This is a genomic window from Aeromonas sp. TS_SC_11 (assembly GCF_057318915.1).
The window spans coordinates 2,653,152-3,110,216 of record NZ_CM170470.1; the positions used below are offsets into that span (position 1 = coordinate 2,653,152).

At 58.9% G+C, this 457,065-nt stretch carries 409 protein-coding genes, 5 tRNA genes, 2 other RNA genes, 2 pseudogenes and 2 riboswitches (2 of these 420 running past the window's edge); of the genes and pseudogenes, 239 read left to right on the forward strand and 179 right to left on the reverse strand.

What is annotated here, in order from left to right:
• The 11 genes in view from cpaB to AC1P02_RS12490 are tightly spaced (at most 19 nt apart) and all read left to right on the forward strand, a layout consistent with a single transcriptional unit that may run on beyond the window.
• Positions 1-869, forward strand: the 3' portion of a protein-coding gene (cpaB, locus tag AC1P02_RS12440) for a Flp pilus assembly protein CpaB (RefSeq protein WP_219615376.1). The gene continues 22 nt to the left of window position 1, outside the view; only the last 869 of its 891 coding nucleotides appear in the window; its start codon lies off the left edge, out of view; its stop codon occupies positions 867-869.
• Between the two features lie 19 nt (positions 870-888).
• Positions 889-2,286, forward strand: coding sequence for a type 4 pilus assembly secretin FlpC (flpC, locus tag AC1P02_RS12445; RefSeq protein ID WP_485182348.1), 1,398 nt, complete (start codon positions 889-891; stop codon positions 2,284-2,286).
• Positions 2,287-2,297: 11 nt separating this feature from the next.
• The gene (locus tag AC1P02_RS12450; RefSeq protein WP_058395074.1) at positions 2,298-2,846 is read left to right on the forward strand and encodes a hypothetical protein; all 549 of its coding nucleotides are present in this window, start codon (positions 2,298-2,300) and stop codon (positions 2,844-2,846) included.
• Positions 2,847-2,849: 3 nt separating this feature from the next.
• On the forward strand, positions 2,850-3,974 hold the full coding sequence (locus AC1P02_RS12455; RefSeq protein ID WP_485182349.1) for a CpaE/TadZ family protein: 1,125 nt from the start codon (positions 2,850-2,852) through the stop codon (positions 3,972-3,974).
• Positions 3,974-5,287 (forward strand): TadA family conjugal transfer-associated ATPase, encoded by a 1,314-nt coding sequence (locus AC1P02_RS12460; RefSeq protein WP_485182350.1) that lies wholly within the window; start codon positions 3,974-3,976, stop codon positions 5,285-5,287. Before AC1P02_RS12455 ends, AC1P02_RS12460 begins: the two co-directional genes overlap by 1 nt.
• Positions 5,284-6,165 (forward strand): type II secretion system F family protein, encoded by an 882-nt coding sequence (locus tag AC1P02_RS12465; protein ID WP_413161937.1) that lies wholly within the window; start codon positions 5,284-5,286, stop codon positions 6,163-6,165. Before AC1P02_RS12460 ends, AC1P02_RS12465 begins: the two co-directional genes overlap by 4 nt.
• Positions 6,166-6,168: 3 nt before the next feature.
• Positions 6,169-7,053, forward strand: coding sequence for a Flp fimbrial biogenesis protein FlpH (flpH, locus tag AC1P02_RS12470; RefSeq protein ID WP_485182351.1), 885 nt, complete (start codon positions 6,169-6,171; stop codon positions 7,051-7,053).
• 19 nt (positions 7,054-7,072) lie between these two features.
• Positions 7,073-7,837 carry a tetratricopeptide repeat protein gene (locus tag AC1P02_RS12475; RefSeq protein WP_485182352.1) on the forward strand — a complete coding sequence of 255 codons (765 nt, stop codon included), beginning with the start codon at positions 7,073-7,075 and terminating at the stop codon, positions 7,835-7,837.
• Positions 7,834-8,307, forward strand: coding sequence for a TadE/TadG family type IV pilus assembly protein (locus AC1P02_RS12480; RefSeq protein ID WP_485182353.1), 474 nt, complete (start codon positions 7,834-7,836; stop codon positions 8,305-8,307). Before AC1P02_RS12475 ends, AC1P02_RS12480 begins: the two co-directional genes overlap by 4 nt.
• Positions 8,304-8,816, forward strand: a complete 513-nt coding sequence (locus AC1P02_RS12485; protein ID WP_485182354.1) for a pilus assembly protein FlpK — start codon at positions 8,304-8,306, stop codon at positions 8,814-8,816. The genes AC1P02_RS12480 and AC1P02_RS12485 overlap by 4 nt, the downstream gene beginning before the upstream one ends.
• A complete protein-coding gene (locus AC1P02_RS12490) occupies positions 8,817-10,199 on the forward strand; it encodes a TadE/TadG family type IV pilus assembly protein (RefSeq protein ID WP_485182355.1) in 1,383 nt (460 codons plus the stop codon). It begins immediately after the preceding gene.
• Between the two features lie 53 nt (positions 10,200-10,252).
• Here AC1P02_RS12490 and yiaY read toward each other — a convergent pair whose 3' ends face one another.
• Both yiaY and AC1P02_RS12500 read right to left on the reverse strand, forming a co-directional pair.
• On the reverse strand, positions 10,253-11,344 hold the full coding sequence (yiaY, locus tag AC1P02_RS12495; protein ID WP_485182356.1) for an L-threonine dehydrogenase: 1,092 nt from the start codon (positions 11,342-11,344) through the stop codon (positions 10,253-10,255).
• Between the two features lie 200 nt (positions 11,345-11,544).
• A complete protein-coding gene (locus tag AC1P02_RS12500; protein ID WP_234593528.1) occupies positions 11,545-12,228 on the reverse strand; it encodes a S24 family peptidase in 684 nt (227 codons plus the stop codon).
• A gap of 444 nt (positions 12,229-12,672) precedes the next feature.
• Here AC1P02_RS12500 and AC1P02_RS12505 point away from each other — a divergent pair, with 444 nt between their 5' ends.
• The 13 genes from AC1P02_RS12505 (at position 12,673) to AC1P02_RS12565 (ending at position 19,732) form a co-directional block, all read left to right on the forward strand.
• Positions 12,673-14,886 carry a DNA-binding protein gene (locus AC1P02_RS12505; RefSeq protein ID WP_485182357.1) on the forward strand — a complete coding sequence of 738 codons (2,214 nt, stop codon included), beginning with the start codon at positions 12,673-12,675 and terminating at the stop codon, positions 14,884-14,886.
• Between the two features lie 41 nt (positions 14,887-14,927).
• Positions 14,928-15,650: an AAA family ATPase gene (locus AC1P02_RS12510; protein ID WP_125598302.1), complete on the forward strand. Its 723-nt coding sequence runs from the start codon at positions 14,928-14,930 to the stop codon at positions 15,648-15,650.
• Between the two features lie 44 nt (positions 15,651-15,694).
• Positions 15,695-16,300: a hypothetical protein gene (locus AC1P02_RS12515; RefSeq protein ID WP_265461181.1), complete on the forward strand. Its 606-nt coding sequence runs from the start codon at positions 15,695-15,697 to the stop codon at positions 16,298-16,300.
• Positions 16,284-16,844: a transcriptional regulator gene (locus AC1P02_RS12520; RefSeq protein WP_485182358.1), complete on the forward strand. Its 561-nt coding sequence runs from the start codon at positions 16,284-16,286 to the stop codon at positions 16,842-16,844. Before AC1P02_RS12515 ends, AC1P02_RS12520 begins: the two co-directional genes overlap by 17 nt.
• A 57-nt stretch (positions 16,845-16,901) precedes the next feature.
• Entirely contained in the window at positions 16,902-17,144 is a 243-nt protein-coding gene (locus AC1P02_RS12525) for a hypothetical protein (protein ID WP_485182359.1), read from the forward strand.
• Positions 17,145-17,154: 10 nt separating this feature from the next.
• Positions 17,155-17,334 carry a hypothetical protein gene (locus tag AC1P02_RS12530; RefSeq protein ID WP_485182361.1) on the forward strand — a complete coding sequence of 60 codons (180 nt, stop codon included), beginning with the start codon at positions 17,155-17,157 and terminating at the stop codon, positions 17,332-17,334.
• 10 nt (positions 17,335-17,344) lie between these two features.
• Positions 17,345-17,965 (forward strand): DUF3164 family protein, encoded by a 621-nt coding sequence (locus tag AC1P02_RS12535; RefSeq protein WP_005906328.1) that lies wholly within the window; start codon positions 17,345-17,347, stop codon positions 17,963-17,965.
• A 12-nt stretch (positions 17,966-17,977) separates the two neighbouring features.
• Entirely contained in the window at positions 17,978-18,193 is a 216-nt protein-coding gene (locus AC1P02_RS12540) for a hypothetical protein (RefSeq protein ID WP_346209397.1), read from the forward strand.
• An RNA gene (locus tag AC1P02_RS12545) (hammerhead ribozyme type II) lies at positions 18,192-18,257 on the forward strand. Before AC1P02_RS12540 ends, AC1P02_RS12545 begins: the two co-directional genes overlap by 2 nt.
• A 44-nt stretch (positions 18,258-18,301) precedes the next feature.
• Positions 18,302-18,538 carry a hypothetical protein gene (locus AC1P02_RS12550; RefSeq protein ID WP_485182362.1) on the forward strand — a complete coding sequence of 79 codons (237 nt, stop codon included), beginning with the start codon at positions 18,302-18,304 and terminating at the stop codon, positions 18,536-18,538.
• Positions 18,525-18,713 (forward strand): hypothetical protein, encoded by a 189-nt coding sequence (locus AC1P02_RS12555; RefSeq protein ID WP_005906323.1) that lies wholly within the window; start codon positions 18,525-18,527, stop codon positions 18,711-18,713. Before AC1P02_RS12550 ends, AC1P02_RS12555 begins: the two co-directional genes overlap by 14 nt.
• Complete coding sequence (locus AC1P02_RS12560; protein ID WP_485182363.1) at positions 18,691-19,305, forward strand: gp16 family protein; 615 nt, start codon at positions 18,691-18,693, stop codon at positions 19,303-19,305. Before AC1P02_RS12555 ends, AC1P02_RS12560 begins: the two co-directional genes overlap by 23 nt.
• The gene (locus AC1P02_RS12565) at positions 19,295-19,732 is read left to right on the forward strand and encodes a Mor transcription activator family protein (protein ID WP_485182364.1); all 438 of its coding nucleotides are present in this window, start codon (positions 19,295-19,297) and stop codon (positions 19,730-19,732) included. The genes AC1P02_RS12560 and AC1P02_RS12565 overlap by 11 nt, the downstream gene beginning before the upstream one ends.
• 61 nt (positions 19,733-19,793) lie before the next feature.
• Here the strand turns inward: AC1P02_RS12565 and AC1P02_RS12570 are convergent, their stop codons facing one another.
• Complete coding sequence (locus tag AC1P02_RS12570; RefSeq protein ID WP_485182365.1) at positions 19,794-20,639, reverse strand: HNH endonuclease; 846 nt, start codon at positions 20,637-20,639, stop codon at positions 19,794-19,796.
• Positions 20,639-22,183, reverse strand: coding sequence for an ATP-binding protein (locus AC1P02_RS12575; RefSeq protein ID WP_485182366.1), 1,545 nt, complete (start codon positions 22,181-22,183; stop codon positions 20,639-20,641). The genes AC1P02_RS12570 and AC1P02_RS12575 overlap by 1 nt, the downstream gene beginning before the upstream one ends.
• 175 nt (positions 22,184-22,358) lie before the next feature.
• On the opposite strand from AC1P02_RS12575, the gene AC1P02_RS12580 reads away from it, so the two are divergent.
• Genes AC1P02_RS12580 through AC1P02_RS12635 form a run of 12 tightly spaced genes read left to right on the forward strand, consistent with a single transcriptional unit; the run spans position 22,359 to position 30,215 of the window.
• On the forward strand, positions 22,359-22,943 hold the full coding sequence (locus AC1P02_RS12580) for a glycoside hydrolase family 108 protein (protein ID WP_485182367.1): 585 nt from the start codon (positions 22,359-22,361) through the stop codon (positions 22,941-22,943).
• Entirely contained in the window at positions 22,940-23,284 is a 345-nt protein-coding gene (locus tag AC1P02_RS12585) for a hypothetical protein (protein WP_485182368.1), read from the forward strand. Before AC1P02_RS12580 ends, AC1P02_RS12585 begins: the two co-directional genes overlap by 4 nt.
• Entirely contained in the window at positions 23,277-23,498 is a 222-nt protein-coding gene (locus tag AC1P02_RS12590) for a hypothetical protein (RefSeq protein WP_065402776.1), read from the forward strand. Before AC1P02_RS12585 ends, AC1P02_RS12590 begins: the two co-directional genes overlap by 8 nt.
• Positions 23,499-23,519: 21 nt before the next feature.
• Positions 23,520-23,747: a TraR/DksA C4-type zinc finger protein gene (locus tag AC1P02_RS12595; protein ID WP_485182369.1), complete on the forward strand. Its 228-nt coding sequence runs from the start codon at positions 23,520-23,522 to the stop codon at positions 23,745-23,747.
• On the forward strand, positions 23,728-24,042 hold the full coding sequence (locus AC1P02_RS12600) for a DUF2730 family protein (RefSeq protein ID WP_282790099.1): 315 nt from the start codon (positions 23,728-23,730) through the stop codon (positions 24,040-24,042). Before AC1P02_RS12595 ends, AC1P02_RS12600 begins: the two co-directional genes overlap by 20 nt.
• A complete protein-coding gene (locus AC1P02_RS12605) occupies positions 24,039-24,335 on the forward strand; it encodes a VpaChn25_0724 family phage protein (RefSeq protein WP_098983780.1) in 297 nt (98 codons plus the stop codon). The genes AC1P02_RS12600 and AC1P02_RS12605 overlap by 4 nt, the downstream gene beginning before the upstream one ends.
• A 2-nt stretch (positions 24,336-24,337) precedes the next feature.
• Positions 24,338-24,913: a DUF3486 family protein gene (locus AC1P02_RS12610; RefSeq protein WP_065402779.1), complete on the forward strand. Its 576-nt coding sequence runs from the start codon at positions 24,338-24,340 to the stop codon at positions 24,911-24,913.
• Positions 24,913-26,484: a hypothetical protein gene (locus AC1P02_RS12615; protein ID WP_485182370.1), complete on the forward strand. Its 1,572-nt coding sequence runs from the start codon at positions 24,913-24,915 to the stop codon at positions 26,482-26,484. Before AC1P02_RS12610 ends, AC1P02_RS12615 begins: the two co-directional genes overlap by 1 nt.
• The gene (locus AC1P02_RS12620) at positions 26,484-28,082 is read left to right on the forward strand and encodes a DUF935 domain-containing protein (RefSeq protein ID WP_485182371.1); all 1,599 of its coding nucleotides are present in this window, start codon (positions 26,484-26,486) and stop codon (positions 28,080-28,082) included. The genes AC1P02_RS12615 and AC1P02_RS12620 overlap by 1 nt, the downstream gene beginning before the upstream one ends.
• On the forward strand, positions 28,082-29,572 hold the full coding sequence (locus AC1P02_RS12625) for a phage head morphogenesis protein (RefSeq protein ID WP_485182372.1): 1,491 nt from the start codon (positions 28,082-28,084) through the stop codon (positions 29,570-29,572). The genes AC1P02_RS12620 and AC1P02_RS12625 overlap by 1 nt, the downstream gene beginning before the upstream one ends.
• Positions 29,569-29,769, forward strand: a complete 201-nt coding sequence (locus AC1P02_RS12630) for a hypothetical protein (RefSeq protein WP_485182373.1) — start codon at positions 29,569-29,571, stop codon at positions 29,767-29,769. The genes AC1P02_RS12625 and AC1P02_RS12630 overlap by 4 nt, the downstream gene beginning before the upstream one ends.
• Positions 29,769-30,215, forward strand: coding sequence for a phage virion morphogenesis protein (locus AC1P02_RS12635; RefSeq protein WP_485182374.1), 447 nt, complete (start codon positions 29,769-29,771; stop codon positions 30,213-30,215). Before AC1P02_RS12630 ends, AC1P02_RS12635 begins: the two co-directional genes overlap by 1 nt.
• 85 nt (positions 30,216-30,300) lie before the next feature.
• Here the strand turns inward: AC1P02_RS12635 and AC1P02_RS12640 are convergent, their stop codons facing one another.
• Complete coding sequence (locus tag AC1P02_RS12640; RefSeq protein ID WP_408139354.1) at positions 30,301-30,669, reverse strand: HNH endonuclease; 369 nt, start codon at positions 30,667-30,669, stop codon at positions 30,301-30,303.
• Positions 30,670-31,032: 363 nt separating this feature from the next.
• Between AC1P02_RS12640 and AC1P02_RS12645 the strand changes: the two genes are divergently transcribed.
• The 6 genes from AC1P02_RS12645 to AC1P02_RS12670 all read left to right on the forward strand — a co-directional run bounded on the left by AC1P02_RS12645 (position 31,033) and on the right by AC1P02_RS12670 (position 35,174).
• Complete coding sequence (locus tag AC1P02_RS12645; RefSeq protein WP_485182375.1) at positions 31,033-32,199, forward strand: phage protease; 1,167 nt, start codon at positions 31,033-31,035, stop codon at positions 32,197-32,199.
• A 44-nt stretch (positions 32,200-32,243) separates the two neighbouring features.
• A complete protein-coding gene (locus AC1P02_RS12650; protein WP_429173843.1) occupies positions 32,244-33,152 on the forward strand; it encodes a Mu-like prophage major head subunit gpT family protein in 909 nt (302 codons plus the stop codon).
• A gap of 108 nt (positions 33,153-33,260) precedes the next feature.
• Positions 33,261-33,569, forward strand: a complete 309-nt coding sequence (locus AC1P02_RS12655; RefSeq protein WP_430644046.1) for a hypothetical protein — start codon at positions 33,261-33,263, stop codon at positions 33,567-33,569.
• A complete protein-coding gene (locus AC1P02_RS12660) occupies positions 33,566-33,982 on the forward strand; it encodes a gp436 family protein (protein WP_485182376.1) in 417 nt (138 codons plus the stop codon). The genes AC1P02_RS12655 and AC1P02_RS12660 overlap by 4 nt, the downstream gene beginning before the upstream one ends.
• On the forward strand, positions 33,979-34,425 hold the full coding sequence (locus AC1P02_RS12665) for a phage tail terminator protein (protein ID WP_408861519.1): 447 nt from the start codon (positions 33,979-33,981) through the stop codon (positions 34,423-34,425). Before AC1P02_RS12660 ends, AC1P02_RS12665 begins: the two co-directional genes overlap by 4 nt.
• Positions 34,425-35,174: a phage tail tube protein gene (locus tag AC1P02_RS12670; RefSeq protein WP_485182377.1), complete on the forward strand. Its 750-nt coding sequence runs from the start codon at positions 34,425-34,427 to the stop codon at positions 35,172-35,174. Before AC1P02_RS12665 ends, AC1P02_RS12670 begins: the two co-directional genes overlap by 1 nt.
• Before the next feature lie 92 nt (positions 35,175-35,266).
• Here AC1P02_RS12670 and AC1P02_RS12675 read toward each other — a convergent pair whose 3' ends face one another.
• On the reverse strand, positions 35,267-35,794 hold the full coding sequence (locus tag AC1P02_RS12675; RefSeq protein WP_485182378.1) for a hypothetical protein: 528 nt from the start codon (positions 35,792-35,794) through the stop codon (positions 35,267-35,269).
• Between the two features lie 206 nt (positions 35,795-36,000).
• On the opposite strand from AC1P02_RS12675, the gene AC1P02_RS12680 reads away from it, so the two are divergent.
• Entirely contained in the window at positions 36,001-36,177 is a 177-nt protein-coding gene (locus AC1P02_RS12680; RefSeq protein ID WP_485182379.1) for a hypothetical protein, read from the forward strand.
• Between the two features lie 8 nt (positions 36,178-36,185).
• Here the strand turns inward: AC1P02_RS12680 and AC1P02_RS12685 are convergent, their stop codons facing one another.
• From AC1P02_RS12685 to AC1P02_RS12700, 4 genes are all read right to left on the reverse strand, one after another.
• Positions 36,186-36,470 carry a hypothetical protein gene (locus AC1P02_RS12685; protein ID WP_485182380.1) on the reverse strand — a complete coding sequence of 95 codons (285 nt, stop codon included), beginning with the start codon at positions 36,468-36,470 and terminating at the stop codon, positions 36,186-36,188.
• A 359-nt stretch (positions 36,471-36,829) separates the two neighbouring features.
• Positions 36,830-37,438, reverse strand: a complete 609-nt coding sequence (locus tag AC1P02_RS12690; RefSeq protein ID WP_485182381.1) for a hypothetical protein — start codon at positions 37,436-37,438, stop codon at positions 36,830-36,832.
• A gap of 196 nt (positions 37,439-37,634) precedes the next feature.
• Positions 37,635-38,387: a reverse transcriptase domain-containing protein gene (locus tag AC1P02_RS12695; RefSeq protein WP_485182382.1), complete on the reverse strand. Its 753-nt coding sequence runs from the start codon at positions 38,385-38,387 to the stop codon at positions 37,635-37,637.
• Entirely contained in the window at positions 38,371-38,583 is a 213-nt protein-coding gene (locus tag AC1P02_RS12700; protein ID WP_234593699.1) for a hypothetical protein, read from the reverse strand. Before AC1P02_RS12700 ends, AC1P02_RS12695 begins: the two co-directional genes overlap by 17 nt.
• A gap of 306 nt (positions 38,584-38,889) precedes the next feature.
• On the opposite strand from AC1P02_RS12700, the gene AC1P02_RS12705 reads away from it, so the two are divergent.
• The 10 genes from AC1P02_RS12705 to udp all read left to right on the forward strand — a co-directional run bounded on the left by AC1P02_RS12705 (position 38,890) and on the right by udp (position 52,102).
• Complete coding sequence (locus AC1P02_RS12705) at positions 38,890-41,727, forward strand: tape measure protein (RefSeq protein ID WP_485182383.1); 2,838 nt, start codon at positions 38,890-38,892, stop codon at positions 41,725-41,727.
• Positions 41,724-42,092: a hypothetical protein gene (locus AC1P02_RS12710; protein WP_096119298.1), complete on the forward strand. Its 369-nt coding sequence runs from the start codon at positions 41,724-41,726 to the stop codon at positions 42,090-42,092. Before AC1P02_RS12705 ends, AC1P02_RS12710 begins: the two co-directional genes overlap by 4 nt.
• Positions 42,089-45,703 (forward strand): curculin (mannose-binding) lectin protein, encoded by a 3,615-nt coding sequence (locus AC1P02_RS12715; RefSeq protein ID WP_485182384.1) that lies wholly within the window; start codon positions 42,089-42,091, stop codon positions 45,701-45,703. Before AC1P02_RS12710 ends, AC1P02_RS12715 begins: the two co-directional genes overlap by 4 nt.
• A gap of 109 nt (positions 45,704-45,812) precedes the next feature.
• Positions 45,813-47,009, forward strand: a complete 1,197-nt coding sequence (locus tag AC1P02_RS12720; RefSeq protein ID WP_485182385.1) for a hypothetical protein — start codon at positions 45,813-45,815, stop codon at positions 47,007-47,009.
• Positions 47,010-47,011: 2 nt separating this feature from the next.
• Positions 47,012-48,142: a LamG-like jellyroll fold domain-containing protein gene (locus AC1P02_RS12725; protein WP_485182386.1), complete on the forward strand. Its 1,131-nt coding sequence runs from the start codon at positions 47,012-47,014 to the stop codon at positions 48,140-48,142.
• Between the two features lie 10 nt (positions 48,143-48,152).
• A complete protein-coding gene (locus AC1P02_RS12730; protein WP_125729433.1) occupies positions 48,153-48,557 on the forward strand; it encodes a hypothetical protein in 405 nt (134 codons plus the stop codon).
• A gap of 27 nt (positions 48,558-48,584) precedes the next feature.
• Positions 48,585-49,088, forward strand: coding sequence for a hypothetical protein (locus tag AC1P02_RS12735; protein WP_485182387.1), 504 nt, complete (start codon positions 48,585-48,587; stop codon positions 49,086-49,088).
• Positions 49,088-50,524 carry a hypothetical protein gene (locus tag AC1P02_RS12740; RefSeq protein ID WP_485182388.1) on the forward strand — a complete coding sequence of 479 codons (1,437 nt, stop codon included), beginning with the start codon at positions 49,088-49,090 and terminating at the stop codon, positions 50,522-50,524. The genes AC1P02_RS12735 and AC1P02_RS12740 overlap by 1 nt, the downstream gene beginning before the upstream one ends.
• The gene (locus tag AC1P02_RS12745) at positions 50,521-50,745 is read left to right on the forward strand and encodes a hypothetical protein (RefSeq protein WP_290020259.1); all 225 of its coding nucleotides are present in this window, start codon (positions 50,521-50,523) and stop codon (positions 50,743-50,745) included. The genes AC1P02_RS12740 and AC1P02_RS12745 overlap by 4 nt, the downstream gene beginning before the upstream one ends.
• Positions 50,746-51,346: 601 nt before the next feature.
• A complete protein-coding gene (gene udp, locus AC1P02_RS12750) occupies positions 51,347-52,102 on the forward strand; it encodes a uridine phosphorylase (RefSeq protein WP_005312923.1) in 756 nt (251 codons plus the stop codon).
• 141 nt (positions 52,103-52,243) lie between these two features.
• Here the strand turns inward: udp and AC1P02_RS12755 are convergent, their stop codons facing one another.
• The gene (locus AC1P02_RS12755) at positions 52,244-52,972 is read right to left on the reverse strand and encodes an RluA family pseudouridine synthase (protein WP_170946581.1); all 729 of its coding nucleotides are present in this window, start codon (positions 52,970-52,972) and stop codon (positions 52,244-52,246) included.
• A 175-nt stretch (positions 52,973-53,147) separates the two neighbouring features.
• Here AC1P02_RS12755 and rihA point away from each other — a divergent pair, with 175 nt between their 5' ends.
• Positions 53,148-54,083 carry a pyrimidine-specific ribonucleoside hydrolase RihA gene (gene rihA / locus AC1P02_RS12760; RefSeq protein ID WP_096119215.1) on the forward strand — a complete coding sequence of 312 codons (936 nt, stop codon included), beginning with the start codon at positions 53,148-53,150 and terminating at the stop codon, positions 54,081-54,083.
• Between the two features lie 33 nt (positions 54,084-54,116).
• The gene (locus AC1P02_RS12765) at positions 54,117-54,587 is read left to right on the forward strand and encodes a hypothetical protein (protein WP_021137959.1); all 471 of its coding nucleotides are present in this window, start codon (positions 54,117-54,119) and stop codon (positions 54,585-54,587) included.
• 109 nt (positions 54,588-54,696) lie between these two features.
• Here AC1P02_RS12765 and AC1P02_RS12770 read toward each other — a convergent pair whose 3' ends face one another.
• The 3 genes from AC1P02_RS12770 to AC1P02_RS12780 all read right to left on the reverse strand — a co-directional run bounded on the left by AC1P02_RS12770 (position 54,697) and on the right by AC1P02_RS12780 (position 57,320).
• Positions 54,697-54,993: a winged helix-turn-helix domain-containing protein gene (locus tag AC1P02_RS12770; RefSeq protein ID WP_059167637.1), complete on the reverse strand. Its 297-nt coding sequence runs from the start codon at positions 54,991-54,993 to the stop codon at positions 54,697-54,699.
• Positions 54,990-55,520: a DUF1523 family protein gene (locus AC1P02_RS12775; RefSeq protein WP_005312938.1), complete on the reverse strand. Its 531-nt coding sequence runs from the start codon at positions 55,518-55,520 to the stop codon at positions 54,990-54,992. The genes AC1P02_RS12770 and AC1P02_RS12775 overlap by 4 nt, the downstream gene beginning before the upstream one ends.
• 177 nt (positions 55,521-55,697) lie before the next feature.
• Positions 55,698-57,320, reverse strand: coding sequence for a methyl-accepting chemotaxis protein (locus AC1P02_RS12780; RefSeq protein ID WP_485182389.1), 1,623 nt, complete (start codon positions 57,318-57,320; stop codon positions 55,698-55,700).
• A 165-nt stretch (positions 57,321-57,485) separates the two neighbouring features.
• On the opposite strand from AC1P02_RS12780, the gene AC1P02_RS12785 reads away from it, so the two are divergent.
• Both AC1P02_RS12785 and AC1P02_RS12790 read left to right on the forward strand, forming a co-directional pair.
• A complete protein-coding gene (locus tag AC1P02_RS12785) occupies positions 57,486-58,118 on the forward strand; it encodes a LysE family translocator (protein WP_021137956.1) in 633 nt (210 codons plus the stop codon).
• A 363-nt stretch (positions 58,119-58,481) separates the two neighbouring features.
• Positions 58,482-59,273, forward strand: coding sequence for a DUF1460 domain-containing protein (locus AC1P02_RS12790; protein ID WP_427239521.1), 792 nt, complete (start codon positions 58,482-58,484; stop codon positions 59,271-59,273).
• Positions 59,274-59,454: 181 nt separating this feature from the next.
• On the opposite strand, the gene AC1P02_RS12795 is transcribed toward AC1P02_RS12790, so the two are convergent.
• The 12 genes from AC1P02_RS12795 to asnS all read right to left on the reverse strand — a co-directional run bounded on the left by AC1P02_RS12795 (position 59,455) and on the right by asnS (position 72,219).
• The gene (locus AC1P02_RS12795; protein WP_485182390.1) at positions 59,455-60,663 is read right to left on the reverse strand and encodes a cation:proton antiporter; all 1,209 of its coding nucleotides are present in this window, start codon (positions 60,661-60,663) and stop codon (positions 59,455-59,457) included.
• A gap of 32 nt (positions 60,664-60,695) precedes the next feature.
• Complete coding sequence (locus AC1P02_RS12800; protein ID WP_485182391.1) at positions 60,696-61,799, reverse strand: beta-N-acetylglucosaminidase domain-containing protein; 1,104 nt, start codon at positions 61,797-61,799, stop codon at positions 60,696-60,698.
• Between the two features lie 41 nt (positions 61,800-61,840).
• The gene (locus AC1P02_RS12805) at positions 61,841-63,568 is read right to left on the reverse strand and encodes a potassium/proton antiporter (protein WP_058395058.1); all 1,728 of its coding nucleotides are present in this window, start codon (positions 63,566-63,568) and stop codon (positions 61,841-61,843) included.
• A gap of 279 nt (positions 63,569-63,847) precedes the next feature.
• Positions 63,848-63,994: a hypothetical protein gene (locus tag AC1P02_RS12810; protein ID WP_017411705.1), complete on the reverse strand. Its 147-nt coding sequence runs from the start codon at positions 63,992-63,994 to the stop codon at positions 63,848-63,850.
• On the reverse strand, positions 63,991-64,680 hold the full coding sequence (locus AC1P02_RS12815; protein WP_485182392.1) for a M15 family metallopeptidase: 690 nt from the start codon (positions 64,678-64,680) through the stop codon (positions 63,991-63,993). Before AC1P02_RS12815 ends, AC1P02_RS12810 begins: the two co-directional genes overlap by 4 nt.
• Entirely contained in the window at positions 64,677-65,804 is a 1,128-nt protein-coding gene (dapE, locus tag AC1P02_RS12820) for a succinyl-diaminopimelate desuccinylase (RefSeq protein WP_485182393.1), read from the reverse strand. The genes AC1P02_RS12815 and dapE overlap by 4 nt, the downstream gene beginning before the upstream one ends.
• Before the next feature lie 18 nt (positions 65,805-65,822).
• A complete protein-coding gene (locus AC1P02_RS12825; protein WP_485182394.1) occupies positions 65,823-66,173 on the reverse strand; it encodes an ArsC family reductase in 351 nt (116 codons plus the stop codon).
• A gap of 216 nt (positions 66,174-66,389) precedes the next feature.
• On the reverse strand, positions 66,390-67,301 hold the full coding sequence (locus AC1P02_RS12830) for a LysR family transcriptional regulator (RefSeq protein ID WP_011898932.1): 912 nt from the start codon (positions 67,299-67,301) through the stop codon (positions 66,390-66,392).
• A 315-nt stretch (positions 67,302-67,616) separates the two neighbouring features.
• On the reverse strand, positions 67,617-67,931 hold the full coding sequence (locus AC1P02_RS12835) for a hypothetical protein (protein WP_005312982.1): 315 nt from the start codon (positions 67,929-67,931) through the stop codon (positions 67,617-67,619).
• A 359-nt stretch (positions 67,932-68,290) separates the two neighbouring features.
• Entirely contained in the window at positions 68,291-68,947 is a 657-nt protein-coding gene (locus AC1P02_RS12840) for a Dph6-related ATP pyrophosphatase (protein WP_485182395.1), read from the reverse strand.
• 161 nt (positions 68,948-69,108) lie between these two features.
• A complete protein-coding gene (locus tag AC1P02_RS12845) occupies positions 69,109-70,452 on the reverse strand; it encodes an anaerobic C4-dicarboxylate transporter (RefSeq protein WP_021137946.1) in 1,344 nt (447 codons plus the stop codon).
• 366 nt (positions 70,453-70,818) lie between these two features.
• Entirely contained in the window at positions 70,819-72,219 is a 1,401-nt protein-coding gene (asnS, locus tag AC1P02_RS12850) for an asparagine--tRNA ligase (RefSeq protein WP_290020250.1), read from the reverse strand.
• Between the two features lie 194 nt (positions 72,220-72,413).
• On the opposite strand from asnS, the gene AC1P02_RS12855 reads away from it, so the two are divergent.
• Positions 72,414-72,764, forward strand: coding sequence for a hypothetical protein (locus tag AC1P02_RS12855; RefSeq protein WP_011898929.1), 351 nt, complete (start codon positions 72,414-72,416; stop codon positions 72,762-72,764).
• Here the strand turns inward: AC1P02_RS12855 and AC1P02_RS12860 are convergent.
• On the reverse strand, positions 72,761-73,573 hold the full coding sequence (locus AC1P02_RS12860) for a HAMP domain-containing protein (RefSeq protein WP_005312995.1): 813 nt from the start codon (positions 73,571-73,573) through the stop codon (positions 72,761-72,763). The genes AC1P02_RS12855 and AC1P02_RS12860 overlap by 4 nt on opposite strands.
• Positions 73,574-73,708: 135 nt before the next feature.
• Positions 73,709-74,983, reverse strand: coding sequence for an adenosylmethionine--8-amino-7-oxononanoate transaminase (gene bioA / locus AC1P02_RS12865; protein WP_485182396.1), 1,275 nt, complete (start codon positions 74,981-74,983; stop codon positions 73,709-73,711).
• Positions 74,984-75,175: 192 nt separating this feature from the next.
• Here bioA and bioB point away from each other — a divergent pair, with 192 nt between their 5' ends.
• From bioB to htpX, 5 genes are all read left to right on the forward strand, one after another.
• Complete coding sequence (gene bioB, locus AC1P02_RS12870) at positions 75,176-76,276, forward strand: biotin synthase BioB (RefSeq protein ID WP_485182397.1); 1,101 nt, start codon at positions 75,176-75,178, stop codon at positions 76,274-76,276.
• Positions 76,273-77,490 carry an 8-amino-7-oxononanoate synthase gene (gene bioF / locus AC1P02_RS12875; protein ID WP_485182398.1) on the forward strand — a complete coding sequence of 406 codons (1,218 nt, stop codon included), beginning with the start codon at positions 76,273-76,275 and terminating at the stop codon, positions 77,488-77,490. The genes bioB and bioF overlap by 4 nt, the downstream gene beginning before the upstream one ends.
• A complete protein-coding gene (gene bioC / locus AC1P02_RS12880) occupies positions 77,483-78,295 on the forward strand; it encodes a malonyl-ACP O-methyltransferase BioC (RefSeq protein WP_485182399.1) in 813 nt (270 codons plus the stop codon). Before bioF ends, bioC begins: the two co-directional genes overlap by 8 nt.
• A 153-nt stretch (positions 78,296-78,448) precedes the next feature.
• On the forward strand, positions 78,449-79,129 hold the full coding sequence (gene bioD, locus AC1P02_RS12885) for a dethiobiotin synthase (RefSeq protein WP_096119200.1): 681 nt from the start codon (positions 78,449-78,451) through the stop codon (positions 79,127-79,129).
• Between the two features lie 114 nt (positions 79,130-79,243).
• On the forward strand, positions 79,244-80,116 hold the full coding sequence (gene htpX, locus AC1P02_RS12890; RefSeq protein WP_485182400.1) for a protease HtpX: 873 nt from the start codon (positions 79,244-79,246) through the stop codon (positions 80,114-80,116).
• 75 nt (positions 80,117-80,191) lie between these two features.
• On the opposite strand, the gene AC1P02_RS12895 is transcribed toward htpX, so the two are convergent.
• Together AC1P02_RS12895 and AC1P02_RS12900 are read right to left on the reverse strand one after the other, a co-directional pair.
• A complete protein-coding gene (locus AC1P02_RS12895; RefSeq protein ID WP_096119199.1) occupies positions 80,192-81,904 on the reverse strand; it encodes a methyl-accepting chemotaxis protein in 1,713 nt (570 codons plus the stop codon).
• Between the two features lie 210 nt (positions 81,905-82,114).
• Positions 82,115-83,923 (reverse strand): MOSC N-terminal beta barrel domain-containing protein, encoded by a 1,809-nt coding sequence (locus AC1P02_RS12900; RefSeq protein WP_485182401.1) that lies wholly within the window; start codon positions 83,921-83,923, stop codon positions 82,115-82,117.
• A gap of 352 nt (positions 83,924-84,275) precedes the next feature.
• Here AC1P02_RS12900 and AC1P02_RS12905 point away from each other — a divergent pair, with 352 nt between their 5' ends.
• From AC1P02_RS12905 to AC1P02_RS12920, 4 genes and pseudogenes are all read left to right on the forward strand, one after another.
• Positions 84,276-85,922 carry an NAD(P)-binding protein gene (locus AC1P02_RS12905; protein ID WP_485182402.1) on the forward strand — a complete coding sequence of 549 codons (1,647 nt, stop codon included), beginning with the start codon at positions 84,276-84,278 and terminating at the stop codon, positions 85,920-85,922.
• On the forward strand, positions 85,919-89,494 hold the full coding sequence (nifJ, locus tag AC1P02_RS12910; protein ID WP_485182403.1) for a pyruvate:ferredoxin (flavodoxin) oxidoreductase: 3,576 nt from the start codon (positions 85,919-85,921) through the stop codon (positions 89,492-89,494). Before AC1P02_RS12905 ends, nifJ begins: the two co-directional genes overlap by 4 nt.
• A gap of 251 nt (positions 89,495-89,745) precedes the next feature.
• Complete coding sequence (locus AC1P02_RS12915) at positions 89,746-90,672, forward strand: TIR domain-containing protein (RefSeq protein ID WP_485182404.1); 927 nt, start codon at positions 89,746-89,748, stop codon at positions 90,670-90,672.
• Positions 90,673-90,869: 197 nt separating this feature from the next.
• Positions 90,870-91,087 (forward strand): annotated as a pseudogene (locus AC1P02_RS12920) (SDR family NAD(P)-dependent oxidoreductase); the annotation flags it as partial.
• Positions 91,088-91,190: 103 nt separating this feature from the next.
• On the opposite strand, the gene AC1P02_RS12925 reads toward AC1P02_RS12920, so the two are convergent.
• The 6 genes from AC1P02_RS12925 to AC1P02_RS12950 all read right to left on the reverse strand — a co-directional run bounded on the left by AC1P02_RS12925 (position 91,191) and on the right by AC1P02_RS12950 (position 96,515).
• Positions 91,191-91,406, reverse strand: coding sequence for an HP1242/YdcH family protein (locus AC1P02_RS12925; RefSeq protein WP_005313020.1), 216 nt, complete (start codon positions 91,404-91,406; stop codon positions 91,191-91,193).
• Between the two features lie 285 nt (positions 91,407-91,691).
• Positions 91,692-92,282 (reverse strand): hypothetical protein, encoded by a 591-nt coding sequence (locus tag AC1P02_RS12930; protein WP_485182405.1) that lies wholly within the window; start codon positions 92,280-92,282, stop codon positions 91,692-91,694.
• An 11-nt stretch (positions 92,283-92,293) separates the two neighbouring features.
• The gene (locus AC1P02_RS12935) at positions 92,294-93,640 is read right to left on the reverse strand and encodes an MATE family efflux transporter (RefSeq protein WP_485182406.1); all 1,347 of its coding nucleotides are present in this window, start codon (positions 93,638-93,640) and stop codon (positions 92,294-92,296) included.
• Between the two features lie 140 nt (positions 93,641-93,780).
• Positions 93,781-95,604 (reverse strand): SulP family inorganic anion transporter, encoded by a 1,824-nt coding sequence (locus tag AC1P02_RS12940; protein WP_125596473.1) that lies wholly within the window; start codon positions 95,602-95,604, stop codon positions 93,781-93,783.
• A gap of 70 nt (positions 95,605-95,674) precedes the next feature.
• On the reverse strand, positions 95,675-96,268 hold the full coding sequence (locus AC1P02_RS12945) for a nucleotidyltransferase family protein (protein WP_485182407.1): 594 nt from the start codon (positions 96,266-96,268) through the stop codon (positions 95,675-95,677).
• Positions 96,258-96,515, reverse strand: a complete 258-nt coding sequence (locus AC1P02_RS12950) for a GNAT family N-acetyltransferase (RefSeq protein ID WP_005313036.1) — start codon at positions 96,513-96,515, stop codon at positions 96,258-96,260. The genes AC1P02_RS12945 and AC1P02_RS12950 overlap by 11 nt, the downstream gene beginning before the upstream one ends.
• A 134-nt stretch (positions 96,516-96,649) precedes the next feature.
• Between AC1P02_RS12950 and cysM the strand changes: the two genes are divergently transcribed.
• On the forward strand, positions 96,650-97,564 hold the full coding sequence (cysM, locus tag AC1P02_RS12955) for a cysteine synthase CysM (RefSeq protein ID WP_017411716.1): 915 nt from the start codon (positions 96,650-96,652) through the stop codon (positions 97,562-97,564).
• 168 nt (positions 97,565-97,732) lie between these two features.
• Positions 97,733-98,014, forward strand: a complete 282-nt coding sequence (locus AC1P02_RS12960) for a hypothetical protein (RefSeq protein WP_059112574.1) — start codon at positions 97,733-97,735, stop codon at positions 98,012-98,014.
• A gap of 34 nt (positions 98,015-98,048) precedes the next feature.
• On the opposite strand, the gene AC1P02_RS12965 is transcribed toward AC1P02_RS12960, so the two are convergent.
• Genes AC1P02_RS12965 through AC1P02_RS12980 form a run of 4 tightly spaced genes read right to left on the reverse strand, consistent with a single transcriptional unit; the run spans position 98,049 to position 101,806 of the window.
• Positions 98,049-99,233, reverse strand: coding sequence for an iron-containing alcohol dehydrogenase (locus tag AC1P02_RS12965; RefSeq protein ID WP_447834819.1), 1,185 nt, complete (start codon positions 99,231-99,233; stop codon positions 98,049-98,051).
• A 17-nt stretch (positions 99,234-99,250) separates the two neighbouring features.
• A complete protein-coding gene (locus AC1P02_RS12970) occupies positions 99,251-99,769 on the reverse strand; it encodes a hypothetical protein (RefSeq protein ID WP_485182409.1) in 519 nt (172 codons plus the stop codon).
• A complete protein-coding gene (locus AC1P02_RS12975) occupies positions 99,750-100,352 on the reverse strand; it encodes a TetR/AcrR family transcriptional regulator (protein ID WP_485182410.1) in 603 nt (200 codons plus the stop codon). Before AC1P02_RS12975 ends, AC1P02_RS12970 begins: the two co-directional genes overlap by 20 nt.
• A gap of 20 nt (positions 100,353-100,372) precedes the next feature.
• Entirely contained in the window at positions 100,373-101,806 is a 1,434-nt protein-coding gene (locus AC1P02_RS12980; protein WP_485182411.1) for a coniferyl aldehyde dehydrogenase, read from the reverse strand.
• A 213-nt stretch (positions 101,807-102,019) separates the two neighbouring features.
• Here AC1P02_RS12980 and AC1P02_RS12985 point away from each other — a divergent pair, with 213 nt between their 5' ends.
• Positions 102,020-102,313 (forward strand): hypothetical protein, encoded by a 294-nt coding sequence (locus tag AC1P02_RS12985; protein WP_005313055.1) that lies wholly within the window; start codon positions 102,020-102,022, stop codon positions 102,311-102,313.
• A 65-nt stretch (positions 102,314-102,378) separates the two neighbouring features.
• Here the strand turns inward: AC1P02_RS12985 and AC1P02_RS12990 are convergent, their stop codons facing one another.
• Positions 102,379-102,825, reverse strand: coding sequence for a C40 family peptidase (locus AC1P02_RS12990; RefSeq protein ID WP_021137925.1), 447 nt, complete (start codon positions 102,823-102,825; stop codon positions 102,379-102,381).
• An 883-nt stretch (positions 102,826-103,708) separates the two neighbouring features.
• On the opposite strand from AC1P02_RS12990, the gene ahh1 reads away from it, so the two are divergent.
• A complete protein-coding gene (gene ahh1, locus AC1P02_RS12995; RefSeq protein WP_485182412.1) occupies positions 103,709-105,574 on the forward strand; it encodes a hemolysin Ahh1 in 1,866 nt (621 codons plus the stop codon).
• 70 nt (positions 105,575-105,644) lie between these two features.
• On the opposite strand, the gene AC1P02_RS13000 is transcribed toward ahh1, so the two are convergent.
• Complete coding sequence (locus AC1P02_RS13000; RefSeq protein WP_005313062.1) at positions 105,645-106,553, reverse strand: hydrogen peroxide-inducible genes activator; 909 nt, start codon at positions 106,551-106,553, stop codon at positions 105,645-105,647.
• Between the two features lie 146 nt (positions 106,554-106,699).
• Between AC1P02_RS13000 and AC1P02_RS13005 the strand changes: the two genes are divergently transcribed.
• A complete protein-coding gene (locus AC1P02_RS13005) occupies positions 106,700-107,302 on the forward strand; it encodes a peroxiredoxin C (protein WP_005313082.1) in 603 nt (200 codons plus the stop codon).
• A 146-nt stretch (positions 107,303-107,448) separates the two neighbouring features.
• Here the strand turns inward: AC1P02_RS13005 and AC1P02_RS13010 are convergent, their stop codons facing one another.
• The 6 genes from AC1P02_RS13010 to AC1P02_RS13035 form a co-directional block, all read right to left on the reverse strand.
• Positions 107,449-108,414 carry an alpha-L-glutamate ligase-like protein gene (locus AC1P02_RS13010; protein ID WP_005313085.1) on the reverse strand — a complete coding sequence of 322 codons (966 nt, stop codon included), beginning with the start codon at positions 108,412-108,414 and terminating at the stop codon, positions 107,449-107,451.
• A 3-nt stretch (positions 108,415-108,417) separates the two neighbouring features.
• Positions 108,418-109,956, reverse strand: a complete 1,539-nt coding sequence (locus AC1P02_RS13015) for an inactive transglutaminase family protein (RefSeq protein WP_005313088.1) — start codon at positions 109,954-109,956, stop codon at positions 108,418-108,420.
• A gap of 3 nt (positions 109,957-109,959) precedes the next feature.
• Positions 109,960-110,748: an ATP-dependent zinc protease family protein gene (locus tag AC1P02_RS13020; RefSeq protein ID WP_034283210.1), complete on the reverse strand. Its 789-nt coding sequence runs from the start codon at positions 110,746-110,748 to the stop codon at positions 109,960-109,962.
• A gap of 52 nt (positions 110,749-110,800) precedes the next feature.
• Positions 110,801-111,778 carry a tRNA 5-methoxyuridine(34)/uridine 5-oxyacetic acid(34) synthase CmoB gene (cmoB, locus tag AC1P02_RS13025; protein ID WP_005313094.1) on the reverse strand — a complete coding sequence of 326 codons (978 nt, stop codon included), beginning with the start codon at positions 111,776-111,778 and terminating at the stop codon, positions 110,801-110,803.
• 3 nt (positions 111,779-111,781) lie between these two features.
• Entirely contained in the window at positions 111,782-112,525 is a 744-nt protein-coding gene (cmoA, locus tag AC1P02_RS13030; protein ID WP_059112564.1) for a carboxy-S-adenosyl-L-methionine synthase CmoA, read from the reverse strand.
• Between the two features lie 276 nt (positions 112,526-112,801).
• Positions 112,802-113,650, reverse strand: coding sequence for a DUF72 domain-containing protein (locus AC1P02_RS13035; protein WP_087756040.1), 849 nt, complete (start codon positions 113,648-113,650; stop codon positions 112,802-112,804).
• A 431-nt stretch (positions 113,651-114,081) separates the two neighbouring features.
• On the opposite strand from AC1P02_RS13035, the gene aspS reads away from it, so the two are divergent.
• From aspS to AC1P02_RS13050, 3 genes are all read left to right on the forward strand, one after another.
• Entirely contained in the window at positions 114,082-115,848 is a 1,767-nt protein-coding gene (gene aspS / locus AC1P02_RS13040) for an aspartate--tRNA ligase (protein ID WP_346205631.1), read from the forward strand.
• Positions 115,849-115,940: 92 nt separating this feature from the next.
• Positions 115,941-116,681, forward strand: a complete 741-nt coding sequence (locus AC1P02_RS13045) for a YebC/PmpR family DNA-binding transcriptional regulator (protein WP_005313105.1) — start codon at positions 115,941-115,943, stop codon at positions 116,679-116,681.
• 325 nt (positions 116,682-117,006) lie between these two features.
• Positions 117,007-118,632, forward strand: a complete 1,626-nt coding sequence (locus tag AC1P02_RS13050) for a phosphoethanolamine transferase (protein WP_087756038.1) — start codon at positions 117,007-117,009, stop codon at positions 118,630-118,632.
• 187 nt (positions 118,633-118,819) lie between these two features.
• Here the strand turns inward: AC1P02_RS13050 and nagC are convergent, their stop codons facing one another.
• Genes nagC through nagB form a run of 3 tightly spaced genes read right to left on the reverse strand, consistent with a single transcriptional unit; the run spans position 118,820 to position 121,994 of the window.
• Complete coding sequence (gene nagC, locus AC1P02_RS13055; RefSeq protein ID WP_005309674.1) at positions 118,820-120,034, reverse strand: DNA-binding transcriptional regulator NagC; 1,215 nt, start codon at positions 120,032-120,034, stop codon at positions 118,820-118,822.
• 4 nt (positions 120,035-120,038) lie between these two features.
• On the reverse strand, positions 120,039-121,184 hold the full coding sequence (gene nagA / locus AC1P02_RS13060) for an N-acetylglucosamine-6-phosphate deacetylase (RefSeq protein ID WP_485182413.1): 1,146 nt from the start codon (positions 121,182-121,184) through the stop codon (positions 120,039-120,041).
• A gap of 9 nt (positions 121,185-121,193) precedes the next feature.
• On the reverse strand, positions 121,194-121,994 hold the full coding sequence (gene nagB, locus AC1P02_RS13065; RefSeq protein ID WP_021137914.1) for a glucosamine-6-phosphate deaminase: 801 nt from the start codon (positions 121,992-121,994) through the stop codon (positions 121,194-121,196).
• A gap of 273 nt (positions 121,995-122,267) precedes the next feature.
• Here nagB and nagE point away from each other — a divergent pair, with 273 nt between their 5' ends.
• The 3 genes from nagE (at position 122,268) to glnS (ending at position 128,516) form a co-directional block, all read left to right on the forward strand.
• Positions 122,268-123,722, forward strand: coding sequence for an N-acetylglucosamine-specific PTS transporter subunit IIBC (gene nagE / locus AC1P02_RS13070; protein WP_087756036.1), 1,455 nt, complete (start codon positions 122,268-122,270; stop codon positions 123,720-123,722).
• Positions 123,723-123,843: 121 nt separating this feature from the next.
• Complete coding sequence (locus AC1P02_RS13075; RefSeq protein ID WP_485182414.1) at positions 123,844-126,507, forward strand: beta-N-acetylhexosaminidase; 2,664 nt, start codon at positions 123,844-123,846, stop codon at positions 126,505-126,507.
• 347 nt (positions 126,508-126,854) lie between these two features.
• Entirely contained in the window at positions 126,855-128,516 is a 1,662-nt protein-coding gene (gene glnS / locus AC1P02_RS13080; protein ID WP_021137911.1) for a glutamine--tRNA ligase, read from the forward strand.
• A 111-nt stretch (positions 128,517-128,627) separates the two neighbouring features.
• Here glnS and fur read toward each other — a convergent pair whose 3' ends face one another.
• On the reverse strand, positions 128,628-129,059 hold the full coding sequence (gene fur, locus AC1P02_RS13085; protein WP_021137910.1) for a ferric iron uptake transcriptional regulator: 432 nt from the start codon (positions 129,057-129,059) through the stop codon (positions 128,628-128,630).
• A 244-nt stretch (positions 129,060-129,303) separates the two neighbouring features.
• Between fur and AC1P02_RS13090 the strand changes: the two genes are divergently transcribed.
• Positions 129,304-129,777, forward strand: a complete 474-nt coding sequence (locus AC1P02_RS13090) for a DUF4442 domain-containing protein (protein ID WP_005309695.1) — start codon at positions 129,304-129,306, stop codon at positions 129,775-129,777.
• Positions 129,778-129,848: 71 nt separating this feature from the next.
• On the opposite strand, the gene fldA is transcribed toward AC1P02_RS13090, so the two are convergent.
• From fldA to AC1P02_RS13110, 4 genes are read right to left on the reverse strand one after another with little or no spacing between them, the layout of a single operon-like run.
• A complete protein-coding gene (gene fldA, locus AC1P02_RS13095; RefSeq protein WP_017412672.1) occupies positions 129,849-130,373 on the reverse strand; it encodes a flavodoxin FldA in 525 nt (174 codons plus the stop codon).
• A gap of 39 nt (positions 130,374-130,412) precedes the next feature.
• Positions 130,413-130,709 (reverse strand): LexA regulated protein, encoded by a 297-nt coding sequence (gene ybfE, locus AC1P02_RS13100; RefSeq protein ID WP_005309699.1) that lies wholly within the window; start codon positions 130,707-130,709, stop codon positions 130,413-130,415.
• A gap of 20 nt (positions 130,710-130,729) precedes the next feature.
• Entirely contained in the window at positions 130,730-130,951 is a 222-nt protein-coding gene (locus AC1P02_RS13105; protein WP_005309702.1) for a DUF2788 domain-containing protein, read from the reverse strand.
• Positions 130,952-131,006: 55 nt separating this feature from the next.
• Positions 131,007-131,771 carry an alpha/beta fold hydrolase gene (locus AC1P02_RS13110; protein ID WP_485185453.1) on the reverse strand — a complete coding sequence of 255 codons (765 nt, stop codon included), beginning with the start codon at positions 131,769-131,771 and terminating at the stop codon, positions 131,007-131,009.
• A gap of 288 nt (positions 131,772-132,059) precedes the next feature.
• On the opposite strand from AC1P02_RS13110, the gene seqA reads away from it, so the two are divergent.
• Both seqA and pgm read left to right on the forward strand, forming a co-directional pair.
• Positions 132,060-132,569, forward strand: coding sequence for a replication initiation negative regulator SeqA (gene seqA, locus AC1P02_RS13115; protein ID WP_042872477.1), 510 nt, complete (start codon positions 132,060-132,062; stop codon positions 132,567-132,569).
• Positions 132,570-132,626: 57 nt separating this feature from the next.
• The gene (gene pgm / locus AC1P02_RS13120) at positions 132,627-134,276 is read left to right on the forward strand and encodes a phosphoglucomutase (alpha-D-glucose-1,6-bisphosphate-dependent) (RefSeq protein WP_485182415.1); all 1,650 of its coding nucleotides are present in this window, start codon (positions 132,627-132,629) and stop codon (positions 134,274-134,276) included.
• Positions 134,277-134,386: 110 nt separating this feature from the next.
• Here the strand turns inward: pgm and AC1P02_RS13125 are convergent, their stop codons facing one another.
• Positions 134,387-135,265, reverse strand: coding sequence for a DMT family transporter (locus AC1P02_RS13125; protein ID WP_485182416.1), 879 nt, complete (start codon positions 135,263-135,265; stop codon positions 134,387-134,389).
• 94 nt (positions 135,266-135,359) lie between these two features.
• Between AC1P02_RS13125 and AC1P02_RS13130 the strand changes: the two genes are divergently transcribed.
• The gene (locus tag AC1P02_RS13130; protein ID WP_265455004.1) at positions 135,360-135,845 is read left to right on the forward strand and encodes a MarR family winged helix-turn-helix transcriptional regulator; all 486 of its coding nucleotides are present in this window, start codon (positions 135,360-135,362) and stop codon (positions 135,843-135,845) included.
• A 43-nt stretch (positions 135,846-135,888) separates the two neighbouring features.
• On the opposite strand, the gene mltB is transcribed toward AC1P02_RS13130, so the two are convergent.
• The 8 genes from mltB to AC1P02_RS13170 all read right to left on the reverse strand — a co-directional run bounded on the left by mltB (position 135,889) and on the right by AC1P02_RS13170 (position 144,775).
• Positions 135,889-136,977, reverse strand: a complete 1,089-nt coding sequence (gene mltB / locus AC1P02_RS13135; RefSeq protein ID WP_096119179.1) for a lytic murein transglycosylase B — start codon at positions 136,975-136,977, stop codon at positions 135,889-135,891.
• Between the two features lie 149 nt (positions 136,978-137,126).
• Positions 137,127-137,732: a CDP-alcohol phosphatidyltransferase family protein gene (locus AC1P02_RS13140; RefSeq protein ID WP_155603001.1), complete on the reverse strand. Its 606-nt coding sequence runs from the start codon at positions 137,730-137,732 to the stop codon at positions 137,127-137,129.
• Between the two features lie 46 nt (positions 137,733-137,778).
• On the reverse strand, positions 137,779-138,423 hold the full coding sequence (locus tag AC1P02_RS13145) for an ATP-binding cassette domain-containing protein (RefSeq protein ID WP_485182417.1): 645 nt from the start codon (positions 138,421-138,423) through the stop codon (positions 137,779-137,781).
• Between the two features lie 16 nt (positions 138,424-138,439).
• The gene (locus AC1P02_RS13150) at positions 138,440-140,122 is read right to left on the reverse strand and encodes an ABC transporter permease family protein (protein ID WP_485182418.1); all 1,683 of its coding nucleotides are present in this window, start codon (positions 140,120-140,122) and stop codon (positions 138,440-138,442) included.
• Positions 140,122-141,306, reverse strand: a complete 1,185-nt coding sequence (locus AC1P02_RS13155; RefSeq protein ID WP_485182419.1) for an ABC transporter substrate-binding protein — start codon at positions 141,304-141,306, stop codon at positions 140,122-140,124. Before AC1P02_RS13155 ends, AC1P02_RS13150 begins: the two co-directional genes overlap by 1 nt.
• 22 nt (positions 141,307-141,328) lie before the next feature.
• A complete protein-coding gene (locus tag AC1P02_RS13160) occupies positions 141,329-143,494 on the reverse strand; it encodes an FAD-dependent oxidoreductase (RefSeq protein WP_485182420.1) in 2,166 nt (721 codons plus the stop codon).
• A complete protein-coding gene (locus AC1P02_RS13165) occupies positions 143,494-144,087 on the reverse strand; it encodes a carboxymuconolactone decarboxylase family protein (RefSeq protein WP_125596405.1) in 594 nt (197 codons plus the stop codon). Before AC1P02_RS13165 ends, AC1P02_RS13160 begins: the two co-directional genes overlap by 1 nt.
• Positions 144,077-144,775, reverse strand: coding sequence for a DUF1499 domain-containing protein (locus AC1P02_RS13170; RefSeq protein WP_058395016.1), 699 nt, complete (start codon positions 144,773-144,775; stop codon positions 144,077-144,079). The genes AC1P02_RS13165 and AC1P02_RS13170 overlap by 11 nt, the downstream gene beginning before the upstream one ends.
• A gap of 51 nt (positions 144,776-144,826) precedes the next feature.
• On the opposite strand from AC1P02_RS13170, the gene AC1P02_RS13175 reads away from it, so the two are divergent.
• Complete coding sequence (locus AC1P02_RS13175) at positions 144,827-145,387, forward strand: peptide-methionine (S)-S-oxide reductase (RefSeq protein WP_485182421.1); 561 nt, start codon at positions 144,827-144,829, stop codon at positions 145,385-145,387.
• Between the two features lie 19 nt (positions 145,388-145,406).
• On the opposite strand, the gene AC1P02_RS13180 is transcribed toward AC1P02_RS13175, so the two are convergent.
• The gene (locus AC1P02_RS13180; RefSeq protein ID WP_043138524.1) at positions 145,407-145,685 is read right to left on the reverse strand and encodes a peptidylprolyl isomerase; all 279 of its coding nucleotides are present in this window, start codon (positions 145,683-145,685) and stop codon (positions 145,407-145,409) included.
• Between the two features lie 78 nt (positions 145,686-145,763).
• Positions 145,764-146,138 (reverse strand): hypothetical protein, encoded by a 375-nt coding sequence (locus AC1P02_RS13185; RefSeq protein WP_005309754.1) that lies wholly within the window; start codon positions 146,136-146,138, stop codon positions 145,764-145,766.
• A 577-nt stretch (positions 146,139-146,715) separates the two neighbouring features.
• On the opposite strand from AC1P02_RS13185, the gene tamA reads away from it, so the two are divergent.
• A complete protein-coding gene (tamA, locus tag AC1P02_RS13190; RefSeq protein WP_011898917.1) occupies positions 146,716-148,491 on the forward strand; it encodes an autotransporter assembly complex protein TamA in 1,776 nt (591 codons plus the stop codon).
• Between the two features lie 61 nt (positions 148,492-148,552).
• Positions 148,553-152,365, forward strand: a complete 3,813-nt coding sequence (gene tamB / locus AC1P02_RS13195; protein WP_485182422.1) for an autotransporter assembly complex protein TamB — start codon at positions 148,553-148,555, stop codon at positions 152,363-152,365.
• Positions 152,366-152,492: 127 nt separating this feature from the next.
• On the opposite strand, the gene AC1P02_RS13200 is transcribed toward tamB, so the two are convergent.
• Positions 152,493-152,577, reverse strand: a tRNA-Tyr gene (locus AC1P02_RS13200).
• A gap of 54 nt (positions 152,578-152,631) precedes the next feature.
• Positions 152,632-152,716: transfer RNA gene (locus tag AC1P02_RS13205), tRNA-Tyr, on the reverse strand.
• A 125-nt stretch (positions 152,717-152,841) separates the two neighbouring features.
• On the opposite strand from AC1P02_RS13205, the gene AC1P02_RS13210 reads away from it, so the two are divergent.
• Positions 152,842-153,351: a VC2046/SO_2500 family protein gene (locus tag AC1P02_RS13210; protein ID WP_485182423.1), complete on the forward strand. Its 510-nt coding sequence runs from the start codon at positions 152,842-152,844 to the stop codon at positions 153,349-153,351.
• 102 nt (positions 153,352-153,453) lie between these two features.
• On the opposite strand, the gene hpf is transcribed toward AC1P02_RS13210, so the two are convergent.
• The gene (hpf, locus tag AC1P02_RS13215) at positions 153,454-153,792 is read right to left on the reverse strand and encodes a ribosome hibernation-promoting factor, HPF/YfiA family (protein ID WP_005309768.1); all 339 of its coding nucleotides are present in this window, start codon (positions 153,790-153,792) and stop codon (positions 153,454-153,456) included.
• 371 nt (positions 153,793-154,163) lie between these two features.
• Here hpf and AC1P02_RS13220 point away from each other — a divergent pair, with 371 nt between their 5' ends.
• From AC1P02_RS13220 to yciA, 5 genes are all read left to right on the forward strand, one after another.
• Positions 154,164-156,662: a putative bifunctional diguanylate cyclase/phosphodiesterase gene (locus AC1P02_RS13220; protein ID WP_219592087.1), complete on the forward strand. Its 2,499-nt coding sequence runs from the start codon at positions 154,164-154,166 to the stop codon at positions 156,660-156,662.
• A 103-nt stretch (positions 156,663-156,765) separates the two neighbouring features.
• Positions 156,766-158,682: a transglycosylase SLT domain-containing protein gene (locus AC1P02_RS13225; protein WP_485185454.1), complete on the forward strand. Its 1,917-nt coding sequence runs from the start codon at positions 156,766-156,768 to the stop codon at positions 158,680-158,682.
• A 179-nt stretch (positions 158,683-158,861) separates the two neighbouring features.
• A complete protein-coding gene (locus tag AC1P02_RS13230) occupies positions 158,862-159,863 on the forward strand; it encodes a LacI family DNA-binding transcriptional regulator (protein WP_131731731.1) in 1,002 nt (333 codons plus the stop codon).
• Positions 159,864-160,121: 258 nt separating this feature from the next.
• A complete protein-coding gene (locus AC1P02_RS13235) occupies positions 160,122-160,934 on the forward strand; it encodes an NAD-dependent epimerase/dehydratase family protein (RefSeq protein ID WP_485182424.1) in 813 nt (270 codons plus the stop codon).
• Positions 160,935-161,083: 149 nt separating this feature from the next.
• The gene (gene yciA, locus AC1P02_RS13240; RefSeq protein ID WP_005309782.1) at positions 161,084-161,482 is read left to right on the forward strand and encodes an acyl-CoA thioester hydrolase YciA; all 399 of its coding nucleotides are present in this window, start codon (positions 161,084-161,086) and stop codon (positions 161,480-161,482) included.
• Between the two features lie 6 nt (positions 161,483-161,488).
• Here yciA and AC1P02_RS13245 read toward each other — a convergent pair whose 3' ends face one another.
• Positions 161,489-161,713, reverse strand: coding sequence for a hypothetical protein (locus AC1P02_RS13245; protein ID WP_034523267.1), 225 nt, complete (start codon positions 161,711-161,713; stop codon positions 161,489-161,491).
• Between the two features lie 111 nt (positions 161,714-161,824).
• Here AC1P02_RS13245 and AC1P02_RS13250 point away from each other — a divergent pair, with 111 nt between their 5' ends.
• On the forward strand, positions 161,825-162,670 hold the full coding sequence (locus tag AC1P02_RS13250; protein WP_309265352.1) for an endonuclease/exonuclease/phosphatase family protein: 846 nt from the start codon (positions 161,825-161,827) through the stop codon (positions 162,668-162,670).
• Between the two features lie 81 nt (positions 162,671-162,751).
• Here AC1P02_RS13250 and AC1P02_RS13255 read toward each other — a convergent pair whose 3' ends face one another.
• Positions 162,752-164,299 (reverse strand): LysM peptidoglycan-binding domain-containing protein, encoded by a 1,548-nt coding sequence (locus AC1P02_RS13255; RefSeq protein ID WP_113720710.1) that lies wholly within the window; start codon positions 164,297-164,299, stop codon positions 162,752-162,754.
• A 69-nt stretch (positions 164,300-164,368) separates the two neighbouring features.
• Positions 164,369-165,133: a hydroxyacylglutathione hydrolase gene (gloB, locus tag AC1P02_RS13260; protein WP_485182425.1), complete on the reverse strand. Its 765-nt coding sequence runs from the start codon at positions 165,131-165,133 to the stop codon at positions 164,369-164,371.
• Positions 165,134-165,204: 71 nt separating this feature from the next.
• Between gloB and AC1P02_RS13265 the strand changes: the two genes are divergently transcribed.
• Positions 165,205-165,927, forward strand: a complete 723-nt coding sequence (locus AC1P02_RS13265) for a class I SAM-dependent methyltransferase (protein WP_404294529.1) — start codon at positions 165,205-165,207, stop codon at positions 165,925-165,927.
• On the opposite strand, the gene rnhA is transcribed toward AC1P02_RS13265, so the two are convergent.
• The gene (gene rnhA / locus AC1P02_RS13270) at positions 165,915-166,379 is read right to left on the reverse strand and encodes a ribonuclease HI (RefSeq protein ID WP_058395005.1); all 465 of its coding nucleotides are present in this window, start codon (positions 166,377-166,379) and stop codon (positions 165,915-165,917) included. The genes AC1P02_RS13265 and rnhA overlap by 13 nt on opposite strands.
• Before the next feature lie 75 nt (positions 166,380-166,454).
• Between rnhA and dnaQ the strand changes: the two genes are divergently transcribed.
• A complete protein-coding gene (gene dnaQ, locus AC1P02_RS13275) occupies positions 166,455-167,189 on the forward strand; it encodes a DNA polymerase III subunit epsilon (RefSeq protein ID WP_485182426.1) in 735 nt (244 codons plus the stop codon).
• Positions 167,186-168,442, forward strand: a complete 1,257-nt coding sequence (locus tag AC1P02_RS13280; protein ID WP_485182427.1) for a TIGR03503 family protein — start codon at positions 167,186-167,188, stop codon at positions 168,440-168,442. The genes dnaQ and AC1P02_RS13280 overlap by 4 nt, the downstream gene beginning before the upstream one ends.
• Before the next feature lie 79 nt (positions 168,443-168,521).
• On the opposite strand, the gene AC1P02_RS13285 is transcribed toward AC1P02_RS13280, so the two are convergent.
• Complete coding sequence (locus AC1P02_RS13285; RefSeq protein WP_290044591.1) at positions 168,522-170,039, reverse strand: HD domain-containing phosphohydrolase; 1,518 nt, start codon at positions 170,037-170,039, stop codon at positions 168,522-168,524.
• Between the two features lie 165 nt (positions 170,040-170,204).
• Positions 170,205-172,661 carry an acyl-CoA dehydrogenase FadE gene (gene fadE / locus AC1P02_RS13290; RefSeq protein WP_234577654.1) on the reverse strand — a complete coding sequence of 819 codons (2,457 nt, stop codon included), beginning with the start codon at positions 172,659-172,661 and terminating at the stop codon, positions 170,205-170,207.
• A gap of 246 nt (positions 172,662-172,907) precedes the next feature.
• On the opposite strand from fadE, the gene lpcA reads away from it, so the two are divergent.
• The 3 genes from lpcA to AC1P02_RS13305 all read left to right on the forward strand — a co-directional run bounded on the left by lpcA (position 172,908) and on the right by AC1P02_RS13305 (position 174,942).
• Positions 172,908-173,486, forward strand: a complete 579-nt coding sequence (gene lpcA / locus AC1P02_RS13295) for a D-sedoheptulose 7-phosphate isomerase (RefSeq protein WP_485182428.1) — start codon at positions 172,908-172,910, stop codon at positions 173,484-173,486.
• Positions 173,487-173,503: 17 nt separating this feature from the next.
• On the forward strand, positions 173,504-174,277 hold the full coding sequence (locus AC1P02_RS13300) for a class II glutamine amidotransferase (RefSeq protein ID WP_485182429.1): 774 nt from the start codon (positions 173,504-173,506) through the stop codon (positions 174,275-174,277).
• A gap of 329 nt (positions 174,278-174,606) precedes the next feature.
• Entirely contained in the window at positions 174,607-174,942 is a 336-nt protein-coding gene (locus AC1P02_RS13305; protein ID WP_005309846.1) for an Hpt domain-containing protein, read from the forward strand.
• Between the two features lie 51 nt (positions 174,943-174,993).
• Here AC1P02_RS13305 and AC1P02_RS13310 read toward each other — a convergent pair whose 3' ends face one another.
• Entirely contained in the window at positions 174,994-175,905 is a 912-nt protein-coding gene (locus AC1P02_RS13310) for a gluconeogenesis factor YvcK family protein (RefSeq protein WP_059168588.1), read from the reverse strand.
• 115 nt (positions 175,906-176,020) lie between these two features.
• Here AC1P02_RS13310 and AC1P02_RS13315 point away from each other — a divergent pair, with 115 nt between their 5' ends.
• Entirely contained in the window at positions 176,021-177,205 is a 1,185-nt protein-coding gene (locus AC1P02_RS13315) for an FIST signal transduction protein (RefSeq protein ID WP_485182430.1), read from the forward strand.
• A 20-nt stretch (positions 177,206-177,225) separates the two neighbouring features.
• Positions 177,226-179,322, forward strand: coding sequence for a hybrid sensor histidine kinase/response regulator (locus tag AC1P02_RS13320; RefSeq protein ID WP_265456655.1), 2,097 nt, complete (start codon positions 177,226-177,228; stop codon positions 179,320-179,322).
• A gap of 229 nt (positions 179,323-179,551) precedes the next feature.
• Here the strand turns inward: AC1P02_RS13320 and AC1P02_RS13325 are convergent, their stop codons facing one another.
• The 3 genes from AC1P02_RS13325 to narQ form a co-directional block, all read right to left on the reverse strand.
• Complete coding sequence (locus tag AC1P02_RS13325) at positions 179,552-180,127, reverse strand: LON peptidase substrate-binding domain-containing protein (protein WP_005309859.1); 576 nt, start codon at positions 180,125-180,127, stop codon at positions 179,552-179,554.
• Positions 180,128-180,752: 625 nt separating this feature from the next.
• On the reverse strand, positions 180,753-181,391 hold the full coding sequence (narL, locus tag AC1P02_RS13330) for a two-component system response regulator NarL (protein ID WP_017411638.1): 639 nt from the start codon (positions 181,389-181,391) through the stop codon (positions 180,753-180,755).
• Complete coding sequence (gene narQ, locus AC1P02_RS13335; RefSeq protein ID WP_485182431.1) at positions 181,391-183,103, reverse strand: nitrate/nitrite two-component system sensor histidine kinase NarQ; 1,713 nt, start codon at positions 183,101-183,103, stop codon at positions 181,391-181,393. Before narQ ends, narL begins: the two co-directional genes overlap by 1 nt.
• Before the next feature lie 79 nt (positions 183,104-183,182).
• Positions 183,183-183,322: riboswitch (molybdenum cofactor riboswitch) on the forward strand.
• Between narQ and moaA the strand changes: the two genes are divergently transcribed.
• From moaA to AC1P02_RS13420, 17 genes and pseudogenes are all read left to right on the forward strand, one after another.
• On the forward strand, positions 183,310-184,290 hold the full coding sequence (gene moaA, locus AC1P02_RS13340) for a GTP 3',8-cyclase MoaA (protein WP_346205612.1): 981 nt from the start codon (positions 183,310-183,312) through the stop codon (positions 184,288-184,290). It overlaps the preceding riboswitch by 13 nt.
• A 265-nt stretch (positions 184,291-184,555) precedes the next feature.
• Positions 184,556-185,065, forward strand: coding sequence for a ferredoxin-type protein NapF (napF, locus tag AC1P02_RS13345; protein ID WP_058394998.1), 510 nt, complete (start codon positions 184,556-184,558; stop codon positions 185,063-185,065).
• Between the two features lie 28 nt (positions 185,066-185,093).
• Entirely contained in the window at positions 185,094-185,357 is a 264-nt protein-coding gene (locus AC1P02_RS13350) for a chaperone NapD (RefSeq protein ID WP_021137872.1), read from the forward strand.
• Positions 185,358-185,392: 35 nt separating this feature from the next.
• Positions 185,393-185,491 (forward strand): annotated as a pseudogene (locus AC1P02_RS13355) (chaperone NapD); the annotation flags it as partial.
• A gap of 129 nt (positions 185,492-185,620) precedes the next feature.
• Positions 185,621-188,110 (forward strand): nitrate reductase catalytic subunit NapA, encoded by a 2,490-nt coding sequence (gene napA / locus AC1P02_RS13360; RefSeq protein WP_485182432.1) that lies wholly within the window; start codon positions 185,621-185,623, stop codon positions 188,108-188,110.
• A gap of 15 nt (positions 188,111-188,125) precedes the next feature.
• Entirely contained in the window at positions 188,126-188,860 is a 735-nt protein-coding gene (napG, locus tag AC1P02_RS13365) for a ferredoxin-type protein NapG (RefSeq protein ID WP_485182433.1), read from the forward strand.
• Positions 188,857-189,732 (forward strand): quinol dehydrogenase ferredoxin subunit NapH, encoded by an 876-nt coding sequence (napH, locus tag AC1P02_RS13370; protein WP_408135581.1) that lies wholly within the window; start codon positions 188,857-188,859, stop codon positions 189,730-189,732. Before napG ends, napH begins: the two co-directional genes overlap by 4 nt.
• Positions 189,732-190,187, forward strand: a complete 456-nt coding sequence (locus AC1P02_RS13375; protein ID WP_005309884.1) for a nitrate reductase cytochrome c-type subunit — start codon at positions 189,732-189,734, stop codon at positions 190,185-190,187. The genes napH and AC1P02_RS13375 overlap by 1 nt, the downstream gene beginning before the upstream one ends.
• A 94-nt stretch (positions 190,188-190,281) precedes the next feature.
• The gene (locus AC1P02_RS13380) at positions 190,282-190,872 is read left to right on the forward strand and encodes a cytochrome c3 family protein (protein WP_005309887.1); all 591 of its coding nucleotides are present in this window, start codon (positions 190,282-190,284) and stop codon (positions 190,870-190,872) included.
• A gap of 261 nt (positions 190,873-191,133) precedes the next feature.
• A complete protein-coding gene (moaB, locus tag AC1P02_RS13385; RefSeq protein WP_005309891.1) occupies positions 191,134-191,640 on the forward strand; it encodes a molybdenum cofactor biosynthesis protein B in 507 nt (168 codons plus the stop codon).
• Positions 191,641-191,689: 49 nt separating this feature from the next.
• Positions 191,690-192,184 (forward strand): cyclic pyranopterin monophosphate synthase MoaC, encoded by a 495-nt coding sequence (moaC, locus tag AC1P02_RS13390; protein ID WP_059113847.1) that lies wholly within the window; start codon positions 191,690-191,692, stop codon positions 192,182-192,184.
• Entirely contained in the window at positions 192,181-192,426 is a 246-nt protein-coding gene (gene moaD, locus AC1P02_RS13395) for a molybdopterin synthase sulfur carrier subunit (protein ID WP_042058064.1), read from the forward strand. Before moaC ends, moaD begins: the two co-directional genes overlap by 4 nt.
• A gap of 199 nt (positions 192,427-192,625) precedes the next feature.
• On the forward strand, positions 192,626-193,105 hold the full coding sequence (moaE, locus tag AC1P02_RS13400) for a molybdopterin synthase catalytic subunit MoaE (protein WP_485182434.1): 480 nt from the start codon (positions 192,626-192,628) through the stop codon (positions 193,103-193,105).
• An 87-nt stretch (positions 193,106-193,192) separates the two neighbouring features.
• Positions 193,193-193,918, forward strand: coding sequence for a molybdate ABC transporter substrate-binding protein (gene modA / locus AC1P02_RS13405; RefSeq protein ID WP_113720697.1), 726 nt, complete (start codon positions 193,193-193,195; stop codon positions 193,916-193,918).
• 134 nt (positions 193,919-194,052) lie between these two features.
• Positions 194,053-194,733 (forward strand): molybdate ABC transporter permease subunit, encoded by a 681-nt coding sequence (gene modB / locus AC1P02_RS13410; RefSeq protein WP_096118583.1) that lies wholly within the window; start codon positions 194,053-194,055, stop codon positions 194,731-194,733.
• Positions 194,730-195,830, forward strand: coding sequence for a molybdenum ABC transporter ATP-binding protein (gene modC, locus AC1P02_RS13415; protein ID WP_485182435.1), 1,101 nt, complete (start codon positions 194,730-194,732; stop codon positions 195,828-195,830). Before modB ends, modC begins: the two co-directional genes overlap by 4 nt.
• Before the next feature lie 131 nt (positions 195,831-195,961).
• On the forward strand, positions 195,962-196,741 hold the full coding sequence (locus tag AC1P02_RS13420) for an alpha/beta fold hydrolase (RefSeq protein WP_485182436.1): 780 nt from the start codon (positions 195,962-195,964) through the stop codon (positions 196,739-196,741).
• A gap of 67 nt (positions 196,742-196,808) precedes the next feature.
• Here AC1P02_RS13420 and moeB read toward each other — a convergent pair whose 3' ends face one another.
• Both moeB and moeA read right to left on the reverse strand, forming a co-directional pair.
• The gene (gene moeB, locus AC1P02_RS13425) at positions 196,809-197,564 is read right to left on the reverse strand and encodes a molybdopterin-synthase adenylyltransferase MoeB (RefSeq protein WP_485182437.1); all 756 of its coding nucleotides are present in this window, start codon (positions 197,562-197,564) and stop codon (positions 196,809-196,811) included.
• Positions 197,561-198,787 (reverse strand): molybdopterin molybdotransferase MoeA, encoded by a 1,227-nt coding sequence (gene moeA, locus AC1P02_RS13430; RefSeq protein WP_485182438.1) that lies wholly within the window; start codon positions 198,785-198,787, stop codon positions 197,561-197,563. Before moeA ends, moeB begins: the two co-directional genes overlap by 4 nt.
• 320 nt (positions 198,788-199,107) lie before the next feature.
• Between moeA and folE the strand changes: the two genes are divergently transcribed.
• Together folE and AC1P02_RS13440 are read left to right on the forward strand one after the other, a co-directional pair.
• Positions 199,108-199,764, forward strand: coding sequence for a GTP cyclohydrolase I FolE (gene folE, locus AC1P02_RS13435; RefSeq protein WP_059113584.1), 657 nt, complete (start codon positions 199,108-199,110; stop codon positions 199,762-199,764).
• A gap of 402 nt (positions 199,765-200,166) precedes the next feature.
• The gene (locus AC1P02_RS13440; protein WP_282684383.1) at positions 200,167-201,822 is read left to right on the forward strand and encodes a methyl-accepting chemotaxis protein; all 1,656 of its coding nucleotides are present in this window, start codon (positions 200,167-200,169) and stop codon (positions 201,820-201,822) included.
• A gap of 99 nt (positions 201,823-201,921) precedes the next feature.
• On the opposite strand, the gene AC1P02_RS13445 is transcribed toward AC1P02_RS13440, so the two are convergent.
• Complete coding sequence (locus tag AC1P02_RS13445; protein ID WP_485182439.1) at positions 201,922-203,664, reverse strand: formate--tetrahydrofolate ligase; 1,743 nt, start codon at positions 203,662-203,664, stop codon at positions 201,922-201,924.
• Between the two features lie 66 nt (positions 203,665-203,730).
• On the opposite strand from AC1P02_RS13445, the gene AC1P02_RS13450 reads away from it, so the two are divergent.
• Positions 203,731-204,168: a hypothetical protein gene (locus AC1P02_RS13450; RefSeq protein WP_485182440.1), complete on the forward strand. Its 438-nt coding sequence runs from the start codon at positions 203,731-203,733 to the stop codon at positions 204,166-204,168.
• Between the two features lie 14 nt (positions 204,169-204,182).
• Here the strand turns inward: AC1P02_RS13450 and AC1P02_RS13455 are convergent, their stop codons facing one another.
• Positions 204,183-205,085, reverse strand: coding sequence for a LysR family transcriptional regulator (locus tag AC1P02_RS13455; RefSeq protein ID WP_005309942.1), 903 nt, complete (start codon positions 205,083-205,085; stop codon positions 204,183-204,185).
• Between the two features lie 110 nt (positions 205,086-205,195).
• On the opposite strand from AC1P02_RS13455, the gene AC1P02_RS13460 reads away from it, so the two are divergent.
• From AC1P02_RS13460 to AC1P02_RS13475, 4 genes are all read left to right on the forward strand, one after another.
• Positions 205,196-205,756 (forward strand): YceI family protein, encoded by a 561-nt coding sequence (locus AC1P02_RS13460; protein ID WP_058395707.1) that lies wholly within the window; start codon positions 205,196-205,198, stop codon positions 205,754-205,756.
• On the forward strand, positions 205,756-206,493 hold the full coding sequence (locus AC1P02_RS13465) for a hypothetical protein (protein ID WP_306639161.1): 738 nt from the start codon (positions 205,756-205,758) through the stop codon (positions 206,491-206,493). The genes AC1P02_RS13460 and AC1P02_RS13465 overlap by 1 nt, the downstream gene beginning before the upstream one ends.
• 186 nt (positions 206,494-206,679) lie before the next feature.
• Complete coding sequence (locus tag AC1P02_RS13470) at positions 206,680-207,801, forward strand: adenosylhomocysteinase (RefSeq protein WP_485182441.1); 1,122 nt, start codon at positions 206,680-206,682, stop codon at positions 207,799-207,801.
• A gap of 91 nt (positions 207,802-207,892) precedes the next feature.
• The gene (locus tag AC1P02_RS13475; RefSeq protein ID WP_275919255.1) at positions 207,893-208,204 is read left to right on the forward strand and encodes an Rdx family protein; all 312 of its coding nucleotides are present in this window, start codon (positions 207,893-207,895) and stop codon (positions 208,202-208,204) included.
• Between the two features lie 107 nt (positions 208,205-208,311).
• Here AC1P02_RS13475 and olsF read toward each other — a convergent pair whose 3' ends face one another.
• Both olsF and pepT read right to left on the reverse strand, forming a co-directional pair.
• Positions 208,312-210,078: a bifunctional ornithine lipid synthase OlsF gene (gene olsF, locus AC1P02_RS13480; protein ID WP_485182442.1), complete on the reverse strand. Its 1,767-nt coding sequence runs from the start codon at positions 210,076-210,078 to the stop codon at positions 208,312-208,314.
• A 181-nt stretch (positions 210,079-210,259) separates the two neighbouring features.
• A complete protein-coding gene (gene pepT, locus AC1P02_RS13485; protein WP_059113591.1) occupies positions 210,260-211,483 on the reverse strand; it encodes a peptidase T in 1,224 nt (407 codons plus the stop codon).
• A 1,079-nt stretch (positions 211,484-212,562) separates the two neighbouring features.
• Between pepT and speA the strand changes: the two genes are divergently transcribed.
• A complete protein-coding gene (gene speA / locus AC1P02_RS13490) occupies positions 212,563-214,464 on the forward strand; it encodes a biosynthetic arginine decarboxylase (protein WP_017411628.1) in 1,902 nt (633 codons plus the stop codon).
• A 286-nt stretch (positions 214,465-214,750) separates the two neighbouring features.
• Complete coding sequence (locus tag AC1P02_RS13495; protein WP_005309974.1) at positions 214,751-214,939, forward strand: hypothetical protein; 189 nt, start codon at positions 214,751-214,753, stop codon at positions 214,937-214,939.
• A gap of 119 nt (positions 214,940-215,058) precedes the next feature.
• Here the strand turns inward: AC1P02_RS13495 and AC1P02_RS13500 are convergent, their stop codons facing one another.
• Positions 215,059-215,346 (reverse strand): hypothetical protein, encoded by a 288-nt coding sequence (locus tag AC1P02_RS13500; protein WP_059168565.1) that lies wholly within the window; start codon positions 215,344-215,346, stop codon positions 215,059-215,061.
• 399 nt (positions 215,347-215,745) lie between these two features.
• Between AC1P02_RS13500 and AC1P02_RS13505 the strand changes: the two genes are divergently transcribed.
• The 5 genes from AC1P02_RS13505 to AC1P02_RS13525 all read left to right on the forward strand — a co-directional run bounded on the left by AC1P02_RS13505 (position 215,746) and on the right by AC1P02_RS13525 (position 223,001).
• The gene (locus tag AC1P02_RS13505) at positions 215,746-216,333 is read left to right on the forward strand and encodes a histidine phosphatase family protein (RefSeq protein ID WP_485182443.1); all 588 of its coding nucleotides are present in this window, start codon (positions 215,746-215,748) and stop codon (positions 216,331-216,333) included.
• Between the two features lie 435 nt (positions 216,334-216,768).
• Entirely contained in the window at positions 216,769-217,806 is a 1,038-nt protein-coding gene (locus tag AC1P02_RS13510) for a DNA cytosine methyltransferase (protein ID WP_485182444.1), read from the forward strand.
• 48 nt (positions 217,807-217,854) lie between these two features.
• Positions 217,855-220,830 carry an ATP-binding protein gene (locus AC1P02_RS13515; RefSeq protein WP_485182445.1) on the forward strand — a complete coding sequence of 992 codons (2,976 nt, stop codon included), beginning with the start codon at positions 217,855-217,857 and terminating at the stop codon, positions 220,828-220,830.
• 1 nt (position 220,831) lies between these two features.
• Positions 220,832-222,481 (forward strand): response regulator receiver domain, encoded by a 1,650-nt coding sequence (locus AC1P02_RS13520; protein ID WP_485182446.1) that lies wholly within the window; start codon positions 220,832-220,834, stop codon positions 222,479-222,481.
• 151 nt (positions 222,482-222,632) lie between these two features.
• The gene (locus AC1P02_RS13525; protein ID WP_485182447.1) at positions 222,633-223,001 is read left to right on the forward strand and encodes a VOC family protein; all 369 of its coding nucleotides are present in this window, start codon (positions 222,633-222,635) and stop codon (positions 222,999-223,001) included.
• Positions 223,002-223,046: 45 nt separating this feature from the next.
• On the opposite strand, the gene AC1P02_RS13530 is transcribed toward AC1P02_RS13525, so the two are convergent.
• Positions 223,047-224,639: an alpha/beta hydrolase gene (locus AC1P02_RS13530; protein WP_485182448.1), complete on the reverse strand. Its 1,593-nt coding sequence runs from the start codon at positions 224,637-224,639 to the stop codon at positions 223,047-223,049.
• A gap of 229 nt (positions 224,640-224,868) precedes the next feature.
• Complete coding sequence (gene gdhA, locus AC1P02_RS13535; RefSeq protein ID WP_017411947.1) at positions 224,869-226,215, reverse strand: NADP-specific glutamate dehydrogenase; 1,347 nt, start codon at positions 226,213-226,215, stop codon at positions 224,869-224,871.
• Positions 226,216-226,772: 557 nt separating this feature from the next.
• Here gdhA and AC1P02_RS13540 point away from each other — a divergent pair.
• Both AC1P02_RS13540 and rluF read left to right on the forward strand, forming a co-directional pair.
• Complete coding sequence (locus tag AC1P02_RS13540; protein ID WP_485182449.1) at positions 226,773-226,895, forward strand: hypothetical protein; 123 nt, start codon at positions 226,773-226,775, stop codon at positions 226,893-226,895.
• Positions 226,885-227,919: a 23S rRNA pseudouridine(2604) synthase RluF gene (gene rluF, locus AC1P02_RS13545; RefSeq protein WP_485182450.1), complete on the forward strand. Its 1,035-nt coding sequence runs from the start codon at positions 226,885-226,887 to the stop codon at positions 227,917-227,919. Before AC1P02_RS13540 ends, rluF begins: the two co-directional genes overlap by 11 nt.
• Before the next feature lie 89 nt (positions 227,920-228,008).
• On the opposite strand, the gene AC1P02_RS13550 is transcribed toward rluF, so the two are convergent.
• From AC1P02_RS13550 to AC1P02_RS13560, 3 genes are all read right to left on the reverse strand, one after another.
• A complete protein-coding gene (locus AC1P02_RS13550) occupies positions 228,009-229,889 on the reverse strand; it encodes an exotoxin A binding domain-containing protein (protein WP_485185455.1) in 1,881 nt (626 codons plus the stop codon).
• A 357-nt stretch (positions 229,890-230,246) separates the two neighbouring features.
• Positions 230,247-231,482, reverse strand: coding sequence for a cyanate transporter (locus tag AC1P02_RS13555; RefSeq protein ID WP_485182451.1), 1,236 nt, complete (start codon positions 231,480-231,482; stop codon positions 230,247-230,249).
• Positions 231,475-231,999, reverse strand: a complete 525-nt coding sequence (locus tag AC1P02_RS13560; protein WP_275919263.1) for a nucleoside deaminase — start codon at positions 231,997-231,999, stop codon at positions 231,475-231,477. Before AC1P02_RS13560 ends, AC1P02_RS13555 begins: the two co-directional genes overlap by 8 nt.
• Positions 232,000-232,108: 109 nt before the next feature.
• Here AC1P02_RS13560 and AC1P02_RS13565 point away from each other — a divergent pair, with 109 nt between their 5' ends.
• Entirely contained in the window at positions 232,109-232,951 is an 843-nt protein-coding gene (locus AC1P02_RS13565; RefSeq protein ID WP_111588626.1) for a LysR family transcriptional regulator, read from the forward strand.
• A gap of 31 nt (positions 232,952-232,982) precedes the next feature.
• On the opposite strand, the gene AC1P02_RS13570 is transcribed toward AC1P02_RS13565, so the two are convergent.
• From AC1P02_RS13570 to AC1P02_RS13580, 3 genes are all read right to left on the reverse strand, one after another.
• Positions 232,983-233,450 carry a GyrI-like domain-containing protein gene (locus AC1P02_RS13570; protein WP_454468988.1) on the reverse strand — a complete coding sequence of 156 codons (468 nt, stop codon included), beginning with the start codon at positions 233,448-233,450 and terminating at the stop codon, positions 232,983-232,985.
• A 40-nt stretch (positions 233,451-233,490) separates the two neighbouring features.
• Entirely contained in the window at positions 233,491-233,646 is a 156-nt protein-coding gene (gene rsmS / locus AC1P02_RS13575; RefSeq protein ID WP_021141145.1) for a pleiotropic regulatory protein RsmS, read from the reverse strand.
• Positions 233,647-233,730: 84 nt separating this feature from the next.
• Positions 233,731-234,201 carry an acyl-CoA thioesterase gene (locus AC1P02_RS13580; RefSeq protein WP_021141144.1) on the reverse strand — a complete coding sequence of 157 codons (471 nt, stop codon included), beginning with the start codon at positions 234,199-234,201 and terminating at the stop codon, positions 233,731-233,733.
• 202 nt (positions 234,202-234,403) lie between these two features.
• Between AC1P02_RS13580 and AC1P02_RS13585 the strand changes: the two genes are divergently transcribed.
• From AC1P02_RS13585 to AC1P02_RS13595, 3 genes are all read left to right on the forward strand, one after another.
• Entirely contained in the window at positions 234,404-235,054 is a 651-nt protein-coding gene (locus AC1P02_RS13585; RefSeq protein WP_058395720.1) for a tellurite resistance TerB family protein, read from the forward strand.
• A 183-nt stretch (positions 235,055-235,237) separates the two neighbouring features.
• Positions 235,238-235,696 (forward strand): GNAT family N-acetyltransferase, encoded by a 459-nt coding sequence (locus AC1P02_RS13590; protein ID WP_021141142.1) that lies wholly within the window; start codon positions 235,238-235,240, stop codon positions 235,694-235,696.
• A 391-nt stretch (positions 235,697-236,087) separates the two neighbouring features.
• Positions 236,088-236,468, forward strand: coding sequence for a DUF4354 family protein (locus tag AC1P02_RS13595; RefSeq protein ID WP_098985179.1), 381 nt, complete (start codon positions 236,088-236,090; stop codon positions 236,466-236,468).
• Positions 236,469-236,615: 147 nt separating this feature from the next.
• On the opposite strand, the gene AC1P02_RS13600 is transcribed toward AC1P02_RS13595, so the two are convergent.
• A complete protein-coding gene (locus AC1P02_RS13600) occupies positions 236,616-238,043 on the reverse strand; it encodes an aminotransferase-like domain-containing protein (protein ID WP_447834878.1) in 1,428 nt (475 codons plus the stop codon).
• A gap of 120 nt (positions 238,044-238,163) precedes the next feature.
• Here AC1P02_RS13600 and AC1P02_RS13605 point away from each other — a divergent pair, with 120 nt between their 5' ends.
• From AC1P02_RS13605 to cydX, 3 genes are read left to right on the forward strand one after another with little or no spacing between them, the layout of a single operon-like run.
• The gene (locus AC1P02_RS13605; RefSeq protein ID WP_021138513.1) at positions 238,164-239,735 is read left to right on the forward strand and encodes a cytochrome ubiquinol oxidase subunit I; all 1,572 of its coding nucleotides are present in this window, start codon (positions 238,164-238,166) and stop codon (positions 239,733-239,735) included.
• Positions 239,735-240,862, forward strand: coding sequence for a cytochrome d ubiquinol oxidase subunit II (cydB, locus tag AC1P02_RS13610; RefSeq protein WP_485182452.1), 1,128 nt, complete (start codon positions 239,735-239,737; stop codon positions 240,860-240,862). The genes AC1P02_RS13605 and cydB overlap by 1 nt, the downstream gene beginning before the upstream one ends.
• Before the next feature lie 24 nt (positions 240,863-240,886).
• Positions 240,887-241,000, forward strand: a complete 114-nt coding sequence (cydX, locus tag AC1P02_RS13615; protein ID WP_005310033.1) for a cytochrome bd-I oxidase subunit CydX — start codon at positions 240,887-240,889, stop codon at positions 240,998-241,000.
• A 68-nt stretch (positions 241,001-241,068) separates the two neighbouring features.
• Here cydX and AC1P02_RS13620 read toward each other — a convergent pair whose 3' ends face one another.
• The 5 genes from AC1P02_RS13620 to AC1P02_RS13640 form a co-directional block, all read right to left on the reverse strand.
• Positions 241,069-242,241 carry an MFS transporter gene (locus AC1P02_RS13620; RefSeq protein WP_485182453.1) on the reverse strand — a complete coding sequence of 391 codons (1,173 nt, stop codon included), beginning with the start codon at positions 242,239-242,241 and terminating at the stop codon, positions 241,069-241,071.
• 425 nt (positions 242,242-242,666) lie between these two features.
• Complete coding sequence (gene dkgB / locus AC1P02_RS13625) at positions 242,667-243,470, reverse strand: 2,5-didehydrogluconate reductase DkgB (protein WP_485182454.1); 804 nt, start codon at positions 243,468-243,470, stop codon at positions 242,667-242,669.
• Between the two features lie 105 nt (positions 243,471-243,575).
• Positions 243,576-243,872: a putative quinol monooxygenase gene (locus tag AC1P02_RS13630; RefSeq protein WP_485182455.1), complete on the reverse strand. Its 297-nt coding sequence runs from the start codon at positions 243,870-243,872 to the stop codon at positions 243,576-243,578.
• Between the two features lie 188 nt (positions 243,873-244,060).
• Positions 244,061-244,426, reverse strand: a complete 366-nt coding sequence (locus AC1P02_RS13635; protein WP_485182456.1) for a VOC family protein — start codon at positions 244,424-244,426, stop codon at positions 244,061-244,063.
• Positions 244,427-244,451: 25 nt separating this feature from the next.
• A complete protein-coding gene (locus tag AC1P02_RS13640; protein ID WP_485182457.1) occupies positions 244,452-244,838 on the reverse strand; it encodes a DUF6404 family protein in 387 nt (128 codons plus the stop codon).
• A gap of 193 nt (positions 244,839-245,031) precedes the next feature.
• Between AC1P02_RS13640 and AC1P02_RS13645 the strand changes: the two genes are divergently transcribed.
• Complete coding sequence (locus tag AC1P02_RS13645; RefSeq protein ID WP_005310056.1) at positions 245,032-245,934, forward strand: LysR substrate-binding domain-containing protein; 903 nt, start codon at positions 245,032-245,034, stop codon at positions 245,932-245,934.
• A gap of 206 nt (positions 245,935-246,140) precedes the next feature.
• Here AC1P02_RS13645 and glpK read toward each other — a convergent pair whose 3' ends face one another.
• A complete protein-coding gene (glpK, locus tag AC1P02_RS13650) occupies positions 246,141-247,643 on the reverse strand; it encodes a glycerol kinase GlpK (protein ID WP_058395735.1) in 1,503 nt (500 codons plus the stop codon).
• Between the two features lie 54 nt (positions 247,644-247,697).
• A complete protein-coding gene (locus tag AC1P02_RS13655) occupies positions 247,698-248,546 on the reverse strand; it encodes an MIP/aquaporin family protein (protein ID WP_005310061.1) in 849 nt (282 codons plus the stop codon).
• A 488-nt stretch (positions 248,547-249,034) separates the two neighbouring features.
• Between AC1P02_RS13655 and glpT the strand changes: the two genes are divergently transcribed.
• The 6 genes from glpT (at position 249,035) to tyrA (ending at position 256,907) form a co-directional block, all read left to right on the forward strand.
• Entirely contained in the window at positions 249,035-250,393 is a 1,359-nt protein-coding gene (gene glpT, locus AC1P02_RS13660; protein WP_282790559.1) for a glycerol-3-phosphate transporter, read from the forward strand.
• Between the two features lie 101 nt (positions 250,394-250,494).
• Positions 250,495-251,253, forward strand: a complete 759-nt coding sequence (locus tag AC1P02_RS13665) for a DeoR/GlpR family transcriptional regulator (RefSeq protein ID WP_005310067.1) — start codon at positions 250,495-250,497, stop codon at positions 251,251-251,253.
• A gap of 311 nt (positions 251,254-251,564) precedes the next feature.
• Positions 251,565-253,052 carry a glycerol-3-phosphate dehydrogenase gene (glpD, locus tag AC1P02_RS13670; RefSeq protein WP_096118454.1) on the forward strand — a complete coding sequence of 496 codons (1,488 nt, stop codon included), beginning with the start codon at positions 251,565-251,567 and terminating at the stop codon, positions 253,050-253,052.
• Positions 253,053-253,154: 102 nt separating this feature from the next.
• Complete coding sequence (glpQ, locus tag AC1P02_RS13675) at positions 253,155-254,237, forward strand: glycerophosphodiester phosphodiesterase (RefSeq protein ID WP_485182458.1); 1,083 nt, start codon at positions 253,155-253,157, stop codon at positions 254,235-254,237.
• 350 nt (positions 254,238-254,587) lie between these two features.
• Complete coding sequence (locus AC1P02_RS13680; protein ID WP_021138526.1) at positions 254,588-255,661, forward strand: 3-deoxy-7-phosphoheptulonate synthase; 1,074 nt, start codon at positions 254,588-254,590, stop codon at positions 255,659-255,661.
• 118 nt (positions 255,662-255,779) lie between these two features.
• Positions 255,780-256,907: a bifunctional chorismate mutase/prephenate dehydrogenase gene (gene tyrA / locus AC1P02_RS13685; protein WP_485182459.1), complete on the forward strand. Its 1,128-nt coding sequence runs from the start codon at positions 255,780-255,782 to the stop codon at positions 256,905-256,907.
• 71 nt (positions 256,908-256,978) lie between these two features.
• Here the strand turns inward: tyrA and hdfR are convergent, their stop codons facing one another.
• The 10 genes from hdfR to AC1P02_RS13735 all read right to left on the reverse strand — a co-directional run bounded on the left by hdfR (position 256,979) and on the right by AC1P02_RS13735 (position 270,327).
• On the reverse strand, positions 256,979-257,854 hold the full coding sequence (gene hdfR / locus AC1P02_RS13690) for an HTH-type transcriptional regulator HdfR (RefSeq protein ID WP_017412115.1): 876 nt from the start codon (positions 257,852-257,854) through the stop codon (positions 256,979-256,981).
• Positions 257,854-258,216, reverse strand: coding sequence for a MaoP family protein (locus AC1P02_RS13695; RefSeq protein ID WP_005310084.1), 363 nt, complete (start codon positions 258,214-258,216; stop codon positions 257,854-257,856). Before AC1P02_RS13695 ends, hdfR begins: the two co-directional genes overlap by 1 nt.
• Before the next feature lie 302 nt (positions 258,217-258,518).
• Positions 258,519-259,001 carry a serine protease inhibitor ecotin gene (eco, locus tag AC1P02_RS13700; protein WP_005310087.1) on the reverse strand — a complete coding sequence of 161 codons (483 nt, stop codon included), beginning with the start codon at positions 258,999-259,001 and terminating at the stop codon, positions 258,519-258,521.
• Positions 259,002-259,222: 221 nt separating this feature from the next.
• On the reverse strand, positions 259,223-259,780 hold the full coding sequence (locus AC1P02_RS13705; protein WP_125596235.1) for an Lcl C-terminal domain-containing protein: 558 nt from the start codon (positions 259,778-259,780) through the stop codon (positions 259,223-259,225).
• Positions 259,777-261,147, reverse strand: coding sequence for an Lcl domain-containing protein (locus tag AC1P02_RS13710; RefSeq protein ID WP_485182460.1), 1,371 nt, complete (start codon positions 261,145-261,147; stop codon positions 259,777-259,779). Before AC1P02_RS13710 ends, AC1P02_RS13705 begins: the two co-directional genes overlap by 4 nt.
• A 54-nt stretch (positions 261,148-261,201) precedes the next feature.
• The gene (locus AC1P02_RS13715; RefSeq protein WP_485182461.1) at positions 261,202-263,616 is read right to left on the reverse strand and encodes a proprotein convertase P-domain-containing protein; all 2,415 of its coding nucleotides are present in this window, start codon (positions 263,614-263,616) and stop codon (positions 261,202-261,204) included.
• 38 nt (positions 263,617-263,654) lie between these two features.
• Entirely contained in the window at positions 263,655-265,712 is a 2,058-nt protein-coding gene (locus AC1P02_RS13720) for a prolyl oligopeptidase family serine peptidase (RefSeq protein WP_485182462.1), read from the reverse strand.
• Complete coding sequence (locus AC1P02_RS13725; RefSeq protein ID WP_485182463.1) at positions 265,712-267,877, reverse strand: TonB-dependent hemoglobin/transferrin/lactoferrin family receptor; 2,166 nt, start codon at positions 267,875-267,877, stop codon at positions 265,712-265,714. The genes AC1P02_RS13720 and AC1P02_RS13725 overlap by 1 nt, the downstream gene beginning before the upstream one ends.
• Positions 267,878-268,205: 328 nt before the next feature.
• On the reverse strand, positions 268,206-270,056 hold the full coding sequence (locus tag AC1P02_RS13730) for a DUF3413 domain-containing protein (RefSeq protein WP_005310100.1): 1,851 nt from the start codon (positions 270,054-270,056) through the stop codon (positions 268,206-268,208).
• A 43-nt stretch (positions 270,057-270,099) separates the two neighbouring features.
• Entirely contained in the window at positions 270,100-270,327 is a 228-nt protein-coding gene (locus AC1P02_RS13735) for a YejL family protein (RefSeq protein WP_005310102.1), read from the reverse strand.
• Positions 270,328-270,400: 73 nt separating this feature from the next.
• Here AC1P02_RS13735 and yejK point away from each other — a divergent pair, with 73 nt between their 5' ends.
• The 5 genes from yejK to AC1P02_RS13760 all read left to right on the forward strand — a co-directional run bounded on the left by yejK (position 270,401) and on the right by AC1P02_RS13760 (position 276,997).
• Entirely contained in the window at positions 270,401-271,462 is a 1,062-nt protein-coding gene (gene yejK, locus AC1P02_RS13740) for a nucleoid-associated protein YejK (RefSeq protein WP_170946521.1), read from the forward strand.
• A gap of 395 nt (positions 271,463-271,857) precedes the next feature.
• Positions 271,858-273,039 carry a maltose/maltodextrin ABC transporter substrate-binding protein MalE gene (gene malE, locus AC1P02_RS13745; protein ID WP_005310106.1) on the forward strand — a complete coding sequence of 394 codons (1,182 nt, stop codon included), beginning with the start codon at positions 271,858-271,860 and terminating at the stop codon, positions 273,037-273,039.
• A gap of 75 nt (positions 273,040-273,114) precedes the next feature.
• Positions 273,115-274,767 (forward strand): maltose ABC transporter permease MalF, encoded by a 1,653-nt coding sequence (gene malF, locus AC1P02_RS13750; protein ID WP_059113440.1) that lies wholly within the window; start codon positions 273,115-273,117, stop codon positions 274,765-274,767.
• Positions 274,768-274,779: 12 nt separating this feature from the next.
• On the forward strand, positions 274,780-275,670 hold the full coding sequence (gene malG, locus AC1P02_RS13755; RefSeq protein WP_017412117.1) for a maltose ABC transporter permease MalG: 891 nt from the start codon (positions 274,780-274,782) through the stop codon (positions 275,668-275,670).
• A 190-nt stretch (positions 275,671-275,860) separates the two neighbouring features.
• A complete protein-coding gene (locus AC1P02_RS13760) occupies positions 275,861-276,997 on the forward strand; it encodes an ABC transporter ATP-binding protein (protein WP_005310112.1) in 1,137 nt (378 codons plus the stop codon).
• A gap of 105 nt (positions 276,998-277,102) precedes the next feature.
• Here the strand turns inward: AC1P02_RS13760 and ppk2 are convergent, their stop codons facing one another.
• The gene (gene ppk2, locus AC1P02_RS13765; protein ID WP_058395747.1) at positions 277,103-277,918 is read right to left on the reverse strand and encodes a polyphosphate kinase 2; all 816 of its coding nucleotides are present in this window, start codon (positions 277,916-277,918) and stop codon (positions 277,103-277,105) included.
• A gap of 225 nt (positions 277,919-278,143) precedes the next feature.
• Between ppk2 and AC1P02_RS13770 the strand changes: the two genes are divergently transcribed.
• Positions 278,144-278,944, forward strand: a complete 801-nt coding sequence (locus AC1P02_RS13770; protein WP_096118466.1) for an alpha/beta fold hydrolase — start codon at positions 278,144-278,146, stop codon at positions 278,942-278,944.
• Positions 278,945-279,049: 105 nt separating this feature from the next.
• Here AC1P02_RS13770 and AC1P02_RS13775 read toward each other — a convergent pair whose 3' ends face one another.
• Both AC1P02_RS13775 and AC1P02_RS13780 read right to left on the reverse strand, forming a co-directional pair.
• A complete protein-coding gene (locus tag AC1P02_RS13775) occupies positions 279,050-280,120 on the reverse strand; it encodes an AI-2E family transporter (RefSeq protein WP_059168531.1) in 1,071 nt (356 codons plus the stop codon).
• Between the two features lie 25 nt (positions 280,121-280,145).
• Entirely contained in the window at positions 280,146-280,379 is a 234-nt protein-coding gene (locus tag AC1P02_RS13780; RefSeq protein WP_096118467.1) for a sulfurtransferase TusA family protein, read from the reverse strand.
• A 128-nt stretch (positions 280,380-280,507) separates the two neighbouring features.
• On the opposite strand from AC1P02_RS13780, the gene bepA reads away from it, so the two are divergent.
• Positions 280,508-281,962: a beta-barrel assembly-enhancing protease gene (gene bepA, locus AC1P02_RS13785; RefSeq protein WP_353851550.1), complete on the forward strand. Its 1,455-nt coding sequence runs from the start codon at positions 280,508-280,510 to the stop codon at positions 281,960-281,962.
• 195 nt (positions 281,963-282,157) lie between these two features.
• Here the strand turns inward: bepA and AC1P02_RS13790 are convergent, their stop codons facing one another.
• The gene (locus AC1P02_RS13790; protein WP_096118468.1) at positions 282,158-282,637 is read right to left on the reverse strand and encodes a TlpA family protein disulfide reductase; all 480 of its coding nucleotides are present in this window, start codon (positions 282,635-282,637) and stop codon (positions 282,158-282,160) included.
• Positions 282,638-282,695: 58 nt separating this feature from the next.
• On the opposite strand from AC1P02_RS13790, the gene arsC reads away from it, so the two are divergent.
• Together arsC and AC1P02_RS13800 are read left to right on the forward strand one after the other, a co-directional pair.
• Entirely contained in the window at positions 282,696-283,046 is a 351-nt protein-coding gene (gene arsC, locus AC1P02_RS13795) for an arsenate reductase (glutaredoxin) (protein WP_096118469.1), read from the forward strand.
• The gene (locus tag AC1P02_RS13800; protein WP_005310127.1) at positions 283,043-283,438 is read left to right on the forward strand and encodes a DUF2069 domain-containing protein; all 396 of its coding nucleotides are present in this window, start codon (positions 283,043-283,045) and stop codon (positions 283,436-283,438) included. Before arsC ends, AC1P02_RS13800 begins: the two co-directional genes overlap by 4 nt.
• Positions 283,439-283,490: 52 nt before the next feature.
• On the opposite strand, the gene AC1P02_RS13805 is transcribed toward AC1P02_RS13800, so the two are convergent.
• Positions 283,491-284,111: an acyl carrier protein phosphodiesterase gene (locus AC1P02_RS13805; protein ID WP_485182464.1), complete on the reverse strand. Its 621-nt coding sequence runs from the start codon at positions 284,109-284,111 to the stop codon at positions 283,491-283,493.
• A gap of 142 nt (positions 284,112-284,253) precedes the next feature.
• The gene (locus tag AC1P02_RS13810; RefSeq protein WP_034523538.1) at positions 284,254-285,156 is read right to left on the reverse strand and encodes a LysO family transporter; all 903 of its coding nucleotides are present in this window, start codon (positions 285,154-285,156) and stop codon (positions 284,254-284,256) included.
• A 531-nt stretch (positions 285,157-285,687) separates the two neighbouring features.
• Between AC1P02_RS13810 and AC1P02_RS13815 the strand changes: the two genes are divergently transcribed.
• The 4 genes from AC1P02_RS13815 to AC1P02_RS13830 all read left to right on the forward strand — a co-directional run bounded on the left by AC1P02_RS13815 (position 285,688) and on the right by AC1P02_RS13830 (position 289,072).
• Positions 285,688-286,458, forward strand: a complete 771-nt coding sequence (locus tag AC1P02_RS13815) for an ABC transporter ATP-binding protein (RefSeq protein WP_005310133.1) — start codon at positions 285,688-285,690, stop codon at positions 286,456-286,458.
• A gap of 49 nt (positions 286,459-286,507) precedes the next feature.
• Entirely contained in the window at positions 286,508-287,281 is a 774-nt protein-coding gene (locus tag AC1P02_RS13820) for an ABC transporter substrate-binding protein (RefSeq protein ID WP_005310135.1), read from the forward strand.
• 354 nt (positions 287,282-287,635) lie between these two features.
• The gene (locus AC1P02_RS13825) at positions 287,636-288,376 is read left to right on the forward strand and encodes an ABC transporter permease (protein ID WP_058395756.1); all 741 of its coding nucleotides are present in this window, start codon (positions 287,636-287,638) and stop codon (positions 288,374-288,376) included.
• A gap of 3 nt (positions 288,377-288,379) precedes the next feature.
• Positions 288,380-289,072, forward strand: coding sequence for an ABC transporter permease (locus AC1P02_RS13830; protein WP_485182465.1), 693 nt, complete (start codon positions 288,380-288,382; stop codon positions 289,070-289,072).
• Positions 289,073-289,124: 52 nt separating this feature from the next.
• On the opposite strand, the gene AC1P02_RS13835 is transcribed toward AC1P02_RS13830, so the two are convergent.
• The 12 genes from AC1P02_RS13835 to AC1P02_RS13890 all read right to left on the reverse strand — a co-directional run bounded on the left by AC1P02_RS13835 (position 289,125) and on the right by AC1P02_RS13890 (position 307,911).
• Positions 289,125-290,438: a capsule biosynthesis protein gene (locus AC1P02_RS13835; RefSeq protein WP_485182466.1), complete on the reverse strand. Its 1,314-nt coding sequence runs from the start codon at positions 290,436-290,438 to the stop codon at positions 289,125-289,127.
• A gap of 7 nt (positions 290,439-290,445) precedes the next feature.
• Positions 290,446-292,533 carry a capsular polysaccharide biosynthesis protein gene (locus AC1P02_RS13840; RefSeq protein ID WP_485182467.1) on the reverse strand — a complete coding sequence of 696 codons (2,088 nt, stop codon included), beginning with the start codon at positions 292,531-292,533 and terminating at the stop codon, positions 290,446-290,448.
• Between the two features lie 27 nt (positions 292,534-292,560).
• On the reverse strand, positions 292,561-293,703 hold the full coding sequence (locus tag AC1P02_RS13845) for a galactosyltransferase-related protein (protein ID WP_485182468.1): 1,143 nt from the start codon (positions 293,701-293,703) through the stop codon (positions 292,561-292,563).
• Between the two features lie 158 nt (positions 293,704-293,861).
• Positions 293,862-294,953 (reverse strand): hypothetical protein, encoded by a 1,092-nt coding sequence (locus AC1P02_RS13850; RefSeq protein WP_485182469.1) that lies wholly within the window; start codon positions 294,951-294,953, stop codon positions 293,862-293,864.
• Between the two features lie 172 nt (positions 294,954-295,125).
• Positions 295,126-299,907 carry a glycosyltransferase gene (locus AC1P02_RS13855; protein WP_485182470.1) on the reverse strand — a complete coding sequence of 1,594 codons (4,782 nt, stop codon included), beginning with the start codon at positions 299,905-299,907 and terminating at the stop codon, positions 295,126-295,128.
• A 59-nt stretch (positions 299,908-299,966) separates the two neighbouring features.
• On the reverse strand, positions 299,967-301,217 hold the full coding sequence (gene wecC, locus AC1P02_RS13860) for a UDP-N-acetyl-D-mannosamine dehydrogenase (RefSeq protein ID WP_485182471.1): 1,251 nt from the start codon (positions 301,215-301,217) through the stop codon (positions 299,967-299,969).
• Positions 301,218-301,288: 71 nt separating this feature from the next.
• Entirely contained in the window at positions 301,289-302,464 is a 1,176-nt protein-coding gene (gene wecB, locus AC1P02_RS13865; RefSeq protein WP_408113889.1) for a non-hydrolyzing UDP-N-acetylglucosamine 2-epimerase, read from the reverse strand.
• A 51-nt stretch (positions 302,465-302,515) separates the two neighbouring features.
• Positions 302,516-303,448 carry a CgeB family protein gene (locus AC1P02_RS13870; protein ID WP_485182472.1) on the reverse strand — a complete coding sequence of 311 codons (933 nt, stop codon included), beginning with the start codon at positions 303,446-303,448 and terminating at the stop codon, positions 302,516-302,518.
• A 116-nt stretch (positions 303,449-303,564) separates the two neighbouring features.
• Positions 303,565-305,217, reverse strand: coding sequence for a polysaccharide biosynthesis/export family protein (locus tag AC1P02_RS13875; RefSeq protein WP_485182473.1), 1,653 nt, complete (start codon positions 305,215-305,217; stop codon positions 303,565-303,567).
• Positions 305,218-305,230: 13 nt separating this feature from the next.
• On the reverse strand, positions 305,231-306,424 hold the full coding sequence (locus AC1P02_RS13880; protein WP_485182474.1) for a KpsE/RkpR family capsule polysaccharide export protein: 1,194 nt from the start codon (positions 306,422-306,424) through the stop codon (positions 305,231-305,233).
• A gap of 31 nt (positions 306,425-306,455) precedes the next feature.
• Positions 306,456-307,106 (reverse strand): ABC transporter ATP-binding protein, encoded by a 651-nt coding sequence (locus tag AC1P02_RS13885; RefSeq protein WP_485182475.1) that lies wholly within the window; start codon positions 307,104-307,106, stop codon positions 306,456-306,458.
• 4 nt (positions 307,107-307,110) lie between these two features.
• A complete protein-coding gene (locus tag AC1P02_RS13890) occupies positions 307,111-307,911 on the reverse strand; it encodes an ABC transporter permease (protein WP_485182476.1) in 801 nt (266 codons plus the stop codon).
• Positions 307,912-308,753: 842 nt separating this feature from the next.
• Here AC1P02_RS13890 and AC1P02_RS13895 point away from each other — a divergent pair.
• Complete coding sequence (locus AC1P02_RS13895) at positions 308,754-309,278, forward strand: acyloxyacyl hydrolase (RefSeq protein WP_212540394.1); 525 nt, start codon at positions 308,754-308,756, stop codon at positions 309,276-309,278.
• A 104-nt stretch (positions 309,279-309,382) separates the two neighbouring features.
• On the opposite strand, the gene AC1P02_RS13900 is transcribed toward AC1P02_RS13895, so the two are convergent.
• The 3 genes from AC1P02_RS13900 to AC1P02_RS13910 all read right to left on the reverse strand — a co-directional run bounded on the left by AC1P02_RS13900 (position 309,383) and on the right by AC1P02_RS13910 (position 313,902).
• The gene (locus tag AC1P02_RS13900) at positions 309,383-310,024 is read right to left on the reverse strand and encodes an energy-coupling factor ABC transporter permease (RefSeq protein WP_309265294.1); all 642 of its coding nucleotides are present in this window, start codon (positions 310,022-310,024) and stop codon (positions 309,383-309,385) included.
• A gap of 87 nt (positions 310,025-310,111) precedes the next feature.
• Positions 310,112-310,897, reverse strand: a complete 786-nt coding sequence (gene pflA, locus AC1P02_RS13905) for a pyruvate formate lyase 1-activating protein (protein ID WP_059168524.1) — start codon at positions 310,895-310,897, stop codon at positions 310,112-310,114.
• A gap of 65 nt (positions 310,898-310,962) precedes the next feature.
• Positions 310,963-313,902, reverse strand: a complete 2,940-nt coding sequence (locus AC1P02_RS13910) for a sensor domain-containing phosphodiesterase (protein ID WP_485182477.1) — start codon at positions 313,900-313,902, stop codon at positions 310,963-310,965.
• A gap of 134 nt (positions 313,903-314,036) precedes the next feature.
• Between AC1P02_RS13910 and AC1P02_RS13915 the strand changes: the two genes are divergently transcribed.
• The 3 genes from AC1P02_RS13915 (at position 314,037) to pbpC (ending at position 323,144) form a co-directional block, all read left to right on the forward strand.
• The gene (locus AC1P02_RS13915) at positions 314,037-315,725 is read left to right on the forward strand and encodes an FAD-dependent oxidoreductase (protein ID WP_485182478.1); all 1,689 of its coding nucleotides are present in this window, start codon (positions 314,037-314,039) and stop codon (positions 315,723-315,725) included.
• Positions 315,726-315,895: 170 nt separating this feature from the next.
• Complete coding sequence (locus tag AC1P02_RS13920; RefSeq protein WP_485182479.1) at positions 315,896-320,782, forward strand: alpha-2-macroglobulin family protein; 4,887 nt, start codon at positions 315,896-315,898, stop codon at positions 320,780-320,782.
• A gap of 7 nt (positions 320,783-320,789) precedes the next feature.
• Positions 320,790-323,144, forward strand: a complete 2,355-nt coding sequence (gene pbpC, locus AC1P02_RS13925) for a penicillin-binding protein 1C (protein ID WP_485182480.1) — start codon at positions 320,790-320,792, stop codon at positions 323,142-323,144.
• Positions 323,145-323,217: 73 nt separating this feature from the next.
• On the opposite strand, the gene AC1P02_RS13930 is transcribed toward pbpC, so the two are convergent.
• Positions 323,218-324,177 (reverse strand): hypothetical protein, encoded by a 960-nt coding sequence (locus tag AC1P02_RS13930; protein ID WP_485182481.1) that lies wholly within the window; start codon positions 324,175-324,177, stop codon positions 323,218-323,220.
• Positions 324,178-324,354: 177 nt separating this feature from the next.
• Between AC1P02_RS13930 and thiI the strand changes: the two genes are divergently transcribed.
• On the forward strand, positions 324,355-325,803 hold the full coding sequence (gene thiI, locus AC1P02_RS13935; protein WP_005310296.1) for a tRNA uracil 4-sulfurtransferase ThiI: 1,449 nt from the start codon (positions 324,355-324,357) through the stop codon (positions 325,801-325,803).
• 99 nt (positions 325,804-325,902) lie between these two features.
• Here thiI and AC1P02_RS13940 read toward each other — a convergent pair whose 3' ends face one another.
• Complete coding sequence (locus AC1P02_RS13940; protein ID WP_005310298.1) at positions 325,903-326,295, reverse strand: hypothetical protein; 393 nt, start codon at positions 326,293-326,295, stop codon at positions 325,903-325,905.
• Positions 326,296-326,397: 102 nt separating this feature from the next.
• On the reverse strand, positions 326,398-327,030 hold the full coding sequence (locus AC1P02_RS13945) for a trimeric intracellular cation channel family protein (protein WP_005310300.1): 633 nt from the start codon (positions 327,028-327,030) through the stop codon (positions 326,398-326,400).
• Positions 327,031-327,431: 401 nt separating this feature from the next.
• Here AC1P02_RS13945 and flaA point away from each other — a divergent pair, with 401 nt between their 5' ends.
• The 7 genes from flaA to AC1P02_RS13980 all read left to right on the forward strand — a co-directional run bounded on the left by flaA (position 327,432) and on the right by AC1P02_RS13980 (position 334,567).
• Positions 327,432-328,343 carry a flagellin A gene (gene flaA, locus AC1P02_RS13950; protein ID WP_096118487.1) on the forward strand — a complete coding sequence of 304 codons (912 nt, stop codon included), beginning with the start codon at positions 327,432-327,434 and terminating at the stop codon, positions 328,341-328,343.
• A gap of 582 nt (positions 328,344-328,925) precedes the next feature.
• Positions 328,926-329,831 (forward strand): flagellin B, encoded by a 906-nt coding sequence (gene flaB / locus AC1P02_RS13955; RefSeq protein WP_087755942.1) that lies wholly within the window; start codon positions 328,926-328,928, stop codon positions 329,829-329,831.
• Between the two features lie 34 nt (positions 329,832-329,865).
• A complete protein-coding gene (locus AC1P02_RS13960; protein WP_011898878.1) occupies positions 329,866-330,306 on the forward strand; it encodes a flagellar protein FlaG in 441 nt (146 codons plus the stop codon).
• A gap of 27 nt (positions 330,307-330,333) precedes the next feature.
• A complete protein-coding gene (gene fliD / locus AC1P02_RS13965; protein WP_017413037.1) occupies positions 330,334-331,728 on the forward strand; it encodes a flagellar filament capping protein FliD in 1,395 nt (464 codons plus the stop codon).
• 25 nt (positions 331,729-331,753) lie between these two features.
• Complete coding sequence (fliS, locus tag AC1P02_RS13970) at positions 331,754-332,176, forward strand: flagellar export chaperone FliS (protein WP_005310311.1); 423 nt, start codon at positions 331,754-331,756, stop codon at positions 332,174-332,176.
• Positions 332,173-332,472, forward strand: coding sequence for a hypothetical protein (locus AC1P02_RS13975; protein WP_485182482.1), 300 nt, complete (start codon positions 332,173-332,175; stop codon positions 332,470-332,472). Before fliS ends, AC1P02_RS13975 begins: the two co-directional genes overlap by 4 nt.
• A gap of 7 nt (positions 332,473-332,479) precedes the next feature.
• The gene (locus AC1P02_RS13980) at positions 332,480-334,567 is read left to right on the forward strand and encodes a motility associated factor glycosyltransferase family protein (protein ID WP_271786479.1); all 2,088 of its coding nucleotides are present in this window, start codon (positions 332,480-332,482) and stop codon (positions 334,565-334,567) included.
• Between the two features lie 104 nt (positions 334,568-334,671).
• On the opposite strand, the gene AC1P02_RS13985 is transcribed toward AC1P02_RS13980, so the two are convergent.
• From AC1P02_RS13985 to AC1P02_RS14005, 5 genes are all read right to left on the reverse strand, one after another.
• On the reverse strand, positions 334,672-335,487 hold the full coding sequence (locus AC1P02_RS13985; protein ID WP_271786478.1) for a cobalamin-binding protein: 816 nt from the start codon (positions 335,485-335,487) through the stop codon (positions 334,672-334,674).
• Entirely contained in the window at positions 335,480-336,430 is a 951-nt protein-coding gene (locus tag AC1P02_RS13990) for a cobalamin biosynthesis protein CobD/CbiB (protein ID WP_485182483.1), read from the reverse strand. Before AC1P02_RS13990 ends, AC1P02_RS13985 begins: the two co-directional genes overlap by 8 nt.
• Positions 336,427-337,119: a 5'-methylthioadenosine/S-adenosylhomocysteine nucleosidase gene (gene mtnN / locus AC1P02_RS13995; RefSeq protein WP_058394726.1), complete on the reverse strand. Its 693-nt coding sequence runs from the start codon at positions 337,117-337,119 to the stop codon at positions 336,427-336,429. Before mtnN ends, AC1P02_RS13990 begins: the two co-directional genes overlap by 4 nt.
• A 103-nt stretch (positions 337,120-337,222) precedes the next feature.
• Positions 337,223-337,981, reverse strand: coding sequence for a substrate-binding periplasmic protein (locus tag AC1P02_RS14000; protein WP_169046350.1), 759 nt, complete (start codon positions 337,979-337,981; stop codon positions 337,223-337,225).
• 97 nt (positions 337,982-338,078) lie between these two features.
• Positions 338,079-339,011 (reverse strand): ZIP family metal transporter, encoded by a 933-nt coding sequence (locus AC1P02_RS14005; RefSeq protein WP_485182484.1) that lies wholly within the window; start codon positions 339,009-339,011, stop codon positions 338,079-338,081.
• 367 nt (positions 339,012-339,378) lie between these two features.
• Here AC1P02_RS14005 and AC1P02_RS14010 point away from each other — a divergent pair, with 367 nt between their 5' ends.
• Positions 339,379-341,010 carry a methyl-accepting chemotaxis protein gene (locus tag AC1P02_RS14010; RefSeq protein WP_485182485.1) on the forward strand — a complete coding sequence of 544 codons (1,632 nt, stop codon included), beginning with the start codon at positions 339,379-339,381 and terminating at the stop codon, positions 341,008-341,010.
• A 366-nt stretch (positions 341,011-341,376) separates the two neighbouring features.
• On the opposite strand, the gene suhB is transcribed toward AC1P02_RS14010, so the two are convergent.
• The gene (suhB, locus tag AC1P02_RS14015; protein WP_005310327.1) at positions 341,377-342,180 is read right to left on the reverse strand and encodes an inositol-1-monophosphatase; all 804 of its coding nucleotides are present in this window, start codon (positions 342,178-342,180) and stop codon (positions 341,377-341,379) included.
• A gap of 199 nt (positions 342,181-342,379) precedes the next feature.
• Here suhB and AC1P02_RS14020 point away from each other — a divergent pair, with 199 nt between their 5' ends.
• The 7 genes from AC1P02_RS14020 to emrD all read left to right on the forward strand — a co-directional run bounded on the left by AC1P02_RS14020 (position 342,380) and on the right by emrD (position 350,151).
• Positions 342,380-342,835, forward strand: a complete 456-nt coding sequence (locus AC1P02_RS14020) for a hypothetical protein (protein WP_011898874.1) — start codon at positions 342,380-342,382, stop codon at positions 342,833-342,835.
• A 196-nt stretch (positions 342,836-343,031) separates the two neighbouring features.
• Positions 343,032-343,694 (forward strand): glutathione S-transferase family protein, encoded by a 663-nt coding sequence (locus tag AC1P02_RS14025; RefSeq protein WP_485185456.1) that lies wholly within the window; start codon positions 343,032-343,034, stop codon positions 343,692-343,694.
• Between the two features lie 238 nt (positions 343,695-343,932).
• Positions 343,933-345,462 carry an ABC transporter substrate-binding protein gene (locus AC1P02_RS14030; RefSeq protein ID WP_485182486.1) on the forward strand — a complete coding sequence of 510 codons (1,530 nt, stop codon included), beginning with the start codon at positions 343,933-343,935 and terminating at the stop codon, positions 345,460-345,462.
• Positions 345,459-346,421: an ABC transporter permease gene (locus AC1P02_RS14035; protein WP_485182487.1), complete on the forward strand. Its 963-nt coding sequence runs from the start codon at positions 345,459-345,461 to the stop codon at positions 346,419-346,421. The genes AC1P02_RS14030 and AC1P02_RS14035 overlap by 4 nt, the downstream gene beginning before the upstream one ends.
• 2 nt (positions 346,422-346,423) lie before the next feature.
• On the forward strand, positions 346,424-347,230 hold the full coding sequence (locus AC1P02_RS14040; RefSeq protein ID WP_485182488.1) for an ABC transporter permease: 807 nt from the start codon (positions 346,424-346,426) through the stop codon (positions 347,228-347,230).
• The gene (locus AC1P02_RS14045; RefSeq protein WP_485182489.1) at positions 347,227-348,660 is read left to right on the forward strand and encodes an ABC transporter ATP-binding protein; all 1,434 of its coding nucleotides are present in this window, start codon (positions 347,227-347,229) and stop codon (positions 348,658-348,660) included. Before AC1P02_RS14040 ends, AC1P02_RS14045 begins: the two co-directional genes overlap by 4 nt.
• A gap of 291 nt (positions 348,661-348,951) precedes the next feature.
• Positions 348,952-350,151 carry a multidrug efflux MFS transporter EmrD gene (gene emrD, locus AC1P02_RS14050; RefSeq protein ID WP_058394721.1) on the forward strand — a complete coding sequence of 400 codons (1,200 nt, stop codon included), beginning with the start codon at positions 348,952-348,954 and terminating at the stop codon, positions 350,149-350,151.
• A gap of 54 nt (positions 350,152-350,205) precedes the next feature.
• On the opposite strand, the gene AC1P02_RS14055 is transcribed toward emrD, so the two are convergent.
• Complete coding sequence (locus AC1P02_RS14055) at positions 350,206-351,114, reverse strand: LysR family transcriptional regulator (RefSeq protein WP_485182490.1); 909 nt, start codon at positions 351,112-351,114, stop codon at positions 350,206-350,208.
• A gap of 162 nt (positions 351,115-351,276) precedes the next feature.
• Here AC1P02_RS14055 and AC1P02_RS14060 point away from each other — a divergent pair, with 162 nt between their 5' ends.
• Both AC1P02_RS14060 and AC1P02_RS14065 read left to right on the forward strand, forming a co-directional pair.
• Entirely contained in the window at positions 351,277-352,083 is an 807-nt protein-coding gene (locus AC1P02_RS14060; RefSeq protein WP_236091728.1) for a formate dehydrogenase accessory sulfurtransferase FdhD, read from the forward strand.
• Positions 352,070-354,361, forward strand: a complete 2,292-nt coding sequence (locus AC1P02_RS14065; protein WP_485182491.1) for an FdhF/YdeP family oxidoreductase — start codon at positions 352,070-352,072, stop codon at positions 354,359-354,361. Before AC1P02_RS14060 ends, AC1P02_RS14065 begins: the two co-directional genes overlap by 14 nt.
• Positions 354,362-354,441: 80 nt before the next feature.
• On the opposite strand, the gene ssrS is transcribed toward AC1P02_RS14065, so the two are convergent.
• Positions 354,442-354,624: non-coding RNA, 6S RNA (gene ssrS / locus AC1P02_RS14070), on the reverse strand.
• A 16-nt stretch (positions 354,625-354,640) separates the two neighbouring features.
• Positions 354,641-354,973: a cell division protein ZapA gene (gene zapA / locus AC1P02_RS14075; protein ID WP_485182492.1), complete on the reverse strand. Its 333-nt coding sequence runs from the start codon at positions 354,971-354,973 to the stop codon at positions 354,641-354,643.
• Between the two features lie 173 nt (positions 354,974-355,146).
• On the opposite strand from zapA, the gene AC1P02_RS14080 reads away from it, so the two are divergent.
• From AC1P02_RS14080 to gcvP, 6 genes are all read left to right on the forward strand, one after another.
• Positions 355,147-355,716 (forward strand): UPF0149 family protein, encoded by a 570-nt coding sequence (locus tag AC1P02_RS14080; protein ID WP_017411397.1) that lies wholly within the window; start codon positions 355,147-355,149, stop codon positions 355,714-355,716.
• Between the two features lie 229 nt (positions 355,717-355,945).
• Positions 355,946-357,169, forward strand: a complete 1,224-nt coding sequence (ubiH, locus tag AC1P02_RS14085; RefSeq protein ID WP_485182493.1) for a 2-octaprenyl-6-methoxyphenyl hydroxylase — start codon at positions 355,946-355,948, stop codon at positions 357,167-357,169.
• Between the two features lie 102 nt (positions 357,170-357,271).
• On the forward strand, positions 357,272-358,507 hold the full coding sequence (locus tag AC1P02_RS14090) for an FAD-dependent 2-octaprenylphenol hydroxylase (protein ID WP_485185457.1): 1,236 nt from the start codon (positions 357,272-357,274) through the stop codon (positions 358,505-358,507).
• Between the two features lie 415 nt (positions 358,508-358,922).
• Positions 358,923-360,020 carry a glycine cleavage system aminomethyltransferase GcvT gene (gene gcvT / locus AC1P02_RS14095; RefSeq protein WP_485182494.1) on the forward strand — a complete coding sequence of 366 codons (1,098 nt, stop codon included), beginning with the start codon at positions 358,923-358,925 and terminating at the stop codon, positions 360,018-360,020.
• A 90-nt stretch (positions 360,021-360,110) separates the two neighbouring features.
• A complete protein-coding gene (gcvH, locus tag AC1P02_RS14100; RefSeq protein ID WP_005310365.1) occupies positions 360,111-360,500 on the forward strand; it encodes a glycine cleavage system protein GcvH in 390 nt (129 codons plus the stop codon).
• Positions 360,501-360,803: 303 nt separating this feature from the next.
• Entirely contained in the window at positions 360,804-363,680 is a 2,877-nt protein-coding gene (gene gcvP / locus AC1P02_RS14105) for an aminomethyl-transferring glycine dehydrogenase (RefSeq protein ID WP_485182495.1), read from the forward strand.
• A 127-nt stretch (positions 363,681-363,807) separates the two neighbouring features.
• Here the strand turns inward: gcvP and AC1P02_RS14110 are convergent, their stop codons facing one another.
• Positions 363,808-364,053 carry a hypothetical protein gene (locus AC1P02_RS14110; RefSeq protein ID WP_485182496.1) on the reverse strand — a complete coding sequence of 82 codons (246 nt, stop codon included), beginning with the start codon at positions 364,051-364,053 and terminating at the stop codon, positions 363,808-363,810.
• Positions 364,054-364,183: 130 nt separating this feature from the next.
• Between AC1P02_RS14110 and AC1P02_RS14115 the strand changes: the two genes are divergently transcribed.
• Positions 364,184-365,467, forward strand: coding sequence for an MFS transporter (locus AC1P02_RS14115; RefSeq protein WP_485182497.1), 1,284 nt, complete (start codon positions 364,184-364,186; stop codon positions 365,465-365,467).
• A 71-nt stretch (positions 365,468-365,538) separates the two neighbouring features.
• Here AC1P02_RS14115 and ahpF read toward each other — a convergent pair whose 3' ends face one another.
• The 3 genes from ahpF to AC1P02_RS14130 form a co-directional block, all read right to left on the reverse strand.
• On the reverse strand, positions 365,539-367,131 hold the full coding sequence (ahpF, locus tag AC1P02_RS14120; RefSeq protein ID WP_113720347.1) for an alkyl hydroperoxide reductase subunit F: 1,593 nt from the start codon (positions 367,129-367,131) through the stop codon (positions 365,539-365,541).
• A 111-nt stretch (positions 367,132-367,242) separates the two neighbouring features.
• The gene (gene ahpC, locus AC1P02_RS14125; RefSeq protein ID WP_005900002.1) at positions 367,243-367,809 is read right to left on the reverse strand and encodes an alkyl hydroperoxide reductase subunit C; all 567 of its coding nucleotides are present in this window, start codon (positions 367,807-367,809) and stop codon (positions 367,243-367,245) included.
• A 655-nt stretch (positions 367,810-368,464) separates the two neighbouring features.
• The gene (locus AC1P02_RS14130) at positions 368,465-368,911 is read right to left on the reverse strand and encodes a CBS domain-containing protein (protein ID WP_309265255.1); all 447 of its coding nucleotides are present in this window, start codon (positions 368,909-368,911) and stop codon (positions 368,465-368,467) included.
• Positions 368,912-369,122: 211 nt separating this feature from the next.
• Between AC1P02_RS14130 and queA the strand changes: the two genes are divergently transcribed.
• The 7 genes from queA to nlpI all read left to right on the forward strand — a co-directional run bounded on the left by queA (position 369,123) and on the right by nlpI (position 376,104).
• Positions 369,123-370,175: a tRNA preQ1(34) S-adenosylmethionine ribosyltransferase-isomerase QueA gene (gene queA / locus AC1P02_RS14135; protein ID WP_485182498.1), complete on the forward strand. Its 1,053-nt coding sequence runs from the start codon at positions 369,123-369,125 to the stop codon at positions 370,173-370,175.
• Positions 370,176-370,245: 70 nt separating this feature from the next.
• Positions 370,246-371,382, forward strand: a complete 1,137-nt coding sequence (tgt, locus tag AC1P02_RS14140) for a tRNA guanosine(34) transglycosylase Tgt (protein ID WP_005310380.1) — start codon at positions 370,246-370,248, stop codon at positions 371,380-371,382.
• A 51-nt stretch (positions 371,383-371,433) separates the two neighbouring features.
• A complete protein-coding gene (gene yajC, locus AC1P02_RS14145; RefSeq protein WP_021139832.1) occupies positions 371,434-371,769 on the forward strand; it encodes a preprotein translocase subunit YajC in 336 nt (111 codons plus the stop codon).
• Between the two features lie 18 nt (positions 371,770-371,787).
• The gene (secD, locus tag AC1P02_RS14150; protein WP_011898866.1) at positions 371,788-373,641 is read left to right on the forward strand and encodes a protein translocase subunit SecD; all 1,854 of its coding nucleotides are present in this window, start codon (positions 371,788-371,790) and stop codon (positions 373,639-373,641) included.
• Between the two features lie 9 nt (positions 373,642-373,650).
• Complete coding sequence (secF, locus tag AC1P02_RS14155) at positions 373,651-374,598, forward strand: protein translocase subunit SecF (RefSeq protein WP_005310386.1); 948 nt, start codon at positions 373,651-373,653, stop codon at positions 374,596-374,598.
• 99 nt (positions 374,599-374,697) lie between these two features.
• On the forward strand, positions 374,698-375,066 hold the full coding sequence (locus AC1P02_RS14160; RefSeq protein ID WP_005310388.1) for a rhodanese-like domain-containing protein: 369 nt from the start codon (positions 374,698-374,700) through the stop codon (positions 375,064-375,066).
• 90 nt (positions 375,067-375,156) lie between these two features.
• Positions 375,157-376,104 carry a lipoprotein NlpI gene (nlpI, locus tag AC1P02_RS14165; RefSeq protein ID WP_282790523.1) on the forward strand — a complete coding sequence of 316 codons (948 nt, stop codon included), beginning with the start codon at positions 375,157-375,159 and terminating at the stop codon, positions 376,102-376,104.
• Between the two features lie 238 nt (positions 376,105-376,342).
• On the opposite strand, the gene AC1P02_RS14170 is transcribed toward nlpI, so the two are convergent.
• Both AC1P02_RS14170 and ubiU read right to left on the reverse strand, forming a co-directional pair.
• Positions 376,343-377,215, reverse strand: coding sequence for a U32 family peptidase (locus AC1P02_RS14170; protein ID WP_485182499.1), 873 nt, complete (start codon positions 377,213-377,215; stop codon positions 376,343-376,345).
• A gap of 14 nt (positions 377,216-377,229) precedes the next feature.
• Positions 377,230-378,225 (reverse strand): ubiquinone anaerobic biosynthesis protein UbiU, encoded by a 996-nt coding sequence (ubiU, locus tag AC1P02_RS14175; RefSeq protein WP_485182500.1) that lies wholly within the window; start codon positions 378,223-378,225, stop codon positions 377,230-377,232.
• Positions 378,226-378,414: 189 nt separating this feature from the next.
• Here ubiU and ubiT point away from each other — a divergent pair, with 189 nt between their 5' ends.
• Entirely contained in the window at positions 378,415-378,954 is a 540-nt protein-coding gene (ubiT, locus tag AC1P02_RS14180) for a ubiquinone anaerobic biosynthesis accessory factor UbiT (RefSeq protein ID WP_404296006.1), read from the forward strand.
• Here ubiT and AC1P02_RS14185 read toward each other — a convergent pair.
• A complete protein-coding gene (locus AC1P02_RS14185) occupies positions 378,901-379,317 on the reverse strand; it encodes a hypothetical protein (protein ID WP_485182501.1) in 417 nt (138 codons plus the stop codon). The genes ubiT and AC1P02_RS14185 overlap by 54 nt on opposite strands.
• A gap of 180 nt (positions 379,318-379,497) precedes the next feature.
• Between AC1P02_RS14185 and trmJ the strand changes: the two genes are divergently transcribed.
• The 21 genes from trmJ to AC1P02_RS14290 all read left to right on the forward strand — a co-directional run bounded on the left by trmJ (position 379,498) and on the right by AC1P02_RS14290 (position 398,512).
• A complete protein-coding gene (gene trmJ / locus AC1P02_RS14190; RefSeq protein WP_485182502.1) occupies positions 379,498-380,220 on the forward strand; it encodes a tRNA (cytosine(32)/uridine(32)-2'-O)-methyltransferase TrmJ in 723 nt (240 codons plus the stop codon).
• 93 nt (positions 380,221-380,313) lie between these two features.
• Positions 380,314-380,817 carry a Fe-S cluster assembly transcriptional regulator IscR gene (gene iscR / locus AC1P02_RS14195; protein ID WP_017411386.1) on the forward strand — a complete coding sequence of 168 codons (504 nt, stop codon included), beginning with the start codon at positions 380,314-380,316 and terminating at the stop codon, positions 380,815-380,817.
• Positions 380,818-380,874: 57 nt separating this feature from the next.
• Positions 380,875-382,089 (forward strand): IscS subfamily cysteine desulfurase, encoded by a 1,215-nt coding sequence (locus tag AC1P02_RS14200; RefSeq protein WP_059112288.1) that lies wholly within the window; start codon positions 380,875-380,877, stop codon positions 382,087-382,089.
• Positions 382,090-382,130: 41 nt separating this feature from the next.
• Positions 382,131-382,514 carry a Fe-S cluster assembly scaffold IscU gene (gene iscU / locus AC1P02_RS14205; RefSeq protein ID WP_005310405.1) on the forward strand — a complete coding sequence of 128 codons (384 nt, stop codon included), beginning with the start codon at positions 382,131-382,133 and terminating at the stop codon, positions 382,512-382,514.
• A gap of 15 nt (positions 382,515-382,529) precedes the next feature.
• Positions 382,530-382,853 carry an iron-sulfur cluster assembly protein IscA gene (iscA, locus tag AC1P02_RS14210; RefSeq protein ID WP_005310407.1) on the forward strand — a complete coding sequence of 108 codons (324 nt, stop codon included), beginning with the start codon at positions 382,530-382,532 and terminating at the stop codon, positions 382,851-382,853.
• Positions 382,846-382,968: a hypothetical protein gene (locus AC1P02_RS14215; protein WP_274519255.1), complete on the forward strand. Its 123-nt coding sequence runs from the start codon at positions 382,846-382,848 to the stop codon at positions 382,966-382,968. Before iscA ends, AC1P02_RS14215 begins: the two co-directional genes overlap by 8 nt.
• A gap of 9 nt (positions 382,969-382,977) precedes the next feature.
• Positions 382,978-383,496 carry a co-chaperone HscB gene (hscB, locus tag AC1P02_RS14220; protein WP_058394705.1) on the forward strand — a complete coding sequence of 173 codons (519 nt, stop codon included), beginning with the start codon at positions 382,978-382,980 and terminating at the stop codon, positions 383,494-383,496.
• Positions 383,497-383,524: 28 nt separating this feature from the next.
• The gene (gene hscA / locus AC1P02_RS14225) at positions 383,525-385,372 is read left to right on the forward strand and encodes a Fe-S protein assembly chaperone HscA (protein WP_256688147.1); all 1,848 of its coding nucleotides are present in this window, start codon (positions 383,525-383,527) and stop codon (positions 385,370-385,372) included.
• A 1-nt stretch (position 385,373) separates the two neighbouring features.
• Positions 385,374-385,712: an ISC system 2Fe-2S type ferredoxin gene (gene fdx, locus AC1P02_RS14230; protein WP_005310414.1), complete on the forward strand. Its 339-nt coding sequence runs from the start codon at positions 385,374-385,376 to the stop codon at positions 385,710-385,712.
• 159 nt (positions 385,713-385,871) lie between these two features.
• Positions 385,872-387,176 (forward strand): aminopeptidase PepB, encoded by a 1,305-nt coding sequence (pepB, locus tag AC1P02_RS14235; RefSeq protein ID WP_485182503.1) that lies wholly within the window; start codon positions 385,872-385,874, stop codon positions 387,174-387,176.
• A 37-nt stretch (positions 387,177-387,213) separates the two neighbouring features.
• Positions 387,214-388,497 carry an aminopeptidase PepB gene (pepB, locus tag AC1P02_RS14240; RefSeq protein ID WP_096118516.1) on the forward strand — a complete coding sequence of 428 codons (1,284 nt, stop codon included), beginning with the start codon at positions 387,214-387,216 and terminating at the stop codon, positions 388,495-388,497.
• Between the two features lie 283 nt (positions 388,498-388,780).
• A complete protein-coding gene (gene ndk / locus AC1P02_RS14245; RefSeq protein WP_005310418.1) occupies positions 388,781-389,209 on the forward strand; it encodes a nucleoside-diphosphate kinase in 429 nt (142 codons plus the stop codon).
• A gap of 169 nt (positions 389,210-389,378) precedes the next feature.
• Positions 389,379-390,482 carry a dual-specificity RNA methyltransferase RlmN gene (rlmN, locus tag AC1P02_RS14250; protein ID WP_005310420.1) on the forward strand — a complete coding sequence of 368 codons (1,104 nt, stop codon included), beginning with the start codon at positions 389,379-389,381 and terminating at the stop codon, positions 390,480-390,482.
• A gap of 12 nt (positions 390,483-390,494) precedes the next feature.
• Positions 390,495-391,286, forward strand: a complete 792-nt coding sequence (tapF, locus tag AC1P02_RS14255) for a PilW family type IVa pilus biogenesis/stability lipoprotein TapF (RefSeq protein WP_087755913.1) — start codon at positions 390,495-390,497, stop codon at positions 391,284-391,286.
• On the forward strand, positions 391,276-392,226 hold the full coding sequence (gene rodZ / locus AC1P02_RS14260; RefSeq protein WP_219590167.1) for a cytoskeleton protein RodZ: 951 nt from the start codon (positions 391,276-391,278) through the stop codon (positions 392,224-392,226). The genes tapF and rodZ overlap by 11 nt, the downstream gene beginning before the upstream one ends.
• Before the next feature lie 10 nt (positions 392,227-392,236).
• On the forward strand, positions 392,237-393,352 hold the full coding sequence (ispG, locus tag AC1P02_RS14265; protein WP_059112283.1) for a flavodoxin-dependent (E)-4-hydroxy-3-methylbut-2-enyl-diphosphate synthase: 1,116 nt from the start codon (positions 392,237-392,239) through the stop codon (positions 393,350-393,352).
• 139 nt (positions 393,353-393,491) lie between these two features.
• Positions 393,492-394,769, forward strand: a complete 1,278-nt coding sequence (gene hisS / locus AC1P02_RS14270) for a histidine--tRNA ligase (protein WP_087755911.1) — start codon at positions 393,492-393,494, stop codon at positions 394,767-394,769.
• A gap of 3 nt (positions 394,770-394,772) precedes the next feature.
• Positions 394,773-395,423, forward strand: coding sequence for a YfgM family protein (locus AC1P02_RS14275; protein WP_005310432.1), 651 nt, complete (start codon positions 394,773-394,775; stop codon positions 395,421-395,423).
• Positions 395,416-396,600, forward strand: a complete 1,185-nt coding sequence (gene bamB / locus AC1P02_RS14280; protein ID WP_058394697.1) for an outer membrane protein assembly factor BamB — start codon at positions 395,416-395,418, stop codon at positions 396,598-396,600. Before AC1P02_RS14275 ends, bamB begins: the two co-directional genes overlap by 8 nt.
• A 74-nt stretch (positions 396,601-396,674) precedes the next feature.
• Entirely contained in the window at positions 396,675-398,174 is a 1,500-nt protein-coding gene (der, locus tag AC1P02_RS14285) for a ribosome biogenesis GTPase Der (protein WP_017411381.1), read from the forward strand.
• 104 nt (positions 398,175-398,278) lie between these two features.
• Positions 398,279-398,512 carry a zinc ribbon domain-containing protein gene (locus tag AC1P02_RS14290; protein WP_485182504.1) on the forward strand — a complete coding sequence of 78 codons (234 nt, stop codon included), beginning with the start codon at positions 398,279-398,281 and terminating at the stop codon, positions 398,510-398,512.
• Positions 398,513-398,542: 30 nt separating this feature from the next.
• On the opposite strand, the gene AC1P02_RS14295 is transcribed toward AC1P02_RS14290, so the two are convergent.
• Together AC1P02_RS14295 and mltF are read right to left on the reverse strand one after the other, a co-directional pair.
• Positions 398,543-398,689: a hypothetical protein gene (locus AC1P02_RS14295; protein ID WP_011898860.1), complete on the reverse strand. Its 147-nt coding sequence runs from the start codon at positions 398,687-398,689 to the stop codon at positions 398,543-398,545.
• A gap of 176 nt (positions 398,690-398,865) precedes the next feature.
• Positions 398,866-400,356, reverse strand: coding sequence for a membrane-bound lytic murein transglycosylase MltF (gene mltF / locus AC1P02_RS14300; RefSeq protein ID WP_234593903.1), 1,491 nt, complete (start codon positions 400,354-400,356; stop codon positions 398,866-398,868).
• Positions 400,357-400,506: 150 nt separating this feature from the next.
• Between mltF and purL the strand changes: the two genes are divergently transcribed.
• The gene (gene purL, locus AC1P02_RS14305; protein ID WP_485182505.1) at positions 400,507-404,424 is read left to right on the forward strand and encodes a phosphoribosylformylglycinamidine synthase; all 3,918 of its coding nucleotides are present in this window, start codon (positions 400,507-400,509) and stop codon (positions 404,422-404,424) included.
• 260 nt (positions 404,425-404,684) lie between these two features.
• On the opposite strand, the gene AC1P02_RS14310 is transcribed toward purL, so the two are convergent.
• Positions 404,685-405,287, reverse strand: a complete 603-nt coding sequence (locus tag AC1P02_RS14310) for a DUF924 family protein (RefSeq protein ID WP_485182506.1) — start codon at positions 405,285-405,287, stop codon at positions 404,685-404,687.
• Between the two features lie 211 nt (positions 405,288-405,498).
• Between AC1P02_RS14310 and AC1P02_RS14315 the strand changes: the two genes are divergently transcribed.
• The 8 genes from AC1P02_RS14315 (at position 405,499) to AC1P02_RS14350 (ending at position 415,297) form a co-directional block, all read left to right on the forward strand.
• Positions 405,499-406,416 (forward strand): DUF808 domain-containing protein, encoded by a 918-nt coding sequence (locus AC1P02_RS14315; RefSeq protein ID WP_485182507.1) that lies wholly within the window; start codon positions 405,499-405,501, stop codon positions 406,414-406,416.
• 180 nt (positions 406,417-406,596) lie between these two features.
• Positions 406,597-408,375: a M3 family oligoendopeptidase gene (locus AC1P02_RS14320; protein WP_485182508.1), complete on the forward strand. Its 1,779-nt coding sequence runs from the start codon at positions 406,597-406,599 to the stop codon at positions 408,373-408,375.
• Positions 408,376-408,529: 154 nt separating this feature from the next.
• A complete protein-coding gene (locus tag AC1P02_RS14325) occupies positions 408,530-410,338 on the forward strand; it encodes a M3 family oligoendopeptidase (RefSeq protein WP_485182509.1) in 1,809 nt (602 codons plus the stop codon).
• Between the two features lie 384 nt (positions 410,339-410,722).
• Complete coding sequence (gene ycfP / locus AC1P02_RS14330; RefSeq protein ID WP_005310449.1) at positions 410,723-411,262, forward strand: alpha/beta hydrolase YcfP; 540 nt, start codon at positions 410,723-410,725, stop codon at positions 411,260-411,262.
• A 78-nt stretch (positions 411,263-411,340) separates the two neighbouring features.
• Positions 411,341-412,633, forward strand: a complete 1,293-nt coding sequence (locus AC1P02_RS14335; protein ID WP_005310451.1) for an NAD(P)/FAD-dependent oxidoreductase — start codon at positions 411,341-411,343, stop codon at positions 412,631-412,633.
• Positions 412,634-412,841: 208 nt separating this feature from the next.
• Positions 412,842-413,159, forward strand: coding sequence for a heavy metal-binding domain-containing protein (locus AC1P02_RS14340; protein WP_005310453.1), 318 nt, complete (start codon positions 412,842-412,844; stop codon positions 413,157-413,159).
• A 168-nt stretch (positions 413,160-413,327) separates the two neighbouring features.
• Positions 413,328-414,086, forward strand: a complete 759-nt coding sequence (locus AC1P02_RS14345) for a substrate-binding periplasmic protein (protein ID WP_059112274.1) — start codon at positions 413,328-413,330, stop codon at positions 414,084-414,086.
• Between the two features lie 194 nt (positions 414,087-414,280).
• Positions 414,281-415,297, forward strand: a complete 1,017-nt coding sequence (locus tag AC1P02_RS14350; protein ID WP_485182511.1) for a S66 family peptidase — start codon at positions 414,281-414,283, stop codon at positions 415,295-415,297.
• Positions 415,298-415,366: 69 nt separating this feature from the next.
• Here the strand turns inward: AC1P02_RS14350 and AC1P02_RS14355 are convergent, their stop codons facing one another.
• A complete protein-coding gene (locus tag AC1P02_RS14355; protein ID WP_408862122.1) occupies positions 415,367-417,640 on the reverse strand; it encodes an LTA synthase family protein in 2,274 nt (757 codons plus the stop codon).
• A gap of 252 nt (positions 417,641-417,892) precedes the next feature.
• Here AC1P02_RS14355 and AC1P02_RS14360 point away from each other — a divergent pair, with 252 nt between their 5' ends.
• A complete protein-coding gene (locus tag AC1P02_RS14360; RefSeq protein ID WP_485182512.1) occupies positions 417,893-418,981 on the forward strand; it encodes a protein kinase family protein in 1,089 nt (362 codons plus the stop codon).
• 91 nt (positions 418,982-419,072) lie between these two features.
• Here AC1P02_RS14360 and lysC read toward each other — a convergent pair whose 3' ends face one another.
• Positions 419,073-420,425, reverse strand: a complete 1,353-nt coding sequence (gene lysC / locus AC1P02_RS14365) for a lysine-sensitive aspartokinase 3 (protein WP_429176827.1) — start codon at positions 420,423-420,425, stop codon at positions 419,073-419,075.
• An 89-nt stretch (positions 420,426-420,514) separates the two neighbouring features.
• Positions 420,515-420,739: riboswitch (Lysine riboswitch) on the reverse strand.
• Between the two features lie 108 nt (positions 420,740-420,847).
• Positions 420,848-422,176 carry an amino-acid N-acetyltransferase gene (gene argA / locus AC1P02_RS14370; protein WP_485182513.1) on the reverse strand — a complete coding sequence of 443 codons (1,329 nt, stop codon included), beginning with the start codon at positions 422,174-422,176 and terminating at the stop codon, positions 420,848-420,850.
• Between the two features lie 270 nt (positions 422,177-422,446).
• On the opposite strand from argA, the gene msrA reads away from it, so the two are divergent.
• The gene (msrA, locus tag AC1P02_RS14375) at positions 422,447-423,079 is read left to right on the forward strand and encodes a peptide-methionine (S)-S-oxide reductase MsrA (RefSeq protein WP_485182514.1); all 633 of its coding nucleotides are present in this window, start codon (positions 422,447-422,449) and stop codon (positions 423,077-423,079) included.
• Between the two features lie 355 nt (positions 423,080-423,434).
• On the opposite strand, the gene AC1P02_RS14380 is transcribed toward msrA, so the two are convergent.
• The 3 genes from AC1P02_RS14380 to AC1P02_RS14390 are packed head-to-tail and all read right to left on the reverse strand — an operon-like array spanning position 423,435 to position 424,667.
• Positions 423,435-423,770 carry a DUF3802 family protein gene (locus AC1P02_RS14380; RefSeq protein WP_005310468.1) on the reverse strand — a complete coding sequence of 112 codons (336 nt, stop codon included), beginning with the start codon at positions 423,768-423,770 and terminating at the stop codon, positions 423,435-423,437.
• Positions 423,771-423,825: 55 nt separating this feature from the next.
• Entirely contained in the window at positions 423,826-424,302 is a 477-nt protein-coding gene (locus tag AC1P02_RS14385) for a GNAT family N-acetyltransferase (protein WP_429235206.1), read from the reverse strand.
• Positions 424,303-424,310: 8 nt separating this feature from the next.
• Positions 424,311-424,667 carry an MmcQ/YjbR family DNA-binding protein gene (locus tag AC1P02_RS14390; protein ID WP_256688165.1) on the reverse strand — a complete coding sequence of 119 codons (357 nt, stop codon included), beginning with the start codon at positions 424,665-424,667 and terminating at the stop codon, positions 424,311-424,313.
• A 106-nt stretch (positions 424,668-424,773) separates the two neighbouring features.
• Here AC1P02_RS14390 and AC1P02_RS14395 point away from each other — a divergent pair, with 106 nt between their 5' ends.
• Positions 424,774-425,565, forward strand: coding sequence for an alpha/beta fold hydrolase (locus AC1P02_RS14395; RefSeq protein ID WP_021140618.1), 792 nt, complete (start codon positions 424,774-424,776; stop codon positions 425,563-425,565).
• 282 nt (positions 425,566-425,847) lie between these two features.
• On the opposite strand, the gene kwaB is transcribed toward AC1P02_RS14395, so the two are convergent.
• Together kwaB and kwaA are read right to left on the reverse strand one after the other, a co-directional pair.
• Positions 425,848-426,807, reverse strand: coding sequence for an anti-phage protein KwaB (gene kwaB / locus AC1P02_RS14400; protein ID WP_485182515.1), 960 nt, complete (start codon positions 426,805-426,807; stop codon positions 425,848-425,850).
• The gene (gene kwaA / locus AC1P02_RS14405) at positions 426,800-427,387 is read right to left on the reverse strand and encodes an anti-phage protein KwaA (RefSeq protein WP_429235202.1); all 588 of its coding nucleotides are present in this window, start codon (positions 427,385-427,387) and stop codon (positions 426,800-426,802) included. Before kwaA ends, kwaB begins: the two co-directional genes overlap by 8 nt.
• 488 nt (positions 427,388-427,875) lie before the next feature.
• Here kwaA and AC1P02_RS14410 point away from each other — a divergent pair, with 488 nt between their 5' ends.
• Positions 427,876-428,823, forward strand: a complete 948-nt coding sequence (locus tag AC1P02_RS14410) for a hypothetical protein (protein ID WP_485185458.1) — start codon at positions 427,876-427,878, stop codon at positions 428,821-428,823.
• A 200-nt stretch (positions 428,824-429,023) separates the two neighbouring features.
• On the opposite strand, the gene AC1P02_RS14415 is transcribed toward AC1P02_RS14410, so the two are convergent.
• From AC1P02_RS14415 to AC1P02_RS14425, 3 genes are read right to left on the reverse strand one after another with little or no spacing between them, the layout of a single operon-like run.
• Entirely contained in the window at positions 429,024-430,103 is a 1,080-nt protein-coding gene (locus AC1P02_RS14415) for a lipocalin-like domain-containing protein (protein WP_485182516.1), read from the reverse strand.
• Entirely contained in the window at positions 430,100-432,544 is a 2,445-nt protein-coding gene (locus AC1P02_RS14420; RefSeq protein WP_485182517.1) for an ABC transporter permease, read from the reverse strand. The genes AC1P02_RS14415 and AC1P02_RS14420 overlap by 4 nt, the downstream gene beginning before the upstream one ends.
• A 27-nt stretch (positions 432,545-432,571) precedes the next feature.
• Positions 432,572-433,252 carry an ABC transporter ATP-binding protein gene (locus AC1P02_RS14425; RefSeq protein ID WP_485182518.1) on the reverse strand — a complete coding sequence of 227 codons (681 nt, stop codon included), beginning with the start codon at positions 433,250-433,252 and terminating at the stop codon, positions 432,572-432,574.
• Between the two features lie 197 nt (positions 433,253-433,449).
• Between AC1P02_RS14425 and AC1P02_RS14430 the strand changes: the two genes are divergently transcribed.
• Together AC1P02_RS14430 and nhaD are read left to right on the forward strand one after the other, a co-directional pair.
• Positions 433,450-433,917 (forward strand): DUF4357 domain-containing protein, encoded by a 468-nt coding sequence (locus tag AC1P02_RS14430; protein WP_265431855.1) that lies wholly within the window; start codon positions 433,450-433,452, stop codon positions 433,915-433,917.
• Between the two features lie 109 nt (positions 433,918-434,026).
• Positions 434,027-435,451 carry a sodium:proton antiporter NhaD gene (gene nhaD, locus AC1P02_RS14435; RefSeq protein ID WP_005310493.1) on the forward strand — a complete coding sequence of 475 codons (1,425 nt, stop codon included), beginning with the start codon at positions 434,027-434,029 and terminating at the stop codon, positions 435,449-435,451.
• A 121-nt stretch (positions 435,452-435,572) separates the two neighbouring features.
• Here the strand turns inward: nhaD and AC1P02_RS14440 are convergent, their stop codons facing one another.
• From AC1P02_RS14440 to AC1P02_RS14495, 12 genes are all read right to left on the reverse strand, one after another.
• Positions 435,573-436,775, reverse strand: coding sequence for a Bcr/CflA family multidrug efflux MFS transporter (locus AC1P02_RS14440; RefSeq protein WP_017412350.1), 1,203 nt, complete (start codon positions 436,773-436,775; stop codon positions 435,573-435,575).
• A gap of 124 nt (positions 436,776-436,899) precedes the next feature.
• On the reverse strand, positions 436,900-438,546 hold the full coding sequence (locus AC1P02_RS14445; protein WP_485182519.1) for a 6-pyruvoyl-tetrahydropterin synthase-related protein: 1,647 nt from the start codon (positions 438,544-438,546) through the stop codon (positions 436,900-436,902).
• 96 nt (positions 438,547-438,642) lie between these two features.
• Positions 438,643-439,917, reverse strand: coding sequence for a hypothetical protein (locus AC1P02_RS14450; RefSeq protein WP_485185459.1), 1,275 nt, complete (start codon positions 439,915-439,917; stop codon positions 438,643-438,645).
• Positions 439,918-440,023: 106 nt separating this feature from the next.
• On the reverse strand, positions 440,024-440,599 hold the full coding sequence (locus AC1P02_RS14455; protein WP_485182520.1) for a hypothetical protein: 576 nt from the start codon (positions 440,597-440,599) through the stop codon (positions 440,024-440,026).
• A 236-nt stretch (positions 440,600-440,835) separates the two neighbouring features.
• Positions 440,836-442,260, reverse strand: a complete 1,425-nt coding sequence (locus tag AC1P02_RS14460; protein ID WP_485182521.1) for an NAD(P)/FAD-dependent oxidoreductase — start codon at positions 442,258-442,260, stop codon at positions 440,836-440,838.
• Positions 442,261-442,346: 86 nt separating this feature from the next.
• Entirely contained in the window at positions 442,347-443,186 is an 840-nt protein-coding gene (locus tag AC1P02_RS14465; RefSeq protein ID WP_485182522.1) for an FTR1 family iron permease, read from the reverse strand.
• Positions 443,186-446,191, reverse strand: coding sequence for a YncE family protein (locus tag AC1P02_RS14470; protein WP_485182523.1), 3,006 nt, complete (start codon positions 446,189-446,191; stop codon positions 443,186-443,188). The genes AC1P02_RS14465 and AC1P02_RS14470 overlap by 1 nt, the downstream gene beginning before the upstream one ends.
• Positions 446,192-446,195: 4 nt before the next feature.
• A complete protein-coding gene (locus AC1P02_RS14475) occupies positions 446,196-446,645 on the reverse strand; it encodes a hypothetical protein (protein WP_429235195.1) in 450 nt (149 codons plus the stop codon).
• A gap of 121 nt (positions 446,646-446,766) precedes the next feature.
• Positions 446,767-447,252 carry a YqhA family protein gene (locus AC1P02_RS14480; RefSeq protein ID WP_005310510.1) on the reverse strand — a complete coding sequence of 162 codons (486 nt, stop codon included), beginning with the start codon at positions 447,250-447,252 and terminating at the stop codon, positions 446,767-446,769.
• A gap of 231 nt (positions 447,253-447,483) precedes the next feature.
• Positions 447,484-447,948, reverse strand: coding sequence for a hypothetical protein (locus AC1P02_RS14485; RefSeq protein WP_485185460.1), 465 nt, complete (start codon positions 447,946-447,948; stop codon positions 447,484-447,486).
• 213 nt (positions 447,949-448,161) lie between these two features.
• Positions 448,162-448,237, reverse strand: a tRNA-Asn gene (locus AC1P02_RS14490).
• Positions 448,238-448,239: 2 nt separating this feature from the next.
• Positions 448,240-448,315 (reverse strand) — tRNA-Asn (locus tag AC1P02_RS14495).
• Positions 448,316-448,883: 568 nt separating this feature from the next.
• Between AC1P02_RS14495 and dauA the strand changes: the two genes are divergently transcribed.
• The 6 genes from dauA to AC1P02_RS14525 all read left to right on the forward strand — a co-directional run.
• Positions 448,884-450,620 carry a C4-dicarboxylic acid transporter DauA gene (gene dauA, locus AC1P02_RS14500; protein WP_058394667.1) on the forward strand — a complete coding sequence of 579 codons (1,737 nt, stop codon included), beginning with the start codon at positions 448,884-448,886 and terminating at the stop codon, positions 450,618-450,620.
• A gap of 274 nt (positions 450,621-450,894) precedes the next feature.
• Positions 450,895-450,982: transfer RNA gene (locus AC1P02_RS14505), tRNA-Ser, on the forward strand.
• A gap of 588 nt (positions 450,983-451,570) precedes the next feature.
• Positions 451,571-452,089 carry a type VI secretion system effector Hcp1 gene (gene hcp1 / locus AC1P02_RS14510; protein WP_021140316.1) on the forward strand — a complete coding sequence of 173 codons (519 nt, stop codon included), beginning with the start codon at positions 451,571-451,573 and terminating at the stop codon, positions 452,087-452,089.
• 305 nt (positions 452,090-452,394) lie between these two features.
• The gene (locus AC1P02_RS14515) at positions 452,395-454,440 is read left to right on the forward strand and encodes a type VI secretion system Vgr family protein (RefSeq protein WP_485182524.1); all 2,046 of its coding nucleotides are present in this window, start codon (positions 452,395-452,397) and stop codon (positions 454,438-454,440) included.
• Positions 454,430-455,161 (forward strand): DUF4123 domain-containing protein, encoded by a 732-nt coding sequence (locus AC1P02_RS14520; RefSeq protein WP_485182525.1) that lies wholly within the window; start codon positions 454,430-454,432, stop codon positions 455,159-455,161. Before AC1P02_RS14515 ends, AC1P02_RS14520 begins: the two co-directional genes overlap by 11 nt.
• A protein-coding gene (locus tag AC1P02_RS14525; protein WP_485182526.1) for an RHS repeat-associated core domain-containing protein crosses the window boundary here: on the forward strand, positions 455,158-457,065 show its 5' end (the start). 2,925 nt of this gene lie beyond the right edge of the window; the window shows 1,908 of its 4,833 coding nt (coding positions 1-1,908); the start codon lies at positions 455,158-455,160; its stop codon lies beyond the right edge, outside the window. Before AC1P02_RS14520 ends, AC1P02_RS14525 begins: the two co-directional genes overlap by 4 nt.

Sequence of the window (457,065 nt, forward strand, 5' to 3'; positions counted from 1 at the left end):
TCGCTGCACTGCTGGTGCTGGCGGCGACGCTGGCTGCCTTCTGGCCGGTTGAACCTGCGCCGCAGAAGACAGTTCCACCGCGAGACCTGACATCGGAATCGACAGCTTCCGACAGGGTCGCCCAGGTGCTGGTGGCCGCCCACAGGGTACAGGCCGGCTCCTTTATCCATCCCGAGGATCTGGTCTGGCAAACTCTGCCCGCCGCCGAGGAGATGAATCTGCCGGGGCTCTTCCTGTTCGGTTTTACCGATACCAAGGCACTCAAGGGAAGTCTGGTCACTCGTACCCTGGAGTCTGGGCAGATTGTCTCGTCTGATGATCTGGTGCGCCCGGAGCAGAGCCACTATCTCTCCGCCATGATGGCGCCGGGGATGCGGGCTGTGACCCTGGCGCTGGGGCGGGAGGCGGCCAGCCATGGCCTGATCCGGCCCGGCAACCGGGTGGATGTGATCCTCACCAGCAAGCATGCCCGTCAGCACAATGCGCAAGGGGCCGAGGTGACCAGCAACCAGTCGGCGGAGATCATTCTGACCGACATCAAGTTGCTGGCCATCGATGCCCAGGTGACCGATATCGCCGCGCTCAACGGCACTGCGGCGGCGCAGGACAACTTCGATCAAGTGGCCGTGACCTTCGAGCTGGCCCCTCGGGCGGCAGCCCGTCTGTTGCTGGCCCATCGATTGGGAGAGCTGGCACTGGTGCTGCGCTCGGTCCAGGGTGCCCCTGCGGGCAGCAAGGTTGTTGCCCTGCCGGAAGGGAGCCTGATATGGGCCGAGCAGGTGGCCAGTGGCCAGAACCCGAGGGCCATTCCGGGTCACGGAGTCCGGATCAGTTATGGCGACGGCAACGACCGTAACCGCCAACCTTAATCAACCCAGAAAGGACACGATGTTGCGAACACTCGCCATGGTGCTCGCCCTGCTGCCGTTATGGGCAGTGGCGGCAGAGAGCCTGACTCTCACCCCCGAGCAGTCCACCCTGCTCAATTTCGATGAACCCGTGCTGGATGCCTTCGTCGCCAACTCGGAGTTGGTGCGGGTACACAGCCCCTCCGATCAGCAATTGCTGATCTATGGTCGCAAGGTTGGCCGCACCGATCTGGTGGTCACCGCGCAGGATGGCCGCACCCTGGGTCACTACCGGGTGCAGGTGGTGGCGGATCTTGCCCCCCTCAAGCAGCTGGCCAGGCAGCACTTTCCCCAGAGCCGACTCACCTTCAGCGAGTCTGGCGGCGCCATAGTGGTGGCGGGGGAGGTAACCAGTCCACTGCAAGCCCACGAGATCCTGGCCATGGTGGAGGCGTTCGCCAAAGGCATTCAGCCTCAGGGCGTCCCCTCTGGCCCAGTCGCCCCCGCTCAGCCTCAGAGTGGCAATCAGGATGAGGGGGCGGCGGTCGCCGGTGGTGGCAGCGGGCAATATGCGAACGTCATCAACCAGTTGCGTCTGGCGGGCTCGGATCAGATCAACATATCGGTGCGCATCGTCGAGATGCAGCGCACCACCAGTGAACAGCTGGGATTGCGCTGGAGCGCCATGGGGGAGTACTTGCAGCTGGGTGTCTCGCCTGGCAACCGTTTTCCCAAACCCGCTGAGCGGGGCAGTTGGGGCGGCAAGAAGGATGTGGTCTACATCAACGCCATCATAGATGCACTGGTGGAGAACAGCCTGGTCAATGTGCTGGCCGAGCCTAACCTGACGGCCAAATCCGGTGAGGCCGCCACCTTCATGTCCGGTGGCGAGTTCCCCTTCCCGGTGGGCAATGGGGATAACGGGCCCGAGATCGAATTCAAGAAGTTCGGCATCTCGCTGGAGCTGACTCCCACCTTGCTCGACAACAGCCGCATCAGCCTGACGGTTTCACCCGAAGTGTCGACCCTGAGCCGCGAGAACAGCGTCTCCATTGCCGGGGTCGTGGTACCGGGCATAGAAACCCGTCGCACCACCACCACCATAGAGCTGGCGGATGGCCAGAGCTTCGCCCTGGCGGGCCTGGTGCGTACCCATCGCAACCAGAGCAGCGAGGCCTTGCCCTTCCTCGGCGAGATCCCCGGGCTGGCCCCCTTCTTTGGCAGCAACAGCTTCAAGAACCAGGAGAGCGAGCTGGTGATCATCGCCACCGCCCGTCTGGTGCATCCCACCAGCGATCCCCTCTCCCTGTCGACGCCGCTGGATCACTATCGGGCGCCGAGCCGGTTCGAGCGGCTGTTCTTCACCGATATGGGGTCAACCGAGCGACCTGGCGCGCAAGCGACTCGCCTGTTTGGCAACTACGGCTACAGCTATTGAGGGAAGTGACCATGTTAAGAGAGACACTGTTGCTGGCCCTGGCGTTACCGCTGATGGCCTGCACCACCCAACCCCCTGCCGCCTCCCTCAAGGATCAGCTGCAGTTCCGGGTTGCCCCATCGCAACTGCAACAACAGCTGCAATGGCAACTGGCCCCGCTGGCCAACCGGCTGGAGGCCGGATCCCTGCACCTGACGATCACGGGCCCGCAACCCGGGAGCCGGGAGCCAGCTCCGGAAGCACTGCGCCAGCAGTTGGCCCAGTGGCTGGCGCTGGAGACCCGCCTCACCTTCATCCCGGCGACCCGGCAAGCGTATGAGGTCGAGCTTGACGCCACCTTGCAATCCGACACCTGCCGCTATGCCAGAGGCGTATCTTTGGCATCTCCCGGCGCTTGTCTGGTACTGCGCAACCAGTATCGCGCCCAGAGTCATGGGGAGCACTGGGCCCGCGGCGCCCGCTATGACGGCAGTGGCAGCGCCCTCGATGCCGGTGCCGTGCAGCGCCTCTATCAGGGCAAGGCCAAGTCGGCCAAGAAACAGCAGACGACAGGGGAGTAGTGCATGAGTGAACAAGCCAAACAACTGGTGGCTGTCACCCGCCAGCCTGCCCTGCATGCCGGGGTCGGCCTGGTGCTGGCCCAGCTGGCCGAGGTCGACGCCCGACAGATCCCGGGCTCCCTGGCCGAGGCCAGGGCCTACTGCCTGGCGCAAGGGGCCCCCGATATCCTGCTGGTGGAGGTGGAAACCCCGCAGACGCTGGCGGCCGATCTGGCCGCCCTTGCCGAGTGCTGCCCGCCCCAGATGCGGCTGGTCCTGCTGGGGGAGAGGGGGGATGTGACCCTGTTCCGCTGGCTTATTTCGGTGGGGGTGGATGATTACTATCCGGCGCAGCTGGATCCCGATGCCCTGCGTACCGGCCTGCTACGTCTGCTGGGGGTGCCGCTGGTGACCTCACTGCGCAAGGGGCGGGTGATCTGCGTGGTCGGCGCCGCCGGTGGCGTGGGCACCAGCACAGTGGCTGCCAATCTGGCCATGGCGCTGGCCGACCAGCATCACCGTCAGGTTGCGTTGCTGGATCTCAACCTTCATCACAGCCGTCACCCTATTTTGCTGGGCAGCGACTATGCCCCCCCCGGTGAACAGTGGTGGCAGGCTACCGATCGGCTCGATGGCACCCTGCTGGCCCACACCTCCCATCAGCTTGGGCCAAGGCTCTTCCTCTTCTATGACGAGGGGCAGGAGCTGGTGCTCGGTGCCGAGCAACTGGTGGCGGCTGTCAACGTGATGGCGGAGCACTACAGCACCCTCATTATCGATGTGCCGGATCTGCGCACCCATGGGCTGCGTGCCTTGCTGCAAGAGGCGGACGTAGTGCTCTGGCTGCACGATTTCAGTCTGGGGGCTCTGCGGCTGCTGGGGCAATGCCCGCAAGGCGGGCAGGCCCAACGCCGCCTGCTGGTGGGCAACCACTGCCGTGGCAAGGAGGGGCGGGTGCCGGCGCAGGAGCTGGAGCGCGTCTGTGGTCAGCCCCACGCCGCCGTGCTGCCCTATGATCACGGTGCCTTTGTGCGCGCCGAGCGTGCCGGGCAGCCACTCATCCAGCAAAAGAGCAAACTGGCTCGCGCCCTGACCTTGCTGGCGGGTGAGCTGGTGGGGGCTCAGGTCACAGGGCGAGGGCGGCGCTGATGTTCGGACAAGCCAACAGCCGACTGCCGTCGGTGCCAGGGGCACTGCTCACCCTGTCTGATGCCGCGCGGGAGGCGTTCTACGAGCTGGTGGAGCCCTCTGTGGCCGCCACCTTGCCGCGTGATGCGCTGCTGGAGCGGGTCACCCGTGCCCTGGCGCAGCTCTCGACCCGCCGCATGCTGCCCTATAACCGTCAGGAGCTGACCCTGCTTGCCCGTCAGCTGGTGGACGAGATGGTGGGCGTGGGGCCGCTGCAACCACTGCTCGATGACCCCGAAGTCTCGGACATTCTGGTCAATGGCCCGGACAAGGTCTATGTGGAGCGACACGGCAAGTTGACCCTCTCCAGGGTGCGCTTTCGCGACCGCCAGCATGTGTTCAACGTGGCGCAGCGGATCGTCAATGCGGTGGGGCGGCGGGTGGATGAATCCACCCCCATGGTGGATGCCCGACTGGCCGATGGCAGCCGGGTCAACGTCATTGCGCCGCCCATCGCCCTGTGTGGTACCACCATCTCCATCCGCAAATTCCCAAGCAGCCGCCTGACCCTGGCCCATCTGGTGGAGAAGGGTGCCCTATCCGATGCCATGGCCCGCTTTTTGGGGCTGGCGGCGCGCAGCCGCTTCAACGTGCTCATCTCGGGGGGAACGGGGTCGGGCAAGACCACCTTGCTCAACGCCCTGAGCAAGCACATCAACGACGACGAGCGGATCATCACCATAGAGGATGCCGCCGAGCTTTCCCTCGAACAGCCCCATTGGGTGCCGCTGGAGACCCGCAACGAAAGTGCCGAGGGCAAGGGAGAGGTGAGCGTACGCGCCCTGGTACGCAACGCCCTGCGGATGCGGCCGGATCGCATCATTCTGGGGGAGGTGCGCGGCGCCGAGGCGTTCGACATGTTGCAGGCGATGAACACCGGCCATGACGGCTCCCTCTGCACCCTGCACGCCAACACCCCGGAAGATGCCCTGTTGCGGCTGACCAACATGTTGCAAATGGGGGCTGAGCGGCTCTCCGAGCAGATCATCCAGGCCCAGATCGCCAGCGCCGTGGATCTGGTGGTGCAACTGGAGCGGATGCGTGACGGTCAGCGCCGCATTACCGCCATCAGTGAAATTACCTCGCTGGAAGGGAGCCAGATCAGGATGCAGCCGCTGTTTCGCTTCGTGTTGGAATCCGAGCTGCACGGCAAGCTGCAGGGGCGTTTTATCGCCCATCCCCTCTCGGCCGGAGTCGAGGAGAAAGCCCGTCAGGCGGGTTTGCTGACCGAACTCCATGACTGCATGGCGGGTGCCGGGGAGCCGGTGTCATGAGCACGCTCATTCTGGTGTGTCTGGGCTGGGGACTGGCCTGCCTGCTGCTCTGGCAATGGCAGAGCCGACGCGAAGCCTGGCAGCAGCAGTGCCAACGCTATGGCCAGCCCGCGCAACACAAGGGGGCACGGCCTCTGCCCTACTGGTATCAGCAGATGGTGACCATGGTGGGCCAGGATCAGCTGACCCGCTGGACCTGGCAGGGCCCGGCGGGGGCGGCCCTTGCCTGCGTCTTGCTGGTGGTCAATGGCATGCCGTTCTGGCTGGCACTGCTGCTGGCGGTGGGCGGGGCGCTTTCCCTCGGGCTGGTGGTCTATCAGCAGCTGCAACAGCGGGCGCTGGAGCGGTTTCGTACCCAGTTGCCCGAGGTGATAGACGGCATGATACGGGCGCTGCGGGTCGGGGCGCCATTGGCGGATATCTTCAAGCTGGTGGCCTGTCAGCAGCGCGGCCTGATGGCCCGGTTGTTTGGTCAGATGCACGACGAGTTGCAGGTAGGTCAGCCGGTGGCGCAGGTGATGCAACAGGCGGCGAGCCGGGTCGCGGTGGCCGAGTTTCAGTTTTTGACCATAGTGCTCAGCCTGCAACAGGAAACGGGCGGCCGCCTCTCGGAGGTGCTGGCGCAACTGGTGGAGACACTGCGTGCCCGCCAGACCCTGGCGGCCAGCATCCAGACCATCACGGCCGAGAGTCGCAATGCCGCCAAGGTGCTGGCAGCGCTCCCCGTCATCATCTTGCTGGTGCTGTTCACGACCGGGCGGGAGCACTTCACCTACCTGATGACCACGGCCAGCGGCCAGTGGGTATTGGGATATGTCTCCATCAGCGTGGCGGTCGGGCTCTGGCTTATCCGCCGCCTCACGCGTCTGCAGGGGTAGCCCATGACTGTCATGCAACTTTTCGGATTGGCGCTGGCCTGTCTCGCGTCGGCTGCGGTCGTTGGCTGGCACGGTTACCGGCAACAACAGCAGTGGCAGGCCCAGAGCCACCGCTATGGCCCTGTCCGTCAACGCAGGGATGCGGCGCGGGACTGGCTGGCCTGGTGCGGTCGCGGTTACCCGGTCGGCGCCCGGGAGCAGGCCCGCTTGCAGCAGCTGCTGGCACAGGCGGGGATCTTCTCCCGCCATGGCTTTGACCGGCTCAGGGCGGCCAAGTTATTGGGTGGGCTGGGAGGGGCCCTGGCGGCCTTGCTGTGGCGTCTGTTGGCGGCACCCGCCGACGGTTTCACCCTGATGTGGGTGCTGGTGGCCTATGTGGTGGGGGCCGGTGTGCCCGAGCGCTGGCTGCAGTGGCGTGCCCGCAAGGTGAAGAGTGCACAGCAGAAGGTGGTGCCCGATGCCATCGACCTGCTGGTGATCAGCGTCGAGGCAGGGCTGGCGCTGGATCGGGCGCTGCTGCGGGTGGGCCACTATCTGGGAGCGCTGGAGCCGGGCCTGGCCCGCCAGTTCCTGCGCACCCATGCGGAGATCCAGATGCGCGGCGATCAGGCAAGTTGTCTGGCGCGGCTTGCCTGGCGCACCGGTTTGCCCGAGCTGGACAGGCTCGCCAACACCTTGCAGATGGCCCAGCAGTACGGCTCGCCGCTGGCCGAGACAATGCGCACCATCAGTCAGGAGGCCCGCCAGATGCGGCGGCTGGCGCTGGAGGAGCAGGCTGGCGCCTTGCCGGGCAAGATCACCCTCATCCAGATGGCGCTCATCATGCTGCCCATGCTGGTGCTGATCATTGCTCCCACCCTCAATTTGTTGATCAACAGCCTGCGCTGAGCGGGCCACAGGATTTGAAATGCGATCACGACTTAATTGCTTGTTGTTGCTGGCCCTGCTCGGGCTGGCAGCGTGCAGCAACCACGGCAATACCCGCCAGCAAAGCCAGAGCAATGGCATGGCGGTGGCCAAGGCGGCGTTCGATTCTGCCCAGTATGACAAGGCAGAGCGGCTCTATCAGGCCTTGCTGGCTGACGATGCCACCCTGGAGGAGGCGCAGCTGATGCTGGCCCGTACCCGTTATCAGCAAGACAAGAAGCAGGCGGCGCGTGATGGCTTGCAGCAGTTGCTGGACAAGGGGGGCAAGCAGGGGGCTCAGGCCGCTCACTATCTTGGCAAGTTTCTGCTGGATGATGGTCTGAGCGCCGAGGCTGCACTGGCCTATCAGCAGGGACTGGCACTGGCCGGACTGAACCGGGACGAGCGCGCGCGACTCAGCAATGGCCTGGGGGTGGCCAGCTTGCAGCAGGGGGCCTTTGGCAAGGGGCGCCAGCAGTTTGAAGTGGCGGTGACGGCGGCCCCCGACGAACCGGATTATCGCGCCAACCTGGCCCTGGGCTGGCTGATGGAAGGCAACAAGGTGGCTGCCCGTCAGGCATTCGAGCCGCTGCTGCACTACCAGAACCTGCCACCCAGGGTGGAGATGAATTATGTCCTGCTGCTGCTGGCGGAGGGCAATGAACCCCAGGCTCGCCTCATACTGTCGCGTTTTCTTAGCGCCAGCCAGTTGGAGCACGACATCAGGCTGCTCAAGGCGCAACTGGGGCGGGGGACGGGGGCGTGAGACGCGAGCTCGGTGTGGCCAGCATAGAGCTGGTGATCATATTGCCGCTGCTGCTGGCACTGCTGTTGCTGGTGGTGGATGTGCTGCGGGTGCATCTGCAATACAGCACTCTGGAGCATGGCTTGCGATCCGTGCTCCGTGAGCTGCAGGCCGAATCAGCGGCAGGGCGGATCCCGTCGGCTGACGGGATCCTCCTTCGCTTGCAACAACGGGGGCGAGGGGAGCTGGATGGCGTGACAGTGAGCGTCACCCCCCATGTGTCGCTGGAGGCCATGCTGGGCCAGGAGGCGGGGAGCCCGGATCCTGCCAGCGAGATCCGCCTGCCTGCGGATCCCGTGCTGGAGGTAACGGCCAGGGTCCGTCCCCGTCTACAGCTCACCCCGAGCTGGCTGATTGACGCTCGCGAGCTCAGCTATCAGAGCACCCTCTTGCTGCTCACAGACCGGCTACCGGCCGGAGGGGCAGGATGAGCCGCTGCTCCTGTCGCCACCGGCTCCTGGGGTCGGGCCCTGGCGCCATGGGGGGCAGCATAAGCATAGAGGCAATGATGTTCATTCCCGTCTTGCTGGCCCTGCTCAGTTTTGGCAGCGAGGCACTGCAACTGCTGCGTCTCGAGCAGCGCCTGCACAATGTGGCCTACAACGTGACCCAGATAGTGACCCAGCAGGGGACGGGGCAAAACGCCGCCGCCGTGTCGCAGCTGGCCTTCTATCAGCGCTTTGTGCAGGGCCAGTTGTCCGCTCTGCAAGAGGGGCAGGCCGCCCTGACCATAGAGCAGTACAACAGCGCCAATGGCGAACTGGTTCTCCTGCTGCAGGGCACTGGCTGCGCCGGCCAGGGCAACTGGCCGCAATTGCGGGTGGGCACCTTGATGCGGGTGACCCTCTGCTATCGCCTCGGGCAGGGGGAGGGCGGCATGTTCAGCCGGTTCTGGGCGGGCCGCACCCTGGTCACCCACTTTATTCAGGAGATCCATTGAATGGGACTGCCCTTGCGCCAGGGGGGCGGGCTCTCTCCCGCCTTTGCCCTTATGTTGACAGGCGTGCTGGCGCTGACCGGCGTTGTCATCGAACTGGTCCGTGGCTACAGCGGCCAGAGCCTGCTCAGCGCCGCCGCCGATGCGGTGCTTTACTCTGCCGCCGACAGTGATACTGCCGCTGAGGATGCCGTCGCTCTGGTGCAGGCCAATCTGGCGGGCCGCCCCTTGCAGGTGGCCCCCCCCAGCTTGAGCCAGAGCGAACAGGGAGCCCGGGTTATTCTGCAGGGGCATGTGCCCGCACTGATGGATCTCTCGGCCATTGGCGAAGGGGGCGACATGCCGCTGGCGGCAGCGGCCCGTGCCAGCAGTGCCCGTACCCGTATTGAAATTGCCCTGGTGCTGGATGTGTCCAACTCCATGTCCGGGGCGCCGATGAAAGCGATCAAGCAGGGGCTGACAGAGTTTGGCGAGGTGCTGTTTGGCCGCGAGCGGCGCAATCAGGACAGGGTCGTCAGCATCATCCCCGCCACCGGACTGGTCAATATCGGGGATCATCCGGAACTGTTTCATCCAGAGAGCCTGGCATTTCCCTTCGGGTTGCAGACGCTGGCCCATGAGCGAGGCTGGAGCAATTTGCTGACCCGTGACGTACCGGGGCGCCAGCGCCAGGCCTTCTGTGCCCGCTTGCCTGAGCATGTGGACGGCATAGACCGGCTGGCGGAACTCACCCCGGGCTGGATCCGCAAGCTGGAGCAGGCTCCCGTTGGCGAGACGCAACCCAGGTTGTACTACAGCACCAAGCCGCCAGCCATCAAGCAGTATGAAGATGGCACTCCCCTGCGGGCATTCGCCCCGAGGGAGAACCCCCTGGAGCGTTACCTGGAGAACCGGCGTGACAAGCTCGGCATCTTCGATGATGCCGACTGTGGGGTGAGCCCCATTCAGGCACATCTGTCGACCCGGGCCGAGTATCGCCAGGCGCTCGATACTCTCTACGCCGCCTTCAACACCAATACGGCTGAGGGCGTGATGTGGGGCTGGCGCCTGCTGTCACCCCTGTGGCAGGGGCGCTGGGGCCGGGGGGCAGCCGAACTGCCGCGCCCTTACGGTCAAGCGGACAACCGCAAGATCATGGTGCTGTTCTCGGACGGCGAACACATGGGGCCCGAGGCGGCGCTGCGGGATCGCAAGCAACTGCTGCTGTGCCGGGAGATGAAACGCAAGGGGATCCAGGTCTATACGGTGGCATTCGAGGGGGATGCCCGCTTCGTGGCGCAGTGTGCCAGCGACCGTTCGCAGGCCTACAAGGCGACCAGCGGCAACATTCGCACCGTGCTGACCCGATTGGCCAGCGCCATCAACGATGTGGTGCTGACGAAATAGTGTGAAAAGAGGGGCCAGATCAGGCCCCTTTTCCTATCCGTTGGCAATGCGGTTTACATGGCGGCGCGGAAGATGGCGACTATCTCTTCGTGGCTCGCCTGTTTCGGGTTGGTGAAGCCACAGGCATCTTTCAGGGCGTTGCTGGCCAGCACGTCGAAATCATCGGCCTTGACGCCGAGCTGCTCCAGCGCCAGCTGCTTGATGGCGGCAATCGCCGCAGCTGCGCCCTGTTCATCGTTCATGGTGCTCACATCCACCCCCATATGGCGCGCCACATCCTTCAGGCGGGCGGCACTCACCAGGGCGTTGTAGGCCTGAACGTGGGGCAGCAGCACGGCGTTGCAGACACCGTGGGGCAGGTCATAAAAGCCCCCCAGCTGGTGGGCCATGGCGTGCACATAACCCAGGCTTGCGTTGTTGAACGCCATGCCGGCCAGGAACTGGGCATAGGCCATCTGCTCGCGGGCGTGCAGGTCATCACCCTGATTGACCGCGGTGCGCAGGTGTTTGGCGATGAGCTGGATCGCCATGATGGCGCTGGCATCGGTCACAGGGGTGGCGATGGTGGAGACATAGGCCTCGATGGCGTGGGTCAGCGCATCCATGCCGGTGGCGGCGGTGAGGCCGGCCGGTTTGGCCAGCATCAGCTCGGGATCGTTGACCGACATCAGCGGGGTGACGTGCTTGTCGATGATGGCCATTTTCACCTGGCGTGCCTCGTCGGTGATGATGCAAAAACGGGTCATCTCGGAGGCAGTGCCGGCTGTGGTGTTGATGGCGATGAGCGGCAGTTGCGGTTTGGCGGAGCGATCCACCCCTTCGTAGTCCTGGATGCTGCCACCGTTGGCGGCCACCAGGGCGATGCCCTTGGCGCAGTCATGGGGCGAGCCGCCCCCCAGCGAGATGACGCAGTCGCAGCCGTTGGCCTTGATCATCCTTAGACCCGATTCGACGTTGGTCATGGTGGGGTTAGGCTTGGTTTCATCGAAAACCACGCTTTCAATACCATGTTCTGCCAAGAGGGTGGTGAGCTTGGCGACCACGCCTATCTGGTTGAGGATCTTGTCGGTGACGATGAGCGCCTTGCGATAGCCATAATGTAACCGACCACTGAGAATGAAAAAGCCGGGAGCAACCGAAAGCAAGTGGGAGATCGCGGGACAAAATCAAGGCTGACAGGGCTTAGAGGGGGATCAGGAGGTACCAGGCGCGGGCGGCGCCAAAATGAAAGATCACAGATGATCTTCGGGGGCAGTGCGCCAAAAATGAAAACCCAAGGCGGGTGGTCGGCAATGCAGTTTGGGGTTTAACTTGGCGTTTAAACCCCATTTTGAAGCGGCTCAGGTTAAAAAAAATCGTGGCCCAGCCAAACGACCTTGCCAATAATACTCAGCGAGTCAAGCTCGTCAGGCAGAACGGCAAGCGTCTCATACCCCGTCTTGTTATCACTGATGATGTTTACACCGCCATCAACTCGTTTCTGCAGCCGTTTCGCATAGAGTTCATCCCCTAAACGCAGCACGAACAGGCCACCATCCTGGATCTGGTTTCGGCTTACATCTACCAAAATTGAGTCACCGGAGTGAATGGTTGGCTCCATGCTGTCGCCTTTGGCAAAGACCACCACCAGGTTATCCGGGTTTAGCTTGCGAAACGTGAGCCACTTGCGGCGAAAGGCCAACTTGCGTTTAACCTCATGGTCGTCATTAAACGCGCCATGTCCTGCGCTGACCGCAATGTGGTAACCATCTATAAGCGCGTATTCCTCTTCAAACTGAGCCTTGTCCAATCCATCAGGATTAATGCTCTCATCTTGCACATCATCTTTCGGGCCACGCCCTGTCGCTAACCAATCAATTCTGACACCAGCAGTAGCTGCGATTTTGATGAGCTGGCTCATGTTCGGCTCAGAACGACCGTTCAGATACTGGCGAAGAGTTGTATCTGCCATTCCTGCTCTCATCGCAAATGAGCGCGCGCTTTCCGTTCCAAGAATGGATTCAAGTCTGTTCTTAAATTCACTTTCCATAAAAACCCTCAGGAAGGAAAGCGTGCTTTCTTCTTGAATTAGCACTTTCCATTGTCTAACTCACTGAAAAATATGGATGTATCCATAAAAATCTCAAATGAGTGAATTCGTGAAAAGAAAAGAGTGCATCTTTCCATTGCAAGAGTTTTTGAGTTGATCAATACTCTCAATTGTTCGCGCAATGCGCGAAAAATTTCTCAAATTGTATCACGGTGATCCCATGAGCATAAGTACAGCCAACCACATCTACGGGGAGCTCAAGAAGCGCGGTTACTCCGTCAGAAACTGGGCAATTGAACGTGGTTTCAGCCCTCGCACCGTGCAGGAGTGTATTCACACTTACGCCCCTTGCAAACATAAGCGGCCACTAGAGGGCAATGTCTCATCGAAAGTCATGGGGGCATTGAGTGAAACCCTTGGTGTTGCTCTGTGTGGAGACAGCAAATGAAAGAGTGGTTCACATCAATGGAGCTGGTCAGCCTGCCTGGGATGCCAACCACAGTGCAGGGCGTGAGATACCGAGCGAAATCTGAACAATTCAATGCGCGTAAATGTTCGGATGGCAAAGGTAGCGAATACCACATCGGCTCGCTGCCGATAGAAACCCGCCGCTATCTGGCAGAGAGAGCCGTGGCCGAACAAGGTCAAGCCGTGACCGATCATGCTGCTGGCGGCAAGGCCATGGCCAAGTTGCTGGCGCGTGAGGTGCCGGTCAAACCGGATGCGGGCCGCAAGTTGCTGACGCTGGGGGAGGGGGCTCGCAAGAAGGTCGATGCCAGGCTGCTGATCCTGCAGGCCGCCGATATCTTTCTGGCGCCATATCAGGCCTGTCAGCAAGGGGAGGTGGGGCGCCGGGCGTTTATCGAGGCTTACCGTGCCCGCAGCCTGTCACTCCCTGCGAGCGTCTATGACCGGCAAAAACCGTTCAGCCTGATCACCTTGCGCCGTTGGCAGGGGGCGTTGGCTGATGAAGGCCCCGCAGCCTTGGCCGGCAACTACCAGCGGGAGCGGCCATCGACCGTAGAGCAGAGCCCGGATCTGGCCCAGTTCCTGACGGCCCTGGTCACAGCCAAACCCCATCTGGCCAACAAGTGGGGCGCATTGCACGAGCTTGCCAACCAATACAGCGAGATGAACCAGTTGGGATGGCACATCCCCAGCCAATCCTCCTTGCGCCGCTGGATGGTCAAATGGCTGAGTGACAACAAGGTGGCCTTTACCTATGCCACCAACCCCGATGCCTACAACAACAAATACCGCAGCGCGATCGAGGAGATGTATCCCTGGATGGCTCAGCCCAACGACGTGTGGGAGTTCGACAGCACGCCGGTCGATGCCATGTTGGTGGATGGTCGTCACAGCATTATCGCGGTGATCGACGTGTTTACCCGCCGGGTGCGCCTGCTGGTGGCCAAGACCTCATCGAGCGAGGGGATCTGCCTGCTGCTACGAAAGACCCTGCTGGCCTGGGGCACCCTCAATGATAACGGTGTGATGCGCACCGATAACGGCTCTGACTACGTGAGCCAGCGGGTCATGTCCATCTGCACTCTGCTCGGTATGAATGTCAGCCGCTCCAACGCCTATTCAGGGTGGGAGAAACCGCACATAGAGCGCTTCTTTCGCACCATGAGCCACGGCCTTATCGAGTTGCTGCCTTCCTATATCGGGCACTGCGTGGCCGACCGGCAGGTGATCGAGGCACGCAAGAGCTTTGCCCTGCGTCTGGAAGAGAAACGCAAACCGGATGCTGAAAAAGAGATCTTCGAGCTGGCCATGACGGCCTCCGAGCTGCAGAGCTTGCTCGATAACTGGCTAGACGCCCGCTACCACAACCGCAAACACGGCTCCCTGGGAATGACCCCCAACGAGAAATATGGTCATGCCCGCTATCAGCGGCGGGCCATCAGCGACGAGTCGGCGCTGGATCTGCTGCTCAACCATGTCGGTGAGGCCACTGTCTCCAAGGGCTTCATCAAAGCGGGCGGGCTCAAATACACGGCCCCTGAGCTGCTGGAGCACAACTGGAAGAGCCAGCGGGTCAGCGTGTTCCTCGACCCCAGCGATGTGGGCCGCGCCATCTTGTATCGCACAGGGGATTGGAACGAGCGGATCGAGGCCGTGAACATCGAACTGCTGGGCAATGGTGTCAGCCCGGATGCCTTTCGTGCCGCCAAGCGTGCCGATGCCAAGGCGCTGGCCGGCTTTCGCCGCGAGATGCGCAATGTGGCCAAGACCTTTGGTATCGATCAGCTCCATCAGGATGTGGTGCGCCACTTCGTCTCCCAGGCGCGGGATATCGCCCAGTTCCAACGCAGCGATCTCACCCTCGATAACCCGGCCCTGGCTGCGCTCTCGGGCATTGCCGCTCCCGGTGAACCGGCTCAGTTCAGTGCTGCAGAACTTGCCGCCATTGAGGCCAGGCGAGAAGAGAAAGCCGCCCGCCAGCAAGCAACGGCAGGGCAAGAGTCCAGAGCACTCAAGACCGAGTACGAACAGGCCATCTACTTGGCAGAGAAGGAGTTGGATGCCCCGCTGACGGAGCGGGAGAAGGAGTGGCTGACCCGATACCTCTACAGCCACAAGCTGATGGCGAAACGGATTCACCGCCATCTCGATGAAGTCAGGGCCACACGCAGCGCCCAGGCAAAAGGTTAGCGTGCGGCCCCGTTAAACCAGAAACAAAGGACAAAACCACTATGAAACACAAGATTGTTGAAGTCAAAAACATGATCAAGACCGAGCAGCTGCTCGATAACTTGCTCAACCGCTCCAGCATAGTGCCGGGGATTGGTCTGATCCACGGCCCCTCCGGGTTTGGCAAGACCACCGCCGTCGAATGGTTGTTCAACCAGGACGAAGTGAACGGCATCTATGTGCGCTGCTACAAGGCCGACACAGTGACCAGTTTGCTGGAGCAGATCGCCAAAGAGATAGGCATTCCCCAGCGCCATAACTTGCGGGCACAGGTCGATAGCATCGTCGAATCTGTGCGGGCCGAAGAGCTGGCCATCTTCGTTGATGAGGCGGATTACGTGGTCGGCAATGCCCGCATCATGGAGACCCTGCGCGATATCTACGATGCCACCGAGCAGCCGCTGATCCTGGTGGGCATGGAAGAGATTGCCCGCCGCATCAGCCAGCGTAAGCAGCTGTTTAACCGCATCTCCCAGTGGATCGAATTCAAACCCGCCGATCTGGAGGACGTGTCCCTGATAGCCAGCGAAATGCTGGAGGTAGACGTGGAGATCGACGATGCCCTGCTGGATCTCATCCGCAAGCGCTCCAACGGTGTGGTGCGCACCATCGTCTCGGCGCTGGACAAGATCGAGAAGATGGCCATGGCCTCTGATGCCCGGATTATCCGGTTGGAGGATGTGGACGCCAGCGAACTGCTGCATGACGTGCGCCGCAACCGGTAGCCGCGAGGACCAGCAAATAACAACAAAGCACGGGAGGGATACCAGTGGTTGATATCAGCGATAAGTCCAAGACGGAAGAGGCTTGGTTGTGGATGTGTAAACAGGACTCGTTCGACATGATTGAGTTACTCGCAGCGACAGGCGTTAAGCAAGCAAATTTATATGCGCTGATGCGTCGTTGGCTGGCGAGCGGACATCTCCATTGCGTAGTGGAAGGGACCTTACGTCAGAGAGAGGTATTTGGCTGCAATCGATATCAAGTTTCGGATGTGAATGAACCACCAAAATTTGGCACCAACCAAGGACCTTATGCCCCTCGGAAGAAGAGGAAAAGCCGGCGCAAAACCAGCCAGCAGAAGATGTGGAACACCATGAAAATTAGTCGTGTGTTTACGCTGGCTGAGTTAGCGATGACCTCGGATTCAACCAGTAACCATGCAGGGATATATGCCAAGGCACTGACTAAAGCCGGCTACGTAAAAGTACAAGCCAGAGCCATGCCTCATTGTGGAGAGGTCGCCAAGTACCAGTTGCTGAAAGATACCGGTCGTTTTGCCCCAATTGTCCGCAAAAACGGTTGTTGGGATCAGAACCAGCAGCGGCTCTATCCGTTCCTGGTTGAGGAGGAAAAACATGGACACGTGGCTTGAGGTGTTACAGGCCGAAGTCGCAGCCAGTTCGCTGGCCGTGGTGGCCGACAAGCTTGGTTTATCCAGAACCACTATCAGCCAGGTCTGTAACCAGAAATATCCCGGCGATATGGCAAGGGTGCAAACCCTGGTGGAAGGGGCCCTGATGGGCAGCAAGGTGATGTGCCCCATTCTGGGCGAAATACCGGTGCATCAATGTCTTGCCCATCAGCGCCGTGGTCCCCGTGATGTGGGCAGCAGCCCGATGGACATCAAGCTCTGGAAGGCGTGCCGCAGCGGCTGCCCCCATAGCCAACTGGGTGAGGAACAGCAACTGCGACGGCCAATGCGCATCTCGGTTGGGCCAAACAACAAAGGCATGGACAAGAGCGCCCGCTATGACGCCGAGGCCACCCTCTCTAGGTTGCGCCGCCAAGCGAAAAGCGATGGCGAGAATGCCAGTTCGTCCCTGCGCATTCTGACCGAGCTGCTGGCAGAGGAGCTCAAGATCATGGGCATCAAGTACAACCGGCTGCTCGATCGGGCCGAGAAGAATAACCAGTAAAACAGCGGGCTCGGGTTGTGCGGTGGGCCCAGTGATTGAGATCACAAGGAGAACGGGATGAAGAAGCATCTGCACAACAATCTGAACAAGACGGCTGAGCAGCTAAGCCATTGGCTGACCGCGAAAGGCTGTGAAGTGCGCACCAGACAGATCTGTCATACCCCGCTGCTGGCGGTGACGGGGCCACTGCCCAACGAGATGAAAGCGCGTGCTGTGTTGAGCCGCGAGTGTCTGGCGGGCGTGGTGCGAGAGGTTGCCTTGGTGCGCTTTGGTGGCTGCGTGCTGCATTGGCGCCAGTAAGGAGACGGAAATGGTCAAGATCCAGATCGACATAGAGGACGAAGACCTGGCCAAGGTGGTGCTGCGCCAGTTACCCAAGTTCCTCGACGTTTGCGGCGCGACTCACCAGGAAGAACAGGCGAGCGCATCAGCCCCGGATCAGGCGGCCTATGTGGGCCATCAGATGCCTGGCAGTAACAAGATCCACTAAGGAGAAGCCCATGCAAGAAGCACAGACCGCCAGCACAACCCCGATGCGTCAGAACGCCCAGGGGCACTGGGTACCGGAAAACCTGATCGCTCCGGCAGACAAGCTGCGCGATGAAGTGGTGATGGCTATCATCGCGGCAGCCCGTGAAGAGCGCTCCCGTCTGGCGGCGTTCAAGATAAACGCCATGCAGCAGATTGCCGATTTTGTAGACCTCTCCGCCGAGCAGTACGGGGTGGCCTGGGGCGGCACCAAGGGCAATGTCACCCTGCTCAGTTTTGATGGTCGTTACAAGCTCATTCGGGCCGTGGGGGAGCACCGCAAATTTGATGAACGGATCCAGGCGGCCAAGACACTGATCGACCAGTGCATCGCGCGCTGGAGCGATGGCGCCGACGCCAAGCTGCGGGCGCTGGTTGACCATGCCTTTCGGGTCTCCAAGGCGGGCCATATCGACGTCAATCAGGTGCTCTCCCTGCGTCAGCTCAATATCGAAGACGCCGACTGGGAGCAGGCCATGCAGGCGATCGCCGACGCCATTCAGGTGACCGGTACCAGCCAATATCTGCGGCTCTACGAGCGAGACGGTCAGGGCCGTTACATCCAGATGAGCCTGGATCTGGCCAAGTTGTAGGGAGGGAATGCGATGGAAAACGTAAAAGCTCTGTTGAACACCAGTGTGGCCGATGCCAAGAGCTCTCTGGAATGTCAGCTACGCAGCAATCCGCATCTTGCCCTGAGCGATGCGCAGCTCGCTTTGGACTTCATGGATTCGCAAGATGCCACCGGAGCGGCGCACAAGTCCCGCCGAGCCATGTTGCTCACTATTGTCAACAAGGCGAGAAAACAACTATCCCACTAAGCGAAACGGGGGCTTGCCCCCCGTCTATCCAGCGTGGTCGCTGGGTACTGATGAGCAACCGAACGATCTGGGCCCAGGTCTTCACCGCCTCGATAAAGGAGCACGGCGATGACCAAAACAGAAATGGATATTCGGCTTACCAAGATTTTCAGTGCGGCAGCCATTGCACAGGCGGCCCCTGATAAACGAGCTGTGTGCAAACAGCTCAAGCAGTTTGATAAAGAGGCCCGTGCACAAGGGTTCTGTGCCCTGGCAGGGGAAGCCTGCCAGATGCGCTGGCAACTGGTGGCAGAGCTGCAGCGGGATAGGGCTGTCGCGGGGGAGGTCAGTCATGGCCATGTCTAACTGGCCGCAACTGCTGGCCTATGTGATGAAGTTTGGCCCCCTGAGTCAACAGCAGGCAGAGCAGTGGCTCGATAGCCGTTGCCCTCAGTGGCGCAGCGGGCCGGACGTGATGGCGGCAGGACAAATCTGGACGGCAAAGGCAGGAGGGAAAGGTGAGCGCAATCAAGAGCAATAAGCCAAGCAGTGACCGCACCCGACTGATCCGGCTGGTCCAGGTAGGCAGACGAGCCCTGGGGCTCGATGAAGAGACCTATCGTGAGCTGCTGGAGCAGCAGAGCGGCAAGCGTTCGGCAGCCGAGCTGACCCTGCAGGAGCTGGACAAGGTGCTGGTGGCCATGAAGGCGGCAGGCTTTAAACCGACCGTTAAACGCCCTGTTAAAGGGGCTGCCAGCCAGCGTTTAAGTCCCGTCAGCGGTGCCCTGGTCAGGACGGGCGAGATAGGCGTTATCCGGGCAGTCTGGATCACCATGCACCGCCATGGCCTGCTGCGCGATGGCAGCGAGACAGCGCTCAATCATTACGTCGAGCGCCAGACTGTGCGGATAAACAAGGGGATCGGGGTGGCTGAGGTGGCCTGGCTCAGTGATGCACTGGCGTACAGGGTGCTGGAATCCCTCAAGAACTGGCACAAGCGGGAGATGGTCAAGGCGCTGCACAGAGCCAAGCGCACCGTCCCGATTAATGAGAAGACCAGACGAGTGGCCGGTTATCAGACTGTGCTGGTGGCCTTCGAGCAGATGAAAGCGGAGACGCAAGATGGACGCTAACACGAAAAATCTGGATCTGTTCGCCGATGACCATGAATCTCTGGGGCAGTTGGTGGACCGGCTCGACCAGATCCCTGTCGCTGAGCTGACGGCCAAATGGCCCAAGGCACTGGCCGAACTGGTGGATGTGCTGGCCAGCGAACTGGGTCGAGGTGGTATGGCACCTGATCTTGCCCGTGCTCAGGCCCGCAAACTGGCACTGGTGCAGGCCCATTACATGGGCGGCCGCGCCTACTACATCCCAACCGGAGAGCATCTCAAGGCAGCCCTGCGTGACCGGGCCATCTGGGATGAGTTCAATGGCCGCAATATAGACCAGTTGGCCCGCAAGCACGGGCTCTCTGTGCCGCAGACCTATGCCGTTGTGGCAGAACAGCGGCGGTTAAGTCGTTGCTCTTATCAAAAAGATCTATTTGCTAATAGCTGAGGATGGAAATTGAATTTAGTTTTTTAGTGGCCCTGAAGGGCCACTTTTAATGAATAAGTTTTCAGAACTCATTGAAGCCTTTGTCGCAAAACCAATCACTCTCTATGAAAGCTTCATATGTAGCCGTTCTCCAGCTATTTAATTTCGCAATACGGCAACTTTCAGCACGAGATTTTAACTCAACCTTTACCAGATTTTTTCCTCCAGCTATATGCATGTTATTTAATTGATGGCGGATGTTAATTATCTCATCAGCACTCTCTGATGAATAAAGAGTGTTCAAATTTAAACTGTCAAAGTGGGACTCAACTCTAGAAAACAATACATCACCCCAGGCATCAGGCTGCTTTACATAAAATAAAACTGCAGCTGGGGAACCAGGGATTACTTTTGCGAACAACCAACGCTCATCTTCTATATTATCAAAGTAAGGGTGTATTGATTCTTCGCTAGAATTTAGTGGTAATTTTGCAAGCTTTGCTTTATTACAATCACCACAAGCAGGCACTAAATTGAGTGGTGCTACAGAAAGTATTGGATACTGAGACTTTGGTAGGTGATGGTCAAGGGTCGAAACTGTTCTCTGGCCACACAATGCACATTTTCCATTGGGGGCAGAAGTAAATAGCTTGTCGTATACATCACGGCCCGGAGCTTTTTTCTTGGCCATTCTTTGTGTGTAAATAGACTCCATTTCGGCAGTGCTAACAATTCCTTCGATAACCCCTTCCCGTACAAACTGATGTAGGAGTGTTTGTGATGCGAGAGCATCAAATAGTTCCGAAGCTTCAGCAACATTTTCCGCTATACTTGATAACCGTCTTTTTAAATCAGGGTCGCGAATTCTACTAATGCAGGTAATATATACGGCTTTAGCATCAAAAGGTGGAGGGTCGAGCTTAATCATTATTCGATCTCTCTATTAATCAATAATGCCCTAACTAATGCGCGAGCCTCGCCGCCAAGTTTTTTATTGAATTTATCAACAACATCCTCGAAATCATCATATTCCTCAATAGATTCTCTTAACAATTGGTGGTAGCCTGAATGAGTTACTTCCAATCCAAAAATCTCTCTGGTTAAAACTCCAACATTCTCCCCAAAAGTCTCGATGTTAGGGCGTTCAACGGTGACGGTTCTACCACTGCGCTGGATTTTCCAAACACAACTTTGTGGTACTTCTTGTAAAATAACGGGCGAATGTGTTGCAATAATTGCTACGCCATTACGGTTAACTAATAAGTCGGAAAGAGCTCGAATAAATGCAGATAACAGTGGGGGGTGAAGATGTGCTTCGGGTTCATCAAGTAAAACAAGGGTTCGTTCTTCTACAGTTTCGACCAATCGTGTGATTGTTAATAGAACTATTTTATGCCCAGAACTTAAACTATTGAATAGTTCTCGTGCTGATGCAGTAGTCAAAGCCTCATCATCACTCTCATCTGCAAGCGAAGCTACTTCGGCCGCTTTGAAGATTGGGTCTGTCTCCAACATTTGTAGTGCTCTACGCCAACGAACGAGACGAGCTCCTTGACAACAAGATATTGCGCTAGCTCCAAACTCAGTAGATAAACGTTCCGGTGATTTAGGAGCGAGTGGTTTACCTTCTCTACTTTTTCCTGGGCGTTTTAAACCCACATATGCACATGGTAAGCCCTCAGACTTATCACGTCGATTGGGCAAAGCATCAAATGGATCAAACGCACTAAAGGTTACCGAGACTAAGTTGGCGAAAAGATCAATACTATCTTGAATACCATCTCCCTCAAATGTTCCAAATGAATTGTTACCAGACTTGATATCTATGAGAGTTCTAGACATGTTATTTAATAGATGGGTTTTACCTACACCATTACGACCTATTAGTACATGAATGTTTGTTGGCGGCATGGATAATGGCTTGACTTTGAACGATAGTGTAGTGGTTGATTGAGATTTGCGGCGAGGAACAGGTGTGGTATATGAAAAATTGAATTTAGATAGCCTTACCCCCCCTCTTGCTAATCGGGCAAACTGCCCTAGGACTGTTGCTCTATTAACGGATCTAAGCAAGGATACGCCAGTTACCTTTTCTTTCAGTGCTCGCTGGAATAGCTCTGAGTCGAGGGCTACATCACAAAGGCAACGTAAGATCTTGTCACGCAATTCTGGGCCTAATTTGTTTAGGCCTTCGTAGTAACTATCATCTTGCCCTAATGAAAAAAACGCCTCATTAAGACTCTCAAATGTCTCAGGGAGCTCAGGCCTTTTTTGCCCCTCTTTCATCGAAAATTGAGCGATCTTAACCTCACCAATACGGTGTTTTTCACCGTTTTCATCAAAAACGAATAGTATGTAGAGCGTGTTGAATTTGAACCAGTCATCCCAGCCATCAGTCAGTAGAAAAGCTTGTGATTTTGCGACTGTGGGGGAGCGCTGCCCGTTAGGTAGTAACGTAAAATATTGGGACATAGAAGGTAAACTCGCGAGATTTTAAACATTCTTAGGTAAGTTTTTTAAAATCATACGCATATCTTAAAAAAAGGATGGGATCTAGTTGGCAAAAAACACTTCTAACCCACCATAAACCCCCGCCCATAAGGCCCCTCAGTACGCTGCGGATAACGCAGTTAATCGAGGGGCCTTTATGTTGCCTGATACCTTTTCTTCCGCACTTGCTTGGTTGCTTCGTCCCGATGTGGAAGGGGGCGAGGTCAATCACCCGGCCGACCGGGGTGGCCATACCAAATACGGTATCGCCGATGCCGCCGATGGCAAGAAAGACGGCATGGCCGACCTCGATCGAGACGGCCAACCGGATATCGCCATTCGCGATCTGACTCCTGCTCACACCGAATTGTTTTACCGAGCCAACTACTGGTTACCCGCCCGCTGTGATCGGGTCGATAGTGTCTGCCCGCTGATTGCCATTGTACTGTTCGATGGTGCAGTCCACCACGGCCCTGGCCGTTCGGTGCGCCAGCTGCAGCAGGCACTGGGCATCCTGGCCGATGGGGTGCTGGGCCCGCAAAGCTTGCGGGTACTGGCCGCCAAGACGGGTCGGGATGGTGGCCGCGCCCTGTTGCTTGGCTTACTGGAGATCCGCGCCAGCTACATGCTGGGCATAGTGCGCAAAGACCCGAGTCAATGGGCCAACGCCTGGGGCTGGGTCAACCGTCTGCTGCGCTTGCAAAGCTATCTGCTCTCGACCCGGTTCGGGGAGGGGGCATGAGCAAACCCAGCTTGGTTAGCACCAACCTCATCAAGAAGCGCCGCCAGGCGTTGCAAGGGATCCAGGCCGCTGGCTGCTTTGGCATTCCTGAACTCAAGAACCCCCGTTATCTCGCCTGCTTCAAGGATGGGCGCCGCGCCCACCTCAAGGCGTACCTGGCCAACCCGAACTCCACCAGTGCAGACCTGAAGACGATCCCGCTTTACAGCCACCACGCCACCCGCCAATCCCTGTTTGCTCAGGGCTGGCGTTCGGTCACCGAGCTGGATCGCCTGCGGGCCCGTGCCCGTCTTTCCCCCTGTCAGTTCCAACCCCCACATAAGGAGCCTCAACATGGCTGATTCTCTGTTACCCCAAGCAAAGTCGGCGTTCAAGAGCCGCACCGTGATCGGTGGCCTGATTGCAGTCGGTGCCGGTATTGCCGGCCTGTTCGGTGTGCCGGTCGATGTCGGCACCCAAGCCAGTCTGGCCACCACCATAGTGGATCTGGCCAGTGCAGTCGGTGGTCTGGTTGCTATCTGGGGCCGCCTCAAAGCGACCCATGTGGTCAAGTAACCGGCCCGCAAGGAGACGACCTTGAGCGACCCCATAGACCGCGCCCAGCAGCTCGATGCCGAGCGAACCGGGCGCCTTATTCAATCCCATCAAGCAAGGTCAAGGCCCCAGGGGGATGGCATCTGCTGCGATTGCGATGACGCCATCCCGCCCTCGCGCCTTGCTGCAGCACCGGGTGCCGAGCGCTGCATCGAGTGCCAGACCCTGTATGAGCGCAAGGAGGCAGTCCGTGTGGGAATTCATCGTTAAGAACTGGGGGCCCTTGTATGCCCTGGCCAGTTTGGTGGGGCTGGTGGTCATCATCCTGCTCTCCAAAACCTACGCCAAACGGGAAGATCTCACCGCCCTGGTGGCGCGGGTGCAACGGGTGGAGCAGGCGCTGATCGATCTGCCGAGCGAGCGGGAGCTGCACAAGCTGCAGCTGGAGATAAGTGAGCTGCGTGGTGAGCTGCGAGAGGTCAAGCCGGAGCTGCGCCAAGCCCGCCGCCTCGCCGACATGCTGCTGGAGAATGAACTCGCAGCGGCACAGAAGGAGAAAACATGAGCATTCAAGCGATATTGGATTCCCAGCAGCGCCTGGTGATCTTGCGCTCCCTGCTGGATATCGGTGGCGCGGCCAACGAGTCGATCCTCAATGACTGCCTCGATCAGCTGGGTACCGGCCGGGTGACCCGGGATCGAGTGAAGACCCTGCTGGCTTGGCTGGAAGAGCAGGGGCTGGTGCGCATCGAACGCCTCGCCCAGGTGCAAGTGGCCCACCTCACCGGCCGTGGCCAAGACGTGGCAGAGGGGCGGGCAACCGTGCCGGGCATCAAGAAGCCCAGGGCGGAGGATTAGCCATGGCCGAGAAACCGACCCGGGGTCGCGCCAGCAAGGTGTGGCTGCTGCCCGAGCCTATCCGCGATGCCCTCAACGCCATGCTGCGGGACAAGGGCAACAGCCAGGCCGCTATTCTGGATGAGATCAACGGTCTCATCGAAGAGGCCGGGTTGCCTGACGATCTCAAGCTCTCCCGTTCGGGGCTCAGTCGCCACGCCAGCCAGGTGGAGCAGGTGGGCCAGCACCTGCGCGACTTGCGAGAGACCACGGCGGCACTGACCTCCCAGCTCGGTGACAAGCCGATGGGGGAGACCACCAAGCTCATTCTGGAGCTCGGCCGCTCCCAGCTGTTCAAGGCGATGCTGGCCCAGGTGCAGAATCCGGAAGAGGCGGTGGATATCGACATGCTGAAAAACGCCATGCTGGCGGCCCAGCGGCTCGAATCCACCGCCATGCAGAGTCACAAGCGGGAGAAAGAGATCCGCCAGGCCTTCGCCGAAGAGGTGGCCGCCAAGACAGAGGCCATCGTCACCCAGGCGGGGTTGAGCGGTGAGGCTGCCGCTGCCATTCGCCGTGAAATTCTGGGGATTGCCTGATGAGCGAGAGCCCTATGGCGCAGACCGCCGTTGCCCGTTCCCAGCAGTTTGCCATGGAGCTCGGCACCGAGTACAGCCCCGACGAGGTGCTGCTGCCTTATCAGAAGATTTGGATCGCCGACGAGAGCCCGCTCAAGATTGCCGAGAAGAGTCGCCGTACTGGTATCACCTGGGCGGAGGCCGCCGATGCCACGCTCACGGCCTCCAAGGCAAAAGCTGCTGGCGGTGGTCATCACTTCTACGTGGGCAGCAACAAGGAGATGGCCCGCGAGTTTATCGACGCCGTGGCCATGTGGGCCAAGGCGTTCAACAAGGCTGCCGGTGAGATCCAGGAGGAGGTATTCACCGACGATGAGGATAAAGCCATCCTCACCTTCGTGGTCTATTTCGCCTCCGGCTTCAAGGTGCAGGCGCTTTCCAGTAATCCCAGTAACCTGCGGGGGATGCAGGGCAATGTGACCATTGACGAGGCAGCCTTCCATGACCGGCTGGCCGAGGTGCTGAAAGCCGCGCTGGCGCTGACTATGTGGGGGGCCAAGGTACGTCTCATCAGCACCCACAACGGGGTGGATAACCTGTTCAACCAGCTCATCAACGACAGCCGCGCCGGCAAGAAGCGCTACTCCATCCACACCATCACCCTGGACGACGCCTGCCGGCAGGGTCTTTATCGCCGCATCTGCCAGGTCAAGGGAACGCCCTGGACGCCGGAGGCAGAGGAAGCCTGGAAGGCGGGCCTGCTCAAGGACACCGCCACCGAAGAAGACGCCCTGGAGGAGTATTTCTGTGTGCCCAAGCAGAGCAGCGGCGCCTATATCAAGCGTGTGCTGATTGAGCGGGCCATGCAGCCGGATATTCCCATCCTGCGCTTTACCGCGACCAAGGATTTCGAGCTGCAAAGCGAGGAAACCCGCAAGGCAGTGGCGGATCTCTGGTGCGAGGAACACCTTAAGCCCTGCCTGGAGGCGCTTGATCGCAGTTGCCGTCATGTGCTGGGCGAAGACTTCGCCCGCAAGGGGGATCTCTCAGTGTTTGTGCCGCTCTCCATCGCGACCAACCTGCGCAAAGGGGTGCCCTTTGTGGTGGAGCTGGTCAATGCCCCCTATGAGACCCAACGTCAGATCCTGTTTTACCTGTTGCAGGGGTTGTACCGCTTCACGGCGGCGGCCTTCGATGCCACCGGCAACGGCGGCTATCTGGCGGAGGCCGCCCGGCTGCGCTGGGGAGCCGGGATGATCGAATGCGTGATGCTCAATGACCCCTGGTATCGGGAGTGGATGCCCAAGCTCAAGGCCGAGTTTGAGGATGGCAACCTGACCATCCCGCGCCATGCGGACGTGCAGGACGATCTGGGCAAGATCCAGGTCATCAACGGCATCCCCAAGATAGACAAGGGCAAAAACACCGGCCAGGGCGGCCAGCAGCGTCACGGTGACTTTGCGGTAGCTCTGGCCATGGCGGTACGGGCCAGCTGGATGGAAGGGGGCGCCATCGAGTTCACCCCTTTGCCTGGCAAGCGTGACGCAGAGCGCAATGACGACTATCACCGATATGAACGAGGTGCCTGGTAATGAGCGGGATCATAGACATTCACGGTAATCCGTTGCGCCTGCAGAAAGAGCCGCAGAGCGAGAACGATGCCAAGCTGGCTCAGCTGCGCCGCCACTACAGTGAGCACCCGACCGTGGGGCTGACGCCGGGCAAGGCTGCTGCGGCGCTCAAAGAGGCGGAGGAGGGGAGCCTTATCGCTCAGTGCGAATTGGCCGAAGACATGGAGGAGAAAGACGCCCATCTGCAGAGCGAGCTTGGCAAGCGCCGTCGCTCCCTGCTGGGGGTGAGCTGGACCATAGAGCCACCTCGCAACGCCACGCCAGCCGAGAAGCGCGACAGCGAGATGATCCGCGAGCTGATTGAAGACTTCACCTGGTTCGACGATGCCATCTTTGATGCCACCGACGCTGTGCTCAAGGGGGTCAGTGCCCAGGAGTTCAGCGGCTGGGAGATGGTAGAGGGGCTGCAACTCCCCAAGGGCATCGTCTGGCGTGATCCCGCCTGGTTCCAGACCCACCCGGACGACTGGAATCAGCTGCGGCTGCGCGATGGCAGCAAGGAGGGGGCGGGTCTTAATCCGTTCGGCTGGCTGGTTCACAAGGCCAAATCCAAATCGGGCTATCTGGCCCGCACCGGCCTTATCCGCACCCTAGTCTGGCCCTTCCTGTTCAAGAACTACAGCGTGCGCGACTTGGCCGAGTTTCTGGAGATCTATGGTTTGCCGGTGCGTCTGGGCAAATACCCGGAAGGGGCCACCGAGAAAGAGAAAACAACCCTGTTGCAGGCGGTGCTCTCCATCGGTCATAACGCCGGTGGCATTATCCCGAGGGGGATGGAGATCGAGTTTCAGAACGCCGCCAGCGGTCAGGCCGATCCCTTCGTGGTGATGATGGAGTGGTGCGAGCGTTCTATCAGCAAGGCCGTGCTGGGTGGCACCCTGACTTCCCAGGCTGATGGCAAGAGCTCGACCAATGCGCTCGGCAACGTCCATAACGAGGTGCGGCAAGAGGTGCGAGATGCCGACTTGCGCCAGTTGGCTGCGAGCCTGACCCGGGATCTGGTCTATCCGCTGTTTGCCCTGAACTGCAAGAGCTATCAGGGGCCCCGCCGCTGCCCACGGCTGGAGTTCGACGTGACCGAGCCGGAGGATATGCGCGATCTGGCCTATCCGCTGCGCGCCCTGGTGGGGATGGGGATGCAGATCCCGGCGCAGTGGGTGCGCGACAAGCTGCAGATCCCAGCCCCCAAGGAGGGGGAAGAGGTGCTGGTTATCATCGATAAGCAAGCCGCGCCGGGGGAAGCCGCTCTCAAGGCGCAGCTCGCCTCTCAGGCTGTCACCTCAGGGCTGGCTGCGCTTGTGGCCAGCAAGTCTCAGCCGCGAGGGGATAACAACGACGCCCAACTGGCCCGTCTGCAGGCCGAGGTGGCGCCCGTGCTGGCGGGCATGACAGATGCCGTCCAGGCCTTGGTGATGCAGGCCACCACCCTGGAGGAGATCCGGGATGGCCTGTTAGAGCTGGAGCCGGCACTCAGCCATGACGAACTGGGCGCCCTGCTGGCCCAGGCCATCGCCGCCAGTGAACTGCTCGGCATGTTGGAAGTGGAGGAGGGCCGCTGATGCCGGTTCGCTCTTCACCAGTCAGATATGGCTCGCTTCCCTTTACCGAGGCGATCGCCTTCTTTCGCCAGAAGCTCGACATGCCGAGCGAGCGCTGGGCTGATGTGTGGCGCGATGCCCATAACCGCGCCTTTATGGTGGCGGGAGCGACCAAGACAGATTTGCTGGCTGATCTGCGTGGGGCGGTGGACAAGGCGATCAGTGAGGGCCAATCCATCGGCGCGTTTCAGAAGGCATTCAAGGAGATAGTGGCCCGTCACGGCTGGGATCATATCGGCCCCGCCTCCTGGCGTTCCCGCATTATCTTCGAGACCAACCTGCGGCAGAGTTATAACGCTGGGCGCGAAGATCAGATAGCGCGCATCAAACACCAGCGCCCCTATGCCCTTTATCGCCATGGGGACTCCGAGCACCCGAGGGAGTTGCACCTCAAGTGGAATAACCTGGTGCTGCCGGTGGATCACCCCTGGTGGAATACCCATTCCCCGAGCAACGGTTATGGCTGCAAGTGCAAGAAATTCCTGCTCTCGGCAGCCGACCTCAAGAGGCGCGGCCTTGAAGTCGGCAAAGCGCCGGATGACGGCGATTATGAATGGGTGGATAAGGCGACCGGGGAGCTACACAAGATCCCCAAAGGCATAGACCCCGGTTTTGATTATCGCCCCCAGACCCCGGCAGCCCTGACCAAGGCCGTGGCCAAGCGGGAGGCGGCCAAGCCAGCGCTGGCCGATCGGCTGCCAGAACGGCTGGTGGAGAGTGCCTATTCCAGCGTCAAGGAGGTGAATGCGCAGGGCTTGAGTGACCTGCTGGCCCAGTTGCCAGCCCCTCAGCACGAACCCTTGGCAGCCTTCCTCAAGGCGCACCCGATCAAGACCCTGTTTATCAAGCAGACCGAGATGGGCAAGGGGGCCGCCGGGCTCAAGGTTGCACCGGCCATCGCCGAGTATCTGGGCAAGGATGCTTACCAGGTTCGCGCCTTCTACCATTCTCGCCGCGCCAGCATGACCAATGGCTTTACCGCCAAGAGCTGGGATCATCTGGTTATCAAGGTAAAGGGGGGCGATACTTTAAAGACGGTCGATATCAAGGCGGTGCAAGTGGCGGCCACCGAGGTGGTGACGGATGCCAAGGGCAATAGCGGTCCCCGGCAATGGCAGCCAAGAGGGACCAGCGGTGAGACCCTGCGCCTCCATTGGAGCGTCTCGGCCAACGTGGGGGCCAGGCAAGATGAGTCGGCACAACGGATATCGACCTGGCTGCACGAACTGGGGCATCAGGTCCACTTTTGGGCCGGTGAACCGGATTTGACTGGGGTTGGCTTGCTGACCGAGTATGCCGGCAAGACCAGGATGGAAGCCGCTGCCGAGGCGTTTGCCGCCTGGGTATTGGCCAGGGACGCCATGGTGGCGCATTTCCCTGAGCTGGCCAAACGGGTGGAGACCATGTTGGCCGAGGCCACGTCTGCCAGTGGCAAAGGAGAGAGAGGATGACCTTGTTGGAACAAGCCAGTGCCCTGCTGGCAAAGGATGGCCCCTTTACCTTGGCACAAGCCAAGGCGCTGGATGCGCTATGCGAGCAAGCCCGTGATGCGGAAGCCGACCTGATGGGGGATCTCTGGGAGGCCGCCATGGTGCATGCGGATGAGGAAGCGCTGTACTATATGACCACCTTCGAGGATGAGATCTGATGGCCGGCAGCTTTATCGCCATCAGCCACCATGGGGTGGCCGATGCTCACGAGCTGTTGGCCCGCCTCTACCTGCGCACCGGTGATCTCAGCGAACCCCTGGCCGATATCGGGGAAGGGTTGCAGCTGTCGCACCGAGACCGCTGGGATGCGCAAGAGAGCCCGGAAGGGGAGCCCTGGGCCCCGCTCTCGGAGAAGTATCGCGCCCGTAAGCCGCGCCATGCCGATGAAGTGCTGCGCCTCAACGATGACCTGCGCGATACCCTCAACTATCAGGCCGAACCCCAGACCCTCTATTTCGGCACCCCTCTGGAATACGGTGCCGCTCACCAGTTTGGCCGTCCCGAGGTCAACCTGCCCGAGCGCCCCTATTTGGGGCTGTCGGAAGCCGATCAGCAAAGTGTGCTGGAGACGCTGGAGGGCTATCTGAGGACGGACGCGCCCTAAGCCTCTGGGGGCGTTTGAGGGGACAGGGCCGGTGCAACGCATGGCCTGTCCGATCTTCGCACGGCAAATGGGTGTTTAAACACGATTAAACAGCCGTCGTTCGTTTGCCTTTGGCCTTGCGGATCACGCTCTCTGGAAACCATGCACCTTTGTGGAGTCGTTTCTGAACCTTCTTCTTATAATCGGTCGAGGTCAGTATCTTGGCGCTCTTGTGGCGTGTCTGGTTGCAATGTTTACAAGCGGCGACAATGTTGTGACTCTTGTCAGAACCGCCTTCTCCTTTGGGGTGCAGGTGTTCACCAGTGCACTGCAGCAGGCTAGCCTCAGCCTTTGTCAGCCCATGTCGGTTGATAAAGGTTGTTGAGGATGATTCCCACATAGGAAGTCCGCAATAGAAGCAGCGAAAGGATTGGTGGATGGCGGCTTGGTGGCGTTGTTTTGCTATGGAGCGCATATACGGAACCTCAATAAGTTTGGTATTGAAGTCCGTGCGAGTGGCTAGATATTGTCGGACGGACTTCAGCTAGTGTTGAAGCCCCGTCTCACACATATCTGCAAAGGCGGGCACTGACCAGATGTATCTGGGCAGCCTTACACCGCTCCCTTGAAGGTACAGCGGCACTCAAGTTGTAACCGTAATTGGGTTGTATGTAAAGTAGCTTTCACCATGCTCTATGGGCCCTAATATATCCTCCAGAATGCACGTGTTTTAGCGTTCTACCTGGATCTGCACTAACCCACCATAAACCCCACCCCTTGCTCTACTCCCTGACACTGGTGCCAGTGATTTTAGCTGTGACCAGCCGGAGTGAGAGTTATGCCCCCATCTGAGATTGCCGTGGCCATCTTGAATGCCAGACCCACCACCCTGGGGTTGGCTGTGCTCGATGCGGCGCTTGGCCCGAGCGATGATGGTTGGCACCAGTTGCTGCCGGTTGGCCCGTTCAAGGCCCGCGATGGCCGCCCCTTTGATGTACCTGGTGGCCACTGGCAGCTCGACAAGTCCATTGCCACCACTCTCATCAATCGTGTCAGAGAGATGGGGCAAGACATCCTCATTGACTACGACCACCAGACCCTCAAGACCGACCAGAACGGCCAGCCAGCGCCTGCGGCCGGCTGGTACAACGCCGACGAAATTGAGTGGCGTGAAGGGGCGGGCCTCTTTATCAAGCCGCGCTGGACCGATCGCGCCGCCGCCCTGGTGGCTGCCAAAGAGTATCGCTTCCTGTCTGCCGTGTTCCCCTATGACGCCCTGGGCCGTCCGCTGGAACTGCGTATGACCGCCATCACCAACGACCCAGGTGTGGTGGGGATGCAGGCACTGGCGGCCCTGAGTGCGCTGCCTGCTTCAAGCCTTATGTCTACCCAACCCGGCCAGCTGGCCACCCCAATCAAGGAGATATCCATGAACGAGCACTTGATCGCGCTGCTCGGCAAACTCGGCATCCAGCCGGGGGCCGATGGTCAGCTGACCGCTGAGCAGGGCACAGCCGCGCTGGCGGCCCTCGATACCCTGCAGGCCAGTGCCAAAAAGACACCGGAGCTGGAAGCGGCCCTCTCAGCAGAAAAGGCATCGCTGGCTGCCCTCAAGGCCCAGCCGGTGCAACAGAGCGGCCAAATTGACCTGGCCCAATACGTGCCGGTGGCGACTTATAACGCCCTGGTTACCCAGGTGGCAGCCCTGACTGCCCAGGTGGATACCACTGATGCCGCGACCCTGATCAAGGAGGCCCGCACCCAGGGCAAGGTGGTGGCCGCCGAAGAGGAGTACCTGACCGCCTACGCCGCCCAGAAAGGGGTCGCCGCCCTCAAGGCGCTGCTGGATCCGCGCCCGGCCATTGCGGCGTTGGCCGCCAGCCAGACCACCGCCGTCACCCTGCCCGAAAAGAAGGGTGATGCTGTGCTCTCGGCCGAGGACAAGTACGCCGCCGATCAGCTCGGTATCACCCATGAGGCGTTCGCCAAGGCCAAGCAGGCTTAAGCGCACGACTCGCCACCCCGTTTATCCAGAGAAGGAACACCGCTATGGCCATCATTACACCCGCGCTGCTGCAGGCCCTGTTCACCGGCTTCAAGAAGAACTTTGAAGACGCCAAGGGGGAGGCACCGACCCAGTACACCGAGATCGCGACTGTGATCAAATCGACCACCAAATCCAACACCTATGGCTGGCTTGGCAAGTTTCCCAGCCTGCGCAAATGGGTCGGGGATCGGGTGATCGAGTCGATGAAGGCGCACGGTTACCAGATCGTCAACGAAGACTTCGAGGCCACAGTGGGGGTCGATCGCAACGATATCGAGGATGACGAACTGGGCATCTATGCCCCCTTGTTCCAGGAGATGGGTCTGGCGGCAGGGGTACATCCCGACGAGCTCTGCTTCGGCCTGCTCGGGGCTGGCTTCACCACGCCCTGCTATGACTCCCAGTATTTCTTCGACACCGATCACCCCGTCTATCCCAAGGCCGATGGCACAGGGACTCCGGTACTGGCCGCCAACCTGGTGGTGGATGGCGCCTATGTCGGCGAGCCCTGGTTCCTGCTCGATACCAGCCGCGCCCTCAAACCCATCATCTTCCAGGAACGCAAGGCGCCGCAGCTGATCGCCATGACCAAGATCGACGATGAGGCGGTGTTTACCCGCAAGGAATTCCGCTATGGGGTGGACTGCCGCGATGCCGCCGGCTTTGGTTTCTGGCAGCTGGCGTTCGCCAACAAACGGGCACTCACCCCAGACAACTTGTGGGATGCCTTCTCCAGGATGCGGGAATTCCAGGCGGATGGCGGCCGCAAGCTCGGTGTGAAGCCGACCCTGCTGGTGGTACCGCCGTCGCTGGAGAAGCTGGCGACCAAGATGCTGGAGCGGGAGCTGTCCGATAGCAGCAGCAACGAGCTCAAGGGCAAGTTGAAGTTGGTAGTGGCGGATTATTTGTAACCCAGGGCTGTCACCCCCTGCTTGAACGGGGGTTAAACGGTCACAGGATTGGCGTTTAACCCCCCGTTTAAACAGGCCTCGACCAGATATGAAAGAGGGAAACATGAGATGGAACACGAGATGGAACAGGCTATTCGAGTTGGCATCACATCAACGCTTCGTCAGGTCTATTTCCGAGCGGGCCTGCCGATTGATCCAGGCAAGTCTGAGATGGCTGTGTCGCCTCTGCAGTGCGAGACCCTGGAGGCCGATCCGCGTCTGGTGGTCGTGCGGCTGGCTGAGGACGCCGAGCTCTCGCCAGCTGACTCACCGCAGACGGGCGGGGTGCTGGACGCAGCAGTGGGTGGCCTGAGCACAGAGCCCCAAAGCCAGGCGCCTGCCGCCAAGCCCGCCAGTAGCAAGGGCAAGGCCAAATGAGCTACGCCAGCGTCAATGACATGGTGATCCGCTTTGGTGAGGCGGAGCTGCTGCGCCTCGCCATGACACCGGCCGGCGAGCTGGATAGTGCAGCCATCACCATCGCCCTGCAGGATGCCGGAGCCTTGATCGATGGCTACCTGGCGGGGCGCTACCCCTTGCCGCTGGCCCATATTCCGAGTGCCCTGGTCCCCATCTGCGCCGATATCGCCCGTCACCGCCTCTATGGCGAGCAGGCGCCGGAGCAGATCGCCAAGCGCAATGAGGCCGCCCTGGCCTTCCTCAAGTTGGTGGGCAAGGGGGAACTGGCGTTGGGGTTAGCGGTTGATGGGGAGCAGGTGGAGAGCCAGAACCTGGCCCAGTTGCAGTCTGATGGCCGGATCTTTGGCCGAAGCAGCGGGGGCTTTCTATGAGCACTCAAGCCAGCACTCCATCCCCCGAGCTCGACTACCTGGCGGCTGGTGAGCGGCTGCGCGAACTGCTGCTGCCATTGAAGGCGAAAGGGCTCAAGGAGGTGTTTGTGGCCACCGATCTGGATGCGGTGGCCAACCTGGGTCAGCACACCCCGGCCATTCATGTGATTTACCAGGGCGAGCGGGAGAACGACACCACCCAATCCGGGCGGCAAAGCGCGTTCGATCAGGTCTGGTTGTTGGTGCTGGTGCATCGCGCCAGCCCGAAGGAAGCCGGCGCTGGTGTGTGGATGGGGCGGATGCTGCAGGCCGTTGCCGGGCGGGCCTGCGGTGACAGTACCTTTCGGCGTGAAACCGCACCGGTTCGGCCGAGCTACAAGGGCGGGGTGGCGTATCTGCCCCTTGCCTTCAAGACGACAGTGAAGTTCAAGGGAGAACGCTGATGAGCGAAACATTGCACCTGGAAGGGGATCTCTATATCGAGACCTTCACCAACAACGTGTCGAACGGGGTGATAGGCCCGGTGGACGTCAACAGCCTGGAGGTCAAACCGGACAGCGAGAAGATCAGCATTCCGAGCAAGCGCAAGGGCAAGCTGGGGCAGGCGCGGGAGACCTACTTCGTACCCAAGCCCGCCACTGTCACCATCAAGACCAGCGAGATCCCGCCGGTCCTGCTGGCTGCCGCCTTTATGGGGCTGGAGAGCCCCATCAACCAGGGGGCGGGAGCGCTGACCGAGGTCCCGCTGACCCTGCCCGCCCATCCGAAATGGTTGTCGCTTGGCAAGACCAACCTCTCGGCCACCGGCCTGGTGGTGAAGGAGGGGGCCACATCTCTTGTGCTCGGCACTGATTTCGAGATCAACTATGCCCTGGGGCTGCTGCGTGCCACCAAGGCGGGGGCCGTGGCAGACGGCGGCCCGGTGACGGTGAGCGCCAGCTATAACGCCGTCACAGGTTCACGTATCGCCGGCAACGTGCAGCCCGAGGTGAAGGCCAAGCTGACTCTGGATGGGCGCAGCGTGATCGGCGGGGAGTCCATTATCCTGACGGTGCCCCGCGCCTCGCTTGCCCCCAAGAAGGCGGTGGATTTCCTGAGCGACAAGCCCATCGAGATCGAGCTGGAGGGAGAGTTGCTGGCCCTGGATGGCGAGGCAGCCCCCTTCTATGTGGATCGGCCGGAGACGGTGTGACGATAGGGGAGTAGGGGAATGAAAAACGGCGGGGAGACCCACCGTTTTTATTCTGCTGCGAAATTTCTACTACGCCAACTGGCGAATTTAACCTATAGCTCTGACGTTGCTGTTCGTGTGTAGTCAATTTTTAGCAAAGGTTCTAACTTTTCTTTTGCTTCAATAAATGCACGAACAATATGGCGATTCATGTAAATACCGTGAGACCCAAAGAAGAAGCAAATATCATCTTCATATTTTGAAGATTGCTCAAAATCACCAATTTTCATCAAGTTCACTCGGCCAAAAGCAACATTAAATGTGGATTTAATATTTCCTACTTCAATGTAATGGTTGTCAGAGTCAGGATGACATAAGGCATCTCGCACATATTTAATTAAATCAGATACATCTTTTATCTTGTCAGTTTTACTAACGTCATCTTCAAACGAAATTCGTGAAGAATGCTTTTCGGCTTTGAACATCAAGTCACGCAATGCGATTAGTAATTCAATAAATGCAGCGCGAAAAAGAACGTGCTCGGAGTTTTGGGGGTGAAAAATACCGCAGCTGAATAGCTCATCAACTCGTTTTATCGAGCTCTCAATGTCACTTTTGGTAAAGAAGTCTAGGCTCGCCATGTTTCCTCCTGAAGGTATTCGATATAATAAATCACAAAAACTATGTTCTTGGTATATCTGTTGACCCAAAATGCATGGGTTCAATTGGATGGTCGTAATAGAACGTTAACGGCCTTTCTATGAAACCCCTCAGTAATTCACCATAAATCCCCGCTTTCTGCCACTCCTTTAGTATGGGTCATATCTGAATCTCTCAGGAATGCCCCATGTCTACCTCTTCCACCCTCAAACTCGCTCTGGAGCTGGCGGCCAAGGTCACCGGCCGGGAAGAGCTTGCCGCATTGGCGAGTGAGGTTTCGCGAATGTCCGATTACGCCTACCGACGGATAGAACCTACCAGCTGGCATGGTGCTTCGGGAGAGGGGGGGACCTGTTGGGATTAGGCTTGGTTCTAGCGCAACTCAAGTCGCTTCATCATAGCCAGTGGCTGAGATGAGGCAGAAAGGGGCAGGATGGCATTTGCTAGCCAATGCCAATCCAGTGGCGGATTACCCTCCTTGAACTTCTGGTATGGCACGCCATCCCTGATGGTCAGAAACAGGGTGCACGACGTATCGGCACGACAGATGTAGCGCACCATCACCTCTCCCTTAAGGGATTGCAGCAGATGTTTCAAAATCGGCAGTCCATGGACCGTTTGATGCCCACCCTCATGCCAGACGCCAAATTGGTGCATGCTATTTATTCCATCGCTCAGCAGAAATTTAGTATTCACCTTCGAGGCTAACTTGCAACTGTCAGAAGTGACAGGTGGCTCCTTATTGGTCGTTGGTGGCCTAATCAACATTGGCAACGAGCCGGTCACATGCCAAGAAAGCGTTGGATTTCCTGAGCGACAAACCCATCGATACCGAGCTGGAGGGTGGCTGCTGGCCGTGGATGGCGAAACCGCCCCCTCTACATGGATCGGCCGGTGACTGATGTGAGAGCGGCGGGGAGCCCACCGCTGTGAGCGTTTGATTATACGCTCTAATTAACACTGTGATTTAGATGCTTCTATGTGTAAGGTTAGAGTCGATGGGGAAAATGGATTTCTCATATATATTTTGATGCAGATTTACAGGCAGTGCAGAAGATAGAAATATTGATTTCTGAAATAGAATCAGGCTGTCCCATTCCTGCCTTTGTGTATATATAAATGAAATGCCCCCCATCGGGGGGGAGAGAAAACTTTAGTACAGTCGTATCTCTGTGCTTGAGCTTATTCAGTGCTTTTTCGAGAGTGAGTGGAGTAGAAATGCTTCCTATAGGCATTGCCCCTTTATCTTGAGGTAAAGCTAAAAACCATGAATAGTTAGTTGATGTTGTATTATTTATTATTTTTCCGACTGGAACAGAGAGCGCTGAACAAAAAGGAGATATTGGCCAAGTATCAGCATTTTTATTAAGTGCATCGCGTTGTCTAAGTAACTCATTCTGAATGTAATCTAAGTGTTCAAATGCTTCCTGACTCGTCTCATAAGCATCAGGCTTTTCCTGTTCTAACCAACTTTGTCTAAAGCCAGCAGATGCGTTCTGTACAAGTCTAATCGAGTTTTGGAGATTACGAGGAGCTTTGCCATCAGGTGCGATGAGAAAATTTATGTAGTGTTTAGTCATAATTTTAAAAAATAAAAATTGTTTGAAGAAGGATTGATACGGCATAGTTGAATACTAGCCATCAACCAGTGATGTATACGCATCATAACTCCCCCCATCTTGCTTTTTTTCACCATGGGGTATATCTGAATCTGATCCTAATGCTCCTATGTCTATCTCTTCTACCCTTAAATTTGGCCAGAAGCTGGTGAAGTGAGGGATGGTGAAGTATTAATCGGCGGGAGGTCTACTATTATCATGTTCATATAAGCTGTGAAAAAACGGCTAATTGAGCTGGGTTCACCGATTTGATGTAGCCAATGATGCCATCGTGCACAAAATCATTGTCAGATGCTCTGTACTGTTCTGCTAACGAGATGAGCCGGTTATGTGTAATTTCTAAACTTCTATGAGAAAGATGAATGTTGAAGCTCTCAATAAGTGGTTGCTGTTTTGCTTCCTTCGTTTGATTTAATTCAAAATGAGACTTCGATGCGGCTTTTTTGATCAATTCAAAGGCCGTCTTTGTTATGGATTCATTCATCCCCGATACTATCAAATCATCCATATACAAGCTAATACGCACATAACCAGTTTGATGTAATCTCCCGATCACTCTTCCTAAATGGCTACGATGTAAACAAATGGATGCCAAGAGAGGAGACTGAACAAATCCATAGGGTAGACAATGGCTATAGCTTTGCCCATTAGATACAGGGACTGTTGATTTTTTTGCTATATCTCGCGCAAGTGGATAACTGAGAATATCCTTTAAACTTCGAGTGATTCGGGTACGGCTGATGCTACCAAAGAAGTTTCTGATATCAAGGTGGGCGAAAAAATGGTCATCAACATGATGCTGTAAAGCAGCTAAATGACCACCTGATTGAAGGTGAAAGTAATAGCGAGGACAACGATAACGCGTTAGTAATTCATCGTGAACCCGTCGACCATACTCAGCAACCTGCTTTGTGGGTACATAGACCCAGGAGCCAGGCTTAACTTCGAACTTCACAGTCCATCTTGGTCCATTCACGGTGGCTGAGAATTCCTATAGGGTAGTTAAAAGCCATGTTAACGAGAGTGATGAGAGCTACACCAAAACCAACAATTGCAGTCAGAAGGAGGTAAACCTCTTTCAACAGAACAACAATGCTAGTGGTAAGCTCGATACGCTCCTTAACTAGGCCGTAGTCAGAAGATTTTTTCATAACTACGTCCCTCCACACACGCACTCGACGGGTCCTAGCGCAAGGCGCATGGCTTAAACTAACCGGCAACTCGTGGAACACGTGTAACCCAGTGGGAACAGTGAGACCAGTAGCGAGTCGCAAGGCATCACAACGTGACTAGTGGAACGCTAAGCGACTCCAAAAACTCAAGCGCCTAACGTCGAGTGACCGCCAAATCATACGAGTGTACCGTTTGGGACGCAATACTCTTTAATCCACCATAAACCCTTAAACCTACTTATAAATTTCAAAATGGGAGCTATCGCACTTTAACGAGATAGCTCCATGTCCACCTCTACCACCCTCAAACTTGCGCTAGAGCTGGCGGCCAAAGTCACCGGCCGCGAGGATCTGGCCGCGCTGGCGGGTGAGGTGCGGGAACTGGGCCCCGTTTCCGATGAGACCGCCGCCGAGACCGAGCGGCTGGCGCAAACGCTGGAGGGATTAAGCCAGCAGCAGGCGCTGATCCAGCAGTTCAATGATGCCAAAGCCGCTCTGACCCAGCTCGAACTGGCGACTGTGTTGAGCCGTGACAAGCTGGCGCAGTTGCGTGCCGAGCAACAGGCGGGTACGGGGGACGCCAAGGCGCTGGCTGACCAGGAACGGCTGCTGGCCTCCGAGGTCAAGCAGCTGGAGCGCCAGCTGGTCGCTCAGGCCGCCAGCCATACCCGCTTGCATGCAGGCCTCACCCAATCCGGTCTCGATACCAGGAACCTTAGCCAGGAGCAGCAGCGCCTGCAGCGTGAACTGGCCCAGACGGTCGCCCAGACCGAACGGCTGGGGCGCGAACTTAGCCAGGGCAGCCAGCGGGCTGGAGGCTTTCAGGGGGCCATCGGCAGCCTGACTGGCCGCCTGGTGGCCATGGCCGGTACCTGGTTCGGGTTGCAGACCTTGACTGCCCAGCTTGTGGCCATGTTCAAGGCCGGTGACCAGGCCGAGCGGCTCGATGTGCAGCTCAAGGCGGTGATGGGAACCATTGCCGGTGGGGCCGAGGCCAGCGCCTGGATCCAGGATTTTGCCAAGAATACCCCGCTGCAGCTCGATGAAGTGACCCAGGTGTTTGTCCGCCTGAAAGCCTTTGGCATCGACCCCATGGCGGGCGCCATGCAGGGCATCGTCGATCAAGCCTACAAGCTGGGCGGTGGCTTTGAAGAGGTGCAAGGCATCTCCCTGGCACTTGGCCAGGCCTGGGCCAAGCAGAAGCTGCAGGGCGAAGAGATCCTGCAACTCATTGAGCGCGGGGTGCCGGTCTGGCAACTGCTGGAGCAGGTGACCGGCAAGAACACCGCCGAGCTGCAGAAGCTCTCCGAGGCTGGCAAGCTCGGCCGTGACACCATTGCCGCCCTGATGAACGAGATCGCGGCCCAATCCTCCGGGGCCGCCCGTGACAACATGAGCCTGCTCTCCGGGCTGATTTCCAACGCCCAGGACAACCTGGCCAAGTTCTACCGTTTGGTGAGCGAGTCCGGTGCGCTGGATTGGCTCAAGGGCCAGCTGGCCAACCTCAATGCCGAGTTTGAGGCGATGGCCAGGGATGGCCGCCTGCAAGCCTGGGCGCAGCGTCTTTCTGATGGCTTCATCTCGCTCGGGGAAACCCTCAAGTCCCTGATCCAGACCCTCTCCGAGTGGCGCACTGCGCTGACCGTGCTGGCCCAGGCTTGGATAGGGTTCAAGATTGTCGGCTGGATCGGGGATCTGCGCAGCCTCTACGCCCAGTTCATCGCCCTGCCCACTGCGACGGCCACGGCGGCCGGCGGCATGACCACGGCCGGTACTGTGGCGGCAGGTGCCGCCATCGGGGTTAGAGCCTTGGGCGCAGCGGTCAAGGGGTTGCTGGCTGCCGTGACGGTGGAGGCCATCATCCAGATCACCCAGTTCGCCGCTGCCCTGCGCCAACTGGTGCAGGCCGAGCTGGCCCTCAGAGAGGCGCAGACCCTGCGCTCGGAAACCCAGGCCCGCCTCAGCGGCCAATTTGCGGCACTGTCGGCCGAGCTGGGGGTGGCTATCACCAGCATGGCGGATCTCGATCGCGCTGTGCGTGATGGCAAGGTGCATTACGACGAGGCCACCGGTAGCTGGCGACAAGGTGCAGCCGCCGTCAAAACCCTGGGGGATGAGGCCAAGGTTACTCGCGACTACCTAGGCGAAATTAATGCCGTCGCCAAGCAGACGGCGGCAGATGGCCCGGCCAAGCTGGCCAAGGCCTTCGAGACGTTGGGGCTGGACTTCGAGCGGGCCAATGGCCGCATCGGCGCGGGCTTTCAGAAGACCCTGGGCGCGCTGGATGTGCTGGTACAGCATACCGGCACCAGCGCGGCCGCCATCGAGGAGGCGCTGGCCAGTGCCTACAACAGCGCCAAGACCAAGGCCGAGCTCGATGCGGTGATTGAGCGCCAGCAGCAGCTGGCCGCCCAGGGCAAGATCACCGGCGATGCGCTGGCCCGTTCCATGGCCATCGCAAGCGACGCCATGAGCAAGGTGAAAGGGGGCAGCGGTGAGGCCAAAAAGGCAGTGGCGGCCATTGGCGATGGTTTTGATGAGGCTGCCGCGCGGGCCAAGGGGGCGACCGATGCCATGCGGGCCGGGCTCAAGGGTGTGCAGGACGAGGCTGAACAGACCAACACCAGCCTCTCCAGTGGCGGAGGGGGCGGCAATGGCAACACTCGGACCGTCAATGCAGGATCTTTCTACTACAAGAGCGTGGATATCAACAGCCTGCGCGGCAATGCCGATGGCCTGGCCAACACGCTTGCAGGCGTGGAAGAGGAGCTGGCCCGCTACAGCCAGAAGGTCAAAGACATTCCGGCCTATAGCGAGTGGAGCAAGTATTACGGCGAGAAGTTCCAAAAGGAGATGGAGGCCATGCGGGCCCAGCTCAAGGCCGAGCTCAGCAAGGCCCAGGCCAAGGAGTCAGAGCAGGCTCAAATCGCCAGTACATCGGCAGCAGGCCAGTCAGACCCTGGCTCACAACCGCCCTCCCAAGCCCCGTTCAATCAGGGCCAACCCCAGCGGCACATCATCGAACTGCGTGGGCCAAGCGGCGCCAGAGCCGAGGTGCAGGCCGACGAGGCCAATGCCAACGCCTTTATCAGTCTCCTTAAACAGCAGGGATTGCGCTCATGAACGTGACCTTAAACAGCGAGCTGCTGCCCGATGATCTGATCTGGCGTGACGAGTTTGACTGGTCGCCCGTCGAACAGGTGGTGACGCCGACCCTATCCGGGGCGCTGCTGGTGGAGGAGACCCCCAGGCCAGAGGGACGCCCCATTACCCTGGTCGGTCATTGCGCCCGCGCCACAGTGCTGCGCCTCAAGGCGCTGGAGGCGGTGCCGGGTCAGTTGCTGACCCTGACCCTGCTGGACGGAGTGGCCCGCACCGTCATCTGGCGCCGCCCCGGCGTGGTGGTAACGGCCCTGATCGAGATGGCTGACCCCGAGGCGGGCGAGCCCTATGCCCTGACCCTGAATTTCACCGAGGTAAGCCCATGACCATTCTTTCCGGCGATATCAAGCTGATGGCCAGCCAGCGCATGACGGATACCGCCGATGGCGGTGGCCGCCTCACCGGCAGGGAAATCGTCAGCGGCGAGCACAATAGCATATTCCCCGACATCAGCGATCTGGACCGCGCCTATGGCGTGGTCAACCTGCGCAAGGTGTTCCTGGCCGTACAGACCGACGACACCGACACCTATTTCGGCGCCAATGCCACCGTGCTGCTGCCGCCGACCGACCCCAATGTGGGGCTGGCGCTGATGACCACCAAAGACCATCACGACACCCGCGACAAAGCCCGTGACGTGGTGGAGCGCTATCTGGCCCGAGGGCCCAAGTGGCGGGGGTTTCTCTACGACACCCAGCTGGAAGGGCAGCGGGCGATCCGCTTCTTCCAGCGGGTCGAGGTGCGCCTGCCAGAGATTGGCGAGACTCTGGTGCTGGTCGGCAACGAGGGCAAGGCCGGCGAGTTCGAGCAGTATGTGCGCGTCCTTGAAGTGAATCAGCAGCTGGCCAAGTTCCAGGTGCAGGGGGCGCCAGAGTTCACCCGCAACGTCATCACCTGCACCCTGGCCGATCCCTTGCGCTACACCTTCGAGGGAGAACAGCCGACCCCCTATGACGTGGTGACCAACGTCAAGACCAGCCTGCGCGAAACCGTGGTGGCCGATGCGGCCAACTACTATGCCAGTACCAAGATGGCGGAAGATGCGGCGTTCGGCGCCCTGCAGGTGAAGACCAAGACCATTTTCACCCAGCTGGTGCCGGCGGCCCGCAGCGAAACCCCGGCCGTGGATCTCACCGCCGCCGGTGAGCTGGCCAGTCTGGTGGATTCTGGCCAGGGGCTGGTGAGCTTCAACACGGCCGCCAATATCGCCCCGAGCCGGGGCTTGTTCCTTGGCAGCGGCGCCAAGCCCGGCACAGTGACCATCACTATCGGCGCGGCGGTGATCACCGACCGGGGCGGCGAACTGGTGGTGGCCGGCACGATAATCGGTGCCATCGACTATGGCCGTGGTCAATGTGAGTTCAATGCCCAGTGCCCGAACTACGGCGCGGCCAGCAAAACGGTGAGCTTCTGGCCAGCCGCCCGTCCATCACGGATTGCCGACACGGCGCGGATCGAGGTCAAGGCCAACAACCGGGGTTATGCCTACACCATCACCCTGATGCCGACCCCGGCACCTGGCACCACCACTGTGTCATTCATGGCGCAGGGGAAATGGTACGACTTGAAGGACAACGGGCGAGGGGAACTGCGCGGGGCGGATCTCTCCTATGGCTCTGGCACCATCAATCTGGCCACCGGCTCGGTCATGCTGACCCTGGGGGCGCTGCCGGATGTGGACACCTCCATCATGTTCAGCTGGGCCACCCCGGTGAACTACACCAACCGCAGCGGCCAGGCGATCAGCATCAGCAAGAGCGCATGGCAACTGCCCCACACCGGGATCACCCCCAAGAGTCTGATCCTGACCTGGGGCGCGGGCCTGACCGCCAACGATTCGGTGGGGGATGGCAAGATCCGGGGCGACATCACCGGCACCATCAACTATGCCGAGGGCATCATCGATCTGGAGCACATCACCCTGCCAGCGCTTGGTCAGGAGTATGCGGCCCAATATCAGTACGGTGAGCCGGTGACCGAGCGCCATATCGAACCTGGGCGGCTGAGCACACCGGGGCAGGTGGGGCACCTCTCCATCACCCTGGACGGGTCGGGCGGTGGGGCGACCAACCTCACCCCGGGCTCGGTGTTCGTCAAGTTCAATGCCCTGTACCACAAGTTTGACGTGGACGATCAGGAGCTGGTGATTGAGACCCGCGACCCCATCATCACCTTGCGCGATGACGGTCAGGGCAAGCTGCGCGATGCCAGCGGGGTGGAGCTGGGGGCCATCGACTACACGGCCGGCACCCTGCATTTCATGCCGGACGGCAGTGCCCCCTTGCCCAAGCCGACCTATGCCTGGGTGACGGTGGGCACCCGCTGGGATGGCAACAACCTGATCGCGGTGCAGCGCTGGACCATGACCGGGATCCAGTACCACACCACGGCGTACACCTTTCCTGATGGTGAGCAGGGCTGGGTGGATGTGACCTACCGCAACAACAACAGTGCGCAGGCCCAGAATGCCACCCTGACCGCGCAGGCGCTGCGTATCGACGTGACCCCCGGCTTTGCCGAGGCGATCCTGGAGGGCTCGATGCGCTTCACCTTAGGGGGAAGCACCTACGTTGACCGGCAGGGGCTGCTCTATCGCAACCCTGACCCTGAAACCGGCTCTGGCATTCAGGCAGGCACCATCGACTACTCCAACGGGTTGGCGGTGCTGGCTGACTGGGCAGCGGGGCAGGCTGCCCAGCCTGCGCTGCTGTCGCTGGCTACCTCGTTCAGTGCCCAGTCGGTGGATGCGGTGACCTTCCGCACCCCTGGCGCCCCATTGGCCCCGGGTAGCCTCTACATCGCCGCCAACACCGCGAGCGGGCGCCGTATCGAGGCCACGGCAGACGGGGACGGCTATTTCACCACCACCGACATGGACGGCCGGGTGAGCTACCAGACCGGCATCGTGCAGGTGCGCTTTGGCCGCAAGGTCACGGCCGCCGGCTTTGAGGCCCAGCCCTGGTATGACGCCGAGGCCGTGGGGGAAGATGGCAAGATCTGGAAGCCCATCAGCGTGGTGGCTGACACCATCCGGTTCAACTGCGTGGTGTTCAGCTATCTGCCGCTCGATGCCGACATCATAGGGCTGGATCCGGTGCGGCTGCCGTCTGACGGCCGGGTGCCGTTTATCCGCAAGGGTAATATCGCCGTGGTGCATTCCACCCGCCGCAGTGCCTTCCCGATGGGGGTCACTGCGGGTCAGCAGCTCAATACCAACCGTGAGCGGCTGGCTTATGCCCATGTGGAGGACAAGGACGGCAAGCAACTGGCGCCGGCGCTCTACAGCGTCAACCTGGACAGCGGGATCGTCACCTTGGCCAGCCCGCTGGACCTGACCGGTTATCTGGAGCCGCTGGCGGTGGTGCATCGCATCGAGGACATGAGCCTGGTCACCGATGTGGAGATCTCCGGCCGCCTACGCCTGGCGCGGCCCTTGTCCCATGCCTATGACGCCACCGACACCCATGTGTCGAGCGCGCTCATCATGGGGGATCTGTGGTCCCGTTACACCAGCCTGTTCGACCAGAAGGTATGGACGAACAAATGGCAGGACTACGTGGACGGCGACCAGTCAACGGCCCAGTACAACGACACCGACTTTCCTCTGGTGGTGACCAACCGGGCCACCATAGAGGAGCGCTGGGCGATCATCTTCCAGTCCAGCACCTCCTTTGTGCTGGTCGGGGAGAATGTGGGCCAGATAGCGCTGGGTGACGTGAACACCGACTTTGCCCCGGTCAACCCCAACAATGGCCAGCCCTATTTTCGGCTGGACAAGCGGGGATGGGGCACAGGTTGGGCCACCGGCAACGTGCTGCGGTTCAACACCAAATCGGCCAACTTCCCGATTTGGGTTATCCGCACAATTTTGCAGTCGGTGGCGGCCAGTGAAAGCGACAAGTTCGAGCTGCAACTGCGCGGCAACGTTAACCGCTGATGTGGCAGTGAACACGGTGGGGCATTTTTTTGTAGAGAGCGCCCCACCCCTTTATTTTGCCGTGGGGCAGGACCTGACAGCCAGGGCCTCACTGATGGAGACTGACGCAATGGCTTATCCCGTGAAATGGTACGCGAGTGAAATGCAGGGCGCCCCGAGCCTGGGGGATACCGCCGATGGGGCGCTGGCTGCGCTGCTCAAGGCGGTCATGGTGACCGGCTTTGGCACCCTTACCATCAACGCACTGGCCTGGGATGCAGCCAAGGGCTGGGCGGTGGCTACCTTCTCCGGTGGTCATGCCTACCTGCAAGACTCTGTGGTTGAGGTTGGCGGGGTGAGCCCTGCGGCCTACAACGGTGAGCATCGAGTGATGCAGGTCAGCAGCACCCAGGTGTGGTTCGAGCTGGATGCCGGGGAGCCGGGGGCGTCGGGGTCTGGCGCGGCCATGACCATGAAGGTGGCGCCGCTCGGTTGGACCATCACCCACGAGAGCGGTGACGGCAAGGTGTTCATCATCAAGCCGACCAACGTCAGCGAGTCGGGCAATGTGAGCCTTCGTATCGACAACACCGCTTTCAGCGGCTGGACCGGCACCAGTAACGCCTATCTGGCCAAGGTGTTCATGGTCGAGGATGTGGTGGACATCAACACCTATACCACTATCTATGAGGCCCGCTGGCCGGCGACCAAGCGCTATTCCAATGGTCGTTGGGATCTCATCGGTGACAGCCAGCTGTTCTATTTCTTGCCAGCCTATGCCTTGGCCAACTACCAGTTCATCTATAGCTTTGGCTACCTCAAGTCGGTGCGGCCGGGGGATCGCTATCATGCGGTGTTGAACTGGTATCCAACCACATCAGCCAGCGATACAAGCAGAATGTGGTCGAATGGTGCAGGCAACAACAGCAGTAGCTATGGCAATCCCTATCCGGTGTTCGATAACACCTCACACAAAACGATTGCTCGTCCTTACCATCAGCTGTTTGGCTCCACGCCCTGGTGGCAGAAAGGCTTGTTTGGTGTGTTTGGCTCTGGCCTGCCCATTCCCAACGGCCCTGACAACGGTTTTTATCTCTCCACCGACCCCATCATGGTGCTGGAGTCGGGCAACCATCTCCGGGGTTATCAGCCTGGCTTGATCGTGCCATATGGTTCACCGGCGGCATGGGATAGAAAGAACTTCCGGGACTTGCCAGCGATACCCGACAAGGTGACCCGCTTTATTCTGGTGGGGTATGTGGAGTCGCAGCAAACAGCAGGCCAGCGCGGTCTGATGGGGTTTGATTTGACCGGCCCCTGGAGGTAGTCATGACAACGCTCTATGACACCATCAAAGCGGCCAATCCCATCGCATTCTGGCCGCTGGCCGACAATCAGGACCATAGCGGTAACGGCCGCCATTTGGCGGCCCATGGTACGCCATCATTTGGCCAGGGTCCGATGAACAGCGATCTGCGGCCTTCAATGCTGACCGGTAATGTCAATGCGGTGCTACGGATAGCGCAAGCCACTTTGCCAAAAATAGTGGCCATTGAGGGGTGGTTCAGGCTGGCGGGGGCAAAAGACGGGGGCGCTTACAGCACGGTGTTTGGCGTCAATCAGCCGCTTACTGGGTTCGATAATCGCTACATGATTATTTACCAGGACACCTTGCAGTTTTGTTCGTACCAAAATATCAACCCACCCCTCACAACGACTATTTATCCGTCAGCGTTAACTTGGGAAACCCTGTCATTCGGTGCCCATCATGTAGTGATGCAGTATGAAGCCGCTACCGCCAGCACCCGGATTTATATCGATGGGGTGCTGGATGCCGGCATGACGGTGCCGTTTGATATGTTCTTGCAGTTGGCCAACACCTATCTGGTGCTGGGTGGCTATTACTTCAATGGCACAACCAATGGTAATTGTCAGCTGTCCCATGTGGCCATCTATGACCGCATCCTGACGGCCGGTGAGATCGCCGAGCGCCAGACCTACTCTCGGGGTGAGCCGGTCATCAAGTCGGTCAGCCTCACCGCTACCCCCGCCAACCAAGAGCCCCGCAGCCAGTTCCAGCCGCAGGATGTGGCCTGGAGTGGCACCCCGCAGCTCTATCCAGGGCCGGTCAACGTGCAACAGATGAGCCAGTCCATTGTCTGCAAGGGACATGACTATTTCTGGGTCCGTGATGGGTTACAGAACGTGGCTCAGGGTTACATCAGCAACCGGGTGACCATCAACGGGGAGGGGGTCAGGCGCCGGGTACTCTGCTTTAGCCAGGATGGGTATCTGGTGGCGGAAACCTACAGCAGTGCGGCCGATGGGGTCTACCGGTTCGATCACCTCTGGTTGAACCGGCGTTACATGCTGGTCGCCCAGGACGATCCCGCCTTTGGCCCGGCCGATTACAACGCCGTGGCGGCTGACTACCAAGCCCCGACTCCTTACATCGTCTAGCGAGGTTTCCATGCTCAAGTTCCACGACTCGGTGCGCACCGCCCGCGCCCAGATACTGGCCGACGCCATCGACCAGGGCAGTGCCGCCCCGGCCACCTTCAAGATCTACGGTGGCAGCCGCCCCGCAGTGGGTGCTGCCATCACCGACCAGCCGTTGCTGGTCACGCTGCAGTTCCAGCTGCCATGTGCCCAGTCGGTGACCGGTGGGGTGCTGACCCTCAAGCCGCTGGCCGAGCAGATGGCCACCGGATCCGGTGCTCCCACCTGGGGGCGCTTTGCCAATCGGGATGGTGACTTTGTGGCGGATCTCGACGTGGGGCCACCCGGTAGTGGCGCCGATCTGGAGATCCCCACCAACGAGCTGTTTACCGGGGCCCTGGTGCGCATCAACACCGCCACCCTCACCGAACCGTAAGCCAAGACCTAACCACCGGAGCCACCTATGGCCAGAAAGGATGCGGCGCTTGAACTGCGCAAGGCGCGCCAGAACAACGGCAATCTGGAGCTGAACCAGGCCGAGGTGGTGCGCTATGAGGCGGTGCTGCAGGGCACCTCCTTGCCGCCTGTGCTGGCCTGTTCGTCCGGGCTGGTGTTGCCCGCTGTGCTGGCGGGCCAGATAGCCGCGCCCGCACTGGCTGTCGATGTGGGGCTCATCTTCCAGGGCTCGCTGGCCAGCACCCTCCCGGCTGCCGTGGCCGAGTTCCGGGGCACCATCGTCATCGAGTGCGCCATGGCCGTGACCACCGAGCCGGTGATCCACGACTTTGATGCCGGTTATGACGTGAACGTGTTCCGGGGGCCGAGCCATGCCAGCGCCAGTGATTGGGGGCGGGCGGATCTGGTGAGCGGTGGGGTGGCCAGTGATTGGCAACGTCCCGCCATTGAGCGCGCCACTTGCGCCACTGACTGGCAGGAAGCCGCGCCGTTGTCGAGCACGGGGATCTGATGCCACCCCGCTATGAGCTGAACCGAGGGGTGTTTGAGGAAGGGGCACCGCTGGGTCATGCCCATGGCCAACAGGTTGACAACCTGCCCCCTGGCCATGCTGCTATCCGTTCGCTGTGGGTGGAGGGGGAACATGTCGGCCGCTGGCAGTTAAGCGGCTATCGCAACCCGCCGCGCTTTGATCAGGTGTGGCAGGCCGACCAGTGGCAGGAAGGGGCCAAGCTGGGCAAGGTCATCGGTGGCCAGCGCTGGCAGTTGGGGGCCTCGCTGCACCTGCACTGGCTGGATGGTTGGGACGAGGCCATGCTGCCCCCGTGGGGCACAAGCCCGCCACCCAAGCCGCCGATCACCCCTGAGCGCCCGGACAAGCGCACCAAGACACTGGCGTTCGGCCGCCAGCGTGGCGATGCCGGACTGGAGTTTGTCTGGCACGGGCAAGACGCCCGCATCGTTATCCCGACCCGGAGGATTTATCTGGTGAGTAACACAGCAAGCATTGTGCGCGTGCGCGATGGCCTCGACATCCCGGCCACCGCACTGAATATCGAGCTCGACACCGACTCCTGGGCCTGGCAGTTCAGTGCCCAGATCCCGCGCATTGCGGCGGCGGCTCTGACCGATGAGGAAGAGGTGAGCATCCACATCAACGGCCAGCAGTGGGAGTGCGTGTGCGATGGCTGGCAGTCAAGCCAAAGCTTTGCCCGCGAGTCGGCCACCCTGACCGGCCGCTCTCGCACTGCCTACCTGTCGCCGACCCATGTATTGGCGCAAGCGGTGAGCGAGAGTGCGGCGGCCACCATGGCCCAGTTGGCGGCGGCCGTGCTGCCGTTTGGCTGGACACTGGAGTGGCAGGCGGCGGATTGGCTGGTACCGGCTGGGTTCTTCAGCCTGGACAACCAGACGCCGATCGAGGTGATCAAGTACCTGGCCGAGGCGGCCGGTGGCTTTGTGCTGCCACACCAACGCAACCGGCACCTGGTCATCAAGCCGCGTTATTCCACTGTGCCCTGGCAGCTTGAGACGGCGCTGGCTGATGTGGCTATCCCCCGCGCCATCATCACCACTCTGGGCAGTGACTTCCAGCCAGGGCAGGCGGCAAACGGTATCTGGGTCAGCGGTGGTCATCAGGGGATCAGTGCGCGGGTGGTGCGGCAAGGCTCTGCGGGCGAGCAACTGGCCCAGAGCATTACCCATCCGCTGGTGTGCGATGTGGTGGCGGCCCGCGCCCAGGGCGTGGTGGGGCTGGCCAGGACCATGCCCAAGCGCACCCAGACCATTGAGTTGCCGTTGTCTGCAGATACGGGTCTCATCCTGCCGGGGGCCTTGCTCGCGGTGGATGGCTGGAAGGGATACAACCGGGGTGTCAGGGTCTCTGCTGCGTTGCAGAACATGGCCATGACGGTGCGCCAGCAATTGAGCGTGGAGCGATTTGTATGAACCTGTTCAAACGATTCCTGGAGCTAGTACCCGGTGCCGACCCGCTGCTGGTCGGTACCGTTACAGCCATGACCAGTACCACGACCACCCTGGATACGCTGGCGGGGGGCTCCGTCACAGTGCGCGGTGTCGGGGTAGCCATCGGCAAGAAGGCATTTTACAGGGGAGGGGAGCTTGCAGGAGAGGCGCCGGACTTACCGACCTATGAAATAGAGGTTTAAAGCCGGTTTAACGGGCTTATCAAACTAGGCGACTCCTGTGCCATCAAGTTTGATAAAAGTACCAAGGGTGAGGTTTTTCGTTTTAGGCAGACAGATTTTTCATTTTTCGCGGCGGGCTACACATAACCCTTGATATCGGCCGCTGCCTCTTGCAGACAGCCCGCTCCCATCAGGTTGATTGCGGGAATATAGAACTTGAATGTCGCCATGATGGACTCCGTATGATTAGCCATTAAGTGGTATGCGGACGTCAAAATAGCATCGTCAGTGGGGATGAAAAGGGGTCAATGGTATCCTGTTTGCAACTTTATGGACTCGATCACGTACCGATAAACCGGGGCGAGACAGGGATTGACAAGGCCGATTGCCCCTTTCTTGGCAGAAAAACGTTTTTCAAGAAATTCATCAAGTTAGCAAACGTTTTGCTCTGGATTTGTCACTTTCAATGCGTGGAAGTGTGAGGTGCTTCAAGGAATTGGAAAGCGCTTTCGACCATAGTTGGCGCCTCCCCAGAGAGGGGAGTGAAGGTTTGAAAGTACCATCAAGAATCATCTTAACTTGCGCCCTGACCATGTCGGCCGGGAGCAACCAGGAGTCCACTATGTCTGATGTTTTTCACTTGGGTTTGAAGAAAGCTGATCTGCAAGGCGCCACCCTGGCGATCGTCCCCGGTGACCCCGAGCGCGTCAAGCGCATCGCAGAGCTGTTGGATAACCCGGTGCACCTGGCCAGCCATCGTGAGTTCACTACCTGGCGCGGCGAGATGGACGGCAAGGCCGTGATCATCTGCTCTACCGGTATCGGTGGCCCGTCCACCTCCATCGCGGTAGAAGAGCTGGCCCAGCTGGGTATCAATACTTTCCTGCGTATCGGCACCACAGGCGCCATCCAGCCGCACCTGAACGTGGGCGATGTGATCGTGACTACCGGTTCCGTGCGCCTTGACGGTGCCAGCTTGCACTTTGCACCCATGGAGTTCCCGGCTGTTGCCGACTTCGACTGCACCACGGCACTGGTCAACACTGCCAAAGAGATGGGCTCCAAGCTGCACATCGGTGTGACTGCTTCTTCTGATACCTTCTACCCGGGTCAGGAGCGTTACGACACCGTATCCGGCCGCGTAGTGAGCCGTTTCCAGGGTTCCATGAAAGAGTGGCAAGCCATGGGCGTGCTGAACTATGAGATGGAATCTGCCACCCTGCTGACCATGTGCACCAGCCAGGGCCTGCGTGCCGGTATGGTAGCCGGTGTTATCGTCAACCGTACCCAGCAGGAAATCCCGAACGCCGAAACCATGGCGAGAACCGAATCTGATGCCATCAAGATCGTGCTGGGCGCCGCCCGCAAGCTGATCTGATAGCCACACCGAGTGGGGGGTGGGGGCCGTTGCGAAAGCACGGCCCCTATCTTTTATCTGCCGTTTTTCCCCTGTTGGTCCTCTGTTTCCTCTCTTGTTGCCTTCGCCTGTTCTCACACCCCGTCTTGATGCCGCGTCTCGCTAGAAGGGGCTGGCACATCTGACCGCCATCAGCTCGCCACTCACCGGATGCACCAAATCCAGCTCGCTGGCATGCAGCATCAGCCGTGGCGTCAGCTCAGTACCTGGCAGTACAAGACCGCCGTAGAGATCGCAGCCGAGGATGGGGTGACCCAGCAGCTGGCAGTGGATGCGCAGTTGATGGGTGCGCCCCGTCTCCGGCACCAGCCGCACGCGTGTCAATGGCACGGTCTGACTTTGCATCTGTGGTTCCAGCCGCTTAATGATCTCATAGCGGGAGCGAGCAGGTTTGCCGCTGGCGGCGCAGATCTTCATCAGCGGGAAGAGAGCGGGATCCTTGGCGATAGGGGCATCGATCACCCCCTCATCGTCAGCCAGATGGCCGCACAGCAGGGCGCTGTAGGCCTTGCTCACTACCCGCTGGCTGAACTGCTGGCAGAGCAGGGCATTGATGGCCTTGTTTTTGGCCACCACCATGAGACCTGAGGTACCAAAATCGAGGCGATGCACCAGGGTGCAGCCGGGATAATCTTGCACCAGCCGGTAGTGGACCGAGTCAAGGTTCTGCGGGTTCTTGCCCGACAGACTGAGCAGGCCGCTCGGCTTGTTGATCAGCAGCAGGTGCTCATCTTCAAACAGGATTTCGATGGCAGCCTCGCAGGGCGGGGCGATGAAGGTATCGACGATGACGGACATAGGGCACACGGGCTGGAAACGGGGGGCGATCATACTCGAACCGGCTGCGCGGGGCGAATCGAGGGTGAGCCGCCGACGGCCATTACGGCGAGTTTGACAGCAACTGCTTGATAAGATGGGCTGAGTCCGTTTTGTGACTCCCTCCCGAGTTAATCTCGTCACGGGTTGTTAAGGTATGGTTCCCCGTCATGTTGCAAGGAGTCTGTCCATGGCATTGCCCGTTATTCTCGATTGTGATCCCGGCCACGATGATGCCATCGCCCTCATACTGGCGCTGGCGAGTCCCGAACTCAAGGTGCTGGCGGTCACCACCAGTGCTGGCAATCAGACACAGGAGAAGACCCTCAACAATGCCCTGCGCATTCTCACTCTGCTCGGCCGTGACGACATCCCGGTGGCGGCGGGGGCGCCCAAACCGCTGATGCGCGAGCTCATCATAGCCGACAACGTCCACGGCGAGTCAGGCCTCGATGGCCCCACATTGCCGGATCCCGCCTTTGCGCCCCAGGCCATGACGGGCCTCGAATTGATGGCCAAATGCCTGCGCGAGAGTCCGGAGCCCGTGACCCTGGTGCCGACCGGCCCGCTCACCAATATCGCCTTGCTGCTGGCGGCGCATCCCGAGCTCAAACCCAAGATTGCCCGCATCGTATTGATGGGGGGCGCAGCAGGGGCGGGCAACTGGACCCCGGCGGCGGAATTCAATATTTATGTGGACCCGGAAGCGGCCGATATGGTGTTCAAGTCAGGCATCCCCATCACAATGTGCGGGCTGGATGTGACCCACGAGGCGCAGGTGATGGACGAGGACATAGCGCGGGTACGCACCATCACCAATCCGGTGGCCCAGTGCGTGGCCGGGCTGCTCGACTTCTTCATGATCTACCACCGGGATCCCAAGTGGGGATTTGCTGGCGCGCCGCTGCACGACCCCTGTACCATTGCCTGGTTGCTGGCCCCCGAGCTGTTCCACGGGGTCGAGTGCCGGGTTGATATCGAAACCAGAGGTGAGCATACCGTGGGGATGACGGTGGTGGATCGCTATGGCCTGACCGGCAAACCGGCCAATGCGCTGGTGCTGCTGGGACTGGATCGCCCGGGTTTTATCGACTTGCTGGTCGAGCGACTGCGGTTTTTTGGCTGACGGCCATTGCACTATTGAGAGAAGGGACGGGAAATGTACAAAGCGTCGCTGGCACTGCTGGCCGGGTTGCAATTGACGGCCTGCTCCACGCCGTTCGAATCCATGTGGCAGGGGTTGGCGACCTGCGATCTCGACCATCTCTACCTCGACAGCGAGACCGGCGAGCCGGCCCACCCTCAGCTCAAGCACTTCACCCCCTACAAGGTGACGGACGGGTTTGCCTGGTACAAGACCCATGAAGAGTTGCATGGTCTGCCCATCAGTGGCTTTCTCATCCCCTCGTCCACTTTCGAAGTGCACGCCCTGTTTGTGGACACCCCCATCGCCAATGCACGCAGGCTGACCCACAATGCCTATGGCAGCGAGTTTGCCGACGAGCAGAAGCACAATGAGGGATTGGCCCCCTTGTTGCTGCGCGACCCCAACAACCCCAAGCGCTCCATCATCGACTGCACCCAGGCTGAGACCCAGGAACCGCTGCCGGAAGAGCCCTTCCCGGAGTAAGTCGTTTCCGCGTGCCGAGACCTGTGTCTGCCCGGGCAATATAAAAAGAGGCCAGCCTTGCGGCTGGCCTCTGTTGATCGTCACAGGTGCGATAGTGTTCTGTCAGTCGTTATGGATAACCCAGCGTTTGCTTGATTACGGGCAACTGTGCCTTGATCCAGGCCGGATTGATGGGACCCCAGTCGCTGATGCGATAGTGCCCCTGCAGGTGGCGCGCCCCTTCCGTCTGCTCGAAGCCGCAGCTGATATCGAGATCAGCCAGTGCCGCCAGCGTGTCCTGGGCGGTACGCCGTGGCATGCCGGTGGCCGCCATGATGGCCGGGATTGTGTCCGTGCCGCTGCTTATCAGCCAGGCAACGTAAAGCCGTCGGTAGAAACTGGTGCGAGTCTTGCTCGGCTCTGTCATATCTCGTCCTCGAGCCGGTCGAAGTAGCGCCAGGTCGCGATGGCGGCTTTACCCATCACCAGTGCCCAGATACCGAACCAGAACCAGCGGAAGAAACTCCAGGTGGAGGCCTCAGGACCCGTACTCTCTATCTTGGTGACGTTGGGGAACATGGTGAACATGTTCACGCGCCAGCCGTAGGAGGTAATGATGGCCAGACGCTTCTCGAACTCCATGGACTTGGCTTTTGCCTGCACATCGGCCGCGTTGAACTTGAAGTAGAAAGGCCAGCCCCAGCCGGTATCTTCATTGCGAAATACCCGGATCTGTTCGCCCGGGCGTTCGGTATAGATGTAGTAGACATCCGTGGTGGGACCGTCAGCCGGGTTTTTCTGGCTGATGGGGCCATCCTTGTCGGTGCGCTTCACTTCCACCCCTGTGATGGTGGCTATGGTGTGCTCCGGCAGGTAGTAGTCGAGCCAGATGGCGGAGACGAGGGCGATGAGGCCCAGGCCGATGAAGGCCGGTTTCTTGAAATGCAGCTTCATGGTGATCTCATGTGAGGGGAAGTGACGTGCCTCTACCATACTCACATTTGGGGCGACAGCCCAGCCCCCAATGAAGCCACATTATAAAAAAGCCGTTTAAAACAATAACAAATGTGTCCATTCATTAACACAAAGGCCCCGCTTGCGGGGCCTTTGTGTCGATCGCGCAAGCGGACGTCACAACTGGAACTGGGCCAGCTGTTTGCGCTGCTGCTCGGCGAGCTGTGACAGTTCGTGACTGGCGGCGGCACTCTGGCTGATGCCGGCCACACTCTGGTTCACTATTTCGTAAATATTGGTGATGTTGCGGTTGATGTCGGCGGTGACGCACGACTGCTCTTCGGCGGCGGTGGCCACCTGGGCATTGGCCCCATTGATCTGGTTGACCGCCTCCGTGATGCCACCGAGCAGCGCCTGCACCTCGCCGGAGAGCTGCTGGTTGTGCTCAAGGATGGTGAGGGTCTCCTGCATGCCGTTGTTGGCGGATTGGGACTGGCTCTGCAACTGCTCAATGATGGTCTGGATCTCTTTTGTGGAGTCCTGCGTGCGGGCCGCCAGCAGGCGTACCTCGTCGGCCACGACCGCGAAGCCGCGACCGGTTTCGCCGGCGCGAGCAGCCTCGATGGCGGCATTCAGGGCCAGCAGGTTGGTCTGCTCCGAGATGCTCTGGATCACTTCGATCACCTTGCCGATCTGCTCGGACTGGGACTTGAGGCGCGCCACTACGGCGGCGGCGCTCTCCAGGCTGCCCGCCATGCGGCTGTTGGCAGCGATACTCTCCGCAAACAGAGCCAGCCCTTGTTCGACCCGGCTATTGGCATCCCGCGCCAGCCCATCTGCCAGGGCGGCGTTGTGGTTGACGTTGTCGGCCGTGCTGGCCAGCTCGGTCACGGCGGAGGCTACCTGTTCTGTCTCGCTGCGCTGCTGCTGGGCATTGGACTCGGACTGGGTCATGACGGCGGCGAGCTCGGTGGCGGCAGAGGCCACGTTGCCGCTGATACCGGTCAGGGTATGGATTGTGCTGCCAAGCTGGGTCAGTGTCTGGTTGATGTCTTTGGCCAGCTGGCTCAGTTCATTGCTGCCATCGGCGTTGGCCCGCACGTTGAAGCGCCCCTGGGCGACGGCGCGCATCACCTCCTGCAACTGGCCTATGGGGCGGACTATCTGGCCGGACAACCACCAGCCACCGAGCAGTGCCGCTATCAGGGTGGCACTCATCATCAGCAGGGTTCGCAACAGGGTGGCGTTGTAGTGCGCCTCTTCCTCGGCAATTTCGGTCTGGATCAGCTGGTTGATGCGCGCTGACATGGTGTCGATCTGCTTGATCAACTGCTCCCCCAGCTCACGAAAACGCAGCCGTGACTGCTCGTAGGCGGCGGCATCGCCACCTCCTTGATGTTTCTGGGCCAGCAGCGGCAGCATGTTGTTGCGGGTGTGGCCGAGATAAGTCTGCAGGGCTGCGGCCACCTGGCTGTTGTCCTGCTCGGCACCTGTGATCACCAGTCGGGACAAGATGGTCCCTATTTCCTGTTCCGCCGCATTGAGATCGTTTGGCAACTGGGCGAAGCGCGCCGGATCGTACAGGCCATAGATGGCGTTGGTGCGCATCCGGTAGGTGGCGTGGATCAGGGCTGCGATGTCGTCCTTGTGGCGCGTCACGCTGGTGGTGGTCTGGTTCATGTCCGCAATGGCGCTGTCTATCTCCTGCTTGCTGATCCCGGCCATCAGGACCATCAAGAGGCTGGCGAGCAGGAGTGGAACAAGCACTTGAAGACGGATGGACAGGTTACTCAACGACATGGCAGGTCCTAACCCAAAAGAGGAGTGAGGCGGCATATTACACAGGCGCGACAACTATTGTCACAGGGTTTTTATTGCTGAAATCATGCTGAACGAAAAGGTTTTTTCTTGTGTTAAAAGAGTGTGATAGGCAAGATCTCAAGCTTGTTACCATGGAGGTGTAGTGTGTCCGACTGGATTGATCCCGCGATTCTGGCGCTGTTTGTGCCTACGTTCTTTTTTGTCTCTGTTACCCCCGGCATGTGCATGACGCTGGCGATGACCCTCGGCATGAGTCTGGGGGTGCGCCGTACCCTCCACATGATGTGGGGTGAACTGGTTGGGGTCGCGCTGGTCTCTGTGCTGTCGGTGATCGGGGTGGCGGCCGTCATGCTCAACTATCCAGCGCTCTTCTCTGCCTTCAAATACGTGGGTGGCGCCTATCTCATCTGGCTCGGCATCCAGATGTGGCAGGCCAAAGGCAAGATGGCCATACCGGCGGATCTGTCGGCCGGACAGGAGACACGCCCCCTTGGTCTGGCCATGCAGGGTTTTGTCACTGCCATCGCCAATCCCAAGGGGTGGGCCTTTATGGTCTCCCTGCTGCCTCCTTTCATCAATGCAGCCAAGCCGATGACGCCCCAGATCAGTGCCCTGGTGGCCCTGATCCTGGTGATCGAGTTCTCCTGTCTGCTGCTCTACGCGGGCGGTGGCCGTACCCTGCGCCACTTCCTCGCCAAGAGCGGCAATGTGACCCTGATGAACCGGATCGCCGGTTCCCTGATGTTCGGTGTCGGTGTCTGGCTGGCGCTCGGCTGAGTGCCTGTCGGCCAGTGAACGCAGTCCTGTGATGGGGCGGGTAACGAGTCTCGTCAGGCAGTGACAGCAAGGCCATGACGAGCAACGAAAACCAAGAACGAACGCCAACAGAGAAGCCTCGGCCGCGTCGGGGCTTCTCTGTTTGGTCGCCATCGAGGTTATTTTCCACCAGCGAGTATTCATACCAGAGTGAGCCTGTATCAGGCCAATATCTGGCGAGTCGGGTACATTTACTTACATTTTTTTTGTTTTCAATCGTCCCTTAATTCATCAGTCTCGAATGGCATTAGATGCATATTGTCGACTCTGTTCGCGACAGGGGTACCCCCTGCAGCTCGTTTTTATGGTCAAGGATGGTACTCAATGGTGAAGGTTATAGGCGCCGCTTTGCTCGCTTTTTCTGGCGGGGTTGCGGCCGGCAACGGGAAAAACCTGGATTTTTACAATATAAAGGAGCAGCAACTCACCAGGATGTTTGCTCAACATCAGAATGTGGCACCGGGTCAGTCAATAAAGGATTTCTCGCAACTGTTTCTCGAGAATCCTTATGTTGCCAATCGGCTGGTGGGATCGAGCGACCAGCAGGAAAAACTGGTGGTGGATTTTGGTGAGCTGGATTGCTTCACCTATCTGGATTACGTTGAGTCACTGCGACACTCAACGAGTGTGCATAATTTCATCGAGAATGTCATGTACACTCGTTATGTAAATGGTGAAGTCAACTACCTGACTAGAAAGCATTTTTTCTCTGATTGGGTCCATGGTGGCAATCAGGTGAAGGATGTGACCCATCTGGTCGGCAACTATGTGGTGACCGCCGCCAAAGTATTGAATCAAAAAGAAGATGGCAGTCACTATATTCCGGGGCTGGCGGTGAAGAACCGCGACATCACTTATATTCCAGGTGATCGCGTGGACGAAGACATGCTGAGCTTGCTGGAAGATGGCGATTATATCGGTATCTATACCAATATTGCCGGTCTGGATGTGACCCATACCGGTATTTTCATTCGGGGGGAAAATGGCCCCGTACTTCGCAATGCCTCTTCTGTTTCGACGAATATGAAGGTAGTGGATTCGCCTTTTATTGACTATGTGAAAAACAAGCCGGGCATTCTGGTTTACCGCGCAACAGAGGGCAATATCCGGTCATGATGGGGGCGGCCACAAGGGGACCAAATCAGCCTCGATTGCCATGGCACCTTGAAATACGCCGCTCATACATGTCTTGATCTATCCACAATACCCCCAGTCCTGACTGGGGGTATTGTTTTATACCGCAATGGCGATGAGGTTGTTTATCCCCTCTGCCATACCTTTGGCCACTGTCGGGTATTTACGCCGTCTTGAAGCGCCTGACCCAGGGGTTGGCACTGATACCGTGCAAGATGACGCTCAGTATGATGGTGCAAAGCACAGTGGCTATGATGGGTTCTTGTCCCAGCAGCGCGGGCTCGTGTTGCAACACCATGACGGCAAAGACAATGCTGGCGAGCCCCCTTGGTCCGAACCATCCGATGAAGAGTATCAACTCGGGTTTTAGTCCTGTCCCCAGCAGGCTCAGCCAGACCGGCAACATGCGCAGCAGGGTCAGGCTGGCGACGGCATAGAGCCAGTATTGCCAGTGCAGCAGATCCGGCAGCATGGGCATCAGGGTGGCGCCGAACACCATCCAGATCACCACGGAGAGCAGGTCCCCATACCCTTCGCAGCTATCCATGTAAGCGTGTTTGTGCTCCCCCAGTCTGCGGCCCATCAAGAGACCCCCGACGAAGGCGGCGATAAAACCGCTGCCCCCCAGGGTCTGGGCAAGCGCAAAGCAGAGCAGAGCCAGCCCCGGCATGGTGAGCTGGCGCCAGAGCGGCAGTTGCCAGCCGTTGAGGTAGGAGGTTTTCAGCAGCCGTATGGTGAGGCTGGTGAGCACCAGGGCCACCAGCAGGCCTATGCCTATCTCTTCCAGCAGCAAGGTCATGGCCAGCATGCCCGTGCCGGCGTGTTGTTCGGTGGGGGCGATGAGGGCGAGCAGCAGCAAGAGCACTGGCACGCAGATACCGTCGTTGAGACCGCTCTCCTGATTGAGCCCCTCCCTGATGGGCGCGGGCACGGCCGGATTGCTGACCACGGCCTTGCCGAGCGCCGCATCTGTGGGGGCGAGAATGGTGGAGAGGATGGCCAGCTCCAGCAGCGGCAGATCCGGGTAGAGCCAGAGGCCGAACAGGGTGCCCCCCAGCAGGGTGAGTGGCAGGCCGATGAGCAGCAATCGTATGGGGAGGGCGCGGTTGGCTGCCAATACTTGCCAGTTGGTGTTGGCGGCGTCATTGAACAGCACTATGACCAGGGTGAGCTCTGCCAGCAGCTTTATGCCCTCGCTGTCGACCGAGAGTGACATCAGACCGAGCCCGCCTGGCCCCAGCAGCCAGCCCATCAGCAGGAACAGCAAGGGGCCATTGATCAATCTGGATTCGAAGCGACCTGCGATCAGGCTGTAGATCAGCAAGAAGGCGGCAAGCACCGCCAGGTTCTGGTAGATCAGGGATGCGTCCATGTAGCCTCCTGTGGCATCTGGCGTGGCTTGTCTCAGTCGGTCAGGCAGTCAGGATCAAACACATATTCACCGGCCAGCCAGCGCAAGATTTCGTTTACACACATCTGATCCTGAAACGGCAGGTAACGGCTCTTGAGATGGGCGATCTGCTCCTGGGTGAGCAGGGCCAGCCCCATGTCCTGAAACAGCGGCAGATCTGCCTCTATCATCGCCGAAATCTGCGGCCCGCAGGTGGCATTGAGGGAGGCGTGCAGCGCCTTGTCAGCATCATACTGCTTGCCGAGCCGGTAGCTCATGGGCAGGGTGGCGAGCGGCAGCACAGAGAGCGCCGCCTGCTTCATGGGGTTGACTGCGTGGCCCGCGACCAGATCCACAAGTTCTGCCGGACGATTCTCGAAGGCGCGCAGGTGCAGGAAGCTGCTGGCCTTGCTGCCATCGTTGACCGGATAGTTGTCCCACAAAAAGGGTTTGCGCCCGAGCTGCTCGGTCACCTGCTTGAGGTGGGGGGCCGGGTATTCGCTGGAGCAGACCCTGGGGCCTGTCCAGAAGATCTCGAAACGGCGGTCGAGTTGCTGGCCTATATCCTCCAGATAGCGGGGGGGCATGGCGCCGAACACCTTTTCCAGCACGGGATCCGTGGAGTAGTAGCTGGGGCAGAAGATGAGACGGCCGGCCTTGCTGTGGGCCGCAATGTCGTGGGCTATGGTGAGCTGGTGGTGGGCCAGATCCGGGGTATCCCCCTTCATGTCGTCGAACAGCACAGCCAGTATGTCAGGCTGCAGCGCTTCGTCGATAAGGCGCACCTTCTCCAACAGGGCCGGGCGCTTGCGATCATAGTCGTGGTGGGCACCCATGGGGCTCAAGCCCACCCCGAAGGCGAGGCCGTTGTCGCGGCACTGGCGGGCCAGCTGGCGCAGTGCCTCGAGCTCGGCTTCAGGCCAGGGCAGGGCCCAGTGCTTGCGCAGATAGCCATCTTCTTTCGGGGCATAGATGTAGAAGCCGTAGCCGTGGCGTGGCAGCCATTGAGCGTAGCGGGCGCGGGCTTCCCAGCTCCAGCCCTTGCCAAAGAATCCCTCTATCAATCCCAGGTTGGGAAAAGGGGGTTGCAGGCCAGACAACTCGGTTTGGTAAGGCATAATGAACTCCCTGCTCGCAAAGGCGGGTCAGACGATGTGCGTCAGACCGGGTCTTCTTCCTGAAAGCGCACCCCTATCTTGCGGGGCGTGCCTTCTTCCATTTCGGCCACTGTCCAGATCAGGCCCTGCCATTCGACCTGATCGCCGACTACCAGATTATCGCCCAACTGGTCGGCAAGAAAATCGCCAAGTGTCTGATCCGCCACCTCGCTCACATCCAGCCCGTAGAGCGGAGCCAGGTCCACCATATTGGCGGCCGCCTCCAGCAGGAAGTCACCGAAGAAGCGCGGACCCAGATCCTGCTCAGGAGCCTGACTGAACAGCTGGCCGAGAGCTGGCAAATCTCGCTCGTGTCCTATGACGCAGAGGATGTCATTGGATTGCAGGCAGGTACTGCCCGAGGGGTGCAGCAGTTCCTGATCCCGGAACAGGGCGCAGATGCGGGTACCCTTGGGCATGCGCAGATCCCGCAGGGGCGAGCCGATGCACCACTTCTCGGCGCTGAGGCGGTAGACGAAGGTCTCCCACTGGCTGTCCAGATCTATCTCAAGCCCGGATCGGTTGATGGGTGACGGCGGTGCCGGTACCTCAACCCTGGCCAGCTTTGATGCCAGCGGCAGCGAGCTGCCTTGCAGTATGAGGGAGACCAGCACCACGAAGAAGGCGACATTGAAGTAGAGCTGGGCGTTGGGCAGCCCGGCCATCATGGGGAAGACCGCCAGTATGATGGGCACGGCGCCGCGCAGCCCCACCCAGGAGATGAACCAGCGCTCGCGGGGGGCGAAGTTCTTGAACGGCAAGAGGCCAATCCAGACAGAGACGGGACGGGCGAACAGTATCATCCAGGCGGCGAGTGCCAGCGCCGGCAGGGCGATGGGCAGCAGCTTGTGGGGGGAGGCCAGCAGCCCCAGCACCAGGAACATGCCGATCTGGCTGAGCCAGGTCAGGCCATCGAGTACCGACAGCGTGGTACTGCGACTGCGCAGGGAGAGGTTGCCGAGCAGCAGGCCGGTGAGATAGATGGCGAGGATGCCGCTGCCTCCGATGGCCGTGGTGAGGGCGAAGATGAGCAGGCCACCACTGACGGTCAGCAGGGGATAGAGGCCCGGAGCCAGCCTGGCGCTGTTGATGAGTTTCCACAATAGCCAGCCGCCGCCCAGACCTATGCCGGCACCGAGGCCAAACTGCTTGCCCAGTTGCAGCAGCAGGAAGAACCAGTCCAGCCCCTGTTGGTTGGTGGCAAGAATTTCGATCAGGGTGACGGTGAGAAACACCGCCATGGGGTCGTTGCTGCCGGACTCTATCTCCAGGGTGGCACTGACCCGCTCGTTGAGGCTGCGCCCGCCGAGCAGGGAGAAGACAGCCGCCGCATCGGTGGAGCCGACGATAGCGCCGATCAGCATGCCCTGCATCAGGTTGAGGTCGAACAACCAGGCGGCGGCCAGACCGGTCAGCCCTGTGGTGATGGCCACGCCGACGGTTGCCAGCGAGAGCGCTGGCCAGAGTGCGACCCGAAAAGAAGAAACCCGGGTACGCATGCCGCCGTCGAGCAATATGATGGCGAGCGCCAGGTTGCCCACCAGATAGGCGACCGAGTAGTCAGCGAAGTGAATGCCCCCCGGCCCATCTTCCCCGGCCAGCATGCCGACCGCGAGAAATATCACCAAAATGGGGATACCAAGGCGAGAGGAGAGCGCGCTCAACAGGACACTGGCTCCCACCAACAAGGCCGCGACTAAAAAGAAACTGTTGATGGTGACGGCATCCAATGGCGAACTCCTTCTGTCAAAATGCAAAACAGGCACATTATATGCAGTTTGTTGGGCGCAGTGTGGCTTAATTGTGCATTTATTTGCAGTTTTTTACATTTTCAGTGCTGCCAGGAACTGGGTTTTTACCTTGAAGATGGCGGGAAGTAAGGGAGAAATAAGTCCTGTTCTATGTGAACGGGATCACTGAGCCATCATCAGGATGGGGAGGGAGAATTCCGCCCTCGTGAAAAGCAGCAGGGGCGCCATAGTGGCGCCCCTGGCGGGCTGAGAGGACGATCAGTCGTCCTCGTCATCCTTGACTTCCCGTATCTTGTCCTTGTATTTGGGCAGCTGTTTCTCCAGCCGCTTCATGTCCTTGATGGCATTGAGAAACATGCCAAGCAGGAAGAGCAGTGGCAAACCAATCCACAGCCAGAGATTCATGGGGTTTTCCTTTCGTCAGGACAGGTGGTGACATAACGGGCCAAAATCTCGTCAAGATGGGCCAATATGGTTGACTTGCCTTCAATATCCGCCTGTTGCAGGCAAAGCGCCAGCGCATCCGGATCCAGCCGCTGCTCCCGGGATTCCAGCGCGAAGCTGATATGCCAGGGTTCGTAGGCGACACCGCTGCCGCTACCCACAGGTCTGGCATAAGGCAGGAAGAAGCCGAAGTCATTCATGTGGTCGGTCAGCCAGTCGCCGAGGTCGCTAAACCAGCCCCCGGCTTCATACTCCCAGGGCTCCAGCGCCAGCTTGGTACCGGCAGGCAGGCAGTCGGGATCATAGATGTCCAGATCCGTGCCCCAGTGATGGCGACTGGTACCGGGCAGGGCGCTCCAGTGCAGTATGGCGTGCAGCCGTTCGCACTCGCTCAGTTGCAGTGTGTCCATAGGCTGGTTGTCGGCATCCAGCAGGGGGCGCTCACCGCGCCACTTGCCATTCCAGATGGCGAGCTGACGCTCGAAGCTGCGCCAGCTGGAGGCCGCCTGCAGGTTGTGCCCTTCATGGGCAGCGGCCACCTGCATGTCGTTGAAGGCCGCTGCAGTGGCAGCGGTCAGGCGATGGGGCCCGCGTCCCACCAGAACAAGGTGACTCTCGTCGAGTCCCAGCAGTTGTTCCTGGGTCATGCCAGCAATCTCTCGAGTACCCCTTGGTACATCTCTGCCAGCAGATCCAGATCCTCGGCCTTCACGCACTCGTTCACCTTGTGGATAGTGGCATTGACGGGCCCGAGTTCGATCACTTCGGCCCCTGTGGGGGCAATAAAGCGCCCATCCGAGGTGCCGCCCGTGGTGAGCAGTGCCGGTTGCTGGCCATTGACCGCCGCTACCGCCGCCACTGTGGCCTCCAGCAGGGCACCGGTATCGGTCAGGAAGGGCTGGCCGGAGAGGGTCCATGTCAGCTCGTAGTCCAGACCGTGCTTGTCGAGCAGGGCCTGGACGCGTTCACGAATATCCATGTCGGTCAGTTGTGTGCTGAAGCGGAAGTTGAACTGAACCTGCAATTCCCCCGGAATGACGTTGGAGGCGCCGGTGCCGGCCTGGATATTGGCAATCTGGAAGCTGGTGGGGGGGAAGTAGGCGTTGCCTTCATCCCATACAGTCTCGGCGAGCTCAGTCAATGCCGGCGCCGCCTTGTGGATGGGGTTGTCCGCCAGATGGGGATAGGCCACATGCCCCTGTACTCCACGCACCAGCAGATCCCCTGTGATGGAGCCACGTCGACCGTTCTTTACCACGTCTCCCACCACATGGGTGGAGGAGGGCTCGCCGACGATGCACCAGCGGATCTTCTCGTTGCGCGCTTCAAGGGTGTCGATGACACGCACTGTGCCATTGATGAAGGGGCCCTCTTCATCCGAGGTGATGAGAAAGGCGATGGACCCCTGATGATCCGGATGCTCGGCCACGAAGCGTTCGACGGCCACCACCATGGCGGCGAGGGATCCCTTCATGTCGGCGGCGCCGCGACCGTAGAGCACGCCATCCTGGATGGTCGGTTCGAACGGCGGTGTGTGCCACTTCTCCAGCGGCCCGGCCGGTACCACGTCGGTGTGGCCGGCAAAGCAGAACAGGGGGCCTTCGCTGCCACGGCGCGCCCAGAGGTTGGTGGTGTCTTCAAACACCATGGGTTCGATGACGAAGCCAAGACGCGCCAGGCGTTCGCTCATCAGGGCCTGACACCCTACATCCTGCGGGGTAACGGAGGGGCGGCGGATCAGATCCTTGGCCAGTGCGATGACGTCCGACATCAGCGTTCCTTAAAAAGTTTAACGAGAGAAGAGGGATTGATAGTGATCAGCCTTGAAACCCAGGGTCAGCTCGCCGTTCCGATCCAGCAGCGGGCGCTTGATCATGGCGGGATGTGCCAGCAGCAGTGCGCGTGCTTTTGCGGTATCCAGCCCCTGTTTTGCTTCATCCGGCAGGGCGCGGAAGGTGGTGCCACGGCTGTTGAGCAGGGCTTCCCAGCCAAGTTTTGCCAGCCAGCTATCCAGCGCGGCGGGATCCAGGCCATCGGCCCTGTGGTCGTGAAAGCGGTAGTCGATGCCAGCCTCGTCCAGCCACTTGCGGGCTTTCTTGATGGTGTCGCAGTTTTTGATGCCATAGAGGGTGGTGGCCATGGGGAGTCCTTGTCTGCGGGCGTGGGCCCTGAAAGCTGAAACTTGAGATCTGAACATGAAATCAAGGAAAGGCCCGATTCTGGCATTGTGGCGATCTCAAGGCAACGCTGGCACTGCGACTCGGGGGATTTTACCAGGGGAGTCGCCAGCCAAAGGGCCAGAGTCAAATGCTGTGATGATGGGAAAAGAGCCCGGCGCACGGGGCGCCGGAGGGGATCATAGCTCGCAGAGGGATTGGCACCAGAGATGCAATTCTGACTCGAACCAGTTGAGCATGGCGTGGTTGTCGTCGCGGCGATGGCGGATGAGGCTGACCTCGAAGGTCGGCAGGGTAAAGCGGGTCTCGTACTCCACCAGATCCAGCAGCGGCATCAGCGGACGCAGTACCCTGGCTGGCGAGGTCAGCAGCAGGGGGGCATAGGGCAGGATGAAGGGTGCTGCCAGAAAACTCTGCACTATCAAGGGGGTATGGCGGGTCATGCCGTGCGCTGCGAGCAGGTCATCGACTATGCCCCCTTCGCTGCCACGGGGGGCGACCAGCAGATGCTGGGCCTTGGCGAAAGACTCTATGCAGAGCACCTGACCCTGAAAGGGATGGCTGCTGTGGGCGGCGCAGATCAGCTTGTCTTCAAACAGCGGGATGCGGCGAAAGCGACCGGGTACCTCGTCCTGCTTGCTGATCACCATGCTGACAACCCCTTCGTCGAGCTGGTCCTCGTAATCTGCATTGAGGGGCACCATGTGGATGCGCAGGTTGGGCGCTTGCTGCTGCAGGCGCCCCAGCAGGCTTGGCATCATCACATATTCCACATAGGTGTGGGCACCGATGCGCAGTACTCCCTCGAACTGGCTCGGGTCGTGCTGTTCGGGCTGGCTGAAGGTCTGCTCTATGTCGTGCAGTATTTCCCGCAGTGGCAGCAAGAGTGCCTGTGCCCTTGCGGTAGGTTCCATTCCCAGGGGGGTGCGGATCAGCAGGGGATCGTCATAGAGCAGCCGCAGGCGGGCCAGAGCCCGACTGACGGCAGGCTGGCTCATGGCGAGTCGCTCGGCGGCCTTGGTGGTGTTGCGTTCCTCCAGCAGGGCCTTGAGCACCACCAGCAGGTTGAGGTCGACGCCTCGTAAATTCATTCTGTGCATAATGGAATACTAATAAATCATTTCCTTAAGCAGGGCCTTCACTTTAGTCTCACTCCCCGTCGATGGTCAGCATGAAGCTTGGATAAATCAGCGATTTATACAAACCCATGTTGTCCTGTTACCTCTTTCGCGTGGTGCCGGGGGTGGCAAGATTCGACAGCCTGAACTCTTTACTCTGGTCATCCAGAGCGTTGCTTGCTTAGTACCCGCCTTTGAGGCGGGTTTTTTTTGCCTGCGGTTCAGGAAAGCGGGCCCGAAGAAGTACAAAACGCGCCAGCGGGCGCGTTATGGTGATGAATGTCTGGATCAGGGGGCAACAGGCCATTGGTAGTCAAACACCCTGGCACGCTCCCAAGGAGCGTCCGGCAGGCCGGAGGAGAGGCCGGTGTATTTGCCCACATCGTCCACCACTATGGTGGAGAGGATCGGCAACTGGTGTTCGGTGCAGTACATGCGGATGCGTTGCAGCAGGGTGCGCAGCTCATCCTGGCTATTCTCCAGCCCGGCCTGCCTGGCCAGTTTGGAGTAACGAATGGTAGTGCGTTCCTTTGCTGACTCGACGAGGATGTCCCATAGCTTGTAGTCGCAGGTTGTGGTGCCTGCAGTGGCTTGGTTTGTCATAACTCTCTCCGGCGCGAAATGGTCGCTGTATGTCGATGGGCATCTTGGCCAGTTCACTGGCCCCTGACGTTGATCCAGAGCAAAAAAGCCTGAGGTTCCTCGCCAGAATGCTTGGCAAAGGGATTCTAAAGCTTTGCTATTAGTTTAAATTTCCATTTTTTATTGTTTTTTTGGAGTTTTGTTCTGGCGAAGTGAGGCTCCGTCATGGTTGGCGACCAGGAGCAAGGGAAAACGGTGCCGTCTATGTCTGTATCCTCCTGTTGCTGGCTCATATGGCCCTTTACCAAACCGCGACCGGATCAACGATTGAACCCGCTTGTTTGCCGCCAGAAGAAGCTCCTGCCTTCACCGCCGCCCGGCTATTCCTCCTTTTCTGTCAGGTAGGCCAGGTGTGCCTGCGCTGCCAGATGCCAGCCATCAAGCCCAAGAGGGGCGGCAAAGCCCGGGCCGTCGGTCACCATGGTGTGGTATTCCCCTTGTTCCCCACACAGATCGAACCCCTGCCGGTCTGCCAGCGCTTTCAATTCAGTGATGGCGGATGCGTCCAGCACACGACCGACCCAGTCGGGTGCCAGCGTGCGGGTATCGACGCAGGAGAGGTGGGCGACGATGCCGCGCCCAAGCATGTCGCTCAGCAGTGCTTCGCGAGATTGCTGCCAGAGCGGTGTGTGTACCTCAAGCCCCAGCGGGCGGCAGCGTTCGCGGATCCAGTTGCTGGCGCCCCCCACGCTGTCGATATCGCCGGTGACCACCCCATCGAGTTTCCACTCCTGCTGCAAGCTGGTCAGTGCCCTTTCGTAGCTCTGATCGAATGGCGCTTCTATGGTAACCAGCTGGTGGGGCAGGCCCAGCGCCTCGGCCTGACGGCGTACCAGTGGCAGGGGATGAGCGAGAAAACGGGGGGATGGCGGGGCAAAGGTGACCAGTGCCACCACCTGATGCCCCTGCTCACGGGCATGACAGAGGGCCTGCATGGCATCTTTGCCGCCGCTCCAGAGCAGGATGACGCGAGACATGGAGTCGATTCCGATGGTGAAAGAGGGAGCATGCTACCCAGTGGCGGGGTCGCAGGTAAAGCCGTGGCGTGAAATCGTAACGGGAATAGGCAGGGGGAGAAAAGAGCAGGCCCCCGAAGTTGGGGGCCTGTGTGGCAATGGTGCGATAAACACCGCTGCGATTAGAGCAGAATGGTGGTCAGCACGTAACCCAGGGCGCAGGAGCTGCTCACCCCGATCAGCCCCGGAATGATGAAGCTGTGGTTGATGATGAACTTGCCGATGCGGGTGGTGCCGGAACGGTCGAAACCGATACAGGCCAGATCGCTCGGGTAGGTCGGCAGCACGAAGTAACCGTAGCTGGCCGGCAGGAAGGCGATCAGCAGCTTGGGCTCCACCCCCAGCGCCAGACCCATGGGGGCGATGGCGGTCAGGGCGGCAGCCTGGCTGTTGACCAGCTTGGAGATGAGGAACAGCACCAGGGCGTAGGTCCAGGGCTGGGCCTGTACCACGTGGGACAGGGTTTCTTTGAGCAGCGGCATGTGGGCCTGGAAGAAGGTTTCGCTCATCCATGCAACCCCGAACACGGAGAAGATGGCGACCATGCCGGCCTTGAAGACAGCCCCGTTGGCGATCTCACCCGGTTTGACCTTGCAGCGCATCAGAATGATGGCACCGGCGATCAGCATCATCATCTGGATCACCAGGTTCATGGAGAGAGGGCCTGTCTTGTCCTTGATGGTGAAGACGGGGCGCAGCCCTTCGTTGGCGCCAAGCAATACTACGGCAGCGATGGCGGCGAAGAAGATCCAGGTAGACCAGTAGGCCTCTTTCGGGAACTTGGTGTTGAGCAGGGTTTCACCGCCGCCATAGATGAAGGCGTGCTGCTCCGGATCCTTGATCCTGGCCTGAAACTCTTCATCCTTGTCCAGATCCTTGCCGCGACGCAGGCTCCACAGGGCCGCCATCATCACGCCGGTCAACGAGGAGGGGATGGCAATCATCAGGATATCCAGCAGGCCGTAAGCCTCACCGATACCGTGTCCGGCTGCCAGTATGGAGACCATGGAGACCACGGCGACCGAGACTGGCGAGGCACAAATCGCCATCTGGGAGGCGACGGAGGCGACCGCCATCGGCCGTTCCGGGCGGATGTTCTTTTGCAGCGCTATGTCGGAGATGATGGGGAACATGGTGTAAACCACGTGGCCGGTACCGCACAGGAAGGTGAGGGTCCAGGTGGTGAGCGGGGCCAGTATGGTGATGTATTGCGGGTGACGGCGCAGCAGACGCTCGGCCACCTGCATCATCAGGTTGAGGCCGCCGGCGGTCTGCAGGGTGGCGGCGCAGCCGATCACCGCGAGTATGGTCAGCATGACTTGCACTGGCGGTTCGCCCGGTGCCAGGCCGAACACGAAGGTCAGCAGGAACAGACCTATGCCACTGATGAGACCCAGTCCCATGCCCCCAAATCGGGTACCCAGCAACAAGCAGCCGAGTACCACCATAAATTCCATCAAGATCATTCCATTACCTCGCGTGATTTAATCCATATCTGTGCTGTGTTGAGCTCATGGACCGGGATTGTCTGTTTTTATTTAGCCCTAAAGGGTTAGTGGGTATTGTGCCCTTCTCAAAGGGGCAAAAAATTGAGGTACTTCAATAACTCATCGCTTTTTGATTTAACTGCATAAAAACCACGTATTAACATGATTGTTATTTGAAGGGGGCTGGTTGGTATCATACGGGGCTGGCATCTTGAGGTGCACTGCAACAAGGCTGCAGCCAGAAGGGGAAGTGTGATTAATTGTGGTGGCTGCGAGGGGCGAATGCCGTGGGGCGGGCAACAAAAAGCCGACCCTGAGGTCGGCTTTGTCGGCAAAGGGCCGTTATCAGAATTCGGCGGTACGGGGTGTACGGGGGAAGGGGATAACGTCACGGACGTTGCCCATACCGGTCACGTAGACCACCAGACGCTCGAAACCGAGGCCGAAACCGGCGTGCGGGACTGTGCCGAAGCGGCGCAGATCGCGATACCACCAGTAATCTTCCTTGTTCAGACCCATTTCGGCCATGCGCTGATCGAGTACCTCGAGGCGCTCTTCACGCTGGGCACCGCCGATGATCTCGCCGATCCCGGGGGCCAGTACGTCCATGGCGGCAACAGTCTTGCCGTCATCGTTGAGACGCATGTAGAAGGCTTTGATGTCTTTCGGGTAGTTCTTCACAACTACAGGAGACTTGAAGTGCTCCTCGGCCAGATAGCGCTCGTGCTCGGAGGAGAGATCGATGCCCCAGGAGACAGGGAACTCGAACTTCTTGCCGCAGTTTTTCAGCACTTCGATGGCATCTGTGTAGTCGATCTGGGCAAAGTCGGAGGAGACGAAGCGTTCCAAACGATCGATGGCATCCTTGTCGACGTGCTGGGCAAAGAACTCCAGATCGTCGCGGCGCTCGGCCAGTACGGCGTTGAAGACGTACTTGAGCATGGCTTCGGCCAGGGCGGCGTTATCGTCCAGGTTGGCGAAGGCAATTTCCGGCTCAACCATCCAGAACTCGGCCAAATGGCGGCTGGTGTTGGAATTCTCGGCGCGGAAGGTGGGCCCGAAGGTGTAGACCTTGGAGAGGGCACAGGCGTAGGTTTCGACGTTGAGCTGACCGGAAACGGTCAGGAAGGTCTCCTTGCCGAAGAAGTCCTTGTCGTAATCGACCTTGCCAGCGTCGGTGCGCGGCAGGTTTTCCAGATCCAGGGTGGAGACGCGGAACATCTCGCCGGCACCTTCGGTGTCAGAGGCGGTGATGAGCGGAGCCGCAATCCACAGATAACCCTCTTCATGGAAGAAGCGGTGGATGGCCTGGGCCAGGCAGTTGCGCACCCGGGTCACGGCGCCGACTATGTTGGTGCGCGGACGCAGGTGGGCCTGCTCACGCAGGTACTCTATGCTGTGGCGCTTGGCGGCCATGGGGTAGGTGTCCGGATCTTCGACCCAGCCTACGACCTTGACGTCGGTGGCTTGCAGTTCGAAAGCCTGACCGCTGCCCTGGGAGGCGGCAACCACACCGGTCACTTCCACGGAGCAAGCTGTGGTCAGACGCAGCACTTCATTCTCATAATTGGCCAGGGTATTGGGGACAACTGCCTGTACCGGATGGAAACAGGAGCCGTCGGATACGGCCAAAAATGAGATCCCCGCCTTGGAATCACGGCGAGTCCGGATCCACCCTTTTACTGTCTGGGTGGTGCCAACCGCATATTTACCGGTCAGCACATCTACTACGGATGCGTGCGTCATCGAAATATTGTCTCCAGCTTGTTCTTGCAGCGCTATTTGAAACACTAGGGGTCTGGCCCGGGCATTCACTGGCCCATCATGGCAGACTAAGCCGACAATCTTACCCGCGCGGGTTTGATAAACAAGCAAAAATGTCGGACTCTGGAGGGGATTTATGCCCGGATCACCTCATGGCCGGGCCAGTGGGGCAGGGGATGGACGTGAAAGAGCGGCGACAGGGACCGGACTGGTTGACCAGAGGGCTGCAGGGCTTGGTGATCCTCTGCTGGGCGGGCTTTATCGTGCTGCTCTCCCTCTATCACTATGCGCGCCCGGAAGTGGCGTACGGTTTTCTGGTCTACGGGGGGATAGCAGTTCGTGATTATTGGGATCCCGTACTGACTCCCTGGCTGGTTTATTGGCTCTGGGGTTGTTGCCTGTTGACCCTGGCGGTGTTTTTGCTGGAGCGTAAACGCAGCCGACGACGGGAGGACTCACTGCACGTCAATCTGACCATACTGCTGCTGATCTTCATCGCCAGTTTGCTGTTCTACTATGCGGGCTAATCCTGCTTTTTGTCCGGCTTCGCCTGCGCGGCAGGGCGCTTGCCGAGCTGACGTTCCACGCTGTCGAGCATCTGGTTGTAAGCCAGTGCCACCCGGCCAATCTCGTCCCCTTCATCCCCTTCCAATCGGTGACCGAAGTCATGCAGGTCGGTGGCCTCTTCCATGGAACGGGTCAGCTGGTTGAGGGGGCGAACTATCCAGGTGCGAATGACCCAGAGGGTCAACAGCAGCCCCAGCCCGAAGATACCGGTGAGAATAAGCGCCGACGTGAGAATGTTCTGCTCGACCCGGGTAAAGAGGGTGTCGAGGGAGTAGTCAAAGCGCACGGCCCCCAGCACAGTGTTCTCCGGTACCAGATGGCAACTGGTGCAGTCTGTGCCGCGAAAATCTTTCTTGGCCAACAGGGGTCGGGTTACCACCAGCTTGCTGTGCATGCCGTCGTGCACCACCTCCAGGCTGCCCTTGCCCGCCAGCGCCAGTCGATCGTACTCATCCTTGCCCTGCTCTGTCTCGCGGCCCGGCCCGTATTGCTTGCTGATTGCATCACCGCGGACGATGCGGGCATCTTCCACGTGGGCGTGATCGAGAAACTTGTTTCGCAGTGTGTCGCGAGCGTCCATCTTGCCGGTCAGCATCAGCATGTTGAGGCCGTCGAAATAGGCTTCGGTCTGCTCGCGGCTCTGCTCCTTGATGAGCGTCAGGATGAGGTCGCGCTCGCGCACCGCCTGATAGGCCGCGGAGAAGACCAGCACCATGGAAAAGATGAACAGCAGGAAGAAGTTGATTTTGGCAGCAATGGAGAGGCGCATGGGAGCAGTACATCTGTTGGGTAAAACCCGCGCAGTCTACTCGTCATGGTCGCCCGGGTCTGGTGTCTTGCTCACATTCTGATAAAAAAGAGTCAAAGGGCCCTGCATTCTCATGCAGGGCCTTTTCATGCCGGCTTAAAACTCGCCGCTGGCAATGGCTTCATGGATGGCCTGGGTCAGCACACTCAATTGTGCCGGTGTAATGACGAAGGGGGGCATCAGGTAGATGAGTTTGCCAAATGGCCGGATCCAGGCACCCAACTCCACAAACTTGCGCTGGATACGGGCCACATCTACCCGCTCCTTCATCTCCACCACGCCGATGGCGCCAAGCACTCTCACATCGGCAACCAAAGGGTTCAGGGTCAGCCGCACCAGCTCGGTTTTGAGCTGATGCTCGATGGCCTGCACCCGTTCCTGCCACGGTGAGGTCAGCAGCAGATCGATGGAGGCACAGGCCACGGCGCAGGCCAGCGGATTGCCCATAAAGGTGGGCCCGTGCATAAAGACCCCCGCTTTCCCGTCGCAAATCGTGCGGGCGACATGTTCTGTGGTGAGGGTGGCAGAGAGGGTCATGTAACCGCCGGTGAGCGCCTTGCCAAGGCACATGATGTCGGGGCTGATGCCAGCCCAGTCACAGGCAAACAGCTGGCCGGTGCGACCAAACCCGGTGGCAATCTCGTCGGCAATCAGCAGCAGGCCGAACTCGTCGCACAAAGCGCGTACCCATTGCAGATAGCGGGGGTGGTAGAAGCGCATACCGCCCGCTCCCTGCACTATGGGTTCGAGGATGATGGCTGCGATCTCTTCATGATGGTCAGCGACGAGCGTGGCGAGATCCACCACACACTCTTCGTCCCATTGGGCGTGGAAACGGCAGCTGGGGGCCGGGGCGAAGTAGTGCTCGGGCAGGAAGCCCTGGTAGAGCTCGTGCATGCCGCCATCCGGGTCACAAACGCTCATGGCACCGAAGGTGTCGCCATGATAGCCGCCGCGCAGTGTGACGAACTTGGCTCTGGGGGTGCCTTTGGCGTGCCAGTACTGCTGGGCCATCTTGAGCGCCACTTCCACTGCCACCGATCCCGAGTCGGCCAGAAACACCCGGTCCAGACCGGCCGGTGTGATCTCCACCAGCTTGCGGCACAGCTCGACCGCCGGGGCATGGGTCAGGCCGCCAAACATGACATGGGACATCTTGCCGAGCTGGGCGGTGGCGGCCGCGTCGAGTTCCGGCACCTGATAGCCGTGGATACAGGCCCACCAGGAGCTCATGCCATCCACCAGTTCGCGACCATCGGCGAGAGTGATGGTGACTCCTTTGGCGCTGTCCACTTCATAGCAGGGCAGGGGATGGGTGAGAGAGGTATAGGGGTGCCAGATGTGATTCAGGTCGAATTCTTGGTTGGTCATTTTATGTTCTATTGTCAATGGATTTGATCTGGTCGGTGTTGACAGTCTACGCGCGCTCTCTACACTAGCCAACAATTTCAGCCACTTGGCTCCTCACTCGCTGGATGGCGCGGGGGCAAAGTGGCGGGTCCGGGGCTCGGCCATCCAGGATGGCGGGCGCAGGATCCCACTTATAACAACCGGAAGCCATGTATGAATGCTTACACAGCGGGCGGCCACGCCCTTCGTCACGACTGGACCCTCGCCGAGGTTCAGGCCCTGTTTGCCCTGCCATTCAATGATCTGCTGTTCCAGGCCCAGACGATACACCGCGCCCATTTCGATCCCAACGAGGTGCAAGTGAGCACCTTGCTCTCCATCAAGACGGGTGCCTGCCCGGAGGATTGCAAATATTGTCCCCAGAGTGCCCGCTATCACACAGGGCTCGAGACCGAGCGGCTGATGGAGGTGGAGAAGGTGTTGGAGCGGGCCCGTGAGGCCAGGGCCAACGGTTCGTCGCGCTTTTGCATGGGGGCCGCCTGGCGCAACCCCAAAGAGAGGGACATGCCCTACATACTGCGGATGATCGAAGAGGTGCGAGGACTGGGCATGGAGACCTGCATGACGCTAGGGATGCTCACCGCGGATCAGGCCGCCCGCCTCGGGGCCGCAGGTCTTGACTACTACAACCACAACCTCGACACCTCGCCGGAGTTCTATGGCGAGATCATTTCTACCCGTACCTATCAGGACAGGCTCGATACCCTGGAGCATGTGCGCGGCGCCGGCATGAAGGTCTGCTCCGGCGGCATAGTCGGCATGGGTGAGCAGGCAAAAGATCGGGCGGGTCTCTTGATGGCGCTCGCCAACCTGCCGCGCCACCCGGAGAGCGTGCCCATCAACATGCTGGTGAAGGTGAAGGGGACGCCGCTTGAAAACGAAGAGAATCTCGATTCGTTCGAATTCATCCGCACCATCGCCGTGGCACGGATCATGATGCCTGCCTCCCATGTGCGCCTCTCCGCGGGGCGGGAGAAGATGAACGAACAGATGCAGGCGATGTGCTTTATGGCGGGGGCCAACTCCATCTTCTACGGCTGCAAATTGCTGACCACGCCAAACCCGGATGAGAACAGCGACATGCAGCTGTTCAAGCGACTCGGCATTCGCCCTGCCCAGCGAGCCCAGAAGCCGGATCAGGTTCAGACATTGGAACTGGAAGCCGAGCTGCTGGCCGAGGTGAGCCGCCAGAACGCGCCGGATGAGATGTTTTACGATGCTACCCGTCCCCGTGCAGGCGTCGTGCGTCCATGAAGAGTCCTGTGGTAACGGGCCCTTTTGGTCTGGGTAAGGCTCTGGCCGGGCGCGAGCAGGCCGCCTTGCTTCGCCGCCGCACTGCCACCGATGGCAGCGTGGGGGGGAGGCTGCAGGTAGCGGGCCGCGACTACCTCAACTTCTGTGCTAACGACTATCTGGGACTGGCCGATCATCCTGCCATCAAGGCCGCTTTCAAGGAGGGGATTGATTGCTATGGCACGGGCTCCGGCGCCTCGCCGCTGGTCACCGGCTACAGCCGCGCCCATCAGCAGCTGGAAGAGACGCTTGCTGACTGGTTGGGGGTGGAGGCGGTGCTGCTGTTCAACTGCGGTTTTTCTGCCAATCAGGCGGTGCTGAAAGCCTTGCTCGGCAAGGAGCATCTGCTGTGGCAGGACAGGCTCAACCACGCCTCCCTGCAGGAGATGGGCAACCAGCTCCCCTGCAAGATGAAGCGCTTCGGTCACAACGATATGACTGCTCTCGCGCGCCAACTCGAACCAAACCGGGGCTTGATCGTCTCGGAGGGGGTGTTCAGCATGGATGGGGATCAGGGCCCCTGGCCTGAGCTTGCCCGTCTGGCCGCCCAGAGCGGCAACTGGCTGATGATCGACGATGCCCACGGCCTCGGCGTGCTGGGGCCGGAGGGGCGCGGCACTCTGGTGGCGCAAGGGGTGGCTCCGGCATCTGTACACATCCAGATGGGCACTTTCGGCAAGGCGCTCGGGGTAGCCGGCGCCTTTGTCGGCGGTAGCCGCGAGCTGGTGGATTATCTGGTCAACTTCGCCCGCCACTATGTCTACAGCACCCATATGCCGGCCGCTCAGGCGTGCGCGGTCAGCAAGAGTATCGAACTGGTGCGGGTCGCCGACGATGCCCGCGCTCATCTTGGCCAGCTGATCGCCCGTTTCCGGCAAGGGGCACAGGCGCAGGGCTGGCAACTCGGTGCGAGCAACACCCCCATACAGCCGCTGCTGGTGGGGGAGAGCAGTGCGGCCCTGCAACTGGCCGAGCGGCTGCGGGATCGCGGCGTCTGGGTGAGCGCCATCCGCCCGCCCACTGTGCCGGTCGGTACGGCGCGGCTGCGTATCACGTTAAGCGCGGCTCACAGCGAGCAGGATGTGGATCGCCTGCTCGAGGCCCTCGGCCCTTGCACCCTGACGGCCAGCAGGCGCGAATCTGCCGCAGAGCCGAGAGGTGTTCGCCATGGATGAGCGCTTTCAGCAGGTTGACAAGGCGCAGCTCGCCCGCCGTTTCGGGGCGGCGGCCCGCCACTACGATGCCCATGCCCGTTTTCAGCAGGAAGTCGGTCTGGCGCTATTGGATCGCATGCCCGGGGAGCCGGTGACTCCCGCTTCCTTGTCGACCTCTCCCATATCCGGGCTGGATCTGGGTTGTGGTACCGGATTTTTCCTGCCCCACCTCGCCAGTCGTTGCCACCAGTTGCATGGGCTGGATCTTGCCCCCGGCATGTTGCAGCAGGCGGCTCTGCGTGGCAGCGGTGCGCAACTTGTGTGCGGCGATGCCGAGCGTCTGCCGTTTGCCGACGAGAGTCTGGACTGGGTCTTCTCCAGCCTCGCCCTGCAGTGGTGTGAACGACCGGCGCAGGCGTTTGCCGAACTCCACCGGGTACTCAAACCCGGTGGACAACTGCTGTTCTCGACCCTGCTTGTCGATTCGCTCTGGCAGTTGCGTGAGGCCTGGCGCACGGTTGACGACCATCCCCATGTCAATCGCTTCCTCAGCCTGCCACAATTGCAAGATGCCGTTGCCGCAGGTGGCTTCACAGCACCTTGCCTTGAGAGTCTGGCCTGGGCGCTCTCCTATCACGAGTTGAGCGGTCTGCTGCGCGACCTCAAGGGCATAGGAGCCAGCCAGCTCAACGATGCGCGTCAGTCGGGTCTGAGCAGTCGGCTGCGTTTGCAGCGCCTGACGGAGGCTTATGAAGCCTACCGTCAGCCGGATGGCCTGCTGGCCGCCAGCTATCAGGTGTGCTTGGGGCGCCTGATCCGCCGATAAGCTGGGCTGAGTCGCCCCTTGCCGGGTCTGTCCGGGGGATGCGATGTGCGAACAAGTCGGGCTGAACTCATCTTCTGTCCCGGATACTTGATATGCAGGTGATCTGCCCCTATAAACGGCGGGCTGTCGCCTGATTTGTGTTGAGGAGTCATCATGGTTAAATCCTTCTTTATCACTGGCACAGATACCGATGTGGGCAAGACGCTGGTCGCCCGCACCCTGTTGCTGGAGTTTGTCGCCCATGGCATTCAGTGCGCCGGTTACAAGCCGATCTCCGCTGGCTGCGCTCGGACCCCGGATGGGTTGCGCAACCTGGATGCCGTCTTGCTGCAAGAGGCGGCCAACCTGTCGCTGCCTTACGATATGGTCAATCCGTATGCCTTTGAACCGCCCATTGCGCCCCATATCGCCGCCAGCGAGGCCCGTGATGCCATTACCCTGAAGGGACTGTCTGACGGTCTGCGCCAGATAGAGCAGGCGGGGGCCGAGCTTGTCGTGGTAGAGGGGGCGGGCGGCTGGTTTCTGCCGCTGGATCGCAAGCATCTGCTGTCGGATTGGGTCAAGCAGGAGAACATGCCGGTGATCATGGTGGTGGGGGCCAAGCTGGGTTGTCTCAACCATGCGCTGCTCACCTTTGCCGCCATTCGAAACGACAATCTGCCGGTAGCAGGCTGGGTCATGAATCGGCTGTACGGATCCATGAGTCACTACCAGGAAAACCTGGACACCTTGAGGGGCTTGCTCCCCGCGCCGTTTTTGGGTGAAATACCCTTTGTAAACAATCCACTTGAGGCTGATTTGCGCGGGCGTCTCGATATATCCCCTCTGCTCTGAACCCGACATTCAGCGAACATTCATCGAATCTATCTATTATGCGGAACAGGTGTGATACCGACCGGCTGTGAACCGGAACGGGATGCACCTATCCATATCTCACAAGGAGTCTATATGAAGCGAATTATGCTATTCCTGGTGACCAACCTGGCCGTCATGCTGGTGCTGGGGGTGGTACTCAATATCCTGTTCTCGGTTCTGGGGATCAACAAGTCCAGCATTTCCGGTCTGTTGATGTTCTGTGCCGTGTTCGGTTTTGGGGGTTCCTTTATCTCCTTGCTGATGTCCAAGTGGATGGCCAAGCGCAGCTATGGCGTCCAGGTCATCGAGCAACCCCGTAACGAGACAGAGCACTGGCTGGTCAGTACAGTTGCCCGTCAGGCCCGTGAAGCGGGTATCAAGATGCCGGAAGTGGGGATCTACGACTCACCGGAGATGAATGCTTTTGCGACCGGTGCCCGTCGTGACGACTCCCTCGTCGCTGTTTCGTCCGGCCTGCTCTACAGCATGAGCCGCGACGAGGCGGAAGCCGTGCTGGCTCACGAAGTGAGCCATGTGGCCAACGGTGACATGGTGACTCTGACCCTGATCCAGGGGGTGGTAAACACCTTCGTGATGTTCTTCGCCCGTATCGTGGCCGGTGTCATCAGCAACTTCTTCAGCTCCAACAACGACGAAGAGAGCAGCAGCTCCGGTGGTTTTGCCTACATGATCACCGTGTTCGTGCTGGAGATTGCATTCGGTGTGCTGGCCTCCATGATCGTCATGTGGTTCAGCCGTCAGCGTGAGTTCCGCGCCGACGCAGGTGCCGCCAAGCTGGCGGGTCGTGACAAGATGATTGCTGCGCTGCAGCGCCTCTCTCGCGGTGCCGAGCCACAGATGGAAGGCTCCATGATGGCGTTTGGCATCAACGGCAAGCGCTCCATGAGCGAGCTGTTCATGAGCCACCCGCCCATCGAACAGCGCATCGCCGCCCTGCGTGGTTGATGCCATCCGGTCTTGAAAAAAGCCTTGCCAAACAAACGGCTGCCCTTGGGCAGCCGTTTTGCTTTTCAGCGTTCTTTAAAGCTTGAAGCGACCCATCTCCTGGCGCAGCAGCCGTGACAGCTGCTTGAGCTTGGCGGCCTCCTGCGATACGTGACGGGCCGCATCCCCCGACTGCTCGGAGAGGGAGGTGATGTGGCCGACGGTGGAAACCACCTCGTTGGCGGCGGTGGATTGCTCGCGCAGTGTGTGGCTTATCTCCCCCATCAATCCGGTCAGGTTGGCTGCATGACTCTTGATGCTGGTGATGGCCTCGCCGGTCTGGTTGGCCAGACTCACGCCGCGAGAGACGTTGTTGACCGTGTTCTCCATGCTGCGGATGGAGGCATCCGCCCCGCTCTGGATCTTGCTGATCATGCCGGTGATCTGCTGGGTCGAGGCCGCCGAGCGGCTGGCGAGATTACGCACTTCGTCTGCCACCACCGCAAAGCCCCGCCCCTGTTCTCCCGCCCGCGCTGCCTCTATGGCGGCGTTGAGGGCCAGCAGGTTGGTCTGATCGGCGATGCCGCGGATCACCTCTATGATGTCCGAAATCTGCTGGGTGTGGCTGTTGAGCTCGGAGAGGCTGCTTGCCGCATCCCCTACAGTGCTGGAGATGTTTTCTATGCTGTCCAGGGTCTGCTTGATGACGCCGGAACCCTCTTCCAGGGTGTTGGCCGACACCTTGCTCAATTCGTCGGCATGGGTTGCGTTGTCGGAGAGGTGGCTGATGCTCACTACCAGCTCCTCGATGGCGGCCGCCATTGTCTGGGTACTGGTCTGCTGGGAGGTAGCAAACTGGGCTGTCTGCTCCGCTATCTGGGCTATGCTGTCGGCCGATCCTGACAGTTCCTCGCTGGAGTGGGAGACCTGGGCGATGATCCCCTTGAGGGTTGACTGCATGGTGGCCAGCAGGCCGATCAGGCTCTCTTGTGCGCCAACGGGTACATGGATCTGACGGGAGAAATCCCCTTGCGCCAGACTGTTGAGATCGCTTCTGAGCTGGCTGACCGAGGTGCCGGTCAAGTCGAGCAGGGCACGATAGGTGCGCCACAGGAAGAACATCAATACCAGGCCCAGGGCGATAAACAGATAGCGCAACATGGCAGACTGGCTGGTGGCATCGTCCACTGCCTGCTGGGTGCGGGTCTCCATCATGACGTAGAAGTCATCGATGGGGGCCATGATGCGCCCCTTGTTCTGGTGATAGGCCTTGTCATGCATCATGGCGATGGCTTTTTGCTGGTTGGCCGCGAGATCCCCCTCCTGCTGTTGTACCAGCTTGAAGGCGGCGACTTCGGTACTGACCAGGGCATCCGAGTTGTTCTTGGCCTCGTTGAGCTTGGCTAGCTCACCGTCGGTAAAGCCGGCATCCTTCATCAGATCGATGAGGCCACGACGCAGCGAGGTGTCGGGTCTGGGGTTTTGACCACTGGCCGCCACGAAATCCCAATAGATGCGGTTGTAGCCTTCCGGTCTGTTCTGTTCGCCGTTGCGTATGGCCAGGATCCGCATGTACTGCTGTTCATAGGCGGGATCCTTGGTGATCACATAGGTGCGACCGAGCCGGGTCAGATCGTCGGAGGATTGCCTTAGCTCATCGGCCAGCAGATAGGATTGGTAGCGTTGTTGATAACTCTGCTCGAGTTTTGTCCCTGACCAGGTGTAGGCAAAAAATACCAGCGATAGCAGGATCAGGGTGACAACGGAGAGCAAGAGATTGAGTTGAAAGGCAGGTCTGTTCTGTTCCATGGTTTGAGCGTCCTTATTCTCACCAGAATAACCCCCTTTGTCACACGGCGAAGGCCGGTACTTCTGAGGGTTTTTATTGTTCTGCAGTGAGTATAGGGGGCCGGAGGAGCAGCATGGCTCGGGTATGCCGAGAAAAGGGAAGGGGGTAAAAACAGCGGGGAAAATAAGGGCCGAGGGGCGCTTAACCCATGATGCTCCCGGCCCGCACTATTATCGCGGCCCGATCACCAGATCGGTCAAGGGCACGGCGCAGCAGGTGAGGATCTTGCCTTCGGCCCGCTCGGCTGCCGTGATGGCCGGGGCATCCGGGTGATCCACTTTCCCCGAGACGAGGGTCTGCTTGCAACTGCCGCAGATGCCGGCGCGGCAGCTCCAGGGCAGCTCCACTCCCTGCTTGTGGGCCTGATCCAGTATGGTGCCCTGATTGTTGCCGGTAAAGGTCTCTTCACCGATACGCAGCTGCACCGCCTGATGAGGGCGAGCCACCGAAAGAATGGCGCCGCCAAAGCTCTCCTGCTTGATGCGGTCCGCAGCCACGCCGAGTGCGCACAATCTGGCGGCCGCATCGGCCATAAACCCGTGAGGACCGCAGATAAATACCTCGCGCCCGGTCAACCCCTTGACCTGGGCCAGATGATCATCGCACAGCCGCCCTTTGAGCCCCTGCCAGTGAGCATCCGGCTGGCTCAGGATCAGGGTCAGTTGCATGCCTGCCCGGCTCAGGGCGTGCAGCTCGGCGGCGGCCGGTATATCTGCTTCGCTGCGGCACAAATGCATGAAGTGCACGTCGCCGAGTTCGTGTCTGAGATGCAGGGTGCGGGCTATCGACAGCATGGGGGTGACGCCTGAGCCGGCCGAAAGCAGCAGCAGGCTGCGCTCGGTGCCGAGGTGAAACTCGCCCGCCGGTGCGGCCGCCAGCAGGGTATCCCCCACCCGCAGCTGGTGGTGCAGCCAGGGGGAGATGCGCCCTTCACCCAGGCGCTTGACGCTGATGCTGTAGCGCTCCGGCAGATCTGGGCTTGAGCTCAGGGTATAGCGCCGTTGCAGCCGCTCGCCCTTGATATCCAGACTGATGGGCAGGTGCTGGCCCGGCAGGTAGTCGGGCAGCGGCTCGCCGTCGGCGGCTTCGAACCAGAAGGTTTCCAGATCCCGCGCCAGCGGCTCGCGGGCGACGCAGACCAGCTCCCGCTTCTTCGGCGCCGCATTGGGGTAGACGGGGGGACGGGCGGTTTCCAGCACCTCTATCTCGCTGCCCGCCTCAATCCAGCCCTCGTTCAGTGCCACCAGATTCTGGCCGAAATAGACCTCGCCATCTTGGCCGCGACGATAGCGGGTGAGGGTGGCCAGCGGCTCTTTCAGGGCATTGAAGCGATCCGTGCCCGCCTCCACCGTGGTCATGATGCAGCGGCTGCAGGGCTTGGCCACACTGAACTCCACCTCGCCGATGCGGATGCGGACCCAGCTGTCCTCCTCGAACGGCCGGGTTCCGGTTGCCACCAGGTTGGTACGGAACTGGCTCATCTGGTGCAGGGCATCGGAGCGCAGGTTGAGGTCATCGAGCGAGCTCTGGCTGATCAGCAGCAGGGGATAACCGTCGGCGAAGCTGACCCGGGTGCCGGTTTTTTCCCGGAAACGATCCGATTGCTCGCCGAGCCAGAGCAAGGCGACCGGCTCACCCGTGACCTTGCTCAGCCAGAGATCGGCGCTGATATCGGTATGCAGGGCGGTGAAGCTGTCGCGCCAGACGCCGGTAGTCCGAGGTGTGCGGGAAAAATCCTGTTCTCGCAGCGTGAGCGGTTCAAATCCCGGATAGCGCAACTGCAAGCCGCCCTCTATGGGGGTCGCCACTACTTGCTGTAACTGGGGATGGGTACGGGCTGTGATAAAGGTGCCGTCCGGTTTGACCACCATATAGCGGCGATCTCCCTGCAATCCCTCTTCGGTCACCCGAGCGCGAGTCAGTGGCATGCCTGCCGTTGATTTGATGGGGTAGAGATGAATGCTGTCGAGTGTTGGCATGTCCTGATCCTGTGAAGTGTCCTGTGTCAACAAGGGGAAGAGCGCTGTGACTGTCGTGGCAGCCATCCCTGCAGTGTGCTGCGCCGGTTGTCGAAGGTGCGACATGGTCAACCCAATCACATCTTCAATCGGGCAAGATGTTACAGGGGTCACGTTCTGTTCTCCATACCCCATAAAGTGCAACATTATTTGATCCTGATCCGTCAATCAGTACAAAAATCAGTCCACTATCGAACCAGCTTCCAGTTTCTAACGCTTTCGCTTCTTCCCTCTCCGGCCACCGCCCGCTTCGGCTAAACGGTATCAAGTGCCATCGGATGGGGCCTGTCACACAAAAAGAAGAAAGCAATGTATGAGCAAACAACTGGATATGACCCCACAGCCGGATCTCTCCCAGAAAACGGGAACAGGCCCGGTCCGTACCCGGCTGCCCGTCTGGCGGCCGGCCCTGCCACCTTGTAACCACGCCTGCCCGGCTGGCGAGAACATCCAGGCCTGGCTCTCCCTCGCCGAAGCGGGCCGCTTTGAAGCAGCCTGGCAGCAACTTATCGAAGAAAATCCCCTGCCTGCCGTCCATGGCCGGGTCTGCTATCACCCCTGCGAGAGCGCCTGTAACCGCGCCCAGGTGGATGATGCCGTCTCCATTCACGCCATCGAGCGTTTCCTCGGCGACGAGGCGCTGGCCAAAGGCTGGCAGCCTGCGCCACCTGCGCCCGCCAGTGGCAAGAAGGTGCTGGTGATCGGCGCCGGTCCCTCCGGTCTCTCCTGCGCCTGGCACCTCAACCGGCTTGGCCATCAGGTGGAGATCCGCGAAGCGGGGCCACTGGCTGGCGGCATGCTGCGCTTTGGCATTCCCGCCTACCGGCTGCCTCGCGATGTGCTGGACAGAGAGGTGGCCCGCATTCTTGCTGCCGGAGTGACGCTGACTCTCAACCACAAGGTGGAAGACGTGCTCAAGGCGCGTGACGAGGGGGGTTTTGACGCCGTCTTTATGGCCATCGGCGCCCATCTGGCCAAGCGGGTCGATATTCCGGCCCGGGAAGCGGGCAAGATCCTCGATGCGGTGAGTTTCCTTGAGCAGGCCAGTCTGGCCGAGGAGCAGGGACTGCCACCCCCCAAACTGGGACGGCGGGTGGCGATCTACGGCGGCGGCAATACCGCCATGGACGCCGCTCGCACCGCACGCCGCCTCGGTGTTGAAGAGGCGATGATCATCTACCGCCGCGACCGGGATCATATGCCGGCTCACGCTTTCGAAGCCCTTGAGGCCGAGGAGGAGGGGATCAAGATCAACTGGCTGCGCAGCATCCGCCAGCTCGACAACATCCATATCGAAGTGGAGGTGATGGCGCTGGATGAGCAGGGCAAGCCTGTGCCCACCGGCCAGTTTGAAACCCTGGAGGCGGACTCCCTTATTCTGGCGCTCGGGCAGGAGGTTGATTTGAGCGTGCTGGAGAGCATCCCCGGCGTGCGGATCAACAAGGAGGGAGTGGTGCAGGTGGCGGACAACCTGATGACAGATGTGCCGGGTCTGTTTGCTGGCGGCGACATGGTGCCCTCCGAGCGCACCGTCACCATAGCGACCGGCCACGGCAAGAAGGCGGCACGCCATATGGATGTCTGGCTGCGCGGTCGCCACTACCACAAACCGCTCTCCTACCCGCTGGTGGGGCCGGAGCAGCTGCAACTCTGGTTCCAGACCCACGCGCCCGCCAGCAGTCAGCCGGTCAAACCGGCGTGGGCGCGGGACGACTTTGGCGAGATCATCGGCGGGCTGGATGAGGTGGCCGCCCGTTACGAGGCGGCGCGCTGCTACTCCTGCGGCAACTGCTTCGAGTGCGACGGCTGCTACGGCAGCTGCCCCGAGCAGGCCATCGAGAAGCTGGGGCCGGGCAAGGGCTATCAAGTGGATGCGACGCGCTGCACCGGCTGCGGTGCCTGTCACGACCAGTGCCCTTGTCACGCCATCCTGCTGCGCCAACCGGAGGAGTCCCAATGAAACATGAACTGATCATGGTCGATGGCAACGAAGCCGCGGCCCGGGTGGCGTACCAGCTGAGCGAAGTGTGCGCCATCTATCCCATCACCCCCTCCTCGACCATGGCCGAGCTGGCTGACGCCTGGGCGGACGAGGGGCAGACCAACCTCTGGGGCAACATCCCCACAGTAGTGGAGATGCAGAGTGAAGGGGGAGCGGCCGGGACTGTGCACGGTGCCCTGCAGGCGGGGGCGCTCGCCACCACCTTCACCGCCAGTCAGGGACTGATGCTGATGCTGCCCAACATGTACAAGATCGCCGGGGAGTTGACCGCGGCTGTGTTCCATGTGGCGGCCCGATCGCTCGCGGCGCAGGGGCTCTCCATCTTCGGCGATCATCAGGACGTGATGGCGGCGCGCAGCACCGGCTTTGCCATGCTGGCCTCCTGTTCGGTGCAGGAGGCGCAGGATCTGGCCTTGGTTGCCCACAGCGTCACCCTGCAGTGCCGGGTGCCCTTTATCCATTTCTTCGACGGTTTTCGCACCTCCCACGAGGTGAACAAGATCACGGCCCTGCATAGGGACGAGCTCCGGGCGCTTATCGACAACGACTGGGTGCGGGCCCACCGTGCCCGGGCGCTCAACCCGGATCATCCGGTGATGCGCGGCACGGCCCAGAACCCGGATACCTATTTCCAGTCCCGCGAGAGCGTCAACCCCTTCTACGAGGCAGTGCCGGCCCGGGTGCAGCAGTGCATGGACAAGCTGGGATCTCTCACCGGCCGCCACTACCGGTTGGTGGAGTATCACGGCGCAACCGATGCCACCGATGTCATCGTGCTGATGGGATCGGGGGCGGCCACCGCCCGCACCACGGTCGACTGGCTCAACCGGCAGGATCGCAAGACAGGGGTGCTGGTGGTGCGCCTCTATCGTCCCTTCCCGGTGCAGGCGCTGCTCGATGCGCTGCCGCAGAGTGTGCGCAGGCTGGCGGTACTGGATCGCACCAAGGAGCCGGGGGCGGGCGGCGAGCCGCTGCTGCTGGACGTGCAGAGCGCGCTGATCGACGGCTTGCAGCGCGGCCTTGTCAAACGGCTGCCCTGGCTCAGTGGCGGCCGCTATGGCCTCTCCTCCAAGGAGTTCACCCCCGCCATGTGCGCCGCCGTGTTCGAGGAGCTAGCCTCCGATGCACCGCGCCCGCGCTTTACCGTGGGGATAGTGGATGACGTGTCGGGCCTCAGTCTGGCCTGGCACCCCATCGGCGATCTGGAGCCTCCTAGCCGGGTTCGGGCGCTCTTCTTCGGCCTTGGCGCCGACGGCACGGTTGGCGCCAACAAGAACAGCATCAAGATCATCGGCGAGCTGGATGGCTTCCACGCCCAGGGCTACTTCGTCTACGACTCCAAGAAGTCGGGCTCGCGCACCGTCTCCCACCTGCGTTTTGGCCCCGAGCCCATAGACGCCCCCTGGCTTATCGAGCAGGCGAGCTTTATCGGCTGTCACCAGTGGAGCTTCACCGAATCGGTGGACTTGCTGGAGCACGCCGCCCAAGGGGCGACCCTGCTGCTCAATGCCCCCTATGAAGCAGACAAGGTGTGGGGCCAGCTGCCCGAGCGGCTGCGGGCCCGCATCCGCACCCTCAATATCCAGCTCTACTGCATCGATGGCGATCGGGTGGCCGAGCAAAACGGCATGGGCAATCGCATCAACACCATCATGCAGACCTGCTTCTTCGCGCTGGCCGGGGTGTTGCCACGGGACGAGGCCATTGCGCTGATCAAGGAGAGCATCGAGAAGAGTTATGCCCGCAAGGGGCCCGAGGTGGTGGCGCGCAACTTCGCGGCGGTGGACGATACCCTGGCTCACTTAAGCAAGGTGGCGATCCCGGCCGGTGATGAGCAGATCAGCGACTATCCGCTGCCACTGGCACCGGGCGGCAGCGACTTTGTCCAGCGGGTCACTGGCGAGATGCTGGCGGGGCGCGGCGATCTCATCCCCGTCTCCATGCTGCCGGTGGATGGCACTTATCCCACAGCTACCAGCCGCTTCGAGAAGCGGGATATCGCCCGCGAGATCCCTGTCTGGCAATCCGATATCTGCATCCAGTGCGGCAACTGTGTCTTCGTCTGTCCCCACGCGGCGCTGCGGGCCAAGTTCTACCATCAGGACTGGCTGGCGACTGCCCCCGAGGCAGCCCAGTCGGTGCCCGTCACCGCCAAAGGCTTCCCCGACAGCCGCTACACCTTGCAGCTCTATCCGGAGGATTGCACCGGCTGCGGCCAGTGTGTGCAGGCCTGTCCGGTACGGGTCGGGGCAGATGAGTCGCACGAAGGCGAGCGAGCCATCGCCATGCTGGACAAGGCGCCACACCTCGCCGGTCAGAAACAGGCGCTGCGCTGGTTCGAGAGCCTGCCCTGGCCTGCCCGCGAGCGGGTGGACTTCTCCACCGTGCGCGGTGCCCAGTTCCTGGAACCCCTGTTCGAGTTCTCCGGCGCTTGCGCCGGTTGTGGCGAGACCCCGTATCTCAAGCTGCTGACCCAGTTGTTTGGCGATCGCATGCTGGTGGCCAACGCCACCGGTTGCTCCTCCATCTATGGCGGCAACCTGCCGACCACTCCCTGGGCCAAGAACGCGGAAGGGAAGGGGCCAGCCTGGTCCAACTCCCTGTTCGAGGACAACGCCGAGTTCGGCTTTGGCTTTCGTCTCACGGCTGACCAGCATCATGGTCAGGCGGTGGCAGCCCTCAAGGCGATGAAGGGGGAGCTGGGAGAAGCGCTGGTCGAGTCGCTTATCTGCGCCCCGCAGCGGCTGGAGTCGGAGATCCGCGCCCAGCGGGGCAGGGTGGCGCAAGTGCGTGAACGACTGGAGGAGGTGAAATCCGGCAAGGCTCGCGAGCTGCTGTCCCTCATCGATCAGCTGGTGCGTCGCTCGGTCTGGATCGTTGGCGGCGACGGCTGGGCCTATGACATCGGCTCGGCGGGGCTCGATCATGTGCTCGCCTCCGGGCGCGATGTGAACGTGCTGGTGATGGATACCGAGGTCTACTCCAACACCGGCGGCCAGATGTCGAAATCGACGCCGCTCGGTGCCGTCGCCAAGTTCGCGGCGGGGGGCAAGACGCTGGCCAAGAAGGATGTAGCGCTGCAGGCTATCTCCTACGGCAACGTCTATGTTGCTCGTATCGCCTTTGGCGCCAACCCGCAGCAGACGCTGCAAGCGCTGCGCGAGGCCGAGGCCTACCATGGCCCGTCCTTGATCATCGCCTACAGCCACTGCATCGCCCACGGCATCGATATGGAGCTGGGGCTGACCCAGCAGAAACGGGCGGTGGACTCGGGTCACTGGCCGCTGCTGCGCTACAACCCTGTATTGCGCAGTGCGGGGCAGAACCCCTTCAGCCTCGACAGCCTGCGCCCCTCCATTCCGCTCGCCGAGTACAGGGCAGAGGAGAACCGCTACCAGGTGCTGGCCCAGAGCCACCCCGAGGAAGCCGAACGGCTGATGCAGGTGGCGCAACAGGTTGCCTGGCAGAAGTGGGCCACCTACGAGGAGATGGCCACCCGCGAGGCCAGCCATTTCCATCCGCCGGTGTGAGTGTGGGGTGAAATCGATATAACCAAGCGGGCCACTGGCCCGCTTATTGGTATTTTTAATGCGTGTTATATCTGTTATCGCTATCTGACAGTTTGGTCACTTTTAGTTGTTAAATATCAAAGATGATGTGTTGATATGTTAGGTAAGGCTGGGCAGGATGTACGGGGCTGAATCCACCACCGCAGCATGTTGTTTTATAAAAATTCATTTCGTAATGCATAGTTATTTATATAGGGGAGAGTAATATAATCATGAATGGTTTAGAGAAAATTGAGCTTATTGATGCGATTGCTGTTGAATTACAATCTAGAATGACGTTTTCAGATATTGATGTTTATTTTTCTGGACATAAAGTTCCAATAGAGGCTAGTTACCCAACTAACAGTAAGCGCTCATATTCAAAAGATATGCTTTCAAAGGTTAGTGATGAAGTTCTTTTTAAAATTGCAGAGGAACTCTCACTTGAAATACCGATGATGAATGCTATGTCTACAAAAGAAGTAACTTTTTGGAAGGCCGGGCATTTTAAATTGTTCATTAGTCATTTAGCTTCATTCAAAGTGCAAACATCTCATTTACAATCGGCTTTAAGGAAATATGCAATTTCTAGTTTTGTTGCACATGAAGACATTGAGCCAACGAAACAGTGGCAAGAGGAAATTGAAGCTGCCCTCCATACTATGGATGCCTTAGTGGCAATTCTAATGCCTGGTTTTCAAGAAAGTCGTTGGTGTGATCAAGAAGTTGGCTTCGCCGTTGGTCGTGATGTTCTTGTGATACCTTTACGCAAAGGATTAGATCCGTATGGTTTTATTGGTAAGTACCAAGGCATTCAAGCTCAAAATAAAACTATTGGTGATGTGGCGGAAGCAATATTTCAAACCTTGATCAAATCGCCAAAAACGAAGAATAAAATTCTAATGGCAATGTCAGGAGCAGTGTCTAACGCCAGCTCACCTGAAGAAGCTCTTGATAAAGTTGCCATCCTTAAATCGTTGGATAATATATCAGTAGATTTACTTGATAGCTTAAAAAAACAGGTGTCTGATAATTCTTTGTTGATGGAATCGCAAGGGTTTATTAATTCATTTAATGCTTTACTTTCTAAATTCGGTATCCAAAAATTAAATCACTCTAAGCAAGAACCAGAAATGGAGTGGGAGGATATTCCGTTCTAGTAAATACCTGAACAAGTATCAAAAAGGGATTTATATATCGTGGCATGTTGATCACGTATTGAGTTCTGTAGGCCAAAGCTTTTTTTCTCTCCAAGGCAGGTAAGCTGCGGGGCACACGGCGTCAAGCAGGAGAAGGGATGATGACAGAACAATATGCAGCCGGGACGATCGGTATTTAGGGGGCGGGCGGTCTCGGGCTGCCGCTGGCGCGGGCTCTGCTGGCGGCAGGCAAGCAGGTAGCGGTGACGGTCAGCAGCGCCGAGAAGGCGGCCCGTTTGCAGGGGGAGGGGATCAACGCCTATCCGCTGACGATTTCTGCCGAGATGCCCGTCGCTGATAAGGAAGAGCAGTGGCCGAGAGTCTGGTGATCTGCGTGCCGCCCAGCAAGACTGACGATGACCCGCAGGCGGTGGCGGCCTGATATGGCCTGCGCCGCGCCGTTGTGAGCGGGTGATAAAAAGCCCGGCTTGAGCCGGGCTGGAGGGATAAGTTGCTTATCCGGGTATTCGTCGAGGCGTCTAATGTGGATGTTGTTTGAGGATGTCGTATATCTCCTCTTTCAGTTTGAGTTTCTGTTTTTTCAGATCCTTCACCTCGGAGCTGTAGTCGCTGGCATGATGCTTTTCCAACTTTCTAATCTCCGCATCCAGGTCGTTGTGCAAGTCAAACTTCTTCTGGAAATGGACATCACTGCTCTTCAGTTTCGAGATGAGATCTCTGTACTCTGGGAACATGTAATGAAGCCTCCTTGGTTTCGTTTGATTGTGCCTTCAAAACAAAAGTACCCCTTCCCCCCAGAGATAAATGTGATCCCGATCGAATTCGGGACCAATGATTTGCTGCATGGGGAAGATGATTTTTAACTCATTGAATCACAAGCTGATAAGTCATTTGTAAGTAAGGTTTTGAGCTTCAAACTGGAATCTCGATCACAGTTGTGACGGTTTGATGACGGCGGCGGGCTGGCAAGGGGGTAGCAAAAAGGGGCGCAAGGCCCCTTTTCGTAACGGGTATGGCGTTTACTCTTTTTTCTTTTTCTTCTCGGGCAGCGGCTTGCCATCGCGGGCGATGACCTTGCCCACTTCGAAGCCTATCTGCGCTGCCAGCTCTTCCAGATCCGGCGCCTTGGCTTCGTTGCCGATGGCGTACTGGTAGTTGGCTATGGTGATCTTCTCGGCCACCGGGGTGCCCGGCACTATGGGCTCACGCCAGCCCTGGCCGACATGGGCAACTAGCGTGCCGCTCATGATGAGCTCGCCGACGATTTCCTGGGTGGGGATGCCCTTGCCGTAGGTGAGACCCTGCGGGTGCTTCTTGCCGACCAGCGGCTCCGTGCTGGCAGGCATCAACTTGGTGCGGACCAGCCACTTGGGATCCTTGGTTTTGCCGAGCGCTTTGCCGGTCTGGTATTCATTGATTTTGATGGTCTTGATCATCTGGGCCATAAAATCTTTGGTCAATGCTTTCTGGGCTTCGCTCGTCTCGTCGATGGCGATGGGCGCCACATACCAGATTTTGGAGGCCTGCGCCTTGGGGGCGGCGGGCGCGGTTTGCGCCATGGCCAGCGGGCTGAGCAGGATGGCAGCCAACAAGAGTCCGATTTTCTTCATTGTGATTCCGCTTATGTTTCAACAAGAATTTTGTTTTGCCAGCGACGACTGCGCCAGCGCCAGAACATGGCCAGACCGCGCACCCACTCATCGCAGGCGAGCGCCAACCAGATGCCGACCAGTCCATAACCCTGCATGATACCAAGGAAATAGGCGAGCGGAACGGCAATCCCCCACATGGAGACGAGCGCCATGTAGAGCGGGAAACGGGCATCCCCGGTGGCACGCAGGGCGTTGATCACCACCAGATTGAAGGTGCGGCCGGGTTCGAGAATGAGGCTGATGAGAAACAGCTGTGCCACCTGGGTGATGATGTCCGGATCGTCGGTGAACAGGCTGATGATGGCGCGGCCGTTCAGGGCGGCGGCGATGGCGATCAGCGTAGTGACGATGAGGCCTAACTTGAGGCTCTTCATCAGCTGGTTATAGGCCTGCTCGAAGCGGCGCGCCCCCGCCAGATGGCCGATGATGATCTCGTTGCCAAGGCCTATGGAGAGGCCGAACAGCAGAATGAACAGGCAGATCTGGAAGAAGTAGGACTGGGTCGCCAGCGCCTTGTCACCGAGCAGGCCGACGAAGGCGGTGACCACCATGAACTGCAGCATCCAGGAGAGGTTCTCCCCCGCCGCCGGCAGGCCTATGTGCAGCACCTTGTCCAGCATGACCTTGCTGGGACGGACAATCTCGGGTAGACGCAAGCGGATGCCTGTCTTGTGCGTCACCAGCCATACCAGCAGCACTACGCCAACGATGCGACCCGCCACAGTGCTGATGGCAACCCCGGCTACCCCAAGTTGGGGCAGGCCGAACCAGCCGTAGAGCAGCAGCAGGTTGCCGACGAAGGTGATGAGGTTGACGGTCAGGGTCACGTACATGGCCTGACGGGTATGACCGTGGGCGCGCAGGGTGGCGGCCAGACAGAGGGCTGCCGCCTCCGGCAGCAGGCACAGGCCGATGATCTGCAAATAAAGGGTGGCATCGCCCATCAGGTGGGCGGGCAGGTTCATCAGGGAGAGCATGGTGCCGGCGCCGGCGAGCACGCCGACCGCGGCCACCAGCCCCACCAGCAGGTTGAAGCCGATGGCAGTGTGGATGACGATGCGGGCTTTTTCCCGATCGCCAGCCCCCAGATACTGGGTGATCACCACGCTGGTGCCTATGCTGACGAAGCTGAACAAGGTGATGGCCAGATCAAACACCTGGTTGCCGACCGCCAGTGCGGCGACGCCCTGATAGGAGACGTGGCCCACCATGAAGGTGTTGAGGGCCCCGGTCAGAAAGTGCAGGGCGAGATCAATAAACAGCGGCCAGGTCAGGGAGAAAAGTGTGCCCGGGCCCGCGTGGGGTTGAGTTTGCATGGGATGTCCAAATACTGGGGATGGCCCTCGTCAGCGCCATCTGGACGGGCATTTAACACCAAGAGCCTGCGGGGTGCAATCTTGCCTTGGGAGGAGAGTGTGCCAGACCAGACCAGCCCTGGGCATGGTCTGGCAACCGATCAGGCCGGGGTGGCGCCCGCCTCCTGCTCGGAGGGCAGGGTGAGCCGCGCCGAGTCCGGCAGGGCATCATCCTGGGGCCAGTGGGAGAGGATGGCGTCCGTGGTGCTCTCCACCACGGCGTCATCCTTGAACACAGGCTCGCGGTAGCAGCGGGTCATGCGCAGCGCCTGATACATGTCGGGGCAGAGGATGACACCCTCGTCGCCCACCCGGATCCCCGCCTGCTTGAGCCACTGGCTCATCTGGCCGTGGCGACCCGCCATCACCATGTGAATGCCGCGCCGTTTCAGATCCCTGTGCAGCTCCCCCACCATGCTCATCACGCTGATGTCCTGATGGGTGAAACAGGCCACCGCATCCACCACCAGGCATTTGGGATTGTGGGGATCCTGCACCAGCAGCGCCAATACCCGCCGTTTGAAGTAGGGGGCGTTGAAGTAGGTGAGCGGCGAGTTGAAGCGATAGACCAGAATGCCTGGAATGGCCTTGGCCTGTTCGTTGTCCCCCAGGGTGCGCACTACCCCCTCGTCATCCATGCCGAGCAGTTGATCGGTGGGGCGCATCACGTTGCGCAGGAACTGGAACAGACCCAGCAAGACGGCGAGGGTGATCCCAGGGATCACCCCCATGGCCAGCACGCTGATGAAGGTGATGAGCGCGAGCCAGAAGGCGGATCTGTCGGAGTGGCGCAGGGCCCAGAGGCTGCGAAAGTCGGTGAGCGACAGCGCCGCCATCACCAGCACAACGCCGAGGGCGGCCGTGGGTATGTATTGCAGCGGCGCCGTCAGGTAGAAGGTGATGATGGCGATCACGGCGGCGGCTATGATGGAGACCAGCTGGCTCTTGCCGCCGTTGGCGTCGTTGACCGCGGTGCGAGAATCGGCGCCGCTGATGGCAAAGCCCTGGGAGGCGGCGGCCGCCAGATTGGCCATGCCAAGGGCCCGAAACTCCTTGTCCGCATCTATTTCGTAGCCGTTTTTGGCGGCGAAGCTGCGGGCGGTGAGCATCATGGAGACGAAGCTCACCATGGCGAGGTTCAAGGCGGGCAGCACCAGTTCGCGCATCAGGCCGGGAGGAAACTGGGGGAGCTGAAACGCGGGCAGGCCCGAGCCCACCAGACCGAGGGTGGCGATTTCGTGATCCCCAAGGCTGAAACCCCATACCAGCGCCCCCGTCACCACCATGGCCACCATGGAGGAGGGCCAGGCAGGCTTGTAACGTTTGGCCAGCAGCAGGGTGAGCAAGGCGGTCAGGCTCATGGCCAGGGTCGGCAGATGGGTTTGAGTGATGTAGTAGGCCCCGCTGGCGATCCGCTCTATGAGGTAACGCTCATCGAAGGTAAATCCGAAGATCTTGGAGAGCTGCCCCACCATGATGGTGATGGCTACCCCGTTGAGCAGCCCCATCAGTATGGGGCGGGAGAGAAAGTCCGCCAGCACCCCCAGCTTGAAGCGGCTGGCGATGAGGCACCAGAAGCCCGTCATGGCGGTCATGGTCATCACCAGTTGCCAGTGGCGGGTAGCATCACCGGCGGCGAGCGGGGTCACCACCGCGGCGATGACGGCGCAGGTAGCGGCATCCGGGCCGACGATGAGCTGGCGGGAGGTGCCAAACAGGGCATAGACCAGCATGGGCAGTATGCAGGAGTAGAGGCCAACCAGGGGCCCCACGCCGGCGAGCTCGGCATAGGCGATGGCCACGGGCAGCGCCACGGCCGCCACCGACAGTCCAGCGCGCACATCCGGCATCAGCCAGGCCCGCTGGTATTGCAGCAGGGCGGCGAGGCCCGGTAGCCAGCGTTCGAGAGAGAAGAAGTCGCGCATTATTTAACCCATTGAGTTACAAACAGCTTTTCCCTAGTGTGCCCAAGGTTGCCGAAACATTGCAATGCGGTTATGGCCAGTTCACTACAAGGTCAGGCCAGATGCTCAGCCAACGTTTTTCCTGGATGCGCTGCACAAACACCTGGCTCTCCTGACGACAGCGCGGATTGGCACTCACCTGCAGGGACCAGTTGTGGGCAAAACCGTAGGGGGCCAGCCACTCGAACTCCTCGTCCGGCAGCAGCCTGACCCCGATGCAGGTAGGTACCTCCACCCAGTGGCTGAGGGCTTCCAGACTGCTGGCAAAGGGGGAAACCCGCTGGCGCTGGTGCATGCGGGCCTGATTGCGCACTTCCCAGCGCTGTCCGGGCAGGCGGGCCGTCAGCCACTGCTCATGTTCAGACTCTGCCAACCCTTGCGGGTCAAGGGGGTCTAGGTAGATGAGATCGATATCGTTGAGCGGGGTAGGTACAGCTTTGCCGTGCAGGTGATCCCAGACGAGGTTGCGGATAAAACCGGCCCCCAGCGCCCAGTCGGGCAGGGCCAGCTCGGCGGCGGCCTGCAAACAGGCCATCCGCTGGCGATCGACCCGCAGCAGGCGTTCTGTCTGCGCTCTCAAGTCAGCGTCGTCTTGTGCCAACGGGGCCAGCGCCTCAACCTGCATTGCGGCGCAGCCAGACGTCTATGTAGCTGCAGCTGGGCACTATGGTGAGCCCCTCGGCCTGGGTCCAGTCGTAGAAGGTGCGCGCCAGCTGATCGGCTATGCCCTGTATCCTGAGCTCTGGCGGGACGAAGGTGCTGTAGGCATCTATGGTCTTGGCATCGAGCCGGCGGTAACGCAGCCTGGACTCCTTGCCATCCACCACACAGATGAATTGTTGCTGGTTGGCCTGATGAATGATCTCGCTCATGCTTGCTCCTCGATACGGGGGATGGGGCTATCTGACCATGTTGGCAACCCTTTGCCAACTGTGCGGGCTCGCTTACACTGCGAACCCCATCGGGTGCATACCCGCTAGCCAAGGTATAGAACAGTTAACAGAGGATGGATCCCATTATGGCCTTCGCCACGCTGGAAGATCTGATTGGCAATACCCCCTTGCTGGCCCTGCGCCGCATCAATCCCTGGCCCGACGTCACCCTGCTGGTGAAGCTGGAGGGCAACAACCCGGCCGGTTCGGTTAAGGACAGGCCGGCGCTGAACCTCATCAGGGCGGCGGAAGCGAGTGGCAAGTTGCGCGCGGGAGCCAGGCTGATTGAGGCCACCTCCGGCAACACAGGCATCGCCCTTGCCATGGTGGCGGCGGCGCGAGGTTACCGGATGCGGCTCATCATGCCGCGTACCATGAGCCAGGAGCGGCGAGATGCCATGCAGGCCTATGGCGCCGAGCTGGTGCTGGTGGAGAACGGCATGGAAGAGGCGCGGGATCTGGCGCTGGCCATGGAGGCCCGCGGCGAGGGGCTGGTGCTCGATCAGTTCAACAACCCGGCCAACCCGGATGCCCACTACCAGTCGACCGGCCCCGAAATTTGGCGCCAGAGCGAGGGGGCGGTCACTCACTTCGTCTCCGCCATGGGCACCACTGGCACCATAATGGGGGTCTCCCGTTATCTGAAGGAGCAGAACCCGGCGGTGCAGGTGATAGGCCTGCAACCGGCAGAGGGGAGCCAGATCCCGGGCATTCGCCGTTGGCCTGCAGCCTATCTGCCCGCCATCTTCGAGCCACAACGAGTCGATCGGGTGCTGGATGTGACGCAAGAGGAGGCGCTGGTCATGATGCGCCGACTGGCGCGGGAGGAGGGGATCTGCTGCGGAGTCAGCTCAGGTGGTGCCGTGGCCGGTGCCCTGCGGGTGGCGGCAGAGATCAAGCAGGGGGTGGTGGTGGCCATCATCTGTGATCGGGGGGATCGCTACCTCTCCACCGGGGTCTTCACGCCGCCAGAGCAGGTGGCCACCTAGCGTGGCGCTCGGTACTGCCTGACACCAAGATGTTATTAATCAGTACCTTGCTGATAATTTTCTTCATGTACAACTTGTAACAATCCATCCTGTTCGCAAGGTTGAATCCCTCTCTCTCCTGTTTGACACTCGGCGCCCTCTCGTCACCGATGCAAACAGGAGCGTCACATGATCTTGCCTTCCTCTCTGAGCATTTCCCTTATTGGTTTGAGCCTGGCCCTGACAGGCTGCGCCGTCGAACCCTACGCCTACCAGTGCGGCGAAAAGCACTGCTCCGTCATCGATCACAAGGGGGAGAAACATGAGCGGCCGCAGGATGAGATGAAACCCGTCTGGGAGCGCAACCAGGAGCGGGAAGAGGCCATCCGCCGCAACAAGGAGTCCATCTGGCGCGAAAAAACGCCTGAAGAGAGCGGCAACTACGGCGCCGGTGCCACCATCCGCTGGTAACTGAGGGCCCCGCGATGCGGGGCCTCCAGCCAGATTACTCCCACGCCCGTTCCAGCAGGTCGAGCAGTTGAGCCCGGTCGGCATCCTTGCGGTTATAGAGCAGGGCGCCGTCATTGATGGCGAGATCCCGGATCTCGGGCAGCAACCCCTTGTCGGTGACGCCTGCCTCACGCAAGGTGCGCGGCAGCTTCACCGCCTGCCACAGGCTATCGCGCAGGGCGCACAGCGCCTGGATGGCCGCCTGGGCTCGCTCTGTGGCTTGGGTTGCCGCAAAACGCTCGGCACCGACCAGGGGCAGCAGCAGGCGGGCCAGCTCAGGGTCTATGCCCGGGCGGTTGTAGTCGAGCACGGTCGGCAGGAAGAGGTTCATGCACAAACCATGGGGCAGGTGACAGCGGGCCCCCAGGCTGTGGCCGAGGGCATGCACCAACCCCACCATGGAGTTGGAAAAGGCCATCCCCGCCAGGGTGGATCCTTCCGCCAGTTGCAGCCGCAGCTGCTTGTCTTGCGGGCTTTGCAGCACCTTGGGCAAGGCGTTGGCGATTTTCTCTATCGCCATCAGGGCCAGGGCGTCGCTGACCGGATTCTTGGCATTGCCGATGAAGGCCTCGATGGCGTGGGTCATGGCATCCATGGCGGTGGCGGCCGTGATGTTGAGGGGCAAGCCCTGGGTGAGGCGCGGATCCAGCACCGCCAGCTGGGGCAGCAGGAAGGGGGAGGTGAAGGGCACCTTGCGCCCGCTCGCCTCATCCTTGATCACCGCCACCAGCGTCACCTCGGATCCCGTGCCCGCAGTGGTGGGCACCACCGCCAGTGGCTGCAGGGGCCGGGTCAGACAGCCTGCGCCGGCGTAATCCAGCAGCCGATCCCCGCCCATGGAGGCGAGGATGTTGACCGCCTTGGCGGTGTCGATGACGGAGCCGCCGCCCAGCGCCACCAGGCTGTCGCATTCGAGCTCCCGATAGCGGGCCGCGATCCGCTCCACCACGGCGGTGGAGGAGTCGGCCGGGATCTCGTCCCAGATGTCGGCGACCGGCAGCTCCCCCTCGGCCAGCACATTGGCCAGCAGGGTGGCGAGCCCTGTGCCGCTGACCCCCTTGTCGGTGAGCAGCAGCGGACGGCGTGCCCCCAGACCCGCCAATTCGCCAGCCAGCTGTTCCAGCGCCTGCTCGCCCGCCATCAGTTTGACCGGACAGAAGAAATCGTAATAGCGACTCATGTTGTTCATCCTTTTATTCAGCCGGTCAGCAGACCCAGGTAGATGTGGCAGGCACGCGTCAGCTTGTTGCGCGGGCTCGGATAGTGGCGCAGCAGCGGCCGCGCTATGAAGGTGGGCAGGATCAGGGCCTGCAATTGCTCCAGTGCCCGCACCAGGTGCATGGCGACGGTGAGATCCCCTTCCACCAGCAGGCGGTTTTCACTGAACGCCTGATTGACACCGAGCCGAAAGCTGAGGGCGCGAAAGGCGATACCCGGATGTTTGAAGCGCACCCGCAGCGGGTGCAGATCGCTGCTGGCATGTGCCGGTACGCCGCACTGCCAGCGACCAGCTGCTTTATGGATGATCAGCGCCTGGGTGAGGCCTGCAACCTCCAGCCGTATGGTGAGGCCGTCGGGCAGGGGGGCGAGTTCACGCCGCACCGCCTCATCGACCCGGGCGGAGCGGCACAGGGTACGCCCTATGACCCAGAGCAGGGTGGCGATCCAGAGACGGCGGCCAAGGGCCGCCAGGGATTCAAGCGTCCGGTTTTGCATGAGGATTCACTCCCGAGATGGCAGACCAGAAGAGGGCGAAGGCACTGGCTTGCCAGTGGGCGTCCTGCCCCAGTTCAGGTTGATCGACAAACAGGGAGGCGCACGCCAGAAACTGGCTCTGGCATACCTCCAGCATCAGGGCCGGCGGGGCTTGCATCAGCACCCCGCTGGCCTGGCCCTGGGTCAGCAGTTGCGGCAGAAAACGCAAGGTCTCGCTCAGGATCTGGCTGCGCAGGGAGCGCGCCAGCAGGGGAGAGTGGAAGAAGCCCAGCACGAACTTGAGCTCGTTGGGATGGGCCTGCATCCACTGCATGGCTTGCTGCCAGTAATGACAGGCCTGCTCGCACAGGGGCAGGGCGGCGTCCGCCTCCGTGATGGCGGCGCCGAGGCGCAGTTTGATGTCCTGATAGAGGCACTGGATCAGCACTTCCTTGCTGGGAAAGTGGTGAAACAGGGTGCCATTAGCCACCCCTGCTGCCTTGGCGATGCGGGCGGTGGCGGCGCCTTGCAGTCCATCCTCTGCGCACAGAGCAAGGGCGGCATCCAGGATCTGGCGGCGTTTGTCGGTCATGGGTTTGTTCATGCAGGCCTCGTCACGGGCGGTTAGCGTAAAAACAGCGCCATCATCAGCCGCTGGTGCCAGCGCCGATAAGGGGGATGAACCAGGGAGCCGGTACTGAATTTGCCACGGCTGAGCACGGTTTTGGCCTTGGAGAAGGTGAGAAAGCCTTCATGGCCGTGGTAGTGGCCCATGCCGGAGGCACCTATGCCGCCAAAAGGCACATCATCGGCCGCCACCTGGAACAGACTCTCGTTGATGGCCATGCCGCCGGAGTGGGTCTCCCGGGTCACTCTGGCTTGCAGGGCAGAATCCAGGCTCATCAAATAGAAGGCGAGGGGACGAGGGCGGGCACCTATGTAGGCGAGCGCCTCGTCGATGCTGTCGTAGGGCACCAGCGGCAGCAGGGGGCCGAAGATCTCCTGTTGCATCACCTGACAGTGGTTGGGTACCTCGGTCAGGAGGTGAGGCACCAGCCGGTGGGCTATGTCGTCCCGGGCCGGGCTGCCGCAAGGGTGCACCTGGGCACCCGCCTGTTCGGCCTCGGCCAGCCAGCTGGTGATCCGTTCATATTGGCGCACATTGATGATGGAGCCGTAATCCGGGCTGGCCAGTCCCTTGGGATAAATGCGGGCAAAGTGGTTGCGATAAGCCTCGATGAAGGCCTGCTCCTGGCCCCGTGGCAGCAACACATAGTCGGGGGCCACGCAGATCTGGCCGGCATTGAGGCTCTTGCCGAAGATCATCCGCTCCACCGCGAGTGCGATGGGCATGTCGGGGGCGATGAGGCAGGGACTCTTGCCGCCAAGCTCCAGGGTGAGCGGGGTGAGCTGGGGGGCGGCCGCGGCCATCACCAGCTTGCCCACCGCGGTCGAGCCGGTAAACAGCAGGTGATCGAAGGGGAGGGCGCTGAACGCGGCGGCCACTTGCGCATCCCCCTCGACGACCGTCACCTCCTCTTCGTCGAACACGCCGTCCAGCAGCTCGCGCAGTACGGCATTGGTGTGAGGAGTGAATTCGGAGAGCTTGAGCATGGCCCGGTTGCCGGCGGCGATGGCGCTGATGAGAGGTCCCAGGCTCAGCATCACGGGGAAGTTCCAAGGCACTATGATGCCGACTACGCCAAGGGGCTGGTAGAACACCTCGACTCTGGCCGGTGCCAGCAGCAGACCGGTATGGCGGCGATGAGGGCGCATCCAGCGTTTGATCCGCTTCTGGGTGTAGTTGATCTGCATGACACAGGGCAGGATATCGGCGATCAGGCTGTCGTAGTCGCTGCGCTGGCCATAATCCCGGGCCAGGGCGTCGCACAGTTGCTGCTTGTGGTCGAGCAGGGCGCGCTTGAGCTGATTCAGATATGCTCTACGTTCACTCAGGCCAGGCATGGGATTGGCCTGACAGGCTTGTCTGAGCCTGACCAGCTTGTTTGGTAGCGACAACTTGTCTGTGGTGCTCTCTTGCAACTGAACCAGGTCCATGGCCTACCCCGCTTGTTAATTGACCGACTGATTGGTCGGTCTAAATCTAGCGGCTTGTTAACCGGCTGTAAAGTTATCTCATCTGGCTTGGTACAGGGTCGCGGATGACTCACCTGTTAACTGTGCGACCCACCACACTTTCAGGGTTTGAGGGTTGGTGGTTTATCCAATAAGGGGTAGTTTTTGGTTATCAACCTACAAGGAGTGAGCGATATGACCAGGGAACTGAACAGCTTGTTGGCCCGGCTTGATGATGTGGTCGAGCGGATGCCGGATTGCTTCAATACCTATGAGTTTGCCCAGAAGCTGGCACTGCAACATCAGCGCGAGTTCTTTGCCGCGGGCCACTCCCTGGCCGAGCAGGAGGGGCGCCTGTTGCGGGTGCTGCACCAGAAGATTGCCGAGGCGCTGGCCAGCAGCGATGTGGTGATCGAGGGGGCACTCTTGCCATGCGTGACCCCCTGGGGTGAGAAAGCCACCTCGCCGCGCTGGCATCGCAAGCACTGAGTCGGCTAATAGACAATGAGAAAGGCCCGTGACGGGCCTTTCTCATTTCTCATGGCGAGCGGGGCTCACTGCGTCAGGCGGCGAGCCTGCCAGTAGCGACTGTTCCAGTAGACATTGTCGAGGCGCGAGCGGATAACGCCCTTGCTGGTGGAGGCGTGGATAAACTCACCGGCACCGGTATAGACACCGACATGGTATTGCTGCCAGCCGGTCTTGAAGAAGACCAGATCCCCGTGTTGCAGCCGGTAGCGATCGACTGGCGTGCCGAGACTGGCCTGGGATTCTGTGGTTCTGGGCAGGTTGAAGCCCAGTACCTGGCTGTAGGCAAGCTGGGTGAAGGCGGAGCAGTCGAGGCCCGCCCGGCTGGATCCGCCCATGCGATAGGGCACACCACGCCACTGCTGATAAAAGCTGTCGAAGGCACTGCTTTGACGAGGTGGCGGCGGTTCGGGCGTGCTGGAACAGGCGGCCAGCAACAGGGCCAGCAGGGGCAGCAGTAACTTGCAATCCATAGGGGCTCCCTCGATGCGACAACCTGCTCATCATAAACGGGGTTTGGGGCTCGAACATAGCCTTGGCCGTGATAAAACCCATTTTAACAAGGCATGTCGAGTATAAAGGGGGTCGTATGGATTTCATTTATACCATCAAGTACCACTAATTGAATAATATAATCCGGCTTACTTGAATGAGCATTTCAATATTAACGCGTTTATTCTAATCCGATTTAAATAAGTTTATTATTATCCTTGTTGACGTCACTGCGTGATCTGTGTCACGTTCTGATTTTAGGTTAATTCGTTATGATGCTCCTGCGTAATATATATAGTCATGTTAATTACCTGAGTGAAGAAATGACAGTATCAAGCTGGATATATAGGGAATTATTTTGTAACAGGCTGTAAATGATATTAACCCCTGGCTGGCATTGATTAATTATGGCGCCAGAGGAATAATTCCACCAGCAAAGAGGAGGGCAGGATCATGATCGCAAGCCCATAGCAGTCAGTGTTTCCTCGCACTCTGTCGCCGTGCAATCCGGGTTACAGGCAAGGCAGACACGATAGACATATGAGTCAGGCCAGTATGTCATATCCTTGATAGCGAGATTCATGACAGATGTCACCCGCATCATAAATGGGGCGTGCACCAGAGCGCGACAACCGTGTAATAGCATCGGCGAACGCCGAGTCGTCCACCCTGGACTGCATTGCGGTCCTTGCTCTGCCATATGAAGTATCACCCATCAATCCGTTGTTAATTCACAGCGAGAAAAATGGAAGATACAGCTTGGCTGGCAAAGAGAATAACGCCTCCATATAACCATTGATAACAGGGTTATGCTATTTCACTGCATGGGGAAATAGTCTGGCGGGATTCGATCAGGAGATAACAATGAAAAACAATAAACCACGCAAATTAGTCACTCATATTCCTGCCCTCAGTCTGCTCGCGCTGGCCTTGCTGGCTGGCAGCGTTCATGCCGAAGACATAGGTGAACGCACCGATCAGGGCACCGCCATGCTGGCCAGCCTGCAATCGGAGCAGGGACTGGTCTACCTCAACGCCAGCAGCTGGCTGGATGAACAACAGGCCGCCAAGGCGTTGACCCGTGACCAGTTGCGCGAGCGTGTGCTGGGGCAGGGGGAGCGTATCTTCATCGATTTCAGCGGCATCACTGACAAGGTCGAGCGGCAACAGGCCAGAAAAGCCATGGAGCAGCTGGCAGGCATCTCGTTTGATGCCGACTGGGTGCTGGTCTCCGTCTACAAGGGGGAGCTGCTGTTTACCCCGCTGGGGGGCGCTGATGATCCTGCCTTCTATCAGGTGATGGAGCGAATCGACACCCTGGCAGGGCAGGGCAAACGCCACAAACGCTCCCTGACGCAAACCGCCACGGCGGAAGCGGGCCTGCCTCACGTGGCTTTTTATCTCAACGTCAATCGCAAGATCAGCGATGGCGAGTGTACCTTCCCGCGCTCACGCACCTGGGATCGGGGGGATCGCCTCTTTTGTGACTCGCCAAACATCGCGCTGGTCTATCGGGTGAATCTGGAGCGCTCCCTGCAATTCGGCAACACGGGGTCAGCTACGCCGGATGCCAAGATAGTGCGGATCTCGCTGGATGACGAGTCGGCAGGTGCCGGTATTCAGCTCAATGAGGACCTCACCTGGAGCGAGAACATCGCAGATTATCTGCTGCTCGATGGCTGGGCGCGGGACTATGCCACCGATGCCATTGCCCAGGATTATCGCTTCACCATCGACGCTTCCAACACCAAGGCGGCCGTGCTCAAGAGTCTGCCGACCAACCTCAACAGCAAGTATGAGCATCGCGAGATCTCGGGTTTCGAGGTGGGGGTGACCGGCGGGGTTGAAGTGAACAAGGATGGGCCCAAGGCCAAGCTGGAGGCGTCAGCCAAGTTCAGCCAGCAGCGTCAGCTTGCCTACAACACTCAGGATTATCGGGTCGAACGCTCGGCGCCGAGTGCCCAGAAGGTGAGTTTCAGCTGGGTGCGGGATCAATACGCGACGGCGGAGTCACTGCTCTCCTCCAAGACCGCCACCGTCTGGGGCATGGGGTACGATGTGGATCACAATCGCATCCAGCCGCTGAGTTACAAGGGCTTCGTGCCGAATCTGGATGTCATCTACAAGGCGGCGCCCGACGAGACGGGCAGTACCGAGTTCAAGATCGACTCTTCGGTCAACATCCGCCCCATCTACACCGGTATCTACAAGCACTATTACGTGGTGGGAGGGCATGTCTCCTTCCAGGGTTTCGAGGATGTCGACAAGCGCAGACGGGTGACCGCCTCAACCAGCTTCAAGGTGGATTGGAACCATCCGGTATTTACCGGCGGACGCCCGGTCAATCTGCAGCTGGGAGGCTTTGACAACCGCTGCCTGAGCGTCGGCGCCGAGCATGGCCTGAGCGCCGTGACCTGTGACGAGACTTCGGCTGCCCAGTCCTTTATCTATGACCAGTACGGCCGTTATGTCAGTGCGCTGGATACCCGTCGCTGCCTTGATGGCAACAACCTCGGCCAGTTGCAGAGCTGCAGTCTGAGTCTGGGCCAGCGCTGGGAGTGGAAGGCGGACAGCGATGCGCTGAGCAACCTGAGTGCTCATCAGCTGCTCGGCCACAACAAGCAGACCGGTGAGCTGGCGCTCTATGACGAGAACGGCAATCCGGCGGATGTGAGCGTACGGACCCTGACCTCCTATACCCGCATCTTCGGGCCACCGGCCGGCAACTGATCTGCCGATGTGTCTGAACCAATGAAAACGCCGGCAAGCTGCCGGCGTTTTCATTGGTTCAGAATGTGACTCAGGTCTTGGGCTCTATGAGCGGAGTGAGCAGCTCGGCCAGCTTGTAGAAGGTCTGTACCCGGGTGGTGCTGGGGCGCCACACCAGGCCTATCTCGCGATACGGCTTTTCACCCGGCAGGGGAATAGCCACCAGGTCGGTGTTGTCGAGAATGCCGGAATCTATTGCCATCTGGGGCAGGAAGGTGGTGCCAAGCCCGGCACCGACCATCTGTACCAGGGTGTGCAGGCTGGTGGCGGCAAAGGGGTTTATCTTGCTCTTGTCTCGCAGCCGACAGGCGCTGACCGCATGTTCGGTGAGGCAGTGCTCCCGTTCCAGCAGGAAGATGCTCTGGTTGGGCAGCTCCTTGTAGTCGAACGGCGTATGCAGACCGGCCGCCATGCTGGCGGGCATCACCATGTGGAAGGGATCCTGGCCAACCATCTTGCAGTGGAAGCCGCCGATCTCCACCGGCAACGCCAGGATCAGCAAATCGAGCTGACCCTGTTCCAGTTGCTTGAGCAGGTTGGTGGTGGTGTCTTCACGCAGCAACAATTCCAGTTCAGGATAAGCCTTGCCGCACTCTTGCAGCAGCTTGCTGAGCAGGAAGGGGGCTATGGTGGGGATGCAGCCGAGCCGGACTGTGCCGTGCATGACGCCGCCCTGATGTTGCCCCAGTTCCATCAGGTCTCGCGCATCCGAGAGCAAATTGCGAGCTCGCTCGACGATTTCCATGCCGACCGGGGTCATAATGAAGCTCTTGTGGTCCCGCTCCACCAGTTGCAGGTTCATCATGTCTTCCAGCGTCTGGATCCCGGTACTCAGGGTGGACTGGCTGACATGACAGGCCTTGGCGGCGCGATTGAAGTTCTTGTGCTCGTCGAGAGCGACCAGATATTGCAGCTGTTTCAGGCTGGGCCAACGTTGCATAGGAAAACCCGATGAATGCTATCTATTTAATTTGATTTAACTAATCTACCACTGGGTATAGGGTTTGTCGCTTGAATTAGACGGACTTGGCTCTAGGTAGCCCAATCCTGACAGGATTGTTCACTTCACATAATGAGGAATTGAATATGGTATTGGTAGGCCGTCCCGCACCTGATTTCACCGCTGCTGCCGTTCTGGGCAATGGCCAGATTGTTGACTCCTTCAACCTGGCGTCCCACATCAAAGGCAAAGCAGCCGTCCTGTTCTTCTATCCCCTCGATTTCACCTTCGTCTGCCCGTCCGAGCTGATTGCCTTCGATCACCGCTATGAAGAGTTCCAGAAGCGCGGTGTGGAAGTGATCGGTGTTTCCATCGATTCCCAGTTCTCCCACAACGCCTGGCGTAACACCAAGGTGGAAGATGGCGGTATCGGTCAGGTGAAATACCCGCTGATCGCCGACGTGAAGCACGAAATCTGCAAAGCCTATGACGTTGAGCACCCGGAAGCCGGTGTTGCCTTCCGTGGCTCCTTCCTGATCGACAGCCACGGCATGGTGCGTCATCAGGTGGTCAACGATCTGCCCCTTGGCCGCAACATCGACGAGATGCTGCGCATGGTCGATGCCCTGCAATTCCACGAAGAGCATGGCGAAGTGTGCCCGGCCCAGTGGGAGAAGGGTAAAAAAGGCATGACCGCTTCTGCTGATGGCGTTGCCAAGTACCTGTCCGAGAACGCTGCCTCCCTGTAATCGGGTCTGCGTACCGGATACCGAAAAACCGATGCCAAGGCATCGGTTTTTTTCTGTCTGGCGCCTGCCAAATCATGTAAAAGGCCAAATGCCAGCCATAAAAAAGCGCGCCTCGGGACGCGCTTTTGCTATCCGGGTGGTAGGGGCTACTCGTCAAAGATACCGAAGTGATCCTTGGCGAAGCTGACCCGCTGCTCCACGTTCATCTTGACCTGACCCAGCTTCTCGATGGTCTTGAGATTGGGCACCAGGCCGCGACCGTTGGCGATCTGGATGGCAAGGCCGGGACGGGCGTTGAGCTCCAGCAGCATGGGGCCGCGGAACTTGTCCAGCACCATGTCGGTACCTATGTAACCCAGACCCGACATCTCGTAGCAGGAGGCTGCCAGCGTCAGCAAGGTATCCCAGTGAGGCACCTTGAGATCGTACAGATCGAGGCCGGTATCCGGGTGGTAGCGCAGCGGATTGCCAAACTGTACCGCCCGCAGCGCACGGCCGGTGCGCAGGCACAGGCCCACACCCACGGCGCCCTGGTGCAGGTTTGCCTTGCCGTCGGAGGCGGCGGTGGAGAGACGCATCATGGCCATCACAGGGAAGCCCTTGAAGATGATCACCCGTGCATCGGGCACCCCTTCGAACGAGTAACCGTCGAACACATCATCAAAGTTGATGAGGCCTTCTACCAGTGCCACGTCAGGCTTGCCGCCGAGGGAATAGAGCCCCGCCAGAATGTTGGAGACATGGCGCTCCAGATCCTGACCGGTAGACGCGCTGCCATTCGGTTTGAAGAAGAGACCATCTTCCTGACGGAGGATCACCAGGATCCCCTTGCCGCCGGAGCCACGGGCCGGTTTGATACAAAAGCCCGGCCAATCTTTTACCAGTTCGGTAATGCGGCCAACGTCATGCTGCTCGCGGATGGTGCCGATAAGCTCGGGCACTGTCACACCTGCATCCAGCGCGATACGCTTGGTCTGCAGCTTGTCATCCACCAGCGGGTAGAGGCGACGCGGGTTGTAGCGGCTGATGTAGGAGTGGTTGCGCTTGTTCATGCCGAGGATGCCTGCCTGAGACAGGCTCCACGGGCTGGTGTATTTTTCCCAGAACCACATCTGTTACTTGTCCTTACCCGGGGTGGCGCCAGACTTGATCTCGTTCACCAGCGGCTTGAAACGCTTGAGCTCGCTCAGCTTGTAGCCGGTGTAGTTACCCAGCAGCAGCACGGTCGCCATCAGCACCAGCTGCAGGCCGAGGAAGTTGAAGGTCAGATGACGGATCAGCTCGTTATCCATGGCGAGGTAGGCGATGACAGCTACCAGCAGGGAACCACCGCCCTGACGCACCACTTCTTTCGGCCCCTCTTCTTCCCACAGAATGGACATCCGCTCTATGGTCCAGGAGAGGATGATCATCGGGAAGAAGGTGATCTTCATGCCGTCGGTCAGTCCCAGCTTGAAAGCGAAGGCGGAGAAGATACCGATCATCGAGATCACCATTATGATGATCGCCGATATTCGGGCCACCAGCAGCAGGTTGAGCCGCGACAGATAAGAGCGGATGACCAGACCCGTGCCGACGATCAGCAGGAAGCCGACCAGGCCGGTAACCAGCGAGGTCTGGATGAAGGCGACCGCGATCAACACAGGCATGAAGGTGCCCGAGGTCTTGATACCGACGATAACCCGCAGGAACACCACCATCAGCACGCCGATGGGGATCAGCAGCAAGCCTTTGAACAGCGCCTGCTCTTCCAGCGGCAGACTGTGGATGGAGAAGTTCTGCATCTCGGACTTTTCGAACTTCTGCGCCAGCGCCACGTTGACCGGTTGTTCCTGCTCGATCATCGAGAAGGTTACCCGGGAGTTGTGGCCGCCGGTGACATCCAGCAGGGCGCCCGAGTTGTATTCCCACAGCAGCAGATTGGCAGGGCGACCCTGCTCACCGGTTTGCGGGTTGAACAGCTTGTAGTCGGTCGGGCTGTTGAATACCTGCAGGTAATCCACCAGCTCCTGGCGACGACGGCCGTCTTCCAGACTCAGTGCATGGACCACGCGCGCCGGGACGTCAGCGTTGCTCAGCAGCTCTGCAATCAGGCTGGCCCGGCTCTTGTGAGATTTCAGCAGCTCGGCGTTCTGCTCCTGCTTCTCTATTTCCTTGATGATCTCGCGGGTCAGGGTGTAACCGTCGGCGGAGCGCTCCTGGGCCCGTTCGGAGATCTGCTTCATGGCGGTGGCGTAAGGCTCGCTCTCGATCTGCTTCTCGATGACGGGAGGCTTTGCCAGGGCAGCCGGTTTGGCATGCTCGTCAGCCATCATGTCGACGCGGTAGTAGAGCTCCTGGCGGCCGGAGGCGGAACGGATCGACCACTCGGCGCGGGCATCCCCGTCCTTCTCGACAAATGACAGGCCGTAGCCCGGGCTCGCGGCGTTCTCGTTCATCAGGGTGAAACCGGGCTGGGTGCCCGGAATGGCCAGGGAGGCGATCACCGGCTCACCGGTGGCTTCAAATTCGAGCTTGGCCTCGATGGACCAGATCTGGCGTTTTTCACCTGGCGTCAGCGGTACATCCAACGCTATGTGGTGATAAAACGTCATCCCCAGGCCGACAATGAACAGCAGGGCGACCAGCAAATAGAACGGCTTACGGGAAACCATGGATTATTTCACATCCTTGAGCTTGGGTTTTGGTTGGATATATTCGCGGGCCACATCAACCACGGCGATGTCTTTCAAAAATTCGCGACCCAGCAACACGGGGAAGGTCATGTCGCTGCGATCTTTCAGGGTAAATTCGGCCTTCTCGGTCATGTCGCCGATCCGCACCGCCAGACGTACCACGGGACGACGGTCGAGATCGTCGGCAGACGCCTGACGTACCCGCACGTGGCGTACCAGCGGCGCTTCGATCTGGATCTTGTCGTCCATCTCCTGGTGGCTCAGGAAGAAGCGCACCCAGTTTTTGCCATTGCGCTCGAAGATGGTGATGTCCTGGGCGCTGATGGAGGAGGTGGTGGCACCGGTATCGACCCGCGCCTGGAAGGCGTCATTGGCGGCGTCAACCCAGATCCACTCGGCTTCACCCACCAGCAGTTTGCCGTCGACGGTATGGCCCTGGCTTGGTGCCTGGCACTTCTCGGTCGGGATCGCCATGGGTTTGGGCGGCTCGGGTGGCAAGGCTTCGAGCTTGCTATCGACTTTTTTCACAGACTCTTTCATGTTGTTGACATCAGTGTTGAGCTGAACCAGCAGATGCTGTTGCTGCACATACTGCTTCTGTTGCTGTTCCATGGATGTTTGCAGGCGTTGCTCGCTCAGATTGATCTCGGTGCGAAGCTCGGCCAGCGTCAAGGTTGGTACCGGGGGCGCTTTATCCACACTGACACACCCGCCGAGACTGAGCAGGGAGAGCAGGGTCATTCCTTTTAATTTGCTTTTCATGTCATTCATTTAACTGTGCTTCCTGGAATTGGGTCAGTGTAACTTCCGCTGGCGCCATCGGCTAGTCTTTGGCCTTTCTGGCAATCAGTACGGCACGTTTCGGTGCCGGGTGTCCTTCTACCGTGAGCGCGGGATCCGCAGGATCCAGATAATCGCTCAGGGATTCATTAATCATCCAGTCGGTACGACGCTGTTCGTCGGTGCTGGTCATATTCTCGTCTACGATCCGCACATCGGTAAATCCGCAGCGCTCCACCCAGAGTTTGAGGGCTGCGCTTGAGGGGATGAACCAGACGTTGCGCATCTTGCCGTAACGGTCGGTGGGCACCAGCACCTCATTGACGCCGCCGTCGACAACCAGGGTCTCCAGCACCAGCTCGCCATCGTCTTTCAGCTGGTTACGCAACTGTTCTATGTGCTCTATGGGGGACTTGCGGTGATAGAGCACCCCCATGGAGAAGACGGTGTCAAAGGCGCGCAGGTCAGGCAGCTCCTGAATGCCCAGCGGCAACAGGTGAGCGCGCTGATCGCCGCCGGTGAAGTGACGAATGGCCTCGAACTGGCACAAGAACAGCGGGCTCGGGTCTATGCCGACGGCCAGTTTGGCTCCTTCGCCGACCATACGCCAGAGGTGATAGCCGCTGCCGCAGCCCACATCCAGCACATAGCGGCCAGCCAGCGGGCTGATGTGGGGCAATACACGATCCCACTTCCAGTCGGAGCGCCACTCGGTATCGATGTGGATGCCGTGGACCGTGAAGGGCCCCTTGCGCCAGGGCATGAATTGGCGCAGCAGACTCTCGACTTTTTTGCGCTCCCCTTCACTCAAGCTCTGGCTATTGCCTATCTCGACGCCCCGTTGCAGCTCGATATGGCCGGGCGCTGTGGTGGGCAGCTTGTTGAGGGCGCGATTCCAGCGCGGCAGGTCCCCATGCAGGTTGTCGTGCTGCCAGGCATGCAGCTGAGCGGGCAGGGTATGCAACCAGTGGCTCAGCCGGTTCTTGGCGATCAGTTGATAAAAATTGGCAAAGTCGATCATGGCTTAGTTGGCGTCGCTGGATTTGATGGCAATCATGGAACCGAAGTTGAAGCACTGGAACCAGAGATCCTGATGAACGAAGCCGGCGCTTTGCAGGCGTGATCTGTGGGTCTCCAGGCTGTCGGTACGCATCACGTTCTCGAGGGCGTTGCGCTTCTGGCTGATCTCCAGCTCGCTGTAGCCATTGGCGCGTTTGAAGTCCAGGTGCAGCTCGATGAGCAGATCGTTGACCGGTTCATCCTCGAAGCGGAACTTCTCGCTCAGGATCAGGATGCCGCCCGGACGCAGACCATCAAAGATGCGCTGGATAAGGGCCATCCGCTTTTCGGGGTCCACGAACTGCAGGGTGAAGTTGAGCACCACCACAGAGGCGTTTTCGATCGCTATGTCGCAGATGTCCGCCTCGACCAGCTCCACCGGCACCTCGGATTTGAAACCCGAAAGGTGGGCACGGGCGCGCTCTATCATGGGGTGAGAGAGATCCACTGCCGTGATGTGGCAACCCGGTTGAGTCAGGTGGCGACGCATGGCCTGGGTGGCGGCGCCGAGGGAGCAGCCAAGGTCGTACAGACGGCTCTGTGGCTGGGCATAACGGGCAGCCATCATGCCGATGGCGGAGATGATGTTGCTGTAGCCCGGTACAGACCGCTGGATCATGTCGGGGAAGACGTCGACGACCTGTTCGTCAAAGCAAAAGTCCCCCAATCGGGCGATAGGGGCAGCAAAAATTTGGTCTTTGGTATGCATGCTTGCGCAACCTGACAACCGGGGTGTAATCCGGCTGTATTGTTCAATTGAGTCGTTGGGTGATACCCATCAGAGTAGATATATCACCTGTTTACGAACGGGGTGACTGGCCTTGAGTTCCTTCGGGCCGTCCCAGTTCGTATGGGCCATGTTCCGGACCCTTGCTTGGGGCGCTAGTGTAGAGGATTGATGGGCATTTGTCTTGACGCCGAGCCCTGTCCAGCCACAAAAAAGTGGCTTTTTTTGCGCCTGATGAATGGCTGGTGCAGTGGCTGGTTAAAAGCGCAGCACGCCCTGGCGCGCGCGATCGTTTTCCCCCGGCCAGGGGGCCATCTCCTGTCCTAACAGGTGTGTTATCTGACGGGCCAGTTCGGGTGACTGGGCATTGTCGGCGGTATGTATAAAGAGGTAGAGATCCTTTCCCTCCGCCAGCCACTGACGCCAGTGGGGCAACCAGCTTGGCAGGAAGGGGTGATTGGCGGCCGGTTCCGGCAGACCGATGAGCCGCACCACGGGGGCGCTGGCGGTAGCCAGCAGGTGCACCGGCAGTCTGGGCTTCTTGCCCTGTGCATCTATCATGGCCGCCGTGGTAGCTGGCACAGAAAACAGTGGCCGGCTGTCGAGCATGATGCGGTTGATGCCTTTTTCCATCAGCATGCGGTTGAGGCTGCGCTCTGCTTCCCCTTTGGCGAAGAAATCGGGATGACGTACCTCGAGGGCATAGCGAAACTGTGTCGGCAGCCGGTTAAAGAATTCAGCGAGGCGGGGAAGGCCGCTCGGGCCGAAGCGCGCGGGCAGTTGCAGCTTGAGCAGTCCCAGCTTGTCGTGCAGCGGGCTGAGCAGGCGAATGAACTCGGTCACCTGCTTGTCTACGCTCACCAGATCGCTCTGGTGACTGATTTCTTTCGGAAACTTGAAGCTGAAACGAAAGTGGGCAGGCACCGCATCGGCCCAGCGCTGCACTGTGTCAGGGGTGGGCGAGGCGTAAAAGGTGGTGTTGCCTTCCACTGTGTTGAACACCCGGGCGTAGTGGGCGAGATGTTCGGCGGGTTTGGCGCCCACACCCAATAATTGACCGGGCCAGGCCGGGTGCGACCATTGTGGCAGGCCCAAAAAGAGGCTCATGGCGGATCCTGTCTGCGGGTTTATCTCGGTTTATGCCCATTTTTTGCCTTGAGACGCAAAAAACAGGGCAAAGGAGGCTGCTGGCCATTTTACCCAAATGGGGGTTTTCCTCTATAATGCCAGCCCTTTTGTTTGCCAATTTGTTGTGACTCGCCCCGCTGTGCGCATATTGTGGCGACGGTAGCGGCCATGAATTGGCCAAACAACGATGCTTTCCGATGCCCTCTGACCGACTGCCCGGCCGCTTGCCAGCCGCCTCTGGTCGAGCCGATATCGGTGGCAGGTGTCCGATCCAGGGGGTCGGACGGTACGAGACAGATTTCAAACCGGGCAAGAACAAGACTCTGGCCAGCTGTGAGACGGACTGTGCTGCCAGTCGTGCCCGGCGGCTCAGGTTAACCGTCTCTCTACAATTTCGAAGGAAGAAGTCCATGCGCTCTATCTATTGCGGACAGGTCAATGAGGCCCATGCCGGGCAGACCATTACATTGTGCGGTTGGGTCCATCGTCGTCGCGACCTCGGCGGTCTGATCTTTATCGACATGCGTGACCGGGAAGGGATCGTGCAGGTGTTCTTCGATCCGGACAAGCCGGACGCCTTCGCCCTGGCCTCTGAACTGCGCGGCGAGTTCTGCATTCAGGTTTCAGGTGTGGTACGTACCCGTCCTGACTCCCAGCGCAACAGCGACATGGCCACAGGTGCCATCGAAGTGTTCGCCCATGAGCTCACCATCATCAACCGCGCCGAGCCGTTGCCGCTGGACTTCAATCAGGTCAACAGTGAAGAGCAGCGCCTCAAGTTCCGTTATCTGGATCTGCGTCGCCCCGAGATGGCCAAGTACCTGAAGACCCGTGCCAAGGCCAGTGCCTTCGTACGTCGCTTCATGGACGAGCACGGCTTCCTCGACATCGAAACCCCCATGCTGACCAAGGCCACCCCGGAAGGTGCCCGTGACTATCTGGTGCCGAGCCGGGTGCACAAGGGCAAGTTCTACGCCCTGCCGCAGTCCCCGCAGCTGTTCAAGCAGTTGCTGATGATGTCCGGCTTCGATCGCTACTACCAGATCGTCAAGTGCTTCCGTGACGAAGACCTGCGTGCCGACCGCCAGCCGGAATTCACCCAGATCGACGTGGAGACCTCCTTCATGACCGCGCCGCAAGTGCGCGAGCTGATGGAAGAGATGATCCGCAACCTGTGGCAACACGTGCTGGCCGTGGATCTGGGCGACTTCCCTGTTATGACCTTTGACGAGGCCATGCGCCGCTTCGGCTCCGACAAGCCGGACCTGCGTCTGCCGATGGAGCTGGTCGATGTGGCAGATCTGCTGACCGCCGTCGAGTTCGCCGTGTTCGCCGGCCCCGCCAACGACCCGAAAGGCCGTGTGGCAGCCCTGAAAGTGCCGGGCGGCGCCGAGCTGTCCCGCAAGCAGATCGACGAGTACACCAAGTTCGTCGGCATCTACGGTGCCAAGGGCCTGGCCTGGATGAAGGTCAACGAAGCCGCCAACGGCCTCGAAGGGGTTCAGTCTCCGGTTGCCAAGTTCCTCTCCGATGAAATAGTGCGCGAGATCCTGGCCCGTACCGGCGCAGCCGACGGCGACATCATCTTCTTCGGCGCCGACAGCAAGAAAGTGGTGGCCGATGCCATCGGTGCCCTGCGTCTGAAAGTGGGCCGCGATCTGGGTCTGATGGAAAACAGCTGGAAGCCGCTGTGGGTCATCGACTTCCCCATGTTCGAGGAAGACAGCGAAGGCGGCCTGGCGGCCATGCACCACCCCTTCACCGCCCCGAGCAACCTGGGCCCGAGCGAGCTGAAAGCCAACCCGCTCAGCGCCTATGCCAACGCCTACGACATGGTCATCAACGGCTACGAAGTGGGTGGCGGTTCTGTGCGTATCCACAACAGCGAGATGCAGGCCACCGTATTCGACATCCTCGGCATCACCCCGGCCGAGCAACGCCTCAAGTTCGGCTTCCTGCTGGATGCGCTGAAGTACGGTACCCCGCCGCACGCCGGTCTGGCCTTCGGCCTGGATCGTCTGAGCATGCTGCTGACCGGCACCGACAACATCCGGGATGTGATTGCCTTCCCGAAAACCACGGCGGCCGCCTGTCTGATGACAGACGCCCCCAGCTTTGCCAACCAGGCGCAGATGAGCGAACTGGCGATTGCGACGACCGTCAAGGGTGATGAATAAGCCGGCATCCGGCACAGTCCCGGCCGCGCCCAGCGCGGCCTACCCGGTCACTTTGTGTTATTGAAATCTAAAAAATATAACGGAGAGTCTCTATGGCAGGTCACAGTAAATGGGCCAACATCAAACACCGCAAGGCAGCTCAGGATGCCAAGCGCGGCAAGATCTTCACCAAGCTGATCCGTGAAATCACTACCTCGGCTCGTATCGGCGATCCGGATCCTGCCAACAACCCGCGCCTGCGTGCGGCGGTGACGGCAGCCCTGACCAGCAACATGACCCGCGAAACCATCAACCGCGCCATCGCGCGTGGGGCCGGTGGTGGCGACGGCGAGCAGCTCGAGACCATCGTCTACGAAGGTTACGGCCCGGCCGGTTCTGCCGTCATGGTGGAGTGCCTGACCGACAACCGCAACCGTACCGTTGCCGAAGTACGTCATGCCTTCAGCAAGAGCGGCGGCAACCTGGGGACCGATGGCTCGGTCGCCTACCTGTTCAGCAAGAAAGGGCTGCTGACCTTCGTCGGTGTCGACGAAGATGCCCTGATGGATGCGGCCCTGGAAGCGGGTGCCGATGACGTTGTGACCGAGGAGGATGGCTCCATCGAGGTGTACACCACCCCGAACGACTTCGGTACCGTGCTGGATGCGCTGGAAGCCGCTGGCTTCAAGGCCCAGAACGCCGAAGTGACCATGATCCCTTCCACCGAAGCCGAGCTGGATGCGGAAACCGCCCCCAAGCTGATGCGTCTCATCGACATGCTGGAAGATCTGGACGACGTGCAGGAGGTGTACCACAACGGCTCCATCTCTGACGAAGTCGCCGCGACCCTCTGATCGTCAGGGTGCACACGCGAGGAGGTGGCATAACAACGGTGCCATCTTCCTCCGACGAAGTGGCTGCGACTTTCTGATCGTACGCTGAGCACATATTAAAAACGGCAGCCTTCAGACTGCCGTTTTTGTCTCTTGTTCTCTTCCCGCCAAGGGACTCGCTCCCCTTAAGTCTCCCTTAAGTTTGGCTTTTTAAGCTGCCTGCAGTATCCGGGCCCCTGCCCATTATCGCTATCGCCTTCAAACAGCGTCGCGCGGTAAGCGAGATGCCAACAACGGGAGTGCCCATGCGGGCCCCCAGTCCTGCCTGATTTGTCGGAGTATCGTTATGCGCATCACCCTGGGCGTGATGAAGGTGAATCTGTTGCTGGTGCTGCTGTTTGCACTGGTGTTCAACTGGCCCATCTTCCTGCACTTTTACACCATCCTCACTCAGCTGGATCACGTCAAGGCGGGCTTTGTCCTCTCTATACCCCTGGTATTGCTGGCTGCACTCAATGCGGTGTTTCTGCCCTTTACCTTCCGCTATCTGCTCAAGCCCTTCTTCGTGCTGCTGATCCTGCTGGGCTCTGTGGTCAGCTACGCCATGCTCAAGTATGGCGTCATCTTCGACAGGGACATGGTACAGAACATGGTTGCGACCAATACGGGGGAGGTGAGCGCCTACCTCAATGGTTCGGTCGCGCTCTGGTTTCTGCTGACCGGTGTGCTGCCGGCGCTGGCCTTGTTGTGGGTGAAGATTGAATATCCCAGCCCCTGGTATAGAGGCCTTGGCCTGCGACTTGGCTCCATCGCCCTGTCACTGCTGTTTCTGGTGGGGGTGGCTGCGCTCTATTATCAGGATTACGCCTCGGTCGGGCGCAACAACAAGTCTCTTGGCAAGGAGATAGTGCCAGCCAACTATGTACACGGCTTCTATCGCTATGCCAGAGATATACTGTTTGCCACCCCCATTCCTTATCAGCCGCTGGGGACGGACGCCAGGGTGGTGGGGCAGGGGAACAAGCCGACCCTGATGTTCCTGGTGGTGGGGGAGACGGCGCGTAGCCAGAATTACTCCCTCAACGGCTATCGCAAGCAGACCAACAGCTTCACCGAGCAGGAAGCGGGAGTCATCTCCTTCAAGGATGTGCGCTCCTGCGGTACGGCCACGGCTGTCTCCGTGCCCTGCATGTTCTCCAATCTCACCCGGCGCGGGTATGACGATACCCTGGCCCAGTCCCGGGACGGCATGCTGGATGTGCTGCAACACGCAGGTGTCTCTGTGCTCTGGAAGGAGAACGATGGCGGCTGCAAGGGGGTGTGCAAGAATGTGCCCACCATAGATATCGAGGCCAAGGCCTTCCCGCAGTATTGCCAGCAGGGTTCATGCTACGACGAGGTGATGCTGGAAGGGCTGGATCGACAGATTGCCGACATGAAGGGCAAGCAGGGCAACAAGCTGGTGGCTTTTCATCTGATGGGCAGCCATGGTCCGACCTACTATCGCCGTTATCCTGCGTCCGAGCGTTTCTTCGTGCCGGACTGCCCGCGTAGTGACATCGAGAATTGCAGCAACGAAGAGCTGGTCAATACCTATGACAACACCATTCGCTATACCGACAAGGTGGTGGCGCAACTGATAGAGAAGCTCAAGTCACTGCAAACGGATTACAACGTGGGGTTGGTCTATCTCTCCGACCATGGCGAATCCCTCGGTGCCATGGGGCTCTATCTGCACGGCACTCCCTACCAGTTTGCGCCGGATGATCAGACCCGGGTGCCGCTGCTGACCTGGTTTTCTCCGCAGTTGCAGGCGGATCGCCAGCTGAACATGGGGTGTCTGCAACAGGAGGCGAGCAGCAAGCGCTTCTCCCATGACAACCTGTTCCACTCCATGCTGGGGATCATGGATGTGCAGACCAGCGTCTACGACGGTGCCTTGGACTTGTTCAAGCCCTGCAGGGCGGGGTGAGCCAGACTAAGCGAGCGCGACAACTTGTTGCCCTGCACCATGCTGGGGATCATGGACATGCAGACCAGCGTCTATGACGGTGCGTTGGACTTGTTCAAGCCCTGCCGGGCGGGATAAACCGGCGAAAAGCGCACAATAAAAAACGGCAGCCAGTGGCTGCCGTTTTTTGTCTCGCAAGGCCAGCGCCTTACTTCTGCTCCATGATGATCTGCAACAGATCACCCTCCAGCAGGGCCCGTTTCACCAGGGCGAAGCCGCCTATGGTGGGCTGGTTCTGGAAGCGGGCCTTCACGATGGGCAGGCCACGGTGGAAGCTCGGCAGTGACTGGTGTTCGACACAGCGGCGAATGGCCGGGAAGAGGATCTCTTCGGCGGCGGTAATTTCACCTGCGATCAGCACCTTCTGCGGGTTGAACAGGTTGACCGTGATGGCCACCGCCCGTCCCAGGTGCTCACCCACGTTCTCGATCACGCTGCGTGCCAGCTCATCCCCGGCCATGGCCGCCTTGCACACCTCCTGTATGGTGATGTGCTTCTCCTGCAGCGAGCTCAGGTGACCGCGACTGATCAGCTCTTTTACCTTGTCGACAATGGCCTCGTTGGAGGCGATGGTCTCCAGGCAGCCAAAGTTGCCGCAGTGGCAGCGCTTGCCGAGCGGTTCGACCTGGATGTGGCCGATCTCGCCGACGTTGCGGTTCTGACCGAGGAACACCTTGCCCTTGGTGATGATGCCGGAGCCGGCACCCTGGTGCACGCTCACCAGAATGGAGTCCATGCAGTCGCGGGACTCGCCGAAGAAGTGTTCGGCCAGTGCCAGCGAGCGGGTGTCGTTGCCCACGTAGCAGGGGAGGTTGAAGTGGTTTTCCAGCAGCTTGGCCAGGGCCAGATTGCGGATCTGGTACTTGGGGGTATAGATGACCATACCCGATTCCGGATTGACCAGACCCGGCATGGTCAGCGCTATGCTGATCAGGTTGCGGTTGCGCTCCTGCTGGGAGTCCATGAAGGCACCAATTTCCCGCAGCAGCATGTCGACCACGGGCTGTTGATCGATCTCGGTCACCTGGGTGACATGCTGATCGAGCTCCTTGCCATCGAGATCGTACAGGCTCAGCTGCAGATAGCCGCGGCCGAGCTTGGCGGACACAAACTGAAAGCGATGCTTGATGGTGGTCAGGGAGATGGCGCGCCGCCCGCCGGTAGAGGCTTGCGGTGAGGTCTCCTTGATCAGGCCATGCTCGATCAGTTGCCGGGTTATTTTGGTCACGCTGGCCGGGGCCAGCTGACTCAACTCGGCAATTTTGACCCGCGAGATGGGGCCTTGCAGGTCGATGAGCCGATATACGGCTGCACTGTTGACCTGCTTGATAAGATCTACGTTTGCTATTTGTCCGCCAGTCATAGTGTCACTGTGTTGTGTAGTGTCCGTTAACCACGGTCCCGCAGACCGTGAAGGTCTGATCAAAGACAGTCAGGTTGGCTATTTTTCCGACCTGGATACTACCGAGACGTGAGTCCCATCCAATGGCGCGAGCGGGATAAAGAGTGGCCATTCTCAGTGCTTCATCGAGCGGTAATCCGACCTGTTTGACCAGATTCTCCACCCCCTCAATCATGGTGAGGGCAGAGCCGCCGAGTGTACCATTCTCGTCGACGCACTGACCATCGCGGAAATAGACGGTTGCGCCACAAAAATCAAACTTCTCAAAGCCTTCCGGCGCGCCGGCAGGGGCGGTCGCGTCGGTGACCAGCACCAGCCGCTCCCCCAGCATCTTGTGGGCCAGGCGCACGTTGGCCCAGTGCACATGGTGTCCATCGACGATGACGCCGGCATAGACATCCTGGCGATCATAGATGGCACCCACCACACCCGGCTCGCGGCCGTTCACGGTCGGGGTCATGGCGTTGTAGAGGTGGGTGGCAAAACGGATGCCGTCATCAAAGCCGGCCATGGCCTGATCGTAGTTGGCGGCGGTATGGCCGGCGGAGACCAGTATGCCTGCCTCCACCAGCTGACGGATGTGCTCGGGCTTGTTGCGCTCCGGTGCCAGGGTGATCTTGGCGATGGCATCGCTGTTGGCGCAGAAGAAGTCGATCATCTCGTCGGCGGGCTGACGGATCTGGGCGGCCGGGTGTATGCCTTTGCGCTTGAGGTTGGTGTAGGGGCCTTCCAGATGCACGCCCAGCACTTCATTCGGGTGCGCGGCCATGTAGTCGCGGGTCACGGCGACGGCCCGCTTCATGTCCGCATCCGGGCTGGTGATCAGGGTCGGCAGGAAGCTGGTGGTACCGGATTTGAGGTTGGCGGCCTGCATGATCGCCAGTGTCTCTGTGGAGATGTCGGTGTTGAACATGACGCCGCCACAGCCGTTGAGCTGCACGTCGATAAAGCCGGCGCTCAGGTTGGCGCCATGCAGATCATGTCGCTCTATGCCGACAGGCAGCTCGGCCTGACGCTGGATGGCGACAATCTTGTCGCCCTCGATCACGACCCCGTAACCGGTCAGCACACAGCTGCCGGTGTAGAGGGTGCAATTGGTCAATGCGTACATGGTGGCTCCTTACAGACGGCCGATGTTGGCGGCTTCGAGCTGCTGGAAGTAACGCACCGTCTTGACCTTGAGCTCCATGGTGGAGGGCTCGTCGCACACCATCATTCCCTTCGGATGCAGTTGCAGGGTGGAGATGGTCCACATGTGGTTGACGCTGCCTTCCACTGCTGCTTGCAGGGCCTGGGCCTTGCCGTGGCCAGTGACCAGGATCATGATCTCTTCGGCGTCCATCAGGGTGCCGACACCCACGGTCAGCGCCAGCTTGGGCACCTGCTCCATGTCACCGCCGAAGAAGCGGGAGTTGGCGATACGGGTGTCCTCGGTCAGGGTCTTGACCCGGGTGCGGGAGGAGAGGGAGGAGGCCGGTTCGTTGAAGGCGATGTGACCGTCATTGCCGACCCCGCCCATGAAGAGGTTGATCTTGCCATAGGACTTGATCTTGTCCTCATAGCGCTTGCATTCGGCCACCAGATCCTCGGCGTTGCCGTTGAGGATGTTGATGTTCTCCGGACGGATGTCGATGTGACAGAAGAAGTTGTTGTGCATGAAGCTGTGGTAGCTCTCGGGGTGATCTTCCGGCAGGCCGACATATTCGTCCATGTTGAAGGTGACCACGTGCTCGAAACTTACTTCACCGGCTTTATGCAGCTCGATCAGGCGCTTGTAGGTGTTGAGCGGGGTGCCGCCGGTGGGCAGGCCCAGTACGAAGGGGCGATCGGCCGTGGGTTTGAACCCATTGATACGGTCAACGATGTAACGGGCAGACCACAGACCCACTTGGCTGGCAGATTTCAACGGGATCAGGCGCATTGTAGATACCTCTGTACGGGTTGCTGCCGGGGTGTCGGCGGCAAATAGGCTAAGACGGATTCAAGTTGTTTTATAGCGTAAATAAAGATTGCGAACTAAGCCACATGTATCCGCTACCTTTATCTCGTTTGGGTGATAATGATCACGATTACAGGTTTATTAATTTGCGCAGCGAAATAAAAGCCCTAGACTGCCAATCAAGCCTTGATGGCTTATGCGTCAAACGTGATAAGCACTTAATTTCTAGAAAAACATTAACTAAGGAGAGGAACCGTGAACATTCTCGGTTATTTGCAAAAGATCGGCCGTGCCCTGATGGTGCCGGTAGCGGTATTGCCTGCCGCCGCGATCCTGATGGGGGTTGGCTACTGGATTGACCCTAACGGTTGGGGTGGTGACAGCGCGCTGGCTGCTTTCCTGATCAAGGCCGGTGCCGCCATCATCGACAAGATGGCCATCCTGTTTGCTGTCGGTGTTGCCTACGGCATGTCCAAGGACAAAGACGGCTCTGCCGCACTGGCAGGTCTGGTCGGCTACCTGGTCGTGACCACACTGCTGAGCCCGGGTGCCGTGTCGCAAATCCAGCAGATCCCGCTGGATCAAGTGCCTGCCGCGTTTGGCAAGATTGAGAACCAGTTTATCGGTATCTTGACCGGTGTGATTGCCGCCGAGCTCTATAACCGCTTCAGCAGTGTTGAACTGCACAAGGCGCTGGCTTTCTTCTCCGGCCGTCGTCTGGTGCCGATCGTGACCTCAGTGGTGATGATCGTCGTTGCCTTCATCCTGATGGCCGTTTGGCCTGTCATTTACGGTGGTCTGGTGAGCTTTGGTGAATCCATTGTCAACCTGGGCTCTACCGGTGCCGGTATCTACGCCTTCTTCAACCGCCTGCTGATCCCCGTGGGTCTGCACCATGCTCTGAACTCAGTGTTCTGGTTTGACGTGGCTGGTATCAACGACATCCCGAACTTCCTGGGTGGCCAATCTTCCATCGACGCGGGCAAAGCTGTCGTGGGTGTCACTGGTATGTACCAGGCTGGCTTCTTCCCCATCATGATGTTCGGTCTGCCGGGCGCTGCCTTGGCCATCTATCACTCCGCCAAGAAAGAGAACAAGGACAAGGTTGCATCCATCATGATCGCCGCCGCCTTCGCCGCTTTCTTCACCGGTGTGACCGAGCCGCTCGAATTCTCCTTCATGTTCGTGGCACCGGTACTCTATGTCATCCACGCCCTGCTGACCGGTATCTCTGTGTTTATCGCCGCCAGCATGCAGTGGATCGCCGGTTTCGGCTTCAGTGCCGGTCTGGTGGATATGGTGCTCTCCAGCCGCAACCCGCTGGCGACCCAGTGGTACATGCTGCTGGCACAGGGTCTGGTGTTCTTCGGCCTCTACTACGTGATATTCCGTGCCGTCATCGTCAAGTTCAACCTGAAAACTCCGGGTCGTGAAGATGATGAAGCCGTACCGGCACAGGCTCAGACCACTGACCGCACCGAACTGGCTCGCCAGTATCTGGAAGTGCTGGGTGGCCAAGACAACCTGGTCACCATCGATGCCTGCATCACCCGTCTGCGTCTGACCCTGAAAGACCGCAGCATAGTGGATGAGCGCAAGCTCAAAGCCCTGGGCGCGGCCGGTGTGGTCAAGCTCGGTGAACAGAACCTGCAGGTGATTCTGGGCCCCTTGGCCGAGATCATTGCCGGTGAGATGAAGGCCCTGCGTTAATCGGGCGCCAAGCTCGCCTCAAGTCTAAGTCCATTGTTGACATAACTAGGGCCCCGCCACGGGGCCCAATATAAAAAACGCCAAGAAAATCCAACCTTTACTTCAAATGAGAGCAGCAGTTATGAACTTGAAACATTCTCTGTTAGCCATTGCCATGTCTACTATTTTTGTCAGCCAGGTACAGGCAGCCGATGCCGCCAAGCAAGCCGTGGTCGACTCCCTCGCCAGCAACCTGGTGGTCAAGTACGAAGTCGTCACCAACGACGGTGCCGGTGCCGGCCTCGATTGCCAGGCGCTGGGTTCCGAGTGGGCGAGCTGTGGCGTTGCCAAGCTGCACCTGACCAATACCGGTGCTGACGTGACCTCCAAGGATTGGGGTATTTATGTCTCCTCCATCCGTCGTATCCAGCGCGTCGACAACGACCAGTTCACCATCACCCATCTGACCGGCGACCTCTATCGTTTGACGCCAACCGAGCAGTTTAAGGGCTTTGCCAAGGATGCCACGGTCGAAGTGCCGCTGGTGGTGGAATATTGGGTATTGTTCGAATCTGACATCATGCCTAGCTGGTATGTGGCTGCCGACGGCGCCGAGCCCAAGGTGATTGCCAGCATGAGCAACATCGACGACGCCAGCACCTACGAGAAGCCGATGCCGGCCGATGGCTGGAAGCGTACCAAGGATGACAACAACATCCTGATGAACAGCGAGACCCGTTTCGATGCCAACCTGACCAGCAGCCTGCTGCCGGCCAGCAAGATTGATGATCAGATCCTGCCGACCCCGCTCAAGCAAGTGATCAAATCGGGTCCGCAAGTGGACTTCTCCACCATCAAGCTCAACGCGCTGGACTTGCCAAGCGATAGCGCCGAAGCCCTGAAGGCTCAACTGACCAAGCTGGGTGTTACCCTCTCCGACACCGGCTATCCAGTGACCGTCAAGCTCGGCAGCAAGCTCAAGCAGGCCGAAGGTTATGACATGACCATAGGCAAGCAGGGCACAGTGATCCAGGGTCACGACATCGAGGGTGCCTTCTGGGGCGCACAATCCCTGCTCTCCCTGCTGGGTGTGAACGACAAGCTGGTGAGCCAGATGAGCGTCGAGGATGCGCCGCGTTTTGAATACCGCGGCATGCAGACCGACGTGGCCCGTCACTTCCGTAGCCTCGAAACCATGAAGAAGCTGGTTGACCAGATGTCAGCCATGAAGCTCAACAAGTTGCACCTGGGGCTGACCAACGATGAAGGCTGGCGTCTGGAGATCCCGGGTCTGCCGGAGCTGACGGATGTAGGCAGCCAGCGTTGCCACGATCTGTCTGAAACCAAGTGCCTGATGCCGCAACTGGGTTCCGGCCCGACCAGCGACAACCAGGGCTCCGGTTTCTACAGCAAGTCCGACTACATCGATTTGGTGCGTTATGCCAAGGCCCGTGGTGTCACCGTCATCCCCGAGATCAACATGCCGGCGCACGCCCGTGCTGCCGTGGTCTCCATGGAAGCGCGTTACCAGCGTCTGATGAGCGAGGGCAAAGAGGCCGAAGCCAACCAGTTCCGTCTGACTGACCCGGCGGATACCTCCAACGTCACCTCGGTGCAGTTCTACGACAAGATGTCCTTCATCAACCCTTGCCAGCCGGGTGCTGCCACCTTCGTGAGCAAGGTGATGGATGAAGTGGCCCAGATGCACCAGGCCGCCGGTCAGCCGTTGACCGCCTGGCATTACGGTGGTGACGAGGCGAAGAACATCATGCAGGGCGGTGGCTATCAGGATCCGGCCGTTACCCAGAAAGCCGATCTGGTCGCCTGGAAGGGCAACGTCGATTCCAGCAAGCAGGACAAGCCGTTCGGCAAGTCTCCGGTCTGCCAGAAGATGATCGATGATGGCAAGATCAAGGACGTGGCCGAGCTGCCGGTTTACTTCGCCAAGGAAGTGAGCGAGCTGGCGAAAGACCGTGGCTTTTCCACCCTGCAGGCATGGGAAGATGGCCTGAAATACGCGAGCAGCGCCAAGGATTTCGCCACCGACAAGACAGTGGTCAACTTCTGGGAAACCCTCTACTGGGGTGGCTTCAACGAAGCGATGAAGTGGGCGCACAAGGGTTATGACGTTGTGCTCTCCAACCCGGATTACCTCTACTTCGACTTCCCGAATGAGGTGCACCCGGCCGAGCGTGGCTACTACTGGGCAACCCGTTTCAATGACACCCGCAAGGTGTTCGCCTTTGCCCCGGAAAACCTGCCGCAGAACGCCGAGACCTCGGTTGACCGCGACGGCAACGCCTTCGTGGCCAAGGGTGACCAGGATCCGGTCAAGTTCCGCGGTATCTCCGGTCAACAGTGGAGTGAAACCGTGCGGACCGATGCCCAGTACGAGTACATGGTCTACCCGCGTATCTTCTCCGTGGCCGAGCGTGCCTGGCACAAAGGTGGCTTCGAGCTGAACTATGTGAAGGGCCGCGAGTTCTCCGGTGAGACCAAGCATGTCAACAAGGCCACCCTCAACAAAGAGTGGAACCAGTTCGCCAACCTGCTGGGTCAGCGCGTGCTGCCGAAGCTGGATCAGGCCGGTGTTGAATACCGCCTCTCAGTACCGGGCGCCAAGGTCGTCAATGGCAAACTGGAAGCGAACGTGGATCTGCCGGGCTTGCCCATCCAGTACAGCCTGGACGGCAGCACCTGGACTGCCTACGACGCCGCGGCCAAGCCGAGCGTGACCGGCAAGGTCTACCTGCGTACCACCAGTTTCGATGGCCAGCGCACCAGTCGCGTCACCGAGCTGAACTGATAGCAGCCAACCGCTAACACCAGGCGGGTCGCAAGACCCGCCTTTCCCAAGGCCGACACTGCATCGGGTTTGGGAAAGGTTGACTGTGCGTGTGAGCCTTTGTTGTGTGTGTGTATTGTCTGTTTTTGTTTTTCATCACCTTGAACCCCGCCCAGTGCGGGGTCTTTTTTATCCGCGAGCAGATTATGGCGGCTGGCTCACTTCGTTTTGGCGTGCCAAGGGGCCGGATTGGCCAAATTCAGGTTGAGGCAAGGCGCGTAATGAGGGATCATAGCCGGCTTGATGGCGGGGGGATGAGGGTGCCAGCCGGCACAACTTCCGCCAGTGACGCATTTTTGAGGTGAGCCATGAGTCAGGCGAACAGCCCAACTAACTTTATTCGTCAGATCATTGATGAAGATCTGGCCAGCGGTAAGCACAACCACGTGCATACCCGTTTTCCGCCCGAGCCGAACGGTTATCTCCATATCGGCCACGCCAAGTCAATCTGTCTGAACTTCGGCATCGCCCGTGACTATCAGGGTCAGTGCAACCTGCGTTTCGATGACACCAATCCGGTGAAAGAAGACATCGAATACGTGGAGTCCATCAAGCAGGACGTGCAGTGGCTCGGCTTCCAGTGGAGCGGCGAGATCTGCTACTCCTCCGACTATTTCGACAAGCTGCACGGCTACGCCATCGAGCTTATCGAAAAAGGTCTGGCCTATGTGGACGAGCTTTCTGCGGAGCAGATGCGCGAGTACCGCGGTACCCTGACCGAGGCCGGCAAGAACAGCCCGTTCCGCGATCGTCCAGTGGCCGAGAACCTGGCGCTGTTTGCCAAGATGAAGAACGGCGAGTTTGCCGAAGGCACCGCTTGCCTGCGTGCCAAGATCGACATGGCGTCCCCCTTCATGGTGATGCGCGATCCGGTTATCTATCGCATCAAGTTTGCCCACCATCACCAGACAGGTGACAAGTGGTGCATCTATCCGATGTATGACTTCACCCACTGCATCTCGGACGCGCTGGAAGGGATCACCCACTCCATCTGTACCTTGGAGTTCCAGGACAACCGTCGTCTGTATGACTGGGTGCTGGACAACATCACCATCGACTGCCATCCGCGTCAGTACGAGTTCTCTCGTCTGAACCTCGAATACACCGTCATGTCCAAGCGCAAGCTGAACCTGCTGGTGACCGAGAAGCACGTGGATGGCTGGGACGATCCGCGCATGCTGACCGTTTCCGGTCTGCGTCGTCGTGGCTACACCTCTGCCTCCATCCGCGAGTTCTGCAAACGCATCGGCGTGACCAAGCAGGACAACATAGTCGAGATGAGCATGCTGGAAGCCTGCATCCGTGACGATCTCAACGAGAATGCACCGCGCGCCATGGCCGTGCTGCATCCGGTGAAGGTGGTCATCGAGAACCTGGCGGCCGACGAGGTGTTGACCGCACCGGCGCACCCGAACAACGCCGAGATGGGTACCCGTGAACTGAACTTTACCCGCGAGATCTTCATCGACGAAGCGGACTTCAAAGAAGAAGCGAACAAGCAGTTCAAGCGACTGGTGCTGGGCAAGGAAGTACGCCTGCGCAACGCCTATGTGATCAAGGCCGAACGGGTCGAGAAGGATGCGGATGGCAAGGTGACTTGCATCTACTGCTCCTACGATCCCGAGACCCTGGGCAAGGATCCGGCGGATGGTCGCAAGGTGAAGGGGGTGATCCACTGGGTCAGCGCCACTCACTCCCTGCCGGCCGAGATCCGTCTCTACGATCGTCTGTTCAAGATGCCGAACCCGGGTGCCGAGGATGACTTCGAAGGGGCACTCAATCCGGATTCGCTGGTGATCATCGAGGGTGCCCGCGTCGAGGCTTCCCTCAAGGACGCCAAGCCGGAGTTTGCTTACCAGTTCGAGCGCGAAGGCTACTTCTGCGCCGACAACAAGCTCTCCAGCGCCGAGCACCTGGTGTTCAACCGCACCGTGGCCCTGCGGGACGTCTGGGGCAAGGCCGAGGCCTGATGGCCAAAGTCTGACAAGCAGAGGGCAGGGGAGACCCTGCCGCTCTTGTCCAGATTACGGATGCAAAAAAGCCAGCGTTATGCTGGCTTTTTTATTGACCGGTGCAAGCGTCTATGAATCTTCGTGCTTGCAGTCGCCATTGGCGCAGTGGCCGTACAGATAGAGGCTGTGATTGGTCAGGCGAATGTTGTGATGCTTGGCTATATCGCGCTGGCGCTGCTCGATCACCTCATCGGAAAACTCGATCACCTTGCCACAATCGAGGCAGACCAGGTGGTCGTGGTGTTCCTGGGTGGCCAGCTCGAATACCGACTTGCCACCTTCGAAGTGGTGACGGGTAACAATACCGGCATCATCAAACTGGTTGAGAACGCGATATACGGTAGCGAGACCAATCTCTTCACCCTGGTCGATCAGTCGTTTGTACAGATCTTCCGCACTGGTGTGCTGGCAATCCGGCTGTTGCAGGATTTCCAGAATTTTGACACGGGGCAAGGTGATCTTGAGCCCGGCCTTTTTTAACGCTTGGTTGTTGTCTGCCATATTCTACTTATTCGCATTCTCGAAGGTGTGGTTATTCTGATTGACTGCCGCTGGAATGGCAACCACGAACTCGCTTGGCCTGTCATTATAGGTCGTAGCCAACCTAAAAATAAACCCAGTAATTCAAGGGCTTTAGCGCAAAGTCCGCCATCTGGCCGAATTGATCAAATCCTGTCGCCGGCTTGCTCAGCGGACGAATGTTGATAAGATGTAACCTTCTTCATTATCTGGTCGGATGAGATCCATGGATTGGCTTTTTGACAACGCGGCCTGGGTGCGGCGCGCCCTCAACGCCTGGCCTCCCTTCTGGGGCGCCGGCATCAAGATAGAAACCCTGAGTGATGACTTCCGTTTTTGCCGGGTGACGTTGAAGTCACGCTGGTGGAACAAGAATGCCAACCGGACCCAGTTTGGCGGCAGCATGTTTGCGATGACGGATCCCATCTATCCGTTGATGCTGATGGGGTACTTCAAGAACCGCTATTACGTCTGGGACAAGGCGGGCAGCATCAACTACATCAAGCCGGGCAAAGGCAAACTGGTGGCCGAGTTCAACCTGACCGACGGCAAGCTGGCGTCCATAGTGGCGGCGACCGAGGGGGGCAACAAGCACTTCCCCGAGTTCGAGGTCACGGTGCAGGACAAGAGTGGCGAGCTGGTGGCCCAGGTCAAACGCACCCTCTATGTGCGTGCCAAACCCGAGCACAGAGGTGGCTGAAAAGATCGGATCGCAAAAACAACAAGGGCCCCGTCGGGGCCCTTGTTGTCAGAGGTAGCTGGCTTGCCGGATCACTCCAGCTCGGCCAGGCACATCTCTTCATGCAGCTGCTTGCACCAGCCCTTGACGCGCTCGGCGGTCAGTTCCGGCTGGCGATCTTCGTCGATACCCAGACCCACGAAGTGCTTGTCATCCACCACAGCCTTGGAGGCTTCAAACTCGTAACCGGCGGTTGGCCAGTTGCCGATGATGATGGCGCCTTTGGCTTCGACGATGTCACGCAGTGTGCCCATGGCGTCGAGGAAGTACTCGGCATAGTCTTCCTGATCGCCGCATCCGAAGATGGCAACCAGCTTGTTGGTGAAGTCGATCTCTTCCAGCTCGGGGAAGAAGTCATCCCAATCGGCTTGGGCTTCGCCGTAATACCAAGTCGGGATACCGAACATCAGCAGATCGAAGCTGTCGATGTCGGCCTTGCTGCTCTTGGCAATGTCACGGACTTCAATCAGTTGTTTGCCCAGTTCTTTCTGGATCATCTTGGCGACAGCTTCGGTATTACCGGTATCGCTGCCGAAAAACAGACCTACACTAGCCATAGTGTTTAGTTACCCGTATCTGGTGTTAATGCTTAACGGTCAGATTGCGATGCCTGCTGCGAAAGCAGACTCAATCTGTTGCTTCAGGATAGATTGGATCAGCTCGGCTCGGCTGACGTTCTGTTGTAACGCAAGTTGGTTCAGGCGCTCCAGCAACTCGGCCTCCACCTTTAACTCGACCCGTTTCAGGCCGTTCTCGCGATCGCGCTTAAGCTGGTTGCGCTTGTTGATCTTGAGTTGGGTCTCACGGGGGAGTGGATTGGTCTTTGGCCTGCCGGGGCGCTTCTCATTTGCGAACAGATCCAGTGTTGTTCGATCAGTTTGCTGTTTGGCCATACATCACAGATGAAAATAAGTTAGCCGATCCCTGAGCCTTCCCAGCCCAATTCGATCAGCCCCTTGGCGACAAAACCCGCGCAACCCAGACAGAGTACCAACCAGACGATGACTCGACCAAAACGGGGCACATTGCCGCGTTTGAGTACGTCGTGAATGGCCAGGCCAATCAATATGAAAATGGCCAGCAAGAATAACTTCAGGCCCAGACTCTCAATCAGATCGATATGTTCACTTAGCATGGATTGCGCACACTCCTTATGACGGGCGCACTATATCACAAAGGATTTGAAACTGTTAACCGCCTGTCGACAGGAAATCCACAACCAATTTGTTGAACAAAACCGGCTTTTCGGCGTGCAGCCAGTGGCCTGTTCCGGCGATGATGCGCGCCTTTGCCGCCGGGAATTGTGCCATCACAGTGTCGGTATATTGGGGCTGCATATAGTCCGAATCGCCGCCCTTGATAAAGAGTGTCGGTCCTTCGAATCGACGCTGGTTGTCGGGCCAGCCCATGATGTTGGCGTAATTGTGCTCAAGGGCCGGTACGTTGAAACGCCAGCCCCAACCGGACTCTCCCTTGGCGAAGGATTTGAGCAGGAACTGGCGTACGCCGGCGATCTCGATGTGCTCGGCCAGAATGGCCTCTGCCTCGCTGCGGCTCTGCACCGGCGGGTTCAGGGTGGCGTTGAGTCCGGCGAACACATTCTGATGGCGGGAGTGGGGATAGGCGACAGGGGCTATGTCGGCCACCACCAGCCGTGCGATCCTGGCGGGAGCCTGCTTGGCCAGTTGCATGGCGACCTTGCCGCCCATGGAGTGACCGACCAGAGATACCTGATCCAGTGCCAGGGCATCGAGCAGGGCGAGTACGTCGGCAGCCTGCTGGGGGTAGCTCATCTCGTCGCTGTGGAACGAGGCGCCGTGGTTGCGCAGATCCACGCTGATGACGCGATAGTGTTCGCTCAGGGCGCGTGCCAGCAGCCCCAGGTTGTCCAGGCTGCCGAACAGGCCGTGGATCAGCACAACGGCCGGGCCCTGGCCCTGTTCCTTGAAGTTCAATAATGGGTTTTGTTGCAAAATGACACCTTGTCGGTCGTGGGCTTTTTTGCCTGATTTTTAACACACTGAAAGAAAAGGATTTCATTCCTTGAGGGTCATTTTTTTGTGGTTTTTTTTCAAAAAAATGACGCCGGATGCGCTATCAGTGCGGAGGATCACACACTTGGCCCCGTATTATGCCGTATTCTAGATGAGATTCATGCACATCTGCCAGCCCTTGGCTTGGGCTGCCGGGTTTGCCTATGTATAATCGCCGCATCCGAATTTCGACGAGTCCAGCGCATCCCTATGAAAACCATCGAGCTTGATGACGATCTCTACTTCTATATCGCCAGCCAGACCCGGCACATTGGTGAGAGTGCCTCCGATATCCTGCGCCGTCTGCTGGAACAGCCCACGCACATAACAGTGCAGGTTGCCGAGCCTGTGGACCTCCCCCAGCCGAGCGTCGCCACCGATGCCATGGGGCTGCAGGCCCTGCTCGACTCTGGCGAGCTGCAAAAAGAAGAGAAGTCCATCAACCGCTTCATGCAGGTGCTCAGTACCCTCTATCGGGATAATCCGGTCGGGTTTACCCAGGCCACCGAAATCAAGGGGCGCAAGCGCGTCTATTTCTCGCGGGATCCCGAGGCACTGCGTGCCAGCGGCAGCACCACCAAGCCCAAGCCGGTGCCGGATACCCCGTTCTGGGTGATCAGCAATACCAATACCAGTCGCAAGCAGAACATGGTGGCCCAGATGATGGCCAGTATGGGCTACGACGAGGCGCTGATCGCCCAGGTAAGCAGCGCGATTTAACGGTTCATCAAGTTCAGGCCTTGCCCGGCAAGGCCGCCATCAAGCAAGGATAACGCCATGGCTCAGCATTCCCACGCCGGTCAGCCGGCTCGTTTAAGTGACCTGACCAACATTCCCCGTCTGGTCAGTGCCTACTACCTCAACAAGCCTGACATGAGCCGCCCCGAGCAGCGGGTGGCCTTCGGCACCTCCGGTCACCGTGGCAGCGCGCTGCACAATGCCTTTACCGAGTCTCACATTCTGGCGGTAACCCAGGCGCTGGTGGAGTATCGCCAGCAGGCCGGTATCACGGGCCCGCTGTTTGTCGGCATGGATACCCATGCCCTGTCTGAATCTGCTTTTGCCAGTGCGGTGGAAGTGCTTGCGGCCAACGGTGTCGAGACCCGCATCCAGGCTGGTATGGGCTTCACGCCGACGCCGGTCATCTCTCACGCCATCCTGCGCCACAACGCTTGTAAACCCGCTGCGCGCGCTGACGGTGTGGTGATCACCCCGTCCCACAATCCGCCGGAAGATGGCGGCTTCAAGTACAACCCGCCCCACGGTGGCCCCGCCGAAGGTGAGATCACCAAGTGGGTGGAAGACAGGGCCAACGCCATTCTGGAAGCCGGTCTGGCCGGCGTGAAACGCATGCCATTCGCCGATGCCCTCAAGAGCCCCTTCGTGGTTGAGCACGACTATGTCACCCCCTATGTGGACGACCTGAAAAACGTGCTGGATCTGGATGCCATCAAGAAAGCGGGCATCAAGATAGGTGTGGATCCGCTGGGCGGCTCCGGCGTCGCCTACTGGGACGTCATCGCCAAGACCTATGGTTTGAACATCGAGGTGGTCAACTATCGTGTCGACCCAACCTTCTCCTTCATGACCCTGGATAAAGACGGCAAGATCCGGATGGACTGCTCCAGCCCGTTTGCCATGGCGGGCCTGATTGCCCTCAAAGACAAGTTCGACATCGCCCTTGGCAACGACCCTGACTACGACCGTCACGGCATCGTCACCAAGGCGGGTCTGATGAACCCGAACCACTATCTGGCGGTGGCGATCCAGTATTTGTTTACCCATCGCACCGGCTGGCCCAAAGCGGCTGCCGTCGGCAAGACGCTGGTCTCCTCTTCGATGATCGACCGGGTTGCCGGCGAGATTGGCCGTACCCTGAAAGAGGTGCCGGTCGGCTTCAAGTGGTTCGTGGATGGCCTCTACAGCGGCGAGTTTGGTTTTGGTGGTGAGGAGAGCGCAGGCGCCTCCTTCCTGCGTAAAGACGGCACCGTCTGGACCACCGACAAGGATGGCTTCATTCTGGCGCTGCTGGCGGCCGAAATTCTGGCGGTCACCGGCAAGGATCCCCAGGTACATTACGATGCACTGGAAGCCAAATTCGGCCGCTCCAGCTACCGCCGTATCGACGCCCCCGCCAACAGCGCGCAAAAAGCCGTGCTCTCCAAGCTGGATCCGGCACTGGTCGAAGCCTCTACCCTGGCCGGTGAGCCCATCATTGCCAAGCTGACCCGCGCGCCGGGCAACGATGCCGCCATCGGTGGCCTCAAGGTGGTGACCGAGAACGGCTGGTTCGCGGCGCGTCCCTCCGGTACCGAGTCCATCTACAAGATCTACATGGAGAGCTTCAAGGGTGAGGCACATCTGGATCTGATCCAGCAAGAAGCCCAGCAGATTGTCTCTGCTGCGCTGGCCAAGGCAGGCGTCTGACCCATGCCGTTGGCGGGCTGAATTGAACATCGGATAGATAGCAAGAGGAGCCACAGCGGCTCCTCTTTTTTATGGTTCTTTTTCTCGGTTCAGGGTTTCCCTGCCCGGCCTCAGGTCTTGTCATCGGTGATCGCCGCCCTGCGGGCTTGCCAGCGCTTGAAGAAGGAGCGCGCCGGCAGCTTCATCAGAAACAGGGAGAGCAGGATCACCCCTATGCCGAGCCACTGCCGGCCATCCAGGGTTTCACCGACCATCAGCACACCCAGGGAGACCGCCACCATGGGGTTGGTGAGAGCCAGCATGCCCATTACCTCGGGGCCATGACGCTTGAGCCCCCACAGCCAGGCCCAGTAGGCCAGCGCAGTGTTGAGCAAAATGAGCCAGACAAGCCCGGGTGCTGCAGCTGATTGGGGCAGTGGCATGGGGCCGGCCAGCCACCAGGCGAGCGGGATCAGCATCAGGCCACCGAGCAGCAGTTGCCAGGCGGTGAGGGCCAGCAGATCGCTCACCGGCCAGCGCTGCATCCAGCGGCTGGATTGGCCGATCAGCAGGGTTGCCAGCAGGGCACATGTCACGCCTATGGGATCCAGATTGGCGGAGGGATTGAGCAGCAGCAAGACACCGGCGAGCCCCATCAGCCCCAGCAGCAGCCACTTCAGGGTTGGCCGCGTGCCATCCTGCAACCAGGCCAGCAGCATGAGTACCAGCGGCAGTGTGGCCCCGAGCGTGCCTGCCACTGCCCCTGGTAGCCGGAAGGCGGCCACAAACAGCAGGGCAAAGAAGGCGGCTATGTTGCAAAACGCCAGCAGGAACTGCTTGCCCCAGGGCAGGGGCGGTAGACGCGGATGCAGCAACAGCAGGAGCAGCCCGGCCGGCAGCGCCCGCCACACGGCCACCCAGTAGGGGGAGTAGTCAGTCAGGTAGAGGCTGACGACGGCATAGGTACTGCCCCATAGCAGGGGGGCCAGCAAGGCAATCAGCAGTGGCATGGCTTATCTCTTCATGAAGTATCTTTTTGTGAAGATAACTTAGTCTCAAATTGGTTTACTATCAAGTATCTCGATAAAAAGATAAGTGACCAAGATGGACAGTGATCATGTAGATATGCTGCTGGCCCAGTGGGCCCGGCAAAGACCGGATCTCGACTGCTCTCCCATGGGGGTGTTGGGTCGGGTGGCGCGCATGGCGGCGATCGCCGGCCGTGAGGTGAGCGAAGAGCTCAAGACGTGCGGCCTGCTGGGCAGCGACTTCGATATTCTGGCGACCCTGCGCCGGGCCGGTGAACCGCTGACGCCGACCGCGCTCTATCAGGCTGCCATGTTGAGCTCCGGGGCCATGACGGCACGGCTCGACAAGCTGGCAGAGCGTGGCCTGATCGAGCGACAGGCGGCGCCGAGCGACAGGCGCAGCCTGCTGGTCTGCCTGACTGCGTCTGGGCGCGAACTGGTCGATCGGGCCGTCGAGCGGCATGTGGCGAACGAGCGGCGTTTGCTGGCGCCACTGACCGAGGCTGAACAGGCTCAGTTGGCTGCCCTGCTCAAACGCTGGTTGCTGGAAAACGAGCAATAAAAACGGGCCCGCTGGGCCCGTTTTTATTGGCAAGCAGCCTGACTCAGTAACCGCCTCTGGCAGCCTTGACCGCCAGCCCCAGCTGCCACACCGCCATGGCGTAGTGGGTGCTGTGGTTGTAGCGGGTAATGGTGTAGAAGTTCGGCAGGCCGTACCAGTATTGATAGCCGGTGCCGACATCCAGGCGCAGCAGGCTTGCTTCGCTGTGGTTGCCAAGGTTGCTGGTGGGATTCAGACCGGCGCGGTGCAAGGTGGTGATCGGGTACCGGGTCTGGAATCCATGCTCATAGCCGGGCAGCTGGCCCTGACCACGCACCGCTACCGGTTGACCCTGCTCCCAGCCATGCGCCTTGAAGTAGTTGGCCACGCTGCCGATGGCATCCACCGGATCCCACAAGTTGGTGTGGCCATTGCCGTCAAAGTCCACTGCGTAGCGCTGGAAGCTCGATGGCATGAACTGGCCATACCCCATGGCGCCGGCGTAGGAGCCCTTGGGTTCGGTGGGGTCCATCCCCTCATCCCGGGTCATCACCAGGAAGGCCTCCAGTTCGCCGGTAAAGAATTCGGCGCGCCGCGGATAGTCGAAGGCCAGGGTCGCCAGCGCATCCAGAATGCGGGTCTTGCCCATTACCCGACCCCAGCGGGTCTCCACGCCTATGATGCCGACGATGATTTCGGGCGGCACCCCATATTCCTGTTCGGCACGGTTGAGCTCGCTCTCGTACTCACGCCAGAAGTTGACGCCATTTTGCACGTTGTCCGGCGTGATGAACTTGGCGCGGTAGCGATTCCAGGCGCCGGTCGGTCCGATTGGCTTGGCGGTGGTGGGGGCCTGGGCATCCATCAGCCGTATTATCCAGTCATAGCGATCCGCCTGTGCCAGCAGTCGATGCAGCTCGACGCTGTCAAAACCGTGCTTCTCGACCATGCGTTGGACGAAGCTGTCCACGTTGTTGCGATTGGCGAAGTCTCCCTTGCTAACCCCTTGGCTGTAAGCAGGTTTTATCTGTGGCGTCTGATTGATGAAGGCACTTTTGAACGGCTTGGCCACGGGTTTTGGGGCAGGCGTGCTGCTGCAACCGTAGAGCAGGGGAAACAGGGAAAGAGTGAGCACGGAGACAAGGCGACGCATAAGGTTCTCATGAGCCTGAAAAAGAGTGTCGACATGGTAAAACATTGTCATCCATGCGCAAGTGCTCAGTGCATGGATGACGGCTCAAACTCGTGGCCCGCCGATGGGTTGGTGCGCTCCGCGCCCCTATGCCCTAAGCCCGAATAACGTTACTCGCCAAGGGTATGGTAACCGCTCCAGAGCCGGGTCAGGGTGGTGACAAGACAGAGCAGGGCAAAGCCGTAAGCCAGGGTGGCAAACCCGGCTGGCCAGAGGCACATCAGCACGAACAGGGCTATGGTCTCGCTCCCCTCCGTCAGGCCCCCGAGATAATAGAGGGACTTGTGGTGATAGACGGGATTTTCAATGCCCCGCTTGCCAGCCATGATGGCAAAGGCCAGAAAGCTCGACCCTGTGCCCATGAAGGCGAACAGCAGGGTGGCGGCGGGCAGGGCGTTGGCGGGGCTACTCAAGGCAAAGCCCAGCACAACGGCGGCGTAGAAGATGAAATCGAGGGTGATGTCCAGAAAGCCGCCGCAATCCGTGATCTTCGTCTCTCGCGCCACTGCGCCATCGAGCCCGTCCAGCAGCCGGTTGAACAAGATGACGAGCAGCGCCCAGGAATAGAGCTCCAGGGCCAGCAGTGGCAGTGCCAGCATGCCGATGGCAAAGCCGGTCAGGCTTATCTGGTTGGCGCTGATCCCGGCCCGGCACAGGGGCTTGGCCAGCCGGGTGAGGGGACTGCGAATAAGGGGAATAAGGTGGCGATCAAACAAGATGAGTCTCCTTCGCGATCAATCAGCCGCGATCAATCAGCCGCGATCAATCAGCATAGTGGGGTGAGGTGGGGTGAAGGATAGCGCCGGGGGCATCTTCCTCGTCATGGGTCACCAGAATGGCAGGGATGCCCAAGGCTGTGAGTCGCTCGAACACCAGAGTTCTGAAGGCGGCGCGCAGCGGTTTGTCGAGGCGGGAGAAGGGCTCGTCCAGCAACAGGGCCCTGGGCTCTGCCAGCAAAGCCCGCAGCAGACTGACCCGCGCCCTCTGGCCGCCGGAGAGTGCTCCAGGCAGCTTGTCGGCCTGATCGACCAGCGCTACTTCTGCCAGCGTGTCCAGCGCCTTTGCCCGTCTGGCCGTCGCGCCCTTGAGGGTGGCAGGCATGCCGAACATCAGGTTTTCAGCCACCGTCAGATGGGCAAACAGCAGGTCATCCTGAAACAGCATGCCGATACACCGGGTCTGGGGAGGCAGTGAGGTGAGCAGCCGTTCACCCAGCCATATATCCCCTTCCAGCCTGATCGGCCCCCTGGGTGGCAAGACGCCCGCCAGCGCCGCCAACAGTGAGCTCTTGCCACAACCACTGGGGCCCATCAGGGTCAGCACCTCACCGGGGGCAATCTGTAGCGCAGGCAGCGACAGCAGCAGGTTCTCATCGAGGTAGAGATGAAGTGGGGTTGTGCTTAACATCGGCAGCTTCTCGTGTTCATCGGGCGTCCTTGAGCGCAGGGTTGAGCCGGGCTGGCAGCCAGAGTGCCAGCAGATAGATGACAAGGGGCAGCAGCAGTTGCAGCAGGCCGTAGAGGCCAGCCAGCCGGCGGTTGAGGCCGCTGCCGATGGCCACCGCCTCAGTGGTGATGGTGACCACTCTGCCTGCGCCAAACAGCAGGGTCGGCAGGTATTGGGCCAGACTCACCGCTGCCCCCACCGCAAAGGCAAAGAGCAGTGGACGTGCCAACAGGGGCCCTTTCACCTGCCACCAGACGTGCCAGGGGCGGGCCCCCAGGGTGAGCGCGGCCTGAGTGATGCGCGGGTCGAACTGGCGATAGGGCCCCTGCAGGCAGAGATAGACATAGGGGAAGACAAACAGCAGCTGGCTCCAGAGCACCCAGTCCCACCCAATCCCGCCCCCCAGCCAGTCAAACCCCAGCCGGATGCCAAACAGCAGGCTGGCCTGGGGCAGCAGCAGTGGCAAACAGATGAGCCAGAGGGGCCAGGGCCGACGGCCTTGCTGAGCCTCCAGACTCAATACAGCCATCAGCAGCGCCAGCAGCCCGCTCGCCAGTGCCAGCAGGGTACTCGTCACAAGCAGGGGCATCAGGTCCGGCAGGAGTACATGCCAATGGTGGCTGCTCCACTGACCAGGCAGCAGGTCGGGGAAGGACCAGCGCCGGGTCAGCGACCAGATCACCAAGGCTGCCAGCACTGCCAGATTGATGGCCATCAGGGTAAAGGTTGTGATGCAGGTCAATCTGGCTGTCAGCGGATTTTGCTCGGCGCGCCGGCCATCGAGCCAGGCGTGCTTGCCGACAGTCGTGTGGCCCCACTCCAGCAGCCGCAAACCGGCGAGCAGCAGCAGGTTGATGGCGAGCAGCAAGAGGGCGCCGCTGGCGGTGGCGCCGCGCCAGCCAAGGTCTGGATCCTGATACCAGAGCCAGAGCCGCACGGCCAGCGGGGCAGGGGCATCTGGCCCCAGCAGCAGTGCGAGATCCACCACGGCCACCCCATACGCGGCCACCGCATAGAGGGGCAGGCGCAGGGCGGGCCAGAGCGCAGGCAACAACAGGCGCCACCAGATCTGCGGGGCACTGAAACCCATGCTGGCACCAAGCCACTGCTGGCGGGCCAGCTTGGCGGGTTCTTGTGCTGCCAGTGCCATCAGCAGCAGGAAAGGGGTCTCTTTGAGGATTAGCGCCAGGATCAGGCCAAGCCCGACAGGGTCTTTGATGGTCTGCCAGTCCGGGGGCAGCTCAAAACCGGTCAAGGAGGGAGAGACGAGCCGCAACAACCAGCCGGAGGGGGCGAGCAGGAAGGCAAAACCTATGGCAAAGGCGACATGGGGCAGCGCCAGCAGGGGGGAGAGCAGACGGCGCAGCAGCCGAAAGCTGCGGCTCTCTTCCCCGTTCTTGACGCCGTGCGCCAGCAGCAGGGCGGTCAACAGCAGGCTGCCCAGGGTGGAGGCAGCCGCAATCCAGAAGCTCAAGGCTGCCGAGTGCCAGAGCCCGGGCTGGGCCAGCAGGCGCTGAACATGCGGGCTGAGTGTCCCCTGTGTCACCAGCAGCCATAGCCCTCCCAGCAGGGGGGCGGCCAGCAGGAGGGCGCAGAGGAGGGTAAACATGGGGCGCCAGCCGAGGGTGCGGCGAATGGCGTTGCCGAGTCCTGCCGTCATCAGTGACCGTAACGCTCGGCCCAGGCCGCTTCGAGTTTGGTCTGCCAGCTGGGATGGGGTTCAGCCACCGCCTTGAAGCGCAGGGCTGGTACCTGTTTGGTGGTCGCTGGCAAGGCGTCGCTGCGCAGCACGCTGGGATCGCCCCAAAAGGCGGGCTCGGCCTTGCGGGCCTGGGCTGCCGGGCTCAGCAGAAAGTTGGCTACCACCTTGGCGCCCGCGTGGGCGTTGGCGTTGAAGGGGATGGCGAGAAAATGGCTGTTGGTGAGCGCCCCTTTCTCCATGGCCACGGCCACCACACTGGGGGGCAGGGCGCCGTTTTGCACCGCACTCTGCGCTTCTTGCGGGTTGAAGCTGATGGCCATGGCCAGCTCACCGTCATCCAGCAACTGGCGGGTCTCGGCGCCGCCGGTGGGGAACAGCTTGCCCTTGCGCCAGAGTGCGGGGTGAAATGCGTCGAGCCAGACCCAGAGCGGCGCTGTGAGTCTGGCAAAATCGGCATCGGTTGCCTCCCGATAGAGGGGGGCAGGATCCGGGGTCAGCTCCAGCAATATCTGTTTGAGAAAGCTGGAACCATGAAACTGGGGCGGCTTGGGATAGCTGAAACGACCGGGATGGGCCTTGACCCAGGCGAGCAGGGCTTCTGCGGAGCGGGGGGGATTGCTCACCTCGCCCCCATTCACCATCAGGTTGAGCTGGCCTATGCCCCAGGGCGCCTCCAGTCCCTCTACCGGTACCGTGAAGTCCTCACTCACCGGCAGGCTCTTGTCCACCAGGGCCAGGTTGGGCAGCTCATGGCTGAAGGGGGCACCCAACAGCCCCTGCTCCTTGAGCGCCTTGAAATTCTCGCCGTTGACCCAGAGCAGATCGATGGGGCCGCCCGTGTTTTTGCCGGCCTGTTTGTTGGCCAGCAGCTGGCTGACGCTCTGGGCTATGTCATCCACCTTCACCTGCACCAGCTTGACCTGATACTGGCGCTCAAGCTCCTGCCCCGCCCACACCAGATAGGTGTTGATCTCCGGGCTGCCGCCCCAGGCGTTGAAGTAGACGGTCTGGCCCCTCGCTTGATCAAGGGTCTGCTGCCAACGGGATCCCTCGTCGGCAGTGTCATCGGCAAAGAGTGTGCCGCTTGCCAGCAGGGGCAGGGCGCACAACAGGGATTTGAGCAAAGGCAGGGTCTTGAACATGGGCGTTACCTTGGGCAAAGGGTCAGGCGCCGCGGCGCCAGTGGTGATAACGGGCCAGCAGGGCCAGCACCCGAGTGGGCTGATGGGCCCGTTTCCATTCACCGGCCACGTACTTGTTCCCCTCCATCAGGGTGGGATAAGCGTGGATGGTGGCGAGTATCTTGCCAAGCCCCAGCTGGTGGCGCATGGCGAGCACGAATTCGGCGAGCCGCTCACCGGCGTGAGTGCCCACTATGGTGGCACCGAGTATCTTGTCTTTGCCGGGCACCGTCAGCACCTCGATAAAGCCATGGCGCTCCCCATCGGCAATGGCGCGATCCAGCTCCCCTAGCGCGAAGCGGGTCACCTCGAAGGGGATTCCTTGAGCCATGGCCTCCTTGCGGTTGAGACCCACCCTGGCAATTTCCGGGCTGGTGTAGGTCGCCGCGGGGATCACCCTGTAATCCGCCTTGAAGCGCTTGAACTGGCCGAACAGGGCATTGACGGCGGCATACCAGGCCTGATGGGCGGCAAAATGAGTGAACTGGTAGGGGCCTGCCACATCGCCCACCGCCAGTATGCTTGGGTAGTTGGTGGCGAGAAAACCATCGACAGCAATGGTGCCGCGAGGCGCCAGCTCGACCCCCAGCGTTTCGAGGCCGAAGCCGCTGACATTTGCAACCCGTCCCAGTGCCAGCAGCAGTTGATCCCCTTCAACCATCAGGCGTTGATCGCCCCGACACAGGTGGAGCCGGATGGGGAGGTGTTCCCCTTGCTCACTCCCTTCTTGCGGCACATAGTCGACCCGCTCGGCACGCCAGCCGGTGAGCAGGGTGACGCCGTCCGCCACCATCTGGTGTTGCAGGGCATCGGCTACGTCGCGCTCTTCACGAGGCAGCAGCTGATCGGCCAGCTCCACTTGGGTGACTGGTATGCCAAGCAGGGCAAAACTCTGGGCAAGCTCGCAGCCAATGGGGCCGCCGCCCAGCACCAGCAGGCGGCGGGGCGGGGTGCGCAGCTGCCAGAGGGTATCCGAGGTGAGATAAGGCACCTGATCCAGTCCCGGCAGGCTGGGCACCAGGGGCCTGGCCCCGGTGGCGAGCACGATATGGCGGCTGGTTAGGCGTCGGCCATTCACCTCCACCTCCCAGGGGGAGACCAGTTTTGCTTCGCCCTCGATGCACTCCACACCCAGGTTCTGATAGCGCGCCACCGAGTCGTGGGGTTCGACCTCCTTGATCACCTGTGCCACCCGCTCCATCACGGCGGCAAAATCGGCGCGGGTTTGACTCGGGCTAAAACCCAGTTCCCCGGCCCTGCGCTGCTCCGCGGCAAAGCGGCTACTTCGGATCAGCGCCTTGGAGGGAACGCAGCCGGTATTGAGGCAGTCCCCGCCCATCCTGTGCTTCTCGACAAGCGCCACCTTGGCCTTCACCGCCGCGGCAATGTAGCTGGTCACCAGACCACCGGCGCCGGCACCTATCACCAGCAGGTTGTAGTCATAGCGGCTTGGTTTTTGGTAGGGGGCATGGAGGCGACGCAGGGCCAGCCATGTCATCGCCCTCTTCATCAGAAAGGGCATCAGTCCCAGCAGGGTCAGCGCCACCATCAGGCCGGGGGAGAGAATATTGCCCGTGTTGGTGAGGGTTGCCAGCTCGCTTCCCGCCAGCACATAGACGAAGGTGCCGGGCAGCATGCCAAGCTGGCTCACCCAGTAGTAGGTACTGACTCTGATGGGGGTGAGCCCCATCAACAGATTGACCAGAAAGAAGGGAAAGAGCGGGATGAGGCGCAGGCTCAGCAGGTAGGCGGCGCCGTCTTTTGCCATGCCGGCCTGAAACGTGGCCAGCTTGTCGCCAAAGTGCCTGAGTACCCAGTCGCGCAGCAGGAAGCGGGCGCTGAGAAAAGCCAGTGTGGCTCCGAGCGTACTGGCAAAGGAGACCAGCAGCAGCCCCCAGCCAATGCCGAATACAGCGCTGCCCCCCAGGGTGAGCAGGCTGGCGCCGGGCAGTGAGAGGGCGGTACTGATCACATAGAGAGCCACAAACAGCAGGCAGGCGGCGACAAAATGGGTGTCGACCAGCTGTGCCAGTGCATCCTGGTGGGCCTGCAACTGGGACAGGCTCAGGTAGCGGCCGAGATCGAGGGCGAAAAAGGCGCCAATCAGGCACCCCATCACCAGCAGGAGCAGCAGGCGGGCGCGTTTCATCAGGCGTCCTTGCCGGGCTGCTGTTCTGGGGCTGCCACGGGGCGCTCAGGTTGCACCGGCAACTGGCAGAAACCCTGGGGGGCAATATCGAGGGCCGCATTGAACTTGGCCGACATGTTCTGGAAGGCGACAAGACCGGTCAGCTCCACCATGGCATCGTCATCGAACCAGGGCTTGAGGCGAGCCGCCTGCTCATCGCTCACCCCATCCAGTCCTGTCATGGCTTCGGTGTAGTCGAGCACCGCCTTTTCCCGTTCATCGAACAGGGGGCTGGTGCGCCAGTGGGCCAGCGCCTCCACCTTGTCGCTGGAGCCCGCTCGCTTGATGAGGGTCATGGCGTTGATGTCGACACAGAAACGACACCAGTTGAGCTGGGAGACCCTGACCGTCACCAGGGAGCGCAGCACGGGATCGATGGGAGAGCGCTTGCGATTGATGACGCCATACAGGGTCGCCACGGCGGCAAACAGCCGTGGTGAGCGGCCCCAGCATTTGCCCGGGATCAGCACCTGACCGTAGTTGCGTTTTTGCAACCAGAAAAAGGGGCGGATAAACCAGGCATATTCCCGATCCGGTTTGACCTCAACGCGCATACTGATCCTCTTCAATTTTCTTCATCTTGGGTTTATAGGCGCCGCCTAACCGTTCGTTGAGCAGATCCAGAAATGCATGGATCCGTGCCCGATTCGCCCCCAGATCACTGCGCCCCTGACGGGAGGCAGAGCGCATGTCGACTCGGGTCTCCTTGGGGCCCGCAAAGACCCTCAAGGCCACATCATCCTGAAAGCCGAACCAGCGAGAGGTGACGATGGCATCAATGCCGGTTGGGCTCGGTCGTTGCTGCCAGCCGAGCTCTTCCATCAGCTCGCTCGCTTCCGTGATCACCTCGACCGGGGAGGCTCTGGTATAGAGAGGACCGGGATTTTTCTCAAATACTTGCAAGGGGGCCGGATTTATCGGCAGATCCTGCGGGCTTCTCAGTTCGGCAGCCCAGGCAAGGGCGGGGGGATGATAGGGATCCGTGCTGACATCGTTGGTCAGCGGCATGCGCAGTGCTTGCACCACAAACAGCAGGGGCAGCAACAGGGGAACTATGCCCCACAGGCTTGGCACCTTGTGCCGGCTCCAGGGCAGGCGCAGCAAGAGACCAAGGGCGATCAGGGCGCTGACGAGACAGAGGGCGAAGCCTGCCCACCAGGGCCAGAGATGCATGCGACTGCCGAGGGCGCCAGCGAGGGGCAGCATCCAGGCCAGCAGCGGCCACCACAAATAACTGGGCATAACGGGGATCCACTGGTTATGATGGACATGTGCCCAGAAGGATAAACTTAATTGACTGATAACGTTAGTAAATTTATCTCAATCCTGCTGCTTTTCCAAAGCACTCCGCTCTGGGCGGACACGGCTGTCATGGCGGCGGGGGACATGTGGCGCGCCGAGATCATTTATGAAGCCGTGCCCGGCGTGACCCGGGTCGAGCCCGGTTATGTCACACCCGAGCCGAAAGGAAACCCGGACGCTGAAAAGAGGGCGATGCGGCGTCAGGCGGTACGCATCGAATACGATCCGGCTTTGGTGGGATATGGGGATCTGCTCAATATTTTCTGGCAACTGGTGGATGGCAATGATGGGGGCGGACAATATTGCAACCGTGGTCAGGCATTCGCCCCGGCGCTGTTGCCAAGGGATGATTTTCAATGGCGTCTGGCTGACATCAGCCTGACCCGCTGGCAGGCCCTGCATGGTCGGGCTAGCCGGGTATCGCTCTGGCCGGACAGCCGGTTCACGCCGGCATCCGAGATGGATAACTGGGCACAACGCCATCCCTGGCGCTTTGGCTTCTATGCCCGCCGGTGCGGCGGTTGGCCCCTGGTGTTGTCACCAGAGCTCTGAGCCATCCGTTTATGAGCAATCAGTTGCGGTATAGCACCTTGATGAGGTGAAAGCCGAACTTGGTGCGTATCGGGCCGAGCACTGTCAGCAGTTCGCCCTTGAACACGGCATCGTCAAACGGCTTGACCATGTCACCCTTCGAAAACTCCCCCAGATCCCCCGAGCGCTTGGATGAGGCGCAGGTGGAGAAGCGCTTGGCCATCTGGCCAAAGTCGGCTCCCTTGGCAAGTTTCTCCTTGATCTCCAGACACTGCTTCTCGGTCTTGACCAGGATGTGCTGGGCACAGGCTTTCTTCATTCGGGTGCTCCTCGGCGGATTGCAAATCGGGGCGCAAGATTACCCCAATTCATCGCACACGTCAGCCGGACTCTGGCATTAGCCACGCAGGTGAGCCGTCAGATGCGCCCTTGGGCGTGATTGCCACAGTATCTCCAGGCCCAGCAGGGCATGCAGGCTCCAGATGGCCAGGGGGTTGAGCCAGTTGCCACCCAGTTGCAGGGTGGCCAGCGCACTGCCCGCCAGCAGCAGGGTGACACCCGGCAGGCGCCAGTGTGCCGGCAGCGGTGCCAGCATGGCTAGCCCCAGCAAAATGGCGAGCCCGAACGGCAGATTGAGCGCGGTAAAGGCCAGCGCCTGCTGGCCGTTCATGCCCGTCAGCAAGGCCAGCATGGCGCTGCAACAGGCGAGAAAAGTGATGAACTCGAGACGATCGGCAATATAGTCAGCCATCTGTTCGCTACGTGCATGCATGATGTGTCCCCTCAATGAATAACGCCAAGGCTGGCGAAGATGATGTGCGTCCCTTTGTTGATAGACCCAGTGTGGTGGAGGGAGAGGCAAGGTGGCAGCGGGATAAATCGATTGAGGTGAACGAGGCTTTGATTATTGTTACTCAACCAATTGATTTATATCGTCTAAATAGACATGCCTTCAAGGGAGGGGGACGCCAGGGCCAGTGTTTGGGGGCAGGCCATGAGGGCGGTGATGTCATTTTGACCGTTTGCCGACAATGGATGTCGCATCATCCGGGGCGCCTGGAGAGTGGGTCCTTGACGTGAGTCGCCGCCGTTGAGGCGGTACTTCATGGCCTGACGGGCGAGGAATTCCCCTTTTTACCCGCAATGGCGCAGGTCAGCGTGGCCGGCGCGGGGGTAAAGGGGGTCACCCGGTCGGCAAAGGCTTCAATAATATGGTGAATTTCAATGCCACCCCGCTCTGATGTTGGGCTGGGGATATGCTAGGATGAGGCGCGCTTGCCATCGAGTGAGCCTCATTATCGTTCTGAATACTGCATTATTTTAATCATGTTCTTCGGGGAAATTGACGTTTGACAGGATGCAATCCGCCCCTGCCAGCAGGGATCTCACCGCCCGGACGGGCGTTCCGTCGCGGGCTTCGTGCACTTGGCCTGAGCCTCTGTCTGCTGCTGGTTGTCACGCCCGCCATGGCGGCCAAGCTCACCTATCAGATCAAGGGTCTGAGAGGGGATAACAAGAGCAACGTTGAAGCCTACCTCAATGCCCTGCCTGTCTATCAGGAACGCCAGTTCCGCCCCGCGCGCGCCAAGATCACCGAGAGCGTGCAAAAAGCCTTGCAGGTCTATGGCTACTATCAGCCCAAAATCACCCTGAGTCGCGACAAGCAGGCTCCCTCCAAGGTGGTGATAGAGGTGGATCCGGGCAAGCCTGTCATCATCTCTCGCCTCGATATTTTGCTGGAAGGGGACGCGGGCAGCGACGAGGTTTACAGCGAGCTGCTGGACAAGCTGCCCTTGAAAGAGGGCGATGCCCTCAACCACGGCAAGTACGAATCCATCAAGGCGGATCTGGGCAACCTGGGGCTGGCCCGGGGTTATTTCGATGCCAAGATCAGCAAGAGCCAGGTCAAGGTGTTCCCGGATCAGGGCACGGCCGAAATCTTCATCCTGTTCCGCTCCGGCCCCCGCTATCACTTTGGCGAGATCCACTACGACGCCACACCGGAGGCGCTGCGCCTCATTCGACCGCTCATCAACATCAAGCGTGGCGACCCTTATCTGGCGATCCGGATGGCCGAGATGTCGCAGGATGTCTCCTCCACCAAGCTGTTCAAGCAGGTGGATATCAAGCCCATGATCAGTCAGGCCGAGGGCAACCGTGTACCTGTGCAGGTCACCTTGTCCAACCGGGTTGACCACGAGATAGAGACGGGTGTCGGCTTTGCCACCGACGTGGGCCCGCGCATGAGTGCCACCTGGGAGAAGCCCTGGGTCAACCGCTATGGTCACCGCCTCAACGCGACCGCCAATGTCTCCGCCCCTCAGGCCGATCTCAGCTTCGATTACCAGATCCCGGTGGGCAACCCGCTGCGGGATTACTACTCCCTGCAAACCGGCTATCGCTATACCAACAACAATGACACCCGCTCCGATCTCGCCACCTTCAGCGTCCACCGCTGGACGCGGCGTCCGGAGACATGGGACCGCGACGTCTTCATCCGGCTTGAAAACGAAAGCTATGTGCAGGGCAAGGATGAAGGGAACAGCTTGCTGCTGATCCCCGGCGTCTCCTGGTCGCGGCTGCGGGTGCGCGGTGGTCTGGTACCGGACTGGGGTGATCGCCAGCAACTGACCCTGGAGTTTTCCGACCCTTACTGGGGATCGGATATCAGTTTCATGCGGGTGTGGGGCCGCAGCAAGTGGCTGCGCACTCTGGGGGATGATCACCGCTTCCTGCTGCGGGCCGAGCAGGGCGCCATCATAGGGGACAGCTTCTCGCTGGTACCCCCCTCCTTGCGCTTCTTTACCGGGGGCGATCAGACGGTACGTGGCTACGGCTATGAGACCATCTCGCCGCGAGACAGTGATGGCAAGTTGCTGGGGGGACGCTACGTGAGCGCCGCCAGTGCTGAATACAACTACCGGTTCAGCGACAAGTGGCTCGGTGCCCTGTTCGTGGATGGCGGCACGGCAACCGAGGATTACAGCGAAGCCTGGAAGATAGGGACAGGTGTCGGTGTGCGCTGGGTGACCCCCATAGGTCAGGTCAGGCTCGATCTGGCGGTGGGCATTTCCGAGGAAGACAAGCCGCTGAGGCTGCATTTCGCGCTGGGGCCTGAATTATGATTTCGTTTGAACGCACGTTTCTTTGGCCGCTGCGGCTGCATGTTTCGCGGGGGTCTGCACTGTGATCTGGGTAAAACGCATTTTTCTCTGGCTGATGGGGCTGGTCTTCTTGCTGCTCATCGGCGTCAGCCTGCTGGGGTTCACCCACCAGGGCAACAAGTGGCTGTGGTTGCAGGCCAGGGCTGCGCTGCCTTCTCTCAAGGGGGAGCTGGTGGCTGGCCAACTGGGTTACGGCTGGACCCTGGAAGGGGTCGGCTGGCAGGATGAACTGGTGGATGTCACTGTGGATCGGGCCGTGCTCGACTGGGATCTGGGCAAGCTGCTGCAGGGCAAGCTCTGGATAAAATCCCTGTCGGTTACCCATCCCGTGGTGAAGGTTGCCGAGTCTGAACCGACACCGGAAACGCCATCGGAGCCTTTTGTCTGGCGGCCCTTGCCGCTGAAAATCCAGATCGACAGCCTCAAGGTGGCAGATCTGGATCTGGCGGTACCCGGGGTCGCGGTAACCCTCACGTCGCTGGATATCGGTGCCTCCCTCAATCGCAAGGGGCTCATAGTGCGTGGGCCCGTGCTCGATGGTCTGAGCGTGATCCTGGCCGAGACACCGCCTGCCAATGCAGCCAAGCCAGCTGCCGACAAGGCTGCCAGGGAGAAAGCGACCAAAGACAAGGCGACTGCAGACAAGGCTGCCACCCAACCCATGCTGAGCGCCAAGGCGCAGCAGGCGGGCAAGGGCAAGGCAGAGCAGACAGCACCCATAACCTTGCCTGCCATTCACTTGCCATTCCCGATCCAGCTGGAAGGTTTGCATGCCACCAAGCTGCACTACCAGCAAGGGGAGCTGATCGAAGGGCTCGATTTTCTGCGGTTGTCGGCCACGGCAAAAGAGGAGCGCATCGAGGTGCGTGAGCTCTCCCTGCGCCATGCCATGGCGGATCTGGCGCTCAAGGGCCATGTCCGGCTGACCGAGGATTATCCGCTGGCGTTGACCCTGGATGCCAAAGCCCGCAAGGGGTTGCTGGATGGGGAACTGAAAGGGGAGCAGGCGACCCTGACCCTGGGTGGCTCAGTGGGCAAGCTGGCGCTGGCACTGCAAGCCAAGGGGCCTGTGGCCGCCAACCTCAAAGGGTCATTGTCTCCCCTCAACCCTGACTTGCCGTTTGACCTGGCGCTGGAGTGGAAGCGCCTCGGCTGGCCCCTCACCGTCACCAAACAAGCAGCCAAGGACGAGCCCGGCTATCAGTTGGACAAGGGCAGCCTGACCGCCAAGGGCAAGCTCTCTGCCTACCAATTTGCCTTGAATACCGCCGGCAAGGGCACGGATGTGCCCCCCTTCAAGCTGGCGCTGACGGGCAAGGGGGATCTGGAGCAACTCAACCAGATAAACCTGCTGCTCAACGCCCTGAAGGGGGAGCTCAAGCTCGATGGCAAGCTGGCCTGGAACAAGGGGGTTCGCTGGCAGGGCACCACCGAATTCAAGGAGATCAATCCCGCCGAACTGGTGCCTGAACTCAAGGGCAAGCTGGCGGGCAAGATAGTCAGCCGTTTCGAACTGAGCGAGGCGGGTCACTGGCAGTTGCAACTGCCCGAGCTGAAAGTCGAGGGCAAGCTTAATCAGTATCCGCTCGCCATCCAGGGCGAGATCAGCGGCAACGACAAGATGGAGTGGCAGATCCCGGCTCTGGCGCTGCAAAGCGGCCCCAACCGGTTGCAGGCCAAGGGCAGCCTCAGCCAGCAGGCGTGGCGACTGGATGCGGATCTCGATGCACCCAATCTGACGGGGCTCTATCCTGGCCTGAAAGGGGACATAAAGGGACAGGTGCGTCTGACCGGTAATCAGAAAGCGCCGCGGGTCACCACTGAACTGGTCTCCAGCCGTCTCTATTATGCGGGCACGGATCTGAAAGGGATCGCCATCAAGGGCAATGCCCTGGTCGGTGACAAGCCGGCCGGTGAACTGGCGCTGACGGTGGCGAGTCTGGCGCAGGGAAAAACCACCCTCAGTCAGCTGGCCCTGACGCTCAGTGGCGACCTCAACCAACATGTGCTGAGTCTGACCATGAAGGGCGATCCGGTTGCGGCCAACCTCAACCTGAGCGGCGGGCTGCGCGGAGATCGCTGGCGTGGTGCCTTGTCGGAGCTCAAGCTGAAGACGCCGTTGCGGCGCTGGGAGCTGACCGCCCCCTGGGCCCTTGATCTCGATCTGCCACGCCAGCGGCTGACCATGGGGGATCTCTGCCTGACCTCCCAGGGGGCCAGCCTCTGCGTCAAGGGGAGCCAGGTCTCGGCCCAGCAAGGAAGCCTGGAGTTTGCCCTAAGCGAGTTTGATCTCAAGCGCCTGCGTCCCTGGCTGCCGGAAAACTTCCGCTGGCAGGCGGTGCTCTCAGCCGATGGTCGCGCCAGCTGGCGTGGCAATCAGCCGACACTGCATGCCAATGTGCGCACCACACCGGGCACCTTCGTGGCTGATGGGCTCAAGACCGATTATCAGCGCCTCGAACTGGGGGTGGACTTTGAACGCCAGCAGGCGGCGATCCGGCTCGACTTCGTCTCCAAACAGATAGGTCATATCGATACCGATCTGCTGATCAAGGATCCGGCCGGTCGTGGCACTCTGTCAGGCCAGCTCAAGTTTGATGACCTCAAGCTGACGACGTTTGCACCCCTCATTCCCGAGGTGCGCTCCCTGCAGGGGGTCATCTCGGCCGATGCCCGCTTCGATGGCACACTGGCGTCCCCTCTGCTGTTCGGTCAGCTTAACCTGCTCGATGGAGAGGTGCAGACCCACTCCGACATGGTGACCCTCTCCAAGCTGGTGACCCACCTCAAGATAGAAGGCAACCGGGCCGAGCTCGACGGTACCATGCTGGTGGGCAAGGGCCCGCTGGCGCTGGGTGGCTGGCTGAGCTGGGCCAGCATGCCGGTGACGGGCAGTCTCACCATTCAGGGCAAGGAACTGGAAGCCCAGTATCCGGGCATGGGACGGGTGCGGCTCTCCCCCGACATCGCCATCTCGCTGGGAGAGGAGACCCGGGTCAGTGGTCAGGTCGATATTCCCTGGGCGCGGATCCTGGTCAAGAGCCTGCCGGAGAGTGCTGTCTCTGTCTCCGACGATGTGACAGTGATCTATGACGACCTGCCGCCTGTGCCCAAGGCGGCGCCGCTGCCGATGGCAATCAAGCTGGCCGTTCGGCTCGGGGACGACGTTCGGCTGGAGGCCATGGGGCTAAAAACCCGGGTGGGCGGTGGCATCAATATCAGCCAGGAGCCTTCCCGGCCACTGGCGGGCAACGGTCAACTGGTGCTCAACGATGGCCGGTTCAAGGCCTATGGTCAGAACCTCATCATCAAGGATGGCCGCATCCTCTTCTCTGGCCCGCTCGATCGACCTTTCCTCAACATAGAGGCCTATCGGGATCCGGATACCATAGAGGACAAGGTGACGGTCGGGGTGCGGGTGACCGGGCCGGCGAGCAAGCCCAAGATCACCGTCTATTCCGAGCCGCAGATGGCACAATCCGAACAGCTCTCCTATCTGCTGCGCGGCAAGGGCTTGCAGACCAGTGGTGAAGATGGTGGTTTCAACGGCCTGCTGGTGGCCGGTGCCGTCAGCCAGGCCAATGGCGTGGTCTCCAGCCTGGGGGAATCCCTCGGCATGAGCGATGTGGCGCTCGATACCGCCGGCAGTGGCAACAACACTCAGGTGACCCTGTCGGCCTACCTGTTGCCCGGTTTGCAGTTCCAGTACGGGGTCGGTGTGTTCAGCCCCATCGCCGAGTTCAAGCTGCGTTACGAGCTGATGCCCAGACTCTATCTGCAGGCCATGAGCGGCGTCGCCCAGGCGGTGGACATCTTCTACCGCTTCACTCTGTAGGGCAGGGGGATGCAAAAACGGGAGGCCTTGGCCTCCCGTTTTCATGGGGCAGTGTGAGGGTGGGTCACACGACATCCTGATGGCCAGAAATGCGAAAACCCGGCGCCAGGCCGGGTTTTCTGAAGAGTGGTGGAGGGAGAAGGATTCGAACCTTCGAAGGCAGAGCCGTCAGATTTACAGTCTGATCCCTTTGGCCGCTCGGGAACCCCTCCACGGGGTATTGCATACGTTTATTGGCCTGACTTGCGTACTGGCTGCACTTGAAATGGTGGAGGGAGAAGGATTCGAACCTTCGAAGGCAGAGCCGTCAGATTTACAGTCTGATCCCTTTGGCCGCTCGGGAACCCCTCCACAAGTGCGAGGCGCATACTAACAGATCTTCTGTCGTTGTGAACCCCTTGGCGGGATTTTTCCTGCTCAAAGGATCCGATTTGCGGCCGATAAGCAATGAAACCACTATTTCCAAGAGTTATCTCATGTTACCCAGCGCGATTCGTGATCAGCTGTTGGTTGACGAGGCCCAGCTGGGGCAGCGTCTCAACCGTGATCTCCAGCATGGAGACAGGGCCGACTTTCGTCTGCACCTGGCCCTGCTGACCGATGCTGTGGAAGAGCAGCCCTGGTTCGATCCGGTGCGGGTTTCCAAGCCAGATACCCGGGGCTGGCGCAGCCATTTTGAACTACCGGCCGTGACCCCCTTGCAGGGAGGCGAGGATGATGGGGGATCTGCACACCTCAATGAGCGGTTGCAGCAGGGGGGATCCATGGTGGATGTGAGGCTTTGGCTGGCGCTGCAATCACCGCCTTTGCTCGGCCCGCAAGCTGCGCTGGATCCTGCCGTCTATGACAACCTCTCGCCCCTAGGTCGCGAGCGCTGGCAGCACAAGCTGGCGGATCAACCAAGGCGTGACGACCCCTTGCTCATGTTGCCAGTCCTCAATGCACTGCAAGAAGGGGTGGGTACGCGGTTGCACTGGTTAAGTTGAGGACAGCGGCACAAGCATGAAGGGGATCGTACAAAAGTCAGCATGCAATAAAGGCGGGAAGATCCCGCCTTTGAATTCAAATTGGTGTGATGTGATTGCGGATTATGCGTCGGCTTCGTCCGGCTGGGGAATTTCCTTGGCACTGGCCGCCGCACGACGGGCAATGGGTTTTTCGATGTGACGGGTGAGCTGACGCTCCAGCTTTTGCCCCAGTTCAGTGATGGCGGCGTAAAGATCCTCGTGTTCTGCCTGGGCAAACAGTTTGCCGTTGGGGATGCCAGCAGTGGCTTCAATGATGAACATCAGACGCTCTTTGGAGACAATCACATGAGGTGTGATGAGAGGCACCTGAAGACGTTCGAGCTTTTCAAAGCGGGATTCAATGCGCTCGCGGATAGCCGGGGTAATGTCGATGATTTTGCTGGTAATTTCGATTTTCATATTGGCCCCCTTCGGGTCGTCTTGCTTGTGTCTTCACCTTCAGATTACTCATGGGGGAATAATGAAATGTGATCTGGGTCACGAAATGAGCCCTTTACTATCACGGGACATATAAATTGTGATCTTTTCCCGTTCTGCACCAAAAAGCGCTTGAGCTCCATGAAACAGGCAGGCAGTATGGGAAAACTTGGATCGTTTCTGTCCCTTCTTGGCAGCGCCGCATGTCGACCTCATGTCCGGTTTCCACCGCTTAGTCTCGCATCTTTCGCACTTCCCGCCGCACCTCGTCATGCCGTAGTGCGACCTGTGAATGTGGGCGCTATCAAGTTATTCGGGCATTGAACGTGGTTGTTGTGGTGTTGGAGTAGTACATGAAACAGCAAGCCACTCAAATGATGTGGTTTTATGATCGACAACAGGAGCAGTGGAGCCTGTCCGATCATGCCTCTTACCAGCTTTGGCAAGGGGAGGGCGCACACCCCTGGGCCGGTCAGCTGGCTGCAGATGATGAACCCGGATTCTCCGATTTTCTCTCCAGACTCTATCACTCGCACCAACCGGCCCAGTTTATCGGCCATTTGAACGATGAAGAGGGGAGCGTGCGCCACGTGCTCTGGAGCGGTCAGTACATCCCCGCCCAGCAGGTTTGCTGTGGCTGGCTTGCGCCGCTCGATACCACCCGCAGCACCCCCTTGCCTGCCGAGTTATCCCAGCAGCTTCCTCTGTTGCAAGACCCCTTGCTGGCCCAGCTGGCCCAGGCGCTTTCCGCCAGAACCGGGCTCGATTTCTTCGATACCCTGGTCAATCAGCTTGCTCATATTCTGGTTGCGGATGCGGTCTGGCTGGCAGAGCGCACCGGCAGCGATCGCCTCAAGGTGCTGGCCTGTCACGGCATCGACCTCAAGGAGTACGAGCTCGCTGGCATGCCCTGTCATCAGGTTTATCGGCGCGGTGAAGCCTGTGTTGTCACCCTTGAGGCCCATTGTCAGCTCAACCCCCAGCTAAAGGCGGGGCAGCGTTATTACGCCCAGCCGCTGTTTGACCGAAATGGCCAGATCCTGGGTCATCTGGCCCTGCTTTTCTCCGGCGAGATTGAGATCCCCAATCTGGGATCAGTGTTGACCATCTTCTCCGTGCGTATGGTGGCCGAGCTGGAGCGACTGCAGAGCGACGCCCAGTTGCGGCTCTCTGCGGTGGCGTTTGAAACTCATGAAGGCATTATCATCACGGATCCTGATTTCAAGATCCTGCGGGTCAACCATGCCTTCAGCCAGATCACCGGTTTTGACAGCCAGCGGGTGATAGGTCTGCATCTGGGCAATGAGCTTTGGTCAGGGCTTGATGGCCTTGGCTACGAGCTCAATACCCTCAACCGCTGGCAGGGGGAGACTCAGCGCCTGCACCTCGATGGTCACACCTATCCCCAGTGGGAAATCGTCACGCCAGTGCAGGATGACAAAGGCGTTATCAGCCATTTTGTCATCTGCTTCGAAGACATCTCTGAGCGCAAAGCGGCTGAGCGCCGCATTCAGGATCTTGCCTATTACGATGAGCTGACCGGCCTGCCCAATCGCCGTCAGTTGCACGAAACCCTGGCTCAGGCATTCAGCGAAGCGAGCCGTGACAACCTGATCGGGGCCCTGCTGTTCATCGATCTGGATCACTTCAAGACCATCAACGACTCCCTCGGTCACGCTACCGGTGACTGGTTGCTCAAGGAGGTATCCAGCCGCCTCAAGCGATTGGTGCGTCAGGGGGACTGTCTGGCCAGACTCGGCGGTGACGAGTTCGTACTGCTGCTGCCCTCCCTCTCTGCCAGCCCGCCTCAGGCGGAGATGCAGGCCGACCTCATCGCCGAGCGGCTCATCAGCGAGATTGCTGCGCCTTACAACCATGGTGTGCAGGTGCTGCACATAGGTGCCAGCGTCGGTATTACCCTTTTTCCTGGGCGTGAGCAGGGGGTGGATGACTTGCTCAAGCAGGCTGATACCGCCATGTATCAGGCCAAGTCGGCGGGCCGCAAGACCCGGCGCTTCTTCGATGCCTCCATGCAGCAACAGGCGGATCGTCGCTTGCTCATTCATAACGAATTGCGCAATGCCTTGAGCCAGCAGGAGCTGACGCTCTATTACCAGCCCCAGCACATGGTGGAAGGAGGCGACATCATAGGCGTTGAGGCGCTGATCCGCTGGCAACCGCCGGGGAGGGCACTGGTCTCACCCGCCGAGTTCATTCCCATCGCCGAGGAGACGGATCTCATCGTCGACATCGGCAACTGGGTGCTGCACGAGGCGTGCGCCCAGTATGTGCTGTGGGAGGAAAACGGCATCCATATACCCCAGCTGTCGGTCAATGTGAGTGCCAAGCAGTTCCATGCCACCGATTTTGTCGAATGCATTCACGACGTACTGGCGGCTACCGGCATGGACCCCGCCTGCCTGAATCTAGAGATCACGGAGTCGGTGGTGCTGGGGCATGCGGAAGACACCATCAGCAAGATGAGCGAGCTCAAGGCCATTGGCATCAGCTTCGCCATCGATGACTTCGGTGCCGGCTACTCCTCCCTGAGTTACCTCAAGCGTCTGCCGGCCGATGAGCTCAAGATCGACCGCTCCTTCATTCAGGACATTCCCAAGGATGGCGACAACATGGCCATCGTCGAGGCTGTCATCGCCATGGCGCGTCACATGGGTTTCAACGTGACGGCAGAGGGGGTGGAGTCCCGCCAGCAGCTGGAGTTCCTGCAAGCTCAGGGCTGCCATTTCTATCAGGGTTACCTCGCCTCCAAGCCGCTGCCTGTGCCCTATCTGGAGCGCTATGTCCGGCGTCTGACCCACAATGACAATACCTGTGTGGTGGCAGAAAAATAGTATGGTGGGCGAGCTGTAGCCCTTGATGTTAACGGGTAGAATGAGTGGATATGACACCACCGCCAGCGGGCGGTGGCATTGCTGCTCAATGGAGACGTCTTTGGTGAAAGCCGTGCAGGGAATCATATTATCGGCGCTGTTCGTGCCAGGACTTCTGATGCCAGTCGCGGCACAGACAATGGATCAGTCCCTCTATCGTCAGGCCTATGACGCGGTACGTGCCAACGATCAGGCTCGTTTCCAGCAAATTCGTGCCCGTTTGACCCATTATCCGCTGTTGCCCTATCTGGATTACTACCAGTTGGCCTTTCGGCCCGGGGCGGCAGACTATGACAAAGTAACCCGTTTCATTCGCGAACACGGCGATACGCCGCAATCCAATCGCCTGGAGCGCAGCTACCTGACCCATCTGGCCCAGAGCCAGCAGTGGTCCCAGTTTCTGCGCTTCTACCCGGCCAAGCCGAGTTCCACCGATCTGCTCTGCATGCACTATCAGGCCCGCTACTACACGGGACAGCAGACCCAGGCCTTGCAGGAGGCTGGCAAGCTCTGGTTGAGCGGCCAATCCCGTCCCGATGCCTGTGCCCCTTTGTTCCAGCTCTGGCAGCAGGCCGGATTGCGCACTCAGGAGAAGGTCTGGACCCGCATGACCTTGGCGTTTGAAGCGGAAAACCCCAACCTGATCCGCCATCTGGGCGCCCAACTTGGCAGCGGTATGCAGCCTTATGCAGACCAGATGATCGCCTTGTTCGAGCAGCCTGCAAGGGCGATGAATCCGGCTTACTTTTCCACGGCAGCGCCCTCCCGGCGACTGCTGTCACTGGGACTGGCCCGTTATGCCAATCAGCAGCCCGAATCCGTGTTGCGCCAGCTTGCGCAAGCTCGCTCCCGCTTTGGTTTGAAGCCTGCCGAGGTGGCTCCGGTGGAGCGGGCTGTGGCCCGTCGCCTGCTGCTGGATCGATCCATCGCCCAGCGCAGTTGGGTGGATGCCACTGTCGTGCGGCTCGATGACCCGGATCTGCTGGAGCTCAGAGCCCGCCTTGCCATCTGGGAACAGGACTGGCGCGGCCTCTCCGGTTGGGTCAAGCGCATGCCGATGGCCTTGCAGAAAGAGGACCGCTGGCGTTACTGGCTGGCCCGCTCGCTGGAAGTGCAGGGGCAGAAGAAACCGGCGCGGGATCTCTATCTGGAAACGGCCAACTTGCGCGGCTTCTATGGCTTCATGGCGGCTCAGCGTACCGGCGTGCCTTATCGCATCAAGAACCAGAGCGCCGGTACCAAGGTGCCTGACTGGCGTACCGCAACTCACCGCTGGCCCTTCCTGCTGCGGGTGCGTGAGCTGCTGGATATGAACGAAATCACGGCGGCGCGCGCTGAGTGGGTCCACAACATGGATCGCAACCCGGTTGCCCAGCGCATCGAGTTCGGTCATATAGCGCTTAATCAGGGCTGGCATGAGCTGGCTATTCTAGCCAGCATCCGCGCCGAAGCCTGGGATGCGATCGAGTTGCGTTTTCCCAAACCCTACAAGCAGACCTTTAGCCAGATGGCGCGGGAGCGCTCGGTCGATATGAGCCTGCTTTATGCGGTGTCGCGCCAGGAGAGCGCCCTCTACCCGCGGGCAGAATCGCCGGTGGGTGCGCGCGGCCTGATGCAGTTGATGCCGGGTACCGCCAAGGAGACAGCCAGCAAGCTGGGGGTGCCTTATCGCAATCCCGAGCAGTTGTTCGAGCCTACCCTCAATGTCAGGTTGGGGAGTGCCTACCTCAAGCGCTTGCTGGATGTGTATGACGGCAACCGTATTCTGGCGACGGCGGCTTACAACGCCGGGCCGGGGCGGGTGAAACGCTGGCGGGAGCAGAGCCGCAATCGGCCAATGGATGTCTGGGTCGAGAGCATCCCCTACAAGGAGACGCGCAACTATGTGCAGAATGTGCTGTCGTTCGATCTCATCTACCAGCACAAGCTGCAACAGCCGTTGCGCTTCATGTCCGAACGCGAGCTGAGTCACGCTTATTGAGACGGCAGCCGCCTTGGCGGCTGCCCAATTCCCTTTCCTTCCCCAAAATGGTTATTATCCCACAAGGTTTTGTTACAAAAGGAAACCTGTCAGGTGATCGGGCGCCACGTCTTGGTCTGACAGGTTCGATATAATCGCCCGATCAACACAGACAGGCTTCCCCAACAAAGGAATTGATAGTGGCAACGATTAAAGACGTTTCTCGGTTGGCCAATGTGTCCATTTCAACTGTGTCGCGGGTGATCAACAACACGGCACAAGTGGCACCAGAAAAGCGTGTGGCCGTATTGGCGGCCATGAAGGAACTGAATTTTCGTCCCAACAGTTTTGCCCAGGCGCTGGTCAGCAAGCGATCCAACTGCATCGGCGTACTGGTAGGGGACCTGTGTGGTGGCCCCTTTTTCGCCCAGATGATGCGCGGCATCGAGACCATGGTCGACAAGGCGGACAAATTCACCATCGTCATGTCCGGCAACCATGATGCGGCACGTGAGCGTCATGCCATTCAGGCGCTGCTGCAGCGCCAGTGCGATGCCTTGATTTTGCACAGCAAGGCACTGCCGGACGAGGAGCTGAGCGAACTGGTGGCAGGCAATACCCCCATTGTCTTCATCAACCGACAGGTACCGGGTGCAGAGGATCGCTGTGTCTGGCTGGATAACCAGGCCGGTATTACCACAGCGTGTCAGCATCTGCTGGATGCCGGGCATAGCAAGATTGCCTTCGTGACCTCGGATGACGAAGAGTTTGTGGATGGCTTGCAGCGGATGGCGGGTTACCGCTACGCCCTGCAACGGGCGGGTATTGAGCTGGATCCTGCGCTGATTGGCCGTGCCTTCGCCGATGAAAACGGCGGTTATGTGGCCATGGGCGAGCTGCTGGAGCGGGGTGTAGAGTTCACTGCCGTGCTCGGTTTCAACGACGCCATGGTGGCGGGAGCCATCTCCTGCCTGCTGGAGCGTGGCTACAAGATCCCGCAGCAGATCTCTGTGGTGGGTTTTGATGACATCCCTTATGCCCGTTACATCTACCCCAAGCTCACGACAGTGCGCTATCCCATCGAGGAGATGGGCGGCCGCGCGGCCGAGCTGGCCTTGCGTCTGCTGGATCACAAGCCGGTTGACGGGCTGACGCTCAAGTTTGAAGCAGAACTGGTCAGTCGCGAATCTGTCGCCCGATGAGATGAAATTGGCCCTGAATGGGCCAATTTTTTGCTGACTCCGCATTAAAAATTGAAACCGTTTTCAGAAATCCTTTTCAACTGTGATCCGCTTCAAAGCTTTTTGGCCAGCCTGCCACTAGCATAGGCCCCACGAATTAGGAGCCTGCGCTCCCGATTTTCCCGCTGTGGGAGGTAACTGGTCAATCCAGCTATTTCCTTCGTTACTTTCGACGGTCATCATGGATGGCCGTTTTTTTTTTGCCAGGATTTTTTGCCAATGACAACAGAATGCAGGAACCAGACGGGAATAGTGGGGGCCGGTTGGCTGGGGTTGCCGCTGGCGTGGGCGTTGCAGGAGCAAGGCAAGGCCGTGGTAGTGACGGTCAGCTCGGTCGAGAAGGCCGAGCGCTTGACCGCCGAAGGCGTGAAGGCCTGGCCGCTGCAATTGTCGGCCCGGTTGGATGCTTTGCCGCTGGTCTGCCGCGAGCTGGTGATCTGCGTGCCACCGAGCAAGACGGAGGATTACCCTGCGGTCATCGCCCGGTTATGCCAGCTGGCAAAAACTGCCGGTGTGCAGAGAGTGCTGTTCGTCAGCGCCACTTCGGTATGGGCGCCAGGGCAGGGGGAAGGGGAGCAGCCCAGACCCGGTCACGCCAGAGGGGAGCGAATGCTCGCAGCCGAGCAGGCTGTGTTGACCGCCGGTTTTGAGTGCGCCATGGTGCTGCGCCCCGCCGGTCTTTACGGCCCGGATCGCCATCCCGGTCGTTTTCTGGCGGGCAAGACTCTCGATGGCGGAGCCCAAGCGGTAAACCTGGTGCATCTGGATGATGTGGTGGCGGCCTGTCAGCTGATGCTGGCGCACCCAGAGAACGGGGATGCCTATAACCTGAGCGCTCCCGTGCATCCGCGCCGCGAGCAGTTCTATCCATTTGCGGCTCGCCTGCTCGGTTTACCGGCACCCAGCTTCATCGAACCTGCCGGGACCTTTGCCCCCATCGAGGGCCAGCTTATCTGCCAGCGTCTCGGTTTTAGCTACCGCTGGCCCGATCCGGCCCACTGGTTTGCCGAGCAGGCCGCACTGGGTCACTGAGGCTGCCTCGCCTTCGTTCAATTGTGTTTCCCTGCCGGGTAACATGCGGCTCCAAAGGCCTATTTTGGCTGAGAACGCAGGGCAATTGAGGTTTGCCAAGGCGTGGCTCGCCCCCTATCATGCCGCCATTCATGATAGAGAGAGCGGTAATGATGGTAGATACAAAACGTCACCCTGACGGGGAACTGTTGCTGAGAACTCTGGCGATGCCAGCCGATACCAACCCCAATGGCGATATCTTCGGGGGCTGGATCATGTCCCAGATGGATATAGGTGGGGGCATCATGGCCAAGGAGCTGGCAAAAGGACGTATTTGTACCGTTTCCGTCGAAGGCATGACCTTTCACAGCCCGGTCAAGGTCGGTGATGTGGTGTGCTGCTACGGGCGTTGCCTGAAGATTGGCCGCAGCTCCATGCGTCTGAAGCTGGAGGTCTGGGTCAAGCCGGTGCTGCGTGCCAACGAGGCTCAACGTTACTGCGTGACCGAGGGGATTTTCACCTATGTTGCCATCGACGAGCAGGGTAAATCCCGTCCGGTACCCGTCTGATCCGGCTCAGACAAGTCGGGCGTTGATGATGGATATTTCCTGCTCAAAGCCGGTTTTTTGCCGTATCATGCGTTCCAGCATCTCTTCCGAGCCGACACACTGCTCGGTGTCGAACAGGCAGAGATCGCACTGGGGATCCCGTCTGATCTGATAGACGGTGGAAAGCTCCACTTGATGACAATTTCCTTGTTGATCATAAAATGTCACGCGGTACTGGTGCTGTCTCGCCATAGTTGAATTCCTTCTGGATGAGCCTGGCCGGACACGAGCTATGAGCCTAGTCGGCAGCGGTGACGTTTGTGATGGTCATGACACAATGCAGAGGCAGGTGGTTGTTAGCCAATGAAAAATAGTTATCGCATTCTGGGTACGTCGCTGTTGACGTTGGGGTTGGTTGGCTGTTTCGAGGTACCGGATCAGGATCATATGATCACGGCGCAGGGCATCATTCCCGGCGTCGACTGCCAGAAGCCGCCACTGGTGGCGCTGGCCTCCACCGCCTTGCCCCGCGAGTTTGGCATCACAGTCTGGAACCTCTACAAGGGTCAGCGTAAAAACTGGCGCGAGGGGCTGGACGAGTATGCCAAATCCCAGGATCTGGTGTTGTTGCAGGAGTCGGCGACCCGTCCGGACATGCTGGACTGGCTCAAGGCCGGTGAGTTTCAGTGGCAACAGTTGCAAGCCTTTACTCAGGGCGGCGTTTCATTTGGCGTCATGACGGTCGCCAAAACGCCACAGGCCTTCGTCTGCGGCGTTCGTTCCCCCGAGCCTCTGCTACGCATTCCAAAATCTGGTCTGGTCAGCCTGTACCCCTTGCAGGGCGATCCTGACGGTGTGCTGGTGGTAAATCTGCATGCGGTCAACTTCGAACTGGGCATGGCCACCTTCCGCGAACAGCTCAATGACCTGACGGCTCTCATTCGCCGTCATCAGGGGCCCGTCATTCTGGCCGGGGATTTCAACACCTGGAGCGACAAACGGGAATTCTGGTTGAACAAGCTGGTGGGGGAGCTGGGGTTGCAGGAAGCCATTCCTGTGCCGGATCTGCGCCGTACCGCATTTGGCCGTCCGTTGGATCACCTCTATTACCGCAATCTGGATCTGGTAGAAGTGAGCAGCCCGGCCACCGATGCCTCGGATCACAATCCCATCATGGCGCGCTTTTCGGCCCAGGCCATCACCCCCTGATGTTCCCGGATAGGAGCAGCCAGACCCGATAAAAAAACACCCCGCACTTGGCGGGGTGTTTTCGTATGGAGTGGTGAACAATCAGCTGCTGTTTTTCACGAACAGGGTCAGTTCCTGACCCGGCTTGAGGTTGTCACTCTTGCCGAGCTGATTCCAGCGCATCACATCCATTACGGCGACCTGAAAACGGGCGGCAATGGCGGAGAGAGAGTCACCACGGCGTACCTGATAGACCATGGACTTGTTGCTGCTCTTGCCCTGCTTGGGCCAGATCACCAGCTTCATGCCGGGTTTCAGGGACGATTTGGCATTGAGACCGTTCCACTTTGCCAGCTCGTCATGATTGACCCCGTGAGCCTGGCTGATGCTCCAGAGGCTGTCACCGGAACGCACCTTGTACTGGAGCTTGCCACCGCTGCGCTTGGCGACTTGCTGCGGCTTGCTCTGAACGGCCGAACTGACACCAGATTTGCTGCTGCCGGTCGGGATCATCAGGGTCTGGCCACGGCGCAGATTGTTGCCACGCAGGTTGTTGGCCAACTTGAGCTGTTGCACACTCACCCCGTTGTTCTGGGCGATGCGGGAGAGTGTATCGCCACTGGTGACCTGATAGGAGCGGGTGCGTATACGCTCGCTCTGTGGCAGATCGGCCAGCGCTAGCTCCAGGGTATCGGCATATTCGACCGGTACCAGCAACCGATAGGGGCCCTGGGGAGACGTTGACCAGCGGCTCAGGGCCGGGTTGACCTCTTTCAGCTGAGCCGGACGCAAGCCCGCCAGCTGAGCGGCCACGTTCAAGTCGATCTGGCCTCCGGTATTGACCACCCGCAGCTGCGGTTTGTTGGCCAGTACCGGCAGGGTGACATTGTAGTTGTCCGCATTGCGGATCATGTCAGCCATCGCCAGGATCTTGGGGACATACATCCGGGTTTCGCGGGGCAGATCGAGAGACCAGTAATCGGTGGGACGACCGGCCTTCTGGTTGCGCACAATGGCGTTGCGCACGCGCCCTTCGCCGGCATTGTAGGCAGCCAGGGTTTGCAGCCAGTCGCCATCAAAGAAGCGGTTCAGGTACTCCAGATAATCCAGCGCGGCATTGGTGGAGGCCAATACATCGCGTCGGCCGTCATACCAGCTGTCCTGGCGCAGACCGAAGTTCTTGCCGGTCGCAGGCACGAATTGCCACAGGCCGACCGCATTGCTGCGGGAGCGGGCGTGGGGATCGAACATGCTCTCGATCATGGGAATGGTAATAAGCTCCATTGGCAGCTCACGCCGTTCGATTTCCTCTACCATCAGATACAGGTAGGGCTCAGCCCGGCTGGCAATGGTCGCCAGATGCTTATCGTTGCGCAGTAACCAATCACGCTGTTGGCTGACACGGGCATTGTCCTGTGGTTCAAACTGCATATCATCGCTGATACGCACCCACAGGTTATCCGTGTCATCCAGTGCATCGATCTGTTCGTCACCGAACAGGAAGCGCGTCGAATGTTTTTTATACGCTTTTTTGTTGACTTGGGGGGACTTGATCGGCTCGATTGCCGTTAGCGCCCGGTCATCCTGATGGCTCAGGTTTTGGCAGCCGCTGAGAAACAGCGCCGCCAATAAGGCCGTTCGTACCTTCATCTCGCTCAGGTCATCTCTTGAAAAACAGCTGGCATCATAAGGGGCAATGGCCCCCTGATCAAGGTTCGTTCAAAAAACGTCCTTCCAGCTGCGCAGGACGGCGAAGGTATCCTCTGGATTTTCCAAGCATTTTAAGGCGTGTTTTTCAGCAGAAAATTTCACGGAATCCTGCTCGCAACGCAGAAAAACGTTGAAATCGCGCTCATCGCCCAAGCGAGAAGGGAGACTCGGCAGGCCCTGCTGGCGCAGTTTGCTGATCATGCCGATCCGATGCTGGATCGCCTTGTTGTCGGGCTCGACTGCGTAGGCGAAGCGCAGGTTGGAGAGAGTGTATTCGTGGGCACAATAGATGAGGGTGTCGTCGGGCAGAGCCGCGAGCCGCTTCAGCGAGTCATGCATCTGGGCCGGGGTGCCTTCGAACAGGCGACCGCAACCGCCGGAGAAGAGCGTATCACCGCAAAACAGCATGCCATGGCCGTGGTAGGCAATATGGCCATGGGTATGACCGGGCACATGAATGACATCCAGGCTCAAACCATGCCAGTTGATCTGATCCCCGTCATCAAGCCACTGGCCATGGTGATCGGGCATGGGGTCATGTTTGGGGCCATACAATCTGGCATGAGGGAAATGTTTGAGCAGGGCGGTGACGCCGCCCACATGATCCTGGTGGTGGTGAGTCAGCAAGATGGCATCGAGCTGCAAGTCCAGTGCAGCCAGCCGATCCAGCACGGGGGCCGCATCGCCCGGGTCGACCACCAAGCAGTGATTTTCGTGTCTGATCAACCAGATGTAATTGTCGGTAAAGGCTGGAACTGTGATAACGGTATACATGAGTTAGCTTCTCTTTAGGGAGGGTATCTTATATAACTGGATGGCGTTCGCACCCCAAGTTGAGCCCTATTATGCAGTTGGCACGTACCGAACAACAAATCGAGGTCCCGACCAGCTGGTCGGCGTTACCCATGGGGGACTGGGTGGCTGCCGAGATCCAGGAGCGACTCGATAGCTGGTGCCCACATCTGTTTGGTTATCATCTGCTTAAAGTGGGCGCCCTGAGCGCCGAGCTCTCTTGTGGTTGTTCTTCCATTCGTCACCAGATAGGGGTGGCGACCAGTGGCCGCTTGCTGGATATCAAGGGCGATCCGCTGGCCTTGCCGGTACGCACCGGCAGTGTGGATGCCTGTCTGCTTGCCCATTGCCTCGACTTCTCGCCCGATCCACATCAGGTACTGCGTGAAGCAGAGCGGGTGCTGACCGACGATGGCTGGCTCATCATCAGTGGCTATAACCCGCTCAGTCTGGTCGGTATTGGTCATTGTCTGCCTTTCCTGCGCCAACGTCTGCCCTGGTCGGCACGAATGTTCACCCCGGCACGGGTCACCGACTGGTTGCAACTGCTCGGTTGTGAGGTGATGTTTGACGAACGCTTCGGCTATTCGTTCATGGGCAAACAGAGCCGGATCGGCTGGTGGCGGGAGAGTGTGGGGCGGGATTACTGCAGACCGTTTGCATCCGTCTATGTAATAGCGGCACGCAAACGGCGGTTTCCGCTCATCCCGGTGCGTCGTCGCTGGCGTTTGCCTGAGTCGATAGCGGCACCGGGCATGGCACGTCAGGGCTGGTAGCCGATGTCTTCGGCGAGTTCCTTGCCGCTGGCGGCATCGCGCGCCAGTTCATCGCAGCGTTCGTTCTCGGGGTGACCCGAGTGCCCCTTGACCCAGAGCCACTCGATCTGATGGCGGGCCACTTCGGCATCCAGCTCTTTCCAAAGATCGACGTTCTTGACCGGCTGACGATTTGAGGTCATCCACCCCTTCTTCTTCCAGCCGATGATCCACTGGGTGATCCCCTGGCGCACATACTGGCTGTCGGTGGTGAGCCGTACCTGGCAGGCGGCATTGAGGGTACGCAGCCCCATGATGGCGGCCATCAGCTCCATCCGGTTATTGGTGGTCAACCGAAAACCGCCGGAAATCTCCTTGCGGTGATCGCCATAGACCAGGACGGCGCCATAGCCACCCGGGCCGGGATTACCGAGGCAGGAACCATCCGTGTATAAATCAATGTGTTTTAACATGAGCAATCGATCTTTTTTAGCGTGAGTCTTGGGGTAAACTAGCGGGTAAGGCCGAAGTTTGACATAGATTGGATCATGAACACACCCCAACTGAATCGCCAGATCATTCTGGATACTGAAACCACAGGTATGAACACAGCCGGTGGCCCCATCTATCTGGGACACCGCATCATAGAAATTGGCTGTGTGGAGGTGATCAACCGCAAGCTGACCGGTAATCACTACCACGTCTATATCAAGCCGGATCGGCTGGTGGATCCCGAGGCCATCCAGGTGCATGGCATCACGGATGCCTTCCTGGCGGACAAGCCCTCGTTCAGCCAGATCGCCAACGATTTCATCGAGTTCATTCGTGGTGCCGAGCTTATCGCCCACAACGCCCCCTTTGACGTGAGCTTCATGGACTATGAGTTCGGCAAGCTCGGACTCAACTTCAAAACCAGGGATATCTGCAGCATCACGGATACCCTGGCGATGGCGCGGGATCTTTTCCCGGGCAAACGCAACAACCTGGATGTGCTGTGCGATCGCTACGGCATAGACAACTCTCACCGCACTCTGCACGGCGCCTTGCTCGATGCGGAGATCCTGGCCGACGTTTACCTGCTGATGACGGGTGGCCAGACCAAGCTGAACCTGGCCACCGAAAGCAGTGAGAGCGAGCGCAATCAGGACACCAGCATTCGTCGACTGGAGAGCAATCGCCCGCCGCTCAAGATAGTGCGCGCCGGCGCCGATATCGAAGCGGTGCACGAGGCCAGGTTAGATCTGGTCCAGAAGAAGGGAGGTGCCTGCCTGTGGCGGCAATGAGCAAGCTATGGAGTGGCCTGCTGCTGTTGACCTCATTGACGGTCACGGCCAACGAGGTGTTTGCCCCCTCTGACATTCCCCTGCTCGATAATCGCTTTCGCATCGATTATGGCGTGAAGGAGATTACCTTCATCGTGACGCGCAAGCCGGGCACCTCCTCCGTGATACTGGTGCGTCCCGATGGCAGCAAGCTCTATGTCGGCAAGGTCACACCACCCGAGGTGGGCTGGCTGGCGCTCAAGGATCATGATCTCATCACCATTCGTGATCCCATGCCGGGTCCTTGGCAGGCCATCGGCGAGGTAGACCCTGACAATCGGGTGCGGATCCTGTCGAACATCAAGCTTGAAACCGAGCTGTTGCCGACCCAGCTCTATCAAGGGGAGGTGATCAAACTCAAATCCTGGCTGTTGATTGACGATGCGCCGCCCAAAGACGGGTATTACCTCACGGATCTCGGCATGACGGTGAAGTTGCAGCGTTTCAACGATGATACCCAGCAGGGTGAGCCCATTCTGGATGAAGTGCTTGGCCACTACCTTGATGATGGCAAGGGGCTCGACGAGGTGCCGGGAGATGGCGTCATGACCGCCGAGGCTCTGCTCGATGTTCCAGCCGGCAAGTATCGGGCTTTGTACAGCACCGGCAATCAGGTCTTCTCCCGGGCCAGGTCTCAGGATGTCCTTGTCTATCCGCTCCCCGTCAACTTCACCTTGACGCCCCCGTCACAAGAGGTTGGTGCCCGGCTCTCTTTTTTGATCGACGGCGATGAGCTGGATCCCGCCTCCGTGGTCGTCAAAGGCAAGGCGATGAACACGACCAATGAGAGTCTGCCTTTCAGTGCTGTGGCAACCGGGTTCAAAGTCGAAGTGGATCTGTCGGCGCTCAAGGCGGTTGGTCAGTATGAGGTGAGTGCGACTCTGTTTGGGACAACCCGGTTGGGCCGCGAGATCCAGGTCATACTGCCGGTCAAATCGTTCAATATTTTCCCCGTGCAGGCGGCCCCCCCTCCGGTTACACCTGTGGCATCGGTTGCGGTACCGACCCAGGTCAAATTTGAGGAGAAAGAGAGCAGCGGCTGGTTGATATGGTTGCTAGGCGGGGCTGGGATACTGGTTGTCCTGCTCGGCGGGGTGGGATTCATCTTGCTGCAAAAGCGCCGTGCGATGAAGAAAGCGATGGCCGCGCACAAGGCCGAAAGCGAAGGGGCCAAACCCGAGGCCAAGCTGGACCTGAACCTGCCCGAACAGTAACGAGCAGGCCTTCACTAAAAAGCCGCCTGTTGAGGCGGCTTTTTTATATGCGGCAGTTGGTGCACGGGTGTGAAAGGGGTCAATGATCCCCGACGTAGATATCCTTGTGCTGATCGCGGATCTCGAGGAACTTGTCCAGATTGGCCAGCATCAGCTCCACCAGTTGGGGATCGAAGTGCTGTCCCTTCTCTTCTTCTATCAGCGCCAGTACCTTGTCCAGCGGCCACGCCTTCTTGTAGCAGCGATCCGACCCGAGAGCATCAAACACATCGGCCAGCGCCACGACTCGTCCCTCCAACGGAATATCGTCTCCCTTGAGACCGCGGGGATAACCGCTGCCATTCCACTTTTCGTGGTGGTTACCGGCTATGGTGGCGCCTATCTGGAACAGGGCCAGGTCGCTGCCGGAGAGCATGTCCTGCCCCAGTTGGGCATGGGTTTTCATGATCTCCCACTCTTCCGGGGTCAGTTTGCCTGGCTTGTGCAAGATGGCATCCGGGACCCCGACCTTGCCGATATCGTGCAGGGGAGAGGCGCGCTTGATGAGCTCGCTCTGCTCCTCGCTCATGCCGAGCAGCTGGCAGAGCAGCTCAGTGTAGAGGGCGACCCGTTTGACGTGCAGGCCGGACTCCTTGGAGCGGGTTTCCACCAGCTCGCCGATGCGATAGATGATCTCGCGCTGGTTATCTGCAATCACCTCGTTGAGCCGGATGTTCTCCAGCGCCACTATGATGTTTTCGGTAAACAGGCTCAGCAACCCCATGTCCATCTGGCTGAGCTGACGGGTGGTTTCGATGTGAAACAACAGGTGATGGCGGGGGTTCTGACAGTAGAGCACCATCTGGTTGCCATCATAGACGTTGGCGCGATTGGTCATGGCCTGACGCAAAATAGCAGGAGCATCGATAAGTCGCACGGACGGATGGCCAGGCAGCAGAGGCTCCAGGATCTGATCCCTCACCTCATAGGCAAGCTGCTTCACGTCATAGATCTGGGACTCTTCCAGATTGAGCAGAGCGCTGAGCTGTTCCTGCGCGCCCTCGACAAACTGGCGTAGCGCCCGTTTTTCGAAGATCCCCTTGGAAGCCTCAATGACCTTTTCCAGCCCTTGGCGATTGCTCTCCAGGGTGCGGATGTCTCGGTACGAACGCAGGCTGGCCCGCAGCAGGGTGCGCAGCTTCTGGGAGGTGAGCTCTGTCTTGTCCTTGTAATCGTTGATGTCGTAGTTGGTGACCACATCATCTTCCGGCGCTTGCCCCGGTTGCCCGGTTCGCAGCACGATGCGCACCATCTTGTTTTGCAGATCTTCGCGCACGAATTTGACCACATCGAGACCGGCGTGATCGACTTCCATGACCACGTCTAGCAGCAACAAGGCTACGTCCGGGGTCTTGGCGAGCAACTCCTTGGCCTTGGCAGCTGAATAAGCATGCAAAAATTCAATGGGTTTGTTATCGAATTCAAACTTGCTCAGGGTGATCTTGGTGATGCGATGCACTTCGGGCTCATCATCCACAATCATCACCTTCCATCCAGCTTGCTGCTGTTCCTGAAGGGGCAGATCGTCATCGTCAATAATCAGGATTTGGTCATCCATCATGCAATCCTGTTTGGGATCCTGTGCTTACATTAACTGCTTCACTAAGGATAGGAAACTTATTGAGAAATAAAATTTGATCTGTGAAATCTCTTTGTTGTCATCGTGATCCAGGTCCATAAAAAACGCCTCCACATGGGAGGCGTCAGGTTCGTTTTCTGCGTATCAGGCTGCTCTGTGATAGGCCGATGGTTCGAACAGGGTCTTGTTGGCAACCAGGTCGATGGGATCAAAATCATCGACGTTGATGGTTCGCAGGCGGCTCTCTTCGGCGCGACGCAGCAAGTCGGCCTCATTCTGGTTGAGCACACCGAGCGCCAGACCCGCATCCGCCACTTTGTCCAGTTGCATAAACAGACGCTTGATACCGTCAGCTTTGCATACTTTGTCAAACAGCGGTTCGGCTGCCAGCACGTCATCCAGCGCCTGTTCCAGCAAGCCGAAGGGGTTGCCCTCTTCGCGGGTCAGGTATTGACCCTGTGCCAGTCGGCTGCGAGTTTCGCTCGGCGTTTGCAGCAGGCGGGCCACTTGCTGGTCCAGCTTGTCGCTCGGGCGCTTCATGTCACGACCCAGCGGCAGCACTATGACGCGCAGCGCAAGGCCAATCCAGCGGTTCGGGAAGTTGCGCAACAGCTCGTCGATCGCCTCTTGCGCCTTGAACATCGCATCTTGCAGTGCCCAGTGCAGCAGTGGCAGATCCGCCTGCTGACGACCCTCATCCTGATAGCGCTTGAGGGCACTTGAGGCGAGGTAGAGCTGACTCAACACGTCGCCCAGGCGAGCGGAGACACGCTCCTTGCGCTTGAGCTCGCCGCCCAGGGTGCCCATGGCCATGTCTGACAGGAAGGCCAGGTTGGCCGAGAGGCGGGAGAGCTGCTGGTAATAGCCCTTGGTCTGATCCTTGTAAGGGGCTGCGGCGAAGCGAGCACCGGTCAAGCCCAGCCAGAAACTGCGCACCAGGTTGCTGATGGCAAAACCGACGTGGCTGAACATGGCCTTGTCGAAATCCTTCAGCGCTTGCTCCTTGTCCGGATGGCTGGCTGCCAGCATCTCCGGCAGGACATAGGGGTGGCAGCGGATGGCGCCCTGACCGTAGATGATCATGCTGCGGGTCAGGATGTTGGCCCCTTCTACTGTCACTGCGATCGGGGCACCCTGATAGCCACGGGCCAGATAGTTGTTCGGGCCCATGCAGATGGCCTTGCCGCCGTGGATGTCCATGGCATCTATGATGCACTTCTGGGCACGGTCGGTGAGGTGGTATTTGACGATGGCGGAGATGACCGAGGGTTTTTCCCCCAGATCGATACCGGTCACTGTCAGGTTGGCGGCAGCGCCCATTATGTAGGCGTTGCCACCGAGACGGGCCAGCGGCTCTTCAATGCCTTCCATCTTGCCGATGGGCAGCTTGAACTGGCGGCGGATGCGGCTGTAGGCGCCGGTCGCCAGGGCCAGCATCTTGACGCCGCCCGTGCTGTTGGAGGGCAACGTGATACCGCGGCCAACCGAGAGGCATTCGACCAGCATGCGCCAGCCCTGACCGGCCATGGCCGGGCCACCTATGATGAAGTCGAGCGGTACAAACACATTGTCGCCACGGGTCGGACCATTCTGGAACGGCACATTGAGCGGGAAGTGACGACGGCCTATCTCGACCCCTTTGATGTGGGTCGGGATCAGGGCACAGGTGATGCCCAGCTCCTCTTCGTCACCCAGCAGGTGATCAGGGTCGCGCAGCTTGAAGGCCAGACCCAGCACGGTAGCAATAGGGGCGAGCGTGATGTAGCGCTTGTTCCAGGTCAGGCGCATGCCAAGCACCTCTTCCCCTTCCCATTCACCCTTGCAGATAATGCCGAAGTCGGGAATGGAGCCGGCGTCGGAACCCGCTTCCGGGCTGGTCAGGGCGAAGCAGGGGATCTCTTTGCCTACCGCCAGGCGGGGCAGGTAGTGGTCTTTTTGCTCATCGGTGCCGTAATGTTGCAGCAGTTCACCCGGGCCGAGGGAGTTGGGGACGCCTACTGTGGAGGCCAGCACGGCGCTGGCGCCACACAGTTTTTGCAGCACACAGGACTGGGCATAGGCGGAGAATTCCAGACCACCGTATTTCTTCTTGATGATCATGGCGAAGAACTTGTTGTCCTTCAGGTATTGCCACACCTCGGGGGAGAGATCGGCCCGCTCGTGAGTCACTTCCCAGTCGTTGACCATGCGGCAGACGTTTTCAACCGGGCCATCCATGAAGGCTTGCTCTTCGGTTGATAGAACGCTGACCGGGATGGCGTGCAGCTTCTTCCAGTTCGGGTTGCCGGCGAACAGGTCCGCTTCCCACCAGGTGGTCCCGGCTTCGATGGCTTCCTTCTCGGTGCGGGACATCTCCGGCATGATCGACTTGTAGATCTTGAACAGCGGCTTGGTCAGCTGATTGCGGCGAAAATCCACCAGGTTGAGGGGGATGGCAATCACGGCGAACAGTGCCCACACCAGCAGGGGGACATGGCCATAGAGGGTGCCAGCGACCAAGGCGGCGGCCGTGGCAAGCGTGGATGTGAACAGAGACGCCCGGCGATAAGCCATGGCGCCGATCACCAGGATCACCCCGAGCAGAGTGAGGGTCGTCGTCATTTTTCGCTCCTTGCATGAGTTGCCGAAGTTGGCTAAGCAGTAGATTAACTGATCCAGAGGTCTGACCTGTTGGATATGGCCCCTGTTGTAATTCATACGCACAAACTTATCAAGCTGTTTACAAGCTCGTTACCTTCACGCTGTGAGCGGCATAACGTCCTGCAGGCGGCATCTTGGCTGGCTGGGGGGCGACGATTGGATTGGCTTGTGCGACAATGACGCCGCCCACATTTTGGAAGAGACATCATGTACCAAGAACTGATCCGCAATGAATTGACCGAAGCTGCTGGCGTGCTCCAGGCGTTCCTGGCAGATGAGCAGAATCTGAAGAACATAGAGGCAGCCGCCAAACTGCTGGCAGACTCCTTTAAACAGGAAGGCAAGGTGCTCTCCTGTGGCAATGGTGGTTCCCACTGCGATGCCATGCATTTTGCCGAGGAGCTGACGGGCCGTTATCGCGAGAACCGTCCAGGCTATGCCGGTATTGCCATTTCCGATCCCAGCCACCTCTCCTGCGTCTCCAACGACTTTGGCTACGACTATGTGTTCTCCCGTTATGTGGAAGCGGTCGGCCGTCGTGGTGACGTCTTGCTCGGCATTTCCACCAGTGGCAATTCGGGCAACATCCTCAAGGCCATTGAAGCCGCCCATGCCAAGGGCATGAAGGTGATAGCGCTGACCGGCAAGGATGGTGGCAAGATGGCGGGTATGGCCGATGTCGAGATCCGGGTGCCGCACTTTGGTTATGCCGACCGCATTCAGGAAGTGCACATCAAGGTGATTCATATCCTGATCCAGTTGGTCGAAAAAGAGATGGCCAAGTAATAAGGAGTCCGCTGGTTATGTGCGAACTGCTCGGCATGAGTGCCAATGTGCCGACCGATATCTGCTTCAGCTTTACCGGTCTGATGCTGCGCGGCGGCAAGACGGGGCCACACAAGGATGGCTGGGGGATCACCTTCTATGAGGGGAGGGGGTTTCGCACCTTCAAGGATCCCGAGCCCAGTGCCCAGTCGCCGATAGCCAAGCTGGTACAGGCGTTGCCCATCAAGAGTCGCGCCGTGGTCAGCCATATCCGGCAGGCGAACCGCGGCTGCGTGTCGCTGGAAAACACCCATCCGTTCACCCGTGAACTGTGGGGCCGCTACTGGACCTTTGCCCATAATGGCCAGCTGACCGGCTACAAGCGACTTGCAACCGGGCGGCACCGTCCGGTGGGAGACACCGACAGCGAACATGCTTTTTGCTGGTTGCTCAACCGACTGGAGCTGAAATATCCCAAGCGCCCCGCCAATTTCCCCGCCATGTTTCGCTATCTGGCGACCCTGTGCGATGAATTGCGCGGACTCGGGGTATTCAACATGCTGCTGTCGGATGGGGAGTTCGTGATGACCTATTGCAGCAACAACCTGCACTGGCTCACCCGGCGTGCTCCGTTTGGCGAGGCCCGGCTGCTGGATGAAGATGTGGCCATCGATTTTCAGAGCGAGACAACCCCGGATGACGTGGTCACCCTGGTGGCGACCCGCCCGCTCACTGGCAATGAAAATTGGGTCAAAATGGCGCCCGGCGAGTTCAGCCTGTTTCGCCTTGGTGAGCGAGTATGCGGCAGTTAGATTCGGTAATCGTCTGATTTAAATGTAAAAAAATACCAGGGTAGAATCCTACCCTGGTTCTTCGCAGCAGCCATACAGGCAAAAAGGGATGAGAGAAGTGTTGCTGAGCTGCATCATTCTCACGGCCTTCATTGTTATTTAAATGTTAATTTATTGGCAATATTTATATTTCAATAACGCCTGCCTCTCACCGAATTAATAGAGCTCGATCACACTTTCCTTCTCTCCACCGTTTACCGGTCAGCAAGTGAATATGGGTGAGGGATGACGCTGTCACGCCGGGCATCTATAGTATGGTCTGTTTGAATACCACCAGAGAGGGCTGAGGGATGGAATGGTTGGATCAGAAGGTGCTGCGACAGCTGGCGGAAGATATAGGTCAGGAGATGATGCCGGTGGTGATCTCGGTGTTCATCGAGGAGGTGGGTGAGCAGCTCACCCAGCTTAGGCCTCTCTATGAACGGCGGGACTGGCCCGCGCTGGCCCGGCTTGCCCACAGCATGAAATCGTCCTGCGGCAGCTATGGTGCCCAGCTCAGCTATCAGCAGGTGGTGGCACTGGAGCTGGCCTGCAAGCACGAAGATGCCGACGAGGTTGCCCGCTTGCTGACCCAGCTGGAGCAATCCCTGCCTCAGGTCCTCTCCCACCTTGCCAACTATCACTGAGCTTGTTGCGCAGTGACCCCCGTGTTCATCGCTGCGCGTCTTTGCTAGTTACTAGCGTTGATTGATCAGTTGCTGGATAACCCTATCCAGCGCCAATTTTAGTTTCAGCCGATCGTGGCGATGGGGGAGGTCAGCCTCACCCAGTTCGGCCTGGATCAGCTGGCTGGCCAGCTCGACAGGATATTCCCCTGCTGGCGCCAGAATGGCATCGACACGGCCTGCACCGACCCGTGATTCCAGCCAGCGCCATTGATTGAGCAGACTCAACTGGCTGGCAGGGCCATTTTCGGCCACCAGATTGCAGATGAACACCAGCATGGCATCGCTCTCGTTGATGGCTTGTGCCACTTCGGCCAGCAGCAGGGGCGGCATGATGGAGGTGAGGAAGCTGCCGGGTCCGAGGATGATCATGTCGGCCTGAGCCAGGGCTTGCACCGCCTCGCGGGTCGCCGGCACTTCCGGGCTCAGGCTCAGGGAGAGGGGAGGCGTATCGAGTTGATCGATGGAGACCTCTCCCAGGATCTGGTTGCCACAGACGGTGTGGGCACACAGATCGGTGGGAAATTCTGACATGGGTAACAATTGTGACTCTATTTTCAGCATGTCACTGATGAGCTTGATAGCATCAAGAGGGCGTACGCAGAGGTTATCGAGCGCCAGCAGCATCAGATTGCCGAGGTTGTGGCCGGCCAGCTCGCCGCGGCCGGCGAAGCGGTATTCGAACAGCAGGCTGCCAATACTGGGGTCGGTGACCAGTTGATTGAGGCAGTTGCGCAGATCTCCCCAGGCGATGCACTCCTGGCTCTTGCGCAGCCGTCCTGTGGATCCGCCGTCGTCCGTGGTGGCGACGATACCGGTCAGGCGCTGGCCGAGAAACGAGAGTGAGGAGAGCACACGGCCCATGCCGTGGCCACCACCGATGGCGACGACCCGGTCAAAGTCATTGATATTTTTCTGCCACATGCAGCTGTCCTGTGGTTGGGCTCAATCGAGGGCCATTCTAGCCGACGAAACGGGATAATTGTTTGATTAAGGTATGATTTTTGCTTACCTCCAGCACATCATGAACAACTAGGAGATGGTGTTGAACTTTCTGACGGCTCACTCTCTTGAAGAGACCTCCCTGCTGGCTGCGCGGCAGGTCAGTGAGCGGCTGCTCGCTCAAGCACCCCATTCCCCTTCGCTGTTATTGGTCTATTTTACCCAAGCCCACGATGCCGAGGAACTGCGTCGCCACCTCAAACAGCAGTTTCCAACCACTCGACTGATAGGTTGCAGCTCCTGCGGCGGTGTCATGACCCAGACAGGGCACCATGCTCGTCAGGGGTTCGGGCTGGCGGTGGCGGCTCTCTATGATGACAAGGGCGCCTACGGGGTGGCAGGGCAGACGGGGGATGACGTGGATGTACGCCAGTTGCTGCGCAGTGCCATCGCCGATGGCGGGCGTCCAGGTGAATTGCCCCAGCTCATCTTGTTGCACGCCAGCCCGGGTCAGGAGGAGGCGATGCTTGCCAACATCGAAGCCGAGCTGGGCACGACCGTCCCTGTCGTGGGGGGCTCGGCGGCGGACAACAGCGTCGGCGGTGACTGGCAGCTGTGCTGGGATGAGGGCAGTGCCCGCGAGGGCGTCGCGCTGGCCGTGCTCTATCCTGAGTGCCAGCTGGCGTTCCAGTTCCACTCCAGCTATATCCCTACCGAGCATCGTGGCACCATTACCGCCCTGGCAGGACGGGAGATCCTCACCATTGATCATGCGCCTGCCGCCGAGGTCTATGCCCGCTGGATTGGACGAACCACGCCCTGGCCTGTGGGGCCCATACTGCGGGAGACAACGCTCTCGCCGCTGGCTCGTCAGGTGGGCACTCTGGACGATATGCCCTACTACAAGCTCTCCCACCCGGAGGCGGTGACAGAAGGGGGCGGTTTGCGCCTCTTTACCGATACCCAGATCGGGGAGAAATTGCTGCTGATGTACAGCAGCCAGGAGGGGCTGTTGCAGCGGAGTCTGAACGCGACCCGCATCGAACCAGAATACGGCATGACCACAGAGATGCGGCCGTTCGGGGCCCTAGTGATTTTTTGTGCTGGTTGTCGCTTGGCTCTTGGTGATAGCTTATGCCAATTCGTCGACCAATTTCACACACGGTTGGGGGATATCCCCTTCATTACCCCGTTTACCTTCGGTGAGCAGGGGCGTTTACCCCACGGTGAGCTGGCACACGGCAACCTGATGGTATCGAGCGTGATCTTCCTCGACAGCTGATATATGGCGCTGGAAACAAGATGATAGGTAATACCGAACTGGAAGCCCTCGGGGACAAGCTGCAGACCACGCTGGTGGAGCTGGTGCGTTGTCGGGAACGCGAGGCCAAATATCGCCAGGAGTCGCAGACCCTGCTGTGTGGCGTGGCTACGCTGGCCGATGCCCAGACCCTGGAGCAGGTGCTGGACAGCCTGATCCAGGTGCTCAAGCCCTTTATCGGTTTCGAACATGCAGACGTGGTGGCTTGGGAGGGGGATGTCGGCGTCACTCACCTCAGTACCCAGGATGGCGAAGTGGGTCGGGACTGGCAGCTGACACCCCTCTTCTCCCGCGCCATCGAGGGGGAAACACTGGTCATCTATGATCCGACCCAATTGCCTGAGCTGGCGCCGCTGGCCCACGTATCCGGCTGGGCCAGCGTCATGATGACGGGGCTGCGCGCCCCCGGTTTCTCCGGTGTTCTCATCTGCCGTCACGCCGTCATGGGTACCTTCGATCTCAAGAGCAAGGCCGCGATGCAGCGCTGCCGCCCGCTCATCTCCCAGGCCTTGGTCAACATCGCCTATCGTGCCCGGTTGCAAGAACAGGTTGAACTCAAGACCCTGGCGTTGCAGACCAGCGAACAGCGTTTTCGCAGCTTTGCTGGCATGGCCTCCGACTGGTTCTGGGAGACGGACACAGAGCACAGGCTCAGCTATGTGTCGGCGCCCGGCTATCACGGGGACGTGCTGGTGCATCAGCCCGGCCAGAGCCTCTACGATTACGCCTATGACAGACGGGATCCCGAATGGGGCAAGTACCGTCGTCTCATCGCGCTGCATCTGCCGGTGCGGGCGGTACGGGCCCAGGTCAGCTTGGTCAAGGGCCCTTGCTGGATGGAGATCAACGCCGAGCCCTGCTTCGATGCCGCCGGTGTATTCATCGGCTATCGGGGGACTGCGCGGGATGTGGGCAACCAGATCCGCCGCGAGCAGGAATTGGCACGGGCGCGAGATGAGGCCGAGGCAGCCAACCGCGCCAAGTCGCAGTTCCTGGCCATGATGACCCACGAAATTCGTTCCCCCATGAATGCGGTGCTGGGCATGCTGGACCTGTTGCAGCACGCCCAGCTTGAACCCCAGCAGCAGACCCTGCTGGGACATGCCACCCACTCGGCACGCCTGCTGCAAACCATCATCGACGATGTGCTCGACTTCTCGAAAATCGAATCCCATACCCTGGAATTTCATTGCGAGACCCTGCACCCGACCCAGCTGTGCCAATCCCTGATCGAGCCGCTGCAAGCGCGTGCCAGTAGCAAGGGGATTATCCTGCGCTGGCTGGTGGATGAGGCGGTGCCTCCCCAGTTGCAGGGGGATCCGGTTCGCCTGTCACAGGTCATTAGCAACCTGCTCGGCAATGCGGTGAAGTTCACCAGTCAGGGCAGCGTATCCTTGCAACTGGGTTGGCGCCATGAGCGGCTGCGAGTCTCGGTCACCGACACCGGCATCGGTATCTCGGCCGAAGATCAGGCGCTCCTGTTCGAGCCTTTCTCTCAGGTCGACAGCTCGGCGACCCGCCGTTTCTCCGGCACCGGCCTGGGGCTGGCCATCAGCAAACGGCTGGTGGAGCTGATGGGTGGCGAGATCCGATTGCAGAGTGCCCCTGGTCAGGGCAGCTGCTTCTGGTTCGATCTGCCCGGCATGGCGCTGCCATGCGAGTGCAGCAGCCGGCCCGAGCCGGATCAACTGCCCATTCAGGATCTGGATGTGCTGGTGGTGGAAGACAGCCCGGTCAACCAGCTGGTGGTCTCGCTCATGCTGCAAAAACTGGTGACCCGGGTACGGCTGGCGGCCAATGGTCTGGAGGCGCTGGCCCAGGTGGCGGAGCAAAAGCCGGATCTCATCCTGATGGATATGCGGATGCCGCAGATGGATGGATTGGAGGCGACTCGCCGCCTGCGGGAGCTGGGCTGCAAGATGCCCATCGTCGCCTTGACTGCCAATGCCATGGCCGAAGACAGGGCTCGTTGTCTGGCTCAGGGAATGGATGACTTTCTGGCCAAACCCATCAGCCTGATGCGGCTGAGAGAGTGCCTGCAACGCTATTTTCATCCCGAACTGCCGGATCGCAGATAAAAAAAATGGTCAACCTGGGTGGTTGACCAATTCTTCAGCAAATACTGAAGAGAGCACGGGATAAATCGGGTTGTACTGTTCTATATGAAAAAGTCGTGCCAACTTTTTCAGAACCTGTTTATGCGGCTTGCAGCGGTATTGTCTGTTTTTATTGCTATCCGCTGTTTGCAAAATGCGAAATTGTTATTTTCATTGTGGGAATATTCGCATTTTGCAAAGACTCTTTGACTCACTGTGCGATCAGTCGGCGCAAGAATTGACGAGCCGCTTCGCTATTTTGTTTGGCAATCAACATCTGTTTTTCATAGATCGGCATGGGCAGGATCTCGAGCCAGCGTTGGCAGAGCCAGGCCGCATCGTCAAACTGCTTGTCCGGATAGAGCTCATCGAGCTCGGGATACTGCTCGAACACTTCCCGCAGCCGGGTGACCAGCGGCTTGTCACTGAAGTCTGAATGGGCGCTTGGCCAGTTCGGCAGGGCTTCGACCCTGGCACGGCGCAATCCCATCTCGTCCGTTTCCATCTCATGAATGCAGAAGCGTTCCATGCCGAGCACAGTGACGCCGAGCAGACCATCATTCAGGGTATAAAAATCGGTCACCTTGACCCGGGTACCGACCGGCAGGATCCGCCCGGATTTACCCGTGGTGGTCGCCTCTTCCATCACTATGCCGAACCCCTGGTCATTGATGAATGACTCTTTGAGCATCTGCAGGTGGCGCGGTTCAAACAAACGCAGCGGAAGCTTGCCACCAGGCAGTATGTGGGAAGGCAAGGGGAACAATGCCAAAGGTTGAAGTTTCATGTTCCGTCCTCCATTGAGTAGTTGCTGAATAGGACAATGCAGCGACTGTGCCAGAGGATGATAAAAGCCCCAGAATGGGGGCGTCAGTATCCGGCTTTAGGGTTAAATTTATTAATAATCAGTGGTTTATGTTTTTATATTTTCTGCTGACGTGACCCCGTAGTCAGCTGAATACGGCCGGTTCCTGGTTACTCGGTCCCCACTCTCTTCGCGTCCTGAATTGAAGCGCATCGCATCTTGCAAAGAGCCAAGTGCAAAATGCGCATGGCCGTTGCGGCGGCTTGTGAGCCGCGCCGCTGGCCTGAGTGCAAGGTGCGAGCAGGCAGGGGAGCCCTGTTCGGGCACGAGAAGATAGAAGTGTGTCGCAGTGACGGATGTGGTGAATCGGCGGGTGACTCCCGCTTCCACACAAGCGGGATTATGTGGTCGTCCATCTTGCTTCTTGCAGAGGCAAAGGGTGGCAGGCCCGGTTTCGGGCGGATTTAGCGCAGATGGCAGATTCGGGCAAATTTAGCGCAGATAAGGAAAGCCCCGACGATGCGGGGCTTTGGTTTTTTCTCAGTCTTGTCAAGGCATGAATATAGAGCGCAACAAGGCGCTCGGTTGCATGCTCTGCCCGCGCGCGTTAGTTGCGCTGCTCCAGGTACATGACAGCCGCTTCCACGCGACTTTGCGCCTCAAGTTTCTTCAGCAGGCTCTTGACGTGAACCTTGACCGTGCCTTCGGAGATATGAAGCACGGAAGCGACCTGTTTGTTGGAGAGGCCCTTTGCAATTTCGCGCAGGATTTGCATTTCGCGACGCGTTAAGCTTTCCAGCTTCTGTTGCAGGTGGTCCAGCTCGTAGATGTTCTCGAGGTAGGGACGCAGCGGCTCGCTCAGGATCTGTTTGCCGGTCATCACGTCTGCCAGCTGGGCCAGCAACATCTCTGGCTCGGTATCTTTCAGCAGGTAGCCATCGGCGCCGGCCTTGAGCAGGGCGACTACGTCCTGGCGAGCGTCGGAGACGGTCAGGATCACCACGCGGGAGGTGACTTCCTCGGTGCGCAGCGCCTTTAGGGTATCCAGACCGGAGAGCCCCTTCATGTTGAGATCGAGCAGGATCAGATCCGGTTCGGACTCTTTGGCCATGGCGACGGCATCAGTGCCGTTGGATGCCTCGCCAATCACCTCTATGTTCTCTTCCAGGGCCAGCAGTTGCACAATCCCTTTACGCATGAGGGGATGGTCATCCACGACCAGAACACTATATTTCATCTCGTCCATCAGGCATCTCTTGTTAGGCTGGTGGGAAAGGTCAGATGTACGCAGGTGCCTCTGGGCGGCTGTTCGCTGATGGTCAGCAGACCATGCAGCTTGCTGGCACGCTCATTCATGATGCTGAGGCCATAGTGGTTGACCGCCGAGCTTGCGATCCCTATTCCAACACCGTCATCTGAAATCTGAACCTGAATGTTACCATCGGCGAGGGTCTCACAGCTAACATCAATCACTTGCGCGCTGGCATGTTTGATGGCATTGAGCACTGCCTCACGGATCAGCTGCAGAATATGAATGTGCTGACCCGCTTCAAGATCCGTATCAGCAAGACCGTAATGGAGCCTGAACTCGGCCTGAGTCTGAGGCTTGAGCTGCTCCAGCATTACCTTGATGGCTTCCCCCAGATTGGCATCGCCGATGCTGAGGCGGAAAGTGCCCAGCAGCTCGCGCAGCTGGGTGTAGGCGCTGCTGAGTCCCTCGTCGATCTGCTGCATCGCCGCTTCTGCCTTGGCGGTATCGCCCTTGGCAAAAGAGCGTTTGAGCAGAGTGGACTGGATCTTGAGGTAAGAGAGCGCCTGGGCCAGCGAGTCGTGCAGCTCGCGGGCGATGACGGCTCTCTCTTCCATCAGCAACAGCCGTTGATGTTGCAGCAGGGTCTGATCCTTGTGCAGCACCTGGGCCAGCAGCATGGAGAAGTTTTTCATCAGCCGCTCGTCGATGGGGTGAGTGCTTATCATGTCGAGCCGGCCGTACTCCTGCTCATCCATCTGCAGATGAAAGCTCACCACTGAGTCGAGATCGCCTGGCCAGCCCTTGCGGCCTGTGATGTAGTCCGGCATGGCGTTGTGTTCAAAGCGGGTCAGCCGGATATGGTCTATGTGCTGATGGGCCGCGGCCCGCTCCAGCAGTTTGAGCAGAGTGCGCCGACTCAGCGGCGCCGCATGCAGCTTCTGGGCGGTGGAATAGAGAAAGGAGAGGGTGTCGTTGGCCTGTTGCAGCTTGGCCGTTTTCTCTTCTACCTTGCTCTCCAGCTCCCGATAGAGCTTGCCGAGCTCATCTGCCATGGTGACGAAGGCAGCCGACAATTCTCCCAGTTCATTCTCGCAATGGGGAGGCAGGGTGAGATCGAACTCCTGGCGCTGGATCTGGCGGGCGCAATAGACCAGCTGGTTGAGCGGTGCCACCACCTGCTGACGGGTGAAGCGTACGGTAAACCAGGCGATGGTGATGATGGAGAGCAGGCCCAGCCCCTCCGCCAATGCCAGCATGCGCACCTTGAACTCCACGTGGTACTGCATCTGATTGACGAAATCATCGATGGCCGCGACAAACTGTTCCGCATTGTCGGTGTAGCGTTTGGGGGTGGCGTTCTCGATGTGCTCGCGCATCATCTGCCATTGCAGCAATACCTCGCCATAGGTTCGGCGCAGGGAGGCTGGAGTAATCCAACGCTGTGTCTCTTGCAGCTCGCGTGCATGCAGGGTCTGTTCGAACTGATCGAGCCGCCCCAGCACTGGCTGGCCCTGCTCTATTTCATAGGCCATGCGATAGGCCTGCATCCGCAGCGAACCCGACAGGTTGATCGCCTTGGCATCGGGCACCGAGTAGAACAGGGTCACCATGGCCACGACGGCGATCAGGCTCGCCATGAACAGAATAAGCACCATGGAACGCCCGATGGCGCTGCTGACCGAATGTACTTTGAACCATTTTCCCATGCTGGCTGGCGTCCTCGACCTCTGGCAATAACCCCATAAAGTTGCGTGGGAGTGTACTCCAACTTGTGCTAGCATCGAAAAACTAGATGAACTCCGAGCTGTTTTGCCTAAGTCCTTGGGATAGGGGAAAGCCGCCGTCAGCCGATGTTCGAGCTGTAAGGGTCAGGAAAGAAATGCCCTGGCCTCCCGTATTTGGAAAGGTGTTTATGTTCCCACTGCAAGATGGTTTTTCCCGTCGTTTCTACTATTTGCGCCTGTCGGTTACCGACGTGTGCAATTTTCGTTGTACCTACTGTTTGCCCGACGGTTATCGTCCCGAGGGTAGAAAGTCGTTCCTGTCTCTCGATGAGATCCGCCGTATTGTCTCCGGCTTTGCCGCCATGGGCACCCGCAAGGTGCGTCTGACCGGGGGAGAGCCGTCACTGCGCCGTGATTTCACCGCCATCATAGAGACAGTGGCCAATACCCCGGGTATCGAAAAGGTAGCCATGACCACCAATGGCTATCGCTTGAAAGAGCGGGCCAGGGAGTGGTTCGATGCGGGCCTCACCGCCCTCAATGTCAGCGTCGACAGCCTGGATCCCCGCCAGTTTCACCAGATAACCGGTGAGAACAAGCTGGCGGAGGTGATGGATGGCATTGAGGCGGCGCTGGCCGCCGGCTTCAAATCGGTGAAGATCAATGCGGTGCTGCTCAAGGGGCTCAATGACCATCAGCTGGATGCGTTTCTGGCCTGGATCAGGCACAAGCCCATCGAGTTGCGTTTCATCGAATTGATGCAGACCGGCGAGATGGACACCCTGTTTCGTGACCACCACGCCAGCGGCGAGCTCATCAAGCAGCGGCTGCTGGATGGCGGCTGGGTACAGCAGTTGCGCGGTACTGATGACGGTCCGGCGCAGGTATTCATGCATCCGGCGTCGTTGGGGGGCGTGGGGCTCATCATGCCCTACAGCAAGGATTTCTGCGCCGGCTGCAACCGGTTGAGGGTCTCCTCGGTGGGCAAGCTGCACCTGTGTCTGTTCGGTGATAACGGGGTGGAACTGCGTGACTTGCTGTCAACCGACAGCCAGCAGGATGCGTTGCAACAGCGCATTCGTCAGGCCCTCATCGGTAAGGCGGCCACTCACAGGTTGCATGAGGGGAATGCCGGTATGACCCCTCATCTGGCTTCCATCGGCGGTTAAGCCGCCAACCCCTCCGCAAAAATAGCCATCGATTAATAAGCAATCCTCAAATGGGGGTATTTTGACCTGCCCCCATTCTTTGTTCCTGCGCCAAGGGTTTGATCCAGCGCAATAATCCCCCCTGTTTATCTCCCTGGTGGTATATCCCTGAACTTGTCAGGGCCGCAATATACACCCACTCTTATAATAGGTATTGAAAATGCCTGTCATGAGACTCGCTTGTGCGCTATATGGCACCAGACGTTACCACCAGGAAGGAGTCGATATGCCGGATAGGGTCAACCTGTCACGTCGTGGTTTGTTTCGGGGACGCCTGACATCGAGCGAGCCTCAGGTGCAGTTGCCCTGGTCCGTCGCCTGGCCCGATTTTGTGGCCGACTGCACCCGTTGTGGTGACTGTCTGACGGCCTGTCCGGAGCAGATCCTCATCAAGGGTGACGGTGGTTTCCCTGCGGTGGACTTCCTGCGCGGTGAGTGCACCTTCTGCGGTGACTGCGTCACAGCCTGCAAGGCGCCGGTATTTCGTTCCGTGACGGAGGCGCCCTGGCAATACATAGCCCATATTGAAGCCAACTGTCTGGCCAGTGCGCAGGTCTTTTGCCAGCGCTGCCAGGACAGCTGCGAAACCCGTGCGATCCGCTTTTCTCCCATGCTGGGCCGCGTGCCGACTCCCAGCATAGATACCGCCTCGTGTACCGGTTGTGGCGCCTGCGTGATGGATTGCCCGGTGGGCAGCATCCGGGTGGGTGCGCCCAGATCCGAGGCTCCAACATGAATCATGTATGTGTGAAGCAGGAGCCACAATGAACCAAGAGTTCCATGTATCGAGCCTGGTGGTGCTGACCCAACCTCCCTTTCGTCACCAGCTCGCGCAGCAGATTGCGACCCTTGAAGGGGCCGAGGTCCACGCTGTCAGCGACGAGGGCAAGCTGGTGGTGACGCTGGAAGGTCCCAGCCAGCGCCCCATCATGTCAGCCATTGATGCGATACAGGCAATGCCGGGCGTACTGTCCGCCGCCTTGATTTATCACCAGTTCGATGATTTCGATGTCGAATGCAAAGAATAAAGCGCCATGAAGCTGAGCCAGCGGGACTCCGTATGATGTCAGCCATTGATGCGATACAGGCAATGCCGGGAGTGTTGTCCGCCGCCTTGATTTACCACCAGTTCGATGATCTCGATGTCGAATGCAAGGAATAGAAACGCCGTGAGGCCGGAGCCGCGAGGTTCACGATGCCCGATAAAAGCAATAAAGCGCCATGAAGCTGAGCCAGCGCGGCTCGTCACAATGGCTGTCATTGATGTGATTACGCAATGCGAGGAGATGTCATGAAGCTGAGTCGACGCGACTTTATGAAGGCCAACGCGGTGGCAGCTGCCGCAGCCGTGGCCGGTGTCAGTGCCCCCACCCTGGCGGCGAACCTGATCACCAGTACCGACAAGACCGCCATCAAGTGGGATAAAGCCCCTTGCCGCTTCTGCGGTACCGGCTGTTCCGTGCTGGTGGGTTCCCAGGATGGACGTGTCGTGGCGACCCAGGGTGACCCGGATGCGCCGGTCAACCGTGGCCTCAACTGTATCAAGGGCTACTTTCTCTCCAAAATCATGTATGGCGAGGATCGTCTGACCCAGCCCATGCTGCGCATGACCAATGGCAAGTTCGACAAGAATGGTGACTTTGCCCCCGTCAGCTGGGATCAGGCATTCGACATCATGGCCGAGAAGTTCAAGGCGACCCTGAAAGAGAAGGGCCCCACCGCCGTCGGCATGTTCGGCTCCGGTCAGTGGACTGTGTGGGAAGGCTACGCCGCCGCCAAGTTGATGAAGGCGGGTTTTCGTACCAACAACCTGGATCCCAACGCTCGTCACTGCATGGCATCCGCCGTGGTTGGCTTCATGCGTACCTTCGGCATGGATGAGCCCATGGGTTGCTATGACGACATCGAGCAAGCTGATGCCTTCGTGTTGTGGGGATCCAACATGGCCGAGATGCACCCCATTCTCTGGTCACGGATGTCCGATCGTCGCCTCTCCAACCCGGATGTGCAGGTGCATGTGCTCTCTACCTTCGAGCACCGCAGCTTCGAACTGGCAGACAACGGCATGGTGTTCACGCCCCAGACCGATCTGGCGATCCTCAACTACGTCGCCAACTACATCATCCAGAACGACAAAGTGAACTGGGAGTTCGTCAACAAGCACACCCAGTTCCGCAAGGGCACCAACGACATTGGCTATGGCCTGCGTCCGACGCACCCGACCGAAGCCAGGGCCAAAAATCCCGGCAATGGCGACTCCACGCCGATGAGTTTCGATGACTTCGCCAAGTTCGTGGCGGACTACGACCTGGAGTCTGTCTCCAAGCTCAGTGGCGTGTCGAAAGAGAAGCTGGAAAAACTGGCTCAGCTCTATGCCGACCCGAGCAAGAAGGTGGTCTCCTACTGGACCATGGGCTTCAACCAGCACACCCGTGGGGTCTGGGCCAACAACCTCTGCTACAACATCCACCTGCTGACCGGCAAGATCTCCACTCCGGGCAGTGGTCCCTTCTCCCTGACCGGCCAGCCCTCTGCCTGCGGTACCGCGCGGGAAGTCGGCACCTTTGCCCACCGCCTGCCCGCCGACATGGTCGTGACTGATCCCAAGCACCGCGCCATCGCCGAGAAGATCTGGAAACTGCCGGAAGGCACTATCCCTGAGCAGGTGGGGTATCACGCCGTGCTGCAAAACCGCATGCTCAAAGATGGCAAGCTCAACGCCTACTGGGTGATGTGCAACAACAACATGCAGGCCGGCCCCAACATGAACGAAGAAGCGCTGCCCGGTTATCGCAACCCGGCCAACTTCATCGTGGTGTCCGACCCTTACCCGACCGTCACGGCGCAAGCGGCTGATCTTATTCTGCCCACCGCCATGTGGGTGGAGAAAGAGGGTGCCTACGGCAATGCCGAGCGTCGCACCCAGTTCTGGCACCAGCAGGTCAAGCCGCCGGAAGGGGCCAAGTCCGATCTGTGGCAGCTGATGGAATTCGCCAAGCGCTTCAAGGTCGAGGAAGTATGGCCGGCGGAGCTTATCGCCAAACAACCTGAACTCAAGGGCAAGACACTGTTCGATGTGCTCTACGCCAACGGCCAGGTCGATCAGTTCCCCAAAGAGCAGAGCAAGGGCGAGTTCAATGACGAGTCCGAGTCCTTCGGTTTTTACGTCCAGAAGGGGCTGTTCGAGGAGTACGCCACTTTCGGCCGTGGCCATGGTCACGATCTGGCGCCGTTCGATCAGTACCATGAGGCGCGCGGTCTGCGCTGGCCGGTAGTGGATGGCAAGGAGACGCTGTGGCGCTATCGCGAAGGGTTCGACCCTTACGTGAAGGCGGGCGAGGGGGTGCGTTTCTACGGCAAGCCCGATGGCCGCGCCGTTATATTCGCACTGCCTTACGAGCCGGCCGCCGAGGCGCCGGACAAAGAGTACGACATGTGGCTCTCCACCGGTCGTGTGCTGGAGCACTGGCACACAGGCACCATGACCCGTCGGGTGCCCGAGCTCTATCGCGCCTTCCCGGATGCGGTGCTCTTCATGCACCCGGAAGATGCCAAGGCCCGTGGCGTACGCCGTGGCGAAGAGGTAATCGTCTCCTCTCGCCGTGGCGAGGTGAAGACACGGGTCGAGACCCGTGGTCGCAACCGTCCGCCCAAAGGCCTGGTGTTCATGCCCTTCTTTGACGCAAGCCAGCTGGTCAACAAGTTGACCCTGGATGCGACGGATCCGCTCTCCAAAGAGACGGATTACAAGAAGTGCGCCGTCAAGGTCGTCAAGGCGTAAGGCGGGGAGCGCGAGATGAGTCGTAGTCGCCGCCAGTTTCTGGCCGACATGGCCAAGGGAGCCTGCGGTGTGGGCCTGCTTGGTGTCGGTCTGGGCGGAATGGCGCGTCAGCAGGCAGCGGCGGTGCCCGCCCAGGCACTGCGTCCGCCGGCAGCCCTCGACGAGGCCGAGTTCCTCAGTGCCTGTGTGCGCTGCGGGCTCTGCGTCGACGCCTGTCCCTACGATACCCTCAAGCTTGCCCGGCTGTTTGAACCTGTCACCACGGGCACCCCTTATTTCCAGGCGCGCGCCATGCCATGCGAGATGTGTGACGACATCCCCTGCGTGGTGGCCTGCCCAAGCGGCGCCCTGGATCAGGGGATGACCGACATCGATCAGGCACGAATGGGGGTGGCTGTGCTCATCGATCATGAGACTTGCCTCAACTATCTGGGTCTGCGCTGCGATGTTTGCTACCGGGTCTGTCCCTTGATTGACAAGGCCATCTCGCTCGAACTGGTGCGCAACCCGCGCACCGGCAAACACGCCATGTTTTTGCCGACAGTGCACAGCGACATCTGCACCGGTTGTGGCAAGTGCGAGCATGCCTGCGTGCTGGAGGAGTCCGCCATCAAGGTGGTGCCGCGCCAGCTCGCCAAAGGGGAGCTTGGCCATCACTACCGGCTCGGCTGGGAAGAGAAGCGCAAAGCGGGCAAGTCACTCATCGGTGAGCGGCTCACACTGCCGACCCGTAAACCGGAGGGGTTATGAGTCGTTATCCGGGAGCAGAGGCCAGGGTGCGACTGGGCTGGTGGCGCGCCCACCGTTTCCTGCTGCTGCGTCGTCTGACCCAGTTCAGCGTGCTGGGGTTGTTTCTGCTGGGGCCGCTGGCGGGTGTCTGGATACTCAAGGGCAATCTCTCCAGCTCGTTGTTGCTGGAAACGGTGCCGCTGAGCGATCCCTTGACCCTGCTGCAGTCGGTGGCGGCGGGTCATTGGCCCATCACCACCCTCTGGATCGGGGCTGTCATTGTGCTCTTGGGGTATTGGCTGGTCGGGGGGCGGGTGTTCTGCTCCTGGGTCTGTCCGGTCAACCTCGTCACGGATGCCGCTGCCTGGGCCAGGGCCAGACTTGGCCTCAAGGGTAATGGCCAGTTCAGTCGCAATACGCGCTACTGGTTGCTGGCCATGGTGCTGGTGGCCCCGGCCATTGCGGGCGTGCTGGTGTGGGAGCTGGTCAATCCGGTGTCCTTGGCCATGCGCGGTCTGCTGTTTGGGATGGGGGCTGGCTGGGCACTGTTGGCGATGATCTTTCTGTTCGACTTGTTCGTGGTGGAGCGGGGCTGGTGTGGTCATCTCTGTCCTGTGGGGGCCTTCTACGCCCTGATCAACCGGGTCGGGTTTATCAAAATTTCTGCCAAGGGACGCGAGCGGTGCAGCAACTGCATGGATTGTTATGCGGTCTGCCCGGAGCGCCCCATTCTGCGCGGCCCCGTTCACGGTGCCAAGCGTGGTCACGGACCCCTGATTGCGGCTCAAGAGTGTACCAACTGCGGCCGTTGCATTGATGTCTGCGCGGAGCAAGTTTTTGAAATCACTGTAGGTTTTGCCGTCAAGGCAGAGAAAATGTCGGAGAACACATAATGAAAAAGCTGATTGGAGCAATGCTGGCCTGCCTGATGGCGGGTTCCTTGATGGCCGCCATCCCCGAGATCACCAATAGCACAGGGGGGATCAAATCCGAGCGGGGGAGCACGGATCTCACCACGGAGGCTGAAGCCGCCCCTTTGAAGAACTTTCGCAAGGACGGGGATCTCTACGATCGCCAGTACATGCATCAGCCGCCGCTGATCCCCCACGATGTTCGCAACTATGAAGTGGACACCAAGGTCAACAAGTGTCTGGCCTGTCACAGCTTCAAGAATGCCAGCAAGATGAAGGCCCCCAAGATCAGTCCCACTCACTTTGAGACCCGTGACGGCATGACCCTGGGTGAAGTGTCGCCGCGTCGCTACTTCTGCCTGCAGTGCCACGTACCGCAAGCGGATGCCAAGCCGCTGGTGGAAAATACCTTTAAACCGGTTGAAGCACTGAACTGAGGAGTTCGCAGATGACATTATTCGGCGTTGTTCAGCGAGTCTGGAACACCTTTAACACTCCAGTGAACGAAGCACTGAACTGAGGAACCCATAGATGAAATTACCCGGCTTTATCCAGCGTCTGTGGACTACGTTCAAGTCACCGTCAAAGGCAGCACTCTGGGTGCTGCTGCTGATGGGCTTTTTCGGTGGCGTCATCTTCTGGGGCGGCTTCAACACCGCCATGGAAGCTTCCAATACCGAGAAGTTCTGTGTCGGTTGCCACGAGATGAAAGACAACGTGTTCGTGGAGTACCGCGACACCATTCACTATGCCAACCGTTCCGGTGTGCGTGCCAGTTGCCCGGATTGCCACGTGCCTCACGAGTGGACCTACAAGATCATTCGCAAGGTACAGGCCTCGAAAGAGCTGTGGGGCATGTTGACTGGCAAGGTGGATACCCGCGAGAAGTTCGAGTCGCATCGGCGCGAAATGGCCGAGCGGGAGTGGCAACGTATGAAGGATACGGACTCGAGGGAGTGCCGCAATTGCCATAACTTCGAGTACATGGACTTCTCTTTGCAAGGCAAGCGGGGTGCCCAGATGCATTCTACCAGTCTGGCCAGTGGCGAGAACACCTGCATCGACTGTCACAAGGGCATAGCTCACCAATTGCCTGACATGACGGGGGTAAAGGGCTTTTAAGCCATCTTGAACAGACCGGGGTTGGCCGGTCTGTTCATATTCCCGCCAGCCAGCTTGAAACGGTATTTGTGCCTCCTTTAAATCCCCCCTCTTGCGCGAGTTTTGGTAGAATCGGGCCGCCGTGAGTCGCAGGGAGTGAGCGGGTGGTCAAGGTTGTGCCCGAGCAGGCACTGGCCATCCCGAGAGCAGGTACCGCAAGCCGGGATCCTGACCACTCTCTTCTTCTCTTTTCTCACGGTCTTTTGCTATCAGGAGCTGCCCATGGGACAGAAAAACAGCGCATTCATTCCTCTCAAGATCGCCGTGTTGACGGTCTCCGACAGTCGTACCATTGCCAATGACAGTTCGGGCGATTACCTGGTGTCGGCCGTGACAGAGGCAGGTCACCAGCTGGCCGATCGTGCCCTGCTCGCCGACAACCTTTATCAGGTTCGTTCCCGGGTCAGTCAGTGGATTGCCGATGAAACCATACAGGTAGTGCTGATCAATGGCGGCACGGGTTTTACTGATCAGAACTGGGTGCCGGAGGCGGTCGGCGTACTGTTCGATCGCACCGTCAAGGGCTTTGGCGAGTTGTTCCGCCAGCTCTCGTTTGCCGAAATCGAAGGGTCGGCCATGCAGAGCCGTGCCCTGGCCGGGCTCGCCAACCGTACTCTGGTCTGCTGCCTGCCCGGTTCTCCCGGTGCTTGCCAGCTCGGCTGGGAGCAGCTTATCCGGGATCAGCTCGATGCCCGTACCCAGCCCTGCAACTTCGTGGCCCATCTCTGAGTCGCGAGTCATTGATCCCAACACTATGTCAGCCTTAAAGGGGAGCGTGATGAACCTGACCCATCTCAACCAAAGCGGCGAAGCCCACATGGTGGACGTGACCGACAAGCAGGTCACCGAACGTGAGGCCCGCGCCGAGGCCTTCGTCGCCATGGCATCTGACACCCTGGCCCTGATCCTGAGCGGTCAGCACCACAAGGGTGACGTGTTCGCTACCGCCCGCATCGCCGGCATCATGGCGGCCAAGAAGACCTCGGATCTTATCCCGCTCTGCCATCCGCTGGCATTGACCAGGGTCGAGGTGGAGATAGTGCCGTTACCTGAGCAAAACAGGGTTCATATCCGCACCCTCTGCAAACTCTCCGGCAAGACAGGGGTGGAGATGGAGGCACTGACGGCCGCATCGGTTGCGGCGCTGACCATCTATGACATGTGCAAGGCGGTGCAAAAGGACATGGTGATCGAACAGGTTCGACTGGTGGAGAAAAAGGGCGGCAAGTCCGGCCACTTTCAGTTGGGATCGAATGCAGGAGATAACGCATGATCAAGGTACTGTTTTTTGCGCAAGTAAGAGAGCTGGTGGCCTGTGATGAGCTGAGCCTGCCCTGTGACTACGCCACCGCTGAAGCGCTGCGCAGCGGCTTAAGCGAGCGCGGCGACAAGTGGGCACTGGCGCTGGAGGCTGGCAAATTGCTGGTCGCGGTCAACCAGACCCTGGTGCCCCTCGATACCCCCATCAATGATGGCGATGAAGTGGCCTTCTTCCCCCCCGTGACCGGAGGTTAAGGATGCGCGAGATAATGACCGTGGATCGCACTACTGAGCTGTGCGGTGGCGACGAAGTGGCCTTCTTCCCTCTCCCACCAGTAACGACCGGAGGTTAAGGATGCGCGAGATAATGACCGTGGATCGCACCACTGAGCTGTGCGGTGGTGACGAAGTGGCTTTCTTCCCTCTCCTTCCAGTAACGACCGGAGGCTGAGCCATGTCTCAAGCAACCACGACACCCATAGATCGCATTCTGGTGCAGCGAGAGGACTTCTCGCTGGCCGACGAGTATGCCTGTCTCGCCACCCGCGCCGACAGTGGCGCCATCGTCACCTTCGTTGGCAAGGTGCGCGACTTCAATCATGGGGAGGAGGTGAAGGGGCTGGCCCTCGAGCACTACCCAGGCATGACAGAGAAGGCGTTGGCCGATATCGTACAAGAGGCCCGCGAGCGCTGGCCGTTGCAGGAGTGCACCCTGATCCACCGCATCGGCGAGTTGTGGCTTGGCGATCAGATAGTGCTGGTGGCTGTGAGCAGCGCCCACCGTGACGCCGCCTTTGATGCCTGTCACTTCATCATGGATTTCTTGAAAACCCGGGCGCCGTTCTGGAAAAAAGAGCTGACCGCCGAGGGTGTGCAACGCTGGGTCGAGGCCAAGGATAGCGACAACGCCGCCGCTGCCCGCTGGCAAGCCTGACCTGTTCATCACGAGGGGCGCAGGTTCAACGGGAACCACGGCCTCGCTTAGGGGCACGGATGTTCGGGCCTCATCAGGAGAAAGGGAATGAAACCGCTGTTATCTGTTGTCATCGCAGGGGTCTGCGCCGCCACCTTGCATACCGGTGCCGTGCAGGCCGATGAAGTGAAGGTGGCCGTGGCTGCCAACTTCAAGGGCACCATCGAACGTATCGGCAAGGCGTTCACTGCCAAGACCGGCCATACCCTGGCCATCTCGTCTGCCGCCACCGGAGTGCTCTACACCCAGATCAGTCACGGCGCGCCGTTCGATCTCTTCCTCTCCGCCGATGTGGCGACTCCCGAGAAGCTGGAAAAAGAGGGCAAGGGGAGCGATCGCTTCACCTACGCCATCGGTCAGCTGGGGCTGTGGAAGAAAGGGGGCCCGGCTCCTGACGAGGCGACCCTGCGCAGCTGGAAAGGCAACCTTGCCATCGCCAATGCCCGCACCGCACCCTATGGTGCCGCCGCCATGGCGACCCTCACCCATCTCAAGATCGATCCCAAGCAGTACCGGCTGCTGACCGGTGCCAACATCGGCCAGACCTGGCAATTTGTCGATACCGGCAATGCCGAGCTGGGCTTCGTCGCCTGGGCCAATCTGGTGGAAGCGGGCAAGACCGGCGAAGCCTGGGCGGTGCCAGCGAGCTTCTATCCCGCCATCGAGCAGCAGGGGCTGGTATTGAAGAAAGGGGCCGCGGTGGAGGCGCTGGTCGCCTGGCTCAAGGGGCCGGGTCAGGTGCAGATCAAGGCCGCGGGCTATGCCCTGCCTTGATGGTTGCGTCGAGCACTGCCCATGAGTGACGCTACCGGCTGTCATTGTCGTGACTCCGGGTCAGGGGTGTGTTCGTCTAGGGGTCTGCGCATTGGCGGATGTTGGTACGGGATCCTGCTTTGGGAGCATTCATCATGAGTGAAGGGGATCTGCTGGCGATCTGGCTCACCCTCAAGCTGGCCGCCTGTACCACTGGCATTTTATTGCTGCTGTCGCCGCCGCTGGCCTGGTGGTTGTCCCGCAGCCAGCACAGATTGCGGCCGCTGGTGGAGGCCTTGGTGGCCTTGCCGCTGGTGCTGCCCCCCACTGTACTGGGTTTTTATCTGCTGCTTGCTTTTTCCCCCGAATATGGCTTCGGTGCCTGGTGGCGCGACACCTTCGGCGCTCCGCTTGCCTTCAGTTTTCTCGGCCTGCTGTTTGCCTCCATCCTCTATTCGCTGCCGTTCGTAGTGCAGCCGCTCACCTCCGCCTTCGTCAACATGGGCAACAAGGAGCTGGAAGCCGCCGCCACTCTGGGGCTGGGGCCGGTTGAGCGCTTCTTCCACATCATTTTGCCGATGACTCTGCCCAGCTTCGTGATGGCGGCGGCCCTCGGCTTTGCTCACACCCTGGGGGAGTTTGGCGTGGTGCTGATGATTGGCGGCAATATCCCCGGCGAGACCCAGGTGCTTTCGATTGCCCTGTTTGATCATGTGGAGGCGATGGATTACCGACACGCCCACTATCTGGCGGGCGGCCTGATGGGCTTCTCGCTGGTAATGCTGGTGCTGGTCTATGGCGTATTGCAGCGCCGGCAGCGGAGATTGTTCGGATGAGCCAGCCAGCCAATATGTCGCAGGGCAACGCCCTGCACCGACATCCCTTGCAACTTGATGCCCGGCGCGAGTTCGGTCCCTTTACCCTCGATTGCACACTGACCCTGGAACTGGGGGGGATTCTCGGCCTGTTCGGCCCCTCCGGCTGCGGCAAGAGCACACTGCTGCGCATCATGGCCGGACTCGATCGCCAAAGCGGGGATCGCTTGTGGTGGGGCGATCGGGAGTGCGCTGAACTGCTGCCCGAAGCACGCCGTATCGGGCTGGTGTTTCAGGATTCGCGCCTCTTCCCCCATCTGACGGTGCTCGGCAATTTGCAACTGGCTGCCCGCAAGGGGCGAGGACGTTGGCAGCCCGAGGCGCTGGCGGCGCGGCTCGGCTTTGCCGATCTGCTGGCGCAGCCTGCCCATGGTCTCTCCGGCGGCCAGCGTCAGCGGGTGGCGCTGGGGCGGGCGCTGCTGGCCGAGCCCGATCTGCTGCTGCTCGATGAGCCCTTCTCGGCGCTGGACAGCCGCAGCCGCATCCATCAGGCCCACGTGCTCAAGGGGTTGCAGCGCGAAAGCGGCATCCCCATGATCTTCGTCAGCCACGCCATGGAGGAGGTGAGTCTGCTCTGCGATCAGCTGGTGCTGCTGGAAGGTGGCAGGGTGGAAGCGCAAGGCAGGCCGAGCGAGATCTTCGCTCGTACCGATCTCTCGCTCGCCAGTCGCGACGATGCCGGTGTGATGCTGGATGCCACCCTGGCCCACTACGATGACGACGAGCAGATGGCGACCCTGCAGCTCGGCGAGCAGACATTGCGGGTCACCATGAACCGGATGCCGGACGAGAGTGGCCCCTTGCAGATCAAGGTGGTGGGGCGGGATGTGGTGATCGCCACGGCGCCTATCGAGCACTCCAGTCTCTCCAACTGTCTCACCACCCGTCTGCTGGCGGTGCGCGAGGTGCGCCCCGGCCAGACCCTGTTGCAGTTGGCGCTGGGTGAGCAGATACTGCTGGCCCGGATCACCAGTCGCTCCGCCACTCGGCTGGCGCTGGCGCCGGAGCAGCAGATATACGCCTATATCAAGGCGGTCAGTCTGGTCAGTGAAGGTTGAATGGGTGGTGATCTGATACATTGTGGTGCGGCATACCTCGGCTAGCGCAGAGGGTATGCCCGCAAGCTGACTGGTGACTATCGGGATAAACAAGGCATGGTTCAGGCAATGAGTCGAGAGGCGATGAACTGATGCGTCGCAATCAGGTAATGAAATCCAACGGTCTTGCCCTGCGCAGTGCGGGGGAGGGCCCCTTGCTGTTGCTGTTGCACGGGCTTGGCTCTTCCAGCCTCGACTGGCAGGCGCAGATAGAGCGTTTTTCCGAACACTACCGGGTGGTGGCGCTGGACTTGCGCGGCCACGGCCAGAGCATGCAGGAGGGACCGTTCGACGTGGGGACTCTGGCGGCCGACGTGGTGAACTGGCTCGATGAACAGCCTGAGCCAGCCTGGGTGGTGGGATTGTCGCTGGGGGCCATGGTGGCGCTGGAGCTGGCCTTGCAACTGCCGCACAAGGTGCGCGGTCTGGTGCTGGTCAACGGCTTTAGCGAGTTTTTGCTGGAGACCCCCAAAGAGCAGGAGCGTTACGCCCAGCGCCTCAAGTGGCTGCGCTGGTTTGGCATGCGCCCCCTCGCCTGGTGGCTGGGGCGCGAGCTCTTCCCTGGGCCCGATCTCGCCCAGGTGCGCCACACTTTTCGGCTGCGCTTCGTGCGCAGCAACAAAAAGAAGACCTATCGGGCGCTGCTCGATGCGCTGCCCGGCTGGTCGGTACGCGCACGGCTTGGCAGCATCTGGCAGCCGGTGGCCATCATCTCCACCAGTCACGACTACCTGCCGCTTGCCAAACGGGTGGAGCAGTTCGCCGCCCTGCCCAACGCCAGCATTCATACCCCCAAAGGCCACCATGCCTGGCCGGCAGAAGATCCCTCAGGGTTCAATCACCTGCTTCAGCGGATCCTCTCGACCCATTGAACAGATCCTGCCAGACAGCAAAAAGCCGAACCAGCAGGTTCGGCTTTTTTGTGGGTATCAACCGGGTTCAAGGGTGAGAGCAGACCGGGCAGTCGGGGCGTTTTGGCAGCTTCATCTCGCGGAAGGTGCCAGTGAGGCCGTCGATCATCAGGAGGCGGCCGCTGTAACTGCGGCCCATCCCCGCCAGCAGCTTGATGGCCTCCAGCGCTTGCAGGCTGCCGACCAGTCCGACCACGGGGGCGAGCACCCCCGCCTCGACGCAGGTCAGCGCTTGCTCGCCAAACAGGGCGCTAAGGCAGGCGTAACAGGGTTCACTCTCCTGCCAGGTAAAGCTGCACAACTGCCCTTCGAGCCGGATGGCGGCACCACTGACCAGCGGTACCCCGTGTTTGCGCGCGTATTGGTTGAGCAGATTGCGGATGGCCAGGTTGTCGGTGCAATCCAATACCAGCTGGTGCCGGGGCAACAGGGCATCGAGCAGTGCTTCGTCGGCAACCGCGGCGTGAGTCTCCACTTTGAGCCAGGGAGTGAGGGCGCGCAGCGCCTCTGCCGCTGACGCCACCTTGAGCTGGCCAATGCGCGCATCCGTGTGCAGTACTTGGCGTTGCAGGTTGGAGAGTTCCACCTTGTCAAAATCCACCAGGGTGAGCTGGCCGACCCCGGCCACCGCCAGATACTGGCTGGCGGCGCAGCCCAAGCCCCCTGCGCCAATGATCAGCACGCTGGCCTGTTTGAGCGCCTCCTGCCCCTCGAAGTCGAAGGATTTGAGCACTATCTGGCGGTTGTAGCGCAAGAGTTCTGCGTCAGAGAGAATGTCGTTCACAACAGCAAGCTCCCGAACGGCTCGACAGTGACGGTTTCCCCTGCCGCCACCTTGCCCCGCTCACGCTCCAGCACTATGTAGCAGTTGGCCTGCGACAGTGAGCTGAACACGGCGGAATCCTGGGAGCCTGTGCTGCGCACTTCGAGGCCGTCTGGCCCCTGGCTCAGGATGCCGCGCTGAAAATCGAGCCGCCCCGAGGCTTTTTTGAGGGGCTCGGCAACGACAGCCAGCAGTTGCAGCGGACGCTCGAATTGCTGGCCGGCCAGCTTGGCCAAAGCCGGTTGCACCAGCTGATCGAAGGTAACCATGGCAGAGACAGGATTGCCCGGCAGGCCAAAGAACCAGGCGCGGGGCAGGCGGCCGAAGGCGAATGGTTTGCCCGGCTTGATGGCCAGTTTCCAGAAGCCGATCTCGCCGAGCTCCTCAAGCAGCTGCTTGGTGAAGTCTGCTTCACCGACCGACACGCCACCCGTGGTGATGAGGGCATCGGCCTCGCTGTCGGCCCGCAGGAAGGCGGCGCGAAGGGCAGCAGGGTCGTCCGGTATGATGCCAAGGTCGAGGCACTCACAGCCAAGGCGCGCCAGCATGGCCTTGACCCCGTAGCGGTTGGAGTCATAGATGTCGCCGTGGGCGAGCGGGGTACCGACCGGCTTGAGCTCGTCCCCCGTGCTGAAGATGGCGACTTTTAGTGGGCGGCGCACCGGCACGGTGGCGATGCCCAAGGAGGCCAGCAGTGGCAGCTCTCGCGGGGTGAGGCGGCAACCCGCACTCAGTACGCTGGCCCCCTCGAGAATGTCTTCCCCGCGGCGGCGGATATTCTGGCCCAGGGTGGGCGGCACCAGAAAGGTGATCTGGTTGCCGTCGGCCTGCGTTTCTTCCTGCATCACCACAGCGTCTGTGCCCACAGGTATCGGAGCACCGGTCATGATCCGCACGCAGTGACCGGCGGGCCACTCCCCCTGATAGGGCTGACCGGCAAACGCCTTGCCTGCCATGGTGAGGGGATCGCCGGCAGCCAGATCCGCCAGCCGCACTGCGTAACCGTCCATGGCCGCGTTGTCGAAGGGAGGTACTGACAGAGGGGAGGCGATATCGCCAGCGATCACGCGGCCAAGGGCGTGGGGCAGGGGCACTTGCTCTGTGTCGCAGCAGCAGGCGAGTTGGTCCAGCATCCCTTGCAGGGCATCGCTCAGGGGGAGTAGTCCGCTGGTATCAAATCCCATCGTCATTACCTCTTTGGTGTGGTTGAGGGCAGATTATCCCAAAAATCAGTGTGGATGGGCAGGCTTATCAAGGGCTGGCACCAGGTTGTCTGGCACAGGGTGGTGGTGGAATGGCGGCGGAATAGAGGTCGTTTGTCGCAATCCTCCCCGTATGGGGTGGGTCATCAAGGGGTAAAACCCGACGGATTGGCATAAAGTCAGGAGACGGACTTGAGTTAGCTTGAATTATGGCAATAATCGCCGTTTACTATTGCGCCACAACAAAGTGCCGCCACAGACAAGGTGGCCATTACAGTCCCTGAGCGTGGGAGAGGAACAAGATGACGAGCTTAAGCCAGGAAGCCCTGTTGGTCAGGGCAGCCCTCGAGGCCGAGGGCCTCGAGACACCTCTGGTGGCCAATGCGTTGAATGGTCAGCAGAAGAAGGAGAAGATCGAAGGCCACATGCGCGCCATCATGGAGACGCTGGGGCTGGATCTGACCGATGACAGTCTGGCGGAGACGCCGCATCGCATCGCCAAGATGTACGTGAACGAGATCTTCTCAGGCCTCGATTACACCACCTTCCCCAAGGTGACTGTGATCGAGAACAAGATGAAGGTGGACGAGATGATCATGGTGCGGGATATCAGCCTCACCAGCACCTGCGAACACCACTTCGTCACTATCGACGGGCTGGCCCATGTGGCCTATATCCCCCGTGGCAAGGTGATCGGGCTGTCGAAGATCAACCGCATAGTGCAGTTCTTCGCCCGCCGTCCCCAGGTGCAGGAGCGTCTCACTCAGCAGATCCTGCTGGCGTTGCAAACCCTGCTTGGCACCAAGGATGTGGCCATCAGCATCAAGGCGACCCACTTCTGCGTGAAGGCTCGGGGCGTGATGGATTCCACCTCCTACACCACCACCACCTCCCTCGGTGGTGTGTTCAAGACCCAACCCGATACCCGCGCCGAGTTTCTGGGCGGTTTGAAGGGCTGATCTGTCAGGAGGCATGGCGCCATGGTGGCATGCCTCCTTTCTCCCTCTTCAGCTCATGGGGCCCGTCGGCCATCTCTCCTGTTTCATCCACAAATTTCCTTAAGGGATTGACCGGTGCGGTCGATATACCTCGGTATGGTTCACTTTGGCTCTCTTTTGGGCCCATGCTGAGCCACAAGGGACGGGCATCCGTGGTTATGTTGGCCGCCGTCATGCCTCCCAGCGGGCCTGAACGGGCTTGTCAGGCAGGCGCCCCGCACCCTTGAAAGGTTCTCGCCTCGTTCATGTAAGGATACATATTCATCAGGGCTGGATGAGCCGCCATGGATGGCAGTCACAGATCCGTGCCGACAGGCGCGGATCAAACGGGCGCTATCTGTTCACTCATATCCAGGACATGCCATGAATACCAGTACCATGACCATAGGCAAGAAGCTTACCGCCGGCTTTGCCGTGCTCGGCCTGATGGTGGCCTTTATCGGCGGCTTCTCGCTGCTCGAGTTCAGCAACATGAACCGGGCCGCCATCGGTTTCACCGACAGCATTTTGCCCGCCGTCAACCGCACCAGTGCCATCGGCGAGAGCATCAGCGAGCTGCGCCGCTATGAGCTGGGATTCTTCCTGGTGGCTTCGGATCCGCAGAAAAAAGCGGAGTATCGCAGCGAAACCAGCCGCAGGTTTGAACAGGTCGCCCAGCAACTGGTCGAGCATGACGCCACCATCTGGGCGGAAGATGTGGAAGAGCGCCGCACCTTCGATACCGTCAAGGCTGACTGGGCCCGCTACGCGGCGCTGCACCAGCGGGTGAAGCAGTTGCAGGATAGCGATCAGCTGGCGGCTGCCCAGCAGGTCTTCATGAGCGAGGGGATCCCGCTCTACCTCAACCTGACCAAGTCGGTCAGTGACCTCATTCGCATCAACCATGGCTATGCCAAGGCGTCGCGCAAGGTGGTGGTGGCCGCTTATGACTCCGCCAAGTTGAGCGTCACAGTGTCGCTGCTGGTCGGTCTGGTGCTGGTGGTCGGCCTCTCGGTGGTGCTGACCCGTCAGATCCGGGACCCCCTCATCATGCTGGCCCGTCAGGCTCAGCGCATTGCCAACGGCGATCTGGGCAAGGGAGAGTTGCAGGAGTGGATCCAGGACAACCGCTTCAACCGCGACGAGCTGGGTCAACTGGGCTCGGCCCTCAACCGGATGCAAAACGCGCTGGCCAATCTGGTGAGCGAAATCGCCGGCTCCGTGAGCCAGCTCAGCAGTGCTGTGGAAGAGGTGAGTGCCATCTCCGAGCAGTCTGCTACCGGCATGGCCCGCCAGCAGAGCGAGGTTTCCCAGGTGGCCACCGCCATGAACGAGATGCAGTCCACCGTCAATGAAGTGGCCCGCAATACCACGGATGCCATGAGTGCGGCCAAGGATGCTTCCCATACCTCGGCCCAGGGCAACCAGGTGGTGCGCAGCGCCATCAGCAGCATCGAAGATGTGTCGGTCAAGATTGAACAGGCGGGCGCAGTGGTGCAGCAGCTGGAGACCGACAGCGCCAACATCAGCATGGTGTTGGATGTGATCCGCGACATCGCCGGTCAGACCAACCTGCTGGCGCTCAACGCCGCCATCGAGGCCGCCCGTGCCGGTGAGCAGGGACGCGGTTTTGCGGTGGTGGCGGACGAAGTACGCTCCCTGGCGCAGCGTACCCAGGACTCCACTGCCGAGATCAGCAAGATGATAGAGCTGCTGCAGAGCCGCGCCGCCGAGGCGGGCAGCGCCATGCAGCTGAGCCGTCAGCAGATGCAGGCGAGCGTCGGGTTGGCGCGGGATGCCGGCAGCAGCATAGATACCATCAATGGGGCCGTCACCCAGATCACCGACATGAACACCCTGATCGCTACCGCCACCGAGGAGCAGAATGCGGTGACCGAGGAGCTCAACCGCAGCATAGTCAACATCCACAATGCCGCCGACGAGAACGCCCAGGGGGCGCAGCAGACTGCCCAGGCCTGCGTCGAACTGAGCAAGCTGGCCACCTCGCTGCATCATATGACCCAGCGCTTCACCCTCTAGGGGCAAACCCGTCACTTAACGGGTGGCCGCTGTTATAAAACAAGGCCCAGCCAATTGGCGGGGCCTTGTTGTTTCTGGCGATCTTGAGCAGGGAGAACGTCAGCTCAGCCCGACTATCTCGCCGTCTTCGTCGATGTCGATATGGCGATAGGCCGGCAGACTGCCGAGTCCCGGCATTGTCATGATTGGGCCTGCCAGCGCATAGACGAAACCGGCACCGGCGCACAGCTTCACCTCGTCGATGGGCACCTCGAAATCGGTCGGCACTCCCTTTTTGGCGGGATCGTGACTGATGGAGAGCGGCGTCTTGGCCACGCAGATGGGCAGGTGATCCCAGCCTGCAGCCGAGAGCGCTGCCAGCTGTCGGTGCGCCTTGTCAGAGAGGATGACACCACGGCCGCCATAGCCGCACTCCACCAGGGTGGCGAGCTTGGCACACAAGCTCATCTCATCGGGATAGAGCAGCTGGATCTGGCTTGGCATCTCGCAGGCGGCGATCACGGCCCTGGCCAGCTCGCTGGCGCCCGCACCGCCCTCTACAAAGGCGGTCGAGATGGCGGCACCACAGGCACCGGCTTGGCGCGCCTCGCGCATCAGCAGATCCAGCTCGGCCTGGCTGTCGGTAGGAAAGCGGTTGACTGCTACCACAACGGGCAGTCCATAACGGCGGGCGTTGTGGATGTGCCAGGCAAGGTTGGCACACCCCTTCTCAAGGGTGGGCAAGTCTTCCCCCAACAGGCTCGCAGGCAGCGGTTGACCGGGGCGGATGTCGAGCAGGCCGCTGTTGGCCTTGAGGCCGCGCACCGTTGCCACCAGTACCACGCAGGCCGGCGTGATGCCGGACTGGCGGCTCTTGATGTTGAAGAACTTCTCCAGCCCCATGTCGGAGCCAAAGCCCGCCTCTGTCACTACATAGTCGGTCAGTTGCAGCGCCATGCGGTCGGCAATCACAGAAGAGTTGCCGTGGGCTATGTTGGCAAAGGGGCCGGCGTGCACCAGCACAGGGGTCTGCTCCGTGGTCTGCATCAGGGTCGGTTGCAGGGCGTCTTTGAGCAGCACAGTCATGGCGCCGGCGACTTCCAGCTGCTCGGCCGTGATGGGGTTGCCCTGGCTATCGAGGGCCAGCTGGATGCGGCCGATGCGCTCGCGCAAGTCTTTCAGATCGCTTGCCAGCGCCAGAATGGCCATCAGCTCGGAAGCCGCCGTGATGACGAAGCGATCCGTGCGCTCCACCCCATCGGCCGGGCCGCCCTGGCCTATGGTGAGGTGGCGCAGGGCGCGGTCATTCATGTCGAGGGTACGCGGCCAGAGGATGTTGGCGGGATCGATATCGAGCCGTGCCAGCCCGGTCCTGGTGGTGAACTCGGTGCCGAGTTTGGTCTCATGGAACAGGCGGGCATCCAGTGCGGCGGCAGCCAGGTTGTGGGCGGCGGTGAGGGCGTGGAAATCACCGGTCAGGTGCAGGTTCATCTCCTCCATCGGCACCACCTGGGCATGGCCGCCACCGGCGGCGCCCCCCTTGACCCCGAATACGGGACCTAGGCTCGGCTGGCGTATGGTGGCGATGCTGGGCTGGCCAATATGGTTGAGCCCCATGGAGAGACCCAGGGTGGTGACCGTCTTGCCCTCGCCAAGGGGCGTCGGCGTGATGGCGCTCACCAGCACCAGCTTGCCCGCTTTTTTGCCGGACTTGCTGGCGGCTTGCTTGAGCAGTTCGAGACTGAGCTTGCCCTTGTAGTGGCCGTGAGGGCTGAGCAGATGGGCCGGGATGCCCAGGCGCGAAGCCAGGGCCTGGATGGAGAGACGGGGGGACTGGCGGGAGATCTCGATATCGCTTAGCATCAGCACCTCGTTGGCATGTCAGGTCAAATATGCGGCGCAGTCTAGTGGAATCAACAAGGTTATCCAATGAGTAATAACATTTTGTCCGGCAGTCGTGAGCTGCATCTAACACCCATACTGCTGGATCTCAATGCGCTCTACCATCCGCCCAAGCGGCCGCTGACTGCCCTTGGCGTGATCAGCGCCTTCATGCCGCTGTTTGGCTATGGCTGGCAGGCGATGACCCAGGATCCAGAGACCCACTTTCGCCATGAAATTGGCAAGCGCATCAACAAGCACAAGGCGGATGAGGCCAACCTCGTGCTCATGCTCCAATTGGCGGCCATGCTTGACTGTTATTGCCTGCATATCACGCTGCCCTATGCCCTTGGCGAGGAGCAGCTCGCCACCTTGCAGCGCCGCCTGCCGCGCTGGCAAATAACGCAGACCGATCAACTGCTGGTGGCCGAGCTGTCGTTGCCCGCCGCACCAGCATCCCCACAGTCCGACTCCTCTGCATCATAAATCCCGGCACTGGCTCACGCTTTGCGATCCCAGTAGTGAGGCGCCAGGTAGCGCTCCTGCACGAACTCGATAAAGCAGCGCACCTTGCCGGAGACGAATCGGCGATGAGGGTAGAGGGCATAGAGACCCACCTGCCCCTTCTCCCACTCCGGCAGCAAGGGGACCAGCTCCCCCGAACGCAGCGCATCCCCGACGATAAAGGTGGGCTGCAAGATAATGCCCTGATGATCGCAGGCGGCCCGGGTCAGGGCCACGCCATTGTTGGCCCGAAGCGGCCCCTGCGGGCGCACGCTCAGCTGTTCTCCTCCCTGTTTGAAGACCCAGTCCGGCTGGGTGAGGGTATAGATGAGGCAGTCGTGCTGCTTGAGGTCCTCGGGGCTGTTCGGGGTGCCCCTGCGGGCCAGATAGGTGGGGCTGGCACACACCTCCAGCTTCATCATGGCCAGCGGCTTGGCGACCAGAGAGGAGTCCGGCAGGTTGCCGATGCGCAGCGCCAGATCGAACCCCTCTTCCACCAGGGCCACCCGCCGGTCGCTGTACTCTATTTCCAGTTTCAGATCCGGGAAGCGCTCACGAAACAGTGGCAGGGCGGGGGAGAGATGCAGGTAGCCAAAGTCCATCGGCACGGACAGCTTGAGGGTGCCCTGGGGCTGCTGGTTGTTGCGGGTGAGCTGGCTGTGGGTCTCTTCCAGCTCTGCCAGCAGAGCCTGGGAGCGCTGGTAGTAGAACTGTCCCGCCTCAGTGGGGTTGACCTGACGGGTGGTGCGCGACAGCAAGCGGGTGGAGAGGGACTCCTCCAGTTGCTGCATCAGCTTGGAGGTCATGGCGACCGAGATGCCGAGCTGGTTGGCGGCCTTGGTAAAACTCTGACATTCCACCACCTTGATGAAGGTGCGCATGGCGGCTATCTGGTCCATCTTTCACTCTCAGTTGATAATTATTTTAATAAATCGCTGATTATCTATTCCGATATGGAGGTTAGCATCTTGGTTGTTGTTGTGAACCCCCAATATGAAGGAACGAACGGATGAAAATGACTCAGGCCCTGCTGGCCTCCTGCCTGTTTATGGCGGCTCCCCTGATGGCGGCCGATTACGACGTCGATGCGGCTCACACCACAGTCCAGTTCAAGGTGGGGCACCTCGGCTTCTCCGAGCTGGTAGGCCGTTTCAACACCTTCAGCGGCACCTTCAGCATGGACGATGCCAACCCGGCAGCGGCCAAGGCGAGCTTCGAGATCGATGCCGCCAGCGTGGACTCCAACCATGAAGCCCGCGACAAACACCTGCGCAGCCCCGATTTTCTGGACGTGAAGCAGTACCCCAAGATGACCTTCGTCAGCACAGCGTATGAAGGGACCAAGGAGAAGGGCGTATTGAAAGGCACCCTGACCCTGCACGGCGTTGCCAAGGAAGTGGCGTTTGACCTGGTCAAGATTGGTGAAGGCAAGGATCCCTGGGGCGGCTATCGCAGCGGCTTCAACGCCTCTACCACCATCAAGCGCAGCGACTTTGGCGTGAACTACATGTTGCCGGGTATCCCGGACGAGATGAGCATCAATCTGTTCGTCGAAGGTGTGCGCAAGTAATGGGCGCAGCACTCTTGCTACAAACCCTGGCGGCCCCTTTGGGGGCCGCTTTGTTGTCATGGCGCTGGCCACGACTCGGGTATCTGTGGGGCGCCCTGGCGCTCTGGCTGGTGGGCTGCCTGCTGGGTGGCGTCTATGGCGTGCCGGTCAAGGCGTGGCAGTGGCTGCCACTGGCCTTGCTGGTGCCTGCGATTGCTGCGCAACTGGCAGACAAGCGGGCCGCGCTGTTGCTGTTCGCGGGGCTCGGTGCCCTGGTGTGGTGGCAGGGGCTCGCCTCTGTGCTGACCAGTGAACCGCGGATCTGGCTGGCGCTGCTGCCTGCCATCGTCTGGGTTGGCTGGACTGATCTGCGTGGTGACAGCCGGGAAGGGCTGGGTTTTGCCCTTGGCTTTATCTGGTTGGCGCTGGTGATCGGTATCGATGGCAGCCTGCTGATTGCCCAGCTGGCCGGGGCGATCGCTGCCTTTGCCGGTTTCCGTGCCCTGCTCGGTGTCTTTGCGGGCGTGACCGCCACCCCTGCGGCCCTGGCCCTGGCGCTCGCCTTTATGCAGATGCTTGCCTGGCAGTATGTGGAAGTACCGCTCACTGTCTTGCTGCCGGTCTGGCTGCTGCCCCTGCTGGAGTGGGCCCTGCGCAACAAACCTTGGCTACAGCGCTGGCTGGTGCTGATCCTGCTGGCGGGTGCGGGCACGGGGTTGAGTCTGTGGAAGGTGTGGCCCGAGGCCTCTCTCTACTGATTTTTAGCATAAAAAACAGGCTATTAACGCTAAAGTTGCCGACCTCGTCATAGTCTGTACAGATAAAGATTGAGCCACTTGGTGGTTTCAGATAAAAAGGATTTTCAATTATCTGGACACACACAGAACCCGGTCATGCCGGGTTTTGTTTGCCTGCATGTTTGCGGCGCGCTAAGGAGGCCACAGTTGCGCAGTCAAGGATCTGAGCATCTGTTTTTTCGCCATTTCACCGAGCAGGGACGTCTCGACGGTCTCTGCATCCTGCTGGTTACCCATCTGCTTCCCGATCGCCCCCAGTTTATCCAGGCCCTCGCGCAAATCGGGCGGATCGGCGCCATCTTGCCCAAACCCAAGTCAGTACACGGACCGACCCTGACCTGGGCCCAGCAGCACTATCCCGTGCTGCCACTGAACCGGCAGTGGACCAATGCGCCGCAGGGGGTGATCGATCATATAGCCCCCTTGGTCGCCCCCCACGAGCGGCTCATCATACTGGATATAGGTGGCTACTTTGCCAAGACCCAGGCGACCCTGAGCGAGTATTTAGGTCCCCGTTTTCTCGGTGTGGTGGAGATGACCGAAAATGGTCATCAGCGCTACGAGCAGGAGGTGCTGGCCACCCCTGTCATTTCGGTGGCGCGCAGCCCCCTCAAGCAGGCCGAGGATATCCAGATTGGCCTGAGCGTTGTCTATTCCGCCGAGTCTCTGGTCCGTACCCTCAACCGTACCTTCAACGTCTGCCAGGCCGCCCTGTTTGGCTATGGCAAGGTGGGGCGCAGCATTGCCCGCGAGCTCAGGTGCCGCAATTTGCACCTGGAGCTGGTGGAGACAGATGTGCTGCGCCAGGTGGAGGCGCTCTCCCACGGCTTCAAGCTGGTGGGAAAAGAAGAGGCCCTCAGCCGGGCCGAGCTGGTGATCTGCTCCACCGGCAACGGCTCGCTGGACCTGGCCGATTTGCAGCGATTGCGCCCCGGCACCATGCTGGCGTCGGTCACCTCGGCGGATGACGAGTTTGCATTTTGTCTCTCCCAGTTGCCCTGGCCAAGCCAGGAGGTGTGCCCCCATGTGCTGGCGCTGACGCGCCCGGATGGCAGTCAGATTTTTTTGCTCAATCGGGGGGAGGCGGTCAACTTCGTCCACGGCGCCGTCATCGGCGAATATGTCTATCTGGTGCTGGCGGAGATCATCGAAGGGGTGCGCCAACTGGCGCAGCAATCCATGGCCCCCGGCCTGTTCGATCTGCCGCAATCGACCATGCGCACCATAGCCCGCCACTGGTTGGCCGATTTTCACGGGGTCAGCCAATAAGCGAGGCAGGTCGCGCATCTGCTTTTTGAGCAAGGCATGGCGGGCTGTTATTGGTTTATCATCCGCTGGCCGATTTTTATGGAGTGATTCAATGACCGACGTACAGAGCCCCATCAGCAAGCCCCGTATCGAAATTCGTTACTGCACCCTCTGTCGCTGGATGCTGCGCGCTGCCTGGCTGGCCCAGGAGCTGCTATCCACATTTGACAGCGATCTTGGCGAGGTGGCGCTGGTGCCTGCCAGCAAGGGGGAATTTCGCATTCTGGTGAATGGCGTGCTGGTGTGGGACAGGGTGGCCGACGAGGGGTTTCCCGAGGCGAAAGAGATCAAGCAGCGGGTGCGCGACATTATCGCCCCACAGCGGGATCTGGGTCACTCGGATCGCCAACCCGCCGGTGAGTGATGGCGAAGGGTCGAATATTACAATGTGGATATGAGCGATTCGGATACAAACAGGGAGGCGGCGGCCTCCCTGTTTGCTGTCTGCCCGTCACTGTCTGTGGCGTATGCTCAGGCGCGTGCCGCTGTGGCAGCGGGTGTCCTGCCTTGTTCATCCAGATGGGGGCCGTCGGGCTGGTCGCCAATCTGCTGGCTGCCGATATAGCGGGCCCGCTTGTGGGGTTTGATGCGACTCACGTCCACCCACACCAGGCCATCGATGCAGTGGTTGAAATCGGGGTCGATGCCAAAGTCCATAAACTGCACACCCCCCGGTTCGCACAGCTCGGAATACTGCTTGTAGAGGGTGGGGATGGCGCAACCCAGGTTGTCGAGCCGGGCCTTGAGCGTCTTGAGATCCGTCCCGTAATCCTGCCCCTCAAATAGCGGCAGCGTCTCGGGATAGGGGCGACGGGAGGGCGCCAGCGCCAGCTCGGGGGCAAAGTGCTGGCGATAAAAGCTCACCAGCAGATCCTTGGCCGCTGGCGGCAGGCTGCCGGAGAGTGAGACGGGTCCGAACAGGTAGCGGTAGTGGGGATAGCGGGCCAGGTAGGCGCCGATGCCGAACCAGAGGTAATCCAACCCCCGTTTGCCCCAGTAGGCAGGCTGAATAAAGCTGCGGCCCAGCTCTATGGCCAGCTCAAGTCTTGGCAGCAGCCTGGCTTCAAAGCCGAACAGGGTGTGGCTGTAGAGGCCATCCAGCCCCTTGCTCGCCATCAGCTCGGCCACGGGGGCGAAGCGATAGGCGCCTATGATCTCGAGCCTGGCCGGATCCCACAGGATCAGGTGGTGGTAGTCATCGTCGAAGCCATCGAGATCCCGCCGTTTGCCCGAGCCTTCCCCCACGGCGCGAAAGGCGATCTCCCGCAGACGGCCGAGCTCGCGCAGTATCACCGAATGGCTCAGTTCATGGCGTCGGTAGAGGTAGATCCCCTGACCATCGGGGGTGTGGCCGAGAGCTTCACACGCCTCTATGGCCTGCTTGAGCTGACGGCGCTCCTCCGGCTGGGCAATGGGGGCCTCGGTCGCCAGCTTGCCCTTCTTTCCTCTCCCGATACGATAGAGGTGACTGCGCACCAGTTGCGCCGCCGTCTTGGCGGGCAGGTCGCGAAAGCTGTCGACGGGAATACGCGCCCCTATGGTGACGGGGATGCGCCCCCCTTGCTGGCGAAACAGTTGCTTGACCAGCAAGAGCCCCGCCCAGGCGTTGTTGAGCCAGGCGCCGAAATAAAATCCCAGGCCATTGCGCCCGCCGACGTGAATGGGCACCAGCGGGGTGCGGGTGCGTTGGGCCAGCTTGATAAAGCCCCCTTGCCAGGGGCCATCCTTCACCCCCTTGATGCCGAGTCGCGACACTTCGCCGGCGGGGAAGATCACCAGGGCCCCCTCGCTGGCCAGATGCTCGCCCATGGCCAGAATGGCGCGCCTGTCCGTCTTGCCATGCATGTTGTCGACCGGCAGCAACAGCGGGCGCAGCGCCGTGAGTTGTGCCAGCAGCTGGTTGGCGACTATCTTCACATCCGGCCGGATGCGGCCGAGCAGGCGCAGCAGTGCCAGTCCGTCCAGCGACCCTATGGGATGGTTGGCCACTATGATGACCCGGCCGCTGCTGGGTATGTGCTCCAGCTCCGCCTCGCTTACCTTGTAGTCAAAGTCGATCTGTTGCAGCGCCTGCTCGACAAAGTCGAGGCCGCGCAGATGGGGGTAGCTGCTGGCAAAGTGCTGGAAGGCCTTCTCGTGCAGCAACCAGCGCAGGCCCTGGCCAAGCAGGGGGCGCAGCACTGGGTTGTTCGAGAGATGGGGGAGGTGCTGTCGTAGCAGGGTATCGACGCTGAACATGGGGCTGGGCTCCGGTGATCCTTTGCCCCAGCATGTGCCGCCTCTGTTCCCGCTGTGTGTCGGCGGTATGACAAATTTGTGGCAGGGCTGCTTGTTACCCTCGTTCCCTTTCTGTTGCTGACCGTGAAATGACCGTGTGATGGCGGGGCGAGCCCATTGTCTCGCCCCGCACGAACCCGGGTTATCCTCGCCATGCGGAGGTCAGCCGTACCAGCGCCACCAGGGTGGCGACCGCTTTTTCCATGGATTGCAGCGGGATGAACTCGTGCTTGCCGTGGAAGTTGTGGCCACCGGTGAAAAGGTTGGGGCAGGGCAGCCCCATAAAGGAGAGGCGGGCCCCATCCGTGCCGCCACGGATGGGTTTGATCTTGGGCACCACGTCGGCCGCCAGCATGGCAGCCCTGGCCAGCTCGACTATGTGCATGTGCGGCTCTATCTGGCTGCGCATGTTGCGATAGCTGTCGGTCAGGGTGAGCTCGATGCGGGCCTTGGGGGCATCCAGCTGCAGGGAGGCGACCCGCTCCTTGAGCTGGGCCTTGCGGGCGGCGAAGGCGTCATCATCAAAGTCGCGGATGATGTAGTGCAGTGTGCTCTCCTCCACAGTGCCGCTCATCTGGGCCAGGTGGAAGAAGCCCTCGTAACCGTCAGTACACTCCGGAGTCTGCTCGGGGGGCATGGCGGCATGAAAGCGGGCGGCCAGGGTCTGGCTGTTGATCATGCTGCCCTTGGCGGTGCCGGGGTGCACATTGTTGCCCGTGATGCGTACAGTGGCGCTGGCGGCGTTGAAGTTCTCGTATTCGAGCTCCCCCAGCTCGCCACCATCGACGGTATAAGCCCATTTGGCCGGGAATCTGTCCAGGGGGAAGAGATCGGCGCCACGGCCTATCTCTTCATCCGGGGTGAGACCGACCCAGAGATCGCCGCGGGGGATGTCGGGGTGGGCCAGCAGATAGTCGATGGCGGTCAGGATCTCGGCGATCCCGGCCTTGTCATCGGCCCCCAGCAGGGTAGAACCGTCGGTGGTGATGAGATCCTGCCCCAGGTAGTTTTTCAGGCAGCGGTATTGGCGAATGGCCAGCACCTCATCCCCCTTGCCAAGGCAAATATCGCCTCCCTGATAGCTTTCGATGATCTGGGGCACCACCTGCTCTGCGGCGTAATCGGCTGTGTCCATGTGGGCGATGAGGCCGATGGCAGGGGCATCAGGCTGGTTGCCCGGCAGGCAGGCTGTCAGGTAGCCGTGCTCATCCAGGGTGACCCGGGTCAGCCCCATCTGCTCCATTTCATCTCGCAGGGCCCGGGCAAAAATCAGCTGCCCCTCGCTGCTGGGACAGGCGGGATTGGTCGCATCGGAGCGGGTATGAAAAGTCACGTAACGCAGAAAACGCTCAAGCAGGGTATCCATTGGCAAGCCTCACACTTCAAACCGGTAATGAAGGGCCATTTTGGCCAATCAGGTTGCCTGTCTTATTGCGTCAGCGCAGGTTTTCCCCATTTTCTGACGCAGCGGCCAGGGAGGGATTGAGTCGGAGGGGGCAGTTTGTTGCCATTTTTCATGCATAAAAATAGCGTTTTTATTGATACGCAATCATCGCCATAACGACAGGAAATCCCCTGAACTGCCCCCTGACAAGGCATGCAGCCTGCCATGCCCCGAGAGCAAGCTTTTCATGGGGAACAACTGCAGGGGAATATTCTGCGCCATCCCAGAGCCAGCCTGCCTGGCAGCAAGATTTGCTCACCTTATTAAAAGCAGTTTTTGAACACTATTTTTTATTGTCACCGCTGGCGGTAAGTGTGTACACTCCGCGCCGATCCAAGGGTAACTCTGAAGCAGGCAGACGCCACCAGAAACCTGAAAGATCATACGCCTATAGGGCGAGGCACGCAGAAACGACAGACACTGCTGGGGTATGGTTTCTTTAATACCGGTTAGGCTCCGGTATCAGGGAGAACAACGGACACTCATTAACCATCTGACCGAGTGAGCCAGCGGCTCATCATCTTCCCTTGTCATGGGCGGTCACTGGTGTTGGGTAGGCTGTGGTTGTTGTCGTCTATCAACACGCTTGCGTGCTGACGCCTTCGCTTCTCTTCCTTGAAACCTCCCTTGTCGTTGTGATGGTGCCGAATGATGAACTGACGGCGTGGCTGATGCTGTCTGTCATCAAAGTACCGCGGCGCCCCGTTAAGGTGGCTCCGCATACCGTTGAGCTTGATGTAAAGCCACCAGCCCCACATCAAGACTCGTTACTTCCCAAGATCCACCAGGCAGCCTTTGGCTTGCCGCGATGTGCAATAGCTGGATGTGATGGAAGGTAACAAGTGGTGAAACGAAGGCGGTCATCCGTCGCACTTTCATGACTCGTTGCTGTTCAGATCCCACCAGGCAGCCTTGGCTTGCCGCAACTTGCAATCGATGGTCTGGATGTGATTGAGGGTAACGAAGGCGGCCACTGGTCGCTCATTTGCGAGGCATAGCCCATGACTAACTGGTCCAGCAAGGACTCCTTGAAGGTCTACAACGTTCCCTACTGGGGTGCGGGTTTTTTCAACATCAATGACGCCGGTCATGTGACCGTCGCTCCCGACAAATCGCGCCCTGATGCACACATTGTCATCTCTGATGCCATCGAACAGTTGCGCCAGTCCGGTTTGACCACTCCCGTGTTGCTGCGTTTCCCCGACATCCTCAAGAGTCGGGTCGATGCACTGTTCAACGCTTTTGGTCAGGCCATCGAGAAGTCAGGCTATGAAGGGGATTACCTCTGTGTTTACCCGATCAAGGTAAACCAGCAGAGTCGAGTCATCGAGACCATCAGCCAGTCTTACAGCGACAAGCCACGGCTTGGCCTGGAAGCGGGTTCCAAACCGGAGCTGCTGGCCGTGCTCTCCCATCACCATGAGCAAGGCTCGGTGATCGTCTGCAACGGTTACAAAGACCGCGAATATATCCGCCACGCCCTGCTCGGCAACCTGATGGGCCACAAGGTCTACATAGTGGTGGAAAAACCCTCCGAACTGGAAATGGTGCTGGACGAGTCAGCTCGCCTCAACATCAAGCCCAATATCGGGGTGCGTGCCAAGCTCGCGTCCACCGGCTCCGGCATGTGGGAATCGAGCGGCGGCTCCATGTCCAAGTTTGGTCTCTCCGCCTCCCAGATCCTGGCGCTGGTCGAGCGTCTGCGCAGCCTGGACAAGCTGGATTGCCTGCAACTGCTGCACTTCCATCTGGGCTCCCAGATCGCCAATATCCGTGACATTCAGGGCGGTATCCGCGAGTGCGGTCGCTTCTATTCCGAGTTGCGTCGTCTGGGTGTACCCATCGACGTGGTCGACGTCGGCGGTGGCCTGGGTGTGGACTATGAGGGCACTCGCTCCCAGAGCCACTGCTCCGCCAACTACAGCCTGTCCGAGTACGCCAACAACGTGGTGTGGGGCATCGGCGATGTGTGCCGCGAGTTTGACTTGCCGCACCCGACCATCATCAGCGAGTCCGGCCGTGCCCTGACCGCTCACCACGCCGTGCTGGTCACCAATCTGATTGGTGCCGAAGGGGTGGAGATGAGTGACATCAGCGCGCCGGATGAGGATGCGCCGACCCTCTTGCAGAACATGTGGCAAGGGTGGCTGGACCTGCGCGGTGAAGATCCCTCTTTGCTGGAGATCTTCCACGACTCAGTGGCAGATCTGGGCGATGTAAACACCCAGTACACCATGGGCTTGCTCAATCTGGAGCAGCGCGCCTGGGCCGAGATGCTGCACCAGAACACCTGTCTGGCACTGAAAGAGATGCTCAACCCGGTCAACCGCAACCATCGCGCCCTGGCCGACGAGCTCTCCGAGAAACTGGCCGACAAGTGCTTTGCCAACTTCTCCCTGTTCCAGTCCCTGCCGGATGCCTGGGGTATCGGTCAGGTGTTCCCCGTGATGCCGCTGACCGGGCTCGATCGTCCGCTCAGTCGTCGTGGCATCCTGATGGATATCACCTGTGACTCAGATGGTCAGGTTGAACACTACGTCGACGGTCTGGGGGTAGAGAGCACGCTGCCGATGCCGCAGTATGAAGAGAACGAAGTGTGCTACGTCGGTTTCTTCCTGGTCGGTGCCTATCAGGAGATCCTGGGGGATCTGCACAACCTGTTCGGTGACACCCACTGCGCGGAAGTGTGTCTCGATGAAGAGGGCAAGATGGACATTCGCAATGTGGTGCGCGGCGATACCGTCGACCAGCTGTTGCGTTACGTCAACATCGACCCCTCCGTCATTCGCGAGAACTACCAGCGTATCGTCTCCCACCCGGCGCTGGATGACGCGACCCGCAAAGCCCTGCTCGACGAGCTGGAGCTGGGTCTGCAAGGCTACGCCTATCTGGAAGACGAATAAGCCTCTGGCTTGTTCGCCCCGTCGGTGGAAACAAAAAGACGGGAATGAAAAAACGGCGCCTTCGGGCGCCGTTTTTGTTGATGGCATCTCATCCCCTTCACAAGAGCAGGGAGGCGGACAGCCATCTTCATGAGTGGTGGATGGCGGCAGTGCGCGGCTCAGGGCCCGGATCCGGCAGATATCCGCCTCAGCCAGCCTCTTCCCTTGATCTGCATCAAATCTGTCGCGGGCGGGTTATTTTACGGTCAGGAGTGATGTGGGTGGTATGTAACAAAAGGATGTGACTATGGAACTGGAAAGGGACCCGAGATGCTATACCGACCTCTGTATCGACGGTAAGTGGTATCACTATGACCACTGCAGCACACATGTCTACATGCTGATGGGGGGCGCGGCCCCGAGTCTGGAGCTGACCCATGAGCCCCGCAGTGAAGAGGAGCTGATCGAGATGCTCCAGCAACTGGCCCGCTTCTGACGCAGGTTGTCTGCTGCTCGTCACATGGCCATCGGACACCTTGCCGCGATGGCCACTTATCGTCTCTTGTTGGTTTTCTGCTAACGATGCCTGCTGGCGACTTCTGTCAACGAGTCTTGTCAGCGCGTTTTGCCGCCCAACAACCCCTTGCCGACTTCCATCAGGGCGATCGCCGCGGCGTAGCCACTGTCTGACTTGCCCATCTCGTCCGCCACGTAGAGGAAGTTGGATTTGTATTTCTCGACGGCCTCACTGCGACTCGCGGCATCGATAAAGTCTTCCTGCACCTCGAATCCCTGCGCCAGCAGCGCCTCTTTCTCGGTCAGAAAGGTGGGGGAGGCCATGTCGATAAATGTGTACTGCTGCCGGTTGGATGCCGGAATGGAGAAAAACTGGTATCTAGCCATGTGCGATTCCTCGCCTGAACGGGTGATAAATGATGTGACCTTCTTCTCGTCGAACTGTCCCCTTGGGCGCCATGATAAACGGCCATAAAAAGTAACGTTCGAGTCTTATTTTTGCTCGAGATTACCCTGACCCAAAGCGTGGCACAATGAAAATATGCGACTTTTTTCGCCAAGAAAAAAATAAAGTGATCTCATCCTTCTGACAGTGAAAATCGGGCCCACTCTGGTCAGGTTTTCATGGCCGCCCTGTTTCAGCGCGCATAGCTTGGGGGATTGCCCCGGCCGATTGAAGCCTGGGTCCTGCTCGTCTTGTCCCGTTTGTATCTGTGTCCGTACGGCACATCTGTTATCATCATGGCCTTTCATGCCACTTATCTAATTGAACTTGCTGGAGAAACCATGTCTCGAACCCTCTATCTGCTTCGTCACGGCCAGACCCGCTATAACGCCGAGCAGCGGCTGCAGGGGCGCTGCAACTCCGAACTGACCGCCAAGGGCGAAGCCCAGGCCCTCGCCATGGGGGCTCGTCTGCGCGATGTGCTGGACGAACCTGCACGCTGGACTCTCTACGCCAGCCCCCTTGGCCGAGCTCGGCAGACGGCGCTGTTGGTGTGCCAGCAGCTGGGGCTAGATAGTGAGCGCATCGTCTGGGATGAGCGACTGGTGGAGTTGAACATGGGGGAGTGGGAGGGCTGCCGGGTATCGGAGCTGGTGGCAGCTCACCCCAAGCTTGATATCAGCCAGCCGGACTGGTATCTGCAGGCGCCCGGTGGTGAAGATTTTCAATGTATTCAGCGCCGGGCCCAACAGTGGCTGCAGGATGATCGCATTGCCGAGCGTGCCATCGTGGTTTCCCACGGTTTGTTTGGCGCCATGCTGCGCGGTGCCTATGCCGACATCGACTACACCACCACCTGGTCACAAGACCTGCCGCAGGATGCTTTCTTCAAGCTAAATGACGGCCAAATCGAGCGGATTGAGTGCTAACCCCGACGAAAACGGCTCGCCACTGGCGAGAGGATGTTGATAGCAAGGAGTAATATCTGGGCTGAAAAAGTGGTGTAGCTATGTTTATCGAACATGAACTGTGTATCTGTGCGGGATGTAACGACCAATTTATTGATCTCTGGCTGGTTTTTACCGATACCCTGTTTGGTTTGCACTGTCTATTTGGTTAATATGTTTCACTTGGCTACCCACTATCGAGGTCATTGCCTCTATCAAGTGGTACAGCAATCTAGCAGAGGCGTGATTTTCAGGTAAAAAGCAGCAGGCTAAGAGCTGAGACTTAGGGGCGGTAGCGTACTCGTTGGAAGCTCTTTCTTGCTAAGCCAATGGGTAGATAATCAATGATTCCCACAGACCATAGCATTCAGTAAGATGAGGAAATTTTCTTGAGTTTTTTGAATAAATTTCATCCAAATGGCAATTAAAAATCGAAAACCAACGGCTATTGATTTGTTCTGTGGGTCGGGAGCTGTAACGTTGGGCTTGAAACAAGCCGGGTTTCAGGTCGTCGGCGCAGTCGATCTGGCGCCGAAAGCTTGTTTAACGTACAAAGCAAATCACCCCGAAGTAAGACTGATTGAAGAAGATATTATTAATTTAGATCCAAGCTGTTTTGATTATGTAGTAAAAGACAGGCTTGATTTATTGGTTGTTTGCGCTCCCTGTCAGCCATTCAGTAGTCAAAATAGGAAGAGATCTAATGAAGATCCACGTCGTGACTTAGTCTCTGAATCATTAAAATTTATAGATAGATTTGAACCTGAGATCGTATTTCTTGAAAATGTCCCAGGTCTTGCGGCAACTAGTATTTTTTCATCCTATACACAGGCGCTTCAATCGCGTGGATATCATGTTTCGGTTCCGATGAAGCTAGATGCATCACAGCTTGGAGTAGCACAACGTCGATATAGAATGGTATTGCTAGCCTCTAAGAGAATCAATGTTTCGGTTTTGAGTGTATTTCCTGAGCAACCTAAAAAAACAGTGCGTGACCTGATCTCTGACTTACCCGTACCACCTATAGGTAAAACATCGTCACTAACCGATGTCCTCCATTTTTCAAGAAAACATACAGAGTTAAATTTACGTCGACTTTCACATATTCCTAAGAATGGTGGAAGTAGATATTCATTGCCGATCGAACTTCAGTTAAAGTGCCATCAGAATAAAAAAGTGGGTTCCTTTTCTGACGTTTATGGACGGATGAAGTGGGATGATGTTGCTCCGACACTTACTACAGGTTGTACAGATATAACACGTGGTCGCTTTGCTCACCCAGAACAAAACAGAGGGATGACCTTGCGAGAGGCTGCTAGACTTCAATCATTTCCAGATTCTTATATTTTTATAGGAAATGCAGGGCAAATTGCTACGCAAATTGGTAATGCTGTACCACCAGAAATGATGAAAACAATAGCAAAAAAACTTATTACTGAATTAAAAAATCTCTAAAGTAATGTCGATTTATTTAATGAATTAAATTGTCAAAAGGGGTCTCGCGTGGCAAAGTTTAAAACAAGAGCCAGAACTTTGGACTTATTAGGTCGCCAACAAATAGCTGGTGTTCCGACAGCTATCAATGAGTTGTTAAAAAATGCTCATGATGCTTATGCCGATAATGTTGATATTGATTACTTTCGTCATGATAGTATTTTTGTCATCAGAGATGATGGTGTTGGCATGTCTAAATCTGATTTTGAAGATAGGTGGCTGACACTTGGTACTGAATCAAAAGTTCAAAATGGAAAAACATCACTACCTCCTATAGATAAGACAAAAAAATATAGAAACCAAATGGGTGAAAAAGGGATTGGTCGTCTCGCAATAGCATCTATTGGTAAGCAGGTTTTGATTATAACGAAGATAAAGGGAAGCTCTGAACTAACAGTGGCTTTTATTAACTGGCAAATATTTGAACTGCCAAGTTTAAATCTTGATGATATAGTTATTCCTGTCAGGTCTTTTACAGATATACCTGATGCAACCCAACTTGATTCCATGAAAGAGGAGTTGTTGAGTTCACTTGATAAATTATTTCATAATGATTTGATAAGCAAAGAAAAACACTTTGAAATAAAGGAGTCAATATCGCTATTCAATATTTCCCCAAGTTTGTTATGTAGCAAATTGATTCGTTTTAATCCATTCAATAATGAGCATGCTAGTGGGACGTTATTTATCATATCCCCTGTTGATGAGATATTAAACTCTGACATTGATGGTGAAGATAATAGTAAAGAAGCTACGAAAATAGAGAAAATGTTAATGGGGTTTCATAATACTATGACTACATCCCATCCTATGCCATTGCTAGATATTGTTTTTAGAGATTATCGTAGTAACAGTGATGTTTATATTGACTTGATTGATAAGGAACATTTTTTTACAAGCCAGGATTTTGAACAGGCTGATCATCATTTTCATGGCTATTTCGATGAGTATGGTCAGTTTAAAGGTAATATCAGAATATATCGTGAAAAGAATTTTGAGCATATCGTTAACTGGTCTGGAAATAATTTCAATCCAACAGGGTGTGGGCCTTTTGAATTAAACATAGCCTACATTCAGGGTGAGAAAAAACACACTATTATGGCTAGTGAAGACTATGCAAGAGTCACATCTAAGGCTGATAAATTTGGTGGTCTTTATATATACAAAGATAACATAAGGATATTGCCTTATGGTGATTCTGATTATGATTATCTAGATATAGAGAAAAGACGTTCCAAGCATGCCGGTTCAGCTTTTTTTTCCCATCGTAGAATGTTTGGTGTTATAAGTCTTTCTCATGAAAATAATGCCAAATTGAAGGAGAAAGCTGGACGTGAAGGGTTTATAGAGGATAGAGCATATAAACATTTGAGGGATATTCTCAAAAATTTCTTCATACAATTATCTGCCGATTTTTTTAGAGAGAACTCTAACTCAGGCCCGAAAGCAGAAGTATGGGCGGCGAAAAGAAATGAGTTGGTTTCATCGTATCAAGCAATAGAAAAAAGAGAAAAGCAAGCTAAGGTAAAAAAATTAAAATTCGAAAATGCACTTAATAATTTCTTTGAAAATTATCGCGATGGAGCGATTGAACAGGAAGTTAACGGGATTTTATTGAATGGAAAGCAGGAGTTTAACAATGTTTTTTATATCAAAGATGCTGATGTAGCTAGTCAGAAAATCATAGATATAGAGGCTAAAGTTAGAGGTGAGTTGAATACATACCTACGCTCTATTCAGGTACCTGCTCCTCGAGGTTTTCTCTTAAGAGGGGAGGTAAAAGAGGATTACAATACCTATCTGAATAAAATAGGTGAATTGGAAGTTAAGTACTTTCAGGCTGCATTAGATTGTCTCGATAAGTTAGTAGATAAAGCTATTGATGATTATAAAATAAAAATTAGTAAGCGGAAACGGCTAGAACAAGCAGTTGATTTTATTTCAATAGAAGCAAAAAAAATAAATAATGAAAAAAAGAAAGCAACACAGCAAGTTGTGTTGGAAATAAATAAAAGAGTCAAAGATTTAACATCAGATCTAATGATTGATCTTGATAACCAAATTCGTACGGTTAAAGATAAGTTTAAGCATATTTCAATTGAAAGTGAGTCAGACATTAACCTCGTTGAAAAAAGGAATGAATTAGCAGCAGAGATTACTGCTGTAAGTGATCGAAATACAAGTGTGTTAGATGTGGTAATTCGGCAGCTTGAGGGAATCTATTGGGAAAAAGATGCTGACAATAACTATATTACCAGCGAGCAAATATCTGATGCGCTTGGGGAAGAGGTTGAGGCTCTTAGAGAAAAAATCCATGCTGATGTTGAGCTTAGCCAACTAGGCTTAGCTGTAAGTATTATTCATCATGAATTTAATGGCACTGTACGTTCTATACGTACTAGTCTTCAAGATTTAAAGGCATGGTCTGATGTTAATGAGAGTCTTGAGGGAGTATATAAAAATATAAAAATTAATTTTGAACACTTAGATGGATATCTAAATTTATTTACGCCATTGAATCGAAGGCTTCAAAGAAAAAAAGAAGATATTAAGCTGTTGGAAATAAAGACGTTTCTAATAGATTTGTTTAAGAACAGAATGGATAGGCATAATATTTCTTTTAAACATACAAAAGGCTATGCAAAAGGAAAGTTGTATGGATTCCGCTCATCCTTTTATCCTGTTTTTGTAAATGTAATTGACAATGCCATTTACTGGCTTAATGAGAGCAATGTCGATGATAAGACAATAAGATTACACTCAGATGAAACTGGAGCGGTTTATATTTCAAATAATGGTCGTGGAATTGATATGCGTGATAAAGAAAGGATTTTCAGCCTAGGTTTTTCAAGAAAGGAAAGTGGTCGTGGAATGGGATTGCACATCAGTAATGAGGTTCTGGAAACAATAGGATATCAATTAACCTTAGATGAGCCACGGGATGGTTCAACGGTTTCATTTAAAATTTCTATGGTAGAGGAATAACATGCAAGCCTTTACTGAATTATCACAGGAAGTTACAGATAAATTCATTCAAAATATAATTTTTATAGATGACAAAGCATACAATCATGGTGGCGTAAGAGATCAACATGAATTTGATGCACAAGAAGTAACTAAAATATTTTCCAAAAAAGGGAAGATATGTGCCGTCTATAAACCTGAAGCAGTTAGTGACTTAGATTACTTAACTCCGATAGCCAAAAAGTCAGATGTTACAATCTTGGATTGGCAGATTGTGTTAGAAGAGGAGGAATTAGAAGGTGAAGTAGATGGAGATGATGAAGCTGATGCTGATGTAGATGATGTTAGAGGTATTTATACGAAGAGAATTATCACATCTCTACTATCTGATACAGACACAGAAAACTGTATTAAACTTATTTTAGTTTATACTGGCGAACTTGACTTGCAAGAGATTGCATCATCAATTGAAATATCCTTACGTGATGGTGATATTCAAGGTTTTCATATCCATGAGAATGATCCCTGTTCTGTGATTTCAAGTAACTGTAAAATTATGGTTATATCTAAATCAAATGGTGGAACAGACAGGGCGCATTTACCTATGCTCGCTAATAAGAGGAAGAGATATGATGAGCTTCCAGATTTTATTTCAGAGCAATTTAGTGAGATGACTAATGGACTACTTTCAATTTTTGCTATGGAATCACTTTCTGAAATAAGAAAAAACTTCCATCATATATTAACATTGTTCTCTAAAAATCTTGATGCAGCTTACTTGGCACATCAAACATTGCTCCCTAATACTTCTGATGCTAATGAACTATTGGTTCAATTATTGAGCGATACTTTTTCATCAATTATCAAATATAAAAATTTGAATCATTTTTTGGATGAGGAGGTGGTGAGATTATGGTTAGACCATAATATTGAGGCTGGTGAACGTCCATTTTATACCAAAGATGGTGCCGTTGATGAGCATCAAAATGCTCGATACTTACGCAATACAGATACATTACTTGAATTATTAAAATCCAACCCTGACGTAAAAGAAAAATTTTTAAGTTCACTGCCGGGGATAAATGGTCAGAAAATACCTAAATCTAAAATAGAGCTCCTAATGAAAAAATATGCAGCGACATTATTTTCTGAGCTTGATGTGGCTGAAGCTGTAAATAAAGATTTTGCAAAACTATGTTATCATCGGAGTGCTATCTTCTCTCCAGAACACCTACCCTACTTGTCTTTAGGTACTGTAGTGAAAAGTACCCTTAATGAGGGCTGTTATTATATATGCATACAGCAACGATGTGACTCAGTTCGTATTGAAGATGCTGAGGCACGCCGTTTTTTATTTATATCTTTAGATGTGGTTAATAATGATTGTGGTTTTAATTGTCTAACGCCAGATGGAACAAAACTTAAGATTAACAAGTCGACATATTCATTAAGGACTATCAAATTTAATGGAACTAATGGTGTTGCTCTTGCCAGAAGAGATGGCGATATAAAATATTTTGAGCCAACTTATTACTCAGATGCATCACCAGAGAAATTTGAATTCATTGTTGAGCTTAAAGAGCTTTATGCACAACAAATTGTAGAGTCATATAGCTCGAGCCTTTCTCGAGTGGGACTTGATGAACCAGAATGGGTTCGACGTTTAAATTAAACATTTATATATTTTGCTTGATACCACAATCATATGCATATTCTCAGAATATTATAGGGCACCACCATTGGTGCCCTTGTTATATATTGGACATGGATCTATTGCGATATCACGACCGACAGCGTTACCGACATCACCACCAGGAGGAACCATGATCAGCCATATCGACCATCTGGTATTGACGGTAAGTGATATTGAACGGGCCGTGGCGTTTTACAGCTCTGTGCTCAAGATGGAGGCCATCACCTTTGGTGCAGGGCGCCGGGCGCTGCGTTTTGGCAACCAGAAGATCAATCTGCAATTGCCGGGGCAAGAGCCACGCAACCGGGCTCAGGTGGGGGCGGGGGATCTTTGCCTCATCACCCGCTGGCCGCTGGAACAGGTCATCACCCAGCTTCACTGTCACGGTGTCGAGATAGTGGAAGGGCCCGTCACCAAAAGCGGCGCCTGCGGGCCCATCGAGTCACTCTATTGCCTTGACCCGGATCAGAATCTTGTCGAGATCAGCCGCTACCCTTGAGCCCGACTGCCAGCTGATTGCCAACTCCTGCTTCTTGTCGCTTGTCTAAAAGGGTAAATCTGGCGTGTCTGTTTCCTGTAAAAACGTCTCTATCTCTGCCTCATAGGCGGCATCCGTGTGGTTGTCGCTGGCCGGTTTCGCCTGGGGTGATGCGAGTGGCGATGGGGGCTGAAGGGGTGCCGCCAGTGTCTCCATGACCCTCTCTTGCAGATAGGGATAGAAGGGGTTGGAGGAGGTGCGGGTGAGGGCGCCTGGATTGACGATCAACATGCCGCGCTCCCCGCGCAGGGCCAGCCCGCCTAGGTTGATACCGTACTGGTTCATCTGCTCCGGGCGCGGCGCCATGCCGTAGAGGGGATCGTCCATGGGGAAGGGCAACGCCACGTGGGAGAGGGAGTAGATCTCCTTGGGGTAGTCGATGCCAAGGGGGCGAACTTGCTCGAGCGTGCTGCCTGCGACCATCGTTTTTGCCTGGGTCTGGGGGCGGGACGCCGCCTCGTTGCCTACCACCGTCAGCGCATAGGGCTGGGGCTGGCTCGGCAGCAGGTGGCTAAGGGCCAGCTCGGAGGCACTGTTGAGCAAGGGGCCGAAAACAGAGCCGCGATTTATGTCGAACAGCACCAGCTCGCTGCCGTTGTTTGGCAGGAAGTGGTAGAGATCGGCGATGATGGAGCGGGTGCTGACCGTGTAGTCCATCACCGACTGGAAGGTGAGTGCCGGCGGGAAGGCCGCCAGTTCACCGCTGGTCGCCAGTTGGCGCACCTGCTGCTGAATGGCGTGGGTCAGCCGGTAGGATTGACGTGCCCCATTGACCGGGAAGGAGTTGTATTTGAACGGGTTGAATTCGGGCATGATGCCGAGCCAGGCCGCGTTGGCAAAGGCGGGCAGCAGGGCGGGCACCGCCTTCAATCCGGCGAAACGGGCAAAGCGGGTCACCCCTATCATGGGGGAGATGAGCACCAGCCGATCCGGCCTTGCCAATGTCCCCGTTTTGTCTTCCAGCGCATCCAGCGCGTATTTCACCGCCAGCGCGCCGCCGTTGGAAAAACCCACCAGATGCAGTGGCAGCGGGCCCGGGGCTTGTGCTCTGGCCTCGCGCACCGCCAGTCGCGTAGCCGCCAGCCAGGTCTCCCACTCCATATTGACCAGCCCGGCGGGCACGGTGCCGTGACCGGGTATGCGCAAACCAAGGGCGATAAAGCCCCGCTCGCGATAGCGCTGGGCCAGGTGGCGCAGGCTGTAAGGAGAATCGGTCAGGCCATGCAGGAACACGGCTACTCCCTTCACCTCGCCCTCGGGGCGCAGCAGGTAGGAGCGATTCCAGTCGTCTTGAAAGCGGGCAGGGTTGATGGGCGAGCCCTGATAGTAGCGATTGCCCGCCAGCTGTTGCTCCGGCGGCGTCTTGGCGACCACCTCCTGTTCCACCAGATCGAACAACTGTTGCTCGCGGGCCTGATAGGCTGGCCAGTCGCTGCTATCCAGTTCGTCGGCGCTGAGCTCGGGGGGAATAAAGGTATGCCACAGCTGCAGCGGCGCCGCCTGCCAGGCGAAGTAGGCGATCACCCCCCAAGCGACCAGCAGCGTAAGCAAGAGGGTCAGAAGAGAACGGCGAAGGAGGCGACGGGTACGAGCCAGCATGGTGTGATCCCTGGGCGATGGCGGTCGGGGCGAACAGCAGTCAAGCTGGCTCGCCGTGTCTGTCTGAACACTTCAAACCTTGAAGCAAGGCTTAAAGCCTAATGTAAACAAGGTGATAAGTACAGGTGGCGGGCGCTCGTCAAGACCATGAAAAGACGGCAGCCCATGGGCTGCCGTCTGGTGTTGCACGTCGTGCTCAATACTTGCTGATGGCACATCCTTGCCGGGACTAGCAGACTCCCTGCGCCAGCATGGCATCGGCCACCTTGACGAAACCGGCTATATTCGCGCCGCTCTCATAGTTCACGTGGCCCTGCTCCTCTTCACCGTAACGCACACAGGTGGCGTGAATGCTGGTCATGATCCCCTTGAGGCGGGCATCCACCTCCTCCCGTGTCCAGGAGAGGCGCTGGGCATTCTGGCTCATCTCAAGCCCGGAGGTGGCGACGCCCCCTGCATTGGCCGCCTTGCCCGGGGCAAACAGCACCTTGGCCTCATGAAAGACCTTGATGGCGGCGGCGCAGCTCGGCATGTTGGCGCCCTCGGCCACCAGCTGTACGCCGTTGGCCACCAGTTGTCTGGCGTCCTCTTCCCCCAATTCATTCTGGGTGGCGCAGGGCAGCGCTATCTGGGTTGGCAGGTGCCAGGGTGTGCGGCCACTGAAATACTCCAGCCCCTGATCATGGGCATAATCGGCGATACGCTGGCGCTGCTCGTTCTTGAGTTCCATCAATCTGGCGAGCTTGTCGGGGGTGAAACCGTCAGGATCATGGACTGTGCCACCCGAGTCGGAGGCGGTGATCACCTTGGCACCCAGCGCCATCGCCTTCTCGATGGCATATTGCGCCACGTTGCCGGAGCCCGACACAGAGACAGTCATGCCCGCCAGCGACTGGTCACGGTTGGCCAGCATGGCCTCGACAAAATAGAGCAGGCCGTAGCCGGTGGCCTCGGGGCGAATGAGGCTGCCCCCAAACGAGAGCCCCTTGCCGGTGAAGATACATTCGGCGCTGTTGGTGAGCTTTTTCATCATGCCTGCCATGTAGCTCACCTCGCGCCCGCCTACCCCGATATCGCCGGCAGGCACATCGGTATTGGCCCCCAGATGACGGTAGAGCTCCAGCATCAGCGCCTGACAGAAGCGCATCACTTCCCCCTCGCTCTTGCCCTTGGGGTCAAAATCGCTGCCGCCCTTGCCGCCACCCATGGGGAGGGTAGTGAGGGCGTTCTTGAAGGTCTGCTCGAAGGCGAGGAACTTGAGCACAGAGAGATCCACAGAGGGATGAAAACGCATGCCCCCCTTGAAGGGGCCGATAGCCGAGCTGTGCTGGATGCGATAGCCGCGATTGACTTGCACCTTACCCTTGTCATCGACCCAGCTTATCCGAAACTGGATCAGCCGCTCCGGCTCCACCAGCCGCTCCAGCAGGCCCTGTTGCAGGTAGCGGGGGTGACGTTCCACGTAAGGCCAGATGGAGGCGATCACCTCGCTCACTGCCTGAATAAATTCCGGTTGATGGGGATTGCGGCTGGCCACCTGGGCTAGAAAATCCGCCTGAGATAGGGAATGACTCATCTGTAACTCCTGTAGTGAATGATGAAAATGGCCTCTTGCCAGAGAAAAGTGCATGCCGTGCATCCAAATTTATGATTTGTGTTGGGGATGAATGCGGACAAAAATTCTATCTTGTACCGAGTTTGCCAACGATTGTTGGATTAGCCGCCGAAAACGACAGAATGCCGACAGGACCATGGCAAGATAATTCGCGCAGATTCGAATCTTTTTATGCGTTTTTATTTAATAAATAGCAAGGTGCTTCTTTATCGGATGTGGCGTGATGGCAAACTGGCTGCATATTGTGTGAATGTTACATGCCCGCGCCGAGCGCCGTTTTTCTGTCCGGCCTGCGACCGTATTTTGTGTTTTTTTCTCAGCCCTCTGGATCCTGACCCCGTCGTCCGGTCCGCGTTATCAGGAAATAGGCTTGCGGTATGAGGTGATGAGAGTGGGATCCAGGCATACAGGACCGGAGTAGGTGACAAGTATCCGGCGTGCTGGACGGGGCAATATGCTACTGTATCGGCGTTTTTTGATGGTTAAGCTGGCCTTGGCCTTTTTGAAGATGGAATGGTATGCAGAACTTTGACGTAGTGAACCGGCTGATGCAGCAAACAGCCTCCCTGGGGATGCCGGCATCGGCAACCGTGCAACAGGATGGGGCTATCAGCCTGTGGCAGGTGACCCATGCTGGCTAATGAATCCATGCGCCTGAACAAGTACATCAGCGAGAGCGGCATCTGCTCGCGCCGCGAGGCCGACCGCTTTATCGAGCAGGGCCAGGTCTTTATCAACGGCAAGCGGGCCGGGATCGGCGATCAGGTGTTTGCCGGGGATCTGGTCAAGGTCAATGGTCAGGTGATCGAGGCGCGGGAAGCCGACAGTCTGGTCTTCATCGTGCTCAACAAGCCGGTGGGCATAGTTTCCACCACGGAAGCGGGCGAGAAGGACAACATAGTCGACTTCGTCAACCACAGTACCCGTGTCTTCCCCATAGGGCGGCTCGACAAGGACTCCCAGGGGCTCATCTTCCTGACCAACCACGGGGATCTGGTCAACAAGATACTGAGGGCGGGCAACGATCACGAGAAAGAGTACCTGGTGACCGTCGACAAGCCGGTGACCGATGACTTTATCAAAGGGATGGGGGCCGGTGTGCCTATCCTCGGCGCCGTCACCAAGAAGTGCAAGGTGAAGAAAGAGGCGCCCTTCGTGTTTCGCATCACCCTGGTGCAGGGGCTGAATCGCCAGATCCGCCGTATGTGCGAGCACTTCGGTTTTGAAGTGACCAAGCTGGAACGCATTCGCATCATGAACGTCAGCCTCAAGGGGTTGCCGGTGGGCGAGTGGCGCGATCTGACCGACGACGAGCTGATCGAGCTGTTCAAGCTGATTGAGGACTCCTCCTCCGAAGTGAAACCGGCCAAAGGCGACAAGCCCAAAGTGGCCAAAGCCGCTGTTGCTCAAACCGGCAAAGCGGCGCAAGGCAAAAAGCCGCGCCCGGATGATGACCACGAGATTGGCGGCCGCCCCAATGTGCCGGGCCCGGAAGCTTTCGAGAAGAAGATCCCCGTGGGCAAGGGGGCTGTTGGCAAAGGCGGCACCGGTAAAGCCGCCGCGAGCAAAGGCAGTGCAGGTAAAGGGGCGCCCAACAAGGGCAGCAAACCGGCCGCAGCCAAACCGCGTGCCGGCCAGTCCGGCCGCCAGAAGAAGGGGCGCTGAGGCGTAACCCTGAGCTGCGTCAGCCTCCCCATTTGTTATCCCCAAAAACACCGGCCTCAGGCCGGTGTTTTTGTATCTGCATACAGGGATTACAGCTCGTCGCGGGGTGTGGTGACGTAGTCAGGTAGTGTGCTGATAGCGCGCTCTTCCTGTGACACAGTGGCAGGATCAAGGTTTCCACCCACGTTGCGCGGATCCGTCGGTATGGTGGAGGGGATCACCACCGCCTGCTCCGCCAGGCGCCATCCCAATATGGTTTCGAGGCGTCCACCTTCTTCTTCCGGCCCTGTGATGGCGTCCAGTTGCAGCGGCAAGGGGTGCCCAATCAGGCGACTGACCTCATCAACGGCATCAGGGGACGCCAGTGTCAACGAAGTGGCATAGAGACGGGGCAGGGCGGTACGGGGAACATAGACCCGTAACAGGACGCCATTGCGGATCCGTCCCCGCTCATCTGCGTCCTGATCCTGGGCGTAGCCATAAGCGAGGGCAGGATCTCCTGCGACATAGAAGCCTTGCCAGGGGGCTATCGAGGATTGATCGCGCTCGTGAACACCTTCAAACACTATGCTGTGGGCCGCTTCGATAAAAGTGCCGTGGTAGCCGACAAAGGCATAACCACTGTCAATCAACTGTTGATGGGCCTGGCTCAGACGGGCCATCGACCAATTCTGGGTGCCAGCCGTTGTAAAACGGACGCTCTCCCCCTCACCCAGGAAGCTGGCACCATTCGGATAATCTCGCTCTTGCAGGGCATTGGCACTGTCGGCCGGGGCAAGACAATTGAGGTCTGCAGCCGGACAGCTGAGATTGACCACATCGGCGCTGGCTGCTTGCGCCGGTGTATTGTCTGCACTCTGTCGGGTAAAGGCGTCACTCTGGGCGGCGGCCATGGTCAGGGCCAGTCGCGCCTGGGCCGGGTTTTCCCGAATGGCTTGTGCCAGCTGCCCTCGGGGGGTTGAACCATCCTCGGGAGTGGTGTGGCTCAGTGTCTGGGCAATCACGGAATCAAGCTGGGACCATGGCAAGCGTGTCAGGATATAAAGGGTGATCAGATTGTGGACCGGGTAGCCGCATTGGCTCAGTTCTTCCCAGCCTCTGGGTTGACGACTGCGCGCCAACGCTTCGAGCGGAATGGCACACACCTGATGGGTGGTCAGGGCTGCCAGGCTGTCGGCCTTGGCAAAATGAAGGCGATGGCTGATGGCGGTAGGGACAATATGGGTGTCGTGAGAAGCAGGAGCCCCAGCCAGTATCCGATAAACCTTGCCTTCCCAGGTATCGCCCAGATTACAGCTGCGCTGAGATAGATAGTTGTAAACCGCATCCAGCGGGTCCAACAGGCAAAGCACCTTGCCGGTATGCCACTCGCTCCAGCGCTTTTGGCGACTGTGATGGGTCGGCGCGGCCACGAAGCCGACTCCCGCAGCGCTGAGGGTGAGCGTGCGGTTGACCTCGTTGTTTTCAACATGTCTGACATAGAGTGTCGCGTTTTTTGCCATGTTGCGCAGCAGAGCGTCACTGACTTCGATGCTGTAAATGGGGGAGATATGGCTGATGTCGGAGCCTGCATCCAGTTCATGGAAGAAGACCTTGATGCTGGCGGGCGCTTCATCCCCGACGGGCACCAGCCAGTGCAGGGACCAACTGCCCTTCCCCTGTCTGTGGTAGCTGTAACTGCGAGGCTCCTTGCCTGCGGTGGCGCTGGTTAGCGTGATGCTCGAACCATCGCTGCGCAGGGTCAGGGCATTGTCGATGGCGAGTTTGAGGCTGTTGCTTCCTTCACCCAGCACCATGGAGTAGTGCAATACGCCTTGTTCTGCTTGTTCATCAAGCAAAGTGGAGAGATCGAGTTGGCTGGATCTGACACCTTGGCCAAGGTCCAGGTTGCAGCGGGTTGCGCACTCCTGCCACAGATTGAATGACTCTTCAGCCATGGCCGGTGAGATGACACCGCCTAACATGGCCAAGCCACTGAGTAGAGAAGCCCATTTTGCATTTTTCCGCATGTCTTTACCTTCTGGTGATATCAGGGCCACTGGTGTGTGGCGTTGTCTTCCTTGGTGAATACGACATCATCCCTGCCAGACGAAATGAGAATTATGCTCGTCTGAGCTCCTCACCATAACGGCCCGTAATGCTGGGGCAACCCTCCATATGGGGTCGGTTAATATGTTTAAAATCAATGTGATATGAAATCATCTGTTGATGATTTACACAGCTGGCAGTGGTGAAGGGCATGATGGCAACCGCTTTGCCAGCGAGGAAGCGGGCAGGCAGGAGACATCCTCACCCGGTCGGGGTGAGGATGTGCTGACGCAGAAGGGTCAATTGACGGCGACGGGGTTGGGTGCCGGCTTGGCCAGCCCCATTACGCTGGGGTAGTGGCGGGGATCCAGGCGCAGCACCAGCAGGCTCATCAGCGCCAATCCCCCCAGTTGCCACTGCCAGGCGGCCGCGAAGTCGCCACTCAGATGATGGAGGCGGGCGGCAACCCAGGGGCCGGTTGCCGCCAGCATAAAGCCGAATCCCTGCATCAGGGCGCTGAGGGTGCCGGCGCGGCGCGGGTCGGGCAGGTGATCCAGCGCTATCACCATGATGAGGGAGAAGCTGCCACCAAGCCCGGCGCCACACAGCATGCACCAGAGGATGGGGGCGGCTTGTGGCGCGAGCCAGAGGCCGCCAAATCCTGCTACCTGCATGAGGATGGCAAGGCCCATCCAGGGGCGCCGGTCTGTGCTGCGTGCCGCCAGCAGGGGCAGGCCGAGACCGCTGGCTGTCTGGGCCAGCGCCAGCCAGGCCACCAGCTCGCCCCCTTGCTGGGCGCTCCACCCTTGCGCCATATAGGCGGGCGCAAGCCAGGCGACCACGATGCCGTAGCCGCTGTTGATGATGCCAAAGCAGCCTATCAGCAACCAGCTGCGGGGCAGGGTGATCAGCCGTTGCTCACCGTGGGGAATAGCCACCACGGCGGCGTTTGGCTGGCGGACTTTCCACCCTAGCCAGACCATGGCCAACAGCACCGGCAGACTCCACAGGGCAAGCGCCCGCGACCAGTCGAGGCTTGCCGCCAGTTGCGGGGTGAGGCTGGCTCCCAGCGCTCCGCCCCCCATCATGCAGGCTGAGAAGATCCCCATCACCAGTGGCACCTTGTGGGCGAAGCTCTGCTTGATAAGGCCGGGCAGCACCCCTTGCACCAGCGCCGAGCCGAGGCCACAAAGCGCCGCGCTGGCGATCAGCAGGGCGCCGCTCTGTGCATCAAAGCGCATGGCGTTTCCCATCCCCAGCAGCAAGAGAGCCGCCCCCAGCAGTTGGCTTGGGCCCGTGAGGCGGCGCAGGCCAGGGGTGATCAGCACGCCGACGCCGATAAGCCAGAGGGGCAGCAGGGTGAGCCAGGCCAGGGTATCCATGCCGAGGCCAAGGCGGTTGTCTATCGCTTGGGCCAGCGGCCCTATGGCGGTGAGAAAGGGACGCAGATTGAGGCCAATCAGGATCACCAGCACCAGCAGGGCCAGATCCTGCTTGCTGTGGTGCAGGGTGCTGGCGGGCAGGTCCTTACTCATGGGCTGGTTCCGCCTCTGAGTTGTCTCCATAGAGCGCGGCGGCGCCGAGGGAGACTGGCAGTTTGATGAGGGGCAGAGGTGGCGGGCTGAGGGGCAGTCGCAGCTTGTCATAGCTCGATGTGCTGTCAAAGCCGAAGGGGGCTGCATCATGGTTATCAAAGGCGTAATAGACGGCGCGGATGCCGTTCATCACCAGCGCACTCAGGCACATGGGGCAGGGGTGGCCGCTGGCATAGACGATGGCGCCCGCCAGCGGCCCGGATTGGCTGGCCTGGCGCAGGGCTTCCAGCTCTGCATGGCGGGTGGGGTCACCCTCCAGATGCATGGCATTGACGGCGCTTGCCACCAGTCGGTCATTTTGCACCAGCAGGGCTGCGAAGGGGCGACCTCCTCGCTGCCGATTCTGCAGGGCCAGTTGCAGCGCCTGCTCCAGCCACTCTGGATGGGAAGGGGCCGTGAGGGCGGTCAGCGACGAGACAAGGTAGGAGCCGGAGGGCTCGGCAGGAGAGTGGGGCATGAGAGAAACCTTGAACCTATGGGGGAGCAGACCAGCCTAGTGGTGCCATCAATCATTTGGAAATTAAATGATAGAATGACATCCAGTAATTTTGTAAATGGAGAATGCCATGCTGGATCCCCTGTTGCTGCGCAGTTTCGTTGCCATCATAGACACCGGCAGCTTCACCCGCGCCGGTGAGCGGGTGCACCTGACCCAGTCCACCATCAGCCAGCAGATACGGCGCCTCGAGCAGCAGCTCGGCTGCCCGCTGCTGGACAGAAGTGGCCGTCAGGTGGTGACCACGGCGGAAGGTGAAAAGCTGTTGGGGCTGGCCCGCCGCATTCTGGCGCTGCTGGCAGAAGCCGAGGCACAGGTGACAGAAGCGAGCCTGCAATTGAGCCTGGGGGTGCCGGAGGATTTCGCCGCCGGCGCCATTGCCCCCGTGCTGGCCGCATTTGCCCGCCAATATCCACAGGTGCGGCTGGAGGTACAAAGTGGCCTCAGCCACGGGATTTGGCAGCGCTTCGAGGCCGGTGAGCTGGATCTGGCGCTGGTCAAACAGGGGCGGGGGCGAGGAGCACCAATCGCCAGCTGGCGTGAACCTCTGGCCTGGGTCGACAGCCGTGACTGGCCTGCCTGTGATCGCGATCCCCTGCCGCTGGTGGTGTTCCCAAGTGAAGGGCTCTATCGACGCCAGATCACGGATGCGCTCGATGGGCAGGGGCGGCGCTGGCGCATCGCCTATGTCAGTGCCAGCCTCGCCAGCTTGCAGGGTGCGGTGAGCGCCGGGATCGGGGTCAGTCTGTTGCCAACACGCCTGCTGCAACCGGATCAGGTGGCCCTTTCGCACTGGCCCAGGATCAATCCGGTCGAGTTGGCCCTGCATCTGGGGGCGGATCGGGGCGAACCCCTGGCCCGCCTCAGCGAGGCCCTGATCGCCCTGTGTGACCAGGTGATGGGGCCTGCCTGAATGGGTCAGGCGCGCTGTTGAGGGGCCCGCCTCAGGCCATGGCCTGGCGCGGCACAACGGCGAGCCAGAGTTCCACTTCGCCGCTGCCGGTGTGGGGGTCATATTCGGCGCCATAGCGCTCGAAGTCGGGTTGGTGGGCAGACTGGTAACCCGATTGCGCCAGCCAGTCCAGTGCCTGCTGCCAGGTGTGTGGCATGGTCGATACATGACCCTGATGCAAAAATACGGCATAGGTCTGGGGCTGGATGCGCATCCGCCCCAGCGTCTTGGGCAGTACCTCCAGCGCGGCGACTTCCACCGCACACATATATTCGCATTGCGTGGCAGTTACGCCGCAAATGACGCCATAGGCATGCTCCCCCAGCTGGCCCGGCAGCGGACCCAGGGCGCTGAAATCGCGCCACTGACCGCCGAAGTCGGCGTGCGCGAATGCATGATGGCGACGCAGGCCGCCAAACAGCATGGGGCGGCCACTTTCGAAACGGATGGGATCTGTCATGGCACCTCCTGTGCGGGGTGAGGCGGCAGCGCTGCCGCCCTCAGTGATCCTTGCCTTCCTTGAGCTTGCGTTGATAGTCCTCGGACACGATGGCCAGCGCCGCCAGCGCCAGCGTGGGATCGATCCGGTTGGTTTCCAGCAGCTCGATGAGATCCACCGCCAGCTTGACCTCGGGCGGGGCATTTTCCAATGACATGACAGACTCCGTAATGGGAAAAGCGCCATTATACAGAGCCGCACCCGGATAGGGACCGGCCCTGTATCACGGGCGATGAAGGGCTCAGAGGTGCTGACGCATCTCCTTGTCTATCTCCTCGCGCAGGGCCATCAGTTTTTTGGCGTATTGCTGCAAGCTCAGATCGGCGGCCGAGACAGGTTGCCACTGGGGCACCCTGGTCGGCGTGCCCGTCTCGTCCATGGCAACGAAGATGATGATGCAGTGGGTAGTCTTGTGGCGCTGCCGGTCCGCTGGATGGCGACTGTAGACATCCACCGCCAGGTGCATGCTGGTGGTGCCTGTGTGGATCACCTGGGCGTGTACTTCCACCAGCTGGCCTATCTGGATGGGCCGCAGGAAGCGGATCCCCCCCACGTAGACGGTGACCGCATAGCCGCTGCACCAGCCGGCGGCGCAGGCGTAACCGGCCTGATCGATCCACTTCATCACCATGCCGCCGTGCACCTTGCCGCCGAAGTTCACGTCGGCGGGTTCGGCCAGAAACTGCAGGGTCAGCTCGCGGGGTGGGGTCATGCTCTCTCCTTGTCTTGACATAGTCGCGGTGCCGGTTGGTTCATTGGCGCCATGGCTGGCCTGAGAAGCTTGCCAGCATTTATGTCAGGTATACCGCGAATGGCGACAAGATGCACAGCGCCCGGCGTGATATTGGGCGCGTATTCACTCTTGGTTCATAAACTCGGCGCAAGCATGGGGGGGTCAATTGCGAGGAGTCATGATGAAACAAATGCTGGATCAGTTGTTGGGCGCTGGCAAAGGTTGGCTCAACGAAGGCGGCGACAGCCGCAAGGCGCAGATGAAGGGTGTGGCGCAGGGCGGCCTGGCTGCCGGTGCCATGGCCTTGCTGCTCGGCAACAAGAAGATCCGCAAATATGGCGGCAAGGTGGCGGCGGTGGGCGGTGCAGCGGCCCTCGGCGGGCTGGCCTACAAGCTTTATCAGGATTGGCAGGCTCAGCAGTCGAGCCCGGCGCAACCGACCCAGCCCCTCGATACCCTGCAGGGCAATGCGCTGGATGCCCGTGCAGCCTTGCTGGTCCGCGCCATGGTGGCGGCCGCCCGGGCCGACGGTCATATCGACAGTGCCGAGCGCGAGAAGATCCAGCAGTACCTGACCGAGCAGGGTCAAAGTGATACGGCGCGCTGGATTGACACCGAGCTTGCCCGCCCCCTTGACCCCCATGCCCTGGCGCGTGAGGTGACCGACATGGAGCTGGCCACCGAGGTGTACCTTGCTTCCCTGCTCGCCATCGAGACGGATCACTTTATGGAGCGCGGTTATCTCGACGAGTTGGCCCGTGCGCTCAAGCTCGATGACAACCTCAAGAGCAGCATAGAGCGGCAGGTAGCCCAGCTGGCGCAGCCGGCCTGATCCCCGTCACGTACAAGGATTGTCGACAAGGCCCCGTGACGGGGCCTTGTCGTGTCTGGCCACCGGCCGAATGCCGATCGCGCCACTTCTTATCGGAGTGGGCAGCCACTATGATGGATCTTCGACCAAAAGGGAGCAGATGAGACCGTCTCATCGTCAGGGCACAGAGGCAAGGAGCATCCATTGGAAATACGCAAGGCACAGGAGCCGGACATCGACGCCATCCTCGAGCTGAACCGGCAGATAGGAGAGATCCACTATGAGCACTATCCCGAGGTGTTCTGCCCGCCTTCGCCAGAGGAGCGGGCATTCTTGCTCACTGCCATCGCCGCCGAAGGGCGACTGTTTTGCGTTGCCGAGCTGGATGGCGCTGTGGTGGGTTTTCTGACCGCGCGCATCGACATCAACGAGAGCATCCCGTTTCTCAGCAAGCAACCCATCTGCCGCATCGGCTCAGTGGTGGTCGATGAGGGGCACCGCTCGCAAGGTATCGGCAGGGCGCTGATTGCTCACTGCGACCACTGGGCCAGGGCTCACGGTGCCCACCAGATCCGGCTGGAGGTGATGGCCTTCAACGAGCACGCCAAGGCGCTTTATGAAACATTAGGGTTCAAGGTGCAGTCACAGATCATGGCCAGATAAGTCGCGTTATCTCCCACACAAAGGCCCGTTACGGGCCTATGTTGTTTGCTTTTTCTGGTGAGTCATTTTCTGCCGGGCTCTGGTTATACGTTGCCGATATTGAGTGGCAGAATAATATATAGCTGTGCTGGTTTTAATGAACAAATGAAATTGTAATGCAGGGTTGGAACATTTCGTAACAATTTATGTAGTTGTAAAGGAATGTAATTCGACTCTTTACTTGTGGCAGGTGTGATCATGCGTTTAAAATGCACTGCGCATATCGTAGGCGCTGCTAACTAAAATCAACTACTGTGCAAGATAATATTGGCTAGTTACCTTTATGCTTTTCTTGTCAGAAACCGGATTGGTTTTACTTCTGTATTGTTTGTTCTTTTATTGGGAGATTGAGATGAAGATTTCTATTATCGCGACAGCATTGGTACTGGCTGGTTCAGGTTTCGCTGCAAACGCCTCAACGGTTGGGGACATCGCCGTATATGCAACAGAAAAATCGCAAGGCTCAATGTCGATAGGAACCAAAGATGCTTACACAAAAACCTTTGAAATTGCTTTGGCAAAGCTATCTGGCAATGACATCGACTTATCAAAAACTTGCTTGAAAGCATACGCCAAGAATAATCAGGAGTTCAAGTTAGACACCGTTGATGAAGCCCTGGTTTCAGGTGTTCTGAAAAAGGGTGATATGGTAAAAGGGATTGCAGTATTTGCTGATAATAATGATGCTGTCCTTAACGCTGCACTGGTAAAAATATCTGATAACTGTCATTAAACTTCACCCTCAACTTATGATGTTGGAATGCCAGTCGCATACGCGACTGGTTGGGAAAATTAAGTCGTGATTAAGGTTTATGCCATTTTTTATACGCATACGTTAAGCGCATTTTCCAAACATTTCATGTGCCACGGAAAGTGACGCTTATTCATACGAAGAGCTTTGCTTAAGTGTGGCGTCGATAAGCCCGGCCAGTTTGATCAGGGCGCTCTCCAACTGCTCACTCCAGGGATGGGAGCTGTTGAGGCGCAGGCAGTGGTTGTACTGCCCCTGACTGGAGAAGAGCGCACCGGGCGCCAGCGAGAAGCCGCAGGTGAGCGCTCGGGCATGCAGTGCCCGGCTGTCGAGACGGGGGTCAAACTCCAGCCAGAGGAAGTAGCCGCCATCGGGGGCGCTGATGCGCACTTCATCCGGAAAGAGGCGCAGCAGGGCGGCCCGCATCTGTTGCTGGCGCTGCGCCAGGGTGTGGCGCAGACGGCGAAAATGGGCATCTACCCCGCCCTGGCGCAACATCTCGGCAAGTGCCAGCTGGCTTGGCACATTGGTCGACAGGGTCGACATCAGTTGCAGCCGCTGAATGCGCTCGGCATGGGGCCCTGCCACCACCCAGCCGACCCGAAAGCCAGGGGCCAGGCATTTGGAAAACGAGCTGCACAGCAGGCTGTCGCCCCGCACATCCCAGCATTTGAGCGGCTTGGGCCGTTCACGGCCAAAGTAGAGATCGGCGTAGACGTCGTCCTCCACCAGTGGCACCTCATGCTGGCTCAGCAACTGCATCAGCGCCTGCTTGTGGCCGTCTGGCATTGTGTGGCCCAAGGGGTGCTGCACATTGCCCATCAGCCAGCACGCCTTGATGGGGCGCTGGGCCAGCGCCTCGGCCAGCAGGGCGAGATCTATGCCCACCCCCGGGATCACCGGGATCTCCACCGCATTGAGTTTCAGCCTCTCTATGGCCTGCAGGGCGCCATAGAAAGTGGGGGATTCCACCACCACCCAGTCCCCCGGCTCTGTCAGTACCTGCAAGCTCAAGGAGAGTGCCTCCATGGCCCCGGTTGTGATGATGATCTCCTGCGGGCTCACCGCTAGGCCATCACTGGCGTAGCGCTGGGCGATGGCGCGGCGCAGCGCCTCGTTGCCGGGAGGCAAATCAGCTACCGTGCTGAAGGGATCGAGTTTGCGCATGCAGCTCGCCAGTGCGCGCCCGAGCTGGGGATGGGGGAACAGGGTCGGGTCGGCCACCGACATGCCAAGGGGTACCAGTTCTCGCGACTTGCTCGCCTGCAGCACCTCGAACACCAGATCGTTGATGTCCACCGAGCCTGTGTAGTGCGCTTGCTGCTGTGCGCTGGCTCGCAGCGGGGAGGGGGCGGCCTTGACGTAGTAGCCGGACTGGGGCCGCGCCAGTATGAGACCGCGGCTTTCCAGCAGCTGATAGGCCTGCAGCACCGTCATGGGGCTCAGATGGTGGATCTTGCAGCTCTGGCGGATGGAGGGAATGCGCTCCCCCGCTTGCCAGACGCCGCTCGCTATCTGTTGTTGCAACTGATCTGCCAGCTGGCCGTAGAGGGACATGGGGCACTCAAACTGTTATAGGTGTAATTCACTATAACTGCATCTGTTATAGGTGTCATGACCCATGGTGTACTTAACGGACGAGAACCTGTCTGTTAAATGCAACATAGAGAGTCATGCATGATAAGCCTGGATGATGTGGTCAGCCTGTCCCGAATACAGTTCGGTGCGACGGCGATGTTCCATTTTCTGTTTGTGCCCCTCACCCTGGGGCTGTCCTGGATCCTGGTGATCGCCGAGTCGGCCTACGTGATGACCGGCAAGGTGATCTACAAGGACATTACCCGCTTCTGGGGCAAGCTGTTTGGTATCAACTTCGTGATGGGAGTGACCACGGGGATCACCCTGGAGTTCCAGTTCGGCACCAACTGGGCTTACTACTCCCAGTATGTGGGGGACATCTTCGGTACCCCGCTGGCGGTGGAGGGGCTGATGGCCTTCTTCCTGGAATCCACTTTGGTCGGCCTCTTCTTTTTCGGCTGGGACAAGCTCTCCCGCGGTCAACACCTGCTGGTGACCATGCTGGTGGCGCTCGGCTCCAATCTCTCCGCGCTCTGGATCCTCATTGCCAACGGCTGGATGCAGAACCCGGTTGGCGCCGAGTTCAACCCCGTCACAATGCGCATGGAGCTGGTGGATATCGCCGCCGTGCTGTTCAACCCTGTGGCTCAGGTCAAGTTCGTGCATACGGTGGCGGCGGGTTATGTGGCGGCGTCCCTGTTTGTGATGGGGATCAGCAGCTGGTATCTGTTGCGCCGGATGGAAGTACGCTTCGCCCTGCGATCCTTCGCCATCGCTTCGGGCTTTGGTCTGGCCGCCATCCTCTCGGTCATCATACTGGGTGACGAGTCGGGCTATACCTCGGGGGAGGCGCAGAAGGTCAAGCTCGCCGCCATCGAGGCGGAGTGGGAGACAGAGCCAGCCCCGGCCGCCTTCACCCTGTTCGGCTGGCCCGATCAGGATGCCGAGACCACCCATGCCGCCGTCAAAATCCCCTACCTGATGGGCATCATAGCCACCCGTTCCCTCGATGAGGTGGTGACCGGCATCAAGGATCTTAAAGTGCAGCACGAGGCGCGGATCCGCAGCGGCATGCTGGCTCATGATGCGCTGGAAGCGCTGAGGGCAGATGGCAGCAACACAGCCGCGCAGGCCACCTTCGATCGTCACCGTCATGATCTCGGTTACGGCCTGCTGCTCACCCCCTATGCCAGGGAGATCGGCAAAGCAGATGAAGGGGCCATTGCCAGGGCCGTGGCGGACTCAATCCCGCAAGTGGCGCCACTGTTCTGGAGCTTCAGGCTGATGGTGGGGATTGGCATAGTGCTGCTGGTGCTGTTTGCCGCCTCTTTCCTGCAACTGTGTCGTGGCAGACTGGTGCAGTCGCCGCGCCTGCTCAAAGTACTGTTCTGGAGCATACCCCTGCCCTGGATTGCCATAGAGGCGGGCTGGTTCGTGGCCGAGTTCGGCCGCCAGCCCTGGACCATCAGCGACGTGCTGCCGGTGTCTGCCTCCGTCTCCTTGCTGCAACCGGGCCAGCTCTGGTTCAGTCTCATCGCCATTTGTCTCATCTACACCAGCCTGCTGGTGGTAGAGCTGTTCTTGTTGCGTCATGTGATCCGCAAAGGGCCTGCCAGCCTGCAGACGGGTCGTTATCAAGGTGAAGTGTTGCAAAACGGGAGTCCTGCCTGATGGATTACGAAACCCTGAAATTGGTCTGGTGGGGGCTGGTGCTCTTCATGCTCATCGGCTTCGTGGTGATGGATGGCTTCGACCTGGGGGTTGGCCTGCTGTTGCCCCTGGTCGGCAAAACAGACGATGAGCGGCGGGTGCTGCTCAACAGTGTGGGGCCCGTGTGGGAGGGCAACCAGGTGTGGCTCATCGCCGGGGCTGGCGCCCTGTTCGCCGCCTGGCCGCTGGTCTATGCCGCCGCCTTCTCGGCGCTCTACGTGCCCTTCATGTTCCTGCTGTTTGGGCTTTTTCTGCGCCCGGTCGGCTTTGACTATCGCAGCAAGCTGGCCTCACCCCGCTGGCGACGCTGGTGGGACAGAGCCCTGGTGACGGGGGCCCTGCTGCCGACCCTGGTGTTTGGTGCGACGCTCGGTTTTCTGCTGCAAGGCTTGCCGTTTCGCTTCGACGCTGCCCTGCGCATCCACTACGGTGCCTTTGAGTTTCACTGGCCCTTGCTGTTGACCTGCATGAGCACGGCACTGGCCCTGCTGATGCTGCACGGTGCCAGCTTCTTGCAGTGCAAGACGCAAGGGGTTATCGCCGAGCGCTGCGCCCGTCAGAGCCTCTGGCTCGGCCCCCTTGCCAGTGGCCTGTTTGCTCTCGGCGGCGTCTGGCTCAGCCAGATGGCGGGTTACCAGATCAATGAGATAGGTGATCTCAATGGTGCCCTCACGCCGCTGATGAAGCAGGTGGGGCTGGCGCCGGCGGGTTGGTTCACCAACTTCCTGTCGTACTCCTGGCTCTGGAGTGTGCCGGTCCTCGGCCTCTTGCTGCCCATGGTGAGCACGCTGGCAAGCAGTTTTGGCCGGGCGCGGCTGGCCATCCTTGCCAGCGGCGGTGCCTGCGCCACCATGATGCTGACCATCGCCATCGCCTTGTTCCCCTTCGTACTGCCCTCGTCGCTGGATCCGTCGAGCAGTCTGACCCTGTGGGATGGCACCTCCAGCGAGCACACCCTTTTCATCATGCTGGGGATAGTCGCCGTGCTGATGCCCATCAATATCGGCTACACCCTCTGGGTCTACCGGGTGGTGCGGGGTAAGGTGAGCACCCAGCAGGTGCGCCAGCACGGCCATAGCCTCTACTAACTCAACTAAAGGGACATCTCGACTATGTGGTATTTCACCTGGATATTGGGGCTGGGGTTTGCCCTGCTGTGCGGCTTGGTCAACCTGCTCTGGCTGGAGGCCCGCTGGGCCGCTGACGAGGATCTCAAGGAGTCTTGAGTTCGCTATCGCTGTTTTGGATATGGAAAAGGCCGACACCCAGTGTCGGCCTTTTGTCTGCACAAGGGTTAGAGTGCCAGCGCCAGTCTGGCTTCGCGGCGCTCGCTGACATGGGTCAGCCCATAGGCCAGCAGCACGATAAGGGCGCCAATCCAGGGTGTGTGCATCAGGCCCAGGTGTTCCACAACTAAGCCACCCACCACGGATCCCAGTGCTATGCCGACGTTGAAGGCGGCGATGTTGAGGCCGGAGGCGACATCCACCGCATTGGGGGTATGGCACTCGGCCTGTTGCACCACCAGCACCTGCAGACCTGGCACGTTGCCAAAGGCAAATGCGCCCCACACCAGCACGGTCAGCACCGCCAGCACAGGGTGTGGCGCAGTGAAGGTGAGAGTGAGCAACACCAGCGCCAGACCGCCAAACAGCAGTTTCAGGGCGGGCAGGGGGCCCAGTCGGTCTGCCAGCTTGCCACCCCAGATATTGCCAAAGGCCACAGAGACACCGTACACCAGCAGGATCAGGCTCACGGCACCGGCACCAAAGCCGCTCACCTGCTGCAAGATGGGGGCGAGGAAAGTAAAGGCGGTGAAGGCGCCGCCGTAACCCAGGGCTGTCTTGGCATACACCAGCAGCAGCGGTTTCTTGGTCAGTACGGCGAGCTGTTCGCGGATGGTCGAGGCCGCCCCCTTGGGCAGGTTACTCGGGATCAGCAGCAGGCTGCCCACCATGGCGATGACCCCGAGCAGGCTCACCACCAGAAAAGTTTCACGCCAGCCAAACACCTGACCAATCCAGGTGCCGAGTGGCACACCAGTCACCAGCGCCACTGTCAGGCCGCTGAACATGATGGCGATGGCGCTCGCCGCCTTCTCTTTGGCCACCAGGCCGGTGGCTATGGTGCTGCCCACCGAGAAGAAGACCCCGTGGGCCAGACCGGTCAGCACCCGAGCGACGATCAGGCTCTCATAGCCAGGGGCCTGCCAGGCCAGCAGGTTGCCGGCGGTAAAGAGCGCCATCAAGCCCACCAGCAGCCACTTGCGCGGCAACTTGCCGGTGAGCGCCGTCAGCAGCGGCGCGCCTATGGCCACCCCCATTGCATAGAGGCTGACCAGCAGGCCCGCCGAGGGGAGCGAGACATTGAGTTGTTCTGCAATGGTGGGAATAAGCCCCACGATCACGAATTCGGTGGTGCCGATCGCAAAGGCACTTAAGGTAAGGGCAAATAACGCCAGTGGCATACAAACTCCTTTGATATGGGCTCCCTATGGGAGAAGGGGGCCAGTATGCGGTAGCAATTTGTTGGCAAAAATGACGGCAACATCAAATTACTTTTGCCAAATCAGCATCAATAAGCGGCTCTGCTGTGCCCCGTTCGACCAGGGATGACGGCAGGCTGGGAGCGCGAAGGCGAGATAAAGAGGGTTTGAGAAAAGAAGTCTTGAGAAAAGAGGGGAAAGGCGGAGAGGAAAGCTGGGGGGGGGGGCATGGCTGGCGGCTAGCCGGGGTCAGGATTGGAAGAGGGGTAACAAAAAACGGGAGGCATTGTGCCTCCCGTTTTGGTGCTCTTCTGGCGCTGTCGTCATGGGGGAGTCCCTATGACCCTCGCGCCTTCCAAGGGGGTATTTACTCTCCCTTGAGCAGGGAAAGATCGTGAGGGCCGAGTTTAGTCCCAGGCCGGTGCAAAGTCCGGGTCGGCGCAGCGTTCACCTCGCTCCAGGGTGGCGATCTGGGCCATCTCTTCACTGCTCAGGGAAACCTCGAGGGCGGCCAGATTGGCGGCTTGATGCTCCCGCTTGGTGGAGCTCGGGATCACCGTCATGCCCTGGGCCAGCAGCCAGGCCAACGACACCTGGGCTGCTGACACCTTGTGGTACTTGCCTATCTCCATCAAGAGCGGCTCACTCAGCACCTTGCCGTAAGCCAGCGGCATATAGGCAGTGATGGCGATGCCCTGCGCCTGGCAGAATTCCACCACCTTGCGGTTTTGCAGCAAGGGGTGGATCTCTACCTGCTGGTGGGCGATGGCGCCGGGACCCAGAATGTCGATGGCTTCTTTAAGCTGGGTAACCGTGAAGTTGGAGACCCCAATTTCCCGGGTCAAGCCCAGGGATTTGGCTTCGGCCAGTTGCTCCAGATAGACCGCCATCGGCACCTCGTCGTTGGGGGAGGGCCAATGGATCAGCGCCAGATCCAGATAGTCGGTGCGCAGTTTCTCAAGGCTGGTTTTCAGGCTAGGGATCAGCTTGCCTTCGGCAAACTCGCTGGTCCACACCTTGGTGGTGAGGTAGATATCCGAGCGGGGCACCGAGGTCGTCGCCAGCACCTCGCCTACTTCGCTTTCGTTGTTGTAAATCTGGGCAGTATCGATATGGCGATAACCGAGCGCCAGACCGGTATTCAGGGTTGCAAGCAGTGGCTCACCTTTCAGGCGAAAGGTGCCCAGACCCATGGCAGGCATTTTCATCATCAATTTCCTCAAATGGGGTGTTTGGCCCTTGCCCAGAGCAAAGGCGTTGGCTTGGTGCAAAGGCCGTGGCGGCGGTGCAAGTTGGCAGCGCCATCGTCGGGATACTCAGGCCGGCAGTCGGCGGTAATTGCGAATATTGCTGCTGGCAAACCAGGGCTCGGCCGTGGCGATAAAGTCGAGGAAGTGAGCTTGCTGCTGGTGGCCCTTGAGCGCGGCTTCGCTCTCCCACTCTTCGTGCAGCATCCAGCTATGGGGATTGTCCCTATCCTGATGCAGCTGGTAGCGCTGGCAGCCCGCCTCTTGCAGGGTGGCCGCCATCAGCGGCTCAAGGGCGGCCCGGAACTGGGCGGAAAATTCGGGTTTGGCTTCAAGTTGGGCAATCACAATCACGGGTGATGACATCGGAACCTCCTTGCTAAAACGAAGGTCAGTATGCCTGCCGCAGGGGGAGGGAAATAGGGCAACAGTCGCAAAACACTATTGAGGAAAGAGCAGCAATGAAAGAGCAGACGCTGCGCCAGAGGCCAATATGGGTGAAGGGTTAATAAGGGGGAAATAGAGAAGGGGACGGCTGGCGCACCCCCTTGCCATCAGGCATTGGCTGGCTCGGACCAGACCGCAAATTCATTGCCGCTGGGTTCGACAAAGTGAAAACGGCGGCCACCGGGGAAATCAAACAGCGGGCGGTTGATTGTGCCGCCATGCTGGCTCACCTTGGCCTGGGTTGCCTCTATATCGGTGCTGTAGAACACCAGCAGGGCCCCCCCCTGAGCCGTGTGGCTGCACAGATCCGCTTTATAGAAACCACCATCCAGCCCCTCATCGGCAAAGGCGCAGTAGTCGGGACCGTAATCGACAAACTGCCAGCCAAATACGGCTTGAAAGAAGGCTTTGGTGGCCGCGAGATCACTGGCCGCAAACTCCACATAGTTCAGTTTTTCATGGGTTTTGGTCATGAGGGGTCCTTGTTGATGGTGGTGGTTATTTCGGTTGCCAGCGTTGCTGGGTGCGGCGCGTGGACTGCGGCAAGGCATCCCAGGGGGTCAGCTTGAGCTGCTTGCGGCGCACCAGGAAGAAGATCGCCATCAGCAGACCGACCCCTATGCCGAACAGCAGGCTTTGGCGCAGGGCGAATACCGGGGTCACCTCATCTTGCCAGCCGAAGCACCACATCAACAACCCCCAGATAGCACCTATGGGTAGCCCCAGAGCAAGGACGTTGACCAGAAAGTATTCATAGTGGGGAGGCCTGATGGTAAGCCCTGCCTTGCGTAGCAGCCAGATGATCGGCGGATTGTAGTTGAGCATCTGCACGCCCTTGTCGGCCAGCTCCCTATGGGCGGCGGCCAGCCTGTTTTCGAATGTCATTAGGTCGTCCTTGTCATGATTGGCGCCATACGATGCCGTTTTGGCAGCATTGTACCGGCAAAGGGAGAGTCTGGTTTGAGCTGAGCATCACGTTATTTATCTGTGGAAATAAAGAATTTGGGATCATGACGACCTTGCCAACCCTGAGCGATTACACCTATAAAGGCCCAATACTCTTGCCAGGATAACAGCAATGAAGACCCATTCTGATGAACTGACCCTGTTTGTGGCCGTGGTGGAGGCGGGCAGTTTTCGCCAGGCGGCGGAGAACCTCGGCATGGACAACTCTGTGGTGAGCCGCGGCATCAAGCGCCTCGAGGAGAAGCTCGCCACCCTGCTGCTCAATCGCACCACCCGTCGGGTCAGTTTGACGGAGGAGGGGAGCTGGTTCTATCAGCGGGCGGTAAATATCCTGACCGAGATGAGCGAGGCGGAGGGGCATCTGTTGATGCGCAAGGAGCAGCCGGAGGGAATATTGCGGGTCGATGCGGCCACCCCCTTTATCCTGCATCGACTGGTACCAATCATAGGCGAGTTTCGCCGCCGCTATCCCGCCATCGAGCTGCAACTGCACAGCTCGGAAGGTTTCATCAATCTGATGGAGCGGCGGGTGGACATGGCCATTCGTATCGGCGAGCTGACGGATTCTTCCCTGCGCGCCTTGCCGCTGGGGCGTTCGCGGCTGCGACTGCTGGCATCCCCTGCGTATTTGAACGAACGCGGCACACCGCGCCAACCGGCGGATCTGCTGGCGGGCCACGAACTGCTGGGCTTTTTGCATCCCGATCACCTCAACCACTGGCCGCTGCTCAGTGCCGAGCAGGGGGATCGCTTCGCCATTACCCCGACTCTGCGGGCCAGCAGCGGCGAGACCCTGCGTCAGCTGGCGCTGGCGGGGCAGGGGATCGTCTGTCTGTCGGACTTCATGACAGGGCCGGATCGCGCAAGCGGCGCCCTGGTGGAGGTGCTGGCTCGCAGCAACAGCGGTGCCTCGCGTCCCGTCAATGCGGTCTTCTACTCCGATGCCCAGCGGGATATCCGGTTGCGGGTCTGGCTCGACTTTATCAAGGAGCAGATCGGCAGCCATACCCTGTGAGGGGGGAGTGGGAAGGGCCGACCCTCCCGGCTTCCCCTTTGCAGGGGGAAGACGTCGCTGGCACCCAGCCGTGACAAGGGAAGGGATTTGACTGGCCGGCAGATATACGTTGCCAATGGCCGGAGTGGATAAAGAGCTCAAAGAAGAGGCCGACATCGCTGTCGGCCTCTTTGTATTTTCATCTCGGAAAGATGTCGCTTGCCCGATTAATCCTCTTCAGCCCAGCGGCGTGAGCGTTCAACCGCTTTCTGCCAGCCGTGATAGAGCTTGTTGCGCTCTTCGTGGCTCATCTGCGGGATGAATTCACGATCCACGCTGAACTTGTCTTCCAGCTCGTCAGAGCTCTTCCAGAAGCCAACGGCCAGACCGGCCAGGAAGGCGGCGCCCATGGCGGTGGTCTCGATGCGGGTCGGACGCACCACAGGGGTGTGCATCATGTCGGACTGGAACTGCATCAGGAAGTCGTTGGCAACCGCGCCGCCGTCTACCTTGAGGGCGGCCAGCTTGATGCCGGAATCCTGCTGCATGGCATCCAGCACATCACGGCTCTGGTAGGCGATGGATTCCAGTGCGGCACGGATGATGTGGTTGCGGTTGGCGCCACGGGTCAGGCCGACCATGGTGCCGCGAGCATACGGATCCCAGTAGGGTGCGCCCAGGCCGACGAAGGCCGGCACCAGATAGACGCCATTGGTGTCACCCACCTTGGAGGCGAAGTAGTCGGTATCGCGGGCATCGTGGATGAGTTTCAGCTCGTCACGCAGCCACTGCACGGTGGCGCCGCCCATAAAGACAGCCCCTTCCAGCGCGTAGTTCACTTCCCCTTTCGGGCCGATGGCGACGGTAGTCAGCAGGCCGTTGTTGGAACGAACCGGCTCTGTGCCAGTGTTCATCAACAAGAAGCAGCCGGTACCGTAGGTGTTCTTGGCCATCCCTTTTTCGAAGCAGAGCTGACCGAACAGGGCAGACTGCTGGTCACCGGCAATGCCGGCGATGGGAATGCGGGAGCCGCCGCCACGGGTGGTGTAGCCATACACTTCGGAAGAGGGCTTGACCTCTGGCAGCATGGACAAGGGAATGCCCAGCTCGTCCAGCATCTTCTCGTCCCACTTCAGGTCGCGGATGTTGTAGAGCATGGTGCGGGAGGCGTTGGTCGGGTCAGTGACATGCACTTCGCCATTGGTCATCTTCCATACCAGCCAAGTGTCTATGGTGCCGAACAGCAGCTCGCCGTTCATCGCCTTCTCGCGGGCCCCTTCGACGTTGTCGAGGATCCACTTCACCTTGGTGCCGGAGAAGTAGGCGTCCAGCACCAGGCCGGTGTTCTCGCGAACATACTCTTCCAGGCCACGGGCCTTGAGCTCTTCGCAGATGGCCGCGGTGCGGCGGCACTGCCAGACAATGGCGTTGTAGATGGGTTTGCCGGTGGCCTTTTCCCATACCACTGTGGTTTCACGCTGGTTGGTGATGCCGATGGCGGCAATCTCTTCGCTGCGCAGGCCAGTCTTGGCCAGTACTTCGGTGAAGACGGAGGACTGGGTCGCCCAGATCTCCATGGGGTCGTGCTCTACCCAGCCCGCTTTCGGGTAGTGCTGGGTGAATTCGCGCTGGGAGGTGCCGACGATATTGGCATCTTGGTCAAACACGATGGCGCGGGAGGAGGTAGTACCCTGGTCCAGAGCGACGACATATTTTTTTTCAGCAGACATGATGTTCTCCACGTTTTTATTTTCCACGTTTTTACACGTTGGGGAGGGCCGCTCTTATGCGGCGGCCTCTTCTTTGGCGGTTTGGGCAGCTTGCTCGGTGGCGGCAACACGGTTGCCAGGCACACAGGGAGCCAACACTTTCACATACAGGGCGGTACCAAGCTGGGCACCGACGATGGGGCCAAGGATGGGCACCCAGAAGTAGGGGTTGTCACGACCACCTGTCATGGCCACGTCACCCCAGCCTGCCAGGAAGGCAAACAGTTTGGGGCCGAAATCACGGGCAGGGTTCATGGCAAAGCCGGTTAACGGGCCGAGGGAGGCACCGATCACGGCGATCAGGATACCGATCAGCAGGGCGGCGGCGAAACCTTTGGGGGCGCCGTTGTTGTTGTCACCCAGTGCCATGATGCCCAGCATCAGGACGGCGGTGATCACCAGCTCGACCGCGAAGGCTTGCATGTTGGAGAGCAGGGCGTTCGGGTAGGTAGAGAAGATGCCGGCGGAGCCGAGGCTCTCGACGCTGCCGCGTACCACGTTGTGGGTCACTTCCCACTGGGTGAACAGGCCGCCGTAGAGGAAGTAGACAAGGGCGGCGAAGCAGAAGGCGCCTGCAACCTGGGCGATGATGTAGGGCACCACTTTACGCTTGTCGAACCCGCAGAAGGTCATCAGCGCCAGGGTCACGGCCGGGTTCAGGTGGGCACCTGAAATACCGCCGGTCACATAGATGGCGATGGCGACACCCAGACCCCAGGTAATGGAGATTTCCCATTGTCCGAAGTTGGCACCGGCCAGCACCAGGGCGGCCACACAACCGACGCCGAAAAATATCAGCAGGCCGGTTCCGATAAACTCGGCGATGCACTCGCCAAGCAGGGTATTGGGTCTTTGTATGCTCATACTTTTATTCCTTATATCCACCCAGAGTAGGTTTGATGTTCCGTTTTGTTGTTTTTTCAGTCCCATTACTGCATCCGAAAACGTTTTTTCTTGTTTTTTGAGCTGACGCAAACGTTATGCTCGTTTGCGCTCGTTCTCGGACGAGAGAGAAAATAAACCTAAATCGAACATTCACCACTCCCTCCCCGCAGGAAGTGTGGACAAGATCCCACTCATTGCTAAGAAAATGTGACGGAAAGCAAGTTGCAACAGGGGTAATACCACTTAGTGGGTATCTGCAAGCCTTGCTATACAAGGGATTGCGGCTGATGAGTGACTACTCACTTGGCACTTTCTTTTGTAATAAAACTGCAATATTTGAGCCTCCATCACAGATTAAATGTTCACATGTGAGCACAATAGGCTCGCTTTCGAATCAGGACTCCTCTGGTTGGTCAGCATGGACAGGGCACCCTCAACCGCCCACAACAACAATAAGGAAGCAGAACATGCTTAGTCTCTTCAGGCCTGCACCACACATAGACAGGCTCCCGGCCGACAAGGTCGATCCCTTCTACAAGCGCATGCGTTGGCAGGTGTTTTTCGGGATCTTCTTCGGTTATGCCGGTTACTACCTGGTACGGAAAAACTTCAGTCTGGCGATGCCTTACCTGATCGAACAGGGATTCTCCCGCGGTGATCTGGGCCTGGCCCTGTCCGGGGTTTCCATTGCTTATGGTCTGTCCAAATTCCTGATGGGGAACGTGTCTGACCGATCCAACGCCCGCTACTTCCTCTCTGCCGGTCTGCTGTTGTCGGCCGGTATCATGTTCATGATGGGGACTGTGCACTGGGCTACTTCCAGCATCGCCATCATGTTCGTGCTCTTGTTCCTGAACGGTTGGGTACAAGGCATGGGCTGGCCTCCCTGCGGTCGCACCATGGTGCACTGGTGGTCACAGAAAGAGCGTGGCGAAGTGGTCGCGGTCTGGAACGTGGCGCACAACGTCGGCGGCGGCATGATAGGTCCGCTGTTCATCCTGGGGATGGGCTGGTTCAATGACTGGCGCAGTGCTTTCTATGTGCCGGCTGCTGCTGCTGCCGCCATTGCGGTGATCGCCTTCTTCGTGATGCGTGATACCCCGCAATCCGTTGGTCTGCCGCCCATCGAGGAGTACAAGGACGACTATCCGAAGGACTATGACGCCAGCCACGAGAAGGAATTTTCCGCCAAGGAGATCTTCGTCAAGTACGTGCTGCACAACAAGCTGCTGTGGTACATCGCCATTGCCAACGCCTTCGTTTACCTCATTCGTTACGGTGTGCTGGACTGGGCTCCGACCTACCTGAAAGAGGCCAAGGATTTTACTGTCGACAACTCTTCCTGGGCCTATTTCCTGTACGAGTGGGCCGGTATTCCGGGCACCCTGCTGTGCGGCTGGATCTCTGACAAGATGTTCCAGGGCCGCCGCGCCCCGGCCGGCATCCTCTTCATGGTACTGGTGACAGTGGCTGTGCTGGTCTACTGGCTCAACCCGGCGGGCAACCCCACCGTCGACATGCTGGCTCTGGTCGCCATCGGCTTCCTGATCTATGGCCCTGTCATGCTGATCGGTCTGTATGCACTGGAGCTGGCACCCAAGAAGGCAGCCGGTACCGCGGCAGGCTTCACCGGGCTGTTCGGTTATCTGGGTGGTGCCGTGGCGGCCAACGCCATGCTGGGCTATACCGTTGACCACTTCGGCTGGGATGGCGGTTTCATGGTGCTGACCGCGTCTTGCATAATCTCCATCATACTGCTGGCCATGACCCTCAAGCATGAGAACATCGCCGTCGCTGCCAAGAAGGCGGCTGCCGATAAGGCATAAAACGTGATCCTGCCCTTATCGATCCGAAAAGGGATCAGGTAAACTGCCAAAGGCCCCGCATCTGCCGGGGCCTTTTTTCGTCTCATCATCGGAGTTCAAGCGTGAAGCAAACCCAACGACATCTGGAGATACTGGACGTCCTGACGCGGCAGGGCTTTGTCTCGACGGAGGATCTGGTGACCCACTTTGACGTCAGTCCCCAGACCATTCGCCGTGATCTGAACGATCTCGCCGAACAGAACAAGATCCGGCGCCATCATGGCGGTGCCTCCCTGCATTCGAGTACCGTCAATACCGCCTACAGTGCCCGCAAAGTGATGCAGCTCAAGGAGAAAGAGCGCATCGCCCGCGAAGTGGCGGCCAACATTCCCGACGGCTCATCGCTCTTTATCGACATTGGCACCACCACGGAGGCCATCGCCCGCGCCCTGCTCGATCACCGCGAGCTTCGGGTGGTCACCAACAACCTCAACGTCGCCAGCATTCTCACCGCCAAGGATGACTTCACCGTCATCATCGCCGGTGGCGAGATCCGCAACCGGGATGGCGGCATAGTGGGGGAGGCGACCCGCGATTTCATCGGTCAGTTCCGCATGGATTACGGTGTCATCGGTATCTCGGGCATCGACAATGACGGCTCTCTGCTCGATTTCGACTACCACGAGGTGAAGATTGCCCAGGCCATCATAGCCCACTCCCGCCAGGTGTTTCTGGCCGCCGACCACACCAAGTTCGGCCGCAATGCCATGGTCAATCTGGGCAATCTCAACCAGATCCACGCCCTGTTCACCGATCAGGAGCCACCGGAAAAGCTGATGCGGCTCATGTCCCAGCACCAGATCGAATGCCATATCTGCTGAGTCACCGTTAACCCCTATCTGGCACCAGGCCGCCATGACGGCGGCCGCTTTTCCCCCTGCTTTCCCCTTCCTCCTGCTGTTTTCCTGCTCACCACTACTCTGGGTATGAGCGCGATCTCGCGCACGCTTTTTTGCCAGCCAGCCCCTTGCTGACGTCCTGATCACCGACTGGCAGCATTTTTAGCATTGCCAAAACAATCGCGATCACATTTTCTCCATAAAATGTTCGTTTATCATTTTTTCATGCTCTAATATGAGCGAAATCAAACATTGCTGTCATGGCAACACAAAATAAGAAAGAGTAGGTGAACATGAGCGAACATTATGATCTGGTCGTCGTTGGCGGCGGCATCAATGGGGTGGGCATTGCGGCTGATGCAGCGGGTCGGGGTCTGAAGGTTGCCTTGTTCGAGGCACAGGATCTCGCCTCTGCCACCTCCTCCAACTCCAGCAAGCTGATCCACGGCGGCTTGCGTTACCTCGAACATTACGAATTCCGGCTGGTGAAAGAGGCCTTGGCTGAGCGGGAAGTGCTGCTTGGCATGGCGCCGCATATCGCCCGCCCCATGCGTTTTCGTCTGCCGCACCGCCCGCACCTGCGTCCGGCCTGGATGATACGCGCCGGTCTCTTCCTGTATGACAATCTGGCCAAGCGCGACAAGCTCAAGGGCAGTTGCGGCGTGCGCTTCCTGCCCCAGGACGGCTTGACCGCGGGTATCAATAAAGGCTTCGAGTACTCGGATGCCTGGGTCGATGACGCCCGCCTGGTGGTACTCAACGCCATGATGGCTCGCGATAAAGGGGCCGAGGTGCAGACCCGCACCCGCTGCATCAAGGCGGTGCGCGGCTCCAAGCACTGGACATTGACTCTGGAGCGGGAAGGGGGCGAGCAGTTCACCGTCACCTGCCGTGGTCTGGTCAATGCGGCCGGTCCCTGGGTCAAGACCTTCTATGATGAGAGCCTGCACGAGAAATCCCCGCGCGGTATTCGCCTCATCAAGGGCAGCCACATCATAGTGCCGCGTATCCATGAGCGCGAAGAGGCCTATATCCTGCAAAACGAAGACAACCGCATCGTCTTTGTCATCCCTTATCAGCAGGATTACTCCCTCATCGGCACCACGGACGTGGAGCACAAGGGCAGCCCGCGCGAGGCGAAGATCAGCGACGCCGAAATCAACTACCTGTGCAAGGTGGTCAACGCTCACTTTACCCGCCAGATAGCGCCCAAAGATGTCATCTGGACCTATGCCGGCGTGCGACCGCTCTGCGATGACGAGTCCGATTCCCCCCAGGCCGTGACCCGTGACTATACCCTCGAGCTCTCCGGTGAATCCGACGGTGCGCCACTCTTGTCCGTGTTTGGCGGCAAGCTCACCACCTATCGCAAACTGGCCCAGGCCGCCTGCAACAAGCTCAAGCCCTGGTTCAGCCAGATGGGTGAGGACTGGACCGCCACCAGCCGTCTGCCCGGTGGCGAATTTGATTGCTCCACCACCGAGTTGGCACGCGCCTATATGCTCGAATTCGACTGGCTGGATGAGCGCAACGCCCGTCGCATCGCCGAGGCCTATGGCAGTCACGCCCGCCTCTGGTTGCACGAGGAGCGCGGCCAGCACTTTGGCGCCGGTCTGTACGAATCGGAAGTGCGTTATCTGATGAGCCGCGAGTGGGCCCATTCGATGGAAGACATACTGTGGCGCCGCAGCAAGCTGGGGCTGCGCCTGTCTCAGCCTGAGCAGCAGCAACTGCACGCTTGGCTGGAACAACATCAGCACGCCTTGCCCAAGGCAAGCTGATGAAGAAGCGGGCGGCCCCTTGGCCGCCCGTCGTCAAAATGAAATAAACCTCTGCTATAACAAACACCTACACCAAATAAACAATAACAAAGAGCACCTCGCATGAAAAAAATCTCTCTCTCCCTGATAGCCATTGGCCTGGGGGCCGCCCTTGCATTGCCCGCTCTTGCTGCCGACGAAGGCAAGATAGTGATCGCCCACCGTGGCGCCTCCGGCTATCTGCCCGAGCACACCCTGGAATCCAAGGCGCTGGCCTATGGCATGGGGGCCGATTATCTGGAGCAGGATCTGGTGATGACCAAGGATGACCAGCTGGTGGTGATGCACGATCACTTCCTCGATGGCATCACGGACGTGGCGACGCGCTTCCCCGGTCGGGCCCGCCCCGATGGCCGTTATTATGTGGTGGACTTCACCCTGGACGAGGTGCGCTCCCTGAGCATGACGGAGCCGTTCCAGCTGGTGGATGGCAAGCAGGTACCTGTCTATCCGGCGCGCTTCCCGCTGTGGAAGTCCAGCTTCAAGATCCACACCTTCCAGGAAGAGATAGAGATGATCCAGGGGCTCAACAAGAGCACCGGCAAGAACATCGGCATCTACCCGGAGATCAAGGCCCCCTGGCTGTTTCGCCACGAAGGCAAGGACATCTCCAAGGCCGTCTTGAACGTGCTCAAGGAGTACGGTTACACAGGGAAGGATGACAAGGTCTATCTGCAGTGCTTCGATGCCAACGAGCTCAAACGCATCAACAGCGAGCTGATGCCCGCCTTAGGGATGGATTTGAAACTGGTGCAGCTGATGGCCGAGACCGACTGGAACGAGACCATGGTCTATGACGCCAAGGGCAAGGCAACTCCTTACAGTTATGACTGGATGTTCAAGCCGGGCGCCATGAAGACCATCGCCGGCTACGCGGAAGGCATAGGTCCCTGGAAGCCGATGATAGTCACGGAGCCGGGCACCCCGGGCAAACCTGTGTTTACCGGCATGGTGAAAGAGGCCCACGCCGCTGGCCTTAAAGTACACCCTTATACCTTCCGTCAGGATGAGGGGCAGATCCCGGCCTACGCCAAGGATTTCAGCGATCTGCTCAACATCTTCCTCTATCAGGCGGATGTGGACGGGGTGTTCAGCGATTTCCCGGACAAGGCGGTCGACGCCATCAAGGCACACGGTAAATCATAAAAGAAGAGCAAGACGGGAACGCAAGCGGGGCCAGGTGCCCCGCTTTTTTTATAAAATGGAGGCAAGGGCAGGGATGGGATAGTGGTCGAGCAGCGCTGATGATAGCATTGGGGTGTAATTATATGTTTACGATTTTATCGGGTCAGGGGCTTTTTACCCGCTACTTTCTGGTTGTTTAGGTCGCCTAACTGGTCGTTTATCCACCTATCAGACAGTTAATCCGCTAGTTTCACTTGATTGTTTGTTTTTCCTTGGTAAGGTGAGGGCGGTTGCGTAACAAAGCACTGACTTGTGTAAATAAATCAATACGGTCGTGCAATTGGCTTAAATACTGTAGAGAGAATGAGAAAATGCAAAGAGACCCCCTGAACAACATCCATATCCAATCCGAACAAGTGATGATCACGCCTGCCCAGCTCAAGGAGAAGCTACCCATCTCCGATCAGGCGCTGGCTTTCGTGCAAGGGGCCCGCACTACCATAGCCGACATCATCCACCGTCGTGATCACCGCCTGCTGGTGATCTGTGGACCCTGTTCCATCCACGACATGGACGCCGCCAAAGAGTACGCAACCAGACTCAAAGCGCTGCATGATGCCTATCAGGATTCTCTCTACATTGTCATGCGGGTCTACTTTGAAAAGCCGCGCACCACGGTCGGCTGGAAGGGCTTTATCAACGACCCGAACTTGGATGGCACCTTCGATGTGGAGCTGGGGCTGCACCGCGCCCGCGAGTTGCTCTGCTGGCTGGCGGAGCTGGAATTGCCGCTGGCGACCGAGGCGCTCGACCCCATCAGCCCGCAATACCTGGCCGAGCTCTTCTCCTGGTCGGCCATCGGCGCCCGTACTACAGAATCCCAGACCCACAGGGAGATGGCGTCCGGCCTCTCCATGCCGGTCGGCTTCAAGAATGGCACAGACGGTAACCTGGGTACCGCCATCAATGCGCTGCAGGCGGCCTCCAGCCCCCATGCCTTCATGGGGATCAACCAGCAGGGCCAAGTTGCCTTGCTGCAGACCCAGGGCAACCCGGATGGCCACGTCATCCTGCGCGGCGGCAAACACCCGAACTACGATTCGGTCAATGTGTCGCTGGCGGAAGAGGCGCTGGAGAAGGCGGGCCTGCTGCCCGGTCTGGTGGTGGATTGCAGTCACGGCAACTCCAGCAAGGATCACCGTTTGCAGCCCAAGGTGGCCGACAACGTCATCCACCAGATCCAGGAGGGCAACCGCTCCATCATAGGGGTGATGCTCGAATCCAACCTGTTCGAGGGCAACCAGTCCAGCGAGCAGCCCAAAGAGCAGATGCGTTACGGCGTCTCCATCACCGATGCCTGCATCGACTGGGATAGCACAGCCGCTCTGCTGGAGCGATGCCATCGCGAGCTGGCGGCGCCGCTCAAGGGCAGAACTGCACGGTAAGCCGTGGTATCTTGTCGTAACTGATTGAACCATAGAGGTATCACTGCCCACGCAGTGATACCTTGTTGCCTCTTGAATCACAGGGCGCCGCCGCCAGCGGCGCCAGCAGGGACTGGATATGGCTGAAGAGTTGAATGCCCTCAGGGACAAGATTGATGCGGTGGACAGACAGCTGATCGATCTGCTGGCCGCACGACTGGCTCTGGTGGGGGAAGTGGGTGAGGTGAAGAGCCGCCACGGCCTGCCCATCTATGCACCGGACAGGGAGGCGAGCATGCTGGCCCGCCGTCGCACCGAGGCCGAACTGTTGGGGGTGCCGGGCGATCTCATCGAGGATGTGCTGCGCCGTGTCATGCGTGAATCTTATGCCAGCGAAAAAGACACCGGCTTCAAGTGCATGAAGCCGGATCTTGGCAAAGTGGTCATCATAGGCGGACAGGGTCAACTTGGCCGCTTGTTCGGCCACATGTTCAGCCTCTCCGGCTACCGGGTTGCGCCCCTCGAACAAGCAGACTGGCCAAGGGCTGACGAGATCCTGGCCGACGCGGGTCTGGTCATGGTGGCCGTGCCCATCGACATCACCTGTCAGATCATCGACCGCCTCGGCAACTTGCCCGCCGATTGTCTGCTGGTGGATGTCACCAGCGTCAAGAGCGAGCCGCTTGCCCATATGTTGGCGGTGCACAAAGGTCCTGTTCTGGGGCTGCATCCCATGTTCGGACCGGATGTGGCGAGCCTCGCCAAGCAGGTGATCGTCTGCTGTCAGGGCCGTGATGCGGCCGCCAGTCAGTGGTTGCTGGATCAGATGACCATCTGGGGCGCGCGCTTGCAGCAAGTTGAGGCCAAAGCCCACGACGAGGCCATGACCCTCATTCAGGCGCTGCGCCACTTCGCCACTTTTGCCTATGGCTGGCACCTCTCCCGGGAGCAGGCCAACATCGACCGCCTGCTTAACTTAAGCTCCCCCATCTACCGGTTGGAGCTGGCCATGGTGGGACGGTTGTTTGCCCAGGATCCTGAGCTCTATGCCGACATCATATTGTCGTCACCGCAGAATCTGGCGATGATCCGCCGCTACTACCAGAACTTCGGCGAGGTGTTGGGGCTGCTGGAGCAGGGGGATAGAGCCGGCTTTATCGATGCCTTCTCGCAGGTATCCGGCTTCTTTGGCGAGCATGCCGACGAGTTTCTGCGCGAGAGCCGCATGTTGCTGGCCCAGGCAAACGATCGCCGCCAGCACGGCTGATGCGATTGCACGCAAGCACCATAAAAAAGGGGCCTTTTCGGCCCCTTTTCTGTCTGTGCTATCGCCCGAAGTTATTCAGGCTGCGGCAGGCGCAGATCGGCGCCATCCCAGCCAAGGGGCAGGGTCAGCAGCCGATCGATCAGCTCCCGACGATCGGATTTCTCCAGATAGGCGAGGTAGAGCGGGCGGCTCAATGGCTGGCCTCCCTCCACCAGATGCAGCTGCCCCTTTTCCAGGAAGGGACTCACCATGCGCCGCGGCAGATAGGCGGCCCCCCCATTGGCCAGCACGAACTGCAGCGCCATGTTGGCGGAGCTCGAGTGCAGCACGGGTGTCTTTTGCAGGCTCTGCAAGCGGCTGGGTTGTGGCTCCAGGCTGGTGCCCCAGTCGAGGTGAATGTGGGGCATTTGCATCAGGCTGTCGGCGTTGGCTGTGCTATCCCGGCTCACCAGTTCAAACACCAGTTCGCCGATGGGATGCAGGGCAATCTCGTCGATCTTGGTTGGCTCGGAGAGCAGGGCCAAGTCGAGGGAGCGCTCCAGCAGCTGGCGGCACAGGTGCTCGCGGGATGCGGTTTCGAGCCGCACGGCGAGGCCGGGAGCCAGCGCATAGACATGGTTGAGCCAGTCGTTGAAATCAAGCTCCCAGAACACGGCGGGCGCGCCTATGGCGAGCTGCTGGCTGAAACCGGGGGAGAGTGCCACGTCCTGCTTGGCCCGACCCAGGGTATGCAAGATGGCGTCTGCGTAGGGCAGCAGACGCTCACCGGACGCGGTCAGGCGGATGTTGTTGCGATGACGGGCAAACAGACTGACCCCGAGTTGCTGCTCGAGCTGGCGGATCCGAAAGCTCACCGCCGACTGGGTCAGGTAGAGATTCTCAGCAGCCCGGCCAAAGTGCCGGGTCTTGCTGACCTCGATAAAGGTCCGAAGCAGTTCGGTATCCATTAATCGATGGACTCGTCGCTACCGCCGCCGTTGCCGCCGTCAAAACCACCGCCGCCGGTTTCCTCGTTGGCGCCGCCTGCGACTGTGCACAGACGATGCACGCGCTTGGGACCTATCACCTTCAGATACTTGAACCACACCTTGGCGTGGGGATTGCTGCCGGCAGCGCCGGATTTGACCTGTTCGATAAAGGCGCTTTCTACGTCATCGCGCGGCGCCAGGTTGCCCTGATAGAGCGCCAGCATGGCGGTGCCGTATTTTTCCAGACTGTCCGCTTCGGCAACAGTGAATTCACCACTGCGACGCAGGCCACGGGGAAAATGTTTGAAGTCGTTGAAACGCTTGTCGGATTCGAAGCTCATAGTGCTCTTTTTCTGGTTAGTTTGACCTTTGCGGGCAAGTATCATCAGGCCGTCGCAGAGTGCAAAATCAATTTTTTCACTATATGGATAAATAATTTTCATTGAAAGTGATTTAGCCATGATCCAGTGGATATTCGGGGAGGGCAGGAGCAAAAAAGCGAGAAAAAAAGCGGAGTTATGTCAGGTTATGTCAAGGTTCGGCCGTCTGGGGCGACGAAATTTGGTTAAAAATAAAGCGCCATTTGGCGCTCTATTTTGTGTCGTTCATGAACCAAAGCGGGAGGTTTGGTCTCGATGGAGACTTACTCTATCATGGCTGGCTGAGCCAGGTTGTCCGCACGCCACAGACGGTAGCGCACTTCATACTCCTGCGGGACGTAAAGCACGAACGGCAGCTTGGAGTTGTAGTTCACGAAGAAGCCCTGACCGTAGATCTGGACGAAGGTCTCTTTCTTCTGGACATCCGGGCAGGCCATCAGGGTGCTGATGGGGTCGGATACCTTGCCGAGCATCAGGTAGTTGTAGCCCCAGCCCTTGACGCTGTGCTGCTCAAGGTTGCCGGCGAAACGCGGCACATTGCAGTCGACCATCATTTTCTTGCCGACCTGCAGCTCGACCATCATGTCGGCTTCGTTCTCGACTTCCGGCAGGCGGATCACGACACGTTCCTGGTTTACTTCGGCGGCCGGAAACATGCTGATATCAAATTTTTTCGGTTCGGCGGCGAAGGCATGGCCGCCCAGCAACAAGGCGCCCAGCAGGCTAAAACGCAATACGGTTTTCATCTGTACCTCATGGGGATTGGTTCAACGTCGCTAGACTAACCGCTCTGCCCGTTTCATGCCAGCGATCCGGGGTGCAAATCCTGCCAGATCCGGCACAGGATGACGTCTTCTGGCTATTTTCTGACAAGGCGCACATTCGGTGTACAGTGCTTTTGCACAGCTCGGAGGTGGCCGGACAAGGATCCGCTTTTCAGCGGGATCCTGTGGCCACCCCCGTGCAATCAACGCACCAGGAGCAGCTGTTTGGCCCAGGCGCCGGGCGCCCGCATGCCGACGGCGCCGCTGGTGATATCCAGATAGGCGACGCTCTTGCTGGCCGGTACCGGGGTGGAGGACCAGAGGTAGACGTAACCGTCGTTCACCTCTTTTCCTTCACCGGCCATGGCGCGGGGGAAGATGGTTTCGTTGAGCGCAGGCTTGTAGCAGGCGGACTCCAGCACGCTGGTCAGCTCCTTGATGGTGGGCAGGCGCCAATCCCGGTAGCCGCCAAAGCCGTACAGGGCATGGCTCGGTTCGGTTCGGATCCGCTCTGCCGTCAGCAGGGCCTGCTGCCAGTAAAGCCGGGTTGGCTCGCCGCTGCAGCTCTGGTTGCGCCAAGTCTGGCCAAGCTGGCAGCGCATCCAGGTCAGGCCCGTGCTTCTGTCCGTGACTGTGCCGTTGCCGCGATCGATGAAGCGGGCGGTGGGGCTGGTTCTGGGCATGGTGTCGTCGCAGATGGCGGTGGCCAGGGCGAGAGGGCTGCCGAGGGTCAGCAGCAGGGTCAGCATCAAGCGGTTCATCGGGTTACCTCCGCCACCAGTCGCAGTTGCAGACCGTTGGCATCATTGCTGTTTTGAACTGTGGTGGCGTAGTCGGTGCCGGCGTCATCGCCGAGGAAGATATGGGCGATGGCGCTCAGGGGGGCGCTCTCCAGCCGACGGGATGGGGTCAGGGTCTGGCTCCAGTAGTAGCCGCTGAAATCCTTGGTGGTGGTGCCGACATCGGGGAAGTAGCGCACATCCATGGTGACCAGCTGGCCATACTGGCGGGCGAGCGAGCCGTAGTGTTGCAGGCTCATCAGCTCGCGCGAGTGGGGCATGCGCCAGCTGGTGATGCCGCACAGCTGCTGGGTGTTGAGCCACTGGCGATATTGCTCTGTAGTGCAGATGGCCTCGCCTTGCGGGCAGGCGTAGTCAAGCTCCTGCTGGGTGGGGTGATAGTCGCCAAGCTCCCAGGCGAAGGTGCGGTGCAGATCGCGGGGGCTGGCAGGATCATCGAGCTTCTTCTCCCAGACGAGGCGGGTAGTGAGATCCTCCACACATTCCCACTGGGGGGCGTCATCCGGCAGGGGCTTGCCCTTGCCATCCAGCTTGCGATAGCGCAGGGGGGCCTTGTTCAGGCTGGCTTCCTGGCCCGGGTGGTCGGCGGGCTCTTCGGTGAGCAGGTAGTCGACACCATCCGTGTAGGTAGTGACGCCGCTGCCGGTGACCAGGGGATGGGAGTATTGCTGTTGCAGCAGGCGGGTGACGCTCTCTTGCAGGCTGGTCAGCTCGCCGTGCTGGGCAAAGTGGCTGGCCAGCTCGGGCAGCAGGCTGCCGAGGGCCGGCCACACCACGGCTTGCAGGAGGACGGGCGAAAGGTCCGATATCTCCGGCTCTGCATCGATCACCGCCAGCAGCAGTTGCCCCAGCGCCAGGTTGAAGTCGGCCAGTTGCGACAGGGCGGCCAGCCCTTGACCTGGTTGCAGCGGCGCCAGCGCGGCCAACATCTCGTCGAGTGCCTGTTTGGGCGGATGTCCCTCGGCGATGCTGCTTTGCAGCAGGGTGCTGAGCAGGCTGGGGGTCAGGGTCTGGCCATCCAGTCGGGCGGCCGGGTGCAGCAGCGCCGGCGCTGCCGGGTTGGTTGGCAGGAACAGCAGCGGACTGGTCAGCAGGGCGGGGGAGGTGCCGCTCAGCTGACGGGCACCGGCTACGCCGCTGACGCTGGGCTCCCCCTCGTCACAGCGGGTGTTCTGGTTGAGATTGACGCACAGGGTGCCACTCTCGGGCAGACTGACGTTCAGGGTATAGGCAGGTGCCGCCAGCGGCGCCTCATCCGAGCCACCGCCACCGCAGGCGGTGAGCAGGGGGGCCAGCAGGCAGGCCAGGCGGGAATAGGTTGGATTCATCTCTTGTCCTTGGGAAGGGGCCAGGGCCCCTTCTTCTTATATATGGGTGGTTACTCAGCCGCGCTGGCGAAGGCGGCGCCAGATCGCCAGCGGCAGCAGCCAGAGCAGGTTGGCCGCACCGCCGCCACTGCTGTCGTCCACCTGGAAGTGGATGATGCCGTCATCCGGCGGGGCTATGGGTTCACCACACTGGGCGCCGGTGCGCTGGCTGATGCTCCAGCCATTGATACGGCCCTGATGCCCGGGTTTGCTGTCCACCACTTCCAGCGTCCATCTGCCGGCCAGCGGCTCTCCCAGCAAGGGGGTGAAGGGTTGCAGGGGCAGCAGCTCGGTAGGGAAGACACCTTTCAGCCGTGGCAGTGGGCTGTAGCCCTTGTCCCAGATCTGGAGGCGGGTGCCGGAGGGGGAGTTGAGCCAGATCTCCAGCTCATCCAGGGCGTCGTGTTGCAGATCCAGGGTCAGTTGCAACTGCTCGCTCACTTTGGCGTTGGTCTTCTCCAGCAGCAGGCTGGCTTGGCTCAAGCCGCGTACTTCCTCGCTCTGGGCATCGCTGAGGAGCAGCGGCTGGCCAGTGGCGCGGCTGATGATGGGCGTGCCTATGGGCAGGCTCAGTGGCTGCTGCCACTGGCGCTCGGTCGGACTGGTCCCAGTCATGACGAGGCTTACCGGCAGGCTCACCTCATCGCCGCAGGCCAGCGGGCTCTGGGCCAGCAGTCGCAGCGTGGTGGTGGTGCTGGCTCCCGCCGCCAGTGTGGTGGCTTGCAATTGGTAGGGATCGGCCTGCAGCCCGGCGGGCAGGGCCAGGGTCAGCGCATTGAGGGTCACTGGCGCCGAGCCCTGATTGGTGAGTGTCACCTGTACGGATTGACGCTGTCCCAGCTCGATGGCGCTGCCCTCGGCCAGCGCGATATTGACCGGCGCCAGCAAGAGGCCGTGTTGACGGAAGGCTTGCTCCAGATGGCTGGCGTAGTGACGGGCCGGGTAGAGCCGCGCCGCCGTGTCCACTGTGATGCGGGCCAGCTGTGGCATGCGAATGGCCGGGCCCAGCCCGAAATGGGATTCGATGATGACGCGGTCAAACTCGTCCCGGGCCCCTTCGCCATGCTCGGTCACCGAGGCCAGCAGGGCCTGGAACAGCGGTGTGCCCCACAACTGATCGCCGTTGCTGCCGTTGATGGTGCGGTGGGCCGGGTAGCTGTAGTCCGGGTGGTAGCGGGCCCGCAGATCATCCAGCTGGCGCGGGGTACGATCGGTGAAGCGTGCATCCCAGTTGAACACCATGGCCGGTTCGAATTGGCGACCCGCTTCGCTGCGCTGGCGGTGGCTGGCGGCCAGGTAGTCGCTGAAGCCCTCGCCGATGGCGCCCCAGTCTGCCTCCTCCCCGAGATCCGGCACTATGTGGTGCTGCACCGCATGGCCGAACTCGTGCCAGATCACCATGGGATCCTCGGCATCGGGCACGCCGCTGCGGCCCAGCTCCAGCCTGCGCTCGAACGGATCATAGAGGGAGTTGTCCTGATAGCCGGCCTCTGTGTCTATGTCGAGGGCCCCGGGGATGAGCCCGGTAAAGCCCAGCTTCTTGATGTGGCGCTGGGCCAAGTCAAGGTGGTAATAGGCGTTGATGTCGGCAAAGCCACGATCGTCCCGGGTCAACCGGAATGCCTGCGGGTCATCACTGCTGAAAGGCGCGGTATCGGGCTCCATGGCATCCACCACCCGGGCGTGAGGGCCGCTCAGCAGATAGCGTCCCCCTTGCAGTGTGACCGGCAGGGGAACTCTGTCCTGATAGGCGGCGTCCGCCAGTACCAGTTCGTCGTGCCAGACCAGGCTGGCGTCTTGCAGCTGGGTGCGGGGATCCGGGTCGAATACTCGTGCTTCCACTTGGGTGTCGCCGGCGTCGGCTGTGCGGCTGGCCTGGGTGCTGGCCGCATCCATCCAGCGGCCCAGCTCCCGGCTGCCGTCGCAACTGGCGAACAGTTGTACATAGGTAGCTTTGGCGTTGCCTGCCTGGTGTTCGCGCACCCTCTGACGCAGGGCGGGCACCAGAGTATCGCCGTCGCGCCAGTACCAGGCCTCGACCGCTCCCTGCGGGTCGATCTCGCTATCCGTATCGCGTAGCTGACTGAGCAGGGGATCCAGATTGCCGCCCACATCGCAGCCGGGCTCACTGCTCTGCAGAGGACGGCTGTTGTGATAGAGGCGCCAGGGCTTGCCGGTCTTATCGACACTGACGGCAGCTTGTATGGTGGCCACCGGCAGGCCGTTGACCAGTTGGCGGAAGCTGTAGTGATGGCCGAGCAGGCTGGCCCTGTCGTAGTCGGGGGCGAGCGTGACGCTGAGGCGCTGTTCGAGCCACTGCTGCGGCGTGGTGGTAATGGGTTTTTCATCGACGAACTGCAACTCGGCCGCCAGCAGAGGCTGTGAGAGCATGGTTGCCGCCAGCCAGAGGGCCAGGGAAGAGGGTTTCATGGTTTACTCCAACACAAAAATGAGAAAAGGATGCGCCATCAGCGGGTAACGCCAGCCAGGGTGAGCAGGAAGGCATATTCTCGCGCTGCCTGCTGGTGGGCCTTGCCGGTACTGGCCTGGTGGCCGCTGTCGAGAGCCGTGCTCAGCAGATAGGGGCCCTTGCCCGTGCTGTGCTCCCGCAGCCGGGCGACCCATTTAAGCGGCTCCCAGTAGGGCACCTGGCTGTCGTGCAGCCCGGCCGTCACGTAAACCGGGGGATAGGGCTGCCGTTGCAGGTTGTCATAGGGGCTCAGGCGACGCATGGCAGCATAGTCGGCGGGAATGGCCGGATTGCCCCACTCGGCGTACTCCTGGCGGGTGAGCGGCAGTTCGGGATCGCTCATGGTGCCGAGCAGATCGACAAAGGGCACCTGCAACACGGCGCCGGCAAAGCGGGTTGGCGCCTGATTGAGCGCCGCCGCCACCAGCAGACCGCCGGCACTGCCGCCCATGGCGAACAGCCGGGCGGGATCGATGGCCGGATCCCGGGCCAACGCCTCGGCCACGGTCAGGAAGTCGTCCACGCTGTGCTGTTTTTGCCGGCCGCGCCCCGCCAGATACCAGCCGTCTCCCAGCATGCCGCCGCCGCGCACGTGAGCGATGGCGTAGACAAAACCGCGATCCAGCAAACTCAGCACCTGAGGCTGGTAGTAAGGGCGCATGGGGGTGCCATAGGCGCCGTAGCCGTAGAGCAGCAGCGCCTTGGGCTTGGTGATGTCGGTGCGCCACACCAGAGAGACGGGCACCTTGACCCCATCCTTGCCCAGCACCCAGCGTCGCTCGCTTCGGTAGGGGGAGGGAGCCTGCGCCTGGGCGCCAGCTTGCCACTGACCGCTGGCCAGATTGAGCCAGCGCTGGTGCGGCGGCTCGGCCATCCCTTGCCGGCGGATCAGGATCTGCTGGCTGGCCGGGTCATGAGCGCCCTGGATCCAGGCCGTGCCAGCTCCCTCGGTGAGATGCACGCGCTGGCTGAGCTGGCCGCTTGAATCCAGCACATCGAGCCAGTCGTCCCCTGCCTTGCGGTATTGCAGGACCGTATGGTCGGCAAACAGGCGCCACTTCTCCAGGCTCCTGTCCTCGCCGGACCAGAGGGGTTGCCAGTGCCCCTCGGCCACCTGTGCCAGACTGGTCACTTGATAAAGGCCGAGGGCACCATCTTTGTTGCTCTTGATGAGCACTCGCTCCCCCTGGGTATCCAGGTAGTACTCGACACCGGCCTGACGGGCTTTGAGCAGAGAGGGGGTTCCCTTGTCCAGCAGGTACTGCTCCGAGCTGTCGTGGTTGTTGCTCTGCAGCAGCAGGTGGCGTTTGTCCGTGGTGCCATAGAGGCTGAGCAGCCAGGCGGGATCGGCCTCCTGGTGTATTAGCCGCTCCTTGCCATCCTGCCAGGCCCACAGCTGCCATGGGCGCAGGGTGCGGCGCTCGTTGGCAAGGGTGTAGAGGGTCTTGCCGTCCAGGCTCCAGAGCAGATCGGCGGCCCTGTGCGCCAGAGTGGTCAGGGTCTTGCCGCTATCCAGATCCAGCAGGGTGATGCGGTAGTCCAGATCGCCACGCAGATCTTCGGCCAGGGCCAGCCAGCGTCCGTTCGGGTGCAGTGCCCAGCCGGCGAGCTCGTAATAGCCGCTCGCCGGTTGACGCGGCGCCAGTCGCTGACGGGGCTGCACCTTGTCATCAGCCCGTTGCCACAGGCTGCCGTCGGCCTCCATCCGCCACTGGCTGCCCGCTTCAGTGTGCCACTCGGCGGGCATGGGCTCGCCGCGCTGCTGTGTCTGCCACTCGGCTTGCAGCGCCTGCTCCAGCGGCCGCTGGCTGGCGAGCTGCTGCTCGGTCCAGCGGTTCTGCTCGGCCAGCATGGCCAGCAGGGCGGGATCCTGGCGGCTGTCGTCACGCCAGCCGCCATAGGGATCCCACCGCGCTACCTTGCCCTTCATCAACAGGGGACGCTTGGCAATGGCTGGCGCGCTCTGTGGCGCAGTGGTGGTTGCCGTCATTGCGGCCTCGGTGGGTGAGGCCACCGGATTGGCCAGCAGAGCCGTCATTATCAATAGCGCGTGCATCAGATCCCCACGAAGGTGTAGCGCAGGCTGGCGCTCAGGTAGCGGCCCGTCTGGGTGTAGAGTCCCGCATCGCTGCCCGCTTCCTGCCCGGCTACATCCTGATAGCGGGTGTAACGGGTATCGAGCAGGTTATCTAGCTTGAGGTTGGCCTTGAGGGCGTCTGTGATCTGCCAGTCGGCGGTCAGGGCGAAGCTGAGCCAGCCCGCACTCTTCATGCACTCGCTCTGCTGCTGGGTCAGGCTGTTGCCGCAAGTGGGCACCCGGCTCATGGCGGCGGCATAGTCGGCTTGCAGCCCCAGGCTCCAGTCGTTGGCCTGATAGCTGAGGCGGGTATTGCCCTCCAGCGGGGTCAGGTTGCGCGGTGACTCGCCCTGGCTGTCCTTGCCATCCACCCAGCCGAACTTGGTGGCCAGTTCCCACTGCTGGGTCAGCCAGTAGCTGGCGGCGATCTCGGCGCCCCAGGTCTCGGACTTGGCCACGTTGCGGTATTGGCGCAGCATGACGCCGTCGCTCAGACGGAAGCCCACCTGGCGCCAGTCGACGAAGTTGTAGTAGCGGTTGTAGAAGAGGGCCGGCTTGATGCTCCACTCATCCCCTTCACCGCTCACACCCCACTCGAAGCTGTGGCTGGTCTCCTCCTTGAGGTCCGGGTTGGCGATGATCTCGAACGGCGGCAGGGCAAAGTAGTGGGGAATATTGCCGTACACCTTGTCGTAGGAGGGGGCACTAAAACCGTTGGCATAGCTGAGCCAGCTGCGCCACTGATCGTTGAAGCGGTAGCTGGTGGCCAGACTGGGGGATAGGTGCCAGCTGTGGTTGCTGGCACCCTTGCCATCTTGCGGGCTCAGCCACTGGTGATCCATGCGCAGTGTGGGGGTGAATTGCCACTGGCCAAGGCTCGCCACATCCCCCAGCCAGATGCCGGCGCGGTCCGTGCGGGCGCTGCTGAAGGGGGCGGATTGGCCGGGCTGGGGAATGCCCGCCTCCAAGGTCAGCTTGTCGACCGGCCGCTCGTGGCTTGCGCGCTCCAGTTCGACGCCATAGCTCAGCTTGTGTTCGATGGCGCCGGTCGTCAGATCGCGGCGAATGTCCAGCTCGCCGCCGAGCAGATCCTCGGTGAAGGTGGCCAGCTCCCGTTCGCTGCGATAGCGGGGATAGCCGCTCAGCAGGTCATTTTGCAGCAGGCTGCGTTTGTTGGCGCTGTTCTTGGCGTGATTGCCGTGCAGGCTCAAGGTGAACTTATCCGCCAGCAGATGGTCGAGACTACGCGCCTCCCAGCTCAGCTTGGCGCCCTGGGAGCGCTGGGTACTGTCCTCGCGATACTGGCGGACCTGCCATTTGCCATCGGGCTGGGGCACTTCGCGCGGCCCCTGATCCCGCTTGGCGTTGTCCTCGAAGTAGTCGAGTTCGAGGCGCAGCAGGTGGTGCTCGTTCAGGGTGAAGCGAGAGCTGGTGGAGGCACTCAGGCCATCCAGATCCGCCGGGATGCGGCTCTCGTCATAGTTGGCTGTCTCGTGCCCCTGCCAGCCGGAGAGGCGCAGCAGGTGTTCTGTATCAGCCCAGCGGGCGGCACCGGTGGCGCTCAACTTCTGCTTGTTGCTGCTGCCATCATGCAGGACTTTGCTGCTGAGGTAGGCATCTTGCCCCTGCAGATAATCCTCCGGCTGCTTGGTGGAGATGACGATGGTGCCGCCGATGGCGTCTGATCCGTGCAGGGCGGAGCCTGCCCCCTTGGCCACCTCAATCTGCTTGACGTCATCCAGGTCGAAGCTGAAACGGCCCACCTTGTCGTTGAGATCGTCGGCACCGAAGCCGTCGCTGACCCTGACCCCGTCCTTGATGATCAGCACCCGGTTGCCGCCAATGCCGCGGATGCTGATGTTTTGCGGACGCCCTGCCGAGCCGGTCACAGAAACGCCGGGTTCGTTCTTGAACACGTCGGTGAGTTCGGTGGCGACCTGGCGATCCAGATCCTCTTCGGTGATGACTGTGATGGTGCCCGAGATATCGGACAGCTTCTGTTCGACCCGCTGGCCCTTGACCACTATGGTCTCGCGCGCCTTGAGGTGAGCAGGGGTGCCAGTCCCATCGAGTTGGGTCTGATCGCTGGCGGCCAGCGCTGTGCCGGACAGCAGCATGGGCCAGTAGTGCAGCAGTATTTTCATTTTGAGAATGATTGTTATTTGAGCCTGAAGGGCGCGGATTATTGCAGAGTGGTCCATCCAGATCAACGATTGATAATCATTATCATTTTGTTTTTATGATCTTGATCAGATTGATGTTTTTGATGGAAGAGTCAGTAGTGGAAAGAAGAACGTTTGCGCCGGCAAGTGAGAACATGAAGGGGAGAAGAGAGCTATCTGGCTGGGCATAAAACCCGTCCCCTATGGGTTCCCTTGGGCATAGATGCCCAGCTGTTGTTTTCCGGCACGCACTGCACGCAATAAAAAGCCCGCTACGGGAGCGGGCGTGGTGAGTGTGGTTTTCTGGCCGTCAGGGGGCGCGATAGAAGCGGTTGAGCTCGTTCATCACCTGGATCATGACACCCATGTCGGGGGTGCCGTGCTTGATGGGACGGTAGCTGTTGCGCTCCAGCAGTTCAAAGTCACCCTGCTTGTTGAAGTGGGTGATGGTGTTGCCCTGATAGATGGCAAAATCACGCTGATCCCCGGCCAGCAGCCAGTTGCGCGGGCTGTTGTCGAACAGACTGCGGCCTGTGCTGTAGTCCCGCGCCGGGTTGCGCACCCCCAGCATGCCCTGCATAAGGGTGGGCACCAGATCCAGATGGCTGCTCAACTGGCTCTGTGCCAGGGTGTCGTTGCCCGGCCAGGCCAGCACGAAAGGCACCTGCACCTGATAGGGCGAGTAGTTGGTGCCATAACCCCAGCTGTTGCTGCGAGTATCGTTGAACTCCTGACCGTGGTTGGAGGTCACCACGACTATGGTCTGCTCGTTCAGGCCCTGCTGTTGCAGCTGGCTCAGCATCTGCTCCAGCAACTGATCGGTGTAGAAGACGGTGTTCTTGTAACGGTTCTCCAGCTTCTGCAGGTTTTTGGCCTGATAAGCGGTGGCCGGATTGAACTTGGTCAGCTCGGGCTGGAAGGGGCCCTTCATGTCGGCCGGCAGCTGGTAATCACCGGGGCTCGACAGATAGACCAGTGAGAACCAGGGTCTGTCCGGCGAGCGCTTGGCGAGCCACTGCTGCCAGTCACCGATCAGCAGCTGATCATTGGTCTGCTCGGAGACAAACACCTGCTTGCGCAGACCGGAGAGGATGCTCTGGCGATACTGCTGCGCATCTTCCAGCGCGCCAAACAGGCCGAACTGGTAATCCTGGCGCAGCATCTCGTCGAACAGTACCGGCGGTGTCTTGTCGTTGCGGATGTCGTCGTAATAGTGGCCGGGCAGGCCATAGAAGAGGCTGAACATCCCCATCACATCGTCATTGCCGCCACTCATGTGGTTGCGGAAATTGAGATGGCTGTCTGCATAACGCTGCAGATTGGGCATGTTGATGCTGTTGAGCATGTCGGCTCGCAACGAATCCACCACCACCACCAGCAGGTTCTTGTGGGCAATGGGGGCGTTGACGCTGAGCGGGCGCAGGGGGTAGCGCAAGCGGCTCTCGCTCTCGCCATCCTGAGATTCTGCCTTCTTCTCGTACTGATCCAGGTCCAGCCAGCCGTGCTTGGCCAGGAAGCTCTTGGCAGTCATGGGGTAGGAGAGCGGGAAGTTGGCGCGCTGCATGGTAATGGGCTGATACAGGGTAGCATCGGCCCAGCTGTTGACCACGTGGGTCAGAATGAAGCAGACCAGCAGGGCCAGCCCCACCTGATTGCCATACTGGCGGCGCTTGCGCTTGTTGATCTTGCGCCACACATAGGCCGACAGCAGCAGTTGCAGCAGGAAGATGGTCGGCACCGCCACGAAGATGATGCTCCAGATCGAGCCCTCCTCGGTCTGGGCCTGATCCAGCAGCAACTGCCACACCTGAGCGTTCAAGTGGAACTTGAACAGCTGGAACACCTGGGTGTCGATGAGCAGGAGCACCAGCGCCAAGGTGGCGATGATGGCCGAAATGAAGCGCAGCAGCTTCTCTTTGGGCAGCACGAAACTCAGCGGGAATATGGTCAACAGGTAGGTGACAAAGCTCAGAAACGAGAAGTGACCTATCCAGCTGATGATGAGATAGGTCACGCCGAGCGTGGTCGATGGCCAGCTGATGGCACCCAGATAGCGGGTGGCAATCAGCATGGCCAGAATGATGTTGAAGAAGGAGAACCAATGCCCCCAGGTGATCAGGCGAGAGACATTATCACGATAGGGGTTGCCGGTTTCGACCATAGTGATCCATCTGCTTTGAGAAACGTCAAAAAAAGGCGGCGACTCAGTGAGTGTCGTGGCGAGTGTCGACCGAGGAAGTCAGTGCCTGGACATATTTTTCAGTGATCGCCTGGCGTTGTGCCGGGGCCATGCCGTTGATGATATTGGTCGTCACGTTACCCAGCACCATGAGGCTGAGGTCGACTGGCGCTTTGTGCTTTTCCAGTACAGTGATCAGGTCATTCATCAGGTCATCAAATTGCTGGTTTGTGTACTTTGATACGATGGGCATAATCTTCAGTTCATCTCGGTTCAAAGCGCCTTATAATACTTCACCCTTTCGGCTAACACTATGGCTTTGTGACATGAGTCTCGATATCGACAAGATCATTCTTCACTCCCTGCGCCAGGGCGGCGATGGTCAACCTCACGCCGACACCCGCAGCCAGACCCTGCCTGCTGATGAGGCGGTTCAGGGGCTGATGGCGGAGCTGCATCGCATTTACAACGGCAAGGGTGGCAAGGGCTTTGGCTTTTTCGCTGACCCCGAAGCCGCCGTCGCCGAGCTGGCCGACGGTGAGGAAGCCCCCAAGCAGCCTTCTCCCGCCTTTCGCATTGCCCTCGAGCAGCTGCTCGGCGATCAGCTCGAATTCGTCCCCTTCTCGGTCAATATGACCCAGCTGCTGGTCAAGAACCTGGTGGATCACGCCCTCGACGAACAGGGTGTATTGCTGTTTGCCAAATACAACTATGTGGGGGTCGATTACCTGATGGTCGCCCTGCTGGAAGGCAAGGAGAGCGTCACCGTCAGCGAGGCGCTGGACTTGCGCCATATCCATTATCTGGATATCGGCAAGCTCAATCTGGTGGCCCGCATCGATTTGACCGAATGGAAAACCCAGCCAGACTCTCGCCGTTATATCACCTTCAGCAAGGGGCGGGTCGGTCGCAAACTGGGGGACTTTTTCATGGACTTGCTGGGTGCCCGCGAGGGCATGGATGCCAAGATCCAAAATAAAGGGCTGCTGCAGGCGGTGGACGATTATTGCGACAGTCGTCAGCTCGAACCGGCCGAGCGCAACGACTACAAGAAGCAGGTCTTCAAATATTGCACCGAGCAGGCCAGCGCCGGTGAAGAGATCGAAATCAAGGAGCTTTCCGCCGAACTCTCTGCAAGAGAAGCGGGCGAGGGCGACCTCGATTTTTACAGCTTCATCGGTCAGGAGTATGAGCTGGAAGAGCGCTTCCCCGCCGATCGCTCCACCCTGCGCGGCCTGACCAAGTTCGTCGGCTCCGGTGGCGGTCTGACCCTGAGTTTCGAGCAGAAATTGCTGAACAGCCGGGTGTTTTACGATCCCCAGACCGATACCCTGACCATTCGCGGCGTGCCACCCAATCTCAAGGATCAACTGCTGCGCCAGTCGTAATGTGATCTGCTTTCCATTTTTGGCAAAAAGACACCGCACTTCGCTGCGGTGTCTTTTTATTTAATGGGGTAAGTCGCCTCGAAACCAACTCGGTGCTTTGTTAACAATTTAAACAGAATAACCACCGTGAAAGGGTTTTCAATGCAGTGAAAACCCTTTCATTTGTGTTTTTTTATTTCCATTTGGTAATTTAATTTCTGTTTTTGGCGAGAAATATGCCAATAAATGGCGATAACCCCCTGAAATAAGAAAATGTTTTCATAACTTTCTGGAAGAAAATACGTAATTGCATTTCAAAAATGCGAGTTGCGTCATGTGAGGCAGTAGCGGCTTGGGATAATATTCATCTCGCACACAATGCTCTTACAGCGCGGAACTAATACAAGGAAAGGCTCATGAAAAAGAAATTGCTGTCATCCCTGATCGGTCTGGCTACTCTGGGCGTGGCTTGCTCTGCCACCGCCGCCATTGACGAAGGTCAACTGACCATCTGGATTAACGGTGACAAGGGATACAATGGTCTGGCTGAAGTAGGTAAGAAGTTTGAAGCCGAAACCGGCATCAAGGTGACGGTTGCTCACCCTGATCAGGTGGAAGTGAAATTCCAGCAAGCCGCTGCCACCGGCAACGGTCCGGACATCTTCTTCTGGGCTCACGACCGTTACGGTGAGTGGGTCAAGGCCGGTCTGCTGGTACCTGTTACCCCGAACGCAGCCACCAAAGCCAAGTTTGAACAGTTCGCCTGGGATGCCATGGCAGTGGATGGCAAGACCTACGGTTATCCGGTTGCGGTAGAAGCCGTGAGCCTTATCTATAACAAGGATCTGCTGCCCGAGCCGCCGAAAACCTTCGAAGAGATCGCCAAGATCGACGAAGCGCTGAAGAAAAATGGCAAGCGCGCCATTATGTGGGCCTATGACACCCCCTATTTCAGCTACCCGCTGGTGGCTGCCAACGGTGGCTATGCCTTCAAGAAAACCGCTACCGGTTATGACGTGAAAGATACCGGCGTGAACAACGCAGGTGCCAAGGCCGGTGTGGGCTATATCTCCGAGATGATCAAATCCGGTCACCTGGAAAAAGGTATCGACTACGGTGTGATGGACGCCAAGTTCAACAAGGGCGAAGTGGCCATGATGATCAACGGTCCCTGGGCCTGGAGCAACCTGGACAAGAGCGGCATCAAGTACGGTGTAGCGTCCCTGCCGACCCTGAAGGGCAACCCGGCCAAAGCCTTCGTTGGCGTACTGGGTGCGACCATCAACGCCGCCAGCCCGAACAAGGATCTGGCTATCGAGTTCCTGGAAAACTACCTGCTGACCGATGCCGGTCTGGCACCGGTCAACGCCGACAAGCCGTTGGGTGCAGTAGCGCTGAAGTCCTTCCAGAAGACCCTGGAATCCGATCCGCACATCAAGGCAACCATGGTGAACGCCCAGAATGGCGAGCCGATGCCGTCCGTGCCCGAGATGAGCCGTTTCTGGTCTTCCTTCGAAACAGCCCTCAAGAACGTGACTTCCGGCCGTCAGAGCGTTGACGAAGCCCTGGATACCGCTGCCAAGCGTATCGTTCAGTAAGCATGCACTACCTGGGAGGCCGCAATGGCCTCCCACTCTCTCAAATCTCTCTTGGCGTTATAAAGGTTAATTGGCATGGAAGTAGTACCTTCTATTGAATCCTATGCCGGTCCGAAGGATAAGCACACCTGGCTTAAGTGGACCATCGCTGCTCTGGTAGCCATCCTCAACGGTTATGCGGCCGTGATGATGTACGCCAGCGGTGAGTGGGTATTCGCTCTGCTCGATCTGGTGGTGGTGTCCGTCGGTCTGTATGTCTTCATGAACAAGAAGACTTATGCCCACCGCTATATCTTCCCCGGTGTGGCTGGCATGGTTGTGTTTATCATCTTCCCTCTTGCCTACACGATCGGCATCGCCTTCACCAACTACTCGGGAGCCAACTTGCTCTCCCTTGAGCAGGCACGGGATTACCATCTGAAAAAAAGCTACAAGGTGGCTGGCGGTGAATTCGATTTCACCCTGCTGGGTGGTGAGAACAATCAGTTTCAGCTGTTGCTGAAACAGGACGACCAAGCCTTTATCAGTCAACCCCTTACTCTGATGAACAACAAGGCCCGTGAACTGGCTGTCCGCGAGGGCAGAGTCCATGACGCGGTCCAGGTTGTTCAGTTGCAGCCTCTGGCAGAAGAGGCCGTGGACAAGGTGGCCCCCATTCGTGCCATCGTCGATCATCGCACTCACCTGAGCGCGCTGGATCTGGTATTGCCGGAAGGTGGCATTCACCTGACCCTGAGCAGCCTGCGCAAGTTTGCCGCCCAGAAGCAGCAGTACACCCGGCTGATGGATGGCGCTGTGCTCAAATCCGGCGTGGTGATCAAGGACAGCAACCTGCTGCGTGACACCCAGACCGGCGAGCTGATGCTGCCCAACGGTGACACCGGCTTCTATCAATACATCGACGAGCAGGGACAGTTTGTCGGCAAGGGCATGGCCCCCGGTTTCGTGGTGAGCGTGGGTTGGAAAAACTTCGTGCGCATCATGACAGACCCGGGTATCCAGGGTCCCTTCATGCAGATCTTCGTCTGGACTGTGATCTTCTCCGCCGGCTCAGTGGGCTTCACCCTGGCCATCGGCATGGTGATGGCATGTCTGGTGCAGTGGGAACAGCTCAGAGGTCGCGGCTTCTACCGGGTCATGCTGATCCTGCCCTATGCGATACCGGCGTTTATCTCCATCCTGGTGTTCAAGGGCTTGTTCAACCAGAACTTCGGCGAGATCAACCTGTTCCTGGAAGCGGCGTTTGGCATCAAGCCTGACTGGTACACCACCCCCTTCCTGGCCAAGGTGATGATCCTCATCGTCAATACCTGGCTTGGCTACCCCTACATGATGATCCTCTGCATGGGCTTGCTCAAAGCCATTCCGGATGATCTCTACGAGGCGTCCGCCATGGACGGTGCCGGTCCTGTGCAGAACTTCTTCAAGATCACGGTTCCGCTCTTGATGAAGCCGCTCACTCCGCTGCTGATTGCATCCTTTGCTTTCAACTTCAACAACTTCGTACTCATACAGTTGTTGACGAACGGGGCGCCGGACATCATAGGCGCCAGTACCCCGGCCGGTACCACGGATCTGTTGGTGAACTACACCTACCGGATTGCGTTCCAGGGCTCGGGTGGTCAGGACTACGGTCTGGCCAGTGCCATCGCTACCGCCATCTTCCTGATCGTCGGCGCGCTTGCACTGCTCAACCTGAAATTGTCCAAAGCCGACAAGCAACAGTAAGGAGGCTTCTCAATGGCTATCGTACAACCCAAATCAGTCAAATACCGGGTGTGGGCAACCCACCTGGTCATGTGGGCCTTCCTGGCGCTGATCATTTTCCCGGTGATCATGGTCATCGCCATCTCGTTTCGTAACGGCAACTTCTCGGTGGGGGAAATCATCCCCTCCGATCCGACCCTGGATCACTGGAAGCTGGCGCTGGGCATGTCCATCACCAACGCCGATGGCAGCATAACGCCGCCGCCGTTCCCCGTGCTGACCTGGCTGTGGAACTCCATCAAGATCGCCGGCATCACGGCCCTGATGATAGTGACGCTGTCGACCACCTGTGCCTATGCGTTTGCCCGCCTGCGTTTTCGCGGCAAGCAGACCATATTGCAAGGGATGCTGATCTTCCAGATGTTCCCGGCCGTGCTGGCACTGGTGGCCATCTATGCACTGTTCAACAAGATAGGTGACTATGTGCCCTGGTTGGGTCTCAACACCCACGGTGGCCTTATCCTGGCTTACATGGGCGGCATAGCACTGCACGTCTGGACCATCAAGGGCTACTTCGAGACCATAGACTCCTCTCTGGAAGAGGCGGCAGCCATCGATGGCGCGACCCCGTGGCAGGCGTTCCGCCTGATCCTGTTGCCCTTGTCGGTGCCCATTCTGGCGGTGGTGTTCATTCTTGCCTTCATCGGAACCATCACTGAGGTGCCCGTGGCATCCATCCTGCTGCAGGATGTGAACAACCTGACCCTGGCGGTCGGTGCCCAGCAATACCTCTATCCGCAGAACTATCTGTGGGGTGACTTTGCGGCTGCAGCCGTCCTGTCGGGGCTGCCAATTACTGTGGTCTTCCTGATGGCGCAGCGCTGGTTGGTAGGTGGCCTAACCGCCGGTGGTGTGAAAGGTTAAGTGTCTTGCCGCACCTGCCACGTCGCCAGCCTCAAGGTGTTCCTGCTGGTCTGTCACAGGGCTGGCTGGTCGGCGGCCTCACTGCGGGCGGTGTGAAAGGCTAACGTTTAACGGCTAACGGTTTTAATGGCCGGGGGAGCTGACTCCCCCCGCCGTCACGATTTGCAAAGATTCAAGAGCGGAGCTCGTCATGGCTGAAGTAGTACTCAACAACGTTCGCAAGAACTACGATCCGGCGGTCCACAAGGACACGCTGCGCAACATCAACCTGGCCATCAAGGAAGGGGAGTTCATCGTCTTCGTCGGCCCGTCCGGCTGCGGCAAGTCCACCCTGCTGCGGATGATCGCGGGTCTGGAAGACATCACCAGCGGTGAGCTGACTATCGGCGGTCGTTACATGAACGACGTGCCGCCGGTGGAGCGCAACGTCGGCATGGTGTTCCAGTCCTACGCTCTCTATCCGCACATGAACATCTACGAGAACATGGCCTTTGGCCTCAAGCTCAAGAAGATGGACAAGGAGAACATCCACAAGCGGGTGATGCGCGCTGCCGAAATCCTGGGGCTTGAGCCATTGCTGGACAGAAAGCCCAAGGCGCTCTCCGGCGGTCAGCGCCAGCGCGTGGCCATAGGTCGCTCCATAGTGCAGCAGCCGCAGGTGTTCCTGTTTGACGAACCCTTGTCCAACCTGGATGCCGCCCTGCGGGTCAAGATGCGCATCGAGATCGCCAAGCTGCACAAGGAGCTCAACTCCACCATCATCTACGTGACCCACGATCAGGTGGAAGCCATGACACTGGCCAACCGCATCGTGGTACTGAGCCCGCTCAAGGGCGAGGCCCAAACCAACCTGGAGCAGTTCGGCACCCCGCTTGATCTCTACCACAACCCGGACAACAAGTTCGTGGCGGGCTTTATCGGCTCACCCAAGATGAACTTCCTGTCGGGCGAATTGCTGGAGATTGGCGAGCAGGAGTGTGTGGTCAAACTCACCTCCGGCGATACGGTGCGGGCGCGGGTCGATGCTCGTCGTGGCTCGGTCGGTGACAAGGTAGAGCTGGGTATTCGTCCCGAGCATCTGTTCCCGCTCGATCACCCCCATGCTCACAGCAAGGTGAGCGGGATAGTGCAGGTGGCTGAACACCTGGGCGCGGAATCCTTCGTTTATATGGATGTGGATGGTCACGACTTTACCGTCAAGGCCACCTCGGACGTGGATGTGGCAACCGGTCAGACCTACAGCGTGGGTATCCCGGCTGAAGCCTGTTATCTGTTTGACGCCAAAGAGCAGGCGTTCCCTCGTACCGCCAAGTACATTCGTACCTGATTTCTTTGCGCTGGTTTTCCTTAGTATTCAATGCCTTTTTGCCGGTCGCCAGACCGGCTTTTTATTGCCTGCCGTTCGGGAACATGGCAGGCAGGGTGATGGTGATCAGGCCTCCAGCTCGGCGGTAATGTCGGGTACAAAGGTCTGGCTGGCCAGTGGCGGGCGCTCGTACCCCTCGGTCGTGATGGGGGGCAGCTTGATGGGGTCGTAGTTGATCGCCTCGTAGGGCACCTTGCCGAGCAGGTGGGCGATGCAGTTGAGGCGTGCCCGGCGCTTGTCGTCGGCATCGACCACGAACCAGGGGCAGTCTTCCGTGTCCGTATAGGTGAACATGTCATCCTTGGCGCGGGAGTACTCCACCCAGCGCGAGCGGGATTGCAAGTCCATGGGGCTGAACTTCCAGCGCTTGATGGGGGTGTTGATCCGCTCCTTGAAACGCTTCTCCTGTTCTTCGTCCGAGACCGAGAACCAGTATTTGATCAGGGTTATCCCTGAGCGGATCAGCATGCGTTCAAACTCGGGACAGGCCCGTAAAAACTCGCGATACTCCGCATCGCTGCAAAACCCCATCACCCGCTCGACCCCGGCCCGGTTGTACCAGGAACGGTCGAACAGCACCATTTCACCAGCGGCGGGCAGGTGGGCGGCATAGCGTTGAAAATACCACTGGGATCGCTCTCTATCGGAGGGGGCGGGCAAGGCGGTGACCCGGCAGACCCGTGGGTTGAGTGGCTCTGTGATGGCCTTGATGACGCCGCCCTTGCCGGCTGCATCGCGCCCCTCGAACAGCACCACCACTTTCAGTCCCTCCTGCTTGACCCACTCCTGCAACTTGACCAGCTCCTCCTGCAGATGGGTGAGGTGATGCTCATAGCACTTCTTGTCCAGACGCGGGCGCTTCTTGCTCTTTTCCTTCGGCATGGCTGTCTCCTTTTTGAGTCCTTTCCTTGAGTCACCTTCAGCTTGCACCAGGGAGGCGCCACTGCCAAGGACTGCGTGTTACACTGCCGCCCCGTCGCTGGCAGCAAAACAGCATGGCGATTTACACTGCCGCCTCATCAGCCGCTGGCAATAGAAAAAACATGAAGCCATTTATGGCGATTTGCATTGCCGTCTCATCATCAGCAGCTGGCAACAGGAGAAAACATGAAGCAATTTATGGAGATAGCGGGCCGCCAAATGGCCTATCTGGATGAGGGGCAGGGCCCGGTTCTGTTGTTTGGCCACAGCTACCTGTGGGACAGCGCCATGTGGGCGCCGCAGATTGCCGCGCTCAAGGGCCAGTACCGCTGTATCGTGCCAGAGCTGTGGGGCCACGGCGATTCCGACCGGTTGCCGGAAGGCCCCTGCACCCTGGCGACCCTGGCCCGGGATCATCTGGCACTGCTCGATGCCCTCGGGGTCGAAGAGTGTGTGCTGGTGGGTCTCTCCATCGGTGGCATGTGGGGTGTGGAGCTGGCCAGGATGGCACCGACCCGTCTCAAGGGAGTGGTGCTGATGGACAGCTTCGTCGGTCTCGAGCCCCAGATCACCTGTGAGCGCTACCTCGGCATGCTGGGCATGATTGGGCAGCTCGGCACAATACCGGCACCCATAGTGGAGCAGGTGGCACCGTTGTTTTTTGCCAATCAGCCGAATGCGGCCTTGATAGACGGGTTCAAGGAACGTCTTGCATCCTGGCCAAGTGAGAAGATCGCCGCCATGGTGGCGGTGGGGCGCAGCTTTGTGACCCGGGAAGATCGCATCGACTGGCTGGAAGAGATCAGGGTGCCGGCGCTGGTCATGACCGGCTGCGAAGACAAGGCACGCCCTGTGCTGGAGGGTTATCTGATGGCCGAGGTGCTGGGTTGCCCCTTCAAGGAGATCCCGGCCGCAGGCCATATCTCCACGCTGGAAAATCCCGCCTTCGTCAATCAGGCCCTGACGGCATTTCTGGCCGGGCTCTGATATCAACAACCGCTATTACATGACAAAGAAGGGAGCCGTGGGCTCCCTTCTTTTTTTCCTGATTGCTGGTTATCACTCTCTGTCACCTGAGAGGTGTATGCGCCCTCAGACGCCGGGCAGGGCCGGATCATCCCGCTTGGGCCAGGCATTGATCACCGCCTTGACCAGGGTGGCGAGGGGGATGGCAAAGAAGACGCCCCAGAAACCCCACAGGCCGCCAAATACCAGCACGGCTACGATGATGGCCACCGGATGCAGGTTGACCGCCTCGGAGAAGAGCAGAGGCACCAGCAGGTTGCCATCGAGGGCCTGGATCACCAGATAGGCCACCATCAGCCAGGTGAATTCCGGGGTCAGTCCCCACTGGAACAGGGCCACCATGGCCACAGGTACAGTGACCGCTGCCGCGCCTATGTAAGGAATGAGTACGGAGAAACCGACAGCCACCGCCAGCAACGCCGAGTAGCGCAATCCCATCAAGGCAAAGGGGATGTAGGTAGCCACCCCGACGATAAGGATCTCGATCACCTTGCCGCGGATATAGTTGATGATCTGGTCGTTCATCTCCACCCAGACCCGGTTGACCAGGGTGCGATTGCGCGGCAGGAAGCGGCGCAGGCCGCCCATCAGCTCCTGTTTGTCCTTGAGCATGAAGAACACCATCAGCGGCACCAGGATGAGATAGATGAGGATGGCCACCACGTTCACCAGCGAGCTCAGGGAGGCGCTCACCAGATGCTCGCCGCCGCTCAGGATGCGTTGGCGGATGTTGTCGATGATGGTTTCGACCAGGGTCACGTCGATGACTTCGGGGTATTTCTCCGGCAGGGTGCGCACATAGTCCTGGGCATGGGCCAGCATGGAGGGGGACTCCTTGGCCAGGTTGATGCCCTGGCTCACCAGGGTCGGGATCAGGCCCAGCAATGCCATCACTGTCAATGCGATGAACAGCAGCAGCACCAGACTGGTGGCAAGAGCCCGGGAGAGCCCGGCCCGTTGCAACCGGCTCACTGGCCACTCCAGCAGATACGCCATCACCAGCGCGACCAGCAAGGGAGCAAGCAGGCCGCCAAACAGCCAGAGCACGGCAAAGCAGGCAACCAGCAGCAGGAAGAGGGTGACGGCATCGGGGTCGGAGAAACGGGTCTGATACCAGCGCTTGAGTACTTCTAACATGACAGCATCCTTTCGTGACAGGGGCTCATGATGGCTGCTTGGCCCCGACAACCAATTGCAAAAAGATCGTATTGTCCGGCCCTTGCTGCAAGGTGACTGTGTGTCCCTTGCGTTGCAAGTAGGCCGGAATATCCTGCCGGGAGCCCGGGTCTGCCAGCTGGATGGACAGGGATTGACCGGGTGTCGCCTGACGCAACCAGAGCTTGAGCCGGATCAGTGGCTCTGGGCAGCGCCAGGGGGTCAGATCGAGGTGTTCCATAGGGGCTCCATCGGGCATGAGGCGGCTATTATGGCCGTGATAAGAGCATGAAACAACGCTTGTGGCCCTTGAGGGGCAAGGGTATTCTGCCGGTGTCCCGGTAGGGTCTGATTGGAGATAGAGATAACGTGGCACGCTTTTCCCCTTTGATGGCATCGCTTCCCCTGCTGGCTTCCCTGATGGGGGCGACTTTTCATGCCCAGGCGAACAACCAGCTTCCCGACATAGGCACAGCCGGGGTAGCCGCCCTGCCCATCGAGCAGGAGGTGCGCTATGGCAATGCCTTCATGCGTTTCGCCCGTGCCGGCTTGCCGATCATCGATGATCCCGTGCTGAGTCAGTACATAGACGATCTGGGGCAGCGCTTGCTGACCAACGCCGACGGGGTGCGTTTTCCCTTTACCTTCTTCCTTATTAATGATCCCAGCATCAACGCGGCCGCCTTCCTCGGTGGTCGGGTCAAGGTGCACACCGGCCTCTTCCTCTATGCCGACAGCGAGAGCGAGCTGGCCTCGGTACTGGCGCACGAAATCACCCACGTGACCCAGCGTCACATCGCCCGCTACATGGAGGCGCAGGCGAGCAGCTCCGCCATGACACTGGCCGGGCTGGTGGGCTCCATTGCGCTCGCGGTGATCAACCCCACTGCCGGTATCGCCGCCTTGCAGACCACCCTCGGATTGTCGATGCAATCGGCCATCAACTACACCCGCGACAACGAATATGAAGCGGACCGGATCGGCATGAAGACCCTGTATGACGCAGGGTTTGACCCCATGGGCATGGCCAACTTCTTCCAGAAACTGGCGGCCGAGTATCGCTACGCCAGCAAGCCGCCCCAGATGCTGCTCACTCACCCCCTGCCCGAGACCCGGATCTCCGAGGCCCGTGGCCGAGCCAACAGCTATGGGCGCCGCAACTTGCCCCCCAGCCTCGACTTCTGGCTGGCCAAGGTGCGCATTCAGGTGCGCTATGGCACCGAGACACCACAGGCGCTGCTCAGCTATTTCGACAGTCGTCTGCAAAAAGGGGATTACCCCCTCAAGGATGCGGCCACCTATGGCAAGGCGCTGGCCTTGTTGCAACTCAAACGCACCGATGAGGCTGACACCCTGATGCAGGAGCTGGCCACCCGTCATCCGGAAGACTTGTTCGTGGTCGATGCCCTGACCGATATCGATCTCGCCAAGGGACGCAGCGCCCAGGCCATTGCACGGCTGGAGAAGTTCCGCGCCCGCATGCCGGATAACGAAGTGGTGGTGGTCAACCTGGGTAACGCCTATCTGGAAGGGGGCGATTACAAGAAATCCATCGCCATCCTGGACCCCTATGCCCGGGATCACGAAGAGAACAGCCTGGCCTGGAACCTGCTCTCCGATGCCTATCGCAAGGCGGGCCGAATGACAGAGTTGCACATGGCGCGCGCCGAGATGCTCTCCCTGCGCGGGGATTATCAAGCCGCCATCGACGAGCTGATCGTGGCCCGTGGCACCACCAGCGACAAGCTGACCCTGGCCAGACTGGAGGCGCGCATCACAGAGCTGGAGCGCGCGAAAAAGGATCTCGACAGCCTGAAAGGGTGATGACTCCGACATGCGGTGAAACGGGGTGCGCCAGCAATGGCGCGCCCCGTTTTCTTTCCGGGCGGAAGACTCTTCTCTGCCACCCCTTCACAAGGGGGCGGGGCGGCAGACTCGTGATGAAAGAGAAGCGTCGCAGACGCTCAAATGTCAGGAAGGCGCATCGACGCTTCCCCTGGCAAGGGGAGGGGAGCGTCTCTAACGAAATTGCGCAGCCCGCAGCTTGAGGGCGGCAATCTTCTGCCCGTCGAGTTCTCCCACCAGCGTCTCTTGCAATCGGCCCTCGCCATCGAGCAGATAGCTGGTGGGCAGCCCGGTTGGGAGAGAGAAGGGGAGGTGCGCCTCTTTATCGGCGATCAGCAGCGGGACTCTGATGTGATGGCGACTGGCCAGTGCCCCCAGCTCGGCCGGGGTGGCGGGATCGTAACTGATGATCACCACGGCTATCTTGCCCTCCTGCGCCAGTGTCTCCAGCAGCGGCAATTCCCGCAGGCAGGGGGCGCACCAGGGTGCGAAGTAGTTGACCAAGAGCGGTTTGCCCGCAAACTGCGCCAGCGTCACCGGCTGGCCCTGGCCGTTGCTGAACTCGGGGGCCGGGGAGCAGGCTGTCAGCAGAGCGGCCACAATCAGCCAACAAATTCGTTTCATTTCCTGTGCCCTGCCGCTTACCCTGACCATCCGTTTCCCCTACAATAGCGCCGTTTCTTGTCCCATCTTGCCACATCAGGGAGTTACCATGAGCGAGACCCAAATCTACCACAATCCGCGCTGTTCAAAGAGCCGTGAAACCCTGGCCCTGCTGGAACAGCACGGGGTCGCCCCGGATGTGGTGCTCTATCTGGAGCAGGCGCCGAGTGAAGATGTCATTCGCACTCTGCTGACCCAACTGGGCTTTGCCGATCCGCGCCAGCTGATGCGCACCAAGGAAGATCTCTACAAAGAGCTGGGGCTGGCGGATCAGAGTGGCGATGCCCTCATTCGCGCCATGCACCAGCATCCCAAGCTCATCGAGCGCCCCATCGTCATCAAAGATGGCAAGGCTCGCATCGGCCGCCCTCCCGAGCAGGTGCTGGAGATCCTCAAGTGACCACTCGCTTCGCCCGTCTGCTGACCCTGGTTGGCTTCTTTGGCCTGCTGGGTTGGGTCATCCTCTGGCACCTGTTTCTCTCCCCCCACCCTGACCTCAATCCCTGGTTGCTGCCGGTGATCTGGACTGTGCCGCTCCTGTTCCCGCTCAAGGGCATAGTACAGGGCAACCCTTACACCCATGCCTGGGGCAACTTCGTGCTGATGCCCTATTTTCTGCACGCCCTGACGCTGATCACCACGGATGAAGGGGAGCGTTGGCTGGCTGTGGTTGAACTGGTGTTCACCACACTGGCGTTTGTCGGCACCATCTATTACGCCCGCCTGCGAGGCCGGGAGCTGGGCCTCAGCATTCGCAAGAAGAAGGGTGAGCTTTCACAAGAAGAGAAATAAGGCACTGGTTCAGTGCGCCTTTATCTGCAAACCGGACCCTGGGTCCGGTTTTTTATGGCCGCAATCCGGCGTGGCCGCCTGTCTCGCGATAGTGGGCGAGCTGCCGCTCGCTAAATGCCATCAGCTGGGGATAGAAGCGCAGAAAACCCAGCTCGCAGGTGTGCCAATCCATCTCATCCAGGGTGGTGAGGGCATCGCCGAGCAACACAGGGCGGCGCAGACGATGGCCTATGCCATTGAGGGCCCGTCCCAGCCCCTCTTTGTGACGATAGGAGGCAATCCAGTTCTGCTCCGCCATCCGTTTCAGTGCCGCTGGCAAGCCGTCTGCCAGCAGCAGGTGATCTGCCAATAGCTGGTCATAGCTGTGCTGCAAAAAGCGGGGCAGAGGCTCTGCGCAAAACTGTGACCAGTACACACTGAGCCAGTGGTCGTAGAGCATGTCCACCAGTATGCCGCCAAAGCGGCGCCAGGGCGCCTCGAAGCAGGCCACGGCTGCCCTGTGCTCCGGGTGGGCATCGGTGAAGGCATCAATCTTGCGATGCAGCCAGATCCCCTCGTCGAACTCGGGGGCGAGGGTGCTTGGCAGCGGTCCCTTGATAAAATCCCCCAGCAGATTGCCGGTGAGGGAGCTTCGGGTATGGGCAGCCAGATGCAGATGAGCCAGATAATTCATGGGGCTAGGGTTGACCAGCAAATGAAAACTGAAGGTGAGCCTAGCGGATCCGGCTCTGCTTGCCTATGGCTGGCGAACCGGCGGCAAGGGGTTGGCACAAAAAAGCCCGACACTCGGGTCGGGCGTGATGAGGTTGGCAGGTTTAAATGGCCAGGAAGCCCAGGATCAGGATGGGGCCGAGCAGGCTCAGGATAAAGCCGGAGACAATCGCCACAGGTACTACCTGGATGCCACCGGATTTCTGAATGACTGGCAGGGTGAAGTCCAGCGCAGTGGCGCCACCGTAGCCGATGGCGGCAGAGGGGTGGCGGCGCATCAACATGGGGATGATGAGAATGGCGATAAGCTCGCGACCCAGATCGTTGATAAAGGCGGCGGAGCCGAGCACAGGCCCCAGCTTGTCGGCCACCAGAATGCCCGACAGCGAATACCAGCCGAAGCTGGAGCTGATCGCCAAGCCATGACTGAATGGCATGCCGAGCAACTGGGCTGCCAGCAGACTGCCCAGCCAGCTGCTGACGATGACGGTAAAGGCGATTTTCATGCCCCAGGGATTGAGCAGGATCTGGCGCAGTCGCATGCCCGAATTGCGCATCTGCACCCCGATGAGCAGCAGCAACAACATCAGGGCCCACTCACTCAACTTGTCGATGGGCAAGATCCGCAGATCCACCAGCAGCCCCAGCAGCACGCCCCCCAGCACCACGAAGCAGAGCTGAAGTGATTCCCACAGCAGGTGCAGCTTGCTCGGCATCTTGGCGTCACTCGCCTCATGGGTCGGCGGGCTGCGTTTGTCGAGCCACCAGAGCGCCAGCAGGTTGCAGAAGGTAATCGCGGCCAGCATGACACCGGCCACCTTGAAGATCACCGCCAGGTTGCTGCCCAGGTTCTCCACATAGGCGAGCCCCAGCCCCATCAGAAACAGGATGAGATAGACCATCTTGCCCAGCGACTGATTGACCAGCTTGATGAGCCGGGCGGAAGAGAGGGGGATCAGATAGCCGATTGCCAGCGGCAGCAGGATCAGCAATACATTGAGCAACATCGGGGCCTCGATCACAAAACTGATAAAAATGACACCTTATCACTACTTATTGGCCCTGTGTCACATATCTGTGAGTTTGGATGTTTCATCCGGGGCTTTTTTATCAAGTTGTTATGTTTTTGGTGCAAATCCATGCACTGATGTGGCGCAGTGGCTCGCCTTGGTGCAGCAGGAGAATCGACGAGTCAGCCCACTTTTCAACAAGATGCAAACATCCGCAGGGTGAATAAAGCTGCTTGGGTACGGTTATGACCATGATGCAGGAATTTTCTTGCCACCCTTGCGATGTGGGTATAAAAAGGCGGTGTTGCCGTATTGGTCTGGATAGGGTTTTATGCAGACAAAGTGCTGAAAAATACCGATTAGACCAATAAAAATACAGACAAAACACCAAAGACCACCGTTCTGTATTGTTTTTTGACTAGTCGAGTGATATTTTCGCTGAAGGTTGCCATCGGTTAACTTTTTGTTAAATGGACGATGGCTGAGTCACGCCGTAGCGGCGTCTAGGGACAGACAAGGTTGTAATGGATGAGCGACGTTGCCGCACTGGAAGTTCGTGAACTGCACAAGTATTTCGGCACCCACGAAGTGCTCAAGGGCATCGACATGACCGCCCACAAGGGAGACGTGATCTCCCTGATCGGCTCCTCCGGCTCGGGGAAGTCGACCTTTCTTCGCTGTATCAATTTGCTGGAAACACCCTCTTCCGGCACGGTTTCGCTTCATGGCGAGCTTATCCGGATGAAAACCAACCGGGCTGGCGAGCGGCTGGCGGAGGATGTGCGTCAGGTGGAGCGTATCCGTAGCCGTCTGGCCATGGTGTTTCAAAGTTTCAACCTCTGGTCGCACATGACCATCATGCAGAACATCATCGAAGTACCTATCCAGGTGCTGAAGATCCCCCGTGCCGAAGCCATCGCCAAGGCGGAGCATCTGCTCAATCGGGTGGGCCTGTGGGAGCGCCGGGATTACTACCCGGGTCACCTCTCCGGCGGTCAGCAGCAGCGTGCGGCCATTGCCCGGGCGCTGGCGGTGGATCCCGAAGTGATGCTGTTTGACGAACCCACTTCGGCGCTCGATCCCGAGCTGGTGGGTGAGGTGCTCGGCCTGATGCGTGAGCTGGCCGAAGAGGGGCGCACCATGCTGGTGGTGACCCACGAGATGTCGTTTGCCCGTGATGTGTCGAACAAGGTAATGTTTTTGCATCAGGGGCGCGTGGAAGAGGAGGGCAACCCCAAGGAGATTTTCGCCCATCCCAAATCGGAACGGTTCAAGCAATTTATCTCTTCCATCTATTGATGGGCGGGATCCAACGTTAACAGTCGACGATTTTATCAAGGAGAGATACATGAACAAGCTGATGCTGGCGACTGCCATAGTGACTGCCCTGTCTTCCGGTAGCCTGATGGCCAAGGAGTGGAAAGAAGTGCGGATCGGGGTGGAAGGTGCTTACCCTCCCTTCTCCTGGACCGAGCCCAGTGGCGAAGTGAAAGGCTTTGACATCGATATCGCCAACGCCCTGTGCGCAGAGATGAAGGTGAAGTGTACCTTGGTCAAACAGGATTGGGACGGCATCATACCGGCGCTGCTGTCGCGCAAATATGACGCCATCATCGCCACCATGGACATCACGGAAGAGCGCAAGAAGAAGGTGGACTTCACCCAGAAGTACCAGCACATTCCGGCTCGCTTCGCCGCCAAGAAAGGTACTGACGTACAGCTCGACAAGGCCTTCATGGATGGCAAGGCCGTGGCGGTGCAACGCGCTACCTCCATGGATACCTACATCACCGACAACTTCCCCAACGCCACCATCAAGCGTTACGGCACCGCCGATGAGGCCTACCTCGATCTGAAATCCGGTCGTGTCGACTATGTGTTGGCCGATTCCGCTGCCATCACCGATGGTCTGCTGAAAAAAGAGGGCGGTGACGGCTTTGAATTCGTCGGCCCGAAACTGACCGATCCCAAGTGGTTTGGTGAGGGTGCCGGCATCGCCGTTCGCAAGGCTGACAAGGATCTGAAAGAGAAATTCAACACGGCGATCCTGGCCCTGCGCGCCAACGGCAAGTACAAGGAAATCAACGACAAGTACTTCGAGTTCGACGTTTACGGCGAATAAGCAGAGGGTCGTTTACGGCGAGTAAGAAAGCGACGTCTACGGCGAATAACAACCGAACGTCGTCTACGGCGGATCATCACCCCCCCCTCCTGGCTTCCCCTTCACAAAGGGGAGGCGTTGCAAACTCCCTCCCTTGTATGAAAGAGCCAGGAGGAGGCTTGGGGTCCTTGCGGTGCCGACGGCGAACCAGGAACGACAGGCTGACTCCCGTCAGTCGTCATATCGGGCCCGTTATCTCCCGCAAGGAGTGATGGGCCCGCTTGATTGCAATGGAGCTGCATATGTGTGGTTTTAAAGAATATGGAGCCTCTGCTTGGGAGGGGCGAGCCCACTCAATGTGCAATGGAGCTGCATATGTTTGATTTGAAAGGATACGAAGCCTCCCTGCTGGAGGGCGCCTGGGTCACTCTGGAAGTGGCGCTGGCCTCGCTGCTGCTGGCACTGCTGCTGGGGATGCTGGGGGCGCTCGCCAAACTGTCGCCCTACAAGTGGGCCAGGGGCATTGCGACCACTTACACCACCGTCATTCGCGGCATTCCCGATCTGGTGCTGATGATGCTGCTGTTCTTCGGCGGCCAGGTGCTGATCAACAGCATCTGTACCTGGGTCAACGAGACCTACAACAACTTCTTGCTTGAGAGCAATCCCAATCAGGAGTGGGTCTCCCTGCTGCCTGATTACATCGATATCAGTCCGTTTGCAGCCGGGGTCGCCACCATAGGTTTCATCTTCGGTGCCTACATGACGGAGACATTCCGCGGCGCCATCCTGGCGGTGGACAAGGGGGAGCTGGAAGCCGCTCGCGCCTTTGGCATGCGGGCGACCCAGGTCTTTGTGCGGATCCTGTTTCCCCAGATGATGCGCCATGCCCTGCCGGGGTTTGGCAACAACTGGCTTGTACTGCTCAAGACCACGGCGCTGGTCTCCATCATCGGCCTTGATGACATGGTGCGCAAAGCGTCCCTGGCGGCAGGCTCGACCCAGTTGCCCTTCACCTTTTACATGGCGGTGGCCCTGATCTTCCTGATCTTCACTGCGGTTTCCACCTCGGCACTGAAGTGGGCCGAGCGTCACTACGCGATAAAGACGAGGTAAGCCATGGATTTCTCAATCATTCTCAAAGAGTGGCCTACCTACTGGCAGGGGCTTTACACCACAGTGCTGCTGGTGGCTGCATCCCTCATACTCGGTCTGGCGCTGGCGGTGCCCATGGGGATACTGCGCAACAGTCGCAACTGGCTGATCAAGGGGCCGATCTGGGCCTATATCTACTTCTTTCGTGGCACCCCCTTGCTGGTACAGCTCTTTATCATCTACTACGGCGCTGCCCAGTGGGAGTGGCTGAAAAACAGCGCAGCCTGGACCCTGTTTGCCGAAGCCTGGTTCTGCGCTTTGCTGGCGTTCACCCTCAATACCGGCGCCTACACCGCAGAGATAGTGCGCGGCGCCGTGCTCAACATGCCCAAGGGGCAGGTTGAAGCCGCCAACGCCTTTGGCATGAGCCGCTGGCAAACCCTCACCCGCATCATTTTGCCCAACTCGTTTCGCCGTGCGCTGCCCGCCTACAGCAACGAGGTGATCTTCATGCTGCAGGGCTCGGCGGTGGCTGGCATCATCACCATCGTCGACCTGACCGGCGCCGCGCGGATCATCAATTCCCGCTACTACAGCCCGTTCGAGGCCTTCCTGACCGCAGGCCTGCTCTACATGCTGCTTACTTTCGTCATCGTCTGGCTGTTCAAGAAGTGGGAAGCCCGCTGGCACGCCCACCTGCGCCCCCGCAGCTTGTAACGGCCATAAAAAAAGCCCGCAATTGCGGGCTTTTTTGTGGGTGTGTGGTGGTCTAGAGCAGCGCCATCGGTGTCAGCATCTCCTCTGATAGCAAGCCAAAAGTACCCAGTGCACCTATGGCCCCGATGAGACAGGAAGATAGCCGGGAAGAGACCCCCTGTTTGGTGGGCGCCACCTGTTCACTGTGCCGGTGGATCTTCTGCATCACTGCCATGGCGCTGAGTTCCAGATGGCGATAGAAGCTGGCATTGAGCTGGGTCAGATGAAGCAGTGATTGTCGCATCCGCTCGAAGGTGTCGTTGCACACCGGGCTCTGCTTGTGCCAGAACTTCTCAAGGGTGCCACGGGTGGTGAGGCCCGGCAGATCGTACAGGGCGCGTCCCATGCAGAAGGTCGGCACATCGTGCAGCAGGGCGGAGAGACCGACAGTGCTGTTGATGGTGATGACCCCCTTGAGCAGGGGATAGAGGGTCGGCAGCGGCAAGTCATAACCGTAGAACACCCGCCCTTCCAGCCCGAGCAGCGTCACCAGGCGGTTTATCTGGGACTGGTAGCTGACGTAACCCCTGTCCATGGGATGATGTTTGAACAGCAAGACATCCTCACTGCGAGCATGTCGGGCAAAGGAGTTCATCACCTGGGCGACCATCTCTTCCACTCCGCTCAGGTCAGAGTGCTCCCTTATCTGAAAATCTTCGGTGACCTGCAAGGGCACGAAGAAGATATGGCCCTTGTGTTGGGGCAAGGCCCTGAGCAGGCGACGATCCGCCCCTCTGTACCACCACTTGACCAGACCACCCGCCACCCAGCCTTTGGCTTCCTGATAGAGGCTCCAGGGTCTGTGGTTGACAAAATGCGGGTAGCGCCAGTGAAACAAATTCTTGCTGATGTGATAGCGGCTGGCATACCAGGCGCGGCGACCAAAGGTCTTGCCCACCTGCAATGGCGCATCATAAGGGGCGGGCCACTGCATCTCGGCCAGCTGGTCACGTTTGGCATAAAGCGGGCTGAAGGCATTCACCCCCCCTTGCTCCAGCGTCACGTAGTCCGGGCGCAGATAACCCTCTTCCATGGCCCAGACGGCGATCTTCTTCAGCTTGCAGATGCGAATGGCCTGCAGATGGTAATAGCGGCAATCCCCATAGCAGATCAGGCTGTCGATGCGATGACGCTTGATGAAGCGGCGAAAGAAGGTATTCCAGGTGTCCGGCTTGCCGGTGAAACGCTCGTTGTGACCGACGCAAGGCCAGCACTCATCCCCGCCATTGAAATGGAGCTTGTAAACCTCATGGCCCGCTTCGCTCAGGGTCTGGCTGAGGGTTTGAAAGAAGGGGCCAAGCGGTCCTTGCAACAACAAAATCTTCATGTACGGCTTATCTCATGAGCTGGGGGAGGGAGGGACGTTGCAGCAGCGTCTGTATCAGATAACTCAACTTGATCTGCCAGCGCTGCCAGAGGCTCGACTTGCGGGTCGATGACTGCCCCTGCTCTGCCAGCTGGCGGATCAACTGCTCCGGGCTTATCCAGAGCCCTGTCTGCCAATCGATATAGAGCGGATAGGCGACCAGCGTCAGGTAGACCAGCGCCGCCAATGGCAGGCTGCGCTGGCGCCTGGCAGGGGGATGGGCATCTGTCGTCAGCCCCCAGCCACTGTAGAAGGGCTGACCCCAGGTCGTGACCTTGACACCCTGTACCAGCGCCTCGAACCCGCTGAGCGAGGTCATGGTGTGCAGCTCATCCACGTGGGGATAGAGACTGGTCAGCCCAATGTCCAGCACCTGGCTGTCCACACACTCCGCCAGACAGGCAGCCGAGATGGCACCCGCCCTGTTGCCTGCCACCACATCCGGGTGCGGCTTGAACAGAATGTGCGCCTCCGGTTTGGCCGCACGTACGGCCCACAGCAGTTGTTCATTGCTGCGAATGGTCGGGCTGCCGGTCAGGATGGAGGCATCCCCATCCACCTGGCCGACTACCAGCACCAAAGTGCGACCATCCGCAGGGGGGGTATAGTGCTGTGGCGCGCTTACGTTGTATTTGCTGACCCTGTGTTGGCGCAGCAGATCGATCAGTGCACTGCCCCGATTGACGTCGGCCTCGGTCAGCTGCTGGTAGTTGAGCAACTGTTCGAGCCCGCTTGGCATGCGGCTGTCGAAATAGATCCCGACCGGATCGATGGACAGGGAGGAGGGGCGACAGAGGTTAGAGCCGAGCCCTCTTGATCGGATAAAGCCATCTTCCACCCGGATGGCCGAGGTGAGATCCGGGTGGCGGCTGCCCCATACCAGCACCTGCTCATCGCCGGTCAGCCGCTTGGGCGGTGTGCGCACAAAGCGCAGCTCATCGGCCAGGTGGTGACAGAACGCCTGCATAAAGGCGCGCTTCCACAAGGAGAAACCAACCAGATAGAGTCTGCGCCAGCGCGGCGCTGCCTTCTGCTGACGGGCCACTATGGTCAATACCTCTTCCACCTCACAGCGCTGGCCCAGCACGGGATCCAGATAGCGCGGATAGAGGATAAGGGCGGCCGCCGCCAGCTGGGGCAGTGATACCTGAACCTTGCGCCGCTCACACTGCTTGCTATCAAAGGTCAGCCCCCAACCGGCGTAAAACGGCATGCCGAAGCAATACACCGGCTTGCCGAGCAGCAAAGCCTCAAATCCAAGCTGGGAAGAGACGGTGTAGACAGCCTCCACCCGGTTGAGCAGGGCATGGGGATGGCAGTGTTCGGCAACGATTTCCACACCGTCCAGTTGCAGTCGGGCCAGCACGCCGCTCTTCTTGCCAAAGCGGGTGTCCGGGTGAGTGCGCAGCAAGAGGCGGGCATCGGGGTGATTGCGGCGTGCCGATTCCACCATGGCCACAAAGTCCGCTTCACTGGCCAGCGCTCCTGGAATGGAGAGATCGCCGGCCACCTGATCCACCAGCAACACTCTGGGTCTGGCATCTTGCAACAGGCGCTGTGCCAGCGCGGCTGGCAAACCGCCATGCTCACCTCGCGCAGAAAGACCGGCAGAGGCATCACCCGCCGGGTGAGCCGGGCGTGAGGCGTAGCAGTTGTACTTGGTGACGCCGAGGCGCACCAGCTCACCCATCAACCGCTGCGCCCGCTCAAGCATGGCGGCATCACAGGGCGTTGCGACAAGCTGTTCAAGCTGGCTGGGTTGGCGTGCATCGTAATAGATGCCGACGGGGTCGGCGATAAGCGACACGGCCTTGCCACCGCGGGCAGGGTGGCCGATATAACCGATAAAGCCATCTTCCAGCTGCCAATAGGGCAGACCCAGGGCCTGGGCTTTTTGTTTAATCTGACGGGTATTGGCCTTCTGGCCCCAGCCCACCAGGGCGTCACCGGGCTGGGGAGTGGCATCAGGGGTGAGACGCGCCAATGGCTGGCCCAGGCAGGCGCCGATCTGCGCGTCGCGGGCCAGTATGCCGCCAGATTGTGTCCATAGAGTCATGCAAGTTGCTCAGATTAAAAAGGAAGCTTAGAGAGATGCGGGTTTGAACATGTCTCTGAAAAAAGCACGTGGATTGAGGTAAAGCTTGCGCAGTTTTCGCCACAGGGGGCGCTTGGGGCCTATGCCATCCTGCCAGCGCAACAGCCCCGGATAGTCACGGACGGGATAACCCGCCTCTTCCTGCAAACGGATCATCCACTCCCGAAAGTCCGGCAGCTCTCCATTGAGGTCATTGCAGGGCACGATCGGCCCTTTCAAGGGGCCTCGCTCTGATTCGGAGCGTGACAGCATCTGTTCCAGCAACTGATCGTTGCCTGCCCTGCGCTTGTGATAAGGGTGCGTCAGAGGGCGGGGGTGCCACTGATGCACCAGAAACCGGCCGGCAAACAGATGGGGCAGGGCATAGTAACTGAAATAACGGCGAAACCCCTGATAATCCCCCGGGTGCTGCGCTTTGATATTCAAGCCATAATCATCGGGTCTTGGCCCTATGGGATAATGGCGAGTCAGCCGGTCAATCAGTTCCAGATCCTCGCCACCGTGGCCGACAAACTGCTCGTCAAAGCCCCCCAGTTGCAAAAACCACTCACGATTGAGCAGCAAGCAACTACTGGCCAGGGCAATCCCTTCCACCCTGTGATTCTCACCGCGCAGAAAGGATTCCAGGCAGCCTTGAAAATCCCCGTCAAACCGCTCTGTCTCTTCTTTGGTCAGATAGAGACAGGGGTACATTTCAAAGGCATGTTGGGTAATGCTGAAGATTATATGGCTACGCTTTAACAACTGTGAAGCAAGTGTTGGTGTACATATCAAATCAGCATCAACCATGAATAGCCAGTTTGAATGGCTATTCAATATGGCATTATTACGAGCCAGTCCTGGTGAGTATATAGAGGCAAGTTGTGTATCATCAATGATAGAGTAACAATTACTGACAGGGAGGTATTGCTGCTGATTTGTTATCACCAATGTTTCAATTTTGGGATCAGTAGAAAAAGAGCGTATGCAAGCATCTATTCTTTTTAATGCATCATCAATATTGCCCCGTCCTCCAACTCTGAAATGAAACGGAGTAATGATACTGAGTTGTAGTGGGCAACCTTTAGCTACAGGTAGATGTCGAGAATTCATTTCAGTAACATTTAATATAGTTCTAGTTTCTTTTTCCACTCAAGATCCTTGTAATATATGGCATCTCTGATTAGCCCAATAAATATAATGCGCAACTTGGTGACTCATGCATAAATAAAAACCTCTTGTTATAAGAAATGAATTTAGCTATTTGGGGTTAGACGCCGCGTTGATAAATTATGATTTACGTTCAGTCATTATTGAGACAATACTTTATATTTGGCGGGTAATTTAGAGTGCCAATTTAATATTCCTATTTTAAGGCCTGCAAGATAGTCAATTGATAGGTCTGTAATATTATTGTTAGATGCTTGATTGCATCTCACGTAAGTACATACACCAGCCTTTGAAGAAATCATCCATCCTTTATTCAGTAAGTCGTTTTTTATAGAGTCGGATAGCTCACTCTTTATGAAAACTAAAACTCTATCATCAGGTGAATGCATTTCGAATAGTATTTTAAAGTTAGTTGTGAGTACGTGTATTGTGGGGGTGCTATTTATGTCATTTGATGCTGTCAGAAAAGATGTTTCATTGTTTTTTTGTACTCGATTTATTAAGTCAAACTTGTCTGGTACTGCATTATGACCTTTTTTGTCATTAAACTCCTCAATGGTTATTTCGCCAAAGTTTGATATTTTTTCAGATTGTTCTAGATACCATGCTAAAAACGGCTTGAAATGCATTCGATAATGATGAGAGTCTGCTTTATTCTGAAGGATAGTCATCCTGGGAATGTAATTGTTATGCATCATATAGTCTATAGCATTTAGGTGTGATGAATTTGCATCATGGCCAGTATCATATATAAATTTATCGTAAACGCCCTTCTGTTCATAATCTGCTAATATAATTTGTGCATTTATAGATATTGCTCGACTTCCTATCATTAATGTGCTCAATATTATTGATGCATATCCTCCTCCGGATGAGCCATAAAAAATTATTGATTCATTATTAATATTAAGTTCTTGCGCCGTTCTAGAAACTAGAGTGGCAATTGACTGGTGATAATTACTTCCAGTTTTTCCCATATACCAACCAAGCTCTAGGGTGTCGTTAATTTCAATAGTTCCATCTGAAATTAGCAAAACATTGTGCGGTATGTACTCCAACCATGAATTACGCTGAAACACTGGCGGTTGTCTAATTTTTCTATTGATTGCACCATTTAAAATAACAATCAAATTTTTTGATTCGTTATGTGTTCTTTTTAATGCGACAATATCATTTCCATTTATTACCTCTTTAATCATACAGTATGGCTTTTTATTTGTACTGGCTTCCAAGTTATACCACCTTACTAATATTTTAATTCACAGGAAGTTTATATCTTAACAATGGTTATTTGAGAAGTAACACAAGTGTTATGTGTTAATCTTTAATTTATTACCTATGAGTAGAACATAAATCATAAAACATGCCATATTTAATTAGACATGTTTTATGTCATTTTCCTGTTTAGTTTTTGAGTAAGCGTGCCCACTTAGATGATACTATACTTATATCAAAGTTCTCTAAAATGAAAATCTTATTATCGTTTGCGCTTACGGTTGTCCTGTCCAGGATACATGATGCTGATTCATCAATTGAATCAAAGCACCAAGATTCTTTATATATTGTACGACTTCCTGGCCACTCTATTATTACCGGTTTTGCACCAGTTAGCGCACCGTCAGCAACACTGAGATGGAATGACTCGTGATCACTGGTTGATAACACATAACCAATTTTCTGATACCAGGTAGCCATATCACTGCCAAAACCATCAAAAAATACAGCGTCTTTCAACCATTTACTATTTTCAATGCGAGCATATTGCTCATCATAAAAAACCATCTCTTCTGGCCTGTTCTTCATCCATGAGTATTCTTCAGGCTTTTTCCCCTTGATAAAAAGGCGATAACGAGAATCCTGCTTGCGAACGGCCTCCAAAATATTGAGAGCTTTATCCAGGCGTTTCATCTTTGGAACTATACCAATTAGGCCTATATTGAACTCGGCATCATCAAGCTTTGGACGATCCAGTTTTTCGCAGAGTACATAGTTGGGGATAACATGGCATTTTTCACTAGGGAGCATAGGGTTCTTTATCAGGCCATCATTCAATAAATGTTGGCTAACAAAGTTGATGGAGTTTATTTTGCTAAAATCCATCTGTCCAAAATACTCCAGGTTGACCTCTTGTCCATGAACCCGAATATGTAGTGTTTGGTGTGCTCTTAGGTTTTTACTGTACCAAGCGGCATTACCTAGTGCCCATTCACAAATAACAATATTAGCTCGTTTTAGGAGCGATAGACTCTTGGGCTCATTGTGTTTGTTATGGCCCTGCCACTTGTCAACTAAGACTGTGAAACCTTGTTGCTTGAATTTTGCCTCTAGATGAGTAAAAAATTTGAGGTCGTGCCCAGCTAGTAATATGACAGCACCGTTACGTATTGAAAACTTTGCCAGCATAGGTTGCAAATGTCTGATGGCCACATGCTCAAAAGAGTGTTGCTTGACCAGATTTTCCAATGGTGCTGTGACACGTTTCTTCTTTTTGAGCATCAATGCGAAACGAGCTCGTTGTTCAAGTTCTTGCTGGTTGCGGGCAAATAACTCAAATTTTGTGCCAAGTAGTTTCTCATACAAGGGTGAACGATTCAGTAGCACAGGAATCTTGGCTAGCCCATATTCGAGCAACTTGGTTGATAGTTCTTTAGTATTTTGTTCGAGACTGTCATGGCGCCATGCCCAGGCCAGGTCGGCAGACAGCAGAGCATTCAATACCTGTTGACGTGAAGTTCGTCCATGCCAGATAACACCATTACCACTCTTTAGCTGAGCAAGGGTCTCTTGGTAAAAGGTTGGGTCATCCTTCGGGTTATGAACTTTGTCACCATAGATATGCAGCTCAAGCTGTGGCAATGTCTCTTGCAACTTGCGATAGGTGCTGAACAGTTCGCGTATTCCCCACTCAGGGGCAAATTTACCTGCGTATACCAAGATAAGTTTCTTGTTATTATCTTGTTTCTGGCCGGATAAATATGCCGGAACCATAGGTGGGAGTAGCGAAGTCGTTGCAGAAGGGAAATTATCAGCAAAAAACTCAGCTAATTCATCAGTCTGACATAGTACATGGCCGGATGAGTAAATAATGTCATCAATCTTGCTTTTCCACTCAGGTGTAAGTGCTGATGTTGACTGGGGGATGTCAGTAAGATAAGGGATCAGCCTGCCATCCAAATTCCCTGCATCAGCTAACGCCTTGCAAACATCTGAACCCCTGACTATGACAGCATCAAAGCTGCCGTGGTCTTCTTCAAACGTTTTGAACGTAGTTACCACTGCTTCAGGCCTCATCGGGCCTCTATCTGGTTCAATTAGATAGATATTTTCATAAGTGTATGCATCATCAATAACCTCGCTGCTCTTTATTTTGTCTTTCAAGAAAACAAATACATTAACACGATCAATTTTTGCAAGGGTTTTAGCAAGGGATATAAGCCAAATAGCAGCGCCATCAATCAGGTTGGTATTGACATCACCATAGATTGCAATGTTTTTTTCATTGCTTTTCTGTGTGATCTTAGTAATTGCAGTGGCTTTGTCATTGTAGCTTTTTTCAATTTTTATATGCTGGTGATGAGAAAGAGAGGTTACATTCTTCCCCCAAGGGTTGATTGTCACTTTGACTGAGATTGATGCTTTATCCGTTTTAAATGGAATGCAATACTCTGAATCCTTCTGAACTGGGATGTAACGGTATGCCCCCATTTTATCTGACCAGTGATAGCCCAATGCGATATATTTTTCTTTAGAAATGGCAGGGGAAAGCTGAAACTGTATTAACGCTGATTTTGCATTTTTAATATCACACTTTCCTTTAAAGTGATAACTTGTATTGCCATCCACAATAAAGTCGACAGTGGGTTTTTCCGTGACATCAATATACTCATATTGTCCAAGATGATATATGGCCTGATGCTTTATAGGTAACGACTCTTGTCGAGCATGCACATTACCTCCCAATTGTTCGAGCATTTCATATGCTGCTTTGAACACCAACCCGGTCTTGGCCCATGTTCTTTGTTCTGCAACCCAGAGTTTTGCTCTAGCTGAAAGGTGTTGCCTCAACTCTTGGTCTGTGAGTAACCTGGCTAACCCGTCTTTTAATGAGGCTATATTTCCTTTCTCAAAGAGGATGCCATTCTCACCTTCAATGATGAACTCTTTTATGGCCTTGACATCAGAGGCTATCACACACTTATTTAAAGCCATGGCTTCAAAAGGTTTTAGTGGTGAAACTAGCTCGCAAACATCCAAACTTTTTCGGGGAAATGGAGTGATATCAATAATTGAGTAATAGTTAACGACTGATTCGTGAGGTATGCGGCCAGTAAATTTGACATATTGCTCCAGACTTAATTTAGTTACTAGAGCCTTCAAGCTAGGCAGCGCCATGCCGTCACCGACAATCAATAAATTGAAACGATAACCTGCCTGTATTAGTTGATGTGAAGCTGTAATTAGGTCATCTAGCCCTTCATAATCAACGATCGAGCCGACATAGCCAATAGTAAGCTCCTCGTGTAACTCCAACTCTTGCTTAAGTGTCAGGTCAGGCGGCTGCGCTACAAATTTATCTAAGTCAACTGCATTTGGAGCAACAAAAATAATTTTTTCATCGACGCCACGAGAAACAATTTCTGATTTCATAGCCTCCGTTAGTGTAATTACAACATCTGCGGCCTGTACCAACTGGGTTTCTAGATGCTTATCAATCAGGTATTTATCAGAGTTTTCCCAACCAAGCTTTCTTGAGGATTCCGTGATCTCCCAAAAACCACGTACTTCGTATACAAATGGAATGCCGAGACGTCTGGCGGCAAAGAGTGCTGGAAATGCATTCAGATAATTCGAGCAAGCATGGATGAACTTTGCACCATTTTTTATAACATCAGATTCTATCACTCGTGATGCTTGTTCAATGTATTCAGAAATGGTCAGATTGCGTTGTATAGGCCCAGGCAAGTGATGGTAATTGATACCGTCTATACAATAATTTTTTTCACTACTCGGCGCAGTAGCAAATCGTACATCCCATGGATATCCTGGCCTGGTGGAACCGACAACATCAAGGCCTAACGTATTTAGAGCGGTCAAAACAGAGTGACTGCGAGTTGCATAGCCGTTTGAATGATGTGGTAAAGAACAGTGAATTGAATATTTTATTATATTGGTGTTGCTTAAGTTTTTTGAACTGCTCTTATTAGGAATGCTGATGCCACTTTCCAAGAGATTGATCACGTCCGTAGCGTACTTTCTCTTAAAGCCATCTAACCCAGACTTGAAATGATTATGTAAGTAACTCGCTTCTCTATAGCAACCTTCAAGGTAAAGATGCTGACATAATGGACTGACTTGCTCTAAAGGTAATGCGTATTTGGTAAGTTCTACAGATAGCTTTCCTATAGCATCGCGTTCGTTTGCTGTCAGGCCACGAATAAAAGTAACTAGTATTACAACCTTATCTGATTCAGATATTTTATCGTCTTTGTTAAGCTCATCTAAGAAGCGAGATAGTCCATGTTTGTAATATATTTCAGAGTATTTGTTTATAGTTCCTGACTGCGACAACTTGTCGGCAATGGACACTTCCTCTTTGACGATAAGTGTGCCAGATATTTTTACCAAACCCTTGCTATTCCAGCGCCTCGCCGATACTTCCAGCTTTCCTGCTGGAACATTCTTAAGTGCTATTGCAAAGTCAATGCTGCCTTTATCTGTGGGCAGGTAATGATACATACCCACTTTTTCAGACCAACTAAGCCCTAATTTTTTTGCTAAATTTTGGTCGCTTTTATTAGATGCTTTAAATGTAAGTAAAGCGGCATTCTGTTTTTCATTTTCTTCAGAAATAATGTGGCCAGAAATAGTGAGTTCACTATTTTTCACTATGGCATGGCTGGCTACTTCATTGTCTCTTAAAATAAAGTGGGAATGTTGAGAGAAGACGATGGTTATATTTTTTTCGATATTTTGTTTTCTACTCTTCTTCCCTTTGATATCTCGGCGTAACTTGTAAAGCTCATAGGGAAGTAGAATTATTTGACGATATCCTTTGAAACCGGAGATAAGTATATTTCCAAGGCGGAATGAAACTGTATTCTTGACTTTCTCATTCTTTAATCTTAAAGCATGATTCTCAATTTTATATTCTTCTAGTTCTAGCTTTATTTTTTCTAAGTCAGTCATAGCGTCGGCTTTCTTATAAAAGAACCATGAGCACCGATGTAGTGCTCATGGTTAAAGGATTAAATGTTAACGAAGTCTAGCAACATGGCCTTTGAGAAATCACTTGCTTGCAAACCAATAAATGGCTTGTGTTTGACTAGAACCAAAACAATATCTGCTTGCTGCATAGCTTCAGATATTGACGCCAAACGTACATTATTACGATTTTCCAGCGCAGCCGGCAGAGCTTCAATATTGGGTTCCACCGCCAGGATCTGATAAGCCGGGTTGTTGGCCAGGGTCTTGGTGATATCCAGGGCCGGGCTTTCGCGCAGGTCATCGATGTCCGGCTTGAATGCCAACCCCAGGCAGGCGATCTTCGGGTTGTTGATACCGGCGATCGCACTTTCTACCTGCTCCACCACATAGTGGGGTTTGTAATCATTGACCAGACGCGCCTGGTGGATCATGCGGGCCGTGTCCGGGTTCTGGTTGACGATAAACCAGGGATCGACGGCGATGCAGTGACCACCCACGCCGCAGCCTGGCTGCAGAATATTGACACGGGGGTGACGGTTGGCCAGGGAGATAAGCTCCCACACATTGATACCCTGCTTGTCACAGATGAGTGACAGTTCGTTGGCAAAGGCGATATTGACGTCACGGAAGGCGTTTTCGGTCAGCTTGCTCATTTCGGCAGTGCGCGCTTCGGTCGCGATGCACTCGCCCTTTTTGACAAACATCTTGTAGACCTGGGTGGCAGCGGCAGTACTGGCTGCGTCCATGCCACCGATAATGCGATCGTTCTCAACCAGCTCGCGGATCACCTGACCGGGAAGTACGCGCTCCGGGCAGTGCGCCACAAAGATATCAGGGGTCTGGCCTTCAGCAACGGTATGCGGGAAGGTCAGATCGCTGCGTTCTTCGGCCAACCACTTGGCCATCTGCTCGGTCGCGCCGACCGGTGACGTGGATTCCAGCACCACCAGGTTGCCTTTTTCCAGCATGGGGGCCAGTGCGCGGGAGGCGCTCTCGATATATCTCAGGTCCGGCTCATGATCTTCGCCTTTGAACGGGGTCGGTACGGCGATCAGGAAGGCATCAGCCTTCTGCGGGCTGGTGTGGGCGCTCAGATGGCCATCTTGCACGGCTTGCTTGACCAGGTCTTCCAGACCCGGCTCAACAATGTGGATCTTGCCCTGGTTGATGGTGTCTACCGCATGCTGGTTGACATCCACACCCACGACACGAATGCCGTTGCTGGCAATGACTGCTGCAGTTGGCAAACCGATATAACCCAGACCAACAACGGAGATGGTTTCAAATTTCATTATTTTGTGCTCTCGATAGTAAAACAGGGGGCATCATGCATGCCCCCAAAGACAGGTATGTAATCTGTAAATCAGGCAACTTGCAGGCTGCTGTCAATCTGCTGGCCCAGGGCGCCGCTCATGCCAGTGACGGCCTCAACGATACGCTGGCTGGTTTTGCCATCCCCATAGGGGTTGTTGGCATGACTCATCACTTGATAGGCCAGCTCGTCATCCAGCAGACGCACTGTCTCTGCCACTATGGTCTCGTCGCAGGTACCGACCAGGCGCACAGTGCCGGCCTTGACGGCGGCAGGGCGCTCAGTGGTGTCGCGCATGCACAGCACAGGTTTGCCCAGGGTCGGCGCCTCTTCCTGAATGCCGCCAGAGTCGGTCAGGATCAGGTAGCTCTGTTTCATCAGATAGACGAAAGGCAGATAATCCTGCGGCTCGATCAGGTGCACGTTGTCGAGCCCCTTGAGGTTGCGGTTGACCGGCTCTTGCACATTGGGGTTGAGGTGTACCGGATAGACGATCTGTACGTCATCCCGTTGGGCCAGCGCTGCCAGCGCCTTGCAGATGCGCTCAAAGCCGTCGCCGTGGTTCTCACGGCGGTGACCCGTCACCAGGATCAGCTTCTTGCTCTTGTCCAGGAAGGGGAAACGGCTGGCCAGCTCGGCTTTCATGCCGACGTTGTTATCAATGCGGTGGGAAACCTCGATCAGGGCATCGATCACTGAGTTACCAGTCACGAAGATGGTCTCGGGGGCGATGTTTTCCATGATGAGGTTTTTCAGCGAGCTGATGGTCGGGGTGTAATGTTGATCGGCAATGCCCCCTGTCAGACGACGCATACCTTCTTCCGGCCAGGGTGAGTAGATATTGCCGGTGCGAAGTCCGGCCTCGACGTGACCGACCGCGATGCGGTGGTAGTAGGCCGCCAGCGTTGCCGCAAAAGAGGTGGCAGTGTCACCGTGCACCAGAATGCGATCCGGCTTGAACTCGGCAAAAACTGGCTTGAGTCCTTCCAAAATGGCGGTGGTGACATCGGTCAGATCCTGACCCGGTTTCATGATGTTGAGGTCATACTCCGGCTCGATCTCGAACAGGTTGAGCACCTGATCCAGCATCTCCCTGTGTTGCCCCGTGACACAGACTCTGACGTCAATCTTGCGATTGGCCTGGAAGGCCTTGACGATCGGAGCCATCTTGATTGCTTCCGGTCTGGTACCAAACACAATCAATACCCGCTGCGCTTTTATCGGCATAATAATCACTCCCGTGTGAGTTAATTGGTTTTTCGTATTGTCCCGAAATGACTAATAAAGACTGAGCTCACTATTGAGCTGTGTCAGTCGGTGTTGCCAGGTGTGTTGGGCTAGCACTATTTCCCTGGCTTGCTCGCCCAATTCGTTTCTCTGACGAATATCTTTTTGTAATTGCACACACCACTCGCGTGCCGCCGTACCATCCTGTACCGCGACGATACTCTTGCCAAAAATGCTCTCCATCGCTATCGAAGGGGTGCTGATAATGGGGCAGCCCGCTGCCGCCAACTCGAACACCCGACGGGATAACATGGTCGGCGATTGACTTATCGTATTGAAATTCAAATAAAGCTGATATTGCCGGTACGCCTTGGCGACAGATATCGGCGAGATAGCAGGTTTGCAGTATGGCTGAAGCTTATCCGGATAACTGCAACCGTTATTTTTCTGCCAGAAGCGATCGAAAATAATCAAGCCTCTGTCCCGCAATGCATACAACACATCTTCTTGTGCCCTGCTGCGCTCGGCCAGCTCGTTGCCATAATAGCCCCCCAGAAAGGCGATCCCTGGTCCCCGTTCACCGCTCACCGCTGGTTGATACCAGCTTGGCTGTGCGGCAAACATCAGGACACCAACATGGACAAAGGCCTGATGGGGAAGGGAGTGGTACCGTTCAAGGGAACCGGCATCCGTGGTATAGACCACATCGAACAGCTCCGCCGCATCGGCAAAACGCTCGAAATGAAACGGGTCCTCTTTATTCCAGAAAATGGTTGTAATTTTCCGTTTTCGGCAAAATTCCAGTAATTTTCGCAGTTCTGGTTTATTGGGTGAACTGTGCGCATAACTGGCAATCTTGCCTTGCCAACTATTCTTGTAGCCACGCCAGGTTGACTCCACAAACAAAAAGTCAGGTTTAAAAAATCTGAGTTTCCATTGCCAGTCGAGCGGGGTGATCTGAATAAGGTCGGCATCCGGGGCCAAGCTGAAAGTCGTGAACTGGTCTGCCACTAAAGCGATACGTGGTCGTTTATTATTATGCAAAGGAATTGACTCACAAGTGAAATAGAGTGGCAGCCACTGCCACTCTATTCTTGTTATTATAAAAGCACTAGGGCTCTTGCCGAAATGGCGATTTGATAGAGCACCTCGGTAATATCCTTGGTGATCTGCAGGGACTTGGTATCGACCTGAGGCAGGACGAAAATTTCGTCACCCGGTTTGATGGCGATCTCTTTATTGTCCAGATCTCCCTTCTCAATCTGGCTAAAGGTGCCGTCACGATGCAGCAGCAGAATACGGGAGTTGCTGGCTTTCTGGGTAAAGCCGCCGGCCAGATCGATGTAGTCGGCCACAGTGCGCTTGCTGTCCATCAGGATGGCGTTCGGGAACATGACATCCCCGTGCACCATGATGAGGTTGGTCTGGCGCGGAATGCGGATGATATCGTTCGGTTCGAGCCGTACATCTTCCATGTTGGTGCCATTGGCGAGCACCACCTGACCGTTGGGCTGAATATCCTTGGCGCGCTCGACCCATTGCATCAGCAATTGTGCTTCGCTGTTGCGCAGTTTGGCTTCCCCCTCGGAAGAGGAGCGGGCAGTCAGGATACTGGCTTCCAGCGCCTTGAGGGAGGAGTTCAGCATCTCCTTCTGACGTATCTTGACCGAGTCACGATAGAGCTGGATGGCGCTCAAGTCGGCATCCTGGGTCAGTTTCAGGCCATTGAGGATATCGCCGAGGCGGGCGCCGTACTTGAGCACATACTCCTGGGCACTGTCGTGTTCCCCTTCAACCCGCACTGCTATGGAGGCATATCGCTTGTCGGCGATCACTTCCACAGTGTCCCCCGAGCTGATCATGTTTTTGGCCAGTTGGGCGTCATTGATGGGGTAGTAATCCATGTGGATATCTTCCCCCTGATTGCGGCTCACCCGAATATGGGTCGCATCGGGATCGGGCCTGGCCATCTGCATCAGCTCGGCCAGGGTGACATGGGGTTTGCTCAGTTCGAACTTGTTGGCGTTCGCAACTTTGCCCCTGACCGTGGTCTGATAGCGCAGCGGTGCCACCACTATGATGTCACCATCGCGCAGCTGGGTGGGCAGCAGGGTACCATTGACCAGAAACTGGTAGAGGTTGTAGTGGCGCAGTGTCTTGCCATTGCGCTTGAGGGCGACGTCAAGATAACTGCCGCGCTCGGCGGCAATACCGCCCGCCTTGTCCAGAAAATAGAGGATGGAATCCCCTGACTGGCCAGCAAACAGGCCCGGCTGCTTGACAAAGCCGGTCACGAAGATCTTGACCGGCTGGCTCACGTCCAGGGTGGCATAGACGCTGACATTCTTCTGATAGACGGTGGTGACAGCGCCAAGCAGGGTGTCATTCAGTTGTTCGTTACGAACCCCTGCCACCTTGATGGGCCCAACCTTGGGCAGGAAGATATTGCCCTGGTGATCGACCGTCAGGGGTTGATCGAATTCGACCCCTCCCCACAGTTGTACCTGCAACCGATCGCCGATGGCGATGCGGTAATCCGGGTTGAAGCCGTTGAAGGATTCCCGGGCAAACTCACCGCGAAACAGCCAGTTACCAAATACAGGATCCCGGGTCTGGGTATCCGTGATGACCTTGCGCACCGGGGCTCCTTCCTGGGAGATTTCCAGAGCATAAGCGGGTTGCAACAAGACGCCCAGACTCAGGGCCAGCAGACTCGGCTTGATATTGAGTGATCTAGTAAAAAAGGTATTCAACGACATACTCCTGTCAGTCCTGATGTTCGCGCAGGGTGGCAAGACCCATCACGACCAGACCGTAGAAAAGGCAAAGCAGAACACCGATGGTGGCCAGGTTGTAGAGACGGCGGGGATATTCGGCCTCTTCGGCCTGACTGGGTTGGCTCACCACCAGCAGGTGTTTCAATTTGCGGTACGCTTCGACGCGCGCCTGCTCCATGCTCACCAGCCCTGTCTTGTAGACGTCGGCGGCCAGCTGGGTTTGAACTTGTACTGCCTGATAGTCGGCGTTGACCTCGTTGAGGGACTGTTTCTCGCTGCCGGTCAGGCGATTTTTCTCTTGCGCCAGCTGACGGGTGAGGGCATCGACCCTGTCTCTCACCGCCACCACGTCCGGGGCATTGGGGTTCATGTAGATTTGCAGCCGTTTAAGCTCGGCATCCTGGCGTACCAGCTCGGCTTCCAGTTCAGACACCACTCCCATCATGGCGGTACTGGTGGCCTCGGGGCTCATCAGCTGGTGCTGGTTCTGGAAGGCCAGCATCTTGGCCTGTTCACCCAGCAGCCGCTCGTGGGAACGGGCGACTTCGGTCTCTACAAATTTGAGCTGCTCCATCGCCACCTGACGGCTCAAACGGTTGATAAAGCCCTCGCTCTCTTTAAGCATCAGCTGGACCGCTTGTTTGGCATAGTCAGGATCGAAGGCTTGCAGGCTGACGGTCAGCACGCCCGAGAGTTCATCCAGACTGACGGTAAGGTGATCCCGATAAAACGTCAGAAACTCTTCGCGGGTGGCATCTTCAGGCAGGCGGGAGAACACATCGGCACTGTCGCTCTGATAGTGTTTTTTCAGTTGCAGCGCCTGATCCAGGGTGTTGAGCATATCCCAGGATTTGAGGTAGTCCTGGATCACCAGCACATCCTGATGATTGCTGCCCCCGAGCCCCAGCATGGAGAGCGCATCTGGCAGCATCTTGAGCTGGTCTGCCTGCTTGATGATGAGGCTTGCCTGGCTGACATAGCGATCGCTGGCAAGGGTGCCGTAATAGAGCACTGCCAGGCTGAAGCAGATCACCACCCAGAGAAAACTGCCAAGCTTGATGGCTTTTTTCCAGGAGTGATGGGCGACTCGATAGCCTTTTGAATCGATAAGAAACAGCTTGGGATCACGCTTGAATTTGCGCAGCTTGCGTTCAAGCAGGGCGGTCAATTTGGCTTTAGTCATAAAGGTCCGTGGAGATACTTGAAATGGAAGATCAGAGCGTCTGGTAGATGGCGATGGCGTCTTCGATATCGTCGTGCAGGGTCAGTTGCCCGTTTTGCAGCACTATCCCCATGTCACACTGCTGGCGCAGCGTCTTCATATCGTGGGAGACCATGATCAGGCTGGCGGTTTCCCGCTTCTGGGTGAACACATCGATACATTTTTGTTTGAATCTGGCATCCCCCACCGAGGTGATCTCGTCGGTCAGGTAGATATCAAAATCAAAGGCCATGCTGACGGCGAAGGAGAACTTGGATTTCATCCCGCTCGAGTAACCCTTGATGGGCAGCTCGAAATGCTGGCCAATCTCCGAGAACTCCTTCACCCACTCCTCGACCGCTTCTGTGTCGTGTACCCCATGAATACGACAGACGAAACGGGTATTTTCACGCCCCGTCATGCTGCCCTGAAAGCCGCCACTCAGGGCCAGGGGCCAGGAGACCCGGCTGTGGCGGATCACCTTGCCTTTATTGGGCATGTCCATGCCGCCGAGCAGGCGCAGCAGGGTGGATTTTCCGGCCCCGTTTGCCCCCAGAATGCCGATATTGCGATCCCCGGGCAGGATAAAGCTGACATCCTTCAGCACGTAATGGCGGCCAAATTTGGTGGGGTAGTATTTTGAGACGTTATCCAGAGTGATCATCTTGTTAGCTTGCGATTAGTCGTCGATGGCTGAGGCGATAGGCACTCGTAGCGAAAGTGAGCAGTATCAGGGTTGTGCTCACCAGATAAGACCAACTGCCGCCCTGGGTCTGAAAACCGGCGATCCAACCCGAGCGGATAAGCTCAAGGGCGTGCACGATAGGATTCCACAGCAGCAGGTGCTGATAGCTCTGGGGCACGGCCGCCAGCGGAAAGAATACCGCCGAAATCCACATCATGGGGCGCATCAGAATGGGGATCAGTTTTTTGGCTTCTTCGGAGAGGGAGGTAACGATGCAGAACAAGGTCCCCAGCGCAAAAGAGAAGACCATCAGCAGGCCATACCCCGTCAGCACGGCCAGCGGGTCTGCAGGCATGGCATCGAAACCTAACCACATCAGCCCCAGGATCAGTACAAAAGCCACCAGCATGCCGATCAGGGTTTCCAGCAAGAAACGGGAGAAGAGAGTGGCAAAGGGGGTTACCTGTCGATAGCAGAATAACCCCTGGTTGGCGCTGACGGCCGTTCGTAGTTGGCCAACCACGTTTTGAAACATAAGAAATGGTAGATAACCCGCCGCGATAAAAACGGGGGCCTCAACCCCGCCAAAACCGCTGCGCTGGCGCATCCCGAAGATGAAACAGAACACAGAAATTGCGAACAGTGGATCGAGTACGGCCCATGTGTAGCCCATGCGATAACTACCGAAACGGGTCTTGAGCTCACGCATCAGCAGGCCGAAGGTGACATCCTTCAGCACTGTCATGGGTGAGCGATGCTGGCTGGATAGAATTGGCTTGTTCAATGGTTGGTCTTTTCTTGCAAAATGGAGTGGCGTTGTCTTGCTGACATCAAGTGAGGCGCGAGTCTACCATGTGCGTTCGATGCAAACGTAACAGCCTGCTGCTGCAGCCGGAATGGCAACGGAATTGATTGTTGATTTTTTGTTTCCTCATGGTGTCTTTTTTGGTTAAAAAAGGTGGTATTTCACCATGGCTACCGCACGGAAATGACATAGTCCCGTTCTAAAAACAATCAATTCGTGGTTTTTCAAAACATGAGGTTAATAGGAGGGCGCTGAACAACAATGTTGTTCAGAAAATGATCCTGCTGTGCAGGTTGATTACCCCGTGCCCTCTGCGCGTCAATCTGTGACGAGCATCATGCTTTATTTTATTTGAGGCGCATCTTACTTATCAGGCGCGATTGAGTCAACACTCAATAATCAATCTGAGGAATTACGATTAATTCATAAGTTATTGTTTTGTATTGATTATTTAATTTGTCTTTTAGGCTGAATACTTGTCGGATGAGTATCTATGGCGAAAAAACGACTAATTCAGAATGCTCTTACATAGCGCCGTTTTTTGTATGGTTGTTATTTGGCCGATAAATTTGGCGAATAGAGCATAAACGTTAATTGGTTATTTAGTAAGCTCAACAAATAGGCTGTTGCGGGCTTTTATACTGTGTTTCAACTGAAACACCTTTGCCAGCTAGACCAATTCCCTGTAAAAATCTTGTTTTTTAGTTTTACCTGTTTTGTTGACAACTCTGCTCCCCACTGACTATTCCTGAGGTGTGCCCATTTGAGTTTGAGAGGGCATGTCGGATAACAAGGACGATAACAAGGATGTAGGAGGGGACATGCGCGCTAACACACTCTTGCTCTCGGGACTGCTGGCTTCGTTGATAGCCAGCACCGGAGCCATCGCCAATGACAACATTGTTGCCCTGCAACTGGGCACACCATCCGAAAACGAGAAACTCAGCATCTTCACGGCAGACGCCAAATATCACCACATGTTCTGGCGCTGGGGGGATTCTGGCTGCCAGTTTGGTCTGGGCGTGCGTGGCGGCATGCTGAAGGTCGGGGATGAGCGCACTGCCAGATTGGGCACAGGGGCGCGCGCTGAATGTCTGTGGGGGAACTGGGTAGTATGGTTGCCAGCGGAGATGATCTGGCTGGCTGATCATGAGTTCGGCCATCGCGGCAATGGCTTCAAAGATTACGGCGGCCCTTTTCAGTTTGTCACCGGTATTGGTCTGGGGTATGCGATCACCAAGAACTGGCTGATTGGCTATCAGTATGAGCACATGTCCAACGCCAACATGTATGAGCAAAACCCCGGCCTGGATACCCATACTTTGCATATCGAATACCGCTTCTAAGCTCTCCTCCTCTTATTGCCAAGCCCCTGCTCGTCAGGGGTTTTTGCTGTCCGTGGGTGAGCGCTGAGTTACGGGTAGGTTGGCCGCAAGCATGGCGTACGCGCTTAGCGCCCCAGGTATTCCCGATCGAAGAAGGTGTTGACCCAGTGGGGGCGATAGACGGCAAGCAAGGTCATGGTCATGCCGTTGAGCAGGGCTTCGGGGAAGAGCAGCAGTGGCCAGATGGAGAGGTAGTCGGCGCTGATGGTATGCCACGGATAGGCGCCGCTCATCCCCATCAGCAAGGCGCTGGCGATCATCTTGACCGAGATGCTCAGCGCCCCGCCAAAAAAGGCGACCACGAACAGATAGACGAACAGATGGCGGGGCATCCAGGCCCAGCTCGCCAGGAACAGCAGCCAGCTGGTAGCCACTGGCAAGGCGATGCCAATCAGCGCCTGCCAGCCGACATCGGCGAGGGAGGCAACCCCGAAGTAACCCAGAACAAGCAGTGTCAGGCAGGGAGCAAGCAGTGCCAGGCGCCACCCGAGCAGCAGGGTCAGGCTGGTGAGGCCGAGAAAGTGCACCTCCAGCCCTTCATGCAAGCCGGCGCGCAAGGTCCAGAGCGGGACCAGCACGATGGCGCCGCCAAGGCAGAGGTGCTGATAGAGGGGTTGATCAAGCAGGGTACGCAGCAGGGTGCCACGCAGGCTGAATATCAGCAGCAATACCCAGAGCAGGAGGGCGGCCGCTTGTCCTTCACTCATGGCATTTCCTTGTCATGTGATGGCGTGCAGTGATGCAGTGTCAATATCATCAGGGCTGGCGTATTCCTTGCCAGCCCTGATGAGGCATCAGTATTTGACGTTGTTGTGGTACTTGGCGAGTATGCCCTGAACTCTGTCCATGGTCTCCTTGCTGGGGGGCTTGATCCCGGTCAGATCATAGTTTTCACCCAGAACGTCCCACTTGTGCTTGCCCAGCTCGTGATAGGGCAGCAGTTCCACCTTCTCGACACTATCCCCCAGTTCGGCGATGAACTGGCCCAGTCCCTCTGCGCTCTCGTCATCGTCTGACCAGGTCGGCACCACCACGTAGCGGATCCACATTGTCTTGCCTTTGGCGGCGAGATAACGGGCGAACTCCAGGGTGTACTTGTTGCTGACGTGGGTCAGCGGGATGTGCTTCTCGTCATTGATCTGTTTGATGTCGAGCAACACAAGGTCCGTGTTGTCGAGCACCTTGTCGAGCTGTTCGTCGTAGTGACGCACAAAGCCGTTGGTATCGAGGCAGGTGTGAACACCCTTCTCCTTGCAGGCGGCAAACAGTTCGGCGATAAAATTTTGTTGCAACATGGCTTCGCCACCGGAGGCGGTAACACCGCCACCCGAGGCATTCATGAAGTGGCGATAGCTGGTGATGTCGCTCATCAACTCCGGCACTGTCACTTCGCGGCCACCCTGGGTATCCCAGGTATCCCGATTGTGGCAGTACTTGCAGCGCATCAGACAGCCTTGCATGAATACGATAAACCGTATTCCGGGGCCATCAACGGTGCCGCAGGTTTCAACGGAATGGATCCGGCCAATGACACCGGATGCACTGGTTTCAACGGCAGGGATCTGATTACTGACAGACATAGACGACTCCAACGATTCGAGCAGGCCGTGATTTTATTACATAAATCCCTATAAATCCTACCTGTTTAGCCCGACTGGGCCGCGCCGAGCAGGCTCTCCAGGGCTTTTACCGTCAGCGGTCGACTGGTCAGGAAGCCTTGATAATGCTGGCATCCCAAGGTTTTGAGGATGGCGAGCTGCTCCTCATCTTCCACCCCTTCGGCGGTGACGGTAAAGCGGAAAACCTTGGCCAGATCCAGGATGGCCTTGACGATGGCCTTGTCCTGTTCGCTGTGAACCAGGGTTTGAATGAAGCTTCGGTCGAGCTTCACTTCGTCCGCCGGCAGATCCCGCAGATAGGCCAGCGACGAGTAGCCGGTGCCGAAATCATCGATGGAGAGCAGTATGCCGAGATCCTTGAGTTGCCGCATGCGGGCTATGCTCTCCAGCCGGTTTTCCAGCACCACGGATTCGGTCACTTCCAGCAGCAGGCGGGAAGGGGGCACCCCTGTGTCGCGCAGTATGTATTCCACCTGCTGCACGAAGCCTGCTGTGTGGAACTGGCGGGCGCTGACGTTGACCGACAGGTGGGGAATGGCAAAGCCGCGATTGAGCCAGAAGCTGTACTGGGCACAGGCGGTCTTCATCACCCAGTAACCAATGTCCTGGATGAGGCTGGTCTCTTCGGCGATGGGAATGAACTCGGCCGGTGGCACCATGGTGCCGTCGCTGCGCTGCCAGCGCAGCAGTGCCTCTATGCCGGACAAGCTGCCATTGTCGACCCTGTATTGCGGCTGATAGTGCAGTTGCAGCTCATGGTGGCGCAGAGCATCGCGTAGCTGGTTGTTGATGGTGAGCTTGCTCTTCTCTTTCTCGGCCATGGCCTCGCTGAAGAAAACATAGTTGCCCTGACCGGCCCGCTTGGCCATGTGGGTGGCGGTGTCGGCCTGCTGCATCAGCACCAGATGATCCTGATCTTCGCTGGAAAACAGGCTGATCCCCACAGACGCGCTGCAATGGAGTTTGTGATCCTCGATGTCGAACGGGGTGCGAAACAGCCCCATCAGCTCGCGGGCGAAGTGCTCGGCCAGGATCTTGGCAGTGACATAACCCTGACCCAGGGCGGTGAACAGCAGGGCGAATTCATCCCCCGAGATGCGGGCCAGCACCAGGTTGTCCTGAGGCAGTCCCTTGAGCAGCTCGACCACGGCTTGCAGCAGCTGATCGCCACAGGCATGGCCGAGGGAGTCGTTGATCGATTTGAAGTTGTCCAGATCTACCAGCAGCAAGGCGCCCCATTGACCGTTCGGTGCCTGCAGGGTGCGTTGCATTATGTTGTTGAGGCTGCGCCTGTTGTAGAGGCCGCACAGATCGTCGTAATAGGCGAGCTGCTCTATGTGGCGGGCGGCGTCTTTTTCCTTGGTGATGTCGTAGAAGCTGCAGACGTAGTGACTGAATTCGCCGAGTTCATCCTTGACCCCGCTCACCATGAGACGCACCGGGAACAGATGCCCATCCTTGTGCAGGCAGCGCTCCTCGCCCATCCAGAACTCCTGCTCACCGATGGCCCGTCTGACATCCTCTTTCAGGTGATCGCCATAATAGGTCGGTCGAAGCCTGACAATATGCTGGCCGATCATCTCATCGTTGCCAAACCCCGTGATGCGGCCAAAGGAGTGATTGACCTTGAGAATGATCCCCTGGTGATCCATGACCAGCAGGCCGTCGTGGGTGTTGAAGGCCACTTCTGCCAGGCGCAGGGCATCGTCGGCGGCGAGCCGCTGCAATTCAATGGCGGCCCGTTCGTGCTGACTGCTGAGGGCATCGAGCAAGGGCATGGGGTCGGCCAGTGGCGTGTCGAGCAGCAAGGTGAGCTGTCCCATGGGGGCGCCGCTCGGACCGTGCAACGGCACGCCGACATAGGCCTTGGCATTGAGGGCCAGCAACTGGGTGGCCAGGGGATAACGCAGGGGCAGGTCTTCCACATAGAGGGCCTGACCATGCTGGAACAACTCCTGGGCGGGGCCGGGATCCAGCTGTATGGGTTTGAGGATGGAGAAGGTTTCTCCTTCCAGCACGCAGCGCGGAATGATCCAGAGCTCCTGGCCTCGCGGCTGGTATTCGCCGACCCAGCCGATGCGGGCACCACTGATGGTGACGGCCCAGTTTACCAGTGCACGGCAATAGGCGATGCCGGTCAACAGAGTCAGCTCGCCGGGCAAGGCCAGCACAGGATTGATGAGGGGTTCAGGCTCTGGCTGCCAGTGGCCGAGCAATTGGGCGCTGTGGCGCACCAGTTGCAGCATCTCTTCGCTCAGCACGGTGGCGCTGAGGTACTCAAGGCTCAATACGCCGATGAGTTTTTCCTGCTCCAGCAGGGCGCCATCGAGGCGCGAGCTCACCCCCGCATTGGCCAGATAGTAGTGCTGGCTCAGCATGGGCTGGTGGGCCGCCTCGGAAAAACTCAAGGATTTGCGGGTGCGCAAGGCGCGAATGTAGCGACTGTCACCGCGAATGGCCGAAAGCCCCTCGGCGCCGAGGGCAAAGACAGGGGTCAGCTGTTCGCTGCCGAGGGAGCCATTGGCCTGATAGTGCCAGAGGATCAGGCGATCGGCCCCCAGGCTCTCCTTGAGGGCTTCCAGCATGGCGACGAACTGTTGCTGGCTGGCCATCTGGCTCAGGCGTGGCAGCTGCAAGGCGAGATCGGCGATGGGTTCCTGGCGCTGGGTCTGCAGGCAGATGAGCCAGAAGGCATCCTGTTCATGGGAGAGGGCGATATGCCACTGCTGTCCGGCGAAGCGCAGCATCAGCTTGCCCCCCTGACCTTTGGCAAGGGCTTGCTCTATGGGCAGTCGCAGGGCATCCGGCAGTTGGGCCGGCCAGGCACTTCTCGGTTCATCCAGCCAATGAAGCGGGGTTTGCATCACATCGGTCAGGGCGACCAGCCGTTGGCTGCGCACATCCAGACGAAAGAACAGCGGTGTCTGGCTGGCAGGGGGGAGGTGACTGAGCGCGGTAGACGACATGAACTGATAACATCCTGTTGAACAACTGTCGGGTGGCAAGAATACTGCAAAACCGGTGCAAACAAAATTTCATTGAAATCTAAATTAGAAATCGCTAATTTAATGGCAATTTGTTGTTCACCGGAGTCTTGCTGATGAAACGGATCCTGATTGTAGGCGGTGTGGCTGGCGGCGCCTCTGCGGCGGCCAGAGCTCGCCGTCTGAGCGAAGAGGCCGAGATAGTGGTATTCGAGCGTGGCGAGTTTGTCAGCTTCGCCAACTGCGGTCTGCCTTACCACATAGGGGGGGGCATACAGGATAGGGATGCCCTGCTGTTGCAGACGCCCCAGAGCTTCAAGCGCCGTTTCAATGTGGATGTGCGAGTCTTTCACGATGTGATCGAGATAGACAAGGCTGGCAAGACACTGCTGGTGCGTCATCTGCAAACCGGTGAAGAGCGGCGAGAGCCTTATGATCAACTGCTGCTGAGCCCGGGGGCCGCGCCAATCCGTCCTCCGTTCCCCGGCATCGACAGCCCGCATGTTTATACCCTGCGCAATATCCCTGACATGGATCGCATCCTTGCTGCTCTGCAGCATGATCATCCGCGCCATGTCACTGTGGTCGGTGGCGGCTTTATCGGGCTGGAGATGATGGAGGCACTGCATCAGCGCAAGCTGGAGGTCACCCTGCTGGAGCTCTCCGATCAGGTGATGGCGCCGGTGGATAAAGAGATGGCCAATATGCTCCACGCCCGCATCCGGGAAGAGGGCATAGATCTGCGGCTGCGCACCGGTCTTGCCGCCATCGAAAGTCTGGATGTGCTGGCTGAGAAAACCGCCGCCGTGGCGAGCGCCACGGGCAGTGGCTTGCGTCTGACCCTGAGTGATGGCTCACATCTTGAAACCGGTCTGTTGATCCTGGCCATCGGCGTCAAGCCAGAAACCCTGCTCGCCGCAAAAGCGGGGCTGGAGTTGGGCCCGCGCGGCGGCATCAAGGTAGATGCCGGCATGCGCACCTCGGATCCCTTCATCCATGCGGTGGGGGATGCGGTGGAAGAGACAGATTTTGTGACCGGCGAATCCGTGCTGATCCCCCTGGCGGGGCCTGCCAACCGGCAAGGCCGCATCGCCGCCGACAACATGCTGGGGCGGGCCGAAACCTACAAGAAGACCCAGGGCACCGCCATCTGCAAGCTGTTCGATCTGGCGGTGGCCAGCACGGGTCTCAACGAGAAGCGCCTGGTGCAACTGGGCCTGCCGTTCGAGAAGGCTTATGTGCATCCGGGCAGCCACGCCGGTTACTACCCGGGCGCCCATCCGGTCAGCCTCAAGCTGCTGTTCGCCCCCGATGGCAAGATCTACGGTGCCCAGGCCATCGGCAAGGACGGGGTCGACAAGCGCATCGACGTACTGGCGGTGGCCCAGCGCGCCGGACTGACGGTGTTTGACTTGCAGGATCTGGAGCTCACCTATGCGCCGCCGTTCGGGTCGGCCAAGGATGTGATCAACATGGCGGGCTTTGTGGCGAGCAACCACTTGAAGGGGGATACCATCCTCTGCCACGCTGCCGAGGTGCAGGCTCGTCATCCCCATCAACAGGTGCTGGATGTGCGTAATGGCCCCGAACTCGACAAGTTGGGTCGCATCCCGGGTGCCCTGCACATTCCCCTCGATGAGCTGCGCGCTCGCCTGAATGAATTGCCCAGAGATAAAGAGCTGCTCATCAGCTGCCAGGTGGGCTTGCGTGGCCACGTGGCTTGCCGCCTGCTCAGTCAGCACGGCTTCAAGGTGAAAAACCTCTCCGGTGGTTTTAAAACCTGGCAGATGGCGGTGATGGACTAACCGACTCACCGCTGCCGTGAAACGCCGACCTCAGGGCCGGCTTTTTGTTATCTGTCTGGCGGCAATCTGTGCTCGACATTTTGCAATGAGTTTTGTGTCAAGCGAGTCGGATGTCTTATCCTGTTGCCTATCGCGCTGCTATGGCAGCGATCCAATCCGGGATGGAACCTATGCGCCCTTTCGACCCTCGCCCTGCTGCTCACCAATGTGCCCATGCTCTCGTCTCACCACTTAGGCGCCGTTGGTCAGCCCTGTTGCTCACAGGGCTGACCAGTCTGCTCTTGGCCGGTTGCGGCCCGGACAAGCCGGCAACCGCCGATCAGGCGCCCGCGGCCCGGCAAGTTGCGGGGGCGCCAGACACTGTGGTGCAGGCCAATACCCGCCAGTATCGGGATGCACCGGCGCTGGCGCTGGTCTTTTCCGGCCCGCTGGCGCCCAAGTCCAATTGGCAAACCTGGCTCAGTGTGAGCGAGGGGGGTAAGCAGTTGCAGGGGGAGTGGGTCCTGGCCGAGGATGGCCGCACCCTCTACTTCCCGCAGGTAGCGCCCGACAAGAGTTACAAGGTGACCCTCAAAGCTGGGTTGGGGCCCGAGGCGCAGAGCTGGACCCTCAAGACCCGACCACTGGAGGCGGGAGCCTCCTTTGCAGCGAGCGGCATGGTGCTGCCGCTTCGTCAGGAGCTGCGCCTGCCCATCAGCGCGGTCAACGTGGATGAGGTCAATATCGATTTCTTCCGGGTCGATGCCGAATATCTGCCACGTTTTCTGGCCGAATACAGACCCGGCGCAGGCATGGGCAACTGGGAGCTGGAGCAGATCACCAGCCGCGCCAAGCGGGTGTTCAGCGGCCGTTACGCCCTTGAGCTGGATCCCAATCGCCGCGAGACCCGCCTCATCAACATCAAGGAGCCGCAGCTGGCCGAGGCCGGCGTCTACTTTGCGGTCATGTCCCCCTTGGGCAACTACGACTGGCGCAAGGAGACCACCTATTTCGCGGTGAGCGACATGGGGCTCAGTGCCCGTCGCTATCGGGACCAGCTGGAGGTGTTTGTCAGCGCGCTCTCGAGCGCGGATCCCCTCAAGGAGGTACAACTCTCTTTGCTCGACGAGAAGGGCAACCGGCTGCAGGTGCAACAAACCGATCTGCGGGGGCATCGCCGCTTCGATCAGGTGCAGGGCGCGCGCCTGCTGCTGGCCGAGCAGGGCAAGCATCTGGCTGTGCTGCGCCTCGATGGCGCCGCGCTGGATCTCTCTGCCTTTGAATTGGGCACCCAGCCCTGGCAGGCCCAGCAGCTTTATCTGTTCAGCGGGCGGGATCTCTACCGCCCCGGCGAACGGCTTGACAGTGAAATTTTGTTAAAAGGGCAGGATGGCCAGTTGCTGCCGGGCATGGCGGTGGAGCTGGATGTGAAACAGCCGGATGGCCAACTGCTGGAGCAAAAACGTCTGCTGCCGGACAGCCTGGGCGCCGCCCATTACGGCCTGCGCCTGCCGGATGATGCGCCGCTCGGCCGCTGGACCATCACCCTGAAAACCGCCGCCGGCAGCCGCTTCGAGTGGCCCTTCCTGGTGGAGGAGTTCCTGCCGGAGCGGCTCAAGCTGCAACTTGGCAAGGGACCGGATGGTGAATTACTGAACCCGCAGGAGGCACTCACCTTGCCGTTGCAGGGGGATTATCTCTATGGCGCCCCGGCGAGTGCCACCAAGGCCAAGGCAGAGGTGAAGATAAGTCGCGCCACCATGCCCTTCACCCAGTGGCAGGAGTTTACGCTGGGGGATGTGCTGCTGACCGAGCAGGCCAGGGATCTGGAGCCTGTCACGCTCACCCTGGACAAGCAGGGGCATGGCGCATTTTCGCTGGTGGATCAACTTGCCAGCGTGGGGACCCTGGGGCCGCTGGAGGTGGCTTATCGGGTCTCTTTATCCGAGCCCGGTGGCAGGGCGGTCAATCGCAGCCGTACCCAGTACGGCTGGCCCACCGGTAGCCAGTGGCCTGCGCTCAAGGCCGATTTCGTGGCAGACAGAGTGGAGGGGGGCAAGACACTGCCTTTCCAGATCCTCAACCTCGATGAGCAGGGCCAGCCGGTGGCGGGCGAGGTGAAGGTGCGTCTGGTCAACGAATACCGTGACTACTACTGGCACTACGCCGATGGCGAAGGGTGGAAGTACGAGTTCAACAGTCAGCCCTATCTGGAGCAGGAGCAGACACTGCAACTGGATGGCAAGGGGCCGACCACCTTCAGCTTGCCCTTGGCGGCGGGCTGGTATCGGTTGGAGGTGGAGAACAGTCAGGGCCATCAGTCCAGTCTGCGGGTCGAGATCGGCAGTTACGCCTGGGGTGGCGGTGGTGAGCAGGCGCGACCTGACAAGATTGCCATCACCCTCGACAAGCGCGCCTATCAGGCGGGTGACAAGGCGAAAGTGACGCTGGTTGCCCCCCGTGCGGGCAAGGGGCTCTTGCTGGTGGAGGATGGTGACGGCCTGCGCTGGTGGCAGCGTATCGAGCTCAAAGGCACCGGTGGCGATGCCAAGGATGCCCGTGGCGAGTTCGAGATCCCCGTCAGCCCTGAGTGGCAGCGCCACGATCTGCATATCTCCGCCCAGATTGCCGCCCCTGACAGCGAATCAAAGCCGGTGAGCCAAAAGAGTGTGCAGAGCCTGCGCTCGGTCGGTTTGGTGCCGCTCGCGCTCGACCGGGAGGCCCGCCGCCTGCCGCTCACCTTGAGTGCGCCGGACAAGGCGGTGCCGCTCACTCGCCTCGAGGTGGCGGTGACCTCGACACCAAACAGCCAGGGCCGGGTGGTACTGGCTGCGGTGGATAGGGGTGTGCTCAATATCAGCGACTACCAACCCCTCGATCCGTTCGAGATCTTCTTTGGCCGCAAGCGCTTCGCGCAAGACTTGTTCGACAACTACGGTCAGGTGATACCGCCGCAGGATGGCAAGCTGGCTCGCCTCAACTACGGCGGTGATGCGCCGGCCCTGAAGAAGGGAGGGGCGCTGGAGAGCCGGGTCGAGGTGGCGGCGCTCTGGAGCGGCGAGGTGAGTTTTGACGAGAGTGGCAAGGCGGTGATCCCGCTTGATCTGCCCAACTTCAACGGCGAGCTGGCGCTGATGGCGCTGGCCTGGAACGAGCAGCAGGTGGGTCAGGCCGAGCGTGCCGTCAAAGTCGTGGCGCCGTTGGTGGCCGAGATAGGCTGGCCGCGTTTTGGGGCCAGAGGGGATGAGACCCGTGCTCTGGTGCAACTGCGTAACATGAGTGGTGAAGATCAGAGCCTTTCGCTGACCTGGACCCTGACCGGCGGCTTGCAGGCGGGCGGCGAACTGCCCGAGACGCTGGCGCTTAAAAACGGCGAGGAGCAGTGGCTGACCCTGCCGCTCACAGTGACCGGGGCGAGCGGAGTGGCTCGCCTGCAACTGGCCGCCAGCGGCAAGGATTTTGCGGTAAACCGCGAATGGTCGCTGCCGCTGCGATCCCCCTGGCCAGCCCAGACGCGCCAGCGCTATCAGATGCTGACCCCAGGTCAGCAGATGAGCTTTGCCCAGAGCGAGCTGGCCGGGCTGGATCCCGCCAATCTGCAAGGGCTGCTCAGCCTCTCCGGCACGCCTCCCTGGGATCCGGCCGGCCAGTGGCAAGCGCTTGCCCAGTACCCCTACGCCTGTCTGGAGCAGACCCTGTCTCGCGCCTGGCCTTACTTGCTGACAACGGCGGATGAGCGTGCTGCCTGGTCAAACAATCTGCCAAACCTGGACAAGCCGGTGAGCGAGGCGGACCTGCAGCGCGCCCTGCTGCAACGGTTGCAACGACTGCAATTGCCCAGCGGTGGGTTCGGTCTGTGGGATGGCCGCTCCGATGAGGAGCAGTGGCTCACCGCCTATGCGGCCGACTACCTGCTGACAAGAAAAGAGGCCGGTGATGCCGTGCCCGAGGCCATGTTGAGTCAGGCCATCAGCCGTTTGCAGAGCTATCTCGGCGACAGCCAGTATGGGGAGCGCTGGAGCAGTGCCCCCGAACACAGCCGGCTGGCCTATCAGGCTTACAGTGCCTTCGTACTGGCGCGAGTAGGCAAGGCGCCACTTTCCACCTTGCGCCTCATCTGGGAGCAGCAGGCGGATCATGCCCGCTCCGGTTTGCCGCTGTTGCACCTCTCGCTGGCGCTTTCCGCCATGGGGGATGAGCAGACTGCTGCCAAGGCTTTGACTCGGGCATTGGCGACTCCGCGCGGCGATGACTATCTGGCCGATTACGGTTCGCCCCTGCGCGATGGGGCGTTGGAGCTCGCCTTGCTGCGCCAGCACAAGCTGGCCGAGGATCGCTGGCCCGAGCTTAGCGCCAAGGTGGCAGACACCCTGGCCCATCGCCAGTGGCTAAGCACTCAGGAGCGGCTGGCCCTGTTGCGGTTGGCACAGGTCGATCCTGCGGCTGACTGGCAGGCCAGGGTAGCGTCAATCAGTGGCGGCCAGGCCGTTGCCGGTAAAAACAGTGCGCAGATCGGTGCCCCCGAGGCCCTGGCGGCCACTGGCGTGACCAACGAGGGCAAGGGCTCCCTCTACGTGCAGCGCACCCTGGTAGGCTATCCCGAGCAGGCCCCCGTACGCATCAGCCAGGGCATGAGCGTGACCCGCAGCTGGTTCAATGCCGATGGTAAGCGCTTTGATCCTGCCAAGGTGAAGGTGGGCGATTTGGTGGTGGTGCGGCTCAATGTGAGCAGCGAGCAGACGGTGCCCGATGCCTTGCTGGTGGAGATGCTGCCGGCGGGATTTGAGCTGGAAAACCCAGCCCTTGGCACCAGTATCAAGCTCGAGGAGCTCAGTATCGAGGGCAAGCCTGCGTGGCAGAGCGAATGGAACGACTACCTCAAACATCAGGAGTTTAGAGACGATCGTTACACGGCCGCGCTGGATCTGAGCGAGGGGGGCAATCAGCAACTGGTCTATCTGATGCGAGCAGTGACCCCGGGTCGCTATCAGGTGCCGCCGACCCAGGTGGAAGACATGTATCGACCCGAACTGCGGGCGGTGGGCCAGGATATCCATGAGGTGACCATTTCTGAGTAATTCGCCTTTGCAGGACGAGGCGCGTCCAGCCGGTTTTTGGTCGCGTGCTCGCCAGTGGTTGCATCAGGGCAGGCTTGCTTTGCCAGGTTTGCCTCGCTGGCTGCGGCTGACGGGGTTGGGAATTGGGGCTCTCATCCTGGTGTTGCTGGTGCTGGATCGCGCCTTCCCGCTGCCACCGCTGGATCCCGCCTATGCGCGGGTGGTGCTCGATATGAAGGGGCGGCCGCTGCGCGCCTTTGCCGACACCAGCGGGGTGTGGCGCTATCCGGTGACCCTGGCGCAGGTCTCTCCCCGCTACATAGAGGCATTGCTCGGCTACGAGGATCGCCACTTTTGGCGCCATCCCGGGGTCAACCCTGTGGCCATGGTGCGTGGGGTCTGGCAGTGGCTGCGTTACGGGCGGGCGGTATCGGGGGGCTCTACCCTTACCATGCAGGTGGCCCGCTTGATCGAGCCCTATCACAGGAGCGTACCCGGCAAGCTGCGCCAGATGGCGCGGGCGCTGCAACTGGAGTGGCACTACGACAAGCGCACCCTGCTCACCGTCTATCTCAACCGTGCCCCCTTTGGTGGCAACCTTGAAGGGGTACAGGCGGCCAGCTTTGCCTATCTGGGCAAGAGTGCGGCCAAGCTCACTCATGCCGAGGCCGCCCTGTTGGCGGTGCTGCCGCAGGCCCCCAGCCGTTACCGACCCGATCGCCATCCGGATCGCGCCCGCGCCGCCCGTGACAAGGTGATGCTGCGGCTGGTCAAACAGGGAGCCTGGCCAGACGCCGTGTGGCGTGAAGGGCGAATAGAACCCGTGCTGGCGCGCGGTCACTTCACTCCCATGGAGGCGCCGCTGTTTGCCCGTCTCGCCGCTGACAGCCAGCCGGGCGCCCTGGTGCACACCACCATAGACGGCGATCTGCAGCGCTGGCTGGAGGCGCGAGTGGCGAGTTATATACGTCGCTTCCCGGAACAGACCTCCGCCGCCCTGCTGCTGGTGGATAACCAGACCATGGCGGTGCGCGCCTACGTGGGCAGCGCCGAGTATGGCAATCTGCGCCGTCATGGCTACCTCGACATGGTGCAGGCGATCCGCTCACCCGGCTCCACCCTCAAGCCGTTTATCTATGGTCTGGCCCTCGATGCTGGCCTGGTTCATTCGGCCTCCCTGCTCTCCGATGCCCCCAGGCTGGGGTCGGACTATCGACCCGCCAATTTTACCGGCGCCTTTCAGGGGCCTGTCACCCTGACCCGGGCGTTGCAGCAATCCCTCAACGTTCCCGCCGTGCAGGTGCTGGAAGCCCTGGGGCCCGATACTCTGGTCAATCGACTGGATAACGCCGGGGTCAGGCTGGCCCTCTCCGACAAGCCCAATCCGGCCATTGCGCTGGGGGCTGCCGGCGTCAGGCTTGAACAGCTTGTGGCGCTCTATAGCTCCCTCACCCGGCAGGGACAGGTGGCGATGCCGGTCTGGCTGGCGGGACAACAGGCGGTATCGCGCCCCTTGCTGAGCCCCGGGGCCGCCTGGATCACCTGGCAAATTTTAAGCTCGCAGGGGAGGGCTGATCAGCCCTTTGCCAGCGAGGCGACCGGCCGGGTCAACCGGCTGGCCTGGAAGACGGGCACCAGCTATGGCTATCGGGACAGCTGGGCGCTGGGAGTCTCCGGCCGCTGGACCCTGGGGGTCTGGCTGGGGCGGCCCGATGGCACCCCCTTGCCCGGTTTTTATGGCCAGAGCGCGGCTGTGCCGCTGCTGCTCTCCGTCTATTCGCGACTGGGGGACAACAGCCCCCTGCCAGCGCAACCCAATACGGTGAGCGAGGCCGAGATCTGCTGGCCACTGGGGCGGCGGGTGAGTGCCACCCTGCCTGAGGCCTGCTTGCAGCATCAGAGCGCCTGGCTGCTGGATGGGCGGGATCCCCCTACCTTGCCAGACCCCATGGATTGGCCTTCCCCCCTGCGCCAGGTGGCACTGACCAGTCAGGGTAAGCCGACGCTGACCCGTTGTGACGATGCCAGCCAATCTGTATGGCGGGCGCTGTGGCCCTTGTCGCTGGAGCCCTGGCGCGCGCCAGGCGAGCGGCGCAAGGCGCTGCTCGCCAGCGGTTGTGACGGAGAGAGACAGGGGGCGGATCTGCAGGCGCCGATTCGCATCGTCGCCCTGGGGGAGGGCAACCTTATCCGTAGCCAGCGCTATCGCCTGCAACCCAGGGTGCTGGGTGGTGTGGGCAAGCCATTCTGGTTTCTCAATGGCCAGCGCCTGCGCTGGGATGGGGATCAGGTATTGAGCAAGGCAGGCCGCTACCAGCTGGTGGTGGTCGACGAGGCGGGCAACAGCGACAGGGTGGAGTTTCGGTTGGAGAATCCCTCCTGAAGAGGGGGATCCTCCTGATTTGGCCGGGCAGCGCGCCGGAATATTGGCGCCGCCTCATATCATCACGGCGGACTCAGGATTTGACCTGGCCCAGCCGGGTGAAGAAGTGCTGGCTCTTGCGCTGGTGAAAATGGCTCTTCTTGATGGGATGGAAGATGAGGTTGCTAGCCGGGTGGCTTGCCTTGAGCTGATGGATCATCGCCATGGCAGGCAATGAACAGCTGATCAGGGTGGTGAGCGGCAGGCTGTGGGTCGCTGGCCCCAGCAGCTGATTGAGCCCTTGCTGCGCCAGCTCGAAACGGGCCAGGGCTGCTGGCTCGGCATAGCCGCTGCCCAGCATGGTGAGCATGGCATCGAGGGCCTGATGGAACTCGGCAAGTTGCTGGCGAAAGCCGCTGCGGGCACGCAGTGCAATCAATTCATCGAAGGAGATATCGCTCAGGTGAGTGGGCACTTGCAATGGTATCTCGAGGTGGAAGCAATCCTGGCCGCCCCGATTGTGGTAGCGGGATTCGAGCAGGTGCAGCAGCCTGTCCAGATAGTCGTGATCTGTGATGAGCGCCCCCTCATTGGCGAGTGCCCACTCACGGGCGAGGCGCATGGAGAGCAGATTGGCAAAGCGTCGCGCCATCTTGATCCCCCCCTCATCCTGGCTGGCAAAGCCGTGGGCGAGGCAAAAGCCGTGCAGCCGCTCAAGACCGGCCTGGGTCGGGCAGAAGCAGTCGTGATTGGCGCTTTGACGCCAGCGAGTGATGAGATCTTTGTTGCCAAAAACCTTGTGGCGGGCAAAGTCGGGTGCGACAAGACCGCCGAGCTGACTCTCCAGCTGAGGGGTGATATCTGCAAAGAAAGCTGGCTCGGGCCGCTCTGCCAGCAGGTCGGTCTGCTCTTCCAGGGTATGGAGCAGGGTAGTGAGGCCGCTCTTTTCACTGACGGTAAAGACGAAGGCGAGTCGCTCCAGATAGAGCAGGGCAAACTTGAGCCAGAGTTCGTCACGTACCTCCATGCCGGGGTAGTAGATATAAGTCTTCATCGGATCTTCTGTGTTGAAGCATCTTGCCAGGGCGCAGGTTCGGGAATATACGCAAGATTGCCGCCGGGCCGCAAACATTGAGTGGGAGAATATGGGTGAACGCTCAGCCTGTAGGCGCTGGCAACAAAGTTCTGATATAATCCGCGCCCTTAAATCAAGGTCACCCGAGTTGAAACCATGAAGTTCATTATCAAGCTGTTCCCGGAAATCACCATCAAGAGCAAGTCAGTGCGCCAGCGCTTCACCAAGATGTTGCAGGGCAACATTCGCAACGTGTTGCGCCGCTTCGACGAAGATGCCCGCGTACGGATGGATTGGGACAAGCTGGTAGTGAGCTCCCGCAATGATCAGTTCCACGCCCAGTATCTGGAAACCCTGGCCTGCATCCCGGGCATCCAGTACTTCCTCGAAGTGAAACTGAGCAACTTCACCGACCTGCATGACATCTTCGAGCAGACCCGCGCCGTCTGGGGCGATCGCCTGAAAGGCAAGACCTTCTGCGTGCGTGCTCGCCGTGTCGGCAAGCACGATTTCAGCTCGCTGGAGCTGGAGCGTTATGTGGGTGGTGGCCTCAACCAGCATTGCGAAACTGCCGGCGTACGTCTGAAAAAGCCTGACATCCAGGTCAACCTGGAAGTGGAAAACGACGAGCTTTACATCATCAGCGCCGTTCACCATGGCATGGGCGGTTTCCCCATGGCGACCCAGGAAGACGTGCTGAGCCTGCTCTCCGGTGGCTTCGACTCGGGCGTGGCCTCCTACCAGTTCATCAAGCGCGGCTGCCGGGTGCACTATTGCTTCTTCAATCTCGGTGGTGCCGCCCACGAGATCGGGGTCAAGCAGGTGGCCTACTACCTGTGGAGCAAGTTTGGCGCCTCTCACAAGGTGCGCTTCACCGCCATCGACTTTGAACCCGTGGTCGCCGAGATCCTGGAGAAGGTGGATAACGGCCAGATGGGGGTAGTGCTCAAGCGCATGATGATGCGTGCCGCAGGCCAGGTGGCTGACTACTTCCAGATCCCGGCCCTGGTGACAGGGGAGTGCGTGGGTCAGGTCTCCAGCCAGACCCTCACCAACCTCAACGTCATCGATCGGGTGACCGACAAGGTGATCCTGCGCCCGCTCATCACCTGGGACAAGCCGGACATCATCAGTGAAGCCCGTCGTATCGGCACTCTGGAGTTTGCCGAGACAATGCCGGAGTATTGCGGCGTCATCTCCAAGAAGCCGACCATCAAGGCTGTGCTGTCCAACATTGAGGCGGAAGAGGCCAACTTCGACTTCGCCATCCTGGACAAGGTGGTGTCCGAGGCCCGTTACCTCGACATTCGCCGCATCGGTGAAGAGACCGCCGCCGAGGTTCAAGAGATAGAGACCACAGAAGTGCTGGCCGCTGACGAGGTGATCCTGGACATTCGTTCTGCCGACGAGCGCGACGAGAAACCCTTGGTGGTGGAAGGCCGTGACGTGCTGCACATCCCCTTCTTCAAGCTGGCCACCGCCTTTGGTGATCTGCCCAAAGAGCAGACCTATCTGCTCTACTGCGATCGCGGCGTGATGAGCAAACTGCAGGCGCTCTACCTGAAAGAGAAGGGCTTTGACAACGTCAAGGTGTACCGCCCGTAATCAGGGGGTGACGTTTCGAATAAAAAATCCGGTCAATGAGCCGGATTTTTTATTTCACTGCGCATCACGCTCTGATGGCGCGTCGAGATAAAGTGGGGGTCAGGGGCAGGGGACAGGGGTAAAGGTTGACTCGCCCTGGCAACGCCAGCCCATCTCGGCCTGCTTCATCTGCCACAGGTTATTGCTGCGAAACAGGGTCAGGATATAAAGCATGTCACTCTTGTTGCCATCGAGGGCAACCGACAGCACCAGATCATTATCTAGTTGCTGTGCCTGGATGCGACTGGGTATGTCGCTATGGCCGACAAAACGCAGTGCCACTTCACGATAATCATTGACCCAGGTTTGCCGGGTCGTGCTTGCCTGACGGATCTGCTGGTTGAACTGCTGCACCGGGGTAGAAGCCAGTCGTCCAAACAGTACCTGTGCATCGGCGTGCGCCGTTGCCACATTCATCAGTAGCAGGGAAGTAATGAGCCCAAGTTTTTGCATGAGGGATTCCGGCTTACAACGACTGGATCCTATGACAACAGAAAAGCCCGCTTGGTTCAACGTAACGAGGCCGGGAGTGCGACATGCCCCCCGGCCCAAACATCAATGGCGTTGCAGTGAAAAGGTGGGCAGTGACAGGTGCCAGTAAATGGCAGCGACCCGCAGACCAAATACCCCCAGCATGCTGATCAGCATGGCGGTCACCCTGTCCACGTTGACCTCCAGTGCCAGGGTATAGAGGATGCCCCCCAGAATGCAGGCGGTGGCATAGATCTCCTTTTGCAGCACCATGGGCACCTCCCGTGCCAGCACATCGCGGATCATGCCGCCAGCCACACCCGTCATTGTCCCCATGATCACCGCAATCAGACCTGGGGTACCGAAGTTGAGTGCCTTCTGGGCACCGATCACGGTAAAGAGAGCCAGCCCGAAGGCATCCGCTACCGGCAACACATACCAGGGCATACGCTTGGGTAGCTTGACCATCCACATACCCACCAGCGCCGTGGCAATCACCACCCAGATATAGAGAGGGTCACGCACCCAGAACACAGGAGTGGCACCCAATATCATGTCGCGGATGGTGCCACCGCCGATGGCGGTTACCGCCGCCAGCACCATGACGCCGAAGGCATCCATCCTGAGCCGCCCTGCCACCAGGACGCCCGAAAACGCGAATACCGCAGTACCAAACATGTCGCTGATGTAAACAATCTGCTCAACCAGTGTCTGCATGGAGAACAACTCACGTCCAATTGTTGATGGGGTCGCGATTTTAGGGGGTGTGCAGGCTTCTGACCAATGATGGCCTGCAAAAATGAGAGCCAGCCCCAGTTTTTGCAGACGGGATGTGGGTGCGCGGATGCGCGCTGACACCTTGCAGGTCAGGGCACTTGCTTTGCCATGGCCTTTGGCCTGTGCGGCATCCTTCTGATAAGGGGAACTTTTTGGATTTTTTCTCTTAAGTAAAACGGGAATGTGCCGATAAATAGGGTAAGCGGCGTTAATGCGATGAAGCGTTAAAAATAATGCTAAAGACATCGAAAAAGAGGCCGTTAAATAAGACGCATCGGACAGGAAAGACAATAAAGTCCGAGCAAATTAGATAGTAAATTTAATAGCTTAGGAGAATGGTTATGGCACTTTATATCAATACGAACGTTTCATCGCTTAACGCCCAGCGTAACCTGATGAACACCAACAAATCTCTGGATACTTCTTACACCCGTCTGGCATCTGGTCTGCGCATCAACAGCGCAAAAGACGATGCGGCAGGTCTGCAAATATCCAACCGTTTGACCTCCCAGATCAATGGACTGGACCAGGGTAACCGTAACGCCAACGATGGCATTTCCGTTGCCCAGACCGCAGAAGGTGCTATGGATGAAGTGACCTCCATGCTGCAACGGATGCGCACCCTTGCTCAGCAATCTGCCAACGGTTCCAACAACACCGATGACCGTACCGCTTTGCAGCAAGAGTACACTCAGCTGATGACTGAAATCGACCGGGTGGCAAAAGACACCACCTTTGGTGGACAGAACTTGCTCAGTGGTGGCTATGTAGGCTCCTTCCAGGTTGGCGCTGATGCAGGTCAGACCATCACCTTCCGGATGACCACTGCCTTTACCATCTCGGGCATGGCATCTGCCACCAGTGGCAGCGCAACAGTCACGACGACGGCATCCGGCGAGCCTTACTTGGTTACCAAAAACCCGGGAACTGCAGTCACCTCTGCCAGCATGTCGTCCATCCAGGCGGCCAGTTCAGCCCAGTCAGCCATGGCTAACCTGGACTACATGATCAAGGTGGTGGACAGCAAGCGTGCGGAATTGGGTGCGGTACAGAACCGGTTTGACTCAACCATCCGCAACCAGGCGAACATCTCGGAGAACGTCAGTGCAGCTCGCTCACGTATTCGTGACGCAGACTTTGCGACCGAAACGGCCAACCTGACCAAGCAAAATATTTTGCAACAGGCGGCATCCACCATACTGTCGCAGGCAAACCAGCGTCCCCAGTCTGCACTCTCGTTGCTGCAGGGCTAACAAAAGAAAACAGGGCGGTTGTTCAGGCCGCCCTGGTCAAGAGATGGAACAAAGGGGTGTTCGGTTTGCACTCTGTTCTATCGGGAGAGAATCAATTCTCTATATTAGTAATGCCAAGTGTTGTACAGCTGTTCAGTTCTGTCACCCTTGGTCATATTCTCCTGAGCGTATGCTCATTTTAGGCCGGTTTTCCGGCCTCTTTTTATTGTGCCGTCAAATTGACGCCACTCGCCCATATCAAAGCACAAACCGTGCCAAAAGCAATCAACGCCTCTATCCGGCTCCTCGGCCAACTCTAGACCCCCTGGCTACTCTCCTGTCCTCTTCCTCTTTGCCGCCTGCCGGATAAAACTTGCCGCCTTCGGCAATTATTTTCCTAAAGCTTGTGTCCCTGCGGCCGTTAAATAAAGTGAAGCAATCGAGGGGTGTTCGGAATCCAACGCTTGCACTACTGCGGGTGGCCTGTTCGTTCAAACAGACACCCGCCAGAAGACACAGGATTGTTCAACCTGTTCTTCTAACGGTGGGACGTCGCTTTGTCGGCGCAACCCGCAGTCGCATGTTCTTCGGGAGAATATTTTTATGGCCATGTACATCAACACGAATACTTCATCACTGAACGCCCAGCGTAACCTGATGAACACCAACAAGTCCCTGGATACGTCCTATACCAGACTGGCATCCGGTTTGCGTATCAACACCGCCAAGGACGATGCAGCCGGTCTGCAGATCTCCAACCGTTTGACCTCACAAGTCAATGGTCTGGACCAAGGTAACCGCAACGCCAACGATGGTATCTCGGTTGCACAAACCGCTGAAGGCGCCATGGATGAAGTCACCTCCATGTTGCAGCGTATGCGTACCCTGGCCCAGCAATCAGCCAACGGTTCCAACAACACTGACGACCGTACTGCACTGCAGCAAGAGTTCGATCAGCTGACTACCGAAATTGACCGCATCTCCAGCGATACTACCTTTGGTGGCCAGAAATTGCTGGATGGTAACTACAAGGGTTCCTTCCAGGTTGGTGCCGATGCCGGTCAGACCATCACCTTCAAGATGACATCCGCGTTCACCATCAGCGGTATTGCGTCATCGACCAAGGGGAGTGCTACCGTTGCCACGAGTTCTACTGGCGAACCCTACACTGTGACCAAGGGCACCACGGCAGTGACCTCCACCAGTGTGAGCAGCATCACCACTGCCAGTGCCGCCCAACTGGCCATGGCCAACCTTGACTTCATGATCAAGGCCGTTGATAGCAAACGGGCAGAGCTGGGTGCGGTGCAAAACCGGTTTGACTCGACCATTCGCAACCAGTCCAACGTCTCTGAAAACCTGAGTGCAGCACGCTCTCGTATTCGCGACGCGGACTTTGCGACTGAAACAGCCAACCTGACCAAGCAGAACATTCTGCAACAGGCGGCCTCCAGCATCTTGGCGCAAGCCAACCAAAGACCGCAGTCTGCCCTGTCCCTGCTGGGTTAACAGGCAGTGATGAGATAGAAAGAGGAGCGACGATATGGCCAATGACATTGGAATACCCTCATCGGTCACTCCTTCTTCTCTTCAGTCAAGTAGCAAGAGCGGCCAATCGGCCGCTCAAGTGCTATCTGGCACGACGGAAGAGCAGCGGGTGATGGCACAGGATGTGAAGAAACAGCAAGAGGAGAAGGCACAAGCAAAAGCCAGCAAACAGGATATTTCTGAGGTTGATATTGAAAAGGAGGTCCAAAACTTGCAAGAGTTCAGTAAGTTGCAAGGATGGACTGTCAACTTCAGTGTCGAAAAGGATCTCGAGCAGGTTGTCATCAAGGTGATGGATGCCCACACCAAGTCGATGATCCGCCAGATCCCGAGCGAAGAGTTACTGGCCATCAGCAAACGGATCAAGGATCTGCGCGAAGGTGATGCGACCGGCGGAGGTTCCCGTGTCGGGCTGCTGCTCGATAACGAGATCTAATACGCAAGCATAACGAGGAGAGTGAGTATGACCACGATTACTTCTGCAGGTGCCGGCTCGGGACTCGATCTGGAGTCTGTGATTGCTGCCAGTGTGGATGCCAAAAAGGCACAACTGCTGCAGCCAATTACCACCAAGAAGACCAATGCTCAAATCACTCTCTCAGGTGTTGGGCAACTGAAATCAGCCATCGCTTCCTTTGTGACCACGCTCAAAGCGATGTCCAAGGATGATGCATTCAACAAACGCGCCATCAACATCACTCAGGACAAGGACAATCCCGTACTCAAGGTGGAGAGTAAAACGGGTGCCTCCAACGGGCAGTATGATATTAGTGTCAAAAAATTGGCAACTACCAGCAAGTTTGAAGGCGTGTTTGACAAATCCACCGACCCTATGGTCACCCAGGACGGGAAGCTGACCTTCAAGGCGGGTGACAAAACTTTTGATGTGGATGTCAAGGCGGGTGATACGCTGCAATCCATCCGCAAACGTATCAATAATGATGGCGATAACTTCGGTCTCAGCGTCAACATCATGAACACGTCCGATGGCAAGTCCAAACTTGTTATTGATTCCGGTGTCAGTGGTACTGGCAAGGACTTGCAGATAACTGGCAACACCACAGAGTTGACCGACAACTTCATTTCCAAATTGACCAAGAAACAAGATGCTCAGGATGCCGAGATTAGCGTGGACGGGAGTACGCTGACCAGTGCGACCAATACCTTTGATGGTACGATTCTCGGGCTCAAGGTAACAGTGTTGAGAGCGTCAGACAGCACGACAGATGGAACTACGACTACCTACAAATCGAGTAAAGTCGATGTGACCACTGACAAGGCTGGCATCAAGGACATGGTCAAGAGCTTCATCGATGGCTACAACGCCCTGGTGAAGAAGAGCGGTGATCTTGGCAAGCGCAGTTCAATTGTGGCCGGGGTCAGTCAAAATGATGGTGGTGCCTTGGCTGGCGATGCCACCACGCGCGCCGTGATAAATATGATGAATGGGGCCATCACTGAGCCTTCCAAAAATTCCTCCACGTTTTCAAGTATCTTTCAGCTGGGTGTCAAGATGGACAACAAGGGGGTGCTCTCCCTTGATAGTGAGAAATTCGATGAGGCAGTGGACAAGAATTTCGATCAGGTCGTAGCTCTGTTTGGTGGCAAGGATGGTGTGGCTGGCAAGATGGCCGGACAGCTGGAGAGTTACTCCAAGACTGGTGGCTTGCTTGCCAAGCGGGAAGATAGCCTGAATTCGGATCTGCGTGATGTCAATCGCAAGCAGTCAGATGTCTCTGCCCAGCTGACCAAGTACGAAGAGACACTGCGTGCCCGTTACGGGAGCTTGGATAGCATGCTGGCCAAGATGAACAAGTCGGCCTCATATTTGAACCTGCTCAATACCAAGAGCAGCTAATTTGTAGTCAGGATCGGTGTTTCATATGTATCGGAAAAATATCAAAGCCTATACCACCCAGAGTCTGCAATCCGAGCTGGCAGTGGCCGACCCTTATCGTGTCATTCAGCTACTGATGCAGGGATGTCTCGAACGTCTTGCTCAGGCGCGTGGCGCGATTGAGCGTCGCGACTTTGAGCACAAGTCTCTGTCCATCTCCAAAACGATGGCCATCATCAACGGTCTGCAGGACTCGCTGGATCTCTCTTATGGCAAAGTACCCGAGGACTTGTTCGCGCTTTATGATTACATGAAGGCCCGGATGATGGATGCCAGCCGCGATATGGATATCAGTGCGGTTGACGAGGTGATTAACCTGATGCTGACCGTAAAAAGCGGGTGGGATGCGATTCCCGTCGAAGAGCGCGACAAGGCGCTGGCACAGCAAAAAGTAGGCAGGGCGGAATGAACCGCACCCCTCTTATTGTATTGATGGAAACCGGTAACCAGCTGTTGGCGCTGATCGAGCAGCGCCAGCTGCAGGCGGCTGACAAGCTGGTAGAGCCTTATCTCGGTGCGCTTGATGGTGTGTTTCAACACATTCCATCGGGTGCTGTGCTTGATGCGGAGCACCGTCAGGCCTTGCAGCAGTTTCAAGCCATCCATGAGTGGGTGGGAAAAGAAAAACATCTTGCAGAAGAGGAGTTGCTGCAGTTTTCCAAAGCGGGTCGCGCATCTGATCTTTACAAGCTGAATGCAGGTTAGGCATATCATGGATTTTAATAAAAATATTGCCGATGTAGAAAATGAACTCTCTCGCCTAGAGCGGCAAAAAAAACAGGAAGCCGCCATGCTGGATGTGCTGCCTGTTCGTCATCAGCTCAATATGGCTGCTTTCGCAAAACACATGCCCGGCATTCATGATTATTTCAAAGATTACCAGCCCGTCCGGCCATTTCGTTTTTTCTGCAATGACAATGGTATTCCCAATATCTTGTGGCTTGATGATGGGGTGTCTCTCTATGGTGAAGACCCGTTTGCCGAGGTACAGGCACAGATAGCAGAAGTGATCGATCAGAGTGTGTTGCAGTGCATCGACTTTATTCCTCAGTGGCATATCGATGGCCAGATCCACATAAAATTTAATAATGAAATATCCAAGTTAAAAGAAAAGTCAGCCTTGGAAGGTTTGCGGTTGAATAGTGCCCTGCACTCAGATATTCCGTTGTCACTGATGTACGGGATCGGCTTGGGATACCAGCTGGGTTATCTCTATGAGCAGTGTAAGATCAGGAACCTGTTTGCCTTCGAGCCCGATCTCGATATGTTCTATGCCTCACTCTACTGTTTCGATTGGCATGAATTGTTCGAATATATGGAACGCGAGTCACTTAGCTTGCATCTGTTCATCGGTGTCGACGAACAACTGCTGGTAGCGGATATGATGGAAGCCCTCCATCGCAAGGGGGCATTCTGGTCGGCTAGCTACTTCTCTTTTTGCCATTACCATTCTCCCAAGCTGCACGCGCTGATAAATCAGGTAGAGAGCGAGTTTTACCTGCTCAAAACGGGCTGGGGCTTCTTTGACGACAATATCTACGCGCTGGCTCACAGCCATAATCATCTGCAAGAGGGAACCCCGTTCCTGAAGCGGCAGCGTGATACATCGGCATTCAGCCAGGTGCCTGTGTTTGTTGTGGGTAATGGTCCTTCTCTGGATCAGAGCATTGACTTTATAAAGCAGCATCAGCAACAGGCTGTCATTATCGCTTGTGGTACGGCTGTCAGTGCGCTTCACAAGGCGGGCGTCAAGCCAGATATCTATGTAGCCGTAGAGCGTACCAAGAGTTCTGCAGATTTCCTGCGCATTCTTGATGCAGATGACTTTATCAAGGACACCGTCTTCCTGAGCGTTGATGTTATTCACCCCGAGTGCAAAGGATTCTTCCGCAAGACGGGATTGACGTTCAAACCCAATGAACCCATGTTTTCCATGCTGATCAGTGCCTTTGGTCAGGCATTTGAATATGACACCATTGAGTTTTCCAACCCGTTTGTGGGGAATACCGGACTCAACTATGCCGCTTTGCTGGGCTTCAAGCAGGTGTATCTATTCGGCATTGATAATGGCTACAAGTCGGCCGGCAAACACCACTCCAGTTTGAGCTTGTATTACAACGACAAGAAAGAAGCCAAATATAACGAGAATCTGAAAGATACCTTCCCGGCACCAGGCAATTTTGGTGGGGAGGTGCGCATCAATCATTTGTTTGGGCTCGCCATCCATAATATGGAGCGTGTGCTGAATAATTATCCTGATTTGCGGTGCATCAACAGCAGTGATGGAGCCTATATCGAGGGCGCCATACCTCAAGGTGTCGAATCCTTGCAGCCATCTTGGCCCGAACTGGATAAAGTACGATTGATGGATGAGGTGATGGATCGCTGCTTCCAGCCTTTCGACATGACCAGCATAGACTTCAATGCCGCGCTCAATGCATCGCTTTTCGATGAGCTGATAGATAAATTTCAAGCGGATTGGCAACAGGTTCCGCGTGAGCACAATGCCGTGTTGGCACTTATGCAACGACACCATGACTATCTTCTCTACTTGCTCATGAGCCGTGAATGCCATCTCTATCGTGTGATGATAGGCTCGATAAACTATTTCTATGCCAATATCATCAGCCTGATGATGGCCTTGGTAAATGCAGACTCTGACGAGTTTGAAATAAAGCTGAAAGAAGCTGAATCAATACTCGGGCGCTTCTTTGAGGAGAGCAAGGTTATGTATGCAGATGCATTCCAGCGGCAGGACTCCACCTACTTTGCTGGGCTCAATGTGTTCAAACATACCTGACCAGCAGGTAATGCCTTTCAGTGAAGAGATAGTTTTCAGACACAACAAGACGCCGGCGGATGCCGGCGTCTCTGTTTTCAATATCGTTGAGTTATTGCCAGTGGCTATTTTGCTTGAACGCGAGCGATGGCATTACATACCTGCTCCACGGCATTGAGCGCCCTCGGGGTGAAGCGGTGCAGTTCATCCGAATTGATGAGTTGCAATCGTTGATGTTTGACTGCATCGACCATGGGCCATTGTTGCCAGTGACGTAAAGCGTCAGGATCCTGACTACCAGCCAGAATGAGCGCAGGGTCAGACTTGATCACCTGCTCCAAATTGACCTGAGGGTAAGGGGTTCTGGCGCCAGCCATCAGGTTCTCTGCACCGCACAGTTCGATGGCCTGGGCTGGCCATGCCGAGCCGCTGACGCTGGTCAGGGGCGGATACCAGAGCTGATAAAACACCTTGATATGGTTGGGCTGACCATAACGTTGCTTGAGCGCCGCCAATCTGGCGAGGTAGGCCTCGGCCTGAGTGTTCGCTGTCTGCTCCAGGTCCAGCAGTGCTCCCAGCGCCCGAATTTCGGTGGCCAGGGAGGCAAAATCCGTGGGCTCAGAGTAGAACACAGGGATCCCCAGCTGTTCGACAGGTGCCAGCATACGGGATTGGGCAGAGCGCCAGGCCACGACCAGATCCGGTTTCTGGGCCAGCAGGGCTTCAAGGTTGATGCTGCGGTAGTTGGCCACGTGCGGGCGATCGTTCACTTCTGGCGGAAAATCCGATGCATCATCGGTGGCGACGATGCGATCGCCTGCCCCGACGAGGAACAACAGCTCGGTCAGATGGGGGGTCAGACTGACGATGCGCATCGGTGTTGCAGCCTGCAGCGTTAGCGAACAGCAGAGCAGGCAAAGCAGGGCGAAATAGTTAGCCATGGAGTTGCTCCAGCACTGTGAGCAATGCGGCCAGTGCGAGCCAACCCCAGCCAATCAGTTGCAACCGGTTGAGTACGCGTAGCGCAGTGGCGGCGGCCGGGTCGCTTGGTGCATCAAATGCCGGGAAGCGAAACAGGGTGTCCTGATAATAGCGGGGGCCACCCAGCCGGATGCCAAGCGAGCTGGATAGCTGGGCGAGCAAGATGCCCATGGCGGGGTAGGGCCACTGAATGGCAGTGCGCATCCTGGCGCCCAGCTGGCGCACTTGAGTCAGGAACAGGGGCAGTGCCAGCAGCAGTATGGCTGGGGTGCAGAGGGCCTGATAAAGCACGGCGGCGGAGCGGCCGAAGTGGCTGAATGTCGCTTGCTTGGGGCTCCAGCCCTGATTCATCAATTGAGCAAGTCGCCACAGCAGGGCGCCCTGAACGCCCGCCAGTGCAAACCCCAGCAAGGGGCCCGCCCATTGTCCTGCCAGGCGCAGTGCGCAGGTCTCGCTGACGGCCTTGGCAATCCCCATCACGGAGAGCTTGCCGGTATCGCGCCTGAGCCAGGGCGCTGCCTGTAGGCGGGCAACGACCAGCGTCTCCTGGCTTGCCAGGGAACGGGTTGCCTTGGCCAGCTCGCGCAACGGACGGGACTCTATCATCAGCAACAGAAACAACAGGTCAAACAGCGGCTCGGAGAGGGAGAGGTTGCGCACCGCCCAGAGTCCGGCTGCGCATGGCAGCCAGACGACCAGCATGGCCAGCAGGCCGGCCCGAAATTGTTGCTGGGGGGAGCCATCGGGGCGGTGAACCTTGTGGCCCAGGCGGGTCAGCAGGGGTACCAGGGCAGAGAGTCTGAACTGGGCAGGCCAGGGCAGTATGGCTTCCAGCAGCATGGCCCCGAGCAAAATGGCCGCCGGAGTGGCGGCCATGTGTTCCAGTGTGGCGAGGTCGATCACAGTTTGCCGAGCATCTTGATGATCATCTCGGCGGAATGCTGGCCCGCCACCTCGATGAAGGCATCGAAGGATTCAACCTGTTCCTTGCCTGCGATGTCCGACATGGCGCGCACCACCAGATAGGGCACCTTGAACATGTGGCACACCTGGCCGATGGCGGCCCCTTCCATTTCGACCGCCAGCATCTGCGGGAAATCGGCACGGGCCTTGGCGATGGCGTCTGGTTTGCACATGAACTGATCACCGGTGCAGATGAGGCCAACTTTGGTTTGATGCTTGCCTTGCTCGGCGATGCAATCCTGCGCCACCGCGATCAGTTTCTCATCGCAGGGGAAGGCGGCAGGTTGCTGTGCCATCTGGCCCATCTCATAACCAAAGGCGGTCACGTCCACATCGTGAAAGCGCATCTCATCGGCGATGACCACATCACCGATGTGCAGATCCTGAGCGAAGCCGCCAGCTGAGCCTGTGTTGATGACACAATCCGGGGCAAATTTTTCCAGCAGCAGGCTGGTGGCGACACTGGCGGCGACCTTACCGATGCCGGAGCGAGTCAGGATTACCTCTTTGCCTGCCAGTTTGCCTTGATAGAATTCGCAGCCGCCCAGTTGCAGTGTGGTTGGTTCGTTCATCTGGCTGCGCAGCAGGGCCACTTCCTGTTCCATGGCGCCGATAATACCTACTTTCATCACTCACCTCGTCTCGATGGCCGCACGGCCGAATAAGTTGTTGTGGATCATAACAAAAGTTGGTGATGGCGCCGAGCATTCAGATGGCATGGGGGAAGATACGCTAGCGGTAATGCTCGACCAGGCTGGCCAGCTCCCCGCTGTTGGCGACTTGCTGCAGCGTGTTGGCAAACAGGCCAAGCCGCTCGGGAGAAGTCTGCTGGTAAAACAGGATATAAAAGGGCGTTTCCTCCATGACGGTCGGGAGTATGCGGATCTGGCTGGCGAGGTTGTGCTGGCGGATATCGAATTCAAAACCCGGTGAGCGGTAATAGACGAAACGTCCCCGTTTCATCAGCAGCTTGTGGTAATTGGCGGAGCTGCTGATCCCGCCGCTATCTATGATGAGACCGCCTATGGTTTGCAGCCGCTCTATGGCGCCGCTGCCATGATTGATCAGGATGGAGCCCTCCTTGCCGAGTGCTCTGACATCATCCCAGCCCTTGACCTCGACAGTGTCGTCGCTGCGCACCGCCAGGTGGTAGCGCACGGTAAACACAGGTGGTTGCAGATAGATGAACTGATGCCGACGCGCCGGGTTGTCGCCGACACCACAGATAAAATCGAGCTGGCCATGCCGCACGCTCTTCTCCAACCGCTTTAGCGGCAGGAAGGCTTGATCGCCCTGGATGCGCAGGGCGGGCTCTCGCTGCTCCATGAGGCGAAACAGGTCGACGCAAATGCCGCCGATCCGGCCATCCGGGTTTCCAATGTACTTGGGAGCCGATTCCGGTTGCGCCGCCGTGTGATAAACCTCGGGGGAACTGGCTGCCCAGAGTGCAGGGGCAAGCAGGCAAAGCAGTGAGGCCACCCAGGATCTCATGTAATGCAGGCCCTCGATGAAGGCTCGGGGAGATCCCGATGCCAGCTATGTCAGTATCGTCAACGAATGAGATATCAGGCTATTTATCAGCATGTTATCAACCCAAGGCGGTGTCGAGGGTCATCATCAGGGCAAAGCCGGTCATCAGCCCCAGGGTGGCGTGGGTCTGGTGACCATTGCGGTGCGTTTCCGGGATCACCTCGTGGGAGACCACAAACAGCATGGCGCCTGCGGCCAGCCCCAGCCCTATAGGGTAGGCGATGGCCATGCCGCTGGAGAGGCCGACCCCAAGCAGGGCTCCGAGGGGTTCGAGCAAGCCGCTTGCTATGGCGACCAATACCGCAACCCAGGGTCTGAATCCGGCGGCGCACATGGCCAGCGCCACCGCCAGCCCTTCCGGAATGTCTTGCAGGGCGATGGCCGTGGTCAGCGGCAGCCCCACCGACATATCCCCCTGAGAGAAGCTGACCCCGATGGCCATCCCCTCCGGCAGGTTGTGCAGGGCAATGGCAAACACGAACAGCCAGACCCGGGAGCACTGCTGGTGGCCTGGGCCGCAGGGGCCTGTCTTGTCGTGTTCATGAGGGGTGAACTGATCCAGCCCCAGCATCAGCAGTACCCCCAGGGTCATACCGGCTACCACTACGGCCGCGGCGAGAAAGCCATCCCCAGTGCTCCCTTCTGCTGCTTCGAGCCCCGGCAGCAGCAGGGAGAAGGCGCTGGCGGCCAGCATCATGCCGGCGGCAAAGCCCAGCATGGCATCTTCCACTCGTTGTGGCACGGAACGCAAGAAGAGTGCCGGCAGGGCGCCGAGGGCGGTGGCGGCAAAGCCCGCTACCCCGCCGATGAGACCATAACGGACGCCTGTGCTCATATCGTCAGTCGCCAGCATGATGAGGCTCTGCAATAGCAGCAGCAAGACGGCGGCCAGCGCGATGAGCAGACCGAGGGCGGTCAGTGGGCGAGCCTGCACCTGCTCGCGCAGTTGGACTGACCAGGAGGAAACCGGCAGGGCCGACACGTTATCCATAAACTAGACCTCTCTACAGCAGATGAGGATGGCTTGTAACCATCCTGTGCATTACACCCAGCCTGACCGGCTTTGTCCATGCCCGCCCGTCGATTGTCTCCATCGGCTAACTATTTGAAATGATTTGGTCGCTATAAAAAGTGCGTGATGAAAGTCTGGTTATGGGGAAAAACAACTTGCTTTCTCGCCGATAAATCCGGTGAAGGAGTGAGCGGTTTTATGGTAAAGTGCCGCCCTCGCGAAACCCGCCCTTCCCTTGGTCTTTCGCAACGCCCCACCTCCCGGCAGGAATGCCCGGGTATCAGCTCATACGGATGTGATCGCCACAGTGCACCTGCTTGTCAGCAGTTGAGGATCACCAGCCACCATGTTTTATAAAAATCTGTCTATCGGCAAAAAGATTGCCGTGGTTTTTGCGGTCATTGCCGCCGTCAATGTGATATTCGGTATTTTCCTTTCCAGCGAGTTGCGCGGCGTGCGCGACCGCGTGCTGAACTTTACCGACTCCACCCTGCCGAGCGTGCTCTCGGTAGAAAAATTGCTCTACGACGTCTCCTATGTGCGTCGTGCCCAGTTTGCCCTGTTGATGGTTGACGATGCCGCCGATCTGCAGGCCCGTCGTGGCCGCATCCAGGACAATATCCAGAAGGTCGAGCGTGCTTTTCGTGCCTACGAGGCAACGGTCGGCGCCGATCATGAGCGTCAGGTATTTAATCGTGCCAAGCAGGACTGGCAACAGTACCTGAACTCGGTCAATGCCGTTGATCAGATGCTGGTGCAAGGTCAGCCTGCCGAGGCCAAGGCGTTGCTATTCCAGTCAAATGCCGCCTATGGCGCCCTGGAGCAGTCGGTTAACAACCTGGTGGAGGTGAACCTCGGCTTCGTGAAGGAGAACCGTGGCAGCCTGCTCGACAGCGTCAACATGGTGACCAGTTTTGCCATGGTGAGCATCGGCGGCCTGCTGCTGTTCATGATGGCCATGACCTGGTTCCTGACTCGCCAAATCTGTTTGCCGCTGTACGCAGTCGTGGCACAGGCCAACGCCATCGCCGCCGGTGACCTGACCCATCAGCTGGATCGTCAGCACATAGGTCGCGATGAGCTGGGCATGCTGGCCAAGGCATCCCTCAAGATGCAGGACAATCTGCGTGGTCTGATTGAAGAAGTGGTGGCTGCCGTGACTCAGCTTGGCGCCGCCATCGAAGAGGTGAGCGCCGTTTCCGAACAATCGGCGCAAGGGATCCAGAGCCAGCAGCAGGAGATCTCCCTGGTTGCGACCGCCATGACCCAGATGAAGGCGACCGTGGCCGACGTGGCAGGCAACACAGAGACAGCTTCCGAATCTGCCAGCTCTGCCAACGCCCTTGCCCGTCGCGGCAATCAGGATGTGCAGAGCTCGCTGGTGGCCATTACCCGGGTCGCCGAGGAGATTGAACAGGCGGGGACCCTGGTCGCCGAGCTGGAGCGTGAATCTGCCCAGATCAATCTGGTGGTGGACGTGATCCGCGGCATCGCCGATCAGACCAACCTGCTGGCGCTCAACGCCGCCATCGAGGCGGCTCGTGCCGGTGAGCAGGGTCGTGGCTTTGCCGTGGTGGCCGATGAGGTACGCACTCTGGCGGGGCGTACCCAGGCATCCACCGGCGAGATAGTGGCCATCATAGAAACCTTGCAGGCACGTGCCAACCAGGCGAAAGAGGTGACAGGCCAAAGCTGTGACATGATCCGCCAGTGCGTGGTGCAGAGCGAGCAGACCAGCAACGGCATTCAGCAAATTGAAGAGGCGGTTGCCCAGATTGCCGACATGGCCATCCAGATTGCCAGTGCCTGTGGCGAGCAGGATGCTGTCTCCGATGAGCTGGGTCGCAACGTGGAGCGGATCAATGAATCCTCCAACGAGGTTGCTATCGGTGCCGATCATACCGCCCGTGCCTGTCTGGAGCTGAGCCAGCTGGCCGCCGGTCTGAAGCAGACCATGGGTCGCTTCCGTCTGGCTTGATGACAGGAGGGCAGTGCCGGGTCGGCTCACGCTGAGCTGGCACTGTCCCCGTTGGATTGATGACAAAACCCGGCTCATGCCGGGTTTTGTTATTTGGCAAAGACAGTACTGAAAAGGCCGGCACTCAGTGGATAAGCCCCCCGCTTGTGGCTGATTGAGCCAAGGCGGTCAGGCTGCAAAGGGGGAGGGGCTTGATATCGGTTGCAAGATACTTGCTGAGTGCATGTGTATAGCAAGCTTCCGGTTGAGGGTATGGTAGGTGCCGGGCAGGATTGTTTTGCGGCTTTGCAGATAGATGGCTTTGCAATAGACATAAAAAAACCCGGCCTGGACCGGGTTCAATGTGTGTGCGCTGCGGGTAACGGCTTACTTGGCCAGAGATTCCGGCAGGTTCTCACGGATCTTGCCGAGCATCTCTTTCAGGACGCGCGGGTTGGCAACCACTATGTTGCCGGAGTTTTCGTAGTTGTGACCACCGACGAAGTCGGTGACGATGGCACCGGACTCTTTGGCCAGCAGTTCACCGGCTGCGGTATCCCAGGGCTTGAGGCCGATCTCCCAGAAGCCGTCGACGCGACCGGCGGCCACATAGGCCAGATCCAGCGCGGCAGAACCGGAGCGACGGATGTCGGCACATTCGATGAACATGCTCTGGAACATCTTCAGGTAGGGTTCGATATGATGCTTCTGCTTGAATGGGAAACCGGTGGCCAGAACGGTGCCAGCCAGCTCTTTGGCCTTGCCGACACGGATGCGGTAGCCATTCAGCTGGGCGCCGTTACCACGAGTTGCGGTAAACAGTTCGTCACGGATGGGATCATAGACGACGGCTTGTTCTGTCTTGCCCTTGACGCGCAGGGCGATGGAGACGGCAAAGTGCGGAATGCCCTTGACGAGGTTGGTCGTGCCATCCAGTGGGTCAATGATCCATTGGTAGTCCGGATTGGTACCGGCAATCTCACCAGACTCTTCAGCAATGATGCTGTGTTCCGGGTAAGATTTTTTGATGGTGTGAATGATGGCCGCTTCGGCGTCACGGTCAACGTTGGTCACGAAGTCATTGCTGCCTTTCTGGATGGCCTCGATGTTTTCGGGCTGGGAAAAGGCTTTTACTACTACTTGACCGGCGTTGCGCGCAGCGCGCACGGCGATATTCAGCATCGGATGCATAGGTTCACCACTGGATGTTAAAGAACGGGGGATAAAAGGACGCGGTATAATACCAGTCTTTTCGATAATGGCAACCGTTATACGCCTTCTCCCCGACCTTGGCGACTGCCAGATCTGACGGCTCCAATACAGACTCTTTTTGGTCTAGTCTTATGGCAGTAGCCGAATAACAGGCTGCATGAGCATAGGGATGTGGATCATGAATTTGTCATTAGTCAGTCAAAAACCGTCGGCAGCAACTACCCAGGGACTGCTAGCGGCGTTGAGAGCATCAACCGGATATGGCGCCTACTTCGACGAGGTGAATATTACCCAGCCATCGCAATGGCAGCCGGGTAAAGAGGAGGCGGCCATTCTGCTGCTCGATGGCGATACTGTCTGGCCCGAGTTCGGTTGGCAGCGAAGTGGCGATAGCTTCGGCTTGCCGGTATTGCCGCTGCTGATGCACAGGGGGGATGACTCCCTCACCATTCAGGGGCCGGATGTACGGGATCCCCGTTTTTATTTTGTCTCCAATGGCATAGCGCTGGCCGAGTCTGAACTGGCTGATCCCGCCTGCAGCCGGGTGCTATTAAACAAGCTTGAGTCCTACTTTCCGCTGCTGTCCCGCCTCATTCTGCTGCGCCAGCGCCAACCCATGGGGTTGTGCAGCTAACCTGGCGTCCTCTTTTATCGGGCTGTTCAAGCGGCGCAATATTTGTCATAACTGGCCGATATTGTGCCGCTGCTGCGAGATGTGCAGCCCATATCCAAATTGTCTTGCTGCATGTGCACATAGCAACAACCCGGATCCGGCATAAATGGGCCGAGGTTAGCCTCTGCGCCCGGGCCTGAATCACAAGGAGTCCATGATGATCGATTTTTATACCGCAGCCACCCCCAATGGTTTCAAGGTGGCGATTGCCCTCGAAGAGCTGAGCTTGCCCTATCGGGTGATCCCGCTCGATTTGTCGGCGCTGGATCAGAAAAAGCCGGAGTTTCTGGCCATCAACCCCAATGGTCGCATCCCTGCCATCGTCGATCGGGATAACGGCGATTTCGCGGTGTTTGAGTCCGGCGCCATCCTGCTCTATCTGGCAGAGAAGGCGGGCAAGTTGTTGCCGCAGGATCCCAAGCGTCGCTCCCAGGCCATCCAGTGGTTGATGTTCCAGATGGGCGGTGTCGGTCCCATGATGGGGCAGGCCAACGTCTTCTATCGCTATTTCCCGGAGAAGATCCCGGCCGCCATCGAGCGCTATCAGAAAGAGGGGCGACGCCTGTTCGAGGTGCTCGACACCCATCTGGCGGAGCACGAGTATCTGGCCGATGAGTACAGCATCGCCGATATCGCCACCTGGCCCTGGGTGCGAATCTATGACTGGAGCGGTATCTCCATCGACGGGTTGACCCATCTGCAAGCCTGGATGGCACGTATGGCGGCTCGCCCCGCCTGCCAGAAAGGGATTGCCATACCGCCGCGCAACGAGGATCCGGCCGATCTGGTCAAGCAAGCCCAGCAGATGGTGACTCGCTAAGCTGACAAGATGGCCCCGTGACGGGGCCATCTCTTTTCTCGCTTATACCCCCTTGTCTTCACATCACCATTTCCCGCCGTTGCATCATTCATGCTCGCTGAGAGGGATCGCCTGGCCCCGCTATTTACTCCCGACAAACGAGTGATTCATCAAGAGTGGAAAGTCATTCTGCCTGATTAATTGTTATGTTATAACGATCGACTTTCGGTTGATGACAATAATTATTCGGATGGAGACGATGACAAAAAAATACGCCTATTCAGGATGGTGTGCCCTGGCGTTGCTGGCAGGCATGAGTGCTGGTGCACATGGCAAGCCACTGACCATGGTGGGGCCATGGGAAATCCACAGTATCGACCCGGCCAGCAACGGTGTCTTTTTTACCCGTTTGCAGGTAGCGGAGACCCTGGTCGAAGTTGACAGTCAGGGAGGCTTGCAGCCGGGGCTGGCCAGTGATTGGTCCCGCTCAGAGGATGGTTTGCAGTGGCGATTCACGCTGCGCCCCCACGCCCATTTTCACGATGGCAGCAAGGTGAATGCCGAGCAGGCTGCGTTTGCGTTGCAACAGGCCTGGCGCAAACCAGGGGTACTGACCAGCGCACCGATTGTCGCCATTGAGGCCAAAGAGGGGACACTGCTTGTCACCCTTTCCCACCCCTTCGCCTCGCTGGCGGCTGTGCTGGCCCATCCCAGTACCCAGATCCTGGCCAGGGGGGCCTATGACGACAAGGGGGAGGTGACGCAGGTGATTGGATCCGGCCCCTATCGCATTACTCGTTTGCAGCAGCCTCAGCGGATCGAAACAGCGCGCTTTGACCGCTGGGATGGCCCTCAGGCCGCCATCGAGCAGGTCAGCTACCTGACGGTCGGCCGCGCCGAGAGCCGTACCCTGATGGCAGAGAGTGGTCAGGCCGATATCGCATGGGGGCTGGATCCGGTCAGCATACGCCGCTTGCAGCAGGCGCCCAGGGTGAGCATTGCCTCTGTGACCTTGCCACGCACCATACAGCTCAAACTCAATGGGGCCGATCCGCGCCTGAGCGATCCGGCCGTGCGGCGTGCGCTCAGTCTGGCCATCAACCGCAGCGGCATGGCGGCAGCCCTGCTGCGGGATCCCGAGATGGCGGCGACCCAGCTCTTTCCTCCCAGTCTGAAGGAATGGCATCAGCCCGGCTTGACACCGCTTGCCTATGACGTGCAGGCGGCGCAAGCGGCCTTTGCCGCGGCAGGCTGGCAGAAGGGGGCAGATGGCGTGCTGCACAAAGGGAAGGATCGCTTCACTCTGACCCTGCGTACCTTCCCGGATCGCCCCGAGTTGCCTCAGCTGGCGACGGCGTTGCAGGCACAGTGGAAAGAGGTTGGTGTCGAGCTCAAGGTGGCGGTGGGCAACTCGAGCGAGATCCCGGCAGGTCATCAGGATGGCTCGCTCCAGCTCGGCCTTTATGCCCGCAACTATGCGCTGGTGCCGGATCCGCTGGTGACCCTGCTGGGGGACCTGGCCCCGGCCGGTGCCGACTGGGGTGTAATGAACTGGCAATCCCCTGTACTGACAGCTCAACTGGCGCGGCTTGGTCGTGAAGCCTTGCCCACGCAAGAAGCCGCCATGCTGAGGCGCGACATCGCCGCTACCTTGCAACAGGAGTTGCCGCTGCTGCCCATTGCCTGGTATCGCCAGAGTGCAGCCGTCAGCCGCCAGCTCAAGGGTTTTGAACTGGATCCCCAAGAGCGCAGTTATTACCTGACCAGGCTGACTTGGGGTGCGCAATGACAGGCTTGCCCTTGTCTGCTGTCGTGGGCGTCCTGAGTCAGCGTCTGGTACAGGCACTGATGGTGGCGCTGCTGGTGGCCGGGCTCTGTTTTCTGATGGTGCAATCCCTGCCCGGGGATATCGCCTTTCGCATCGCCGCCGGTCGCTACGGCTATGACTATGTCACCGCAGAGGCGGCGAGCGCTGTGCGCCATGAGCTGGGGCTGGCCGAGTCGGCCCTGTCCCGCTTCGGCGACTGGCTGGCCGCCTTGCTCCAGGGGGATCTGGGCAGCTCGCTGGTCACCGGGGCTCCGGTCGTCGGTGAGATTGGTCATCATTTGGGGGCGACTTTGTCGCTGGCACTGGCCGCCGTTGTGCTGGCCTTGTTGCTGGCGCTGCCCCTTGGCAGCCTGAGCTCCTTGCATCCGGGGGGGCTCTGCGATCGGCTGACTCTGGCCTGGAGCGTACTGATGCGGGCACTGCCGCCCTTTCTGCTGGGTCTGGTGCTGATGGTGCTGCTCTCGGTGGAGCTGGGCTGGTTCAGTGCCGCCGGGCACGGGGAGGGGCACAACCTCTGGCTGCCCGCCCTTACCCTGGGGCTCGGCCTGTCCGGCGTGCTGGCCCGGGTCGTGCGAGAAAGCGTGCTCACTGTCGTGCAGTCCGATTATTACCGCTTTGCCCTCACCAAGGGGCTGTCGCCAGTACGGGTATTTCTGCGCCACGGGTTGCGCAATACCGGAGTCAGCGTCATTGCCTACACCAGCGTACAGCTGGTGCTCCTGATTGAAGGTGTGGTGGTGGTCGAGAGTCTGTTTGCCTGGCCCGGCATCGGCCATGCGCTGGTGCATGCCATCTTCTGGCGCGACGTGCCCATGGTGCAGGGCACAGTGCTGGTGCTGGCTGCGCTGTTTGTGCTGCTCAACACCCTGACCGATCTGCTCTGCCTCGCCATTGATCCTCGCGGTCCCAAGGAGTCTTGATCATGTATCTCTCATTGAAAGCCGGTGCGAGCCTGCTCCTGCTGGTGGTGCTGTTTGCCTTGCTGGCACCGCTCATCTGGCCCGATCCTGCCGCCCAGGATCTGGTCAACTTTCTGGCCGACCCTTCCTGGCAGGAGCCCCTCGGGCGAGATCAGCTGGGGCGCAGCCTGATGGCGCGGCTGGCCGCTGCTACCCGCTTGTCGCTGCTGCTGGGGATCCTGTGCGTCATGACGGCCGCCCTGCTCGGTTCTTTGCTGGGGTGGCTCTCGGCCTGGCGCGGTGGCTGGGCAGACGGGCTGCTGCGCAGCCTGGCCGACGGTGTGCTGGCCCTGCCCAGTCTGCTGCTGGTGCTGTTGTTCTCCGCCATGGCTCAGGGCGGCTTTGCCATCCTCTATCTCGGTTTGGCCATGGCGCAGTGGGTGGAATACTACCGGGTGGTGCGGGCCCGCAGTCGCACCTTGCTCGTGTCCCCCCAGGTGGAGGCGTCCCGTCTGCTCGGTTTTGGCAACGGCTACATAGTGCGCCGCCACCTCTTGCCCGAGCTGGCCCCCCAGTTGCGGACCATGATGGCGTTCGGTCTGGCGGGGGCCATTCTGACCCTCTCCACCCTGGGCTTTGTCGGGGTGGGCATTCAGCCCCCCACCCCTGAGCTGGGGCTGATGATGACGGAGGCGTTGCCGCACTATCAGGAGGCACCCCGTTTGCTGTTGGCCCCCATCATGGTGATGGGCTTGATGCTGCTGGCACTGGTGCTGCTCAACCAGAAGGCAGTGCCCCATCCCCGTTCTTCACAAGGAGCCAGGTCATGACTGCTATTCACATCAAGGGCGTGCAGGTTGGCGATGGCAAGCAGACCCTGCTGCAAGCGCTGGACTTGACCCTGACTCCCGGCAGTGCCCTGACCCTGGTGGGGGAGAGTGGCTCGGGCAAATCCCTGCTGGCCCATGCCCTGATGGGCACGCTGCCTGCACCGCTAATTGGGCAAGGCCAGCTTGAGGTTGCCAGTCATCACTACGACCTGGCCGAGCCCCATCGACTGCGTGCCCTGTGGGGGCGGGAGCTGGCGATGTTGCCGCAAGAGCCTGTGATGGCGCTCGACCCTACCATGGGGCTGCTGCACCAAGTGGAGGAGGGTTGGCTTGCGGGAGGTCAACAGGCCCGCTCGCGGGCGAGAGCCTCCCTCGAGCACCTGGGGCTTGCAGGGCGTGAGCGTCATTTCGCGCACCAGCTTTCCGGCGGCATGGCCCAGCGCGCCGCCTTTGCGGCCGCCACCCTGGGGCAGGCCCGACTGCTCATCGCCGACGAGCCCACCAAGGGGCTAGACAGTCTGGCCCGCGCCAGGCTGCAAGCGCTGCTGCTGGGCTATCTGGCGCAGGCTCGTCAGCTGTTGACCATCACCCACGACCTGACTCTGGCCCGGGCGCTGGGTGGCTGGGTGTTGGTGGTCAAGGGGGGCGAGATAGTGGAGCAAGGGCCCGCCGAGCGGGTGTTGCATCACCCGGCTCACGCCTACACCCGGGCCCTGCTGGCGGCAGAGCCGGCGGCCTGGCCCAGGAAAAGTGCACCGGCCACAGGCGACTGGTTGCTCAGGGGGGAGGGGCTGACCATGGGGTATGGTGAACAGACCCTGTTCCAGGGGCTCGATGTGCAACTGGCACAAGGGGAGCGGCTTGCCATCATGGCGCCGAGCGGTGCGGGCAAGAGCACCCTCGGCAATGTGCTGCTCGGTCTGCAGCGTCCCTTGCAGGGGCATGTGGTGCGCCGGGAAGGGGTCGCTCACCATCGCTGGCAGAAACTCTATCAGGATCCTGTGCAGGCGTTTGCCAGTCGGGTGCGCCTCGGGACCCTGTTTGACGATCTGCTGCGCCGCCATCGGTTATCTCGTCAGCGTCTCATCGATTATCTGGCGAGGCTGGGGCTCGATGAGGGCTTGCTGAGGCGTCTGCCGGGTCAGGTATCGGGGGGCGAGTTGCAGCGCCTGTCGCTGATCCGGGCCCTGTTGCTGCGCCCCGTACTGCTGTTTGCCGATGAGCCCACCTCCCGGCTCGATCCCCTCAGTCAGCAGCAGACCATGGCCTGCCTGTTGGAGGAGCAGGGAGAGATCGGCTGTGCCCTGCTGCTGGTGACCCATGACGAAGCCCTGGCCGACAAGGTGGGGGAACGCTGCCTGCGGCTGGGGATGACGGCAGGCACCCAAGATGAGGGGTTGGATGTTGCCCGCGTGCGGCGGACAGTATGATGACGAGGTCTGAAGGCATCTTGTCGATGATAACCCCTTGATTTGTGTCGCTGACGGGGTGAATAACCCCGTCACATTAGAAAAACTAGGGAAAGCTGATTATAAAGATTCGTTCGTTTTTCGTGATCTGAATCACTAAGATCACCCCAAGCCAAGGGAGTGTCCTGCTCCCGGCCGGTGCGGGTTCTCCGCCTTGTATTTTCACCTTTGATTGACTCTGTTTTTTTGGATCCCCTCTGCAGATTATCTGCCAGGGGAGCGGCAGCTTTTGATGATTTGCGGGACTGAGATATGTATCGGCACAGTTTTTATCCTCTGTTTTTTCTGACCATTCTCATGGTCGCTGTGGGCCAGATGACCCAGACCCTGTATGTGCCCTCCATTCCCATGATGGCGGGGGACTTCAACGTGGCCTCCGGCCAGTTGCAGGCGGTAATGGCCTGTTACCTGATCCCGTACGGGCTCTCCCAGTTTGTCTATGGTCCGCTGTCGGATCGCATCGGCCGTCGCCCTGTACTGCTTATCGGCATGATGGTGTTTCTGGTGGGGACACTGACCATTCAGTTGATCCCGAGCTTCACGGCCCTGCTGATCGGCAGCCTGATCCAGGGGCTGGGTACCGGTGCCGGTGGTGCCATGAGCCGGACCGTGATGCGCGACCGCTACAGCGGCGCCGAGCTCAACCGGGCCAACAGTCTGGTGAGCATGGGGGTGATCTTCTCCCCGCTGCTGGCCCCTGTGCTGGGCGGCTGGTTGACCGAGCTGTTCAACTGGCGTGCCGGCTACTGGTTCCTGTTTGGTTTTGGTGCCGTGACTACCCTGGCCCTGCTGGCCTGGTTTGGTGAAACCCTGCCGGTGGCGGCGCGTCAAGAGCGGCTGCGGGTCGGCGCAGCCTACCGCCATGTGCTGGGCAATCCACGCTTCCAGGGCAACCTGCTCTGCCTGATGGCGACCTTTGCAGGACTTGCCGTGTTTGAAGCGGCGGCAGGCGTGCTGCTGGGCGATGTGCTCAAACTGAGCGCCCGCACTGTCAGCGTATTGTTCGTGCTGCCGCTGCCCGGTTATCTGTTCGGTGCCTGGCTCTCTGCCAAGCTCAGTTTTCGCCTGAGCCAGGGCAAACTGATGCGCCTGGGCATCGCCTTCCTGGCGCTGGGGTCGCTCATCATACTGCTGCCGGGTCTGTTCGGGGTGGTGAGTGCCGCCTCTTTGGTGGGGGGCGCCGCTGTTTACTTCATCGGTAGCGGCATCCTCTATCCGACCGCGACTTCCTGCGCCATCGAACCCTTCCCGGGTCAGGCAGGGACGGCTGGCGCCATTCTTGGCGGGATGCAGAACCTGGGGGCGGGGATAGTCACTCTGCTGGCGGCTTGCTTCCCGATGGAGGGCCAGGTGACCCTGGGGGCCATCATGACGATCATGGTCCTGCTGGTAGCCCTGAGCTTTGCCTGGCTGCGCCACCATGGATCGCCCCACGAGCAGATGGCGACCTGATCCTGTCTGTGCTCCTTGCATAACGAAGAAGCCCGCCATTGGCGGGCTTCTTCGTTATTGCGCCCAGCCTATGGTGGCGTCTTCTGCCACCAGATCCAGAAAGGCCCTCATGGCGGGGGTGATGCTGTGCTGGCGAGTGAGGAAGACGGTGCTGCCGGCTTCGATCGGTTCTAGGGGATGACAGACCAGATCAGAGAGCTGGCTGGCGGAGTGGGCGAGGCCAGCGCTGACGATGGCCCAGCCCAGCTGGTGGCGCACCGCACTCACCAGATGGAACAGGGAGTCTGTCTCCAGCACCACATTCAGGTTTATCCGTGCGCGCTCGGCGGCGAGATCCAGGTATCGGCGAAACTGCATGGAGCGGCTTGGCAGCACCAGTGGCCGGGTTTGCAGACTGGCCAGGGTCATGGGCGCAGAGGAGGGGAGGGGCTCCGCCGCGCTGCGGTTCATCAATACTGCCATCCGGTTGTGACCTTGAGGGTAAAGGTTGAAGGCGTGCCTGCCGGGTTCACCGGGGGGCTCGTCAAACCCCAGACCTATGTCGCACTGATGCAGCGCCAGCTGTGACAGCAGGGCTTCGTTGCTCAGCACCGACAGGCGAATGACGATATCTGGGTAGCGCTGCTTGCACCTGGCAATGAGCGGCATGATGTCGACATTGGATTGGGGCACTATGCCGATGCGCAAGGTGCCCGACAGTTCGCCGTGAAACAGCGCCAGCTCCTGCTTGAGCGCCTCCTGTTCGAGCAGCATCCGCTCGGCGTACTGGCGCACCAGCTCGCCCGCCTCGGTGAGGGCGACGAACTGGCTGGTGCGCACCACCAGATCCGTGCCCAGGTTTTTTTCCAGTGCCGTGATGCTGGCCGACAGGGTCGGCTGGGTGATGTGGCAGGCTTTGGCGGCCTTGGCAAAATGCCGATGCCTGGCCAGTTCGTGGAAATAGTGCAGTTGCTTGATGTTCATGGCGGTATTACGAGGCGTCTGGCGGGGTGATGCTTAAAATTAATCAATTGAAAATTCATCGTCAATAGAGTGATTCTATCGGGAGATAGATTTAATTCATTGGTTTTGCCGGTGCGGCCTCTCTAAACTTGAATGCAGTTTGCATTTTTAGGCCAACCTTTCATGCCTGCATCCAACCCCATGGTTCAACCTGCCGTCCACCATGCCTTGCCTTCGCTGGATCATCTGGTGGAAGAGGTGGCGGTATCCATCAATATCAATGGCATCAACCATGCGGTGATGATGGCGACACCGGACGATCTCGACGATTTTGCCATAGGATTTCTGTTCTGCGAGTCGATCATCCGGCACAACCACGATGTGCACGATATCCGGGTATCCCCCGCTGAACATGGCTTTGTGCTGGATGTGACCATTGCCAATCGTTGTCTGGCGCCGCTACAGCAGCGTCGGCGCAGGCTGACTGGCGCCACCGGCTGCGGCATCTGCGGTGTGGAGGCCGTCGAGCAGGCGTTTCCCCCCTTGCCAGCTCTGCCGCTCACCCCACCCCTTGATGTCGCCTTGCTGGCCGAACTGCGCCCGCAGATCGCCCGCTGGCAGCTCAAAGGGCAACACTCCGGCGCCCTCCATGCGGCGCTGGCGCTGGATGAGCAGGGGCTGATCCTCCACTGCCGCGAAGATATAGGGCGCCACAATGCCCTCGACAAGCTGATCGGTCTCCTGTTGCGCCAACCACAGGCCTGCGACACCCTGGTGGTGACCAGTCGCTGCGGCAGCGAGCTGGTGCAAAAAGCAGCGCTGTTCGGCGCTCGCCACCTCGTTTGTCTGGCGTCCCCTAGCCAGCTGGCGGTCAGGCTGGCCCTCAAATACAACCTCAATGTCGTCCATATTCCCAAGTTTGATGCCCCGGTCAGCTACTCCAGCTATCGCCCGGCGGATCCCATCGGAGAGTGCCATGAGTCATATTGAAAAACCTGCCAAAGCAGGCGGTTTCTCGTCCCTGCAGTCCACCATGAAGCAAGTGTTGCGCAGCCAGAAGACCCGCCAGAACATCAAGAATCTGCTGCGGGTCAACCAGACCGATGGCTTCGACTGTCCGGGCTGCGCCTGGGGCGACAACGATCACGGCGCCTTCCAGTTTTGCGAAAACGGCGCCAAGGCTGTGGCCTGGGAGTCTACCGGCAAGACGGTGGGGGCCGCGTTTTTTGCGGCCCACTCGGTGCGCCAGCTGGCCACCCAGAGCGATTACTGGCTGGAGTATCAGGGGCGGCTGACCGAGCCCCTGCGCTACAATCCGGCGACCGATCACTATGAGCCGATAAGCTGGGACGACGCCTTTGCGCTGATCGCCGATACCCTCAAGGGGCTCGACAGCCCGGATGAGGTGGAGTTCTACACCTCGGGCCGCGCCAGTAACGAGGCTTCTTACCTTTATCAGCTGTTTGGCCGCCTGTTTGGCACCAACAACTTCCCCGACTGCTCCAACATGTGCCACGAGGCGAGCGGGGTGGCGCTGACTCAGTCGGTGGGCGTCGGTAAGGGCACTGTGGTGCTGGATGATTTTGACCGTGCCGAGGCGGTGTTCGTCTATGGCCAGAACCCGGGCACCAACCATCCGCGCATGATGAATGCCCTGCGCAAGGCGGCGCGCAACGGCTGCAAGATTGTCAGCTTCAACAACTTGAAAGAGGTGGCCCTCGAGCGCTTTGCCAGCCCGCAGAGCCCCCTTGAGCTGCTGACCCCGGCGGCCACCACCATCAGCCATCAATATCTGACGCCCAAACTGGGCGGCGACATGGCCGCCATCCGTGGCATGGCCAAGTACGTGCTGGAAGAGGCGCCCGAGGTGGTGGATCGCGACTTTATCGCCCGCCATACCCGCCACTTTGACGAGTACGAGGCGCAGGTGCGCGCCACCGGCTGGGCCGAGATCGAACAGCAATCTGGCCTTTCTCGCGCCGAGATAGTGCAGGCGGCCCGCGTGTTTGCCGCCAGTCGCAGCGTCATCAGCTGCTGGGCCATGGGGCTGACCCAGCATCTGCACTCGGTCGACACCATCCGCGAGATAGTCAACCTGCACCTGATGCGTGGCCAGATGGGCAAGCCGGGGGCGGGGCTCTGTCCGGTACGGGGCCACAGCAACGTGCAGGGCAACCGCACCATGGGGATCAACGAGAAGCCGACCGCGTCCTTTATCGACCGGCTCGAGCGCCATCTGCAGGTGAGCCTGCCCAGGGCCCGTGGTCACAACGTCTATGAGGCGCTTAAGGCATTGCACGAGGGCAAGAGCAAGGTGCTCATCTGCCTGGGCGGCAACCTGGCCGCCGCAGCACCCGACACCGACTTCACCTACGGGGCCATGAAGAGGGCCGCGCTCAATGTGCAGATCAGCACCAAGCTCAACCGCAGCCACCTGCAGGTGGGCAAGGCGGCGCTGATCCTGCCCTGTCTGGGTCGTACCGAGCTCGATATCCAGCGTACCGGCAACCAGAAGATCACGGTGGAGGATACCTTCAGCATGGTGCACGCCTCGACCGGTACGGCCGAGCCTGTGTCGCCGCTCTGCTTGTCAGAGACCGACATAGTGGCGCGGATGGCTCACGCTACCCTTGGCAGCGAGCGGGTCGATTGGTTGGCGCTGCGCGATGACTATGGCCGCATTCGCGATCTCATCGAGCAGACCATCGCAGGTTTCACCGATTTCAATGCCCGCATCCAGCAGCCGTGTGGCTTTCATCTGGACAACGCCGCGGCGCAACTGAGGTGGAATACCGCCAGCGGCAGCGCCGAGTTTCGCGCCAGCACCCTGCCGCGCTCTGTGTTGCCGGAGTGTACCCGCCATGCCGAACAGATGAGCGATCAGCCGGTATTGCTGCTGCAAAGCCTGCGATCCCATGATCAGTACAACACCACCATCTACGGCATGGACGATCGCTATCGCGGCATCAAGGGCCAGCGCAACGTGGTGTTCATGAACGGGGCGGATGCCCGCCGTCTCGGTTTTGCCGAAGGGGATCGGGTCGATATGGCGGCCATCTGCAACGATGGGCGCGAGCGGATCGTGACCGGATTCAACGTGGTGATCTATGAGATCCCGCAGGGCAATATCGCGGCCTACTATCCCGAAACCAACCCGCTGGTGCCCATCGACAGTATCGGGGAGGGCTCGTTTACCCCCACCTCCAAGTCGATACCCGTGCTGGTGAGCTCCTCTCGTCAGCAGGAAAATCTGCTGCTGAGCAAATGAGATAGTGCTGCCGTGCCGGTTGCTGAGTGATCTTGAAGCAAAGAAAAAGCCCGTCATCGTGATGACGGGCTTTTTGCTGTTGGTACCCCGGAGATGCCGTTGCCGGTTTGGGCCCTTGAACCGTAGGTTCAAGGCGGGAATCGAATCTGACCGCAGGCTTCTCGGTCGTGCCGAGCATGCGCAATAGCCAGAAGGCCGATCCCCTGTTGGGTATGATTATCGGCTCGGGGACTTGAACCGGCTGACGCACATCCCAGGGAATTTTAAAACGTTGCGCGATTAGGGCTGCTGGTCCTGTTCGCTGGATTCGCCATACTGTCCGTGTTCGATCAGCGCCGCTTCTATGGTGCGTTGCAGCATCTTGATCCGCTTGTCCATGGTCTCAGAGTATTGGTGATTCTTCTCTTTTTCAAGGCAGAGCTCATGGCAAAAATTGAGTGCTGCCATCACCGCCAGCTGTTCGTTGCTGGAGACCTTGGAGCGCTGACGCAGCTCTATGAGTTTGTCAGTCAGCTGGTCGGCGGCCTGGCGCAGGGCGTCCTGCTGTCCCAAGGGACAGGATACCTTGTAGGGACGTCCCAAAATGACGATTTCTACGGCCTCTGTGCTCATGCCTTCCTCAATACGGCGGTGCTGATTTCCGCCTTTATCCACGTGGACAACTGGGCGGGACTATATAGCGCAGATGCAGAAGTTTCAAGGCCTTGCTGGCTCTGGAAGGGGGAGAATGCTAGGATCCTGACCATTAATTCTGCATATTTGCCTGAACTTTGAGCGGATCTTCGATGAGCAAAACGAACCCCCTGAAATACACGGCCGTGGCCGACCTGATGGAACAGCATGAGCTGATGGCAACGGCGGTGGAGGCCCATGGCGTGATCTGCGGTCTCGTCTGCGGTGGCGTGGCACTGGATGACAAGAGCTGGTTGCCGCCTTTCAACGATCTGGTCAACGACGGTTTCGGCCTGCCAGCCCCGGTGCGCCAGGTGATGACAGATCTCTATCACGAGATAGTCGAGAGCCTGATGGCCCAGAAGGGTGTCGAGCTGCTGCTGCCAAGCGACGAGGCGCCGCTCGACGAGCGTATCGATTCGCTGGTGGATTGGTCCCAGGCATTCCTGGCCGGTTTTGGCGTGGCGCAGCAGGAGCTGTCCAAAGCGTCTGAAGAGTTGCAGGAGATGATCCAGGACATCGCCAGCATCACCCAGGTTTCTGCCGAGTTCGATCAGGAAGATGATGAAAATGAAGCCTCCTTCCTGGTGCTCTACGAGCATGTGCGCCTGGGGGTCATGATGACCTTCGAGGAGTTTGGCAAACGCCCGGATACCCCGATCGCACCGCCGACTTTGCATTGATTGGCCCTTGCGGTCGTCACTGCGACAGAAACAGCATAAAACAACGCAGAGCGCCCAGGTGGCGCTCTGCTTTTATCCGGCCTTTTTGCAGGTATCGGCTTGCCGACATAGTCCGGCAGGTTTTCGATTGCATCATGGCCGCCCCCCCGATTTTTGCCCGTGGCTTCGCATCCTGGCCCACTGCTTTGTGATAGCATGAGGCCACGTTTTAGCTTCTCCCTCTCATCTCATGTCTCAATCTGATCTGGTTCACGTCGATGTGGCTATCGTCGGCGGTGGAATGAGTGGCGCCGTGCTGGCGCTCTCCCTCGCAGCGCTACGAGGTGCTGACGACAAGCCCCTGCAGATCCTGCTGCTGGAGGCGAGCGCCCCCGAGCTCACGCTTCACCCTGGCTTCGATGCCCGTGCCATAGCGCTCTCTGCAGGCACCTGCGAGGCGCTTGCCCGCCACGGACTCTGGCCTCGCTTCGCCCCTCACTGCTCCCCCATCACCCAGGTCCATGTCTCGGATCGGGGCCATTGTGGTCAGGCCAGACTGTCGGCGACGGAATATGGTTTGCCCGCGCTCGGTCAGGTGATCGAGCTGTCGGCAGCAGGGCTTGAGCTGCAACAGGCGATCGCGGCCTGCCCGCAGATCCGGATGCAGTGCCCGGCCATGCTGGCCAGGGTCGAGCCGCTGGAAGAGGGGGTGGATTTACTGCTGGCCAGCGGTGAGCGTTACCAGACCCGACTGCTGGTGGCGGCCGATGGCGGCAACTCCTTCGTGCGCCAGCACTTCAAGATGGCGGTGACCCGCCACGACTTTGAGCAGAGCGCCATCATAGCTACCGTCAAGACGGCGCAGGATCCTGCCGGTCGGGCGTTCGAGCGCTTCACCGAGGGGGGCCCACTGGCCTTGTTGCCGATGCAGGAGGGGCTCTCCTCTCTGGTGTGGAGCGTCGGGCGGGATCAGGTGGATGAACTGATGGCGCTGGATGAGGCCGCCTTTCTCGCCCGGCTGCAACAGGCGTTTGGCTGGCGGCTGGGGCGCTTCGAGCGGGCCGGTCAGCGCCACGTTTATCCGCTGGTGCTGACGGCGGCTGACTATCCACTGGCCCAGCACACAGTGCTGGTGGGCAATGCCGCTCACCTGCTGCACCCTATCGCAGGGCAGGGCTTCAACCTCGGCATGCGCGACCTTGACCTGCTCACCCAGGCGGTTGCTCGTGCGCTTGCCGTGGGGGAGGACATCGGCAGTTTTGGCGTGCTGAACGGCTACTGGCAGCAACGCAAGGAGGATCAGGCCAAGACCATCTGGCTCACCTCTTCCCTGGCCCAGCTCTTCTCCAATAGTCATGAGCCCCTGGTGGCGGGCCGTAACCTCTTGCTCTCCCTGATGGGGCGGCTGGCTTGTCTCAAGGCGCCGCTGGCTTCCCGCACCCTGGGGTTTGTGGCCGACCTGTGCCGTAAATAATGTGTGCCGCCCATAGGTGGCAGCAAACCGCGTATTGAACGGGGTCGATGCCAATGGGCGTCCCCTGCTGACCCTGTCGGTCAGCCACGAAAGGAACAGATGATGCAGATGCAAAACGTGGATGTGGTGATTGTGGGAGGTGGCATGGTGGGCCTGGGGCTCGCCGCCGCACTCAAGGAGAGCGGCCTCAAGATTGCCATCGTGGAGGGGCAGTTGCCCGATCCTGCGCTTGGGGATGCGCCGGACAACCGGGTCAGTGCCCTGAGTCTGGCCAGCCAGCGCATCTTGCAGCAGGTTGGCGCCTGGGCCGGTATCGAGGAGCGCCGCCTGCAGCCCTACGAGAAGATGCAGGTGTGGGAGCAAGACAGCTTCGGCCAGATTGGTTTTGATGCCGCCAGCCTGCGCCAGGCGGCGCTCGGCCACATAGTCGAGAATCGGGTCATCCAGCTGGCGCTGCTGGAGGCGATCCTCGATGACAGTAACGGGGAGGCGAGCAACATCAGCCTGCTGAGCCCCGCCCGGGCAGCCAGCCTGCAAAGTGGCGAGGCGGGGTCGCTCCTGCTGCTGGACGATGGCCGCGCCCTGTCTGCCAAGCTGGTGGTGGCCGCCGATGGCGCCCACTCCTGGGTGCGCCGACAGGCCGATATTCCGCTCACCAGCTGGGATTACGGCCACCATGCCCTGGTGGCGACGGTACGCTGTGCCGAGCCCCATGAGGCGGTGGCCCGCCAGATCTTCACCCCGGATGGCCCGCTCGCCTTCCTGCCCCTGTGGCAACCCAACCTCTGCTCCATCGTCTGGTCCGTGCCCGCCACCCGGGCCGAGGCGCTGTGCGCCTGCGATGACGAACAGTTCAACCGCCAGCTCACCACCGCTTTCGATGGGCGGCTGGGATTGTGCAAGGTGGAAGGGGCGCGCAGCGCCATCCCGCTCACCGCCCGCTATGCCCGCGACTTCGCCCGCGAGCGGCTGGTACTGGTGGGGGATGCGGCCCATACCATACATCCGCTGGCGGGGCAGGGGGTCAACCTCGGCCTGCTGGATGCCGCCGCGCTGGCCGAGCAGATAGTGCAGAGTCAGCGTGCTGGCATTGATATCGGTCTGCTGGCCAACCTGCGCGGCTACGAGCGTTGGCGAAAGAGCGAGGCGGCCCGCATGCTGGCGGCGATGGAAGGGCTCAAGCGACTGTTCAGCGGGGCCAACCCCCTCAAGAAGCTGGTACGCGGGGTGGGATTGTGCGCCTTCGATGCGCTGGCGCCGCTCAAGCAGGGGGTGATCCGGGCGGCCATGGGGCTCGATGGTGAACTGCCCGCGCTGGCCAAGGGTGAAAAAATCTAATACTACTCAGGTTTTTTTACAACAAAACTAATGTGATGAGGCTGATGACCCATTTTGGGCATCAGCCTTTAATCTGGGTAGCAGGCGAAACGTTTTTCTTCAAATTGTGACGAAACGGTAAAAATCAAAATTTAATCTCGTGTGAGTCGCTGTTCGACTGTTTTTATCACTGTTTTTACCTTAGTGTCTGGGGTCTGTTTACTGGCGGTGGATTAGTTTTTTTTGAGCGGCGTGCTCGCCCTCTTGTCATATAATCCGCTGCGTTCAAGGAATCACTCTTGCCCCGCGGGGCTGGAACGAGCACAGACTCCGACTGTCTCTTCTCTTTCTGTTGCACAGGCGATTGACCGTACTGTTGGCTGTCAGAGGAAGGCGGATTGCGAGTGTTGTCGCGAACGCTTAAGGAAACACAGCGATGATCCAGACTACAGTACTGCATCCCAAGCACCTGGAAGCCGGCGCCAAAATGGTGGACTTCCACGGTTGGGAAATGCCCATCAACTACGGCTCCCAGCTGGAAGAGCACCACGCGGTGCGCACCGATGCCGGCATGTTCGACGTCTCCCACATGACCATAGTCGACTTGACCGGCGAACGGGTCAAAGCCTTCCTGCAACACCTGCTGGCCAACGACGTGGCCAAACTCACTGTCCCGGGCAAGGCCCTCTACAGCGGCATGCTCAACCCCGATGGCGGCGTCATCGATGACCTCATTACCTATTATCTGACCGATACCTTCTACCGTCTGGTGGTGAACTCCGCCACTCGCGAGAAGGATCTGGCCTGGATCCGCCACCACGCCATCGATTTTGCCGTGAGCGTGACCGAACGTCCCGTGCTCGCCATGATCGCGGTGCAGGGCCCCAACGCCAAGGCCAAGGCGGCCAAGGTATTCACCCCTGAGCAGAACGCGGCAGTGGAAGGCATGAAGCCCTTCTTCGGCGTGCAGGCAGGGGATCTCTTTATCGCCACCACAGGTTACACAGGTGAAGACGGTTATGAAATCGTGGTGCCGCAAGAGAAGGCGTGCGACCTGTGGCAGGCGCTGCTGGATAATGGCGTTGCCCCTTGCGGGCTGGGAGCGCGGGATACCCTGCGTCTCGAAGCCGGCATGAACCTCTACAGCCAGGATATGGACGAAAGCATCAGCCCGCTCGCCGCCAACATGGCCTGGACCCTGGCCTTCGAACCGGCCTCCCGCCAGTTTATCGGTCGCGCCGCGCTGGAAGCACAAAAAGCGGCGGGTACCCAGCCCAAGCAGGTCGGTCTGGTGATGGAAGAGAAGGGCGTACTGCGTGCCGGCATGCCAGTCACCTTCACCACCGCCAGCGGCGAGAAACGGGAAGGTGTGATCACCTCCGGCTCTTTCTCGCCGACCCTGGGTTACAGTATTGCCTTGGCGCGGGTGCCCCGCGATATCGGCGAGCAGGCCGAGGTGGAGATCCGCAAGAAGCTGGTCACCGTCAAGGTCACCAAGCCCGCTTTCGTGCGCAACGGCCAGAAACTGGTGTAACAGCCCCATTGCGGCGAAGGGGATCGCCTTCGCCAGTACCCCTTGTACCCCCTCCAGGTACAAGTGATCCAAGTGAATAAGGAAGCACAAATGAGCCATATCCCGAGCGAACTGAAATATGCCACCTCCCACGAGTGGATCCGTGTTGAAGCCAACGGCGAGGCCGTGGTCGGTATCACAGAGCACGCCCAGGATCTGCTGGGAGACATGGTATTTGTCGACCTGCCGGAAGTGGGCAAGCAAATTGGTGCCGGTGATGACTGCGCCGTGGCCGAGTCGGTCAAGGCCGCCTCTGACATCTACAGCCCTGTGAGTGGCGAGATTGTTGCCATCAACGAAGAGCTGGAAGGCAGCCCTGAGCTGGTCAACTCAGACCCCTACGGCGCTGGCTGGCTGTTCCGCATCAAGCTGGACGATGCGGGTGAGCTCGCCAACCTGCTGGATGCCGAAGGCTACCAGAACCTGGTGGACGAAGAGTAATGCCCCCGGGCCCTGCCAACACGGCAGGGCCCGTTTGTATGTCTGCCAGCCGGACCCGTTCCGGCCGGCATCAGGGTGAAGTCGCCCGCGCCCGCCGCTTGCAGGCATGGCCTGCCATCGGGCCAGTTTGTTTGTGCGCCAGGTTATGCGCAACAAGGTGACCCCCTGTCGATGCTGTCGCAGCATCCGGTACCGCACTGTGCACACTGCCTGCGGTATTCAGAACATGAGTGGAGTCGGTATCAGCCGGCTATCAGGAACATCAGGTCTTGGTTACCAGGACTTATTACCAGGAATAGGGAAATGACCCAGTCACTGTTTGAACTCGAACAAAAAACCGATTTCATCCGCCGCCACATAGGCCCGGGTGAGGAAGAGCTGCGTGTGCTGCTGGCCGAGGTGGGCGCCGAGAGTCTGGATGACCTGATTGAGCAGACGGTCCCCGCCGCCATTCGCCGTCCGGGCCCGCTTGGCATTGGTGCTTCCATGACCGAAGTGGAGGCACTGGCCAAGCTCAAGGGCTACGCCGCCCAGAACAAGATTGCCAAGAGCTACATCGGCATGGGTTATCACGATACCCATGTACCCCATGTCATCTTGCGCAACGTGCTGGAAAACCCGGGCTGGTATACCGCCTACACCCCGTATCAGCCTGAGCTGGCTCAGGGCCGCCTCGAAGCCCTGCTCAACTTCCAGCAGCTCACGCTGGACTTGACCGGCATGGATCTCGCCAGCGCCTCCCTGCTGGATGAAGCCACCGCCGCTGCCGAAGCCATGGCGCTGGCCAAGCGCATGGCCAAGTCCAAGTCTCATCTCTTCTTCGTGGCCGATGATGTGCATCCCCAGGTGATCGATGTGGTCAAGGAGCGTGCCGTGCACTTTGGCTTCGACGTGGCCGTCGGCCCTGCCAGCGAGGCGGTGAGCGAAGAGGTGTTCGGTGCCCTGTTCCAGTATCCCACCACCACGGGGGAAGTGAAGGATGTACGGGCACTGGTCGCCGCCGTGCAAGCCCAGAAGGGGCTGGCCTGCGTCAGTGCCGACCTGCTCTCCTTGCTGTTGCTCAAATCCCCAGGTGAACTGGGCGCCGACGTGGTGTTCGGCTCCGCCCAGCGCTTCGGCGTGCCCATGGGTTACGGTGGCCCTCACGCCGCCTTCTTCGCCACTCGCGATGCCTACAAACGCTCCATGCCGGGTCGCATCATAGGCGTTTCCAAGGACGCCCGCGGCAAGAGTGCCCTGCGTATGGCGATGCAGACCCGCGAGCAACATATCCGCCGCGAGAAAGCGAACTCGAACATCTGTACCGCCCAAGTGCTGCTGGCCAACATGGCGAGCTTCTACGCCGTCTACCACGGCCCCGTGGGGTTGAAAACCATCGCCTCCCGCGTGCACCGTCTCACCAGCATCCTGGCGCTGGGGCTTAAAACCAAGGGCGTGGCCCTTAAACACGCCAGCTGGTTCGATACGCTTACCGTACTGACGGGCGACAAGGTGGCACTGATCGCCAAGGCCGAAGGGCTGGGCATCAACCTGCGGGCCGATCTGGATGGTGCCGTGGGTGTGTCCCTCTCCGAGACTACTACCCGCGCCGATGTGGCCGAGCTGTTTGATCTCTTCCTCGGCAAGGGCCACGGCCTGGACGTGGAGGAGCTCGACAAGGCGGCCCAGACCCATCAGGGCATCCCGCAGGATCTGCTGCGCACCGACGCCGTGCTGACCCACGAGGTGTTCAACAAGTATCACTCCGAGACCGAGATGCTGCGTTACATCCACCGTCTCGAGGCGAAAGATCTGGCGCTCAACTACGCCATGATTTCCCTGGGTTCTTGCACCATGAAGCTCAACGCCACCGCCGAGATGATCCCGGTGACCTGGCCCGAGTTCGGCAAGCTGCACCCCTTCGCTCCGCTGGCCCAGGCCAAGGGCTACCAGCTGCTGCTGGCAGACCTCGAAGACTGGCTGGTGAAGGTGACAGGTTACGATGCGGTCTGCATGCAGCCCAACTCTGGCGCCCAGGGTGAATACGCAGGCTTGCTCGCCATCAAGAAGTACCACGAGTCCCGTGGCGACGGTCATCGCGATATCTGCCTCATACCGGCCTCTGCCCACGGCACCAACCCGGCCTCAGCCCAGATGGCGGGGCTGCGAGTCATCGTCACCGCGTGTGACAAGTCCGGCAACGTGGATCTCGACGACCTGCGCGCCAAGGCGGCTGAGGCGGGGGAGAAGCTTAGCTGTCTGATGGTGACCTACCCCTCCACCCACGGGGTGTACGAGGAGACCATCAAGGAGGTGTGCGACATCGTTCATCAGCACGGTGGTCAGGTCTACCTCGACGGTGCCAACATGAACGCCCAAGTGGGCCTCACGGCGCCGGGCTTTATCGGGGCGGACGTGTCCCACCTCAACCTGCACAAGACCTTCGCCATCCCTCACGGTGGTGGCGGTCCGGGCATGGGCCCCATCGGCGTGAAGAAACACCTGGCACCCTTTGTGGCCGGCCACGCCGTGGTCAAGACCGACAAGGAGAGCCGCAACAACGGCGCCGTGTCGGCTGCTCCGTTCGGCTCGGCCAGCATCCTGCCCATCAGCTGGATGTACATCGCCATGCTGGGCGACGAGGGGCTTAAAAAATCCACTCAGGTGGCCATCCTCAACGCCAACTATCTGGCCAAGAAGCTGGGTGAATCCTTCCCCGTGCTCTATTCCGGGCGCAACGGCCGGGTGGCTCACGAGTGCATCCTGGATATCCGTCCGCTGAAAGAGGCGTCCGGCATCAGCGAGATGGACGTGGCCAAGCGGCTGATGGACTACGGCTTCCACGCGCCGACCATGAGCTTCCCGGTGGCGGGCACCCTGATGGTCGAGCCGACCGAATCCGAATCCAAGCGCGAGCTGGATCGCTTCGTCGAGGCGATGACCGCCATCCGTGCCGAGATTGCCAAGGTGCAGGACGGTCACTGGAGCCTGACCGACAACCCGCTGGTCAACGCGCCCCATACCCAGGATGACGTGATGGATGCAGAGTGGTCGCGAGGCTACAGCCGGGCCGAGGCGGTCTTCCCGTCCGATGCAGTACGTGCAGCCAAGCTGTGGCCGTCAGTGAATCGCATCGACGATGTCTACGGCGATCGCAACCTGTTCTGCTCCTGCATCCCGACCGAGGATTACGCCAAGTAATAGCGGCGCAGAGTGAATGAGGGTTAGCTACCCGATAAAACCAAGGCCACCCCAGCGGGTGGCCTTGTTGTTTGTGGCGCATGTCTGACATGACATCACGCCGGAGTCTTCCCAGCCTCGGGTTGCGTCAGGACCTGGCCGGTGCAAGCAGGGCCAGGGCTTTGGCCAGGGTATCGACGGACGCCTGATGCTTGCCTGCCTTGTGCAGGGTTTCCCCTTCGGCGCGCAGCCTTTTCACCTCGGCCAGTTGCTCTGCACTGAGGGCCGGGCCTTTGGCGAGGGCGTCATCGATGCTCTTCATGTCTGCAGGGCAGTGAAAGGCGAGGGCGTTGCCGACAAAGAGCAGGCCGATCATCAACAGTTTGGTTTTCATATTTGTTACCTCAAGGAGGGGGCTCATCAAGGATAGCGCGCCCCTTGCAGGGCCGGTTGGGTTGATGTGGGCAGGAAGCAAGCGGTACCATGACTGTTTAGCTCATTAATGAGCCACACAGGGAGACCCAATGTCACTCACAAGGTTGTTGTCACCCTTGGCCAGTCTGGTGATTTTTATCCTGGGCCACGGCATGTTCAATACCCTGCTGACGGTGCGCCTCTCGGCCGAGCAGGTGTCGGTGCAAGCCATAGGCCTGGTGTCGGCTGCCTATTTTGGCGGTCTGGTGCTGGGCGCTTTCGTCAATGCGCGCCTCATTATCCGGGTGGGTCATATCCGGGCCTATGCGGCTTATGCCTCCCTGCTCTGTTTTCTGTTCCTGCTGCACGGCATGGTGGTGGAACCCGTCAGCTGGGCGGCGCTGCGGCTAGTGGGGGGCTTTGCCACCGGCGGTCTGTTCGTGGTGCTGGAGTCCTGGATGCTGGTCTCTAGTTCCCCGGCCAACCGGGGGCGGCTGATGTCGCTCTACATGATACTGCTCTACGGCTCACTGGCCATGGGCCAATTGGTGCTCAAGTGGGTGGATCCCATGGTGCTGACACCGTTTGCCCTGTGTGCCATGGCGGCCACCCTGTCGGTGGTGCCGCTTGCGCTCTCCCGGGTGGCCACACCGGCCATGGTGGTGCCGCAACCGGTCGGGGTGATTGAGCTGGTGCGGCTCACCCCGGCGGGCATGGGCAGCAGCTTCACCTCCGGTCTTATCCTCGGTGCCATCTACGGTCTGTTGCCGCTTTATTTTACCGACAGCGGGGCTTCGCTTTCGCGGGTGGCGGACATGATGGCGCTGGTGATCCTGGGGGGCATGTGCCTGCAGTATCCCATTGGCCGCATCTCTGATCGCTATGACCGGCGGCTGGTGATCCTGCTGCTCAGTGCCGTGCTGACCCTGCTCGCTTTGCTGATGGTGTTGTTGCCCGAGGATTGGCGCGAGCCGATCGCCGGCGTCCTGGTGTTCTTGCTGGGGGGGATGGCGTTCTCCATTTATCCCCTGAGCCTGAGCCATGCCTGCGATGAGCTGCGCCCGGATCAGGTGTTGGGCGCCAATCAGGGGTTGCTGCTCGCCTACAGTTTGGGTGCCATGATAGGACCATTGCTGGCGCCTTTTGTCATGATGCAGTTCGGGCCACAGGGGCTGTTTGTCTACTTTGCCCTGTGCGGCGCCCTGCTGACGGCGTATCTGGGCTGGCGCAAGCGGCAGCGGGCCCCCATTCCGCTGGCCGAGCATCAGGTGTTCATGCCGGTACCGCCCAATACCCCCATGACAGCGGAGCTGGAGCCGAGAACGGATCTGGAAGGGGAAGCTGTGCCTGCGACTTTTGCCACGCCCGAGGCGGAGGATGTGAAGGCCAACTAGCGCTTGGTGAATAACACGAATGAAAAAGCCGACTCCAGAGAGTCGGCTTTTTACTGGCACGAGGGCCATTATCAGGCGGTTACGGCATCAGCCTTGGCGGATGTTTCTGCCGCTTCCGGCGCCGCATTGCGGATGAGGTAATCAAATGCACCCAGCGCTGCGGTTGCACCGGCTCCCATGGAGATGATGATCTGCTTGAACGGCACTGTAGTGGCGTCACCGGCAGCATAGACACCAGGCAGGGAAGTGGCGCCCTTGGTGTCGATCTCGATCTCGCCGAAGCGGGTCAGTGCCACCTCGCTCCCCTTGAGGAACTCGGTGTTCGGCACCAGTCCGATCTGGACGAAGATGCCAGCCACCGCCAGGTGCTTGATTTCACCCGTGGTGCGATCTTCATAATCCATCCCCACCACCTTGCTGCCATCACCGATCACTTCGGTGGTGCGGGCGCTCATGATGATGTCGATGTTGCCCATGGAGCGGGCTTTCTTCTGCAGCACTTCGTCGGCGCGCAGGGTATCGGCAAATTCCACCACTGTGACGTGCTCGACGATGCCGGCGAGATCGATGGCTGCTTCGATACCGGAGTTACCACCACCGATCACTGCCACGCGCTTGCCCTTGAAGAAGGGACCGTCGCAGTGGGGGCAGTAGGCCACGCCCTTGGTGCGGTACTCGAGCTCGCCCGGCACGTTCAGGTCACGCCAGCGGGCACCGGTCGCCAGGATCACGGCGCGACTCTTGAGGGTGGCACCAGAGGCCAGCTCCACATTCACATAGCCGTCCTTGCTGATGGCGGCGGCACGCTGCTCGGTGATCACTTCCACACCGTACTGCTTGACGTGCTGCTCCAGGCTTGCGGCCAGCTTGGGACCTTCGGTGTAGGGCACGGAGATGAAGTTCTCGATCCCGACCGTGTCCATCACCTGACCACCAAAACGCTCTGCGACGATGGCGGTACGAATACCTTTACGGGCGGCATAGATGGCTGCTGCGGCACCAGCCGGGCCACCACCCACTACCAGCACGTCATAGGGGGCTTTTTCGCTCAGTTCGGCGGCCTTGCGATCGGCCGCACCGGTATCGAGCTTGGCAATGATCTCTTCCAGCGAGATACGGCCCTGGCTGAACGGCTGACCGTTCATGTAGACGTTCGGCACCGCCATGATCTGGCGCTCGTTCACTTCGTCCTGGAACAGGGCTCCGTCGATCATGGTGTGGGTGATACCGGGATTCAGGGTCGCCATCAGGTTCAGCGCCTGTACCACGTCCGGGCAGTTGTGGCAGGAGAGGGAGATATAGGTCTCGAAGTGAAACTCGCCCTTCAGCTGCTTGATCTGCTCCAGTACGGCCGGATCTGTCTTGGAAGGGTGGCCGCCGCTTTGCAGCAAGGCGAGCACCAGAGAGGTAAATTCATGACCCATGGGGATGCCGGCAAAATGAACGCGCGGGGCTTGGCCCTGTGGTGCAACGCTCATGGAAGGCTTGCGGGCATTACTGCCATCAGTCATGGCAATTTTTGGGGACATCTCGCTGATCTCGCGGGCCAATGCCAGCAGCTCTGCGGATTTGTCACTGTCGTTGCCGGACACGCTGATCTCGATGGGATTGACGATGTACTGCAGATAGGTGTTCAGCTGTTGTTTGAGGTTGGTATCCAACATCTTCGAATTCCTTCTTAATGATTGCGGGTCGGCGATGACTGGCCTGATGCTCCAAGAGGAGGCCAGAAAGCAGACCGGCCCTTGAATGGGCCGGTCTTGGAAGCGGGAGGCTTAGATTTTGCCTACCAGATCCAGGGACGGGGCCAGGGTGGCGTCGCCTTCTTTCCACTTGGCCGGGCACACTTCACCCGGGTGGGAAGCTACGTACTGGGCCGCTTTGACCTTGCGCAGCAGTTCCAGAGCGTCACGACCGATACCGCCAGCGTTGATCTCAACGATCTGGATGATGCCTTGCGGGTCGATAACGAAGGTGCCACGGTCAGCCAGGCCAGCTTCTTCGATCATGACGCCGAAGTTGCGGGTGATGGCGCCGGTCGGGTCACCAATCATCGGATACTGGATCTTCTGGATGGTGTCGGAAGTGTCATGCCACGCCTTGTGAGTGAAGTGGGTGTCGGTGGAGACGGAGTAGATCTCGACGCCCAGCTTCTGGAATTCGGCGTAGTTGTCAGCCAGGTCACCCAGCTCGGTCGGGCAAACGAAGGTGAAGTCAGCCGGGTAGAAGAACACCACGGACCACTTGCCTTTCAGGTCTGCGTCAGACACCTGAACGAACTTGCCATTGTGGTAGGCGGTGGCGTTGAACGGCTTGATTTCAGTGTTGATATAGGTAGACATGTATTAGCTCCTTGGTGATGTACATGTGCCTGTCTGGTATTGAAGAGTCTGTCCGGACCAGGCGTTTAACGTTCGATGGATTCATCATAGGGGCTTTTCTTAATCGATTAAAGCCGCAAAATTGAATCACTTCAATCTATCTATTAGATAACCTATCGCTGCTGTACCTAACATGAATATCTCTGGCGTACAGAGGTAACTCCTTGTCGAGGTTCAACATCTGTGCGGCACATCGGCTTTTCAAGGTCCGAATGGCTATTTGTTTTGTGAGGCGGCAGGACGGTGCAGTGGCGTGCTACGCAATGGGAGCAGGAAGGGCAAGGCCGGGCAGGATAGTGCAGATAAAAAAATCCCGGCGTTGTCGCTATGACAAGGCCGGGTCATCAAACAAGGAATGGCTATATAAACAAAAGCTTTACAGCAAAGACTAACTACGGGGTGTGCAAACTTGCAGACATATGAGAGGAAGAGGCTGGGTGCACAATCCCTCGTCTCCCCCTCGGCAACTATTGCATGGGGGAGATAATAGTGTGATGCAGATCACAAAGCAAGGTTGTGGTGTAAATTTTCAATCAAAATGAAAGTCTTTCAGCTTTAATGTCGATTTAATATGCCGAAAACGCTTTTATTGTAATTTTATTACATTATTTTTAGATCAGAAGTCGCTGGGTGGATCCTGTTCCTCCATCAGTTCGAGCAAGTTGATGGCGACCGCAATGAAATCCGACTCTGTCACTATGCCGATCAGCTTGCGCCCCTTGAGAACCGGCAGGCAGCCATATTTGTGGCGCTGCAGGTAGAGGGCCGCCTCTTTGATGCCGGCGTGAGGATCCACGCTCGCCACCTGGCGGGTCATGATCTCGTCGAGCTGGACACTGTCGGTGAATTCCGCCTCCCGCTCCGGGTTGATGAGCAGCAGTTTGGACTCGCGGGTGGCCAGGATGTCGGTGAGGGTGACCAGACCCAGCAGATGATGGTGTTCGTCGACGATGGGAATATGGCGGATCCGCTCCTGCTGCATCAGATCCATCGCCTGCTTGACGCTATTTTCCGGACCCAGAGTGAAGGGATGTTCTGTCATGATCTCGGATAAGGTCATCATGGTGGGCCTCCTTGTGTATCTGCTTTCACCCTAGCCCAGCCCCCGCAGGTAAAACATGATCAGGGTCAATACAGATCATTAAAGAATCATTAACCGGATGGATGTCGCAATATTGCTCGCTATCCCTTGTCTCTCTTGGGTTTTTGGTCTTTTGGGTTGCCTTGGAAGAGGGGGATAACTAGACTAGTCGCCGATTCCCCCGAGGTGAAAGATGCAAGTATCCGATTTTCATTTTGATCTGCCAGACGAGCTGATTGCCCGCTATCCGATGGCAGAGCGCACCGCCAGCCGCCTGTTGCAGCTCGATGGTCAAAGCGGCGCCCTGCGCCATGGTCAATTTGTGGATGTGCTGGACCAGCTCAACCCCGGCGATCTGCTGGTATTCAACAACACCCGTGTCATTCCGGCGCGCATGTTTGGCCAGAAGGCCAGCGGCGGCAAGCTGGAGGTGCTGGTGGAGCGCATCCTGGACGAACACAGCGTGCTGGCTCACGTGCGGGCCTCCAAGGCGCCCAAGCCGGGCACCCGGATGATCATGGATGGTGGGGTGGAAGCCGAGATGCGGGCCCGCCACGATGCCCTGTTCGAGATCCATTTCCTCGACCCGCGCCCCGTGCTGGAGATTTTGGAAGCCATAGGCCACATGCCGCTGCCGCCTTATATCGACAGGCCCGATGAGGACGCCGACAAGGAGCGCTACCAGACCGTTTACAATCAGAAACCGGGTGCCGTGGCGGCGCCGACCGCCGGCCTGCACTTCGATGAGCCGCTGCTGGCAAAGATCCGCGCCAAGGGGGTTGAAACGGCCTTCGTCACCCTGCATGTCGGGGCGGGGACCTTCCAGCCGGTGCGGGTGGACAAGATTGAAGATCACCACATGCACTCGGAGTATGCCGAAGTGCCGCAGGAGGTGGTGGATGCCATAGCCGCAACTCGCGCCCGGGGTGGCCGGGTGATTGCGGTGGGCACCACCTCGGTACGCTCCCTGGAGAGCGCAGCCAAGGCAAGTCTGGCCCAGGGCAAGCCGCTGGCGCCCTTTTTCAGCGACACCGACATCTTCATCTTCCCCGGCTACCAGTTTCAGGTAGTCGATGCCATGGTCACCAACTTCCATCTGCCGGAGTCGACCCTGATCATGTTGGTCAGCGCCTTCGCCGGGTACGATCACGTGATGGCGGCCTATCAGGCGGCCGTGGCCGAGCAGTACCGTTTCTTCAGCTACGGGGACGCCATGTTCGTCACCCGTCGCCGGGTGGTGGCATAAGCCTCGCCCTTTATACCGGGCCTTCGGGCTCTCTATTGTCAGACTGTTTCTCTGACGCAACGAGGTAGCAATGAAATTTGAACTGAAAACCACCGACGGCCGTGCCCGTCGCGGTCAACTGGTCTTCGAACGTGGCACTGTGCAGACTCCCGCCTTCATGCCGGTCGGTACCTATGGCACCGTCAAGGGGATGACCCCGGAAGAAGTACGCGAGACCGGCGCCGAGATCCTGCTTGGCAACACCTTCCACCTCTGGCTGCGGCCGGGGCAGGAAGTGATGCGCGCCCACGGCGATCTGCACGACTTCATGAACTGGCAGGGCCCGATCCTGACCGACTCGGGTGGTTTCCAGGTGTTCAGCCTGGGGCACATTCGCAAGATCACCGAGGCGGGCGTGCACTTCCGTCACCCCATCAATGGCGAGAAGATCTTCCTGGACCCCGAGAAATCCATGGAGATCCAGTACGATCTGGGTTCCGATATCGTGATGATCTTCGACGAGTGCACCCCGTACCCGGCCACTTACGAAGAAGCGCGCAAGTCCATGGAGATGTCCCTGCGCTGGGGCAAGCGCTCCCGCGACAAGTTTGATGCTTTGGGCAACAAGAACGCCCTGTTCGGTATCATTCAGGGTTCCGTGTATGAAGAGTTGCGGGATGTGTCCCTCAACGGCCTGCTGGAGATCGGCTTCGACGGTTATGCGGTTGGCGGTCTGGCGGTGGGTGAGCCGAAGGAAGACATGCACAGGATCCTCGAGCACGTCTGCCCGAAAATTCCGGCTGACAAGCCGCGTTACCTGATGGGCGTGGGCAAACCGGAAGATCTGGTGGAAGGGGTGCGCCGTGGAGTCGACATGTTCGACTGCGTGATGCCGACCCGCAATGCCCGCAATGGCCATCTGTTCACCACGGATGGGGTGGTCAAGATCCGCAACGCCAAGTATCGCAGTGACACCAGTACCCTGGATGCGGACTGCGATTGCTACACCTGCAAGAACTACACCCGCAGCTATCTGTATCATCTGGACAAGTGCAACGAGATCCTCGGTGCCCGTCTGAACACCATTCACAACCTGCGTTATTACCAGCGTGTGATGCAGGGTTTGCGGGACGCGATCGAGCAGGGTAAATTAGACGACTTTGTAACTGAGTTTTACCGTCGGCAAGGGAAGCCTGTGCCTCCGTTAGCTGAAAATGACGTGAAATAACAACGACATATAAGTTAGTTATCAAATCTACATCAAATAAGAGGTTGTTAAATGAGCATTATCTCCAAGGCGTATGCAGAAGGCGCAGTTCCGGGTGCACAGGGTGGTGGTATGGAAATGATCATCATGCTGGCCGTGTTCGGTCTTATTTTCTACTTCATGATCTATCGTCCCCAGGCCAAGCGCGCCAAGGATCACCGCAACCTGATGAGCTCCCTGGCCAAGGGTGATGAAGTACTCACCTCAGGTGGCCTGGTTGGCAAGATCGCCAAAGTGTCCGCCGATAGCGAATATATTGTGCTGTCCCTGAACGATCAGACCCAGGTCACCATCAAGCGTGACTTCGTCTCTGCCGTACTGCCCAAGGGTTCTATCCAGTCCCTTTAATCTCCTGAGGAGCACAGCGTGTTAAATCGCTATCCGCTGTGGAAATACCTGATGGTGGTCTTCGTGATCGCCATCGGTTTTCTATATGCAGCCCCCAATCTTTACGGCGAAGACCCAGCCTTGCAGATTTCTGCCAGCCGTGGTGCCGAAGTCAAGTTAGAGACGCTTGATCAAGTGAAGGAGACGCTCGAGGCGGCTCAGATCCCGGTCAAACATGCTGCGTTCGAGCACGGCTTCATTCTGATCCGCTTCAAGAACACTGAAGATCAGCTCAAGGCGCGTGATGTCGTTGCCAGCAAGCTTGGCGATAATTTCATTACTGCCCTTAACCTGGCGCCTTCTACCCCCGCCTGGCTTGAAGCCATCGGTGCGGCCCCCCTGAAGCTGGGTCTTGACCTGCGTGGCGGTGTGCACTTTCTGATGGAAGTGGACATGGCGGAAGCACTGACCAAGCAGCAAGAGCAGATGGTGCAGGATTTTCGCACCGAGCTGCGTACCCAGAAGATCCGTTACTCCGGCGTACGTCGGGTCGGTGATCAGGTACAGGTTCTGTTCCGTGATGAAGCGGATCAAGCTAAGGCTGTGTCTCACCTGCGTCGCCAGAATCCGGATTTGACCTTCACCACAGAGCAGAAGGGGGATGAGTTCATCCTGCTGGCTGGTTTGAGTGAAGCCAAAATCAAGGAAGTGAAAAAGTACGCCCTCGAGCAGAACATCACCATCATCCGCAACCGGGTGAATGAACTGGGGGTGGCTGAGCCGCTGGTACAACAGCAAGGTGCCGAGCGCATCGTGGTGGAACTGCCCGGTATTCAGGATACGGCCCGTGCCAAGGAGATCCTGGGTGCGACCGCGACCCTGGAATTCCATATGGTCGATGAAACGGCCGATATTCAGGCCGCGGCCGACGGCCGTGTACCGCCGAGTTCCAAGGTGTACAACGACCGCAACGGTCGCCCCGTTGTGCTGCAAAAGCGGGTGATCCTGACCGGTGACCACATAGTGGGTGCCCAGTCCGGTTTCGATGAGTACAGCCGTCCCCAGGTCAACATCAAGCTTGATGGCCAGGGTGGCAACAAGATGGCCAACTTTACCAAGGACAACGTCGGTAAAGGCATGGCCACCGTCTTCATTGAATACAAGCCTGTCGGTCAACCGGGTCCGGATGGCAAGCGCAAGTTCCGCAAACAGGAAGAGGTGATCAACGTCGCCACTATCCAGTCGCGCCTTGGCAGCCAGTTCCGCATCACGGGTATCGACAATGCCAACGAAGCCCACAACCTGGCGCTGCTGTTGCGTGCCGGTGCCCTCATTGCACCCATCCAGATCGTTGAAGAGCGGACCATTGGCCCAAGCCTGGGTCAGCAGAACATCGACAGCGGTATGGAAGCCATCGGCTGGGCCATGCTGGTTATTGTGCTGTTCATGGGGATCTACTACCGCGCGTTCGGCTGGGTGGCCAATCTGGCGCTCACCATGAACCTGGTACTGATCGTCGGTATCATGTCCATGATCCCCGGAGCCACCATGACACTGCCGGGCATTGCCGGTATCGTCTTGACGCTGGGGATGGCGGTGGATGCCAACGTGTTGATCTATGAGCGTATTCGGGAAGAGATCCGCAACGGTCGCGGGGTACAGCAGGCCATTCATCTGGGCTTTGATCGTGCATTCTCGACCATCGCTGACTCCAACGTCACCTCGCTCATCACCTGTGTGATCCTGTTCGGTATCGGCACTGGCGCCATCAAGGGCTTCGCCCTGACGCTGGGTATCGGTCTGAGTGCTTCCATGTTTACTGCCATCACAGTATCCCGCGCCATTATCAACCTGGGCTGGGGTGGACGGCGCATCGACAAGCTGCCGATCTAAGGAAGAGACATGTTTCAGATTCTACATTTTGAAAAACCTATCCCGTTTATGCGCTATGCCAAGCCGGGTGTGGTTTTCTCTGCCCTGCTGATGGTGATCTCCCTGTTCTTCCTGTTCGATCGGGGTCTGAACTGGGGGCTGGACTTTACCGGTGGTACCACTATCGAGGTGGGGTTCCAGCAATCGGTGAGCCTGGACAAGATCCACGAGGTGCTGGATGAGCAGAAGATTGAAGGGGCAACCCTGCAACACTTCGGCTCCAGTCGCGACGTGCTGTTTCGCCTGACCCCGAAAGAGGGGGTCAAGGTGGAGCAGCAGGGTAATGAAGTGCTGGCGGCCGCCAAGCGGCTTGATCAGGGTGCCGTGCTCAAGCGCGTCGAGTTTGTTGGCCCCTCAGTGGGTGACGAACTGGCAACAGACGGTGCGATGGCCATGCTGGCCTCCATCATCTGTATCCTGATCTACGTGGCAGTGCGCTTCGAATGGCGTCTGGCATTGGGGGGCATTATTTCCCTGGTGCACGACGTGGTCATCACCCTTGGCGTGTTTGCCTACTTCCAGTACGAGTTCGATTTGACCGTGCTGGCGGCACTGATGACCCTGGTGGGTTACTCCTTGAACGACACCATAGTGGTGTTTGACCGCTTGCGGGAGAACTTCCGCAAGGTGCGCAAGGGGGATACCGAGTACATCCTGGATCTCTCCATGACAGAGACTCTGAGCCGGACCATCATCACCTCGGGTCTGACGTTCGTGGTGGTGCTGGCGCTGCTGCTCAAGGGCGGTCCGCTGATCCACGGTTTCTCGGTCGCCATGGTGATCGGGGTGGCCTTCGGCACCTACTCATCCATCTATGTGGCGAGTGCCTTCGCCATGTTCCTCGGGGTCAAGCGGGAGCACATGCTGCCGACCCAGGTGGAAAAAGAGGGCGCGGATCAGCAAGAAATCCTGCCGTAATTGACAAGGGCGCCGCGAGGCGCCCTTTCTCTTATGGGCCGGGTGAGTCATTATGCTCCCCATCATCGATCTCCTATTACTCAAGGCAAGGAGCAAGCCATGCAACATAATCCCCGTTTTCTGGCCCTGGTCGAGGCTATTCGCACCCAGGTGAAAGAGACTGACGTGCACCAGATAAAGCGCTGGCAGGATGAGGGGCGAGCCTTCCACCTGATCGACGTGCGGGAAGAGAGCGAATGGGCCAGAGGTCACCTGCCAGGGGCTGCCTACCTCGGTCGTGGTGTGATTGAACGGGATATCGAGACCCGCTATCCGGATCCGCAGACTGAACTCTATCTCTATTGTGGTGGGGGGTTCCGCTCCATCCTGGTGGCGGAAAATCTGCAAAAAATGGGTTATAGCCGGATTGTCAGTGTCGATGGCGGTTTTCGGGGCTGGTGTGATGCCGGATACCCTGTCGAATCCTGATTTATTTGAGGGAGAGGGGAACCGCCACATGACAAAGTGTCGGTGGACCTTTACCATATGCGGGGTCAAGCGTAAGCGTCGGAGTGTTCATTGAACGTCAGGAAAGGGATTGGATACCTCCTTGGTGTCCTGTTGTTGCTCCCCATGTGGGGTTGCAGCAGTAGCAGTCAGGTTAAAGCGCCTCAAGTTCCTAAGCCGCAACCCGCTTCACTGGTATTGGCGACCCCCCTGCAGGTCTCTTACCAGAGCGAGTTGGCGTTGGCGCGACTCGGTCAGATGCTCGGTGAGATGGAATTGACCACTGAGCAGCGTGCCGAACTGTTTTATGAGCGTGCCGTGGTGTTTGATCGGGTCGGTTTGCGTTCCCTGGCGAGGCTGGATTTCAACCGTGCCTTGCGGGAGAAACCGGATTTTGCCGAGGCCTATAATTTCATCGGCGTCTATCTGGTGCAGCAGCAGAATTATGACGAAGCTTACGAGGCATTTGATTCCGCCCTCGAACTGGCTCCCGACTATGACTATGCCTATCTCAACCGCGGGATCGCACTCTATTACGGTAATCGCCCCGAGCTGGCCGCCGCCGACATGAAACGCTTCTATGAAGCGCAGCCGGAAGACCCGTATCGGGTGATGTGGCTCTATCTGGCTGAGCAGAAGCTCAATGCGCCGGCTGCCATGAGCCGGATGCGCGAGCGTCTCAACAAGTATGATGACGACGCCTGGAACTGGGATCTGGTTCGCCTCTATACCGGTGAGCTCAATGCCACCCAGTTGATGGGCAATGTGGTGAAAGGAGTGAAGGATAACCGGGAGCTCGCCGAGCGCCTGTGTGAAACTTACTTCTATCTGGGCAAGTTTGAACTGGCCAAGGGCAACCGCAAGGAAGCCATCAGCTACTTCAAGCTGGCGCTCGCCAACAACGTGTATGACTTCATCGAGCACAGATACGCCCTGCTGGAGCTGGAGCTGATGGCGCGCAAACCCTTGCCGCCGGGCGCCCAGAGCTCACAGGGCAAGAGCAGCAAGCAGGCCTCCTGATTTGCCTGTGTCTGCGATGTAAAAAAGGCCTCTTGATGAGGCCTTTTTGCTGTCTGTGTGCTGGTATTGCTACGGCGTTACTCCATCAGGGCTCATGCCGGGGATATTTGACACCAGCCGCCGTGGCCGCCGCGCCCAGATCCGGCATTGGTGCTGTGTTATTCCACCAGATTCATGCCAGGGATATTTGATACCAGCAGCCGTGGCCGCCGCGCTCAGGTCCGGCATTGGTGCTGTGTCATTCCACCAGACTCATGCCAGGGATCTGGCGCCAGTAACCGTTGCAGTCCCGCTCCTGTTGCAGGGGCAGAGGGGCCTGCCCCTGCTGGTTGGCCTTGAAGCGAGCCAACATCTCAAGAGTGTCCAGTCCCTCCGGGGAGAGGCGCACCACGTCCACCAAACCGTCCATGCCGCTGATCTCGTTGCCCAGGTTGTAACAATAACCCGACTGGGTCTGGATACCGTTGAGATTGAACACCTTCTGCCCCTCGCGGCTGTTGGCCAGCCGGCCTGTGGGGTAGTGGATGCAGGCGAGTTCGCAGTTGTCCTTGGGCTTGTCGAGAGAGCGGGCGGTGAAGCAGCGCGCCGAGTAGGCGAGCGGCAGGTGGCCGTAGGCGAACACCTCCACTTCGAACTGCTGGCGAGCGCTGCCCAGATCCTGATTGAGCTGCACCAACCAGTCGCGCGACAGCTCCACCGGCATCACCCAGCGTGTCATCCCCTGTTTGAGCAGCATGCGCAGCACGTCGGCGTTGTAGGCATTGATGGCCGGGCCGCAGACAAACGGGATCCCCGCCTCCCTGGCAAGTTGCACAGTGCCGAGATCGTTGGCCTCGACCATGAGATCGCCATTGTCGACCAGCCGTTTCACCTCCTTGAGCTCGGAGGGGGCCGAGATCAGCGCCAGGGTGGAGAGCACCACCTGCTTGCCCGAGGTCGCTACCTGGCGGGCGAGGGCGATCCAGTCATCTACTTTCAGTTCGCGGCGCTTGCTGCAGACGGTTTCTCCCAGATAGATGATGTCCGCCTGGCTCTGTGCCGCGGCGTCGTAAAAGGCCTGGGTGTCGGCCTTGGGCCAGTAGAAGAGCAGAGGCCCGAGAGAGAATTGCATGTGGTTGAGCTCCTTTATTGCCACTGACGATGATAGGCACCCAGGGTAGTCTGACTCCCCTCGGAGACGCGGGCGAGCTGGGCATCCCACTCGGCTTTGACGCTGTAGGCCTCGGGATTGGCCTGGTAGGCGTCGATGGCTGCGCGCCAGACCCGGGTGACCTGCTCCACGTAGGCGGGGCTGCGCTGGCGCCCCTCGATCTTGACCGACTGGATCCCAGTCTGGAACAGTTCTGGCAAGAGCCCCAGCGTGTTGAGGCTGGTCGGCTCCTCCAGGGCATGGTATGTCTGGCCATCCACCTCGAAGCGGCCCTTGCACAGGGTCGGGTAACCGGCATTTTCACCCGATCCGTAACGGTCGATCAGCACCTCGTTGAGGCGGGATTCGAGGCCCAGTGGCGTCTCTTCCCAGCGCACGAACTTGGCCGGGGAGCAGGCACCGACCGTGTTGGGGCTCTCCCCTGTCATGTAGGAGGATAGGTAGCAGCGGCCCTCCGCCATGATGCAGAGGCTGCCGAAGGCGAACACTTCCAGGCCGACATCGGTCTCGCGGGCCAGCTGCCGGACCTGGTGCATGGAGAGCACCCGTGGCAAGACCACCCGGCCGACGTTGAAATGCTGCTGATAGAAGCGGATGGCGGCGGCATTGGTGGCACTGGCTTGCACAGAAACGTGCAGCTCCATATCCGGATAATGGCGGCTGGCGTAATCGAGCACGGCGAGATCGGCGATGATCAGCGCATCTGCACCCAGGGCAACCCCCCTGTCTACTGCCTGTTTCCATCTGGTATCGGAGCCCGGGTGGGCGAAGGTATTGATGGCGATGTGCAGCTTGCGGCCATGTTGATGCACGTAGTCCACCGCCTTTTCCAGCTTGCTGTCGGTGAAGTTGAGACCGGCAAAGTGGCGGGCATTGGTGTCATCCTTGAAGCCGATATAAACCGCATCGGCCCCGTTATCCACGGCTGTTTTCAGTGCCGGCAAGCTGCCTGCCGGACAGAGTAATTCCATCGGGTACGCTCCGAGAGGGGAAAAATGCAAAAGTGGCCCGATTGTATTCATCGATGCCTTCCCACTTTTTGACCTGAGGCAGCTTTGTGTGGCTTTACCCTTCTTGAGGTAAGTCGGCACAAGTTTGATTTCCAACAGGATCCAGAGTGCAACCCTGTGCTTGAATGCGTAAAAACTTGGGAGTTCATCGTGTTTCAACAACTGCAACGTCGTCTGGTCGAACAGGCCCCCCGCTTTTTGCGTCACCCCCTCAAACTGGTGCCTTTCACCCTGCAGCAGAACCTGATGGAGCGCCTGCTGGCGCGGGTGTTCAAGGAGGCCATCCAGGATGGTGACTTCGCGTTTCTGGCCGGAAAATGGCTGAAAGTCGAGGTATCGGATCTCGAGCTTTGCTGGTTTATCAGCGAACAGGATGGAAAGCTGGTGGTGGCACGCCATTGCGATCATGCGGATGTCTGTTTCAGCGGTACCACCAACGACCTCATCCTGATCGCTGGTCGCAAAGAGGATCCTGATTCCCTTTTCTTTCAGCGCAAGCTGAAGATTGAGGGGGATACCGAGCTGGGATTGGAGGTGAAGAACCTGATGGACAGCCTGGATCTGGACGGTTTGCCGAGGCTGATGCGCTATCCCCTGATGGATCTCGCCACCTTTATCGAAGGGGCGCGCGCCCTGTCAGCGCAGGAGTCGCACCCTGCGCCGACGGGTGGGATCCCGTCTCAAGTGTGAAGCCAGGCCAGCGGCATGGTGGCGGTAGTGACTGCGCACCCACAGGCAGCGGCATGCCCAGGCACAAGGAAGCAAGGCCACCAGGGCCATGGCATTGGGGAGGTGAGAGAGCAGCAACCCCAGCGCCAGCCAGATAAAGGGCTGGGCCTCGTAGAGCCATTCCGGCTGGAACCAGCGCTTGGTCGGAAAGATGACCAGGTCGGTACGCCGATAGCTGGAGCGCATCATCCAGCTCGCCGCACCGGCCACAAACAGCAAGGCACCTGCCAGCCAGAGCAAAGGAGAGTCGGTGAGCACGATCATGCCGACCGCCGTCAACAGATAGCAGGCAGGCAACTTCTCATAAAGCCAGCGTGGGCACATGTCGCTTCCATTCGTTTCCTTCACCATCCTCCAAGTTTAGCCAGCCGTCTTGGTTGGCTAATGATGCTTTGTTCTACAAAATGACGGTTTTGTTGTGAAATGGGACGCCATTTACGGTGCCAAAATAGCGATTGGCTATGTTACAATTGCGCGCCATTTTTGACTGAAGATTGACTGGGCATGTTGGATCAGATTCGTATCGTTTTGGTAAACACCTCTCACACAGGCAACATGGGATCCGCGGCGCGCGCCATGAAGACCATGGGGCTGACCCGGTTGGTGTTGGTTGATCCGCAAACCTTGCCAGATGACAACGCTCATGCGCTGGCTGCAGGTGCCAGTGACGTGCTCGCCAATGCCCGTATCGTATCGACACTGGATGAAGCCATTGCTGACTGCGGCCTGGTCATCGGCACCAGTGCCCGTTCCCGCACCCTGAGCTGGCCCATGCTGGATCCCCGTGAAGCAGGTGAAAAAGCCGTGGGGGAGGGGATGAAACATCCGGTTGCCCTGGTGTTTGGCCGTGAACGTACCGGCCTGACCAACGATGAGCTGCAGAAATGCCACTACCATGTGGCCATTCCGGCCAATCCGGAATACAGCTCCCTCAATCTGGCCATGGCGGTACAGACTATCTGCTATGAAGTGCGGATGTGCTGGCTGCAGGAGCAGGCTCCCGAGGTGGAGAGCGAGGCGGATTATCCCAGCGCCCATCAGCTGGAAGGCTTTTATCAGCATCTGGAGCAGACTCTGCTCAAAACAGGCTTCATTGCCGACGACCACCCGGGTCAGGTGATGAGCAAGCTGCGACGCCTGTTCAATCGGGCCCGTCCGGAAGCGATAGAGCTCAATATTTTGCGCGGCATTCTGACCTCGATCCAGAAGCTAAAGCCGCAGGATTAAACCCGACTGTATTACTCAACCATATACTTGACTGTTTTAGTCGGGTATGTGACCATGTGCCCATATTGATTGGTTCGCAAGACGGTAAGGCATATGAGACTGACCTCAAAAGGACGTTACGCTGTGACTGCCATGCTCGACGTGGCGTTGCATGCAGAGCAGGGGCCCGTGCCCCTGGCTGATATTTCGGAGCGCCAGGGCATCTCCTTGTCCTATCTCGAGCAACTGTTTGCCCGCCTGCGCAAGCATGGTCTGGTGAGCAGTGTGCGTGGTCCGGGCGGTGGTTATCGCCTCGGTCTGGCCCCTGATGCTATCTCTGTCGGTCAGGTGATCACTGCAGTCGACGAGTCGGTTGATGCCACCAAGTGTCTCGGCAAAGGCGGCTGCCACGGCGGCACCCAATGTCTCACTCACTCCCTGTGGCGTGATCTCAGCGAGCGTATTTCCAGCTTCTTGGGGGATATCACCCTGGCTGAGCTGGTGGGTCAGGCGGACGTGCGCCGGATTGCCGGCAAGCAAGATGAACAAATGAAAACCGTGTTGTCCCTGGTTGATCGGGTAGAACACGGCGATGTGAGCTTGAAAGTCCAACTATAAACAAACGTGCTTTCCACAGCCGGTCGATGTGTGACCCTGGCTGTAACGGAGAAAAACATGAAACTGCCTATTTACCTTGATTATTCGGCAACCTGTCCGGTGGACCCGCGTGTCGCAGAAAAAATGATGCAGTGTCTCACCATGGATGGCCTGTTCGGCAATCCAGCTTCCCGTTCCCACCGCTTTGGCTGGCAAGCCGAAGAGGCGGTAGACCTGGCCCGTAATCAAGTGGCAGAGCTGATCGGTGCAGACCCGCGCGAGATCGTCTTTACCTCCGGCGCGACCGAATCCAACAACCTGGCCATCAAGGGCGTTGCCCATTTTTATGCTGGCAAGGGCAAGCACATCATCACCTCCAAGACAGAGCACAAGGCAGTACTCGATACTTGTCGCCAGCTGGAGCGTGAAGGCTATGAGGTGACTTACCTCGAGCCGATGCCGAACGGCCTGTTCACCCTGGAGCAGATCGAAGGCGCCCTGCGCGATGACACCATTTTGGTGAGCATCATGCACGTCAACAACGAAATTGGCGTGGTGCAAAACATTGCCGCCATCGGCGAGCTGTGCCGCTCCCGCAAGATCTTGCTGCACGTGGACGCAGTCCAGAGCGTGGGCAAGATCCCGGTGGATGTGGAAGCGCTGAAAGTTGACCTGCTCTCTGTTTCTGCGCACAAGGTATACGGCCCGAAAGGGATCGGTGCCCTGTTTGTGCGTCGCAAGCCCCGCGTTCGTCTGGAAGCCCAGATGCACGGTGGTGGCCACGAACGTGGCATGCGTTCAGGCACACTGCCGACTCACCAGATCGTTGGCATGGGTGAAGCTTTCCGTATCGCCAAAGAAGAGATGGCGAGCGAAGGCCAGCACATCATGGCCCTGCGTCAGCGTCTGTGGGATGGCATCAAGGATATTGAAGCCGTCTACATCAACGGTGACCTGGAACAGCGTGTACCGGGCAACCTCAACGTCAGCTTCGCTTATGTGGAAGGGGAATCCCTGATCATGGCGCTGAAAGATCTGGCGGTCTCTTCCGGTTCGGCCTGTACCTCGGCCAGCCTGGAGCCCTCCTATGTGCTGCGCGCGCTGGGCCTGAACGACGAGCTGGCGCACAGCTCCATCCGTTTCAGCCTGGGTCGCTTTACCACAGAAGAAGAGATTGATTACGCAATCAAGCTTATCCGTGACTCCATCGGTCGTCTGCGCGAGATGTCTCCCCTGTGGGAGATGTACAAAGACGGCGTCGATCTGAACACGGTCGAATGGGCTCATCACTGATCCATCGGGTCTGTGATCAACGGAATTAGCAGGAGTTAGATATGGCTTACAGTGAAAAAGTAATCGACCACTACGAGAATCCCCGCAACGTAGGTGGCTTCGACAAGAACGATCCCAACATAGCGACCGGTATGGTTGGTGCTCCGGCGTGTGGCGACGTGATGAAGCTGCAACTGAAGATCAGCGACGACGGCATCATCGAAGACGCCAAGTTCAAGACCTATGGCTGTGGCTCCGCCATTGCCTCCAGCTCCCTCGTGACCGAGTGGGTCAAGGGCAAGACCCTGGACGAAGCCGCCGGCATCAAGAACACTGACATCGCCGAAGAGCTGGCTCTGCCACCGGTGAAGATCCACTGCTCCATTCTGGCTGAGGATGCCATCAAGGCCGCCATCGCCGATTACAAGCAGAAGAAAGGTCTCTAAGGTCAGGAGAGCAGTATGGCCATTACCATGACAGATGCCGCAGCGGCACGGGTTTCCTCTTTTCTGACCAACCGGGGCAAGGGCATAGGCCTTCGCCTCGGCGTCAAGACCACCGGCTGTTCGGGTCTTGCCTATGTGCTCGAGTTTGTCGATGAGCTGGCGGATGAAGATCAGGTGTTTGAGCAGAACGGTGTCAGAATCATCGTCGATGCCAAGAGCCTGATCCATCTGGATGGCACCGAACTGGACTTCGTCAAGGAAGGCCTCAATGAGGGCTTCCAGTTCAATAACCCCAACGCCAAGGGCGAGTGTGGTTGCGGCGAAAGTTTCAGTGTCTGACAGGTTTGACATACATGATGTACTGCCGGTTGAACTGGTCGAAAACGACCAGTTCAACAACACCCGGTTCAGCGTTTTTGGCGAGCTTGGTGGCGGTGAAAACGTCTGTGTCTAAGAGGTTTGCATGAATCATTTCGAGCTGTTTGGGCTGGTTGAAGGCTTCGAGCTCGATACCCGTCAGCTGGCGGACACCTACCGTCAGTTGCAAACCCAGTTCCACCCCGATCGTTTTGCCACGGCGCCCGAGCGGGAACAACTGGTTGCGGTGCAACGAGCCGCCCAGATCAACGATGCCTACACCACCCTCAAGACGCCCCTGCGCCGAGCCGAGTATCTGCTCTCCCTGCGAGGCACCGATATTCGTGGCGAGCAGCAAACCCTGCAAGACACCAGCTTCCTGATGCAACAACTTGAGTGGCGAGAGCGCCTGGCCGACTTGAAAGGGGAAGCAGACCCTGAGGGGGCCATCAAGGATTTTCGCCAGGAAATAGGGCATGATCACCAGCTGTTGATGCAACAGCTGACACTGACTCTTGCCGCTGGTGATGATCTGATCGCGGCTGATTGCGTCCGCAAACTCAAGTTTGTCGACAAGCTCCTCGAAGAGCTGGAACGATTCGAAGACTCACTGTTCGAGTCTTGATCCTTTAACGCTGGAATTTTGATTACCCATGGCATTACTGCAAATCGCCGAGCCCGGCCAGAGCGCCGCACCTCATCAGCATAAACGTGCCGTTGGCATCGATCTTGGCACCACCAATTCTCTGGTCGCGGCAGTGCGCAGCGGCCACGCCGATACCCTCTGCGATGAGCAGGGGCGGGATCTGCTGCCCTCCGTGGTGCACTATCAGGTTGATGCTATTCGTGTCGGCTTTGACGCCAAGCGTGAAGCCTCACTCGATCCTCACAACACCATCGTCTCCGCCAAGCGGATGATGGGCAAGGCCCTGGCCGACATTGATACTCGCCAGCAGCCTTACCAGTTTGTGGCCGCCGATAACGGCATGCCCCAGCTGCAGACCCGTCAGGGGCTGGTCAACCCGGTACAGGTTTCAGCCGAAATTCTGAAGAAACTGGCAGAGCGTGGTGCGGCCGCACTGGGTGGCGAGCTGGATGGCGTTGTCATTACAGTGCCCGCCTATTTTGATGATGCCCAGCGTCAGGGTACCAAGGACGCGGCCCGTCTGGCCGGTCTGCACGTACTGCGCCTGCTCAACGAACCCACTGCCGCCGCGATTGCCTACGGCCTCGACTCCGGTCAGGAAGGGGTGATAGCAGTGTATGATCTCGGCGGCGGGACCTTTGATATCTCCATCCTTCGTCTGCACCGCGGTGTGTTTGAAGTGATGGCTACCGGTGGTGACTCGGCGCTGGGGGGCGATGATTTCGATCACCTGCTGGCGGACTGGATCAAGGCACAAGCCGGCCTTGAAGGTCAGCTGGATGCCAGCACCCAGCGCGAGTTGCTGGATGTGGCCGCCGCCGTCAAACACGGCCTGACCGATGCCGATCTGGTGTCCTGTGCCTTTGCCGGTTGGCAGGGGGAGGTGAGCCGTCACCTGTTTGAGGAACTAATCACTCCGCTGGTCAAGCGTACCTTGCTGGCCTGTCGCCGCGCCCTGCGTGATGCGGGGCTGGAGCAGGTGGAAGTGCTGGAGGTGGTGATGGTCGGTGGCTCTACCCGGGTGCCGCTGGTACGCGAGCGAGTGGGGGAATTCTTCCAGCGCACGCCGCTGACCAGTATCGACCCGGACAAGGTAGTCGCCATTGGCGCCGCCATCCAGGCCGATATCCTGGTGGGCAACAAGCCTGATGCCGAGATGCTGCTGCTGGACGTGATCCCGCTTTCCCTTGGCCTTGAGACCATGGGTGGCCTCGCCGAGAAGGTGATTCCGCGCAATACCACGATTCCGGTGGCCCGCGCCCAGGAGTTCACCACCTTCAAGGATGGCCAGACCGCGATGGCAATCCACGTGGTGCAAGGGGAGCGTGAACTGGTAGCCGATTGCCGCTCTCTGGCCCGTTTCACCCTCACAGGGATCCCCCCCATGGCGGCGGGCGCCGCCCACATTCGCGTCACCTTCCAGGTGGATGCGGATGGTCTGCTGTCGGTCAGTGCCATGGAGAAATCCTCCGGCGTGCAGGCCGAGATCCAGGTCAAGCCTTCCTACGGGCTGGGGGAGGAGGACATTCTCACCATGCTGAGTGCCTCCATCGCCAACGCCCAGCAAGACATGGATGCCCGCATGCTGGCAGAGCAGCAGGTGGAGGCCGACCGAGTGGTCGAAAGCCTCAATGCTGCCCTGGCCGCCGATGGCGATGCGCTGCTGAGCACCGCCGAGCGCGCTGCCATCGACAGTGCGATCACCCATCTGCTGTCCGTGCGCGCCGCAGGGACAACCAATCAAATTAAAGATGCCATCGAGGCGGCGGACGCTGTCAGTGGTGAATTTGCAGCCCGCCGGATGGACGCCTCCATCCGCAAGGTGCTGACCGGACAAAACGTCAACAAGGTGTGATATGCCAAAACTGATTATTCTGCCCCATCCCGAGCTCTGTCCGGACGGTGCCGCGCTCGAAGGCAAGAGTGGCGAGACCATCCTGGATGTGGCGCTGCGCAATGGCATCGAGATCGAGCATGCTTGCGAGAAGTCCTGCGCCTGCACCACCTGTCATTGCGTGGTGCGAGAAGGGTTTGACTCCCTTGAGCCGAGCGATGAGCTGGAAGATGACATGCTGGACAAGGCATGGGGACTGGAGCCGGAATCCCGTCTCAGTTGCCAGGCCAGACTGGCAGACGAGGATCTGGTGGTGGAGCTGCCCAAGTACACCATCAACCTCGCTTCAGAACGCCATTGATGGCACCTTAATTACACATGAGTGAATTGAGCGTGCAGCATCTCATGGTGCAGTAATGATATGGTGAAGGCCGTGACCCTTGAGGGGAGCGGCCTTTTTTGTGCTCGTTATTTCCCTATTGATTAATGAAAAGTGCCAATAAAAAGGAAGCAAGAGAACATGGCTGACATGATGAACGTATGCTTGTCCCTCCAGGCCGCCGCCGCCCATTGGGGCGAAGGTGCCCAGCTCAGTTTCAACGGTGACGAGACCCGCATTCATCTGGGCGCTATCGCCCAGGAAGATGACGCCTTGCGCACCATACAGCGTGCGGCCCGCCGTCTCGAGTCCAGCGGCATCAAGCGGGTGAAGCTGGTCGGTGATGATTGGGATCTGGAACGCCGTTACGCCTTCGCCCAGGGCTTCTACGCCGCCAAGGGGACGCGTGAGCTGGACTTTGGCCCACAGAGCGAGTCGGATGCCCGCGAGCTGGATGCGCTGCTCAAGGCGACCCGCTGGGTACGCGAGGTGACCAACGGTTGTCCGGAAGCCATTTATCCCATGAGCCTGGTGGAATCAGCCTTGCTGCTGATCCGTGGTCTGGGTGGGGATCAGGTCACTGCCCGTATCACAGCCGGCGAGGCGTTGCGTGAGGCCGGCCATATCGGCATCTGGTCGGTAGGTCGTGGCAGCGAGCGAGAGCCCGTGCTGCTGGAGCTCGACTACAACCCGACCGGGGATCGTAATGCCCCCGTGGTGGCCGCCCTGGTGGGCAAGGGCATCACCTTCGATTCCGGTGGCTATTCCATGAAGTCCTCTGACAACATGCTGCCGATGAAGTCCGACATGGGCGGTGCAGCCATGGTGACAGGCGCTCTGGCGCTGGCCATCAGCCGTGGCCTGAACAAGCGGGTGAAGCTCATTCTCTGTTGCGCCGAGAATCTGGTCTCCGGCCACGCCTTCAAGCTCGGCGACATCCTTACCTACAAAAACGGCATCTCGGTCGAGATCCAGAATACCGATGCCGAAGGGCGTCTGGTGCTGGCCGACGGTCTGATGGCCGCATCCGATAGCGGTGCCGCTTATATTCTCGATGCCGCTACCCTGACCGGCGCCGCCAAGACGGCGCTAGGCCGTGACTACAACGCCGTGTTTGCCCTCGATGAAGTCGAGCAGCAACGGGCACTGGCAGCCGCTAAAACCGAACATGAGAAGGCCTGGGCCCTGCCACTCGAACCCTGGCACGTGGGTCAGCTCACCTCTGCCTTTGCAGAGTTGGGCAACGTGGCCTCTGCCGAAGGCACGGCCGGTGCCACCACGGCGGCCGCTTTCTTGTCCCGTTTCGTGCGTGACGAGGGCAAGGGCTGGGTACACCTGGATCTGGCGGCTTCTTATCAAAAATCAGGCAATGATCTCTGGGCAACCGGGGCCAAAGGCCACGGTCTGCGCACTATCGCACGCTGGCTGCAAGAGGTGAGTGCATGAAGGTCAGCTTACATTGCCGGTTGCAGGAGGTACTTGAATGAACGTCTGGTTAAGCCGTGAGTTTGCTCCCGCAGAGTGGGGGGAGGGGGCGCTGCTCTCTCACCGTGCCGATGGCATGGTGATCCATCTGGTGACCGCTACGCCGCTGATTGATATTCAGCAGGCGGCGCGTCGCCTGTGCAGCCAGGGGATCCAGAAAGTGGCCCTGGCCGGTCATTGGGAGCGCGAGCAGCAGTGGGCCTTCGCCCAGGGGCTGCAGACCCCCAAGGCCGAAGTCGAGCTGCAGTGGGCCACCTCGTCCGAAGAGGACAGGGAGGAGCTGGAGGCGCGCTGGCTGTGCGGGCGCTGGGTCCGCGAGATGACCAATGCCACCCCGGAGCAACTGGGGCCGCTGGAGCTGGCGGTGGAGGCGGCGGCCTTCATCACCGAGCTGGCACCGGACAGGATCAGTCATCGCATCCTGAAAGGAGAGGCGTTGCAACAGGCTGGCTGGGTCGGTCTCTATCAGGTTGGCCGTGGCAGCGATCGCGAGCCCGTGCTGCTGGAGCTGGACTACAACCCGACCGGGGATCGCAACGCCCCGGTGGCTGCGGCCCTGGTGGGCAAGGGTATCACCTTCGACTCCGGTGGTTACTCCATGAAAACCTCCCAAGGTATGCTCACCATGAAACATGACATGGGGGGGGCGGCCATAGTGACCGGTGCTCTGGCGCTGGCCATACTGCGCGGCCTCGACAAGCGGGTGAAGCTCATACTCTGTTGCGCCGAGAACCTGGTCTCCGGCCACGCCTACAAGCTGGGTGACATCCTCACCTACAAGAACGGCACCACGGTCGAGATCGTCAATACCGATGCCGAGGGGCGCCTGGTGCTGGCCGATGGCCTGCAACTGGCAAGTGACAGCGGGGCGCCGCTCATCATAGATGCAGCCACTCTGACGGGCGCCGCCGTCATGGCGCTGGGGGGGCGTTACAACGCCCTGTTTGGACTGGACAAGGGACTGGTGAGTCGTGCCATGGCTTACGCCGATGCCGAGCAGGAGCCCGCCTGGCCGCTGCCGCTGGAGCCCTGGCACCGCCAGCAGTGCCCGTCTCACTATGCCGACACGGCCAACAGCCGCCCAGTACCGGGCGGTGGCCCGGGCGGCGCTTCCAACGCGGCGGGCTTCCTCTCCCGCTTCGTTGGCAATGAAGGACGGGGTTGGTTGCACGTCGATCTGGCCGCCTGTTTCAGCGAGAACGGTGACAGCCTGTGGGCGCCGGGCGCCAACACCCTGGGGATGCGCACCATAGCGCATACCCTGCTGGCGGAAGCGCGCTGAGCAGGATGACAATCGTCAAGGAAGGGCACCTGAGGGTGCCCTTTTCAGCAGTGCTGCATTAGTGAGCAATAGGCAGGGTTTTGGGGGCTTAACACGGCTATCGTGCACAAGCGCACATTTTTTCCTGCCGCACTGGGCCAAGATGAGTGGTGATGTTGTTTTAAGGACGTGTTTGTTTAATAAAAAGTTGCTTTTTTGTGTGTTATTTCGGTTTTTGTTTACGTATAATCGCCGCCGAACATGGATTCTAACAATAAAACTCTGTAGTTAAGGAAAGATCTCAATGGCCATCGAACGTACCTTTTCTATCGTCAAGCCGGATGCAGTCAGCAAAAACTTGATCGGTGCCATCTATAACCGCTTCGAGAGCGCGGGTCTGAAAGTCATCGCCGCCAAGATGCTGCACATGAGCAGCGAGCAAGCCGCTGGTTTCTATGCCGAACACCAGGGCAAGCCTTTCTATGACGGATTGGTCAGCTTCATGACGTCTGGTCCTGTCATGGTACAGGTGCTGGAAGGGGAAGACGCCATCCGCCGTCATCGTGAAATCATGGGGGCGACCAACCCGAAAGAGGCCCTGGCCGGCACCCTGCGTGCCTGCTACGCCGAGAGCATCGACCGCAACGCCGTGCACGGTTCCGACGCGCCGGCCTCTGCCGCCCGTGAAATTGCCTACTTCTTCTCCGACGACGAGATCTGCCCGCGCGGCTGATTCTGGCGTTTGAAGATGATCAAGGGAGCCTCGGCTCCCTTTTGTTTTTTGGCCTTTTGGTCAATATCCCCTTATTCTCCGGGTAGAAAGCCAGACCCATTATTTGTACAATGCCGCCCCCTGACATCGTCAGCCAATAATTTATGTAGTTTGTGGACTGAGGCCTTTGATGAGCGAAATAAAAACCAACCTGCTGGATCTTGATCGGGATGCCATGCGTGCCTTCTTCGTCGAACTGGGCGAGAAGCCATTCCGGGCAGATCAGATCATGAAGTGGATTTATCACTTCGGTTGTGATGATTTCGATCAGATGAACAACGTCAACAAGGTACTGCGCGAGCGCCTGAAGGCGATCGCCGAGATCCGTGCGCCGGAAGTGAGCCGTGAACAGCGCTCCTCTGACGGTACCATCAAGTGGGCGCTGCAGGTGGGCGGTCAGGAAGTGGAAACCGTCTACATCCCGGAAGAGGACAGGGCGACCCTGTGCGTCTCCTCCCAGGTGGGTTGCGCGCTGGCGTGCAAATTCTGCTCCACCGCTCAACAGGGTTTTAACCGCAACCTGAAAGTGTCCGAGATCATCGGCCAGGTGTGGCGCGCCGCCAAAATCGTCGGTGGCAAGCGCCCCATCACCAACGTTGTAATGATGGGCATGGGTGAGCCGCTGCTCAACCTCGCCAATGTGATACCGGCCATGCGCCTGATGATGGATGACTTCGGTTACGGCATCTCCAAGCGTCGTGTCACCATCTCCACCTCGGGTGTGGTGCCTGCGCTGGACATTCTCGGCGATCAAATTGATGTGGCCCTGGCCATCTCCCTGCATGCGCCGAACGACAAGCTGCGCTCCGAGATCATGCCGATCAACGACAAGTACAACATCGAGGACTTCCTCGCCGGTGTGCGCCGTTATCTGGCCAAGTCCAATGCCAACGGCGGTCGCGTGACCGTGGAGTATGTGCTGCTCGATCACATCAATGATGACATGCAGCATGCCCACGAGCTGGCCAAGGTGCTCAAAGACACCCCGAGCAAGATCAACCTGATCCCGTTCAACCCCTTCCCGGGCAATCCCTATGGCAAGCCGAGCAACAGCCGCATCGACCGTTTCTCCAAGGTGTTGATGGAATATGGCTTCACCGTCATCGTCCGCAAGACCCGTGGTGACGACATCGATGCCGCCTGTGGTCAGCTGGTGGGGGAGGTCATCGATCGCACCAAGCGCACCATGAAAAATCGGATGCAACAGGATGGGATTTCCGTCAAAATGGTTTAACTTGCTAAGCCATTGTATAGTCAGGGAATGGATACACGTACATTGATCGTAGTGGCAGCGCTCAGCGCGCTGCCCGGCTGTGTTACCGAGACCACTTACGCTGGCCAGAACTCTACCCAGCGTGAAGTGGGTCCCGACCTCAAGGCGGCTGCTCAGACCCGTCTGGATTTAGGTATTCAATATCTGCGGCAGGGCAATGCCGAACAGGCCAAGTTCAACCTTGATCGCGCCCTTCAATACGACCCCGACAACCCCAAGGTCCAGATCGGCTTCGCCTACTTCTACCAGCAGGTAGAGGACTACAAGGCGGCCGAAGAGAGCTACAAGAAAGCCCTCGCCATGGATCCGTCCAATGCTGACGCAATGAACAACTATGGTGCCTTCCTGTGCAACCGTGGCCGCTTCGACGAGGCGGAGAAGGCATTCCTGCAGGCCGTGAGTCAACCCGACTATATCCGGATTGCCGATACCTATGAAAATGCGGCACTTTGCGCCGCTCAAAATCGCAGAAATGATAAAGCAAGCGAGTACTATCGCTTGGCCTTGGGGTATAATCCCCGCAATCCAAGGTTATTGCTGGACATGGCTGAGCTTTCCATGAAAGATGGCAAGCTGCCTGATGTGCAGGCCTATCTCGTCCGTTTTGCCGATGTGTCAGACGAGAATGAAAGCAGTCTCTGGTTGAGATTGCGGCTGGCTCAGGCCATGGACAAACCGGCACTCCTTCACCAATTCGGGACTGAGCTGGTAAGGCAATATCCCACTTCGCAACAAGCCAAGCGTTACTTAGCCAATGACTACTGAACAGCCACACGATATTCAAGACGACTCTCAGGCAGCAGGCCCAGGCCAGCTGCTGCGCAACGCCCGTGAACAGCTTGGCTGGACACGAGAACAGGTTGCGTCCCGCATTCACCTTCGTCTGACCCTGATTGCTGCGATCGAATCAGATACGTATGACAAACAGACTTCCCATACTTTCATTCGGGGTTATCTGCGCACCTACGCCAAGCTGGTCGGCATCCCGGATGAAACCATTCTGGCTGCCTACGACAAGCTGGGGCTGACGCCACCTGACAACATCGACATGCAGAGTTTCTCCCGCCGTTCCCGCCAGCAAGCCAACGACAGTCGGCTCAAGGTGGTGACCTGGCTGGTGATCTTGGTGCTGATCGCGCTTTCCGTCGCCTGGTGGTGGCAGAGTACGGCGCGTCGCTCCGCCGGTGACGAGGCTCTGGCGGCAACAGAAATGAGCAGTACGACCGACATGGGTGTGACCGGCAATATGCCGGGCGCCACCCTGGCCCCTGCGATGGAGATGGCTGATCCTGCCATCATGCCGGCGGTCTCTGATGCGGCGGCAACTGCCGTTGAGCAGACCGTGAGCAGTGCTGCTGCAACCGCTGCGCCAGCGACCCCAAGCAGTGCAGCTGCAACGGATGTGTCCGCTGAGGTGGCAACATCGGCTGGGGAAGGCGAGACAGCGAGTGATGCAGCCACTGCCTCCCAACTCAAGATGAACTTCACCGCAGACTGCTGGCTTGACGTCAAGGATGCCAATGGCAAGACGCTGTTCAGCGGTCTGAAAAAAGCAAATGATCAACTGGTATTGGAAGGATCCGAGCCGCTCAAGCTCATCATTGGCGCGCCCATGGCGGTCAATATCGAGTATCAGGGCAAGTCCATCGACATGAGCCGTTACAACAACGGCCGGACTGCTCGCCTCTCACTGCCGCAGGAGTAATCTGTCCGCCATGTCCGCTCACGAATCTCCCATTATTCGTCGTAAATCCAGGCAGATCATGGTCGGTAACGTGCCGGTTGGGGGCGATGCCCCCATCACTGTGCAGACCATGACCAACACCAAAACCACGGATGTGGCCGCCACCGTCGAGCAGATCCGGCGGATCGAGCGGGTCGGCGCCGACATAGTCCGGGTCTCGGTGCCCACCATGGAAGCGGCCGAAGCCTTCAGGCTCATCAAGCAGCAGACCCGTATTCCCATCGTCGCCGATATTCACTTCGACTACCGCATCGCCCTGAAAGTGGCCGAGTACGGCGCCGACTGCCTGCGCATCAACCCGGGCAACATCGGCAACGAAGAGCGGGTGCGTGCCGTGGTCGATTGCGCGCGCCACTACAACATCCCGATCCGCATCGGCGTCAATGGCGGCTCTCTGGAGAAAGACATTCAGGAGAAGTACGGCGAGCCGACCCCGGAGGCCTTGCTCGAGTCAGCCATGCGCCATGTGGACTACCTGGATCGCCTCAACTTCGACAACTTCAAGGTAAGCGTCAAGGCGTCTGACGTCTTCCTGGCCATCGGTGCCTATCGCCTGCTGGCCAAGCAGATCGAGCAGCCGCTGCACCTTGGCATAACGGAAGCGGGCGGTTTTCGCGCTGGCGCGGTGAAATCCGCAGTTGGGCTCGGCATGCTGCTGGCGGATGGCATCGGCGATACCATCCGCATCTCCCTGGCGGCTGACCCGGTGGAAGAGATCAAGGTGGGTTTTGATATCCTCAAATCCCTGCGCATCCGTTCCCGCGGCATCAACTTCATCGCCTGTCCCTCCTGCTCCCGTCAGGAGTTCGATGTGATCGCCACCGTCAATGCCCTGGAAGAGCGGCTGGAAGACATCATCACACCGATGGATGTTTCCATCATCGGCTGTGTGGTGAATGGTCCGGGTGAGGCGCTGGTCTCTGATCTCGGGCTGGCGGGAGCGGCCAACAAGAGCGCCTTCTACGAGGGGGGCCAGCGGGTCGACCGGCTCGACAACAAGGATCTCATCCCGATCCTGGAGCGCCGTATTCGCGCCCGGGCGGCCATGCTGGATCCAGCCAACCAGATCCAGGTGGATAAAGGTTGAGCCAATGTGGGGCCACCTAGGGTGGCGCCGTCTTTAGGTTGCTGATTTTAAATCCCGCTTTGGAACACCCTGATTTTACCTCGGGGTCGAAAATCCCTATAATGCGGCCAAATTTCACGTCTTTTTCTCGAGTATCAACGTGGCAAAACAGATCCAAGCTATTCGCGGTATGAACGATTGCCTGCCGGAGCAGAGCCCGGTATGGCAGAAAGTAGAACAGATACTGCGCCAGGTGGTTGCCAGCTATGGCTACAGCGAAGTACGCATGCCGATCGTCGAGCAGACTCATCTGTTCAAGCGTGCCATCGGTGAAGTGACCGATGTGGTCGAAAAAGAGATGTATACCTTCGAGGACCGCAACGGCGACAGCCTGAGCCTGCGTCCGGAAGGGACTGCCAGCTGCGTCCGTGCCGGTATCGAGCACGGTCTGCTCTACAACCAGGAACGCCGGATGTGGTACATGGGTCCCATGTTCCGCCACGAGCGTCCCCAGAAGGGCCGTTACCGCCAGTTCCATCAGTTCGGGGTCGAGCTGTTTGGCATCAAGGGGCCGGATATTGACGCCGAGCTCATCATGCTGACCCACCGTCTGTGGCGTCTGTTCGGCATCAGCGATCATGTTACCCTGCAGCTCAACACGCTTGGTCAGAGCAGTGAGCGCGCCGCTTACCGCGATGCGCTGGTAGCCTATCTGGAGCAGTACAAGGATCAGCTGGACGAAGAGAGCCAGCGCCGCATGTACAGCAACCCGCTGCGGGTGCTCGACTCCAAGGATGAGAAGGTACAGGCCATTCTGGTGAAGGCTCCGCGCCTGTTCGACCATCTGGGGGAAGAGAGTCTGGCCCATTTCGAGGGGCTCAAACGCCTGCTCGAGTCTGCCGGCATCAAATATGAAGTGAACGAGCGTCTGGTTCGGGGTCTTGACTACTACAACCTGACCGTGTTCGAGTGGGTCACCACCAGCCTGGGTGCCCAGGGGACTGTCTGTGCCGGTGGCCGTTACGACGGTCTGGTGGAGCAGCTCGGTGGTCAGGCGACTCCGGGCGTGGGCTTTGCCATGGGCATGGAACGTCTGGTGCTGATGCTCGAAACGCTGGAACTCAATGCCGATATCCGTCCTGCGGTGGATGTGTATCTGGCCATGGTGGGTGAGGGTACCGAGCAGGCAGGCTTCCAGCTGGCAGAGCGTCTGCGCGATGCCCTGCCGGATTTGCGCCTGATGAGCCACTGCGGTGGCGGCAATTTCAAGAAACAACTCAAGCGTGCCGACAAGAGCGGCGCGGCCATTGCCCTGATCCTTGGCGAGACTGAGGTGCAAAACGGGGAGATCACCATCAAATATCTGCGTGGCCAGGCTGAGCAACAGACCGTCACGGTCGACGCCGCCATTGCCCTGCTGGCAGCCAAAGGAGACTAAGCAGTGGAAGTTTATACCACCGAAGAACAACAGGTTGAGGTCATCAAGAGCTGGTGGAAAGAGAACGGAACCTCGGTGCTCGCAGGAACTGTTATCGGTCTGGTCGGACTCTTTGGCTGGCGCTATTACAACGACTATCAGCTCACCAATCAGGAAGCTGCCTCCCAGGCTTACAACGAGATCTCGGCCCAGCTGGCCAAGGGTGATGCTGCCACCTTCGAACAGGTGCAAGCCTTCATCACTGATCACAAGGGTGAGGCTTATGCCGAGCTGGCTGCCCTGCAACTAGCTGCGGCTGCCGTCAAGGCGAACAAGCTGGATCTGGCTGCCGAACAGCTGACTCAGGTCGCGAGCAATGGCGATGAGAGCATTCGTCCCATCGCTGCTTTGCGTCTGGCCCGTGTGCTGAACGATCAGGGCAAGGCTGACGAGGCTCTGACCCAGCTTGGCAAGATCAACAACGATGCCTTCAAAGCCCAGGTGGCGGAAGTGCGTGGCGACATACTCTACAAGCAGGGCAAGGCCGAAGAGGCCCGCGATGCTTATCAGGCAGCGGCTGATGCCGGTGGTCTGCAGGGCAGCGCCGAGCTCAAGCTGAAGATGGACGATCTGGCGCTGCCAGCCGTGACCACGGGTGGTGCTCCGGATGCGTAATTTGTTCAAAATGGTGGCCTTGGGGGCGGCAGTCTCCTTCGCCCTGCAGGGGTGTTCCCTGTTCAGCTCGGAAGAAGATCTCAACCCCATGGCGCCTTTGCCCGTGGTTGAATCTGCCTTCACCGCTGACACCGCCTGGTCCTCGTCTGTCGGCGATGGCATCGGCGACTTCTACTCCCAGCTCAAGCCGGTGGTGGAAGAGGATCGCATCTATGCCGCAGCGCGCGATGGCGACGTAACGGCCTTTGATCGTGCGAGCGGAAAAGAGTTGTGGAGCGTGGATCTGGCCGATTTGCCGGTCAACGCCGAGAAGCGCAGTGCCCGTCTCTCCGGCGGCCTGGTTGCCCGTTATGGCAAGCTGTTCCTCGGATCCGAGAACGGGGTGGTTTACGCCCTGAACGAAGAGAACGGGGAAGTGCTGTGGCAGACCACTGTGCCGGGTGAAGTGGTGGCCAGCCCCGCCGTCGAAGACGGTCGTGTGGTGGTGCTGACGACATCCGGTCGTCTGGTGGCCCTCGATACCGATGAAGGCAAGTTGCAGTGGACCCTGGCTGAAGAGCAGCCGCCGCTGACCCTGCGCAGCGCAGGTGCTCCCGTCATTACCAACGGCGCCGTGCTCTATGGCCGCGCTGATGGCAAGGTGGGCATAGCCCTGCTGAGCAACGGTCAGCCGGTGCGTCAGTCCAAGGTGGCGGATCCGCGCGGTGCGACCGAGCTGGATCGCATGGTGGATGTGGATGCAACGCCGCTGATCGCGGGCGATGAGCTCTATGCCATCGCCTATAATGGCCAGCTGATGGCACGCAAGCTGATGACCGGTGACGAGGTGTGGAAGCGCAAGTATTCCGGCTACCGCGACATGGCAGTGACCGGCAATGCCATAGTGCTGACCGACAGCCGCAGCCATCTGTTTGCGGTAGACAGACGCAACGGGCTTGAATTGTGGTCCAACACCCAGCTGGAAAATCGCACCGTCACGGCCCCTGTCATCCTGGGTGACTATGTGGTGGTCGGCGATGTGGAAGGTTACCTGTATTGGCTGGATCGTACCGACGGTACCATCAAGGCCATGCAGCAGCTCGACAGCAGTGGTCTCTACGCCGCCCCCCTGGTGGACGGTGACACCCTGTATGTGCAGAGCCGTGGCGGCAAGTTGTACGCTATCCCGCGTCCCTGATCGTCCGTCAATGTGAATATCCGGCTCCTGGTCTTCGGACCCGGAGCCTTTGTCGTCTTGAGAATGAGGCTTTTATGACTCCTGTAGTAGCCCTGGTGGGCCGCCCCAACGTGGGGAAATCCACCCTGTTTAACCGCTTGACCCGTACCCGGGATGCCCTGGTGGCCGACTTCCCCGGTTTGACCCGGGACCGTAAATACGGTCAGGCGAAGTTGGGCGAGCTGGAATTTATCGTGGTTGATACCGGCGGTATTGATGGCACAGAAGAGGGGATCGAGCTGAAGATGGCCGAGCAATCCCTGCTGGCCATCGAAGAAGCCGATGTGGTGCTGTTTATGGTGGATGCGCGCGCAGGATTGACGGCAGCCGATCAGGCTATCGCAGCGCATCTGCGCAAGACCCACAAGAAGGTGTTTCTGGTGGCCAACAAGACCGACGGCATCGACGGTGACTCCGCAGTATCCGAGTTCTACAGCCTGGCGCTGGGCGATGTCTACCAGATCGCGGCCGCTCACGGTCGTGGCGTACTGAGCCTGCTGGAACTGGCCCTGGCTCCCCACCTGGAAACCCTGGTCGACGCCGCTGCCGAAGAAGATGCGCAGGATGAAGAAGAGGAGGACTTCGACGAAGAAGCCCTGCTGCGCATGGTAGCCGCCGGTGATCTCGATACCAGGGAAGATACCAAGGAGACCCCGTTCGCCGACTTGCCCATCAAGTTCGCCATCGTCGGTCGCCCCAACGTCGGCAAATCGACCCTGACCAACCGCATGCTGGGTGAAGACCGCGTCATCGTCTATGACATGCCGGGCACCACCCGCGACTCCGTCTATGTTCCGATGGAGCGTGACGAGCAGAAGTACGTCATCATCGACACCGCCGGTGTGCGTCGTCGTGGCAAGGTGCACGAGACGGTGGAGAAGTTCTCCGTCATCAAGACCCTCAAAGCCATTGAAGATGCCAACGTCTGCCTGCTGGTGATCGATGCCCAGGAGACCATCACGGATCAGGACTTGAGCATCCTTGGCTTCGTGCTCCACTCAGGCCGCTCAGTGGTACTGGTGGTGAACAAGTGGGACGGCCTGGATCAGAAGGTGAAAGAGGACGTCAAGAACGAGCTGGACAGACGCCTGGGCTTCATCGATTTCGCTCGTGTCCACTTCATTTCCGCCCTGCACGGCAGCGGTGTCGGCCACCTGTTCGAATCCATCCAGGAGGCGTACCAGTCCGCCACCCGCCGTACCAGCACCGCCATGCTGACCCGCATCATGCAGATGGCGCAGGAAGATCACCAGCCACCTATGGTGAACGGTCGCCGCGTCAAGCTCAAATATGCCCACGCCGGTGGTTACAATCCGCCCCGTATTGTGATCCACGGCAACCAGTTGAATGACCTGCCGGATTCGTACAAGCGGTATCTGATCAACTACTTCCGCAAGTCGCTCAAGATCATGGGCTCCCCGATCCGGGTCGAGTTCCAGGAGTCTGCCAACCCGTTCGAGGGTCGGAAGAACACCATGACCCTGAGCCAGGAGCGTCAACGCAAGCGCCTGCTCAAGGCCAAAACCAAGAAATAAGGCCCAGCGGCTGCCCTCACCGGCAGCCGTTTTTTCTTGGGAAGAGGCGAGGGGGATCTGCTGTGGGTCGGCCCACAGCAGATCCACTTTGAGAGGAGTCGAGTATGAATTCCCTGATTTGCCCGGCCTGCAACACAGCGCTGGGCAGCCGTAGTAGCGAGGTGAGTTGTAGCCAGTGTCAGGTCCGTTATCGAGTCCGGGCTTTGTGTCCTGGCTGCCAGCAGGAGCTGGAGCGGCTCAAGGCGTGCGGCGCTGTGGATTACTTCTGCAATCACTGCAACTGCTTGGTATCGAAGCGGTCGGTGATCTTTGAGGCGACCCCGGCCGCGCAACCATAAGAGAATAAAAAAACCCGGCAAATGCCGGGTTTATGCTGTGTGTTCTGCTATCAGCAAGGTGTAGGAGCGGTTTCTGCGCCAAATCTTGCGTTTGATGTCATTGAGCTTGAGTTTGCGTCTGGGGCTCCAGGCGCTCTTGGCTTTTCTGACCAGAGTGGTTCTTCTGCGAGCTCGCATCTTGGTCTCCTCCCATTGGGTGGCCATTTGGTACTACGAATGGAGCCTATCCGAAAATGCTGTCTACCAGTAGTTAACTTGATGAAATAAAGCGATAAAAACAATTTCGGACAGGCTCCGGTCTGTCTGGATGGTAACAGAGAACTCACCCGGAAAACAAATCTGTCAACAAGGGCTCAGCGCAGTGTGATCTGCTTGACCACTTCGGCGATGACGGTGGGGCGCTCTGTGCTTTGTGGCTCGCTGCTGTCGTCCTCATCCAGCTCTTCACGTCTGTGTGCTTTTTGCTGTTCGTTGTCGAGCCAGAGCAGGCTCTGGTAGTACTGGCGCACGTTGTTGACGTAGTTGCGCGCCTCACCACCACGGGCGTAGCCGTAGCGGACCTTGCGGTGCCAGCGTGCCTGCTGCAGCAGAGGCAGCACCTCTTTCACATCGCTCCAGGCATCGGGATTCTTGCCCAGCTCCTTGGTCAGACGACGGGCATCCATCATGTGGCCATAGCCGATGTTGTAGGCGGTGAGGGCAAACCACACCTTCTCATCGGCGGGCACGGAGGCAGGCACCTTCTCCATCATATGTTGCAGATAGCGGGCGCCACCCTCGATGCTCTCCGCCGGATGAGTTCTGTCCTTGACCCCCATCGCCTTGGCGGTGGGCTCGGTCAGCATCATCATGCCACGCACCCCTGTGTAGGAGCGGGCCTGCGGGTCCCAGTGGGACTCCTGATAGCTGATGGCCGCCAGCAGGCGCCAGTCCACCATGCGGGCATGAGTCTTGAACAGATCCTGATACTTGGGCAGCAGGCTCTTGGCCCGCTGCAAAAAGGTGCGGGTGTCGACGAAGTCGAAGTTCTGTACATGGCCGAAGTACTTCTCGTCCAGCTTGGCGATGGCGCCATCCATGAAGCGCTGGCCGAAGAAGTCGATGATGCTGGCGTAGAGGCTGTCGTCGGGCAGCTTGGTCATGGCCCAGGCCACCGTCTGGTTCTTGGAGAGCGTCAGCCCCTCGGTGAGCTCGGGGTAGTAGCGCTGGGTGCGGGCCAGCACTGTGTCCTGCACCACCGTATAGTCAATCTTGCCGTCGGCTACCTGCTTGAGCAGCTCTTCCATGTCGGCGTCCCGGTTGGTGCTCCATTTCAGCCCGGGGTACTCCTTGGCCAGCTCCCTGAGCAGATCCTCACCGGTGGAGCCTGCCGGTACCACTATGGAGCCTTTCAGATCACCAATGTCCTTTGGCTTGGGCGAGCCATAGCGATACACCAGCTTGGGGGAGACCTGATAAAAACCGGGGCCGAAGCGAAACAGGGCACGTCGCTCCGGGGTAACGACGATGGCGGCGGCGGCAAGATCCAGCTTGCCTTTCTCAAGCAGCTCGACCAGTTCGGCGATGGAGTAGACGGGGACTATGGTGAGCTTGACCCCCAACCAGTCGGCATAGCTCTTCGCCAGCTCGTAATCGAACCCCTGGGCGAGGTCGTCACGCTGGTAATAAGAGGTGGAGCCATAGATGGTGCCAACCCGGATCTCGCCCCGTTGGCGGATCTGTTCCAGCTGGCTGGAGGGGGTGTAGAAGTCGCAGCCGACCAGGGTCAGCAGCAACATCAGCCCGATAAACAGTCGAAAAATGCAGCGCAAGTAGGTGAGTACCCTTGTTGAAAAAATCGGCATTTGTCAGAAAAGAGGGACCTTTATACCAGAGAGTGTGCACCGAGTCACACTCGGTAAATCAAGAAAAACGTTTGTCCGGCGTGAGCCAGATCCCTATAATACGCGCGTCTCAAATCCCCCCACACTTTAAAACTTGGTGAGAAAGGTCATATGGAAATCTTGCGAGGTGCGCCTGCACTGTCTGAGTTTCGTATCCAAAAACTGTTGCAACGCTTTGCACAGATGGCAAAGGCGAGTGGAGTAGAGAGCGGAGTAGAGATAGAGAGCGTTTACGCGGAATACGTGCATTTTGCCGAGTTGTCGGCCCCCCTGTCGCCGCCCGAGCGAGCGACCTTGGGCCAGCTCCTGCGCTATGGCCCGACCATTCCTGAACACACCCCCAGCGGTCAGCTGTTTCTCGTTACCCCCCGTCCCGGCACTATCTCCCCCTGGTCTTCCAAAGCAAGCGACATCGCCCATAACTGCGGCCTGACCCAGGTCAAGCGGCTGGAGCGCGGCATTGCCTATTACGTGCAGACCAAGGGTGAATTGAGCGCAGCCCAGCGCAATGAGGTCGCCGCCCTGCTGCACGATCGCATGATGGAAGTGGTGTTCGGCGACATGGAAGAGGCGAGCGCCCTGTTTGCCCACCAGGCGCCGCGTCCCTTCACCCAGGTGGATGTACTGGGTGGTGGTCGCCAGGCGCTGGCCGAGGCCAACGTGGCGCTGGGTCTGGCCTTGGCCGATGACGAAATTGACTACCTGGTGGAGAACTTCACCCGGCTGGGCCGCAACCCCAACGACATCGAGCTCTATATGTTTGCCCAGGCGAACTCGGAGCACTGTCGTCACAAGATTTTCAACGCCGACTGGACCATAGACGGCGAGCAGCAGCCCAAGTCGCTGTTCAAGATGATCAAGAACACCTTCGAGCAGACGCCGGATCATGTCCTGTCTGCCTATAAAGACAACGCCGCCGTGATGGAAGGAAGCCAGGGTGGCCGCTTCTTCCCGAGCCCTGCCAGTGGTGAGTACCAGTATCATCAGGAGCAGGTCGACATACTGATGAAGGTGGAAACCCACAACCACCCGACCGCCATCTCCCCCTTCCCGGGAGCGGCCACCGGCTCCGGCGGCGAGATCCGCGACGAGGGTGCAACCGGCCGTGGTGCCAAGCCCAAGGCGGGTCTGGTGGGCTTTACCGTCTCCAACCTGCGTATTCCCGGCTTCGAACAGCCCTGGGAGCAGGATTTCGGCAAGCCGAGCCGCATCGTCAGTGCCTTTGACATCATGCAGGAGGGGCCGCTCGGAGGCGCCGCCTTCAACAATGAATTCGGTCGCCCGGCCATTCTCGGTTACTTCCGTACCTTCGAAGAGGAGGTGCCGAGCCACAACGGCGTCGAGGTGCGTGGCTACCACAAGCCCATCATGCTGGCAGGCGGCATCGGCAACATCCGCACCGATCATGTCCAGAAAGGGGAGATCCCGGTCGGGGCGGCCCTGATAGTGCTGGGCGGTCCGGCCATGAACATCGGTCTGGGTGGCGGCGCAGCCTCCTCCATGGCCTCCGGTCAGTCAGCCGAAGATCTCGACTTTGCCTCGGTGCAGCGCGACAACCCCGAGATGGAACGTCGTTGTCAGGAAGTGATCGACCGCTGCTGGCAGATGGGCGATGCCAACCCCATCGTCTTCATCCACGACGTGGGGGCGGGTGGCCTCTCCAACGCCATGCCGGAGCTGGTCAATGACGGTGAGCGCGGTGGCCGTTTCGATTTGCGCGCCATCCAGAGCGACGAGCCGGGCATGAGCCCGCTGGAGATCTGGTGCAACGAATCCCAGGAGCGTTACGTGCTGGCGGTGGCGCAGGACAAGCTGCCACTGTTCAAGGCACTGTGCGAGCGTGAGCGCGCGCCTTATGCCGTGATCGGTACCGCCACCGAAGAGAAGCATCTCACCCTCTCTGACAGCCACTTTGACAACCAGCCCATCGATTTGCCGCTGGACGTGCTGCTGGGCAAGGCGCCCAAGATGCACCGCGATGTCACTACCCTGCCAGCTCAGGGCAAGCCGCTACAACTGGACGGCATCACGCTGAACGATGCAGCCGAACGGGTACTGCGTCTGCCCACAGTGGCGGAGAAGTCCTTCCTGATCACCATCGGCGATCGCAGCGTGACCGGTCTGGTCAACCGCGATCAGATGGTCGGTCCCTGGCAGATCCCGGTGGCCGATTGCGCCGTTACTGCGGCGACCTACGACAGCTACCACGGCGAAGCCATGTCCATGGGCGAGCGCACCCCGGTGGCGCTGCTCTCCCACGCCGCATCCGCCCGCATGGCGGTAGCGGAAGCCCTGACCAACCTGGCGCCGACTCACATTGGATCGCTCAAGCGGGTCAAGCTCTCGGCCAACTGGATGGCCGCTGCCGGTCATCCGGGGGAAGATGCCGGTCTCTATGAGGCGGTGAAAGCGGTGGGTGAAGAGCTCTGCCCGGCCCTTGGTATCACTATTCCGGTGGGCAAGGACTCCATGTCCATGAAGACCCGCTGGCAGCAGGATGGCAAGGAGCAAAGCGTCACCTCGCCGCTCTCCCTGCTCATCACCGCCTTTGCCCGGGTTGAAGATGTTCGCAACACAGTCACGCCGCAGCTGCGTACCGATCTCGGTGAAACTGACCTCATCCTCATTGACCTTGGCAACGGCAAGCAGCGCCTCGGCGCCTCGGCCCTGGCTCAGGTCTACCGTCAGCTGGGTGACAAGGCGCCGGATCTCGACAATCCGGTGCAACTGAAAGGCTTCTTCAACGCCATTCAGGCACTGGTGGCCGATCGCAAACTGATCGCCTACCACGACCGCTCCGACGGCGGCCTGTTCGTTACCCTGACTGAGATGGCCTTCGCCGGTCACTGCGGGCTCGATATCCAGTTGGACCGCGTCGGTGGCGAGCTGTTGCCTGCGCTGTTCAACGAGGAGCTGGGCGCCGTCATTCAGGTGCGTCGCGACGACAAGGAAGCCGTGATGACACTGCTGGCTGGTCACGGCCTGGCTGCCTGCTCCCATGTGCTGGGCACAGTGCGCGAGGGGGACCTCATAACCCTGCAGCGCGCGGGTACAGAAGTGTATCGTGCCAGCCGCACCGCCCTGCGCACCCTCTGGGGCGAGACCAGCTGGCAGATGCAGCGTCTGCGGGACAACCCCGAGTGCGCGGATCAGGAACATGCCGCTCGTCAGGATGCCACCGACCCGGGTCTGCATGCCAAGCTGACCTACAACCCGTCCGAGGATGTGGCCGCACCCTATATCGCCAAGGGGGTCTCCCCCCGTCTGGCGGTGCTGCGCGAGCAGGGGGTCAACTCCCATGTGGAGATGGCGGCTGCGTTTGATCGTGCCGGCTTTGCCGCTGTCGACGTCCATATGAGCGACATTCTCTCCGGCCGGATCAAGCTGGAAGAGTTCCAGACCCTGGTGGCCTGTGGCGGTTTCTCCTACGGCGACGTACTGGGGGCGGGCGAGGGCTGGGCCAAGTCCATCCTGTTCAACGACAACGCCCGTGAGCAGTTCCAGCGCTTCTTCGAGCGTGGCGATACCCTCTCCTTGGGCGTGTGCAACGGCTGCCAGATGATGTCCAACCTGCGCACCCTGATCCCGGGGGCCGATCTGTGGCCGCGCTTTGTGCGCAACCGCTCCGAGCGCTTCGAGGCGCGCTTCAGCCTGGTGGAGGTGCAGGACTCTCCGTCCGCCTTCTTCGCTGGCATGGCGGGCTCAGTGATGCCCATTGCCGTCTCCCACGGGGAAGGGCGAGTGGAGGTGCGCGACGCCGCTCACCTGAGCGCGCTGCAGCAGAGCGGTCTGGTAGGACTACGCTTTGTCGACAACCGCGGCAGCGTGACCGAGCAATACCCGGCCAACCCGAACGGTTCGCCGGATGGCATTACCGCCGTGACCACCACGGATGGCCGGGCCACCATCATGATGCCGCACCCGGAGCGGGTGTTCCGCACCGTGGCCAACTCCTGGCACCCGGACAACTGGGGCGAGGATGGCGCCTGGATGCGGATGTTCCGCAACGCCCGTGTACGACTGGGTTAAACCCCGTCACCCACGCTGCAGCGCATCAAAAACCGGCCACTTGGCCGGTTTTTTTATTGGCAGAGGCGTGGCGCAGGCATGTTCAGTGTGGGCATCCCTGCTATCTGTGGAGGAGACGAGCGTTGGTTCGATGCAGATAAAAAATCCGGAACCAACCGGGCTGGTTTCGGATTTTTTGCATCGGGCGCAGGGAGCAATGGATCTTGGCGCATGGCATCCCGGCTTGGTGAGCCATTTCTCTATGACGTGGTTTTCATGGACTAAAAACCCGAGCCGGGTTGCTGCAAAAAATCGGCCTCTTGTGGCGTATCTGCGCGACCCAGTATGGCATTGCGATGGGGGAAGCGGCCGAAGCGTTCGATGATCACCTGATGGCGGCGGGCAAAGTCGGCAAACCCTTCGAAGGTCGCTTGGGCCGGGGTTGCTGACTGTTCGGCCGCCAGCGCTTCGAACAGGGTCACGCTCCTGGCTTGCTGCTCGCGAGACTCGGCGTGCTCCAGCGGCAGGTAGAAAAAGACCCGTGCCAGCGGGGAGAGCGCCCTGTCTGCTCCAATAGACAATCCTTTCAGGCAGAGGTCGCGAGCATGGGGATCCCGGGCAAAGGCGCCGGGTGTGCCGCGATGTACATTGCGCGGCAGCTGGTCCAGCAGCAGGATCAGTGCCAACCGACCGACGGGTACCTCGGCCCAGTGGGCCAGGCTGCCAGCGGCCGCTGCCTCGGCCAGTTCGCCAAAGAGGCTGGCTATCAGCGCATCGGTTTCGCGGCTTTTTCCCCACCAGAGTGAGGCTTGCCGCGCGGCACGGGTGGCATCGTCGGCATCATCGCCAAACCAGAAATCGAGCAGAGGCTGCCAGGGTTGCATGGGAACTCCTTGGATCAGAGGGTCTGGGAGGAAAACAAGGCCAATTGACCCTGATGTGGTAGCTGCCGAAATGGCGGCTTCTCGTTACACTGTGCCATCTTTTACCCGAAATGAGGAACCCCCTCTGGTCGGCATTCGCCTGTGGCGCCTGCCCGGCGAGATGGCCTGCGTGCCCGAGGGGAGTTTTCCACTGATATGAGGAATGCCTGATATGGCCGGAACCAGTTTGTTGGCCCTGCTCGATGATATTGCCAGCGTGCTCGATGACGTGGCGCTGATGACCAAGGTTGCTGCCAAGAAGACGGCCGGCGTGCTGGGGGACGATCTTGCCCTCAATGCCGAGCAGGTTTCCGGCGTGCGGGCAGAGCGGGAGCTGCCTGTGGTGTGGGCGGTGGCCAAGGGATCGTTTCGCAACAAGCTGATCCTGGTGCCTGCCGCCATCGCCATCAGTGCCCTGGTGCCCTGGCTCATTACCCCCTTGCTGATGCTGGGGGGCGCCTATCTCTGCTTTGAGGGGGCGGAGAAGCTGGCCCACAAGTTGTTGCCACACGATGCAGCAGAAGGTGAGCCTAGCAGCCAGGTTGTTCCCGACGATCTGGTGGCCTTTGAACAGCAGAAGGTGAAGGGGGCCATTCGCACCGACTTTATCCTCTCCGCCGAGATCATCGTGATCGCGCTCGGCACTGTGCAAGGCAGCAGCCTGGGTTTGCAGATCTCCGTGGTGGCAGGCATAGCGCTTTTGATGACGGTGGGGGTCTATGGCCTAGTGGGACTTATCGTAAAACTCGACGACATAGGTCTGCACCTGCTGCAAAAGCCCGATGGCAGCGCCTTGCGCCGCGCAATCGGGCAGGGGCTGCTGGTGACGGCGCCCCGTTTGATGCATCTGCTGGCGCTGGTAGGGACCATCGCCATGTTCATGGTGGGGGGCGGCATACTGGTGCACGGTTGGCCCTTCGCCCATCACCTGATAGAAGGGACGGCCGGGGCACTTGCCACCTTGCCAACAGTGGGTACAGTGCTGGCCGCCATCACGCCAACCCTGCTCAACGCCGTGGCCGGTGTGGTGGCAGGCCTGCTGCTGGTGCTGGCGATGACACTGGTGAGCAAACTCAAACCCATCAGATAACGGCGGTTTGTCCACTCTCGGTGCCCGGCCGACAGAGGCCGTCGCACAGATGATTGTTCGTCCTGTTTGTTGACTCGGATGGGGGCTAGGCAAGTGCCGGCCCCCTTCGTACTATCCGAACTGGCACCCGCCCATAGAGGCAGGGTCACATGACATGGATGCAAACAAACAAGGACCATTATGAACCCACCCGAATGGCTGGATGATCACATCTATGCCGCCTCCGACTGCCCGGCGGTCGACGCCGATTTTCATCAGGCCCGCCATACGCTGACGACCTTGAGTCAATTGCTGAACGAGCTTCCTCAAACCACTGACGTCAATGGCTTGCGCCACTTGCTGCGGGCCATCAGATCCTGCTGGACCGACGTGAACCGGTTGGTGTGGAACAGCCAGACTTATGCCTACAACCGGCTCAGTCGCAATGGTTGCGACGAAGCGGCCAAGGTGCTGCTCTCCCGTGGTCAGCAGTTGCAGGCGACCCTGGCCCAGCTCAGCAAGCCGGTAACCCTGTTCTGGGCAAGCGCCCCCGAGGGGCTGGTTCGAGCCTTGCTGCAGGATGCCGAGCTGTTCGAGCTTGCCTACCTCATCCGTCATGATCGCCGCCTGCAGGATCAACGGCTGTCGCTCGAGAGCGAGCAGCTGATCGAGGGGCTCTCGGTGGATGGACTGCAAGGCTGGGGGGATCTCTACGACAGTCTGGTGGGCCGACTCAGGCCCGTGGTGGACGGAGAGCCCATGGGACTGGCCCAGGCGGACAACTTGCTGGCTCACCCGGATCGGGCGCGCCGTGCCAGCGCCTGGCACGGCATCCAGGCCGCCTGGCAGGCAGAGCAGGAGACGGTAGCCGCCATCCTCAACGCCATCAACGGCTGGCGCAACGAACTCGCCGCCCAGCGTGGCAAGACGCGTCGGCTCGATGCGCTGGATGTTTCCTGCCATCAGAGCCATATCGAGCGCGCCACTCTGGATACCCTTATGGCCGAGGCTGACGCCCACAAAGCGCTGGGACGGCGAGCCCTGCGCGCCATGGCCAGCGCCCAGCAGATCACCGATTTTGCCCCCTGGGATCTCTATGCCCCTGCGCCCGCCGCGACCCCTGCCTCGCTCAGCTTCGAACAGGCACTGACCCTGGTGGCAGATTCCTTCGCCGGGTTTGACCCTGAAATGGGGGCCTTTGCCCGCATGATGGCCGAGAAGGGCTGGATTGATGCAGCCCCCAGCGCAAACCGGCGCAGCGGTGCCTACAGTACCGAATATGCCCATCCTCCCGAGCCTCGGGTGTTTCTCACTTTCGAGGGCACCATGGACAACCTCATCACCCTGGCCCACGAGCTCGGCCATGCCTGGCACAGCTGGCTGTTGCGGGACTTGCCGCTGGAGCAGCGCGACTACCCCAAGACGCTGGCCGAGACCGCCTCCCTGTTTGCCGAGGCCCTGGTGCGTGATGCCCTGTTGGCCGCCACCGACAACATGGAGCAGCGCAGGGCCATCGCCTGGCTGGACGGGGAGCGCGCCGCCAGCCTGCTGCTCGACGTTCCGGCCCGCTTCACCTTCGAGCGGACCCTGGTGGCGGCGCGGGAGCAAGGCTATGTGGGGGCAAGCCAGCTGCGGCAGATGATGAAATCCGCGCAGCAGCAGTGCTATGGTGACACCCTCAGCCAGTACGACGAGCTGTTCTGGGCCAGCAAGGGCCACTTCTCCATCACCGAGCTCGGGTTTTACAACTACCCCTACCTGTTCGGCTACCTGTTCAGCCTGGGGCTCTATGCCCAGAAGGAGCGGGCCGGGGGCGATTTTGCCCACGCCTATCGCGCGCTGCTCACCGACACGGGCCGCATGAGCGCCGAGGATCTGGTGGAGAAACACCTGGGGGTCGACATTCGCGAACCCGCCTTCTGGCAGGAGAGCCTGCGCTATGTGGAGGAGGCGGTCGAGCGCCTCGAACGACTGGTGTGACGGGCTGACCCGTCTATCGCATTGGCTGATCAGACCGGCCGTTCGGGGGTGCCCCGGCGGCCCCTGTTTCTTTCGTGGCGGGCCCGCAGCGGCCCGGCCATGCGCATTTCACCCAGGGCAGCCTCTGCCCCTTGATATTGATGACGAGCATTTGATGCAACAAAGAGTCTACCCACAGCGGTGGCACAACCAGCATATCTATCCCGCCCTCGACTGCCCCGAGCTGGAAGCGGACATGAGCCTGGCCCGTGCCAACCTCACCGGGCTTGCCGGTTTTATCGACGGTCTTGAGCAGGTATTGGGCAATACCGACGCCTTGCCCGATTTTTTGCGCGAAGTGCGCCTGCGGGCCCAGCGGATCCGCAATATCGGCTGGAACGTCGCCGTGCTGGCGGCATCAAAGGGCAGTCAGGATGCCTGCGATCCGCTCGCCAAGCAGCTGGCCTCCCGCGCGCGGGCCCTCAACGCCGATCTGTTCAAGACCCTTGCTCCGGTGGAAGATCTGATGCTGGGACTGCCCGAACCCGAGTTTGAGCGGCTGATGCAGGATCCCTTGCTCGGAGAAGAGGCGTACCGACTGCTCCATGAGCGCCGCTTGCGGGATCAGCGTCTGCCGGTGGAGGCGGAGCAGCTGGTGATCGGCCTTGGTACCGACGGCCTGCATGGCTGGGGCAACCTCTACAACGATCTGGTGGGCAAGATCCGTCTCGTTATCGACGGTCGCGAGATGGGGCTGGCCGAGGCAAGCAATCTGCTCTCCAGCCCAATACGGGCACTGCGCCGCGAGGCCTTTGATGCCATCAGTGCCGGCTGGGAAGGGGAGCAGGAGACGGTGGCCGCCATCCTCAATGCCCTCAACGGCTGGCGGCTGGAGCTGGCGCGCCAGCGTGGCAAGGTGCGAGCCCTCGATGCGCTGGATCTCTCCTGCCACCAGAGCCATATAGAGCGGGCCACTCTGGATACCCTTATGGCCGAGACGTATAACGCCCGGGGTCTGGGCCAGCGGGCGCTGGGGCTGATGGCCCGGCAGCTTGGCATCACAGATCCGGGGCCGGAGGACTTGTTTGCACCGCCGCCGGCGGCCAGCAGCCGCGAGATCCCGTTTGAAGAGGCGATCGAGATCATAGCCGCTGCCTTTGCCCGCTTCGATCCCGAGATGGGGGAGTTTGCCCGCATGATGGCCGAGAAGGGCTGGATTGATGCGGCGCCCACCCCGAACCGGCGCACTGGTGCCTACTGCACCAAGTTTGCCGATCCAGTGGAGCCAAGGGTCTTCATCACCTATGCCGGCACCATGGACAACGTCATCACGCTCGCTCACGAGCTGGGGCACGCCTGGCACAACTGGCTCATTCGCGATCTGCCCATGAGCCAGCGCAGCTACCCCATGACGCTGGCGGAGACCGCCTCCATCTTTGCCGAAACCCTGGTGCGCAGCGCCCTGTTCGAACAGGCGCAGACGCCAGAGCAGCAGCAGGCCATCGCCTGGGCCGAGGCCGACGGCGCCGCCACCTTCCTGGTCAACATTCCGGCCCGCTTTGACTTCGAGCAGGCCCTGGTGGCTGCCCGTGGACAGGGCTATGTGTCGGCACAGCGGCTAAAGACGATGACGGATGAAGCCTGGGGTCGCTGGTATGAGGGGAGTCTGGTGCGCTATCACCCTCTGTTCTGGGCGGCCAAGGCGCATTTTTCCATCGCCGGGCTCGGTTTTTACAACTACCCCTACCTGTTTGGCTATCTGTTCAGCCTGGGGGTCTATCAGCAGTTGATGAGCCGTCAGTCCGCAGGGGAAACGAATGTGGCCGAGGCTTATCGCGCCCTGCTGCGCGATACCGGCCGTATGAGCGCCGAAGATCTGGTGGCAAAACACCTGGGTCAGGATATCCGCGAGGCTGCCTTCTGGCAGGGCAGCATGGCGCTGGTGGCGGCGGCGGTGGATCGCTTCGAGCAGACCTGCTGCTAGGGGTCTTTGCCGCGTAAAAAGCCGCCGGGCAGTGTGTCTGCCCGGCGGCTTTTTTATGGTTTCCCACAGATGATGCTGTGCAGGGGGGGGGCTGATCATGGCTGATAAAGAGGGCTGCCTTGTGGTACTGAACAACCGTGGTGGGCAATCGTTTGCTATCCCATGGCACAGCCACTTGCCTCGCTAGCCAGGTGATCCCTTCGCCACAGCGGGTGCCCACTTTCATTGCCGAACGGAGCAGGTGAGGTATCTGATTGACTTAATCTGGTTTCATCCGCAACTGGAGGCGTGATCCAAAGCAAGAAAGTGGGATGTTTTGGTGGCGCAAGGCCCCGCCGCTGGGGTAGTTTCGATAGAACCGACACAGTTTTTGAGGTCTTGTCCATGATCATCTATCTGCATGGCTTTGATGCCACCAGCCTCGGCAATCATGAAAAAGTGCTGCAGTTGCAGTTTATCGATGATGATGTGCGTTTCGTGCACTACAGCACGGTTCATCCCCGTCATGACATGAGCCACCTGCTCAAGGAAGTGAAAAAGCAGCTCGACATGAGCACAGACCCCAAGCCTCTCATCTGCGGGGTGGGGCTGGGAGGTTACTGGAGCGAGCGGATCGGCTTCCTGTGCGGCATCAAACAGGTGATCTTCAACCCCAATCTGCACCCCGAGATCACCATGCAGGGCAAGATAGACAGACCGGAAGAGTACGAGGATATAGGCACTAAATGTGTGTCTGAATTTCGTAGTAAAAATTCAGGAAATTGCCTCTGCATCCTTTCCGTTCAGGATGAAATCCGCGATAATGGCGACATTGAGCGTGAATTGAAGAATTATTACAACATCGTGTGGGATGAGCGAGAGACTCACAAGTTCAAAAATATCTCTCATCACCTGCAACAGATGAAGGCTTTCAAAGAAGCCTGATCGATTGTCACGTCATGGATTCAACTATCAAGGGAGCCGATGGCTCCCTTCGCTTTAATGGAACCGAGGTAATTAACCATGACCAATATTGTTGTCGTCGGCGGTGGAGCTGGCGGTCTGGAGCTGGCTACCAGCCTGGGTCGCAAACTGGGCAAGAAGAACAAGGCCAAGATCACCCTGGTCGACCGTAACCGTACCCACCTGTGGAAACCCCTGCTGCACGAAGTGGCCACCGGCTCCATGGACGCGGGTATCGATGCCCTGAGCTACCAGTCCCATGCCAAAAACCACGGTTTCGATTTCCAGCTGGGCAGCCTGACTGACATCAAGCGCGACGAAAAACGCATCGTGCTGGGGAAGATCGTCGATGAGAATGGCGACATAGTGGTGCATGAGCGGGAGGTGCCGTACGACATCCTGGTGATGGCCATCGGTTCCGTTTCCAACGACTTCAACACCAAGGGCATCAAGGATCACTGCATCTTCCTGGACAGCCCCTCCCAGGCGCACCGTTTCCACAACAGCATGATGAACCGCTTCCTGCAGTTCGCCACCGAATACCAGCCTGGTGACAAGGTGAAGATCGCCATCGTTGGCGGCGGTGCCACTGGCGTCGAGCTCTCTGCCGAGCTCTATAACGCTGTGGAGCAGCTCTATGCCTACGGTTTCAAGAACCTCACCACAGAGAGCCTGAAGGTGACTCTGGTGGAAGCGGGCCCCCGCATACTGCCAGCGCTGCCGGAGCGCATCAGTGGCGCGGCTCATCAGGAACTGGTCAAACTGGGGGTGGATGTGCGTACCGCCACCATGATCACCGAAGCCACCAGCGATGGGCTGCACACCAAGGATGGGGAGCTCATCGAAGCTGATCTCATGGTGTGGGCTGCCGGTATCAAGGCGCCGGATTTCATGAAGGATATCGCCGGCCTTGAAACCAACCGCATCAACCAGCTGGTAGTGAAAGAGACACTGCAAACCAGCCGTGACGAGAACATCTTCGTCATCGGTGACTGCGCTGCCTGCCCGCAGCCGGATGGCAAATTCGTGCCGCCACGCGCCCAGTCCGCCCACCAGATGGCGACCCAGGCATGCAAGAATATCCTAGCCAAGCTGGAAGGGGGCGAGATGAAGCCTTACCTCTATCACGATCACGGCTCGCTGGTCTCTTTGAGCCGCTTCTCCACAGTGGGCAGCCTGATGGGCAACCTGATGCGCGGCTCCATGATGGTAGAAGGCTACATAGCACGCATGGTTTACATCTCGCTGTACCGGATGCACCAGGTCGCTCTGCACGGCTACATCAAGACGGGTCTCATCATGCTGGTGGGCCGCATCAACCGGGTACTGCGCCCGACCCTGAAGCTGCACTAAGCTGCCATCAGCACACGAAAAGGAGAGGCCTGGCCTCTCCTTTTTTTATCGTTCAGGTCCAGGTTCCGGCGATGGGCGCGAGCCAAATGGCTGCATGGTCGCCTGCAACGGCAACCATTATCGTGCAACTGGCTATTAGGGGGCGGGGGATGTTGTCCGGTAGAAGTTTGGGGTAGTCTGAAACCCATTTTCACCTCAGGAGCGCAAGATGATCCTCTCAACTACCCCCACGCTGGAAGGCAAAACCATTCGTGAATACCGCGGCATCGTCGTGGGTGAAGCCATTCTCGGCGCCAATATCTTCAAGGATCTGTTTGCCGGTATCCGCGATATCATTGGTGGCCGCTCCGGTGCCTACGAAAAAGAGCTGGCCCGCGCCCGCGAGATTGCCTTCGATGAACTGAAAGAGCGCGCGCAGGCGCTGGGCGCCAACGCCGTGGTCGGTATCGATATCGACTACGAGGTGGTGGGGCAGAACGGCAGCATGCTGATGGTCAGCATCAGCGGTACCGCCGTTGTAATCTAAGCCCTGTCAGCCATTGAAAAACCGGCAACCTTCTGCCGGTTTTTCTGTTTCTACCCCGGCGTTGACCGGAACTGTGACAAATCCTGTGATCTTGCTGGCCAGCCTGCATACGCAGGGTTGCCCACTGCCGCCATACTGAAGCAAGGGAAACAGGCAGAGAGGTCAATCATGTGGCATTTTCGCTGGTTATTGTTGTGGTGCTGGCTGGGCAGCGCCGCAGGGGCCAACATTCAGGCGGTAACAGAGGAGCTTCCTCCTTACAACTATCGGGACAGAGACGGTCTGGTAACGGGTCTGTCGGTGGATCTCCTGCAACGGATGGTCGACAGGAGCAAGCTTTCGCTCGACAGCAAGGGGGTGCAACTCCTGCCCTGGGCGCGGGCCTATCAGATGGCATTGCATCAGCCCAACACCGTCATCTTCAGCATTGTACGTCTGCCGGAACGAGAGGATCTCTTTCATTGGGTTGGCCCCATAGCGCCTCGCACCCTCTGGTTTTATCGCCTGGCGAAACGGGAAGAGGTGACGGCCAGCCATCTCTCTGAGCTGGCGCCCTGGCGGATTGCGGTGGTGCGTAATTCCGCAGCGGCACGGGAGCTTGCCGAGATGGGGCTCAACCTGGTGCTGGTGCACGATGAGGATGACAAGTTTCGCATGATGCTGCGCAGGCGAGCGGACATAGCACCTGCCCTGCAGATGGGGGCGGCCTATCACATAGAGTCGCTGGGCCACAGCTATTCGGATTTTGTCCCCCTGTTTCAGTATCAGGACACCAAGCAGTTCTACTTTGCCTTCAGCCTGGAGACGGATGAGGCAATCATCAAGGCACTGCAAGGGACCCTGGACAGCATGCGTGCGGATGGGACTTACGATGAGATCACCCAGAAATGGGAGCGTCGCTTCTGGATCAGGCCGGCGAGCGAATGAGCGTCTGCGCGGCGGCCCATGTCAGTACTGAGGTGGCAAGGGTCGCTGTGATGGTTCGCCGCGTCTCGCCAAACAGCTCACCGGGGCCAAGCAGCTTATCCTGATGTCTTTCGGGTCATCCAAGGGTTACTATGAGTCCTTCAAGGTCGGCGCCATAATACCAGATGGCCGCACTCGGGACAGGACACCTGACAATGACATCACTCAAGCCGCCAGGGCTCAAGCCTGGCGACACCATAGGTTTTTTCTCCCCCTCCAGCGCGGCCACTGCCTGCGCTTCCATAAACCGCTTTGCCCGTGCAAAGCGGTTTATGGAAGCGCAGGGCTTCAGGCTCAAGGCGGGCAGCCTCACCGGCCAGCAGGATCACTGGCGATCCGGCACAATCGCAGCCCGGGCTGCCGAGCTCAATACACTTATTCGCGATCCGCATGTGCGTTGCATCATGTCGGTGATTGGCGGCAGCAATTCCAACTCCCTGCTGCCATATCTCGATTACGAGGCGCTCAAACGGGATCCCAAGATCATCATCGGCTACTCGGATGTGACGGCCCTGCTGCTCGGCATTTATGCCAAAACCGGCCTCGTCACCTTTTATGGCCCGGCGCTGGTGGCCTCGTTCGGTGAATGGCCGCCCCTGGTGGATGAGACTCTGGCCGGGTTTAGCCAGATCTGCCTGGCGGGTGGGGGCGCCGTGCCTCATACCTTGCCGACCCCTGCTTATTGGACCGACGAGCGGCTCGATTGGGAAAACCAGACTCGGGCCAAGCAGTGTCAGCCCAATCGGTTGATCTCGGTGGGGACAGGTCGGGTGCGGGGACGGCTGCTGGGTGGCAACCTCAATACCCTGACGGGGATCTGGGGCTCTCCCTACATGCCGGCCATCGCACACGGGGATATTCTGCTGCTGGAAGACAGCCTCAAGTCGGCGGAAACAGTGGAGCGCGCCTTCGCCCATCTCAAGCTGTGCGGTGTGTTTGACCGCATCGGCGCCCTGGTTCTCGGCAAGCACGAGCTGTTCGATCGTCAGGGCAGTAGCAAGCGCCCCCTCGATATCCTGCTGGAGGTGGTGGGGGAGCCGACCTTTCCCATACTGGCGGAGTTTGACTGTGCCCACACTCATCCCATGCTGAATCTGCCTCTTGGCATCGAGGCTGAGCTGGATCTCGATGCCCGGACCCTCACCCTGTGCGAACCCTGGCTTGGCGAGTGAGTGATCCCGTCAATCGCAGTATGCAAAGAGGCCGCAACAGCGGCCTCTTTCACTTTCTCAGGTCCGGGATCAGGGCAGGGCATTGGCCCTGAAGCTGGCCCGGATCTGGGGCACAAGGGGGGAGACGTCGAAGCCTTTCTCCTCCCCCAGCACAGGATGGAGCAGGGGAAGATCCGGGATCGGGGTCAGATCCCCCGCCAGCAGCTGACGGGTGGCCTGGCCCATCTGGTAGAGCTGGCGCACAGGGGCAAATTGCCGTTCGAGAGAGAGGGCACCATCATCGCGGGTAAAGGCCATCATGGGGATCTGGTAGCTGGCATCGCGGGGCGGTTTGTCGCCGTGAATGCCCTTGCCAGCCGACATCAGAAAGGGTTGATGATCGCCAAAGGCCACCACCAGATAGCGTTTGCCAGAATTGTCCAGCCGTTTGAGCAGCCGCTCCAGGGAAGCCATGGCATCCACCACCCCCGTGTAGTAGGTGTTGAGCAGCTGGCGGTCTGCCGCACTCTGATCCGGACAGGCCTTGTCGAGTTGCTGTGCCTGATAGCGATCCCCGTCGAAGGGGCCGTGGCCCTGCATGGTAACCGCGTAGGCAAAGAGCGGTGAGGTGTCCTGCTCGCTGCGTCTGAGCAGATGGTCGATCAGTGCATCGTCCGAGATGTAGAGCCCCTTGTGCTCGAGACTGGTAAAGCGGGTATCGAACCAGCGTTCCTCATAGCCAAGGGCCGGCATCGCCTTGGCACGGCCCCAGAACTTCTCCACGTAAGGGTGGGCAAACAGGGTGTGATAGCCGCTTTGCTTTGCGCTTTGTGCAAGACCGGGCACCTGCTCGGACAGGTAGTAATAGGGCACGACCCCCTGCTTGAGCAGGCCCACTGGCAGGCCCGTGTTCATCTCGAACTCGGCCAGCACCGTCATGCCGCCTGTGGTGGGGGAGTGGATGGTCTTTTGCCACTGCTGCACGCTGGCGGGCAGGCTCAATGTGGGAGGCGGGGCGCAGATCCTGCCCTGCCAGCCGAGCCAGAGCGACTCGTATTGCAGCACTATTACCAGATCGAAGCGCGGGGGCTGTCCCTGGCTCACATGGCTGATCTGTGGAGTGAATTCATTGATCTGCAAGGGATAGCGAAACACACTGCCGCTTTGCAGCATCTCGTCCACCAGATTGAACAGATAGAGGCCGGGGCCGGAGCGGATGAGATCCCTGTGATAGTTGACCGCTCTGTCCACGTAGCGAATGTTGGCCCCCAGCAGCTTGTTGCCGGTCTGGGTCGCGAACACACACAGGGCAAAAAAGGCGGCGGTGGCGGCGGTCGTGCGAAACAGGCCGCGCAATACCCAGCGTGACAGGGCGAAACGCCAGCAGACAAACAGCAGCGCAGCGACGCCGAGCACAGGCAATACCGGATGCTGATCCAGCAGGATCCGCAGCAGTGCCAGCAGATTGCCAAGGTCGTCACCCCCCAGCGGCACCCCGTAGATGGCGATCTTCATGAAGTTGGCGAGCAGGCCAATGCCGGAAAGCGCCGTGAACACCAGTCCCATATAGAGATTGAAGCCCGCCAGGGCACAGAGGCTCCAGCCCAGTACCATGCTGCCCCAGGCGAGGTAGTAGTGCTCGGGCCTGAAGCCGGACCAGAGCAGAAACTCCCCCAGTTTGAATACCACAAAGCCGTGCAGCAGCACGAAGGTGAGGTTGCCGAGCAGCAGGCTGCCGATGATCCGCCAGCGCAAACTGCGCCTGAGCTTGGGCAGCAGGGCCTTGAGCACGGCGGCGCTCAGTGCCAGTACCAATACCAGGCTGGTGAAGAGGTAGGTGAGGTTGAAACCCTGCTCCGGCAGAGTCTGCAGGATCTGGCTGAATTCAGCGCTCTCGGGTCGATCTGCCAGCAGCAGGCCGATCCGCAGCTGATAGCGACTGGCGAGGGCATCGTCCGGTGCCCGCAAGGTGCTGTTGAGATCCAGGGTGCAGCGCCCTTTATTGCATCGCTGGCGTTTTTCTACCGCCTGGCTCAGCTGATCTATGCGCTCCCCTTTGTCGTTGAGCAGCTCTACCCGCACCTTGTCCCCCGCTTGCAGCGGTTTGAGCAGCTGCCACTGGCTGCGCACCACCAGATAGAGGCCACGGTTGTCACTCTTGTAGAGCAGAGAGTGACGCGTGAGCGTCGCTATGGGTTGGTCGGCAGGTCCCAGCACCAGCGGCCGGGCCTGGCCGAGCCAGCTGCCGGGATTGATCTGCGGCAGTATCAGGGTCAGCAGCAGCAGCGCAGCCAGCAAGCCAAGCAGCAGGGAAGGCAGGCTGGGGATCCTGGCTGACCGGCGTGCTGAGGAGGGGACTTTCATATGAGCTCATCCTTTGAGCGAGTAACGACGAATGGCTGCTGCATTTAATGTGACCCGATGGTGAGGGGCTTGTTCCTTGTTGTCAATTTAATGACCAAACAATGAATATTTCGTGACCATGAAGCCATGCAAACTGTGATCCGGATCGGGCCGTCACACTCATTCTGTGATGAAAGCGTCATCATGACGCTTTGCTGCTGGTCTGTACCTGCCTTGCTGCTTAGTCTCTCAATAATGGATGGAGGTACATGTATGAATCCCAAGGTAGCGGCACGTCAGGCAAGATTGCTCCGCATGCTGGAGAGCAAGGAGGAGATCCGGATCGGGCGCGAGCAGGATTGCCCCTTGCCACTGGCACAGCTGGTGAGACTCAGAGAGGATCATCCCGCCGTGCTCAAGGTCTATCGTCACGGGCTCACCGCCGAGGTGTTTCACCTCAAGGTGGAGGGGCATCACTGGTGCCTGAAACGGCGCAGGCATGACTCCCTGGTGGCCAATATCGACGGCAAGACCGCCTTCCTGACCGAGCTGGAGCGGCGCCGCGAGATAGAGGCGCTGCGTGAGCTGCATCCCACCATTCTCTCTCACGTGGTCTGTACCTGCTTTGGCTCGGCCAGGGCAGGGGTGCTCGTCTCTCCCTGGTTGCGAGGGGGGCCGGTACACGACCTCAATGAGCGCAATCTGGCCCAGATGCTGGCGGTGCAGGCCGAGCTCGCCCACTGGGGCTGGTTTGACTGGGATCCGAGCCCGGGCAACCTGCTCGATGATGGCCAGCGGATCGCCGTGTTCGATTTTGGCTACATGTGGCCGTTCGATCCCCGCCATGAATTCAACTCAAACGGCCTCTCCGATCCCCAGTCTCATGTGCCGGAACGGCTGGAGACCCGCACCCTCTCGGGTCTCTGGCTCGACGAGCCGGATCCGTTGCCGCAGTTTCGCTACTGGCGTGGACTCTGTCTGGGCTGGGTGCAGCGCGAATTGCAATATCTGACCCGGGAGGGGGCAAGCTCGGCAGTGCTGGCTCGATTGCAAGGGTTGCAGGGGGAGTGGCGCTCGGCACTGGCAAGCGACGACGCGCTGGCCGCCAACTGGTGGCGGGACATGTATCGCAGCCATCGGCTCGACATCATGGATGACCTCAGCGGCAAGAGCTGCGGCCCGCTCACCCTGCGCCGGCTCGACTGGCTTGAGAAGGCGGTGACCGACCATTTCGCCGAGCTGGCGGATAATCTGGGGCCTGACGAGGCTGGCTATAGCCAGGCAGCGCTGCTGGCCAGACTCGCGGGTCTGCGTGAGGAGATCCGCTCTTGCCTGTTGCCGGTGCCGACACTGGCAGGGTAGGCGCTGGTATCTGCATCGATGACATGGGCATCAACGACAAGAGGGGCACCCTGAGTGCCCCTCTTTTATGCAGTGTCAAACCTCGGCTGGCTCAGTCGAGCAGCTCCTGGTGGAGGCGATTGACGATGTGGCCCGCTTCTTCTTCCTTGACCAGGAAGCAGAGGTTGTGGGCACTGGCGCCATAACAGATCATGCGGATGTTGTGCTCGCGAATGGCGTCAAAGACCTGACTGCCCACCCCAGCCGCCTCGCTCATGCGGTTGCCGATGAGCGCCACCAGTGCCAGACCGGTTTCCACCTTTACCTTGCACAGCTGACCCAGCTCGGCCAGCACCTTGTCGCTGAGCACGGGCTCGCCGTTGCTCTGGCTGCCGGTGTGATCCAGGGTGAGCGACACGCTCACTTCCGAGGTGGTGATGAGATCCACCGAAATGCGGTGGCGGGCCAGGATGCCGAACACCTCGGCCAGGAAGCCGTAGGCGTGGAACATGTTGAGGCTGTGCAGGGTCACCAGCACTTGCTGGCGGCGCAATGCCACGGCGCGAAACAGCGGGTTGGTGCTGGTGCTGGCGCGGATCCAGGTGCCGCCGGCGGCGGGATCCTTGCTGGAGCCGACAAAGACAGGAATGTCCTGGCGCACCGCCGGTTGCAGGGTGGCCGGGTGCAGCACCTTGGCGCCAAAGGTAGCCATCTCGGCCGCTTCCACGAAGCTTATTTCGGGAATGGGGCGTGCACGTGTCACCAGTCGCGGATCCGTGGTGTAGATGCCGGGCACATCGGTCCAGATCTCTATGCTGCCCGCATCCAGCGCTTCGGCGAGCAGGGCGGCGCTGTAATCGGAGCCGCCGCGACCAAGCGTGGTGGTGCGGCCATCGGCATCCGAGCCGATGAAGCCCTGGGTGATGATGAGGCTGTCGCCGAGCAGAGGCCCCAGCGTCTGTTGGCAGAGGTCGCGAGTGGCGGCGAGATCCACGGTCGCCTTGCCAAATCGGCTGTCGGTGCGCATCAGCTGGCGCACATCCTGCCAGTGGGCCTTGATACCACGCTGGTGCAACAGCTCGGTAAAGAGGCGGGTAGACATCAGCTCGCCACAGGCGATGAGCCTGTCAGCCAGCTCCGCATCCGTATGCTGACTGGCCTGGCGGGCCATGGTGCGGATCTCGCCGAGGGTGGCATGGATCAGGGTACTCACGTCGGCGGGATCACCCAGTGCCGTCAGTATGGCCTGCTGGATCTCGGCCAGTTTGGCCAGCTGCACCTCCTGGCCTGCCTCGTCCAGATCGCCCTGGGCCAGTGCCACCAGCAGATTGGTGACGCCGGCGCTGGCGCTCAGCACCACCACTCGGCTTGCCGGATTGGCCAGCACCACATTGGCGCAATTGTTCATGGCCGCGGCATTGGCGACACTGGTTCCGCCAAACTTGGCGACATTGATCGGGCTCATTGCTTACTCCTGTCTTAATATAAAAATCCGGTTCCATCGGGCAAAAAGAGAGGAGGAGGCTGAAAATGGCAGGAATGAGAGAAGCTATCCCGGCCAGAAGCACTCCACCCGCAGAGCCCATCCCGTACCAGCCCCTGGTGGGGCTCGGTGGGGGATGACCACTACCGATGACAACCCGGGGGATTCAGCCCCCGCAGCCGACGTTGAGGTATCCAGTTGCCTCACCCGTCTCGGCGCTGCTCCCCCTGACCCAAGTTCATCGGACGCTGGTGTCCTCCCTTGGGCTGCCTGGGCAGCGCTCCTCTTCTGGCTCCACCGCAGGCGGTGGAGTGCAATTAGAAATACCCTGTGCTGGATTGCACTGTCAATCGAGATTGTGAAAAAGTTAACATTCGGCGACAACTCGGCACAAGATCAACAAGTTACGAAATGTTTTTTGACAAAACCTTGGAGCGGCGCTGCCAGTTGTAGAGCCGTTGCCGTTCCACCGGCAGGTCTTCCACCTCCAGCGGATCGAAGCCCCGTTCCCGGAACCAGTGAATGGAGCGGGTGGTGAGCACGAACAGGCGACGAATGCCGAGCCGCTTGGCCCGCTCGGCCACCTTGGCCACCAGCTGATCCCCCCGATTGGAGTTGCGATACTCGGGGTGAATGGCGACGCAGGCCATCTCCGCCATCGCCTCTTCCATGAAGCAGTAGAGCGCCGCGCAGCCGATGATGAGGCCGTCGCGCTCTATGATGGTGAACTTGTCTATTTCCATCTCCAGCTGCTCGCGAGAGCGGCGCACCAGAATGCCGTCCTCCTCCAGCGGGCGAATGAGATCCAGAATGCCGCCAATGTCTTCGATGGTGGCGGCGCGGGCCTGCTCGGCGCTTTCCCGCACTATCTGGGTACCGAGGCCGTCGCGACTGAACAGCTCTTGCAACATGGCGCCGTCATCCTGATAGCTCACCAGATGGGAGCGGGGTACGCCGCCCCGGCAGGAGGCAATCGCCGCACGCAGGTAACGGGCTGTGCCGGACATCTCTTCCCCCGCCTGCTCCAGCTCCACCAGCAGCTCCTCGGCCTGCTCGGGGAAGAGCTCCGAGATGGCTTCGCCGTGTCTGTCCATGACGCCCTGGGTGCTGCTGAAACAGATAAGTTTGTCGGCTTTGAGATCCACTGCCACCCGGCGGGCGACCTCTTCCGAGCTCAGGTTGAAGCTCTCGCCGGTGACCGAGCAACCGATGGGGGAGATGAGCACCAGCCCCTTCTGATCCAGTTGGCGGGTGATCCCCTCCACGTCGATGCGGCGTACCCGACCGCTGTGACAAAAGTCGATGCCATCATCCACCCCCAGCGGCTGGGCGGTGACGAAATTGCCACTCACCACACTGATGCGGGCCCCCTGCATGGGGGTGTTGGCCAGCCCCATGGAGAGCTGGGCCGTGATGTCGTACTGCAGGCCGCCACACACCTGTTTGATGATGGCGAAGCTCTCGTCATCGGTGACCCGGATCCGCCTGTGGTACTGGGCTTCGATACCCGCGCGAGCCAGTGCCTCGTCGTTTTGCGGACGTGAACCGAACACCAGCACCAAACGAATTCCCAGCGTCTGCAGCAGGGCGATATCGCTGACGATATTGGCAAAATTGGGGTGGCAGATGGCTTCCCCTCCCATCATCAGCACAAAGGTGGCGCCTCTGTGCACATTGACATAGGGGGTAGACTGCCGAAAGGCATAGACCAGGCTGGGTTCGCGTTCACGCACTTGAGGCTTCTTCCATAAAAAAACAGCAATGGGCTCAATATATGAAAATAAATTCACAAATCAAGACTAAATATTGATTTGGCCATTTTATGCCACCATTTTGTTCGCTTGATGACGCTGAAGAAAAACGAGAGACGAGAAGGTGGCGAAAAATACAGCAACACCAGTCTGGCTGTGGCCTTGGTTGATCCCGGCTCATAACCTGTTATCTTCGAGACTCCTTTTCGTCAGCTGTGCGATGACACAGGTTTTTATACAAGGACAGGGTTCATGGAACAGATTATTTCACCGGCAGATGCACTGCCGGGACGCCGCGATGCGATGGTGATTGGCCAGCAACATGCCGTCAATGGTCACCCGACTCAGGGCCCCTGGCCTGAAGACATGGCAGTAGCCTGGTTTGGCATGGGGTGTTTCTGGGGCGTTGAGCGTCTGTTCTGGCAGCAGCCCGGTGTCTACTCCACCGCCGCTGGCTATCAGGGTGGCGTCACCCTGAATCCCACCTACAAGGAGGTGTGCAGCGGCCTGACCGGTCACGCCGAAACGGTACAGGTGGTGTTTGACCCCAGCGTCATCAGTTATGCCGCCCTGCTCAAGCTGTTCTGGGAGCAGCATGATCCGGCCCAGGGCATGCGCCAGGGTGGCGATGTCGGTACCCAGTACCGTTCGGTGATCTTCTATGGCGACGAAACCCAGCAAGTGATCGCCCAACAGAGCCAGGCCGCCTATCAGCAGGCCATGATGGCCAGTGGCGACAGCCGTGCCATCACCACCCGCGTCTTGCCGCTGGCGCCCTTCTATTACGCCGAGGATTACCATCAGCAATATCTGGAGAAAAATCCGGAAGGGTATTGCGGGCTGGGGGGGATCGGAGTCTGTTTGCCGCCGAGCCTCAATCGCTAACAGATGGCGCCATGCTAGATCACCCCTGCTTTGATACCAAAAGAGGCCGCATTTGCGGCCTCTTTTACGCCTGATGTCGACTGACTGTCGGCGCAGTGAAAAAAATCGTAAAAAAATATGTCATGAACGGGAACTAAATAGAATTGGCCCTGCCGAACTAAGTAGCTTCCAAGGATGGCAGCCAAGACCAGACACATTTCTTGCCTCGACCTTCACTGAACGCCACTGAAAAGCTGGATAGATTGAAATGATAGCAAGCAGGGCTGCCCATTGAGGCGGCCCTTTTCATGTGTGCTATGTGCGAAAAAAAACGGGCGTCTGGGTCGGCGCCACGGCGATCAGGTGTCTCGACGGATTAGCTGATGGCGCCGTCAAACAGATTCTTGATGAGGTCGATGAACTCTTCGAGGAAGGCTTGCTGGGCCGGGGTAGGGGCACGCAGCCAGACGGCGGAGAGCACCTCTTCCAGATCGGCGACCACGGCATCGGCTTCCTGCATGATCATGAAGCGCAATTTGGGATCGAGCTGCGGGTTTTGTTCGCAGATGGCCATCAGGTTGCTCGCCACCCGGCTGCTCACCAGATCTTCGATGGTCTGTTCACCACCGCTCTGCTGCTGGGCTTCAAACAGTCCCAGACTCTCCACCAGATACTCAATCAGGGCGATATAGCCTTCGCTTTCTACAACCATGGCGGCCTCAATCCTCAACAATACGAAAAAACTGTGCGTATTTTAGTGGCTGGTCCTAGCTTGGCAAGCGGCAGTGCAGACGATAGCGGATAAAACTGACTCCACCCCGCTCCACGCTTTCCAATCCGGTCAGCTCAAAGCCATACCGTAAAAATAGTCCATAGCTGAAGGCGCTGGCTTCCGTCGTCAGAGTCTGGATGCCGAGCCGAGTCGCCTGGCTGAGGGCGGTGGCGAGCAAGAGGCCGCCAAACCCCTGCCGTTGATGGTCGGCGCTCACATAAAGCAGGCTCAGGTGACCATCGTCGCTGAGGGTGACGAAGCCGAGCACGACGCCGGCTTGCTCCAGCACCCAGCCGTGGTGTTCACGCAACTGGCTGACAAAGCCGGGATGATGGGCGCCGAGTGCCCACTGCGCTACCTGCGCCTCGCTGTAGTGCTCGGGGCCGCGTTGGCGTACCGACTGCTCGAACAGGGTAATGAGGGCGGGGATATGCGGCTCGCTCAGCGGGACTATATCGGGCTGCTCCGGCATGGGGCGGCTCACAGTGTCGGCGCTTGCGGCCGTTTGGCCTTGGGCAGGCCGGCGACCACCCGCTCATAGGAGTGGTGGACCCAGCCTTGCCAGAGATCGCTGGCAAGGGTGTCGCTCAGAGTAACCGTGTTCCAGTGCTGCTTGTTCATGTGCCAGCCGGGTTTGACCTCGGGGTGGATCTCCCGCAGCAGCAGGGCGAGCTCGGGCTCACATTTGAGGTTGATGGTGAGCGGCTCTGCCTGCCAATTAACCAGCGCGAACATCTTGCCGGCGATGCGATAGACCAGGATCTCCGGGCCGAAGGGGGTGTCCTCCTGAGTGCCCGGCAGGGTCAGCAGAAAGGCTCTCAAACTCGTCAACTCCATGGTCACGCTCCTCGCCAGTTGCCATGCAAACGTATTTTTTGGGTGAAAATATCTGCTAAGATGCGCGCCTACTATACCCCAATGCCGTCGATGAGGGAGTCGCAAGATGCTGTATCACAAGACGTTCGAGCTTGGCCCCGACAGGGATTGGGTGGTATTCGTGCACGGCGCCGGTGGCAGCTCCTCCATCTGGTTCAAGCAACTGCGCGCCTATCGCGAGCACTTCAACGTGCTGCTGCTGGACCTGCGTGGCCACGGTCAGTCCCACCAGTTGCAGCAGGTGGTCAAGGGTCACTACAGCTTTCGGGCCGTGACCGAAGACATAGTGCGCCTGCTCGATCATCTCAATATCCGTTGCGCTCACTTTGTCGGCATCTCCCTTGGCACCATCCTCATTCGCCATCTGGCGGAGCTCTGCCCGGAGCGGGTCAAGAGCATGGTATTGGGCGGCGCCATACTGCGGCTGGACATTCGCTCCCGGGTATTGGTGCAACTGGGGCGCCTCGGCCAGCACATCCTGCCCTACATGTGGCTCTACCGCCTGTTCGCCTTCATCATAATGCCGCGCCAGCACCATCAGGAGTCGCGCAACCTGTTCGTGCGCGAGGCGCGCAAATTGTGTCAGAAGGAGTTCAAACGCTGGTTCCGCCTCGCCACCGAGGTCAACCCCCTGATGCGCTACTTCAAGGAGCGCGCCCTGCCGATCCCGACCCTCTACGTAATGGGGGAGGAGGATCATATGTTCCTGGCACCGGTGCGCGAACAGGTGGCCCGCGATGCCAGCTCCTCTCTGGCAGTGATCGAACAGTGTGGCCATGTCTGCAATGTGGAGCAGCCTGAGCAGTTCAACCGCCGCACCCTGGCGTTTCTCAAATCCCTGGCTCGCGGCCGCAAATAAATCTTCGCCCAATCCCCCGGACAGGCAAAGCAGGGGATATATCCCAGTCAGCGCTTATCCAGTTCTTCGATGTCATTGGAATAGCGCACTCGTGAGATGGGGCTGAGCCAGCACGCCGGCATTCCCTATTACAGCATTCTCTATTTGGTCGTTCAGGCGGCGAGATAAATAACCCCCCCGGCAGAATATATTCTGTCAGGGGGCTTACTTTAAGACTAAAACAGTTGTGCAAGGCAGCTTTTTTTAAATGGGCGTTGCACATCAAAGCTGAATTCACCAGAACTAAGAGCCCGCTCTATCTTTTGCTCTGGCAATATAATTCATGCCTGTTAATTCTGATTTCAAAAACTCATCATCTAATAACTGTAGAAAATAAGAGCAGCGCTGAATGCTATTTAAGTCAAACTGATTCCCATCTTCTGTTAGCTTGAGCTTATTTTCATAGAAAGATTTACTCATAGCGAATGAGATGATTTCTTCGTTAGATAATTCTTGCTCGATAACAGCTGAGTTTTTGAAAACCTTGACAAATTTCCTTGCAAAGTGAGTCTCATTTTTTAGCCGTTTATTAAACTTTTCTAGATTATTGACAAGGCCACGTGATTCAATACTTGAACAGTATTGCTCTGCCTTAGCATGTATTATTTTGTCAAACCCTAACTCTTTCTCAAATGCATTAATGTTGTTTATTAAATAGTTTTGTCCTATTTTAGCAAAGATAAAATTGTTGTTTAGTCTCAAAACATCATCTGTCATTTTTACAACTCGGGTTTTATGGGTGGTAAAGAATACACCTTTCCCCGAAGTCCATAGCGCTGTTCTATGTATGTACTGATAAAATGAGATTACTTCCCCATCATTTCCTTTCAGTCTTATGACGACAGCTTTAATACTTGACAGACCTTTGCTTTTAACTTGGTATTTGCCAATAATTTTATTGGCTTGCATGTCGTTAACTTTGTCTAAATAATTGAACTCATGAATTCGCTCATCGAAATCAAAATAATAAAGTGCATTCTTTCGATCATCGGCATTAGATAAGTTTGGGATTGAAAGTTTCTCGTTGTCAGTGAATCTGTTTTTCAGATCATTGACAAAGCCAATCATAAATTCATCCAACCCCTCACTTTCAATATCTGAATCATATAGTTCGTTATTATCATCATCAATAAAGAAAACTTTAATCCCTGTACATGTGTCCAGAATTTTCTTCATGTCAACTGTAATATCGTCTCTAGTCATTATTTATTTTCCTAGCGAAGCATACATCTTCAGAGATAAATTTATAGGCAATGTTCTGCCCTTTTTTTAAATCATGTTTTGTTATTACGATTACAGAATGGTAATGGCTTACATGATCGGCCAAGGTGGCCCTGTATAACTTGTATCCATAGATAGATAGTGTGGGGTTTGTATAATACTTATCAGTCCTAACAAAGATTATACCTATCACAACTAATAAGAATAAATAAGCAAGTAGCTTAAGTGGGGAATCAAAGTTGAGCCCCGCAAATGGAACAATATATGTGGCTAAGAAGCTTAAATGCTCATAATTTTCACTTTTGCAATCAATGACCAATAAACTGTCACTAGCACTGCCATTAAGTTCAAAGTCAAATTCACGTCTTATAAATTCACAATATATAATGGAGAAAAGCATCAATATAGGAAGCCAATTAGACAATATATAATATATAACAATATTATATTTAAGTTCACTATCTGAAGATGGAGGTTCTATATTAATGGATAAAAAAATCACCATAACAAATAGGAACATAAGTGAAAGAATGTAAAGCTTTATCTTCTCCTTAGTATTCATATCCAGCCTCTAACTTATTCCTTAACATAATGTCACTATCTTTAATAATAACTTTGCCATCAAATTGGATTGCTGCCGCACAATTTTCAGCTCCCAACGAGTTGTTTCTAAGCGTATTGAAGAGATGTAAACCATCGCTACATCTTGGCTGCCTTTGGGGCTCTAAGGGCCGGATGAGTAGCCTATCAAACGCTGACCTCTCCTGTTGAGTAAAAACACAGCCACCCCGTCGGTTTTGAATGAAATCTTGATGGCGGTCAGATTTTGACGCTTGAGTCTCGAGACAAGTGGGGGGAGGGCAGTTGGGTATGCCTTCCTTTCGAGCCGCTTGGGCGACAAGTCCTGGTTTTGTTCCTTGCCCATCAATGCCTTGTAACAGCTGGTTACAGATCTCCATTCGACTGGCGAACCCTCCCTCCAGTAAATTCAGCGGCGATTGAATGCACCTCACATAACAAAGCAATTGCAAGGAACAAGCGTCAATGAGAATGCACCACAAAGCCATGCTGGCCATCGCCTGCACCGCCGCCCTGTCCGCCTGCGACAGCGAGAAAGCCGCCAACAGTATTGCCAAACGCGCACCACTGCCACTGCCTGATGCGGGCCTTTACGAGGCCAGCCTGTTGAGCCGCGATAATGACAAGGCGTCGTTCAAAATGATCAAGGGGCTGGAAGGGATGGCACTCATCTATCCCAAGGCGGATCGCGAGCAACGTTGGGGAGTCTGGGTCGACAAGAATGCGGGCAAGGTGGCGACCAACAGCCAGTGGAGCGGCAAGGCGGCTCAGAAAGAGAACAAGGATGGGATATACCCCGTCTTGCTGGAGCGTACCTCCGAGCGTGGCAACAAGGTCGATAGCCAGAGCAATGACCACAACCTCATCACCTTCCGTGATCAGCCCGTGGTTGACGTGAATGGCAAAGAGGTCAAGCGCTGGACCTTTGACTTTACCCGTACCGGCACCCGGTTCCGGGAGCCGGATCAGAGCACGACCCTCTACCCATCCTGGAGCGGCCACGTCGCCGTCAGCAAGCTGGCCACCCGGGCGATCAGCAGCGACAGCTGGTCAGTTGCAGACGATGAGGGCTTCGCCGACGCCATGGTGGGCCAGATCAAGAGCACCAACAACAGCGGCTCCCTGACGGTGGAGATGGAATTCCCCAGCGCCGGTTGCACTCTGACCGGCAAGGGCAAGGCCGATCAGCACAATGGCCTGAGCAAGCTGACCGTGAGCGGCTTTGACAAGTGCCGCTTCAAGGCCTCGAGCGATTTCACGCCGATTGAGAACAAGTGGATGCTGAGCCTGGCCAACGCCAGGGACGGGGCTCTGGCCTATGCCGCCGCGTTCACCATCCCCAATACCAAGCAGACTGCATTGGTGGTTGGTTTCCCCGAGCAAAACGGTCTGGTGCTGATGGCGGACAAACAGCCCTGAGTCACTGTTGAAGCCGCCTTGGCTGACGCATAGTGCAGCCGAGGCAATGACTGACCGAAGTGTTTTATGTTCCACCCCGTGTTTACCCCGGTCATGCCGGGGTCTTTTTGCTGGCATGAAAGCCTGCGTCGGGGAGGGCAAGGGTTGTTAATGTGCAACCGTATGGGTGGATTGGGTGTGAGCATTCGCAGCCATTGCGTTCAATACCCCGTCATCTCCAGATACCCCAACCCCTTTGCATCCCCCTCCACAGTCACTGCCCCCTCCCAGTAGTCAAAGCGGCCTGTCATGGCCTGATTGGGCTGGCGGGCACGAATGGTGAGGTTGAGATCCCCAGCGCTTAGCTGCCACTCGACGGGGTAGGGCTGACCCTTGGGGCCACGCCAGGTCTTGCCCGGCGTCAGCGTGATATCGTCAGGGGAGAGCACTGTGCTGCTGCCATCCTGCTCAATCAAAATGCCGTAGCGGTTCTCGGGCTGGTTTTCGGGATTGGCGCGGCCCGCCTTGGTGCGCAGGCGAAACAGCATCAGCTCGCGGCCATCGGCGAGCTGGAGTGAAAACCAGTCCCAGCCTGACTGCCAGTCGGCCAATACCGAGCTGCTCCACTCGTGATCAAACCAGCCTTGGCCGCTTACCTTGCGGGCCTCCCCGTCGATGTTTAGGGTGCCTTCGAGGGTGAGGCGTGGGTAGGAGTAGTAAAACGAGGCGTTGCCCGGGCTCTTCTCGCTGTAACCCTGCTTGCCCTGCAACACCACAGGCTTGGCGGCATCGACCTGGAGGTTCAGCTCGCCAATCTTGCTCTGCACCTTGAGGGTGGCGGGAAAGAGTGGCTTCCCCTGTGAGGCAAGCACCCATTCCCTGAGCCAATACTCGCCGCCGCTGGCACCCGCGAGCCCGGGGCCCTGGCGGCTGGTGCGCTCATCCTGTTGGTGGCTGCCTTTGCCGAGGTCAGTGATGGCGAACTGGGCGAGCCAGAGCTGGGGAGTGAGCCAGGGGTTGTTCGTTTTAATCTGCTGTTCAATACCCTGGCGAAACAGGGTCCACTGCATGCCATATTCGCGCCCCTGCTCATCCTTGAGGTTGCCGGTGAGATACCACCACTCGGAGCGGTAGTCGGGGTGGGCAGCGTGATCGGCGGGCAGCGTGATGGATTGGCCCGGCAGAGCCTTTTTGAACTGATCGCTGCGGCCACCGAGGATGGTGCCCAGATCGTTGGCCCAGGCCGCCCCGCCATACAGGGTGCAGGTGAGCAGCAGTAGCCAGGCATTGCGTTTTTTCATACCACTTTCCTTGCGGCAAACCAGGATGCGAGCGCCGCGCACACAGGGGCCAGCAACAGGGCCGTGACGGCATGCAAGGGGGCGGCCTCGAAGGCGAGACGCCAGCCAAAGGCGCGGGGGTTGACCACCTCGATCAGCACCCAGGCCAGCCCATAGCCTACCGGCAGCGCCAGCAGCGCGGTAAGCAGCCCCAGGCCCGCACCTTGCCACACCAGCAGGCGGCGACAATGACGCGGGCTCAATCCGAGACTCTGCAAGGTCTGCAACTCGCTGCGCCTTGCCAGCCCCAGCACCATGAAGGCCGAGCCGATGCCGACGAAGGCGATGCCCAGGATCAGCAGTTTAAGCAACTCGGTCACCACAAAGGTCTGGTCGAACACCTTGAGGGCGGCGGCGTGAATGGCAGGGGCCGCCAGCAGGTTGACCCTTTCGCCAAAACGGGTGCGCAGGCTGTCGGCCAGTTGCTCCGGCGTTTTGCTAAAGAGGGCGAGGGATTGCACTGGGCCATCTTCAAAGGCGTGCAGAACTTGCCCCTTGTCGCTGCCGTAATCCTGATAGACGCCGGTAACGGTGAGCTCCCTTGGGCCCTGTTCGCTGGTGATGCTGAGCGTCTGGCCCACTCTGACCCCGAGCCGCACCGTCAGGGGTTCGCTTGCCAGCACCTCGTCTGGGGTAACGGGCCAGCGACCGGCCAGCAGGGGATAGGCCGCCTTGAGGGGCGGGATAAAATCCATCTGTGCCCACTCAATGGGCTGCCCCTGCCAGCGGGCGGGCTGCACAGAACGCCGCGAGGCTTGAGCCACGGCGGGGTTGGCGAGAATGGCATCCAGGGTGGCCTGGTTCAGTATGCCCCTGCTGCCCGCCGCGCCCTTGGGGGCGGTGACATAGAGATCGGCGGCCAGACGCTGGTCCAGCCAGATCTCCACGCTCGAGCGAAAGCTCGACACCATGACGCCTATGCCGATGGCTGCGGCGATGGCCAGTTGCAGCGCCATGACTGCGATGGCGGTGCGATCCAGATGATATTGGGTCTCGGCCACCGCCAGTTGAGCGGTCAGGTTGCTGCGCCCGTGCTGGCGACCCATGCGCTGGCGCAACTGACCCAGCACCCAGCGCAGAGCATCCGGCAGCCAGAGCGCCATGGCCAGCAGCCAGCCACCGGCGATAAACAGGGCACCCGGCAGCCCTGTCCGGGGCAGGGCGAGGCAAAGGGCGCACAGCAGCAGTATGACGATGGCGAGCCAGCGCCGACGCCACGGATGGGTGGCTGGGCGGCTGTTGCCCTCACGAAGCGCAAGGGGAGACTGGCGCAGCAGTTGCCACCAGCCGGGCAGGTTGGCGGCAAGCGTTCCGCCAAGGCCAATCAGCAACGCCTTGAACAGGCTGATGGGGGAGAGGCGCAGCAGGTCGATGGGATTGGGGCCATAAAGGTCGGCCAGCGCCTGGGTCAGTTGTCCCATCAGGGTGAGGGCCAGGAGGCTGCCGAGCAGCAGTCCGAGCAGGGTGCCGAGAGTGGCAAGAAGGAGCAGCTCCAGTACCAGCCAGTGCAGTACCCGGCGAGGCGGCAGCCCCAGAATGATCAGCTGGGCCAGCTGGGGGCGACGCACGCTCTGTACAAAGCGCTGGGCATTGAACACCAGAAACAGTCCCACCGCCATGGCGAGCAGAGAGAGGGCGGTGAGGTTGAGCGCCAGCGCATCGCCGAGCTGGCTGGCATCGAGCGCCGGGCTGATGGGCTCGAGCCAGAGCGGCTGATTGGGGAGATAGGCTTGCAGAGTCGCTTGCAGGGCGCGGGCCTCGGCGTCACTTAGCTTGAAGACGATGCGATCCAGCCTTCCCGCCTTGCCCAGCATGTGTTGGGCCAGACCTATGTCGGTCACCAGCAGCCGCTCCATGGGCACGGCGCCTGGCTCGAAGGTGCCCGCCAGAGTGAGGATCAGCAGGCGATCACCCTCGCCACCGCCGCCCAGCACAAAGGTGCGGGACTGGCCCGGCAGCCAGCCTAGCCGTTTGGCCTCCGGCGTCGCCAGCCAGACGCTGTCTGCCTGGTTCAGGGAAAAAGAGGGGGCTTCTTCTTTACTCACGCTGGCAAACAGCTGGCTCAGGGGGCCGGGGTTGAAGAGATCCATCCCCAGCAACTGGACGCTGCGACCCTGCTCATCTTTGAGCCAGGCGTGCAGCTGCGGCATGGCATTGAGGCTTGGTTGGCTGCGCACCAGTTTGACGTAAAGCTGCTCATCCAGGCCACCGCTCGGGGCCAGTCGATAGTTGGCATCTCCCGCCAGCTGGGTGCGGGCGGCGACGAAGTTGGTGCTGGCGCTGTGGTTGAGCAGGTCAATGGCCACCACCAGCGAGACCCCCAGCATGAGCCCGGTCAGACTCATCAGCAGCAGCCAGGGATGCCAGCGATAGAGGCGCAGCAGCGCCTTCAGCGGCAGCATAAGGCGGCCTCGCGATCACAGCTGGCCTCACTCATGGTGCGCCTCCTTGAGCTCAATCAGCTGGCCCCCTTCGAGGCGAAGCACTCTGTCTGCCAGGGCGCCATAGGCGGGGTTGTGGCTCACCAGCAAGAGACCCGCGCCGGTTTCACGCACCGCTTCCATCATCAGTGCCATCACCTGCTCGGCGTTGTGCTCATCGAGGCTCCCCGTGGGTTCGTCGGCCAAGAGCCAGCGGGGCTTGTGAATGAGGGCGCGGGCCAGCGCCACCCGCTGGCGCTGGCCGCCGGAAAGTTGCTCCGGCCAGGCGTGGCGCTTGTGGACGAGATCGAGCCTTTTCAGCAAATCGTCAATCTCTGTCTCATGGCGTGGCAGGCCGTTGATCGAAAGGGGCAGGCAGAGGTTCTCCTCCACTGTCAGGGTCGGCAGCAAGTTGAAATCCTGATAGACGATGCCAAAATGCCGGCCGCGCAGGCGGGCCCGTTCATCCGGGGATTGGGTGTCGAGCCGGGTTTCCCCCAGCCATATCTCCCCCTCATCCGGGGGGAGCAGGCCTGCTATCAGGTTGAGCAGGGTCGACTTGCCACAGCCGCTCTGCCCCAGCAGCAAGCTTGTCTCGCCAGCGGTCAGAGTGAGGTCCAGACTGTGGAACAGCGGCAGGCGTTCGCTGCCGTTATCAAAGCTCTTGCAGAGGTTGCGCAGGGTCAGCATGGGATAACCGCTTGATGGTCAATGGCTTTCATCATGCCATCTACGCTACCACGGCCGGGAATGATCAACACGCCTTGCAACTGATCAAGAGCGCCAGTTAGTGATCACCCCAGCAAAAGAGGTGAGGATCCTCGCTGGATCCCGCTTGCCAGAGGTGGTTAGAATAGGAGCTTCCATGGGTCACAGGATGAGCAAGGATGTTACACAAGCAAGTCAGTTTTATCATCGATAGCAAGGGCAACAAGCAGGCTGCCGTCGTCCCCATCGAGATTTATAACGAGCTGATGACCCTTCAAAAGGCGCTCTCCGACAACAAGCCCGGGGAGCGCGAGCTGTACCACTTCAACGGCAAGGGGGCCGAAGCTCACGGTTATCCTGTGGGCAAGCGGCAAAATCCCGGCTTCATGGTGCTGGCGGGATCCACCGCCAATGGCGAGGATGCGGCCTCCCTGCGCGAAGCCGTGATCGAACTGCGCCAGGAGCTGCTGGGCAAGGGGATCCTTATCCCGCGCAGCGAAGGGGGCTTTGTGTTCACCGCCGATCAGCTGTTCAACAGCCCGAGCCTGGCCGCCAGTCTGGTGGCGGGCAACAACCGCAGTGGCCTGGATGCCTGGCAAAACAGCGCTGGCTACACCCTCAAACTGTCGGGCTTTGGCAAGAAGTAAGGGGTTGGGTCCGGCCGCACATTAATTGATAATTCATTGACCTGGATGAACTTTTGTTTTCATCCAGGTGCTAGCATCACAGCCAGATGGTTCCAAAAGGAAGAGGCCCATGTCTGTGCTCACCCGCTTTGCCGTATTGCTGTCCCTGTTCATCTCTCCTGCCCAGGCCAGTAGCGGCCCCATTCCGTTAACCCTGTCCACTATCGGCCTGTTTTGCGTGGGCCTGTTCGTATTGGCCTATGCGCTGGTGATGGCCGAAGAGTATCTGCAACTGCGCAAGTCAAAACCCGTGCTGGTGGCTGCCGGCGTGATCTGGATCCTGATTGGGATTGCCTACGCGCAAAATGGCATGAGCCCGGCCGCAGAGCAGGCATTTCGCCACACCCTGCTCGAATATGCCGAGCTGATGCTGTTTCTGCTGGTGGCGATGACCTACATCAACGCCATGGAAGACAGAAATCTGTTCGATGCGCTCAGGGCCTGGCTTATCCGGTCCGGCTTTCAGTTGCGAACCCTGTTCTGGCTGACGGGGGGGCTGGCATTTTGCATCTCGCCGGTGGCCGACAACCTCACCACTGCACTCTTGATGTGCGCCGTTGTGCTGAAAGTCGCCAACGGGGATCGACGCTTCATCAATCTTGCCTGCATCAATATCGTGATCGCGGCCAATGCCGGTGGCGCCTTCAGTCCCTTTGGCGACATCACCACCCTGATGGTGTGGCAGGCTGGCAAGGTGCAATTTGGCCAGTTCTTCGCCTTGTTCATTCCGTCCCTGCTCAATTTTCTGGTGCCAGCCCTGCTGATGAGTCTGATGGTGCCTCGTCATGTGCCCGATGCCGCCAGTGAAGATGTCGATTTGAAGCGGGGTGCCAGGCGCATAGTGCTGCTGTTCCTGCTCACCATCACCACGGCTGTGCTCTGCCACAGTTTTCTGCATCTGCCCCCTGTGCTCGGCATGATGCTGGGTCTGGGATACCTGCAATTTTTCGGCTTCTATCTGCGCAAGTCACTGCCGCACTCCCTAGCGCGCAAGCGGGCACTCTATGAGCGCACCGGGGATCACGAACGGCTGCGTCGTCTCGGCTCCATAGTGCCATTTGATGTCTTCAACAAGGTGGCCAAGGCGGAGTGGGACACACTGCTGTTCTTCTATGGCGTCGTGATGTGCGTGGGGGGCCTGGGGTTCATGGGCTATCTGGAGCTGGTGTCGCACTTGCTGTATGACGGTGGCAACCCGACGATGGCGAACATCTTTATCGGTTTGCTCTCCTCCGTTATCGACAATATTCCTGTGATGTTTGCCGTGTTGTCGATGAACCCGGACATGGCGCTGGGTCAGTGGCTGCTGGTGACCCTGACCGCCGGTGTGGGGGGCAGTCTGCTTTCCATCGGCTCTGCGGCCGGGGTCGCCTTGATGGGGCAGGCGCACGGCATGTATACCTTCTTTAGCCATCTCAAGTGGTTACCGGCCATCCTGCTTGGCTATCTGGTGAGCATAGGTGCGCATCTCTGGCTCAACAGTGCCATGTTCTGATACACACGGGGCGGCTGGCCCGATCCGAGGCAAGAGTCGATTGTCCCCAGCCGACTCTTGATACGAAAAAGCCCTGTCATGCAGACAGGGCTTTTTCAGGATCAGAGTGAGGCGTAGATAATCAGGCCACAGCAGATCGCTTGCCGGTCAGCAGCCAGTAACTGATGGCCGAACCAAAGCCGCAGCCGGCGATGGCGATGGCCATGGGCAGCGGGGATTGCGGTGGGTCGAGGTTGACCAGGATGCCGACCACGGCGCCGATGCCAAAACGCAGGGTGCCGGCCAGCGCGGAGGCCGTGCCCGCCGATTGGGGGAAGTGCCCCATCAGGCCCGTCATGGCGTTGGCCCCCACCAGACTGATGTGACCGACGAACAGCACCACAGGGATGACGATGCCCCACAGGCCGCCGGTCTGGCTCCAGGCGTTGTAGATGAGCAGGGCGCCGGCACAAGGCAGCATCAGCAGCCCGTATTGCAGCATGCGCTCGGCGCCCACCCCTTTCACCAACCGGCTGTTGACGAAGGTGACCAGCATCATCAGCAGGATATTGAGGCCGAACAACCAGCCGTAGTGCTCGGTCGGCACCTTGAAATATTCGATGTAGACGTAAGGGGATGCGCTGATAAAGGCAAACATGCCGGAGCTCGACAGGGATCCGCACAGCACATAACCCATGGCCCCGCGATGGGAGAGCACACTCCAGTAGTTCTTCAGGATCTGGCCCAGCTTGAGCGGTTGTCTGTGCTCAGGCTTCAAGGTCTCCTGAATTTTCCACTGCATCACCACGCAGACCAGCAGGCTGATCCCCACCAGCAGCCAGAAGATCACGCGCCAGTCACTGTGGGCGCTGATGTAGCCGCCGATCACGGGGGCAACCAGTGGTGCCAGTGTCATCACCAGGATGACAAATGACATGGCGCGGGAAAATGCATCTTTTTCAAACAGATCTCGCAGCAGTGCATTGACCACCACCGAGCCCGCCGCCCCGCCTGCCGCTTGCAGCATCCGATAAGCCAGCAGCTCGGGCAGGGAGTCGGCCATGGCGCAGCCTACAGACGCGATGGCAAACATGGTAAGCCCCGCCAGGATGACCGGTTTGCGGCCATAGCTGTCTGCCAGCGGGCCGTAAAACAGCTGGCCGATGGCAAAGCCACCGAGGAAGGCACTGATGGTGAGCTGGGCCCCGTCTATGCTGGTGGCCAGATCCCGGGCGATGGCCGGAATGGCGGGCAGGTACATGTCAACCGCCAGCGGGGTCAGGCCCGCCAGGGCGCCAAGCAGGATAAACAGAAAGCGGGGAGAGAGGGGTAAGGGTTGGGGCATAGGATGTCCGATCGTGAGCAAGTTCGCGTGAAATAAGGTAACAGGGGTGAGTCTATCAGTTTTGGCAGACTTGGGCAGGACTATGCCCAAGTCTGCCCCCGTCACGCTATCACCCGTGTCCGGGTCACACTCTTTTGGGGGTGTTGGCCCCCAGGCAGGCGAGCACCAGCCAGCAGAGCCAGCTGAACAGGGAGAGCCCAATCCCCCACTGCTCTGGCCAGCGTGCCGCCAGCTCGAGAGTGAGGATGTGCTGACCCGCCGGTATCCAAACCTGCAGCAGTCCCTGCCGGTTTGCACTGACAGCGAGTGTCAGCGAATCATCCAGTCTGGCCTGCCAGCCGGGGAAATCATATTGGTGCAGTATGAGCTTGGTGGGCTGCTGCGCCTTCACGTCCAGCTCCAGCCATCTGGGTTGCCAGCGAATGATCTTCCACGCAGCACCCGGCTGCTCTGTGGTGACGGGGGGTTGAAACTCCCCTTTCCAGGCGAGCAAGGTCGGAGTGAACTGCCCTCTGGGTACCTGATTGGGGCGATATTCCTGGGCACTGCGCTTGCTGTCGAATTCGCTCTCAATCATGTCCTTGCGCGGTGCCTGGGTGAGAGGGGAGTAAGCCACATAGGCAAGGCTGGAGACGAGCGTGACCAGCAGCAGGCCCCACCAGATCCACTGCCAGGGACGGTCGACAGGGGTACCCAGTGCCACTACGGCCACCGTTGCCAGGGCCAGGATCAGATTGCACCGCCAGGGAAATTGCACCCGTTGCAACGGTGGCAGCAGATGCCAGATGGGCTCGCTCAAGGGCAGCATCATGAGAAAGGAGACTGTCCCTATGATCCCCCACATCAATAATTCGGGATGACGTGGCTCCCGGGTCGCCGCCCAGGCGACCAGCAGCAGCCCCATGGTCAGCATGCTTTGCCAGGCAAGGTGGCCGCGAAAGCGCCAGTCCCCCCAGCCAGAGGGCAAACGGTCGAGAAAGTTGCGTCTGAAGTCGAACATGCCGCCCCGCATCAACTCCATGGAGATGGCGCCTTGCTCCAGCAGGGCGGGCAGCAGCAGGGTCGCAGCCATGACCAGCCCCAGCACTTGGGCCGTTGCCACTAGCTGGATCGGAAACAGGATGCGGGATCGCCAGGCTTGCAGCAGGGCGCGCAGTGTGATCAGCCCCATCATCAGCAGCAGGCTGGGGAGGTGAGAAAACGCCAGCAATGCCAGTGCCAGAGTCAGCAAGGGGAGTCCCTTGCGACTGCGCTGGTTGGCGAGATCTTGTCCCAGCAAGATCAGGGGGGCCCAGACGAAAGCCCAGAATTCGGCCAGGGCAAAGCGGGCATAGAGATCCATGCCCAGATGATAAGGCAAAGCAAGATAGAGCAGGGTGGCGGCCAGGGCCCGCAAGGGAGAGGCAAAACTGCGCAGCCAGAGATAGGCAAAGAGGCCGGATAGCAGCAAGGCCAGACTGGCGCTCCAGAGCAGGGGCGTAATGGCGTGATGAAGGGGTGCCTGGGGGCCGGCAAACAGGGCGCTGACATAGTAGGGCAAGGGGGGATAAAAGAAGAAGGTGGGGCTGCCAAAGCCGCCATTCATGGCCATCAACCAGCGTGGGTAGATCTCCCCCTGCCACAGTTGCTGTGCAAAATAGTGGCCGGAAAGCAGATGATGAAACAGGTCATGCCCCTGGCTTCCCCCCTGTAACCAGAGTGGCAATAGCAAGGCTCCGCTGGCCAGTATCAGTGCCAGGGGGATGAGAAACCACTCGCTTGATCTCTTCATGGATAGACTCACTTGTCACGGATGCGCAGTGAGTGTAGCCGACCGGGGCGCCAGAGCTGCTAGTCAAATGGTCGCCAAAGTGCGTTGCACTGCCAACTAAGGGTAAAAGTAGGCGGGTATCCCGAGCCAGATACCTGGCTCAGCATGAAAGCGAGGTGAAAACCAGTGCAGCTGGTTTGGTGTCGGCATGTCGCCGGTGGCGATGGGTCGTCGGCTGAGGCGACAGGCCCCCTGTGCCAGTGCGAGCCTTGCATCCCCCCGATACCAGCCATCGGTGACGGCCAGGGGAGTGGTCTCTCGCAGCAGTCGTACCCCCCACTGAGTCACCAGCGCAGGACACGCTTTCTCTGCCACCCTGGCCGCTTGCACCATGCCAGGTAACGCAGGTGGGGTCAGGGTAACGCAGAGCAGCAAGAGGGCAGCCAAGGTTGTGAGCATGTCACCGCGCCTTGGCAACCAGCCAGCCAGCAGCACGATACCGAGCAGGGTGATGGGCGCCAGATGGCGGGGATTGTCGGGATTCTGGCCAAACAGGGTCCAGAGCAGCAGGACGAGCCAGTAGAGCGTCCAAAGCGGCGAGAGGGCGGTCGCTTGGCCTTTTGCTCTTTGCCAGAGCGGCAGCACCAGCAAGCCTCCGACAGCCAGGGGCCAGAGCGGGGTGAGCTGATCGTTGAAGGTGTGCGCCCAGCTTAGCAGCCGATCGCCGTGGGCCGCCGCCGTGTTGCCCCACAGGGTAAAGTGGCCGTCGGTAAAGCGTCGCCCCTCGCTGAAATAGGCCCAGCCATCGGCCTGCCAGACAAAGAGCAGGCAGGCTAGCCCCACCAGCGCGATGGGGATCACAAACCTGAAGCGCGTGAACTTCTGCTCCATCCCCAGCCAAAGGGGCAGCAGGGCCAGCACAAAATAGGAGGGGCGCAGGGCCAACAGGAGACCCAGCAGCAGACCCGCCAGCGCTATCTTTCGATGCTGCAAGGCCAGCAGCGCCCCGAGCCAGGCAGCCAGTGCCGGCCCATCCGAGAGGCCTGACAGCGCCAGCGTAGGGGTCAGCGGCAGGGCCAGCACCAGCAGCCAGACTGGCGCCAGCAGACCTGGTCGTTGCCACACTCTGACGGCAAGCAAGGCGGCGAGCGGCGCCAGCAAGCTGGTGCCGAGCAGGCTTGCCCACTGTACAGCGCGGGCCGGGTCGTCCACCGCCAGATTGATCAGCCGCGCCACCCAGATAAAGGCGGGGTAGCCCGGAAAGTGGGGGGAAAACTCCAGCACGCTGAAGCGCGTCACCCCGTGGGCGAAATTGAGGGCATCGTCGGAATCGAGCGCTATTGGAAAGGCAAAGAGCCAGCCCATCCAGACCCCTTGCAGCAGGATCAGCAAGTAGGGTCGATTAGCGAAGCGTAATCGGCCGTGGCGAAACCCCCCTTCTCCCCTTGCGGGAGAAGGGCCGGGGATGAGGGGGGCCGTCGTCATTAATGAGAGGCCATCAAAGCGGCGCCAGCACGGCCATCAGCGCTTTTTCTGCATCGCTAAAGGCGGCGCCATCGGCGGGCTTGGCGCCCACCCCGAATACCCCCGGGTTGCCGATGGCGTCCAGCACCTTGGCCAGCGCCTGTTCGGCCCCCTTGCGATCCCCTTCACTGAGGGAGGGGAGGATCAAATCGAGGAAGCGCTTGCTCTTGACCACCAGCACCTTGGCGGTCTGGTAATCGCCGAGATTCTGGCTGGCACCTTCGAGGCGGCGCTCGATCTCCGCCTTGTAGGCACGATTGAGCAGGGCGGCGGTGGTGGCAGCATCTTTCCCCTTGATGGCGGCGGCCAGCGGTGCTTGCAGCTCGACCTTGTGGTGATCTTCCAGATAGGTCAGCTCGTCGGCAATCTCGCTCAAGGTGGCGCTGGCATCCTTGCCGTCAGTGGCGGCGCCAAGCAGCGCTTCGCGCGCGTCGATCAGCGGCTCCTTGCCGGCGGCGGCGTAGGAGTAAGCCTGTGCTTGTTCGCTGAGGGTCAGTCCGCTGAGGGTCAGCAGCAGGGTGAGGGCGAGTAAACCCGGGCGTATGGTCATCCTGTTCTCCTTACTTATGCCAAGAGGTTATGCCAATGGCGCGGCACTCAGGCCACGCTCTGGGTTTCAATCACGGTGTTTTCGTTGCGATGGTTGAAGGTGCTGCGGCGTCTGTCTTCCGTTGGACACCGGCAATGGTTCTCACGCCACGCTCTGGGTTTCGATCACGGTATTTTCATTGCGGTGGTTAAAGGTGTTGCGGCGTCTGTTTGCCGGTTAAGCACCTGCCATCGTTCTCATGCCACGCTCTGGGTTTCAATCACGGTATTTTCGTTGCGATGGTTGAAGATGGCATGGCGTCTGTCTACCCCGTCGATCACCATGTCGGCCGCCATCATTCCCATCTCCATGGCGGTGTCGGTGAAGATGTAGCGGAATGTCCCCTGACGGCCGGTCATGATGAGGTTGGCTATAGGCATCAGCGCCTTGATGGCGTCGTTGCGACGTGCCTGATAGCCGAGATCCATCAGCGGATAGGCGTACTCACTGCGCGCTTCGAAGGTCTCATCGCCAAGCTTGGTGGTGTCCACGCCGAGGCTTGCCAGATCGGCCGTGACCCGGCCGCGCAGATCAGAGAGCGGTGCCTGCCAGGTGGCATCCCCCGGATTGCAGGGGATCTCCAGCATCACTGATGTCTGACCTTGGGGCGCCATAAAGGGGCTGCGGCGGCGCGGCTCCTGCAGGCGGGTGGCCAGAATATGGGGGTCGGAGAGGTACTGCCAGGTGTTGTCCGACAGGTTCTCCTGTTTCAGCGGCATATTGACGAAGCGAAGCGACCGGTAGTGTAGATCGCACGGCAAGCCCAGATGCTGGCAGGTGAGCGGCAGCGGCAGGGTGGAGATCACCTGATCAAAGCGTTCGCTCTGCTCAACGTTATCTTGTGACCAATAAACCCGTTCGATGCGGCCATCGGCCTGCTCAAGGCGAGTGATGGTGGCGCCGGTTTTCAGCAGGACCCCCTCTGCTATCAGCCGCTCGCCGAGGGTCGCGAAGATCTGGCCGAAGCCATATTTGGGGTAGCGGTATTTGCGGGCATAGGTGCGCACCGAGAGGTTGCCGTTGCGTCTTGGCAGCAGGCGGCGCGCCACGTCTTTGAGATCGATGAGGCTGATGCGCTGACCGGCCCAGTCGGCGGAGAGCTTGTCCGGGTTGATGCCCCACAGCTTAGCCGTGTAGCCCTCGAAGAACTGGCGGTAGAGGGTGCGACCGAAGTGGCTCTGGATCCACTCGGCAAAGCTCGCCTTGGCGAAATCGTCCGGCTTCTTGGCAAAAGGCAACAGCAGCAAGTCTTTCACCGCACCGGCCATCAGCGGCAGCGGGGCTGTCTTGATCAGGTTGGTCAGATTGAGGGGGTAGTCATAGGTACGCCCGCCGAAACGGATGACGCTCTTGCGCTCGGCGTGGAGCAGATCGTCACCCATCAGCTCGTCGATAAAGGCGAGCAGCTCGGGGTTCTTGGTGATAAAGCGGTGACCGCCGTAGTCGAAGCGATACTCCCCATCGCGCCCCTTGAAGGTCTGGGTGGCGCACATGCCGCCGACGACCGGCTCCTGCTCGAACAGGGTGACTGCATAACCGGCGCGGCGCAGGCGCCAGGCGGCCATCAAACCGGCGGGGCCGGCGCCCAGCACCGCAATTTTCTTCTTGTTGTTATCGCTCATGACCTATTCCGAAACTGCTTGATAGATAAGGGAATCGCGCCAAGGCGCGGTCCCCGAATGATATTGTCACCGCAGGGGGTGAGGACTCAGCCCTTGCTGGGCGCGGAGCTCACTTGCGGCCGATAGCTGCGCTGCCAGAGGGTGACGAAAATTGCCAGATAGAGGGCCCAAGTCAGCAGCTGCAGGCCGGCCGGTGAGGCATTGTAGCCAAACAGGGCGCGCAGGAAGGTACCAAATACCCCCTGATCGTCGAGAATGTGGCTGATGTTGAATACCGGCGTGGTCCAGAAGGTGATGATGTCCGCTGCCTGCAACATGTTGACGGCAGAGGAGAGCAAGCCGGCGGCTATGATGATGATCAGCAGCCCGGTCCAGCGGAAGAAGGGGGCCAGCGCCACCTTGCGGGTGGAGCGCAGCAGTCCCCACACCAATGCTACCGACACCAGCAGCCCCGCCAGCGCACCTATCAGGCCGGATTGCAGATCCACCCCTTGGCCCGAGTAGCGCAGGGCGGAGAAGAAGAGCACGGTTTCAAATCCTTCGCGCATCACGGCCAGGAAGGCGAGCAGCACCAGACCAAACAGGTTGCCGCCATCGATGGCCGCATCAATGCGCGCCGTCATGGCTCCCACCTGGGATTTGGCCTGCTTTTGCATCCAGATCGCCATATAGGTGAGCACCAGGGTGGCAAAGATCAGGATCCCCGCCATCAGCAGGTGGTTGTAACGCTCACTCTCGAACTGGCTCACCACCACCTGGAACAGGAAGGCGACGATCAGGGAGGCGATAAGGCCAAGCCCCACCCCCAGATAGATGAACTTGTTGTAGCGGCTCGCCCCCAGCTTGGCGAGGTAGGAGAGGCAGATGCCGACCAGCAGGAAGGCTTCCAGCCCCTCGCGCAGGGTAATGAGAAAACTTGCAAACATCAGGATTGAGGCTCCGTAGCGGGCGTGACGGGGAAAGGCTGCAAGGTAAGTTGCAACCGATTTAGCTGCACTATGGGTGGCTCCGGCAAGCTGGGCTCGGCGGCGCGCACCGCATCATTGACCCACTTGGGGTAGGTGCGGAAATTGAGTTTGATATCGGCCTTGAAGGGCCCCCGGGCATCTGCGGGCAGCGGCCAGGCTTCATCGCGCCAGCCATCGGCCGGAATGCGGGTATCTTCCAAGAGCTTGGCGTAGCGCCAGAACTTGAGCCCCACCGGCTTGCCCTCGGCATCGCCGAACACTTTTCTAAATAGCCGCGCATCTTCAGGGACAGCGCCATCCACCGGCTGGCCGCTTTTGAGCACCAGCTTGCCGGTGGCGTCGGTGACGGTCAGCTCCAGCCAGAGTTCACGAAAATCGGCCACTCCGGTGGGTAGAGCGTGGCCTGCGCCTGTATTGGCGACCCTCACCACCAGTTGCTGACTATCGGCAGCCTGTTCGATCCGGGCGGAGAGGGTAGCACTGGAGCGCAGCAGGGCCAGGCTCTCCTGCTCAAGGTCGGGATTGCGCAGCCCCACCAGCTGATGCTGGGCGCCGGTAAAGTTATGGCGGTAGAGCCGCGTCTTCATGGTGCCATTTTCGGTGGACTGGCCCGCCACCGGTGCGCCGCCATTGCCCGGCTCCGGGCTCATATGGCAGTCGATGCAGGTGCGTCGCTTGGCAGGATCCTCCGCGTTCGCGAAGCTGGATTTTTCCCACTCGTCCCAGGTGTTGACGATATTGGCGCCGGTGCCCGGGGCAAACTCGTTGTGGCACGACTTGCACAGGGCCGCGTCGCGGTAGAAATCCTTCTGATAGGAGGCTTTGTGGGCCGCCGGACGGGCATTGATCTGCCGCTCAGCCAGCCAGTGCTTGAGGCTCCCCCCCGGGGCATCCTCGAACACATAGCTCTCGCGGTCTTTCAAATTCACGGTAAAGGCGCTGTTGCCGCCCGCGTCTTCTACCTTGGTGATGCGATGGCAGAGCACGCAGCCGGTCCCTTCCTCAACCACCGGTTCGCCAGCCTTGTGGGCGGCAATGAGTGAGGCGCCGCCCTGCTCGAACATGTGGGAGCCCTTGGTCAGATCCATCTGGCCGGTCATCACCTGCTGGGGCATATGGCAGCCCTGACACCACTGGCCGAACGCTTCCCCTTCGGTTTCGCGGGCCAGCGCCTGCACCACCTTGTAGTAGGGGTGGGAGTTGCCCATCAGCCGATGGTTGCTCTCGCTCCAATCCTTGAACGCCTGTTGGTGGCAGTTCTGGCAGGAGGCGGAGTTGAGCCACTCCTTCGGGTGAGTGGTCGGCGCCTTGGCGGGATCCGTGCGCGGGGCATCGAGCCGCAGCCAGTTGGCGAGATAGGGGAGGTTGCCATCGGCGGTGACGAAGGCGTGCAGATCTTCCATCATCGCTTTCACTTCCGGTTGGGGCTTGGCGGGGTCAACCGCCTCGGCGCCATCGCGGGTGTCATGGCCCATGCCGCCCTGGGTCTGCTGGGTCATGCGCAGGTATTCGCCGACAACATCCCCCGCCACCATGTTGGTGAGGTTGGCGTGGCCGTTGATGGCGTTGTCGCCGCTCTTCTGGCGATGGGCCGACATCAGATGGCGGTTGGTGAAGTTGAACCCATCCAGATGGCAGGAGTTGCAGCTCATCCAGTTGTCCCCAGCCATGGGGAAGCGTGAGTTTGCGGCGGTGTTGCCAAGGTTGAACAGCCGCTCGCCGCGCTTGAGCGGTTCGGGGCGCGGATCCGTCGTTACCAGCTTGGCAAAGTGGGGCACATCGACGGTGACCCGGGCAAACGGGCCGCTGCCGCCGCTATTGAGGCGGGTAAGATTCTGCCCCATGGCGTTGTGCACCAGAATGTGGTCGCCATCGATCAGTAGATCCCTCGGATTCTGGCCCGGCAGGTGACGCAAGAGCTGGGTCGCCTTGGCGCCCCCCTGAAACTTCTTGCGTCTGTGACGATTGCTGTTGGATTTGCCGCTACGGGAGAGGTCGAACACCAACAAGTCTTCCGAGCCTGCCAGGGTCAGATAGACCCGCTTGCCATCGGCGGTGAAGCGCGCGGCAAAGGGGTTGGAGACGATCTGGCTGCGGTTGCCGACGCTTGGCAGATTGATCTGCAAAAAGAGCTGCTTTCTTTCGTCGACCCGCTCTTTCTCCTCATCGAGATCGATGATGGAGACGGCCGGAAAGACGGTGCTCTGAAACTGGAAGGGGTGGCCAAAGCTCCACAGTACGTGAGGCAGCCAGGCTTCGCTGCCATCGGGGGAGAGGGCGATGCCATCGAGCAGGCGCGGCAATCCCTGAGAGTCGCTTGGGGTGTCGCTGTGGGTTTCTGCCAGGGTGATGAGTCTGGGTTTTGGCAGGGTGGTTTTGAGCAGAGTGGCGCCCTTGGCGCTGTTGCCAAGCTTGGCGAGATCATAGATGGCGAGCTGGCCGGTCATAGCGTGGGTCAGCAGCAGGCGATCATCGTCGGTCAGCGCCAGTCCGCGCGGTGTCTCGGCGGTTTTGGTATCCAGCTGGAGGTTGCCCGTTGTGTCGTAGGCCTGCAGGCGAGCTGATTCGAACAGCGTGACCCAGAACCACTGCCGCTTGGGATCGAAGATGACCCCATAGGGTCTATGGCCGGTGGGGATCGCCTTTTCCAGGTCGAGATCATCATCCAGCAGCAGCAGGCGATCGCCGCTGTAATCGGTGACCAGCAGGGTGCCGTCATCGGCGCGGGCAATCTGGCGCAGATCGCCCCCCAGCTGCACCTCCTTGAGTCGCTTGCCGCTATCGCGCTCAACTAGGGTGACCGAGCCTGCGCTCAGGTTGGCGGTGACGAGGCGCGGGCTCTGCCCCTCCTCATAGGCGAGCATCCCAGCGCCCATCTGCTGGGAAAACGCAAAGGGGCTGACCAGCAGCAGGAGGAGGGCCAGCAGGGGTGACAAAAATGCACAGAACGATGACTTCAACATGGGATCAGGCGCGCCATTTCAAGATGGTCCAGCGCCAGGCGTGGCGCAGCACCAGAGGAGTTAACACCAAAGTGCTCAGCCAGTGGGCCCAGCTGGCGAGGCTGCCCATGGCATCGCCCGGGGTGCCGTGCAGCAGCAGCAGCAGACCGCTGGCCAGACAGACCAGCAGCAGCCCTTCGATGATACGACCAGTGATCCGCAAGAAGGGTTTGTGGCTCTTGTTCAGCAGGCTGCGATGAGAGAGCCAGAAGGCGCCAAACAGTAGGGGAAACAGGGTGAGCGAAAGCATCACGTGGAGAAACAGATTCCAGCGAGCCAGGAACCAGAGCGGGGTCAGCGGCTCCCACAGCAGCAGGCCGGAGAAGAACATCAGATAGAGGGAGCCCTCGGCGGCCTGATGGTGATAGGCCAGCCACTGCCAGCAGTGTCGGGGTGAGAGAGAAAGGCTTGTCATAGGTGCTCCAGCGCCCGGGCAATGCAGCCCGGGGGAGCAAGTTTACAATGGGGTAAAGGTAATGAAAAGAGTTATCAATTCTGGTCTTGATGAATCAATCCTGAATGAAAACAAGGGCTGGCTACTTGTGGTCTGCCAACCTTTCTGTGATTGCATAGATAAGTGCTGCCACCGAGAAGGCCAAAAAGACAATGACTGACCACTTCATCTCGACTTCATTGCCGGTGCCATCGTCCAGAAAGGCCTTGAGCACTTCGATCCCGGCGATAGTCACCAGGGAGTTGATGACGATGAGCTTCAGGGAGGCGAAGTTGATCTTGCTGAGCCAGTTGTTGCCGAGCGCCTCGCGCTGCTCCTGAGTCTGAATAAACTGCACATAGCCGCAGATGGCCACCAGGATCAGCATCTGCGCCACCAGTACGAAGTCCACCAGAGTCAGCACCCCTGTGATGAGGTCAAGATAATGGATGTCGATGATGTCGCGGCACAGCGTATAGAGCTGCATGGCAAACTTCACCATCAAGAGCGCCACGCATACCAGAATGCACACGTAAAAGGGGAACATCATCAACCGGCTGCCATTGAGCATAAAGTTGAACCGACGCATGAGAACTCCTGAGTAGGGTGAGATTGGGCTGATTATCGCCTGAGTCAGGCGACGAATGCATGTTTTACTGATAAAGCCTGCATGGCCGCTTGCTCGGTAGAAGGTGTCGCATTGATGGGGCCTGCCCTGACAGTCGATGTGCCACTGTCACAGATGGCAAGCGCTCGGTACTGATGCAATACCGTCAGAATGCAGAACAGGCGCCCGGTTGCGGGTCGGGCACCTCGGTTATTACTCGATATTGATGGGGCCCTTGGTGCCCGCATCACTATCGATCCAGACATCTTCCCCCTTCAGACGGCGATCGCCCTGAATGGTAAATGTGATGGTGCCCTGCTTGAACAGCAGTGCACCGTCAGCCCTCTTTGCCTTGACTTGTTTGCCATTGACCCAAACCTGCTCTTTGCCATCGATACGGATGGTGGCAACTGTGGCTCCTTCGTTGCTTTTTGCCACCCATTGTCCAGCATAGGGTGTGGTGTTTGCGGCGGCCTCCGTGCCCGCGGGAGTGGTGGCCTCGCCAAAACCAGCCTTGGCATTTTCGACCTTGCTCTTGGTGATATCGCACCCTTGCAACTCGGAGGCCTGGGTGCAGCCGGAGTTTTCGAGTTGCTGGCGGTATTTGGCACTGATGGCGTGGGCAGGGGACTGGATCAGCAGGGCCAGTGCTGCCGCCGTAATCATGGTTTTGTGCATCATATTGCTCGCTTCTGTTGTCAGGTTATTCACCTCGTCCACTTTAGTACTGCGCGTGACCAAGGGCTACCTGCTTGTATCTGTCTCCTGAGCGGGAGGCGAGAGCCAGCTTTGCAATGGGGTGCGAGCCGTGATGGAGAGGAAAAGAGGGTGAGTAAGTGGAGGATGTGGCAGACATGAAAAAGCCCAGTCCTGAGACTGGGCTTTGAAATTTGGCTCCCTCGACAGGACTTGAACCTGTGACATACGGATTAACAGTCCGCCGTTCTACCGACTGAACTACGAGGGAATTGGCTCCTCCTACTGGACTTGAACCAGTGACATACGGATTAACAGTCCGCCGTTCTACCGACTGAACTAAGGAGGAATTGCCTGTCTTGTTGAGACGGTGCGGATATTAATAGCCTGTCGACCGGGTGTCAACCCGCGATCCGGCGCAAAAAATGGAATTTCGCCCTGTTTGTCCAAAACTTGGTCATTGTGGACTATTTTCAGCACAATCAGCAGCTTGAGATTGGCCTCTGGCGGCCACGTTATCAATTTTTTGCGCTGGTGGCGGATTGTGTTCTGGATGCTCAGTGATGGCCAACCATCCCTGCCCGTTCAATAAAAATGGGGTGGGTGAATGGGAGGACCCATGCCTCATAAACCGCCCCGATGGTAGACAAGTGTCTGCCGCGGGCCGTGTGCATTTGGTTAGCAGGCGAAGTGAAAAATCTGCGTAATGGTGATAAAAATCGGCGATATGCCAGCAACAAACCGCTATTTTGCGGTGTAATGGTCATTCATTGATCTTGCCCATCGAAATATTTCCTCGGCTGGAGTATGGTTGCCCCGGATACCATCGCCGTGTCGACAGTTCTGCCGGCCCTTGATGATGATCGGGCGCCGGTTCAATCCGGCCTTTATCTCCCTCTTCTGGTATTACGACATACATGCACAACCAAGCTCCCTTGCAAAGCGTGAAGCTGGCCATTGCTTTACGCCAATCCTGTATTGATGAACCCTATAGCATCCCTCGCTTTGGCCGTGACCTGATCGCCGGCGTCACGGTCGGCATCATCGCCATTCCGTTGGCCATGGCGCTGGCGATTGCCAGCGGCGTGCCACCGCAACATGGTCTCTATACCGCCATTATCGCAGGTATCGTCATTGCCGTGACTGGTGGATCCCGTTTCTCCGTGTCGGGGCCGACCGCCGCCTTCGTGGTGATCCTCTACCCGGTGGCCCAGCAATTCGGGGTCGGTGGTCTGCTGATGGCGACCCTGATCTCGGGCTTCTTTCTGGTCGCCATGGGGATGGCCCGGCTTGGGCGCCTGATTGAATACATTCCGCCGTCAGTGACCCTGGGTTTTACCGGCGGGATCGCCATCGTGATCGCCACCTTGCAGATCAAGGACTTCTTCGGGCTCCAGGTGCCTGATATGCCGGAAAATTACATAGGCAAAGTAGAGGCGCTGGTACATGCCCTGCCAAGCTGGCAATGGGGTGACACGCTGGTCGGGATTGCTACCCTGGCCGTGTTATTGCTCTGGCCACGGCTGCGCTTGCCGGTGCCCGGACATTTGCCCGCCGTGCTGGTGGGTGTGGGGCTGGGGTTTGGTCTGCATTACTTTGGTGTCGATGTGGCCACCATTGGCAGCAAGTTCAGTTATACCCTGGCCGATGGCACACAAGGCATGGGGATCCCGCCCATAGCGCCGACTCTGGTAATGCCCTGGGCACTGCCGGGGCCGGATGGTTCACCGGTCGAATGGAACCTGGCGGCCATCGAGCGCTTGCTGCCGGCTGCGTTTTCCATGGCCATGCTGGGGGCCATTGAGTCGTTGCTTTGCGCCGTGGTACTCGATGGCATGACGGGTCGCAAGCACAGCTCCAATGCCGAGCTGGTGGGGCAGGGGCTGGGCAACATATTGGCGCCTTTCTTCGGTGGTATCACGGCAACGGCGGCCATTGCCCGTTCCGCCGCCAACGTACGGGCGGGTGCCACCTCGCCGGTTTCCAGCATAGTGCATGCGCTTGTGGTACTGGCCGCCATTCTGGTGCTGGCACCCTGGCTCTCCTGGTTGCCGCTCTCGGCCATGGCCGCGCTGTTGCTGATCGTGGCCTGGAACATGAGTGAGGCACACAAGGTGGTGGAGCTTGTGCGCCGCGCCCCCAAATCCGATGTGCTGGTGTTGGTGGTGTGTTTGTCGCTGACCGTCATCTTCGACATGGTCATTGCCATTACCTTCGGGGTGATCCTGGCGTCGCTGTTGTTCATGCGTGAAATTGCCAAGATGACCAAGCTGCACGATTTGGCCGATCACAAGCGCTATGCCGACGAAGTACCGGCGAATGCCTTGCTTTACAAGATCAACGGCCCGCTGTTTTTTGCGGCAGCAGAGCGTGTCTTTGGCGAGCTGGTGGCTCAGGTTCAGGGGCACAAGCTGCTGGTATTGCAGATGGAGGCTGTCTCCATCCTGGATGCCGGGGGACTCTCTGCTTTCCTGCAGTTTGAAAAGCAGATGGCCAAGGCCGGAGTGGAGCTGCGGGTGGCCGAGTTGCAGTTTCAGCCGTTGAAGACATTGGCGCGTGCCAAAGTGCGCCCTGTGCCGGGTCAGTTGGAGTTTTATGGCTCTCTGGAAGAGGCATTGAAAGGCGAGCAGAGTCACGAACAGGCCGCCAGTTGATGGTATGGGATGCAGAGGTGGCAAGATTTTGCGCAGTTGGCTCGGTTCTTGAGCAAACAGATTGAAAACCGCAAAATTGCATTGACCCCAACACAATGCATCCCTTACATTACGCCCCGTCGCTGTGGCATGGTCCGCAAGCAATGGTGCAGCTCAGGCACCTGAAAGTGTGAGAAAAAATTTGGTGGGATGTCAGAATGGCTGCCCACCGATGAAGTCGGCAAGAAAGCACGCGTAGCGTGCTCCGAAAGCCACTTCAAAGAAGTAAAGATTTGGTGAGGTGTCCGAGTGGCTGAAGGAGCACGCCTGGAAAGTGTGTATACGGCAACGTATCGAGGGTTCGAATCCCTCCCTCACCGCCAACTAAAAGAAAAGGGCCTGTCGCAAGACAGGCCCTTTTCTTTATGCCCGTTTGACGGACTGTCCAGTTCGAACGTGATATGTGTACAGATCTCGTTATCACTGACATGCAGCAAACCCCCAGGCAATCTGATTGTCCGGGGGTTTTGTTTTTCCATGGCAGCCATTCGATCCCATATCGGTTCAGCTATTCGCCTAGCCTCTTCATTACCTTGATCGCATCGGGTGATCTGGTAGTCATCATTGCCAGAACCTTGTTCGTATGCGTCATCAGTGGATTACCTCAGCTACTGCTCTCCTACTAATTGATAGCTCAGTGGGAAGGTCAGCCACAAGACGCTGTCACTTGCCTAACGGGGTTAAGTATCATTATGAGCAAAGCATTGCTTTAATTTTGGTTCTAAATGCTGGGTATGCAACTTTTGGTAGTGTTATATGCCAGTTGCGCAACTTATTGCGCTCTTTTTGGGAGGGTTTAGAACTGAGTTTTTAGTAAGTATTTGTTTTTTATAAATAAAAATGTTTGGCATGGTCACTGCTAATGGTTTCGGTCGAGTGTCATTACCGTTCAACCAATCAGGAGCATACACATGCCAACTCCATGTTATATCAGCATCGAAGGTAAAACCCAGGGCAACATCACCGCGAGTGCCTTCACCTCCGATTCCGTCGGCAACATCTTCGTGCAAGGTCACGAAGACGAGATGCTGGTACAAGAGTTCCAACACGTTGTGACCGTACCGACTGACCCGCAATCTGGTCAGCCGGCTGGTCAGCGTGTCCACAAGCCGTTCAAATTCACCGTTGCCCTGAACAAGGCCGTACCGCTGATGTACAACGCCTTGGCCTCCGGTGAAATGCTGCCGAAAGTGACCCTGAAGTGGTATCGCACTTCCGTGGAAGGCAAGCAGGAGCACTTTTTCTCTACCGTGCTGACCGATGCCACCATCGTCGATATCGACTGCCAGATGCCCCACTGCCAGGACCCGGCGAAGTCTGACTTCACCCAGCTGATCCAGGTCTCTCTGGCCTACCGCAAGATTGACTGGGAACACACGGTCGCCGGTACCTCCGGCTCTGACGACTGGCGCGCACCCAGCGAAGCGTAAGTTGATACAAAGGGGCACTGCTTGCGGTGCCCTTTGCTATCTGCGCGATTGACGAGCATCCATTTGAGGATATCTCGCCGACTGTCTTCTACTCCCCCGTTCTGCACCGCCCCGAAGTTTTCTTGTACCCGTTTGCTCTTTGCGAGTGGGTACAAGAAAAAAACCGAATTCACGTCTTGTCGCACGCCGTCAAGGGCGTGCGGTAGCCATGGTGTCAGAAAAACCAGGGCGATGGCGGATCTCTCACACAGTTTGAAAAGCCCCCGAATGTACGGGGCTGCACCATATCTCAGAGGCGCTCACCGATGGCAGACAGCACAGGATTACAATTTACCGTCAAGGTAGGGGCGCTGCCCGGGAGCACTTTCGTGGTGGCCGAGTTTGCGCTGGAAGAGGCGCTGAACAGCCCGTTCCAGTTGCGGTTGGAATTGGCCAGCCCCCAGCCGGATGTCGACTTTGCCGATGTGCTGGACCAGCCGTGCGAGCTCCTGGTGTGGTACAACGGCGAGTTGCAGCGGCGGGTGTGCGGGGTAGTGAGTGACTTTGCGCAAGGGGACAGCGGTTTTCGCCGCACCCGCTATCAGCTCATGGTGCAGCCGGCGTTGTGGCGGCTTTCGCTTCGTCACAATTCCCGTATCTTTCAGGCGCAGAAACCTGATGAAATCCTGTCCATCCTGCTGCAAGAGCACGGCATTACCGACTACGCCTTTGCGCTGAAAAACGAGCACGCCAAGCGGGAATACTGCGTTCAGTATCGCGAGACCGACCTTGCGTTCGTCAACCGGCTCGCCGCCGAAGAGGGGCTCTTCTATTTCCATGAATTCGATGCGGGCAAACACCGCATCGTGTTTGCCGACGACGCGGCTGCATTAACAGCCGGCCCCGAGCTCTTCTTCAACCTGGGCAACCGCTCCTTGGAACAAGGGCCATATGTGCGCCAGTTCCACTACCGGGAAGCGGTACGGCCCAGCGATGTGGAGCTCAAGGACTACAGCTTCAAGACCCCGGCCTACGGACTCTCCCACAAGAAACAGGGCAGCGAGCTGGAGCACCAGCGCGATACTTACCAGCACTTTGATTTTCCCGGTCGCTACAAGCAGGACCCGAGCGGCAAAGCGTTTGCCCAGCACAGGCTCGATGCGCTGCGCAATGACGCAGTGGCGGGCAGCGGCAAATCCAATAGTGCAGCCCTGCTGCCGGGGCAGTTTTTCTCGCTGACCGAGCACCCGAACGGCAGCCTCAATGCCGACTGGCAAATCGTGCGCATCAGCCATACCGGCTTGCAGCCACAGGCGCTGGAAGAGGAGGGGGGCAGCGGTCCGACCGTCTACCACAACGAGTTTGGGGTGGTCAAAGCTGCGACCACCTGGCGTGCCCGCATTGGCAGCCCACAAGCGCCGCACAAGCCCATGGTGGATGGCCCGCAAATCGCCATTGTGGTGGGCCCCGAGGGGGAGGAGATTTACTGCGACGAACATGGCCGGGTGAAGCTGCAATTCCCGTGGGACAGATATGGCAGCTCCAACGACCAGAGTTCCTGCTGGGTGCGGGTGAGTCAGGGATGGGCGGGTGGCCAATACGGCATGATGGCGATTCCGCGCATCGGCCACGAAGTTATCGTTTCATTTTTGGAAGGGGACCCGGACCAGCCAATCGTCACCGGTCGTACCTTCCACGCCACCAACCGGCCGCCCTACGACTTGCCCGCCAACAAGACCCGCACAGTGCTGCGCACCGAAACCCACCAGGGTGAGGGCTTCAACGAATTGCGTTTTGAAGACCAGGTGGGGCAGGAAGAGATTTACATCCACGGTCAGAAAGACCTGAACGTGCTCATCGAAAATGATGCGGCCTGGCACATCAAGCATGACCAGCACACCGATATCGACAACGAGCGCGTGACCCGCATCAAGGCCAACGACCATTTGAGCGTGGAGGGGGAGAAGCGGGACCATATCAAGGGTGACCTGTCGCTGACCGTCGATGCTTCCATGCACCAGAAGCTGGGGCAGAGCTGGCTCACCCAGGCAGGGCAGGAAGTGCACGTCAAGGCCGGCGCCAAAGTGGTATTGGAGGCGGGTTCTGAGATCACCGTCAAGGTGGGCGGCTGTTTTATCAAGGTCGATGGTGGCGGCGTTACTCTGGTCGGCCCCACCATCAAGATGAACTCGGGTGGCAGCCCTGGTTCAGGTGCTGGCTGGGCGGGAAAATCCCCTATTGGTCCCCACGGTGTTGCTGTGCCTCCCCCCCCCAAGGTACCCCTTAGCCCAGCCCAGCTTGCCACAATGAAGAGTGCGGCTCCTTTCTGCGAAGAGTGCGAGAAGTGCAAGGAGGGCAGCTGTGAAATCTGAGGCCATGTCATTAGCCGAATGGGTTGCACTACCTCGATTGACCCCCCTGTATGCCGTCTTGGCAGGTGCCAGTGATGCTGCCCCTGTGCAGCATTATTATCAGCTGGATGGTCGCAGTACTCCCCGTGGTTTGTATCTCGGCACTGCCTATGAGGATTGGCATCCTGTTATGCCCTATCTGGTTGAATTGGATGAGGGGAGCGCCTTTATCGAATGGGCTGCCAATACAGATGCCCGCGACTGGGGATTTTTGCTGTCGACAGCACAATCTGTTCATACCCTCTATGCCCATTTGCAGGGACTTACCCAGATCTGGCATCAAGGTGAGACAGTGTTCTTTCGCTACTGGGATGGTGCCTACCTTGCCCCCATTGTTGAGCAGCTTGGGGATAGTTTTACCCATCTATTGCCCGAGCTAAGTTCACTGTGGGTCAGTGGCCAGGCTTTCAGCTGGGAGAGTTCTACTCCCGAAGTGCCACGCCCATTTCCTTGGTGGAGCCTGCCGCAGACCCTGGCTGCCATGTTGGCAACGCGAGATACCAGCCCCCTTGTCAACAACCTGATGCAGCAGTTGGCCGACCAAAATGGCCAGCTCTACTGGTCCTTTCCCGAGGCCAATTTACGGTTCAAGGTTGCCCGTTTCATCGCCCGTCATCCATCTCCTGATATCGATTTATTTCCGGCGCTGGAAGCCGCGTTGTGCAAAGAGGTTCAAGTATGAGTAATGCCGGCCAGGCCGTCTTCACCCAGGTGATCGCTGATTATCGCAATGCTTTGAAAGAGTATCGCAAGGATGCCGAGAGCTTCTTTCTTGGCGATATGCTCAGCATGGATATGGAGCAGACCATCAAGGTCGGCGACAAGACCATAACGGCTTCATCGGGTAGCAAAAAGGCACAATCCGTTGTGGCTCAGTGCCCACTGAGCGGCACCCTGCGGCTGGTTCACATGTTTGAGTCCGTGCGCTTCATTCCCATTGGCGATACCCCTTACAAGGTGGAAGCGGGCAAGATGGTTCGTGGGCGCTTTGTCAGTGAAGCAGTAGCCAAGGAGGGAACGCTGGATGCCAAGGGGATTGCTGAAGTTGGCAACCTTGCACCGGGCAAGTCCTATCGGGTGACCTTTTACCCCAATGTGAAAAAAAGCGATCTTGATGCCTTGTTTGCATCCTATGTTCCGGTACAAAAAGACCTCGAAGCCTGGCTAACCAAGGAGTGGAACAGCGAACACAAAGCCGCCTGGAGTCGTTATAACGCAGCAGGTGGCGGATTTGGCAGTCATACCCTGGCTGCCGCCAGCGGCATTGGCAAGGCACTCGTCGGGGTGTGGGACGATCTCAACACCATCTACAACCTGCTGGCCGATCCGGTGGGCAATGCCAAAAAGCTGGCTGAATTTGGCGTCGATGCCGCAGCCATGGCCCAGGCCGGCGCCTCTCAGATGGAGGCAGCCATGCTGGTGCTACAGGATGAAGCGCTGCTCTATCTCTATGCCTATGCTCTGGTGAGCTGGGTCAAGATGTTGCCGCCGGATCAGCAGACCGAGTTTGGTGCCCAGGTGATTTCCTCCGTACTGATCGACGTCATTATTGGCGTTGTGCTGACGGGGGGAGCCGGGCTTGCTGCCCGCTATGGTGCCAAAGCTGCCTCCGCTGCCAAGAACAGCGATAGGGTGATGCGCCTGGTGACCTCGCTGGTCAACCTCTCCAAAAAACATAATCTGGCGCAACATGCCCAGACAGCCAAGAAAGTATTGATTGCCGGATCGGCCAAGTTTAATCCGGCCAAGAAGGCCGATCTCAAGCTGGTGGATGGCAGTGCCAAAACCCTGGTTGAGAAGGGCACTGCTGCCAAGCGCCAATTCCGGTCTCACTCCGAGATAGAGCAACTCAAAACAACACCTGATGTCTCCAAGCAAGCCAAGACACCATCCGGCCAAGCCCATCAGCCGGAAGCGCAGACCTGCAAGAATAACTGCCCGGTTTCCATGGTGACAGGGGAGGAGTTGCTGACGCTGGAAGATGCACATCTGCCCGGCATGTTGCCGTTTACCTTCGGTCGCCTTTACCGAACCTCAGCGGTAGAGCAAGCATGTGGCATGGGGGGAGGGTGGAGCCACTCTTTGGCCCATCGGCTTGAACGCCATGGCGAAACGCTGACCTGGTGGGATGATGAGTCCCTTGCCATCGAGTTGCCCTTGCCATCGCTAGCCAGACCAGTGGTAACCAATTTGCTGTCAGAAGCAGCTGTCTATCTGGGAGATGAGGTAGACGAGGTGATCGTTGCCAAGGCAGGGTCTCCCTTCCTGCATTTCACCTGGCATGGCAACGCCGGGCGATTGACTGCTATGTCTGACGTCTATGGCAATCGGCTGATCGTTCGTCCTGACCGTCAAGGTCGCCCCTGCTGGGTTGAGAACGATGCCGGGATGGCTCTTCGGATTGTCTATCAAAAAGCCTTTCTTACTGCCGTTGAATTGCACCATTTCGATGGGATTAACTGGCAGCCACAAGCCACGCTGCAACGTTATTACTATGACGAGGCCGGGCATCTGGTCACCGCCGAAAACGGGGTGGGTGAGTGCGAGCGCTACCGTTACCGCCCTGATGGAGTGATCCTGGAGCGC

Bases quoted from the DNA above. Each gene is read 5' to 3' on its own strand.
- AC1P02_RS14445 (WP_485182519.1), bottom strand. From the start codon at position 438,546: ATGAAGAGATCAAGCGAGTGGTTTCTCATCCCCCTGGCACTGATACTG.
- folE (WP_059113584.1), top strand. From the start codon at position 199,108: ATGACGAGCTTAAGCCAGGAAGCCCTGTTGGTCAGGGCAGCCCTCGAG.
- AC1P02_RS13585 (WP_058395720.1), top strand. From the start codon at position 234,404: ATGAAACAAATGCTGGATCAGTTGTTGGGCGCTGGCAAAGGTTGGCTC.
- AC1P02_RS12980 (WP_485182411.1), bottom strand. From the start codon at position 101,806: ATGGACCTGGTTCAGTTGCAAGAGAGCACCACAGACAAGTTGTCGCTA.
- AC1P02_RS13035 (WP_087756040.1), bottom strand. From the start codon at position 113,650: ATGAGCCTCTTTTTGGGCCTGCCACAATGGTCGCACCCGGCCTGGCCC.
- AC1P02_RS13600 (WP_447834878.1), bottom strand. From the start codon at position 238,043: ATGTCCCTCTACGGCCAGCTGGCAGATCAGTTGCAACAACAGATAGCG.
- AC1P02_RS12680 (WP_485182379.1), top strand. From the start codon at position 36,001: ATGTCTACCTCTTCCACCCTCAAACTCGCTCTGGAGCTGGCGGCCAAG.
- gcvP (WP_485182495.1), top strand. From the start codon at position 360,804: ATGACCCAGTCACTGTTTGAACTCGAACAAAAAACCGATTTCATCCGC.
- mtnN (WP_058394726.1), bottom strand. From the start codon at position 337,119: ATGAAAGTAGGTATTATCGGCGCCATGGAACAGGAAGTGGCCCTGCTG.
- AC1P02_RS12690 (WP_485182381.1), bottom strand. From the start codon at position 37,438: ATGCCGTATCAATCCTTCTTCAAACAATTTTTATTTTTTAAAATTATG.
- AC1P02_RS13645 (WP_005310056.1), top strand. From the start codon at position 245,032: ATGAAGACCCATTCTGATGAACTGACCCTGTTTGTGGCCGTGGTGGAG.
- AC1P02_RS12700 (WP_234593699.1), bottom strand. From the start codon at position 38,583: ATGAAAAAATCTTCTGACTACGGCCTAGTTAAGGAGCGTATCGAGCTT.
- ispG (WP_059112283.1), top strand. From the start codon at position 392,237: ATGTCCGCTCACGAATCTCCCATTATTCGTCGTAAATCCAGGCAGATC.
- AC1P02_RS13315 (WP_485182430.1), top strand. From the start codon at position 176,021: ATGGTGTTGAACTTTCTGACGGCTCACTCTCTTGAAGAGACCTCCCTG.
- AC1P02_RS13170 (WP_058395016.1), bottom strand. From the start codon at position 144,775: ATGCCCAGTTATTTGTGGTGGCCGCTGCTGGCCTGGATGCTGCCCCTC.
- rnhA (WP_058395005.1), bottom strand. From the start codon at position 166,379: ATGTTAAAACACATTGATTTATACACGGATGGTTCCTGCCTCGGTAAT.
- cmoB (WP_005313094.1), bottom strand. From the start codon at position 111,778: ATGATCGACTTTGCCAATTTTTATCAACTGATCGCCAAGAACCGGCTG.
- AC1P02_RS12745 (WP_290020259.1), top strand. From the start codon at position 50,521: ATGAACCTGTTCAAACGATTCCTGGAGCTAGTACCCGGTGCCGACCCG.
- thiI (WP_005310296.1), top strand. From the start codon at position 324,355: ATGAAGTTCATTATCAAGCTGTTCCCGGAAATCACCATCAAGAGCAAG.
- moaB (WP_005309891.1), top strand. From the start codon at position 191,134: ATGGGACAGAAAAACAGCGCATTCATTCCTCTCAAGATCGCCGTGTTG.
- glpQ (WP_485182458.1), top strand. From the start codon at position 253,155: ATGAAAAAAATCTCTCTCTCCCTGATAGCCATTGGCCTGGGGGCCGCC.
- AC1P02_RS12730 (WP_125729433.1), top strand. From the start codon at position 48,153: ATGCTCAAGTTCCACGACTCGGTGCGCACCGCCCGCGCCCAGATACTG.
- AC1P02_RS14200 (WP_059112288.1), top strand. From the start codon at position 380,875: ATGAAACTGCCTATTTACCTTGATTATTCGGCAACCTGTCCGGTGGAC.
- AC1P02_RS12985 (WP_005313055.1), top strand. From the start codon at position 102,020: ATGACCAGGGAACTGAACAGCTTGTTGGCCCGGCTTGATGATGTGGTC.
- olsF (WP_485182442.1), bottom strand. From the start codon at position 210,078: ATGTTCAGCGTCGATACCCTGCTACGACAGCACCTCCCCCATCTCTCG.
- AC1P02_RS13835 (WP_485182466.1), bottom strand. From the start codon at position 290,438: ATGAAGATTTTGTTGTTGCAAGGACCGCTTGGCCCCTTCTTTCAAACC.
- AC1P02_RS14310 (WP_485182506.1), bottom strand. From the start codon at position 405,287: ATGCAACCCTGGCAGCCTCTGCTCGATTTCTGGTTTGGCGATGATGCC.
- AC1P02_RS13375 (WP_005309884.1), top strand. From the start codon at position 189,732: ATGAAAAAGCTGATTGGAGCAATGCTGGCCTGCCTGATGGCGGGTTCC.
- AC1P02_RS14055 (WP_485182490.1), bottom strand. From the start codon at position 351,114: ATGAACATCAAGCAACTGCACTATTTCCACGAACTGGCCAGGCATCGG.
- AC1P02_RS12830 (WP_011898932.1), bottom strand. From the start codon at position 67,301: ATGAATTTACGAGGCGTCGACCTCAACCTGCTGGTGGTGCTCAAGGCC.
- AC1P02_RS12555 (WP_005906323.1), top strand. From the start codon at position 18,525: ATGGCCATGTCTAACTGGCCGCAACTGCTGGCCTATGTGATGAAGTTT.
- gloB (WP_485182425.1), bottom strand. From the start codon at position 165,133: ATGTATACCGTTATCACAGTTCCAGCCTTTACCGACAATTACATCTGG.
- hdfR (WP_017412115.1), bottom strand. From the start codon at position 257,854: ATGGATACCGAACTGCTTCGGACCTTTATCGAGGTCAGCAAGACCCGG.
- suhB (WP_005310327.1), bottom strand. From the start codon at position 342,180: ATGCATCCGATGCTGAATATCGCCGTGCGCGCTGCGCGCAACGCCGGT.
- rlmN (WP_005310420.1), top strand. From the start codon at position 389,379: ATGAGCGAAATAAAAACCAACCTGCTGGATCTTGATCGGGATGCCATG.
- AC1P02_RS12845 (WP_021137946.1), bottom strand. From the start codon at position 70,452: ATGATCTTGATGGAATTTATGGTGGTACTCGGCTGCTTGTTGCTGGGT.
- AC1P02_RS12505 (WP_485182357.1), top strand. From the start codon at position 12,673: ATGAAAGAGTGGTTCACATCAATGGAGCTGGTCAGCCTGCCTGGGATG.
- AC1P02_RS12940 (WP_125596473.1), bottom strand. From the start codon at position 95,604: ATGCGCGACTTCTTCTCTCTCGAACGCTGGCTACCGGGCCTCGCCGCC.
- AC1P02_RS13915 (WP_485182478.1), top strand. From the start codon at position 314,037: ATGAAACGGATCCTGATTGTAGGCGGTGTGGCTGGCGGCGCCTCTGCG.
- bioD (WP_096119200.1), top strand. From the start codon at position 78,449: ATGGTTAAATCCTTCTTTATCACTGGCACAGATACCGATGTGGGCAAG.
- AC1P02_RS12640 (WP_408139354.1), bottom strand. From the start codon at position 30,669: ATGCGCTCCATAGCAAAACAACGCCACCAAGCCGCCATCCACCAATCC.
- AC1P02_RS13305 (WP_005309846.1), top strand. From the start codon at position 174,607: ATGGAATGGTTGGATCAGAAGGTGCTGCGACAGCTGGCGGAAGATATA.
- AC1P02_RS12520 (WP_485182358.1), top strand. From the start codon at position 16,284: ATGGACACGTGGCTTGAGGTGTTACAGGCCGAAGTCGCAGCCAGTTCG.
- lpcA (WP_485182428.1), top strand. From the start codon at position 172,908: ATGTACCAAGAACTGATCCGCAATGAATTGACCGAAGCTGCTGGCGTG.
- AC1P02_RS13310 (WP_059168588.1), bottom strand. From the start codon at position 175,905: ATGTGGCAGAAAAATATCAATGACTTTGACCGGGTCGTCGCCATCGGT.
- gdhA (WP_017411947.1), bottom strand. From the start codon at position 226,215: ATGAGTCATTCCCTATCTCAGGCGGATTTTCTAGCCCAGGTGGCCAGC.
- fldA (WP_017412672.1), bottom strand. From the start codon at position 130,373: ATGGCTAGTGTAGGTCTGTTTTTCGGCAGCGATACCGGTAATACCGAA.
- AC1P02_RS13945 (WP_005310300.1), bottom strand. From the start codon at position 327,030: ATGCAGACACTGGTTGAGCAGATTGTTTACATCAGCGACATGTTTGGT.
- AC1P02_RS14025 (WP_485185456.1), top strand. From the start codon at position 343,032: ATGATCGATTTTTATACCGCAGCCACCCCCAATGGTTTCAAGGTGGCG.
- AC1P02_RS13155 (WP_485182419.1), bottom strand. From the start codon at position 141,306: ATGTTCAAGACCCTGCCTTTGCTCAAATCCCTGTTGTGCGCCCTGCCC.
- AC1P02_RS14090 (WP_485185457.1), top strand. From the start codon at position 357,272: ATGCAGATGCAAAACGTGGATGTGGTGATTGTGGGAGGTGGCATGGTG.
- AC1P02_RS14320 (WP_485182508.1), top strand. From the start codon at position 406,597: ATGAACCCACCCGAATGGCTGGATGATCACATCTATGCCGCCTCCGAC.
- AC1P02_RS13210 (WP_485182423.1), top strand. From the start codon at position 152,842: ATGTTACCCAGCGCGATTCGTGATCAGCTGTTGGTTGACGAGGCCCAG.
- pgm (WP_485182415.1), top strand. From the start codon at position 132,627: ATGGCTCAGCATTCCCACGCCGGTCAGCCGGCTCGTTTAAGTGACCTG.
- AC1P02_RS12590 (WP_065402776.1), top strand. From the start codon at position 23,277: ATGGCTGATTCTCTGTTACCCCAAGCAAAGTCGGCGTTCAAGAGCCGC.
- pepB (WP_096118516.1), top strand. From the start codon at position 387,214: ATGAACGTCTGGTTAAGCCGTGAGTTTGCTCCCGCAGAGTGGGGGGAG.
- AC1P02_RS13050 (WP_087756038.1), top strand. From the start codon at position 117,007: ATGCGCATCACCCTGGGCGTGATGAAGGTGAATCTGTTGCTGGTGCTG.
- napF (WP_058394998.1), top strand. From the start codon at position 184,556: ATGCCGGATAGGGTCAACCTGTCACGTCGTGGTTTGTTTCGGGGACGC.
- AC1P02_RS14335 (WP_005310451.1), top strand. From the start codon at position 411,341: ATGACCAATATTGTTGTCGTCGGCGGTGGAGCTGGCGGTCTGGAGCTG.
- AC1P02_RS13255 (WP_113720710.1), bottom strand. From the start codon at position 164,299: ATGAAGGTACGAACGGCCTTATTGGCGGCGCTGTTTCTCAGCGGCTGC.
- AC1P02_RS12990 (WP_021137925.1), bottom strand. From the start codon at position 102,825: ATGGATTGCAAGTTACTGCTGCCCCTGCTGGCCCTGTTGCTGGCCGCC.
- AC1P02_RS12645 (WP_485182375.1), top strand. From the start codon at position 31,033: ATGCCCCCATCTGAGATTGCCGTGGCCATCTTGAATGCCAGACCCACC.
- AC1P02_RS13090 (WP_005309695.1), top strand. From the start codon at position 129,304: ATGGATTGGCTTTTTGACAACGCGGCCTGGGTGCGGCGCGCCCTCAAC.
- pepB (WP_485182503.1), top strand. From the start codon at position 385,872: ATGGCTGACATGATGAACGTATGCTTGTCCCTCCAGGCCGCCGCCGCC.
- AC1P02_RS14410 (WP_485185458.1), top strand. From the start codon at position 427,876: ATGCACCACAAAGCCATGCTGGCCATCGCCTGCACCGCCGCCCTGTCC.
- ubiH (WP_485182493.1), top strand. From the start codon at position 355,946: ATGTCTCAATCTGATCTGGTTCACGTCGATGTGGCTATCGTCGGCGGT.
- modA (WP_113720697.1), top strand. From the start codon at position 193,193: ATGAAACCGCTGTTATCTGTTGTCATCGCAGGGGTCTGCGCCGCCACC.
- AC1P02_RS13715 (WP_485182461.1), bottom strand. From the start codon at position 263,616: ATGAAACCCTCTTCCCTGGCCCTCTGGCTGGCGGCAACCATGCTCTCA.
- AC1P02_RS14110 (WP_485182496.1), bottom strand. From the start codon at position 364,053: ATGAAAACCAAACTGTTGATGATCGGCCTGCTCTTTGTCGGCAACGCC.
- cmoA (WP_059112564.1), bottom strand. From the start codon at position 112,525: ATGCATACCAAAGACCAAATTTTTGCTGCCCCTATCGCCCGATTGGGG.
- AC1P02_RS14360 (WP_485182512.1), top strand. From the start codon at position 417,893: ATGAATCCCAAGGTAGCGGCACGTCAGGCAAGATTGCTCCGCATGCTG.
- AC1P02_RS14395 (WP_021140618.1), top strand. From the start codon at position 424,774: ATGCTGTATCACAAGACGTTCGAGCTTGGCCCCGACAGGGATTGGGTG.
- AC1P02_RS14020 (WP_011898874.1), top strand. From the start codon at position 342,380: ATGAATTTGTCATTAGTCAGTCAAAAACCGTCGGCAGCAACTACCCAG.
- glpK (WP_058395735.1), bottom strand. From the start codon at position 247,643: ATGTCTGCTGAAAAAAAATATGTCGTCGCTCTGGACCAGGGTACTACC.
- nagA (WP_485182413.1), bottom strand. From the start codon at position 121,184: ATGTACGCATTGACCAATTGCACCCTCTACACCGGCAGCTGTGTGCTG.
- rsmS (WP_021141145.1), bottom strand. From the start codon at position 233,646: ATGTCATTGGAAAATGCCCCGCCCGAGGTCAAGCTGGCGGTGGATCTC.
- AC1P02_RS14515 (WP_485182524.1), top strand. From the start codon at position 452,395: ATGGCAGACAGCACAGGATTACAATTTACCGTCAAGGTAGGGGCGCTG.
- AC1P02_RS12720 (WP_485182385.1), top strand. From the start codon at position 45,813: ATGGCTTATCCCGTGAAATGGTACGCGAGTGAAATGCAGGGCGCCCCG.
- yejK (WP_170946521.1), top strand. From the start codon at position 270,401: ATGAGTCTCGATATCGACAAGATCATTCTTCACTCCCTGCGCCAGGGC.
- AC1P02_RS13105 (WP_005309702.1), bottom strand. From the start codon at position 130,951: ATGCTAAGTGAACATATCGATCTGATTGAGAGTCTGGGCCTGAAGTTA.
- AC1P02_RS12630 (WP_485182373.1), top strand. From the start codon at position 29,569: ATGACCTTGTTGGAACAAGCCAGTGCCCTGCTGGCAAAGGATGGCCCC.
- ppk2 (WP_058395747.1), bottom strand. From the start codon at position 277,918: ATGCCGAAGGAAAAGAGCAAGAAGCGCCCGCGTCTGGACAAGAAGTGC.
- AC1P02_RS12625 (WP_485182372.1), top strand. From the start codon at position 28,082: ATGCCGGTTCGCTCTTCACCAGTCAGATATGGCTCGCTTCCCTTTACC.
- AC1P02_RS14130 (WP_309265255.1), bottom strand. From the start codon at position 368,911: ATGATGACCTTATCCGAGATCATGACAGAACATCCCTTCACTCTGGGT.
- AC1P02_RS14345 (WP_059112274.1), top strand. From the start codon at position 413,328: ATGTGGCATTTTCGCTGGTTATTGTTGTGGTGCTGGCTGGGCAGCGCC.
- malE (WP_005310106.1), top strand. From the start codon at position 271,858: ATGAAAAAGAAATTGCTGTCATCCCTGATCGGTCTGGCTACTCTGGGC.
- AC1P02_RS14475 (WP_429235195.1), bottom strand. From the start codon at position 446,645: ATGACAAGCCTTTCTCTCTCACCCCGACACTGCTGGCAGTGGCTGGCC.
- AC1P02_RS14315 (WP_485182507.1), top strand. From the start codon at position 405,499: ATGGCCGGAACCAGTTTGTTGGCCCTGCTCGATGATATTGCCAGCGTG.
- fliD (WP_017413037.1), top strand. From the start codon at position 330,334: ATGACCACGATTACTTCTGCAGGTGCCGGCTCGGGACTCGATCTGGAG.
- AC1P02_RS12460 (WP_485182350.1), top strand. From the start codon at position 3,974: ATGTTCGGACAAGCCAACAGCCGACTGCCGTCGGTGCCAGGGGCACTG.
- AC1P02_RS13825 (WP_058395756.1), top strand. From the start codon at position 287,636: ATGTTTGATTTGAAAGGATACGAAGCCTCCCTGCTGGAGGGCGCCTGG.
- AC1P02_RS13760 (WP_005310112.1), top strand. From the start codon at position 275,861: ATGGCTGAAGTAGTACTCAACAACGTTCGCAAGAACTACGATCCGGCG.
- AC1P02_RS12740 (WP_485182388.1), top strand. From the start codon at position 49,088: ATGCCACCCCGCTATGAGCTGAACCGAGGGGTGTTTGAGGAAGGGGCA.
- AC1P02_RS13540 (WP_485182449.1), top strand. From the start codon at position 226,773: ATGCAGAACTTTGACGTAGTGAACCGGCTGATGCAGCAAACAGCCTCC.
- AC1P02_RS13820 (WP_005310135.1), top strand. From the start codon at position 286,508: ATGAACAAGCTGATGCTGGCGACTGCCATAGTGACTGCCCTGTCTTCC.
- AC1P02_RS13790 (WP_096118468.1), bottom strand. From the start codon at position 282,637: ATGGTCAGGGTAAGCGGCAGGGCACAGGAAATGAAACGAATTTGTTGG.
- AC1P02_RS12665 (WP_408861519.1), top strand. From the start codon at position 33,979: ATGAGCACTCAAGCCAGCACTCCATCCCCCGAGCTCGACTACCTGGCG.
- AC1P02_RS13460 (WP_058395707.1), top strand. From the start codon at position 205,196: ATGAAAATGACTCAGGCCCTGCTGGCCTCCTGCCTGTTTATGGCGGCT.
- AC1P02_RS13720 (WP_485182462.1), bottom strand. From the start codon at position 265,712: ATGCACGCGCTATTGATAATGACGGCTCTGCTGGCCAATCCGGTGGCC.
- purL (WP_485182505.1), top strand. From the start codon at position 400,507: ATGGAAATCTTGCGAGGTGCGCCTGCACTGTCTGAGTTTCGTATCCAA.
- bamB (WP_058394697.1), top strand. From the start codon at position 395,416: ATGCGTAATTTGTTCAAAATGGTGGCCTTGGGGGCGGCAGTCTCCTTC.
- narQ (WP_485182431.1), bottom strand. From the start codon at position 183,103: ATGGGAAAATGGTTCAAAGTACATTCGGTCAGCAGCGCCATCGGGCGT.
- AC1P02_RS12780 (WP_485182389.1), bottom strand. From the start codon at position 57,320: ATGTCGTTGAGTAACCTGTCCATCCGTCTTCAAGTGCTTGTTCCACTC.
- AC1P02_RS12490 (WP_485182355.1), top strand. From the start codon at position 8,817: ATGGGACTGCCCTTGCGCCAGGGGGGCGGGCTCTCTCCCGCCTTTGCC.
- AC1P02_RS12450 (WP_058395074.1), top strand. From the start codon at position 2,298: ATGTTAAGAGAGACACTGTTGCTGGCCCTGGCGTTACCGCTGATGGCC.
- AC1P02_RS12705 (WP_485182383.1), top strand. From the start codon at position 38,890: ATGTCCACCTCTACCACCCTCAAACTTGCGCTAGAGCTGGCGGCCAAA.
- AC1P02_RS12635 (WP_485182374.1), top strand. From the start codon at position 29,769: ATGGCCGGCAGCTTTATCGCCATCAGCCACCATGGGGTGGCCGATGCT.
- AC1P02_RS14415 (WP_485182516.1), bottom strand. From the start codon at position 430,103: ATGAAAAAACGCAATGCCTGGCTACTGCTGCTCACCTGCACCCTGTAT.
- bioF (WP_485182398.1), top strand. From the start codon at position 76,273: ATGAAGAGTCCTGTGGTAACGGGCCCTTTTGGTCTGGGTAAGGCTCTG.
- gcvH (WP_005310365.1), top strand. From the start codon at position 360,111: ATGAGCCATATCCCGAGCGAACTGAAATATGCCACCTCCCACGAGTGG.
- AC1P02_RS12585 (WP_485182368.1), top strand. From the start codon at position 22,940: ATGAGCAAACCCAGCTTGGTTAGCACCAACCTCATCAAGAAGCGCCGC.
- AC1P02_RS12905 (WP_485182402.1), top strand. From the start codon at position 84,276: ATGAGCAAACAACTGGATATGACCCCACAGCCGGATCTCTCCCAGAAA.
- fur (WP_021137910.1), bottom strand. From the start codon at position 129,059: ATGGCAGACAACAACCAAGCGTTAAAAAAGGCCGGGCTCAAGATCACC.
- speA (WP_017411628.1), top strand. From the start codon at position 212,563: ATGACTAACTGGTCCAGCAAGGACTCCTTGAAGGTCTACAACGTTCCC.
- emrD (WP_058394721.1), top strand. From the start codon at position 348,952: ATGTATCGGCACAGTTTTTATCCTCTGTTTTTTCTGACCATTCTCATG.
- AC1P02_RS12960 (WP_059112574.1), top strand. From the start codon at position 97,733: ATGATCTTGCCTTCCTCTCTGAGCATTTCCCTTATTGGTTTGAGCCTG.
- AC1P02_RS13630 (WP_485182455.1), bottom strand. From the start codon at position 243,872: ATGTCATCACCCGTGATTGTGATTGCCCAACTTGAAGCCAAACCCGAA.
- AC1P02_RS14430 (WP_265431855.1), top strand. From the start codon at position 433,450: ATGTTACACAAGCAAGTCAGTTTTATCATCGATAGCAAGGGCAACAAG.
- AC1P02_RS14000 (WP_169046350.1), bottom strand. From the start codon at position 337,981: ATGAGATCCTGGGTGGCCTCACTGCTTTGCCTGCTTGCCCCTGCACTC.
- AC1P02_RS14340 (WP_005310453.1), top strand. From the start codon at position 412,842: ATGATCCTCTCAACTACCCCCACGCTGGAAGGCAAAACCATTCGTGAA.
- AC1P02_RS14295 (WP_011898860.1), bottom strand. From the start codon at position 398,689: ATGCGAGCTCGCAGAAGAACCACTCTGGTCAGAAAAGCCAAGAGCGCC.
- kwaA (WP_429235202.1), bottom strand. From the start codon at position 427,387: ATGAATACTAAGGAGAAGATAAAGCTTTACATTCTTTCACTTATGTTC.
- seqA (WP_042872477.1), top strand. From the start codon at position 132,060: ATGAAAACCATCGAGCTTGATGACGATCTCTACTTCTATATCGCCAGC.
- AC1P02_RS13450 (WP_485182440.1), top strand. From the start codon at position 203,731: ATGAGTAATAACATTTTGTCCGGCAGTCGTGAGCTGCATCTAACACCC.
- AC1P02_RS12935 (WP_485182406.1), bottom strand. From the start codon at position 93,640: ATGCAAACTCAACCCCACGCGGGCCCGGGCACACTTTTCTCCCTGACC.
- AC1P02_RS13895 (WP_212540394.1), top strand. From the start codon at position 308,754: ATGCGCGCTAACACACTCTTGCTCTCGGGACTGCTGGCTTCGTTGATA.
- AC1P02_RS14480 (WP_005310510.1), bottom strand. From the start codon at position 447,252: ATGCGTCGGTTCAACTTTATGCTCAATGGCAGCCGGTTGATGATGTTC.
- AC1P02_RS13285 (WP_290044591.1), bottom strand. From the start codon at position 170,039: ATGGATGACCAAATCCTGATTATTGACGATGACGATCTGCCCCTTCAG.
- AC1P02_RS13045 (WP_005313105.1), top strand. From the start codon at position 115,941: ATGGCAGGTCACAGTAAATGGGCCAACATCAAACACCGCAAGGCAGCT.
- AC1P02_RS12475 (WP_485182352.1), top strand. From the start codon at position 7,073: ATGCGATCACGACTTAATTGCTTGTTGTTGCTGGCCCTGCTCGGGCTG.
- AC1P02_RS14030 (WP_485182486.1), top strand. From the start codon at position 343,933: ATGACAAAAAAATACGCCTATTCAGGATGGTGTGCCCTGGCGTTGCTG.
- AC1P02_RS13730 (WP_005310100.1), bottom strand. From the start codon at position 270,056: ATGGTCGAAACCGGCAACCCCTATCGTGATAATGTCTCTCGCCTGATC.
- pepT (WP_059113591.1), bottom strand. From the start codon at position 211,483: ATGGATACCCTGCTTGAGCGTTTTCTGCGTTACGTGACTTTTCATACC.
- AC1P02_RS13145 (WP_485182417.1), bottom strand. From the start codon at position 138,423: ATGTTAAGCACAACCCCACTTCATCTCTACCTCGATGAGAACCTGCTG.
- zapA (WP_485182492.1), bottom strand. From the start codon at position 354,973: ATGAGCACAGAGGCCGTAGAAATCGTCATTTTGGGACGTCCCTACAAG.
- AC1P02_RS12855 (WP_011898929.1), top strand. From the start codon at position 72,414: ATGGACGTGAAAGAGCGGCGACAGGGACCGGACTGGTTGACCAGAGGG.
- AC1P02_RS13010 (WP_005313085.1), bottom strand. From the start codon at position 108,414: ATGTGGTTCTGGGAAAAATACACCAGCCCGTGGAGCCTGTCTCAGGCA.
- flaB (WP_087755942.1), top strand. From the start codon at position 328,926: ATGGCCATGTACATCAACACGAATACTTCATCACTGAACGCCCAGCGT.
- AC1P02_RS13510 (WP_485182444.1), top strand. From the start codon at position 216,769: ATGGCAATTAAAAATCGAAAACCAACGGCTATTGATTTGTTCTGTGGG.
- AC1P02_RS12945 (WP_485182407.1), bottom strand. From the start codon at position 96,268: ATGCAGGTTGAGGCGCTGGCCCCGTTGGCACAAGACGACGCTGACTTG.
- AC1P02_RS13530 (WP_485182448.1), bottom strand. From the start codon at position 224,639: ATGCTGGCTCGTACCCGTCGCCTCCTTCGCCGTTCTCTTCTGACCCTC.
- AC1P02_RS13005 (WP_005313082.1), top strand. From the start codon at position 106,700: ATGGTATTGGTAGGCCGTCCCGCACCTGATTTCACCGCTGCTGCCGTT.
- AC1P02_RS13805 (WP_485182464.1), bottom strand. From the start codon at position 284,111: ATGAATTATCTGGCTCATCTGCATCTGGCTGCCCATACCCGAAGCTCC.
- AC1P02_RS13235 (WP_485182424.1), top strand. From the start codon at position 160,122: ATGACAACAGAATGCAGGAACCAGACGGGAATAGTGGGGGCCGGTTGG.
- tgt (WP_005310380.1), top strand. From the start codon at position 370,246: ATGAAATTTGAACTGAAAACCACCGACGGCCGTGCCCGTCGCGGTCAA.
- tyrA (WP_485182459.1), top strand. From the start codon at position 255,780: ATGGCTGAAGAGTTGAATGCCCTCAGGGACAAGATTGATGCGGTGGAC.
- AC1P02_RS14045 (WP_485182489.1), top strand. From the start codon at position 347,227: ATGACTGCTATTCACATCAAGGGCGTGCAGGTTGGCGATGGCAAGCAG.
- AC1P02_RS13520 (WP_485182446.1), top strand. From the start codon at position 220,832: ATGCAAGCCTTTACTGAATTATCACAGGAAGTTACAGATAAATTCATT.
- hscA (WP_256688147.1), top strand. From the start codon at position 383,525: ATGGCATTACTGCAAATCGCCGAGCCCGGCCAGAGCGCCGCACCTCAT.
- glnS (WP_021137911.1), top strand. From the start codon at position 126,855: ATGAGTCAGGCGAACAGCCCAACTAACTTTATTCGTCAGATCATTGAT.
- AC1P02_RS13680 (WP_021138526.1), top strand. From the start codon at position 254,588: ATGCAAAGAGACCCCCTGAACAACATCCATATCCAATCCGAACAAGTG.
- AC1P02_RS13885 (WP_485182475.1), bottom strand. From the start codon at position 307,106: ATGATCACTCTGGATAACGTCTCAAAATACTACCCCACCAAATTTGGC.
- cydB (WP_485182452.1), top strand. From the start codon at position 239,735: ATGGATTACGAAACCCTGAAATTGGTCTGGTGGGGGCTGGTGCTCTTC.
- AC1P02_RS14185 (WP_485182501.1), bottom strand. From the start codon at position 379,317: ATGTGCCCACGCTGGCTTTATGAGAAGTTGCCTGCCTGCTATCTGTTG.
- AC1P02_RS13975 (WP_485182482.1), top strand. From the start codon at position 332,173: ATGAACCGCACCCCTCTTATTGTATTGATGGAAACCGGTAACCAGCTG.
- nagC (WP_005309674.1), bottom strand. From the start codon at position 120,034: ATGACTGGCGGACAAATAGCAAACGTAGATCTTATCAAGCAGGTCAAC.
- AC1P02_RS13770 (WP_096118466.1), top strand. From the start codon at position 278,144: ATGAAGCAATTTATGGAGATAGCGGGCCGCCAAATGGCCTATCTGGAT.
- AC1P02_RS14470 (WP_485182523.1), bottom strand. From the start codon at position 446,191: ATGTTGAAGTCATCGTTCTGTGCATTTTTGTCACCCCTGCTGGCCCTC.
- ubiU (WP_485182500.1), bottom strand. From the start codon at position 378,225: ATGGAATTACTCTGTCCGGCAGGCAGCTTGCCGGCACTGAAAACAGCC.
- bioB (WP_485182397.1), top strand. From the start codon at position 75,176: ATGAATGCTTACACAGCGGGCGGCCACGCCCTTCGTCACGACTGGACC.
- AC1P02_RS13505 (WP_485182443.1), top strand. From the start codon at position 215,746: ATGTCTCGAACCCTCTATCTGCTTCGTCACGGCCAGACCCGCTATAAC.
- AC1P02_RS12455 (WP_485182349.1), top strand. From the start codon at position 2,850: ATGAGTGAACAAGCCAAACAACTGGTGGCTGTCACCCGCCAGCCTGCC.
- iscU (WP_005310405.1), top strand. From the start codon at position 382,131: ATGGCTTACAGTGAAAAAGTAATCGACCACTACGAGAATCCCCGCAAC.
- AC1P02_RS14325 (WP_485182509.1), top strand. From the start codon at position 408,530: ATGCAACAAAGAGTCTACCCACAGCGGTGGCACAACCAGCATATCTAT.
- AC1P02_RS13900 (WP_309265294.1), bottom strand. From the start codon at position 310,024: ATGAGTGAAGGACAAGCGGCCGCCCTCCTGCTCTGGGTATTGCTGCTG.
- pflA (WP_059168524.1), bottom strand. From the start codon at position 310,897: ATGTCTGTCAGTAATCAGATCCCTGCCGTTGAAACCAGTGCATCCGGT.
- AC1P02_RS14385 (WP_429235206.1), bottom strand. From the start codon at position 424,302: ATGCCGGAGCAGCCCGATATAGTCCCGCTGAGCGAGCCGCATATCCCC.
- AC1P02_RS13015 (WP_005313088.1), bottom strand. From the start codon at position 109,956: ATGGTTTCCCGTAAGCCGTTCTATTTGCTGGTCGCCCTGCTGTTCATT.
- moeA (WP_485182438.1), bottom strand. From the start codon at position 198,787: ATGGGATTTGATACCAGCGGACTACTCCCCCTGAGCGATGCCCTGCAA.
- AC1P02_RS14460 (WP_485182521.1), bottom strand. From the start codon at position 442,260: ATGAGCGATAACAACAAGAAGAAAATTGCGGTGCTGGGCGCCGGCCCC.
- AC1P02_RS13465 (WP_306639161.1), top strand. From the start codon at position 205,756: ATGGGCGCAGCACTCTTGCTACAAACCCTGGCGGCCCCTTTGGGGGCC.
- AC1P02_RS14040 (WP_485182488.1), top strand. From the start codon at position 346,424: ATGTATCTCTCATTGAAAGCCGGTGCGAGCCTGCTCCTGCTGGTGGTG.
- AC1P02_RS13455 (WP_005309942.1), bottom strand. From the start codon at position 205,085: ATGGACCAGATAGCCGCCATGCGCACCTTCATCAAGGTGGTGGAATGT.
- htpX (WP_485182400.1), top strand. From the start codon at position 79,244: ATGAAGCGAATTATGCTATTCCTGGTGACCAACCTGGCCGTCATGCTG.
- AC1P02_RS13640 (WP_485182457.1), bottom strand. From the start codon at position 244,838: ATGACATTCGAAAACAGGCTGGCCGCCGCCCATAGGGAGCTGGCCGAC.
- dkgB (WP_485182454.1), bottom strand. From the start codon at position 243,470: ATGATGAAAATGCCTGCCATGGGTCTGGGCACCTTTCGCCTGAAAGGT.
- modC (WP_485182435.1), top strand. From the start codon at position 194,730: ATGAGCCAGCCAGCCAATATGTCGCAGGGCAACGCCCTGCACCGACAT.
- AC1P02_RS12660 (WP_485182376.1), top strand. From the start codon at position 33,566: ATGAGCTACGCCAGCGTCAATGACATGGTGATCCGCTTTGGTGAGGCG.
- AC1P02_RS13300 (WP_485182429.1), top strand. From the start codon at position 173,504: ATGTGCGAACTGCTCGGCATGAGTGCCAATGTGCCGACCGATATCTGC.
- AC1P02_RS13735 (WP_005310102.1), bottom strand. From the start codon at position 270,327: ATGCCCATCGTATCAAAGTACACAAACCAGCAATTTGATGACCTGATG.
- glpD (WP_096118454.1), top strand. From the start codon at position 251,565: ATGAGCGAACATTATGATCTGGTCGTCGTTGGCGGCGGCATCAATGGG.
- AC1P02_RS14065 (WP_485182491.1), top strand. From the start codon at position 352,070: ATGAGTCATATTGAAAAACCTGCCAAAGCAGGCGGTTTCTCGTCCCTG.
- AC1P02_RS12795 (WP_485182390.1), bottom strand. From the start codon at position 60,663: ATGGACGCATCCCTGATCTACCAGAACCTGGCGGTGCTTGCCGCCTTC.
- AC1P02_RS12610 (WP_065402779.1), top strand. From the start codon at position 24,338: ATGGCCGAGAAACCGACCCGGGGTCGCGCCAGCAAGGTGTGGCTGCTG.
- rihA (WP_096119215.1), top strand. From the start codon at position 53,148: ATGGCATTGCCCGTTATTCTCGATTGTGATCCCGGCCACGATGATGCC.
- AC1P02_RS13605 (WP_021138513.1), top strand. From the start codon at position 238,164: ATGATAAGCCTGGATGATGTGGTCAGCCTGTCCCGAATACAGTTCGGT.
- AC1P02_RS12575 (WP_485182366.1), bottom strand. From the start codon at position 22,183: ATGTCCCAATATTTTACGTTACTACCTAACGGGCAGCGCTCCCCCACA.
- modB (WP_096118583.1), top strand. From the start codon at position 194,053: ATGAGTGAAGGGGATCTGCTGGCGATCTGGCTCACCCTCAAGCTGGCC.
- moaE (WP_485182434.1), top strand. From the start codon at position 192,626: ATGTCTCAAGCAACCACGACACCCATAGATCGCATTCTGGTGCAGCGA.
- AC1P02_RS12565 (WP_485182364.1), top strand. From the start codon at position 19,295: ATGGACGCTAACACGAAAAATCTGGATCTGTTCGCCGATGACCATGAA.
- AC1P02_RS13250 (WP_309265352.1), top strand. From the start codon at position 161,825: ATGAAAAATAGTTATCGCATTCTGGGTACGTCGCTGTTGACGTTGGGG.
- AC1P02_RS12810 (WP_017411705.1), bottom strand. From the start codon at position 63,994: ATGAATCTCTGGCTGTGGATTGGTTTGCCACTGCTCTTCCTGCTTGGC.
- AC1P02_RS13220 (WP_219592087.1), top strand. From the start codon at position 154,164: ATGAAACAGCAAGCCACTCAAATGATGTGGTTTTATGATCGACAACAG.
- queA (WP_485182498.1), top strand. From the start codon at position 369,123: ATGCAAGTATCCGATTTTCATTTTGATCTGCCAGACGAGCTGATTGCC.
- cysM (WP_017411716.1), top strand. From the start codon at position 96,650: ATGGATCCCATTATGGCCTTCGCCACGCTGGAAGATCTGATTGGCAAT.
- AC1P02_RS12895 (WP_096119199.1), bottom strand. From the start codon at position 81,904: ATGGAACAGAACAGACCTGCCTTTCAACTCAATCTCTTGCTCTCCGTT.
- AC1P02_RS12755 (WP_170946581.1), bottom strand. From the start codon at position 52,972: ATGATCGCCCCCCGTTTCCAGCCCGTGTGCCCTATGTCCGTCATCGTC.
- AC1P02_RS14355 (WP_408862122.1), bottom strand. From the start codon at position 417,640: ATGAAAGTCCCCTCCTCAGCACGCCGGTCAGCCAGGATCCCCAGCCTG.
- yajC (WP_021139832.1), top strand. From the start codon at position 371,434: ATGAGCATTATCTCCAAGGCGTATGCAGAAGGCGCAGTTCCGGGTGCA.
- AC1P02_RS13245 (WP_034523267.1), bottom strand. From the start codon at position 161,713: ATGGCGAGACAGCACCAGTACCGCGTGACATTTTATGATCAACAAGGA.
- AC1P02_RS13635 (WP_485182456.1), bottom strand. From the start codon at position 244,426: ATGACCAAAACCCATGAAAAACTGAACTATGTGGAGTTTGCGGCCAGT.
- AC1P02_RS12825 (WP_485182394.1), bottom strand. From the start codon at position 66,173: ATGGCCACCACCCTCTATGGCATCAAAAACTGCGACACCATCAAGAAA.
- AC1P02_RS13840 (WP_485182467.1), bottom strand. From the start codon at position 292,533: ATGACTCTATGGACACAATCTGGCGGCATACTGGCCCGCGACGCGCAG.
- trmJ (WP_485182502.1), top strand. From the start codon at position 379,498: ATGTTGGATCAGATTCGTATCGTTTTGGTAAACACCTCTCACACAGGC.
- AC1P02_RS13185 (WP_005309754.1), bottom strand. From the start codon at position 146,138: ATGCATGCACGTAGCGAACAGATGGCTGACTATATTGCCGATCGTCTC.
- AC1P02_RS13725 (WP_485182463.1), bottom strand. From the start codon at position 267,877: ATGAAAATACTGCTGCACTACTGGCCCATGCTGCTGTCCGGCACAGCG.
- ybfE (WP_005309699.1), bottom strand. From the start codon at position 130,709: ATGGCCAAACAGCAAACTGATCGAACAACACTGGATCTGTTCGCAAAT.
- AC1P02_RS13595 (WP_098985179.1), top strand. From the start codon at position 236,088: ATGAAGATTTCTATTATCGCGACAGCATTGGTACTGGCTGGTTCAGGT.
- AC1P02_RS13855 (WP_485182470.1), bottom strand. From the start codon at position 299,907: ATGACTGACTTAGAAAAAATAAAGCTAGAACTAGAAGAATATAAAATT.
- AC1P02_RS13350 (WP_021137872.1), top strand. From the start codon at position 185,094: ATGAACCAAGAGTTCCATGTATCGAGCCTGGTGGTGCTGACCCAACCT.
- AC1P02_RS13830 (WP_485182465.1), top strand. From the start codon at position 288,380: ATGGATTTCTCAATCATTCTCAAAGAGTGGCCTACCTACTGGCAGGGG.
- AC1P02_RS14290 (WP_485182504.1), top strand. From the start codon at position 398,279: ATGAATTCCCTGATTTGCCCGGCCTGCAACACAGCGCTGGGCAGCCGT.
- flpC (WP_485182348.1), top strand. From the start codon at position 889: ATGTTGCGAACACTCGCCATGGTGCTCGCCCTGCTGCCGTTATGGGCA.
- flaA (WP_096118487.1), top strand. From the start codon at position 327,432: ATGGCACTTTATATCAATACGAACGTTTCATCGCTTAACGCCCAGCGT.
- AC1P02_RS13705 (WP_125596235.1), bottom strand. From the start codon at position 259,780: ATGAACCGCTTGATGCTGACCCTGCTGCTGACCCTCGGCAGCCCTCTC.
- udp (WP_005312923.1), top strand. From the start codon at position 51,347: ATGTCTGATGTTTTTCACTTGGGTTTGAAGAAAGCTGATCTGCAAGGC.
- dapE (WP_485182393.1), bottom strand. From the start codon at position 65,804: ATGTCGGACGTCATCGCACTGGCCAAGGATCTGATCCGCCGCCCCTCC.
- hcp1 (WP_021140316.1), top strand. From the start codon at position 451,571: ATGCCAACTCCATGTTATATCAGCATCGAAGGTAAAACCCAGGGCAAC.
- AC1P02_RS13265 (WP_404294529.1), top strand. From the start codon at position 165,205: ATGCAGTTGGCACGTACCGAACAACAAATCGAGGTCCCGACCAGCTGG.
- AC1P02_RS12725 (WP_485182386.1), top strand. From the start codon at position 47,012: ATGACAACGCTCTATGACACCATCAAAGCGGCCAATCCCATCGCATTC.
- malG (WP_017412117.1), top strand. From the start codon at position 274,780: ATGGCTATCGTACAACCCAAATCAGTCAAATACCGGGTGTGGGCAACC.
- cydX (WP_005310033.1), top strand. From the start codon at position 240,887: ATGTGGTATTTCACCTGGATATTGGGGCTGGGGTTTGCCCTGCTGTGC.
- AC1P02_RS12950 (WP_005313036.1), bottom strand. From the start codon at position 96,515: ATGAGCGAGATCATTCATCAGGCCAACCAGCAACAATTCATCTGTGTG.
- ahh1 (WP_485182412.1), top strand. From the start codon at position 103,709: ATGAAAAACAATAAACCACGCAAATTAGTCACTCATATTCCTGCCCTC.
- AC1P02_RS14060 (WP_236091728.1), top strand. From the start codon at position 351,277: ATGCCTGCATCCAACCCCATGGTTCAACCTGCCGTCCACCATGCCTTG.
- AC1P02_RS14010 (WP_485182485.1), top strand. From the start codon at position 339,379: ATGTTTTATAAAAATCTGTCTATCGGCAAAAAGATTGCCGTGGTTTTT.
- AC1P02_RS14440 (WP_017412350.1), bottom strand. From the start codon at position 436,775: ATGCCCCAACCCTTACCCCTCTCTCCCCGCTTTCTGTTTATCCTGCTT.
- AC1P02_RS13570 (WP_454468988.1), bottom strand. From the start codon at position 233,450: ATGACAGATCCCATCCGTTTCGAAAGTGGCCGCCCCATGCTGTTTGGC.
- AC1P02_RS13960 (WP_011898878.1), top strand. From the start codon at position 329,866: ATGGCCAATGACATTGGAATACCCTCATCGGTCACTCCTTCTTCTCTT.
- AC1P02_RS12615 (WP_485182370.1), top strand. From the start codon at position 24,913: ATGAGCGAGAGCCCTATGGCGCAGACCGCCGTTGCCCGTTCCCAGCAG.
- nagB (WP_021137914.1), bottom strand. From the start codon at position 121,994: ATGCGCCTGATCCCGTTGAAATCTGCCAGCCAAGTGGGTCTGTGGTCT.
- aspS (WP_346205631.1), top strand. From the start codon at position 114,082: ATGCGCTCTATCTATTGCGGACAGGTCAATGAGGCCCATGCCGGGCAG.
- wecB (WP_408113889.1), bottom strand. From the start codon at position 302,464: ATGCCGATAAAAGCGCAGCGGGTATTGATTGTGTTTGGTACCAGACCG.
- rodZ (WP_219590167.1), top strand. From the start codon at position 391,276: ATGACTACTGAACAGCCACACGATATTCAAGACGACTCTCAGGCAGCA.
- mltF (WP_234593903.1), bottom strand. From the start codon at position 400,356: ATGCCGATTTTTTCAACAAGGGTACTCACCTACTTGCGCTGCATTTTT.
- AC1P02_RS13580 (WP_021141144.1), bottom strand. From the start codon at position 234,201: ATGACCCCACCCCGCGAGCTGACCCTGCAGTTTCTGGCCGAACCCGCC.
- iscR (WP_017411386.1), top strand. From the start codon at position 380,314: ATGAGACTGACCTCAAAAGGACGTTACGCTGTGACTGCCATGCTCGAC.
- AC1P02_RS13380 (WP_005309887.1), top strand. From the start codon at position 190,282: ATGAAATTACCCGGCTTTATCCAGCGTCTGTGGACTACGTTCAAGTCA.
- AC1P02_RS12500 (WP_234593528.1), bottom strand. From the start codon at position 12,228: ATGGAAAGTGAATTTAAGAACAGACTTGAATCCATTCTTGGAACGGAA.
- AC1P02_RS13495 (WP_005309974.1), top strand. From the start codon at position 214,751: ATGGAACTGGAAAGGGACCCGAGATGCTATACCGACCTCTGTATCGAC.
- malF (WP_059113440.1), top strand. From the start codon at position 273,115: ATGGAAGTAGTACCTTCTATTGAATCCTATGCCGGTCCGAAGGATAAG.
- AC1P02_RS13920 (WP_485182479.1), top strand. From the start codon at position 315,896: ATGCGCCCTTTCGACCCTCGCCCTGCTGCTCACCAATGTGCCCATGCT.
- AC1P02_RS13695 (WP_005310084.1), bottom strand. From the start codon at position 258,216: ATGAGCTTCGAATCCGACAAGCGTTTCAACGACTTCAAACATTTTCCC.
- nhaD (WP_005310493.1), top strand. From the start codon at position 434,027: ATGTCTGTGCTCACCCGCTTTGCCGTATTGCTGTCCCTGTTCATCTCT.
- AC1P02_RS14455 (WP_485182520.1), bottom strand. From the start codon at position 440,599: ATGACCATACGCCCGGGTTTACTCGCCCTCACCCTGCTGCTGACCCTC.
- AC1P02_RS13125 (WP_485182416.1), bottom strand. From the start codon at position 135,265: ATGCCACTGCTGATTGCCTTGCTGGCCCCCCTGCTATGGGGCAGTACC.
- AC1P02_RS12535 (WP_005906328.1), top strand. From the start codon at position 17,345: ATGCAAGAAGCACAGACCGCCAGCACAACCCCGATGCGTCAGAACGCC.
- AC1P02_RS13565 (WP_111588626.1), top strand. From the start codon at position 232,109: ATGCTGGATCCCCTGTTGCTGCGCAGTTTCGTTGCCATCATAGACACC.
- asnS (WP_290020250.1), bottom strand. From the start codon at position 72,219: ATGACGCACGCATCCGTAGTAGATGTGCTGACCGGTAAATATGCGGTT.
- AC1P02_RS12710 (WP_096119298.1), top strand. From the start codon at position 41,724: ATGAACGTGACCTTAAACAGCGAGCTGCTGCCCGATGATCTGATCTGG.
- AC1P02_RS14005 (WP_485182484.1), bottom strand. From the start codon at position 339,011: ATGGATAACGTGTCGGCCCTGCCGGTTTCCTCCTGGTCAGTCCAACTG.
- AC1P02_RS14350 (WP_485182511.1), top strand. From the start codon at position 414,281: ATGACATCACTCAAGCCGCCAGGGCTCAAGCCTGGCGACACCATAGGT.
- AC1P02_RS13780 (WP_096118467.1), bottom strand. From the start codon at position 280,379: ATGGAACACCTCGATCTGACCCCCTGGCGCTGCCCAGAGCCACTGATC.
- msrA (WP_485182514.1), top strand. From the start codon at position 422,447: ATGGAACAGATTATTTCACCGGCAGATGCACTGCCGGGACGCCGCGAT.
- dnaQ (WP_485182426.1), top strand. From the start codon at position 166,455: ATGAACACACCCCAACTGAATCGCCAGATCATTCTGGATACTGAAACC.
- AC1P02_RS12675 (WP_485182378.1), bottom strand. From the start codon at position 35,794: ATGGCGAGCCTAGACTTCTTTACCAAAAGTGACATTGAGAGCTCGATA.
- AC1P02_RS12670 (WP_485182377.1), top strand. From the start codon at position 34,425: ATGAGCGAAACATTGCACCTGGAAGGGGATCTCTATATCGAGACCTTC.
- AC1P02_RS13930 (WP_485182481.1), bottom strand. From the start codon at position 324,177: ATGAAGACTTATATCTACTACCCCGGCATGGAGGTACGTGACGAACTC.
- AC1P02_RS12790 (WP_427239521.1), top strand. From the start codon at position 58,482: ATGGTGAAGGTTATAGGCGCCGCTTTGCTCGCTTTTTCTGGCGGGGTT.
- AC1P02_RS14080 (WP_017411397.1), top strand. From the start codon at position 355,147: ATGAGCAAAACGAACCCCCTGAAATACACGGCCGTGGCCGACCTGATG.
- napG (WP_485182433.1), top strand. From the start codon at position 188,126: ATGAGTCGTAGTCGCCGCCAGTTTCTGGCCGACATGGCCAAGGGAGCC.
- ahpC (WP_005900002.1), bottom strand. From the start codon at position 367,809: ATGTCTACCTATATCAACACTGAAATCAAGCCGTTCAACGCCACCGCC.
- nifJ (WP_485182403.1), top strand. From the start codon at position 85,919: ATGAAACATGAACTGATCATGGTCGATGGCAACGAAGCCGCGGCCCGG.
- AC1P02_RS12815 (WP_485182392.1), bottom strand. From the start codon at position 64,680: ATGACCCAGGAACAACTGCTGGGACTCGACGAGAGTCACCTTGTTCTG.
- AC1P02_RS12965 (WP_447834819.1), bottom strand. From the start codon at position 99,233: ATGAGTCGCTATTACGATTTCTTCTGTCCGGTCAAACTGATGGCGGGC.
- AC1P02_RS12580 (WP_485182367.1), top strand. From the start codon at position 22,359: ATGTTGCCTGATACCTTTTCTTCCGCACTTGCTTGGTTGCTTCGTCCC.
- AC1P02_RS13620 (WP_485182453.1), bottom strand. From the start codon at position 242,241: ATGCCACTGGCGTTATTTGCCCTTACCTTAAGTGCCTTTGCGATCGGC.
- ndk (WP_005310418.1), top strand. From the start codon at position 388,781: ATGGCCATCGAACGTACCTTTTCTATCGTCAAGCCGGATGCAGTCAGC.
- iscA (WP_005310407.1), top strand. From the start codon at position 382,530: ATGGCCATTACCATGACAGATGCCGCAGCGGCACGGGTTTCCTCTTTT.
- AC1P02_RS13160 (WP_485182420.1), bottom strand. From the start codon at position 143,494: ATGAAACGCGCCCGCCTGCTGCTCCTGCTGGTGATGGGGTGCCTGATT.
- AC1P02_RS14115 (WP_485182497.1), top strand. From the start codon at position 364,184: ATGTCACTCACAAGGTTGTTGTCACCCTTGGCCAGTCTGGTGATTTTT.
- moaC (WP_059113847.1), top strand. From the start codon at position 191,690: ATGAACCTGACCCATCTCAACCAAAGCGGCGAAGCCCACATGGTGGAC.
- AC1P02_RS14485 (WP_485185460.1), bottom strand. From the start codon at position 447,948: ATGCACAAAACCATGATTACGGCGGCAGCACTGGCCCTGCTGATCCAG.
- AC1P02_RS12840 (WP_485182395.1), bottom strand. From the start codon at position 68,947: ATGTCTCGCGTCATCCTGCTCTGGAGCGGCGGCAAAGATGCCATGCAG.
- moaA (WP_346205612.1), top strand. From the start codon at position 183,310: ATGTTCCCACTGCAAGATGGTTTTTCCCGTCGTTTCTACTATTTGCGC.
- AC1P02_RS12540 (WP_346209397.1), top strand. From the start codon at position 17,978: ATGGAAAACGTAAAAGCTCTGTTGAACACCAGTGTGGCCGATGCCAAG.
- AC1P02_RS12465 (WP_413161937.1), top strand. From the start codon at position 5,284: ATGAGCACGCTCATTCTGGTGTGTCTGGGCTGGGGACTGGCCTGCCTG.
- AC1P02_RS13500 (WP_059168565.1), bottom strand. From the start codon at position 215,346: ATGGCTAGATACCAGTTTTTCTCCATTCCGGCATCCAACCGGCAGCAG.
- hscB (WP_058394705.1), top strand. From the start codon at position 382,978: ATGAATCATTTCGAGCTGTTTGGGCTGGTTGAAGGCTTCGAGCTCGAT.
- secF (WP_005310386.1), top strand. From the start codon at position 373,651: ATGTTTCAGATTCTACATTTTGAAAAACCTATCCCGTTTATGCGCTAT.
- ahpF (WP_113720347.1), bottom strand. From the start codon at position 367,131: ATGTTGGATACCAACCTCAAACAACAGCTGAACACCTATCTGCAGTAC.
- AC1P02_RS13320 (WP_265456655.1), top strand. From the start codon at position 177,226: ATGATAGGTAATACCGAACTGGAAGCCCTCGGGGACAAGCTGCAGACC.
- AC1P02_RS13020 (WP_034283210.1), bottom strand. From the start codon at position 110,748: ATGAATGACATGAAAAGCAAATTAAAAGGAATGACCCTGCTCTCCCTG.
- AC1P02_RS12685 (WP_485182380.1), bottom strand. From the start codon at position 36,470: ATGCACCAATTTGGCGTCTGGCATGAGGGTGGGCATCAAACGGTCCAT.
- AC1P02_RS13985 (WP_271786478.1), bottom strand. From the start codon at position 335,487: ATGGCTAACTATTTCGCCCTGCTTTGCCTGCTCTGCTGTTCGCTAACG.
- ycfP (WP_005310449.1), top strand. From the start codon at position 410,723: ATGATCATCTATCTGCATGGCTTTGATGCCACCAGCCTCGGCAATCAT.
- AC1P02_RS14035 (WP_485182487.1), top strand. From the start codon at position 345,459: ATGACAGGCTTGCCCTTGTCTGCTGTCGTGGGCGTCCTGAGTCAGCGT.
- AC1P02_RS13150 (WP_485182418.1), bottom strand. From the start codon at position 140,122: ATGACGGCAGGACTCGGCAACGCCATTCGCCGCACCCTCGGCTGGCGC.
- AC1P02_RS13940 (WP_005310298.1), bottom strand. From the start codon at position 326,295: ATGCAAAAACTTGGGCTCATTACTTCCCTGCTACTGATGAATGTGGCA.
- AC1P02_RS13910 (WP_485182477.1), bottom strand. From the start codon at position 313,902: ATGTCGTCTACCGCGCTCAGTCACCTCCCCCCTGCCAGCCAGACACCG.
- AC1P02_RS12860 (WP_005312995.1), bottom strand. From the start codon at position 73,573: ATGCGCCTCTCCATTGCTGCCAAAATCAACTTCTTCCTGCTGTTCATC.
- AC1P02_RS14160 (WP_005310388.1), top strand. From the start codon at position 374,698: ATGCAACATAATCCCCGTTTTCTGGCCCTGGTCGAGGCTATTCGCACC.
- AC1P02_RS14425 (WP_485182518.1), bottom strand. From the start codon at position 433,252: ATGCTGACCCTGCGCAACCTCTGCAAGAGCTTTGATAACGGCAGCGAA.
- AC1P02_RS12570 (WP_485182365.1), bottom strand. From the start codon at position 20,639: ATGATTAAGCTCGACCCTCCACCTTTTGATGCTAAAGCCGTATATATT.
- AC1P02_RS12930 (WP_485182405.1), bottom strand. From the start codon at position 92,282: ATGAAGAAAATCGGACTCTTGTTGGCTGCCATCCTGCTCAGCCCGCTG.
- AC1P02_RS13710 (WP_485182460.1), bottom strand. From the start codon at position 261,147: ATGAATCCAACCTATTCCCGCCTGGCCTGCCTGCTGGCCCCCCTGCTC.
- bioC (WP_485182399.1), top strand. From the start codon at position 77,483: ATGGATGAGCGCTTTCAGCAGGTTGACAAGGCGCAGCTCGCCCGCCGT.
- AC1P02_RS12485 (WP_485182354.1), top strand. From the start codon at position 8,304: ATGAGCCGCTGCTCCTGTCGCCACCGGCTCCTGGGGTCGGGCCCTGGC.
- AC1P02_RS13075 (WP_485182414.1), top strand. From the start codon at position 123,844: ATGAACTTGAAACATTCTCTGTTAGCCATTGCCATGTCTACTATTTTT.
- rluF (WP_485182450.1), top strand. From the start codon at position 226,885: ATGCTGGCTAATGAATCCATGCGCCTGAACAAGTACATCAGCGAGAGC.
- gcvT (WP_485182494.1), top strand. From the start codon at position 358,923: ATGATCCAGACTACAGTACTGCATCCCAAGCACCTGGAAGCCGGCGCC.
- AC1P02_RS13280 (WP_485182427.1), top strand. From the start codon at position 167,186: ATGAGCAAGCTATGGAGTGGCCTGCTGCTGTTGACCTCATTGACGGTC.
- AC1P02_RS13165 (WP_125596405.1), bottom strand. From the start codon at position 144,087: ATGCGCGTTGAGGTCAAACCGGATCGGGAATATGCCTGGTTTATCCGC.
- mltB (WP_096119179.1), bottom strand. From the start codon at position 136,977: ATGCGTCGCCTTGTCTCCGTGCTCACTCTTTCCCTGTTTCCCCTGCTC.
- AC1P02_RS13810 (WP_034523538.1), bottom strand. From the start codon at position 285,156: ATGTTGCTCAATGTATTGCTGATCCTGCTGCCGCTGGCAATCGGCTAT.
- AC1P02_RS12620 (WP_485182371.1), top strand. From the start codon at position 26,484: ATGAGCGGGATCATAGACATTCACGGTAATCCGTTGCGCCTGCAGAAA.
- AC1P02_RS12550 (WP_485182362.1), top strand. From the start codon at position 18,302: ATGACCAAAACAGAAATGGATATTCGGCTTACCAAGATTTTCAGTGCG.
- AC1P02_RS13655 (WP_005310061.1), bottom strand. From the start codon at position 248,546: ATGAGCATACAAAGACCCAATACCCTGCTTGGCGAGTGCATCGCCGAG.
- AC1P02_RS14380 (WP_005310468.1), bottom strand. From the start codon at position 423,770: ATGGTTGTAGAAAGCGAAGGCTATATCGCCCTGATTGAGTATCTGGTG.
- AC1P02_RS12735 (WP_485182387.1), top strand. From the start codon at position 48,585: ATGGCCAGAAAGGATGCGGCGCTTGAACTGCGCAAGGCGCGCCAGAAC.
- flpH (WP_485182351.1), top strand. From the start codon at position 6,169: ATGACTGTCATGCAACTTTTCGGATTGGCGCTGGCCTGTCTCGCGTCG.
- AC1P02_RS12970 (WP_485182409.1), bottom strand. From the start codon at position 99,769: ATGCAAAACCGGACGCTTGAATCCCTGGCGGCCCTTGGCCGCCGTCTC.
- AC1P02_RS12775 (WP_005312938.1), bottom strand. From the start codon at position 55,520: ATGAAGCTGCATTTCAAGAAACCGGCCTTCATCGGCCTGGGCCTCATC.
- AC1P02_RS14170 (WP_485182499.1), bottom strand. From the start codon at position 377,215: ATGCAATTCTCTCTCGGGCCTCTGCTCTTCTACTGGCCCAAGGCCGAC.
- AC1P02_RS13180 (WP_043138524.1), bottom strand. From the start codon at position 145,685: ATGAAGAAAGCCTGTGCCCAGCACATCCTGGTCAAGACCGAGAAGCAG.
- AC1P02_RS14465 (WP_485182522.1), bottom strand. From the start codon at position 443,186: ATGTTTGCAAGTTTTCTCATTACCCTGCGCGAGGGGCTGGAAGCCTTC.
- AC1P02_RS13560 (WP_275919263.1), bottom strand. From the start codon at position 231,999: ATGCCCCACTCTCCTGCCGAGCCCTCCGGCTCCTACCTTGTCTCGTCG.
- AC1P02_RS13980 (WP_271786479.1), top strand. From the start codon at position 332,480: ATGGATTTTAATAAAAATATTGCCGATGTAGAAAATGAACTCTCTCGC.
- AC1P02_RS12525 (WP_485182359.1), top strand. From the start codon at position 16,902: ATGAAGAAGCATCTGCACAACAATCTGAACAAGACGGCTGAGCAGCTA.
- moaD (WP_042058064.1), top strand. From the start codon at position 192,181: ATGATCAAGGTACTGTTTTTTGCGCAAGTAAGAGAGCTGGTGGCCTGT.
- AC1P02_RS12765 (WP_021137959.1), top strand. From the start codon at position 54,117: ATGTACAAAGCGTCGCTGGCACTGCTGGCCGGGTTGCAATTGACGGCC.
- AC1P02_RS13555 (WP_485182451.1), bottom strand. From the start codon at position 231,482: ATGAGTAAGGACCTGCCCGCCAGCACCCTGCACCACAGCAAGCAGGAT.
- AC1P02_RS12770 (WP_059167637.1), bottom strand. From the start codon at position 54,993: ATGACAGAGCCGAGCAAGACTCGCACCAGTTTCTACCGACGGCTTTAC.
- glpT (WP_282790559.1), top strand. From the start codon at position 249,035: ATGCTTAGTCTCTTCAGGCCTGCACCACACATAGACAGGCTCCCGGCC.
- fliS (WP_005310311.1), top strand. From the start codon at position 331,754: ATGTATCGGAAAAATATCAAAGCCTATACCACCCAGAGTCTGCAATCC.
- AC1P02_RS12655 (WP_430644046.1), top strand. From the start codon at position 33,261: ATGGAACACGAGATGGAACAGGCTATTCGAGTTGGCATCACATCAACG.
- AC1P02_RS13000 (WP_005313062.1), bottom strand. From the start codon at position 106,553: ATGCAACGTTGGCCCAGCCTGAAACAGCTGCAATATCTGGTCGCTCTC.
- bioA (WP_485182396.1), bottom strand. From the start codon at position 74,983: ATGACCAACCAAGAATTCGACCTGAATCACATCTGGCACCCCTATACC.
- lysC (WP_429176827.1), bottom strand. From the start codon at position 420,425: ATGAGCCCGATCAATGTCGCCAAGTTTGGCGGAACCAGTGTCGCCAAT.
- AC1P02_RS13325 (WP_005309859.1), bottom strand. From the start codon at position 180,127: ATGAAACTTCAACCTTTGGCATTGTTCCCCTTGCCTTCCCACATACTG.
- der (WP_017411381.1), top strand. From the start codon at position 396,675: ATGACTCCTGTAGTAGCCCTGGTGGGCCGCCCCAACGTGGGGAAATCC.
- AC1P02_RS12835 (WP_005312982.1), bottom strand. From the start codon at position 67,931: ATGACAAACCAAGCCACTGCAGGCACCACAACCTGCGACTACAAGCTA.
- AC1P02_RS12915 (WP_485182404.1), top strand. From the start codon at position 89,746: ATGAATGGTTTAGAGAAAATTGAGCTTATTGATGCGATTGCTGTTGAA.
- AC1P02_RS13880 (WP_485182474.1), bottom strand. From the start codon at position 306,424: ATGACTAAAGCCAAATTGACCGCCCTGCTTGAACGCAAGCTGCGCAAA.
- AC1P02_RS12510 (WP_125598302.1), top strand. From the start codon at position 14,928: ATGAAACACAAGATTGTTGAAGTCAAAAACATGATCAAGACCGAGCAG.
- dauA (WP_058394667.1), top strand. From the start codon at position 448,884: ATGCACAACCAAGCTCCCTTGCAAAGCGTGAAGCTGGCCATTGCTTTA.
- AC1P02_RS14390 (WP_256688165.1), bottom strand. From the start codon at position 424,667: ATGGAGTTGACGAGTTTGAGAGCCTTTCTGCTGACCCTGCCGGGCACT.
- arsC (WP_096118469.1), top strand. From the start codon at position 282,696: ATGAGCGAGACCCAAATCTACCACAATCCGCGCTGTTCAAAGAGCCGT.
- AC1P02_RS13420 (WP_485182436.1), top strand. From the start codon at position 195,962: ATGCGTCGCAATCAGGTAATGAAATCCAACGGTCTTGCCCTGCGCAGT.
- AC1P02_RS12900 (WP_485182401.1), bottom strand. From the start codon at position 83,923: ATGCCAACACTCGACAGCATTCATCTCTACCCCATCAAATCAACGGCA.
- AC1P02_RS12605 (WP_098983780.1), top strand. From the start codon at position 24,039: ATGAGCATTCAAGCGATATTGGATTCCCAGCAGCGCCTGGTGATCTTG.
- hpf (WP_005309768.1), bottom strand. From the start codon at position 153,792: ATGAAAATCGAAATTACCAGCAAAATCATCGACATTACCCCGGCTATC.
- AC1P02_RS12650 (WP_429173843.1), top strand. From the start codon at position 32,244: ATGGCCATCATTACACCCGCGCTGCTGCAGGCCCTGTTCACCGGCTTC.
- AC1P02_RS13475 (WP_275919255.1), top strand. From the start codon at position 207,893: ATGACCGACGTACAGAGCCCCATCAGCAAGCCCCGTATCGAAATTCGT.
- AC1P02_RS12530 (WP_485182361.1), top strand. From the start codon at position 17,155: ATGGTCAAGATCCAGATCGACATAGAGGACGAAGACCTGGCCAAGGTG.
- AC1P02_RS12800 (WP_485182391.1), bottom strand. From the start codon at position 61,799: ATGCCTTACCAAACCGAGTTGTCTGGCCTGCAACCCCCTTTTCCCAAC.
- AC1P02_RS13775 (WP_059168531.1), bottom strand. From the start codon at position 280,120: ATGTTAGAAGTACTCAAGCGCTGGTATCAGACCCGTTTCTCCGACCCC.
- AC1P02_RS13525 (WP_485182447.1), top strand. From the start codon at position 222,633: ATGATCAGCCATATCGACCATCTGGTATTGACGGTAAGTGATATTGAA.
- eco (WP_005310087.1), bottom strand. From the start codon at position 259,001: ATGAAAACCGTATTGCGTTTTAGCCTGCTGGGCGCCTTGTTGCTGGGC.
- AC1P02_RS13815 (WP_005310133.1), top strand. From the start codon at position 285,688: ATGAGCGACGTTGCCGCACTGGAAGTTCGTGAACTGCACAAGTATTTC.
- AC1P02_RS12925 (WP_005313020.1), bottom strand. From the start codon at position 91,406: ATGTTCCCAGAGTACAGAGATCTCATCTCGAAACTGAAGAGCAGTGAT.
- fdx (WP_005310414.1), top strand. From the start codon at position 385,374: ATGCCAAAACTGATTATTCTGCCCCATCCCGAGCTCTGTCCGGACGGT.
- wecC (WP_485182471.1), bottom strand. From the start codon at position 301,217: ATGAAATTTGAAACCATCTCCGTTGTTGGTCTGGGTTATATCGGTTTG.
- narL (WP_017411638.1), bottom strand. From the start codon at position 181,391: ATGGACGAGATGAAATATAGTGTTCTGGTCGTGGATGACCATCCCCTC.
- AC1P02_RS14420 (WP_485182517.1), bottom strand. From the start codon at position 432,544: ATGCTGCCGCTGAAGGCGCTGCTGCGCCTCTATCGCTGGCATCCCTGG.
- yciA (WP_005309782.1), top strand. From the start codon at position 161,084: ATGATGGTAGATACAAAACGTCACCCTGACGGGGAACTGTTGCTGAGA.
- fadE (WP_234577654.1), bottom strand. From the start codon at position 172,661: ATGACGACGACCCTCACTCTGCTCGGGGTGATCCTGGTGATCGGCGCC.
- AC1P02_RS13445 (WP_485182439.1), bottom strand. From the start codon at position 203,664: ATGCTAAGCGATATCGAGATCTCCCGCCAGTCCCCCCGTCTCTCCATC.
- napA (WP_485182432.1), top strand. From the start codon at position 185,621: ATGAAGCTGAGTCGACGCGACTTTATGAAGGCCAACGCGGTGGCAGCT.
- AC1P02_RS13440 (WP_282684383.1), top strand. From the start codon at position 200,167: ATGAATACCAGTACCATGACCATAGGCAAGAAGCTTACCGCCGGCTTT.
- kwaB (WP_485182515.1), bottom strand. From the start codon at position 426,807: ATGACTAGAGACGATATTACAGTTGACATGAAGAAAATTCTGGACACA.
- AC1P02_RS12975 (WP_485182410.1), bottom strand. From the start codon at position 100,352: ATGAACAAACCCATGACCGACAAACGCCGCCAGATCCTGGATGCCGCC.
- AC1P02_RS13130 (WP_265455004.1), top strand. From the start codon at position 135,360: ATGGACAGTGATCATGTAGATATGCTGCTGGCCCAGTGGGCCCGGCAA.
- AC1P02_RS12715 (WP_485182384.1), top strand. From the start codon at position 42,089: ATGACCATTCTTTCCGGCGATATCAAGCTGATGGCCAGCCAGCGCATG.
- napH (WP_408135581.1), top strand. From the start codon at position 188,857: ATGAGTCGTTATCCGGGAGCAGAGGCCAGGGTGCGACTGGGCTGGTGG.